This is a genomic window from Eudoraea algarum (assembly GCF_050589645.1).
Classification (GTDB): Bacteria; Bacteroidota; Bacteroidia; order Flavobacteriales; family Flavobacteriaceae; genus JBNGOQ01.
The window spans coordinates 1-461,373 of record NZ_JBNGOQ010000003.1 but is presented as its reverse complement, the minus strand read 5'-3'; the positions used below and the strand labels follow the sequence as shown (position 1 = coordinate 461,373).

Sequence of the window (461,373 nt, the reverse complement as noted above, 5' to 3'; positions counted from 1 at the left end):
CTTTAGGGTATGAAACAAATGTTGCTTGTTTTTTTGGGCGGAGGAATCGGTAGTGTACTTCGCTTCTTTATCAGCAAAACCTTCAACAGCTATTTTCAGAATTTTTTTTTAGGCACTTTTTTGGTGAATATCATCGGATGTCTGCTCATCGGATTTATCCTGGGTATTTCCTTTAGAGGCAACTATCTTTCGCAAAGCCAGACCCTGCTATTGTCCACTGGTTTCTGTGGAGGTTTTACCACTTTCTCGGCCTTCGCGTTTGAGAAGCATTCCCTCCTGCAGGACGGGGAGCTGTTCCATTTCGGCGTTTATACCTTTAGCAGTATTGCAATCGGCGTACTGGCCATAGCACTGGGCCTTTGGCTTGCTAAAATGCTATAAGCGCCTCCATACCTTACTATTTTCCCTTCCACTTTTCCAATTCGTGTAAGCTTCCACGAGGGCGTATCTTTTTGGGAAATTCCATAAAACGTTGACCTTCCTACAGCGGTTCCCAAGGTATCCCTACAAAATAACCAAATATTCATTTTTTTATATTATTAATCATATACCCCTAAAATTTAGGGGTTATATTTAAAATAAACGTAAAAATGTATAGTACACCCCTATTTTTTAGAGGGTCTATACATTATTGATATATATTTGGCATCATTAATAACAATTCAATCATGAAAAAAGTCGAGGCAATTATTAGAAAATCAAAGTTCGACGATGTAAAGAAAGCTTTGCATGCGATCGAAGTTAACTTCTTCAGCTACTGGGACGTAACCGGAGTTGGAAATGAAAAACAGGGACATGTCTATAGAGGGATATCCTATAGTACCAGTGATATCCAAAGAAGGTACTTGGAAATCGTAGTATCGGACGAGTTTTTGGAACGCACGGTCAACACGGTGCTTGAATCGGCCTATACGGGCAACGTAGGGGACGGGAAAATTTTCGTTTCCGATGTCATGCAAGCGTACAGGATCAGAACCAAGGAAAACGGACACGCAGGAATCAACTAAAAAAAATTACCAACTAACAACTATTAGAAATGGACGCAGGATTATTTACAGCTAACAATGTTTGGATGATGGTTTGTACCGCCCTAGTATTTTTTATGCACTTGGGGTTCTCCTTTTTGGAAATTGGGCTTACCAGACAGAAAAACACCGTAAACATTTTATTCAAGAACGTATTCATTATTTGCATGGGGATTTTGCTCTACTATGTTGGAGGATTCAATCTGATGTACCCCGGTTTTGAAGATGGGGACATGGGCCTCTTTAAATTTGCCGGATTCGGCATTGGAGCCCCTGAAAATGGAATGACCCCGGACTACGCCGATGGCGGCTACACCTGGTGGACCGACTTCCTATTTCAAGGCATGTTCGCGGCAACGGCAGCTACCATTGTATCCGGAGCCGTGGCAGAACGAATTAAACTCGGTGGGTTTATGATCTTTACCCTAGTTTATGTAGGGCTGGTCTACCCTATTGTAGGATCTTGGCAGTGGGGCGGCGGTTTCCTTTCCACTCTAGGCGGGGAAAACGGTGGCTTTTATGACTTTGCCGGTTCTACCCTCGTACACTCCGTAGGGGGATGGGGCGCACTTATAGCGGTCTATTTACTGGGGGCACGTATTGGAAAATTTGGCGAGGATGGAAAGACCAAAGCAATCCCAGGGCACAATCTTCCGCTTTCGGCGGCAGGTGTTTTGATCCTTTGGTTGGGATGGTTTGGTTTTAACGGCGGTTCCGTTTTGTCCGCAGATCCAGCAACAACTTCACTTGTGTTGGTGACTACCTGCTTGGCCGCGGCCGCAGGTGGTGTTGGCGCTTTTCTTTTCTCAACGGTCCTCTATAAGAATTACGATCTCACCATGTTCTTAAACGGTATCCTTGGGGGTCTTGTGGGCATTACGGCAGGGGCCGATTTAATGTCGCCCAACGAGGCAGTGGTCATAGGCCTATTGGCCGGTGTAATCATTGTACTCGGCGTCGCCCTGATAGATCGATTGAAATTGGATGATCCCGTTGGTGCCATCGCGGTGCACCTGATCTGCGGTATCTGGGGTACTTTGGCCGTAGGTATCATGGGATCTATGGCGGGTATGGACCAATTCCTATATCAATTGGCAGGAGTGGGAGCTGCCGCAGCCATGTGCTCCGTCTCTGCCTTTGTCATCCTGCTTACAATCAAAAAGGTTTCTGGCCTGCGCGTTTCAAAGCAAGAGGAATTGGAAGGCTTGGATATCCACGAACACGGAATGGATGCCTATGCCGACTTTAGAATGAACCAACATTAACAGAAAAAGAACGGAGCGTTTGGCAGAACGCTCCGTTTATAACCTTTTCACATACAAAACTCAATTTAAACTAGTCAAACATCCTACTCAAATAGGATATCTAAAATCATTGAAATATGAAAACGATTATATATACAAAATACGTAAAAAAAATATTTTTATTCGCATTCGCCCTTCTGTCTACCACAGTTTTTGCTCAGGAGGAGGAAGAGGAAAAATCCAATTTTTCCTTCAGTGGAACAGTAGATGCCTACTATAGGGCCAACCTGAACGGTCTTAACAAGGAAATCCCGGTAATAGAAAATGGTATTCAGACCGGGACTATTACGCCTACGGCGCCAGGTACCTCCTTCGCTAATGATCCAGGCTTTGCCCTGGGTATGGTAAATTTGATTGCCGGTTACGAAGGAGAAAAAGTAGGTTTTGTGGCCGATTTGGTATTTGGTCCCAGAGGCGAGGATGCCGTATTTGGTTCGCCTTTTGGTTCGCCCAACATCGTAAACCAATTGTATGTATATTGGAATGTAAGCGATGCCGTAACCCTTACGCTGGGTAATTTTAATACCTTTTTGGGATATGAAGTAATTTCTCCGGCGGCCAATTTCAACTACAGCACCTCCTATATGTTTTCCTATGGCCCCTTCTCCCATGCCGGTCTCAAGGCCGATTTTGACCTCGGGAACGATTGGTCTGCCATGCTCGCTGTCCTCAATCCAACAGATTTTACGGATATCAATCCTTTTGGGGAGCTTTCGTTTGGCGCCCAACTAGGCTATAGTGGACAGTATTTGAATTTTATCTTCGGCAAGCAGGGCACCAACGAATTACTGGTAGACGGTGTGCTTATAGATACCGACATAAGCTCTTTGTTCCAGGTAGATTTCACCGGTGGCTTTGACGTCTCCGAAGAGTTCTTCCTGGGCATCAATGCCACCTATCAAGATACCGACGGCTTTGGTTTTTACGGAGCAGCACTCTATCCACAAATACAGACTTCCGAAAACTTTAGTATAGGACTGCGCGGGGAATATTTTGCCACGATGGACGGTTTTGGGAACGTAGCCGGTATTGGTTCGGATGCCGATGGGGACGCCAATGTATTTGCCGTGACCCTGACCGGAAATGCTACCGTGGGCAATTTGATCATTAAGCCCGAATTACGGCTGGATACGGCTTCGGAAGATGTGTTTTTAGATCCCGATCTGGAGTTTAACGGCAGTTTGGCCTCCTTCCTGTTGGCGGCCGTGTATTCATTTTAAGGACTTTATTATCATTAGTTTAGTTTGGTTTAAGCATGGGAAAGCCCTGGCATGTATGTCAGGGCTTTTTTTATTCTTCCTTTTGAAAGGTCTTCATCCCGGCCCTAATTTTAGTGTCCAATGTATTCACCCTGGGCACTATGGGGCAGGAATACTTTGGATTATAGACGCAATACGGATTGTAGGCCTTGTTGAAATCAATAATAAGGGAGTCGCCCCGGGGAACGGACAAATCAATATATCGCCCGCCACCATAAGTGCTATTCCCGTTTGTAGCGTCCAGAAAAGGCAAAAAGAGATAATCCTCCACACCAGAGTCCAGCTCCGGGCTCCGATATATTTCTAGACGGAAGTGCTGTCCGTTCAAAGAAAAATGGGCCAGCCCGTAGACTACTTCCGCAGATTTTCTGTCTGTGGTGGTTGGCATCATGAAGGGAACCGCATCTGGTGTACGCTCCAATTTGGCGACGACCCGATAATTGGTATCCGGTTCAAAAAAATTCAACCCTTCAAAGTCTTTTCGATATCTATCCGGCAAGGGTGATGTTTCCGGGTCCTTGAATTTCGCATTGGTTTCCTTCTGGAAACGGAGGATCTCCGCTATGCCCCTCGGTTGGGTATCCACCTTACCCTGTTTGTCAACATCATGGTATTTCTTTTTATCCGAACACCCCAAAACCACTATGGTTAGAATCAAAAACAACAAAAGATAGCGCATCCCGCAAAGTTTAAAACGTAAAAATACAACATCCGATTTTTTTGGTTAGCTTTGTTTCAAAGTATATAGAAAAATGCGGACCGTATCAATTTTTTGGGCGATCAAGGTGTACCCAAGGCAATGGGTCCAGCGCTGCGTTTTTTAAAATCGATACTATTTTAATTATACAAAAGCCTGGTGATCTCACCGGGCTTTTTTTATGTTACCGTTCCCATGAAAAAATTATTTTTTTCGTATCTCGATTCCTTTCAGGGACTTTCCAGGGAAGTGTGGTGGCTTGCGTTGATTACCTTGATCAACAGGGCCGGCACCATGGTCATCCCCTTTTTGTCCCTTTACCTGACACAGGATTTGGGCTTTACTTTGGAAAGCGTTGGGGTGATTATGAGCTGCTTTGGTCTGGGCTCGCTCATAGGTTCCTGGCTGGGCGGAAAGCTCACCGATCGCTATGGGTACTATAAGGTCATGGTGGTTAGCCTAATTGCTACGGGTATTTTGTTTATAGGTATACAGTTTCTAAGTGACTATAGGCTTCTCTGTATCGGGATCTTGGTGCTGATGATCGCCGCGGACGCGTTTAGGCCTGCTTCCTTCGTGGCCTTGAGCGCTTACAGCAAGCCGGAGAACAAAACGAGGTCGGTTACCTTGATCCGATTGGCCATAAATCTGGGATTTTCCGCAGGTCCGGCCCTTGGAGGTATTATCATTGCCACCATGGGCTATCCGGGACTCTTTTGGGTAGATGGCAGCACTTGCATTTTGGCCAGCCTTCTATTGCTTGTTGTATTGCACCCCAAAAAAGCCAAGGTGCTTGACAATATTAGGAACGACGCCCCAAAATCGGCCTATACGGATATGCCCTATTGGTTGTTTATAGTTGCCATGGTGGTGTTCAGTTTTACCTTTGTCCAGTATTTTTCAACGGTGCCGCTGTATTACAATGAGGTACATTACCTTTCGGAGTATCAAATTGGTCTGCTGCTGGGTATGAATGGTTTTTTGATCTTTGCTTTTGAAATGCCCCTCATTAAGTTCATGGAAACCAGACCCTGGTCCAAAATCACCCATATTAGCTTTGGCATGTTTCTGGTCGGGGTAAGTTTTGCTATTTTTAATTTCAGTTCTTGGGCGGGAATCTTGGTAGTGGGGATGTTGTTAATGACCTTAGGGGAGATGATCGCCTTTCCATTTTCCAATGCCTTCGCCATGGACCGTGCCAAACGGGGCAATCAGGGCGAATACATGGCCCTTTATACCATGGCTTTTTCAGTAGCCCATGTTTTTGCCCATAATTCTGGGATGCTGTCCGTAGCCCGTTTTGGATATGACGTTACCTGGTACGGGGTCGCTTTCATCTGCCTATTGGGTATTTTGTTACTTTTACTGCTGAAACGCGTATTAAAGAAATCTGTACGTACCGTCTTATGAAAAAAACACTCCCTTTTGTATTGTACTGTATTCTTCTGGTTGGCTGCCAAGAACAACAAAAGACCTCGCCTTCCGAGAGAGAGGAAGAAAGAACGGTTCCAAAATTGGTCGCCGATCGTTACAATGTGGCCTTTCTGATCATGGACGGCACTTACAATACGGAGCTTACCGCTCCCTATGATATTTTTCAGCATACGCAGTACCGTAAGAACATTAAGGCAATGAACACCTTTACTGTGGCAAACAGCTTGGAGCCCATAACCACCTTTGAAGGGGTACGCCTGCTTCCCGATTTCGACTACACGAAGGACGTGTTACCTCGAATAGATATACTGGTCGTACCCAGTGCGGAGCATCACCTGGATTCCGATTTGCTGGATACTACGATGATCAACTTTGTGAAGCGGGTGGATAAGACTGCCCTCTTTATGACCTCCCATTGCGATGGGGCCTTTGTTTTGGCCAAGGCGGGGGTTTTGGATCAGGTGGTGTCCACTACCTTCCCCAGTGATATAGATCGTTATAAAGCAATGTTCCCTGCACTAAAGGTAAAGGACAGTGTCCTCTTTGTACACGATGGCAAATATATTACCTCCGCTGGAGGGGCCAAGAGTTTTGAGGCCGCCCTCTATTTATGCGAATACTTGTACGGTAAGGAAATTGCGGAATCCCTTGCTCAAGGCTTGGTCATCGATTGGGACCTAGAGCAGGTCCCCCGATTTATTCCTCAATGACATCATAGCGTGCGTCCTTGAGATATTTGGCCACGATCCGATTAAATTCCGGTGTGATCTTGAGCAGGGCCGTATCTTCAAGCTTGTATAGTGATGCCCTGTCCTTATAGCCGTTCTTAAGTAATTCTTCCAAATAAAATAGCGCTGTCCCAAAATCTTCGTTTTTGGCATAGCTCGAAATAATTTTAAGATAATACCGGTATTCCTGTGGGGCGGTAATCGTTTTTAACATCCACAAAAAGTGGAGAGCTTCGGTATCGACCAATCGATCCGCCATAACAATATCAATGTTGTCTTCTATCAGTGCATTTACAAACCCCCTTAACCTTTTCCCCATTTGCCTTTCGGCCCTGTTCTGACTCTTGCAAAACTTCTCCAATTCCTGCATTTGGTAATTCCACCAGCCCAAATTATTGAAATTGTAGGTAAGCACGTCCTCCTCCAAATAATACCCGTAATCTTCCTTGATCAGGGACTCCTTGAAAAGTTGGTTATTCTCGTTCCGCTTCAACGCCCGGTACGCTTTTTTCTTTTTGAGCAAGCGCCTTCTTTCCATCAAAGAATCCATATCCAAATGCGGTCTGTAAACAGATAAAGTCCTAGCCATTAAATCATCTGCCTGTACTAATTTGTTGGAGGCTATGGAAGCCTTTATACTGTCGAGATCCTGGGCAAAGCCTTTTGCGATAAATAGGCTGTCGCGCCGTAAGTTGCCTTTGGCCATAGCAGAAAGTGTAAATATTTCCATGGCCTTGGCGATGTAGTTTTGCCTTGGCCATTCGTGTCCTCCATCAAAAAACAAGCGGTGATTGGGGAACTTTAACCGGTTGAGCATTTTCTTTTGCGCCAACATTTCGGAATAGTTGTAGTCCTCCCTACCCACAATACCGATGAAATGAAACCTATTTTTGATGCTCAGGATTTCCGTTCGGGCTATCCCTGCACCACAGGCAATAACCCCCTCTATTTGTTTGATAAAGGTTGGGATTACGGAGGCAAATCTGGCCCCACTACCATAACCCGCGGTATAAACACGGCTGGCATGTATCGGAAAAAGGGAAAACACCCGATTGAACATTTTATTGGCAATGACGATATTTTTGGGGATGGATAAGGTATCGTACACATTATTGGATGCTGCAAGGATATATCCCTGTTCTTCAGCTGCGGCCTGAAACATTCGAAGCGCCTGAACCGCTTTTCCTTCCATATCAAAAACGAAGACCACCGGCCACTTGCCCGTATTTTCAAAATTCTTTGGGAGGTAAAGGGCAAAACTGTCTGGAATTGAATCGTTGATCGGTACGGTATCCAGAATAATACCCTTTTTCAGGGTAATTTGTTGCGCCTTGGTATGAAAAGTAAAGGAAATACCAAGGAACAGGAATAGTAAAAACTGTTTCATAGCAATTGATTCATCAAAAATCCGGCCAAAAAAAGGCTCTACTAAAGTTATATAAAAGGATTGGCTTATCCACGATTTTAACAAATTCAATAGGCCGCTTGGACAAATGTACCAATGGAAGCACTCGGAGGGTCCCCATGTTGGAAAAATCCCAGGGGTTGGTCTTGGCAGAGATCAAAATTCCGTAACAAGACCGATGCCACCCAAGTTCCCTGCCATTAAACCCTAGCTTAGCCATTTCCCTTGCCAATAGGAGCGTTGGAAATAACGTGCGACAGCACAATATGGGTACGCGCTTCCCCGTATACGATAAGTTTATCAATAAACTGCTCCAAATGGGACTGATCTCGCAACACCACCTCCATGACGATATTTTCATTTCCGGTTATTCGATAGCAATTGACCACCTCGTCAAAGGACACCACAATTTCCAAAAAGGGTTTTAACTTGCCCATAAAGGCCCTTAAGGTAATGATTGCCTTGAGCAAATACCCTGTTTGCGCATGCGAAACTACCGCCTTGTATCCGCTTAGAATACCCAGGTCCTCCATTTTCTTGATACGCTCTGCAACAGCCGGAGGAGTCAACCCCACTTTCCGGCCAATATTGGCAAAGGAATCGCGAGCATTTTCTTGTAGGCATTGCAAAATGCTCCAGTTTAAATCATCTATCTTAATATTCAAAACAATGTCGTTTAAATAATTTGCTTTTAAAAGCCAAATTACAAAATTGCTATGGATTCTAAAGTTAAAATTCCCAATTTGACCGTAACTTTATAGGACGAAAGTTGCTATTACAAAAAAAATGCCCAATAAAAATCTAAGAACGGTACCTGTGTACAGGAAGGCGCTTGATCTCTGCAGAATGAGTAGGGAAATTGCAGCCTATGTTTCCCACAACAAAGACTTGCTAAAACTTTATCAATCGAACAGCCATAGGGACATCATAGCAGATTCCTTGATTACCGATGCGATATTGATTCCTCAAAAGATCGCCCAGGCAGAACATTCCGAATCACTTTCCGTAAGGATGAAGAGTGCCAAGTTTATCAATATCATGACACGCAACATTCTGTCTTATTGCAATGGTTTGGAAAAGGATGGTGTAAAGGAAAAGGAATACCTGAATTTACTTAGGACCGAAATCAAGAGTTTTCGGAAATCCTTTAAGGCTTGGAGACGATCCCTGCGCGGTGGCAACGATACTACTTTTGGTCTTAACGATTCTTACGGTTTCTAAAATATCGCCGTTTACATATTTCTTCTATATTGTCCGCCTACCTGAAAAAGGGCCTGGGTTATCTGCCCTAGCGAGCAAACTTTAGTTACCTCCATCAGTTTTTCAAACACATTGCCATGAGTAATGGCTACCTCCTGAAGTTCTTTGAGCTGGGTTTGTGCTTCCCCAGAATTGCGCTGCTGTAAGTTGTTCAGGGTAGTGATCTGTGCTTCCTTTTCGGTTTCGGTGGCCCGTATGACCTCGGCGGGTAAGATTGTGGGTGATCCCTTAGAACTTAAAAAGGTGTTTACCCCGATAATGGGATACTCCCCCGTATGTTTTAGGGTCTCATAGTGCAAACTTTCCTCCTGAATTTTCGAACGTTGGTACATGGTTTCCATGGCGCCCAATACGCCACCGCGTTCTGTAAGACGATCAAATTCCATCAACACTGCCTCCTCTACCAAATCTGTAAGCTCTTCTATAATAAAGGAGCCCTGCAGAGGATTCTCGTTCTTAGCCAATCCCAATTCCTTGTTGATGATCAATTGTATGGCCATGGCGCGGCGCACCGATTCCTCGGTAGGTGTGGTTATGGCCTCGTCATACGCATTGGTATGCAGGGAATTGCAGTTATCATAAATGGCATATAGGGCCTGCAAAGTAGTACGGATATCGTTAAAATCAATTTCCTGGGCATGCAGACTTCGGCCAGAGGTCTGTATGTGGTATTTTAACATCTGCGCCCTAGAATTGGCGCCGTATTTATCCCTCATGGCCTTGGCCCAGATTCTACGGGCAACCCTTCCAATTACCGCATATTCGGGATCAATGCCATTGGAAAAGAAAAAGGACAGATTGGGGCCAAAGCTATTGATATCCATGCCCCTACTCAAGTAATACTCAACATAGGTAAAGCCGTTGGAAAGCGTAAAAGCCAATTGGGTAATCGGGTTTGCCCCCGCTTCAGCAATGTGATAGCCCGAAATGGAGACCGAATAAAAATTGCGGATTTCATGAGCTATAAAATAGTCCTGTACGTCTCCCATAAGCCTTAGGGCAAACTCGGTCGAGAAAATACAGGTATTTTGAGCCTGGTCTTCCTTGAGTATATCTGCCTGTACCGTGCCCCTTACTTGACTTAAGGTGCTTGCCTTAATCTTCTGGTATACCGATTTGGGCAATACCAAATCCCCACTTACCCCCAACAACAGCAATCCCAGGCCATTGTTTCCCTCGGGCAATTGCCCAAGGTACTGCGGCCGGGACATGCCCTTCTTCTTAAAGTGTTTCTCAATTTTGGCCGTTATCTCGTCCTCCAAGCCGTGCTCCTTGATATATTTCTCACAGTTTTGATCGATGGCGGCGTTCATAAAAAACCCTAAAAGCATGGGCGCCGGACCATTAATGGTCATGCTTACCGAGGTCATGGGATCACTTAGGTCAAAACCGGAATACAATTTTTTAGCATCATCCAAACAGCAAATGGATACACCGGCATTGCCGATCTTTCCATAAATATCAGGTCTGTGGTCCGGATCGTTCCCATATAAGGTCACAGAATCGAAGGCCGTAGACAGGCGTTTGGCAGGCATCCCCAGGCTAACGTAATGAAAACGTCTGTTGGTACGTTCGGGGCCACCCTCACCGGCGAACATCCGCGTTGGGTCTTCCCCTGTCCTTTTAAAGGGATAGAGCCCAGCTGTATAAGGAAAGGTTCCAGGAACATTTTCTTGTAAGCTCCAGCCCAATACATCGCCCCAGGCCGTATACTTGGGCAGCACCACCTTGGGGATTTGCAGGTGGGATAGGGATTCGGTATGTGTGTTGATCTGAATTTCCTTCTCCCGCACCTTAAAGGAATATACGGGATCCCTGTAGCGTTTTATCTTAGCTTCCCAGTGCATCAGCATTTCCCAATTATGGGGGTCCAAGTCCTTTTTTACGCGATTGAATTCTTGGATCAACAAGCCCAAAAAGCCTTTGTCCTTCTCGCTTGAACCGCGTTTTAATATCTCTTTTTCATGAATCCCGGCATCCGATAGGATTAGCTTCCCGGTATCGGTCGAAGCGGCATTCAGTACAGATAAAATGGTTTGGTAAATACCGTACAATCGTTGTGCGGTATTTTTTTGCAAAACCACCTTGGCATCGTATGCACGATTGCTTTCCGATATTTCGGACAGATATCTGGTTCTGGCCGGAGGAATAACATAAACCTTGTCCGTCATTTCGTTGGTGACCTCAAAATCCGATTTGAGCGTTGTTCCCGTCCTTTCCACCAACTTGTCCATGACCGCCCTGTACAGACGGTTCATCCCCGGGTCGTTGAACTGTGAGGCCATGGTACCAAAAATGGGCAATTGTTCCTGGTCCACATCCCAAAGTGCATGATTTCGCACATATTGTTTCTTGACATCGCGCAACGCATCCAATGCGCCTCTTTTATCGAATTTGTTGATTGCGACCAAATCTGCAAAATCGAGCATATCAATTTTTTCCAATTGGGTGGCGGCACCAAATTCTGGCGTCATTACATAAAGGGAAACATCACTGTGTTCTATAATCTCGGTATCTGATTGGCCAATACCGGAGGTTTCCAAAATTATAAGATCAAATTCCGCCGCCTTCAGCACCTCTATGGCCTCGTTTACATATTTGGACAAGGCCAAATTGGACTGCCGTGTGGCCAGTGACCGCATGTACACCCTTTTGTCATTTATCGCATTCATTCGAATACGATCTCCGAGCAGGGCACCACCTGTTTTTCGCTTGGACGGGTCAACAGAGACCAACGCTATGGTCTTGTCCGGAAAATCGATCAAAAAGCGTCGCACCAACTCGTCCACCAAACTCGATTTTCCAGCCCCACCGGTACCTGTAATGCCCAAAACGGGAACTTTTTTATTCGATTTTTTTACCGGTCCGAAGTTTTTTTCAAAATCCTTTGGCCGGTTCTCGGCAAGCGATATCAGCCGGGCAAGGACGTTGACATCTTTATTTCTCAAAGCACTTGTAAGGTCTTTCCCATGGATCGATGGCAATGCGGGTATGGGAAAATCGCTCTGGGCCACCAAATCGTTGATCATGCCTTGAAGTCCCATCGTTCTTCCATCATCTGGCGAATATATCCGGGTAATCCCATGATCCATTAATGCTGCTATCTCATTGGGCAGAATAACACCACCGCCCCCTCCAAAAATTTTAATATGTCCTGCACCTCGCTCTTGGAGCAGGTCGAACATATATCTGAAATATTCATTGTGGCCACCCTGATAGGAGGTCAAGGCAATGGCATTGGCATCTTCCTGTATGGCACAATCCACTACCTCTGTCACGCTACGGTCATGCCCCAAATGGATTACTTCCACCCCTGTTGACTGAATGATCCGTCTCATAATATTGATTGCTGCGTCATGACCGTCGAACAGTGATGCTGCCGTAACAATTCTAACTTTGTGCTGGGGCTGATAAGGTCTGGTTTGTTCCATTTATAATAAAGCGACTATTTTCAGCTTGCAATTTACGGAAAATGCAAAAAAAATTACGTTCTTATTCGAATTTTGTAAAAATAAAGCCCATATATACCTCTTGGTTCTTAATATCCTAATTTTATACCTCTAAACAACGAGCATTTTGAGAATTACCATTCTTATCCACTGTCCCGATCAAGCTGGAATAATTAGTAGCGTAACGGGGTTTTTGCATTCCCAAGGCGGCAATATTATTTACCTGGACCAACATGTGGATACCGAGGCGGGGGTGTTCTTTATGCGATTGGAAAGCGATTTTGAAAAGGACCAGGCATTCTTCCAAGGTTTTAGAACCACATTTCAACAGACCATTGCAAAGGCCTATGGAATGGAATGGAAAATGTACCAAAGAGGGGTGAAGCCAAAAATGGGTTTGTTCGTATCCAAGTACAACCACTGCCTGTACGATCTGTTAAGTAGGTTCCATTCCGGAGAGCTGGACGTGGAAATCCCCTTTATCCTGAGCAATCACAATGACCTGGATTATATCGCCAAACAGTTCAACATTCCCTTTTTTCATATTCCGGTTACCGCCGGGAACAAGGCTTCGGCTGAGGAAAAGCAGCTAAAACTATTGGAAGCACATGAAATTGATTTCATTGTTCTGGCGCGTTATATGCAAATTGTTAGCTCGAAAATTATTGATAGATACCCGGCTAAGATCATAAACATACACCATTCCTTTTTGCCTGCATTTGCAGGAGCAAAACCATACCACGCCGCTTTTAAAAGAGGGGTGAAGATCATTGGGGCCACAAGCCATTATGTGACCGAGGAACTCGATGCCGGACCCATTATTGAGCAGGACGTTACCACGGTATCACATTCGCATAGCATCGCAGATTTTATCGCCAAGGGCAGGGATCTTGAAAAGATTGTCCTTTCGCGTGCCGTAAAACTGCACCTAAATCGCAAGACCATGGTGTACAACAACAAGACGGTCATTTTTTCATAGTCGGGCTTAAAAAAACGCCATGGTAAAAAATATACCGGAAATTTGCTAATTAATACGTATTTTAGAATATATGATCTACAAGGCATGGGAAGAAAAATAATTCTTTTTTTAGTGATTTTTCAATTGATTTCCTGTGCCGAGCTGCAGCAGGTTGTGAATCAACTTCCCCAGGGGGGTGTAGGAAACGCCGAAATAGCCCAGGGACTTAAGGAAGCCCTGAACCAGGGGATAGACAAACAAGTGAGCAAGCTCACCCAAAAGGATGGCTTTTTCAAGAACGAACTGGTTAAAATCCTGCTTCCGGCCGAACTAAAAAAAGTGGACAAGACCTTAAGGGATATTGGATTGGGCAAATTGGCGGATGAGGGCCTACGGATTATGAACAGGGCTGCCGAGGATGCCGTGGCCGAGGCCACTCCTATTTTTGTAGCCGCGGTGAAGGGCATTACCTTTGCCGATGCCAAAAACATTCTTTTGGGAGCGGACAATGCCGCTACCCAATACCTTACCAGCACCACCGAACAGCAGCTCTACACCAAATTCAATCCGGTCATAAAAAATTCCTTTGAAAAAGTCGGAGCCAATGACATATGGAACAATTTAATTCAGAAATACAATAGCCTACCACTAACCACTGATGTGAACCCTGACCTAACGGACTACGTTACCCAAGAGGCTTTGAATGGGGTATATACTATGATTGCGATAGAGGAAAAGGAAATTAGAACCAAAATCTCGTCCAGAACAACGGACATCCTAAAAAAGGTTTTTGCATTGCAGGACTGATGCTATTATTATGACAAAAATTGCAGTTTTAGGGCCAATACCTAGGGACACCATCTACACCGTTAACAAAGAGGTGATCAAAAAATACGGATGTGTTACACATCCGGTAATCGCCCTATCCAAGCTTTTAGGAGCAAAGGGCACCGTGCTGCCCGTATCCACTGTGCACCAAAGGGACCAAGAAGGCATATTGGATCTTTTTGCCCCATATACCAATATAGATACCCAAGGTATTTCCTCAAAGGACGACCGGGGTACGGTAATTGAACTTAGGTTCGTGGACCAGAACAACCGGATAGAGAAACAGACTGCCTGTATGCGCCCCATACTTCCGGGGGACGTAGCTTCGCTGGGCGATATGGATGCATACGTCTTTGTTCCGATTACCGATTTTGAAATCTCCCTGAGCACCTTGGTCCACATCAAAAAAGAACAAAAGGGACTTGTTATTTTTGATGCCCATGGACCAACGACCACCATGAGTATGCAAGGGGATCGATACCGCAAGTTTTGGGTAGATATGGATGAATGGTTACCTTATATAGACGTCCTAAAAATGAATTTGGAAGAATCCCAGGTATGTTGGTTTAAAAATGAGTATGAAGCGGATGAAATGATGCATTACGATGAGGAAAAAACCGACCATCTGGACGCCATGGCGGCCCATGTCCTACAACTGGGGGTCTCCCATTTCTATGTTACCTTGGATTCCAGAGGTTGCGTTCTGTACTATAAGGGGAAGAACGGAATCCATAAGGAATTTGTCAAGTCCATTTTCATGAAAGATGTGGTGGATACCACTGGATGCGGAGATTCGTTTGCAGGGGGCCTTGCCTACGGTTTCACCCAATTTGGCGACCCTATTAAAGCGGCGCAATATGCCAATGCCCTGGGTGCCCTTCGGACACAGGGCAAAACCTTCGACGTTTTCAAAAATAAGGAAGAAACAGAGCTGCTGATGGCAAAATACTACTGATTTACAAAGCCTTGGCCCGCGCTTTTCCTTAATATCCCTTGCCCTATCAGCATTTTTTTTAATACTATTATTCCTGTTAAAACACAATAAAAACAAAACTCCCGCGTTGTGTTACAAAACAAACATTACAGATTGCCAATGTTTCGTTAGCCCTTTTAAAAGGGACTTCAAATCTTTGTACCGAATTTTTGAGTTAGTAATTTTTTGAGTTAGTTAGTCTAAAACCGGTGTTCACACCGGTTTTTTTGTTATAACGTCTTAAGATTTGGAGAAAGCTTTCTGCCATTTCTCTCCGTCTCGGTCCCCAAAACGCCATTTTACCAAGCATAGCGGGACTTTCTCATCAAGTAAACTATTATCGGGGTTTACTGTTTTTATGAAAACTTTAAGATTTGGACTTTTTTTAATTCCTAACTTTTACTTGCTAATTCATCAATCAACCATGAGACGCTTAAGAATTGTTTTCGGATTGTTCTTACTGTTAAGCTTCCCAACCAGCGCGCTGTCGTACCCAAGCGTCGCTGAGAGTCGTTTGCCGCACTTTTATGATATTACCCAAGACCTGCTGACCAGGGCCGATGAATTGTACCAAAAACAAAATTATTCCGAAGCACTTAAGATATACCTTCAGTTGTTGGAGGAAGGGAAGATTGAAAAATCCCAGCTGTACAAAAAAATTGCCTTGGGGTATGCCGGACTCGAAAACACCGAGAAATCAGTAGTTTTTTTGGAAAAGTATCTTTTTGAGGAGTTCAACACTGCACTTTTCCTAAACGAGGGTTTTGATTCCATAAAACATACGGACGAATTCGCCACTTTGGAGGAAAAATATACGACCAATATCAATGTCTGGTCCTTTATCCTATTATATATAGCCCTAATTGGCTTTTACATTACCATAGTCCTTAATCTAAACAAGAACATCGACAAATTGGCCCGGGTGTTGATCAGTGGGTTTATTTTGGTCCATTCCATTTTTATCCTCCATTGGTTCTTTTTTGCGACCAATTATCAGTTTCAGTTTCCGCATACCCATCTTATGTCTTCACCGTTTGCCCTATTGTTCGGGCCCTTGTTGTATTTCTATTATAAACGAATAACACGGCAGTACCAATTTAAGCCCAAGGACTTGCTCCACCTTGTCCCCACCGTACTGCTTTTGACCTATCTCCTTCCGGTATATGCCTTGTCCGCGCCTGATAAACTAGACGTCATATTGGGCAATGTAGCTGTTGAAGAGGCCTATGGGAATTACAACTTGCTCATCATCTCGTCCACAAAACTAATATCACTGATCGGGTATGGTTATTTTATCCGAAAGCTATATCTGGAAAGCAGCAAGACCAAGGAGTTGAGCAAGAACAACAAACTCTGGCAAAAAAATATCTATAGGATACATTTTATGTACATCTTTACCTACGCCTTTTATTTCTTTTTTGTAAACTACAACATCAACTCGGGCATCCTGCTCAATCTACAAATTATCAGTATGACTCTAATGGTATTGTATGTGGGCTATTCGGCAAACGTGCAGCCCAATGTATTCAATGGCCTGTATGCCCTTAACGACCAGCTTTTCTTTAAGTACAAAAATTCGGGTCTAACAGAAAGCCTGTCCGAGGAACTCAAGTCGAACTTAGTGAAGTTGTTCGATGAGCACAAGGTTTACAAGGAGAACGACATAAGTCTGGAAATCCTGGCCGAAAGGTTAAATACCACCAGACACAATACCTCCCAAGTGATCAACGAGCATTTTAAAATGAACTTTCATGAATTGATCAATAGTTACCGGATCCATGAAGCCAAACAAATTCTGGATACTGACTATCTCAAAAATCTGAATATCATTGATATCGCTTATGAAGTGGGCTATAACAACAAAGTTACCTTCAACAAGGCCTTTAAAAAAGATACCGACCTTACACCCACCGAGTATCAAAAAAAAACGCTACGAAATAGCCTAAAGACCAGCGTAAGCTCAACGTAAACTTTTATCGGAAAAAGTAAAGGTTTATAAGTTCTTCCCAAATATTATCCAGAGCGTATTACTTTGGTTTTATAACTAACTAAATGTAAAGCAGCCCTGAAAAACTTACTCCTAAAAAATACTTCATTCTCATTTTTAGAGTAATTAATTGAATTAGTCATCAATATAATTCAGGGCTGCAATTTACATTCAGAAATACCCGCCAATACAGGCAATTTTCCCTTTACCATTAGTATTATCCAAAAAACCGATATTGTTTGCGGTAGACCTTGGCTCTTCGTTTTTTATTAGGTGCCCGACCCCCGTGCCCGGCCTATAAATAGGATGTCCGCAAATATCTTATGCCGTAGGATTTACTTCAGCGCCTTGCCGTTTTGAAAATATCTGGAACCAAATTGGGATTATGGCTTTGGAGGATATCCTTTTTTAGATGAATGAATAAGGCGGAAGAAGCGAATACCCAAATTGACCTAACTGCACTCATCATTGAATTATTCTCAGTAAATGGACGGTAGGCGTAAAAAAAGCGTAAACTTTCATCGGAAAAGTAAACGTTTATAAGACTTTCCTTAAAACAGGCAAAGAGCATGTTACTTTGGGCCGTATGACTAATTAAATGTAAAGTAGCTCTGAGACACTTACTTCCAAAATTTAGAAACAGCACTCTTAATTCTCACTTTTTTGGGAACGGTAGGTTTCCCTGGCTTTAAGTCCTATGGGCCTACGCTTACAGTTTAATTCAAGACGTACGAGACTAACTTAATTAAAACTTAAAGTATGAAAAAAAAATGTATTTGGCTGTGTATGCTATTCCTATTTGGGATGTCTATGGCATATGCACAAGAAAAAACAGTTTCCGGTACCGTTACGGATGAAGGAGGCTTACCCTTACCTGGGGTGAACATTGTGGTAAAAGGAACTTCCACGGGAACACAAACTGATTTTGATGGCAACTATGCTATCCAGGCAAGCTCAGGGGATGTTCTTGTTTATTCCTATTTAGGACAAACAACCGTTGAGCGCACTGTAGGCGCTTCGGATGTCATCAATGTAACGATGCAGGAAGATGCGGAGGCCTTGGAAGAGGTGGTCGTTATTGGTTACGGTAACCAAGAGGAGAAAAAGATTATCCAGAACATCGGTATCGTAAAAGAGGAGGCCATTGAGAACCTCCAGGTGGTCTCGGCCGATCAGCTCCTACAGGGGCAGAGCGCCGGTACCCAGATCGTGAACGCCTCGGGTGTTCTCGGTTCTGCCGCCGTTATACGTGTACGGGGCGTAAACTCGATCAACGCGGGTAGCCAGCCCCTTATCGTGATCGATGGGGTGCCCATCACCGATACCGCGGGCAACACGCTCAACCGTGGGGGGAACACCGGGATCAACCCGCTCTCCTACGTGAACCCGAACGACATCCAGTCGCTCACCGTACTTAAGGATGCCGGTGCGACCTCGATCTACGGGTCCAGGGGCGCCAACGGGGTAATCCTGATCACCACCAAGAAGGGCCGCAGGAACTCCGCCGCCCAGGTGACCTTTGACGTGAGCACACAGTACTCGCAGTCTACCGACGTTCCGGACATCCTGACCGCGGACGAGTTCCGACAGTTCAAGTCGGAAGTGGCCACCATACAGAACGGCGGCACCACGGTAACACCAGAATCCCTTGGCCTTGGCGCCATCGGTTCCGGGGGGACGGACTGGCTCGGCGGGGTACAGCGCACGGGCGTATCACAAAACTACAACCTTGGCGTAAGGGGCGGTGGCGAGAAGACCAGCTTCTTCTTTGGTATGGACTACCAGGACACCCAAGGCTTTATCATCGGCAACGACCAGCAACGGGCCGGGGCGCGGATCAACATCGATTCGGACGTCCAGGAATGGCTGAAGGTCGGGATGAACCTGGGGGTCACCAACAACCGCCTCAACAGGGTAAGTGTGGAGAACAGTATCAACGCACCCTTCACAACAGCCTTCCTTCAGAGCCCGGTGGTAGCGGCCTTTGACGACGAGGGCAACTTCGCGCAGTCGGGCTCCTTTATCCCGAACATCTTTGCGAGGGTGGCCCTGAACACGGACGAGCTGAAGACCTTTCGTGTAATCGGGAACGCCTATACCGAGATCACCCCTATCGAGGGGCTTACCTGGCGTTCCGAGTTCGGTATCGACAGGCTCGACCTTGAAGAAACACTTAGAAATGCGGACTTCAACACGCCCGGTGGATCGGCACAGGTAGTGAGCGTAAGGGAGGAAAGATATCTTACCAACCAGACGATAAACTACTCCGACACCTATGGTGAGGACCACAACCTATCGGTTCTTCTCGGACTGAACTATGAGGAGACCCTCAGGTCCAGATTGAACGTTTCCGCGACCGGATTTTTGGACGATGTCCTTAGGAACCTCGGCGCAGGGGCTACGGCCACCGTATTGAACGGGGACCGTTTCCCGACCCGCCTTTTCGGGCTCTTTTCCAGGGTATCCTATGACTACAAGGGCAAGTACCTTGTGGAGGGATCCATAAGACGTGACGGGTCCTCCCGTTTCCAGCCAGATGTGCGTTTCGGGTACTTCTGGTCCGCGGCCGCGGGCTGGGTAATCTCCGAGGAACCCTTTGTCCAGGACATCGACTTTATTGACTATCTCTCCGTCCGGGCCAGTATCGGTACGGTGGGTAACGACCGCTTGGGGACCTTCCCATCGCTCGGGCTCTTCAGTATCGGAGGTTTCGGGGACTACAACGGGGAATCCGGGGCCGTACCCAACCAACCTGAAAATGCGGACATCAAATGGGAGGAAAGTGAGACGCTGGACATCGGTATCAAATCGACCTTTTTGAACGGGCGCATCAATTTCAACGCCTCGTACTTCAAGAAGACCACCAGCGACCTTTTGCTGAACCAGATATTGCCACCACAGACCGGTTTTACCTCGATCAGCAGGAACATCGGCGAGATGGAGAACAAAGGTTGGGAGTTTGAACTGAGCACGGTTAACGTACGCTCCGAGAACTTCGAGTGGCGTACCAACTTCAACCTGACCACGATAGAGAATAAGGTGCTCCGTCTCAACGAGGACGCCGCGACGGACCCACAGGGCAGGAGGATCATCGACGGGGCCATTCAAAGGGCCATCGAAGGGGAATCCCTGAACAACTTCTACCTGATCCGTTACGTGGGCATCAACTCCCAGACCGGGGACGCCGAATGGTTGGATGCCAATGGAAACATTACCACTAATCCAGGCTCGGGAGACCGTGTGGTCACGGGAAGCCCGCTTCCCGATTTCTCAGGGGGTATGACCAATACCTTCAAGTACAAGGACTTTGACCTGTCCGTACTGATGAACTACTCCTATGGTAATGAAATAGTAATTGACGGCCTTCGTTTTGCCGACGGTAACGACGCCATCGGGGGCATAGTGAACATCAGGAGGCAGAACCTGAACATCTGGAGGCAGCCGGGCGACAACGCCTTTTTGCCAAGCCCAAACAGTTCTACCTTTAACTTGTTCAACCAGCGTTCTACCCAGCAGCAGTTGGACGGCTCCTATCTGAGGATCAAGAACATCACCCTGGGGTACAACCTTCCCGAGAAGGCCCTGGAAAGACTTGGCGGTTTCATTACCGGGCTTAGGCTCTATGCCACGGCAACCAACCTATTCACCATTAAAGGGGACGAACTGGACGGGATAGACCCCGAGGTGACCGATGATATCGATCCCTTGTTCCAAGGAGAAACATTCTTTACCGCACCACAGGCCAAGTCCTATTCGTTCGGGGCACGTTTAACATTTTAATAAAAAATAGAGCAATGAAAAAAACAAATAAAGCAATAGCAGCACTCTTTGGACTTCTCATGATCGTTTCGTGCGAGGACCGATTGGACGTGGTTGCGGAGAACAATGTGGCCTCCAGTACAATCTTCAGCACCTTTGCCACGATCAACGGTGCCGTCGTCGGGGTCTACAGTAAGAACCAGAGCGGTGACCTGAACGGGAATCCGCAGCTGATGTCGGACTTCATGTCGGACAACGTGAATTTCGTGGGAAGTTTCCCTTCACTCCAGGAAGTGGACCAGTTCGAGACCCTGGCCACCAATACGACGATAGACAACATCTGGTTGGATGCCTATGAACTGATCGGGGCCGCCAACAATGTAATCGTGAACCTTCCGCCCGTAGATCCGGCGGAGATCAACGGGCTGGATGAGGCCACAAAAGCCGTATTCGTAGCCGAGGCCAAGTTCCTACGTGCGTACACTTATTTCCAATTGGTGAACCTCTTTGCACAGCCCTACCAGTTCAGCGGGGGCACCAACCTTGGGGTACCGATCGTTTCGCAGCCCTTCGAAGGGGGCGAGATATCCGAGTTCCAATTGGAGCGTTCCACGGTGAACGAGGTGCACGCTTTTATAGAGCAGGACCTTTTGGACGCCATAGCGGACCTTCCGGTGGACAACGGCGAGCGGGCCGAGCAGGCTTCTGCCCAGGGTCTTTTGTCCAGGTTGTACCTCTACAGGGAGAACTGGGCCGGGGCGGCCGATCTGGCCAACCAGGTGATCGCGGCGGGCAACCACCCCTTGGCGGCCAACTACGATTTCTATAACAACGCGGAAACCTCCTCGGAGCACCTGTTCGTGGTGATCAATACCCCGACCGACGGTCCCCAGGACGAATCGGTACCGGGTTCCGACGAGGTGTACGTGAACTTTTACAACGCCTCCCCCGGAGGACGGGGCGATGCGCCCTTTAGCCAGGACCTGATCGATGCCTTTAATGCAGAGCCCGGGGACAGAAGGTTCGACGAACTGTCCGTAGCGGCCACCGATGCAGGGGGCAACAATACCTTCTTCACCACCAAGTACAACGATGTGGTGGACAATGCCTCCGATGGTATGGGGGTAAGGGTCACGGAGATGTACCTGAACAGGGCCGAGGCCAATTTTAGGGCAGGCACCTCTGTGGGCGCCACGCCCCTGGCCGACATCAACACGCTGCGTAGCAGGGCCGGCCTTGCCGACCTTACCGCGGGCAATCTGGACCTTGACGCCATCAGTCTGGAAAGAAGGAAGGAACTCTGTTTCGAGGGCCACCGTAGGATGGACCTCTTGAGGAACGGCCTGAACCTTCGCCCAGGTGGCGGTCCCGAGTCGGCACCCGGTGCGGACAAGGTGATCTTCCCCATCGTGGACGATGAGACCACCAACAATCCGAACATCACGCAGAATCCCGGAACCTTCTAGGAGCTAGCGGAACTGATATAGGAATGGGACCACCAAGGCACGGTTTTTGGTGGTCCCTATATTTTAACCCTAAACCGATCTAGATATGAAAAGAACGATCCTCCTTGCCCTGTGCCTTGCAGGCCTTTCGGCCCAGGGGCAGATACAGCGGCCCAACAACGAGACCTTCAACGAGCTCGCCTTCTTCGTGGGCACCAACAACCCGATCTACGACGAGGCCGAGGGCTCGCGCTACCTCCTGGAGGAGTTCGTGTCGGCCCGCATAAACGGCATGGAAAAGGTACAGCTGCTGCGCTTCAACGTGGTGGAGAACAGCATCGAGATCAAGAGGGAGAACGGCGAGGTCATGGGACTGGACCGCTCCACCCCCTACCGCATAGCCCTGTTGGACGGCTCCGGCCGCTGGTTCGAGACCAGGCCCTACAGGGACGAGCGCGGAAAACTGCAGACCACCTTCTTCGAAAGGCTGCACCGCGGCGAGGGCTACACGCTCTATTTCAAGGAGAACATCAAGTTCGTGCCCAAGAAGCCCGCCAAGAGCAGCTACGAACAGGACGTGCCCGCCAAGTTCAAGCGCGAGGGCGCCCGTTTCTACCTCCAGGGGCTGGGCCCCGAGGGCGAGGTGGTGGAACTGCCCCGCAAGCGGAAGAACCTGGTGCCCCTGTTCGGGGAACGGGCCGGGGAAATGGAAAAGCACATCAAAAAACAGAAACTGGACCCCTACAAAAGGGAGGACCTGGTAAAACTGCTCGATTTCTATTTCAAAGCGTCGTGATTTGCATCGCTTGAAAAGTCCATGTATAGCGGAGTAACGGCGCTTAACCTCCAAAATTCTCGACAAACGGAAGGTTTTTGGTAAACGTAACGTAAACTTTTATCGGAACGGTAAATCTTGATAAGCCTTTCCCCAACGTATGCAAAGAGTATGTTACTTTGAGATAAGTAACCTAATAAATGTAAAGCAGCTCCGGAACATGTTCTAAAAAAACTTCTGTCTCATTTTTTAGAGTAATTATTTGAATTAGCTATCAAAGTCATTCGGAGCTGCAATTTACATTCACTGATCCATAATCGTTGGGCTATCCTTTTTTTCTATACAAGCCATCAAAAGCAACACTCGCTACTTCATTGCCCTGAAGGACTTCCCAAAGTTGCCGCACGCTACCATCCTCGTTCAACGTCCAGGTAATTCTGTTCTTGTAGACCTTCCCATCCGTGTGGGTAAACTCGTCCGATGAAAGTATCATATGGTTATCTATCCTATTCCCTTTTAATTTTAGATGATTCCCAGCATTGTCTATCCACAATTGCTCCCATTGTTTGGTACTAAGATTAAAAAAGTTATAGCTGGTACCGGTATAGTTCCCATTGGCGCTGGTCCAATTCTCCCTTAGCACACAACTACCCTCTATTTTTTCAATGGTATTCTTTCCGGCTGCGGAACCGTCGGTCTTGGTGACCTCCCAATCCCCTACCCAAAAGTCAAAGGCGGTATGATCTTCGGTACAACAGGCGCATGCATCGCTTTGCGCATGTACTAAAAATCCAAAAAAAAGAAAAAGTGAAAGGCTTACGTATTTTTTCATCATTCCAAGTGTTTTTGTATAGGTAAGATACTGATTTTGAACACTACTACCGAGACACTTTTGTTAAATAATTATCCCTGAAAAGGAACTTGAACATGCCCAATGGGGTGTGGTTTTGAAAACACTTGGGACCAGATTTCGGACAGGAATAGAGGATATTGTTATACCGAATCGCACCGGACGGCAGTGGAATATCTTCCAAAGCGGTTGCCAATTTCTTTGTCTTTTTGTTAAAAATTAGATAAAACACCTGGTTTTTAGGTGAATACACCCTTACACCAACATCTAAAACCCCGATACGGTCGTATATTTGTAAGAACAAAGTTTTTGACTATGGAAAAGCAGTATTGTAGAGTAGGAACCGTTACACCGATAACTTCCGGGGCACACGCCATAACCCTTTTGGAATACCAATATCAAAGTTTTATGGAGAAGGCATCAAGCATTAAATATACGGATACCCAGTTGGGTGAATTCTTTGAACAAAAGGCACAAAAAATCAAGAAAGTCCTGGAAAGTTTGGTGTAGACATCAAGCTAGCCGCCCCAGCTCTGTCGCCATTTCTTTTTGCACCTCCCGGGCTTTTTCTGCCGCGGCCTCTGCGAAATCCATTCCTTTGGAGGCGTAGATGATAGCACGCGAAGAGTTGATCAGCAGTCCTACATCCTCGGTCATACCAAAATGACATACTTCCTTTAGACTTCCCCCTTGTGCCCCAATACCCGGCACCAATAAAAAGCTTTCGGGTACAATTTGCCTAATCTCGGACAAATAGGATGCCTTGGTTGCACCTACCACGTACATAAGGCGTTCGGCATGGCTATAGGTCTTGGAGGTCTCCAGAACTTCCTTGTACAGCTCCCTACCGTTGCTATTTTTTGTTTGAAAATCAAAAGCTCCGACATTGGACGTCAATGCCAAGAGAATGGTATGCTTATCTTCAAAGGCCAAAAATGGCTCCACGGAGTCCTTGCCCATATAGGGCGCGATGGTCAAGGCATCAAAATCCAGATTCCCAAAAAAAGCCTGGGCATACCTTGTGGATGTATTGCCAATGTCCCCGCGTTTGGCGTCGGCAATGGTAAATATTCCGGGATGGTTTGTATTCAAATAGGCCATGGTCTTCTCCAGGGCCTTCCAGCCCTTAAGTCCGTAAGCCTCGTAAAAGGCAATATTGGGCTTATAGGCAACACACAGCTCATGTGTGGCGTCGATAATGGCTTTGTTAAAAGCAAATAGGGGATCCTCTTCGTCCAAGAGGTGTTCCGGCACCTTGTCCAGGTCGGTATCCAAACCAATACAGAGAAAGGACTTTTTTTTCCGGATCTGTGCTGTTAAAAACTGGGTGGTCATTTTGTCTTCCTGCTAAGTGGTCTGAGTCATCAAAAAATTTCCGAGGCCTCCTTTAGTTTTTCGGTATTTTCTACAAGCATCAGCTCATCGATAATCTTTTGAATATCCCCGTTAACAATGTTGGTCAGATCATAAAGGGTAAGTCCTATTCGATGGTCCGTAACCCTGCCCTGTGGGTAGTTGTAGGTTCTAATTTTTGCCGAACGATCGCCACTGCTTACTTGGGAGTTTCGTTTGGCGGCATCCTCTTCCTGTTTTTTTGCCAGTTCCTGATCATAGAGCCGCGATCGCAATACCTTAAAGGCCTTTTCCTTATTTTTATGTTGCGACTTTTGGTCTTGGCACTGCGCTACCAAACCTGTGGGGACATGGGTAAGACGTACCGCTGAATAGGTCGTGTTTACCGACTGCCCGCCAGGACCTGAGGAACAGAAAAAATCTATCCGCACATCCTTGGGATCTATCTGCACGTCAAAATCTTCGGCTTCCGGAAGCACCATGACCGTTGCTGCGCTGGTATGTACCCTACCCTGTGTCTCAGTCTGTGGTACGCGCTGCACCCGATGTACTCCGGCCTCAAATTTTAAGGTACCGTACACGTCCTCTCCGCTTACCTCGAATTGTATTTCCTTAAATCCACCACTGGTACCCTCGCTAAGATCGATCACATTCGTTTTCCATCCTTTGGACTCACAATATTTGGTATACATGCGGAACAGATCGCCGGCAAAAATACTGGCCTCGTCTCCCCCTGTGCCCGCGCGTATCTCTACCACCACGTTCTTGGCGTCCTCAGGATCTTTGGGAATCAGTAAAAATTTTATTTCCTCTTCCAGAACGGGTAAGGCCGCTTTGGCCTCTTCCAACTGCATTTTGGCCATTTCCAACATCTCGGCATCGCTTCCGTCCGAAATTATTTCCTCTGCCTCGCTAATATTATCCGTCAGCTCCACGTATTGTGTACGTTTGTCCACAAGGACCTTGAGATCCTTATATTCCTTGTTCAACTGTACATAGCGTTTCTGGTCCGATATGATATCGGGTTGGATAATGAGGTCCGACACCTCATCGAAACGTTGTTTTACAATGTTTAATTTATCTAACATATGCGATCTACACTTGGATTGCGAATTTACGATTTTTTTATAGCTTCAAGCAGATCCGAACCGCCTAAGAAAAACCCTTGGTTTTGTGCGTCCGATCTTACGGGGTCGGGAAGATGTTAATTTCCTACAAAAGTAGTGCCCAGGGTAACAATAAAAGCACTTAGCCCATCGCTACGGTCGTATTGGTTTACTCGAAGATCGATAGTTTTGAGCCCAAAAGAGAAAAGTTTGGTGTTGGCAAAAATATCCTTGTATCGGATACCCATACCGTATTGATTGGCATCGTAGGCAGACAGGTCGTAGTCCGAGGTATAAAATTCCAGGGTGGATACAGCCCCTTCCTTACTGAAGAAGTAATCGGCAGCGGTCTGCGTATAATACCGATAACTGGGGTACAGTGTAAACTTATCACTTAATTTTATGGGTGCTTCCAAACTGGCGGTATGCCCGTGTATCCCCCAATTGTCCATATAATATCTGTAATACCCCCGTAGGACCACTACATCGTTCAAATAATAGTTCAATCGGCCCCCAATGGGCAACTTAAAGCGGCTATCGGGAAGACGTTCCACATCATCCGCCAACTGGAAGTCGTCTATAAAGAAATCTTCCACATCACCAAAATAAACCCGTTGAAAGGGCGTGCTCAACAAACCGTTCTGGGATACAATATCCGCAAACAAAGCACCCTGCCACCGTTTCCCCAAAATTTGGGAAAAACTAAGGGATATGCTGTAGGAATTACGTGTTTCATCCTGAAATTCAGTGAATTGTGGATTATACGTTCCATTGCCGGTAATTCGGTCATCAAAAAAAACACCCCTTAACTCTATCGGATACTGCGAATTCCATTTGTCCAGATATACTTGGGCACTTATCCCGAGCTCGGTGTTTCTTTCATTGAACAAGCGCGTATACCCCGCACCAAAACCTATGGAGAAGTAGTCATATTCGTTGGAGACGTAGGCGTTGGCTGTCCACAAGGTGTTGCGGTCAGAAGAACTGTGCTGATACGAAGGTTTAAAATAGGCCAGTTGATCCTTCCTGGATGCCCCCGAAGAGGCGATGAACGGACTTACTGGGTCGTTGGCATTGCCATCCAGTGGGTTTACATTGCTTGATGAGGCCGAGGTATAGGCAGATATGCCCACATCTACGGTAAGCACGTCATTTGCATTCATGGGTATTTTTACAACGATGCTCGAGGTTGCATCCGTAAGTTCTTCGGTACCTTCTCCCCCGGTTACGGCCGCATTCTGCCCGTCCTGATCATAATAGCTGAACAACAGATCAATTTCCGCAGCTTCCAAGACCCTAGTGGTATAGGTCTGCTGGCCCGCCTGAGAGAAACCCAGGTAAGAAATGAACAGCAGGACGCCCAGGGGTAATTTCCCTTTTACGTGCTTAATTACAGCCACAACCACCCCCTGTTTTTCCTCCATTGGCTCCCGAAGCCGCTTCCCGGTAGATTTGAAAATTGGTTTCAAATCGTTCTGTGCCTTTGGCGGAAAGCAACATCTCGTCATCGTTAATATACACCTTCTCGTATTCTTTGACCACAACGCAGGAGGTGCAAAAAACGGCAAGGACCAATAGCAATACCAATTTCTTCATCCTTTTAAAATTACTGATTATTATCGAACAGGATACCATTGCTTTTATGAATTTTATTTGCGCTGTCCACGATAATCACTTCGGTACCCCTAAGCTGATTGATAAGGGCCATACCTGCATCCCTTCCCATGATAAATACCGAAGTGGCCAGGGCATCACATAGTTCCGCGCTTTTGGAAAAAATGGAAACGCTGTTGATTCCTTTTGAGGGATAGCCTGTCCTGGGGTCGATGATATGCGAATATTTCTGTCCCCTAAAGGTCACGTATTTTTCATAGTTCCCGGAGGTGGCCACCGAGGATTCCACGACGGGGAGCCACGAAAATATCTTATCCTTGCTCAAGGGATTGGCAATACCGATAAGCCACTTTTCCCCACTGGCCTTGGTGCCCCATGTGGTAAGATCTCCGGAAGCATTGATAATTCCTGCCCGTACCTTTTTGGAAACCAAAAGTTGTTTGGCCCTATCGGCCGCATACCCTTTCCCAATGGCCCCAAAACCTATTTTCATGCCTTTTTGCCTCAGAAAGACCGTATGTTCATCTGCATCGAGGATAATTTTTTTATGCCCTATCTTGGCGATGGATCTTTTGATCTCGGTCTCCGTTGGCGGGTATTTCATGGTCCCATCGAACTTCCAAACATTGTCCATAGAGGCATAGGATATATCAAAAGCACCATCGGTAATTTCCGAAATTTGTTTGGAACGTTCAATGAGCTTGAAGAGTTCCATACTTACCTTTACCGGTTTTATACCGGCATTTTTGTTGATTGCGGAAGTTTCGGATTCCGCATCCCAAGAAGATATCATTTTTTCTATGCGGGTGATTTCCGCGGCGGCCTCTTCGATGTTGATATAGCCAATTTCCTCATTGGGCGCTACCACTGTAATCTCGAACCTGCTTCCCATCAGCTTCATGCTCCGATGAACGGTAACATAATTTTCTTGACCAAAACATATAAGGGCAAGAAAAAAAAAGCATAGGGAAAGGTTCAATCTCACTTTATAAAGGAATTTAGAAGAGATAAATAGGCGTCTGGTGAGACTTTTTCATATCCGGTCTTGCCCAAGACCTCTTCCTGACCGTTGAGGACCAGAACCAAGGGGAAATGTCCCTTTGGGTTATAACGCTCGGCCAGTTGTTTGTTGGCATTTATCTTCTCTTCAGGCAGTTTGTTCGTTTTCTTTCTTGGAAAATCTGCATTGTAGAGAATATAGTGCTGCGAGGCGTAGGCCTTAAAGGCTTCCGATTGCCAAATATTCCGATCAAGTCGTTTGCACGGGCCACACCAATCCGAACCTGAAAAGACCAGCACCAAGGGCTTGCTCTCTTGCTTTGAAGCCAAAAGTGCCTCGGCGTAGTTTCCTTTCCAGTCCTGTCCCAAAAGACAGCACGAAAACAAAAGGGCGGTAATTAGAATACTATGTTTCATATGAGTAGGTTATAAGTACTTTTATTGGGATGTGTCTATTCAAAAACACGTAAAATAGTACCGTTCAATTCAGTATTGAAGATTTTCAGCGGATTGGGAGTTACACTGTTCAACGGAGCTCCTTGCTGATCAAAGCGGGCACCATGGGTAGAGCATCGGTAAATACCACCGTTTTCCTCAAGAAAACGCACCTCTTCGGTCTGTTGATGGCTGCAAACCTGACTGGCCGCTACAAACTGACCCTCTAAGTTCTTAACGACCACCACAAAGTCCTTCAGAATAAAATCGCCGTTGTTCTGCAGTCCAGCGCCTTCGGAGGTGTTCAAATCGATCGTAAAATCAACTCCGGTGGGTATAGGTTTCATATCTTCCGGTGCCACATCATCGCTTCCACTGCTGGAGCATCCGTGAAGGCAAGGGAAAACTACGGCAAAAGCCGCTCCCGCGCCCAAGTTTTTTAAAAACGTTTTTCTTTCCATAGCATAAGGGGCTTAATTATTAAAACAACGTAGGAATTGGGGGATTCGTATACCTTAATATACAAAGGTGCCATATTCACTTTGTATCGTGAGCTTTTTGTGTGGATTTTGTACCACTTTGCCCACTACTTTGGCGGCCACACCAAAACTTTCCGAGATAGCGATCAAATCTTCCGCAATGGCCTCGTTTACATATAATTCCATCCGGTGACCGCAGTTAAAAACCTGGTACATTTCCTTCCATTCGGTACCAGATTGCTCCTGTATTAAACGAAACAGCGGAGGCATCGGGAACATATTGTCCTTAATGATATGCAATTGGTCTATAAAATGGAGGATTTTGGTCTGAGCGCCACCACTGCAATGTATCATTCCGTGAATGGTTTCTGCCGTGTATTCCGAAAGGATCTTTTTAATGATCGGAGCGTAGGTCCTTGTGGGCGATAGCACCAATTTACCTGCATCAAGGGGAGCTTCGGGTACTTTGTCTGTCAATTTCTTGTTTCCTGAATAAACCAGGGCCTCGGGCACCGCGGCATCATAACTTTCGGGGTATTTTTTCGCCAAGTACTTGGCAAACACGTCGTGCCGGGCAGAAGTGAGTCCGTTACTGCCCATCCCGCCGTTGTACTCCTTTTCATAAGAGGCCTGGCCAAAGGAAGCAAGACCAACGATCACATCGCCCGCCTGTATGTTGGCATTGTCTATGACATCGGCCCTTTTGATGCGTGCAGTAACCGTTGAATCTACGATGATGGTACGTACCAGATCGCCCACATCTGCCGTCTCCCCACCTGTGGAGTGTATGGTAATGCCGTGAGCGGACAAATCCGAAATGAGCTCTTCGGTACCTTGTATTATGGCTGCTATGACCGCTCCGGGTATCAAATTTTTATTTCGACCAATGGTGGAGGACAACATGATGTGATCTGTGGCCCCCACGCAGAGCAGATCGTCCACATTCATGATCAGGGCATCCTGGGCGATGCCCTTCCAAACCGAAATATCCCCGGTTTCCTTCCAATACATATAGGCCAAGGAAGATTTGGTTCCGGCACCATCGGCATGCATAATCAGACAGTAAGCATCATCGTTGGTGAGATAATCAGGCACCACTTTACAAAAGGCTTTTGGAAAAAGACCCTTATCAATATTTTCTATGGCCTTGTGCACCTCTTCTTTGGAGGCCGAAACCCCTCTTAAATCATATCTTTTACTATTGGACGAACCCATCTTATGCAGTTTGGGGCAAAAATAGGGCAATCCATAAAAAAAGCCCACAAAATGTAGGCTTTTAAATTAAGGTCGCAAAAGGCCACGGTTTTGGTACCTGGCCTGGGCGTTAACCCCTCACTTTATGAACAGGAGTTCCCGGTATTTGGTGAGGGGCCATATTTGATTGTCCACCAACTGCTCCAATTTATCGCAATGGTATCGAATCTCGTCAAAGTAGGGCCTTACATTATCGCAATAGGCCCTTGCCTTTTTATCGATATTCGTAATGGTATTGGCACTTTTTCTGGCATCGGTCATAGCATCCACCTTTTTCTTTACTTCAGCAATATGTTCGGCTATTTGTTCTATAATGGTTAGCTGCCCGTCGGACAGCTTCTTGTGGGCCGCTCCAAAAATCTCCTTAAGTCCGGTCACGTTGTCAATCAGCTTGTTCTGATAGGCAATTGAAGATGGTAGGATGTGGTTGTTGACGATTTCGTTGAACACACGTCCTTCTATCTGTATATGAAAGATATAGGCTTCCAACTCTACCTCTTGTCTAGCCTTAACTTCCACCTCGCTCATGACATCCATGGATTTAAAGAGTTCCAAGCTCGCTTTAGAGGTAAGTACCTGCAGGGCTTCAGGTGTATTTTTATTATTGCTCAACTTTCTTCTTTTAGCTTCCTTTTCCCACTCAGTGCTATACCCGTCCCCATCAAAACGAATCCGCTTGGAGGTTTTTATGTACTCTCTAAGTACGTTAAAGACCGCTTCGTCCTTTTTCAGGTTTTTCTTGTCCATAAGGATATCCACCTCCTTTTTGAAGGCAATCAATTGTTTGGCCATGATCGCATTTAGGATGGTCATGGGTTTGGCACAATTCGTTTTAGACCCCACGCCCCGCATTTCGAACTTGTTGCCGGTAAAGGCGAAGGGCGAGGTGCGGTTCCGATCGGTATTGTCCAAAAGGATCTCCGGAATCTTGCCCACTACGTTCAGTTTCAATTCCGTCTTTTCCTGGGGCGATAATTTTCCTTGGGACACCCCCTCCAGTTCATCCAAGACATCACTTAGTTGGGCGCCGATAAAAATGGACAAAATAGCGGGCGGTGCTTCATTGGCTCCTAACCTGTGGTCATTGCTGGCCGAGGCAATGGAGGACCTCAACAATTCCTCATACGTATCCACCGCCTTGATCGTGTTTACGAAAAAGGTGAGAAATTGTAGATTCTTCATTGGGGTAGAACCCGGACTTAGCAGATTGACCCCGGTATCCGTAGCCAACGACCAATTGTTGTGCTTCCCGGAACCGTTAATGCCCGCAAAGGGCTTTTCATGAAAAAGCACCTTAAAACTGTGCTTGTCGGCCACTTTTTCCATGACATCCATCAGCAATAGGTTATGGTCTACCGCCAAGTTGGCCTCTTCAAAAACGGGTGCCAATTCAAACTGGTTGGGAGCCACTTCATTATGTCGGGTCTTTACCGGTATGCCCAATTTTGTGCATTCCTGTTCCAAATCGCTCATAAATCGTATCACCCGGTTTGGTATGACCCCAAAATAGTGATCATCCAGCTGTTGCCCCTTAGCGGCCGAATGGCCTATAAGGGTACGGCCGGTCATAATGATATCGGGGCGGGAATGGGCCAGGGCCTTGTCTACCAAGAAATATTCCTGTTCCCAGCCCAAGGTGGCATTTACTTTTGTAACGTTTTTGTCAAAATATTTGGCAACGGCCGTTGCGGCTTCATCAACCGCGTGCAGTGCCCTAAGCAGTGGTGCCTTATTGTCCAGGGCCTCTCCCGTATAGGATACAAAAATCGTGGGAATACAGAGGGTTGTCCCGTAGATAAATGCAGGGGAGGTCGGGTCCCAGGCGGTATAACCCCTGGCTTCAAAAGTGTTCCGGATGCCGCCACTGGGAAAACTGGAGGCATCGGGTTCTTGTTGTACCAATTGGCCACCACCAAACTTTTCCATCCCCTTGCCGTTGGGCAATAGGTCAAAAAAAGCATCGTGTTTTTCGGCCGTTGCTCCGGTAAGGGGCTGAAACCAATGTGTATAATGCGTAGCTCCCATAGAAATGGCCCATGTCTTCATGGCCTCGGCCACCTGGTCCGCAATTTTTCGATCGATCTTGGAGCCGGAAAAAATGGCCGCTTTAACGCTGCTATGTGCTTCCTTGGTAAGGTACTGCAGCATCCGTTCTTCGTTGAACACGTTTTGTCCAAAAAGTTCCGAACGTCTTCCTTTTTCCTCAATGTTTATACGATTTCTCTTATGGCTTTCCGCGATAGCGTCAAATCTGGTTCTAGACATGTCAAATTTTCGTTTGTTCCGGCAAAACTAAGAATTATCGATTTAATAATATATGATCAAAAAAATAAATTTTTGACAAAATACCCTAAAAAAATTGGGGGTGTTGAAAAATAATTCCTTTTTCTTAATTAATTACCCATCAAAAGTTAGGTTAATTCCTGAAAAAACATATTTTTGTCTGTCGTAAAATTTATAATAAATTACCAATATTATGAGTAAAACTAAATTAGAGTATATCTGGTTAGATGGGCATCAACCAACTCAGGAGTTGAGAAGTAAAACGAAAATTGAAGAAGATTTTGGTGGCAAATTGGAAGATTGCCCGATATGGTCTTTTGACGGGAGCTCTACGGAACAGGCAGAGGGTGGATCTTCGGATTGTCTTTTAAAACCTGTTGCCATTTTTCCAGATCCGGAAAGAGCCAATGGTTTTTTGGTCATGTGTGAAGTTTTAGACTCGGATAGCAATCCTCACCCCTCCAACTACAGAGCTACCATAGACGATGATGATAATGACTTCTGGTTTGGCTTTGAACAGGAATACTTCCTAATGGATACCGAAACAGATTTACCCCTAGGATTCCCTAGAGGTGGGTTTCCCGGACCACAGGGCAAATACTACTGTTCCGTAGGAGGTAGATATACATGGGGAAGGGATTTTGTTGAAGAGCATATGGATCTGTGTATAGCAGCAGGAATCAATATTGAAGGTATCAACCAGGAGGTTGCACCGGGGCAGTGGGAATTTCAATGTTTTGCCAAAGGGGCGAAAAAAGCCGGGGACGAAATTTGGGTTGCCAGATATTTGTTAAATAGGCTTACCGAGAAGTACGGATACTATATTGAATTACATCCTAAGCCGGTAAAAGGCGATTGGAACGGTTCCGGGATGCACGCCAACTTCTCCAATACTACCTTACGAACCTGTGGTTCCAAGGAAATCTACGAAAAAATATGTGAGGCCTTTAGACCTGTAGCCATTGACCACATCGACGTATATGGTGCCTTTAATAATGAAAGACTTACTGGCTTGCACGAAACCGCTTCCATTAAGGACTTTAGTTACGGGGTTTCGGATAGGGGCGCATCTATTCGGATTCCTATTATTACGGTAGAAAAAGGATGGAAAGGATGGTTGGAAGATCGTAGGCCCGCTTCAAACGGAGATCCGTACAAAATAGCCGGTAGGATTATTAAAACGGTAAAATCCGCAAATATAGAAGCTCTAGCAAATTAGTATTAATTGTTGATTATATATCTACCGACCCTTGGAATTCCGGGGGTCGGTTTTTTTATACCCTATTCCCTACCCTTTCCGATTAGCCAACGTACACCGTTGCCCGATTGCGTGGTCTATTTCGTCTGACAGAATAGCCATTTTTTATTGAATGGTAAAGTACACGAACACCACATAGACTGCGAGGAGGACCAAGCCGTCCCGCCAGCCCAATCGCAGGCCGCGTGGAAGAAAGACCAAAGGTAGGATCAAAAAGGAAATTCCCAGCATCCAGAAGACATCGTAATACAACAGTCCGTCGTCTACCACACTGATCGGTGTAATGATCGAGGTAATTCCCAATACCGCCAGCAGATTGAAAATGTTGGAGCCAATAAGGTTCCCCAAGGAAATTGCCTTTTCCTTTTTTATGACTGCAATAACCGAGGCCGCCAATTCCGGAATGCTGGTCCCAATGGAAACTACCGTAATGGCAATAACACGTTCGCTTACGCCATAGTACGTGGCCAAGCCCACCGCACCTTCGATCAGTAGTTCGGAACCTCCCCATAGGGCCGCCCCTCCAATGCCCAAATACAAAACCGTCTTATACAAGGGCAAGGGTACGTCATCCTCGGGCAGTTCGTCCACCACTGCGGTCTTTTGAAAACGCAGAAGGTATACCAAGAACAAAAAGAGAAGGACCACCATGACCATGCCTTCATAGCGCTGCAACTGCCCATCAAAGAAAATAAATCCGAAAAACAAGAGGGAAGCCACAGCCATCACGGGCCAATCTGTGGTATAGAAGCTTTTTCTAACATCCATATGCCCCAGGATAACGGTAATCCCAAGTACCAATCCAAGATTGGCAATATTGGAACCCACCACATTGCCCAGCGCCAGATCTGGAAAACCGTCCAGGGCGGCCTTAATACTTACAATAAGTTCCGGGGCCGAGGTGGCAAAGGAAACTACCGTCATCCCGATAACGATCTTGGGGATATTAAGCCTCAAGGATAAGGCCACTGCCGCTTTTAGCAGCCAATTCCCGCCCATGATGAGCAAGGCCAACCCCAGTAAAACAAAAAGAAGATCCTGCATAGGACAAATTTTGGCAAATATAGACTAAGATTTTTGATTTGATATAGGTTTTTACCCCTTGTCTTTTCCTGCCAAAATCGTTTCGAAAAAAAATGAAAATGCCCAAAAACGCCGTTTTTGGAATAAAATGCCCCTTGGAATTTGAAAAACCACTCAAAAACCCTCTTGAATTATTACAAATTGTAATGTTATTTAACAATTAAGATTTCGATTAGAAACTTCTTCCAAGAGAGCATTTGAAATCTTATAATCGAATTCATTTTTTCACTTACAACACTGCATGCAATTGCATTAAATTTCATCAAACCGTTTGGAAATAAGCAATCTTCCGCTATATCTTAAAAAAGTAATCGATTATCATCAACTACTTATTAACCTCTAAAACCTAAGTGAAATGATCACTCTAGCAAAGTTTGTATTGTACTTTATATTGACCATAATCATGTCTAACCTTTAAACCAAATCCATATGCTAACAATTTTAGGAATACTTATCGTACTTGTCGGGATCTTTACCTTATTGGCGAAACCCCTTTTTAAGAACCACAGACTGTTTGACTGGTTTACGCAGCGCAGAAGTTTCCAAATCATCCTTGTAGGCATCGTTATGAGTGTGCTCACCGGCACGTTCTTTTATGCGGAGCCCGGTACCGCCTATGCGGTGCAATATCCTTGGGGAGGGCAAAAGGCTGTTTTTAGGCAAGGGATCCATACCAAGATGTGGGGGCGCCTTATTCCCTTGCAGTTTGAACTACCCATAAAATATGTCATCCCCAACGCCAAGGGTGAACTAGGGGAACAAAGTGAATATGCCAATGTGGATGTAGCCAAGTATTGGGCATTTAGCGACGCGGTGAAGGCACGCATAGCCACTTCCGTGGTTATCAGTATCAACACGGAAGACGATGCACAGTTTCTATCCGTGGCCGATCGTAACAAAACCGAGCAGAACCTGATTCGCTCCCGTATCATTCCAAACATTGACCAATCCATTAAAAACACCTGTAAGCTTATGGACGCCCAGGACTATATCTCTGGACAGGCGTCTGACTTTGACCGGTATTTTAAGGATCAGCTGGAAAACGGCATGTATGTGCTGGAAGAGTACTTGACCAATGAACGCAAAGAAATCATCGGCGACAGCGCTACCGTGCGCACCGTAGTAAACAAACAGCGCAAGCAGAAACGTTATCGGATCAAAATGCAACAGGGGACCGCGGTCCGGGAAGAGGGCAATTCCCTTAAAAGTTATGGCCTTACCGTGGTGCAGGCCGTAGTTACCGAAATAGATTGGGAAGAGACCTTTGACAATCGTCTGCAATTGCAAAAAGAGGAAGTGGCCCAGACCCAACTCGAGAAGCAGCAGGCCGAACGGGAATTCTATCGGGCACAAAAGGAGAAGGCCCGTGGTGAAGCCGAGAAAGCTGCCGAACGCGCCCGCCTGGAAAAGGAGCAGATCCAAAAGACCATCGCCGCCGAGACAGAGGCCAAGGTAGCCGAGTTCAACTTGGTGAAGGAAAAAAAGCAGTTTGAAGTAGAAAAGTTCAAGGCCCAGAGCAAAAAGGTGGCAGCCGATGCCGAAGCCTATCAGAACGCCAAATTGGTCAATGCCGGACTTACACCTCAGGAGCGTGCCGAATGGGATTATAAAATGGCCGTTGGGGTAGCCCGTGAACTCAAAGAGCTTAACCTACCAGAAATCTTTATCGAGGGGGGTGATGCCAAGAGCGGCGACGCCAATTTGTTGCAATCCTTGATTGGGGCAGATCTAGCCAGGAAAATGATGGAAAACGATAACAAGTAATGCCTTTGTTTGGAAAAGCCTGTATGAAAAGTGCTTAAAAATTGAAACTGTCACTTCGAGCGCAGTCGAGATGCTCAATAAATTAATAGTTTAAAAAGTTCTCGACTGCGCTCGAACAGACATTCAAACACTTTTCATACAGGCTACTTTTATCTATTTGAGGTAACTTAATCTATTCCCCAATTTTTTGCAGAAAGGCGATATCGTTCTCCACCGTGAGCAAAAGCAGGCTTGTGGCCGTACAGAAAACCGGACTGGTAATACAGTGATGGCCGTTCCAACTGCCGTCCTCATTTTGAATTTTTAAAATCCTCCCGCTCATATCATCATACCATTGCTCCCACTCCTTATCTTGGTTTACGACCATGGATTCTCCCGTCTGTAAAAAACTTAGAAACTCCTCTCCCCCATTATTGCCAAAACCAGACATTACATCATCCCTCTGGGCGGTTCGTTTTGCGGACTGATATACTTCGTACGCCGTTGCATGCTCCAACGCCTCGGCCTTGGTATACCCTGAGCGTTCCAGATTGGCCGCATTAATTTTCGCATCCTTATCCAATTTACCCTCAGCTTTCGCTTTGTTAATAGCTGCTTCCGCCTTGCGGGCTTCTTTGGCACTTGCCCTAACACTTCCACTTACCGCATAAAGCATTATTCCTGCGCCGTCATCTGTTTTTACCGTACCGGTCTTTTCGTCGTAGTTGCCCTTTTGATAGTTACGGGACCGTTCCATCACCACCGAATCCACGGCAGCACCCACGGCCATGGCCGATTCCAATGCACTATTGGCCATACCGCTTTGCAACACTCCGGCCCATCCGGCTCCTTTTTGCCTGCCTTCGGCATCTGTTCCCCCCTCTATTCGCGCAATGCAGATATCCAGGCAGCGAACTACCCTTTTTCTGTCCATCCCCGCCAACTCTCGTTCCAGGACATTGGTAAGGAACTGGGCGGTAAGCACGGCGTCTATATTCTCGCCCAACTTGGTTTGGATCTGGGTGTTCCTGACCTCTGTAATATAAGGGCTATCATCTGCTACATTTTCCACGGTCTCCAACAAAAAGCCCAACGCTTTTTTGAGGTTCGGGGCGTGCTTGCCCTTTTTTAGGGTATTTCCACTTCTTAACAAGGCCATCCCAACAATAGCCGTGGTGGCGGGATCCGCCTTTACCGCGTGTGGATCTCTAATATGTTGTGCACTATGGCTCCCAGCACCATATCCCCCATTGGGCAATTGTGCCTTGGAAAGCCAAGAGAGCCCATCACCGATGGCCAGCGCCAAGTTTCCATTAGTCTTATACTGGTTAAAGCCTTGAGAGGATTGCTCCCCCATAACCGTCATAAATACGCATCCTGCTTCGGGTTCTAATGTTCGCACGGGTTTCTGGTCCGTCGTCCTAAAATTGGAGGCAAAAAAACCACCGATTATCAGGGTGGGCAAGAGTAAAATTGTCCATTTTGTTTTCATGTCAAAAAAATTTAAATTCCTGTCTAAGCTAGCATGCACCGGAAACCTATCAAACCGATTTTTAGTGTAGTGCCCTTCTTAACGAGCCATTGGTGAAATTCAGTTAGGTAAGTGTTTGAAGAAACGGCAATGTATGAAGTCGGACACAATACTTATCTTTGAAAAACGGCTAACCTAAACCGAGTACGATGAGAAAGTCCTTTTTTATGTTTTTGTCGAGGGTAAACAAACTCCTTTTGCCCTCGTATTCAAAAAGACAGCTTGACCTCTCCAAGGCCTCTAAACTGCAATTGGCCATCATTGGCTGGCGCTATTATGTGACCACCAATGCCCTGGAATAATATAGGGCAGGCTGCCTTTATTTTGGCCTTCCTTATTTTGTGGAAAGTTTAAAAAGAAATATATTTGCAGCCCGTTATCGGTAAAGCATAAGGCCTCGTGGCGCAACTGAATAGCGCATCTGATTACGGCTCAGAAGGTTACAGGTTTGAATCCTGTCGAGGTCACTACAAGCAGAACGTCCATTACGCAAGTAATGGGTTTTTTGTTTTATGGAAAGATGGAAAGCTAATGCTTTCCAATCTTGTAATAAAATAAAAGGTATGGCGAAGCCATAAGGCTTTCTATTTGCAAAGGGGAATTCAAGGGAAAACCGAAGGTAATCCTGTCGAGGTCACAGGGAGGAAACTCCAAACGAATAAAAAACCTTGCAAAATCTATGATTTGCAAGGTTTCGTTGTTTTTGGACAATCATATAATTTGAATTGATTTGATATAATATGTCAACAAATCGGTCAACAGATTTTAAACTTTATTATGGCGTTCTTCAAGTATCACAATACTCTGGTCTATAAATCCTATTGATTGACCTATTATTCCCAACCTTTATCTAGTGTTTCTTTCAACTTTGTTTTCATAAAATCTAGAACTATGAAAACGAAAATCATGTTAATGATCCTTGTAATGTTCTTAGGCATTCAAGGTGTCAAAGCTCAAGATATGGAGAGAAAAGAACCCAACCTTCAGGCATCTTATGAAATCGAAATTGATGCACCCATAGAAACCGTTTGGAATGCACTTGCTGTGGACTACGGAGGCATCGGCAAATGGGCCTCGGGAGTAAACCATGTGGTCGAGTTCAGCGGCGAGGGAGGCGATGCCAAACGATTTTGTTCCATCAGTGCTGCCGGATTCAATGACACAAGAGAACGTGTCATCAAATGGGAGCCTGAGAATTACTATTTCGAGTACGAACTCTATGAAGGGCTACCAGGCTTCGTCAGATACTCTATCAACAAAGACAAGCTTACGCCTAAGGGCGACAAGACCATCTGGACATCCTACAACGATATGCGTGTTGGAGGTTTTATGGGACTCACCATGAAATGGATGATGCGTAAACAATTGACCAAAGTACTTCAGAACAAGGCCGAAGAACTAAAACATTTCGTAGAGACGGGTGAACCCCATCCCCGAAAGGTGGAAATTATGGGGAAGAAGGTGTCAAAAGATACCAAAATGAGGAAAAAAATCGCCGTTGTGGAGGTCGAACAAAAAATCGATACCCCAGTAGAACGCGTTTGGGAAATCATAGGGGAGGGTTTTGCAGACGTTGCAGACAGCAATCCCAACTGTCCCTATTCCGAATGGTCATCAGGACATAACGAACCCAAAGTGGGCGCTATGCGCATCATGTACATGACCAATAATCGTGAAAAAAAATACTTCGTAGATAAAATAGCAAAATACGACCCTGAAAACCATCACATCACCATTGAAATAGTGGATAAGAAAGGCTTCGGCAACCTGAACATCGACTACAGCTGGGTCAATATGGACGCAACCAAAATTTCAAACAATAAAACCTTACTAAAAATTCGTTTTAACTATCTTACCAGGCCGCGATTTTTTAAAAGTTTGGCCAAAGCACCCATGCGCAAGGCATTTCAACGTTATGCCCATGGTATAGATTACCACGCCAAGACCGGTGAGAAAGTAACGGAGCAGAAATGGAAGAAAATAAGGCATCTATATAAATAAGACCTCTTGATTTTGACACAGCGACATTTAGAATTGGGTGGAAGGGCCGTCATCAGCCATTTCACCTTTTCACCGCCATTGGTGGCTGCATCCGATTTGGGTAATTCGGCCTGCTTTATCTTTCCCATAAACACCAAAGGCAGTCTTTATCGCGCAGATGGTAAAACCGAGGTAAGTGAAGGACAGGGTGTCTTGATGAAATGCGGCACCTATGTCAACAAATGGCATGGTACTACCGAAGATAAAGTAGCGGAAGTGGTCCTTTTGCGATTGCACCCTGAGGTGATGCAGTCCATATTGGAATCAGAGGCCATTGGAAAACTAGACACATTCGCATCGTCAAAAAAGTCGAATGCACTAGTGGATTTGGATGTGCTATTAAAGAAATATTTGGATGGCCTTTTCTTCTATTTCGACAATCGGGAGTTGGCCACCGAAGAACTGGTAGCACTGAAGATTAAAGAGTTGACCTTGCTGCTCGTCAACAGCCGAAATCCCAACCCCATCCTAGAGCTGCTTTCATCTTTATTTGACAGGGAAAGTTATACCTTACATGAAATTGTCGATGCCAATGTTTTTGAGGACGTGTCACTGGATGAAATGGCGGCCATCGCCAACATGAGTCCATCGACCTTCAAAAGAAAGTTCAAAATAGAATTCAATACGACTTTCTCCCGCTATATTGTTGCTAAAAGGTTGGAAAGGGCCAACAGACTGCTACGAAATTCCAAGGCTTCTGTCTCTGAGATTGCCTATGATTGCGGCTTCAATGACCCTGGTTATTTCTCAAAATTGTTCAAAAGGCATTATAATTTATCTCCCACTTTGTTCAGAGAATCAACTGTGTAAAAAGGGTCAAAAACGGAAAATTTTTGACCCTTTTTAATCAGAATAATGAGTTCGGGGCTATTTAGAAGCCATTATTGCCACATTATTCATCATCTCACCAGAAGCCTGATTGAGGAAACCATTGAACTGCTCCTCCGTCATCTGTGGGTTTTGCATAAACTTCTCATAAGTAGATGTCCAAACGATCATCGATTTGTTGTACCCTAAATCAACGACTTTAAAATTACTGACCATTCCAGCCGCAGGCACACCTTCCACTACCGCATAGGTATAGCTTCTGGTGGCATCATCAAAAGCTAGGATATTTTCCTTGAATTTGCCCTTTCCATCCGGGGCGGTACAAACACGGCTTCCTCCCGCACCTTTAGGCCCAGTGAATTCGACTTTACCAACAAAACTTGAAATTTCATCAATATTGTCAAGTTTTCGCAACTCGTTCCAGACTTTGTCGGCAGATGCTTCCACTATTTTGGTTTTAGTGATTTTGGCATCAGCATTTTGAGCGTTCATTTGTGTAAAACCAAAGGCAACGAATGCTGCCAAGGCTATCATTTTCACAGTTTTCATTATATTATTAATTAGTGATTATACTTCCTTTGGATGCACCATAAAAATTGTGTGACAGGTTTTGCTATTTTTTTATTTAAAAAAGTTGTCACAGCTTTCGCGAAAGCGCATCTAAATAATAAAGTGTACGATGGACAATCCGTTTTTAAAAGAATATAAAAGCGACAAGACCGATGAGCAATTGGTTTCGCTGGCCAGGACTGGTGACAAGCAGGCATTGGAAGATTTGATATTAAAGCATCAACCTTACATCTACAATATTGCCTGGAAAATGGTGCGCAATCCTGCGGATGCACAAGATCTTACCCAGGAAGCCACCATAAAGATCATTACCAACCTATCAAAATTTGAAAGTAGGAGCGCCTTCAGGACCTGGGCCTATCGTATCGTGGCCAACCATTTCCTAATGTCCAAAAGGAGACCCAATGAATCGGTCTTTGAAAGCTTTGATAAAATGGCCCAAGGGCTCGATATGACACCAGACCAACCCCTTACCCCATTGGAGCAGGAAGAAAAAAAGCAATTTATCAGAGAGATGAATTACAGCTGTATGAGCGGAATGCTTTTATGCCTTACCCGCGAGCAGCGACTGGTATATATAGTAGGCGAAATGTTCAATGCAGACCATACCATTGGCTCCGGGATTTTGGATATTTCCAAGGACAACTTCCGGCAGAAACTCTCCCGTGCACGGCGGGACCTCTTCAATTTTATGAACGAAAAGTGCGGGTTGGTCAACAAAGCAAACCCTTGTCGTTGCCATAAAAAAGTGACCTTCGCTATGGACAATGAGGTTATCGACAGCAAAAACCTTCTGTTTAATCGAAAGGAATATTCAAACTTTAGAAATTACATTAAGAAGGATGCCGATGAGATGCTGGACATTGTGGACGAAAAATATGCGGAACTCTATGGTCAATTACCTTATAAGGCGGACTTTGACAAGAAAACCTTTTTGGAGGATATCTTGAACGACAAGCATATCAAAGACCTGATGAAACTGAACTGATGATGTCACTTCCAAAAATCTTTACCATAGCCAGCACCCTATTGATAACATCTTGGTTTCCTATGACAGCACAAAAAAGCAATTTTAAAAACGAGTACCTCAAAAAGCTGAAGAACAGCCTGGAATATACGCTTGATGTAGCCAATAAGATGCCAGAAGCACATTACAATTATAAACCCATAGAGGATGTCCGCTCCTTTGGTGAGCAACTTGTTCATATTGGAGAGGGGATGGCCTATATCGGCAACTCGGGACTGTCGTTCCAAACTGTAAAACAACCCAATTCTAACAACAAAGAAGAGGTTATTTCTTATTTGAAAGCTCAATACGGGGCTTTACAGAACGCTATTGAAAATAAAGAACAATCTTACTTTGAGGAGACCACTTCTTTTTGGGCAGGTCGAATGACCAGGAGAAAAATTTTAAATATCGTTTTCGACCACTGTACCCATCACCGAGCACAGGCAATTGTTTGTTTACGTATGAAAAACATTAAATCTCCTAATTATGTCGGTTGGTAATTTTCACCCCTTGATGGAAAGACCTGAACACTTGTTCAGGTTTTTTTATGCAAAGTTGTCACATTAACCTTCCTTTTGAATCTAAAAGTCAAATAAAGTCAATCCAAACCCTTTGTTTTCCTGATAATAAATAGGCAAAAAACACAAATGTAGCTTCATATGAAATTTAAAAAATCCTTACAGATAAATGCCCCAGCTTCCAAAGTTTGGGAAGTGCTCTACACCAACTATGGCAGTTCTTGTGATTGGGCGAGCACGGTAAATGAATCCAAAGAACGTGAAGTTCAGAATAGCGCATACATAGGCAGAACCTGTTCAACCGTTTTTGGTGACGTTAGTGAAATCATTGACCGGGCCGATGAGGAGCGGATGGAGCTGCAATATCATTTGGATGATACTCCCTTTATTATGAAGGCCGCCACTGCCAATTGGAAAGTAAAATCTTTAAGTATCAACACCTCGGAAGTTACCATGGACTTGGATGTGACACTTGCAACGGTCCCTGGCTTACTTATGGGTTGGATGATAAAGCCTAAGATGCGCAAGGACCTCTATCAAACAATGGAAGACCTGAAATACTATATCGAGACAGGAAAACAATCAGAAGCCAAAATAAAATCTGACCAAAAATACTTTAAGAAAAAAGTAAAAAAGCCGCATAATCCCTAAACTATTAGCAATGAAAAAAATAACAATGAAAGTATTGGTCGTTCTGATTCTGGCCCTAACCATCGCCTCTTGCCAACAAAAAGCTGAGAAAGTGGAAAAGGAAGTTATCAAAGAGGTTTATAAACCCACTGACATACAGGTGCTGAAAGCACAGTACGAATTACAGGCCGGACTATTCTCAAAAAACCTAAACGATATCTCAGATACCGAGGCCGACAGACGCATCAACAATGCCAATAGCCTGGCATGGATTGCTGGCCATATGGTAGACATTCAATATAACTTGGCCATGCTATTGGGGCAGGCTACTGAAAATCCGTATGCCGAGCAGTTTGCCTTCGGAAAGGCTTTTGACCCCAAAGCAGACCATCCGTCCCTTTCGAAAATGAGGGAAGATTTTGATGTCTTGATCCCCAAAATCGCCGAAGCCCTGGGCAACCTAACTGAAGAACAATTGGATTCGGCAGCGCCCTTCCCACTGCCATTTCCTGAACAGACCGTGCGTGGGCTGTACGGCTTTCAAATGCATCATTTGGGATATGAATTAGGTCAGATTGGTCTTTACAGAAAGTTCTTGGGTAAAACACCATTTAGTTATCAATAACAATTAATTCTAGACATAAAAGAAAATGAAAACAGACTAATTATAAATCTAATGCTAACTCTCAGATAAAAAAAGTCAAAAAATCATTTTGACATACAGGAAAAATTAAAGTTATGAGCTAGTTTGAGTATAATTTAATGGTTATTGCGCTTTCGCAATGGTAAACTATACTTGTTTTATAATGATTTTTGGGAAGGGAAACCATTTAATACTATCGTGCCGTGGTTAAGCAATGAGGCGGAAATGGAAAAGTTGGCTGTAACCAATTGGAGTAAAAAAAATCAATAAATTTTTGTGATAAATGAAATCCAATTAATACTAATTATATAGTAAGACTTTAGAATTTTGCGCAGAATATAATGAATTTACAAATACTTTATTTTGCCCTTTCTGCATCTAACAAGCTTCACTACTATCAAAAAGTGAAGCTTGTCTTTATTCAAAACTTAATATGATTAAAATGAGAATTGGAATACTTGGAATTGGTGGAATTGGTGGTTTTGTTGGTGCACCGTTGGCAAAACACTACTATCCTGAAAATGAAAATGATATCGAAATCATTTTTATCTGCAGAGGAGACACAAAAGAAGAAATTGTAAAAAATGGACTCACAATCAAATCCCGAGATAAGATTGAAAATGTTCGTCCTCATTTAGTTTCCGATAATCCAATAGAAATAGGAATTTTAGATGTTTTATTGGTAACCACGAAATCCTTTTCACTAATAGATGCCATAAACAGCTATAGAAGTTGTTTAGATACGCATAGCACCATCATAACTTTGCAAAATATGGTCAACGCCAAAGAAGTTATAATTGAAAACTTTGGTAATAATGAGTTCAACATTTTGGATGGATGCATTTATGTAGCATCTAACATAAAAAAACCAGGTTATGTTGAACATTTAGGAGGACCAGGTAAAATCTTTATAGGAGGCAATTTGCTAAAAACACATGAAGTTTTAATTAAGGTTTTTAAGGATGCAGAAATTGATATATCATTTGTAAAAGATATGGAAACAGTTTTGTGGAAAAAGTATCTTTTTGTTGCGCCGGTGGCAGCTATTACTACGGCCTACAATGTAACATTTGGAGAACTTCTTATTGATGTAGAACTAATGTTGTCCCTAGAGAATATGATGTACGAACTGAGAAAACTGGCCTCAATAAAAGGAATAGATTTGTCTGAAATGGATATACAAACTTCTATAGGGTTACTTTCCAAATTTCCCTATGAAGCCAAGTCTTCATTGCAACTAGATTATGAAAAAGATAACCTCAACGAAAAATATTACTTGGTAGATTATATAATTGAGGAATGTGTAAAAGAGAATGTTGATTATCCTTTTTACAAGTTAACCAATATTAAAATAAATCAATAGTCTTATTTTAAAAAAAATTATAACTAATGATTTATGAATGTTGATGCAGTGCTATGGGATTTTGACGGAACATTAGTGAATTCAGTTCCAAAGAATATTGATATTACCAAGGAGATTCTTTCAGTAGTAACACCTAGGCTAACAGGAGAAAACTTACCAGATGCCTTAAAAAGTGAAGATTCGTACCATATTGCCAATCATCAATCTAAAAATTGGCAAGATTTATATATAAATTATTACGGAATGTCCGAGGTTGAAATGATTGAAGCTGGGGCTTTATGGACAGAATATCAGCTTAAAAACACAATCCCTGTAAAGTTATTTTCTGATATTAAACATACTATAAGTAAAATTCATGTACCCCAGGGTATTTGCTCTCAAAATGCATCGGATAACATTAAATGTGTTTTAAAGGAAAATGGCTTACTTGATAAGTTCAACTCAATTATTGGTTATAATGATATCCCAAATAATTATCAAAAACCAATTCCTTTTGGCGGAATAAAATGTTTACAGCAAATATTCGAAAATACCGCTAACAAAACTATTATTTATATAGGAGACCATGAAGGTGATATTGAATTTGCAAGAAATATTGAAATGAAATTAGATAATAATAGTAAAGTAATTGCTGTTACTGCAAAATACAGCAGTGCTGACACAAGAGCGTGGACATATAGACCTGATTTTGAAATTGAAACCCCCAGTGATTTGCTTAAAATATTATAATTTTTATTTCTTGAGACTCTATTTCTTTTCTTTCATTTACTTTTTTTAATCTCTACTATAATAAGTATTTTTCTTTGATAATATTTAAGTGATGTAACTCATGTCCAATAATTGATTTGAGAAAGTCTTCAAGCGTAATTTCATAATCTTTAGCCCAGCCTGTATTTTTTAATTGAATTTCCGATAAGGTTTCAATAAAACTTATAGATGCTTTCCGAACATTTAGAAAATCGACTAGTAAAAGTTGCATTTCCAAATCATCAAAACGACTTTGGTTAATAAGAAAATCTTGGTCATAACCCCATAATTGTGTTTTCTCATTTCTACTTAACTGAAATGCTCTGAACATTTTTATTCTTTCATGGTCGGTTATATGTCCTATTATTTGTTTTATACTCCATTTATTGGGTTCATAGCGGTATATGACTCTATCCTCAGGAATTGATTTTAAAAAATCGAAAGTTGATATTGTAGTAAAAAGTGTTTGTAAGCTATCACCATTAACCAAGTCAAAATAATAAGGGAAACCATCTGCTGGTGTATACATCATAATTTCAATTCATCATTAGTGTAACTTGTAACATACTCTGTTCTCTTCTTAATGTTGTTTCATTTTATTTCTCTTTTTTGCACTAATAAATAACGTAATACTTAAAAGTAAAAAAGCAACTCCAAAGCCCAGAACTCCAATGTTAATTCCAGCTAAAGTTTTTTCACTTCCGTCTAGATACTTCATGGAGCCTCCATATGTTTCTTTCAACATATAAGCTACTAAAAAACCTCCAGTAATAAACATGCTAAGGAGTGTAGATATCCATTTATCTCTCTTCTTCCAAACCAACCAGAGGCACAATACTCCAATAACAGAATTAGTAATTAGTTGCCAAACTTCGTGAATTCTAACATGAGGTGTCCAATCTGGATTAAATACATGTGTATTATTTATTTCCAGATACGGAACTGCAATAGCATAAAGTATTACACTAAAGGTTACCGTTAATTTTTGCATAGTATATTTTATTTTGAGTTAAACTATCTTGGGGTAGTTTATACCTACACTAAGGTTTCTCCACATTTATTATATTATTGTACCATTCAGAAAGAATTTCATTTAATCTTTGTGGCTGTTCTAAAGGAGCAACATGTCCACAGTCTGATATAATTTTGAAAGTTGAATTTGGTATAGCCTCTGCAATTTCTTTCATTTCTTCAGGCGTAGAACCTATGTCATCATTCCCAGCAACCACTAAAACAGGGATTTTTAAATTTGAAAGGTTAGATGATTCATCTTCTCTATTTCGAATGGCTTTGTAACCAGCAATAACAACTTCCTGAGAGGCTTCACGCATTTGACAAATATATTTCTGTCTTATCTCATCCTTTGATTTTGGGCTTAATAAACGGTCGGCAAAGTCATCAATAAACTCCAATAATCCACCTTTTTCAATACCAGCAATCGTAATATCTCTTTTCCTCTTATCTTCATCAGTATCTATTATAGCACTAGTATGTATTACGGTCATACTTTTCAGAATGTTATTATAACGACGAGACATATTTAACGTTATAGACCCTCCCATGGACATTCCTACTATATGTACAGGAGCAAGGTTATTATCATTAATATATTGATAAACATAATCGGAATATGAGTTTATAGAGTGATTGAACTCGTATTGACTCAAGTTTTTACCATATCCGGGTAAATCAATTGCATAGCAATTATAATCCTTATTTAAAGCGCTTACTTGAGATTTCCATATAGAAGAACTCATTGGAAATCCATGAATAAAAAGTATATTTTCCTTGGTTTCTGTGCTGTCCATTACATTCATTTGATTATTCTTATTTTTCGAACTCTGATTGATACAAGAGTTAGCGGAAATACCGATAATAAAGCTAAAAACTATTAGTTTTATCAATGAATTAAATTTCTCATCAACTAATTGCTTCATTTTCATATAAACCTTTTTTATATTATTCTACAAAAACTATGAGGTAGTTTTTTCATCAGATAGAGCAAATTTTACGGCGGCTTCGGCATGAATTTTGGTTGTATCAAAAAAAGGCAATCAAATATCAGATTCTTTAATTAACAGCGGTATCTCTGTACATCCTGCTATAATTCCTTCAGCTCCATCATTTATTAATTCTTTAATAATTGATAAATACTTCTCTTTAGTTTTTGTTCTGATTATGCCTTTTCCCAGTTCGCTAAAGATAGTATCATGAATAAATTCCTTATTTGAAATACTTTTCGGAATCAACACTTCTATTCCTTGCTCATCTAGTTTAGATTTGAAAAAATCATATTCCATCGTAAACTTTGTTCCTAAAAGACCAATCTTTCTCAATCCATTTCTTTTGATTTCTAGAGCTGTAGATGTAGCAATATGAATTATAGGAATATTAATTTCTTTTCCAATTTGGTCAGCAATAAAATGGATTGTATTTGCACAAAGGACTATACCCTTGGCACCGCTTTTTTCCAGTTTTTTTGAAGCAATAACGACCATCTTCAAAGTGGAATTCCAATCATTTGCATCATTATTATCTTTAATTTTCTGATAATTAAAAGAATAAATCATGCATTCAGCGTAGTTTAGATTGCCTAATTGTGCATTTATTCCTTTATTTATTTGTATATAATAATCTCTTGTTGACACCCAACTAATACCACCAATTGGTCCTAAAACTCTCATTATTCCTAAGGTTTTAGTTGAAAAAGCCCATTAACATCTACACTAAATACTCTTGATAATTTAAGTCCTATTATCAAAGAGGGAACCTGCTTTTGATTCTTTATATTAGAAAGTGTTTGTCTTGAAATATTAAGTATTGAAGCTAATTTTTGTTGTGAAAAATTATTAATCTTTCGATACTCTTTTATTCGATTAATCATCAAACTTTAAAAATCCTTTAGGTGAATAACCAAAACCATAGTGCAAATCCTATAGCGCTCAAAATAAAAAGTAAGATTCTATTTACTGTTTTCGATGTCGTAATTGTCTTATTCTGATTCATAATTTTTTAGATTTAAAATATTTTTCTTGCCCTATTAGTATGTAGTTTTTGTATAAAATCACAAAAAATCATATTTATTTTGTCATTGTAATATTGTAACGAGGAGATTTAGGAATCACACAGGTTTCTTTAAAACCGTAACTTTTGTATAAACCAATAGCAGTTTTCATATGATTGGAAGTTTCTAATAAAATAATTTGAGCCTTATTACTTTTTGCTAATTGTATAAATTGCTCCAGCATTAATTTACCGTACCCTAGTCCTCTATACATTTTGGAAACATACATTTTCTGGATTTTATAACTATCATGATTTCTTTCTTTTAGTAATGCACCGGTAGCTGCCAATTTACCCTGAGAAGTTTCCATAATTAAAAAAGTGTTTTCAATGTTTAAGTAAACCTCGGCAAAGTCCTCTAGGTCTAACTCTGAAGTTGTGGATGAGTACTCAAACCCAAATTCTTTGAGCCCAGTTTTCACTAGTTCAATAATCTTCTCTTTATCCTGTAATGTTGCACTCCGAATATTCATATATCCAATCTTATCAATCTCATTAGTTTAGTTTGAGGAAATAAAATCACACTTTTTAGTTTTTAGAAAAGATATAATAAATGTATGCTGTGATTTTTTGATATGAACATTAACTAATTGGTTGTGAAAAAGTCAAATATCAATAAGAACGCACTATATGAATCACACTTGCTAGAAGATTGGTTCTCACCTAAGATTATTGCCTCTCTTAATAATGAGTATATTAAAGTGGTTAAGATAAAAGGAGATAAAGTTCCATGGCACAATCACGAAAACAGTGACAAGCTGTTCTATTTATTAGAAGGAAAGCTATTAATGGAAATAGAATCATCAAAGGCATTTTATATGAATACCGGTGACTTATTTGTAGTTCAAAAAGGAATTAACCATCGCGTATCTTCTGTAGATGAATGTAAAATCATGCTAATCGAACGAAAGGATACTCTAGTACAGTTTTATCCGAGATTACCAAAACCCTAGATGACCAGGTATATTAATAAAAAACCTAATTAATATATTCTTCATATAACTATTGCACTTTAAAATACTAATATAGCAGTCCCATTTTCGCACTTAACTCCAATCGGTTCTGGTTCAATATCACAAGTGGATATAATTTCCCATTTCCTATTGAATATATCCTCACTGATTCTATAAATCTCAACATATTCTGCAAAAAGTGACATATCGATTTTCTTTGAATATGCCAAATATCCTGATGGACCTCCACAAGATTTTGTCCCGATAGGAGTAATAAGCCAATCCTCGGATGTAGTTCAAATTACACTGCTGGATATAGTTTTAATATCATTTAACAAATCGTCTAGTTTAGATTTATCTGAATCAAAATCCCCATTGAAGACCAATGGAACAGGGTTTATCTTAGTTGAATTTGAATCATCCTCATTATTACATCCTGTAATTAGTAACAAGCTTAGTATCAAAAATAAGTGAGCATTTTTTTTAGATTTCATACTTTATACTTTTAAGATTAATCTATATATCCATTAGTTCCCGGTAAGGATAAATAATACCAAAAAAAATCTGACCTCTTTAAAATTTTAACTTTTCTGAGGAGTATAAATACATCGATATTCTCAAGAAAAATGAAAATATGTGATTTTCTGTCAATTCAGAATACAAATACTGGTGCACCATAAAAAGAAAAAGAATGAACTTTAAAATTTTATATCGCAGCTTACCCTCTATAATGGCTCTGCTGATTTTTTGTTTTGCTTCCTGCCGACCAGATGACCTCCAAAATGATGTTGATTTCCTTATCGGACAATGGGAAGTTGTGCAAATCAAGTCATTTTATGGTGAGTTTATTGAAAATGGACTTAATGGACTTGCAGTAGTTGATGAGGTTGGGAATTTGGGTAATTTTAGTTTCAATGACTTCAACAACATGGAGTACCGACTTGTTAGAAATGATACAGTATATTCCAATAGTGGTATTTGGAGTATACAACAAGATAGATTTCGGGAAATCGGATTCTTCGAAACTACCAAATTATCAATAATAGTCCCAGAAGTTCTTATTTTTGATGTTGACTATGAAAATTCTTCTTCTCCTCATAGGAAAATCCGATTATTTATAGAACCCGACGAATTGGGCTTTGGTGTTGCCGTTGAATTGTTTCTTGAAAAAGTTAAAAAACTACTTTTCTGATTCGGTTTGAAAAATTATCCAGAAGCTCTCTAAAAAAATCTCCAGACTTCATTTTTCATATAGGGTGCATCAAAAGGTTTTTATGAAATTCAAGAGGCAACAATGAAAACTAAATGTATTTTTTATGTTAAGTTCGAGCTATTAATCTTTAATTAGGTTTTATTAAGTAAAATTGATATTGATTTGAAAAAAGTACTTATACTTCCATACCATATTGATAAACTTGATGATTTACACCATCTATCAGAGGGTATTTTGGAAGAATCTATTTACCTTATTTCAAAATCTTCCCAAATAAAAACGGCTTCAAGGACTACTAGTTTATATGTCAAAGCTAATCCCATCCCCTTAGAAAAATTAAAAACCGAGCATCAAGTAGACTATCTTATAGAAGGTAACCTAAAACAAATCAATGGTGAGTACATAATTTTTACTCGGTTGTTTAAGATAGATACCAAAGAGGAACTGTTGGCTTTTGACACTTTGGTTCAAATAGAAAAATGGACTATATCGGTTAAATTGATTGTAAAGAATGTCTTGAATATTATAGATGGTGGTGAATCTAACTTTTCATTTAAAGACACAAGTGATAAGACAAAAGCTAGAGAATATTATTTAAGAGGATTGTATCATTGGCATCGGTATACGTATCCAGAAATGCTTTTGGCTATTTCTTTTTTCAAAAAGTCTATAAAAGAAAACAAGTCCCTGGCAGTATCACATTCAGCAATAGCTGACTGTTATAGTATTATTGGTATCATGGGATATGACAATCCTATTTTGGCTTTTGAAACTGGTAGAAAATTTTCCAATCGTTCTTTGGTTTTAAATAATAAAAGGTCCGAATCTTACGTCTCTGCTGCTTTTATCGATATTTTTTTTGATAGGAATTTTCATCAGGCAGAAATTAACTTGACACAAGCACTAAAATTGAATAGCGAAAACATTAAGGCACATCATGCTTCTGCAATGAACCATATTCATAAAAAACAGTTCAACAAAGCAAAGCATCATGCTGAAATAACCATTAGAGAAGAAGGGTTAGCAATACCTCATTATGCAATGATGATTCGAATCCTTATTTATATGAAGGACTATGTCAATGCTAAAAAGTACATCACTGATGCTTTAAAAATTGACAAGAATGCTCATCCTATTATTGAATTACGTGGATTGACAAATCTCTTTCTGGGGCATATCGAAAGTTCAATTGAAGATTTCAAATATTGTAAGGAGACCGAAAAAAATAATCCTATTTATTATGCATACTTGGCTTTTGCTTTTGCAAAATCTGGCTTCTATGCTGAAGCAATGCAACTAGAAAATGAAGTTCGAGATTTAGATTTACAACAAAATACTGGACTTTTCAATTATGCCATTGGGATTATCAGGTTAGGGTTTAATCAAGAAAAAGAGTTTTTCAAACACATTGAAAGAAGCATTAGGTTTAATCTAGGTCTACTTCCTGGTGAGTTTTTATGTAATCCGATTTTTGATACAATAAGAAACACATTTAAATATACAAGCTTGTTACATTTAATTAACCTAGATAATTCAACTTATAAGACAAATCAAAGGGAGAAGCCATCGCAAATAATCACCATTAATACGCAAACCTCAGAGACATTTGAAATAGACCCGCAAAAGATTCTGTACGCAGAAGGAAATGACAATTATTCAACTCTATATTGGAAAAACATGGGTACAATAGAGAAAAGGACTTTAAGGGCAACTCTTAAAAGTATTCAGTCTCAGTTAAGGGGTTTCGATTATATACAACGGTGCCACAAATCATTTATTATAAACCTTAATAACCATTTAGTGCTTTATGGTAATTCCAAAACATCCTATTTTAAAAGTCCAGACATCCCAATCCAAATACCCGTATCAAGGGCAAGATATAAATTACTCAAAGAGTACATTATAAAGCAGAACTAGCAAAAAAAAGTTCCCATTTACCCCATATTTCCCGATTACCACTCTTCATTCTTTATGCTTAATCAAATTTCCCCATTGTCCACATAAATAATGTAGCGAAAATTTAAGCGGCTATGTTTGTTCAAAATATACTTGTCTTCTATTTAAGTATAGAAAAAAAGAAAATTATAAAACATAGAAAAAAAGAAAAATATGAAATTCTTATCACTAGCAACATTTTTGTCAGTACTATTTATTGTTCAAAATAATATTGCACAGAACCAATATGTAGCAATGCTACTGTTGCCAAAAAAAGTAGCCAACGCCAAAATTGAAAACAGTGAATCTCATGATGTAAAGACTCAAGCTATATTATTTAAAAAAGGAAAAGTGTACGAACTAGCCTTTGCAGACATCAAACCAGACAAGATGGAACAATTAAATAAACAATATTTTCCAAAAGCTCTGGAATTGGCAGCCCAATATGGTGGAAAAATGATTGGCGGTTTTGGTGTAGTTAAAAATAAGAGCAAGTCTTTACCAGGAAATATGGTAGCCATATTCGAATGGCCTACTGCAGAATCTAGACTAAAATTTTTGAAGAACAAACAGTACAAGAAAATTGCACCTATCAGAGATGAAGCCATCAATACAATGAATCTTGGCTACTTCGAGGTGGCAAAAGACAAAATTGTGACATTTCGTTCTGATAAAGTCTATGAATTTGGAGGTGTAGACCTGAAAGCCGGTGAACAAGCTCAGACAAGCATTAAAAAGTATTTTGAAGTATCAGAACCCATAAAGCGTAATTATGGTGGTACGTATCCCGAATTTGTACTTAGACTTATCTCAACAGATTCCAAAGGTCAAGCTACCTACGAACCACAGATGCAGTTTATAATAGAATGGGATAGCGTTGAGGATAATGAAAAACTATTTGCTAATAAAGAATTTAAAACGAAAGCAGCGCCTCTGATGATGAGCGCAGTAGCAAAAGCTGACTTTGTCTTTACAAAGTTCTCCTTTCAAGAGTAATAAACAACTTTGAATTTGGGGCTATTTTGGCTCCCATTTCTTCTTCACAATTTCACTTAAGATAAAGTGATTGTCGAAATGTCATATATAAACAAACTCCAAACAATGAAAAAATTATCTAACATGGTCAAGACATCTGTCCTTTCAATAATCCTAGTAATTTTTACTGTCGTTTTTATTTCATGTAATAGTGATGATGATAGCGTAAATAAAAATAGACAAATAGCATTCGCAAATTATCCATATCTATCAAACTTCATTATTCTAGAGTCAGGTCTGGAAATGCATTATTTGGACGAAGGGGAGGGCGAGATACCCCTAATTATGGTCCATGGACTTCCAACAAGTAGTTATCTATGGCGAAAGATGATTCCTGAACTATCAAGAAATAATCGTGTTATTGCGATAGACCTTCCAAACTTTGGGAAATCCGAAAAAACAGGTGGTACACCATGTTCTGGTGAATATGTGGAATACATTAATGAATTTGTTGAGGCACTTAATCTACCAAAGGTAAGATTACTCAATCACGATATGGGTGGGTTTGTTGGAGGATTATTTGCTGCAAGATACCCTGAAAAAGTGGATGCAGCAGCAATGTTTGAGGTAGTATTTTCTGGACCATTTCCTAAAGATTTTCTTCCACCATTTCTTCAAGAATTGCGAGGTCCTAATGCTGACCAATTGGTTTTGGAAGACAACTTTTTTATAGAAACCTTATTACTTAATAATGATTTTAATGGAATGCCAGACCCAGCTTTTGGTCGAACTAGTATTGTACAATTAAATGAGGATGAAGTGACTGAGTTTCGGTCGCCATTTCTAACACCTGAATCCCGACAAGCTCTACATTTTGATAGGGACTGTTTAGGAATTTTGGAAATTAATGACCAAAACAGAGCAGACTTTATTGAAATCGCACAGTATTTTCAGCAGACTGATAAACCTCGCTTAGTCCTTTTTGGAAATCCAAGTTTTGTCTTGTCAGGAGACTTTGCCCCACCAGGTGCCGTGGACCCTATTTCCAATCTTCCCATTACCATGAGAAATGTAGTAACAGGTAGTGTATCTGGTCAGGTAGGTGGATGGCAAAACATAGATAATGTTTCGGTGTATGATATGATTAAGCCATCTCTACACTACTGGCAAAATGAAACCAACGGAGCAGCAGAAGAGGCCGCAGTTGCGATAAGTAACTGGTTAGACAATTTATGACAGTTTAAGTTGGAATGCAAACACAAGCAAGATATCTTTAAAATATTCATATTATGAAGCTATAATATAATGTTACTCTTTTTTAATTCTGTGAACACTTTATAAACAAAAAAGATAAAGTTATTAAAAAAGAAAACTGCAATATGTTTTTTGATTGATGGTGGTTGATGTTTTTTAAAGGTCTAGATTAAATTAATCTAGACCTTTATTTTAAGCTGTAAAATAATTATTTCATTCTATGCGCTTATAATCCTTTTTGGCATCATTAACTCATTAATTACTCTCTTCCTATTTAAGATGCTAAAATGCCAAAAAACATATAACTGAAAATTTATTCATATCAATTGTGATTTTTTGGATAAAGTGTACACTTATATCTTGAATAATAAAAACACAAAGAATGAATTTTAAAATCTTTCTTATCATCATTGGATTTGTAAACCCTCAAGAACGGGAATCTTTCGACCATTATGCAACCAATATGCGTACGCTTTACGAAACAGTTGATGCTACAGTTGTAGAGAAATATCCCATAGCCCAAACTATTGTTGGTGATGAAAAACCGGACTTTATAATGGTAGTGGAATTCCCAAGTCAAGAAGCCTTTGTTAAATTATTTTCTAGTGAGGAGTACAAAAAACTAGTGCCTTACAGAGAAAAGGGCTTTAAAAAATTAGAAGTATTTGTCTCAAAAAAATGAGTATTAATTGTGATTTTTTTAGACTTTGTAATACTAATAAAATAAACAATCCATTTTCTGAATGCCTAACCAAGAACAATTTGTTCAATTCATAAATGATAATGATGGTATCCTTTTCAAGGTATCAACCTTGTACACAAATTCTCAGGTAGATGCGCAGGATTTAAGACAGGAGATGATATACCAGTTATGGCGGTCTTTTGGTTCATTTAGTGGTAGGTCCAAATTCAGCACTTGGATGTATCGCGTAGCATTGAATACTGCTATGGTTTATATCAAAAAGAAAAAAAGAACAATTACCAGTGGAATTGAAATCGATGAGAAACTATTCCAGCGAACTGATGTTAGTGATAACACTGAGGAACAACAAATAGAAAAGCTGTATGAAACCATTAAAAGGTTAAACAATTTAGAGAGAGGGATTATTATGCTCTATCTGGAGAACAAAAGTTACGATGAAATTGGCGAAATAATTGGTTTCACTACAACCAACGTAGGAACTAGAATTAGTAGGATAAAAGAGAAATTAAAAAAATTGATGCAAAATAAATAACTGAAATGGAACTAGCAGAATTACAAGAAACTTGGTCCAAGCTCAACACAAAAATTGACAATCAAAGAATCTTAACAGATAAAGTGATTATGGATGTAGTAAAGATAAAATACAGCAATAAGCTGAAATCGATACTCAAATATGAGGGTACAGGAACAGCAGTTTTATTTTTAGCATTGATAATCGTGATATGGAACATCCAGCTTTTTGATACGTTACCACTTCAAATATGTGCAGTACTAAGTATCATAATAATGACCATATTACCAATTCTCTCACTGACAGCAGTCTATAGAATGAATAATATGGATATGGCAAAAAGAAACTACAAACAAACTATAATTGAATTCACCAAGCGAAGAACCCATTTCCTCTTAGTTCAAAAATGGGGCATAGTTTTATCAGCTATATTTATGTTAACAGCGATACCCTTAGCTTTAAAAATAGGCAAAGGAAAAGACTTTTTCGCAGGCGAAAGCAATAATCTACTATGGTTTATTCCCATAGCTCTAATTGCGCTTTTCTTCTTTGCAAGATGGGCTTATGGCTGCTACGTAAAAATCACAGCAGATGCTCAAAATATACTAAAAGAGCTCGAAGATTAAATAGAAATAAAATTTACAAATAAGAACAAAAAAATAGCTTCTATCGTAAGCTGTAATAGATAATTAATATCAAAATTTAAGTAAAAATGAAAAACACAATAGGAATAGCATTAATGCTTATAACAACAACAGTAATTCATGCCCAAGAAATATCAGGTGTCTGGCAAGGCAAAGTGACTCTTGGAAAAGGCAAGGAAATCGTTTTCATATTCGACATTGAGGAAATAAATGGTGAATTGAGCACTACAGTTTCCATCCCTTCACAAAGGGTGGAAGGTCTTAAACCTAAACAAACCACATTTTCGGATGGTGAACTTATCGTAGATGGTTCCAATCTTGGAATGGGTTATCGGGGAAAATATAATGACAGTAAAAATGAATTTGAAGGAAAATTTCAGGAAGGTGCTAATAAAATACCCCTTACATTAAAAAGAAAGGAAGGAGAACAAGTGGAAATTGAAGGAAGTGGAAAACCCCAAGAACCGAAAAAACCATATCCATATCTCTCCGAAAATGTGTCGTTTGAAAATGAAGCAGCAAATGTAAAACTGGCTGGTACATTCACCAAGCCAAAGGAAGGTTCTAAGTTTCCAGCTGTTGTACTCATTAGCGGAAGTGGCGGTCAAGATAGAGACCAAACGGTTTTTGGTCATAAGACATTTCTAGTTTTAGCCGACCACCTTACTAACCAGGGTATAGCAGTACTTCGTTTTGATGACAGAGGGTTTGGCAAATCCACCGGCGACTTCTCAACAGCTACCACAGCTGATTTTGCAAGCGATGTTGAATGTGCGGTTGAATATTTATTAACCAGAAATGATGTAGGTGAAATTGGTCTGATTGGACATAGTGAAGGTGCTATTATAGCGCCTATGGTAGCCAACAGAATGAAGAAGAATGTAGCTTTCATAGTAAGTCTTGCTGGCGCCGGTATTCAAGGTAGTGAAACATCGTTAATAGTTTCAAAAAACTTAAGACCCTTTCCTGTACCAAGTGAAAAAGCCTATGAAGATGCCATTCGAGAAGCTATAAAAATCGCATCTCAAAGAGGCGATATCGAGAAAATAAAGACAGAACTGACGGCACATTATCAAAAAACTATTGCGCCAATTTTAAGACCAATGCTAGGTTCAAAAGAAAAAACAGATGAAAACATCAAAGGATTAGTAGAATCTAGGGTCACTCCTTGGTCCCGATATTTCTACAGTTACAATCCCGCAGAGGAGTTCAAAAAAGTAAAATGTTCAGTACTAGCAATCAATGGCTCAAAAGACATACAGGTACCTGCAGATATTCATTTAATCGCTATCGAAAAAGCCTTAAAGAATGGAAAAACAAAAAACTTTAAGGTCAAAGAACTAGAAGGTCTAAATCACTTTTTCCAAAAATGCAACTCCTGTAAGATGAGTGAATATCAAAAGCTAGAGGAAACTTTTAACCCTGCTGCTTTGCAAGCAATATCGACTTGGATTTTAGAAACTGTAAACTCATAGCATGAAAAGTTTACTTTTAAAAAAATATGGCGATATTGGAAAAGCTTTATCCTTTTCAGAAATTGATAAACCCATCCCTAACGATAATGAGGTCTTGATTGAGGTGAAGGCCATTGCTTTAAACCCAATTGACATTAAAATAGCCAAAGGCGATTTAAAGGCGATTCTACCATCAATAGTGAAGAAACCAAAGCTTGGATTTGATATCTGCGGTATCATAAGAAAGACTGGCAGCATGGTAACTTCATTTAAAAATGGCGAGGAAGTTTTTTCACGACTACCATTGCATAAGGGAAGTGGATTTGCCGAATTTGTCCTTGCCGACCCAGACCACGTTGCTTCAAAACCTAAAAACATTACTCACGAAGCAGCAGCAACAATTCCATTAGCAGCTTTGACCTGTATCCAGGCTATAAGCAAGTATGCAAAGGCTAAAGCTGGACAAAGTATTCTGATTGATTCTGGTTCTGGGGGTGTTGGTACTTTTGCCATTCAATATGCTAAATCCTTGGGACTTAATATTACAGCAGTAACCAGCCATAAAAATGAAGTTTTAGTAGAAATTTTAGGCGCAAACAGAGTCATTTGTTATGATTTTGAGAGTTTTTTAGATGATGGTGAAAAATATGATATTGTATTCAATCTGATTGGTGACAACAATCCATTGAGGTCAATCCTAGCCGCTAAAAAAGGTGGCACGGTTGTAAGTATTGGTGGGCCACCAGACATTCGTTTTGTACTCAAATTGAAAATCAATATTATTCACAAACTCTTACTTTACCCTTTATTTGGTCTAATGAGCCTGCCAATCAAAATTTTAGCACTCGTTAAGGGTGTCAACTATTATCGTTTTCTGACAGAATCTGATGGCAAGCAATTGGAAATAGTCAAAGGGTTAATAGAGAAAGGAAAGATAAAACCCATCATTGACAGGACATATCCACTAGAAAAATATGAAGAGGCTTTTGAATATCTAAAAACAAACCGAGTAAAAGGAAAACTGGTTCTAAATAAAATCTACTAAACATAACAACGACTATGGAACTTCAACTAATCCGTAATGCAACTTTAAAATTGAACTATGCTGGCAAAGTTTTACTAATTGACCCCATGTTCAGTATCAAAGAAACTTTCCCTCCATTCGCTCCTGGCTTACAAAAAAATCCGATTGTCAATTTAACAATGTTAATTTCTGAAATAATAGAAAACTTAGATGGAATTTTGATTACTCATTTACATCCTGACCACCTAGATGAAAAAGCAATCAAGACCTTATCTAAAGACACAAAACTCTTCTGTACACCAGAAGATGAGAGTTTTATGATTAAGCATTTCAATAATGTAAGTGTGATTCAAAAAGAACTGGAATGGGAGGGCCTATCTATTACCAGAATAGCCGGACAACATGGGAGTGGCCCAATCCTACCTCATATGGGGCAAGTTTCTGGATATGTAATACAGGCTAAAGAGGAACCCACTGTTTATATTGTGAGTGATAGTATCTTAATTGATGAAGTGAGAAATGCCGTGGAAAAATTCTCACCAGAGCTTATAGTGACTAATTCAGGTGGTGGAATCATCCCGAATTTTGAAGATTATCCTGTACATATGGACGAAAAACAAACTATTGAATTATCTAAGCTTTCTCCTAATTCTAAATTAGTTGCAGTCCATTTGGAGGCTATAGACTTTTGTAGAGTAACTAGGGAATCATTGAGGCTATATGCTGATAAAAATGGTGTAGAAAGAGATAGAATATTAATTCCAGATGATGGTGAGATTATGTCTTTTTGATAACGAAACTAAATGTCATAAATAGAAATATTCTAATTGAGGAAGTCTATTTTTTACAAGCATAGACTTCATAGGTTCATATGAGAATAATTTAGAGTTCCCTTTAGCAATTACTATTTGATATTCTTGTTTTAACTTTTTGGTAAAATGATATATAGTCGCAATTTCGGCCAAATCTTCATGATAGCTGTTACGTCCATACAAAGAAACAAAAGGTGAATTTTTAAGTGCACCATATATTTCTTGAGACTTGTTTATGGGCATTTTCTTTCTGCTTTTAAAGTAAATTTCGTCTAACATCTTATTTTGAAATATTTCAATAGGTTCAATCCTATTTTTCCAAATGTTCGCCGTAAATGGGTTAGATTTTAAAGAATTTTCTATTTCCCTTTGTGGAACGGTATATTGAGGTGTTAAGTTCAAAGCTCCATCAACAATATGAGTAGCCTCATGAATCAATACATACAAGATTGCACTTAGCTCGCCGGCTCTAATAGATACATTTAAATTAGTATTTGAAAAATCAAAACAATTGCGTTCCTTTTCGGTAAGCCATTCTGATACGGTTTGGTTTAAAATTTCAGCTCTGACGGTAATTGCGTATAGCTTTATAGAATCATTTGGGCTTATAGGTGCTGTAAACGCAGTATTGGGCATATTATCTAAAAAACTTATTCTCAACAAATGTTTTTTCAGTACCCTTTGATGCAAAGGAGGTAATTCATTTAATGCAGAAGACACTATTTTATGTTCTTCCCTAGTGAGTGTATGTCTGGAAGGATTCATACCAGCATCTCTAAATCTATCAAGTATTTTCGAAGGTGTTTCTCCTATTCTTGACAGAAGTGAACTTGAACTATCCAGTTCATAAACCTTACTATTTAGGATATCATTTTGAGCATTGGAGGTGAAAATGATAAGAAAACAGAATAATAATTGCAAAGCTAAATGCTTCATCAGACTAAGGATATTTAAAAATGATTATTCTTGCTGTTCTATAGTTTTCATATTTGGAACAGCATTATTTTGGCCTAGTTATATCTTACGATAATTATCTAGAAAAGACCTTATTTGAGACCAATATTCTTCCGCTCCTGTTTGTCCAACCCATAAAACTCTAGAACCATGAAATCCCTCGGAATTAGGCGTGAAATGTATCCTTTCCTTTCCTTTAGGAACATCTTTTAAAAGAAGACGTTTAATTTCTTGTGCCTCATTCTTGGAAGAGGTAATAAAAAAAGGTTTCTTAGACTTCGAAAGAACATTTTCTAATAAAGGTCTTTTGTCGCCAAAATAGTTGCCAGGACTGAAGGCTATACTAGCCATAACATTTTCATTCTCCATTCCGATAATAAAAGCTAAACTCGAAGAATAAGAACTTCCCCATAATACAATTTTTTTACTGTATCTATTAGTAAGGTAGTCTATAGCCGTAATTATATCTTGTTCAGCATCTAAAAAATCAAGATTGGTGTACCCTTTTTGCTTAGCTAGTGTGTTAGTTTCATTTTTATGCCCAGCAAATTCACCTCCTGCACGTTGGTCGATTGCTAAAACATTGAAGCCTAATTGATTTAAACGGGGCGCTATATCTGCGTATTCAAACTTATTGTAACCGGCTTGATGGCATAGCAAGATTATTGGATTTTCCTTAGAAATTTCATATAAATTCCCAGTTACCATTAGGTTATCTATAGATTTAAACTGAATTTTCTCAAACTTACTGGATAAGCCATTGGTATTTGGTTGCTGCATGCTTTTCTTCATCGCTTTTTGAGCTTCCATCTCTTGTCTGATAGGATTTTCTATTAGTTCAATTTTTGTAATCTTATCTTCTTCGTCAAAGTGAATACGAGATTCCCTAATTCCTAAGCCTACAAAATCATACTTTACTTTAGCCTTTCCTTTCTCACTTTCAATTATTTTTATACTATTTAGTTTAGGTAACTTAGTGACTATATTTTTCATAATCATAGGAGTCTTAGAAGCAGGAATAGGGTCGAACTTCAATTCGCTACTTAAATGTTTGTTTACCTTACCCAAATCTTTTTCATCAAAACTCAGGTTAAAAGATTCAATTTGTTCCGAATAATCTTGTGCATTGAGCCCCATACTACCTATGCTGAAAATTAATATGAGTGTTGTTTTTTTTATTTTAGAGTTAAACATTTTCCTTTTTATGGGATATATATAAAATAATAGTCCTACTACAAATAGGGTTTGCAATGTTTTATGAAACCAAGTACCGTGCTCAGGAAAAATGCTCATTGCACCTATAGCAATAAATACTATGCTTATTTTTTGGATAGTATTTATGTTTTTAAATTCTTTCATTTTTTATAAATATGTGATTCATATGTATTGGTATGAGTTTCTATTTAAAAATCACATTTTGACTGAATCATTTAAATTCAGTATTCTATTATTACTGGTATTTTTTAGTGAACAGTCTTTAATTTGATTCTTGCCTTGCAACCATTTTTTTCAATTTTAATTTTATTCGCCCAATTTTGGTTCCAACATTGGTGGTCGTAAAACCCATTATTTGAGCAATTTCTTTCTGCTTTAATCCTTTTAAATATAAGAGTAGCATCTCCTTTTCTATTTTATCTAATTTGTATAGCGCCTCGTACATCAGTTTTGTTTGTTCCTCAATCTCGTATGCTTTACATCAATTTTTTGAAGTAAGTTCTCATCAATCCCTATACTTGAAATTATCTTTTTCTTTTTCTTAAGATATTTAAGCGCAGTATTTAAAGATACCCTATACATCCAAGTGCTGAATTTGGACCTACCACTAAATGAATCATAAGATTTCCATAATTGATAAATTATCTCCTGTTTAAAATCTTTTCTATCATATTCACTCGCAATAAATTGATTGACCACCTTAGATAAAATTCCTTCATTTTCCTTAAGGAGCTGGTTAAAAAGTATTTGTTTCGTGTTTTTGGATGATTTTTTGTACACTTTATTATGCGAAAAACCAGCTCCCATTGCTATGTTCTTCAATAATAGCTTTCCAATTATCTAGTAGTACATTGAATGATTTGCCAAACTTGAATTTCATTAGAGGGTAGACAAACAGATTTTGTAGTTTATTCTTAAATTTTAAATCAAAAATCATCTCTACTTCAGTATTGTTGCTATCTATTTCCTTTATGTACCAAGCTCCTTGTAGAAAAGATAATGGGTACGGATAGTCTGGTTTATCTGTATGAACCACAAACGATATGGCCTCTTCTTCTTTCCACAAAGAGCAGGTCTCTGTCCAACTATCCTTTCCATGTGAACAACTTCTAATCATCCCCTCTCCATTACCGGAAACGATAGATGAATCATCAATATTTGGTGCTACTTTATAAACATTTCCTACATCAGATATTACTTTCCATACTTTTGTTCCATTGGCATTGAATATTGTTTTAAAGCGTAATCGCTTTTTTCCGTCTGCATCTATAGTGTCAACTTTGGACAAAGCTTTAGATTGAGCAATAGCCATAAAAAAGACGATTAATGCAATTGCAGCTATTATATAGTTTCCTGTAATGGAGATGCCGAATGGTTGTGATACAAGTAAAATTATACTGCCTATTACCCATAATATGTCTTGAATAATTATAAATAAAATAGGTATAGGTCTTTGTTTAAAGATTTCGTAAGTAATGGTCGAAGCAAAATAGATGAGTGCAATTCCTACTATCCAAAAAGTAGTACTAGAATTAACGGAAAAAATATCCGCTATCTCTTTGTGAAATAAAAGAAGCCCTATTCCTGACATTCCTGAGAATATGGCATTAGCCAAAAGTGTGTTCTGTAGTTTGTTCATAATATTTATGTTTATTGGTACAAAAATAGAAGTGTCTTTTTTTGTTTAATTGATATTTTACGCCAATATTTGTATTGCAAACAATGAAAATTTCGGCAATACATATAGCTAATTTATTTGACTACGGTTCCTATCTAGGAACTAATGAATTGCAACTGCGACAATATTTAGATGATGAAGAGTTGGATATCAACAACCCTGAAAATAATGTAAGTGATAAAGAGTTTTTAAGTGTTTTTGAGACTTTATCGCAAAAAGTAAAGCATACTTATTTTGGATTATACTATGGTTGTTACTTAAATATTAAGTCTTTAGGGTTTATAGCCGAAATATCTCTAAACGCGTCCAGTATAGAGCAAGCGATATTTATATTGCAACAATACTTATCAACATCATTTTCAATAGTGGAACTTACTACGAAAGAGTATGACAACAGTTTTGAAATTCGTCTTGATAGCCCAATCAAAAATGAAATTCTAAAAAGTCATCTTCTAGATACCGTATTTTGTTTCATTTATAGAGAACTTAAACTTATGGTAAGTGATAGTGTTTTGCCTGCTCTGAAATTACCTTATAACGATACTAGCGAATATTCTAGTTTTTTAAACACCAAAGTTGAATATGAAGACGCCTACCTCATACAGTTTAACAAAAGCATTCTTACTACCGAAATAAATACAAAACGTGCCAAAGAAATAGAATATTTGTTGCCTAAGTTTGTACAAATGCTTTCTCTACAAAACGCTGAGAATAAAGTTTTTTCTGTGATGGTTAGAAATATGATATTAAATATGTGCTGCCCTGAACCCCCAAATTTTGAACAAGTATCAAAGCAGTTTCCGATAAGCGATAGGACTTTCCAAAGAAAGTTATCAGATGAAGGCTTGTCCTTTAGAAGGATTATTGACGATATTAGAAAGGAACTTTCAATTTATTTAGTAAAAGGAAACCTCATTAAAACAAAAGGTATTGCATACATATTAGGTTACTCGGAACCTAGTGCCTATCTGCACGCAGCTAAAAGATGGGTAAACCAAGTCTAATTTTTCCCTTCAACTCATTTTTTAGGCTCTGAAATCATTTTAAAAGCACGTCTTAATCAATAGAACATACTGCTAAAATCCCGAAAGCTTCACTATTTACATTTCTGTATAGACTTTTGTTAAAATTTTACAAAAAAGAGATAAGAGTGTGATTTCATACTTTCTCCAGTTACTTATTATATAACTGTAATCAGTAAATACATGCAGATATGAGAAATATAAAATTGATAATTGTGCTTCTGGCTTTTAATATTCCAATAATAATATCAGCTCAAAGTAAAGTCAAAAAAGATTTTGTTGTCCAAGAATTTGTTAAAGACAGAGACGACTGGAAGCCAAATCTTGGTAGTTCAGAAATTATGATATTGGAGAATGGTTATGCTATAGGAGGTTATGACCCTGTAGCATATTTTAAACAAAATAAGGCTCAGAAAGGATTTGCATCCATTAAAGTTGAATGGAATGACGCAACTTGGCTTTTTCTCAGAGGAGCATAAAGAACTTTTTGAGAAATCCCCAACTACTTATTCTCCTCAATACGGGGGTTGGTCTTTGACACAAATGGCAGGAGCCGGAGGTGAAGGTTTTGGTGCACAGACCCGTCCAGAAGACAGTTGGGTAATATTTAAAAACAAATTGTATCTCATAGACAGGGTCGATTGGGCGGAATATTTTAGTAAAAATAAAGAAGCAATGACCAATCTAATTAAGTATGCAGATAGTCAATGGCCGAGAGTTAGAAAAGATATTAAATCTGGTGCAAAAACATTCTGGCCAAGTTTAAAGTCTAAAGACCCATATGATAGTCATGAGATGCGTCCGGTATTGGCTGACACTGAAATTATGGTATTACGTAATGGCTATGTTATTGGGGGCTACGACCCTGTAGCTTATTTCAAATTGGAGAAAGCAACTAAGGGTAAAAAGAATACATCTTATAAATGGAATGGAGCTACCTGGTTATTTGCCTCCGAAGAGCATCGGGATTTATTCGAGGCTAATCCTGAAAAGTATGCTCCCCAATATGGAGGGTGGTGTGCTTATGGAATGTCTGGTCATGGAAGCAATGGATACGGTGCTGAAAGCAGGCCCCAAGACAGTTGGTCAATTACAGACGGAAAATTATACCTCAATTGGTCATCCGGAGTCAAGAATATGTTTTTAAAAAAGGAAGATGAATATATAAAAAGCGCTGATGTAGAATGGCAGAAAATCAGAAAAGAGCTTCTAAAAGTAAGGAAGGTTCATTGGCGTTTCTTTTGATTCTTAGCCTATAACATCACTTAATCATGAACAAAAATCATCTAACAGGTAATTAGAAAAATGTTTTTAAACAAAATTGATAATAGAATATATGAATTAGTATGTCGTTTGTATGTGTTTGGTTTTCTGAACTTCTATGGTATCGGAAAAATAATGGGTGGACAGTTTTATCGAAGAGGGAGACTCCCTGAAGATGTAGCTGCAATAACTTTAGAGAATGCTAGTGCTTTCAATATTGCGTGGACATTTATGGGATATTCTTATGGCTACATTCTATTCGTAGGGATATTACAAATCATAGGAGCTTGGTTTTTATTATTGAATAAAACAAAAATTATAGGGGTGTTTATTCTATTGCCAATAATGGTAAATATTATAGTTTTTGATATTATCTTCTTAGAGAGTAAAGGAGCATTAGCAAATGCTATGTTATATTTCTTACTATTAAATTTGATTCTATACTTTAATAAGGAAAAAATCCAAAAAGCTTTCGCTATTCTAACTAATAAAATCAAGATTAACAATAATCAGATTTCATCTTTGACTTCAAAAACTAAAAGAGTATTAGTCATCGCTGGTATTATGACATTACTTTTTGTAGTAGACCAATTATTGGTAAATCTTTTTAGGCTTTGGCATTAAGTCTAAATTAAAACAAATACACATTCTTAATCTAGAAAGTATTCAAAATGATTCAAATAATTACTACTGGGGGCACCATTGAAGGACTTGAATATGATAAATATGAAGATGCGCCTAACCGTTCACCTGTAACCATTTATGAGCATCTAAACTTAATTGATAATATCCCTGATGTGCAACCAAAGAAGTCTTTTCAAAAGACAGTCGCTTTATAACCAATAAAGACAGAAGATTAATTGTATCCCAAATCAAAACGACTCCCCGAAATAAAATATTAATTACGCACGGAACTTATACCATGGTTGAAACTGCAGAACATCTGGGCAAACTTTACTTGAAAAAAACTATCGTGTTAACTGGTGCCTTCATCCCAGGAACAGACAAGAATACCAATGCCCTTCTTAATTTGGAATATGCCATGAATGCTCTTGAAAATCTGAAAAATGGTATCTATATCGTTATGAATGGAGAAATTTTTAACTGGAACAATGTTCGAAAAAATTTGAGTGAAAACCGATTTGAACCATTAACTCATTAGCAATGCGGAATGTTCGGCACTTCAATACATTGGACAACATTTTTCTATCTTTTAATAGATGTTGTATTTGTCGCTTTTGCATTGATGCAATCCCCTAGGTTTAAGCGCGCCAGTCTTAAACGATATATTCTCCCAGGTTTTTTATTTATAGCTTATAATGCTTCGTGCGGTTTTCTTCCGAGCAATTATTTTCCCGGACCTCTCATCCTCCAATATATCATTACCTATAGTGTAGCCATTACCCCTTGTATTTATCTGATTTTCTATCTCTACAAAGAATATGACATTATAATTCTGAGGGTGTACTGGTCAATCACCAACATTTCCTTTTCAATTCCCCTAATTTAAAGTACACTACGTACAATTCCCTAACAAAATTGAGGTAAGAAGACTTGCCACCTGATTATTATCATGATTGGTCACATCAAAAACTAACCTTCTAGAGTAATATGGTAGGTTAATACAAATAAAAATCGTATTTTAACCTGTAAAATCTATATTGATGGTTAATATATTGAGCATGAATCCCGGTAGCTATACTGGGTCCTACAAAGTCATCGGGGGTGAGTTATGTTTTGATTTTGCCAACACCGTGAGCTGGCGTAATCGAAAAAGCCCTCACGAATGGTTAGACAGTTTTGAAAATCTTTCGATTTGGTGTCAGCTCGTCGGAATTCTAGACGAATTTGAGGCCAAACACTTGGTGCACACGCTAACGAATACCAGAAAAACGGGCTCTGGAACACTATCTGAACTCTATTCACTTCGCGAGGCAATTTTCAACATATTTACTGCTGTTGCCGATAAGAAAAAGCCTTCAGAAAAGGTCATTTCCCACTTGAATGCCTTTTTTAAAGAAAAAATAGAAAAACAAAAAATCCTATACAACGGTAGTGAATTTCATGTGGCCTGGCGCAAAAACCTCCCTCCCTATGAAAAACTAGTACACCATATCTATGACTCGGTAATCTATGTAATGACTCAAATAGACTTGACCCGGGTAAAGAAATGCCGCTCTTGTGAATGGTTATTCCATGATATCAGTAGAAATAGGAGTCGTAGGTGGTGTGTTATGGAGGATTGCGGTAATAGAAATAAAGTAAACAGCTTTAACAAAAGGCAACGTGGCTTGAAGTCGTGAAAATTAGAAGGGCTACATATCAAGATTCTGAGCAAATCATCTCATTGGTAAAGAAGGTACTCAATGAGTTTGGGTTCACTTACGACCAAAAAACTTCCGAAGCGGATATCGAAGATATTGAAGCTACCTACCTAACCGATAACGGAACTTTTTTGGTGTGTACTTATAAGAACAAAATTGTAGCTACGGGAGGCTTATTGGAAATAAATAAGACAATTTATAAAGTCCGAAAAATGTATGTGGACAAGGAGCATCGGGGGACTGGTTTGGGCAAACGCATGTTGGCTAGTCTGGAAGGAGAAGCAATTCGTAGAGGTGCTGCACAACTAATTTTGGAAACAACGGACCAAATGAAAGCTGCAATCAACTTATATCTAGGCTCTGGCTATGCTGTTACGTCAACCCCTACTGCATCTCCACGCTGTACCATGACCATGGCCAAAAACTTAAAATGAGCGCTACATGGGAACAAAAGAATATTCCATCCTTTATTTAACTGATTTTTATTACCCTGCAAAAGGCAGAAAGTACTATGAGGAAGATCTTTATATCATAGATCAGCTTAGGGATACGTTTAAAATTCTTATTTGTCACCCACTCCATTCAAAAGACTTTGAAAGTATCGTGGACATTATTGTTTTCAGAAACACGGGATCCGTTATCTATTACAAAGATTATTTCCAGAAGTTCGTGGAGCGGATCGATCATATGAACATTTTGGTATACAACGCACTGACTGGAAAAGGGGATATGAAGGGAAAACAACACTTGCTTGATTTGACAAAGGAAAATTACCCGGTGATTCCATCCATTGAAGATCTAACGGCTATGGAAAAACTGCCCGTTTCTGAAACGTATATTTTGAAATTAAAAAATGGGGCAGATTCAATTGGGATGAAGCAGGTCTCCCATCAGGATTTACCAAATTTGAATTTAAAGGGATATATCGTACAGCCCTATGTGGATTTTGAATATGAAGTCTCATTTTACTTTGTCGATTCCGATTTTCAATATGCCTTGTACGCCCCTGACAAAGAAAAAAGATGGGTGTTGGAGCAATACAAGCCATCAAGGGAGGACTTACAATTTGCGACTAAATTTATCGAATGGAACGCCCTGGGGCATGGCATACAGCGGGTCGATGCCTGTAGACTAACGGATGGAAAGCTATTATTGGTTGAATTGGAAGATCTAAACCCGTATTTGTCGTTGGATGCGTTATCTCCGGAAGCGAGACAACACTTCATTTCTTCTTTTAAAGCATCGCTGCTCAGACAATTGGATTTAAACGTTCTAAACCAAAAATAAAATTAACATGAAGTATAATAGATTAGGAAATACGGGGCTCAAGGTCTCTTCGCTCTGTTTGGGAACCATGACCTTTGGTGATGGTGCCGACAAGGCAATGTGTAAGAAAATGTACAGTTTGTCAAGGGATAAAGGCATCAACTTTTTTGATTGTGCAAATGTATATGCCGATGGGGAATCTGAAAAAATTCTAGGTGGATTGATGCAACAGCATCGAGAAGAAGTTATAGTATCCACAAAAGCCTATTATCCAACTGGAATGGGCGTAAACGATAGGGGTCTGAGCAGATTGCACTTAACTCGAGAACTAGAAAAAAGCTTGAAACGACTTAAAACCGAATATATAGATATTTATTATCTACATTGTTTTGATAAGGACACACCTCTTACCGAAAGCTTATCCACACTTAATGACTTCGTTAGGCAGGGTAAGATACTTTATGTAGGAATCAGCAATTTTGCAGCTTGGCAAATTATGAAAGCCATTTCAATTAATAATCAACTGCATTATGCCCCTATCAGTTGCGTTCAGCCAATGTACAGTTTATTGAAAAGGCAATGCGAAACCGAGATTCTTCCTTTGGCAAAAAGTGAAAATCTTGGTGTGGTTCCCTATAGCCCTTTGGCAGGGGGAATGCTGACCGGTAAGTATTTAGAAAATGAAAACTCCAAAGAGGGGCGATTTACAACTAATGAAATGTATCAAAAGCGATATAAGGACCGTACTTACCAAACAATCACCAAGGAATTTGTCAATTTCTGTAAGGATAACGATTACGATCCCGTAGCACTTGCGATATCGTGGGTCGAATCGCATGAAAGCATCACAGCCCCAATTATCGGAGCCCGTAACCTAGATCAATTGGAATCGGCTATAAAATCCATGGATATCAGCATGCCAGACGAAACAAGGAATGAGCTCTCAAGGCTTTCCATTACCCCGGCTATAGCAACCGACCGCGAGGAAGAACAGATACCAATATCTGTATAATACGGACGGATTGTACACTATGCAAAGAACGCAGTGCCTCCGTGGGAATCCTTGAAGGTATAGCTCATTATTTGTTCTTTCTAAATACAGATAAGAACCAAAACAATGGCTATTTGGACACTCGGCAATAATCATCCCTGGTCCACTTGGTCAACCGTTGCGTTTATGGGATTATCATGAATCTGGTTGGGCCCAACTTAAAACGGAAGACTGCTATCAAAATTACCTTAGAATAAAAGCTCGCAAATTGCGAGCTTCTTTGTTTTGAAGTTGTGATACTAGCTTATTTCTGTGTCCCAGATTCTTCATCAAGCCAATACAGCAAATAGGGGATATTATAGGCATGGGTCCATCCAAAGACCCTTAGGCCTTGGTTGATTTCCCAATTGGTGAAGCCCTTGGAACTTTTTGGAAGGTTGGACACCCCCAATAAGGCTTCACTATATTCCTTTTGGTTTGAAAAAGCCGTATCCTTTTCCGGTAAATCGGAAACCTTCAATACTTCTGAACGCTCTATCGCTTCTTGTAAAAAACTTGGGTTATGGCTAAACTCATACCCGATAAGTAGCGGATATATAGTAGCCAGATAGGACTCCATCTCATGGTTTAACGGAGGTACGTCCCTAACCCATCGGGCATGCGTCAGCAGTGCTTTTTTCACTTCGGTATTTCCTGTTATTTGGTAATATTTGTACAATCCCTGGGCCACATAGGTCTGGCTGTACCCAAATCTATCCAACAACAGGTTGCCCCCTTGCTCTTGCTGTAACGCAAGAATAGTGGCCACTCGCTCGTCCAGTTCGATTTTGTATTTTTTGAGTTTTGTGGCATCGTATAGCTCTACCAAATTAAGTACCGATAAATACAATCGTCTACCTCTAAGATCATGGTCTCCCCAAATGTGTCTTATGTAAGTGTCACCGGTCATCTTGGCAACTTCCAAAGCACGTTGGTCCGCAGTAAGGTAATAAGAGGCTATCCATCCTTGTATCCAGACGTGGGCACTTAACAGTGCATGCCAATGTTCACGTGCGTGCCTTCTTCCTATTCCCAGATAAGGGGTAGATTCCGGTTCGTCCTTATAATCCCAAAAATCAATGGCATCATTGATCTGGCCCACATAATTTCGTTTCTTGGGCCAGTGAATATTGTCCACATCCATGGTATGTCTGCTCATGCCCTGGGCCAAATGATAATACTTGGGATCTCCGGTCCGCATAAAATTGGTCCATAACATAAAATCCACCGTAGGTTCATTGTTGTTCCATTGAAACCATTTATCCCCAAAATAATGGGTTTTCCCATCCCCGTAGTTGAACATTCCATACCATGGCTGCCATTGTTGGTTATAAGACCACCAATGGTACTTGTATTGAAGGGCATTTTCATATTCGGGCCAGTTCTTTGAGACCGGAGCCATATTTCCGTATACCTTGGAACCCATATACCATTCCGGGGAGGCATGGGCAACGGGGGCTTTCAACACATAATCCATGGTTTTTTTAATTTCACCGGTGTCGTTGCCCTTGTGAAAGTAGTATATGAATTCTGTTGTTTTGGCCGTGCCTTGCGCAAAATTGTCGAGCATTTGGCCATCCGGTTTGGTGTCCTTTCTGGCAAAGCTCATCGGGCCGTGCTTTGATGGCCATATATACCCTGTAATGGTCAGGTCCTTGGGGTCGATTTCCAAACTCTTGGGGTATTCTTTTACAAAGTTTTTTATTCCTATGGAGATACCCTTTGATCCATCCGAAATATTGGTCCATCCCTCGGCCTTTTGGGTTTCCTTTACCATTTTACCTCCCTTATAAATTGATGCTTCAAAAGCCTTGGTCCGCGTTGTTGCGGACGAAAATTGCTCCTCAATGGTTCTCTCAGGCCCTGTCTGCATTACACCACAGGTTTCCGTACCCAGGGATTCATATTGTTGGAGCTTCACTTGGGCCTTCTCATCGTACCAACCGCCTTCCGTAACTGGCATGGTAACCTGCACATCGCTGCTCAAATGATATTTTAAGGTAAGTCCGCAGCCCGAAATTCTATCATTGGGTTGCGTCCATCCCGGATCATTGGTGGTATCTTCGGAGAGTATTTTGCTGTTCTGCGTGGCTATATTGGCGTGCTCGCCTTGTTGCATTTTGTGCTTATCGGGAATTCCCGTATAGGTCAGGGTATGCAGTACCCTAATATATGATTTATCGGCATAGGCATGTAGTCTTACCGTAAAAGGGGAAAGGTTATTGTCTTCCTTATTGTAATGATATGTTCCCTCTATCCTAAAAATGGTATGCATGGGCCCCGATCCCTTTTCCCTAAAGACCTCATTGATGACCGCTTTTGAGTTATCTATTCCCGCATCATCCAAAATATCCAAAAAAGTGCCTCTATGATTATCCTCTGAAGAGGCCAGGAGTTCTTCCTCCATAAATTTGCCGTCCCCATCCAAATCCAAATACACCTTGTCCAGAAAACCATTGCCCTTTTTGTTTATGGTGAAGAAAAGTGGTCCTGTATTTACGTTAATGCCCCCGGATGGCCGCATATTGTTGGTAGATACTATGCGTTTTACAGGAGGTTTGGTGATTATGCCCTCCCCGTATTCCAATATGTAATCGTTGGACGCTTCCGAAAAGAAAAATACCCAGATCCATTTAATACTGTCGTCAACGGGAGCCCACGTACTTACCTCAGTGGTCTGACAGGCAATTTCCTTTCCTGTTTTGCTCAGCAGGCGAACATTATCTATAGAACCAAGCTCCCCAATGGGAAAGGGAATTCCCAATGTTATAGGGGCTCCTTCCTTATTATTGTCGATGGTAATCTCAACTTTTTTGGGTGTTACTGCCAGCGCTTTTAGATAACAGAAAACTAGAAGAATCAGTATATTTTTTCTCATTTTTTGGTCGTTGTTAAATTTGTCGGCATAACGCAGCGGCACCCAAAACTGCCGACTCCCGTAAGTCCGAGCACTCTATCTCTAGATTTTCCAGTTGTTTTGGGTAGGCAAAGGATTTTAGGGCATGCTCCATCGATTTTCTGAAAAAGGGATAGGCCTTGCTTATTGACCCCCCAAAGATTATGGCTTCTGGCGCATACATGTACAAAATGTTCTTGACAGCCTCCCCCAAATGGCTTCCAAATTCCTTAAAAGCCTGTAATGCCCTTTTATTTCCTTCACCTGCCATTTCATATAGTTCCTTACCGCTCATTTTATAATGTTTTAAAAAAAAGAAGCTACTGGCATAGTTTTCCAATATACCTTCCCTATACGCTACCATTCCAAGTTCCCCTGCCCCGGAAAGTACGCCATTGTACAATTTGTCATCAATTATTATTCCCATACCCAGACCTGTACCAATAGACAGTCCCACAAAATTCCTGAAGGCTTTAGCCTTGCCAAAGTATTTTTCCCCAAGGGCAAAACAATTGGCATCATTGTTAATATAGACAGGTCTTTCGTAGCGTTTTTCAAGCATCTCCTTCAGTGGTATTTCTTTCCACGACGGAATGTTCTGCACGTCATAAACAATTCCCTTGACGGGGTCTACCACCGCTGGCACGCCCACCCCAATGGCACTGATTTCAGCCTCAATACGCTCATCTAGGCATTTAAAAAGACTTGCCAAGGTCTCTTTCGCGGTCAATTCCCTGTTTACCGAAACATAGGACATCCTTAGAATGTCATCACCAAGTACGTTGCCAATTTTCATAGCCGTACCACCTATATCAACACCCAATACTTCCATGGCCGTTTCTCTAATTTCCTTTTTTAATACTGATGGTTTTGTTGTTAACCAGCGGGTCTGACCAAAAACCGATGGAAAATATGAACCCTAACGGGAGCAACAGGAAAAACATCCCGGATCGCAAGTCCAAGATCTCGCCCAGTCCTCCTATGATAAAGGGAATGATAGCTCCTCCTGCGATACCGGTACACAAAATTCCAGAAAGTGATCCATGATGTTCCTTTACAGAATTAAGGGCAAGTGAGAAAATAATGGACCACATTACCGATATAAAGAAACCAACCATGGGAAATGCCAGTAGCGACATTTTCGAAGTGCCCAACAGCGCAATAACCAAACAGATTATTGAAATTAATGTGGCACCGATCAAAAGCTTTCTACTATCAATAAATTTTAACAGCAGCAGTCCTAAAAGGCAACCTACGGTAAGCATTGCCCAAAAGTAAGCCACCGTATTGGCGCCAATGGTCTGTGCGTCCAAACCGTGGTATTCGAACAGAAACTGGGAAATCCAATTTCCTATCCCCTGTTCGGCCCCCACATAACAGAATATGCCAAAAAAATAGAGCAAGGTCCATTTGTTTTTCAGGAGGTCTAAATAGGACCTTGAGTCACCGGCCTTCTCATCGGCCTGTCTTTCAAATCGGGGATATTTTACGGACAGTACCGATATCATTAGAACAAAGGCAATAAACGAGAATACAATGTATAGGGAAACCCAGGGTAAATTAACCGGAACAAGGCTTCTCAGTGCCTTGGCCAATCCCTGGGTGGCCGATGTTTCATTGACCAAGTATTTATAAAGAAAAGGACTGGCAAAGGAAGCCAGACCGAATACCAATTGGGCAAGAACGGAATTAAAGGCAAAATGTTCTTCCCCTCCAGCAACCCGCAGCATGGGGTTGATTACCACTTGCAGCACGGCCATACAGCAACCCAAAGCAAACAACGTTATGCTAAAAACTACATAACCGGGAAAAAAAACAAATCCCAGCGAGGCAAGGGTCATTATCAGAAAGGACATGAACAAAAGCGACTTGCTGCTGTACTTCTCCGATAAAAACCCTGCAGGAATGGACATTACCCCGTACGCTATAAAAAAGGCGAATGGCAATAATCCCGTCAGGGTAAGACTCAGGTCAAAACTGTTCTTTACATCAAAAATTATGGAATTAAGGATATTGGTTATGAATGATATCACAAAGAATATCAGCATAACCAATCCAATGATATGAAAATACTTTTTTGAAGTGGTCACTGGCTTTTGGATATTAAGGATTATTGAATGTTACGGTTACTTTTTCCCTATTACGGGGAAGAGCTTTTTTATCTCCTCCTCGTTGGGCTGCTTTCCATACTCGCACACTTCAAAAAATTCTACATGTTTAACCTTGGAAATATCCGTATTGGGATACCATTTTTTTATGGCCTCTTTTTCGCTATCGGTCCATGTTTTTTCCCTTGCCCAACGTTCTTTTAACCAGGCCAATCTCTCGGTCTTTCCCGAAGGTATTTGTGTCATATCTGCACCGCTGACCCAGGGCAACCACTCGAACATCTGTGAATCATGTGCTGCCAAGGCCGCCACTTTCGTATCTATTACCTCATCGATGACCACTGCTATGTCCTTGGAAAAGGGGTAGGGTTTTTTAAAGTTATCCTTCATATATAAAAAGACGGGGTTCTTTTTCAAGGGTGGGGTATCGGGAGTTACATTGGGTACAATTACCAGATAGGCGGCATCTTGCACCACGATTCCCGCATTTCTATGGTCAGGGTGATAATCGTTGGGCCTAAGGCCCAAAACAATGTCGGCGTCCCATTCCCTTATTTTCCGGATTACCTGATGCCTCACGTTAAGGGTGGGTATAAGTTCGGCATCGTGGTTGTCCAGTACGTCGTATTGGATCCCAAGTATTTCCCCGGCTTTTTTTGCCTCGGCGCGTCTTCTTTTTGCCAAAACGCCTCCGCCCATACTCTGATGACCCGCATCGCCATTGGTAAGTGCCAAAAACTTCACGTTATGTCCCATTTTCGCAAAAAGCGCCGCGGTACCACCAAATTTGGAATCGCAGTCGTCCGGGTGTGCCCCAATGGCAATAATGTTCAACTTTGCATCGTCGTTTTCCTGCCCGTGCACTTGGCCAAAGCCTGCATAAATAACACAAATAATAACAATATATTTTTTCATAATCTTTTATTTAAGGTGTGGTTACATTATTAAATCAATAGCTGCAAAAGCCTTTTCAAAAAAGGTAAGCAGGAAAATTCATGATTCGGGCGCCGACCAAACTAACTCCATCAAGTTTACTATTAATTACTGTTCTGTACAAAATTGGTATTGATATCCATTTCGCGCTGCGGTATAAAAAACAGATTTCTAATGGCACTGGCATCTATTTGCGGTTCTGCTTCCGTAAGCTTTTGAACAACGACCCCGAATCTTTTGATATCTGCCCAACGGTGGTTTTCAAAAGCAAGTTCTACCTGTCTTTCCTTAAGCAGTTTTTCTTCAAATGTTCCTGGGGTGGCGGCATCTATGTCCGGAAGTCCTGCACGCGTTCTTACCTGGTTTATCAAAGCATAACTCTCGGCCGTCTCGCCCAATGCCTCGGCCAACATAAGCAGTACATCTGCATAGCGAAAAACAACAAAATTAATATCGGAGTCGTTCTCTGTGGGTGGATCGCTCTCATATTTTCGTACGAAGTTTTGTATCACGGTCTCACTGTTCTCGTTGATCCAGGAAGTCCCCATAGATATTGTAAACCTAAGGTCTCCCGCCTCATATGCATTCTCCATTGTAGCAGTGGGTCGGTTTCTTCCAAAACCCTGTCCGGTCTGTAATATAGCACTAGGGGAAAACTCGTTGGAAAAGGCACTCCCCTGGCCTATTCCGCCACTTAGATACTGTACCTCAAAAATGGATTCCTGGTTATTCTCATTTGCTGTACCCCATAAATTGGCATAGTCGCCCACAAGAGAGTACCCGTAGTTATCCACAATTCGTCTTAGTACGGTTTCAGCTGCAGCGCTTTGACCAACGGTCAACAATACTTTGGCCAATAGGGTGGCCGCCGCGCCTTTGGTAGCCCTTCCCAGATCAGCGGCCGAATAACTTATTGGTAAATTGGCCTCTGCCGTCTCTAGATCGGTGATGAGCTGTGCATATATCGTACTAGCATCTACCTGCACCAATTCATCCCCGGGGACAAAAGGTGTCAATTGAAGGGGAATGTTTCCAAACGCCACGGCCAAATGATAGTACATTAAGGATCTTAGAAAAAGGGCTTCACCGATAATCCTATTTTTTAGACCGGTCTCTATTTCCACCGGATCTATTCTGTCGAGAATTACATTGCAATTGGCAATTACCAAATAGGATCCCTCCCATGCAGCACCTACCTGCTCATTTAGGGGATCTTCGGTAAAGGCGTTTATTTCTGAAAATTGTCTGGCAAGACCAGTGGCATCGGGGCCCTGATCTGTATTATCGCCGCGCATCTCGAACATTGTCCAATACGCCCGTCCATAAACTTTGTCAGATTGCAATCCGGCATAGCTGGCATTTAAGGAAGCTACAAAATCACTTGTATCGTTAAAGAAATCTGCTTCATTTCTATTGGAAATAGGTGCCAATTCCGTAAACTCTTCGCTGCATCCCCAAAAAAGAACTATAACTAACAGTATAATTATTCTATTTTTCATCTTTTTAAGTTTTGTTTTAAAAGGTTAGATTAATACCCATCGTAAACGATTTGGTCAAAGGATACGCCCCATAATCTTCACCTGGGGTAAGACTGTTTGTGGAAATATTGCTGACCTCCGGATTGTATCCCAGATAATCTGTAATGGTAAACAGATTGGTCCCGGTCATATAGACCCTTAACTTATCCACACTTGTACCGAACAACTTTTTTGTTGGAATGGAATATCCCAAAGTTACATTTCTCAGCCGGATGAATGACCCATCCTCTACTTGAAAGGAAGATGGCCTGTTATTGTTTCCATGGTTTCCGGTTTGTCTGTCTGCTCTCGGTATGCTTCCATTTCCAGGATTGGTGGGAGAGCGCCATCGATCATTGAAAACCGCATAGGAATTAAAATTGGCTTCCCCGTTCTTTAAATGTCTTGATGTTAAGTTTAGTACTTCATTGCCTTCTATACCCTGAATCAAGAAACTTAAATCGAGCCCCTTATAACTAAATCTATTGTTAATACCCCAGGTAAGATCGGGAAAATAACTTCCGGTAACTGTTCTATCGTCGGGTGTAATCTCACCATCTCCGTTGATGTCCTTGAATCTGAAATCTCCCGGTGAGGGATCGGGTGCCTGTGTATCGACAGGCGCACTGGCAATCTCTTCCGGAGTCTGATAGATACCATCCACAACGTAGCCATAATAGCTGCCTATGGGATCTCCTACGCGCGTAACGTGCCTAACACCGGCACTACCCGCAGAAAAGATAGGTTCGTTGTTCTCATTTAAGGAAAGTACCTCATTTGAGTTCGTGGATAGGTTAATATCGGTGTCCCATGAAAAATCACCAACAAAGTTGTTGGTACGCAGGGCTATTTCAAAACCTTTATTCTCTACTTCCCCTAGGTTCTGCAAGGTGGTAAGAAATCCCGAAACTGATGAGATACTAACATTTAACAGGAGGTCCGAGGTTTTTGTATTGTAATAATCCGCCAGTAAAAATACCCGGTTATTGAACAATCCCAATTCCAGACCAAAATTAGTTTGCTGGGACTTTTCCCAGGTTAGTTCGGGATTGGGAATAGTAGACTGTACCAAACCGTTTACTTCATTACCGGCAAGGTTGTAATTATTGGCAGACAACAGTCCTATTGCGCCATAATTTGGAATTTCGAAGTTTCCGGTCTGTCCCCAGCTAAAGCGCAATTTTAGCTCCGAAATGACATCCGATGAGGCTAAGAAATCCTCTTCGTTAACACGCCATCCCGCTGAGAAGGAAGGGAAATACCCTGTTTGATTGTTACTGCCGAAACGTGACGACCTATCCGAACGGATCGTACCGGTAAACAAATACTTATCCTTATAGCTGTAATTGGTCCGGAACAGTGCGGAGGCCAAGGTCCATTGTTCCCTAACGGAATTTCCGGCAAACACCTGCCCTCCACTTATTGTGGTGACCAGGTCATCCAGAAAATTATCTGCCAATACTTCCTTTATGGTAATATTGTCCCTTTGGGCGGTATACCCTATTAGCGCATTGACAAAGTGATCTCCGAACTCCTTTTCCCAGTTGAGTGTATTCTCCCATAGCCAGTTGGTCTCGGTAGACGAGGTGGCCTGTGCATAGGATTCTCCCTCGGTAGCATTCCTGAAAAGCAAGGAATTGCCCCTAAAAAAATCTTGTTCAAATATATTGATATACGTACTTCCGAAAGTCTTGAAGGTAAGTTCGGGCAGTATCTCATAGGAAAGACCCAGCGCCGCTCTTGTTTGAAATTGAAAGATTTTATCGTCTACCGCTTCAATAATCGCCAAGGGATTACTTGCTGTAGTGGTACCTCCACCTAGAAAAGATTGGTTATTTGTTTGATTTATGGTACCGTCCGCATTAAAGGGTTGTACCGTGGGAGAATGCACAATGGCCGAATACACCACCCCTGGGGGCCTTGCAAAATAAGGTGCCGAGGCCGGTAATCTCTGATTCTCCGTAACGGTGGGGGCTATCCTAACATCAAGGTTCAACCTATCGGTCAGTTGCGAATTAAGGTTCAACAACAGATTGTATCTGTCAAACTGTGATTTTTCCAATATACCTTCCTGGGTGAAATACCCTGCAGACGCATAAAAACTCGTTTTATTCTGAATTGGGGAGGCATAGGAGAAATTGTAACTCTGTGTAACCCCTGTCTGGAATATTTGATCTTGCCAATCGGTATCCGTACCGTCCCAATTGATAAAGGATTCTGGCATTTCAAAATTGGTATCGCCCCTATCTCCCGGGCCTATGGGATCATCTATTGATGCTCCGGGCACTGAGGAAAGATAGTTGTTGTTTCTTGCGTCCCTAGTAAAATCTATCAATTCCGAAGCATTCATTAAATCAAGTTTGTTGGCAACGGTTTGTAGGCTAACAAAGGAATTAAAGGAAAAAACGCCCTTATCGGAGGCAGCGCCCTTCTTTGTTGTAATGAGCAGCACTCCGTTACCTCCCCGTGATCCATAAATAGCGGCTGCGGAAGCATCCTTTAACACTTCAATGGAAGCAATATCATTGGGGTTTAAAGTCGCCAGTGGATTGACCGGTGGTGGCTGAAAAGCCGACCTTCTCCTTGCCACTCCGCCCAAGGCCCCGGAAGAGGTAAGGTTTCTGGAGATCGGTATGCCGTCTATAACGAACAAAGGATCGTTTCCCGCAGAAATGGAACCCGAACCACGCACCCTAATGCTGGGGCTAGAACCCGGTTCACCCGATATTTCCTGAACCTGGACCCCCGCTACCTGACCTATCAGGGCACTTTCTGCCGTTAAAACCGGTATTTGTACAATCTTCTCCGGGGACACGGAAGCGACCGAACCTGTTATCCTTTTCTTAGAAAGTGTACCGTAACCTACCACAACCACTTCGTCCAAGGAAGCCGCGTCCGAGGCCATGGTTATGGTAATGGTACTTTGGCCGGAAACATCCACTTCTTGCGTCCTAAACCCAATATAACTAATTACCAAAATGGTTGAACCCGAGGGCAGGGTCAAGCTAAAGTTTCCATCAACATCCGAAATTACCCCTATGGCTGTTCCCTTTACCAAAACACTTGCACCGGCCAGTGGGAGGCCACCGTCGTCCAATACCGAACCCGAAATGGAAGCCTGTTCCACCGTTTTGGGGGTTGTCTTTGTGTTTTTGATCTTTTTGGGGGGAGCTGCATTGAAACTTTTCTTGCGAATCACTATCTGCTTGGAAATAATGTTAAACTGCATTTCCGAACTTTTAAACAGATCCGTCAACACCTTTTCAAGGCACTCTCCATCGGCTTTCAGTGTAATTTTTTTATCGAGGTCTATCTCCGAAATTTCATAAAAAAATTTGTACCCCGTTACTTCTGTAATTTCTTCAAAGACTTGTCTAAGTTGAACGTCTTCCAGCTTTAGGGATAGTAGATCATTGGTCCCACAAGGGGCAACATTGGCATTGGCATTGGCAAAAACCAAAAGAAGCAATATGCTCAAGCCTGCTCTTAGGTTTGTCCAGCCTTTTTGTAGTGTTGATTTTTTTTTCATTGAGTGTTTAATTAGTCGTTGTTAATCCGTTCGTTAAGGTCTCTTTAAACTTCTTCATAGACATGTACTAATCGATTGTGTTTATAATAATGGTTTTATCACTTTTGGTATATGCAAAAGGTGTATGGGCCTGAATCACTCCTAGGATTTCCTCTGCACTTTCAATATCAAAAGTGCCGGTGAACAAGCGAGTATCCAGGGCAGGACAATTATTAACGATTGTAAGGTTAAAATGGCGTTCCAGTTTTTTGATGATACTTACCATATCATCGCTCTCAAAACGTAAAATTCCTTTCCTCCAAAGGGTATATGCAGCGGCGTCCACATTGGAAACCGTAATACCCCCCTCCTTTTTATAACCCATGGTCGCTTTTTGATTGGGCGTCAATCTTGTTAAGTTCCCATTGCACCCCTTATCGCTGGGACGGCTCCTTACACCTACCTCCCCTTCCACCAGAACCACTTCGGCAATCTCATCATCGGTATAGGCAGATATGTTGAATTCCGTTCCAAAAACCTGGGTTTGAAGTCCTTGGGTGTTTACTATGAAGGGGCTGTGCTTATTTTCGGATACGTCAAAAAAAGCCTCTCCCTCAAGATAGACTTCACGATTACCATTAGGTTCAAAATTTGCCGGATATCCTAAAACGGAGCCTGAGTTAAGGTGAACAATGGTTCCATCGGTAAGGGTTACCTGGAACTTTTTACCATAAGGAACTTTGAGGGTATGCCTTAAGGGTGTTTTGTTGTTCGCAATTTTATCCGAATATATAAAACTACCTGGTTGTAAGCTTCCCAGTTCCTTTCCGGCAACTCGTATCACGGAACTACTTCCTTCCAATAAAATTGATCTGACATTTTTGGAATGAATTTCCAAGGTTACCGCATTGGGGTCGATCTGGAGGGCGGCATCCTTGTTGTTAAAAACCATCAGACCTGTCATAAGTAAAATCCCTACGAACACGGCGGTATATTTTAAGAGACGCGATATTCTTGCCGTTCTCTTCCCCTTTCTTATCTGAAAAAGGAAGTCCTTAAACGCTTTGTCCTCGTCAAATCTTTTGGATTGGGACTTGATCAGGGATTCCGTTTTGACATATCTTTTAAAAAATTCCCGGTTCTCCCCAGATTGCAGCCATTTTAAGAGCATTGCTTCTTCCTCTGCCGTGGTATCGGAATCCATATATTTTACAATGATCTTTTTGATATTGGATCGCATCATTTTAGAATAATAACCGTTTTCTTTACAGAGAGACGTACAATTTTGGGAATACCCCCACTATATTCCCCATATTTTAACAGAAAAGCCCTCCAATCCTCAAAGAATCGAAGTTTTTACTCCTTGAACACCCCTCTATGTATGGCCAAAAAGAGTATTGCAGGTGAGGGGTCGGTAGTGGTATCAAAGCGGTCGCGTAATCTCTTAAGTGCTTTTGCCATATGCCTTTCAACGGTTTTAATGGAAATATCCAGTTGTTCCGCTATCTCTTTATATTTTAATCCGTCCTTTTTACTTAGCAGGAACACATTTCTACATTGTAAGGGCAACTTGTTGATCTCTGTTTCCAGAATACCTAGTTTTTCATTCAGACCATCCGGATTGCTTTCCAACAGTTCAATGATCGCTTCATATTTTAATTCTTCCAAAAGTTGGTGTTCCTTTTTTTTCTTCCTGACTACGTCAATATATTGGTGATACGCTACCTTGAAAATGTATTTTTTTAAGCTTCCATGGATAAAAAGTCTGTCCCGCTTGCGCCACAATTTTATAAAAGTCTGCTGGGCAATTTCTTCGGCCTGAACATCATTGCCGCCTATAGCGAACATATAACTGCATAATTCCGCGTAATACGTCCTGTATAAAAATTCATACGCGTTCTCATCCCCCTGTTTCATCTGGGTCTTTAGAATTTCTTCATCTTGGTATCGGTCGTATTTCATATCGTTCTTCTTAACATGAACCTTATTTTGGACTGGGTTGTCCTACTTTAAAACATCAACTCCTCTAGGTTGTTCAAGATCCTTCTTACAAAGGAAGCGCGCTTTACCAAATTGTCCTCCAACTCAAAAATGGAGGTCGCCAAAATGGTCTGACCGCCATCAAAACCTTCAATAAATTGGGCATCTACCACCACATTATCATTAATGATCCTATTTAAGGTGGTGACATATATATTTGGGTTTTCGGAAAATCGTTTTGTATAGATCTTCCGTGCCTCTTCAATATTGGAGCATAGCACTTGCTTCGTATCATAAAGATAGGCCGTAAATTTTGGATGCATGTAAGAAACGTATTCCTCCGCATCCCTTCTGTTATAGGCCTCCATAAATTGCTGGATTATTTTACCTGCTTGCATAACTGTTATAATTTTCTGTTAACTACATACCTTGCTTCTTCTACCTGGTCGGTCGTGCCAGTAAGATGTCTCCATCGGTGTCTTTTTGAGAATTGATGTGATCTTCCTTCTATTACATCAGCTGCCATTGGCCCAAGTAACGGTCCCATTTTAAGGCCGTGGCCGCTTCCTCCCGTACTGATCGATAGCCCCTTTATTTCGGGGTGATTGTCTATCCAAAAGTGTCCATCCAAGGTATCGATATAAAGACATCTCCTGGTATATACCAAGGGTGCATCAATCAACTCGGGAAAGGTCATTTTTACAAACGAGCGCATATCGGCAACTTCCACATCTGTAATTTGCCTGTCATCATCATCTGGGTGAATGCCCTTTCCATTGGAATGTTTGGCAATTTTAACGATACCCTGTTTGTGCAAAAATGGAAAACCATACCAGCCCGAATTGGAAATATCAGCGGTGAATACCGAAAATTTAGGAGGTACAAAGTTGGTGATGTCCTTGGGTCTAAGCCAAAAAACCGGATGTCCGGTAGTTCTCATATACGGCTGCAGCTCAGGTAGGAGCAAGGGCGTATGCACCCCCGCCGCAAGCAGTGCATGACCACATTGAAAGGTTTCACCTTCTTTGGTCTTTACCCCTTGAAGCACACCCTTGGTCACCAGTAAACTTTCCGCAGTTTGACCTTCATGTATGGCAACACCCAAGGTCCGAGCATACTCTGCCAGTTTTTGTACCGCCAAACCAGACTCCACATAACCTGCTTTGGCATTAAAACTAGCATCGATATATTCTGCTGTATTCACTGCCGGAAAGCGCCTTTTTATGCCGTCGGCATCCAAGCGATCTGGAGCGTATCCCGCTTCCAATAGGTTTTTGTAACTATGTTTTTCGAAAGTATGCCTATCACTTTCAATTTTGTCCTTGCACAACATTAAAAAACCTACCTCATGATAGAGCTTTTCCCTAAAGAGGTCATTCCATTCCAACCATTTCCCAATGGCAAGTTCAACCATCTGAAAATATTCCCTGTCCGATCCGTATTCCATACGGACAGCCTTAGTTACGTCCGTGGAGGCTGCCAAATGGTGCGGAATGGTATCCGGATTGATCAAGCCAACGGAATACCTTCTTTGCGCCAGCTCAACCGCTGCCGTAATGCCATATATTCCACCGCCAACAACTAAAACATCATACTTTTTCATTCTTCTGTTCGTGTTTATGCTCCATTTTGGCCCAATCTGCCAGTCTGTCCAAAAAATAGAGGCATGTATTGAGCTGCGTCACCTCTATATATTCATCCGCGGTGTGCCCCTGTTCCATATCTCCCGGGCCACATAAAACGGTTTCAAAACCTTCTTTGGAGAATTGCCCGGCTTCGGACGCAAAGGCCACAGTTCCCGGCGCTTTGGAATGGGTAAGTCCATTTACCAATGCCACTATTTCTTCATTTAGGGGGGTATCCAAACCGGGTACAATGGGGAAGTTGGCCGTTGTTCTAATATTGAAATCCGGAAATACGGTTTTGTTTTTGGCAATTCGTTGCATGCAAAATACTTCAAAGGATTCTTTTATCTTTTCAATGGAATCCTTTGGTATATTTCTGATATCCCATTCAAACAGACAATGATCGGCTACGATATTCGTGGCCGTACCGCCGCGAATTTTTCCAATATGTATGGTTGTATGGGAAGGGTCAAAACGGGGGTCTACATTTCCCTCGTCGATAAAGTCATCCATTTTTTTCAATAACCATTGAATTAAATAGGTTGTTTCCTCGATAGCGCTTAAACTGTTTCTAACTTGCGAACTATGGGCCGCAGTGCTGACCACTTCGGTCTCAAAAAAGGCCACCCCTTTTTCTGCCGTAATGGTCCGCATGGAGGTGGGTTCCCCAATGATGGCAAATGCAGGTCTTTCGACATACGCTCTCTTCATGTCCCGTATCAAATCTGGGCCCGCCAAACAGCCAATCTCCTCATCATAGGAAAAGGCAAAATATATAGGTTTGACCAGTGTTTTTTTCTTTAGGGTCGGAACCATGGCCAGACAGCAAGCCAAAAAGCCCTTCATATCCGTTGTTCCCCTGCCATACAATCTTCCCTCTTCCCTAGTAAGTGTAAATTCTGGCCTTGTCCAATGTTGTCCTTCCGTGGTAACAACATCCATATGCCCCGAAAGCACTACACCACCATCACGTGCAGGTCCAATACGACAATGAACCGACATTTTGTTTCCCCTGTCATTCATTACTTTATGAAAGCTAATTTGGTTTTCCTCCAAATAGTCAATGATATAACCCGCAATGGACAAATTACTGTCACCGCCCAAAACGGAAAACGCCACCAAATCCTTTAGGATGGCTATGGTCTTCTGGATGTCTCGGTGTTCCCGTTTCATCTGTAACATTTACAAATTAATTGCCCAACAGGCCGTTCAGTAAAATAACCAAAATCAAAATGGGCAATACCCATAACAGTACAAACTTCCAATACCCATGTATTCTCACATTTTTAGTACCGAACAACAACTGCGCCCTGAGTTTATCGAAACCCACGACCCTACCGGCAAACCATACCATAAGCAACCCGCCCAACGGTAATAAAACGGTAGTGGTCAAAAAGTCCAAAAAATTAAAAATGGTTCTTCCAAAAATGAGTATGGGATCTCCCGAATAGGAAAAAACAACCGGGATAGCACATAGTCCTATAATACAGATGACCAAAGCCGAACCGTTTATATGGGAAAACCCGAATCTATCCTTGACGCTATCCTTCAATCCTTGGACACATGATATCAAGGTAGTAAATCCTGCCAAGAACAGCAGCAAGAAGAAAATGGTCCCCACTGTCCTACCGTATTCCAATTTGTTAAAGACGGAGGCCATGGTAACAAAAATTAAACTGGGCCCGGAATCCGGGGAAAGTCCAAAACTAAAAATCGCTGGGAAGAGCATTAACCCGGCAAGTATCGCGAAAAAAGTGTCGGCAATTACGATCCACAGGGTACTGCTTATTAGATTTTCCTTCTTGTCTGTGTAACTGCCAAAAACAAAAGCCACCGACATGCCCACGCCAATGGAGAAAAACAACTGCCCCAAAGCGCTCATCACCATTTTAAAATTCAGTTTGGAAAAATCTGGCATCAACAACCATTGATACCCCTTTACCGCTTCTTCCAATGTCCCTGCCCAGATCACCAGACCAACAATGATCATTAAAAGTCCCAACATCATGAGCTTGGTATATCTTTCAAGGCCGGCGTGCAAGCCTTGTCTTACCACAAAGAATGCCGCCGATAAAATCCCTAGGACAACCAAAGTTACCAGTACCAGTTGCGATGCAATACCATCAAAATGTCCCGGGACCTCACTTGCCGGTAGAGCGGTTATATTTCCAGACAGGCATTCAACAAGATAGATTACAATCCATGCCATGATCATGACGTAAAAGCTCATGATCAGTAAACAGGAAATAGCGGCCAGCCATCCCAAGCCATTCCACATGGGTTTTTGGCTCAATCTTCCCAAGCCTATCAACACCGTGCTTTTGGCCATGCGTCCCAGGGCGATCTCCAACGTTAAAATAGGGAGGCCCACCAATAACATAAGTATCAGATATACCAACAAAAAAGCACCACCGCCTCCTTCACCCGCTATATAAGGAAAGCGCCAAATATTGCCCAAACCAATAGCGAAAGCCGACGTTGTTATGATAAAGGAGAGTTTATTGCTCCACCTGTTATTGGACATATTTTGCTGTATTATTTCATTTTGCACACCATAAGCGATGTAATCATGAAGGTCGGTTTAAAGAAACTGTGGTTTCTTACTGGGTCCGTTAGTGGAGTAACAGACTTTGATTAGATGAAAATAAAAAAAAATATTTGATTAACAATATTCATAGTGTTATTTTTACAAAAGCAATATTGGTAATGTTTTTTTATTAAATTGTGTGAAAAATTTCGTTTATTGCAACCTATGAAAGCATTAAAGGACATAGACCTGGCCGGACTTCCGAAGAAAAGGAGATTGGTTATTCAGTACGCATTGGATTATCCCGATAAAGTCGTTTTAATGCGAATGGAAGAACTTGGAGACAAACTTGGAATAAATCCGGCTACCGTGGTCAAAGCGTGCAAATCCATTGGGCTCAATGGCTTTTACGAACTTAAGGAGCTATTAAAGGAAGAAGTACAGCTTACAAGGGTAGACTCCATTTTTAGCGGAATGATCAAGGAAGTAAAGGCGCACTCCAACCCTCAAAAAGTAGCGCAAGACGCCATTCTGGGCGATATAATGATGTTGCAAAAAACGTACGACACCATTGACTTTATCACCATTGAAAACATTGCGAACGCAATTATTGGCTCCAAGCAAACCTATATCATTGGTTTGGGCCATATTGGTATGGTGGCAAACTATATGGAACGCATTTGCCGTTCGGCTGTTCCCCAAATCCATGCCAGTACGGAATATCATGGGGAACTTTTCCTTAATATGGCCCATTTCTCCCAGGACGATGTCGTGGTCGCAATTTGCTTGGACAAATGCCAGAATCAGACCATTAACGCCTTAAAATTTGCCAAAGAAGAGCGAAAAGCCACAACCATTTCCATAGTGGACAGTAGCCTATCCCCGCTCTTGGAATATAGTGATCACCACATTTTCATAAACAGTACCAATAGTTTCTATTTTGGTAGCATGGTAGGGGCATATTGCATGATAAATGCCATTTTTTACAGTATTGCCAATATTTTAAAACCCAGTACCGTTGCACATTTTAATTATTTTAGGAGCATGTCGGAAAAAGAAAATGTGTACAAAATTTAAGTTTCGCGGTTTTAGCCTAAAATTACCTCTATCCTCTTTGTTGCAGAGTCTCGTATGTATACCATGAAAACCATTCCGATGCCAGAAACACCTTGCCTTTTTAAGTTCCTATGCGGTATATCCGTTTTTCAACCCTGAAAAACTTTGTCCTTCGCTCAAAATGGTAAAACAACGGGATACTGGATTTGGAATCATGTTAGCACATGATAAAATATGCCAAAAACTGAAAAAATAATCCTAAATTACCTACTCCCCCTACGCAAAGGAATCCGAAAAAGCCGCTTTATAAGCATTTAAGTACCACATATGCCATCCACAATAAGCCAAAAAAGGAGAAGAAGGGCCATAGTGCGCATTATCCTTGTTGGGGCTATTCTAGGGTTTGTATATTCCTCTTTCTCAGATGGGTACCAGGTCTTATATCCGCATATAAACACCATAATCATAGGAATCTTGGTAGGCGGTCTTATTTCCTATTTGGAATTCTACGTATTCACCAAAAGGGGCAGAAGGTTAAAATTTTTGTACCTCGTGGGGATTCGCACTGCACTGTATATCGCATTCATCACCGTAATCGTCTTTTTGGTTTTACTTGTATCCCGAATGATTCGCCAGGATATGGGCTTTAAGGAGGTCTTGGTCAGCGAGGAATTCCAATATTACATTTTCCAACAGGATTTTAATGTAGCCATTGTCTACACCGTTGTATTTGCGTTTATTATCAACTTTAGTATCCTGATGAGCCGAAAAATAGGAAAGGATGTGATGTGGGGGATGATTACCGGAAAGTACTACAAGCCCAAGGAGATCGAACGGGTCTTTATGTTTTTAAGTGTCCGCCATTCGGATCAAATCGCAAACAAGGTCCTGGGACTGGACTTTCATAGATTTATCAAGGACTTTTTCCACGACATCACTGAGCCGATTCTTGAGCACAGGGGAAGCATTTATGAGTACGTTGATGACCTTGTGGTAGTTTCCTGGACGCCCAGGGAAGGTGTTCCCAATGCAAACTGTATCCGTACGTTTTACGAAGCAAAAAAAAGAATATGGGAAAACAGGGAGCACTACTACCATACTTATGGTTTTGTGCCAAAATTAGCGGCAGGCTATCATATTGGAAATGTCATTCAGGGAGAACTCGGGGAAATTAAGAGTCCTGTAGTCTATTTTGGGGACGTAATGAACACCACCTCCAGGATACAGGGCCAATGTGAGCTATTGGAGCAGGAACTGATCCTTTCTGCCCATCTAAAAAACAGACTGGGTCTTCCACCCATTTATGAACCCGCTTCCTGCGGGGAAATCAAGTTAAAGGGAAAGAAGGAGCCTATGGAACTTTACGTGATAAAGGAAAAACCTTTAACCGATCTATACGCGCTATGAAATTCGACGCCAGTAAAAAAAGGAACCAAAGAACCGTACGCTATATTACCATAGCGGGATTCCTATTAGGGCTTTTGTACCCCCTATGCGCTGGCAGCATGGACAGTCCAATTGCCCTTATCAACGGGATTTCCATCGGGATATTGGGCGGCGTCCTAGTGGCCTTATTTGAACTATACCTTTTGGGACCCATGAAGCTTCGCTCTTCATTCATAAGCACCGTTTTGGTGAAATCTACAAGCTACTTTTTCCTTTTTATTTTCTTGATTTTGGTACTCATGAACTTCAACGAAGCCTGGTACTACGGCGTGGGCATGTATGAAAATTTTAAATCGGCCCGTTTTCAGACCTTTTTGTATGACGGGGATTTCAAGGTAATTGTACTGTACAGCCTCCTTTCGGTCAGCGCAATAATCTTTACTAGGGAGATAAGCAGAAAAATGGGGCAAGGGGTGTTCCTGAATTTCCTGACGGGCAAATATCATTTTCCTTGTGAAGAAGAACGGATTTTTATGTTCTTGGATCAGAAATCTTCTACCCAATTGGCCGAAGAAATGGGTTCATTGGGGTATTATACTTTTCTAAAAGAATTCTATTCAGACGTAACCCAATGTATTTTAGGGGTCTCCGGCGAAATCTACAGATATGTGGGTGATCAAGTGGTCATCAGTTGGTCCGTTAAAAAGGGGCTTAAAAATGCCAACTGTATTCGATGTTATTTTTACATCAAAAACGAAATTGAAAGGCAAAAGGAAAAGTACCTGGTCAAGTACAGCCATATTCCGGAATTTGGGGCGAGCATTCATTTGGGGAAGGTAATTCGGGGTGAAGTAGGCGATGTTAAAAGTCAGATCGTTTTTCATGGGGAAGCCCTATACGAAACGGCCCATATGGAAAAGGAGTGCCGTAAGCAGGGGTTCGATATTTTGGTATCAAACCAACTGTTGGAACTCGTCTCGCTACCCGTGATCTACCAAACCAAACACGTTGCCCGTATACCCGTCTTAAATAACGGCAAGAATATAAACCTGTATACCATTGAAGAGTCGGGTCCCAACCCGGTTTAACCGCAATATCAGTGCCGGACAGGGTCAAAAACCAAAATGCCCTACGGCAAATCAAATCCCTCATGCGCCTCCTGAACCCTTATTTCACATAATATGGTCCATCCCATCAAAATTCTCTTAAAATTGGGAGGTATTTGAAATTAAACCCCCATATATTTTTACTTCTACCAAAAAATCTATAATATTCGGAAAAATTGTATTGTTATGACAGCTATTAGAAAATCTTTTGGGATTCTTGCCCTGATGGTGTTGGTTGTGGCCTGCGACGTCAGTTCCGATGAACCGGCGCTACCACCACCCAATTTTGACCCGATCGGTCTCTTTGATCTCGTAGAGGTGAATGTTAGTCCGGCCCAGGATTTAAACGAGGACGGCACGGCTTCTACCAATTTATTGGATGAATTGGATTGTCTTACGGGCACGCTTTTGATAGATGGTGACCTGGTATGGACCTTTGAACAGGTAAATTTGGCGGTAACGCCCATTACCGGGGACGACTTTGAGATAGATTGTACGGATAGCACCACCGCCACCGGCACCTGGTTCGCCAACGAAACAACGATTACCTTTTCGGGAGATCCAGTTTTAACAACTTTACAAATTGAAAATGACGGTGCACGCCTAGTGGCTCAAGTAGGTCAGGACCTCCCGGGTTTTCAGAGTTTCGTTTATGAACGGCGCATTGTAAACTGAGAGTCCTTAAATTACCGTACATCCTTTTCCCATACCCACTGCAACTTTGATTACAGAGGTATTGGGCCGTTCCATTATCTTTGCAAAAAAATAATCCTATGGAATATCTGTTAAGGCCCTGGCCTTGGTATGTTTCGGGCCCCTTGTTGGCCCTGGTCCTCTTTGTCCTAGTCTACTTTGGAAAGACCTTTGGCATGTCTTCCAACCTAAAAACCTTATGCAGTATGGCCGGGGCGGGCAAATATGCCGATTTTTTCAAGTTTGATTGGAAATCACATCGGTGGAATCTGATTGTGGTACTCGGTGCCATCGTAGGCGGGTTTATCGCCGTGCAATTTTTATCTGATCATTCCACAATTGCCTTAAACCCTAAAACCATAACGGATTTGGGCCAGTTGGGCTTTTCCCGAATCGGGGAAACGCTGTTACCTGCAGAAATCTACAGCTGGGAGAACGTGCTCAGTATAAAAGGCCTTGCGATTTTGGTGGGGGCCGGGTTTTTGGTAGGCTTTGGTACCCGCTATGCCGGGGGTTGCACCTCTGGCCACGCGATAACAGGCCTGAGCAGCCTACAACGACCTTCCTTGGTAGCCGTTGTCGGATTCTTTATTGGGGGACTTGTAATGACCCATTTTTTATTGCCCTTAATTTTTTAGTATGAAGTATTTGAAATTTTTACTTGTAGGCGTATTTTTTGGAATTGTCCTGGTAAAGTCAGAGGCGGTCTCCTGGTACCGGATCTTTGAAATGTTCAAATTTCAGTCCTTTCATATGTACGGTATCATAGGTTCTGCCGTACTTCTGGGCGTTCTGATATTATGGGTGACCAAAAAATCAAAATTAAAAAGTATCGAAGGGAAAGAAATACAGGTCCCTCCAAAGGACCGTGGTTTTCTCCGATATCTTATCGGGGGATCTATTTTTGGGCTGGGCTGGGCCCTGGCAGGAGCTTGCCCGGGACCCATGTACATCCTTGTGGGCACAGGGGTCTTTAGTATGCTCATCGTCATTGCGGCGGCAGTATTGGGAACCTTTGTGTACGGCGTGGTAAAGCATAGATTGCCCCATTAGTCCTGGAAAAAAATACCCTCCTCCTCTCCCACTTTTCTAAATTGCGCTGCTCACCGTATGCCGCGGGTTAAGATAGCATGTGCTAAAAAATTGGTTTTTTTGGATAGCCTTAGGGGCAATCTATGTATGAAACCCCTCACACATCCCTTGTATAAAGGTTTCCAAGGTGGGTGCTATTCGTTTTCGTAAGCAAGCACCTACTATAAAATTGCATATATTTAGAATACGTTAGCGGTAAACCTATTCTGTTGAAGATTGTTGTACCTTTTTTAATGCTTCTCTCCCTTGGGCTTTTTTGCCAAGAACTGCCCCCTATTCAAAATTACGCTGCCTCGGAATATAAGGCCGAAAGTCAAAATTGGTCGATCTCGCAATCAGAGGATAAGGTAATTTATGTGGCCAACAACAAGGGGCTTTTGGAGTTCAATGGAGCTAAATGGACATTGTTTCCCTCGCCGAATGAGAGTATAATTAGGTCCGTAAAGGTGGTTGGGGACAAAATATACACAGGTTGCTACATGGAATTTGGTTTTTGGCAAAAAGATGATTTCGGAATCTTGCAATACACTTCCCTGTCCGAAAAAATGAAAACCGGTCTTATCCAGGATGAGGAATTCTGGAATATCCTCGATATGGATAAATGGATTGTTTTTCAATCCCTCAATCGCATTTATATATATGATCTCCGGAGCAATTCGGTAAATCTTATCGAGGCTGATACCTCCGTCCCCAAAGTATTTAAGCTGGATCAGGACATTTATTTTCAAAGACTCGATAAAGGAATCTTCAAAATAGAGAAGGGCAAAGACGTCCTGGTCTATGATGCAACACCTTTTAAAGAAGATGAGGTCATCAACATATTTCGCCGCGGTGCTGATCTATTGATACTTACCCGGCACAATGGTTTTTATTTGGTCAGCGGTCCCTTGGTCAACAAATGGGCCACAACAGCGGACACCCTATTGTCAGAAGTAAGTGTGTACAGTGGTTTGCAATTGCAGGACAATAGCTTTGCGCTGGGTACCATATCCCATGGTCTGATCCATTTGGATCAAAATGGAAATGCCTTGTACCATATCGATCAAATAAAGGGATTACGGAATAATACGGTCTTATCCCTATATGAAGATTTTGACAACAACCTGTGGCTTGGCCTTGATAATGGCATAAGCTATCTCAACCTTAGATCACCAATCAAGGTATATCATGACAACAAAGGGGTCGTCGGAAGTGTATATGCCGCTATTAAGTTGGATAACTACCTGTATTTGGGAACAAATCAAGGTCTTTTTTATAAAACCCATGATAGCGATTGGGATTTTAAACTAATTCAAGGCACCCAAGGTCAGGTTTGGTCCCTGGATGTAATCGGGGAAACCTTATTCTGCAGTCATCATACAGGTACCTTTAGTATAAAGGAAAATCGGGCAAAAAAAATAGCAGCCGTTCCAGGCACCTGGAGAGTAGCTGCCCTAAGCGAAAGTCCAAATCTTCTCTTACAAGGAAATTATGACGGCCTGTATGTTTTGGAAAAACGGGATACCGGGTGGCGCCTTAGGAACAAGATAGAGGGGTTTGACCATTCCTCCAGATATTTTGAAATACTGGAAGGAAATATCTTCGTTAACCACGAGTATAAGGGTATTTTCACCGTAACGGTGGACAGTACATTTTCCTCTGCGAAAAAAGTACGCGTAGATCCATCGTTAAAAGGCGCTAATTCTGGGATGGTCAACTACCGAGGAGAGATTCTATATGCCTATAAAAAGGGGGTTTTAAAATATGACAAAATCGGCAAAAAATTTGTTAGGGATAGTATTTTAAGCACGCTTTATACGGAAGATCAATATGTTTCGGGCAAGCTGGTAAGCGATTTGGAAAACGATCACCTATGGGTGTTCACCAACGATAATATCAGCTATCTGTCCAGGGGAAGTCTGGCCAACACACCTATTCGTCGCTCCATTCCCCTGACCGAAAATGTACGTAATGGTATTGTAGGATATGAAAGTGTTGCTCCACATGGGGATGATCAACGGTATTTGTTCGGCACTACTTCCGGATATGTCACTATCGCTATCGAAGATTTCCATGAACCGGATTTTCGTGTGGCCCTGGGAGCTATTCGAACAGCTGGTAAAAACACCACTAAAAATGAGGGGAACTTGCTCAGCAAGCAGTCCGAGGGCGACTTCCAAAGCCATGAAAACAATCTGGAAATCTCTTTCTACGCCGCAGACTACAATAAATTCGTAAAACCCAACTACCAATTTCAACTTTTGGGCATCTACAGGAATTGGAGCGATTGGTCCGAGGAGTCCTCTGCCTCTTTCGAAAACCTCCCCCCAGGGGAATATACCTTTAACGTAAGAGCCAAAATTGGCGATAAAGCATCCAGCAACGTAGCCACCTACACATTTAAAATTGCGAGGCCCTGGTACATTTCCAACCTGCTCTTGACCCTTTATCTGTTTGCAGCGATCCTGGGATCCATTCTCATTCACAATTCCTATAGACGCTACTACCACAAGCGCCAGAGAAAGCTTATTGAAAAAAATAAGCGCGACATGGAGCTGGCCAAAGCGCAGAACGAAAAGGAAATCATTAAGATCAAAAACGAACAACTGAAAGAGGAATTTAAGAGTAAGAGCAATGAATTGGCGGCTTCCACCCTCAGCATTATAAAAAAGAACGAATTGCTCTCCAAAGTGAAGGAACAACTTGTTTCCAAGGTAGATGACAAGGACTCCGTAAGACCCATTATCAACATTATTGACCAGAGCTTGAAACAAAACGATGACTGGGAGTTGTTCAAGGAAGCCTTCAACAACGCGGACAGAAAGTTTTTAAGGAAATTAAAAAAAGCGCACCCCAATCTATCGCCCAACGATATTAGGTTATGCGCCTACCTACGACTGAATTTATCCTCCAAGGAAATAGCTCCATTACTGAGCATATCGGCCCGCAGTGTGGAGATTAAACGGTACAGACTTCGCAAAAAAATGGATTTATCGCATGATGACAACCTGGTGAATTATATCCTTAAGCTATAATTTCCTATACAAACACCGCCAGCCACCTCAACATTACCTATACAAGTCCAAATTCCAATAAAATCGCCTTGGTTCTCATTATCTGGAAAAGCCCAGAAACACAGGGGGTTTTAACGATATGGCAAAAAATTGTGCTTTTTTTTGACATGTATATTTTTTGTTGAGGTATTTTTTAAGGACTTCCTATTTATTTAAGATAAGTTTAACCCTCCTAGAACGGACGCCAACATTTAGTACCGTATTGCTTTCCATTGGAACAGCATTCTGGAATTCGTTGGAGCTCGCTTAAAAAGGACCCCAAGTTTCCTTCTCCCTTAACCAGGGAGCCTCCTACTTACAAGAGATCAACTAAAACTAAACATTACTATGAAAAACTATGTATTGAGATTACTGCTTTTTTTATTTGCGACGGGGTTATATGCCCAGGCCGACAAGGTAGCAGTCGTAGAGCATGAGGGGGGCATGAAATTGGTTGTCAACGGCAAGGATTTCATGATCAATGGGATGAATTGGGATTATATTCCCATTGGAACCAACACCGTGAACGCTGCTTTTTGGAAAAAGCCTGATGATGTCATCAAGGCTGGATTGGACACGGAGATGTCGCTTCTTAAAAACATGAACGTCAATGTCATCCGACAATACACCGGTGTCCCTGCTAAATGGATTCAATACATCTATGAAAACTACGGTATTTATACGATGCTCAACCATTCCTTTGGGCGATATGGCTTGACATTGGATGGTGTTTGGACTCCTGTAACTATTTATGATGATCCTACAACCCAAGAGTTTTTGATGTCTGAAATGGAAGAATTGGTTAATGGTTATAAAAATACCCCTGGGCTTCTAATGTACCTTTTAGGAAATGAGAACAATTATGGTCTATTCTGGGCAGGAGCAGAAACGGAAGATTTTCCAGATGATGAAGGAAGAATACAGTTTATAGGGGAAAGCCGCGGAAGGCCCATGTATAGGTTGATGAACGAGGCCGCTAAAAAAATGAAGGCCATGGACGCTTCACACCCCGTAGCCATATGTAATGGTGACGTATTGTTCATTGATATTGTGGCAGAGGAATGCAAAGATGTGGATATCTACGGAACCAATACCTATCGCGGACTTTCTTTCGGGGACATGTTTCAAGTCGTAAAGGACAAATTGAACAAGCCCATAATGTTTACCGAGTTCGGAGCAGATGCATTTAATGCCGTCGAAAATAAGGAAGACCAATATTCGCAGGCGTATTATATGGTTGGAAACTGGAAAGAAATCTATGAGAATGCGGCAGGTGTAGGCAAGGTAGGAAATTCAATTGGAGGATTTACCTTTCAGTTTAGTGACGGCTGGTGGAAGTTCGGTTTTGATGATAGAAAAAATGCGGATGTACATGATAACAACGCTTCTTGGTCCAATGGAGGTTATGCAAGAGATCTAGCAGCTGAAGGGGTCAACAACATGAACGAGGAATGGTTTGGGATTTGCGCCAAAGGTGCTACAAACCCCAGAGGCCTCTACGACCTTTATCCACGCGCAGCCTATTATGCATTAAAGGAGGCGCATCAATTGAATCCCTATTACGAAGGTGTAGATCTGGATTTTGTAACAAATCATTTTAACAATATTCAGTTGATGGATGCAGTACTTAAAGCTCGCGGTGACAAGGCAGCTTTGCAAGGAGAGCAAAGTAACTTGCTCAGAATAAGTAATCTTCAAGCTAAGTTCGCAACCTTTAGTACAGGCGGTAGTCTTATTACCACACCGGATACTCCTGATCCAGATGATCCCAATACATTTCCCAATCAACTAGGATTTGACCATCTACAGTCTTACTTCATTGGCGTGGAAGGAAATCCGGCTCCTAACATGAGAGCAGAGGTTAATGTTAACGTTGTCGGGAATGTAGCACAAAACCCAATCAATGAGATTTTTTATGAGAATAACTCCCGTCCGATTGATGTGAGTACCGACCAAGGAGATGTAATTGTTTCAGATGTAAATAGAATTCGGGTCTATCAAGCAGAATTTGAGTGGAACGCAAAGGAGTTCGATTTGCGAGGCTTCTATAGAACCGGTCATTACCATTGGGGATATGAAGGGGATTTCTTTGGTTTCTATCCGGAAGCCAACTATGGTCCGAACCTTGATATTTACAATGGTGAAATATTAGGAATGGAAATTGACGGTAAAGGCGTGTTAAAAGGTTTAAAGGCTGCAGTTGGCCCTCAATTATGGTGGGGCGCAAACCCTACCATGCTTTTCAAGTATAAAAGGCATATTGGAAAATTCGATGTGACCGGAATCTATCACCGTGATTTTGAAACTAACGTTGTTCTGGATGAAAACGGAAGACGGGTTTTGGATGTCAACCAAGTACGTAGTGGTGTAATTCCACCATGGCCCACCGAAAGAGCTTCCCTTGCGATTGAGCGGGAGTTTGGTAAAGTTGGCTTTGAGTTGGGGGGCATATGGGCAGGTAGTCCGCAGAATGGTATTTCTTTTCAAGATGTAAGGGGTACACCTGGGAATTATGTAGTCTTTGAAGATAGAATTCAGTCGAGCGACAATTGGGGAGGTAAATTTAAAGTCACCTATGAAGGAGGAAAATTCAACTGGTATGGTCAAACCTCGGCTATGGGTCTAATTGCCAATGGTGGCGTCGATCAGACGTTGACCTTCACAGGGTGGAAACTTAAGGATACAGGTAGTGGTAACGTGGTCAGTGTTTTATCCGGATTTACATTCGCTACAGGCAAGTTTCAAATTGCACCTAATTTTATGTGGCAACAACCACTGGTTGATGCTATACCACAAGACGTACAAGGGCCAGGCAGGTTAAGAAATATTATTGATGATCCCTTTTCTGTACGGGCCAATAGGGAAACCACTGCAGGGGAGTTACTTATTACTTTCGACCCAACACCAGGTACATGGATGTATGAGTGGGACAATGATAGAGCCGAAGATGCTAAGTTCGCTATGAATTTAGGGTTTGTGTATCGTCATCTTCCAACTACCATGGACGCACGTATTGGATTTTTGGCAAATAGGCAATTTTTTGCGTTCCCTACCTCAGTTCCGGCAGAAGATCTTTGGGAGGTCCATTCCCGAATGGTGTCCAAACTTGGTCCAGATTTAGGGCTCATTGGAAATTTCTACTACGGAAATGGGCAAGCCAATGGAGATAGTGATCGATTGATAAAGCGTTTTGGAGCAGATATCAGAGCTATTCACAAGAATGTAAAACTAAGAACTCATGTAAAGGTTAATGACTGGGGGCCTTTCGATTACCACCGGGATTTCAACCTTACTTTCCCGCTGCAATTGATGTTGGATATCTCTACCACGCTTGGAAAACCTGACTGGTTTATTTTGCCCAGTACACAGGTAGGTATACGTGGTATATGGCGATCGTTGAACGAGTTTTCGCCTCGGTACTTACCCAACGAAGGTGCTGAATTCTCAAATGAGCCTTTTGTAAGCCCAGTCGGATTTGACAATGGTAGCGAGTGGGAAATTATGACGTATGTACATATCAATATAGGCAAATAAAAAAGAAGAAAAAATGAAAAATACTAAATATATCAACTTACAATTTTTACTGCTTTTGAGCTTGGGAATTACTTTTTTTTCAAGTTGTGAAAGAGATTTTTCGGATGAGGTGGTGTTTGCTACATTCCCTCCAAATGGTGATGTTTTTATTGATGCCTTTTCTTCAGGTTTGGATTACTTTCCATTTGTGGATGCGGGAGCAGATCCAGAAGCATTCAGTGTAGAAACGGAAGACGTATTTTCAGGAAGTTCCGCCATGCGATTTGATGTCCCTTCCTTCGGAAACGGTTTTGTAGGGGCTACATTTAATACCACCGCAAACAGAAATCTTACCAGTTTTGATGCGCTTACCTTTTATGCAAAAGCATCCCAAGCAGCAGCTATTGATGCCATCGGTTTTGGTATTGACGGCAGCACAAATAACAAATTTCAGGTAACGCTCAATAATTTGGAGGTGAGCACCAGATGGGAAAAATATGTAATCCCTATTCCGGATGCCTCAAAATTAATCAGTGAAACTGGGTTATTCTGGTTGGCCGAAGGCGCATCGTTTGCAGGTGACGAGGGCGGCTATACCTTATTGTTCGACGAGATCAAGTTTGAAAAACTGGGTACGGTTGCACAACCCAGTCCGGCCATCTTTTCCGGGCAAGATCTTACGGAACAGACGTTTACTGGTTCCACTGTTACAATAACCGGTCTCACACAAACCTTTAACCTCGACAACGGGGTCAACCGAACCGCCACAGTCGCACCATCTTACTTCGATTTTACGTCTTCGGATATTGAGGTAGCCAGAGTAAGCGAACTAGGAGAGATTTCAGTTATAGGGGAAGGCACTGCTGAAATAACCGCGGTATTGGGCGGCGTGTCGGCAAACGGCTCAATAACGATAACATCGAGCGGAACTTTACAAGCTGCCCCGGATCCCACCTTGCCCCAAGCCAACGTAAAATCCATCTTTAGCAATACGTATGTCAATGATACGGAAAGCAATTTTACACCAGGTTTTGGCGGTTCTACGACAGAGACCACGGTCGCTTCGGCCAATGGTAATGACGTCTTGGTTTACTCCAACAACAATTTTACCGGGATTCTTTTTGAGAACACCGTAGATGCCACTGCGTTAACATTTTTGCATGTTGATGTATATGTACAGCAAGCAGGAACCGAAGTTGGCATTCAGATCAGGGATGTTGGAGCCAATCAAATGATAGAAACAGATCCCAACACAGGATTCCCCATAGCCGATGATAAAGATTTCAGGTTTGATCTAACTGGTTTGACCGTGGGTCAATGGACATCATTTGATATCCCTCTTGGTGGAGATATTGCTACTCAAAAAAATAATTTGGGAGCTCTCATATTAACCGGTGGTCCCAATTTTATTATGGACAATATATATTTCTACACAGAATAAGACAACGACGATAAAAAATTAAAGAAATAGTAAAATGAAAAGAGAAAATAAAAAACGAACAGTGCAGCAAAGGAATTCTAAAAGGTTGCTTATGAGCTCCCTTTTAGCCATGCTATTCTTTTTGATGCTTGGTTGCGCTACCGATGATACCCAAACCGTGACGAATTTCACCCAACTGGTCATGTTCGATGAGTTCAGTACCGACGGGGCTCCCGATAGCACGCTCTGGGGCTTTGATATAGGAACCGGGGAAAATGGATGGGGCAACAACGAGTTGCAGTACTATACGGACCGACCCGAAAATGTAGAAGTAGTCAACGGCATATTGCTGATAAAGGCACAAGAAGAATCCTTTGAAGGCTCTTCCTATACCTCGGCCAGGCTTTTGACCAAGGATTTGTTTGAGCAGCGATACGGTCGCTTTGAAGCGCGAATTCGCTTGCCTTATGGACAGGGCATCTGGCCAGCCTTTTGGATGCTTGGGGCAGACATAGATGAAAACCCCTGGCCAGGAGCTGGAGAAATAGATATCATGGAATATCGTGGACAAAATCCTTCCCTACTGATAGGCAGTGTACATGGCCCTGGGTACTCAGGGGGAGATGCCATATCCAAAGAGTACACTTTGGAAAACGACCGCTTTGACACTGGTTTCCACATTTTTGGAATAGAGTGGGGTCCGGAATACATAAACTTTTACGTGGACGATGTACTCTACAATCAAATTACACCAGCCGATGTAACTGGACAATGGGTATTTAACAAACCCTTTTACATCTTGATAAATCTTGCCGTAGGGGGGTCTTTTGTAGGTTCTCCCAATGCCGAAACTACTTTCCCGCAGACCATGTTGGTAGATTATGTGAGGGTCTATAATATTAACGATTAACGCTAACTAAACTAAAACAAGAAAGACTATGAAACTATTACTTAAAAAAGCCAAGATGATTGCTACCTTGATCTTGGCCATATCCATACTGGGATGTGAAGAAGACGATTTCCTCATTCCTGATGTTGTTGCAGGCTTTACCCTAACGGTAAACGAGGACACCGGTACGGTTACCTTTATCAATATATCAGAAAAAGCGACTAGCTTCGAGTGGGATTTTGGAGATGGTACCACCTCTACCGAAATAAACCCCATAAAGACCTATGCCACGGGTAATTATACGGTAAGTTTAACAGCTTCCAACACCGCCGGAGCATCCAGCACCGTTGAGGACGATCTTGTTATCGTGGTTCCGGAACCGGTGACCTTGCCCATTACTTTTGATGAGAGCGCAGTAAACTATGACGTGAGTGTCTTTGGCGGGGCTGCCTTTGCAATTTTGGCCAATCCCGATGTATCCGGTTCAAATGACGAAGATTCGCAGGTAGGACAAATTACCAACAGTGGTGCCGAATTCGAAGGTTTCTTCTTCGATTTGGGAACATCGATAGATTTAACTGAGGACAAGACCATTAGCATGAATTTCTGGGCAGAAGCTCCAGTGGATGTTTTGATGAAGCTCGAAGAAGGTACAGGCGCCTCAGTAGAAGTAACTGCAAGCCATGGCGGCACCGGATGGGAAATACTCTCCTTTGATTTTAGCTCATCGGACAGCTTTTCCAGATTGACCTTATTTGTTGACGGCCCGGGCACCACCGCCGGCACCTTCTTTATTGATGACATTGAGCAGGCTGGAACACCACCCGTAATGAGTGGATGTACGGATACGCCTATAGCGGCTACTGCACTTCCCGTGGATTTTGAAGGCTGTGAAACCTTTCTTTCATCTGAAAACTTTGGGGATGGCATTACCTCCGACCTTGTGGAAAATCCATTCAAAACCGGCATAAACACTTCAGATTTTGTATTGCAGGTAGACAAGCCCAGTGGTTCAAGTTTCTTTGCGGGCATCCAAAATACCTTTGCCAGTAATTTTGATCTGACCACAACAGACGTATTTAAACTCAAGGTTTACAGTACCAAGGCAAACGTTGTATTCCGATTTGAGCTGGCCTTGAATCCACAGACCGTCCCGGTTACTGGAAATCCCGCTCCTGTTTTTGTGACTGTTCCAAATGCCAATGAATGGACAGAAGTTGAGTTTACCTTTACCGGTTTGCCCGGTGGGCCAACAGCCTACAACCAGCTGGTGATCAAGCCGGATAATGATATGGCCGATAGCCCGATAACCGTTGACGGAACGTACTATCTGGACGACCTTACGCTTACCGATGGCACTGGAGGTCCTGGAAGCGGTTTCGATGACGGCCTGTTAACCAACGGCGACTTTGAAAACGGGGCCGATTCATGGACCATAGGCGTTGGTACCGACCCAGCTCCGGTAGCAACCGATAGCGGCAATAGCTTTTATTCGGTAAATGTGACCGCTGCAGGAAATCCATTTGACGTCAACTTAACCCAGAAGTTGGAGATAGTACAGGATGCCACCTACACCTTGACTTTTGACGCGTGGTCAGATGTAGCCAGATCAATAGTAGCCGGAATCGGCTTGAGCGGTGGAAGTTTTGCCAATACGACGGAAACCGTAAATATCACAACAGTGAGGCAGACCTATACCCTTACCCTGACAGCGACCGGGTTTGGCGCTCCAGATGCACGGGTCTTGTTTGATTCGGGCGCGGAAATAGGTTTGGTGAACATTGATAATGTATCCTTGGTTTTAGGTACAGGGGATACGGAAGCTCCCGTGATTACCTTGAACGGTGATGCTACCGTAAACCTTAACCTTGGTGATCCCGCATACGTTGATGCGGGTGCGACAGCGACCGACAATGTGGATGGCGATATTTCCGGAAACATTACGGTCGGCGGTGATACCGTTGACACCAATGTTGCCGACACCTATACCATCACTTACAACGTAAGCGATGCAGCAGGAAATGCCGCGACCGAGGTTACAAGAACAGTTATCGTTGCTGATAATACTTTTGATGATGGTTTGTTGACCAATGGCGACTTTGAGAACGGATCCGATTCATGGACCGTAGGCGTTGGTGTTGACCCAGCTCCGGTAGTAACCGATAGCGGCAATAGCTTTTATTCGGTAGACGTGACCGTTGCGGGAAATCCATTTGACGTCAACTTAACCCAGAAGTTGGAGATAGTACAGGATGCCACCTACACCTTGACTTTTGATGCTTGGTCGGACAGGGCGAGAGGAATAGTAGCCGGAATCGGCTTGAGCGGCGGAAGTTTTGCCAATACGGCGCAAACCGTAAATATCACAACAGTGAGGCAGACCTATACCCTTACCCTGACAGCAACCGGGTTTGGCGCTCCAGATGCACGGGTCTTATTCGATTCGGGTGCGGAAGTAGGTTTGGTGAATATTGATAATGTATCCTTGGTTTTGGACAGTAGTGGAGGAGGAGATACGGAAGCTCCCGTGATTACCTTGAACGGTGATGCTACCGTAGACCTTAACCTTGGTGATCCCGCGTACGTGGATGCGGGCGCCACAGCGACCGACAATGTGGACGGTGATATTTCCGGAAGTATTGTGGTCGGAGGTGACACCGTTGACACCAATGTTGCCGGCACCTATACCATCACCTATAACGTAAGCGATGCGGCCGGAAATGCCGCTACCGAAGTCACCAGGACGGTTAACGTTGTGGATAGCACTTTTGATGACGGGCTGCTGACCAACGGCGACTTTGAGAACGGATCCGATTCATGGACCGTAGGCGTTGGTGTTGACCCAGCTCCGGTAGCAACCGATAGCGGCAATAGCTTTTATTCGGTAGACGTGACCGTTGCGGGAAATCCGTTCGACGTCAACTTAACCCAGAAGTTGGAGATTGTACAGGATGCCACCTACACCTTGACTTTTGATGCTTGGTCGGACAGGGCGAGAGGAATAGTAGCCGGAATCGGCTTGAGCGGCGGAAGTTTTGCCAATACGGCGCAAACCGTAAATATCACAACAGTGAGGCAGACCTATACCCTTACCCTGACAGCGACCGGGTTTGGCGCTCCAGATGCACGGGTCCTGTTTGATTCGGGCGCGGAAGTAGGTTTGGTGAACATTGATAATGTATCCTTGGTATTGGACAGTAGTGGAGGCGGTGGCGGCCCTGCCGGCGAGTTGGCCACCAACGGTGATTTTGAAACTGGTGATGCCACGGGTTGGGATTTATTTCAAAATGGTGGAACAGCAGCATTGGACAATACACTCAATAATGGTGGTTCCTGGTCTGGAAGAATAGCAACCGGAGGACCTAGTAATCCTGCTTTTAAACAGGAAAGAATAGGCGCTGGCACAGTGAATGCAGGAGACGTAGTTCAAATTCAGTTTGACCATATAGGATCCGTTGTGCAACCTGGGGCAGTATTTAATGTGCTCCTTTTCGGTGAAGGTGCCGCGGGTGCTTCTTTTACCCATGTCTTTAGTCCTGCTCCAACGCTCACAGGTAGTTGGACAACTTTTATAGGAACTTTTACTGTTCCCGCTGTTGATGTGAGTGAAGGCATTTCATTCCTAATAGAAGGGGTTTGTGGAGGTGATGCCGGTTGTAGTGTAACGGCCAATATAGACAATGTTTCTGTTACGCTAAACCCTTAGATACTAATGAAACTGACCAATAGTACGGATTCATCTTTGCTATTGGTTAGTAATTATAGCTATGGACGGGTAAAGAATACAAACTATGGATTAGAAGAGCATAATAACCATTACTATAGAAAGCTGCTTTTAACCGAATAGGTCGAGCTTGTGATGCTCGGCCTATTCAACCATAGTTTAAAAAAAGATTTCAATTCAAAATACAGAATCTCTTAAAAAGCGCAACATGGAACCGCAAGATCAGGTCGTAAAAATGAATAAGTCGTACACCATACTTATAAGTCTGATAGTGGCCCTTGGTGGCTTTTTGCTGGGTTTTGACAGTGCGGTAATCTCCGGAGCCATAAAAGGGATCACCACCTATTTTGAAATGACCGATGCCATGCTCGGTTTTGCCGTGGGCTGTGTCATTTTTGGGGCCATGGCCGGTAATTTGATGGCCGGACCCTTGGCGGATACCTTTGGGAGGAAACAGGTATTGATCGTGGTCGCCGCCCTTTTTGCCATCTCGGCAAGCTGGTCGGCCCTGGCTACGGGATATACAGAATTCATTATTGCCCGGATCATTGGAGGTATCGGCATCGGGGGCGCCATACTGATAGCCCCCATATACATTGCCGAGATTGCTCCGCCCAAACTTAGGGGAAGTTTGGTTTCCTTCAATCAGTTAAATATTGTAATTGGAATCTCTGTAGCGTATTTCTCCAATTACTTTTTGGTGAACTATGGGGATGAGAGTTGGCGATGGATGCTTGGTGTGGAGGCCATACCGGCAATCATCTACTTTTTGTCCCTGTTTACCGTTCCAAGGAGCCCCAGATGGTTGATTTTTAAACTCAACAAGGTGAAACTGGCCCGTAAGATACTACAGAAAATAGGCGGCGAGGAATATGCGGAAATTACAGTGGCCGAGATTCAGCGAGGGCTGGCAAGGAAAGAGAAAAAGGGACGCTTAGCGGACCTTTTCAAGAGCAAGTACGCCACCATTATGATCATTGCCCTGGGCATCGCCTTCTTTCAGCAGATCACAGGTATCAACGCGATATTTTACTACGCCCCTACCATTTTTGAGCAAGCCGGAGGCAGTACGGATTCATCCTTCCTGCAGGCCATTGTAGTTGGGCTCACCAATCTGGTCTTTACCCTGGTAGCCATCTGGCTGATCGACAGACTGGGGCGTAAACCCCTATTGTTGATCGGAACGAGCTTTATGACCATAGCTCTGGTCATGGCCGCGATGGCCTTTAATAGTGCCACCTATGACTTTAATGACAACTCCTTGAGGAAAGTGGACGATATTCAAATTCAAAGGGCCCTGGCCGATTTTAATGGCAAATCATTCTATAGTCAGGCAGAATTGTTCGAAGGGGTCAAGGACAAACTCAACGACGAACTGTTCTTGGATTTCAAACGTAATGAAATCACCAATTTTATCAATATTAATGCTACATTGGTCTTAGTAGCCATATTATTGTATGTGGCCGCTTTTGCCATTTCGCTCGGACCGGTGATGTGGACGCTGATTTCAGAGGTTTTTCCGAGCAAGATAAAGGGTATAGCCATATCGGTAGTGGGCTTTTTCAATTCTCTGGTGAGCTTTTCGGTTACCCAGGTTTTTCCATGGGAATTGACCAATTTGGGGCCAACCCTCACGTTCGCTATTTATGCACTACTATCCTTGTGTGCCCTGCTTTTTGTATATCGGTTTGTAATCGAAACCAAAGGGAAAACATTGGAACAGGTAGAGGAATCATTGATACGATCATAAGCAAAAAGTACAACGACCAACATAATCCGTGAATGAATATCAATGCAAGACGTTAAGACAACAGATACCACAGAAATAGAGCAAATACAAATAGGGAACGAAAACTATTTTAAGATTTCGGACAGTGATGCCTTACGTCCTTTCTTTATGAGTATTGTGAGCGATTCCGACCACTGGATGTTCATTTCCAGCAATGGAGGACTGAGCGCCGGAAGAAAAAATGCCGAGTACGCGTTGTTTCCGTATTACACGGATGATAAGATTACCGAATCCGCAGAAGTAACAGGAAGCAAATCCATATTTATGGTATATACGGATGGCAAATCGCATCTGTGGGAGCCCTTCTCGGACCGCTATGATGGTATGTACAGGGTTAGTAGGAACCTGTACAAAAACGTGTATGGCAACAAAGTCCTCTTCGAAGAAATAAATCACGACTTGGAACTGACCTTTAGATATCAATGGAATTCGAGCGACACTTACGGTTTTGTCCGGAAGTCCACATTGATCAATAACGCGCGGGAAGAAGTCAACCTATCCGTATTGGACGGAATCCAGAATATTTTACCCTACGGGGTGGGCAGTGATCTACAAAATAAATCGAGCAACTTGGTCGATGCCTATAAACGAGCCGAACTCATAAAGGACTCCGGTCTTGGAATCTATGCCCTTAGTGCCATCATTGTGGATAAGGCCGAGCCGAGCGAAGCCCTGAAAGCCAACATTGCATGGTCCCTAGGGTTAGACAGTCCAAGCTATCTGCTATCATCCCTACAGCTAAAACATTTTAGAAAGCGAATCCCAATTCGGGAGGAAATTGATGTCAAGGCAGAAAAGGGAGCCTATTTCATCCATACGGAACTACAGTTAGCCGCCAAGACGGAGCAAGAATGGATGATTATAGCCAACCTCAACCAAAATCATGCTGCCATAGCCAGTATTTCGGAGGCCATAAAAAAAGAAAAACAGTTGTATCAAAAAGTACAGCAGGATATCGCCTTGGGCACGGAACGCTTAATCGGCTTAACCGCCGCCTCCGACGGATTACAACTGACCACCGATACGCTTAGAGACACCCGGCATTTCTCGAATACCCTGTTCAATATCATGCGTGGTGGAATTTTTGATGATAGCTATCAAATTGAAAAATGGGATTTTAGCAATTACTTGAAAAAAGCGAATAAAACCGTCTTCAAAAAGGCTATAAACACAATCAAAGCATTGCCAGACACCTTTTCGCTCTCCAAACTAAAGGAGATGGCTCATCAAAGCGAGGATAAGAATTTTAGTAGATTATGCCTGGAATACATGCCCTTAAAGTTCAGCAGAAGGCATGGAGATCCGAGCAGACCGTGGAATAGATTCTCCATCAACACCCGAAATGAACTTGATGGTTCCAAGATTCTGGACTACGAAGGTAACTGGAGGGATATTTTCCAAAATTGGGAGGCTTTGGCCCATTCTTATCCGGAGTTCATCGAAAGTATGATCCACAAATTCCTGAACGCCACCACCTTTGACGGGTACAATCCCTACCGGGTGACCAAGGGCGGTTTTGATTGGGAAACCATTGAACCGGACGATCCTTGGTCGTACATTGGCTATTGGGGAGACCATCAGATTATCTATTTATTGAAATTTCTGGAATTCATACAAAATCACCATCCGGGTGCCCTGGAAAGCTATTTCGACCAAGATCTCTTTGTCTATGCCAACGTGCCTTACAAGATCAAAAGCCATGAGGCTATTTTAGAACACCCTAAGGACACTATCGATTTTGACCATGCCCTGGACGACGAAATACGCCAAAAAAGACAGGAAATCGGTGCGGACGGTGCTTTGTTACTGGATGAAAATGGAGCAATCCATCAGGTAAACCTCATCGAAAAACTATTGGCCACCGTCCTGTCCAAGCTATCCAACTTCATTCCCGAAGGCGGTATTTGGATGAACACCCAACGGCCAGAATGGAACGATGCAAACAATGCCTTGGTAGGTAATGGTGTTTCCATGGTAACGCTCTATTATTTAAGACGTTTTCTAAAATTTTTTAACGGAGTATTGTCGACTTCCGAAACAAAGGAAGTAGCAATATCGCTGGAATTGGCGAACTTTTTGAATCGCATTACGACCACTTTTGACCAGTATCAAAAGCTGTTGTCCGCCAAAATTAACGATAGGGACCGCATGCACATCTTGGACGGTCTTGGTCAAGCGGGCAGTGATTTTAGATCGCGCATTTATACAAAGGCGTTCTCCGGCCAAAAGAAATCCATAACCTTGGACGGGCTAAGCCAATTCGTTAACCTGGGCCTTCAGTATTTGGAACATGCCATAAAAGCAAACAAAAGAAAGGACGGTCTCTATCATGCCTACAACCTGATGACCGTTGAAAATAAGGAAGAGGTCTCCATTTCCAATTTGAGCGAAATGTTGGAAGGTCAGGTGGCCGTGTTAAGCTCTGGTCATCTCTCATCGACCGAGGCATTGGAAGTCCTGGACGCTTTGAAGCGCAGTAAACTGTTTCGGGAAGATCAATACAGCTACTTGCTTTATCCTAATAAGGATTTGCCGGTATTCACGGAAAAAAATACCATCCCAAAAGAAAAGGTCAACACTTCGGAATTGCTGAAAAGCATGGTGGATATGGGCGACACCCGGATTATTGAAAAGGACATCAACGATATCTATCATTTCAACGGAGATTTTAAAAATGCCACTGACCTGGAAATAGCGTTGAACAGCCTTGCAACATCCGAATATGCCCCACTTCTTGAAACCGATAAGGGCTTGGTGCTTCAGGTTTTTGAGGATGTTTTCAATCATAAGGCCTTTACGGGCAGGTCAGGAACCTTTTTTGGTTACGAGGGTCTTGGCTCGATCTATTGGCATATGGTCTCCAAGCTGCAACTGGCCGTACAGGAATGTTGTCTAAAGGCAGTTCGCAACAATGAAAGTGATGGGGTTGTGGGTAGTCTTTTGGAGCACTACTACGAAATAAACGAGGGCATCGGCGTACATAAACCGCCTTCACTCTACGGAGCGTTCCCAACCGATCCCTATTCACATACCCCCGCGGGGAAAGGCGCCCAGCAACCCGGTATGACCGGTCAGGTGAAGGAGGATATCTTAAGTCGGTTTGGAGAACTGGGAATCTTTGTCAAAGACGGCAAACTTTGCTTTGAGCCCTGCCTGTTGAGAAAGAATGAGTTTTTGGACCAAGCCAAGGTCTTCAACTATGTAGATGTGAGATCCGCGCAACGGGAACTTCGGTTAACCGCTGGTTCACTTTGCTTTACGTATTGCCAAGTGCCTATAATCTATAAGCTTGCCGACACGGAACGTTTGGAGATCGTGTATAGGAACAACAGCTCAGCACAATTTGAAAGCTTGCATTTGGACCAAAGCACAAGCAAGGAAGTTTTTGAAAGAACAGGTGAAATCCTGCAGATTATTGTTAACCTTAGAGAAGCAGATTTGAGATGAATCCAAGCCAGTCACAACTAGTCGTTCTGCTACTAATTGTTAGTACTTGCTTCCTTTCATCCTGTAAAGAACAAAAGATGAACAAAGAAAACAGCGCAGCTCTTAAAATAGAACAGAAAATAGACTCGTTGTTGGCATTGATGACCTTGGAAGAGAAAATTGGTCAAATGTCTCAGGCACGGCATTTTGATGATATATCGGAAGAGGATATTGCCACCAAATTTATTGGGTCGGTCATCCATACCCAAGGCCCATTGCCCGGAAAAGATGCCCTGGAATGGCAAGCAAAATTTACCAGCTTACAAAAAAAGGCCCTATCGACCCGATTGGGCATTCCCTTGCTTTTTGGAGTAGATGCGGTGCATGGGCAAAATACCTACGAAGGGGCCACCATGTTTCCCCACAATATCGGTCTTGGGGCTTCTCAAAATGCCGAATTGGTAGCGCAGGCCGCTGCAATAACGGCCTTGGAAGCCCAGGCTACGGGTTTTAACTGGGTCTTCTCACCTTGTGTGGCCATACCGTACAACGAAAAATGGGGAAGGGTGTATGAAGCCTTTTCCGAAAGCACGGAATTGACCGAAAAAATGACGGCGGCTTCCATCAGGGGGCATCAGGGAAATCTATCGGACCGACATACCGTAATGGCAACTGCCAAGCATTTTATCGGGGATGGCTCCACAAATTTTGGGGAAGAAGGCGGTGAGACCACTCTAAGTCCCCAACAGATTGAAGAACGTTTGCTCCCCCCGTATAAAGCTGCCATCAAGGAGGGTGTTGGGTCCATAATGGCATCCTTCAATACCATATCGGATAAAGCCATGCACGCCAATAAGGAATTGATAACCGATTTGCTAAAAAACACCCTGAAGTTCGATGGCATAATGGTATCGGACTGGAAAGGGTATTCCAGGTTCGGCGAATCCGATATCATAAATGCGGGAATTGACATGGTTATGGCCGTAGACGGTGATTTGGACCCGTTTCAGGAAGGACTGCGGAAATCTGTGGAAGACGGCTCCGTATCACAAGATAGGATCGATGATGCGGTACGCCGGATATTGCGCCAAAAATATAGGTTGAACCTCTTTGAAAACCCCTTCCCAGACTCCAATCTCATCAATAAGATAGGGGCACAGGCCCATAGGGACGTAGCCCGCCAAAGTGTACGTGAATCCTTGGTACTGCTTAAAAACGATAATCATACACTCCCGTTGGACAAGAAAACTCCAAAGATTGTAGTGGTTGGCGAACATGCCCATAGTACCGGTCTGCAATCCGGTGGATGGACCATAAACTGGCAGGGGACCCTGGAAAACTATGCCGGAGCGACCTCTATTCTAGAGGGAATCGAAAAACTGGCACAGGGCGAAGTGGTTTACGATAGGCATGCGACCGCAACTCCCGATGGCGCGGATGTGGCCATCATCGTTGTGGGAGAAGTACCATATGCCGAGTTTTTCGGTGATATTGGCCATGAATCCAATGAACTGACCTTGACGCTGACCCAGGAACACCAAAACTATATAAGTACCTATGCCGCCAAGGGCATCCCTACCGTGGTACTGCTTATCTCTGGTCGTCCCTTGGTGGTCACTGAACAAATTGAACAATCAAAGGCTTTTGTAGCAGCTTGGTTGCCGGGTTCGGAGGGAGATGGCATAGCAGAGGTATTATTCGGGGACTATGATTTTAAGGGAAAGCTACCACATTCATGGCCAAAATCCCTAGCGGATGTAAGGGGGACATACGGTCCCAACTTTTGGGATAATACCATACGTCCGTTGTTTCGATTCGGGTATGGTTTAAATTATTGATATTATTTAAAAAACACTGTAAATGAAGCGTGAAAATTCGCAATGCGTAATTCGAAAAGCCAAACAACAATACTATGAAATCAATACTAAAAATTCTCCTTGCCGCAGGAATGGTAGCCATGCCCAACCATTCGTGTAAGGAGAAAAAGAACAAGGAAGAAGAAACCCAAATACAAAAAGAAGTGACAGCTAAAACTATTTTAGGCAATCCGGATTATTTGGCCATATCCTATGGCGGATATAGAGAGACCACACGTGAGGTGCAACCTTCCCTGGCCGAACTCAAAGAGGATATGAAAATCCTCGCTGCCATGGGCATCAAAATAGTGCGAACTTACAATGTTCAATTGCAACAGGTTCCCAATTTGCTGAGGGCCATACGGGAGTTGAAGGAAGAAGACCCCCATTTTGAAATGTACGTAATGTTGGGTGCATGGATCGATTGTAAAAATGCATGGACCGATCTGGAACCCGACCACGAGGTGGAGAGCGAACAAAACGAAGGTGAAATTGCCCGGGCGGTAGCCTTGGCAAATGAATATCCGGATATCGTAAAGATCATCGCCGTGGGCAATGAAGCCATGATAAAGTGGGCCACCAGTTACTACGTGCAACCTTGGGTCATCCTTAAATGGGTGAACCACCTCCAGGAACTGAAGAAAAATGATGGGTTGCCCAAGGACCTATGGATTACCTGTTCCGACGATTTTGCCTCCTGGGGGGGCGGCGATGCAGCATACCATACCGAAGATCTTGAAAAATTGGTGCATGCGGTGGACTACATTTCCATGCATACCTATGCCTATCACAATTCCCATTACAATCCAGAGTTTTGGGGCGTTCCCGAGGAGGAGGAACAACTTTCCGACATTGAAAAAATAGGTGCGGCCATGCTGCGCGCCAAGACCTTCGCCATGGCACAGTACGATTCTGTATCGGGTTATATAAAAAGTCTTGGTGTGGAGAAACCCATACACATAGGTGAAACCGGATGGGCCACAGTTTCGAACGGGCATTACGGACCTACTGGCTCCAAGGCAACGGATGAATACAAAGAGGCCCTGTACCACAAACATCTAAGGGAATGGACCAATGATGTCGGCATCTCTTGTTTCTATTTTGAAGCCTTCGATGAAAAATGGAAGGATGCGCACAATGCCAAAGGTTCCGAGAACCATTTTGGCTTGTTTACCATAGATGGGCAGGCCAAATATGCACTTTGGGAATTGGTGGACCAGGGAATTTTCAAAGGCTTGACACGGAACGGGAATCCCATAACAAAAACCTATGATGGGGACACGGCCACCTTAATGGAAGGTGTTTTGGTACCCCCTCTTAAGAACGAACAAGCGGTGACCCAATGACCAAGACACCAGGAGAGTTTTCATAGCCCCAACGGAAAAAAATTAGAACAATGGACCGATTCAACAAATTTAACTTTATATTGATAGTTGCCGTGATGTTAAGTGCTTGTAGCGAAAAAAAGTTGGACGTCGAAGTTTATGAAACTTCGGCAGCGGGAAATAAGTTAAGCCCCGTTACCGAATTTCCCGAGGAAACGGGTAAATCGAAAATTACATTGTTACCGGAGCAAAAATTCCAGACCATTACCGGATTTGGCGGCTCCTTTACGGAAGCCTCGGCATATCTGTTGAACCAATTGGGTGGGGAGAACCGCAAAAAGATCATTGAGGCCTACTTCGGTGATAGCGGGGCCAGATACTCCCTTACACGAACCCATATGAATTCCTGCGACTTTTCGCTGAGCAATTATTCTTATGCCCCAGTTGCAGGAGATAAGGAACTTGAACATTTCAGCATTGAAGAAGATCGTGATGATATTATCTTTTTTATTCGAGAAGCCATGGTAGCCTCCCGGGAGGGTTTCAAAATCCTGGCATCGCCATGGACCGCGCCACCGTGGATGAAGGATAATAATGATTGGAGGGGTGGCAAGCTGTTGCCCGAATATTACGATACCTGGGCCTTGTTTTTCTCGAAATACATAGACGCCTATAAGGCCGAGGGTATAGACATATGGGGTTTTACGGTTGAAAATGAGCCTTTGGGCAATAACAACAACTGGGAAAGTATGCATTATACCCCCCAGGAGATGGCCAATTTTGTACAGCATCATCTAGGCCCAAAGCTGGCATCGGACGGGCATGAGGTTAAAATACTCGGCTATGATCAAAACCGTGGGGATGAGCTAAACGAATGGGTCAAGGTTATGTTTCAGGACGAAGCGTCCTCCAAATACTTTGATGGTACTGCCATACATTGGTATGCCAGCACCTTTGATTGGTTCCCGGAATCGCTACAGTTTGCGCATAATGCCGCTCCCACAAAACACCTGATACAGTCCGAAGCCTGCGTGGATGCCGAAGTGCCCAAATGGAATGATGATGCCTGGTATTGGTCTAAAGAAGCAACGGATTGGGGCTGGGATTGGGCACCGGAACATGAAAAACACTTGCACCCCAAATATGCACCGGTCTACCGCTATGCACGAGACATTATTGGTTGCCTAAACAATTGGGTAGACGGCTGGGTAGACTGGAATATGGTCCTGGATAGACAGGGCGGGCCCAATTGGTTTAAAAATTGGTGTGTGGCACCGGTCATTGTCGACCCAGAAAAAGATGAAGTATACTTTACCCCCATATACTATACTTTAACCCATTTTAGTAAATACATAAGACCTGGTGCTGTGCGCATAGGGTTTGAAAACTCGGATGACTCCTTAATGGCTACTGCGGTCAAAAATCCAGACGAATCCATTGTTGTAGTGCTTTTAAACCAGGATCTGGAAGCAAAGAATTTTGAACTCATTTTGGGAGAAAGCACTCAGCGAATATCCATAGGTGCACAAGCAATACAAACTGTGGTGATAAAAAAACCAACGAATACTAACTAAAACACGATCATTATGTCAAATGTAAAAACCACCAGAAAAGATAGAGTCCCTGTTGGGCAAAAAGCAGCCTTTGGAGCAGGTCATTTTATACTGAATATCTTACCTGGCACGCTAGGTGTTTTTATTCAGTTCTTCTTACTTACAGCTTGGGGAGTTGACCCGTTATGGGCCGGACTTTTAGGAGGTTTGCCAAGAATATTTGACGCCATAACGGACCCGATAATGGGTTTTATTTCCGACAATACAAAGTCGCAATGGGGACGAAGAAGACCCTACATTTTTTTAGGAGCTATCATTAGCGGTATACTCTTCTTTTTAATGTGGCAGTTGGATGACAATGCCTCACAATCATACATTATCTGGCATGTCATGATTGTACAAATCCTGTTCCTTGTTGGAAACACCATGTTCGCAACACCATTGGTAGGTTTGGGCTATGAAATGACGTCTGATTATAATGAAAGAACGCGATTGATGAGTTTTGCCAACAGTATGGGGCAAATTGCTTGGATGATCGTGCCTTGGTTGTATGTAATTATTCCGGACTCAAACACATTTAATACGCAAACGGAAGGTGTTCGTACCATGGCCCTTATTGTAGGTGCCATGTGCGTTGTATTTGGAATTCTTCCAGCCTTGTTTTGTAGAGGAATTGATTCCGCAAATATGGAGAACCGAAAGGAAATTAATTTTAGAACACTTGCTTCCAACATGAAAGAATTGTTTGTTGGTATTGTTCAAGTTTCTAAAAACAAGCCTTTTATGAAACTTTGTGCCGCCACGTTTTTAGTTTTTAATGGATTTCAACTGGTAGCGGCATTCGGTGTTTTCATCATTGTATTTTATATGTACAACGGTAGTTATGAACTAGCCGGTACGTGGCCTGCGTGGTTTAACACAATCAATGCCATGATCACCGCCTTTTTAGTGATACCTATTATTTCAAGAATGGCGAATAAATGGGGAAAAAGAAAGGCTTTTATAATATCCACAGCTTTATCAGTTGTTGGCTATCTTCTAAAATGGTGGGGGTTTGATAAAGAACTGAACAATGAGTTCAATCAAACTGGATTCGGGAAAGGACTAAACTCAGCGGTAGGTTCGCTCTTCGAGTCGTTAAACCCCGTATTGGATAACATTGGAATGTCATGGTTTAGCATAGACCCCGGCAGTGAAATTCCATGGCTTATCTTCGTCCCAATTCCGTTATTTGCCTTCGGAATGGGTGGGTTATTTACATTGATGATGTCCATGACCGCCGATGTTTGCGATCTGGATGAGTTAAATAACGGCATGCCTAGAAAAGAGGGTACTTTTGGCGCTATTTACTGGTGGATGGTTAAATTGGGCCAAGCTATTGCACTTGTTTTAGGCGGATTAATATTGAAAATCGTTGGATTTGACCCGAATGTCGCTGAGCAAACATTGGATACAATGAACAGACTTAGAGTTGCCGATATCATAATTCCATCGCTTACCGCAGCACTTGCCATATGGGTGATGTGGAAGTATAGCCTTAGCGAAAAGAGAGCCAAGGAAATTAAAGCCGAATTAGTCGAGCGAAGAGGTGAACTTTAACCTAAATTTGAATAAACCTAATAGTACAATTTAAACGAACACTATGTCGTCAAATAGAAAAGAAAAATTTTTGGCGTTGGCCGCTTTGGACTACGCGGGTAAGACCACAAAAGAACTAAAAAGTCTCTGCAAACAAGTCTTGGAAGAAGGCATGCACGGTCTCTGTTTTAGTCCCTATACAGAGGGGCAGAAGCCAGGAGACCAAATTTCGGAAGACCAAATACGCAGAAGAATGGAAATCATTGCGCCCTACACCAAGTGGATCCGTTCTTTTTCCTGTACGGAGGGAAACGAAGCCATTCCCCGTATCGCTAGGGAATTCGGTATCAAAACGTTGGTGGGAGCATGGTTGGGCGACGACCCAAAGATCAATAAAAAAGAAGTGGAAAACCTTATTCACTTGGCCAATGAAGGTTATGTGGATATAGCCGCAGTAGGGAATGAAGTTATGCTACGGGGCGATCTAACAGAAGATGAACTATTGGGTTTTATGCAGCAAGTTAAGGAGGCCGTTCCAGACATCCCGGTGGGTTATGTGGATGCCTACTACGAGTTTACGGAACGACCCAGGATAACCGAGGCTTGTGATGTTGTTTTAGCCAATTGTTATCCCTTTTGGGAAGGCTGTGACCTGGATTATTCCCTACTGTATATGAAAGATATGTTTCAAAGAGCGCTCAAAGCCGGTAATGGGAAGAAAGTCATCATTTCGGAAACAGGTTGGCCCAGTCAAGGGACAAGTCTGGAAGGTGCCTTCCCGTCCTACGAAAACGCCTTGAAATATTTTATGAACACAATAAAATGGTCAGAGGAAGATAATATCGAAGTATTCTACTTTTCATCCTTTGACGAATCGTGGAAAGTAGGGGCAGAAGGCGATGTTGGGGCGTATTGGGGGCTTTGGGATAAGGACGAACAAGTGAAATTTTAAACAAAAAGTTCCCTAGGACTACCCGATTTGTTTCCAAACGTAATCCGGGAAATTAGACAATTTCGGCGCTCAGTCCAGCTTGTAACAATCTACTGCAGCGCGGTTTTAAATCATCGTACTCACCTGTCTTAACGGTACACTTGCCGTTGTAATGTACAATGAGCGAACATTGTTCTGCCTGTTCCGGGGTGTGCTCGCAGACATCCACCAAGGTCTCAATAACGTGCTCAAAGGTATTTACATCGTCATTGAACAGGACAATTTCGTTCTGCTTTAGGGTCTCTTCTTCTAAAAGCAGCTCTTCAGAAAGTTTTTCCTTAGTGCCCATAGACAAGATATTTTGTACTAATATAACAATTTTTAAATACTAAAAAAGCCAAAAAAAACGAGTGTGCTGCACAAAAAAGTGCCCTTTAAGGGCACTTTTACAGTATTGTAAACAAACTCCAGGGGTACTTATCTCAGTAGAGAAAATTGAGTGAAATGATATCGTTGTTGTTAAATTCCCCATCCTCACTACTGCTAAAACAGGCCAACATCAAAGAGGTGGGGTCATAGCCATCTGGGGTGCCGGGAATGGGGTTGGCACCGATACTACCCACGCCTTCGTTGATATTTTCCCCACAGCTTTGGCGACTAAACCAGTCTGTATGCCTAAAGCCCACAGAATGTCCGATCTCATGGGTAATAACATGTTCGTTCACATTCGTGGAGAAAGCATCCAACCCAAAGATCTGAACAAACTTATTGGGATTGCCACCGCTGGGAAAACCAGCAGATCCTCCACTACCAGAACGGTTGGGGTTATGGTATACCACCATATCCCTAGGTTGAAAATTGGTGCCGAAGGACAGCGAAAAATTGATGCTCAGGTTTAAATTGTTGTAATTGTTCACGGCCCACTGCAGTGCCGTGCGCTCCTTGTTGGAGAGCCCAAAACCTTCTCCTCCGGTATATCCTATGATCGTGAGGGTCCTAGGACTTACCAGATTGTTGGTGTAGTAATTTTTATCGGTGGTCTCCAATTGCTCCATGCTTTCCAGTTGGGCCTGGGTGAAGGTGATATCGTCCTCAATCAGATACCGCTGTTCCACACTGCCATCGGGTAGGTGAAAGTCGATAACCTCAATTTCCCCGGCATTGTAAAAATTCCGCTTCAACAAGCTTACCACCTTGTCCGTTATTTCCAAGGGAGCTGCCTGCTCTGCAGGTTCTTCCGCAATCTGGGGTTCGGTTACATCCGGTTCGTTATCCTTTTGGCAGGATATTAAAAAAAGTAAAAAAATACTGAAAAGTAAGGGGGATTTTAAATTCTTCATGGTACATAAGGTGTTTAGGTTAAAATAAATTTTGAAATTTGAGGAATTTACTTACAATACTTACCTTATGTACGGGGGAAGCTATGGGTCCAGATGTTAAATTTTAAGTTTTATTTAAGAACGTTGAAGTGCAGTGCCACCCAGTTATTTTTTTGCAACCGACTCTTAAGCATCATGCCTGCTTCGGTGCATTTTTTAGCAATCGGGGAAACGTCCTCCGTATAAAAACCACTTAAAAAAAGACTGCCCGAAGGACGGAGACAAGCCACATAGGTGGGAATGTCCGCCAATAATATATTTCTGTTGATGTTAGCCAGAATGGTATCGTAGGTCCGCTTTCCCAAAAGGGTGGCATCGCCCTCATACACCTTGATGTGGCCACAGTTGTTCCGCCTTATATTCTCCAGGGCATTCACATAGCACCAATGGTCTATATCCATGGCATCTACTGTGGTTGCACCCTTCATGGCGGCAAGAATGGCCAATACGCCGGTACCGCTACCCATGTCCAGAACAGATTTTCCCTTAAAATCGTTGTGCAACATATGGGTGATCATAAGATGGGTGGTCTCATGGTGGCCTGTGCCAAAACTCATTTTTGGCTCTATGACAATATCGTACTGTACTTGGGGTTTTTCATGAAAAGGGGCACGGACCACACAGTCATCGCCCACTTGGATAGGGTCAAAACTCGCTTCCCAAACCGCATTCCAGTTTTGCTGTGCTATTTCCTTAGCGCTGTAGCCAATATCAAAACTAGAACCATGTAGCACCCTGAGGTTCTGCACCATGGACTCCCTCCAATCGGCCTTCTTAATATAGGCCAGGACACCATCCTCGGTTTCCACAAAACTTTCAAATCCCGCCTCGCCCAATTCCGCTATGAGAATATCGGTTCCCGGCTGCACCGGGTTTACCGTAAAGCGATATTCTAAATAGCTATTTTCCATGGGGTTAAATGGCCTTGATAATCGCCACAAAATCGTCCGCCACCAGAGAAGCACCTCCTATCAGCCCTCCGTCCACATCCGGTTTGGAAAAAATCTCCTCGGCATTTGAAGGCTTTACGCTACCACCGTACAACACGGAAACCTGGTTGGCTATGGCCGTATCGTAGGCCTCGGCAATCGTCTTACGGATAAAGGCGTGCATTTCCTGCGCCTGTTCCGGGGAAGCGGTCTCTCCCGTCCCTATGGCCCAGACCGGCTCGTAGGCCAATATAATATTGCCCCAAGCCGAGGATGGCAGGTCAAAGAGTGCGTTCTTAAGCTGCGCTTCCACCACGGAGAAATGATTGCCCGATTTTCGATCTTCCAGTTCTTCCCCAAAGCAGAACATGACGCGCATATTTTTCTCCAAGGCAGTACCCACCTTTTTCGCGAGGATTTCATCGTCCTCCCCAAAATAGGCCCGGCGTTCGGAATGTCCTAGAATAACCGTATCTATCCTGATATGTATCAGCATATCAGCAGAAATTTCCCCGGTATACGCACCACTATCCGCAAAATGCATATTCTGTGCAATGACCTGAATGGCAGAGCCTTCCAGCGTACGAATGGCCCCACTGAGGTTTACATAGGTGGGTGCCACCATGACCTCGGCCTCGGTGTCCGGAAGTTTGGCCGCAAGTTCCGTTAACAGTGCTTCCGTCTCCGCCAGATTTTTGTTCATTTTCCAGTTCCCTGCAACTATTTTACTTCTCATGATGTTGTTATGTTTGGTGTTTAGTGTTATTTCCTAGGTGGAATGTTATCTGAATTTTTGGCCCTTTATCTCCGAGTTGCGAAGATAGTTCATAAAAGCTCCTAGTTTATTTATTTCAAATTCGATTAGCTCAATGCCTTTTTTGAACGCTTCATTTGCGATCAGGTTCTTATCATAGCATCTGTACAGCTGTGATTTAAACTCGGTGCAAGATTCCTTCGAATAACTTATGAAATTATTGAATTCCTTATTTTCCCCCTCTCCCAAATCCTCAATCCTATCTACTCTCGCCATATTTCAAATTAACCACAAACTCCAAACAGTATAACTAATCAAGCCTTAGATCTTCCAAATCGTTATAGTGTACTTTTTCAACAATAGTGCCCCTGTTCAGGACCAGGATACCCGGGTTGGAACGGGTTATGGTCTTTAAGGTGGTCTCGTCGGTAAAATAAAAATCGAAATCCAGCTGATGTGCTGCCACGACCTGCGAAACCAATGCCCCGCCTGATGCGGACATCCCTATCACCGTATATCCTTGTTTACTGGCCGTATCTGTAACCTTTTTAATATCTCCAAAAGCATCCCCTTCGCTTTTCGCCAAATCATAGGCCACCACCATGATCAACTTTTCCTCTTGTAGAAAAGAAGCTGTTTGGTCCTCACCATTTTTTTCGATAGTAAAATCGTGTATGGGCGGTTCATATCCCTCCTGTATTTCGGTGGTCTCCACATCCAAAAATTCACCATCCACAGAAGGATATTCCCCCTGCGTAACCACAATTTTTTCGGTACCCCCCACCTTGAATCGCCATGCGTATTCATAAATTGCTTTGGGAGCATCATCTGGCACCCCCATGCCCTCTTCTATGTTCGCGCCAATCTTGTACGGTCTAAAATCTATGGCGGGCAAATGGTTCAGCACATAATTGGCGAAAACCACGCAGCCTACCAAGGCAAGTCCGGTGATGATCCGTTTTGCCATAGGGCTAAAAACAGAAGTGATGTGTTTTTGCCCAATAAAAAGTACCAGAATCAGGAACAAGAGCACCACATCCTTGGTAAAGGATTCCCATGGGGTCAACTTAATGGCATCCCCAAAACAGCCGCAGTCGGTCACCTTGTTGAAATAGGCCGAATAGAAGGTAAGGAAGGTAAAGAAAACAATCATCAGTAGCAGGCTCCATACGGTAAATTTCACCCGAAATCCCACCAAGAGCATCACCCCCAAAACCACTTCCAAAATCACTACAAAAAGCGATATGGCAAGGGCATAGGGCATTAAAAAAGGTAGGTCCAGCACCCCTTGACTAAAATACTCCTCCAGCTTAAAGGAAAAACCCACAGGGTCGTTGAGCTTTATAAAGCCGCTGATAATGAACAATATACCTACAATGATTCTTGAAAGGGTCACCAGTATCCTCATCCTATTTGTTGTTTTCATTCAGGTGGATCATCGCAAAGACGGAATAGTTGATCATATCCTGATAATTGGCATCAATACCCTCACTTACCAGCGTTTTTCCCTCGTTGTCTTCAATTTGCTTTACACGTAACAGTTTCTGGATAATCAAATCGGTAAGGGAGCTCACTCGCAAATCGCGCCACGCTTCGCCATAATCATGGTTTTTATCTTCCATAAGTGCTTTGGTAGCCGCTACATATTTGTCATACAGATCTAGCGCTCCCTTCTCGGAGAGATCCGGTTGATCCGCAATACCTTTTTCCAACTGTATAAGTGCCATAATCGAATAATTGATTATGCCAATAAACTCCGAACGTTCGCCCTCATCCACTTTTCTTATGGGATTTTCCTGCAAACTCCGTATACGCTGTGCCTTGATATAAATCTGATCGGTAAGGGAAGGGAGACGTAAAATACGCCAGGCGCTGCCGTAATCTTTCATCTTCTTTAAAAATAAATCCCTGCAGCTAGTAATAACAGCATCGTACTGTTCCGAGGTCTGTTGCATGTATTGTTCGTAATTTGCGTAAATTTCGCTTAAAATTTTCACCTGTTCAAGAATTTTTATTCTTACTTATGCGGGAGCGTTGGAAATCCTGGACAGGCCATATGCCAAACATATCCTATGACCATCAATTGCAAAGGAAACCTTATTGATCTGAAGACCCCAAAGGTCATGGGTATTTTGAACCTTACCCCCGATTCTTTTTTTGATGGGGGCAAGTACAGGGATACCACCACGATCCTTGGCCAGGTGGAAAAAATGGTCCGGGAAGGTGCAGATTTTATTGATCTGGGGGCCTATAGTTCCAGACCTGGTGCGGCCCATGTTCCCGAAGAAACCGAGTTAGAGCGCATCGTTCCCGTGGTGACCCTGTTGCAAAAGGAATTCCCGGAACTTCTGCTATCCATTGATACGTTTAGAAGCAAGGTAGCAGCGGCCTGTTTGGAAAAGGGTGCGGCCCTAATCAATGATATTTCGGCCGGGAGTTTAGATACCGAAATGTTTCCGACCGTGGCAGTGTACCGGGCACCCTATATTATGATGCATATGAAGGGAACACCCCAAAACATGCAACAGCAAACGAACTATACCGACCTTTTGGTAGAGATATGTCATTACTTTTCGCAGAAAATAGCTTTGGCCACGACCGCAGGTGTCAACGACATTATCCTAGATCCTGGATTTGGGTTTGCAAAAACCCTGGATCAGAACTATGAGCTGCTGCGGAAATTAGCACTGCTCCAAACCTTTGACCTTCCCATTCTTGCTGGGCTAAGCAGAAAATCGATGATTTACAGGCTTTTGGAAACCGATCCACAACAAGCCCTAAATGGCACAACGGCCCTGCACATGTACGCCCTACAGCAGGGTGCACATATTTTACGCGTGCATGATGTGCGGGAAGCTAAGGAATGTGTGCTGCTGGCCGAGGAATTAAAACAGGGAAATTGTTGATTTTATTAGGGCTTATTTCCTAAATTTACAAAAACCGCTTGGCTTGGATTTTTTAAATTTTTTGGACTTTAGGGTTACCGACATTATAGACATCATTATGGTTGCGGTACTCCTCTACTACATTTACAAACTTGTTCGAGGTACGGTGGCCATCAATATTTTTATAGGAATTGTTATCGTTTGGGCCTTTTGGAAACTGACCGAATTGCTTGATATGAAAATGATCAGTAGTGTAGTGGGCGGGTTTATGCAGGTTGGTTTAATTGCCCTTATCATTGTATTTCAGCAAGAGATCCGGAAATTTCTATTGATGATCGGCTCCACCAATTTTGCCAAAAAACGCAGCTTTATCAGGCACTTCAAATTTTTAAGACAGGAACCCCTCGTCACCGATCTGGACATAGAAGCTATTCTTGGGGCCTGTGAAAAAATGAGCGCCAGTAGGACCGGGGCCATCATAGTTTTGGAGCGGAGCAATTCGCTCGACTTTGTAAAATCGTCCGGGGATAAAATGAATATCGAGGTTACCCAACCCATTATAGAAAGTATCTTTTATAAGAACAGTCCCCTGCACGACGGGGCGGCCATCATAGAAAATAATTTTATCGTGGCCACCAGGGTCATATTACCGGTTTCCGACGAAAGGACCATTCCGCTCCGCTTTGGTCTTAGGCACAGGGCCGCTGTGGGCATTACGGAAAAGACCGATGCCCTGGCGCTAGTGGTGAGTGAGGAAACAGGGGTCATCTCCTATATTAAAAATGGGGAATTTGTGCTGTTCAAGGATCTTGCCGAATTGGGCGGCATTTTAAAAGACGATCTCATATGACCTCTTTGTATGGCATGTAAAAACTGTAACCAACCCTTAAAAACAGACCACTCGTATTGCTCCCATTGTGGTGCCAAGGTTATTCGCAACCGCCTTAGCTTTAAGAATCTCTGGTACGATATTACCGAAAGGTACTTTAACCTGGACAATACCTTCCTTAAAACCTTTTGGCACCTCTTTACAAAGCCGGAGGTGGTGATAATGGGGTATATTGACGGTGTCCGGAAGCGGTACCTAAATCCCATAGGATATTTTGGGATAGCGCTGACCCTATCCGGTCTTCTGGTCTTTCTGATCCGAAAGGTCTTTATGGACGACATTGGTATGGATATCTTTGATATCGGTGCCGATCAGCAAGTATTCCGGGACGTCTTTGACAGTGTCATGGATTTTCAGGCCTTCGTCTTCGTAATACTTATCCCGATGCTTGCCTTTCCCAGCTGGTTGTTGTTCAATTCCCAGCGCCACATATTTTCCGAGCATATGGTTTCCTTTACCTATATACAGGCGCATTATACAATTGCCACCTTTCCCATTAGCATTTTGGTGCTTTCGGTTGCTCCCAATACCTATACCAGCTATGGGGTCATCAATGTGCTGGTTATGCTGCTGTATTCGCTCTATGTATTCAAACGGATAACCTCCTATGGCTTGGGTCAGTTTCTGTTCAGGTCCGCTGTTTTTCTATTGCTGTTCGTAGTAGAGTATTTCCTGGTATCAAACCTTATCTTTTTGGTCCTTTTGTTTACCGGCTTCGTTTCCCTTGACAGTTTTAGACCGGGATAGCCTTTTACATGGAGTTCTTAGGCTACCTCTTCTGCCAAGAACTGTGCCTCGTACAACTTGCTGTAGTAGCCACCCTTTTTCAATAATTCTTTATGGGTGCCGGTTTCCACGATCTGTCCGGCATCCATGACCAGGATCTTGTCTGCCTTCTTAATGGTCGCCAAACGGTGGGCTATGACAATGGAGGTTCTGCCCTCGGTAATTTTCTCCGTGGCCTTCTGGATCAGCTGTTCGGAATAGGTATCTACCGACGAGGTGGCTTCATCGAGCACCAAAATACTGGGGTTGCTCACATAAGCCCTTAGAAAGGCGATCAGTTGTCTTTGTCCGCTGGAAAGCATGGTTCCCCTTTCCTTTACGTTATACTGATATCCTTGAGGAAGGCTTGCGATAAATTCGTGCACCCCGATCTGTCTCGCGGCCTGTTCAATATCCTCCAGGGTAACGGAGTTATCCTTAAGGGATATGTTATTGGCTATGGTATCGGCAAATAAAAAGACATCTTGCAGGACCACGGCAATCTTTGATCGCAAAGCGGATAGTCTGTAGTCCCTAACGTCCACCCCATCTACCAAAATCTGGCCCGAGTTGATTTCGTAGAATCGGTTCAAAAGATTGATGATCGTAGATTTCCCGGCACCTGTGGCGCCTACAATGGCCACGGTCTCGCCTACCTTCACATCAAAGGAAATGCCATGAAGTACCTCTTCATCCTCCAAATACCCAAAACGTACTTCGGAAAACTTGATGTTCCCCAAAATTTCATCTTTTACAACGGTGCCCATATCCTCAATATGGCTATCGGTATCCAAAATCCTAAAGACCCTGTTGGCCGCAACCATGCCCATTTGTAGGGTATTGAACTTGTCCGCAATCTGACGTAAAGGTCTAAAGAGAATCTCTATGCACAGAATAAATGCGAAAATAGTGCCTTTTAGGTTCTCACCGAGATCGGCAACATTTTGGAGTCCCCCGTACCAAACCACCAAACCTACGGCAATGGAGGTAACGATCTCGGCTATGGGAAAGAAAATAGAATTGTACCATACCGTTTTTAACCAAGCTCTTTTATGCTTTTCGTTGATTTTACGAAAATTGTCACTTTCAATGCTCTCCCGGGTAAACAGCTGTACGATCTTCATGCCGGTAATGCGTTCCTGTACAAAGGAATTGAGATTGGAGACCTGAGCCCTTACTTCGATAAAAGCTACTTTCATGGCTTGTTGAAACAAGCGGGTAGCATATAGGATAATGGGCAATACCCCAAAAACGATCAATGCCAACTTCCAATTCATATAGAGCATCAGGGCCGCTGCCGCCACCATTTTTAGCAAGTCGGCCACGATGACAAAAAATCCTTGGCTAAATATCTCGCCGATACGTTGCATATCCGACACGGCCCGGGTCACCAGGACACCAATAGAGGAATTGTCAAAATATTTCATTCGAAATCCGATCATACGTCTAAAAAGATCGATGCGGATGTCCTTGATCACAGACTCGCCCAGCCAATTGGCGTAGTAGTTGAAGAAAAGCTGGCTGATGACCTGGCCCAACAACACCCCAAGCATCAATAAAATGAGGAACAACAACTGCTCCGCATTGTTATGTCCAATGGCATCGTCAATGATATCCTTAAGAATAAAGGGGGTGGCCGCGGCAAAGGCAGAAAGCAGTATGGCAGACAAAACCACTCCATAAAAGGTGCCCCTATAGGGCTTGGTGTGGGCTATCAACCGCTTGAACAGCCTAAAATCAAAAGCTTTTCCCGTTTCTTTATCCATTTTGTTCTATGATGTTATCAGGATATACAACCTGGGTTAAATATAAGCCTTTTGCAGGTACTGAAACCCCGGCACGACTCCTGTCCTTACTTTCAATTATGGCCCGCATTTCTTCAAGGCCCGATTTCCCCAAACCCACATCGAGCAGGGTGCCCACAACGGCCCTTACCATATTCCTCAAAAAGCGATCTGCCGTGATGGTAAAGACCATTTTGTGGTTTCTTTTTTCCCATCCCGCGTTTTTAATCTTGCAGAGATAGGTCTTTACATCGGTATTGGATTTTGAAAAACATTCAAAATCCTCATAATCCAATAAAACAGCGGCAGCCTTGTTCATTTCCCCCACATTTAGGGGGTGCTTTATATAATGCGCGGCCTCTTTGTAAAAGGGATCCTTTTTGGATATGACCCAATATTCATAGGTACGTTCCAATGCATCAAAACGCGCATGCGCATGGTCTGGCGTTCTATAGATCTCCTGTACCGCAATGTCCTCCGGCAAAAAGGCGTTGAGACGGAAGACCAGATCTTCCGGCAGTTCCCCAAAATCGAAATGTGCAAACATTTGTTTGGCATGCACCCCTGCATCGGTCCTTCCGGCGCCCACGAGAGCAATAGATTGCCTCAACAGCTTGGAAAGTGCCCCTTCCATCACTTCTTGCACCGTAAGGGCGTTGGGTTGATTCTGCCATCCGTGATACGATTTTCCAAAGTAAGAAAAAGCGATAAAATATCTCAAATGAATAGGCTATTTTTGGAGTGACTAAAGATACCGCGATCCTGGGAAAGAGCGATGGATTGCCCTTATATTTAAGCATATTTTAAGTTTTATGACCCGTATTCTACTGCTTTCGGACACTCACGGCCACATGGACGACCAGATCCTAAAATATGTACGACAAGCCGACGAGGTTTGGCATGCGGGCGATATTGGGCAATTGAGCGTTACCGATACCTTGGGTTCGCTTAAACCCTTGAGAGGGGTCTATGGGAACATAGATGACCATATTATTCAGAAGGAATTTCCCTTGGACAATCGCTTTTTCTGTGAAGGTGTAGACGTTTGGATGACCCATATAGGGGGATATCCCAACAAGTACAATGTACGGGTGCGCGACCGTATCCGAAAAAATCCGCCGAAACTATTTATTTGTGGACATTCCCATATTCTAAAGGTGATGTGGGACAAAAAATTGGGGCTACTTCATATGAATCCCGGAGCCTGTGGAAAACATGGTTTTCACCAAATGCGCACCATGTTGCAGTTCCGGATCGATGGGGAGGACATTAAGGATCTGGAGATTATTGAGCTTGGGAAGCGTTAGGTCTGGTCGGAAAATACCCTGTTTTTATTGTGACGATGTTAAGAAAGCCTTTGTATTCCGTCTAAAATTCTAAACAAAAGCCATCATCTTTATGAAAACACAACACCTAATTACAACATTGGTATGGGGTTCCCTACTGTTGACAGCGGCCTGTAAAGAAGGCCCTAAAAGGGAAAATGCCCAACAAGAAACCCACAAAGCGGCGGTCCAGGCACCGGTCTATAACACGGATGAACCCCAAAGCATTTTAGCATCCATAGAATTCGCGCACGGCGGTTGGAACGATTTATGGGGGAAGAAAGATGTGGAGTATACCTATGATTATCGTTATCCTTCCAACGGCAAGGCCGATGTTTCCACAGAACGTTATATGTTTGATTCCGAGACGTCCTACGGTAGTTACGAAAAGCATGAGATCAATGTAATGCCGGAAACCACGGGCCAGGTAAGCCAATTCTTCAACGGGGCGGAGACCCTAGTGATGCACGATGGGCAAAAAGTAGAAGACCCGCAAGCCGCGGGTACCGGGGATTTTCTCAGAAGGGCAAATTATTTTTGGTTTGTGATGCCCTACAAACTGAACGATAAGGGCACCCTTGCTTCTTACCAGGGGCAGGAGGTGTACGACGGAAAAAGTTACGACAAGCTCGAAGTGACCTATGATCCGGAAATTACCGGCAAGGAACAGAACGACACCTATATCCTGTATGTAAATCCGGAGACCAAACTTATTGACCGGTTTTATTTTTCACTGCCCTTTTTGGGCGTTAACGATCCGGTAATCATTGCGAATTACGAATACGAGGAGGTAGACGGACAAATGATTGCCACAAAACGCAGTTATTTTATGCCCAACGATAAAGGAGAATATGGGGAGGACCCCAGTATTGTGCAGACGCTTTCCAATATCAAATTCAATAACGGGTTCACCAAGGAGACCATCTTGGAACATCCTTGACCCAGAAACATCTATGCAAAAAAACCCAGGGAACAACCCCTGGGTTTTACGCACTAATACTACTAAGATGTTAGGTTTAACGTAAGCGATCAACAGATTTTACAAGATCTTCATCCTTCTTTATGGCCCTGTTGGCCAGGACCAAAAAAACGATAGAAAATACAGGAATCAGCATCCCAATACCCTTCTCAGAAATGGCGATTTCTCCGGATAAGTTTAGCGATCGGTAAACGAAAAATCCTAGTAAAAAAAGATTCAATATCATATTCAATCTGTTCATTACAAATTGATTTTTTCTATTTCCATACTTAATTATTGCCCACAAAGCCAAGGCAGCTGAAATGTAGAACACCAAGGAAATCCACAGTTCGTTCCCGGCAAAAACCTGGCCCCCTTTATCATCGACCCAAAGATGTACAAAAAAAGGTAAGGCACCGCCCAACAGGACGACTATCACCATATAAAGAGTCTGAATTCTTTGAATCATTGCTTTTTATAACAATAGAAGGGCAAAATTAGCGTCTTTTTCAAAAATATCCCCTAAATATTGAAAATAATTTGTAATATTGTTTCGTTATTAGTTATAGCACTTACCAAAGGGACATCTTTCCCCAGTAATACCCAAATAACGATACACTTCATATTTTTTAAGACAAGTATAACTTATTCAACAATTAATGTTTGAGATTTCAGATTTAAAATCGAAGAAGCTCCCCGAGCTTCAAGAAATTGCACAGGGTTTAAAAGTTCCAAAATTTAAGACCCTTAAAAAATTGGACCTTGTATATCAAATACTGGATGTCCAAGCTTCCAACCCCAATGCCGTAGCAACCAAGGAAAGCCCAAAGCCTAAAACCGAACAACCCAAGCCCAGAAGGGAAAGGGCAGCTAAGGAAAGGAATACCGATACAAGGCCCCGAGCAAAAGATGGGGAAAAAGATACGGAACCCCCCCAAACCGGAAGCAAAGAGCAGGAGGAGAAAAAAACGCAGGATTACCAACAAGGGCAGGGAAATGCACCGGCCAAAAAAGAGCATCAGAAAAATACACCTCAGCATAAGAGCCAGGGCAACAAGAAACCGCCCCATCATCAAAAAAACGGTCAGGACAAAAAGAACAGTAACTTTGACAAGGACCTGAAAAACAAATACAAGCAACCCGAATTTGAGTTCGATAGTATTATTGAAAGTGAAGGGGTGTTGGATATTATGCAGGACGGATATGGCTTTTTAAGGTCTTCCGATTACAATTACCTGTCCTCGCCTGACGATATTTACGTCTCCCAATCGCAGATCCGGCTATTCGGATTAAAGACTGGGGATACCGTTCTGGGTAACGTAAGACCCCCTAAGGAAGGCGAAAAGTACTTCCCGTTGATCAAAGTGAACAAAATAAACGGTCTGGACCCACAGGTGGTGAGAGACCGGGTCGCTTTTGAGCATTTAACGCCGCTTTTCCCTGACGAAAAATTCAATTTGGCAGAACGTCAAAGCACTATTTCTACCCGTATCATGGATCTTTTCTCCCCTATAGGAAAGGGACAGCGAGGTATGATCGTGTCCCAGCCCAAAACGGGTAAGACCATGCTGCTGAAGGATATAGCCAATGCCATTGCGGCCAACCACCCGGAGGTCTATCAAATTGTATTGTTGATAGATGAACGCCCTGAAGAGGTTACCGACATGCAGCGTAATGTACGTGGCGAGGTAATCGCCTCTACCTTTGACAAGGAGGCTACGGAACATGTCCGTGTAGCCAACATTGTGCTGGAAAAAGCAAAAAGATTGGTGGAGTGTGGGCACGATGTGGTAATTCTCCTGGATTCCATTACCCGTTTGGCCCGTGCCTACAATACGGTACAGCCCGCTTCCGGCAAGGTTTTGAGCGGTGGTGTGGATGCCAATGCCCTGCACAAGCCCAAACGTTTCTTTGGCGCTGCGCGAAATATTGAAAATGGAGGATCATTGTCCATTATAGCCACGGCACTTACCGAAACAGGCTCCAAAATGGACGAGGTTATTTTTGAAGAATTCAAGGGAACCGGCAACATGGAACTGCAATTGGATCGCAAAATCAGCAACCGCAGAATATTCCCGGCCATTGACCTCACCTCTTCGAGCACGCGTAGAGACGATCTTTTGCTGGATGAGAACACCATACAACGTATGTGGATCATGCGCAAATATTTGGCAGACATGAATCCCGTGGAAGCCATGGAGTTCATGGAACAGCGTATTAAACAGACAAAAAACAACGAGGAGTTTTTGATGACTATGAGTCAATAGACACCAACTTGGACAACGATAAAATCCCAATGGCCTAAAAGTTATTGGGGTTTTTTGTTTTATAAGCCTCCGTTTGGCGAATAGATTCCATTTATTGTTAAACTATAGGGAATATATGCTATTTTTAATAGCAGAAAATAGTACCCCCACAAACGACTATGGAACACATTAACAATCCTTAAAATTTTAAATTATGAAAAATGTAAAAAGAACATTGGTACGGGTATTCACCGTTTTTGTTGTTGTATTTGGTTTAACGGGCTGCGGGGAAAAGAAAGATGGGGGACATGGAGAAGAGCACGAAACTCCCACGGTGGAGGCCCCAGCGCAAATTGTAAGTGTGGCCCAGGCCAAGGACACCTACAACGAATACACAAAACGCCGGGCCCGACTCATAGAAAAATACGAGGATTCCATAAACCGAGAAAAGGAGATCAAGGACACTTTTGATATCGCCCGATATACCTTTTACGATCTTAAGACCATAAAACAATATATAGCCTATATTGAGCAGGAAGCAAAAAAAGCGGATTTGGAAATTTCCACGCTTCGGTTCTACTTCTCCAATTACGGGGACAAGACAGCGTTCGACAGCGGAAGGGAAGTGAAACATCCAAGGCAGAATTCGATTTTCATAATGCCTACTATCAAAAAGGACGGTAAGGATTTTGGTTTTTTTATTAGGAGGACAGAAGGAAAGGCGGAAACGGTCTTGCTTACCTATGACCTTCGCGAATACGATCCCAAGGGGATGGGCAGCACTTACGGTGGTGATGACAAGTCGTATGCTACTTTTGCCCCCAATATAAAATGGTCCAACAGCGCAGCTTCACCACTCTTTTTTGATGATGAAAGCTTTATTCTAAACGAAGGAAATTCCGCACCGCCGCCCTACTAGTCTAAAGGATTAGAGCATAAATGAAATAGGTAAGAATTTGGGGGTTTTAGATACATTTTTAGAAAATTCCTTTGTACCCTTATACGGTATTACTGTGGCGGTAGCGCTATTGCGCTACCGCAAATACTATTATACCCCCTTAAAGTATTTGCCCATCCTTTTTGCCTATACGTTCTTCAATGAGCTTTTGGGCTTTCTCTTATTAAATAACGAGGAATTTAGCCTTTTTGCAAATGACCGCTATTCCTTTTACAATATGGTCATTTACAACATTTATAGCATTTTCTTCTATCTCTATTTCCTGTACCTGTACTGGTGTTATATAGAAAATGCAAAGGCCAAGGCCTTTATTCGTTATAGCGGCATATTCTTTCTGCTTGTTGCCTTGATCAATCCCTTTTTCCAGGATTTTATGATACGATCACAACTGTATTCCTATTTGGTGGGCGGTTTCCTATTGATTATCTGTTCGGTGCTGTACCTCATTCAATTGAGGGATCCCGGCAGGACCTTTTCCCTAAGTAGGGACCTTTTATTTTGGTTAAGCCTGGGGCTGTTGATTTTCTATTTGGGATATCTACCCATAAAGATTATCAAAAATTCCAGTATTATCAATGACATGGGAGTCGCCATTATGGCGCGGAGAATACACCTGTCCCTTATTCTCATTATGTACAGTTGTTTTATTATCGGATTTCTAAGAATGCGGAGGCGTTTGTCACAATAGGCTCCTCCACATTTTTATTCTCGTTAAAAATAAATAAGGGAAATCGGAAATTTTCGACTACAAAAACGACTAAAGTCCATATTTTTATATTCGCCCCTACGGGGCAAACAAGCCAACAGAAAACAAACCAATTTTTTAGAAGATGACTCCGTACATCGCAGAATACAAGGCAACCCACAAAATTGTTCAAATCGAGGAGCACTCCTGTTTCATATGGCGACAGGAAGGTGGGGAAATAGACATGGATATGTTAAAGGGAAAGATAAGGCGGGAAGCCTCCTTGCACTTTTTTAATCTGGTCATCGGTGGTCAGTACCAGGTATCGCACGAAGACATTTCAGTGGAAGTAATTAAAACAGAACCTTTTACAGGTTAGCTTGGCCAAAGCGCCTCTATTCCAAAATAAAAAACGCCCCTCAAAAGAAAGGCGTTTGTATCAATTGTATACGGGTAAATTTAGAGAGCGGCTACCTGCTTTGTTAATTTACCTTTTAGGTTCGCGGCCTTATTGGCATGGATGATATTGCGCTTTGCAAGCCTATCGATCATGCTTATTACAGAAGGTAACAAGGTATTCGCTTTTTTCTTATTTGTTTCAGAACGTAATTTTTTGATAGCATTACGTGTGGTTTTATGCTGGTACCTGTTGCGCAAACGAACTGCTTCGTTCCTTCTAATCCTCTTTAATGCCGACTTATGATTTGCCATATTACCTTTTGTTATTTTTTTTTAAAACTCCGCTACACGCTTTTTTTGTAGCCCGTAGGGGAATCGAACCCCTGTTACCAGGATGAAAACCTGGCGTCCTAACCCCTAGACGAACGGGCCATTAAAAGTTAGAACTCGGAAGTAGATTAGGTTCGGTGTATCACACCTTTGAAATTCCATCATATACTTCCCTTGTAGCCCGTAGGGGAATCGAACCCCTGTTACCAGGATGAAAACCTGGCGTCCTAACCCCTAGACGAACGGGCCATACTAAAAATTAAAGGTCGGAAGTCCAATTTTCAACTCCCCCTGTTCAGTAGTTCTTTGTGAACCAAATGCCCACCCTTTAACTTTCGGTTATTGCGGATGCAAAAATACAATTATTTTTTACTATCGCAACACCTATATATTATTTTTTGGCATCATTTAATATGCCTTGGCAAATAACACCCTTTCCTGTGATGGTTTTCCAGTAACCATGCAGCTTCCCGATTCTTTTTCCACGGCTATCGGAATACAGCGAATCGTAGCTTTGGTCTCCTCCTTAATCCGTTCTTCGGTTTCGGCCGTTCCATCCCAATGAGCCGATATAAAACCGCCCTTTTCTTCCAGAACGTTTTTAAATTCGTCATAGGAATCTACCTGGGTAATATGTTGTTCCCGGTAGGCAAGTGCTTTGTCATAAATGGCTTTTTGCATATCGGCCAATAGCACTTCGATCCTGCCTACCACTTCTTCCCCGGCCACGGTTTCCTTCTCCAGGGTATCCCTTCGGGCCAGCTCGTAAGTACCGTTATCCAGATCGCGTTGGCCAATGGCCAGCCGCAGAGGTACCCCCTTCAATTCATATTCGTTGAACTTGAAACCGGGCTTGTGGGTATCCCTCTTGTCAAATTTTACGGAAATGCCCTTGGCCCGAAGTTCCTCTACCAAGGGGTTCACCCTTTGAGAAATGGCATCCAGTTGCTCCAGACCCTTATAGATGGGAACAATAACAACTTGTATGGGGGCCAACTTAGGTGGGAGTACAAGTCCGTTGTCATCACTGTGCGTCATGATCAAAGCTCCCATAAGGCGTGTGGAAACACCCCAGGAAGTGGCCCAAACATATTCTTGTTTTCCTTCCCTTGTGGCAAATTTCACATCAAAAGCTTTGGCGAAATTTTGTCCCAAAAAGTGCGATGTCCCAGCTTGAAGCGCTTTCCCGTCCTGCATCAAGGCCTCTATACAATAGGTTTCCACGGCCCCTGCAAAACGTTCACTTTCCGTTTTAGTTCCCTTTATCACCGGTACGGCCATATGGTTCTCCGCAAAATCGGCATACACATGCATCATTTGCTCTGCCTCCTCGACCGCCTCTTTCTCCGTGGCATGGGCCGTATGTCCTTCTTGCCATAAAAACTCTGCCGTACGGAGAAACAAGCGGGTACGCATTTCCCAACGTACCACATTGGCCCACTGGTTGATCAACAGGGGAAGATCCCTGTAAGATTGGATCCATTTCCTATAGGTATCCCAAATTATGGTCTCGGAGGTGGGCCTAACAATTAGCTCTTCCTCCAATTTTGCTTCAGGGTCCACCACAATGCCGCTTCCATCGTCCGCATTCTTCAATCTATAATGGGTGACCACGGCACACTCCTTGGCAAAGCCTTCTACGTGGCTGGCCTCTTTGCTTAGGTACGATTTGGGGATAAACAATGGAAAATAGGCGTTTTCATGCCCAGTTTCCTTGAACATTTTGTCCAAAGCGGCCTGCATTTTCTCCCAGATGGCAAAACCATAGGGTTTGATGACCATACAGCCACGCACTCCCGAGTTTTCTGCTAAATCGGCCTTTACCACAAGTTCATTATACCACTTGGAATAATCCTCGTCTCTTTTCGTTAAATTTTTACCCATTACTAGTAGTTTGGCACAAAACTTGTGACTTAGTCCTTAAAAAATAGTTCGGTAAAACTAACTATTTTTACTATGTTCAACAATTAAATTTACAACGATGATACATTCGCTACCCCGCCCTAAAATTAGAATGGTATTCCTGTTTGTCCTTTTGGGTATTTTTATGGTTTCCTGCGGTTCTTATCAGCAGGCTTCCTATTACGATAATGACGGTATTTACTCGGGCGAACGCCGGGTTTCTGTCGAAAGATCGGAAAGGCCGAGGCAAAAAGTACAGGAAGAGGAAAGCAATGCTTACGGTGACTATTTTGGGCAAAAAGCGGATGAGTATGATGAAATTTTGGATAGCGAGGTCTTCACCGATGTGGATAGCTATTACGGTGGGGCCGAAAACGACAGCTTGGCGGCTGCGGGGCAAACCGATTATTTCGATTCCAATAATGACTATAATGGCTATACCGGATGGGGCGAGAGTCCTTCAAGCGTAAGCATCAATATCTATGATAACTGGGGCTGGGGCGGCTTTGGTTTTGGAAACCCATATTTTGGGTTCGGGTTTGGAGATCCGTTCTTTGGCTTTGGATACCCCTTCTACGGATATGGCTTTGGTTATCCGTATGGTTATGGAGGATTTGGCTTTGGCCGATTTGGCTTTGGCGGATTTTATGGCTATCCCTATTACGGATACGGCGGCTTTTACGGCAGGCCCTATTATGGCGGATACTATGGCAACCGCAATTTCGCATTTAACCGAGGACGCAGGGGCTACTACAATAGAAACGCCGTGGCAGGTACTTCCTTTAGGGGCCGATCCAATATTGGTAGGACCGGCAGGGGTACTACGAGCCGATACCGAACCAACAGTGGACGATCTAACATCAATAGAAGTACGGCGGCCAGAAGTTCAAGCCGATATAGAACGGGGACTACAGCGAGAAGGACCGTGGGCGTGGATGCCGCGGCCAGAAACCGATCCTACCGTACCAGCAGGAGCACCAGGGCGGTACCTAGATACAACAGCAGTTCCAGGACTAACCAATCCTATAGAAGCGGCACCCCAAGGACCAGTACCTATAGAAGGGGCAGCGGCAACAGGACCAGTACCTCCAGAGGTACTTATAGGAGTAGTACTTCCAGAACAAACCAGTCCTATAGAAGTAGTTCACCGCGAACCTCAAATTACAGAAGTTCTGGTCGCAGTAGTACCCCAAGGAGTAGTGGTTACCGAAGTTCTCGTAGCAATAGTTCCAGGAGCTCTGGTAGCTATAGAAGTTCTCGTAGCAGTAGTTCCAGGAGCTCGGGCAGTTATAGAAGTTCGGGCAGATCTTCTTCACGATCCTCAGGCGTAAGGTCGTCCGGAGGAAGAAGCAGTGGTAGAAGAAATTAAATCGAAAACATTAAAAAATTAATTCTATGAAAAGTTATTTTACTTTCCTAGCGGTATTGGTATGCGCTGTTGCAGGTGCCCAAAATATCAACGATGTACTGCGTTACAGTACAGAAAACCTACAGGGAACGGCACGTTTCCAAGGCTTGAACGGCGCTTTTGGGGCTTTGGGAGGCGATTTGTCGGCCATCAACGTCAACCCCGCTGGCTCGGCCGTATTCAACCACAGTCAGTTCAGCATTTCGGGATCCAACTTTAACCGCGACAATGATGTTAGCTATTTCAACAGCTTTAACAACACGCAGTTGAACAATGTGGATATCAATCAGGCAGGGGTTGTTTTTGTCTTTAAAAGCACCAACGACAATTCAGACTGGAAAAAGGTGGCGCTTGCTATCAACTACGATCTTGTGCAAAATTTTGACGATGAGTTCTTTGCCTCGGGCAACAGTACACAAGGCTTGGACAACTACTTTTTGAATTTTGCCCAAGGAGTCGCCTTAGGGCCATTGCGCGTTCAGGACGGAGAGTTTATTGAGGAGGCCTATCTAGATATTGGGTCCAATCTTGGATTTGGCCCACAGCAGGCCTTCCTAGGGTTTCAATCGGGAATCCTTGAGCCAGAAGAAGATTTGGACGACAACACCTCTTACGTTTCCAACGCCATCTATAATAGCGTTAATCAGGAGTTCCTACAAAGTACCTCGGGCTATAACGGCAAGTTTACCCTTAACATGAGTTCCCAATACCAGGAGAACCTCTTTTTGGGGGCGTCCCTGAACTTCCACTCAGTCATCTATGACCGTATTACACTCTTTGACGAAACGGGATACGACCCTGCCTCCGAGATTCAGTCTACCCGGTTTGACAATTTCTTGCATACCGAGGGCTACGGCTTCTCCTTTAGTGTGGGGGCCATTGCAAAATTAAATGATAATATTAGAGTGGGCGGAAGCTACCAGTCGCCCACATGGTACAACTTAACGGACGATACCTCGCAGCGCATAAGCACCGACTCGCCGGTACAAAATCCGGACCTCAATTTCATCAATTTTAATATTGTAAACCTTTTTGAGGAATATCGGATAAAGACACCTGGAAAACTGACCGGTAGTGTCGCGGTAATTTTTGGAAAGGATGGGCTATTGAGCTTTGATTATGGGTATCAGGATATGTCACAAGCCGAATTGCGGCCTTCGAGCGACCCCAGTTTCGCTTCCGAAAACGATTTTATTTCCAATACGCTCGGTGCAGTCTCCACGTTCAGGGTGGGCGGTGAGTACCGGATCGATAAGGTAAGCCTTAGGGGTGGCTATCGCTTTGAGCAGAGTCCCTACGAGGATGGTGTAACCGTAGGAGATCTGGAAGGGTATTCGGCAGGTATCGGATTCAATTTTGGAGGTAGCAGATTAGACCTGGCCGTTAATCGTACCGAACAGGACTTTAATCAGCAATTGTTCGACACTGGCATCAGCACGCCGGCCTTCATCAACAATATAAATACCAATGTAACCTTGGGCTTTACTTTAAATTTCTAGGAAAACCGCCCTAACAAATACAAAAAAGGCCCTGTACAGGGTCTTTTTTTGTTATCTATCGTACTAGGGAGAAGTGGGCCCGTTTGGTCGTGGCCACGATGATGCCATCCTGATCCTCGGAAAACTCTACCCTGAACCAATAATCCGAAGAAGGAAGATCACGGCCATTAAAGGTGCCGTCCCACCCTATGGTGGTAGCATCCAGTTGTTTTAGTAGTTTTCCGTATCGATCAAAAATGAAAACTACCGGATCGGTAAGCGTTTCAATACCAAGGATATTCCAGGCATCGTGAATACCATCGCCATTTGGTGTAAAGAACTTGGGATAGCCTACCACCAGGAAAGGAATAGCCTCCGTTGTACCACAGCCATTTTTATCGTTGATGATTACGGTATTTTCCCCAGGCGGTATATCAAGGAAAACAGGGTCGTCCTGGAATTCGCCCCCATTAATGGCATATTCGTAGTCGCCGTCACCATCCACAACAATTTCCACATTGTTGTTGCTGATATCATCATCATCTACATTTCTATCCAGTATGGTGACCTCCTGCAATACTGGTATCCCGTAGAAGGTTATCAATACATCATCGGTCAGTATTACGCCAAAGATATCCTCAATGGTCACAAAATAGCGCCCGGAATTGGGGCTGGCTACGGCCAGTTCGGCACCAAAGGGACCCGTGCCCGTAAGGGTCTGGTCAATAGTGCCGTCATCATCAAAATCTACCGACCAATCTACCCGAACAATGTCTGCACCGGCAGGGGAGCGCAGTGCGCTCAAAATAACATCGGGATCTCCTTCGCAGGCAATAATATCCAATCCCAAAAACTCATCCCGAAAGACACAATCCAAGGCTGTATTCTGATTGGCGTTTACCGAAGAACCGGTAAAGGTCAATGAAAAGGGCTCGGGGTCACCGTTAAAATTCGTATTAAAGTTGTTGATCAGCAGGTAGTAAATCTCTCCCTGCACTACATCCAACCATTCGTCATAGGTGTTTTGACTTCCCACCAAAAAGGGTGCCCCTTCCTGTCCATTTTCAGGATTGACTCCAATACCGGTAAAGGAGGTGTCATTTACTTCATAATTACACCGTATGGGTATCGCCGTACCATCGCCGATTTCCGCACAGGCAGAGGTAGGGCCGTAAGGACCGTAAAGCGCAAAATCCCATTCTGCCGTAAGCGAAAGGGCCTCGATATCAAAACCCAACTGCCCATCGGTTCCTGCTCGAAACACATACCAGGCCGTATTATTTTCAATGTTGGCAGAACTTATGCTTCCTTTTTCAAGACAACCGCTTTGCCTGACAAGGTTGGGATCAAAATCCTCAATGTCACCAAAACCATTGGTTTCTGAAATAATAGGTGCGTCGGCACAAACAGGGATGGCCGTTCTGCAATCCGGAGAGTTTTGCGCACTTACTGCGTAGGAGAACAGCAATAGGCAAAACATAGCACAGATACGTGTTTGCATAGAGTGATGGGGCTAATGTTATTCAAATAATCATAATAATAACTCCCCAGCCCTGGATTTAGTATATTTTCAACCCAGATTTTGTACAGTTTATCGATGAACGGACCACCGACCGTCTTTACCGTCGTAAAGAAAAGTGGTTATCCACAAATTTTGCGGTGATGTTCTGGCCTTCCAGGTTGGTATAGCTTAGTTTGAACCAATAATCGGAGGCTGGTAAACTCCTACCGTTAAAAGTGCCGTCCCAACCCAGGCTATTTTGGTCCATTTGCCTGAGCAGCTTCCCATAGCGATCGTAAATAGACACCACAGGGTTTTCCAAGGTATTGATGCCCACTATGTGCCACGCATCGTTCACCCCGTCGCCATTGGGGGTGAAAAATTTTGGAAAGCCCACCACTGTTATCGTTTCCGTATCCGTACCACATCCATTAAGATCGTTTATCGCGACCATATGCGTGCCCTCGGTCACATTGGTAAAGGTAGGATCCGTTTGGTACGGACCATTATCCAGGCGATACTCGTATGCTCCGGCTCCTGCCGGAACCACAGTGACCGTATTGTTATCCTCCAGATCGGTGATAATGACATCCATAATTTCAGGAATTTCGGAGATGACCACCTGCACAGCTCTGGTATTTTCACAGCTCAGGCCGGCCTGGTGGTTGGTGGCGGTAAGCGTATAGGTTCCCGGCTGCGAAACCGTAATACTGGCCGTAGTTTCCCCTGTATCCCACTGATAGGAAGTACTGCCATTGGGTATGGCCGGTCCAATAGTGGTCATGGTATCCCCTTCGCATAAAAATACGGCTGTCGGAAAGTCCAGCACAGGCGTTTCTACCGTGGTCAGTTCAAACTGTCGGGAAGCATCAAAGCAGTTGGGATTGGCCACGGAAGAGACACGTACGTACAAGGTTTCCGTACCAGGGTTTATGGGATATAACCTGGGCAGGCCATTGACACCGTTGGCCGCATCGACGAGAGTGCTGTGATAGCTTACCATAAAAGTGTTGGGGTCCTGTGCTCCCAAGGCCTCAGCATCCTTTTGGGAGAGGTCATAGGTTCCAGCATCCGAACAGATTTCATCATGCGTCATCGGATGGGCGGTAGGTGTAGCTGTAAATGCTACCTGCACATCGCTGATTATCGTAGTTCCACCAGAAGTGGCCACCTCTACGCGATACAAAGCGGAGGTCGTGACCTGTAGTGTTGGGTTGTGTTCTCCGGTCAGTTGCTGGAAACCGCTCCCCAAATCCTGGTACCAATTATAGGATAGCGCTCCAGTAGTGGTGGCGTCCAGTACCACGTTCGCGTTATCACAGGCAGAAAGTGGAGGGCCCAAAAGATTACTGATGATGGAGCAATCCAGTGCATCGTTGGGATTGGTAACAAATATGTTTCCCGAGAACTGAATGGAAAATCCCGAATTGTTATTGCTAAAATTGTTGACCAAGAGGTAGTAATCTTCCCCTGGGGATACCTGCAGCCAATCCTCGTAAAGCACCGTGGTGGCTCCTGTAGGGTCTACCCCTACTCCCATAAAGGCCATGCCATCGCTGTTATCAAAGAAATTGCACCGGACCGGATCTCCAAGGTTGTTACAGTCACTTGCACGATAAAGCGCAAAGTCCCAATCTTCGGAAGTATCAAAACCAATATTGAACCCCAGTTCCCCGGAAGCTGAAGTGCGGAACCGATACCAGGCCGAATTGGATTCTATGGCTCCGGAACCCGTCTGTTCCAAACATCCTGTTTGCAAGGCCCCGTTAAAGTCATCAGTACCCCATCCCTGTGTACCCCCATTTACCGGTGTGTTATTGCAAATAGGTACCGCATTGGCACAATCAGGTGCAACCTGGGCCAAGCTAGCGCGTATCCCCATTAAAAGGATAATCCATAAGACCAAACCATAATGCCTCATAAGCAGGTGTACGTTGGGTAATATAAAATTACAAGCTGTGCTACCTTAACACTAATTTATGTTGTGTAACACCCTAAACATGGTATTAAGTGCCATATTATGTATATCTTTGCTGTTCTTTTGGGCCTGATTTTCATGGAACGGAGGGTGTTGTATTTGTTGAAAGGACAGGCTCGAAAGTAGGATACAATTTGGAAGTTTGTAGCAGTGTTTATCCCGGTTGGTCGGGATTCATTATTTTTATATAATTATATCTTTTTTGATATACAAAAGTTGGCCTATGAAATTGGATAGCACCATGGAAGAGCATTTTGAAGAGATTGGGAACGGGCATGTTTCCTCCTCAGGTGAAACCCCCTTACGCAAGGATGCCTTTCTTCTAAGCGACGATGAAAAAATAGAACGCATCAAGGGCAGTGTAAAGGATATTATGCTCACCCTTGGCCTTGATTTGGAGGATGATAGCTTAAACGGCACCCCCAATAGAGTGGCCAAAATGTTTGTCAAGGAAGTATTTGGAGGGCTGCATCCGAAGCGGAAGCCTACCTCCTCCACCTTCAAGAACAAGTACAAGTACGGCGAGATGTTGGTGGAAAAAAACATCACCTTATATTCTACCTGTGAGCACCACCTGCTACCCATAGTGGGCAAGGCTCATGTAGCTTACATTTCCAACGGTACGGTAGTAGGTCTTTCCAAAATGAACCGTATAGTGGATTATTATGCCAAAAGGCCACAGGTTCAGGAACGCTTAAACATGCAAATTGTAAAAGAACTCCAGGAAGTGCTGGGCACCAAGGATGTTGCCTGCGTCATTGATGCCAAACACCTATGTGTGAATTCAAGGGGAATTCGGGACATTGAGAGCAGTACGGTGACGGCGGAGTATGGCGGCAAATTCAAGGAAGAAGCGGTACGGCGCGAATTTTTGGACTACATTAATCTAGATACCAATTTTTAATTGCCTTGCCCAAAATGCAACTGTATAAAGATCAGGCCTTAAAAGTTTACAATTCCCTTTCCGGCAAAAAAGAAGTGCTAAAACCTATAAATGAGGGTCATATAGGGATGTACGTTTGCGGTCCTACGGTCTACAGCAATGTGCATTTAGGAAACTGCCGCACCTTTATGTCCTTTGACATGATCTTTAGGTACCTAAAGCATTTGGGCTATAAAGTGCGTTATGTCCGGAACATAACCGATGCCGGCCACCTGGAGAACGATGCAGAGGACGGGGAGGATAAAATAGCCAAAAAAGCCCGACTGGAACAGTTGGAACCTATGGAAGTGGTACATCGCTATACGGTGGACTTCCATGATATTTTGAATAAGTTCAACTTTTTGCACCCTAGTATAGAGCCCACGGCGACCGGACATATCATTGAGCAAATAGAAATTATCAAGGATATTCTGGACAAAGGGTATGCCTATGAAAAAAACGGCTCCGTCTATTTTGATGTAAAAAAGTTCAACGAGGCATACGAGTACGGCAAATTGAGTGGCAGAAAACTGGAGGACATGATCGCCAATACCCGCGAACTGGCCGCCCAGGACGAAAAAAAGAACCCACAGGATTTTGCCCTATGGAAAAAGGCCGAGCCACAGCACATTATGCGCTGGCCTTCCCCTTGGGGCGACGGCTTTCCCGGGTGGCATTTAGAATGTACCGCCATGAGCACCAAATACCTGGGAGAAAGATTTGATATCCACGGAGGGGGAATGGACCTGAAATTTCCGCATCACGAATGCGAGATTGCGCAGGCCGAAGCCAGTAATGGCCATGCCCCGGTCAACTATTGGTTGCATGCCAATATGCTTACCCTAAACGGTAAAAAAATGGCCAAATCCACCGGGAACAATATCTTGCCGTTGGAAATATTTTCAGGGGAAAATAAAATTCTCAGCAAGGCCTTTGCGCCTGCAGTGGTCCGTTTTTTTATGATGCAGGCCCACTATACCAGTATTCTGGACCTCAGCAACGATGCCTTATTGGCCTCCGAAAAAGGGTACAACAAACTGATGGAAGCGATGGATGCATTGCCCCATCTGGAGACCCATGCCGTTTCCAGTTTTGATGTAGCCGCATGGAAACAGCAGTGTTATACGGCCATGAACGATGATTTTAATACGCCCACCCTCATCGCCAATCTGTTTGAGGCGGTAAAGCACATTAACCTGATCAAAGAGGGGAAGGAAACCCTTACCGCAGAGGACAAAAATCTTCTGCAAAGGACGCTGCACGATTTTGTGTTCGATGTACTGGGGCTGGAGGGGAAAAACGGTGCGGAATCTGGTACGGATAAATTGTCCGAAGTAATCACCCTATTGATAGAATTGCGCAACGAGGCCCGGGCCAACAAGGATTTTGCCACTTCCGATAAAATACGGGACCAATTGGCCGGTATGGGCATTCAGTTAAAAGATGGCAAGGAGGGCACCACCTTTAGCCTTTCATAATTAGTTGATACCGCTTGGGTCCCCTTTGGGCCACTTAGGCGCCAAGGGAAAATGTTTTGTTTAGGATGAAGAAGATACTCATAGCTCCCTTTGTACTTTTGGTAAAATTTTATCAAAACTTTATATCGCCCCTTACCCCGGCAAGTTGCAGGTATACCCCTACCTGCTCCCAATATACCCTGGAGGCCCTCAAAAAACATGGACTGTTCAAAGGCGGGTGGCTCGCTGTTAAGCGTATTTTCAGCTGTAACCCCTGGGGCGGAAAGGGATACGATCCAGTGCCCTAACACAGCTCACAGGACCCGCTGACACCCTGACCCATAAATTCACAACACAAGTGCAGAAATACGCTTTACTAACCTAGTATTTACTTATATTAGTCCCTTCAAAATAAAAACAAATGCATTTTTTAAGTTTTATCTGGAATCCCAATGAAACACTCTTCAAAATTGGGGTATTGCAAATAAAATATTACAACCTTCTCTGGATCGTTGCCTTCGCCGTGGGCTGGTACATTATGAAACGTATCTTTCTAAACGAGAAAAAATCCATGGACCAATTGGATTCCCTGTTCATTTACACCGTTCTGGCCACCATGTTGGGCGCCCGCCTGGGCCATGTTTTCTTCTACGATTGGACCTACTATAAGGATCATCTACTGGAAATACTGTTGCCCATACGCGAAAGTGCGGGCGAATCGCTCTTCGGCATTATCAACGGCTATGAATTTACCGGCTTCACCGGCTTGGCCAGCCACGGTGCCGCCATTGGCGTTATCCTGGCCATGTACCTCTATACCAAGAAATATCCGGATTTCAAGATCCTGGGCATCTTGGACCGTGTGGTCATTCCCGTGTCCATTGGGGCCTTTTGCGTGCGCCTGGGAAATTTTTTCAATTCGGAGATTGTGGGAGAAAAGGTGGATGAGTCCTTTGTCTTTGCCACCAAGTTTATACGAAATCACATCAGTCCGTCAGAGGCCCTGTCCCTGACCAAGGAAAAAACGGTAAACGCCGCCTATGATCTAATTGCGACCTCGCCGAAATTTTCCAACGCATTGGAAAGCGTCCCGTATAGGCACCCGGCGCAATTGTACGAAGGAATCGCCTATATCTTTGTCTTCTTGATCCTAAATTACCTGTATTGGAAGACCGATAAAAAGAACAAGCTGGGCTATCTTTTTGGCCTCTTTTTGGTACTGTTATGGACCATCCGCTTTTTTGTGGAGTTCGTCAAGAAAAGTCAGGGCGGGTTCGAGGAGTCCCTGGGCCTCTTATCCACGGGTCAATGGCTCAGTATTCCCTTTATTTTGATCGGGCTGTACTTTATGTTCAGGCCCAACAGGAAAACCGAAAGTACGGCCAAATGAAGTATCTAAAACTTGGTGCACCGCTATTGCTGGCTCTACTGGTCTTTTCCTGCAAGGAGGAACCCAAAAAAGTAATCAAGACCGCACCTATTGCCTTTACCAAGGAAGGGGAACTTACCGTGTACAAAGCAGAGACCGATTCGGTACGGACGCGTTTTGACATAGAGATTGCCGAGACCGACTATGAGACCCAGACCGGTCTCATGTACCGCACTTCCATGGGCGAAAAGGAAGCCATGCTTTTTATTTTTCCCGATGTGGCCATGCACTCCTTTTATATGAAGAATACCGAAATCGCCTTGGATCTTGTCTTTATTGATGAGCAGCTGCGTATCGCCAGTTTTCAACAAAACGCCCTGCCCTTGGATGAAACCGGCCTGTCTTCCAAAGTCCCCGTACAATACGTTTTGGAGATCAATGCCGGGCTTGTGGAGAAATGGCAGATGGAAATTGGGGACCGACTGGAATTTGTACGTCAGTAACAAAATTTACATCGATGGACTATCTCCTGGAAGGTGAAACCACCCAGCGCCTGTCGTTTAGAAAGCTCCTCAAGACCGATTTTGGCGAATGGCTGCCCTTTCATCAGGACAAGCGTAGTTCACAATTTTGGGAAGGCCTGCCCGAAAGTCCTGAGGAAGCTTGTACACAACAGTTTGATCGGACGTTTGAACGGTACGAAAAGGGCCTGGGCGGTATGAACGCACTGGTCCTAAAATCCAACGGAAAATTGGTCGGACTCTGTGGCCTTTTGGTGCAAGAAGTAGATCAACGACGGGAACTGGAAATTGGCTACTCCATCCTTCCCGGGTACTGGAAACAGGGCTATGCCTCGGAGGCTGCCCTTAAATGCAAAAACTTTGCCTTTGCCCGTGGTCTTGCCGATTCGCTGATCTCTATTATTCAAGTAGACAATATTCCCTCCCAGAAAGTGGCCAAGCAGCTGGGCATGCAGCTGGACACGACCACGGTATACCGAGACAATCCTGTACATATTTTTAGGGTTTATCCCCAATAATCCATATTTTTCCCAACTACATAACCGCAACGCCGTGGGGCAAAGACAACACTGGGCCATTTTTATCAATAACCGATCGGACAAGGGGTTTGCCGTTGATCTGCTCATGCGCGGAACCGACCATGATCTTTTTACCGATCTACAGGGCCAACGGGGCGCACTTTTCTCCAAACTGGAATTGAACCGATTTATGGACGAGGAGGAACGGCACGATAAAAAAATAATTACCAAAGGCGTTGCCCAGAGCCTAAAATCCATGTCCAGTGGTGAGCAAAAAAAAGCATTGCTGAAACACCTGTTGAAAACGCAGCCCGATTTTCTTATCCTGGACAATCCCTTTGACAATCTGGATACGGAGACACAGGCCGATCTGGTCAAAAGACTACAGACCATTTCTGAACATACCCCCCTAGTGCAGATCGTAAGCAGAAGCCATGACCTCTTGCCGTTTATCACCCAGTTCGTGGAGCTGGAAGGACGCTCCCTACGCCGGGTCCGTACCAGGAACCCCTTTGGCGCGGTATCTGACAAAACCAACACCTCCTTTACCGCACCCATACCACCACCATTGGTGCTTTTTTCCTTTGACGGAGAAGCGTTGATCGCCTTTAAGAACGTATCCGTTCAGTACGGGGGCAGACCTATACTCCGGGATATCAATTGGCAGATCGGGCCGGGGGAATTTTGGCAGCTCATTGGCAAGAACGGAAGTGGAAAAACCACCCTATTGTCCATGATCACCGGTGAAAATAGTAAGGGCTACGGCCAGGAGCTTTATATTTTTGGCCAGAAAAAGGGCAGTGGCGAAAGCATTTGGGACATCAAAAAGCGCATTGGTTACTTTACCCCGGCCATGACCGACAAGTTTACGGGCTACCATAGCCTGGAGCATATGCTGATCTCGGGACTGCACGACTCCGTGGGCCTTTACGTGAAGCCCAGCGAAGCCGAGTTAAGGCTTGCCAAGGAATGGTTGCAACTCATCGGCCTATGGGAACTGAAGGACACCTATTTTCATGAAATGTCCATGGGAAACCAGCGTTTGCTCATGACCGTACGGGCCATGATCAAACACCCGCTCTTGCTTATTTTGGATGAACCTACGGCCGGACTGGATGATACAAGTGCCGCACTTTTTGTGGCCTTGGTCAACAAAATAGCCAAGGAGAGCAGCACTGCAATCGTTTTTGTTTCGCACCGTAAGGAAAAAGGATTGGAACCCCAGTTTATCTACGCCCTTACCATGCACGAATCCGGTTCTATCGGGAAGATGCTGTAGTTTTGGAAATTCATCGCAGGTGTCACATCGAGCGCAGTCGAGATGTAATAAAAAAGAGGACTCCACAAGAGTTCTCGACTGCACTCGAACTGACATTTACACTTTTTTTAGCGAACCTTTCCTTTTTTAAAAAGCACCCTCACCCTTATTACTGCTTGAAAACTTGCCCGCCCTCCGTACAAGACTCTGGAAGGCCTGCCTGCCGGCAGGCAGTCGAGATGTACTTTAGGGCTGACAAACTTTAAATAGTTCTCGACTGCGCTCGAACTGACAGTTTTAGTCACATATACACTCCGCATGGAGGGTACTAACGCTACCATAAAAAAAAGCCCCGGTTCGGGGCTCTTTTCAGGTTTGCAATTGCTTTTTCTTAAGCTTCCCCAGATTTAAATTTCTTCTTTAAGGTATCGAACATGACCGGTGTGGCAATGAAGAGGGAAGAATAGGTTCCCACAATGATACCTACGATCATGGCAAACATGAATCCTCTTAGGGATTCCCCGCCAAAAATAAAGATGGCCAAGAGTACCACCAAGGTAGTAAGCGAGGTATTCAACGTACGGCTCAACGTACTGTTCAGTGCCAAGTTTACGTTCTTGCCCGACTTCCATCCTTTTTCGTTCACGATTTCCCGGATTCTATCGAACACCACCACGGTATCGTTCAGGGAGTATCCTATAACCGTAAGGATGGCCGCAATAAAGGCCTGGTCTATTTCCATATTGAAGGGCATGATCTTGCCGGTAATGGAAAAGATGCCCAATACAATAAGTACATCGTGGAAGACGGCCGCGACCGCTCCAAGAGAAAATTGCCATCTGCGGAAACGGATCAAAATATACAGGAACACCACGGCCAAGGAGCCAATGATGGCCAAAAAGGCATTTTTCTTAATATCATCCGCGATGGTAGGCCCTACCTTGATCGATTGCAAAATACCAATGGATTGTTCATTGCTGCCCACAATAAAATTATCAAAAGTGGTGCCATCGGGCAGGTACTTCTGCAAGGAGGTATATAATTTGTTCTGGATTTCGTTGTCTACCTCAATCCCTTCCACATCTACCTTGTAGGGTGTGGTAATTTTTATCTGATTGGCATCCCCATAGGTCTTTACATTGGTACCGCTTCCAAAAACGGTATTGAGTTCCGAAGCAATTTCTGATGGATTCACCACTTTTTCAAAACGAATCTGATAGGAGCGTCCACCTACAAAATCCACGCCTTGCTGTAAGCCTTGGGTAATCAGGGAAAACAGGCCAATACCAACAAGAATAAAAGAGAGGGCGTAGGCAATCTTGCGTTTGCCCAGGAAGTTGATGTTGATATTCCTAAAGAGGTTTTTGGTCAGTGCCGTAGAGAAATCCAAGGTTCTTCCCTTGCCACTAACGTACCAATCTACCAACAAGCGAGTAATAAAGATGGCCGTAAACAAGGACGTTAAAATACCGATAAGCAGGGTGGTGGCAAATCCTTTGATGGGGCCTGAACCGAACACGAAGAGAATCAAGGCTGTTAGCCCTGTGGTGATGTTCGCATCCAAAATGGAGGACAGCGCATTGCTAAAACCATCGGCGATGGCCTCGCCCTTGCCTTTCCCTTTGGCCAGCTCTTCCTTGATACGTTCAAAGATAAGCACGTTGGCATCCACGGACATCCCTATGGTCAAAACGATACCGGCAATACCTGGTAAAGTCAATACCGCATTTAAGCTTACCAGCACTCCGAAAATCAAAAGAATGTTCAGCATCAGGGCGATGTCGGCAAAAATCCCTGCCTTGCCATAATAGAAAATCATCCAGATCAAAACGATGGCCATGGCGATCATAAAGGACGTTAGACCACTGTCTATGGCCTCCTGTCCCAGGGAAGGTCCTACAATCGCAGACTGTATAATTTCTGCCGATGCCGGTAATTTACCGGCACGTAAAACATTGGCAATATCTTTGGTCTCGTTTACGGTAAAAGTTCCCGTAATCTCGGAACTTCCGCCAGAGATGCCCCCTACCTGCGAAACACCGGGAGCGGTATATACTTTATTATCCAGCACAATGGCAATACCGGTATTGTTCAAATTGGCCTCATTGGTCAATTTTTCCCATTCCTTGGCCCCTCTTACGTTCATATCCATGCCAATGGCCGGTCTGTTGAACTGATCAAACTGGGACCTGGCATCACTTACCACATCGCCACTGATCCTAGGAAGGGCATCACGGTTGGATTTTAGAGCGTAAAGATCTACCAGTTCCGCGTCCTGTGCAGGGCGTTCCCATACAAACTTGGTAAACTGTACATCGTTGGGCAGCAAGCGGACAATTTCGGGCATTCTGAGGTACTCCCCTACCTTGGCGGTATCCTTAAGGGCAAACTTATAAGTACCGTAGCCATTGGCCGGGCCCTGGATCAAATCAAAAAGCGGGTTTACTTGGGTAGCCAGATCCAAAGAATCCTGGGAAACATCGGACAAGAGCGAATCTATTTCCGATTCCGGTTTTACCGGGTCTTCTTGTGTTACCTCTACCAAGCTTTTTAGCCTGTCATTGGCGGCCACGAAGAAATTGTTAAGGCTCTGTTGGCCCCTGGGATAGGTTTCCCAAAATTCCAGCTGGGCGGTTTTAGTAACAATATCCAGCGCTCGATTAATATCCCTGGCGCCCGGTAATTCTATAAGTACTCTTCCTGAACTACCGATCCGTTGAATATTGGGTTGTGTTACCCCAAAACCATCTATACGTTCCCGTAGCACCTCAAAAGCGGATACGATGGACTCGTCTATTTTTGTTCGGATAATGGGCTTTACCTCATCATCGGTCATCTGAAAATTAATGGCATCACTAAGGCCCTTGTTGGCGAAAATATCAGGAGAGGCCAGTTTGGTATCGCCCTTTACATTGTCAAAAGCGTCAAAGAAGAGTTCCAAATAGGTGTCATCACTGTTTTTGGAGGCTACATCGGCATCGGCCAGAGCCTTGTTGAAAATCGGATTTCTGGTATTGTTGGCCAGACCCTTTAAGATGTCCTTAATTGATATTTGTAAGGTAACATTGATTCCGCCCTTGAGATCCAATCCCTTGTTCAGTTCCTTTTTCTTGGCCTCGTTGTAATCGGTAAACCCGAGGATGGTATTTTTCCCAATGGAATCCAAATAGCGTATTTCCAGGGCCTCCCGTTTCCCTACATAGTTATCTTCAGCTTCCGAAATGCTGTTTACGGCAAAAGCTTCCGCATCCTTTTCAATTTTGCTGGTAATAAAAGTATAGGAAAGTTGATAGATGCTCACAATCCCGAACAAGAAGGCAAAAAGCTTTATAAGTCCTTTATTCTGCATTAGTTATCTGTATTTATTGATGGTCTTCTTAACAGCGTGCAAATATATTATTTCCGATAGGAATTGACAATATATTTATGAGTTATTCCCAAATAAGAGGGCATCCGCTCCCGATACCGATCAAGAATGGATGCCCTTTGGTCTTCTCTTGTTGCGGACTAGAGTTGCAGTAACCCGTTGGTCTTGGCGACCCCTTCGGCGCTCTCCTGCATTTTGGCCTTTTCCGCCTCATCCAGTTCAATATCCACAATGCGTTCAATACCGTTTTTGCCCAAAATAACGGGTACCCCGATACAGATATCGTTCAGGTCATATTCCCCTTCCAGGAAGGTAGAACAGGGGAACATTTTATGTTGATCGCAGGCAATGGCCTGTACCAATCCGGACACTGCGGCCCCTGGAGCATACCAGGCGCTGGTCCCTAAAAGTTTGGTCAGGGTGGCCCCGCCCACCTTGGTATCGGCAGCTACTTGCTCCAAACGTTCGGCGGACAAAAACTCGGACACCTTAATACTGTTCCGGGTAGCATGTCTGGCCAAGGGAACCATACCCGTATCACTATGCCCTCCGATCACCATGCCGTCCACATCCGAGATGGGAGCCTCCATGGCCTCGGCCAAACGGTACTTAAAGCGGGCACTGTCCAACGCACCGCCCATTCCAATGATCCTGTTTTTGGGAAGATCGGTGGTCTTATGCACCAGGTAGGTCATGGTATCCATGGGATTGCTCACCACGATCAGGATTACGTTGGGCGAATGTTCAATAAGGCTCTGCGAGACCGTTTTTACGATCCCCGCATTTATGCCGATCAATTCCTCCCGGGTCATTCCCGGTTTACGAGGAATTCCAGAAGTGATTACCGCAATATCGCTACCGGCCGTTTTGGAATAATCATTGGTGGTCCCCACAATTTTGGTGTCAAAACCATTTAGGGATGCGGTTTGCATCAGGTCCATGGCCTTTCCTTCTGCATAGCCCTCTTTAATGTCCAATATTACTACTTCCGACGCGAAATCTTTTATGGCGATGTACTCTGCACAACTTGCGCCAACAGCACCTGCCCCTACTACGGTAACTTTCATCTATTTATATTTTTTCGTTTTTATTGAGTTCCTTTTAAAGCGCTCCAAAAATACTGAATTTTAACAGAAAAACATCAGCATAACAGACATTAATGAACTTTTAATTTGTCGCCAAAACTTCCAAATTTTACAGTACAATGTTAAAAAAAACAGCACTTCAACGAAGAAACCCAAAATAAGGTGCCGTACGTCGATTTTTGACAATACCTGTTCAAGATTTTACGTTCGCATACATACCCAAATCAAATTAAACCTACTAGATGAAAAAGTTATTTTCATTTGTGGCGATCCTGGCCATCATTTTTGCCAGTAACTGTTCCCGAATACCAGAAAACAATGATCCGGTCATTGGTATATGGACCAATGAAGAGGTAAACGAACAAAGCAGTACCGACAAACAGTCCGAACGAAGGGAATGGATCTTTAACGACGCCTACTTGGGCCGATTCCATAGTTATATCAACAACGAGCTTACGATCATCACCGATTTTCAGTGGAGCCAGGAAGATGGGGTCTATACCATCTCCTATCCCGGTATTGCCGAATTTTCGGACGATATAGTCACCATGGAGGAATCCGAAGCGGGAACGCTCCTCAAAGATAATGCGGGCAACATCCTTGCCGTCCGTGAATAATTCCCTAAAAATGCTATGAGTAAGGCCCTGACGATGTTCGGGGCCTTTTTTGTTTCTGTATTGTCACATCGAGTACAATCGAGATGTCAAGAATATTAGAGTCTTTGTGAGTTCTCGACTGCGCTCGAACTGACAATTAGGGAACCACATGCGGGCCGGGGATTCCTCGCGGGCTCGGAATGACAAATCAAAGCTCATTGTCATTCGAAATTCATCATTTGGCATTCCAAATAGCTCCTTCCCTTTGTTAAGGGAAGGTGGCCCCGACCGAGCAAAGTGAGCGTCGGGGACGGAAGGGTAGCAAATCATAGCAGACTGCCCATTTGTAAGAGTTCTCCACTGCCCGCCTGCCTCGGGCATAGCGCTCGAACTGATAAATCATGTCAGATCAGCCCTTTTTACCTCCAAAATCTCCTCCTGCAAACCCTATAAATAGAGTTTTTTTTGGACCCGCTAAATCATAAAAAGTTGGCCGCATACTTTTTATAAGAAAGCTGCATACTCATTTTAAGTTAGCTGCAAAGTCCTCAAGAGATGGCTGCATACTTATTTTAAGTTAGCTGCAAAGTCCTCAAGAGATGGCTGCATACTTATTTTGAGTTAGCTGCAAAGTCTCAAAGAGATGTTGAACAGGTCTTCTACAGAGGTTAAATAAGTCACCAAAAGTTGTTTAACAAATCCGTGGGAAGCACGGTAAAGTACCGGTGCCACCTGTACCGTAAAACCTTAGGTTTGAATTTCTTTTCTATATCCGCTTCTGGCCCATCCTATTACCTGAACCCAAAATTAAGTCCAAGTGAGAGGCTGTTGAATTCTGCCAGGGTATAGTCCACATTTAATCTAAAGAAGCCCAGTTTTAGCTTGGTACCCAAGTTGGCGGTAACGCCACTGGCATCCTTGCTGACCGAAAAGGGATCAATATAGGTCTGTTGAAAAGGTCCGGAGGTGACTACATAGGTCCCCAGGACATCGGTCTCCGACTTTCCGGTAAGATAGCCCAGGCCGCCATAAAAGTTGATTACGGGCAATCTGGTGGACACCACCGCCTGGAATACCCAGGTATTGATCTTGGTATCTATTCTTTGGTCTTGCCCTGCGATAAGGGCCGAATCGGTAAAATCGTAGCTACCGTCCAAATGGGTATACCCAATTACGGCAGAAATGGCCACGGGCAAAAGTTTATCGGCGGGCAGATGTTTGGTAAAATCGTGCTGTATCCCAAAACCGTATAGGGAAATGGCAACGTCATCGGTATCTATTTTAGGTAAAAACCTCGCCTTGATCTCGGTTCCCTTAATCAGTCCTACGCTGGCCTGTACAAAACCCGAGGGGATAAAATTCAGGTCTTCGCCCGCCAATCCGTTCGGCAATTCAAAATCTTCGCGTACGGTGACCCCGGGGGCCACCTCGGCCTCTACAAAGACCATTACGCCATCAATATCGCCCAAGGCGGACGAAACGATGCCGGAGGTACTCCCATCAGCAAACTGCAGGTTCTCATAATCTGCCGTATTCAGGACAAAACTTTTTTTATCGTCCTTGTTCTTAAAGGGAGAGATGTTGCCTATGATCGAAATCTCAAAACCACCCAGGGGTTTTGCATCGGCCGTATTGTACCATCCGTTGGAAAAACTGTATATGGCGCCCTCCATGACCGGAGCCAGGTAGTCGTTGGAAAATTGTTCCGCATCGGCAAGGCCGGCAGCTAAAAGGTCATTTAGGTCAGTTTGCGCTTTGCTGTAAGTAAAGGACAACACGGCAAATAGGAAAACCAATCGTTTCATAATTTCTACGTTTTGTCCCAAAACTAAAAAACTCGCACCGTGGGTGCGAGTTTTTGTTGTGTATGTACCGTTTTTTATGCATCAATGTTCGCATAAACGGCATTTTTCTCTATAAATTCTCGTCTTGGCGGCACTTCATCACCCATCAACATGGAGAAAATACGATCGGATTCCGTGGCATTTTCTATGGTCACCTGCCTCAAGGTCCTGAATTGGGGATTCATCGTAGTATCCCACAATTGCTCGGCATTCATTTCACCAAGACCCTTGTATCGTTGTATACCGGCACCTCCTTTGAAACTCTCCACGATCTCATCGCGCTCCTGATCGTTCCAGGCGTAGCGTTTTTTACTTCCCTTTTTCACCAAATAAAGTGGTGGGGTTGCAATATAGACATGCCCTCCTTCGATTAATTCGCGCATATACCTAAAGAAGAAGGTAAGAATCAAGGTCTCGATATGGCTACCATCCACATCGGCATCACACATGATGACCACTTTGTGGTAGCGTAACTTGTCCAGGTTAAGGGCCTTACTATCCTCTTCGGTCCCTATGGTAACGCCAAGTGCCGTATAGATGTTCTTGATCTCCTCGTTTTCAAAAACCTTGTGCTGCATGGCCTTCTCCACATTCAGGATCTTACCGCGCAAGGGAAGGATGGCCTGAAAATTCCGGTCCCTTCCTTGTTTGGCCGTTCCGCCTGCGGAATCTCCCTCTACCAGGAAGACTTCGCAAAGTGCGGGATCTTGCTCGGAACAATCGGACAATTTTCCGGGCAGTCCCCCAATGCTCATCACCGTCTTGCGCTGCACCATCTCACGGGCCTTTGTTGCCGCGTGGCGTGCCTGTGCGGCAAGCTTTACCTTTTCCACGATCGTTTTGGCATCCTCTGGATTTTCCTCCAGGTAATTGGTCAACATCTCGGAAACAGCTTGGGAAACAGCAGAGGATACCTCTCTGTTGCCCAGTTTTGTCTTGGTCTGGCCCTCAAATTGGGGCTCGGCCACTTTTACCGATATGATGGCGGTAAGGCCTTCCCTAAAATCATCTCCCTGTACCTCAAACTTTAATTTATCCAGCATGCCCGAGGCATCGGCATATTTTTTTAAGGTCGATGTGAGTCCCCTCCTAAAGCCAGAGAGGTGGGTACCTCCTTCATGGGTGTTGATATTGTTTACATAAGAGTGCAGGTTTTCCGTATAGGACGAATTGTACACCATGGCCACTTCAACAGGAATACCGTTCTTTTCACCCTCCATGGCGATTATGTTCCGGATCAGTTGTTCCCGGTTACCGTCCAAAAAGCGGACAAATTCCTTCAGTCCCTCATCCGAATAGAAAGACTCCTGAACGTAACCGCTTTCGCTGTCCTTGTCCTTTTGGCGCTTGTCCATAATGGTAATAGTGACCCCCTTGTTCAGATAGGAGAGTTCCCGCATCCTATTGGATAGGGTCTCATAACTGTATTCTATGGTCTGGGTAAAAATGCTTTCATCCGGATGAAAGGTAACAATGGTGCCCGTTTCATTGGATTTGCCCACACTCTTTACCGGGTATAGGGATTTGCCCCTTTCGTACTCCTGCTCCCAAACTTTACCTTCCCGGTGTACGGTGGCCTTTAAATGATTGGAAAGCGCGTTCACTACGGAAACCCCCACCCCGTGGAGACCCCCGGAAACCTTGTAGGAATCCTTGTCAAATTTACCTCCTGCACCAATCTTGGTCATCACGACCTCCAGGGCCGAAACACCCTCTTTTTTATGTAGTCCCACCGGAATACCCCTACCGTTGTCCCTGGTGGTTATGGAATTATCTTCATTGATGGTAACGCTGATCGTATCACAATGGCCGCCCATGGCTTCGTCAATAGAGTTGTCTACCACCTCATAGACCAGGTGATGCAGTCCCCTGACACCAACGTCACCGATGTACATGGAGGGGCGCATACGCACGTGCTCCATCCCTTCCAATGCCTGAATACTGTCTGCCGAATAATTCGGCTTTTTTGCTTCTTCGCTCATAGAACAAATTAAGTTGTTTCAATTATAATTTAGCAATCCTGCAAATATAAGGAATACCCCATAGAATAAGGAGTTTCTGCGCTTTTTAAGCTTTTAAGTTATCAACAAAATATGTGGAAAAATCAGTGTTAAAAACCCCTTGTGTTCCAGGGGCTTACACAGCGGAAAAAAAGCAGCATGGAACCATGGGGTTTTTTTATGTCCCAGTCCGGGTTTTGGTCAAAAAACAGCTCCATATCCGCCCCATTTTAGCTTACGGTCCATAGGCGTGCATTTCCGGTGGCGAGGCACCATTTTTGAGTGGAAGATACCCCTTTGGGGGGAACACGCCCCTCGCCCTTCCAAAAAGGCCTGTATTGCATTGGAAATGCTTACGCTACACAAGGCCCTAAACAAAAGAAGCGCTTGTTACAGCGCTTCTTAAGGACTAATTATAATTAAAAATCTGAATAAAACAGCATTACTCATTCATAGTTGAAAATCTCTTTATTTATCATAGGCATCTTCATGTACCTTGGCCACGGCCCTACCCGATGGGTCGTTCATGTTCTTAAATGCCTCGTCCCATTCCAGTGCAATTTTTGTGCTACAGGCCACAGAGGGTTCCTGGGGCACGGACAAGGCTGCCGCATCGCTCGGAAAATGCCCTTCAAAGATGGAACGATAGTAAAATTCCTCCTTGCTGGTAGGCGTTTGTACGGGAAACCTGAATTTGGCATTGGTCAATTGTTCATCGGTCACCTCGCGATCTACCACTTCCTTTAGGGTGTCTATCCAACTGTAGCCTACGCCATCGGAGAACTGTTCTTTTTGGCGCCATGCCACACTTTCTGGCAAATAGGATTCAAAAGCCTTGCGGACCACCCATTTTTCCATACGTTCCCCGTTGATCATTTTATCCTTGGGGTTGATACGCATGGCCACGTCCATAAATTCCTTGTCCAAAAAGGGCACGCGTCCTTCAATGCCCCAAGCGGCAAGGGATTTATTGGCCCTTAGGCAATCGTACATATGCAATTTGTCCAATTTGCGTACGGTCTCTTCGTGAAAATCCTTGGGACTGGGTGCTTTGTGGAAGTACAGATAACCGCCAAAGAGCTCATCTGCCCCTTCCCCGGACAATACCATCTTTATGCCCATGGATTTGATGACCCTCGCCATGAGGTACATGGGCGTGGAAGCCCTTACCGTGGTGATGTCATAGGTCTCCAGGTTAAAGATGACGTCCTTAATGGCATCCAGGCCTTCCTGGATGGTAAATTTTATCTCGTGGTGCACTGTGCCGATATGATCGGCCACCTTTTGTGCGGCCGCCAGGTCCGGCGAGCCCTCGAGGCCAACCGAAAATGAGTGCAACTGTGGCCACCATGCTTCCTTGGTGTCGCCAGATTCTATACGTTTTTGGGAATATTTCTTGGCCAGGGCCGATGTCACCGAGGAATCCAATCCCCCCGATAGCAGCACCCCGTAGGGCACGTCGGACATCAATTGTCTGTGTACCGCGGCATCCAGGGCATCGTGCAGCTCGGCAATGCTGCTCTGGTTTTCCTTTACCGCCTCGTACTCCATCCAATCCCTTTGGTACCAGCGTTTTAGCTCACCGTCCCTGCTATGCAGGTAATGGCCGGGCGGAAAGAGTTCTATTTTGGTGCATACGCCCTCCAAGGCCTTTAATTCCGAGGCCACATAGAAGGTTCCGTTATGGTCCCATCCCATATAAAGGGGAATAATGCCCATATGGTCACGGGCCACAAAATATTCGTTCTTTTCCGTATCATAGATGGCAAAGCCAAAAATACCGTTCATCTCGTCCAAAAAAGACGTTCCCTTTTCCTGGTATAGGGCCAGGATGACCTCACAATCCGATTCGGTCATAAAATCATAGGAGCCCAGGAACTGTTCCCTAAGTTCCCTGTGGTTATATATTTCGCCATTGGCCGCCAATACCAGTTTGCCGTCCCTGCTCAGCAAGGGCTGTTTCCCCGAGACGGGGTCTACTATGGCCAACCGTTCATGGGCCAGTATCGCTTTCTCATCTGAATAAATTCCACTCCAATCCGGTCCCCTGTGCCTTATTTTTTTGGACATTTCAAGCAGCTGGGGCCTCAACACACTTGTGCTTTCCTTAACATCGAACGCACATACAATTCCACACATAAGTATTATTTAATGTAATTATAAGTCAAAGATGCGGTACAACTTTCAATTAAAAAAGTAAACATCAGTAATTAGTTACAATTTGAAACAATATAGTGATAATGTAGATAAATTAAGAATTATATCCAAGCCAGAACATGCCGTGGCATGCATTCTGTAAGCGGGCCAAATTTTAACGACTCTTTATCAGTATTTCCATGGAATACTACTTAGTTTTGAAAAAATCAAAAACAATCAAAATATGAAAAAATTAGTAACACTAGCCACATTTGTTTTCGCCTTGGTATTCTCTTTTGAGACCAGTGCACAAGAGTTTAGCGGATTGGACAAAAGTCCGTTGGATATTGCGGTCTATCCGGCCAGCGGAAGGGTACCCAACAAACTGGTTCGGGTAACCTATAGCCGTCCCCAATTAAAAGGGAGGTCTTTGGCCAATCTTGCGCCCAACGGAAAGGTATGGCGTACCGGGGCCAACGAGGCCGTAGAAGTGGTGTTCTACAAAGATGCCAAAGTAGGCGGCCAAGCTATCAAGGCGGGCACCTATTCCATGTTCACCATTCCAGGGGAATCGGAATGGACGGTCATCTTTAACAGCAAATTAAATCAATGGGGCGCGTATTCCTATGATGAATCGGCAGATGTGGTCCGTGCGAAGGCCAGTGCAAGTAAGGATTCCAGCTCCCTGGAAGCCTTTTCCATTGCCTATAAGGAGGTTGATGGCGGTGTACACATGGTTCTGGGTTGGGATACCACCAGGGTGGCCCTCCCCATAAGCCAGTAAGACTAGTTTTATCCTATAAAAAAAGCCGAGGGCCACAGCTCTCGGCTTTTTTATTTCCTTATTCTACCTGCTTGCCCGCAATAAAGGTCTGATCGGCCTTAAGTTGGGGAATCTCCCTTTCCGCTACGGTCATGATATCCTCGTCCAAGATCACAAAATCGGCCCATTTCCCCATTTCAATGCTGCCTTTTTCATTTTCCTCAAAATTGGAATAGGCCGCCCATATGGTCATTCCACGCAAGGCCTCTTCCCGCGATAGGGCATCCTCCATTTGAAACCCACCCTCTGGATAGTCCTCCAGGTCCTTGCGCGCCACCGCGGCATAAAAGGTCAGAAAAGGGCTTACCTGTTCTACGGGGAAATCGGTTCCCAAGGCTATTTTTCCTGAAATGTCCAGCAATTTCTTAAAGGCATAGGCACCCCTTATCCGTTCCGCACCCACACGATCTTCGGCCCAATACATATCACTGGTGGCGTGGGTGGGCTGCACGGAGGGGATAATATCTTCCCTAAACTTGTTGAAATCCTCCGGGGCCACTACTTGGGCATGCTCCACTTTCCATCGCCTATCGGTGGTGCCCTCCAGGGCCTTGTGATAAGCTCGGAGCACTACATTATTGGCAGAATCCCCAATGGCATGGGTGTTCATCTGGTACTCGGAAGCGGCGATGCGCTGGGCAAGACCTTCAATGGCATCCACGGGGGTCACCATGGCCCCGTAGTGGCCGGCCTTGTCCGAATAGGGCGCTTTTAGGGCTGCTCCCCGGGAACCCAGGGCCCCATCGCCATATACCTTTACCGAACGTACATTTAATCTATCGGTCTTTACAATGCCCTTTTCCAGAAAGTGGTCCAAATTAGCGGGACTATTGCTAATCATGGCGTATACCCTTATCGAAAGCTCTCCCGCCTGTTGCAGGCTATCGATCAATTCTATGGTGCTTCGGTCCAATCCGGCATCATTTACCGTGGTAAGGCCGTGCTGCAGGCAGATGCGCTGGGCATCCTTTAAGGCCCCTATTTTTGAATCCAGGTTTGGTGCAGGTATTACCGCATCGATCATTCGCATGGGGTTGTCTATCAATACGCCCGTAAGCGCACCCCCTTGCTTTACGATTTCCCCGCCGGTTACCTCGGTGCTGGCATCTATTCCGGCCATATCCAACGCCTTTTGGTTAGCTAGGTAGGCATGGCCGTCCACACGCCTTAAGGCCACCGGGGTATCGGGGAAAAGCGCATCCAGTTCTTTTTTAGTGGGGAACTCCTTTACCTCCCAATCGTTCTGGTCCCATCCCCTGCCCAGGACAAAGTTGCTTTTCCGCTCCTCCTGAAAATTTTTGACCCGTTCCAGAACCGCTTCATAGCTCGTGGTCCCCACGAGGTCTACCACCTGCTGGTTGAGGCCCAGGCCGTAAAAATGACAATGGGCATCTATTAAACCTGGGATAATGGTACGGCCGTCGGCATCGATCGTGCGATCGGTGGTATACCTTGCTCCTATTTCCTCGGTACTTCCCACGGCAATAAATTTGCCCTCACGTACGGCGAAGGCCTCAGCCTTTGAAAATCCTTCATCCACCGTATACACCGTGGCATTCTGCACGATTAAATCTGCTTTTTCCTTAGGGGTTCCGCAACTGTATATTGCGCCAATAATGAGTAGAAGTGCTACTTTTTTCATAGGTATCTGCTTGGATATGGGACACCAGTGTCCTGTTCCAGGGCAAAATACTAATTTCCTTTGCCAATTGCTTCCAAAAGTATTAGAAATACGATTTGGCAGGCCCTTCGCTGATGACGAACTCTACCCGCCTGTTCTGTTGCCTTCCTTCTTCGGTGGCATTGGTGGCCACAGGCTTTTCGCCGCCATACCCTTTCCACAGGATGCGTTCCTGGGGGAGGCCCAATTGCAATAAATAATCCGCTACCGCCCTGGCCCTTTTATCCGATAACCCTCTGTTATAGGGCGCCGGACCCGTACTATCTGTATGGCCTTTTATGGTGATGGTAAGTGCGGTATTGTGTTGCAGGTACTCATAAACGCTGCGCAGATCGGCCATGGCGCTGTCCAATAGTCGATAGTTATCGAACTCGAACAACACGTTTTGAAATACATGGGTCTTGTTGAGCACGTAGGTTTCCGGTTCTGGTTCCGGTTGCTGCTGAGCCCCAACGGCGGACAGCCCTAAGAGGTCCACATAGTAATAGGAGACCTCCCCTTTTTGCCGGCGTTTGGGCCGGGGCCCTATGTTTTTTGGCTTTATCCGTCTGGATCGGGCATTGCTCTTAAAGTTACCAATGGTCATAAAACTTTCGTTGCCACGCGCTACGATTTCCACGGAGGCCTTGATCCACTTTTTGGACTCGGAGTAAAAATCAGGATAATCAATTTCGACCAAATACACTGCTTGATCGCGAATTCTGGCCAACTTGGTCCGTGAAAGATTTTTATCGGTCGGAATGTCTAGCTTATTTTCCGAAAACAGCACTCCAAAATCGCCAAGGGCAAAATCGGACCCCTCGGCCAAGCTGAGATAGAAGGACGCAATATATTTTTTCCCCTTTACCAGGGTTTCGGAGAATTCTGCCTGTATGTACTCCCTATAGTCTTCCGGGGCATAAACATAAAAACCTGCGTAGCCATTGCCCGATTTTGAACGCTGGAAACCGTTAAAGTTATTGGGCACGCCCATACGCTCGCTGCAGCTGTTGAAATAATCCGTAGTGCCCCGCGTAGGGGTAGACCAGGATTCCAAATCGTGATTGAAGTTGCTCAAGTACCGGGGACACTTCCCAAAAGCCTCAAAACTGGGGTCAATAACCAAATTTTGGGCCATGAGGGCCGTACCCAAAGACAAAAACCAGATACCTATACTATATTTTGCGTTTGCTAACAACATAAAACAGGACCGTTTGCTCCTACAAAAATAGGGAAATATACGCAAGCTTTCCAGAACTGGCCCGGGCCTTTCGACCAACGGATCGGTTTATCGAGAACAGGTCAATTTTGTCCCTTGCGGTGTCTTTTTGGCCTTAAAACCGGTCTTCTGGACCCAATGACCCATGCCCAAGGCTAAAAATCGAACTTATACGTTATCCCCGCCAAAGCCTGAAAGCCCTGTACCCTTAAGTTCGCCCAACGTTGATAGTCGTTGTTGGCAATATTGGATGCCTTTACAAAAACTGAAAGCTGTTCGTTAAAACGATAGCCCACATGGGCATTGGCATCAAAATAGCTGTCCAGTGTAACCGGGTTCGCCGTAAAAGGGGCGGGATCTATGTTCTGGGTAATCTCTTGAATCAGGTCCTGCCGTTCGCCCACATAAAAGAGGTTGGCGCCCAAAAACCATGATTCGTCTATCTGGTAATCCATGAACAGCGACCCTTTTACTTCCGGTAGGTTCCAGGCAGGATTATCGGTTTCTGTATCGTAGTCATAAACCTCGGCACTGATGCCCAGGGTAAAATTCCTGTTCACATCTACATTAAGTTCCCCAAAAAAGCCCAGGGTACGGATGTCGTCGTAAAACACCTGAAAGGAGTTGCCGTAGAAATAGCCTTTATCATCGGTGCGGAAAAGGTTCTGGGGATTGAGGAAAAACAACGGTTTGCGGTTTTCTGCGCTGTATGACCCCTTGATATTATAGCTTAGATTGGGCAATAATTTTCCCTTTAGCCCCAAATAAGCATCGTACTGCCGATCCGTGGGCTGAATGGCAAGTGTGGGGGAAACATAGGGATTGTCCTGTACAAATCCGTAGTAGGAGTTTTGTTGTAGTTCTCCTTCAATGCCGCCATAAGCGATTACGGTCTCATCCACAAGGCGATAGGAGGCGGTTACGGCCGGAAAAATATAGAAATTACTGTCACTGTTCTCCGTATCCACGCCGTAAACAAAACGGGCGCCCAGATTAAGGGTAAGGTCATCCCTTAAGACTAACAAGCTAGGGGTAATCCCCAGCTGCAACTGGCTGTAATCAATTTCCTGTAGATTGGTCGTGCTGCTTAGCGGGGCATTTTTGAAATTCCCGCTTACATAGTCCAGTTTTACCCCAATGGTAAGCTTTTCCTCGGTAATGGGCAGCTCAAAGGTAGGTTCCAGGATTACCCTGTTTTCGCCCGATTCGGTGGCGTCCCAAAATCGCCTGAGCAAGAGTTTTCCTTTTTTAAAGGGCGATTCCTCCAAGTTGATATGTGCGCCCGCCTGGGCATTGAAATAATTTTGACGTTCGTCTATCCCATCGATGGTGGCCTGATCAAAAGCCCCTTCCGGGATACCGTACCAATTATAAAGCTGATGTCCCAGCCCAATATCGGCACCCCAATTAAAATCACGATCCCGTTTGGCATAGGAGACATCCAACTTGGAGTTGTAAAAGTCCGTATCCAAAACCGCATCCTCAATATCGCCGCGGGAGGAATGATGGGTAAAGCCCACATCCAAAAGGTCTTCGCCCCTGTTCAGGTCCCTGCTGGTATAAAAATCGACCAGGGCATTGTTAAAATTGCCCAGGCCCACGGAGGCATACGAATTGAAAAGTTTTGGTGGCGGTGTCTTTTTTACCCTGGAAGCCTTGCCTTTTGCGGGTGTAAACGTAGAGGCCACGGGCACCGAAAAGATGCTGTAATTGATCTGTTTTTTTTGTAGTACGATGGAATCGTTCAGAATGGGCTGGGACCTTAACTTGGACGCGTCCGAAATTGTCGGGGAATAGGGCCTTACTACGGTCACAGTCTCGGTTCCGATATCCTTGGTGTCCTGGGCCATCCCCAGCTGCCATAACAGCAACAAAACCCATACGATCTTATACGATCCATTTTGTCCGGTGTTCGTTCTTCCCATAATGTTAGTTCCCTTCGGTATCGATTGATGAATTGCGTTGTGCTTCCTTACTTTTGACGATGGAAAGCTCTCTTTCGGCCTCGGCCTTGATTTCGGGGTATTGGCCAAAGTTGGTAATTACGCTTTCCAAAATGTAGGTGGCCTGAAAGGCATCGTCCAGGGCGTAAAAGTTCTTGGCCATGACAATAAGGCCTTTCCCTCCCCACTCTTTATAGGCCGAATAGTCCTTTGCCAATTTTTGTACGGAGCTGTTAGAGGCTTCATAGTCCTGTTTCTTGTTCTTGAAAAAGGCATCGTAGTACAGGGCTTCTGCGGCCAGCCCCCCATTGGCGATTCCCAGCACCTCTGCATAGGCCTGTTCCGCAATCTCCTCCTTATCCGTACGGATGGCCGAGCGTGCGATCATCACATGGGCATCACTTTTTATACGGTTGTCTATCTTAGCGGTATTCAATACTTTCTGGGCATAGGCTATGGTACGCTCGTAATCCTTTTGTTCGTAGTAGCCCTTCATGAGGTTAGACTGTGCAAAGGTGATGTTCTGCTGTATTTCGGCTGTTTGTTCCAGTCGCTCCAAAAAGGGAATGGCGGCATTGTAGTCTTTTTTGGTGATATGGATCTCGCAGATCCGTGTCAGGGACTGCTCGGCATACTCACTGCTTCCCCGATCTACGACAAATTGATAGGCGGGCAGTGCCTTGTCCTGCTGTCCCTCTCCAAAATAGATTTGCGCCAGGTTGAAATTAGCGGTAAGGGCGTGAAGTCCGTTAGGGAACTCTTTGACATAGCTTTCGTATGCCTTTCTGGCGGCTCCCGTATTGCCGTCCCGGTATTGCTTTTGGGCCGATTCAAAACTAGCATTGTCCAATTCCGTATCGGTCACCTCAACAAAATCGAGCTGTTTTACCCAGGTGGCGTACTCGTTGACCCGCCCCAGGTCTACATAAATAAGTTTGGCAGTAGCAACGGCCTGCTTGGCTTCCTGGGTTTTGGGAAAGTCCCTGGCCACGGTTTTGAATTTTACCAAGGCCTCTTCGTTCCTGCTGGCATTATAGTGCACCAATCCTTGCCGCAGCAAAGCTCTGGGCACGAAGGAACTTCCTCTGTATTCCCGGATCAACTGATCGTAGATCTGTAGCCCCTGGGCCGTATTGTCTGCCTTTACGTAGGAGTTGCCCAGTTCAAAAAGCGCATCATCCTTTAAGGTAGATCTCGGGAACCGGTCCACAAAACGGTTAAGCTCCTCGATCTTGGAATTGCCCCTACCCACAAAACCATAACTAAGCGCTTTTTGCAGGGCGGCATAATCCTTTTCAGGCCCGTTCCCTTCCAAAACCTGGTTATAGGCCTCAATGGCCGGCCAATATTTACGGCTCACAAAATGGCTATCGCCCATACGCAAATAGGCATCGTTACGTTTTTCGGTGTCCAACGACCCGGAGGTGGCCTTTTTAAAATAGGCGACCGCGCTGTTATAATCCTTTAGTTTAAAATAGGTATAAGCCAGGTTGTAATCCAGGTCAGGGAACTCTTGTGTATTTTTTGCGCTTGGATTCTGTTGAAATTGAACAAAACTGGTCAATGCTTCCTCGAATCTGTTCAACATATATTCTGTCTCGGCCTTCCAATAACTCGCCCTGGCCTTGAACAGCAAGTCGGGCGCATCTTTGAGCGACTTGCCAAAGCTTTCCTGGGCAGCGGCATAGTTGTTGTCCAAGAACAGTTCTACCCCCCTATAGAAAGCTACTTTTTGGTAGGTTTCCTTACTTGCGTAGTTTTTGTTCTCCTCCAAAAGGGTCATAGCACCCTGAAAATTTTTGGAAGTGATATAGGAATCTACCAAGAGTTCCTGCATTTCCTCGCTATGTTCATCATTTGGGTATTGTTTTAAATAACTGGTCAATACCTGCGGCACCCCTTCATACGGATTGCCAATCTCATAGCTCAATCTTGCATAATTGAGGAAGGCATCCTTTTGTATTTCCGGGCCAAAATCCATTTGTGAAGCATTGCGGAAAGCATTTAACGCTTCCTGTTTTTTATCCAATTTCAGGTAACACTCCGCCAAATGATAGTAGGCATTTTGGGAAACACTGTTGGTGCCCCCGATAATTTTATTGAATTGTTGAATAGCGTTGGCATAATCGCCCTGCTTATAGTAGCTATAGCCTAACAGATAGTAATCGGTATTGCTCCACCTACCTCGTTTTCCCTTGTATTTTTCCAAATAGGGAATGGCATTGGCATATTGTCCAAGGTTAAAATAACTCTCCCCGATAATTTTATTGAGTTCGGAAACCTCCCTTCGGTCGGACTTGGGCAGTTGTTTTTTGGCCAGGGCAACGGATTCCTCAAAATTGCCCAGTTTAAAATTCATGTCGGCCTGATAGTACGACAATTTTTCGTCCAACAATTCCTGATCGGCAATTTGATCGAAGCGCTCGTTGGCCGTATCGTAATCGTCTTCTTGGTAGGCGATATAACCCAAATAGTATTTGGCTTGGGAACCGTAAGTGGAAGAAGTGGTCACCTTGTTTAGGTAGCGCTCTGCTTCCTTGGTCTTTTTTGAGGAAAATAGCGCATAGCCGTTATTAAAGAAAAAGCGCTCCTGGTCCTTGCCGGCCATGGCACTTTGGTCCACTTTTTTGTACCATTTCAGGGCGTAGGGATATTTCCCGGTCTCAAAATAGTAATCGCCCACATCCAAAAAAGCCGAGTTGCGTTTGGTAGAGGTAGGGTATCGCTCCACAAAATCCTCCATGAGCCGATCTGCGCCCAACTGATTTAACCGTATGGCCGCATTGGCAGCGTAGTAAGCGCTATTGGCTTCGGTCTCCTGATCTTTGGTCTGTTCCCTTACCTTGTCAAAAATGGCTTGGGCCGCCTGATACTGTTCATTGTTGTACAGTGCCAGGGCTTCCTGGTAGGCTTTCTGATCGTGGGTATAGATTTTGGATTCTTGGGCAAATCCATTGAAAAACAGCCCTATAGCAAGGGCCAAAAAGGCGGTTTTCTTCTTTCGCATAATGTTCTCTCGCAGTTACGAATTACCGATATACCTAGTAAAACGTCAAATATTGTTCCTAAGTATGTCGCGGGGCAAAATATAATATTTTTAAGGGCCTCGGATTTGTATTCCCCAATAACTTATTACTTTTATGCTAACAAAGGACCTATGGCAGAACGTATATTGGAATTGAAGAATGTGGGTGTTTTCCAAAAGGAAAACATGGTGCTCAACCAAATCACCCTGGATGTCAAAAAAGGCGAGTTTGTCTACCTGATAGGAAAAACGGGCAGCGGCAAGAGCAGTTTTATGAAAACGCTCTACGCGGATTTGCCCCTGCAGGAGGGCAACGGCAGGGTTGTGGGTTTTAACCTCAAGACCCTGGAGGAAAAGGACATCCCGTTTTTGAGGCGCAAACTGGGTATTGTCTTCCAAGATTTTAAACTGTTGCCGGATAGGAATGTGAACAACAACCTCCTTTTTGTGCTCAAGGCGACCGGATGGACCGATACCGATAAAATGAGCGCCAAAATAGAGGAAGTTCTGGACAAGGTGGGTATGAAAACCAAAGGTTTTAAGTTTCCCCACGAACTCTCTGGGGGTGAGCAGCAGCGTATTGCTATTGCCAGGGCCCTGCTGAACGACCCTGAATTGATCTTGGCCGACGAACCCACGGGCAACCTTGATCCACAAACCAGTGTGGAAGTCATGAAGGTGCTACAGGAAATAAACAAAACAGGGCGGACCATTCTTATGGCCACGCACGACTACGCCCTTATCCTAAAATACCCATCCAAAACGCTTAAATGCGATGGCAACAAAGTGTTCGAGGTGATTCAAAAAGCCGTCTAATACGTCCCAAGTGATTCTAAGAAAACAGTCCCACCAAACCGATAAAAAAGTACATCCGTTTGTGGGTATCCTGCTTTTTTTGATTTCGATCGTGCTGCTGGTACTCACCGTTCCCCTAGGCTTTCTCTACGGGATATTTTACGCCCTTTTTACCAAAGGGTTAAAAGGTCTCGGGGAATATACCCTCAAAATTGCGGTGTCCATAGACCAATTAGGGAATGTGGTGATGCAACACCTCCTAAACCTACTTTGGATCCGCAAAAAAGGCTATAAATTTGGTAACCGGGACGAGACCATCTCCAGTGCCTTGGGCAGGAACAAAAAGCGGGGCACCTTAAACGGTTTCGGAAAGGCAATAGATTGGATCTTGGATGGTATTGACCCCGATCACAGCCTTAATTCCATCGACTACTATATAGAACCCTCGGACGAAATCATAGATAAGTTGGCCTGGATACATATCGTGGACAAAAAAATTCTCAGTACCCGAAGCAAGGGAAAGGAGAAGTATTATATTCCGGGAGGCAAAAGGGAAGTGGGCGAATCCGATACGGATGCACTTGTCCGTGAGATCAGGGAGGAATTGAGTGTAGATCTGGACATATCCACTCTGGAATATATCAGGATTTTTGAAGCGCCGGCCGATGGCAAAGCGGCCGGCATCACCGTAAGAATGACCTGCTACTCTGGCGATTATTCCGGTGTTTTGAAACCCGATTCCGAAATTGCGGAAATGGTCTGGCTCAATTATCGGGATAGGGACAAAATCGCGGCAGTGGATAAATTGATCTTCGACTACTTAAAAGAAAGAGAAGAACTTGACTAATTTCGCTTACAAAACTCCCGAAAGTTTTTGTTACTTTGCCCAGCTAATCATAAATTCTCTTCATGGAAGTTCTTGGAATTGATATCGGAGGTTCCGGTATCAAAGGTGCCTTAGTAGATGTGGAAACCGGGGAAATGTTGACCAAACGTTTCCGGATACCTACTCCGGAATCGAGAAGGCCCGACGCCATGGCCGAAGTAGTGGCTCAAATCGTAAAACACTTTAATTATAGTGGGCCCGTAGGATGTGGGTTCCCAACGGTCATAAAGAACGGAATCTGTGTGTCATCGGGCAATCTCCATAAAACGTGGAAGGGAGTCAATGCCGATCAACTTTTCGAAAAAGCGACCGGCTTGCCTTTTATCGTTATCAACGATGCAGATGCCGCAGGATATGCTGCTATGAATTACGGCGTGGGCAAGGGCAAAGATGGTTTTGTGGTCATGGTGACCATAGGAACCGGCCTGGGCAGCGGTGCTTTCCTGGATGGCCGCCTAATTCCAAATTTTGAACTAGGACAGATTCCTTACAAAAAATACAGCAAGATAGAACTCTGGGCCGCTGGTTCTGCCAAGGACAGGGAAGGGCTTAGTTTTGAAAAATGGGGAAAACGTTTTAGCAAGTTCCTAAAATATGTGGAACTCGTCATAGCGCCAGACCTTATTATTGTAGGCGGTGGCCTATCCAAGGAATGGGACAGTTTTAAGGACTATATAAAATTGGATACCCAAGTCATACCTGCCGGCTTACAGAACCACGCGGGGATTATCGGTGCCGCGGCCGCATGCCTAAAAGAAAAGCATTACGTCTAAGAGCTAAACCGTACCAGCTTGTGATTCCTCGTACCTCGGAATCACCAATACCGTTCTAAGTGTGGATTCTTCGCTGCCTGCCTGCCTAGGGCACGGCGCTCTGAATGACAAAAAATGGGGTTTGGAACAACAGAACCGAGAAGCTATGAGCCGCAAAAAGTCCAAAGATTGTCATTCCGAGGCACGAGGGATCTCTGGTATCGTCCATAGTTTGGATTCTTCGCTTCGCTCTGAATGACAAGGTTACAGTTGTTAACCATGCCACCAACAATTCATCTTAAGAGTCCATTTGAAATGGAAACAGATATTCCAAAAAATTTAGCTCAGGGTTTATGGATTTAATCAGTTCCAACTTCTTTTCCCTACTCCATCCTTTTATCTCCTTTTCTCTGGCTAAGGCCTCGTGAACCCAGGTAAATTTTTCGTAATAAAGTAAATGCCCACATCTATATCTTGAGCTAAAGCCTTTCGTTTGCTTTTTTACACTTATATCATGTTCAGACAGTCTTCTTGCCAAATAATTGGTCATGCCTGTGTATAAAACCGTCCTATTTTTATTGGTAATGATATAAACATGATAGGTATGGAACCCCTCCTGATACATAGGACTAAAGTACGGAAAGATTCTTTGTTGTGTTCGAACTACAAGGCTCAGACTCTTTGAAGAATAAAAAGCCCCAGGGTTGTCATTCCGAGGTACGAGGAATCTCCGGTATCATTCATAGTGTAGATTCTTCGCTTCGCTCTGAATGACAAAAATAGAACGTATCGAACCCTTCATAGATGTCCGACTACTGCTCTGAATGGCAAAAATGGGGTATCAGCAGCTATTCTTTGAACAAGAAACGTATTAATCTATCTTGTTCCTTTTGCGATCTACTTCTTTCAAGAATATTTTCCGCAAGCGCAAGTGGTTGGGACTTACCTCTACATACTCATCTTTCTGGATATATTCCAGCGCTTCCTCCAAGGAAAACTTGATGGCAGGAACAATTTTTGCCTTCTCGTCCGCTCCCGCAGAACGTACGTTGGATAGTTTTTTGGTCTTGGTAACGTTCACGGTCATATCATCACCACGAGAGTTTTCGCCTATGACCTGGCCTTCGTAAATGTCCTCGCCCGGATCGATAAAAAACTTGCCCCGATCCTGCAATTTATCAATGGAATAAGGAATGGCCTTTCCGTTCTCCATAGAGACCAGAGATCCATTCTGTCGCTGTGGGATATCGCCCTTCATGGGCTGGTATTCAAAAAAACGGTGTGCCATGATTGCTTCTCCCGCCGTTGCCGTCAATAGTTGGTTCCGAAGTCCGATGATGCCCCTGGAGGGAATGATAAACTCGCATACCATGCGATTTCCCTTGGCTTCCATGCGGGTCATCTCCCCTTTTCGTATGGACACCATTTCCACGGCCTTGCCGGAAACCTCCTCTGGCAAATCTATGGTAAGCTGTTCCACGGGCTCACATTTGACGCCATCAATCGTTTTGATGATTACCTGTGGTTGCCCGATCTGCAGTTCATAGCCTTCACGGCGCATGGTCTCGATCAATACCGAAAGGTGTAGCACCCCACGGCCAAAGACCATAAACTTGTCTGCACTATCGGTTTCCTCCACCCTAAGGGCCAAGTTCTTTTCCAATTCTTTCTCCAAGCGTTCCTTGATATGCCTAGAGGTCACAAACTTTCCGTCCTGTCCAAAGAAAGGGCTGTCGTTAATCGTGAACAACATGCTCATGGTAGGCTCATCTATGGCGATGGTCTGTAGCCCTTCCGGGTTTTCAAGATCGGCAATGGTATCCCCGATCTCAAATCCTTCCAAACCCACAATGGCACAGATATCACCGGTAGCTACTTCTGCTACTTTTTTACGTCCCAGTCCTTCAAAGGTAAAGAGTTCCTTTATCTTGGATTTCACGAGGCTTCCGTCTCGCTTCACCAAGGAAATCTGTTGTCCCTCGCCCAACCGACCCCGTTGCAACCTTCCAATGGCAATTCGGCCCGTGAAGGAAGAGTAATCCAGGGAGGTAATCAGCATTTGGGTAGTGCCTTGTTCGGGTCTAAACTCCGGAATATGCTCCACTACCATGTCCAACAAGGGTGCTATGGAATCCGTTTCCTGCTTCCAGTCCTCGCTCATCCAATTGTTTTTGGCCGATCCGTACACTACCGGGAAATCCAGCTGCCATTCCTCGGCCCCCAGTTCAAACATGAGATCAAATACCTTCTCGTGCACCTCTTCGGGCGTACAGTTTTCCTTATCTACCTTATTGATGACCACACAGGGTTTCAGGCCCAGGTCAATGGCCTTTTGCAGTACAAATCGGGTCTGAGGCATTGGTCCCTCAAAGGCGTCTACCAACAACAGCACGCCATCGGCCATGTTCAGAACCCGCTCTACCTCTCCGCCAAAATCGGCGTGACCGGGGGTATCTATAATATTGATTTTGGTATCCTGATATACTACGGAAACATTTTTGGAGACGATGGTAATGCCCCGCTCCCGTTCCAGGTCGTTATTGTCCAAAATTAGCTCGCCCGTCTTTTCGTTCTCCCGGAACAGCTCACAATGGTGCATAATCTTGTCCACCAGGGTGGTTTTTCCATGGTCTACGTGGGCAATGATGGCAATATTCTTGGTGTTGGACATAACTTCTATTTTTCAGCCTGCAAAGATACTGCTATTTTTTGCTTGTTGGCATAAACTTATGTTATTTTTATCTTATTGATTCTGAGCCACTTTGCGGTCTACCCAAAGCATATAAAAACCTTTATCTTTGTCCGAAAGTTTTGAACCTATGAAATTGGACCTTATTCCGCGAATAAAACACCCCAACAGCAATAATTTCTTTCTGCTTTCCGGCCCCTGTGCCATTGAAGGAGAAGACATGGCACTTCGGATTGCAGAGCGCATTGTATCCATTACGGATAAGCTGTCTATTCCCTATATATTCAAGGGTAGTTTTAAAAAAGCCAATCGGAGCCGGGTGGACTCCTTTACAGGCATTGGGAACGAAAAGGCCCTGAAGATCCTGAAAAAAGTATCCGATACCTTTGAGGTCCCTACAGTGACCGATATCCATGAGGTTGCCGATGCTGAAATGGCCGCAGCCTATGTGGATGTACTCCAAATTCCTGCTTTTCTGGTACGCCAGACCGATTTGGTGATCGCCGCAGCCCGAACAGGTAAGGTAGTAAACCTAAAAAAGGGACAATTTATGAGTCCGGAGAGCATGAAACATGCCGTGAGAAAGGTAATCGACTCCGGCAATGAGCAGGTCATGGTTACGGATCGTGGTACCATGTTCGGCTATCAGGACATGGTCGTCGACTTTAGGGGGGTGCCCACTATGAAGGCCTTTGCCCCCGTGGTATTGGATGTTACCCATTCCCTGCAACAGCCCAACCAGTCGAGCGGTGTAACCGGCGGCCGACCCGATATGATCGGGACCATTGCCCAGGCGGGCATCGCCGCAGGTGTGGACGGGATATTCATGGAAACCCATTTTGACCCCGCCAATGCCAAAAGTGACGGTGCCAATATGTTGCACCTAGACCATTTGGAAGCGCTATTGACCCGTTTAACGGCCCTTCGCCAAACCGTGAATCAATTCCGATAATTTGGCTGACTTGATGAAGAAATCAACCTTTGACCCTTATATGATACATCTAAAGTTTGCGGGCCTTTGTATGGCCCTTTTCTGTTTTACCGTCCTGCATGGACAAAACAAACGGCCCTTTGGTACGCTTAGCCTGGCCGAGCAAAATTTCACCACTTACGACAAGGATCCAAATGCCAATGCCGTAGTACTCTATGAATGGGGGGATAATTATTTTGAGATTATTGGTGGTCGAATTCGGTTGATCAAGGAATATCATGTGAAGATTAAAATTTTGGAAGAGGCGGGCTTTGAGGAGGCCAACATTTCAATTCCCTACTACCATAACAGCAACAGTTTTGAAAAGTTGGAGGACATTAGGGCAATGACCCATAACGGAAGCATGCGGACCGGGCTCCGACAGGACCAGATCTTTACCGAAGAGATCAACGAGCGTTGGACAGCTAAAAAATTCGCCTTCCCCAATGTAAAAAAGGGCAGTGTGCTGGAGTATCAGTACAAAATGATTTCCCCTTTTGTCTTTAACCTGAACGGTTGGACTTTTCAGTCCCACATACCCAAACTGTATAGCGAATTCAATGCCAAGATACCTGGCAACTACATCTATAACAGAAGTTTGGTGGGTTCCTTGAAATTGGCGGTAAACGATGCCTCCGTAAAAAAGAATTGCCTCCATTTTGAGGGAACTACCAAGGATCCGGATTGCGAAGTGCTCAAATACGCCATGAAGGACATCCCTGCCTTTAAGGAGGAAGAGGAGTTTATGCTGGCCCCGGAAAACTACATCTCCCGACTCGATTTTGAATTGTCCGAGCTCTACCAATTAAACGGTACCGTAGACAAGTACACCAAAAGTTGGAAGGATGTGGATAAGGAATTCAAGAACGATAAGGACATAGGTCGACAAATGACCAAAAAGGGCTTTTTTGAAAAAAACGTTCCGGAAAGCCTGTTCGCAGAAGCCGATGAACTGACCCGGGCCAAAAACATCTATGCCTTCGTGCAGGATCACTTTAACTGGAACGGGAAGTATGGTATTTATCGCGATATTCGGGTAAAAAAGGCCTTTGACGAGCGAAAGGGCAATATTGGGGAAATCAACATTTCCTTGATCAATCTACTCAATGCCGGAGGCATAAAGACCAACCTGATGCTGCTGTCCACCCGACAAAACGGACTCCCGACCAAAAGTCACCCCATCATGTCCGATTTTAATTATGTGGTGGCCCGTGTGAACATAGCGGACAAAGTGTATTATTTGGATGCTTCAGACAAGTTCAATCCTTTTGGGATGCTTCCCTTTAGGTGCCTGAACTACTACGGTAGGGTGATGGATTTTAAGAAAGATAGCTACTGGGAGGATATTGAAGCTCCAGGGAACAATAAGCGAGTGGTCCGGGCGCAGGTGAAGTTTGACCTGGAAAACAATACCGCCAACGGAATCTTTGATGCCTCCAACCTGGGGTATAATGCCGTAGCCAAACGGCGGGCGATACGTACTACCAATAAGGAGGATTATATCAAGGCCATGGAAGAGGCGATCGGAGATGATTTTTATATCACCGACTACACCTTTATGGGGAAAAGAAGTACGGAAACCATCGTTACGGAGCGATTTGCCTTTGAACTGGAAGATTTGGTCGATGGCAAGACCATATACTTTGACCCTTTTTTGATCAAATATTTTGACAAAAACCCCTTTATTCTTGAAGAGCGAAACTATCCGGTAGATTTTGGTTACAAACGCAGCTATACCTATAACGTCAATATTTTTGTGCCCGAAGGGTATAGCGTGAAACAGCTGCCCGAGAAAAAGACCTTTGCCTTGCCTGAAAGGACCGGACTGTTAAGATTTGATTGTGCAAGTACAGGCGACAAGGTAAGCCTGTATTTTGATCTGACCTTAAACCGCACCCATTTTTCGGAAGCGCTCTATACCCTACTTAAGGAACTGTTTGCCGAGGTTACCGATATTCAGAACAATTCGTTGATCGTATTGGAAAAGGGATAGGCTATTTCCAAAATTTTTTATTGCGTACGGCATAGGCGTTCTGCAATACTTCGGCCAGCACCGCATCATCGATTTCCTCCAGGTTTCGGTAGCGCAGCGAGCGCATCATTTTTCTACCGTCAACGGTCATTCTATCCAAATGCACTGTCAGGTGGGCCGAGTTCCAAAAGCCCAGATCTACATACCCTTTGGTGTGGTTAAGGTAGCACAAGGGCCTGCCCTCAATATAATAAAAGGGCACACGCCATTTGTATTTGAGGTCCACCTCCGGTAGCGTTTGTTCAATGACCAGCTGCAAGTGCAACAAGATACTTTTAAAGGGTTCGGGTTGTTTTAGGATGTAATCTTTGGCGGGGTTCATGCAATAATGTCCTAAGATTGTATGGACTATGTTATGGTACTCGTTTGAAAAATTCATCGGTTTCCTCCAAAATATAGCCAATGCTATTACTGTCCCATATTCCATGTCCAGCATTCTGCAATATGCTGAAGACATCATCCTTGCCTTTTTGAAGAAATTTTTTTTTCATATTCTCAGCCTGATCAACAGGGATAATGTTGTCATGTTTTCCATGAAAAACCATAATAGGAGTGGTAATCTGATCTACAAAGTTTATAGGTGATATTTCGCTTAAATATTTAATGTCTCTGCCACCCAGTGCTGCTTTCCAGAATTGATAGGAAAACGAATTGTCATCCTTTTTCTGAACTTTCATCCACTCTTTCAAATCGGTCGGTGCTGATACCGCCACTCCAGCTTTAAAAACATTCTTATAGCGAATCAGACTCATATACGTAGCATATCCCCCATAGCTGTGCCCAAAAATGAAAACTTTGGAACCATCAATGGCATAAGAATCCTTAATAAAGTTTGTTGCATCCACAATATCATCGATCATAACAGTATTGAATCCTTTTACTCCTGCTAGAATATGTTCCTTTCCAAAGCCCGCAGATCCTCTGTAATTAATTCTTAGTACCGCATAACCTCTAGAGGCAAAAAATTGTGCAAATTGATCTAGTTCCCAATAGTCCCTTACCCATGGCCCTCCATGAGGAATCGTAATCAAAGGCACAGGATTTGATACATCGTATTTTGCAGGCAGGTTCAGGTATCCTTGAAGTGGTGACCCCTCGCGATTTTTTGCATAAATATTTCTGGTTTTTGATAGCTTAAACTTGTTTAATTCCTCATTAAAGTGAAACATTACCTTATACGTACTGTCGCGGGTGTCGTACACCCCCACGTTGCCAGCATATATGTCACTCCATTGCTTTATCAAGAATCTTTCATTCTTATTGTCTATATCCAACACATCATTAAAATGTGTGTTATGCTTCTTCTTGATTTGTGCATAAATCTCGCTAAACTCATCATTCACCCATTTATATTCCGGCAATATTCCCTCATATCTGAGTCCGGCCAATAGTTTGCTCCTTTTATCATAAACCAGCTTTAAATCAACGCCATCAGCATCCGAAATATCGCAATTAACATCCTGGGCCAAGGTTTCAACGATTTTCTGTTCGACGTAATCATACTTCAGCAAAACTCGTTTATCCGTGGTCACATTGGAGGCGACGTAGATTATACCCGGTTCATATCCTGCTCCTACCAAGGTAAGGTTCTGGTCCAAATAAGAACTTGCATCGATTTGAAAAGGATAATGCCTTCCATCAATTTTTAGACTCAGTGCGGTCCATTTTCCGAGCTCTTTATTCTCTACAAAATATGCCCAGCCATCATCATCGTATTTAACCCCTAGGACTGGCTTACCTTCCCTATTTACAATCCACCTGTTCATCTTATGAAAAGCTCCGCTGACAATTTCCTTTTCTTCCGAAGTGAAAACATTTATTCGTTTTATTGATGCATAACCATGATAATCGAAGGTTTCTATTAAAATTTCATTCTTTTCCTCAGGTAGCACATTCAAAACGTTATTGTACTGGAATCGCTTTGCTAAAGACGCGTATGACATATAGGACTTTTTTCTTTTGCCATCCGCTAACCGTTTTACTAGCTTTGTGTTGTTTGTACCATCAATATCAATGGCATATATTTCTCCTACGGACTCATATATTAATCGATTATTGGATATCCAATAAATGTCGCTGATATCGGAGAGGCCAAAGGAAATTCTATTGTGTAGTTTGTATGCATCAATGTCAATAATTACCAAGTCCTCCCGATTGTTGGTTCGTACCATTTCAGCAAAAAACCGACCATTCGGTGATATCGAAAAATTGAATTGCTGGTTTTTCTTGAACAAGATTTCGGGTGGCACCAACTCCTGAGGGTCATCTTGTGAATATCCTAAAAAAGACAAGAACAAAAGACCAAGAATAGAATAGCGTTTATACATGAGATAATAGGTTGAAAATACTAACGCACTCTAAAATTCAATATTTTATTTGAATTTACAAACCTTGTGGGAAAAGTTTTAAGGAAATAATATCCCAAAGTGCGGATCAACCATAAAACTGGGGTTTTCATCGTAGGTAAGTTATAGGGGAATGCTCTGTGACGCCAAGGGCGAATTTAGTCAACTAATAACTAAGGCTCCTGATTTCCAAATCAAAATCGGACTGTATTTTTCTGGTATACTCCTTGGGCGTCTTGTCCGAAATGGTCACCTGCATGGAGTCTACATTGACATCAAAGTGAAAACAGGAGAAATCACCATCGCATTCGTTTTCCAACCGAAGCATTAGGAAGTAAGTAATCTTCGATCGAAGTTCGTACTCCAGGTCAATACAGAACCGTTTGATCTCGTCCTTGGTGGCGTTGGAACCTATCCAGTTAAATTTCATAAGTCGACTAAAGAAATAGCTATACAATATAAGCATTTTAAGGGGATGATGTAGCCTGTTATTTTGAATTGCGACAAGCGGGCCCAAATAATCTTCGAGTTGTAAAAAATCAGGCATATAAACAGGGTGAATTGTAGGGAAATTCCGGAAACAAAATATAATTTTAATTTAACGTGCTTTTTGTTTTTTCTACCCTTCCGCCCTAGACCTTCGCTGTGCTCGGTAGGGGCCATCTCCCCTAATCAAGGGAAGGAGCTTTTTGGGCCTGTCCCCTTTCTAATTTTGTAGTTTCAAGAATTTTTATTTACTTTGTTTTTCAAAGTACTTTAAAATGGAATCAAAAAACTATTTGGAAGATATCTCGGAAATCAAGACGATGATGAGTCGATCATCCCGCTTTATCTCTTTAAGCGGCCTTTCGGGGATTCTGGCCGGCATCTATGCCTTGGTAGGAGCGGCCTTGGCATATCTAAAGCTCAACGCTGGAAGTTATTATTACGATGCCATTCCGCGATCGGGTTATGAAAAATTGGAGCCCAGTATGATAACGGACCTCTTGTCCATTGCCTTGGGAGTCATTGTGCTTGCCCTGCTCACCGGCATTGTCCTCTCCATGAGGAAGGCCAAGCGCAGTGGGGAAAAGATTTGGGACATGACTAGTAAGAGACTGGTGCTTAATTTTTTTATTCCTTTGGTGGCCGGGGGTATTTTTTGTTTGGTATTATTGCAATACGGTATCGTGGGCCTTGTGGCTTCGGCCACGCTCATATTCTATGGTCTGGCCTGTGTGAATGCCAGTAAGTATACGCTGGGCGATGTGCGCTATCTGGGCATTGCCAATATTGTCCTGGGGCTGATCGCCACCCAATTCATAGGGTACGGAATCTTTTTTTGGGCACTGGGTTTTGGTGTGCTCCACATCGTATATGGAGCCGTAATGCATTTTAAGTACGATAGGAAAACGGTTTGAGTATAATTGAAAACATCAACAAGGCATTTGACCACAGGATACGCTTGGGCATTATGGCGATCCTGATGGTAAACGATTATGCCGATTTTAATATGCTAAAGGAGCTTTTGGAAGTTACAGACGGGAATTTGGCCAGTCATGCCAAGGCTCTTGAAAAAGTAAACTATATCACCGTGGAGAAGCAATTTATAGGCCGTAAGCCCAATACCCGTTATGCCGCCACACGCTCGGGAAAAACGGCCTTTAAAAAACACATTGATGCACTTGAAAAGCTTATTGGGAAATAAAAAAATTTATTCTTTTACTTTGAAATTCAAAGTACTTTATGCTATGAAAATAAGAGCTATCATTTTGGAAAGTCTATACGAGCTTAGCAAAAGACCGTATCGGAAGTTTGTAAAAAGGAGTCGCCTCTGGACCGTTACCCTACCCGAGCTGCTCACTTACCCCCAAACCAGTCTGGGGTTCCACCTGGCTTGCTTTCTATTGGCGCACAGTTTTGAAATGCAGCCCAAATTGGAAAGTCACGATGTATTCCATGTGCTTACCGGTATCGGCACCTCGGTTCCGGAGGAAATCGGGATGCAGTACTATCTTTTGGGCAATGGAAAACGCAGCCTTTATCTCTATACGGTGGTACTGATGGGCAGTCTGTTCTATCCGGATCATTTAGGGTCCTTCCATAGGGCTTATGTCCGGGGGAAATCGGCCCTGCCCTTTCATCAGCTCGATTTTTCAAAGTTGTTGCAACAGCCCTTAACTCGAATTCAATCCACATTTTTAATCCTTTAAAACTCAAACGATGCATACACACTTAAAATCATTGGTTACCGCACTGGCCTTTAGTCTTCTGTTTTACAGCAAGACCTTTGGACTGAACCTGGTCCTCATAGCCATTTTGGTGGTGGTACTCCTATCCACGCTCAAGGCTGCTCGGCCAGTTCCATGGATTTACCCCGCAGCCTATCTTTTTACGGCCCTAATGGTTTTTATCCATCCCACGGGTTTCCACATCTTTGCCCACCTTCTGACATTTTTGCTTTTGGTAGGAAAATCCATGGCCAGGGAAAGTTCACTTTACGTTGCCGTATTTGTTGGTTTTATCAATATGTTGACGGCTTCCATAATCCGTTTGGCGGAAAGGCAAAAACGGCCCGAGACCGAAAGAAAAAAACTGTCGCCCAAAGCGATAAGTCGCATCAAGGGCGTGGTGCTTGCCGGGGCGCTCTTGTGTCTTTTTGGCGTACTCTATCAAAAGGGCAACCCCATTTTTGAGTGGCTCCTATCCCAAATTGACCTCAGCTTTATCAACTTCCCCTGGATTTTGTTCACCTGCTTGGGCTACCTTTTGTTTTTGCACCTCCTAAGGCCCTATGACCCACAGGAACTGGTGAAAATGGACACCGCACAGGAAAACGACCTGAGCGCGCCTGAGGAAAAGCTGCATCTGGACAAACTGTACCAATTGGATTCCGAACAAACCTTGGGTAGTATCGTATTGGGCGCCTTAAACCTCCTGCTGATTGGCTTCCTGATTACCGATCTGCTGTATTTGCTGCAGCCCGACATCCATAGTCACGCCGATTATTCACGATCTGTGCACCAAGGGGTGTACGCGCTGATGTTCTCCATAGTTTGCGCCATTTTGATCATCCTTTACTTCTTTAGGGGAGCGCTCAACTTTTTTAAGGGCAATGGCCGGTTAAAGAAACTTGCCTATCTATGGATCGGTCTCAACGGTATCCTGGTACTGTTTACGGCATACAAGAACTGGAGCTATATTGAGGCCTTGGGCTTCACCTATAAACGGATCGGGGTCTTTATCTATCTTCTACTGGTCCTGGTAGGCCTGGTCACCACCTACTTGAAAGTGGCCCAAAAAAAGCGGTTTGTTTATTTGCTGCGTACCAATTTGGCCACCGCATGGGCCTTTCTGGTATTGGCCAGCGCCGTGCCCTGGGACAAAGCCATTACGGCCTACAACCTGTCCCATCTCCAAGATCCGGATATCCATTATCTGTTGGACCTTGGTGCTTCCAACGCACCCCAGTTGTATACGTACGGCCGAGAAAAGAAGCACCGTTTGAACCCCAATCTCCGGGCGCGTATCAGCAATAAGTACCTAGATTTTGAGGAGGAGGAAGCAGGCCGTAGCTGGCAGGAATACACCTTGCACCAGTTCCTTTCCAAAAACACGGACCGATGAAATATTTTAAACATCGTATGGACCGGGTGGCCGTGCATATGGCACTGTGGAGTTTTGTAGGGGGAAGTGGCCTGTTGTTCGCCTACCTGGTCCTACCCAACGAGTTCCTACTTGTGCTGGGAATGATATATGTGGGGATAGCCCTTCTCGTAAATGCCATCATGTTTGTCAGCACTTTGCTCCATGCCCTGGTCCATTACAGGGACCTGCAGCAGCATCTTCTGGCCCTATTGCTGCTTTTGCTAAACCTTCCCATAGCCTATTTGTACTTCCTCATTGTTGTAAATTAGATGTCGATGAAAACCATAAAATATGTATTGAAGCGTCCCGAAATGCCCTTGGCCCTGTCCCTGTGTTTTGGGTTGGCACTGCTACTTTTCCGTATACTCCTCACCCATTCGCTCTTCTATGTTTTTTTGGGATGGAACCTCTTTTTGGCCGGAATCCCCTACTTGATAACACGGTGGATCCAAGGGAGGAACGCGGGGCAAAATTCACATATTCGTTTTTATATGGCCTTCTCTGCCTGGCTGCTTTTCCTGCCCAACAGTCCCTATATCATTACCGACCTGGTGCATTTGCACAATGAAAGCTCCTCTTTGGTCTGGTACGATTTGTTCCTAGTCTTTGTTTTTGCCGTGAACGGACTTATTCTAGGTTTGCTATCCATGCTGGATATGCATCGATTCCTAGTAAGGCGGTACTCGACCAAAATGGCCCACTATCTTATGTTCTTTGTTTGCCAGCTCAGTGGTTATGGTATTTATTTGGGGAGGTTCCTCCGTTTTAATTCCTGGGACCTTTTTACGAGGCCGCTTAGACTGCTCCGTGAAATGGTACAAACGCTTTCCGACCCCAAGGTCTGGTTGATGACTTTCGCTTTCGGTGGATTTTTATGGATTCTGTTCCTTGTGGCCCAGGCCCGATGGCACGCGGCAGGGGGCAACACCAAGAAATAAGAAAGCCGCTCCATAGGTTTATGGAACGGCTCCCTCTTACCAATATCCCTAGTTTTGGGGCGTACAGCCTAAAGTGGCCTGCCACGCATCATAAGTGGGGCTATAGGAGAAATTGGGCGGGGTCTGGGTCTCCACGCGCAACTTATAGGTGGTTGTAGAGGCGCTTTTTGCAAACGACAAGGTAACCGAATTGTTGGTACTCAGGGAGAAGCCCCAAGGTCCAGGGTAATTGGCCGTTCCCATCCAACTGGTGGATGCCACTGTGGTCCCACTGGCGTCCTTGACCGTAAACCGATTGGGAATATCCAGCGCCACAACGGAGACTGTAATGGTACTCCCGGTAGTAACACAGCTGGTATTCAGTAATCTATCCGGATAGGTGTAATAGCGGTTGATCGTGTTGTAGTTGCCCGAGTAAAAATCCCCACAGTTATTGGGGGTGGTGCAAGTGCCGGAACCGGATCCGTCTGTACATCCCGGGGCGGTACAACAGCTACAGCTGGTGGTGGCCCCCCAACTGTCATAGGTGGGGCTATACGAAAAATTGGGCGGGGTCTGGGTCTCTACCTGCAACTGATAGGTCTGGGTGCTTTTGGTAAAGGTGAGCGTCTTGGTATTGTTGGTACTGAGCGAAAAGCCCCAAGGTCCGGGATAGTTGGCCGTTCCCATCCAACCGCTCGATTTGACAAAATTGCCGTTGGCATCCCGGATGGTAAACCTATTGGGTATGTCATAGGCTACCACGGATACGCTTATGGTAGATCCAAGGGCCGCACAGCTGACATCTATGGTCTTGTAGGGCGTATAGGTGTGATAGGAGTTGATCGTGGTATAACTACCACTGAGGTAACCCCCACAGGCCGACTTGGCCGCTAGGGAGACACTTTTGTCCACTTCCGTGGGTGAAGGGCCTTCCAGGACCCCGGTTGTGGTTTCGTTTACGTCTTGTGCAGGTGTATCCTGCTCACAGGAAATGGCAAAACAGGCCAGTGCCAGCAAAATCAATGCATTTTTAATAGTGTTCATAGTTTTGAAATTAAGATGAGGAGTGATAAAAAAGCATACCCATACCAAAAAATGGCTGGGAAAGGGGCGATTGCTTGGTCTTTAGCGGGATTTGGTACGAATTGATTAAATGTAGGAATTTTCTGTATTATTTACAACTTTATATAGGGCTTCGGTTGTTAAAATTTGAGAGGTAGATGTGGAATACCCACCCTTCTTCTACCCTTCCGCTCCCGACACTCGCTACGCTTGGTCGGGACCACCTTCCCTAATCAAGGGAAGGAGCCTTTTTGTGTGGGACTATAAAGGATGGTTTGAGTTGGAAAGGGGAGGTTTTTTCTACCCTTCCGCCCCCCGACGCTCACTGCGCTCGGTCGGGGCCACCTTCGCTAATCAAGGGAAGGAGCCTTTTTGTGTGGTGGCGGATTGAAGTGTTCCGCAATCTTATTTAAAACCGAGCTCAGGTTTTCGAAGACCATTTTATTTTCAAACCTCAACACGGTATTGCCAAGTTGCATGAGCCGTTTTGACCGTTTTGCGTCATAAATTATCCTATCTGGATGGTTATGGACTTCTCCGTCCAATTCAATCACCAGTTTTTCTTCGTAACAGTAGAAGTCGACTATGAAATTTTCAATGCCGTGCTGTCTTCTGAATTTTCGACCTTGCCGTTGTCTGCCTTTAAGATAGTTCCACAAATAGGCTTCGGCCGGTGTCAAATTGTTTCTGAGCTCCTTTCGAAATGTTTGCTTCTCCTTTTTGTTGTGTGTTCTTTTTGACATTTTTCTTTCTACCCTTCCGTCCCAGACACTCGCTGCGCTTGGTCCGAGGCCACCTTTGAGACCTTCATTTTTTCTACCCTTCCGCCCCCCGACGCTCACTGCGCTCGGTCGGGGCCACCTTCCCTAATCAAGGGAAGGAGCTTTTTGTGTAGTACCATAAAATATGATTTGCGCTGGAAAGGGGCCGGTATTAAAGCTCCCCTCCTTGGTAAGGAGGGGAATGAATCACGTCCCTGGCGTGAGAAAGGGGAGGTTTTTTTATCCTTCCGGCCCCCGACGCTCGCTGCGCTCGGTCGGGACCACCTTCCTTAATCAAGGGGAGGAGTTTTTTGTTATTCCTTGCCGTCCACGTAGTCCTGCAGGTAGGCGTAGCGGGGGGTGAGTTTTCCGTTTTGGGTCATGCGGGCGCGTTCTAGAATGCCGTTGGCGTCCCCATTAAAAAAAGCGGGGATCACCTGGCTCACGAAAGATTCCCCAAAGCCCTCGCTGGCATCGCGGGGCAGTTCGGCGGGGAGGTTATCTACCGCCATGACGGCGATGGCATTCTGCTGGTTAAAATCGGTTTCGCTTTCGGTCTTGGGGTCATAGCCGTAGATGGGATCGGCTATGGTGGAAGCCCGGAGGGTAGTGGCCACGGGGCCATCGATATCGCAGCTGATGTCGGCTACGACACGGATTTTAAAATCGGGCTGCTTGGTATCCTCCCGGGTAAAGAGGTAGGGCGCCCCATCGCCATAAAAATGTCCGGCGATATAGAAGTCGGTCACCCGCGCAAAACGGAAGAAATTGGATTTATACGCGTCCGGATTGTCAAAGAAGTCCTGCATATTGCCCTTTACCCCATCCTTACGGAGGTTGTATTCGGACACATCGATCTGGCAGTAGACGGGCTCGGTAAACTCGCCTTTCAAATAGTCCTCTACCCCTACTTCGCGCAGTTGCATGCCATCCAGCATTTCCTTGGCCCCGTTCCCTACCCGGCCCTTACCGGTAAGCAAGATCTTTATGGGAGGCATGGTGACGCTCCTAAGGGCCTGGATCAAGGCTTTTTGGTCCTTGAGCGTCTCGGCCTTGGGCAGCTGGAAGCCCTTGGTCTTGAGGCCATAGGCCCGCACGCCATTGTAGGCGCCCACAATACCGGCATAGCGACCAAAGGCGACCAATCGCAGCCCTTTGGGGTCTGTGATGACCTCATGATCGTAGAGGGTGATGTTCTTGTCGAGGATGGCCTGCAGCAGTTTGCGGTTATAGGGTTGTTTTTTTATGGTATGGGAAAAGAAGAAGTACTGTTTGTTGGGCAGCAGGGCTTCGATGGGGACTTCCTTTACCCCGAGCAGCACCTCGCATTGGGCCATTTCATCGGCTACCGAGACGTTCGCTTCCCGATATTCGGCATCGGTAAAAACGCGAATGGGCGAGGATTCCACGATAATTTGTGCTTCTGGATGGGCGGACATGACGTTTTGGCACGCCTGGGGGGAGAGTACCACGCGCCTATCGGGCGGGTTTTTTCGTTCCCTGATGATTCCGAATTTCATGTAATATGGGTTTTTATAACATTAAGAGTGGTCATAGTTTCAAATGTAACGGATGGCGCGGCTTTGACAAAACTTTTTTTGGAATACTTTTTGGGGTATCTTTGTGCCCCTTCGCTAAAGCTTCGGGGCACAAGTGCTGTTTTGTTGAAGGCTTCGGGGCACAAGTGCTGTTTTGTTGAAGGCTTCGGGGCACAAGTGCTCAATTTTGCTGAAGCTTCGGGGCACAAGTGCTGTTTTGTTGAAGGCTTCGGGGCGCAAAGGGGCTGAAAAGACATAAAAGGTAAAGGTGCCCCTTCGCCAAGGCTTCGGGGCACAAGTGTGCGTTAGGGATAGCAGCGGCATCTCCTCCATAGCGTTAGCGACGGAGGAATACAGCGGATAGCCCGGCACCGGCGGAGCGCAGCGAGGGTCGGGGCAACGCCCTAAGAAAAAGAAGTGAGTTCATTGAAATAGAACGGATTCGCGTGTGATATGTGCGCCTATCCAGTTCATTGGGGCCGACTGGTTTTGACAGCGAGACCAATTGGGGAGTAAGCATGCCGAGCGCTGGGATACAGCTCGTTAATCTCATATTTCACACTTTTAATTGGCGATAATAACTACGCTCTTGCCGCTTAATCCGAATTATAGTAGGATTGGCCTCGTCCCTACCAGGTAGGGAAGCGAGATGTCTCTGGATAGCCCTTGTTGACGGCGATCCATAAAGAGGCACTATAAAAGTCAACACAAGGGTGGTATGGCTTCGGTACCATCACCAAAATCTAAGGAGCTAAGTGTACAATAGGCGGTTTTCGGTCGGTTGTGCATCGAAAATTGAACGAAGACTACGCATGTAGAAAGCTTTGCAATTGCTTGTTTGGACGAGGGTTCGAATCCCTCCGGCTCCACCTCCGCCCTCCGAAGCTGCGAATTTATGAGCAGCGAAGGAGGGCTTATTCATATTCCGTAACCCAGGAAGCTTTCGATTACATTTCGTCGGGCTCCGGTGGATACGGATCCTTTCTCCCTGTTGTTTGTTATTCAAAGCTTTAATGTAATAGTAATTATTCCAGCATTCACTAATTTAGACAACAACAAACTCCCTTTAATACATACTCCGAAACTGCGAGTTTACGAGCAGTGAAGGAGTACTCCCATTTAAATTTTGATTAACCTATGCCCATTCGCTAAAGCTACGGAGCATGATGACATCATTTTATGGAACTACCCTATGCCGTTTACATTCTAAAATGCGCCAACGGGCAATATTACACCGGCTATAGCGCCAACCTTAAAAATCGCTTGCGGGCCCATAGGAAGGGTGAGGTGAAATTCACCAAAGACAAATTACCCGTACGCTTGGTTCATCTTACCTGTTTTGAAAACAAACAAAAAGCCTATGATTATGAGCGCTATCTGAAAAGCGGGTCCGGGATAGCCTTTCGGAACAAGCGATTGATTTGAGTTTGTGTTGAAGCCATTGCCAAAAGAAGAAATCCATTCTTTCCTCAAACGAAAAAGAAGGCCACCGCGCCAGCTCGCTCCTCGCCTAAAAATGTCCACCGGACATTTTCTTAACGCTAGGCCGTCTCCGGTTCCACGATTAAGTACGACCCCTGTAATCTTGATTGTAGGATTTTCATTTTATTTAGTTTTACTTAAAGTACGCCAAATAAAAAGTCACCTTGTCGGTGAGCACAAAAAAACACCTTCCTGAAACCCTTATATACAGGCGATATCAGAGTTAGGTTCTAGTCTCCCCCGTTCGTAATCAAATAAAAAAAGTACAATTACCAGGGTTGGGTTTTTATTTCATAACCAATAAATCAGCTTTAGTGAAAAACCTCTTTGTTGTATTACAAAATCTTCAGTGTAGTTATCCGTATACACCAAAAACAAATCAGAAACTGGTCTAAACCGCCACTGAAGGCGAAGATTGCTGCCAATATTTTTCTGGAGTGAATTGTATTGAGCAATGTAGGTCAGAAATAAATTCCTGTTGAATGAAATTCTCGCCTGGGGCCGGATTAAAATAATTTGGTTATCGCCATTTGGATTCTTCAAGTCTATGTCATTATAAATCAGGTCGACTTCAACCTCTAAATAGGGCTGCCACCTTAAATTGGCCGTACTTGTAAGCGTCATTTTCTTACCATTAAAGTATTTTCCGTATTCCAGCTCCAGAGATCCGGATAGAAACTTTTTTTGATCACTTCGGTATCTGATTCTAAGCGAAGGATAGAAATATTCTGTTCCTTTTAACAACGGTTCTGATTTGCTAAAACTCGGATCAAAATCATTCAACAAGAAGGTGTAGTTGCTGTTTATTGCCAGGAGAAAGCTGGAGGTATTGGACAAACCAAGAAATGTTCCTGTTAAGATCCTCGAATCTAAAAATTTAAAGCTATTGGACAAGGTATGATCGGTATCAAAAAAGACATCGATGTTATTAATTTTTGGATTTTCTGGTCTGAAAATGTAAAAGGGTGCCCATCCAATGCGGTTAACGTCGTTTCTTGGAATAAAGCCAGTCTCGGGATTAAAGGCTTTGCCTACATGGGTGAAGGATGAAAACATTCCAAAATGTTGTGTGCTGTGCCTTAAAGAAAGACCATAGGACAAATCACTTGAACTATGCTTAAAATCATGAAAGTAAAATCCGCTGCCACTCCAGGAATTTCCTTTTGATATCCATTCCAGCTGCCCTCCAACCAATTGGCTATTCCGCATATCAGAATCACTGCTCACTTCTCGATTATCAATTAAAAGTACAGAAGCGGTAGATCGCTCGAATAGTTGATACTGATAGGTCGCAACAAAATGGTTTTTACCTTTTATTACTGAGGTAGATCCCAGCGCTTCATTAACAAAGGATATTTCATCCGTCAGAACGTCCATAACCCCCAATCTGGACTTATTGCCAACCTTTCCCGACAGTCGAAGTCCTCCAATAATAGGAACAGCCTCAAAATTTCCACCTAGATTGCTCGCTATTCCGATTCTCCGCGAAAAAAAAGGTCGGATGTTGTCGTTGCCAAAATTCGCAAACAAATCGCTGTTTTCCAGGAAAAATTGCCTTTTCTCAGGAAAGAAAAGCTCAAATCGCCCAATATTTAATTGTTGTCTGTCTACCTCAATTTGCGAAAAATCAGGATTCCCGGTGATGTCTAAATTAAGGTCGCTCCCCAAACCTAACTTAAGATCAAGACTGGGTGTTATTTCCTTTTCCGCACTTTTATCCGGTACAGTGTAATCTTTGGTTAGTGTTGTGGTGATGCTCGGAATTATGGAATACTTAAACTTGCTACTTTCAGGTACTTGTTCCCATTGCAGGTTACCGGTATAACTTAGGTTGGCAATATCGATGTTCACGGGAATGGGCACCCAACTTGAGCTTCTGTTAGCCGAGCGGTTATTCCGTATAAAGTTGATCTTCCATAGATTAACCTCATGTGCAAACCGTAGTGTTTTCAAAGGAATTGCCATTTCTATTATCCAGGAATTATCAAGTCGTCTAACGCTGGAAAACCATTTATTTTCCCAATTATAATCCGAATCATTTTCGTCTACACCTCCATTACTAATCAGCCTTTCTCCTCGGCTTCCGAAGGGTGAGACTTCAAAGCTGTAACCATTAAGGCCTTTTGCATAGGTGTCAATTAAAAACATAAAAGCATCGTTTTGTAGCACCTCAAAATCCCTATAAAGGGTATTTGCCTGAAATCTTTCTCCCTCGTTCAGATGACAAACGGCACCGAGGTATAAAAAGCGTGCATCGGCCGCTAACCTGACTATAGTTTTGTCATCCGAAGGTATATTATCCTTTGGCGAGCGTTGCGTAAAATCCATAGCTATTTGTGCCCTATCCCAGACTTTTTCACTGAGATGGCCGTCAATAGTGATCTCTTCATCAGTGCGCTTTATCGTATAGGTATATTCTTGAGAGGAAGTATGAACAAAAGGGGAAACAAGAAGGTATATTAAAATAGGGTAGCTAGGATTAAAAGAAATAGTTAGGGATTTCATTAGGTGACAACTATGTTTAGATCAATCCTCAATAAGTTTCAGCACCATTTGGGGAAAGTCGCTGATCTCATCGGTTTCCCAATTGTAGCCTGCATAGTGGTTGATGCCTCTGACCGCAACTACCTTATATTTCGGATATATGACCAGGTATTGTCCCAAATAACCTATACCTGCATATCCCTCAATACCATCTGTTTCTTTTTTGCCAACGGTAAGGCCAAAAGGCACTATTTTATGCAGAAATTCTTTGCTGAAATCTTTTCCAAATACCTCGCGGATTTTGCCATAATATTCTCCATATCCCCGGTAGACACCTTTTATCGTTTTAGCTTTTTCAATAAATTCCTTCTCAACTCCGGCATCGATCATTTTTTGAATCTGTTCTTCATCGACCACCAGGCGAAAATTTTTCGTCAACAATTCCCATAGCAATCCATATTCCGGCATAAAACCGGCCCCTGGTTCCATTGAAATATCAAACCATTTCGGGTCGATAATTTGTTTACCCTCCCATTTTCCTTTATTCAATACAAATCGACCAATCCTCGCCAGGTCTTTCGGATACATTTGTAAAAAGGCCATGGCATATGGATTGCCGGCATGGTCTTTTGGCCATATAAAGTCTGTGATACCTAGTGGCATGAAAATCTCCTTCTTCACCAATTCGTCTAATTTTTTCCCTCCGGACTTTTCTATGATGCCAACCAACAAATTAACGGCTTTGTTGTTATAGACATAATATTTCCCAACAGGATGTGTCTGGTCCGAGGAAAGCGCTAATTTCACAATATCCGGGGCCGACTCTACCAGGGCAAAATCTGAGTCCAATGTGCCCGAAGTATGGGTAAGCAGGTGCTTAATACTGATTTCCATCTTATTTTCCTGCTTCCATTCCGGATAAAATTCATGAACTTTTTGATCGATATTTAGTTTGCCCTGAGTTACCAAATAGCCTACAGCCAAGTTGGTAATTGACTTTGTGACAGATTTAATATCAATTCTTTTAGGTTCCTTTCCGAAATAAGATTCAGTAATGAGCTCTCCATCCTGGTAGATGATCATGCCATCCGAATGACCCTTTTTACAGATTGCGATCAGCTCACTTAGTCGATCCCGATTTACCTGCTGCCCGGATATGTTGATAAAAGAAATACAACAGAGTATAAGCAATACAATTTGTTTCATGTTTAAGGCTGTTTTACTCAAATTTAAATGGCTCTTCCCTGATTTATTTCCCAATTTGCAAATTGGTAGAAGTTTTAAGAAATGATTAACGGGGCAGGTGCTCGTATCACGGTTTCTAAAATAAAAGGATACTAAGACTTATCAGGATAAATACTAAATTTGAATGAACCCAGAGAACAAGTTTGTATGAATTCATCGGCTATTATGGCAATTTTTAGTGCGTTGGCTCTAGGTCATAGTCTATTTTTGGCCGGTCATCTTTGGGCTTCCGTTAAAAAGAGGCCCAGTAGTTTTTTTCTGGCCCTGTTGCTCACCGCACTGGCGGTTAGGATACTGAAATCCGTTCTTGTTATTCTTATCCCCGAAAGTCCGGATATTATTCCTGCTGTTGGTCTGGTTGGACTTATGACTATAGGCCCATCCTTGTGGTTTTATATTAAATCCTTTAAAAATGTTGAATATAAAGCAACAAGATTACACCTTTGGCATTACGTACCGGCACTGATCTTAATTGTCTTGATTCCCTTTTTTAATGAACAGCAGATGTTCGTTGCCTATTGCATATCAGTGGCCCACATGTTTCTCTACATTACGCGTTCAGCAGATTTTGTTATGCGTGCTTTCAGAAATTATGGCAGAACTGAACGCAAATGGCTTTCCTTGTTGTTAGCAGCCATTTTTTTGATCTGGACAACATTCTTCGCACAATTGCTTATTGAATCATTTATCACTTACTTATCTGTCACAATTGTTGCTTCTATTACAATTTACGGCCTTAGCCTTTGGGCAGGGAAGAAAACCAGGTTATTCACGGAGCCTCGAAGAATTTATACAGAGAAAGCATCTCAAGAAGTTTTACAGGTGGGTAACCAGATCGAACATTTATTGACCCAGGAGAGAATATACACAGATTCAAAGCTTACTGTTAAAACCATCAGCGAACGTTTATCTAAGCCCGAATATGTGGTTTCTCAGTCCGTAAATGCGTATTTCAAGCAAAGTTTTCCGGAGCTTTTAAATTATTATCGGATTAAACATGCCAGTTCGCTAATTGAATCTAATACCTATGAGAATCTTTCTATTGAGGGTATTGCTTACGAGAGCGGATACAATTCCATTTCCGCATTTTATCGGGCCTTTAAAAACCTAAAAGGAGTTACTCCGGCCCAATTCAAAAAAACCTAGTAAAGAAATAAAATTGGTTTCTTTCTTCTGATTTGAAAATTAGAAGGAATCAGAAAGGCAATTTCCTACTTCATAAAGAATAAATCAGGAAATTGTACCTATCTCATAATTATCATATCCGCTACAAAATGAAAATCACTGAATTTTTCAAAAGAAATTATCCAAACACAGGTATTGGACTACTGCGAATTGGATTTGGGGTAATGCTTGCTATTGTTCATGGCTGGCCTACGGTAAAAGGTTTTTTTGCTGGTGTTACGGAATATCCGGATCCCCTGGGATTAGGAAGTCGAATTACAATGGGATTAATGGGGTTCGCAGAGTTCTTCTGTGCCATGTTGGTTGCCCTCGGTTTGTTTACGCGCATCACTTTAATTCCTCTGATAATTGGATTCCTGGTAGCAGTTTTTGTATTCCATGGCAATGACCCATTTGATGTTAAGGAGCGGGCTTTTCACTATTTAATAGTGTTTGTTGTTTTGTTCATTACTGGTCCCGGATCCTATGTCATTACCAATCTTTTTAAAAGAAAATTCTAATAAACCCCCAATGAAAATCCAGTATAATTTCGTATTCCTGCTATTATGCTTCTCCTGTGCAAACCTCGATTCTGAAAAAAATGAGCAAGCAAATGCCTTAAGGACAGAGGCAAAAAATGCCTTGGAACAAAAGGACTTTAGGTTGGGTATTGTTACAGCTAAAAAAGCACTCGAGCTAAACGAACAGACTCAAGATACCCTAGGAATGGTGGAGTCGCTATATCTCATCACGCGGGGATCTGCATTTTCCGGAAATTTCAAAGACGCTGTGATCCATGGTGAACGGGCAAGTGCCCTATGTAAAGAAAAAACCTATTACGAGGTAGAATATAAAATCAACAATATGCTCAGTTGGTCCTATTTTGATTTAGAAGCTGATTTTAGAAAGGCCATGGTGCACCAAAAAAGACAACTTTTTGTGGTAAATCAACTTAACGATGATGCTGCCAAAGCCTTGGTTTATAACAACTATGGTTATGACGGAACAGTGGCCGGAACTATTCCTTTGGAAGAGGCCTTAAAGTATTCAGAATTTGCCAATGAATATTATGCAAAGACCGAAAACAATAATGGAAGATGGTATACCTTAATGAATCTCACCTGGCAGCACCGCTTAATGGCTAATTTCGAGAAGTCTGAACAGTATGGGAAACTCTCTGTAAACCAAGCTGACCAGGATAAGGATCGCCACGCGATTATAGAGGCTTATACCAATTTAGGGGAAACCTATTTGACCCAGGAAAAAATTAAGGAAGCCACACCTTTATATACGGGTGGGTTGGAGATTAGCCAAGAAAAAGAGGATAGAGATAAATATGTTTTTGATATCTATTATTCCAAATTTTTATGGATGACTGGCGAAAAAGAAAAGGCAATTTCCATCTTGAAGCAAGCCATTGCCTTTCTTGAAACCAGCGAAGTATTTTATGAGATGTTGGGAAGGGCCTACTTGGCTGAATTCTATTCTCAAAAAAATGAAGATGATATGGCAATGGAACAAATTCAAATCATAGAGCACCCAAGAAACAATTATATTTCGTTTGAGACGAAATGTTTGATGGCTATGGTTAAGGCTAAGATCATGTCTAAGAAAAACCAAAATGGAAACACCGCCTCAATTTTGGAGTCATACAGGTTACGCTCAGATAGTATCGGCACTAAACTATTGACAGAATCAATCCGGAAAGTGATTGAAATGCTGTAACCAAGATTGTTATGTTGCTTACCAATAAGGTTTCCGCGTAGTTTCTAAAATAGCAGGGGTTTTTATCAAAAGTTACCTATCCCCACCTTCTCCGCCTCTGGCAGATTCGGTGGACAAAGTGGTGAGCGCAATTACCCCACCCTTTCAAAATCCCTAAAAACGGGCCATTTCCACCCTGGGTTCTAGTCCCATCGCATTTCTTTAACCAATGCTTGGATGACCCTAGGCTTTGACCTCAAGAAAAGTGTCCCATTAAAGATGAATTACCGAAACTATTAAAAGAGACCGCAAAAAAGGACTCTCACAGAAAGAAATAAACAAATTTTGAAATCGGCCACATAAAATGGCCGTTTGATGGGACGACCACTTTTGTTTATGGTTATATATGTATTGTTCGTATATTGGATATATGACCAGTGACCATATTCCTAAGTTGGCGAGTATAATAAAAAAACGAAGCATATGAAACTAATAATAGTTGCTGTCCTATACCTATTCTTTCAAGGGGCCAACGGACAATCATTAAACAAGTTGACCATACCAAATGGATCCATTAACTATTTTACGGCAGGTCAGGGAGAGATAGTCGTTTTTATTCATGGTGGTCAAGAAGACTACAAGGTATTCATACCTCAAGTTGAATTACTTAGCAATGAATTTCAAGTGGTTACCTATAGTAGGCGTTATAATTTTCCAAATAACAATGAAATCAAAGGGGAGTATGGTGTTAAAACAGAGGCTGATGATCTGAAGGCTTTAATTTCAATGCTTGATAAACCAGTACACCTTGTAGGACATAGCTATGGTGGATCAATAGCTTTGGAATTCGCCGTAAATAATCCCGAAATGCTCAAAAGTTTAACACTTTCCGAACCTGCTTTGGTCAATTGGCTAAATGATATACCCAATTGTGGGTCATGGTATGAAACCGTTCAGGAGAAACTCATAAACGAAACAAAAGATGCCTTTGTTACTAAGGACACTACTTTGATAATGAAAGAGCTATTTGAATTTTTTGCTGGTGCCGATATACAAAATCAAATTCCGCCAGAGGTATTAAGTATGCTAAAAGCAAATCTTAGGGAAATGGAAGCCCTAGTGAATTCTCCTTCCGGGTTTGATTCTCCCTCCCCTGAAGATTTAAAAGCTTTGGATATGCCGATAATGATTTTGACTTCTGAGAAAACAATGCCGATGTTGACTTGCACAAACTCTAAATTAATCGAAATCAAACCCCAAGCGACCCATCACCACTTATTGGGGGCCGGGCACGAAATGTGGATGACGAATCCAAAGGAATTATCTGTTTACATATCGAATTTCGTAAAGAATTAGAACACTAACTTAGGATGGCCATAGGCAATTGCCTGTTCTCCTTACTCAGAAAGTCTTCACGGAATTACCCGTTGGTTTTATACCTACCTGCCTGCAAACAGGCTTGCAAACGATAGTCCAACCCACGTTGTTACTCTTAACTAGGATAAAATATTAAAATTTCCATAAAACGAACATTTTTTGGGATTTACAGTTTTCTATCATTATTCCTTTCAATCGGTGCCAGGGGCCAAGTTCAATACGATTCTTAAACAACTGTAACATTTCATACTAGGTTTTCTCTTTATGATAATAACACCATCTCTATGAAAACGAAAACCCTTTGTTTACTGCTCACCTCATTGGCCATATTATCTTCCTGCAAGGATAAATCAACAAAAAACAATAGCCCCGAAGATTATAAAGTTGTTCTCAACCTAAACGATAGAGAAGTCCGGGCCGATTCCATAGATTCCTTTATTCGGCAACAAATGGACTTGATGAAAATCCCTGGACTTTCGTTTGCAATAATCAACAATGGGCGTATAGCCTATCACAATGTTATTGGCCATACCGATAATAATTCCTTGAAACCGGTTACGGATTTAACTCTATTCGAAGGAGCCTCTACGTCTAAAGCCCTATTTGCTTATATGACCATGTTTTTAGTTGAGGAGGGAAAATTGGACTTGGACACACCATTGGCAGCCTATCTTGATCCAGCTCATCACGCCAATTATAATTTTGACGAACGCTATGATCAAGTAACTGCAAGAATGGTGCTTTCACATACTACCGGGTTCCCCAATTGGCGGGGAGATGGTAATCTCTATATTGGCTTCGAACCAGGAACGGATTTTAGTTATTCAGGTGAAGGTTATCAATACCTAGTAAAGGCTTTGGAATCGATACTGGATACGGACTACAAGGGTCTAGAAGAATTTTACCAGAAGAAAGTTGCAGTGCCCTTGGGCATGAAGTACACTAAGTTCGTACAGGACGAATATAATTTGGCCCATAAAGCCGCCCCACATAAGGAAGGAATTAAATTGCCGTTAAACCATTGGACGGCCAGGGAGTTTAATGCGGCCTCTGCCATCCACACAGACGCAATTGATTTCTCAAAATGGGTAATAGCCCTTTTGGAAAACAAGGGACTTTCCGAAGAAAGTTATGACTTACTTTTTACAGATCAAATTACGGTGGCCGAGGCGCCCACCCTACTTTCGGAAGAGGGCGCTATTGCCTGGACTTTAGGGTTCGCCAAGTACAATATTGACAATCATGTAGTCTATGGGCACGAAGGCAATAATGATGGGTTCAACTGTCTTTTCCTATTCGACAAAAATAAAAAATGGGGCATGATTCAATTCAACAATGCCCATGAAGTATACGATTTTGGATTCAACTTGTTTAGATATATTAATCAGAACAACTAGGTACAACAATAGCTATAATTTGGCGTAAACGCATTCAAAAAAAAACTCGCTTATGCCAGTTGGTAAGTTCGATTTAGCCTTTTTTACTATCCCATAATACCAAGGTTTCTTAAGACTTTTCTTTTTACTTCATTTAGTTCTATTAACCGGCCGTTTTATGGAACTGGTTGAAAAAACGATAAAAGATTAAAATGTTCTTTTGTCCAGGGGTTTGAAAACGTACACATGCCCCTAAGTAAATGACATAAGCGACTTATGCCATTCAAAAAATATGAGGCGATGCCGACTCCAAAATCATAATAACGGTTGCCTTTTCTATCTTGGAAATCAGTTGGTGGTTAATTTAATTAATTGGAGTAACTGACCTTTATCATTATCCTCTATCCTTTCATGCCCTACCTTATCCAGATAAAAATCTATCGATGAAGGCAGCCTACCTTGTGAAATATGGTCCTGCGACAACCGCTTTTCAGATTAGGGAGGTTGAAAGACCTGTGCCAAAGTCCAATCAAATCTTGATAAAAGTACAAGCCTTCGGTCTCAATTTCGCCGACATTGCAGCCCGTTATGGCAAATATCGAGGAGCACCGCCCCTACCGGCCCTGTTAGGTTATGATGTGGTTGGCACTATTGAAAAATGTGGGGCAAATGTCAAAAACCTTAACGTTGGTGACAGGGTTGCCGCACTTACGCTTTTTGGCGGTTATGCGGAATATGCCGTTGCTGAACAGGGAGTTGCCGGTAAAATATCGAAATCCATCGCTCCGGGCGTTGCCGTTGCCTTGGCCACCCAATCATGTGCGGCCCATTATTTGGCCAACAGGCTGACCAATATTCAGGAGAACGAAAAGGTCTTGATCCACGCTGCGGCGGGAGGCGTAGGTATAGCCTTGGCACAATTGGCTTTACATAAAAACTGTACCGTATTCGGTACCTGCAGTTCGCAAAAAAAAGTGGAATATCTCAGGGGAATTGGCGTGCAACACCCTATCAACCATAGGGAAAAGGATTTTTCCGAAACTATACGAGCATTGGTTGGCACCAGAGGGCTTGATGTGGTTTTTAATCCCATTGGCGGAAAATCGCTCAAACAGGGGTATCGTTTGTTGGGTGCAGGAGGTCGGTTGGTCAGTTATGGGGTTTCCTCCCTTAACAGTAAGAAAACCATTTTTGGCAGGCTGAAAGATCTATGGCAGTTCGGTGTTTACCATCCCGTACAATTCTTGAGCAGTTCGAAGGGTATTATTGGGATGAACATGCTCAAGATAGCCGAGGAAAAACCGGAGAAGATTTCGAAGATAATGCAAGAGGTCATCCAATTGCAACAGGAGGGCATCTTACGGCCACATGTGGATGCAGAATATTCCATTGACCGATTAGTGGAGGCACATCGATTTTTAGAATCCCGTAAATCGATGGGAAAAATTGTTGTGAAATGGTAACGTTAAAAATCGTTCCAACGAGGTGTCGGTTCCAAGGGGGGGGAACGTAAATAGATTATTGAATATCGAATGCCAAAAAAAATGAAATGAAGGAAAAAGTAGCCATAGTAACCGGTTCAAGCATGGGCATAGGAAAGGCAATTGCGATGGAATTGGCCCAAAACGGGGCAAAAGTAGTCCTGAACGGACGGGACAGGGAGCAACTCTTCGATACCGAGGCGGAATTCTTAAAGAAAGGCTATGAGGTTACGGCAGTCCCAGCGGATATAAGTCGCCCAAATCATTGTGAATACCTGGTCGAGAAAACACTTAAAGCTTATGACAAAATCGATCTCCTGATCAACAATGCGGGAGAAAGCAGCCGGGGAACTGTCGAAAAAATGGCAATTTCAAACATCAGAAGCTTGATCGAAACCAATTACTCCGGGGCAGCCTATATGTCCAAATACACCGTACCCCAACTTAAAAAGACCAAAGGACATATCATTTTTATAAATAGCGTTGGTGGATTACGGGGTATGCCTTATAACTCAGCGTATACCGCATCTAAAATGGCCCAGGCTGCTTTGGCCGAAGCGCTACGGATAGAGCTTTATGATTATGGGATCCATGTTGGTCTGGTTTATGTGGGATTTACGGAAAATGACCCAAAAAAAATAATTTTGGATGAAGACGGCACCAAAATCTACTTACCCCGAAGGGATAATGTTAGATTGGCAAAACCTCAATCCGTGGCTAAAAGGGTTTTACGGATGATCGAAAAAAGAACGGATAGGACCATATTGACGAATCTCGGTATTTTGACCGATATTATGACACACCATTTTCCAAAATTGACCGATTGGATATTGTTGGCCAACCGAAGAAAAATAAAAGAGCAGTTTACAGAGATTGGTGGAGGAAGGGCAACAGGAAAAAGGGGACAAGTACCGGCCTCCACTTTTGTCGCTGATAGTGCATCTAAGAATTCGACCTAGTGCACATGAATTCCATAGTCATAGTAGGGTCTCAATAAGTTTAATTTATTTGAATCAGAAGTCCGAACAAACGACTATAAGGTTTAAACCCTTTTGGGCCAGTTTTGAAAAACCAACCTTTATTAGGAATTCCATTTAGTTCTGGTTCGGTTTCTTCATTTGGCCGTTTTCTGGGACTGATCGAATTTGTGCAAGTTGGACAAACAATACAAAACATCAACCCTTAAAGAACAAAGAAAATTTATCTCTATCGCCTTCCCGATCATAGGTCAGTCGAAAACCGTAGCTGTCACATATTTTTTGGTTAATGGGTAAGCCCGGGCCCACCGTGCCTGCTCTCCCGCGCTTCATCTCGCCCATTGCGCTTCGCAATGTCGGGCTAAAAACGTCCGGCGGGTATTTTCTTGACGCTCGATCGGTTTTGGGCAAACCATACCTTGTTTTTTTTATTTCAAATATTTGTATTTTGGTTTTTTATCGGCAGAAAAGGGGATTAAAAGAATATTTTCTAATAGGGACTATTTTCAAAAATTACCAATCGTCATTGCATTAGAAGGAATCTGATTACCAACTTGGCCGGCATACTTTTGCAACAACAGTAACGCTCTCTAATGGCGTTCCCATTACGACTATTGGCAAGATGTTAGGACATAAAAAATTTACGGACCACCAAGCACTATATCAAATCATTAATAAAAAGGTAGCGAATGATATGGCTGTATTGAAAGCGAAGTTGGCGGGATGGAAAATAAAAAGCAAACCAAAGAAGTTTAAAAATTAGCATATGGCTAAAGGTAAATCTTGGTTACGAACCCTCATAGAGCTCCTGGAAGTCTTTTTTAACAGTTCGCAAAAGAGCCAACGAGGCCGAACCTGGCACCAACATGTGGTCCCCTATGAAGAAGGTTGGGCCGTACGTCGCGAAGGCAACAAGCGTATAACGAGCAAACACCGAAAACAGAGCACGGCCATACGCAAGGCCAAAAGCGTAGCCAGAAAATACAAAGCCGATGTCATTATTCACCGGGCCAATGGGGGAATACGAGATCGGATAAGCTATGATGATTAAGGAATTCAAGTAGCTATAGTAAATCCCCTTTGACAGTTTAGTTCAGACGAATCGAAGCCAGTGCGCCAGATATCCCGCCCATTGCCCTCACAATGTCGGGCTAAAAATGTCCACCGGACATTTTCTTAACGCTCGGCCGTCTCCGGCTCCACGACACTCAAAAATACGCAGCAGATTAAAGAGGCGAGAGAATGCTGGAGTATAAGAATCTGAGGGCTAAGGAGCACTATGCCAAGAGTGTGAATAAGAAGGCTAGTGAGAATATGAATATTCCTAAAGCTAAACTGTTAGAAACTTATGAAGGTGAAAATAAAATCAATTAGCATAAAACTTAATTGCTTATGAATTTTTGGAAAACTAGATAACTATTACCCATTTCGGTATTTTTCAGCTTGAACCAACAACTCTTTTAATGTTTCATTTTTTTGTTTGATTTCACCTTTACTAAGTCTTATTCGGTAATTGCCCCATTTGGTATCATAGCCCATATCGTCCAATTCTTTATCTTCTATTATCTTGTCCCACTCATCATTTTTAGGGTGTTTTATCTCTAGGTTCATATAGTTTTTCTTAGGTCTGAAAATGGCAAAGTTATTGGCCTGTCCATCTTTTGCTAGACCAATATAAAACTTATTATGTTTCAACTCGTACCCTGTAGTAAATGAGTTGACAATTTCAAGCATTCTATCAGCCATTTTTACCGTTTCGGACGTTCCCCGTTTTAGCCAGTAATTTCTATCTGTTACTTCTTGAATTTCTTCGTCTTCATCTACTAAACCTAATGGAAGTTCATCTAGAACTTTGGTAAACAAAAGACCAATCTTACCCTCTATTTCAAATGCATTCATTTGTATGGCGATTAATGGAATAAACCCATTAAAAAGCCCAATAACATTTAAAAATCGACTTGTAATGTCTTCCGCTACGATAACAGCACAATGATCATATTGAGGATAGCGCCTCTTTTCAATATCCCAATATTCAATGGTTCTAATAATATGTGTTTCATCGGTTTTACCTAATTGCAATTCGATTTCATATCTGCGGTTGGTGTCAGGGTCTTGCATAAGAAGGTCCAATCTGCCTGCTTTAGGTTGAATACGTTCTTTATCCTTTAAGACCAAGTCGCCCAAACCTATTATTGAAGGATCTTCTGCAATGATTTCTTGAATCATCTTTTCATTTATTTTGGGGTTATTAGTAAGTATGACCTTTTTTGGTCTAATTATATCCTTCATTACTTCTATTTTAAGTTATTCAAAAATTCTCGAATACTCTTTAACTGGCATGGCAAACTAACCTTTTTTCCTTATCAATCAATTCATTTAGGCTTATTTGATGAGCTAAGGTTGCGATGACCGAAGTTAAAAACAAGGGATGGCAAACTACTCGCCACTCACAATCCTATTTATTCCGCACATATTCTCTCATATATTTTGGAATATGGTAACCTATTTTATTATCTGCACTGAATAACTCAGATAAAGATTTATTGGCGGTGTGTTGGATCATTTTATAGTTATAAATCAAAAAGGTCATCAAACAATGAGCCTTCGTCTTTTTGTTCTTGTATTTTTTCGGAGCTAACCAGAAACAGCTCTTCTTTAGCTCTTGTAATGGCTACATATTTTAAATTATTCTCCTGTATTTTCTCCCATTCTTTTTGTTCAGGACGTTTTAAAGGCAGCTTTTCAAAATCAAGTATAAACACTCTATTTGCTTCTAGGCCTTTTGCAGTATGGATAGTTGAAAGAGTTATTGGATTTTCCTTTTCACTGATATATTCATTTATTTTCTTAAAAATGTCCTCCAAGCTTGAGCATTCTTTTTTCCAGATTTCATAGCGTTTATGAAGAAACTCTAATTTACTTTCGAGTACTGACAGTTCTTCCTTTATATGAATTTCTCTTAATTGATTGTCTATTATTCGTTTTGCTTCCTTTCTAATTATCCATCCTTGCCTATCAAGCGCTTCTTTTTTCAATCCATTAAATCCTCCAGGAAAGGATTCAATTCTTCGAGTGATTAATTCTTTTTGAAATAATCCTCTTAGCCTCCTAATTAAGTCTTTTGCTATATCAGGGTGAATCCTAACTTTTTTTTCAAACTCAATAAATCTGAAAACCAATAACAATATAGGATCTTTCGTCCTTGAGACTATTAAATCATTCTCTTCGGTCGACTTTACAACATCTTTTATTAGAATTTCTTCCACTTTCCCATCATATCCTTTGTTGCCTTGAATATCACTTCTAAATTCTTGGGCAAGATTTATTACCAATTTAGGACAACGAAAACAAGTTGTTAAAGGAAGTCTTTTTGCATTAGTTATTTTTTCTATATTATTAAAGGATTCAATATCTGCTCCTGAAAACCCATAAATGGATTGAATTGGATCACCTACTGATAAAATTCTACTGCCCTTACTTGCATATTTCAGGGCCACCACAAGCTGTGATCTTGATAAATCTTGGCATTCATCTATAAATAGAAATCCAAATTTTTTGGGTGACTGTAATTTCCATTTATAAGGTAGATATAACATATCTGCATAATCAATGATATAATGATTCTCAGAAAATTTGTTTGCTTGTGTTAGCAAATATTGGTGTGCGTCAAAATATAGTTCCAATTCTGTATCAATATTTCTTTTTGCTTCTTCAATCTCACTAAATATACCATAGTGGAAAACCATGTTTCTTAAATCTGTGAAGTTATCTTTACACAAAGTCAGCCTATACTTTTGATTTATTTCAAGTAATCTTCTTCTAATTTTCCAAATCAGATTGTTTACTTCATGATTCTGTTTTTCGGCATACTCATCATAATTTAGGTTATTGATTTTCAAAATTTCTTTAAACCTTGGCAATAGTTCTTTCCGAATGCCTGAATTATTAATCAGTTCTTGATATTTATTTTCCTTTAACTTGATTTCTTTTTCTGAGGACAGATTGGTTTTTAGAATTTGCAATCCTAATGAATGAATAGTACTCGTTGTTACTTGAAAAAGTCTTTTTTCTACAAACCTATTATTAATTTCACCTGCAATGCTTCTATTAAAAGCACAGAATAAAAGACTGTTGGGGTGATTGGTGTATTTAGCCGCCTCAATGATGGTTGTTGTCTTGCCCGCACCTGCGACCGCATCAATTATGCCGTGGCCTTCTCCTTTTGCTACAAATTCAAATATTCTATTTTGTTCATCAGTATACGTCATCAAGCGTATATGGTTATTTGTACTTTCAATCAATTAGGTTAATCCCTTCGAAATCAAATCCCTCAAGGCTGGAAAGTATCTTTTTAATCTTTTTAATATCAAATGAAATAGTATAATTGTCATAGTGAATCGAATCCGACAATTTCATCAAATGGTATTGCAATAGATCATAATTAAGAATTTGTCCTTTTAAAAAATTGAAGACTTTTTCGTGTATGTAGTTTCTATATGTAACCAAACCATTTTCGATCTGGACATCTGGACCAAACTCAATTTTTAATCTGTTAGTTTCAATTATTTTTAACAACTCAATTCCAGCGTCCTTGAGTTGGTTCAGTAGATAGTAAAAAAGTAAAACTGAAAGCTCATAATGAAATCCTATTTCACTTTCGGATTGTTTTATCAATGAACGTTCGTAGTATCTTAAATCGGGAGTTCTTTTTAATAAATACTCTTTATCGTAAAAATCAATAGCTTTTAATCTTTCTAGTTTCTCAATAACTAACTGAGTGTCATGAGGCATTTCTGCATCTGAAACTTGATATGCTTTATAAGGGCCTTCAAAAGCCTCATACCGATAATCAAAAAATCGATTTGTATAATTTAAGAATTGAAATAATCTGGCTATTTTATTATAATCCTTTGCCTCCATTTTATTCGAATTTTAACTTTGGTAATCCTTCAACAATATCGACAGTCTGCATACTTACATTTATAATGCTCAACAACAAATCGAAAATGTAGCTTGGATTTTCGTGTTCTTTGCTCCAATCGTTAGGGTCGTTGGTAATACCTGATTTTTTATCTGTTTTTACTTGGTAGCGTTCCATAATCCACTCAATGGCCGATTTGCCATTTACGACATACTCATAAGCTTTTTCTGGTATGTTTTTTATGGTGATGCAACCATTGTAAATAATTGTATCGTTTTGTCCTTTTTTAGGAAATCGCATTTTGTTGACATAGTAAAACTTGTCAGGTGACATTTGGTGAATTTCGTCTGGCATAGTCACCTCAACATCTCGATAGGACTCAACCGACTCATAGTTGATATGCAAATCTGCCAAGGCACGCCCTGCTTTGCTAAATTTCCAGAAGTCTCTTTGCTCATCTACTAATGGTAAACGAGGCAACATTTTTTTAAGGTCGTTGGCAAATGTTTCTCTATAGTCCGGACTATGTAAAATGCCATATACATAATAAAAGATGTCTTCTTTGGTAACCGATTTACCATACTGTTTTTGGGCACGTTCTAAAATAAAATCACTGACTCCGTCATGGCGTATATACTCACTTTCTCCTGCTTGATCAAACAAACCAGGTGTTTGTTTAATACGTTCTTCGTAATAATAAAGTGGAAAACACTGGTCAGTATCAAGCGTATGATAGTTAGGTAATTTATTTGTAATCAAAGATGAAAAATCCTTACTAGCACCTTTACCACTAATTATAATTACTAGGTTTTCAGATGTTATTTCTGGAAATATAGATAGTTGTTGGTAGGTTCTATGTATTAAATTCTTCTGATAACATATCTTTTGTTTGAAAAAAGGGCGATAAAGTCCATCACCAATTTTATGTTCTTCGAATTTGTAATAAATATTTTTGCTTAAATCTCTTAAAAATGTATCAGTCCAACTTATTTTAGTAGAATCATAATCCACAAAATCCTTGGCATTTGCTTCTGAATTATTTTTTAAAACTTCTTTGAATGATTTGACTTGATCGTTATAAAAATCAATCATCTTATTTATACTCCGAATTAATTCTTCTGAAGAAGAATTGTATAAAAAATAATCACGTCCAGTTGCAATTCCATTTGAATAATTGACAAAATAGGAATGTGAATTCAGGTTGTACTTTTTACTGGGATTAATCGGTAGAAATTCATCAAACGCATCGTTTCGTTGATTTATCCAATCACCATGTTCGTTGGGTCTAATAATCCTTAGTTTCATGTCGGGATTGGAAATGGAACCAAAACCCTTTATGATTTTTAATTTATCCTCACGCGATAAATAATCCCCAATATCATGGTATTTGATGACGGCTTTCTCTTTTTTCCCTTTGGGATTTTTGACCAATAGTGAAATAGAAATAGGTGTTCGTGACCCAGAACCAAAAATCTTGCCACCTTCCTTACGAGATAATTCACCAGAGGTACGTTGGTTTCCTCTCAAATTAAAGACATAGATACTATCAAATTCTTTCTCCAACATCTTTCTGAAGCCGTCTTGAGAATTACCATCCAACCAAGCACCATTCGTTACAAAACCAATAACACCACCTTCATCATCGTCTAATCTATCTGTGCTCCATCGAAAGGCCTTGATATAAGCATCATAAACAGATTTGTTTAACCCGGCTGAAGATTCAAGTACATATGTTTTAGCTATTCGGGCATCTAATTTTTCATAATTTTGGTTTTGTGCGTTATCATTTGCGGATTTTTGTCCTGCTGAATAAGGTGGGTTCCCTACAATCACACGTATAGGTCCTTTTTTTTGAATCTCCAGACGTTCCGAATTTTTCGGGAACATTTCTGAGAATATTACACTGTCCCTGGTCTCGCCTAATTGAAAGGTGTCAGTCAAAACAATACCATCAAAAGGCACATAGTCGCCTTTGTTGCCCATCACATCATGGTAAGCATTTTCAATATTGACATCGGCTATATAATAGGCCAACAAAACAATCTCATTACAATGCAATTCATGTTCGTACTTACGGGGTAAATCTTTCTTTGTAATGAGTCCAGATTGTATCAATCGCGTGATAAAGGTCCCTGTTCCAGTAAACGGGTCTAGGACATGCACGTTTTTATCAGAAATCGTTTGCCCAAACTCTTGCTGTAAGACATCATTTACTGAATGAAGTATAAAATCAACCACCTCTATAGGTGTATAGACAATGCCCAATTGTTCCACCATTTTTGGGAAGGCGGTTTTAAAGAACTTATCGTATAATTCTATAATAATACGCTGTTTGCCTTCCGCATTATCAATACCCGCAGCCCTCATACGAACCGATTCGTAGAATTTATTTAACACCTTCGTGTCCTTTTCCAAAGCACCCTCTTCCAATAGGGCTACCATTTTTTGCATGGATTGGGAAATGGCATTGTTATCCACAAAGGAATATCCTTCAAACAAAGCCTCAAACACAGGTTTGGTAATCATATGCTGTGCCAACATTTCTATTGCTTCCTTGTCAGAAATACTGGAATTGATATTAGACTGCAAGCCTTTTAAGAATGAGTCGAAGGCTTTGCGATGTTCGGTTTTTTCATCTATTAGATAGGTAAAGCGTTCAATTAAACGAGTAGCGATTTCGCCCACGTTTTGAGCCCATTGTTCCCAATAACGTCTGTCACCAACCTTTTTAACCAAACGTGCGTACAGCACATTTTGTAAGGCCTCAAACTGTAAGGCAAATTGCTGATTGAGCTTTTCGGTTTTGTAGCCCCCTTCATTTTCATGGACCCAATTGCCATTTTCATCAAAGGAATAATCCGGGCGTCCAATGAGTATTTGGTCTGGACGTTTTTTATTAAGATCAATTTTGTTGATAATTGCGTTAAATCGATCATCGTGTGCACGCAAGGCATTTAAAACCGTCCAGACCACAGCATAACGTTTGTTGTCATCCAAGGCTTTATCGGCTTCAACATCAGAGGGTACCAATACTGGAATAATGATATAGCCGTATTTTTTACCTTCAGAGCGTCGCATCACACGACCAACAGATTGTACCACATCCACCTCGGAATTACGCGCTGATAAGAACATTACAGCATCTAATGAAGGTACGTCGACACCTTCGCTTAAACAACGTACATTGGTTAGGATTCTAGTTTCTTCGCTTTCCTCTTTAAGCCAAGATAATTTTTCCTCACGCTCTGTGGCAGACATGGTACCGTCAATATGTTTGGCTTCCGTGCTGATACGTACTTTTTGTTCTTCTTCTGGAAGTGATTCTATATACTCGTTTGAAACGGTATTAAAATAATTGGCTATGGTTGTGGAAGCCGTTGCATCTGAATAGGCTGTTGGATTGATTCGAGAACAAAAGGCCACAGCGCGCTTCATTGGGTTTGGGTCCACCTTTCGCAGTGAGCCATCATCTCCCATCATTTGTTTTGCCAAAGCGTTGATGCAACCAATGAGTTTTGAAGCATCATCACTATTGATTTCCTGTTCTTCATCAGAAATCATTTTCTGAACCGATGGTGGAACATCTTTGTCGCTTAAGGTAAGAATGAGAACCTTATAATCGGTTAATAGATTCTTTTCAACAGCTTCTCCAAAACCAATACGATAAATTTCTTCACCATAGATGTCTTCGTCATCCATGGAGCATAAATACACATCCTCTTGAGCCGCCTTATCTTTAGCTTTTGGATCATAAAGACGTGGCGTAGCTGTCATATATAGACGCTTCTTGCCTTGAATAAAATCATTGTCATGCACTTTTACAAAAGCAGACTCATCTTCATCGCTTAAGGTAACACCGGTTGTACGATGCGCCTCATCACAAATTATTAAGTCGAATATGGACTCATAACCAATATTGTTTTGCAAACCCTTTTGAGCTTTTGCAATCACTTCGATGGATTGATATGTAGAAAAGACGACCGTCATTCCATCGTTCCCATGTTGTTTGAAATATGCAAATTGTCTAACGATATTATCGATATCTGTAGATGCCGGTAATGCTAAATCAACTGTACTGTAAAAATCGGCATCTTCCCCTTTCTTCTTCTTTTTAGTGATATCTGGTTGTGAACAAATACAAATCGCATTAATAGGGTTTCTGGCTTGAGCCGTCCATTCGTTTAAGGTTTGTCCAATTAACGCTATTGAAGGCACTAAAAACAGAATTAAACCTTTTCCGCTGGTTTCATGCTCTGCAATACGCAAAGCTGTAAATGTTTTACCTGTACCACAGGCCATGATGAGTTTGCCTTTGTCCTTTTCTTTAAAATAATCGTGTGTGCTTTCTAAAGCAGTTTGCTGATGTGGTCTTGTATCATATTTTTTAACCAATGCAGATTTTCCTGTAATACCATCCTCCAATTTCTGCCATTGTACAGGTGCTTCTTCTAAGGCAAACAATCCTAAACGTGTAACTGGAATATTCTGGTTTAAAATAACCTGTTCAGCATTAGAGCTCCAACGCTTACCTGTGGTGTCAATCCACAAACGATGCATAAAACTAACGGTTTGTAACTGCTCGTTTTTAAACTGTCTGCTTGAAGTAGATAAAAAGCTATCAACTGCTTTTTTGTCTATGGTTGTATTTTCTGCGTAGCACTTGCATTGAATTGCCCAATAATCCCCCTCTTTTGTTAATGCTACAATATCGATACCTGTATCATTACCACCTAAATCGTTTCGACTAGGAAAGTCATTCCACAACCAAACCTCTTTAAACAGATTTGAATATTTCGGGTCGGTTTGTAAGTATGCGGCCATCAATCGTTCAAAACGGTCGCCTTTATCATGTTCGGAAAATGAATATTTACGGTATTTTTCAAGAATGTTTTGGAAGGTCATTCAATAGTTTCTTTTTCTATTTATTGGGTCGTTCGAGAAAGAAATTAGGGAAATGCAAGATACACAATTATGTCGAATTTTCTTACTGTCAAAAGACCCAAATCCACCATAACCAACCTACACCTGATCCTATTTCGTTTTTATCACTTAAAACTTAACAAATAGTATTAGAAAAGTAAAACACCTTCCCACCTATCCCCCCATACGCCCACTTATTACATAGGTTTTTCTTTCCAATCATTTTATCCGCACCTTAATGGGATTTAATAAAAGGTCGCGGAGTGATTCCCAACACTTTGCCCATACTCTAAGGACATGCTAGCTTTTTAACAAGGCTTTAGACCGATACTAAAAAAAGCCCTGTTTGTAAGCACTCCCAAAAGCGTTTTTGACGCCCTCAAACATGTATTAAACCATAAAACAACTGTAAAGACCAGAAATAATGAGATATTATAAACATTTACGGCCCGTAGTGGTCGCAATATTGGTGCTGGGCATTATCCATTCCTGTAAGCAGGATGAAACAATCGAACTCAAAACGGAACAACTGGAAATCTTAGAGCACCCAAAACTAGAAGGAATGACCCAATTGGGAAAGAAATTGGAAATTCCCTTTACCGTAGAGAATATGCAAAAAGCATATAATAACATGATAAACAACGTCAGTTTAAAGAAAATTGTAAGCCTCAATAAGACAAAAGAAAAATTTAACATAGAAGCTTCCCATTATTATCATCGCTTTCTGCCAAGAGATACGACCGAGTACTTACGTCTTATTACTGACAGTATCCTGGACATCGTCAATGTTCCGCTTCACTATGAAGTAATAGAAGCAGGTGAAGGATTTAGAGACCCTTCTCTCCCTCTAGAAGCGCCCTACTCCTATCAGTATTCCGTGTTTCCAGTTGATTACGAATTTCCTAAGGAAATAGTTCATGAAAAACTAGAAGAACTTTACTTCCCTCCTGAACAGAAAACAGATTTAGAAGAAGATGAGATACCAGTGTACTTACCTGAAGACAAAACATCCAGGGTGCTTAAAGCATATGGGGAACCTTTTTTTGAAATCCTGGAGACCGAGGTGTTAAAGGTAACGGGCAATCTGGACAAGGAAGAACTTGGGAGCCTTGACTATATTATGGCTTCAGGGGAAAAAATCGGGTTTGACCAGCTAAAGAAAAAAGGGCTTTCATTGGAAGATGTTGCAATCGATTATTCCAATTATGGCGAAGGGAGTCTATCTGCGAGGAGGTGGAGCCCCAATGGCAGGGTGACGGTTTCGGAGGATGCCATAGGGAACAGACGGGTCGGTGTTAAGGGCGCGGAGATAAAGGTAAGGAAATGGGGATTTTTAGTCATTAAAAGGGCAAGGACCAACAGTTCCGGGTATTTTCGCACAAGCTCCACCAGGACCAAAAGAGTAAAGTATGCCGTGTATTTTAATAGTCCGGCCAATTTTAGGGTAATGCAGGGCACCATTTTTGTAGCGGCAAGGCACAGGGGCACCCGGAAATACAAAAGAAAGTCCTGGAACCAGCATTTTACTTATGGTAGGGCACATCTTTACTCCCTGGTCCAGAACGCCGCCCTTGATTATTATACACAACATGTACCCACCTATGGCCTGCGAAGGCCCCGGTATACCACCATAAGTGCCAAATACAACAGGGATGTACGTTCGGAACACCGTCCGGCCATAAATGTATTTGCTTCAGACATCAGGGTAACACGGATAAGTGGTGGAAGGTATAGGGGCAGTGACGGAATCTACGCCACCACTACCCATGAGCTTACCCATGCGAGCCATAGGGAATTGGATCCCGGTATTTTCTCCGTTGTGGCCAGAAGCTGTAGAAGGAACATGCTTATGGAGAGCTGGGCAGAGGGTGTGGAGACCATCATTACCAATGCTCGGTACGATAGATACAATTCAAATTATTTTAATGATTTGAACAACATAGGCTGGAATGACTGGAGACAAAGAGTGCAAGTAAAAGATATGAACGAATATACCCCTATCGTAATCGATTTAATTGATAGATTTAATCAAAACACAAGGAATACTCGTTGGCCGGTTGATAATGTAAGCGGCTACAGCTTAAGACAAATACAGGCCGCTTTGGACAATAGTAGATCTCCAAGTACCTGGCGAAATAAGTTGAACAACAACCGCCCACCGGGGGTGACAACAGCAGAATTGAACCAGTTGTTCGCCTATATGGATCGGGCACTGCAAAACTCACAAACATGCGATTGAACAAAAAATTAGTACTGATATTCATTATATTAATCTTATCATCTTGTACAGATAAAAATGAAGATCTTCCGGTTGACTTCACCTTAGTTGTCGAAAACAGAAGTGATTCAACCTTGACGATGTCTCTCTTTTATAATAACTTAGGTACTAGAGAGTTCTTTCAGGAAGTCCGTTTAGAAGCTTCGGAAAGTTACAGGTGCAAGTATAAACAGGAAGTTTTTACAGGACTACATGGGTGCTTGGATAGCAATACCAGGGGAATAGATTCCGTTAGCCTTGTCTTTTCTGATAACAAAGGTTACATATGTGTTGACAAACTTCTATCAGACCAAGAACTCTGTTTTAAAGATAAATACTTATTTGGTGGCCCCGATTCATTTGAGTCCTTAGGAGACAACACATTTAGGGTATCAATAACCCAGGAAGATTTTGAGAATGCCCTTGAGTTGCCAGAATAGGTTTTACAACAACCGCCCATCAGGGGTGACAACTGCAAAGTGCGATGCGGGGAACCACTTTATGGTCAAAAACTGTTCGGTAACGTTACCTTGTCCTATACCCGTTACCGATTTAGGACCGGGACCAGCGGGACCTTTGTGAACGACCAGGAAACTCTTGAATCCTCTAGGCGTTTCCTGTCCGGCATATATGATCTGGGCCTAAAGGCAGGTTTTGAATATTTCGTTGGCCCCGGTTACAAGTTGAAGTTCGGGGCAAACAGCATCTACCATACTTTTAAGCCCGGCGCAACAAGGAGCAGGACCCGTACCAATGGCCAAAGCACCTTGGACAACGAGTTCGGCAATCGCGATGTCCTTGCCTGGGAGAACGCGGGGTATATGGAGCACGAGATCAGGCTGGGAGACCGCATCCAAACCAATTTGGGTTTTCGTACTTCGGTATACCATGTGAATGGCGGGGACTATGCATCCTGGGAACCCAGGATCTTGGCCAGCTATCTGTTAACGGAGGATATGTCCGTCAAGGCCGCCTATTCCAGAATGCAGCAAAACGTACATTTGTTGACCAACTCGGGCATCGGCTTTCCCACGGACCTCTGGGTCCCGGCAACGGACGGGGTGGCCCCGCAAAGATCCCAACAGTGGTCCATTGGCATGGCAAGGTCTTTGGACCATGGCATCTATGAACTCAGTGCCGAGGCGTACTACAAAAGCATGCGGAACCTGATCGAATACAAAGAGGGCGCCACCTTTTTGGGAACCTCCTCCAATTGGGAGAATTTGGTAGAGGGCGATGGGGACGGAACCTCCTATGGGCTGGAACTACTGTTGCAAAAAAAGGAGGGGAGGACCACCGGATGGATCGGGTACACCTGGTCCAGGACCGATCGGCAATTTGACAACATAAACGGCGGCAAGGCCTTTCCCTATCGGTATGACAGAAGGCACGATGCAAGTGTGGTGGTCACCCACCAACTGAAGGAGCATATAGATGTCGCCGCGACATGGGTCTATGGCACCGGCAGCGCCTTTACCCTGCCCATAGGGAAATACGATATCATAGATGAATCCAGTTTCTACGGTGATGGTACCTCCGAAGTGTTCATTTATGGCGAGCGCAACGCCAACAGGATGCGGGCCTTCCACAAACTGGACGTGGGGATCCATTTCCGCAAAAAGAAAAAATGGGGCGAACGCAGTTGGAACCTGAGCATCTATAACCTCTACGCCCGCCAAAACCCCTATTTCTATTTTGTCGATGAAGAAGTTCAGCAAGATCGTCAAGGTAATAACATAGGTGAACCAAGAACATTTATTGCACAACAGAGCCTTTTTCCCATTTTGCCGTCCGTGGGGTACAGTTTTAGGTTTTGAGGGATTCGGTTTTTGGCCGTTATGTACTTTTCCAATGCTGGTTGGGATTCAATATTAGGACTTGGTAAGAGTTATGAAAAAGAGCCTGAAAGCGATCTCGCCCTTCAGTTATTAAAGGCTGCTTTAGAAACAACACTACATTAAATCCATTAAGTAAAAACCGTAATATCGTTTTAGCGTGTTACTCTCTTGTTTTAGGTGTCCTATTCGGTGAGCACAAAAATGCGAAGATGCCGAAACCTCAATAAACTAAACCAATTAGAACTTAGGTTCGGGAGTTTATACGTCAAGAATTTTTTCGGTATTAGTAATCACTATTTACGAACTAAAAGTCTTTTCTGATATAGTTCCCCAGAATCAATATAAATATTTACTAAATAGACTCCTTCGGGAAGGCTTGAAGTTTCCATAACATATTCATTGGTTCCCTTGCGTACACCAAACTTTTGCGAGTCAACCATTTTACCTTGCATATCATAAATCTGAATTCTCTTTACCCCTACATTCACATTGGACATAACAATAGCTACTTCCACAGTCGCAGGGTTAGGGTACACTTTAATCTCAAAGTCCTGCGCTTTGGTTTCTTTGAAGCTAAGTCCATTGATTTTCAACGGAAGGGTATCAATGATTTCAAAATCAATTGATTTGATTAAACCTTCTGCACTTCCAGAAAAAGCACTTGCGGTAATTGTAAACATGCCTGGAAAAAAGGGGGCTCCATTGGCGTTACCATACAATAAAAATGGTGCTTCCGTATCTACCCTATTCCGCATCTGATCTCCCGTGAGTTCCATGCGCACGCGCTGGGTATCATCTGTTGCAAGGGCCTTTATATCAAGATCAAGGGTAGGTAAATCAATAAGATTAAGAACTAGGCCATCGGTCAAGACAGAGACCTCTTCATCAGTATTTCTATCTATCAGCACCAGGCCAGTAATGGAAAGCGGGTCTGGATTAAACACCACATCGACCGTCTGATTACACGAATTGGATACATTACCGGCACTATCAGTTGCAGTCCAGCTGATATTGGTAACACCATTAGGGTAAAGTGCATTTAAAGGAAGACCATCATCTCGAACAGCTGTAAATTCAAAAAGGGTAGAACAGTTATCCGTGGCTGTTGGATCTGCAAGTGTCACGGTTACCCCAAAAACGGAGGATGACTGAACCAAAATATCCGCGGGACATGTAATTATGGGAAACTCTGTTTCCGCACCACCGTCTGTGATTCCCCAGCCATCGTTGTCAATCATATTCTGGCGTGCAGCTTCTCCCAGACAATACTGACTGTTTCCTCCATCAAAACTAACATTGGGTTGGAGGTTTAAGTTATTCCACCCAAGCAGCAATGCATCGTAGTTTTCTATATTTAAAGCAATTCCAGAAAACATCTGAGTCATGTTCGAAACATTGCTCACATCCCAACTGCCCAGGTTTTGATTGAAAGAAGTTGCCCCCTGGAACATGACCCGCATGCTGGTAACATTAGACACGTTCCAAAGTCCAATATCCTGATTGAAAAAGCCAGTATTTCTAAACATTCCATCCATGTTGCTAACCTGACTTACATTCCAGTTGCTGATGTCTTGATTGAAGGGGGTGGAATTGAACATTTGAGTCATGGTTTGAACAGCATTCACATCCCAGCCTCCAATCGGCTGATCAAAGGAAAGGGCTCCATCAAACATTACACGCATTGTACTCACACTACTTACATCCCAACTACCAATGTTTTGGTTGAAAGCGGTAGCTCCCTGGAACATACCATCCATGTTAACAACACTACTTACATTCCAACTGCCAATGTCCTGATTAAAAGGAGTACTATTAAACATTCCTCCCATATTAATTACGTTTGACACATTCCAACTTCCTATCGGCCGATTAAAACTGGAGGCCCTTAGGAACATATTATTCATGTTTTCTGCATTGCTTACATCCCAATTTGCCAGCTCCTGGTTAAAGGCAGCTGCATCTGTAAACAGGGTGGCCATATCTGTTACCATACTCACGTCCCAACTGTTAATACTAGCGTTCCCTACTAACGAAACACAGCCTGTAAACATTCTTCGCATGCTATTTATACCACTCAGATCTGGTAGGTCTGTAGCAGTAATATCTAAATTTGAACATCCCTGAAAAGCGCCTTCCATAGACGACCAGGAAATCTCACCCCATTGGTCAACCGCTAAGATCTTTTCGGCATCTCCACCTCCATTAAAATAAATTCTGGGAAAATCTCCTGAAATAGAAACGGTATAGGTCCCTGCTGTACCATACGTGTGCGTTATAGACCCCATTATGTTAGTATCTAAAGAGCCGTCTCCCCAATCCACAGCATAATCATAGCCTTCTCCGGCAAATGTTGGAATGGTAATTTGGTTCGGGCCAGAAGCGCCAGGGTTGTCTGTTTTCCAAGTAGTAACCAAGGGCACAAAAGGGCAATTTAAACCTCCATCTGTAATCGTCCAGCCATAGGTATTTATGATATTCTGGCGGGCAACTTCTCCTAAACAGTATTGACTATTACCCCCATCAAAAACCACATTTGACTGAAGACTCGCAAGGCTATTCCATCCATTTAAGAGTGCATCATAGTTTTCTAGAGATAGGGTCACATTTAAGAACATTTCGCCCATATTGGTTACCGAACTGACATCCCAGCCACCCAGGTCTTGATCAAAAGATACTGCCAGGGAGAACATTGCACTCATATTAGTGACGTTAGAGACGTTCCATCCTCCTATATTTTGATCAAAGGATGCTGCCTCTCTAAACATATTACTCATGTTGATCACCTGACTAACATTCCAGGAACCAATGTCCTGATTGAAAGGACAAGATGCGAACATCGCTGCCATGTCCAGAACATTACTAACGTCCCAGGAACCCAGATCCTGGTTAAAACTATCTGCATTGTTAAACATGGATGCCATTCTGGTAACGTTGCTTACATTCCATCCGCCAATATCCTGGTTGAAATTAGGGGCTACTGCAAACATACTCCCCATGTCTGTAACACTGCTCACATCCCAGGCCCCAATGTCCTGGTTGAATAAAGACGCCAGTTGAAACATATTACTCATATTGGTCACAGCGCTCACATCCCAGTTTCCAATATTTTGATTAAAAGCTGTGGCACTTCTAAACATATTGCTCATATTCTGGACACTAGTTGTATTCCACGCCCCAATATCCCGGTTAAAAACAGTAGCAGCTGAGAACATATTATTCATGTCTACTACCGAGCTTACATCCCAGCTTCCTATTGCCTGGTTAAATGCAGCTGCTCCCAGGAACATCCCAGACATATCGGTAACGGCGCTAACATTCCAAGTACTGATATCCTGATTAAATGAGCTAGCACTTCTAAACATGGAACCCATATTGGTAACCGATCCAACATTCCAGGCACTCAAATCTTGATTAAACGCTGTTGCCGTTCTAAACATAGCACCCGCCTGAACAAGAGAACTCACATTCCATGACCCAATAGGTTTGTTAAAGGCTGCTGCGCCAAAAAACATGTTTCCCATATCGGTAACCGCACTAACATTCCAATTGGATAGGTCTTGATTAAATTGAGAGGCATTGTTAAAGAGACTGGCCATACTTGTAATATTACTGACATTCCAGCTATTGAAAGACGCGTTTCCTATGAGCGAGCTACACCCAAAGAACATTAAATCCATGTCAGTTGTACCAGACAAATCCGGACTATCTATGGCGACTATATCTAAGTTGCTACAACCCATAAACGCCCGTTCCATGGAAGACCAACTAATATCTCCCCATTCATCCACCGAAACAAGTTTTTCAGCATCTCCCGCACCGTTAAAAAAGATTCTGGGAAAATCTCCGCTAATAGTTATTGTATAGGTCCCAGGCATGTCGTAGGTATGGGTAATATCGCCTGTTATACCTGTATCAGAGCTGCCATCTCCCCAGTCCACAGTATAGTAGTAGGAGGCCCCAGAAAAAGTGGGTATGGTTATTTGATTCGGAGAAGAAACACCGGGATTGTCTGTCTTCCATGTAGAGACCATAGGGGCAAACGGGCAATTTAGACCTCCATCCGTGATCGTCCAGCCATAGGTATTTATGATATTCTGACGGGCGGTTTCTCCAAAACAGTACTGGCTGTTACCAGCACTAAAGTTCACATTAGACTGCAAGTTCAGGCCATTCCAGCCTTGAAGGAGGCTATCATAATTTCCGGTGGACAGTGTAACATTTGCAAACATTTCGAACATGCTTGTAACGTTGCTCACATCCCATTGACCCAAATCCTGATCAAAATTGACGGCATCTTTAAACATGCGTTGCATATTCGTGACACCACCAACATCCCAACCTCCAATGTCCTGATTGAATGAAGTCGCCGAATTAAACATAAACCGCATATCGTTGGCATTTGACACATTCCAAGCGCTTATATCCTGGTTGAAAGCTGTGGCGCCATTGAACATTGAGCCCATATCAGTTGCACTGGAAAGGTTCCAACTTCCGATATCCTGATTAAAACTAACGGCATTTCCAAACATACTTTCCAGGGTGGTCACAGAACTGACGTCCCAATTACCAATCTCTTGATTAAAGACATCTGCACTACGGAACATAAGATCCATATTCGTAACTGAGCCCACATTCCAACCTCCGATGTTTTGATCAAAGGCGTTGGCATTGTTAAACATGACGTCCATACGTCTTACAGAACTGACATTCCAACCAGAGATATCTTGGTTGAATGCAAAGGCATCTGAAAACATTCCGCGCATATTGGTTACATTGCTTACATTCCAGCTTGCAAGGGGCTGGTTGAATACCCAACAGCTGTTAAACGTACTTTCCATATTAGTAACGGAACTCACATCCCAGTTTGAAAGATCTTGGTTAAAAGCTCTTGCTGAAAAGAACAATAAGCTCATATTGGAAACACTACTTACATCCCAGTTTCCAATATCTTGATTAAAGGCAAGACTTTCCCTAAAGAGTGCACTCATATCCGTAACACTGCTTACATCCCAGGACCCGATGTCCTGATTGAAGACGTCGCAGTCCCAAAACAGTCCACTCATGGAAGTCACATTGCTAACATTCCAATTGCCAAGAGGTTGATTAAACGATCTGGCCAAAAGAAACATCTCATCTAAATTGTTCACATTAGAGAGATCCCAGCTATTAAAAGAATCATTACCAACCATAGAAAGACACAATCTAAACATGCGCTCCATAGAAGTGACCTGTGACAAGTCTGGTACATCTGAGGCGAGCATATCTAGATTGGTACAACCATTGAAGGCAGACTCCATAGACGTCCATGCGATGGAGCCCCAACTATTGATTGCCAGTATTTTTTGCTTGTCTCCCTGATCATTAAAGAAAATTCTTGGAAAATCTCCCGAAATGGAAACCGTATAAGTCCCTGCTATTGCATAGGTATGTGTAATGTCTCCGGTTACCCCGCTATCTGAAGAACCGTCTCCCCAATCAACGGTATAGTTATAAGTCTCTGCGGAAAAGGTAGGAATAGTGATCTGATCAGGGCCAGAAGAACCGGCATTATCTGTTTTCCAGGTAGTCACAAAGGCATTGGGTGATATCGATAATGGTACTTCGAAAACTTCCACGCTACCAGCGTTGGTCGCGGTACCATCATTTAAGTAAGCTCCAATTGCCACGCGATTTCCTGAACCATTTAAACTGACGGACCACCCCGACTGATTATCGACTGATGCTTCACCATCAATGTCCATGCCCAGTTGCACCCAATTTCCGTTGATAAATTCATAGATTCGAGTGTGACCGGAGTTAAAAGCACTCCCATCATTTAAATATGCCCCTATGGCGACCCTATTTCCAGAATCATTTAAACTTACCGACCACCCTGATCGATCTACAGCGGCCTCGCCATCAATGTCCAAACCAAGTTGTATCCAGTTTCCATTGACTAACTCAAAAACTCGCGTATGTCCGGACGCCGGTCCATTGCCATCATTTTCATAACCCCCAACAGCAACGCGGCTCCCATCCTCATTTAGGCTAACGGAATGGCCGAACAAATCTTCCGCTGCCTCACCATCGATATCATCGCCTACCTGCAGCCAATCAACCGAATTAAATTCAAAAATTCGAACATGGCCAGCATTGGGTCCCCCATCGTCATTTAAACGGGAACCCACTGCAACGCGATTTCCATTATCACTGATGCTAACAGACCAGCCTGCTTGATCTATGATACGTTCTCCCAAAATTTCGCTTCCCAATAATGACCATTCCCCGTTTGAAAACTCAAAAACCCTGGCACTTCCCGAATTCGCTCCATTAACGTCACTTAAATATGCGCCAACTACAACCCGATTTCCATCTGCACTCAATCCAACGGAATATCCTGATTGCTCCTCTACTGACAGACCATCAATATCGGTTCCCAATTGTATCCAATTACCATTGTTGAATTCGTATATCCGTACGTGGCCGGAATTAAAAATACCTCCACCATCATTAAGATAGGCCCCAATGGCAACCCGGCTTCCATCAGCGCTAAGACTAACGGACCATCCTGAAAGATCCAATACAGCTTCACCATCAATATCGGCACCAAGTTGAATCCAATTTCCGTTGTTCAACTCATAAATTCTTACATGACCTGAGCTATTCCCATTACCATCATTTAGTTGGGCACCTATCGCCACACGATTTCCATCTTGGCTTAGACTGACTGAGTAGCCGGATTGATCTCCAAAGGCTTCTCCATCAATATCTTGGCCTATCTGAGAGAATTGCGAAAAAGTAAGTACTGGTAAAACACTAACAATTAAAAAGTATAGCTTTCTCATACGGAATGAATGTTTGGTTGTTATTAGAGGATATTGGTGTGGGGGAAAGTATAATCTCCAATACGATTCTACTTATAGCTAAAAATACAATTTGTAAACTAAAGACTATAATATATCTAAGTAAATTTTTACAATAATTAAATAACGTAAAGACTGATTGCTGGTTAATCAAGTAACCCAAATATCATATAGAATCTGAAGGTTCAAAGTATCTAAACACAAAAGAGATAATTATCAACTATCAATTGGACACACAGAATTACTTATAGAGCCTTAAGCAATTCAAAAAGAACAGTATTGTGAACAAACGATAATAATTAGTTATCCGTTATTTATTTCTTGGAATTGTGTTTTCTATCCAGTTCCTGTGTTTTACCAGTTTTCAATTGTCAAATATTATCCACAGTGGATATTTCCTTTTCCTGTATACTTCCCAAAAGAAATATAATTCATCAATTAGAATAGCTTCCTTAATTTAATTCACTAATATAATGCTCACGCGATATTTAGATCAGCACAATAATCATTATATAGTTTATTCAACATTCTTTTATCCGCTAAAAATTGTTGTTTCATCCACCTGTCATAATGCTCTTGAATTTTCGCTAAACTTGTCAGTTTAATTCTCGATATCAAATGTGCTATCATCATTCCGCTCATAATAGCCTTTAATACTCCATGAGAGGAACCCGGATCTAAAACAAACGCAGCATCACCTACCAAAAAACAATTCTTATAACCACATTTTTCAGCTATTCTCCATGTAACATCTGCAGCTTTTCTTGGCCCCGTAGATTCCCCGTCATTTAACAATTCTGGTATCCAGGCCTTTCCGACTTTTTCATGTTGTCGTAAGTTTAAATGTACCCAAGCAACAAGATTTTCATTTATCTGAGAAATCCATGTCCATCCTTTTTTGTCCCATATAAGTTTAGGATTACTTGGTTTGAATTTTGAATTTTTCACATATCCATAGTAGGCTATCCATTTAGGAGAATGTTCTTTAAACTCTATTCTAAGATTATTTGCTAACCACGCTCTTTTACCTGTCGCATCTATGAAATAATCTCCTTCAAATTTACCAACATTAGTCTCAAGCGAAGTAATTACTTTATTTGAAATATCAACTTTAATAGGTTTAACACCTCTATAAAAATCTGCTCCAAGTTTTATAGCCCTGTTCACAAGTATCGTATCGAACTCTTTCCTGGACAACTGAAATCCTCTCCAATCTTCGTCTTCATTGTACGGCTGATATTTGGAGTAACCATCTCTAATATTCTCAATACCATGATGGCGAAGAAAATTAGAACATAATACTTCATCCAAAACTCCTAACTCTTTAAGCAATGGTTCTACTCCTGGATGTAATGTTTCACCAGGTGCATGTCTAGGAAAGCTGACTCGATCTATCAGCGTCACTTCATAACCAGCTTTTAAAACAGATATTGCGCAAGCGGAGCCAGCTGGACCAGCTCCTATTATTACGATTCTCACTTTATCTTACTTGATTAGTTGTCCACTGATTGTTTTCAAATAGATGAACTCGTCGGAGTCCGTTATAAAGCAATACTACCTTTCTTTTAATTTCCACATGAACTTTTTTAAAATTTGAAGGGTGATTGATTCTGCCCTTACTTTCAAACATTATAAACTTGAGGATTCTACCTGTAATATTAATTCCCGCTGATAACGCAGATTGAACGTCATTGTCACTAGAATCAACTTTAGTGAAAGACTGAATCCCCCACCTTCTCTTTTCATTAAAACTATTTGGGCTGTCCTGAATACCAAGTGCTTGGTACACCCTGTTCATTCCTAAAATTCTATTAGTATAATCATCAATATCTATCTTGGCAGTTATTGCAAGCGACATTTTCCCCAACAAACTGTTTTCTATATAGTCAACATATTCAAAACGCATGTATTCAATTACTTCTCTTGATCCTCTTTGCACAGTTTGTGGCCCAATATTCCCATCCCATGATGGTTGGTCATCCAATCCAATTTCTTTATCTGTAAGTGGACAAACTGTAGCGTATGCTTTTTCTGTTCTTTGACTTAAAACACTTGGGGCAAATTGTCTAGACGAATCAGGAGCAGCAGCAGGCCAGAAAGTACTAATTGCTGCACACAATTTTGCGTCTTCTGGAAAAGGACTCCCTAATCCATAGGCAGATAGGAAAAGTGTTCCTTTTTTGTCATCCATACTTGTATCCCACCCTGGAGCAAAAACGCCAGCAGCAGCGTCAGGTAATACACCTTGACGTTTTATCTTAGTAACTTCGTTTTTTGCGGTTGATAACGTGAAAGTTCCTACTCCTCTGTGTTGTGATACCACGGCAGTTATCGAAATATCTTTATCGTTAAATACTTCCAAAGAAATACCAGGTCCTTCTATTTTCAACTCTAGGTTAGCTGCCGTTCTTTGGTCTGATAAAGAGAGAGGCGGCACACTCCATATATCTTGCTGCAAATTTCTTGGCAATCGAATCCACCAATCCATTAACTCACCTTGGTTAACGTGTGGAAAAAAGTCAGGAGCGGCAATAATCGAATAGGCTGGAATAGAATTTACTATCCTACTGGAAATTTCTTTACATTCTACTTCAATCCATCCATCAGCTGCAAAATCCAAATAGTGTTGTGCTTTGTAATTACCGCTATTCACTCTCTTTATAACAGATCTTTGGTTATTTAATTTTTGAATATTAGCGCCAACAATTTTATCCCTGACATGCACATATTCTGGCGCTTTTCTTGAATCCGGATTACCGTCACCATCAATATCAACACCATTTATTGTAAAACTTGGAGAAAAGAAGTTACTAGATTGTGGAGGCACAATTGTTCCAATCCTCTTGTTTTGATCTATTACTTCCTCTACTAAAGGATGCTTTATAGGCTTCAATAAAAAGCTACCATCATCTGAAAAATCACTTAATTCGCCAAGTGAGTTGGAAAATTTAAAAGGCCATGATTCTAGCTCTTTTCCCGAATGTCCTGTATTAAAACCAGATACACCCATTTTTTCAATATGAACTCTTTTTAGTTTTTCATTGACATGATGATAATTTATTTCTAGTTCAAGGTCTTCACCTGACAGACATTCCAATCCACTAAATAATTTATGCACAGGCACCCAGAAATCAATATCTGAATCACTCTGATCTGATTGATTTGTTAGAGTCCCCAAATCAAATCTGGCGGGACCAAAACGATTCTCATCTCCTTTTTGAAGAACTGAAATATAAGCAGCATATCTAACGGGAATAACCCTAAACACCTCATTTGAATCACCTTCAATGTGACTTAAAAAACCCCTTTTCTCGGGAATATACATTTGCTCAGAGTTCCCTACTCTAGCTACTCCTGTTCGAGAAAAACATAGGTCTGCATGCCTTTTATGAACTGTTTCAGGTAAATTTCTGTACTCAAGAGCGAAAACGGCAATGGAAAATTCACTGTTTGGCGTAAAAAGACTGATTACATCCTTTAAATTTCTGTTCGTTGAGGCATATACATAATTCTCAATAGTTTCTATTTGTTTTATTGTTGGGAACTTGCTCAGTTTGTTTCCATTTGGTGCTGTCAACACTGCAGGAGAAGCTAAGGCATGATAAAGTAAACTTTGGGAAGGAATGCCAGGGGTAATTGCAAATTTTCCGTCTTTAGAGAAGTCTTTAAAGCCATCTAGGTTTCTATTTACAGCCAAAGGTTTTTTTATCAAGTCTTGTTGTAAGGTCTCGGAAATTATGTCTAGGCCATGTTCCTCAAACAGTTCTTTCCACCCATGCGGAGCCAACTCATTCAATATATTTTTAACATCATCAATCAGTGCCATATCATTTCTTTAGATTTTTTCTATTAGATTATTTGAAGAAGCATATACTTTAACTCCTTTAAGCTCTTCTGGAAAGGCTTCCCACGTATAAGGTTTTGCATCTATTGATGCAATTGGCTGAGTTATAATCCCTCCAGGGGCATCTGCAACAAAATCAAATTCATAGATGCCATCCACTGGTGGTGCTATATAAATATATGGGACTAAGCGGGCATTTGTCCAACCCCCAGATGTTACTTCTCCTTTTACCTTTATAACTAAATTAGGAGGGTTTATTTCCTGAATTAATAATTCGATTTCTAACACTTTTAAAACTTTTGTTGTCATAATTTTTGGTCTTATTGTTTGCTATTATATTCTTGGATTTATCAGTTATTTACACTAAAATTTCTTGTGATTTCGGAACTTTGATAAGTGTATTAATACTTATATGGGGCCAACGAATCAATTCATTACTATTAGGGGCTTTAAAGAAATCCAGTAACACATTTTGGGTGTACTGTAAACGTAAAACAGGATTCCCGTCCACATCCAGTTCCTCTAATTCTTGAAGCCAGAAAATTGCCTTCATTTCGGTAGCATTAGCCTGTTTTACTATAAAAGGAATGTTTACAATCCCGCCTGTTTCCAAGGAAGTACCGAACGGTAAAACCGTTGTTTTCTTTATGGCAACACTACTATTTGCTAGACGGAGCAGCACATTGGCATCTATAGGACTAAATCCTGGAAAATCGGGAACGTTAACGTTCCCTTTGAATGGTGTATCAACAAAGACCTTATATGGCGCTAAATACGGACTACTTAATTCCTGGGAAACACGAAGTGGCAATGCACTTGCCTCAGGAATCTCTGGTGGCCCACCTATTTCACTGCTCTTACCAAGCGCCAATACCGAATCGCCATGTGGAATTGTTGCTAGGCGGGCAATATCAATCCCATTGGTTTCCTTATTTAGCATGTGTAAAAAAAGACCCGGCTCATGATGAATTTCATCATTTTGAATACCTGCCAAACCTGATACAGGAGAATCTGCTGCTGCTACCTGTTTTATAGATTGCTCGTAATCAATGGTGGTGACAAATTGGTCGCTTTGCTCGTTGTCCGGTAAATCAATATCCGGAGGAAAGGCATCAGTGACAATACCTCTATTCGGAACACGCTCTGCTATATCCTTAAACTTTATAGTTTCGCTATACTGGTTCATAAGGACACGATAATTCAAAGGTCCATTTTCGAAAGGTAGTGCGATGATATTCCAGCCCAATCCTTCACTTTTCCAAGTTCCAGGAAGCTGTTTTAATGGTCGAAGTAAATCCGACCCTTCATGGGCTGATTTTAATTTCCTGGACTGGCTGGTCAGAGCAGCCATTACTTCTGATTTGTTCATAATAGTCTATTCATTATTGATTAAAAGTACCGGTGCAAACCACTTACAAGTATTAAATAGACACCTGATATAGGTTATTTAATTGGGGGAAGTAAAATGTAGGAATTCAATAATTTGGAGAAGAGTAAATTAATGAATGATTTTGAAAATCCATTGTACAAAAACCTTAAAAAAACTAGGGATTTACTGCAATCTTGACTTAATATTGATGAAAAGTCACCTATTCGGTGAGCACGAATTTCCTAGCCTTCAGAAACCCCTATATACAGTCGATTTGAGAGTTAGGTTCTAGTCCCTCCGGCACTAAATCATCAATCGGCACTAAATAATCAAATGGAAATATGGTTTGTTTCTCATGTTATTTGTTTTCCCTAAACCTATGTATTTCAACCACATCAAAACATCCCCATTGGTGGGGATTTTTGGGGTTACTTGTAGCAAATGACGCTGAAAATTGTGCTGCTTAAGGTATCGTGCCAGCTCTCCTGTGCTTCTTCTCGCCCATTGCCCTTCGCCATGTCGAGCTAAAAATGTCCGCCGGACATTTTCTTAACGCTCGGCCCGCTCCGGCTGTACACTCAAAGAAAATTATACGTACACCAAACCCTGTTTAGTCAGAAGTTAATTCCGCGCCACTCCGTTTACCTCTTACCCAGCCAGGTAGTGACATCAAGGTCCAAGGCTTTTATTAAAAAGCCCATTTCATCCGTAAAAGTCTTTGATGGTGGGTGTTCCTGAGATCCAAAGGTACTGTGCCATGAACCCCATGCCATTTGCAATAACATGGGGCTTTTACTATCGTTGTTCGCTTGAAGCTTAGCAATCAATTTATAGGAATCTGCGTTTAAGGGCGCATCCGCATCACTTGTCATAGCCAAGACAGCAGGATATTTTTTACCAGTATTGATATTTTGATAGGGAGAGTACTTTCTAATAACCTCAAAATCTTCCTTGACCGAGGCCTTCCCGATTTCGGGAAGCATGTATCCATGGCTGGCATCTTCCGCAAATTTTCCTTCATATCCGATCATATCCATCATTCCGTAATGTGAAACTACAGCACCAATAAGTTCCGGCCGCTGGACCAAAACGGCCCCTACGGGAATAGTGCCCGCACTCACACCGTTCACAACCACTTTTTCCGGAGAAGTATACTTGTTTTCTATGACCCATTCTATAGCGGCGATATAATCATCTACCCCGTTTTGTTTATTTCTCGCTATGCCGTCCTGGTGCCATTTGGCTCCATAGGCACCTCCTCCTCGCACGTGCGCTACGGCATGTATCCCACCCATATCGAGCCAGGAAATATAGTCCCCTTGAAAGTAGGGGTAATTCGTAAAAGCGATAGCACCATAAACCTGCATCATCAACGGGTTGCTACCGTCTAGTTTGATATCTTTTTTATAGGTAAGTGAAATTGGAACTCTTGTGCCGTCCTTGCTTTCACAGAAAACAATTTCACTAATAAACTCATCGGCATTAAAACTCACATTGGCTCTCTGGAAGGCTATAATTTCACCCGATTCAACATCGATTTCAAAAACGGTATTGGGTTCGGTTATACCCATGAAGCGTGTAAGCACCTTTTTGCTGTTGCGGTTTCCTGTAAGTGCGTTTAAACCGTTGGTATTAAAGTATAGGCCTCCGCTGGGCAGCTCGATCGTTTTTCCTGGCTTGCCTTCCAAATCGAAGGTTCTTAATACCAGTTTTAAATCCTTTTGATAGGGGACAACCAACCTATCTTCTGCTATTAAGGGCAGCATGGTCCCCCCGGCAGATTGATATCCCATGATACTCTGATCCGTTTCAGCAACTACCTCTTTGAGACCTTCGCCCCTATTCCCTATATCCAATGCCACAATTTTGCCGTTGGGAGCACCGTCATCCGTCTCAAAATAAAATAGCGGGCCCTTATTGCCAAGAAAAACGTAGGAAGCATTGTTGTCAACCACTACATTTTGGGAGGATATGGAAAAATTGTCCCGTGCCACAGCAAAAACTTTGGAGGCTATTGAGGCACCCTCCCGCTCTTCAATAACCAAATATTTATCATCGGTTGAGACCTTAAACTCCAACTTTACGCCGTCGTTGGAGGGTGTGAAGACCTCCTTATCCTTTTCATAAGCCGTATGTATCGTATGATACTTTATTCGCAATTCGCTCCTTGTTCCATCTTCCCCCACTTTGTTGCTGCTTACATAGTAAAACCCTTTGCTATCGTTGGTCCAGCCCAAACGGGTCCTGCCCATATCTGACCCCGTCATAGTTGTATCCAAAATTTGTTGCTTTTCAACATCATAGACCTTCCAATCAAAGATTCCGCCTCCTTGGGATACTCCCAATGCCAAATATTTGGCGTCGGGGCTTGGAAGTGTAAATAAAGCAGTTCTTGGATTAAAAGGAAGTTCCAGCTTTTTTCCATTGCCCGGCGTGGACCTCGTGGTATACAAACCCCAATTACGGCCTTCACCCTCCTGCTGCAGGTAAAAATAGGAATCAGCCGCCGTAAAAGGCACCTCCATTCTACCCGACACTTTGGTTAAATTTTCCACTTTTGTTTTTAATGCTTCATACTTAGGGAATGATCCAACATAGGCCATAGTGGTACTATCTTGCAATTTGGCCCACTGTTTTACCGAATCACTTGAAACACTATCCAACCAACTATAGTGGTCTTCCAAGACTACACCATGATAGGTGCTTTTTGAGCTTTCCATTTTAGTTTTCGGGTATTCCGGTACCGGGTTCGTTTGCGCATGGCAGGAAAGAAAAAGTGTGGCCAAACAACCTAAAAATGTCCATTTTATTTTCATCTTCTCGTTTTGATAATTTGATATCAACTTAGCTAACCTAAGCAGATAGGGTGTAAAAAAAGTAATGGAACCCTAATTTTTGTGCAATGTTTTTCTTAGGTGCCAAAAGGGACGTGCCGCAGTCCAATACCCATAAAAATCAGACGATCGATCTTTATATTTACCCTATTAAGTTTCCGTTTTTCCGGTAAAACTGGATTATCTTTATAAAATTGAAAATCAATAATTTGGTATTTCTATGTCCGAGAGTTTTTATATCGGTGACTACCTGATTCAGCCCTTTCTGAATAAAATATCTTCAAACGGGAAGGAGTGGAAGGTGGAGCCCAAAATCATGGCAGTGCTTATGGTCCTGGTTCAGGGCCAGGGAAAGGTAATATCCAAAGAAATTTTATTGCATAAAGTATGGGGCAATACCGTTGTGGTGGATATGGTGGTCACCCGTGCTATTTCTGAACTAAGGAGGATTCTTGATACAAAAAATGCCGAGGTATCCGTCATTGAAACCATTTCCAAAAAAGGATACCGTCTTGCCGTAGCTGTAAAAAACGGGGAAGGCAGGGTACGCGCTGTTTCCGTTCTAAAACCAATGGTGGTTTTACCCTTGGTGCTTGTTTTGCTTGCTGTGATGACACTCTTGTACACCTTTGATCGTTCCCCTAAGAAAGTAGCCGATCCCATAAAAAAATATAAGCTGGAACCTCTTACCTCCTTGGTTGGTTGGGAGTACCATCCCACGGTTTCTCCAGAAGCCAAGGCGGTGGCTTTTGTCAGAAAAAAGAATACGGAGTATCAAATATGCACTAAAACGTTTGGCGGCGATAAGCTGAAAGTTTTGGTACGCTCTGAACATCCACTTCTAGCTCCTGCCTGGTCACCCAAGAACAATAAAATTGCTTATTATAAAAACACTAAAGGGGTGGTCACTATCTGCACAATCTCCACCTATGGTGGCGAAGAACGTGAACTGATGCGAACAAAAGCTTCGGTTGCCGGATTGGCATGGTCTTCCAATGGAAAATCCCTGGCCTATACAGATAATGATTCTATTTCCAATCAACCGGCTATTTATTCCTATTCGTTGGATACCGGAGCACGGGTAAAATTGACAAATCCCTCTCAAAATGTCTATGGTGACAGCAATCCCAGATACAGCCCGAACGGGGAATATTTGGCCTTTATAAGAACAATTGGCGAAGGAAATCAGGACATCCTAATTTTGGAATTGGCCAGTGGATCGGAAAGGAAAGTGACATCCTTGGGCAGTAGTGTTTTTGGTTTTGATTGGAAAACAGATAGTTCGTTTATTTTATCCTCGAATTTTAGTGGAAGTGTTTCCATTTGGGAAGGCAGTATAAGAAATAAAGAGGTGGATATGGTTCCGATAGGAGTAAATTATCAGTATCCCGAGATTAATGGAAACCGCTTGGTATTGGAAAAATGGACACAAAGCGTGGACATTTGGACATCGAGAATTAACGATACGCTGTCAAATGACATTCCAAGAATTGAATCGACCAAATGGGACCTTCATCCCAGTTTTTCAAAAGATGGTAAAAAAGTCGTCTTTGTTTCTAACCGATCTGGCGGTTATGACCTTTGGGTGAAGGTCCTGGACAGCCCACAGGTTAAAAAAATCACCTCCCTCAAAACCTCCCTTATCGGCAACCCAAAATGGTCTCCAAACGACAAGTTGATTGCATTTGATTCAAGACATGGGGGAGCCACCTCTATCTATCTTAAAAATATGGATACTGAGAACATCTTTAGCTTTACGGATGACGAAGGAAATGACCTCGCTCCCCGTTGGTCCAAAAATGGGGATTGGATATATTTTACCTCGGACAGAAACGGCTCATGGCAAATATGGAAGAAAGCTTTGGATGGAATGGACAAACCTGTACAAATTACTTCAAAGGGCGGTTATTATGTGCAGGAATCTCCTGATGGGAAAAGCATTTTCTATACAAAGTTTAATCAAAACGGGATATGGAAGATGGAACTGGCTAGCCAAAAGGAAACTTTATATCTAGAGGATCTGGTAGCATCGGACTACGGAAATTGGCAGGTAATATCGAGTGGGATTTATTACATAAAAAGAAACTCTGGTACGCCCCAGAATTCACAGATTATGCACTATGGATTTGAAACGAAAGTCCATAAGGAAATACTAACCCCACAGAAATACATCCCAACTTTTGATACGGCGCTGACCGTTTCTCCTGATGAAAATTGGGTACTTTATGGACAAATAAACAGTTATGATGGGGATTTGATTTCTGTACAGAATTTTTAAAATTTAGTTTGCATTGGTATGGATTGGTCCTATGTAGTGCCATTTGAACGAAACTGACTTTTTCCAACCATAAGGCCATCTTTTTGTGGGAATAAAAGCCTATCTCACAGAAAAGCTATGTAAATAGCGTATTTCAGAAGTTGGTTCTACCCTCTGCGGAAATCGAAGGCCGACACGTCGGCTTACTCCTAGCTAATTATTCCACCAAAGTGTTTTAAGGGCCTTATCCAAGCGTGCATAATCGGCCTCTGCCAAGTACATGCGGTACATGAATTTTCTATGCTGGTTGATCGGTAGGTTTTTCATATACCATCCCCGGATCCATTGGTTGATCGCCGCAAAGGAGATGTCCTTGGACAGCTTAAAACTTAGCACTTTGGTCACGCTCGCCTCCACTTCAGCTTTTACGATCCGTTCCCCATTCTTAGGTTTATCCTGAAGTTTCTGCTCCAATTCGGTCTGTACCTGTAACACCTCCCGCTTAGCAGCCGTGTTGTTCTCGCCTAGCTCCCATGCCCTTCGTAACTTTTGAAACCACGTTCTATAGGACTCCCCTATCCTGTTTTCCCGAAAAAGCAATGCCTCTTCCAGTAGATGCAGTGGACTACCGCCCTTGTCCGCATATTGTTTGAGCAAGATCGGCAGGATGTTGGGAGCAAAATTGAACTCATTCACCGTGGTATTTCCCCTGGCTCCACAGTATTGGGCAAAGGCGGCAAACAGTTCCTTTTCTTTTTGATAGCCCCATCTTGTTTCCTCATCCTCCGGCACCAACAATTCGGTGTACAATCGCGATCTCTTGCTTTGAATGATATGGTCGTTTTGACTTGCCTGGGCATATCCGCTAAAAATAAAGCCCCCCAATAGGAACTCTGCCGTGCGCTTCCAGGTCTCGGGAATGTCCAAATCCACTTCTGGCCTCCATTCATGTCCATAACTGCCCAACTCCTGTGTGATGTCCTTAAACATGGCCGTCGGCAATCTTTTGAAATCGATATTCCGAAGGTTTTGCATGGCATTCCCCTTAATATCGGCATAGAGCATATAGTCAACGGTGACCGGGGTCACCATGGAATCGAGCAGTTCCTTTAAAGACTTATCCGGTGATTCAAAGGTGAGCCAGTATTGGATCAATGGAATTTTCTCCCGCGTCATCAGAATATCAAAAAAGGCCAGGAGGGCATCGAGGTTCAACTGGATCGATTTCCAAACGGCCTCGCTATCTATCCCCAAACGCATACAGCCTTGACGGCCGTTAAAAAACAATTCTGCCGTGCGCAGTACCATGGGGTCCGGGATAAAATCGATACCGGCCTCTGAAAATTTGGCCCACTCCTCCGGCTTGTTGCTTGCTATGACGACACTCATCGTTTTGAATTTTCCTGCGGACTGTCTTGCCAGTCCTATATTTTATGGCGTTTCTTCTTCCTTGCGACTGATCTTGGGAATGATCTGATCAAAAGCGAGGCCACTCCTGCCCTCTCCTCGGCCCGTGTGCTTTTTAAAACCTATCCAGGTAAACACCTTGCCGTTCTTCCAACGGGTCCGCTGAAAGGCCTTGTATCCTTTTATACCCGCTTTGGGCACTTCTTCCTCATTGAGGTAGTAGGCCACCCTATTTTCTTGATCGAGCCCTTCCCGCAACATGGAGGTACGCGGCTCTATCTTTTTGGGAACCGCACCATCAGGCATTTCTTCCAATACGCGTGGCATGGCAGCCCGTTGCAACTGTATTTCCCGTTTGTCATCGTCTTTGTGTACCGGGATAAAGGGGATCCAATGTTCGGGCACGGTGTTCACCACACGATATTTTATTTTGGCCTCGGTAGGTACCAGGGGCGGGGGCGGTGCACCAGTTGCTTCCTCTGCGAACAATTGCCTGAATTTGGACCTTGTTTCCATACCGGCTTCCTTGCCGTGTTTGCTGCTGCCGTTCGCCAGGGGAATCCGGGTCTCCACAGCCCATACCATATTGGCCACCTCATCACGAAGAAAATACACTTCTTCGAGCGGTTTTCCCTCATGCGATTTGGGCAGTGCGGGAAGCAGTAATACGCTAAGATCTGCCGGAACGTCCTCTTTTCCCCTAATGTTCAAATGGAACATGCTCCAGCGTTCCCAATCCTCATCACCTCCCCCACCAGCGGGTTCCACCCAGATTTTTTCCCCAAAAACGTTGGTTACCATCAGCCCTTCCACCTTGGAAATACTGCCCACGGGCAGGGTAAAGGGCAACATAAACCAATCGTTCGCATAGTTCAGTCCAAAGTCCAGTACCATCAATTGATTAATATCGGTAGTACTGGGGCTGATATTGCCCAGATTTGTCTTCCAGTCTTCCAAGGTCCACCATCTATTGTTGGGCATGCCCCCAAAAGTAACCGGGGAAGGAAGAAAGGAGAGGGTCAGCTCGTTTTGTACCGAACTTGCGGGAACAGGATTATCGGGTTCCGCCAAGGATTCTTTTTCATTGTGGATATCCAAATTATACCAGTCGAGATGCCCGTGGTAATATTCGTCCGCTACAAATACCTTTTCGTCCCCATTCTCCGGAGCCGAACAGGCGAACTGATATTCGAGATAAGCGGGTTTCCAAGAGGGGTTTTTCTCTTTAATGGGCTGATAATAGAGCGCTTCGAACCAATTGACGAACTTCACGGCCAGGGTATCGATCTGATCTTGCAGGGTCACGGTATTGATGGCGGTAATCCCGTCATAGGCATGGTTTGCCGGGTCTTCGGCCAAATAGGCATACAGCTGGTAACCGTCCATGCAGTTCCGCTGCTTGTCATCCGGGCGAAGTTCTTCCACGGGATCTGTTTGGGTAGCCTCTTTTAGGACATTGGAAACGGCCGCAAAACTTTGCCAGACTTCTTGATGGGCGGAGCGCTGTACATCATCCTTGTCCTCGGGCCTGGGTAGGGTAAACGCGTATTTTTTAATATAATCGACCTTAAAATTGAGTGCTTCCCTTGCCATTAATTTTAGCCATTGTCTTCCCATGAGCAATCTGAGATCGAGGGAAATCTCCTGATCGCCAATCTTAAAAGGTATTTCCTGGTTCTCGACCTTTACCTCTAGGGGCACCTCCTTATCAAAGACCGAACTCTTGTCCACTGCCGACTGATATTTGGTCAGGGCCGTGGTCTTGATGTGCACCTTGGCCATGATGGCCGAGCCGGCATCTTCGCCGCGAAACTCCCCGGTCTGCCATTGTTTGGAAAGCATCCATAGCGGATCTCTTATTTCGGCCTTTAGGGCGCGCTCAAAGTTTTCTGCCCTTGGCCTTCCTTCCAAACGGTTCCACAGCGTAATGGTAGGAACATATTGTGTTACCGGTTTTACGACATTTCCGACCTGATCTAATACCAACTTAGCCATTGTCCACGGTTTTTAAGGTTATATTGTTATTGAGTGCATAGTTCATGGCGATGGTCATAAACGGGTGTACGGTAACCGCCGAAACGGTGGCGGGCAGGAATTGGGCATAGGGTGTAGCATCGATCTGTGTGGGCTCAATGGCCCTGAGTTTTGCCATATCCAAGGTATCGTGCAGGTTGTCCACCACATCTTGCCATTGCCATTGCCCCTTGAAGGTGTGCGGGGTGACCAACAACATGCTTTGTGGCGGTTCTGCATTCGGCTGATCGTACTGAAAGCTAAGGCCGGTGGTTTCCGTAGGTGTGGGAATGACCTCCGTCCATTCATCTATAAGCAGTCCGGCCACGGGTTTTGTTGGGTCCAGGTTTTTGATATAGGCCGTATAGAGCAATTTATCGGCTTCGATAACATAACTCTCGGGAAAGGAAAGTCCTAACCACACATCCTCGTTTTTATAGGGCAATTGCATCGGTCTAAGGTCCAAAGTTGTGTCCTTAAAGGCCTCCGAATGCATGACCGTATTCTCCCAGTTCCCCATGCGCTCCCGGACACGTGCCACCCCATATAACCAATCATCCACCGGGAAATCGGTGCCCAGGGTGTCCTTTTGGTACTTCAATAAGATATCACTATCGTCGTAGGCTTTTTTTATTTCGGCCCCTTGGACCGCGGGTAGTCCAAACTCGGGCACAATCTTAAAATCTTCCCCTAACAACAACTGCATGGCCTGGGTAAGTAATTTTACCTTTTTTGAGGGCAGGACCTCTACATTGCCCTCGTCTATTTTGGCCTGAGCCACTTTCGCGGTTTCCTTTACCGCTTCGTTCAAGGCAACGGCCTGTAGTTTTAGGTCTTCGCCAAATATAATCGCTTGCCGTTCGGCATCATCCGTATCGATGGTAAGCAGATCAAAGTCGGTCAGACTTTTTCCACTGGCGGAGCCAACCCCAGTTCTGAGCTTGTTCAACTCGCCTATCAAATCTTTGATCGCGATGAAATTTCCATTGAGCCAAGCATCGATCTCGGCCAACTTGCCATCAAATTCGCCGCGCTTGCCTTGCACGATGGCTTGGTAGGCCGCTACCGCGTTGGGCGGTGGTGGCAGCGGAACAGTGTAGGTGGTGGAAATAAGGCGTTCGGCCTTTTTGAGTACTTCCAATTGTCCTTCCTCATCCAGGGAAGGCGCTATTAAGTCAGTATTGATCAATTGGTTGTAGGCCGTTATTTTTTCCGCCCAACGTTTTCTGTAGGCAAAGACCTTTTCGTAAATGGCTTTGTAAATGGCCGCCTTTCTATCATAGATAAACCCAAAGCCCGCCTGCTTTATGCCAAATTCGCTCAGGCTGAACATGCGTTGGCCGAAAAGGTCAACATAGGCATCAATGGCACCGATGATAGCATCTTTGTTGGCCATGGTCACCTCAAAATCCTCCTCATCAAAATGGTTCAGAAAAGGGTCCGAAGCCAGATCGATGCCCTGATCCAAATCGGTAGCGTCCTTAAAGTTTGCCTTGAATTTATCGAAGGCATCATCAATTCTGTCCATAGGGATGAACCCACTGGAATCCGTTGCTTCATTGGCCTCATTGGGCAAAGCGATATCACTGGGCCTAAGCGGCCTTGAAGCAAGGATGAGCGATCTTAGATTTCGCAACAAGGGGGCAAGTTCAAAGAGGCTTATCCGATCTACGAAGGTTTGCGTATAGTGAATCTGAAATTCAACATCGGGCCTGGGCGTATCGGTCTCATATACCCTTTTCAAAATATATTCGTCCAATGCGGTAAGGTTTTTTTGGCTGTCCAGATCTACCAGGTAAAGCAGGTCGATCGGCGACAGACCCAGATCCTGCATGGAGACGGATGCGGTAGTCGTCGGATTGGTATTTTCCCCCTCATAGGAAGGAGATCGATAGCTGTATTGGCAATGTATCTCGGACATGGGTGGAAGCAATTCGCCAAGCAGGGCATCAATGGCCGGTTCGGCGACCACCCTGGCCTTTGTGGTCAAGGGATCGGCTATGGTGATACCGGTTTCCAGATGTATGCCTACCCTATTGGTGAGGCTGATTCCGCTTCTAGGCGTGCGCACGACATCCGGTGTTGGGGGAAAACCTCCTTTGCTAAAGGCATCCATGGTTCCCGCGGCCCGATCATAGTTTCCCTGCACCACCTGATGGACACTCTCGGCGATACCCAAATCGGCGACCGCATCATTGATATTCAACAGACGGGCCACCTCCTCATTGACTATTTTGCGATGGTCGGCAAATTGGGGTTCATTGGCAAACCTCAAGTCTTTCCCGAAGGGATATGCATTGTTTTTGGTTTCCAGTACGTGTTCTACCAACGCTAGACCGTCCACGACGTTTCTCGCTTCTATTTGCGTTATTGATTCGATATCACCTTCATTTTGCGAGGTCTCGTTAAGTTGATTGCCCCTAAGCGGGAAGGCAATTCTCAGTTCATAAATAAAGATATCCACCTCGGCTTCCGCGTAGCGGTCATGAAGGCCTCTTTCCAATTGATAGCCAAGCAGGGCACCCAGACTCTGCCCTTGGCGCATCCCTTCGATAACCGCCATGGCCATGCGTACACGCTCTGAGGACAGGTTGACCTTATAGGTTTCCGGATCTTCCGGACTTGCCTCGGTAATATATGCGTTGCGCAGTACCGAAGCGGTAATCGCCTGATTGATGGAAGGGGCATGGATAAAGCCCGCATTATTGCTATCGGTAACAATTTGCCGACTATCATCAGGGTCGAAAATAGGTTGTAGTTCCTCGGGCAATTGAGCCGGGGCCAATTGCTCCGGATCGGGCTTGAGGTCTTCTACCCAGCCATAGGCCCCGAGATAAATACCTTCCTTGACGGTCTCGTCCTGTGCATTTCGCCAATAACGCATCCCGGTCAACTGCATGTTGGAAAAGGCCAGCAACCAGGCATCCAAACGGTAGGAACAGCAGTCCAGATGTTCTACGAATGCCCTTTCGAGCCTAGCCGTAGGAACATCCTTCAGGTGGTCAAGGGCTTTGAGCATTGCTTTTAGATCGAGCGTACTGGCCAGGCTGATATTTTCCGCGATAAGGTTGGAGATGTGTTTCGCCACAGTAATATCTTCATTGACTATACGCGGTTCAGGACGTTCCAAGTAATCGAACTTACTTTCAAAGCCGTTCTGCCCCACTTTTACCCCGATAAAATCGTCATCGATCTTTGCCTCTTTAAGGTCCTTGACACTGAGAATACCCGCCTCCCCATAGAGATTAAAGGACGTATTGGAGAATTCCAGGGTCAATGAATGACGCAACATTTGATAAAGCAGGGCGGTGGGGGCCTTATCGGCAAAACCCAATTGTCTTTTGATGGTATTGAGGTTTACTGCGGCATTTTCCACCAACCAATGGATATAATTCTTGCCCTCGGTATCGGTTCCTTCCGGCGTGGTATAGGCCCGGATCGGTTTCTCTTCGGACAAGGGAACATCATCGATCAAGGGTTTGTTGAGGGTGTTGGGCTGGGTAAGGAAGAACTTTTCCAAGATGGGCACCAGATCTTCCTCATTATCGCCGGTCTGAGGCACGTATCCCAATTTTTTTAAAAGGTCCAAACCTCTTTTTTTATAAGCCCCTTCTATCAATAGGGCTATGAATATGCCCAGGCCGCTCATGTTGAGCTTATTGAACAAATGGGCAAAACTCTCTGCATACCGCTGATCAAACTGTACCGAAGTGGCATGCAGGCCCAACACGTTCAATAGGTTTTGGTGCGGGTCTCCCTCCTTGCCCACATAGGCCACCTCTTCCTGAAGTTTTATAAAATCCTTCCTGACGGTGTCCAAAAGGCCGCTCAGGCGCTGAAGCAGGGCAATGGAGTTCCCATATTTGCTATTGGCGAGCAGGTTGTTCCCGGTTCTGTCGAACAACCATTCTGGTTTTTTGGTCTTGCCGATGGCCAGGATGCCATAGGGCTGGTCCCCGATCCGTATGGCAGGAAGGCTTCCCCTCCCGCTTATGAAATCTATGAAGAAATCACGTGCCAGCCGTTCTTGTCCGGTATCGAATACCGGGGTCATCATGCTTTCCATAAAATAGCCGATGGTAGCGTTCCAAAGGGCCGTATTCATGGCCCTGGCCTCACATTGATCGGTATGGTAATAATGGGCGGCCAATTTAAGCGAGGACGCCGTGGGATCGATGCCGAGGAGATCGCTCAACCACCTACCGTCCTTTTTGCTTAGGGAATCATCGGGGTCATCGGTCTGCTTCTGGGCGATATAGCGTTCAAAGGTGGTTTCGGTATCCTCATTTTCCGTGAAGCCCGAATCTTCTTTTTCGGTGTTGTTGGTAGGTGTTCCCTGCGGCATAATGGAGAAGCCGCTACTGCCATAATGATGGTTATGGAATAATGTTTCGAGGGATTTTTGTGATTCGGTCTTATCTTCCCTGAGGTTTACGCCCATGACGAACAGGCGATCGAAACCCTGGGCATATTGTTCACGGCTAAGGTCTATTTTGAATCCCATTCCCACCTTCACGGCCTCTTCAAAGTCGAACAGCCATTGGGTCTCAGATCGCTGACTAAGGTAGTCGATATACTGTGCCGCTTTTATTTCGTCCTTGAAATCCTCAAAAACTTGTCCAAGCCAGGTCTCCACAGCTTCGGGATCCACCAAGGCCTGAAATTCGGCAATAAATGCGGCCTCTGTTTTTTCTGCCCGTATCCTATCCTTTAAATTATCGTAATATTCCGCCAGTTTAAGGGTTCTTGCCTGGTCCGTGGTCAGCGCGCCGAAGTCGGCGATCAACTGTTGTTTCAAGAGGTCGTTGGAATCCAGGGAAGGGTTGGGCCCTATGATCAGCGGATCGGGAATAAAGCCCCCCAATTCTTCAAGCACCTTGATCGGATTTCCCTCGTCATCCTTGCCCTGGAAGCCCAATAGCACAAACTTTTCGGGCAACGTCCTTACGCTGGCCGCCTGCGACCAAGAAGACTGTTTGCTATCCATTTCATCGGTCTTGGGGAATTGAACGAAGCTCACCTTGACCTCTGGAGGGTTTTCGTCGGGCACTTTTTGATCATGTAGGTTAAAGGGCACATAGGAGGCCATTAATTCGGCGGCGCGTTCTTCTCCCGAAACGGCCATGATCAAGTCAGCATTGGCCTGGTTGATATCCTCCAGATTGTCACCGGCCAGCCATATTTTTTTCCAATAGGCCTTAAGGGCGTCCTGTTCTGCCGCTACCGGCAATTCTTCAACACCGATACAAAGGATAATTTCATCTTTATCTACTCTGACGGGCAGGTCTTCCATGGCCAAGGGGCCGTAGTTCTGGATGATCCAATACGCGCGCCCTGCTTGAAAATGATTGGCCAAGGCCCGCCAAGCTCCCTTAAGGCCCGATTCGATGAAATCTTGCAGCTCGTCCTCATTGGAAGTGCCGGTGCTCCATACACTCATCCAGTAGTCTTTTGCCTTGAGGATCTCTGCTTCCGAAGGGATATTTTCAAAAGTATCTACCGAACATTCATCGGGAAAGATCCGCACCCATAGTTGATTTCGGAACACATTGTTATCCACCTCAACCCGTTTGAACCGGGTCTCCAAACGGACCGGAAACAGCAAAATGGGCAGCTCATCGCTAAATTGCCCAATATGCTTCCGTGGATCCGTAAACGCATCAAATTTTGCGATGGCACCGATTTCCAGGTTGCGGTGTTCGTCTAGAAGTACTTTCTCATTGACAATTTGGGTGCCCAAGGCCTGTTCGTCGGTAACAATCTGTTTTACCCGACTGTGGTCCGGACCAAAGACCCGAAGCAGCTTTTCTTTTTCCGTTTTCAGCTTTTTTAGGCGTTCACCTGCCAGAAAAATGCTTTTTTCCGCATCGTGCTTCGTTTCACGGGCCGCTTTTAATTCGTTTTTTGTTTTGTTGTACTCAGACATGATTCCTTTGGCTTTTAGGGTTGGGTCGGAATATCGGGCAACATTTCACTCGCATGAACCGCCACCAGTACCGGTACCTGATACAGTACATAGGCCAACTCGGCCGCGTTCATTTCCTTGTTCCATACAATGTTTTCATCCTCTCCCTTTTGTATCAACTTCTCGTCCTCACTGTTGTCGACCGCCAGGGGTTTAAGCGGTATTTCATCGGTATCGTTGTTGATCTGTATAAAATCCCCTTCGGCTACTGCTGGCGTGATGTGGCCCCAACTCAGGTCGTTCCATATCTTTACCGTATCCAGACCTGCATCTTCATCTGCGATATCGAGGCCAAACCTCGGTTCACCCGGCCTTTCCTTAATCACAAAAAACCAGCCCGGGTCGTCCCAGTTGACCTCCGGTGCACATTGTGCGCTTACAGGATCATCTTCCTTGCCCGTACCGCCCTTGGCCTCACAAACCGTAAGGTCGAACCCAAAGAAATAAATATCAGGATCTACCTTGGCCTCGTACAGGGGCGATTTAACGATGGTTTGGGGAGGGTTTTCCTCTTGGCCCTCGGGTATGGGGGCAAGGGTCCTTTCCCGTGTTCGGTCTATGGTCTGGCTTGGGTCCAAGACCGGATCTCCGTTTTCATCCTTCCAAACAGCCTTATGGGCATAGATTACGGCCGTTGGGTATTTTTTAAGGAGTTCGCCCCGGATAACGAGTACTACTTCCTCTTCATTTTCACCGGGCAGTTCCCGATTGTCATGATCGCCCAAGTCCGAATTTTTGCTCCAATAATGTAAGGGCTTAATATCTTTGAGTTCTTCCTTGAGTATGGCTTCATGGGCCTCCCTTAAAAAAGCTTCGTCCTTGGGATCGGAAGTGTCCAGCAAGCGATCGTAATTGGGGCGCAGATCGGGCATGTTACGATCATCCAATATTTTCTTATAGCGTGCGGTCAGGTTGGCTACCGTAATGGTTTGCGTATCCATAAAACCACTTACCTCCCAGAATTGCCTAAAATAGCTGCCCCGTTGATCGGTAGGATACTCGCGCCATAACAGCTCTCGGGCAAATTCGTGGTTCAAGCCCACCATATACGCTTCAATAAATTGTTGGTTGGTCTCCAGGATCGAAATGCTGTTCTGTTCTATAAAATTGATATTGGGCAAGAACAGTTCGGAGGAATATTCCGTCAAGGGCTTGTACATGGGCAGATCAAACTTGGGATAGGCCATGGCCTCAACAAAGCGTTCTTTGAGCTGCAAACGGATAAAGGGAGGGATAAACACACTGCCATATACCCAACGCGGAATGCTGACCGACGGATTTATACTGTCAAAAACATCTTGGTTTACCACACCTATTTTAAGGGGTATCCGTGCTTTGGGCACTCCTAGTTTCCTGTCATTCTGTATCAAGGTGTTCACATCCTTCAAAGCTGTTTTAAATCGGGTGCCTTCCTCGCTATCCACGCCCCCGATCGAAGGAGTAAAATTTTCCCGTGGGTCCGAAATTCTAAAATCGGGGCTTTTGGGAAGCTCATCCACCGATTCCGGGGTCTGGTTTTCTTCATGGATGGACGTCGCATTTTCCAATGCTTTTGACCATCGGTCCAAGAGGCGATATAGGTAAATCGATATGGCGATTGCCACTACGCCAACGGCAATGGCCGTTGAAAGCGGCAGGAACAACAACAGCACAAGGAAGAGGATCAACGCAAGAACAAGTGGGATCCATTTCATCCAGGGATAGGCCTTCAATAGCGCCTTCAGAAAGTTGGGCGCTGTGCCCGGCTCAACGGCTTCTGCAATGTCTTCAGGGCTTTGAGCACCTTCCGGAGCCTCTTTGGGTGGTGCGGCGCTTACATCGCCCTCATTGATCCGGGTAATCAAATTATCGAGTCCGATGTCTTCGGTAAAGGGCAGTCTTTTTGCAAATTTTCCCCTTGGTCTAAGCAACTGCCTCATTTTATTGGAGGTGGGTGCCAGAGTAAGTGTGCTCTCCCGCTTTTTGAAGAAGACCGTTTGACCTTCGCTCAAGACCCTGTTGTGCACCGGAGCGGTAAAGCTCATCCATTTATCGGGCTTTTTGCTTTGCATGCCGGTAAGTTGGTTCCCGTACCAGGCCGTAGCGGCCATTTTAGCCAACTGGGCCTGCCTTATGCGCATATTGGCCTCCAATACGTCCCCGACCTGTTCCCAGGCGGCTTTCATATAATCCTCCTGATATTCCTGGACTACCTTGGTTCCAAATCCGGCGGCCACCCGCCACCTCGGATCCAGGTTCAGCTCGTGTATCCAATTATCGTTGGGCGAGGTATCCGTACTGTTGTCGCGCTCCTTTAAAAGACGCTGGGTAAGCGCATGCCACCTTCCATACAGGGGCGCGGTAATCAAGGGGTCCGGGTTATTTTTAATGTCGTACTCCGTTTCCGGTTCGTTGGCGGTCACTTCCTGTTCAATAGTGGCATTACCGTGCACGGTTTGGGCATCGGTGGTTTCGTAGCTGTCCGTAAGATTGATAAAGGCCGCCAGGTTCTCCTGGAACTTATGCGGATATTTCGTTGGGTCATCGGGGTCTGCCCAATCCCTGTATTTGTTAACCTCCTGTAGTTCCTGTGGGCCATAGAATGCGTCCGGAATGCGCAGGGCACCGCCCAGCTTTAGAATTCCGTTCAATTTATCGGCCTCCGGAGTGGCTGCCTCATCCCGGATTCCGGGCAGGTTGGCACCGGGTTGTTGTACATCCATATCGCGGAGCCCTACCCGACTGTCGATGGGTTTGGGTTCCAACAACCGGACCAGATATTCAAAATCGCCCACCGTGCCCGTTCTAAAAAACCAACGATGGTAATAGGGCAACTGATGTCCTACGGCCAAACTGCCCGCATCCCAGGCGTGCGCATCAAAAGCAACCGTTTCCGGGTTGTTACCAAGTCCGGCCAAACGTCCGCTTTCAAAAACGGGTACCAAAAAGGCGTGATAGGCGGCCTTGTCCTCCAATTTCCTTGGACATACGATTCTGGAGTAGGAAAGATCCGGGTTTTCATCCAATACGTCCTTGAGGGCGGAAGAAATGGCACTGGTCTGTGTAGAGCGGATGTCGTCGCCCACAATGTTCCGGTTTACATGCACATGGGCCCAGGCCCAGGATTGGGCCAGAGGTGGCAATTTGGCCTTATCGGTAAGACTGATATAGGATAAGGGCCGGTCCTTGATATTTTTGCCATTTTCAAATTCATTTTCCTTAAGTACCACCAGGGCCAACCAAGGCAGTAACCGATGGTCGGTCGGATTGGGCATGGGCGAATACCGCCAGGGCAGGTCCTCATCATAGAAATCGATATAGGGCAGGTAATTGGGCTCAAAATTGGCAATTCCGTTCCTGGGCTCGACCTTTATGATCGCCTTTTGGTCCAAGCCTACGATATCACCAGGACCGTACAGTTGTATTTCCTTGGATACCACTTGGGACAGTTCCCCGCCCCCCTCGGTTTTATCACCGCGAATGGTCACGTCAATGGGGATGGTGGCCCTGCTACCTGAATCGCCACCGATCTGATTGGCAATTCCCTCTCTTAGCCAGGGTAAAAACGTATATGTCGCTAGTTCACTCATGCTGCTGTATTGGCTTCTGTATTTGGAATCACGTGGAATTCTTCAAGACTGTTGGGGTCCGATTTGGCCAGTTCATTGCGGTAATCCTCGGCACTTGCCCAACTCGTAAAGTGGCTCATGTAGTTTTCATCACCGTCCTGTATCGGTTTGTTGTCGGCAACCGTGGCCACACTGTACAGGTTTGGTTGCATCGAAATACCCTGGCCGTTGCCGTTGATCTGTTTTTTATAATGCTGGGATATGATCGATTTGGTGACCGAACTGCCGTTCAGATAATGACCGAACAAGGCGGTAAACAGCCCGGTAAAGGCTACATGGAACGGACTTAGGAAACTGATCAAGAAACGTTTAAAATTATTGTCTATGATGACGGTCTCGTAACGAATGATGCGTTTTACCCCAAGGCTGGTCTGCAGATCGTCGCCTTCCACACTAAGCTCCATACCGCTCTCGTAAAGCTCAAAACCCGGACTCGACAACTTCTTCGTGTTGTCCAGATCTTTGAACTCGCCCGTGGCAAATTTCTCCTGGATTACCGTGGTGCCCAGGTTCGGGCCGTTTTGGATACCGGCAGTGGCCGACAATTTGTTGACATCAGCAGGACGCTGGTTCCCGAATTTCTCCAATACCAGATTGAGCGGCATTTTACGCTGACTAATCCGCAGTTTGCCTACGGGATGCAGTACAAGGGGTCTGGTATCCGGTTCGCCGCTATCGGCTTCGGCAGCCTCTGGTTCGCCCAGTTTTCTTAGGGAAACCAGAATCCCTTTGTTGGCAGGAATGATGGCCTCCCAATTGGTAATCGCCGCAAATTCCCTTTCGATCAATGGGAATACCTCAATGGGCGGTAGCTCGGTTTGACGTTCTTCGCCCCAGGTCTCATCAATATTGATCTTGATGGTTGGACCCAACCAGGTAATCTTCCATTTGGCCTTGCCTTTGATATGCCATTTCGAAGGACCTTCCAACAGTCCGCTGATCGAAATACTGAACAGCCCAAAACCGAACACTTTGACCGAAAGTCCGACCGAGAACTCGAAAATAAAATAGAAGGGGTCAAACTGGAACAGCGCATCAAAACTCAGATGGCCTTCCACGTTCAGGGCACTAAAACCAAAATACAGCTCCGCCCTGGCACCAAATTGTACCGTATTGGAGGTGACCGCAAAATAACCTTCAATACGGATCCGTGCGGCAGATTCGTTAAGGATGTTAACCGCGATCCTTGGGGGTTCCTGGAAAGGTAAGGGTGGTGGACTAAACCTGGGGTGGAAGCCCCCAACACTGACGATAAAATTCGAATTATCGCCCCAATTCACCAAGAGGCCCATTCCGCCCTCCAGGGTAATGAACAAAATTCGGGAGTCGTACAAAAAGGCGTAGAACCACAGCAGTTTGTTGGAAGGTTCTATACGACCGATAAAGTTGACCTGCAATCGCAGGATATCGGCGTCCTCGTCGGGCAGTGCCACCTTTAAGACCCCCAGGATGGTTATGTATACATCCGGGAATTCCAATATTACGCCTAGGGAGAGACTCACCAAGGTAGGGGTCCCATAGCCTATTTTGGCCATAGGGCCCACCAAGAACGCGTCGTTGGCCGTTGGGAAGAACTGTTTAAGGTCGCTTATGATTCTTGGTGCGTTGGCGATAACGTCTTGTGGGAACATAACGCTTTCCACGGAACCGGTTCGTACCCCTTCGGCAAGCGGATCCACCCGTACGGTACGGTTGAGTCCCAGCAGTCCGCCCACGCCCAGAAGGGTAAAACCAAAGCCCAATTGTATGCCTGTTCCGAACTCCACCGTTATAATAATGATCATGGAAAAGCCCTTGGACCCATCGGGCATCCGGGTCGTAACCAGCCCAATGGCCTTTAAGGCGATCCATTCACTGAAGACCAGTTCCAGGGCCCCGGCGTATTCTTCACGGTCAAAATCAAAAAAGAGATATCCTCCTCCTTTTACCGCACCGGCATCTACGGAAAGGCCCAGCCCGTTGGGAGGTTTAAAGTCAAAATCAAGATCTACCACCCCGGAACTTCCCTGTACGCCGGAAACGGGTGTAACCTTGGCCGAAGCGCCTATTTGCTCTACCGTTACTTGAAGGGGGCCGAGTTCGGCCTTGATATTGGTGCTGAATTCAATAGGAAACGCCCCGTCCTCAAAACCAAGGCTCAATACCATGGCACTAATGTCTATAGGGCCCAAATTAACATGCAAGGGCAGCTCTATGTTCAGGGAACCGCTTCCGGTAATGAAAAAGCCACTTCCGGAGTTCCATCCAAAGCCCAGATCAAAGTCGACATCAACATCGAGGTTAGATAATAGGGAAGCGATAAACCCGTCAGAACCTTCGGTAGAAATAATCACTTTACCGCCCACAATATTCCCCGCCATCCCAAATTCGCCCTTGGCTTCATTGGCCGCGGTATCCCATAACAGGGCTGTGGACACCCCGAAACCTATTTCCCTTGCAGAAATTCCACTTCCGCCGCCCAGGGTCAGGATAGCGATATTGCCTTCGCCCGGGGCAGCCGTTCTGACCAGTTTCATGGTCATTTCGCCTTGTGGTGTTCCACTTAGGGGAATAAGCGACAGTTGGGCCGGAGGTAGCAAGCGGAGACCGGCGGAGGCCTCAATGGGCAAGGAAATTCCAATGTCAACGCTCCATTGTTCGGAAATGGGTATCCGAAAAGAAAACCCTTCCGTAAGATCCAGCATCACGGTAGCTTCCAGGCCCGGCGGATTGATACCTTTGGTAGGGGCCAAGCTGAACAGCATCCATTCCAAGGCCGGCCTGTCCCCATCGGCAATCGTTTTCCGCGCTACGGGAACACCTAGGGACTGAAATAAATAGTACAACCGATTGATCAATAGTTCTGCCTCCAGATTGTTGGTGCCCCATTTATACAGGTTCTCCACAATAGACAACGGATTATCAAGGAAATCGGTAAGCAGATCCAGGTGCAATTTTTTCTCCACATAGTTCGGAAGTAATTCATCGGTATCGCCTACATTCTTCCGCTCCAGGGTAATAAGTCCGAAGAGTTCAAACAGTCTATAAAAGAAGGGGAAGTACCCCTCCATATGTTCAACGATCAGGGTTTCTGCAAGCCTTCCAGGGAGTTCGTTGATAAATTGGGTAAACTCCGCAGGCGATAGGCCTCCTGTAAAACCAATGGAATTTATTTCATTCGTAATGGTAGCAATGGATTCGATCAGCAGTTTGATCTGCTGGATCAGTTCAAGGGCCTTGGTGAGCATGCCCTCAAAATCCTCTGTCTGTACGGCGGCGATGAGTGCCTCTACCAGATTCTTCAATTCGTCGGCGGAAGCCGCTGTTTGCTGTATGGCATTTTCCAAGGCCGGTGTAACGCTGGTCTGCGGGAGTACCAGGCCGAATTCGGCAAAAACATCCAATACCCTTTTGTGCTGCAAGCGATCCGTGAGCGGGGTAAGCGCATTGGTGAGTTGCAGTGCAATTTTTTCTATGGTTCCAGAGTTATCCACGCATGATTTTTATGAGGTTCTGACGGAGGATGGAATACAGGGTAAGCACCAATAGAAGCGGTAAAAGAACAACTCCCAAGAGTGAATCGATAAGCAACAAAACCATTAAGGTCGTTTTCTCCTTTGAAGGAGGCACCAAAAGGTTGACAAGTCTTTCTGTGTGTTTGATCACATACACCGTGGGCAAGACGACGAGCATACGCACAGTGGCCTTGGCCCTTTCATCCTTGGCAATGATCCTGGCCAAAGCCGGACTAAAGGAATAATAGACCCTATTCACGGTATGGATAAAGCGATTTCCAAAAGCGGAAGCCGCCTTTAGTTCCCTTCGCAACAACTGCAAATAAAGCACCATTTCGTGATTGGCAGATCCCAAGGTAGTAGTTGCTATAATACAGTCGTCATCATTGGTACTGGTAGGAACGGGCGCCGGAGGTGGTTCGGCCAATTGGATAAACTTGGCTCGGTCACAAGGGACCAAGCCCGTAAGCGGCGGCGCTGCATCTTTCATGATCCATAACATATAGTACCCCGGTGGCGCCAAATTTCTATTGTTTGGCACGGTCACCCGGAGTTTGCCGGAAACCAAGGTAAAATCGAGTTGTACGTACCGTTGTTCCGTATCGGTGTGGTGCGTAGGCCCGCCGGGACGTATAAAAGCCACTTTGGTAATATTTGCCGCATCCGGTGAGGTGATATCAAATTGCTGGTCGTAGAAGACCTGGCCGGTAGAGCTCCCGTTCCTTAGCACATCGGTTATGACTGGGCGTGGGCCCTTAAAAAAGTAAGGCGGTTGGTAAATTTCGTAATCCTTCCTATTCAGTGCCATGGAGGTATAGTTTCCGAGAGCGTCTATAACGCCATAGGTAGGTCCGTTCCACGACTGTGGATAAGGTTGTTCCTGACCAGCAGCGTTCGTAAAAGGTGGTGTAAATCGTTTGGGGGTACCATTGGGGTTTTGATGCAAAGCGGGTTCAAGATCATTGGGATCTGCTCCCCCGGAAACCATTACCTTGCCATCGGGGAGCAGTAAGGCAGTGGAATGGTACATTCTAGGATGCGTCAAGGCGGCTACGGGCCTAAACGTTGTGCCGTCAAAGATTTCACAAATTCGGGAAGGTGTTGTCCCGGCCCCGGTATTAAGCCATTTAAAATTATCGTGACCTCCGGCAATGAGCACCGTTTCGTCTGGCAATATCACCCCATGCCCGTTGATTCTTCCATGGGCAAGCGTATTGGTAGTCGGGGTCCAGGTAGGAGGACTGGCCAAGGTATCCAAGATCTCAGCGCTTTTGGGGTCTGTGGCACTGTTTATTCTATTAAATCCAACATTTCCTGAGGTTTGCATAATAGGGCCTCCGGAGGCATTCAAAGCTAAAGAGCCCCCGAACAAAAGTATTTTTCCGTCCCGTGCTGGCGGCAATAGCACGCTCATCCCCTCTTCGCGGTTGGGTTGATTGGGTCGTAGCCCACCCCCAAAGGTATCCCATGAACCGGATACGGCAGCTTCATTGACACTTAGTGCCCTGGTATTCGGATTATCGATTTCCTGCCCCCAATTGCTTCCGGTGAAGAAAATCTTTCCGTTTGGGCTTAAATGCATTCCGGGGTAAATGGGCAATCGAAATGTTGCCCCGGTCACCTCTCTTGCCGAGTAATTAGGTGCGGATAACAACTCCACCTTATCCGAAATATCGTAACCACGCTGTCTCAATGCGGTAAGGTTCGCTATTGGTGTTGGGTCCAAAGTAAAAGTGGGCACTCCTCCAGCTACTGTAGCGGTAAATACCTGCAAGGTAGATTCCAGAAAGAAAAAAAAATTGCGGGGAGTAGAAATATCAGTTACCATAACATGCGGCTCTGCCCCAGGGGCACTGATATGTGCCGGTACCCGAAATCGAAGTACCCCAGTTGGCGATCTCACTTCAAAAAGATTCAAGGGAAGGCTATTTCCACCGGCATCTACATATTGTGGAACTCCGGCGACCATGGGAACAGCAGCAGGGTCTCCGGTTCTAAAATCCCTAAAAACGGGTTCACCGGCCGAATTGATTTCGGGAATCCCGGCATTTCTCCCTGAGAACACCACCACGTTTCCAGTTGGTAAAAGTACGGCTGTAGGGTACCATCTCCCTTGGTCCATCTCATTGGTACTGGAGCCCGTTTTGCTTAGCGTCCATTGTTCCGTAGTGGGGTCAAAATAACATATGTTTTTCGCCCCTACGCTGCCATGGGCGTGAAAATCCAAAGATCCCCCGACCACCAGGATCCGTCCGTCCGGAATTTGAACGTAATGACAGCAAAACAGATCGAGTCCCGTTGGGAAATATTTCGGAGTCATGGTTGCTCCGGGATTGTTGGGGTCAAAGACATAACTCACCCCTCGGTAATCTGAAGTGACCGCACCCGTAGGGTTTCCGCCAAAATCGGCGCTTTCTACATGGCCGCAGAAGACCAAAACCTTGCCGGTACGCAGAAGAAAGGAATGCAGCACGAACAGTCCGCGCTTATCCACGACCATATTTGCGCCACTCCTATCATATCTTGTTTGATCAGGAACCTTGAATACCTGTGGTGCTTCCCATACTCCGTTAGCCGCTGACATACGTAGATTTAACCATGTTTAACTGACTTTATAAAACTTGGGGAACTAAAATTCACTCGCCATCCGGGCAACCCTTCCCTTGCGGTACAGGTAAAACCTAGATTTGCGTTAACTCAATTGTGAATAAGGTGGTTTGGTCTTTGGGCTATTCGTGTGGGTCGGGATTCTTAAATGGGCACCTCAAATATCCAAAGCTTAAGATACAATATACCACCCTACCTTGAGGTAAATTCTGTATAATTTGAGGAGTATTCTGTATGAATGGTAATGTTTCTATTATTTTTTTGCGTCCGATGAAGGACCGCTTTAAAAATCGCCTGTAGCTGTGGCATTAAAAGGGAAGCTCAATCCACCCAATGGGGATACATATTGATGCCCCCGTTTGTGGTGAGTTGGCGGATCCCACGGCCATCGGCCCTGACCAAAAACAGTTCAAAGTTCCCTGTTCTACGTGAGGCATAGGCGATTTCCCCGCCGTCGGGCGACCAGGCCGTTTGGTAGCCATAGATGGGAAGCGCCCCTGGATAGTAGGGAGTGTAGAGGTTCCTTTTGGCGCTTTGGTTCCCGGTCAGGTTTACCCGGTTTTTTCCATCGGCATCCATGGAATAGGTATCTATGTAGCGTTTGCCCTTGCCCTTTGGCATATGGTGGTAGGCAATCCTTTTGGAATCGGGCGACCAACAAGGAGCAAATTCATCAATATCGGGGGTATTGGTGAGGTTCACCTGATTACGCCCATCCGGGTCCATGGTAAAAATATCGAGGCTCCCGTCCCTATCGGAAAAAAACACGATTTTTTTCCCATCGGGCGACCAAGTTGGGCTATGGTCCAGGCCTTTAGTCCGTGTTAGGTTGGTATCGCCGCTGCCGTCCAGGTTCATCCTAAAAATTTCGGCATCCCCATCAAAGTAGGGCGGGGATTTGGTAGCTACCTTGTTGTACACCAGACTTTTGCTGTTGGGCGCCCAGGCAGCGCCCCAGGTGTATTGGGGGCCCTTCGTCCATTTTTTCTGCCCCGTGAAGTCCGATTTGGCCAGGGCCACCTTCCATCCCCCGTATTTATACGTGGCAAAGGTGATGTATTTGCCATCAGGGGACACTTGCCCCCCGTCATTCCCTCGGCGGGAAACCGCATCAAACGTAAGTTGCCGCAGCCCAGTGCCATCCGCGTTGATGCTGTAGAGCTCGGAATCCCTACTGCTCACATCGGAATTAAAAATGAGTCGTTGTTTGGCCTGCCCCTGAACCAGGCATGGGCCCATCAACAGGGCCAGAAGGATACATTTGATTCCCATAATCGTTGTTTTCAATTTGTGGGAACAAACTAAGGCCAACACCGCTAAGGAAGAAATAGAATGTGATTAGGGGCGGAATCTGTGTTGAACCGGTATGCTTCCTACACCGGATTTTCGCCTTGGTCCAAAAAGGCGATGACCTTTTCCTTGTACGATCTACCGGAAACCACCTCCCCGCCCGTCTTTAGCCGTACTTTATATTCGGAATTGCCCGTATAGGCACAGGATTGTATATAGTGCTTGTTCAAGATCGCAGATCGGTGCACCCTGAGAAAGGTGAACGGGTCCAATTCGCCTTCCACGGCGTTCATGGTGGCCCTAAACAGGTATTTCTTTTCCTCGGTAAACAGTTCCACATAATTGCCGCTGGATCGGATACTGACGATATCCTCCGTCCGGACCGAGAGGACACGTCCATTCTTCTTGATTTCAAAAGAAGTTCTATAGGTATCCTCTTCTTCGGAAAGCGTGTTTAGAAGCTGCTGGATCTTGGCTTCCAATACCGAAGCCTTTTCCTTTCGCTTAAGCTCAAACATGCGCTGTAGCGCGATACGCAGGCGTTCTTCGTCAAAGGGTTTTAACAAATAATCCACCGCGTTGATCTCAAAGGCCTTTAAGGCATAAGTGTCATAGGCGGTGGTAAAAATCACGTAGGGCAGTTTTTTGAGTTTTTGAAGGACGGCAAAGCCGTTCATATCGGGCATCTGCACATCCAAAAAGATAAGGTCGGGCTCCTTGAGCCCAATTTTTTCCAGGGCCTCCGCACCGTTTTTGCATTCGGCCACAATGATCACCTCCGTTTCCTCGGCCAGCAGCTTCACCAGGCGTTGTCGGGCCAAATATTCGTCGTCTATGATAATACATCTCAGTTTCATGGCCTAGTGTTTAAGGGCAGGGCTATTTGCGCCACATAGTGGTTCGGGCCGATAAAACGGGATTCAAAGAGAAACTCATCCTTGTAGAGCCCTTGCAGCCGCTTTTTCACATTTTTAAGCCCCAGGCCTGTCCCTGGGACATTCGGGGCGGCCCCTTCCGAGCTATTGGAAATTTTTACCTCCATATGCGGACTGCCCAAGGCCTGCTTGCTCCCCTTTTGGATGGCGATATGGATCTCACCCTGCTCCATGGCCGGGGCGATACCGTATTTGATGGCGTTCTCCACCAAGGGCTGTAAGATCATATTGGGAATCCGGGCCGGAAGCACTTCTTGGGAAATGTCGTATTGCACGCGCATCTTGTCCGCATAGCGTATCTGTTCCAGTTCCAGATAATCCTTGATAAATTGGAGCTCCTTTTCCACCGTGGTCATTTGTTCCACATCATTTTCCAGGAGGGTACGCATCAGGGTTCCCATTTTGGTGAGCATGCGCTGTGCCTTTCTCGGGTCGATATCGATCATGGCCGAGATGGAATGCAGCGTATTGAACAAAAAGTGGGGGTGCAATTGCATCTGTAGGCTGGTCAGCTGGGCAGCGATCAGTTCTTTTTGATTGTGCAGGTACCTTTTTTGATAATCCAGGGCCAGAAACAGCGCAATAATGACCCACAGTTCTATAAAACTGGAGAAGCTGCCAATACTGAGGGCCACTAGGTTGTTATGGCCAAGAAAGGCCTTCATATATCCGCTTTCCAAAAAGTAGACCAAATCATTGGCCCTTGTAGCGATCAGTTGGTGGACAAAGGCGAGCAACACACTGCCCAGAAGTACCATAAGCAGGGTGAAGACGGTATTTTTTTTCCGTTTTTGGAGCTGTTTTGTTAAAGAATATGCCCAAGGTGTTAAAACGACCCACAAAAGGTAGTTTATGCTTATTTTTAGGGTGATAAGAAGCCAACTAAAGGGGTAATTGTACTGATTGATCAAATGATCGGCATAGGCCTTTATTACAAAGAACAGGCTGATAAGAAGGCCTGCCAGCACCATTTTTGTCAGGGATACCGGTAATTTTGAATAATATGGAGGGCTTTTAACGGGCATTGTTCCAAAAATATAGATAATTTATGGTCCGGATAAAAAATAGTGTTTTGCAAATCGCTGCAACCCATAACCCATTTTCAATGAAACCCAAAAACATAGCCTTACTCTTGCTCTTGCTGGCCTTTGGTTGCAAGGACGCAAAATCCACAAAACAAACTTCCGCCGACCCTGAACCAGTTGTGAAGGACATCAGTGAGCTGTCCTATATAGAAATTTACGAAGCGCTCTTTACGGACAGCAACGGGGGTTTTGACGCCCATGGGGACCTGTACGGACAGGAAGCCGTTTCCCACCTCAGTATACAAGAGCGGGCTTCCTCCTGTGGTGACGCCCTGGAGCTGTCGGTGCAGGATACGGAAAAGGACATTACCCTGGCCATTAAGGCGAATTTTAACTTTCCGGGCAATCCCAATACCGAAATGATTCGGGCCTATACAATCAAACCAGCAGAAAAAATTTCCATCGGCAACTCCAAACTGTGCTATGACGGGAAGGAGTATGTCGTACAAAGGGAAATTGTTTCCGCCGGTTTCGCAAAAGAGTCCACTGTGCAAGCGGTCAATTGAGTTGCTTAGCCTTTACCATCCGGCCGATCCTCCGGGAGCGATGCCCTTAAGTCGGGTATAGATGGTGCTTTTCCCCTGTTCGCGCTGTAGGTGGGAGGTCATGATTAGAATGGCCTGCAAACGGGGCATTTTACTGCCAAAAAAATCGATTTCCTCATTTAACTGAGTTGGTGTCAATTTTTGCATCCCCCCTTTGATAAAGGCAAAAGAGGCCTGGAGTTCCTTGATTACTTGATCTTTGTTCTTGCTTTCCGAAGTAGGCATGGGATCGGGAGTGTGGAGTCCGACCACGGAGGCAAACAGATAGTTGGCCCCTGTGGTATGGCCCATTTGTTCCGCGAAATCGCGCAACTCTGCCGTAGGTTTATAGCTGTAGTGTTCGGCGGGCATGGCCTTGGCCGTTTCCACCACCATGGTGGTCATGTTGTCCCAGGCCTTTACCGCAGCAGCCGGACTAATCTGGGAAAAGAGCGCATTGCCCAGAAAGAGGCTGAACAAAAGAGTTAGGAGTTTTTTCATTTTTAGATGTTTCATGTTTTTGTGATTTTAAGATTAATACGGACGAAAGTAGGTGTGGAAAAGGGGTGCGGAAAGGCGCTTGTGGTAAACGACGGATGATGTGACCAACGGTTAGTCCAACAACGGAAGACCCCCTAGCGCAAGGTGTTGAGTATCTTAAACAGCGGAGCGCCCGCATAATGCCTAAGGATATGCCCCCCATCCTTTACGATCTGGAGTCGCACGTCTACACCCAGCGATTCCAGTGTTTTCTGGGAATTTAGGGCCTGTTTTTTCCACCAGCTGTCGTTCTCCCCTACGATAAACTGAATTTTTAGGGATTTTAGCCGCTGTAGTTTTTTTGAATCCGTGGTGCGGGGATGTCCGGGGAGTCCCGTTACACTGGTAAATTCGGAAGCGAGTTCCATGGCAATATCAAACTCCCCGGCACTGTTGGCCGAGTAGCCCAGGAAATGGAAGCCCTCTATGGTATAGTTGCGTTTTAGTTCATCCAGAAGTGCTTGCATGACCTTTGCGCCGCGGATAAGTGCTACGGATTCAATCAGGATCCAACCGTGTTGCTCCGGTCTGGGGCCGAAAAACAGGTTGACCGTGGTGTCGTCCCGACCCATGCCCGGGGCAATCAGCACCGGATAGGCCTTATGGGGGTCGTAATCGTCTGGAAGGGTATAGGCGTACCGTAGGTTGTTTTCACCCGAAATGGCAAGGGTGGACAGCTTTCGTTGGGCGGAGATTTGGGTTGCCAGGAGCAGTGCCCCCAGAAGACAGCATGTTTTAGTGATCCTCATTTTTACCGTATTTTGAATTAGTACTACAGTGCCTCTGGCCTGAAGCTCAAAACTAGGACGAGGAATAGGGATGTGAAAGTGCTGCGGGACGGACGGCGGAATAGGTGACCAACCGTTGCCAGGGCAATCTTGTAATTCGTACAGCCTTTCCTACTATTCATACAGTTTTACCTGCATTTTCAATGAAAAACGCTTACCTTACTTCTGCTTGGGTATGATCTGCCTTTTTGGTAGGCTTTCCAAGGCCTTTTGTTGTATCAAAAACCACGATTATGAAAGAACGTAGTTTTCCCTATAAGACCCTGATTTGGGCGGTAGTGGCCTTAGCGGCCCTCTTCCTATTTAAAACCGAGGTAAAAGGGCTTTTGGTGAACTCCTCTGAGGTAAACATCTTTGGGGTTCACATCAAAGTCAGTGAAAAAGAATCCAAGAACCTGTTGTTGGCTCAGGAAGCCTTTGAAGACGAAGTAGCGGTGTTCAATCAACAGATTGCCAGTCAGGACGCGACCATTAGCTCCCTAAACGAGCTCGTAGGTACGCTCAGGGGCGAAATAGACGGCTGTACCGAGGCAGAGGGCACGGCACTAAAGCTGAATGCCCAGATCATGGACCTCAACACCATGAATAGGACGATAAAGAACGAAAAAATCCTGTCCAAGGACTATAAGATCATCCAGGCCCAGAAGTCGAACTTAAAATAGGGCCGTCTTTCTTGCCGTATGGAAAGTGCCCTTATTGTGCTTTTACAAATTGGAAGGTAAAATTATCACAGCAGGGATCGGTCAGGACCAGGGTATTGCCCTCCCTAAATTGGAACTGCTGTTCTACCTGATGGTCAAAGCCCAGGCCAACACTTTCAAAAAGGGCCAGGGTAGTGTATTGAATGTTATCTTCATCGATTACAAAGGGGGAAGTGTACACTTCCACTCCATCCACAAATTTGTTAAAGACGTTTTCCTCGGTAAATTCGATGCGCATGGTCTTGCCCGAGCTTTCCGGGGTAACGGTAATGCCGGCGATGCTGCCGGTGGACTGCACCCAGGTCCACTCCCCCACCAATTCGGTAACTGTGCCCGTTTCCGTGCCCTCCTGGGAATTGTCATCCCCATTGGAGCAGCTGCTGAGCAGCAGGGCCAGGATTACGATATAAGATTTTTTCATCGTTTAAACTTTTAAAAACTACCCTAAAGATGAAAACAAAGGTAAAACGTTGCTTTGGAACCTTAAAAACGGGGCTATTTTATCGTTTTTTGAACTTTGGCAACATTTATTGCATATGCCGATACGACAAGAATTATAGCCATTATACATCATGCTGATGGTTTGTGAGGTATTCCTGGTGACGGCTTTAATTCCTTGCTTTATCGTATTTCCTCTTGTGGGTTACCCCCTGTTTGGCGTATGATCCATCAATGCCGCTTCTGCCCTTTATACAATTGGAAGTAGCCCCAGGCGGCGATACCGCCTATAAAGGAAAATAGGGCCAACATCCAAAACACGTGCTGATGCCCTTCTGCACCCGGGGAATTTTCCAAGAGATAGCCCATCGCCGGTCCTGCAAATATATCCGGCGTATAGCCGATAAGCGAAATAAGGCCAACGGCGGTTCCGGTAAGGACCAAGGGGATTTGGCCTTCCTGCATCACCGCAAAGTATAGGGAACGTGCCGCGTACACTCCGGCCGCCACGATCAAAATCGATATAAAAAACAAAACGGCCATCGAAACTGAAATCATACCTGTAGCGAACAATAATGCCCCGAAGAACGAAACCACAAAACTAACCACCAACCAGAAGGTAGTTTGTGAACGATCTGCCACTACCCCGATCAGTACGCCAACCACAGGGCGGATAAATAATAAAAAAGTACCCACCTGGGCCGATTGTACTTGGTCATACAGCATCACGTCCTGGGCATACAACGAAAAGACATCTGTGATTTTGTAGCCTACATAGGCGCAGAGAATAATAATCATCAGCAACCATACCGATGGCAGACGTGACACCTCTTTTATTTGTGATATCGTGATTTTATCCAGGATAATCTCTTTTTCCAATTGACGACCCATTTTCATAAAGAACCACACCAATACCCCCACAAAAGCAACGATACCTGAGGACACCAGAATCACATACTTAAAGGCTGCCCTGCTTTCGGAGACCGTTGCCTGGGAAATTTCTGAAGTAATGAATAGTGAAAAAATAAGTACGCCCATAGCTCCGAACAGCGCCCCCACTAAGCCACGTCCACCGTCCAAAAACCCAAACGCTTTGCCTTGGGAAGTGGACCCGCCCCAAACGCGGGTTGCCTTGATCATCGGGGCCCAGAATAAAAAAATGGTCGTAAAACCCCAATAGCCATAAAGTATTTTTAATACGGTATAACCGGGGTAAGTCGCATAGACCAATCCTCCAAGGGCAGTCATCCATAGTGCCACTGCAATCAATTTTCTTGGAGGAAACTTATCGGCCAACGGACCTCCTAAGAGATAGGACAGCAAGGCTACTATGCCGTATACGGAGAAACATATACCCAATTGCACATTGTCCAAATTAAATACCTCAAGCACGGTGGGCCTAAAGACCCGTGAAAGAACAAATGGAATAATAAATACAGACTCCCCGGCCAAAATGAGTAGCAAGAGGAAGTGCCAAGGGGCCTTTTTTTGATTCATGGAGTTTTGCGGACTAGCCTTTTAAACCTAAGAATAGGGATTACCGTCTAAAAATAGCACTTTGCTTTGGTTTTTAAATGGGAAACATGGGAGTAATTGGCTATTCACTTGGATATCAGCCTTGCACTTAGGTTTAAACCGGTATACCACGCTCCTATTTGATCAAGCCATAGGTCTCCAATTCAAATCGTATCTTCCCTTGTTGTATAAAATTTGTCCATTGTGCAGTTACCTCTGCAAAATCCTTACTTTCCATGCAACGCAGATGAGCTTGTTGATCCTCCCATACCAGATAGGTAGAAATGTGTGTTTCGTTTTCGGCGTATAACGACTTCATTTCGATCAAACCCGGTTGCTTTTTAAATATTTCGGCCGAGGCCTTGGACATTTCCAACACGTCCTTTTTTACGGATCGATCTTCCAGATACGTTCGGGTGATAACATAATATGACATAATGAATACAGTTGTTTTGGATTTATTTGAATGACCTCACCCAACAAATGGATGAACACTAAAGTAAAAATTCCTGGGTTTTTGGGGATATCGAAAATTGCTATCCTAGATGTTATTCGCTTTTTTTTGGAACGTTATGGTGATCAAGACTGCACTGTGCAAGTACTTGGACCACTATTGTAGATCGAATTGAAAGAAAACCTCTTTCCTTCAATTGGAGAGTATAAGGTCTTCCGAGAACTTGGTCCAGGAAGTAAATATCGGATAGGGGGAAGGTAAATCGGCGTTCGTTTCTATTCTGAAGCGTATTTGTTCTGCGTCGGACGGATTTTGTACCAGCAAACTTATGGTATCCACAGGGATGCAGTCCGCACACTTATTTGGAAGCATCTGTTCTGTTGTAATTCCTTTGAACTCAAACTTATAAATCTCCGAATCCCTATTCTTTAAAACCTCATAAGCTGTGGCCTTTATCTCCCATTCACTTATGGCAACATTCCCTTCGGCAAATTGTGCCCATAAACTCAATTTTGAATCCTCCCGTGAAAAAAAGGAAATTACGACTCCCTTGCGGGGAGAGGCGTCAACACCTGGAGAAAACTGTCGGAAACTACGGTTATTCATCAATAGCTTGATCCTGTCCGCGTTCTCAGCGCTGGTAGGTTCAAATACCTCCGTTGCATTGTCATCCGAATTACAAGCTACTATTGTGACACCAATGATAACATAGCAAAGCAATTTTAAACCAGTTCTCATAGCCATTGGGTGTTGTTGTTGGAAATGTTTGCCTTTAAGACGTATAAAGTACAAAGGGGTTGCGCCTGATTATCTGAAAATCATCTACCTAGGTCTTAAATGGTATTTTTCCTTTTTCCTATAAATGCCTAATAAGATAGAAGTTGATTTTTGTTTCGATCCTTTTCCCGACTATAAAATACCGTATCATAGACTTGTGATTCCAATGTTACATTTCAATCGGCGCCAAACTTGCTTTGAAACCTTTTGGCACGATCTATCAAATAAAGACTGTAAATTAAACTTCCTATGATAATTAATTTAACGATTATTCCCTTGAAAATAGAAGAAGGGTCAACCAAGAAGTTTAGTGCATAAATTCCTAAAATTAAAATCAATGGAATTAATGTCAGTAGCATGGGTCTTTGTCGGATGAATAGCCCGCATAGTAAAAAAACCAGGGCTAGTATCCCATTTAAGGCTATATCGAATAGCTGAATCTTGCCCGTAAGTGTGATAACGATTATAAAGAGGGCATTAATTCCAGCAATCGCATACAGGATTAACTGACTCCTTCGAATAGCATCCGAGGAGTCCACAATAACTCCCTTTTTGTTAATAAATCTTCCAATGTGAAGTGATTTTTCCTTTTCGGTTCCATTGAATGGAAATTTGCAGTTTTCGCAGATTTCTTGGATTTCGGAGTACTCTTGTTTACAAGCTGGGCATGAAATATTGTCCATATGTTTCAATTATTGGTTTGGTTCGATGTTTTTGGTGATTATCGTTTATTTGAACTTCGGTCCATAAACACTATCCATCCGATGCTTCTAAAGTTATTTTGTTTTTACTTGGCAAAAGAGCTTGTTTTGTCACGAGTCTTACCGGTTCATTAGCTTTATGATTACGCGTTTATTCCTGGCTTCTTTTACCAATTGGTTTAATTTTTTTAACTGCCCGTATCTATTTTTTGGAATCATATCCCTAATAATTTTATAGTTAGACTGAAGGGTCACCTCATTCCCATTTACTACTTTTAGTTTAAAGAAATACGCTCCGAAATCATTTTTAAAATCAATATCATAACCATCAACATCCAACACTTCAATATCACTTGGAAAATTAAATATGATCATGGTATAATCGGTATAGCCATAATCGAGGTAATAGTTTAAATCGGTCGTATCTTGTTCACTTTCAATCTGGTTATGTTGGATCAGTTTATCAAGGGAAATGCTTACAATACTATCATTTAAAAAGGACATAGCCCCTTTTAGAGCACCCTCCGCGTTCATTGTATAGACAAAGGGTTTGGTTTGTCTTAATTTGGTCTCGGTAATAGTATCAATCTGTATCACATCCTCATTTCCCTCAAATTCCGTCAACGCATCATAAAAACCACTTGCTTCCTCGTCTTGTGCCAATAGTTCAAAAAAACTTTTTATTTCAGTATACAATCCGCCAGATACCGAAAATTTATATTTGACCGGGGTTTCTTTTTTCTCCAGATCAACATAACTATAAAAAGTCTGTTTTATGTAATTGCGATGGGCGCTTGTTCCGGGTAATTTGATTATGTTCACGGCAACAGAATCTACTTCGGCCAATTCAAAATTATAGTTAATAAACTTTTCGCTTTTCTTAATTTTCTTAGTTAAATAGGGCTTCGCAATAACTGCTTTTGTATTATAGATCGAAGTTGGAATTTCGTTAATCTGATATTTGTAGTAAGCTTGGTGCGGATATAGAAGGTTCATGGTGCCATTCTCATTACTATATGCAAAAAAGACGTGATCATACTCCCCTTTTCTAATATAATAGGGATCAATATGTCCCGCTCGTTTACTTCTTGCAAACACGGCCCAATATTCAATTTCCAAATCTTCCAATAATCGCCTATATAACCTTCGGACACTATGGGGGTTAAGACGTTTCTCCTTAAGAAAATAGCCGTTCGATTTCAACAACTCGCTCCTTTTGGCGGGCTCCATTCGAATATTATCCAGAATATCTTTATGCAAAAGATTAAACTGGTGATATTTACTACTGTCTTTAGCCTCGCCGATTACACTTCTTTTCCATCTGCCATAGTAGGATGAATTTTGATGATCAAATGAAATGGGCTGGGTGATAGCATTAAATTCCTGATTATATACATCCTTCCATGTTCTGATTTCGGTATCGCTTTTTTCCATTGAATAATACATGTATGGTAACTCACAAGGTAAGCAGGTGTTCGAGTTCTCGGTCAGACCCTTAATTTTTTCCATTTTAAACAAACAGTACAATAGCGTATCATTTGAAATTACCTGGGGTTCAGGAAATTTATTGTATCCCTTATATCTGACGAGAAGGTCTGGACTTGATCTTATGGAATACTCAGAATTCAAACTTGGCACATTTGCATATAGATTTACAAAATCCATCATTTCATTCTTTTTCAGGTATTCGGTATATATGTAAGAAGTTTCGATCGTATCTCCAGGTTCAACACCGGGAATAGGGTAGTTTATAGGTCCAAATTTCCTGTCACTGGATTTGCGCCGAAAGACAAGACTTGAATCTAACTCAACTACGGTGCCATCGGCCTTTAGGGTTTTGACGCTAATCTCATTTAAATTATTGCTTATGAACTTGGTTAAATTCAAATATGCAAACTTATCGACCCCGGCATAGTTGTTAACGACTAGTTTGTTATTTATCGAAATCTGCCTTTTATACTTTGCCCAGGATCGGACATATGAAACGTCTGTATAAGAATACAGTAGGTAGGCATCGGAGTTTTTACAATGTTTAAGAAAATTAGGGTCCGGAATACTATCATTGGCAGTTGCGCTCGTGCCTAACAAGGCAAGAAACAATAATACCATGAATTTTTTAGCCCTTTTTCCTAAGAATAATAGGTTCATTGATTATTTTTTTAAAGGATTTTAAGACCTCGTTTGTAATGGCATGGTTGTCCTTTTCGATAGTAATGTAGTCGAACATAAATTCATAATTGCACTCTATGATAAAATCAGAGGGATTGGAGATTTTTAGGTGCAAGGAAACTCCCTTGTCCGAGAAAGTGTGTTCAATCGGAGCAAAGGTTTCAAAAATTTCATCCATCTCAATCCTCAAATTCACATTTTTGTTGAAATTACTACCCAAATGAGTGCCTTCCAATAGGGTTTCCCTGTTTTCAGTTTCTATGATACGAGGTAAAAAATCAAGAAATAGCATTCGATTATTGGTGTCATTGAATATTTTTCCATTTATTGATATTTTGCCTTCTGCACCTATTGAATTAGCATTATGGTTTACTTTAAAATCAGAAATAGATTGATTACCAAATACTGATTCGTAATATCTTTTTCCTGCAGAATTCATCTTGTCCTTGCCAATGTATCTAAATTCGCGTCTCAAAAAATTCCCTGAAATTCCGTTGTACCAAGCTTTAAACTCACCCTCCATTAGCATTCGATCCGAATTTGCCTTTAATCCTATTTCATAATCGATTAAATTTTGCTGTGGGGTAAATCCTTTTATCTTATACCTCTCTCCTCCGTTCGGGTTGATAATCAATATGGAACGGTTTTGTATACTTTGCACAGGTGTTTCTGGAAAATGAATTGGATCGGTGGGGTCCAATACAATTGGTTCATCTTTTATATAGGCAAGGCAAACAACATGATTGGCTGAACTCAATGAAGGAAAATCACAATCACTTATATGATCATAGGTAGCTGCTAACGCGATATGACTTTTTATTCCTTTGTAGTTTAGGGCTTCGGAAAGAAAATTGGATAAATCCTTACAATCACCCTCCTTGTTCGAAAATACTTCGTTGGCATGAGTCGGGATAAAAGCCCCCATCCCGATTTCAATGGCAACATATTTAAAATTACTTCTTACGTAATTGTATAGAATTTCCATCACTTGCCTAGGGTCGGATACTCCTTTGGTCAGTTCATCTATTTTATTAAGGACCTCAGGGTTCAGCCCCCTTTTGGTTTCCACTTTCTGAAGATACCAATCATTCAGGTACTTCAGCCCATCGTCTTTATATGAAACCGGCACCACAATGGTCCTCATCAAAGGAACTTTCTTGTTCCTATAAATACCGAAAAACGTTAAGGGATCAGGCTCAATCTTTTCTGGGACCACTTTAATGTTCCACCTTGTAATACTATCAGAGCTGATTGAATCAATAGCCATATAATCAAGGGAATCCTTATAAATTGTATTATGGATAAAACGAAATGTTTTAGGTACTGTGATTTGATATTTTAGTGTATCTATTGTATTATTCGAAAAAAAACGCAAATCTGAAAAATACATGAGCTCGCTGCATTCAACGGTATATGAAATTTTCGTTTCGTATTCAGAGGGGATAAAAATAGATTTTACCTTTTTGCTCGCTATATAATCAAGTTCAACATCCTCTTCAACAATAATCATATCCTTCATAGGCTTAAATCGTTTACCTTTTTTTGAATAGACCTGAATGTTGGATATTTTCTCGAGCTCACTATCGTAAAAAATGGGATATATTATTGCTTGGTCACTCTTTTTCAATGTTACACTAACATGCGTCACGAAAGAAGTGTCCTTCTTTACGACAATATTCTCCAATCTATTTTCAATAGGGATGTTCTGTGCGAATCCCTGTACCGGGATGATAAATAAAAAAAGTAGAAAAAATGATTTTATAAAAGAGCTTTCCATGAACTTAATCGATCAAATGTTACTTATTTGTAGCTAAATTGAACTAATGAATCACAACTGGTTGTTTTAGTTAGCTCTTTTTTTATCGCTGCAGCATAGAAGAATGGTCTTGTTTATATTGGATTGCATCAAAACTCATGGTACATGAAAAAAGACACTCAACTATTAGGTTATTTCGTTATGGAATTCTTTGACTTGACTTTTCCCCCGGAAATACTCTAAGTTTTATATAAAAGTATAATTTTTCAGGAGTTTTCTCAATCTAAATCCATGTGATGCCTTTTTAATCGTTTTTTTGAACTCATCCAATAAACAATTTTATAAAATAGCTTCAAACTTCACCTCAATCAACCTACGCAAATTCCTAGGTGATTTTTGTCATAAAAAATGTGTAAATAGCGTTCTGGGAGATGAAGGTGCTTAGCCAGACTCCTTAAACACATCAAGAAAACTATTGGCCATCCCTGAGCCTTCCCTTTATCCGAGGAATTGACCGTAAAAAGAAAGAAATTTCCTGGTTCTTGGGAATGCCCTATATTTATATGCTGAATATACCAAACCTGTAACCGGCAAGCATGTTTAGATCCCCCTTTTCCTTTGAAGGCCGTATTCGTAGATTGGAGTACGGTTTAAGCTACGTTCTTTATTGGTCTTGGATTGTCCTAATCGCTCTATTGCTCGAGTATTCCAATTTTGACGATACCTGGGCTTTGATTCCACATCTGGCTGCCATTTATTTCGTGCTGGCACAAGGGGCAAAACGGTGTCACGACATGGACAAAAGTGGCTTCTATCAGTTGATTCCCTTTTACATTTTTATAATGTTCTTTCAAGAGGGGCAGCCTCATGAAAACAAACATGGCACGGACCCTAAAGAAACCACCCTTGCCACCTCTGATACTCCAAAAGTCCCTGGTGAATTTTCATTTCAAAAATTGTTGGCACAAGGGCTACCCGCCATCCTATTGAACATATTGCTTGTAGCTATCGGCATTGAGTATTTAGGCTCCAATGTTATAGGGATACTATTTTGGCTCGCGTTCACCACCTTTGTTTGTAATTTTTTAATGCTCCTGACAAACGGTTTCGGGAACACCGTGGAAAAACACACGAAAACGATTTTGCTATTTAATCTACTCTTTGCATTCATTCTCTACATGGGCGTTCGTTTTTACTCGGTTTACTTTGGCGAGGCCGATTTCACTTTCAGCGACTTGTCGACCGAATTTATATTGGTGATAATGTTTTATGTAGTCACAATATTTTCTTTCATTTTTTATTATCTCCTTTATAGAAATCGCAATCCCCGAAACGTAGGGATAAAATACCCTACCGCCCTATCAATTTTGTTGTTTGTTTCTGTGTTTATTTTAGGGTTTGCCAATGAAACAAGTTCCATCAATAAAGAAACAATTCCCTGGGGCCTTCGCCCTTTGGTCTGGGACGACTTTGAAATGGTAGACCACATGGAGGAGGATTACGTGGCACTGATCTACTCCAACATTGCCTGCCCAAATCTGATTACCGACAATGATTCCAGGGTATACGCCTTTATGAACCCCAATTATTCAGAGCGGCTGCGCGATGAATACGATGGTTATAATGTGCTCATCCATGAGCAATACCATTTTAACATTACGGAATATTGTGCCCGATTGTTGCGAAAAGACCTTGTGGAAAGCGGTTTGGGGGGTCTTTCCTTGGCTACTATGAAATCCTTGCAAGGCAAATACGCAAAAAAACTCGATAGCCTACAGGATGTGTATGACAGTATTACCGATCACAACAGCAACACCAAACAGCAGCGGTATTGGGAGCTAAAAATAGACGATTGGCTACGCCAAACCGCCTATTATAAAAATGAGGATATCTATAGTTATTACGATTTCACCAAAAACAGAACACAATTCTACAGACATATCTACTTTACCGCAGACGCTAATGTGCTAACCTCCTATCCCATTGGCGAAAAGGACATCGAGTACGGGGAAACCTATGAGATTTCCTATGTGGGGGACTGGGGGAAGGAAATCAAGTTTTACAAAAATGGGGAGCTTACCAATGGCGGCTATTTTAAGACCGCCATTGCAAAAATCCGTAAAAAACAAAAAGGACCCTCTGAAATCCATTATTATAATCCCGACCGAACCTACAACACCAAAATATCCGCCTATATCCGTAAACGCACTACGGACGAAAATAAAAACAGCGTGGAACGCTACTACACGGAGGATGGGCAGAGAACCCTGAAGAACGCTGTGTTCGAAACACGATGGCGGTACAACCCAGCGGAAGAATCCTACTATGGCTCCTACTTTGATAAAAACGGAAGAAAAATTGCCAAGGAAGAGGGTATCTTCCATGTAAAACGTACACTCGACAAAAAGGGAAGAACCGTGCGCTTTGAAAACTTTGACAGGCATCACCGCTTAAAAAATGATGATGGGCATATTGCCCGATATGAATATGCCTATGACGAAAACAACCTTAGATCCTCTTACCGTTTGTATAACGAAAATGGGGACTTTGCCTTTCATCTGAACGATTATCACCTATCCTATGCACATGATGAAAGGGGCAATGTGATCAAGGTCACCTCCTTGGATGAAAAAGGGGAAAACACCTATGACCATAACGGGGCTTCCATTTATGAATACACCTATGATCTATACGACAGGGAGACCAGTGTTAAAAGGTTCAACGCTGAACATGGGCCCATCATAGCCAATGATGATTACTTTTATAAAGCAAAAGACTATGATTCCGTAGGCAGGGTGGCATTTGAAGCGTACTACTATCCGGGATATGTCCTGAGGTTTACCGACAACAAATACGGGGCACTGAAGTATAGCTACCCTAGTGATAGCATCATCTTGGAATACAATGCGGATGCCTATAATACTGTCTTTGAAAGTGACGAGGACATTGCCATCACCAGAAAAACCTTGAACACAAAAAAAGAAGTGGTAAAGGAAACGTATCTGGATGCGGATGAAAACTTTGCAAAAATCCAGGATGGGGCTGTAACTTATACCTATACTTACGATAGCGGAGGCAACAAAATTGAAACGGTAGCCTATGATTCCATTGGAAATCCCAAAGAATTCGAGGAAGATGTAGCGATTATTCGCTGGGAGTACGACGATCGGGGAAACAAATTAAAAACTACCTATTTTAATGCAAACGACGAACTGGCAAATGCCACGGACAGTGTAACCTACAATGTCTACAAATACAACGCAAAAAATCAACTTATTGAGCGCTCCAATTACAATATCAAAATGGACCCTGCGCAACTAGATGGTACCTTTAAGACCCATTTTTATATCAACAAAGCGGGATTGGATTCCGTTGCATTTGAGTACAACAAGGAGGGCAGGTTAAAAAAGGGGGTAGCTATTACAAAGTACTTTTACAACCTGTATGGCAATCAGACCAGAGTGGAATACTATGATTCCAACCATCAAAGAACCAGTAATGGGGATGGGGTCAGTGCCATTAATTATAGGTATAACAAAAGACAGAAAATTACGGGTTACGAATACTTTGATGAAAGAAACAGGCGTACCAATAACCAATATGGGGTGGCCATAGAACGATCCGTACTGGATGAACTGGGACATACCCTTACCTATGCATATTTTGATCGTCATGGGCGGAGGACCATAGGTGAAAACGGATATCACAAAGTCGCTTACGAGTGGGACGATATGGGACAGACCACTAAGGCCACGACCTATGGAGATGACAACAAGTTGATCGAAGATGAACTCGGCATTGCCATCTATAAATATACCTTGGCGCCTTCGGGATTGATTCAGGTCATAGAACGTTATAATAAAGACGGGGTTTTGGCCGAAAATACGGATCATGTGGCCACATCCCATTATGAGCCCAAACTCAATGGCTTATACTATTTGGAAAAAGAATTGAATATCCTTGGGGAGGTGGTCAATGATAGTATTTCCGAGTAAACGACCCTAAAAATCGTACTTCCGCTCCAAGGCGTAGCGCAACAACTCCCCTGCCCCGCTCAATCCAAGCTTGCGGATCATGTTCTTCCGATGGGTGTCTACTGTGCTTTTTCCGATAAAGAGCTGGTCCGCTATTTCATGGGAGGTCTTGCCGCGGGCGACCAGGCCCAGAATTTCCTTTTCCCGCGACGATAGAATGCTCTTGGAGGTGTTCTTTTCGGCTGTGGGCAAGTGTATTTTTTTATCAAAATAGGTGCTTCCCCCGGCCACGGTCCGTATGGCTTCCAACACCACCTGGAGGGAGGAATTTTTAAGGATATAACCCACCGCCCCGGCATCGAGCATCTGCCGTATGGCCTCCTCCTGGTCGAACATCGTAAAGGCGATCACCTTGGTGGTGGGGTGTTCTTTCTGGATGATCTTGGCCGCCGCTATCCCATCCAATTTGGGCATACGGATATCACAGAGCACCAAGGTGGGCGTTCTTTTCCGGACAATCTCCAACAGGGCCTCCCCATCATTGGCATGCCCTATAATTTTGATGTCTTCCTCGTATTCCACATAGGACTGGATGCCATCGATCAGGGCCTGGTGGTCTTCGGCAATGGCTACGGTAATCATAGCGGTATGTCTATTAAAATGGAGGTCCCTTTGTCCAATACGCTGTCTACCGTAAAGTTCCCTTCCAAATGTTCTATGCGTTTTTCGATTGTAGTGAGTCCCATACCGCTCCGAGTCTTTTCCACCCTGGCCATATCAAAGCCCTTTCCGTTGTCCTCCACGATGATATTCAGATTGTCCTCATGTTGGGTGAACTGAATGCTGGCCTGGGTGGCCCCAGCATGTTTGATGATATTGGCAATCAACTCCTGTATGACCCTAAAAATGGTAAGTTCCAGCGTGTTTTCCATACGTTCACCAAGGCCATACTCCTCCACGGTAACGGCCAGGGCATTGGTCCCGCTGATGGTCTGGGCCATTTTTTGCACTGCGGGCAACAGGCCCTGGTTGGCCATTACGCCAGAGTTTTTGGCATGTGCCATACTTCGAATTTTTTGGTAGGCCTCGTCCAATAGCTTTTGCGCATTTTTTAGCGCCGGATCGGTTTTGTTAATCTTCATATTGTCAAAATGCAGTTTGATCGTGGCCATGAGACTCCCCAAATCATCGTGCAGTTCGTTGGCCACTTTTCGCCTTTCCTTTTCCTGCCCCGCGATCATGGCATCGATACTCACCAATTCCTGTTCCTTTAGCAGGGTCTCTACTTTCTGTTTTTGGATCTGTTCCTGCTGTTCGGCCAGCTCCCGTTTTTTGGTCGAATTTTTATAGATCAAGACCGCAATAAAACCGCCCAGAAGTAACAATAGCACAGCTCCGACGAACAGGTCCCGGTTTTGTGCCGCACGCTGTTGTTCCCGCAAAATCTGCTTTTCCTTTTCGGCCGTCTGGAACTTTACGTTCAGATTGGAGATTTCCAGGGCATTTTTGTTGTATTCCAATTGCTTCTGCAAATCAATGGCTGCCAGTTGTTTGTCAAAGGCGGTGGCATAATCGCCCAGGCCCATATGATGAAAGGAGGCATAGTGGTTGATATAGTAGCTAGATCGTACAGAATCGACCGGGTCCCTATATTTTTTGGCCATCGCAACATACCTCAGTCCGTCCTCGTACCTTTCCATCCCTTTCATAATTTCGGAAAGGTGGATATAGGAGCGGAACCGTACGTAGCGCAAAAATGGCTCGTCCCAGATGGTATCCAGTGCCTTTTGGTGAAATTCAATGGCCAAATCATCGTTTCCGAGCACCTCGTGGAGCACCCCCACCAAGGAGTGGTACATGGGCCAAAAAGCATGGGTAGAAGGAAAGCCTTCCATCAACACCTCAAATTCCCTGGCGAAGTCGGCATTCAATTCTACCTTATAGAAGACGTTCTTTAGGTTGTAGTGCAACAGGTTGATCCGAAAGTGAAAGGCGTCCTCTGGGGTATCGATCAGCTGTTCAAAACGGTCCAAATAGGTGGTCTTGTCGTCATTGGACTGTGAAAATTCGTTGTTATAGACCCTCAGGATGGACAGGAGCGCAAGTTTCTCCAGTTCCTTTATCCGCAGTTCCTGCGCCAATCGATAGGCCTCATTCAGCAATTCAAAGGGGCCCGCCCTGTAGGGATCCGTATAGAGCAGATACAGTCCTTTTTTTATGAGGAAGACGGCATACCCAACTTCATCGGAATCCTGGTACGGTAGTACAAAGGTCTCCCGCTCTTGTCCCGGATTGTGGAGCACATCCACCAATTGTTGGCACTCTCGTTGCAAGGCTGCATTGCCCATACCCTTGGCATGTTCCATGGCCGACTTATAGTCCAGCGTTTTTAATGCATGCAGGTAATCGTCCAAAGGGGAAGCTCCATAGGTGGCGAAATAATGGAGGATAAGACAGAAAATTAAGGGGCTATAGCTACGCAAAATCAGTATTTTTTAACGGACCACTCTGTTGGTAGACTCTGGGCAAAGGTATCCGCCTTTGATGTCGTCAAACTGTACCCCATCTTCAATCATATCATAATTGTTTTCGGGTTCTGGTTCTCTACATTCGCTAACAGGTTCAATATCACCGTTGCTTGATTTCTCAAAGCCTTCCCTATATTTAAACTCATTTTCAAATACCTCACCGACAAAATCGGACCCCAGCGATTTTAAGCCTCTGACAACCTGTAGCACGCCCCCAATGGAACATTCCATATCCCTAGCTACGTCCACGGTAACATCTACGTTGGAAGGTTGCAAGGCCTGCACTTCAATTTTCAGTAGCACTGATGTAGCATCAGGATGTATCATTCTTACTAATTTTGCCCGGGTAATGCCCAGGTTGATAGGTCCTTTGTAATTCAGCAGTCTAAGGGTAATCGATTTTATTTTATACCCTCCATCACAGGTTTCGGTGCTAAACTTGGCATATACCATAAAAAAAGTGCCGTACAATTGGCTCGAATAGATGTTCTGATAATCCGATTCGTTGGAAAGATCCACACAGTTGATTAAATCCATAGTTGTAGTTTTAGATTAGTATTGGTGCTTCGAGGGATGCCTTGATCGGCAGCTTCCAAAGTCTTGCTTATATCGTATGGTGTAATCGTTCAACATAACAAACTTCCGCAATAGCAAGCTTCCAAAAAATCCCCATCCGTGGGTATTTTTTCATTTCCAGAAAGCTGTAGGTGATGATGACTAAAACTATAGGGCGAAGTGTAGATTTAAAAATTAGGAATTATTTCCCTTGTATCCCTATAGGAAAACCTTAGAATTTTTAGGGTTTTTATTTGGTTCCCAAATTCTGAATTCGCCCGGCTCTCGGAACAATGAGATTGTTAAGAGGTCTACCTAGAATCATATCTTCATTTTTTTCAGGTCTTCAATATCATCATAAATCCAGGGAACTTTAGTTTGGTATCCGAGTTTATTTCTCATATAAGAACTAAGGGCCTTATCGGAGTAGGTGTTAAACATCTCCAGCAAATATTTTAGATTGTTCTCCTCATAAATCCTAATTGGATTTATCTTTGAAGACAGTCCCTTTTTATAATAATAAATCGCCCTTGTAACATTCTTTTCATGGGCCAATAAGTCCTTTCCCTGAAGGTTCAAAAAGAAGGTCATATGCCTGTTATGGTCAACTACGGGAAGATAGATAATCCTCAATTTATCCTCAAGCAAATCTAACTTCTCTTCTTGCCGGAAAAAATCTCTATTCCATAATTTTAAGGTCTCAATCGTACGCTGTTTTTTATCCTTGTACGTATGCAATTCTTTATAACTATCTTCGGCAATTAGGTAAATTTTGATGTCCCGGTCGTCCTCCACTATTTGCGGTAAAAATTTAGCAAGTTGAAATCCATTATCGGCCACCACACAAATAGCATTTACATCTCGATTTGCCATTAACCCAATGGTAAAGTGAAGATCCAGATGCAAGTTGGTGTTTATAATATCTGAATGGTGGTATCTTTCAAAAATGTGATTCTGGGTATTCCGAAATTCTGAATGTATCTTTGAATTATTGGAAATCACAATTTTCCGAAACAGTTCCTTAAGGGTCTTTTTGTCGCACCCACCTCGATTATATTTTGCACACAATTTAAAATACTCGGTTAAAAACTCGGAACAAAAGTCATTTGGCTTGCTAGCCTTAGCATAGATTTTTTCAAAAACTTCTTTATAAACCGACAAGGGTACTTTCCTATCTTCTGAAAGTTTAAGATGTCGAATACCCAAGGAATTTGGATTTTCGCCGTTTTCCAGTTCAAAAAATTGAAGCATTTCCAGCAAGGATTTCTTAGTTTTATCCTTGTTGTCATCAAATTGTTTTGTGTACTCCGAATAATAATGTCCCGCATTACCAGCCATTAAAATAACAGGGTCAATTCTCCCGTTATTTATAGCTAAGTTTATCAATATCTCTATGAATACCCGATCCTTGTAGTAATCTTTTGATTTAAAATAAGTCCTGGAGTACAACTTTTCTGAAGTACCTTTTCCCTCCTTTCCATTTGAGTTTTTAATCTTATCCTTAGGAAGGAGTTTCCAAAATTCCCTATTACCAAAAATATTGGAAATCAAGTAATGCTTATGAATGTCTCTGGGTTTATACTTGGCATCAAAAAACTCCAAAATGTGCCAATACAAAACCTTAAACACATTTCCCAAACTTCCGTAATAGTCCAATAAAGGTTCGGATGTTCCATTTAACAAAGAATAATCTTGTCCCAAATGCTGTTTTGTGAAGTACTCATTCCCAATTAAATAAATTCTAGGCATCCTTCCGTTTTCTTCAAAAAGACGCCGCAAATTGTCGGTCTTCTTATGTGCTTTTTTATTCGTTTCATCTTGATTGCCAACCACGTTTCTAAAAAAGAAGAACATAGCGGATCCAACGGGAAGATGTTTCATAAGGATTTCGTTGAATTCGATACTGTTCATATCAAAACCAACAATTAACAAATTGATTCGTTTTATCAATCCTTCGTCATTGGAGGCGATAAGATCAATCAGTGTTTTTCTTATCTCAGGAGGTAAATCGTGATACTGATCTTTTGTGAATCGTAAGCTACTTTTATGCCTGGCGGTTCCGTGAGGTTTAATATAAAGAGGCTGCCTTAATCTTCCATTCTTCGAAAGTTGTGTGAGAGAAATGCAATCACCATCGGAGAGAATCATATCGAATCCTCCCTCACCTATCTCATCAAGTATCGCCCTATCCAAAAGCTCATCAAAGTTAAAGTTAATGATGACATCGATAAATCGATGCTTGAAAAGGTGTGCCACTATGCTGTAAAAAAGTGTGGTAGCGTTTTGAAAATCATAGGTTTCGGACAGCGCGTCACGTACTCTATCCATAGGAAGAATGCTTGCCAGTATACTCAGAAAAGTTTCAAATTCTACTTTAGTATCAACTTTGTAGTCATACTGGTTAAGTTTCCACTTTCTAATACTCGCCAAATACTTTTCTCCTATCTCCCTTAATAGACTATATTCCTGATTAAACTGTCTTATCAGATGTTTGTTAAACCGCTCATTTTTTAAAGGACTGTTGGGCAGTTCCATATAATACTTTGAACTTTCGGACTTGTTGTTTCTATTTTTTTTAAAATGCTGACAAAATTTTATAAAATAATCCAGGGTAATAATGTCATCTTCCGTTTTAGCAGATTTCGGAAGATGTGCGATCGTAATTTTTTGTTTTATTTCCTCTATTGCGGCCGGAGCCAAGGGAATATTTTCAAAACTATTGGCAGAACATCCCGCTCCGATAACCAGTATATTTCGCGAGTGCTTTGCTAGTTCTGTGCTAGAATCTGGATATTTCGGATTGTCCTGTTCATTTTGGACAATGCCTGTTAGGCTAAAGATATTCTGACTATCTCCGTTAGGGTCAATCTTGTCCAAAAAAACTTTTTCGGTTCTTAAACCATCCGTTCTTCTTTTTCTTTCGGCCTCATTTCCAATTTCAGGGTATAAATCAATGGTGGAGGCGTCAAAATGATTAAGAGCGAGTTCTTTGGCGAGGTACTGAAGGTTCCCCTTTGATGTTTCAAAGGTGTGTTGGTTGGTCATATGATTGGTTCAAACAATTAAGGTTTCTTATCTGTCAAAAACAAAGTTCGTCCATACCGACACACGGAAAAGTGTGTTCGGACGATTTGGTTAGGTTTTAAAAATGGGGGAATGAAAATCGCTAAGTTGTCCCAAAATATATTTTTTTAAGCGTATCAGATTAGATAAAAACCTTAGAAATTCTAAGGTTTTTCTTTAGCATCCAAATTTTAAACTCGTCCCGCTCTCGGAAACATTAGGCTGTTAAAAAGTGTTATCTCTTCCAAGGCACATCCTCTTTTTTGATATCTTAGGAAGTAACACACAATCACTTAGCCCAATGAAACGACGATATTTTATAGAATCCCTGGGGGCTGCCGGCCTGTTGCTGGCCACCCAACCCTTGGCGTCCTGCCATAATCCTTCCAACGGCCTGAATATCCTGGTGCTGGGCGGGCGCGACTTTCTAGGGCAGGCTATTGTAAAGGCCGGACGCCAAAAAGGACATCGCATCACGCTTTTTAACCGGGGCATCACCAATCCCGAGCTGTTTAACGAATTGCCCCTGATCAAAGGGGATAGAGAAAAAGGGATGATGGCCTATGAACCCCTAACACAGCAGGAATGGGATGTGGTCATTGATGTATGGCCACAACAGTCCAAATTGGTGGATGAAGCCACCTCAGCGCTACAAAACCATACAAAACACTACGTATTTATTTCCAGCGTGGCCGTCTATAAGGATTTTGAGGTCCCCAACCGGGCCGAGGACTATCCTATGGTGTCCTTGCCCTCCGATAAAGCGGACTGGGGGTATGCCGAAGAAAAGGCGGCCTCGGAGGCACTGGTCGCCAGTCGTTTTCCGAAGCACCATACCATACTTAGGCCGGGACCCATCAAGGGATGGCGCGATCCCGCTTATGACCTCCTGTACTGGCTGATCAAGCTGCAGCGGAACGAAAGCATCCTGGCGCCCGGTAACGGCAGCGACCCCGTACAATTTATAGACGTCAATGATGTGGGCAACTTCGCCATCACAGCCGCGGAACGCAAGGCTATTGGCGCCTATAACTGCGTGGGACCTACCAAGGAGACCCTAAGCTGGAAAACCCTTTTGGAAACTGCCAGGACGCACCTAAATTCAAGTTCCGAATTGCATTGGTCCAGCCAGGAGTTCTTAAGCACACAGGAAGTATATGCCTGGAGCGATCTGCCACTATGGGCACCGATCTCGGACGATTACTTTATGCAGATCGGCAATGCCAAATCCATCGCCGCAGGCTTTAGCCATACCCCCTTGGAAAAGACCTTGGACGACTGCCTGGCCTGGCATCAGCAAGAAGGAAATCCCAATATCGTTTTTGGCACCGGCGAAGAGGCTGTGGGACTGGAACGCGCCAGGGAACTGGAGGTGCTTGCGCAATTGAAACAAGGTTGAAAACTGTCGCGACTTACATCCCGGAGCTACATCCTAAGCCCTGGACCTTATGAAAAAAGATGCCGCCCATAGCTCGATCTACCGAACGTCCGATTTTCTGTTAGTGGTCATTTTTGGCCTGGGAGCGCTGGTGGAATATTTCCTCTTCTGGGACTGGTCCTTGCCCCTATCCATTTATAGTAGAATTGCTCTTGGAACACTAATTACCATAATGGGCATGGTACTGATAGCCCAGAGCAAGCAAGCGCTAAACCAGGCAAAGCAACCTTCGGCACCAGGAACACCCACTACGGAAATCATACAATGGGGTATTTATGCCAAAATGCGGAATCCCACCTATTTGGGGTGCGGCTTACTGGTACTGGGTTTGGGCGTATGCTTCAATTTCGTGGCCTGGATGATCGGATCCCTGATCGCCGTGCTACTCATGCACTTTCTATTGGTTCTGCCGGAAGAAACCTATCTAAAATCCAAATTTCCGGAAGCTTATGCGGCCTATGCCAAAAAAGTGAGGCGGTGGTTATAAGGGATGGAAAATTGTATGCTCGGCCCATATGGGGCCAACGGTAGCGGGGAGTGGACTTGAATGCAATTTTCTTAAGATGTATTTAAACTGTTGAAGGTTTTAAGTGCGCATGCAGCTTATTTCCTTATCATTCATACAAAATATCCCACCGATTGCACATAAATCTGAAAAAAATCCCTTAACTGTCCCTATATTTAGAATTATCTGACCTATTCGGTATGAATAAACTGCTGGTTTGCGAGCAGTATACTTTAGCGTGATTTCACTATTGCACTTTCCTTTTTAAACGAAATTAAATTTACTGTCATGACATTCAAGCTTACGAGAACCCATGTGTTTCTCCTGCTAATCAGCCCGTTGTTCTTTACCAATTGCACATGCGCCAAACTTACCTCCAGACAGCCCGATATCCCGAACGGCGGGAGGGCCGTGGCCGTGGCAATGAGCCCTACCTCCAATAATACGATCGTTGTTGCCTCCGAGACCGGGGGGCTCTTCAGAAGTGGGAACCAAGGAGATTCTTGGGGTCACGTAAGCAAGACAAGCAGCTTCGTTTTTAGGGACGTGATGTTCGTTCCCACAGATCCCAATATTGTGGTGGCCGCTGCCAACGTGGATTCCAAAACGGTGAGCGGTGGCGGAATCTACCGAAGTACCGACGGGGGACAAAACTGGTCCAAGGCCACTATGAATACCCCCTCAGCCAACTGCACCAACACCATGGCCGCGCATTGCCTTTCCTTTGATACCTCCAACGGAAGGCTTTGGGCCGGTACGGACTGCGGTCTTTTCTATAGCGATGATCAGGGCGCCACCTGGGACTTTTTGTCCGGGGCCACTGGACTTGGCGCAAACTCCATACGTGCGGTAATCACCCCGGCGGCCGATAAGATGGTGGTACTCAGTGGAAATGCCGTACGCGTCTCCACCACCGGGGGAAGCAGCTGGACTACCAGTACCGTCGGTTTACCGGGCAATCGCGGGGCCGGACAGCATAATCAGATTGCGGTATCCAAGCAAAACAGTCAACACATTTATTTTACATTCAACTTTAGTGCTGGTGGGGATGCCAAGAACGGCCTGTATTACTCGCAGGACTTTGGTACCAATTGGAGCGTTATTGTGAGCCAGAACGGTTGGAATCGCCCCCCCTTTGTGCTATTGACTGAAGCGGCACTCAATGGGGGCAATAACAAGATAGACCTGTACTACAGTGATGGAGGATGCCAGTTGAGGCGGCGCGAGGTCATTCACGGGGCCATTCACGGGTTCGGTCCCTGGAACAACATTAGCTCGGACCACTGCGACCCAGCGGACATGGGTTTTGCGACCGACGGAAAAACCCCAATATTACTGGCTAGCGATGGGGGCGTTCACAAAACCACGGACAATGGCGCCAGTTGGACCATGGCCGGAGCGGGCGGTGACGGATATGCCGCCCTGCAGATTACCGAGGTAACCGGGCAAAAAGCCAGTGATATCGGTGAGACCGACCTCTATTTTGCAACCCAGGACAACGATATTTGGGCCTCCCCAGATTACGGGGCCACCTGGCCCTACAAAAGGTGCTGCGAGGGCTTTTATTTACATGTTCCAAGGGGGCCGCTTTCCGGGGCACAGACCACCCATACGGGGGTAGCATGTGCCGGTTGTGGCAATTACAGCTCCGGGCCCGTTCTTACCTCACAGGCTGCTTGGAACAACCCTCCTAGGAATAGCGGTAATCCCTCGTTGATCAAACCCCAGTTTTATGCACAGCAGCACTTCAACCTCGATTCCACCGCGTGGCGGTTGGCCAGAACTACCAATACCGGCGGCAACTGGACCTCTCCAGTAGGCCTCCCCGAGGTTGCTATGAATTTACCGCTGGCGGTAGGGCCTCCCACCAACCCCATTATCTACCTGGCCATTCGTAAGCCCGGCACCACCAACGGCGCGCCCAATATACGATTGCAACGGATCTCTGGCTTCCTAGGGTCTACGGTCGTGCAATCCGAACTTACCGGATATGGCAACCTAGGCACCTTCCCCACTATGTTTGCCTGGTACGAAGTGTTTGGTGTAAACCCGGGCGATCCAAATTTTATTATGGTACCCGATATCGAGAACGATGTGGTCAGAAAAACTATAGACGGTGGCATTAGCTGGATGGATGATGCCAACCTAACGGATCTGGTCACCAACTCGGGCGAGTTTAAATTTCACTGGGACCGATTCTCCCAGATCAGTAGTTTCGGTTTTGACCCCGAATGTTGGGGTCATATTATGGTAGGGACCCAACACGCTGGAGTTTTTCAGACTTTTGATGGTGGTGGCAGCTGGGAAAAGGTGGAAGGCTCCGAAAATATCCCCTATGTAAGTTCTTTCTTTTTCCCTGAGGAGGGTGAAGTGGTCATTTCGTCCTATGGTCGCGGTCTATGGCGATTCCGCTATGATTGTCCAGGACCGGTGGTAAGCTTGCCCTTTGTACAAATTCCGGAGGAGCCTGTACTGTGGTCCAGGGGTTCCCTAACACCCTTAAAGCAGCTTGTAATCGCCGAAGATTGTACTTCCTGTGGTTTTTTCCTTCTCAAAAATGCCCATATCACGGACCTTAGCTACGATAAGGAGTCGGATAAAGTCTCTGAGATCTTTATCGATGGGGGTGCTTTTGAAGGATACGACCATAAAGGCGGGGCCATCCCCATCCCTGTAAAGGTCAGTATAGGAAGTGGCGGTAACGGACTGCTTTATGAGAACAAAGATCTTGTGGATCTCCTAGATCGGAAAACGTTGGTAAAGGGCATTTATTTGGAGGGTGATCTGCTGAAAGGGCTTGTTCTCAGTGAAAAGGAGGTCGATTCCACACAACTGCCCACGGTTCGTCCCAAAGCCCCGATCATACGGCTCAACATGGACGGTGAACTGGGCGTGCCTATAAGTAGGGTCAAAAATCTCCAAATCGTGGCCTATGGTCTGGACCCGCAATTTCCCGTCACCATACAAATCAACGGCAATGAGGTCGATATCGAGGGGGAAGGACAAACTCAATTTGACGACAAGGGTGTATTCAGATTCCCGATCCCTCCGGTGTTTGGTGTTGGCAACCATAAGATCATCGTTCGGCAACAAACGGACGAAGGCGTAATTGAAGAGCTAATCGATCTGCGGATCACGGTTTCAGATACCCCAGAAAATAAACAATAGCGAGTGCAAAGTGTTTCTTGTACCTATAGTATCCGAATGGGGCGGATCTGCCGCTGGCGGAAATCCATGTCAATAAATTCCAGAAATTGCGTGACCTAACCGTTGGAATAACTAATTTTATATCCATTAGGTAAATTTTATCCGCAAAATTGGGCAATGAAAATTGAATTACTTCAAGGCGATATTACCACATTGGAAATCGATGCCATCGTCAACGCTGCCAATACTTCTTTGCTCGGGGGTGGCGGAGTGGACGGAGCAATACACAAAGCCGGGGGAAAACAAATTCTGGAGGCCTGTATAAAGATCAGAAACAGGCAAGGGGGTTGTAAAGTGGGCGAAGCGGTTATTACGACCGCCGGTGATCTACCGGCCAAAAATGTTATCCATACGGTCGGACCCCGTTGGAACAACGGAGCGTCCTCGGAAGAGGAAAAACTACGGAATTGCTATGTAAACAGTTTAAAGCTTGCGAATGAAAATGAATTAAAGTCCATTGCATTTCCGAACATTAGTACAGGGATTTACGGATTCCCTAAAGAAAAAGCAGCTGCCATCGCGATTCAAACGGTAAAAGAACAACGGTCCTTCATGGAAAAAGTCGTATTTGTCTGTTTTGATAAAGAAAATTACGCCATTTACAAAAGGGAAATTGAAAGGTTGAATGCGGCGTATTAACCGAGCAATTCCATAATTCTAATCTTTGTTTTATATTTGCGTATATTATACGCATATAATGAACAGCACCATCCAGCTTACCGTAGATGCGGTTGTATTTGGGTACGAGTCGGGGAATATCTCCGTACTTCTGGTAAAACGCAAGTATAAGCCCTATGAAGATTCCTGGGCCCTTCCAGGTGGGTTTGTATTGGCAGATGAAACCCTGGAACAGGCGGTGGAAAGGGAACTCTCTGAAGAGACCGGTGTTAAGATCAACTATCTGGAACAACTGTATACCTTTGGTGGCCTTGGGCGCGATTCCAGGGGCCGAGTGGTTTCTGTGGCTTACTTTGGACTTGTAAAACCAAATACATTTAAACTTAGCGCCTCCACGGATGCCAAAAAAGCGGAATGGTTCAATATTAATAGTTTACCCAAGCTTGCCTTTGATCATAGGAAAATAGTAGCAACGGCCATTGAAAGACTCCAAGGAAAAATCACATACGAACCTATTGGTTTTGAACTACTGGAGAAAAAATTTCCGTTTTCCGATCTTGAAAAACTGTACACTACCCTATTGGGCAGGGAAATTGATCGAAGAAACTTCAAAAAGAAAATTGCAAGCCTAAAAGTACTGGATGAACTGGATGAGAAGGTTTCCAAAGGCCCGGGAAGGCCAGGTAGTCTTTTCAGCTTCAACAAGAAACGATACTTCCAACTTAAAAAAGAAGGCATCATCTTCGAAATTTAAGCTCTCGATTTACGTTTAGATATTTAATTTGTGTAAAAAAAACACAAAATATCTTGCGTGTTAAAAAAACGTCTTTTATATTTGTGTAATAGATACGCAAATTAATTTTTAAAACTCTGTATTATGTTTGGAATTAACTATATCAAATTCGATTCAATGAACCACGTAATCCATTTTAAAAATGGAAAGACCAAGAACGAAGGCAGGGGCTTATCTTTCTTCTACTTTGCTCCCAACTCCTCCATCGTTTCCATTCCTATGGAGAGTAAGGATTTTCAATTCATCTTTAAGGAAACTACCAAGGATTATCAGGAAGTATCCATCCAAGGACAGATCACCTATAAGGTAAAAGACCCAAAACAATTGGCCGAGGTATTGGACTTCACAGTAAACAGCAAGGGAAATTACCTTAAGGACGATAATGAGAAAATTCAACAGCGGATTATCAATGAGGCCCAAACCGCCTCTGCAGGCGTTATCCAAAAATTAAGCCTTAAAGAAGCGCTTAGACAATTGCAGCAAATAGAAACTCAAATTTTGGATAGCGTTCAAAACTCCAAAACGGTACAGATGCTTGGGCTCGAAATTTTAAGTGTCAACGTGTTGGGGGTTACTCCCAATCCTGAAATGGCCAGGGCCTTGGAGGCCCAAACGCGGGAATCTTTGCAGAAGGAAGCGGACCAAGCGATCTATGAGCGCAGGAACTTCGCCGTAGAGCAGGAGCGTACCATTAAAGAGAGTGAATTAAACACGGAGATCGCCGTGGAAGAAAAGCAAAAACAGATTGCCGAAAAACAAATGGAGACCGAAGTGGTAAAACAGGAAAACGAGCAAAAGCTCAAAGAAATGGAAATGACTTCAAGCATTTCCTTGGAAGATCAAAAGCAACAACTCATAGACCTTAAGGTCGAAAACGAGAAGAAGGAAGCAGATGCCAAGGAATACGTTTTACATGCTTCCCTCCGTCCCTATAAAGAACTGGATTGGAAGACGCTAATGGCCATTAATTCCAGAGGAATCGACGCTAAAAACAATATAGCCTTAGCTTTTAGGGAGCTGGCCGAAAATGCCGACAAGATTGGTAACCTTAATATCTCGCCCGATCTGTTGAACGCAATAATGGGCACAAAGACCAAGTAAAATGGAACTGGAAAAAGTGGTCATCATTAGGGATAAAACAAGGCTTGAGCAGCTCGTAGAGCGATTCAACTCCAAAGCTCAAGCCAAGTTTTATCTGGAACGCTCCGGAGAGGATTTTGGTTTCTATGAACAGGAGCACAATACCTTTTACACCGCTTTGAAACAGGTAGAACAGTGCCTCTCCCCCCTGTTTAAGCACAAAGTCCTTTTTCGTTCCTTTTTACCCACGTATCTATTTGCAGAAGGAGATATGATCGTAGTCCTTGGGCAGGACGGTTTGGTGGCCAACACTGCCAAATATGTAAACGGACTTCCCATTGTAGCCATAAACCCGGATATGGAAAGATATGATGGTGTTTTATTGCCCCATGTCCCGGAAACCTTTTTATCGGCCATCAAAAGTTGCGTTGAAGGTAACCATGATTCAAAACAGGTGACCATGGCAAAAGCCGTCATGAATGACGGACAATCCTTATTGGCCTTTAATGATTTTTACATTGGGGCCGCTTCCCATATATCTTCTCGCTACGTTCTGGAATTTGGCGGGACCAGGGAGCATCAATCTTCCAGTGGCATATTGGTTTCGACCGGAGCGGGCTCCACTGGATGGATCAGCTCCGTTTTTAACATGACCAACAATATCACGCAATACTTTTACCAACAGAAAAAGGAATTCGATTGCGGTTTGGATTGGGATGATGATAAGCTCCTGTTTGTGGTTCGCGAACCCTTTTTGAGCAAAATGTCCCAAATAGACCTAGGGTATGGTGTCATTGCAAAACGAAAAACTTTAAAAATCGAATCTAAAATGCCCACCAAAGGGGTAATCTTTAGCGATGGTATTGAATCTGATTTTTTGAACTTCAATTCAGGAAGCATCGTAGAGATTGGCGTAGCCAAAGAGAAGGCGAATTTGATTATGTAAAAAATGACTTTTACACTTCTCAAATGGTTTGGATATGATTTCAGTAGGTAAAAGCAGCCTTGTAAGGGTCTTATGTTCTTCTTCCCAGGTGCTTACGGCTTCATTACTTCACCAACAATTGTTTATCCATTCCTAGTGGCCCTTCTTGATTTGGCTCCCTTCCGTAAAGCCTTCCTTGCTTTCTTACGAAAGTATTTGTTCACAGCTCCTTTGACTGAGGTCTTGGACCCCGCTAGAAGGGTTTCAATCTTAATTATTCTCATTTTTTAATTATTTTAAAATACCTGCCATTTCTGTAGGTCCATCTTTTTCATTCAAAGGCCGGAAACAGCCCTCTCAGACTTATCCACCGAAACTGTCACAATTGGTAAAAGAGGAGACTACCCCTATGGAGCATGCCCAGCAGCGGTTACAAACACTAAGTACCATAAATAAGGTTTAAATGAAAAACGTCAAGTAATATGTGGTGCCATGGGGTAATAAGTGGGTGGAGAAGAAGGTGTGGCGCTAGTGGAGGGGACTATTTCTTGTAGCCCATTTTATTTTTGGGCTTTTCCTTTTTTTCAATAAGTTCATCCAAATAATTGAACACCAATTCTATGTTCTTGCTCTGGTTGGACAGTTTCTTCTTGATTTCCTCAATTTCGAGCTTTAAGTTCAGATTGTCCATCAGCATTTCACGAAGCTTGGTAAAAACTCTCATTATTTGGATGTTCACAGCAATTGACTTTTTACTGTTCAGAACGCTTGACAACATCAGTACACCGTGTTCCGTAAATACATAAGGTGCTTTTCTTCGTCCACCCCAGCTTGATGTAGTACTTTGCGACTTCAGAGTTTCCCATTCGTTTTCCGATAGCTGGAACATAAAATCTTCTGGAAACCTATCCAAATTACGTTTTACTTGTTGGTTCAAAACCCTTGTTTCTACTTCGTAGAGTTCAGCCAAATCGCTGTCCAACATTACTTTTTGGTCACGTATGTAGTAAATCTTACTTGCAACTACTTCATCGGGTATAATCAGTTTATCCCCCATACTCTTTATGATATGTAAATGAAAAGACTTGACGTCACAATTTGTGATATCAAGTTTGGCTTTATCCAATCAGGTGGTATTTGTTGACTTCTTCCTTTAGGTCTTCCAAGTCGTTGATTAAGTAGTTTTCTTCAAGTATCATTATAAGACTACAAACCCACATTATTGCTGTCTGTAATACCTTTCAACTTTTAAAAACCTGTGGGTAAAAGCACTCGTCACACTTGTCCGCCGGAACCACGACAAGTGGTGAAGGAGGAGACCTGCCTGCCGGCAGGCAGGCGAGCGCTAGCTGGGGGCCCAAACCTTGGTGTTAGCAACAACTTTCGCTATTTTTTATATACATTGTTACCTGCTGGCTTTCTCGATGTCTGTCGTTTGGTCAGTTATACTTTTCGTTTGTAGTTCAATACTAAACGCCTCTAACTCAGTTTTTAAATTCATTTCCATTTCTAAATAGAACTTTGTAAAGAATTGTTTTTCAATATCGAAATCAATTTGTCCAACACCTGTTCCGTCTAATTCCATTTCATAATCTTTTGTCGCAGATTTTATAGTGTAGACTTGGTTAAGGTCAAAATATCCAATTCCATTTTCTACTTTTTTTAAAGTATAAATTGAGTTAATTTCCATTTCGATTGTTACATCTGCAATTGGGATCGACATTGGGTTTTTCTGCTCAAAACTTTCCCCAACTTTTATTTTCTTCTCTGGATATTTAATTTGGTTCATCATCGATTCCATAGCTGGAAGTAATGTTCTCTTTTTTTCTTCTGTCATTGTCGTTGAAGAAATAGAATCAATTTTAGTTTTTCCGTCAACTGCTTTTCCGAAAAATTTGGTTCCACTAACCAAAGTCGGATTATTTGATTCTAACAACTCTATGTCAATCGGAAATTCGTTTCCATTCAGTTCGCCAGTTTTTGATATGCTTTTTAATAGACTTGTGTCTTTTGTAATTGACGGATTTTCAATTCCATTGTTTTTGAGATTCTGCAATATTTCGTCCGAAGCGATATATTTTACATTATTTTCCGAAATCTGCTTTTGCGTTAATGTGTAATTAAGGTTTGGTAAATAGCCAACTTTAAAATCAATTTCCTCTTGACTGTTGCAAGAAGTAATTGTAATTGTCAATAAGATAAGTAGTATTGTTTTCTTCATATGGTTTTTTCAGCTTGCAGGTAACAATTGTATATAACAACTTGTTGCTTTATATATCAAATTTAAGAAATATAGATACTAGTAATTATATTCCATTAATTCACCTTTTTCGGATACACTTGGTTTACTTTGACCCCCCGCTAGCGGAAGATTTTCTTATACGAGATCCAATTGGTCAAAATGCCTTAAGCATAACCTCAATTCTATTGCTCCTTTCAATAGCTTTCTTTCTAATTCGCCCTTTGGTATAAACCTAGAAAAGTATTCGGCATTTGAATCTATCTCTGTCTGACTAACTCTTGACATAATCAATTTATTAAGCTGATTTATGTGGAGCGTTTGCGATTTATCATCATAGTTCGGTATTTCTCCATTCAATAGCTTAAATACAATTACTTCCAAGTAATCCTCTATATTTTCATAAGAAATCGAAATTGCTTTTTCTTCATCTCTGTATTCTACTTCGTAAAAAGCATTTCCATTAACTGTATCATTCACTTTGCTAAAACCAAATTCTGATTTTAGAAAGGAATAAAAGAACTTTACGGATTTTAAATACTCTGTTCCTTCAACCATTAGTTAATGATTTGAAATGCGTTTGGATGAAGTTTTAAATAATTCTTAATCATATTTTGCTCCATCTGATAAAAAACATTTAGAACCCCTGTTAGCGGAAGGTGTATTATTTTGAATACCTATTCTCCATTTCTTTATTTTCTTTTAGGCGTTTATGGATATATTGGCAGGCATCTTCTTCCTCAGTGAACGTTCTCACTGAATGTTTTTCCCCCTTCTCTTTATAATATACTTCGTATTTAGTTAAATGCTTTCCTTTTTTAATTGTCAGCGAAAGTTTATCATCATCATTTGTAGATCCATAAACCCCGTGCAAATAATATTTTTCTTCGGAAATTTCTAATTCTTTGAGTTTTATATGTAATTCTTGTATTGTCATTTCAGTATTATTAGAATGGTGAAATAATTCCCCTTTTAATAAGAACTTCTGCTCCAACGGGTTATAAATCCTCGCTATCGGGATATCTTCTTTTAAATTGCTGTTTCAGCAACTCATCAATTTTTCTTTTTGTTTCGGGGTAATTGTAAGCATTGAACAATTCACTGATTTTTGCAAAATCCCTTCTTAAGAAGCTATTCAATTCTTCGATTCGTTTAACATTATCCATTTCTTGCTCATCAGCATTCATATTATCAGGGTTGTAAAGAAAATCTCTTACAAAAGATAAAGCAAAACCATTATCTGGTTCTAACTTACTGGCAATATTGATAGTCAAAAAAGATCTGTCGTTGACATAAGTGAGTAAAAAATCATTGGCTTCCAAAACAATCAAGAAATTCCCAAAACTATCCGGATTATATCTGTCCAGTTTTTTAACCAAGCTAAACTCCTCTACTAAAAATTTGTAAAGCTTTTCTCTATTTTCGTATTTAAGAATTTCATCCATAAAATGAATTATTTAATTAAAGACATTCCATCCACGGTAGGTTTATAACCTTTTGAATATAAGTACTTTAATTCTCTATAAAAATACGTTCCTGGTTCTGCTCTAAACGCAGAATTAGAAAGAATTATATTATCCCCTCTTGCAATCATTCTATCAAGAAATTTCTGATTCGCCGCCCAGCGTTGTGCTGAAGACATTTTATTCCAAATCCTTGAAGGTATATCAAAGTATCTAGCGCCTAATTTTTCAGCCAATCCCACGTAACCTCCGGTAGCAGGATTGTAGGAGCCTAAAACTGTACTGTTTTTTTTGAAAGTTGTCCAAGCCGCTCCCGCTTCCGCTCGGGTGGCAAACTGGCCGGCCGTCATTTTTTGGAACTGATTCCAGGTAGTGGCGCCACCTTTTACAGCGTTCCTTGCTGCAGCCCTTGCCCCAACTTTCACCCCGGTCTTTACCGCCCCCTTTATTAAAGAGGCCGATCCAAGGGTAAAAACATCCAATACGATAAACCCCGCTCCCAGGGCCACCTGCCAACCATTGCCATCCCGGATCCCCTTACGGATATCGTTGATGCCACCGGCTATGGGAACAAAATCGAGTGCGGTATCCACGACATCCTCTGCCGTAATGCCAAAACCGTCATTTCCCTGCAAGGTACTGCCATTTTGGGAAATTCCATATGCGCTCCCACTGTGGTTGTTCCCAAAATTAGTACTTGGAATAATCGGTGTACTATACTCGAATCGATCGGAAAGTTCAAAATTGTATTTCGGATTACCTCGTGACGGTCCGGATATGCTCGAGGAGATTTTGGAGTTGTTGCCATTATTGCTAGGTGCGGGCACCGTCTTTCTCCTTGATCCCGAACCACCACTAAAATTCTTTATAAAGCTATAGGTTCCTAAAATTGCTGAGGCCACAAAAAAAACTTTAACCGCAATATCAATTAGCGCAGCAATCTCCAAGAAAAACTCCCCACTCGGGTCTACATACATCAAGGGGTTGTTCAGCGCATAGCTGTACCGGTTAAAATTCTGGGGATTAAAGGGTTCCTGGATGTGATTGTCCGGTGCTAAAAACCGCCCTAGCTGGGCATCGTACATCCGCCCGTTCATATGGATCAGTCCCACTTCAAAAAAGTGTTCGTGCCCCGTATAGCCCCGCCCCAATAGGCTTCCATGGCCAAAAGTGGTGCCGGTGCCGCTGTCCCGGAACTTGTCTACCGTGCCCCAGGCACCAAACTGCCGTTGCTCCTTTACATCGCCATCGGCATCCGTAATGGCCAGGATACTGCCCAGATAGTCCCGGTGCAGGTAATGGTATTCGTCCACCCCACCGGTCCCGGTTCCTTTAATATGGGCAATGGGTGCGGTATAGGCATCGCCGCCCACATAGGTGATGATCTTGGTGGTATTGCTATCCCTATCTTCCACGATCTCTGCCGGGATAATGGCCGAATAGTGCTTGCGGTACCTTCTATCGGTCCTGGCCTCATCCTCCCCGCCGTAATAGGCCGTTGAGCGGTTCATCATGGGGCCGTATTCAAAACTGGCCCTACCATGGTCCGTTTGGCGGATTTCCACAGGTTTTTTAAAAGCATTATAGCTGATCTGTTGGGTGGGGTGTTGCTGAAAGTAGGTCCCGCCCGCCATGTTGGGATCGATCTGCGTGAGCCTATATTTCTTATGGGTATCGGTATAGGCATAGCTCCCCAAAGCGGAATTGTTGGTGATGCGCCCCCGCGCATCATAGGCCATGGTCCGGGAAGTATGCCCGCTGATAGTGGTAAGGCGGTCCAGGTTGTCGTACCCAAAATTCTCCTGCCAGTTAAAGCCAAAATTCTTCCTTCGGGTAAGCGTGCCCCTTTGTTCATTAAAGTCGTATTCCATATGCAGCGCCACGGTGGGGTCGGTGCCGCTTTCCTTATCCTCTATTTCGGTGAGGTAGCCATAGGCATCGTAGGTCTTGGTGCTGTGCATCCCGTTGCCCAATGTTACCGAAAGGGCCTGGCCCCGGGCATTGAGCCGGTTCAACTGCCAGAGTCTGTCCGTCGTGCCATCGTTCCAGATCTCCTTTAAAATACCGGAGGCGTCGTAGCCGTTCCGGGTGGTCACCGTCTTGGAGGCACCGCCTGTCAGGGCCGCAATTTGTGTCTCCTTGTGCACCCGTCCGTAACCGTCGTAGGTGGTCCGGTGCTCAAAACTGGCCAGGCCCGTATTTTCTGTAATCGTAGCGGGGCGTTTGTAGCTGTCGTAGGTATATTGATAGGTATAGGTCCTGTTGCTGTTGGTGAGGTCCCGCCCATTGATTGTAGTGAGTAGTTTGGTGGTATTGTCGTACACATAGGCCAGGCTATGGTCCGTCAAATCGCCTGTCATGGTCTTGGAGGTCGGTTTGCCAAAGGCATCGTATGCATAGGTGGTGGTGCCCTTGGGCGTGGTCTCGGTCAACAGTTCCCCAAAGCTGTTATAGGTGTAGGTATAGGTGCCCGCCGAGGGGTCGTTGAGGCGTGTCCTGCGCCCCCAGCCATCAATGCCCACGGTAACTACATGCCCGCCATGGTCAGCAGTTTTCATGGTCCCATTGGCAAAGTAGGTATAGTTTACCGTGCCGCCCGGGTTCTGTATCTTTACCGTATTGCCCAGGGCATCCATTGTAGTGGTGGTGCTCTTTATCCCATCGTTTACCGTTACGGACAGCCCGGAATAACTGGTGTTGATCGTTCTCCCGGTATACCATTGTTGGGTAACCAAACGGCCTTCCGCATCAAAGGCGAAGGTGGTCCACTGGCTGGGCGATCCGCCATGAGGCTCGCTCACCCGTTTTTTCCGCCCACTTACATCATATTCATAATCCTTGTAAATCCAGGTGTTATTTAGGCTCAGTACCCCCGTTCTGGTGACCCATCCAAAAGCGTTGTAATTGGTCAATTCCTTGGCCCCATCGGCATGATCGACCCTATGTTGCAGGCCCCCACCGCCCAGTACGGTATAGGTATGGCGCGTTTCCTTGGACAGATAGTCGGTCGCCTTGGAGATTCTGTCCCATTTGTCATATGCAAAGCTGGTGGAACGGTTATAAGGATCGGTGGTACTCAGCAGGTTTCCCGTGGCCGCCTGGTAGGTAAACACGGTCTGCAGGCCCTCTATGTCGATGGACTTGGTCAAAAAACGGGAACCATAGGTGCCGCTATACTCGAATCGCTCGGTACGGGCGGTCATGCCAGGGCCGCTTAGGGTCTTTGAAAGCACGTTGCCATTGGCATCGTACCGGAAATCCTCCGTCAGCCAGGAGGTGCCGTTTCCTTTTTTTTGAATCTTGGTAACCAGATTGTTGCTGTAGGTATACCGTTCCTCGGTGCTAAAGCTGTTGCCGTTTAAACGCACCGTTTCCATCGTCCTGGTGGGCCTGCCCACATGGTACGAGCTGTTGACGGCCCCGGTATTGGTACTGTACTGTTGGGCTACGGTGCGACTCCCTCCGGGAAAGTTGGTCAGGGTGCTCAAAGGGTTGTTGTACGCATCATAGGTATAGGTTTCCGCAGTACGGACCCCTGTAAGGCCATTGTGGTTTTCCAGCCGTTTTAAACGTACGTCGTATACCCCGGCATAGCCTGGGGCCCCGGGCTGCTGCTCCGGTGGCACGATCTTGGCCCAATAGGTGCCATGGGTGCCGTTGGCACTAAAGCCGGGGATGAGCGTAATGAATTCCTCGGCCTCGTCGGTCTGCTGGCCCGGGATGGCCGCATTGCGACTGATACTCGTCCGGTATACGGGTGCGATCGGGGAACCGCGATTGGCCACCAAAAACTCGTCGTAGAAATACTTGGTCTTGCTTAGGTATTTACTGGGGTTGGAGATGGAGGTGGTTGCCGTAAGTTCCTCGGTGATCGTGCCCCTTAGCGAAGGATTGTACTTAGAGATATGCCATAAGGTCCCCACCCCGGTCCCGTACCAATTGGAGCGTTTCAGTTCCCTAAAGCCTATAAACCCCAACCCTCCGGCATGGGACACCGCGCCCTTATAATAAAGTCTTTGGGTACGGGTAAGACCGGAGCATGTATGCACCAACTCCCGGACCACCTTAAAGGAAGGCGCCACATTGATATTGACAAAAGGGTATGCTTGCCCATAGCTTGGGGAATAAGCAGTAAAATAATCGGCATCGCCGGTATCCGAATAGTGGGGATTAACCTGATCGTATTTTATGTGGGTGGTTACGCCATTGTTTGTGACCCGCTTTAAGGTAACATCCTCCCTATGGTCCTTGGTAAACGAAAAGGACGTGACATAGCGGTCGCTGATAGTGGCAAAGTCCAGATTGCTGTTGGGCCTATCCGAGGAAAGAAATACTGGGATGGGGAAATGCCTTAAATTTCCATATCTAAGTACCGATCCGGTAGCGGAGAATTTAGGAACCACGGTTGTGGACGTGGATTTTGTATTCTGATAGACATAGACCCATTGACGCCCTTGGTGGGGTGCGGGATGGGTCCGGGTACGGTAGTCAAGGATATCGGTACGACCATCCCCGTTGATATCCACAGGAATCAAATTATAGGTGAATATCGTATTCCTGACGCTGAAATCTATGGCCTTGTATTCAAAGGGCTCTAGTTTTTCGGATTTCACAAAATTGTTTCCGGCGGACAGGAAGGTGGCAAAGGTCCTGTTGTTGTTTACCGTGGGTATCATAAAATCGGCCTTGCCGTCCCCGTTGTAGTCCCCTGGCAAGATGGGGAACTCCAGCTTTATCCGGCTATCCGTGGTCGTCCAAAGCAATTGCAAAGCACTATTATTATTACTTAAGGCATATACAAATACTTTTCCCTCTCGAAACTGCAGGATATCGGTCTTGCCATCGCCGTTGACATCCAGGGTCAGGAACTTGTCGGAATTCTGAACGCCACGGGAAAGGGACCCAATTCCGGAAACAAAATTACTGGTCAACCTTCGGTCCAATCTGATCAGATGTATACGTGATGAAGAATAGGCGGTAGTTTCACATTGGCAGCAGGGGGGCGAAGAAACATTTTGTGCCGTAGCCTGGTTTTGCGTATCGGAACCGCTACTCTGGGCATTGGCCGCATTGGGAAGGGGGTCACTGCTTTCAAATCCACAGGGCTCACCGGGATTGGGAATCACTTCCAAACAAGTGGTAGAGGAATACGGCTTGCCCAAGGCTATGATATCCGAGAGGCCATCCCCGTCAAAATCGCCGGAAAGGTATTTTTGGGGAATCCTATATTGGCGTGGGGCAATACCACAAAAAGAAGTTTCGGTATAGGTAGGGGCGTTCCAGGTTTTTTCATATTTATAGGCAATGGGCGCAACGGCGCCCCCGGATGACAGCACCTTGAACTTTACGCGGTTATTGGAGATGTTCTGAACAACCGCCAAGCCTTGGTTGGGCAATAATTTCTGCTGATGGTTCAGCCAACTTACCGGAAAGATGTCCTCGAACCGGCCGGTATTGACTTCCGTATGAAAATTACGGTTGCCAGCGTCTTGGATATCATCGAACAGCCAAAATTTTCTCTTGGCATCTGTTCCGGTTTTAGGGTATACGATAAAATCCATTTTGCCATTGCCGGAGATGTCCAAAGAGACAACTTCGGCATTGCGTTGTTCAATGTGCTGTACGGTAAGCTGTGAAACCCTTTCTATTGAATTAATGGAAGCAGCTGTGTTACCATAAGTAAAGGTTATCGGGCTACGGCCTATGGAATTGTCACCTGTCATTTCCCGAATGCTCGTTAAGCGATCATAGCCCAAAGAGGTTTCATCATGTTGTAATACATAATTTCGATACGGTGTGCTGCCTCCCTTTACCTTTATTTGTGTCAATATGGTTTTTCGTATAAACCCTATGCCGTTGATATAAGATTGTTCATTGCGTTTCCGACTTCCAAAAACAAATTTGATCTCATTGATCGGTGATGCTGTACCCCGGCTTCCATAGGTAATCTTGTCTATGCTCAAGGTATTGTTGGCTTTGGCATAGGAATACTTGATGCGCACGCCCTGCGGATTTTCCCAATAGGAGATGGCATAGTCCGTGTGGCTCCTGGAATTCGCTGAGCTGGAGGTATGCCCGTAATAAGCCAACGACCCATCCGGATAGAGTACTTTGAAATAACTTGGGCCGGACACACCAGAGGTGGGATGGCTGCCATAGGAAATAATTTTGATGTTGGAATATTTTTCCGTTTGGTAGACGGCCCCGTTTGTGCCATAGGTGCCGGTCTTTAGGATCAAGCGCTGCCCATCGAACGAAAAGCGATCGTCAAGATCAAAATCTACCGCATCAATCTTATTATCGTGAAATTGGGTAGCTGGGATTCTGGTGATCACCGAAATCCCGGAAACGTTCCAGCCCCAGCCGGCCAAGCCGTTCCCAGATTGGCTGTTGAAATTTAGGAAAATCTCTGGCTGTACCCCGTTCAATCCCGGGGGAACGTCAATGGGCACCGTATAGGTGGCCGCACCTGTGGGGGATACCGAAAGCTCTCCTACCGTACCACCGTTTACCGTACCGCCTCCCTTTGAGGAGAGATTTATGGATTTACTGCCGGGGGTTCCGGTTTCCTGGGGAACATCCTCGAGCGCTATTGTAGTCTCCGCAACCCGGGACGCTTTGACTGTTTTATAGGTAAAGGTATCCTGGGAATGTCCGAAGTAGGCGATACAAAGACAACTTAAGATGAGTAAGGGTTTTTTCATAGCCCGGCTATTTTTTGATAACATGAAAGCTGTGGCTTGATCGGTCCGTGTACAGCACAACTACGATATATCTTCCGGAAGCGTAGGTGCTAAAATTCAGGCCCATGGTACCCTGGTGGGTATTGATGCTTTTTTGGAACAATTGCTGGCCAATCCCTGAAAACAGGGTCAACTGTGCTACTTTTTTGCGGGTATCCCGCCATTCCAGAGTGAGGATATCCGTGACCGGATTCGGATAGATCACGATTCCTGACTCCCCGAAATTTTCAGAATCCTCTCCCATCGAAGCCCCTTGGTCCTCTACAGAGGCCACGATGGTGGAATCCGCCACCTTGGCCGAACGGCTGCAGTTCACACAGACACGATTGCGCAAGGTTTGGTTGCCCGCAGCATCATAGCTAAAGGAAATTTTGTACTGTGATTGGGCGTGCCCGGACATTAGGGTAAAGACATAAAAGCTTGCGTACAACAGGAATGCTCTCATAGTGCATAAATTTTAGTTCTTCAATAGATTTCGCAGGATGGTTTCGAGCTGGTCTAGCTTTTGCTTTATTTGATTATGCTCTTGCTTGAACCTCAAGAGCTCCTCAATCCGTTTTTCCTGTGCTATGGTATACAGCGTCAACTCCTCAATCTTTTCCAAGAGTTTCATGTTCATGACACCCAGCTCTACGCCCTTGGCCTCCATTTCTGCAGCGGATGGTATGTTGGGCAGATGGCCATGTTCCGTGATATAATCTTGAATTTCCTTAAGGTCGGGGAGATTGTAATCGGCCGCAAAGACGTAGTCGGGCGCGGGTACGGAAAGGTCTATCCGCACCTCCTCCGCATGGATCTTACCCTTTACCGTGAGTTTGGCATCTGGGGTGGTGGTGCCGATGCCGAGATTGCCATAATTATTTAAAAAAAAGGTTGAAATCCATTCTCCTGTTTGCCAGTACCTATAGCCAATATTAAAACTTCCCACAGCATCGTCACCTATTCTTAGTTTGAGTACCACATGGTCCCTACCGGTATCTTCCCTATAAAATGCCGTATAATCTGTATTAGTGCCAAACGAGCGATCTACTAGGGCATATTCATAGGATTGAACTTTTCCTCTGACATCTAATTCCTTGCCAGGGTCCGTAGTTCCAATCCCCACATTCCCGGAAGCGGGAAAGGTATTCGTCTGGGCCATAGCGAACAAGGGCAGCCCACATAATAACAAAAGTGTATTTTTCATAATCCATCGGTTTTAACTAGGCGCATTTCGCTTGGGAGCTAGCTTAAATGAAGGGAGAGGGCGGCCCATACCAGGGCCATTGTCTTTTATGCGCCAATTAAAACTCGGGATTAAATTATTGTAAAGGAAATCTGATGTAATACGCGGCCAATTTGGGTAATAAGTGGGAAGACGCCTGTCCTGAGAAGGAAGTGAGATTTGCCCGTGATCCGGTGCTTGGAAGAAAAAAAGGGCCAAAAAAAAGGGAAGCCATTGGCCTCCCCTTTTTGTTTTATAGCAGATCCTATTAGAATCGAAACCCTACCCCAAGACTGGCGTTGGAAAGCGTGCCCAGATCCCCGGATGAAAAGGAACTGAACCGGCCGTTAATGTCAAAGTGATCCGAAACGGCATACCGCAACTGAAAGCGGTAGACCAGGTCGCCGTCTATGTTGGACTCCAGCGAAACCCCATAACCCACATCGCCCCCGATCCAAAAGCCATCGCTCACTTCCAAATCTACCGAAGCAAGGATCGGAACGTATTTAAAATCGGCGAAGTCCTCCTTGCCAGAGTATACGGTAACCCCCGAACCTACGCCAACATGGACCGTTTCCGATACGGAAAAATCATATTCAAAATCGAGATTGGCCACAAAAGAGGCAAAATCCCCCTTGTCCCCCAGCGGGATGCCGGCATTTAGGCCGACCCTTAGACCATCCTGGGCCGATACCGTATAACCGAATACGGCAACAACGGCAACTAACAGTACTTTCTTCATAATTTCTGGTGTTTAATTAATGCTTTGGCAAGCATCGGAACCCAAGAGAAATGTCATCAGCAACCTGGGGATGACAACCTTCACTCTTTCACTCATTTCCTTTAAAGTATGATGACATTTTACAACGTGCCCGATGTACCACTGTAGCACCTAAAAAACAGTCTTATGAAAACCGTACAGATCGCATGTTTCGCACTTTTTTCGACCCTGAGCCTTTCCTGTCAGAACGCACAGCACACGGACAAAACCTCAACCACACATCATTCCACCTCACCCACAAGCGCAAAAACGATGAAAAAGCACCAATACAAGGACGCCCATACCGGTATGGTCGTATACAGCAAACAATATCCCTCGGATTGGAAGGTGGTCTCCATGGCCTCCTATAAATACGATAAGGCCCTTCCCGGTTTTTCCTATCAAATCCAGGGCCCGGGAGGCGTAAAGGCCTTCAATTCCATGCATGAGGCCTATACGTATTTTGACAACCAGGAACTGAACCGTACCATGGGTACTTATGGGATGCAAATACGACCCATACCCCAGATAAGCGCCTTGATGCAGCGGGAGTTTTTCCCAAAAATGCAGTCCCAGGGATTCAAATACCTGGGTGAGGAAATGGCCACGGACAAGAAACAGTTTATCATTCAAAAACTCAGAAAACAAGGCCTTTCCAATGTGGATCTGGAGGTGCTCACCACAAAATGGACCAATGACAAGGGTCAAAAGGCCTTGGTAGATCTGGCACTGATCAAATTTTATAGTCCCGACCCCTATGGCGGGCAAATGACCTCCTGGGTATACGGGGCCGATTATTTGGTGGCCGATTCCGGGCACTTGGACACGGCCTATGGGGCATTGAACACCGCCCTGCGCTCGGAAGCGGAAAATCCGGAATGGGCGCGCTACAAAAACCTCCTGATGCAGCGCAGACAACAGCAGTCCGCCGTGGACCATCAGCGACGTATGCAGGCTTCACAGGCCCAGTTCCAATCCCATCAGCAATACATGAAGGGGCAGTACGCCGCCAGTGATGCCAGGCACAACGCCTATATGCAACGCCTACGGGGCACCGATGGTTCCGATGCCGGACATCAGGGTTTTATCAATAACATCCGTGACGAAGAGACCGTCAACCATCCCAACGGACAACAGTACCAGGTAGAAGGCTATGCCAAAAACTATTGGATGGACAGTGAGGGCAACTACATTAAGAGCGATGACCTGTTCTATAGCCCCAATGGGGACATTAACCTCAACAACAAGGAATGGACCAAGTTGGAACGCAACCGATGATGACATTTTTAAACACGCCCGATGTAAGGGAAAGGAAGAGAACAATAACGTAAAACGAATGACCAAATGAAAAACGCAAAACAACTCATGGCCCTGCTCCTGGTAGTATTTACCCTTAGCTTGGGTTGCAACAAGGAAGACGACAACATTGCACAAATCCCGGATCCGCAGCAGCAAGACCCCGATGGTGGGGAGGATCCCGATGGCGGTGAAGATCCCGTTGATGGGGATTTTAAAACCGTTGATGTATCGGTCAGCCTACCTGTGGGATCCGGATTGGACCTCTCCACCACCGAGCTCTCCACACTGTTTGTAGACACTCCTGTAGGTTCAGACGGTAGCACTTCAGCTCCTTTTAATGCGGAAAGTCCGGAATTGGCTTTTTTGGTAGATGGGGAAGACAATGTTATTCTGGCAGGCTTCATTACTGGTACCAACGATGAAATTTCAGTGACCAGTACCACTAAAGTATTGTTGTACCTATCCTTGGGCACTACCTTTCTGCCCTATGATGTAAAGGAGAAATTTATCATGGAGGTAGAAAGTATCCCTGGATTCATAGATTTTAAAGATCAAATAGGAGCGCTGTTCGAACAAGATCCCCTAATGCTGGAAAAGGCACTGTTTCAGGATGTGCTCAAGGCAAAGTTGACCAGCCTTACCAAGCTGGATTCACTAAACACAAAGACAAGTAGGTTGGATGTTAATGGAGCGGACATACGGAGCGGTCTCCAATTGGCCGATATTGATTTCCAAAACATGACCATTACCAATACCTATAGAAGACGGGCACATGCCTTTATCTATAAGACCGCCTTTAAGAATACGGAAGGCGTGGAGACTGTCATTAATGCCGACATCTTTAGTGACGACATTGCCGATAATCAGGTTCCCATTAAACTGACCAATGGGGTAAGGGGTTTCACTTCCACGGTAGACAAGTATGGCCAGGGTAAGGGCATCGACTTTTTTCAGACCGTCACCGACCCGATCACATTGCCCTTGGGGGAGGATGAGTCCGAAGCCACCTATAAGGTAAGGGTAGTTGGACCTGCTTCCTATTCAGAAGGAAAGCCCGAATTTGATGGAACCTTTGCGGAAGCGGACAAGTTGCTGGAGCTTAAGATAAAAATGTTCGCGGTAGACATCCTATTACCGGCCTTCCTGGATCTTAATGGGCACAAAAAACTGCTAAAGGACAGGGTTTCGGACGCAGGTCTCAATGCCATAGCAGATGCCACCAAGGCCGCGCTCGCCTCCTCCCCCAAAGCCTTGGAGAGTGTTATTAAGGGAGATTATGGCAAGGCTTTGGAAGATTTCTTGTTCGACATGTACACCAAATGGTCGGCATCACAGATGAAGGTATGGCTGGAGCCAATCGTAACTTTTGTGGGCGCTGTTGCGGATGAGAGCTTTACCGGAGGTTATTTTTCCCAAAACATAAAGGAAATTGAGGGAAAAATAGGGCGCTTTAACAAATTCATAAAATTTTTGGACAACACCTTAAAGGTGGGGGATTATGCAAGAATTGCCTATTCCCTGTCCAACTCCGAGGAATTGGAAGAATGGACGGTCAAGGCAAAAGAATCGGATATTCTCCTAACTCCTAACGAAAAAGTGGCATTACCAGGGCAGTTCGTAGATTTCGAAGTGCTTAGGGAACCCGAACCCAATGAGGGAGCGGTTTTGCAATACGAATGGTCTACCACAGGAAGATATGGCGTAATAAGGGACAACAACATTAACGAGGGTACCTCCTTTACCAGTTCAAAAGACAAGATATCCTATATCAGTACCGTGCCCATAAGCCAGTTAAGTGACAACGACAATATTGATGAAATTTCTGTTACCGTTTCCGTTAAAATGGGAAATACCATCACCAAGGTGGGCGTAGGTACCGCAAGGGTCAATGTAAGAAAGCTAGCCTACAGAATCAAACCCTCAGGCATTACCATACAGGGAAATACGTCATTGAGGCTTCGTCTTGAACGGACCGATGGGCTGCCACTGGCAGACAATGACGTGTACGAAAGCAAGGTGGTATGGACTACGAGTGGCAAATTTGGGCATTTCAATGGGAAAACCAATCAGGTAACCTTGGAAAAGAAGGGGAGCTACAATGTACGGTACGAAGCCTTGGATAAGGACAAAGATGGAGAGGAGACCTTTAGGGCCCTCATCTACCGAAAGCAGAAAACAGACAGCGAGTATTTGCTTTGGGAGGAAGCGGAAGCTGTTATAAACATCGACAATGACCCTAATAAGAAAATATTCTTTGTGGACAATCCTACAATTTTGGGTATCCCGCCTACAGTAAATGGAATTTACTGTGAATGGTCGGTACAGGCATCCTATAGATTTAAACCCCTTGATCCGGCCCTGTTGGCCGCGGAAAAGAAGGAAGTGGTGCAATACCAGCTAAGGATTATGGAGGCAAGCCCAGATGCCAGCCCCACTTATGTGGGATCGGGAACCATCTGGCGTCCGGAAAATGAAGCGGCCGATCTGAACGAAGACGGGGACTACGTCTTCCGGTATTCAGGGACGGGATCACAGGGTGGAGCATCGGGCTGTGGCTCTGAGGGTACACAGGCGGCCTATCAGCGTGTGTTGGATATTTATAACACTTTTGAGGGGTACGCACAAGTCGTAGTTACCTTAAAATCTACAGAGTAGCTTGTGTTAGTTTAGTTTGTATATAGGGGGCATGTGGGCACTGCTCCCTATATATATTTAAAATTCGATAAATGGTGATGCCCCCACAAAAGTTGAAATTTCCTTAAACCCTTAAAGTCAATACATGCAATGAAAACAAAAAAAGAGGTTAAGCAAAGTACAAAGGGACTTAAGCCCTAGTCCGTTACAAAAAAATCGTATCTTTTAACATTAGTAATCCGCTACCAAGAAAGAAACGATTGAACCAACGAACCACTGATCAAGAAAAGCTGATTGAAGGCATCAAGGCCAATAACCAGAGTGCCTTAAAAAAGCTGTATCAGGACAATTTTTTTAAGGTCGAAAAATACATCTTAAAAAATAGCGGGTCCAAGATGCAGGCCAAGGATATTTATCAGGAAGCCTTTACGGCGGTTTGGAAAAACATACGCTTGGGAAAGTTTGTCCCTGAGGGCGATACGGCGCTAAACGGATATTTGTTCCGCATTGCCCGAAACAAGTGGACGGACTATTTGCGATCGTCCGAGTTCAAAAAAAAGACCGCCCTGGACGAGACCCATCCGAAAATCAGTGCCAAAGTGGAAACGGATGTGGATGAAACGGATATAGATGAAAGGGACAGAAGATTACACAAGGTCATAGCAACCTTCAAAATTCTTGGAGAACCCTGTAGACATCTGTTGACCATCTTTTATTTTGAAAAGAAATCGCTGCGGGAAATAGCCAAGGAACTAAATATAGGGGAAGCCTCTGCCCGCAACAAAAAATACCGTTGTATTGAAAAATTACGGGCCCTGGTATTGACCCCAAATTAAATTGAAAACCGCTGGAAGAAAAGAAGAACAACATACCGCAAGACGTATTTGAAACCATGGAACGTTACCTCAATAACACCATGGACGAGAAAGAACGCGCCTCCTTTGAAGGCCAACTAAAGGAGAACCCTGGCTTAAAGAAACAACTGGAGGAGGTCCAGATCCTTATCGAAGGTGTGGAAACCGCTGCGCTTCAGGGACGAATGGACGACTTTCACGAGGCCTTGGCTCAGGAAGGGCCAGAGGTCAAAAAACAGCATAATGGTTTTAGAAAATACACCATTGCCGCCTCCATTGCCGTTTTGATCGGTTTGGCCAGCTTCTGGATTTTGACCAGCGAGCAACCGAACGACAGGTTGTTTGCCAAATACTTTGTTCCGGATCCCGGTCTGCCCACTACCATGGGAACCGATGCCAATTACGCCTTCTACGAGGCCATGGTAAGCTACAAACGCGCCAATTACGCAGTGGCCATAGCCCAGTGGAGTGGGCTCTTGGAGGAAAAGCCCGCCAATGACACCCTGAACTACTTTATAGGGGTTGCCCATCTGGCCAATTCGGATGCGGAAAAGGCTATGTCCTACCTTAACGCCTTGAGCGAGCAGCCGAACAGCGTATTCGCGGATGAAGCATTCTATTATTTGGGATTGGCCCATTTAAAAGCAGGGGATCTGGAGGCCGCAAAAGCGTATTTCAACAAAAGTCAGACTGAAAGGGCATGGGCCATCATGACCGAGTTAAATGATTAAAACGATATGAAAAAAAGGCGCTTACCATCCTATCGTTTGTTTCTTTCCCTTTGTTGTTTTTTCTTCCTGTCACAGGCCGTACAGGCCCAAAACGACAGCCTTTCCGGCCCGGGTTATCTGGATAAATTGATTGAGGAAGCAGCCTATGCGAAGGCCAGGACTTTCTTGGAGCAACAAATGATAACCTTTAGGGCACAGGGCAACTACGATACCTTGGTTCACTATATCAAATACGTGGGCAGTTTTAAGCTGGCCAACGACGATAGTGCGGCCGCCATCGAAAAAGCCAAGGCCTTGGTTTCCGAACTGATCGGGCAGCACAATGATTACCGCTCCAAGGAAGCGCTTCTGGAACTCGCTTGGTTGTACGATGATGCGGGAGCACCCAAAAAAGCTTATGAGACCACCCAGGAATCCCTGCAATACGCCCAAAAACTTGCCGACGCACAAAAGGCCGATTTAGAGACCCTGGAATACCAGCTGGGCATACGCGCCTCGGATTTCGGGAATATTGCACTGGCCAAAAAACACCACCTCAGGGCACTAAAGCTTCGAAAGGCCCATCCCAAAGACGATTATGAAGGGCTGTATTCCATCTATAATGCCGTAGGGGGCATGATGTGGCATTCGGCCCAACTGGACAGCGCCATGTATTTCTATAGAAACGCCCTCCAGGCCCTGGAAAAAATGGAACCAGATGCCATGAACAACTATTACCGACCCTCCCTGGTACAGAGCAATATTGCTGTTTTATTACAGGCCACCGGGCGGGTGGAGGAAGGTATCGGGTTCTGCAAAAACGCCATCTCCAATATTCAGCAGTATTTAAAGGCGCCCGAAGATGAATCGAAAAAACTGAGGGCAGAGAAATTCAAGCTCATGTACGTGGACAACCTAGGGGCTTTTTATCACAGTGTGGGGGAATTTAAGAAGGCCGATGAACTCATCACCTATTCCTATAATGAAAAACGGAAACTTTTACGGGAAGACGACCCCAAAATCATGATTTCCCTTATTCTTTTGGGGGAAGCAAAAATGGGCCTCAAAGAGTACACCAAGGCCGGGGAGTATCTGGACAAGGCCCTGGAAATCATCCAAAAAAATCCCGGCACGCAATTCTACTGGCACGGAGCGGCACTGGTTTCCAGAGCTTCGGTCTATGATGAACTGGGCGATGCCCAAAACGCCGAAAAGCTATACGAACAAAGTGAAGCATTGTACAAGCGCAGTTTACAGGGACAGTATACCAAGGATTATCTGGACGAATTTATTGAGATGTCCCTCTTCTACGCCAAAAGGGGAAGACCCGAAAAAGCACTGGGGCTGGCCCAAGAGGGCTATGATTTTGTAAAGAACAGTACCTTTAAAAACACGGTGCAGGAGTTCCACCATATCCTCAATATGGCCCAGGTGCACTACCAACTCAAAAATTACGGGGACGCCCTCAGGTTCAGTGAGGAAAGTTTGGCATTATCCGTAGACGGTCATTGGGGAGGAACCTCGTTGCTGGACTCCGTACAGATAGAATCCCAAAAACCCAAGGCCTTATTGATCTGGGCCCGGACGCAGTACAAGCTCAACAAAAACAGGAATGAAAATTTTCTGAAAAAACTGCTCGTAGAAATTGAACGAGGGTTGCGTATTCTGGAACGGGGAAGAACGATCATCACCGCTTTCGAAGACCTCAATATCCTGATCTCGGAGCATACGGAATTGTTCAATTTCGCTAAAAAAATTCGGCTGGATCTTTACCACCTCAGCCAAGACGAGAACTATTTGACAGATATCCTGTCCCTGCACGAATCGAGCATTTACAGTAGAATTCGCTCCCGTCTGGACGTCAAAAAAAGCATTGCCTTTGTGGACGTACCGAAAAGCGTGCTGGATCGGGAGCAAAAGCTAAAAAACGCCATAAATGCCTCTTTGACCGGTACCTCGGGAAATGCCGGCAGTATTCAGGACTTCTTCCGGGCCACGGACCAATGGAAAGTTTTTTTGGATACCTTAAAACAACAGTACCCCCGCTACCACAAAATGCGTTACGCCACGCTCGAAGAGCCCTTGGGCCATCTTCAAAAGAACCTTCCGGACAACACCACCATCTTGCGCTATGTATTCATTGATAATATGCTGCACGCTTTTGTGATTACTAAGGAAAGTAAGCGTATCATTCCCTTGGATTATGAACCCGTTACCCATCATATTGCCGATCTGGACAAAAACCGGAACAACTTCCAGGAAACCAGCGTATTGTTGCACGAATTGTATCAACAGCTCTGGCAACCGATAGCATCACTAATCAACACCCAAAAAGTACTCATCATTCCAGATAGGGAACTCTTTAATCTGAGTTTTGAAATGCTGACCCCTACCCGCATAACCTCCTTTAAGGAACTGGGTCAAAATAGCCTTCTGGCCAAACATGAGGTTTCCTACAACTACAGCCTGCTCCTCTTGGATGAAACCCGGAAAAGTGTTGCTTACGATAACAATTTTGTAGCCTTTGCGCCCGAATTCAATACCGGTATGAAGCGTACCTATCAGATTGCGATAACCGACTCCGTAGATCTGGACAAAACCTATCTTACCCTACTCCCCCAGCCCTTTAGCGTAGATTTGGCCAAACAGTTCTCACGACGGTTTAAAGGGAGTTCCTTTTTAAATGAAAACGCCTCCAAGCAGGTTTTTGCCCAATCGGCCAAAGAGCACAAGATTATCCACATAGGAACCCATGCTGAAAACAATAATATTAGCCCCGAACTTTCCCGCCTGATCTTTGCCAAGAACGCCTCGGACAACAGTACGGTCAATGACAACTCCCTGTACACCTACGAAATCTACAATCAGGACCTGAGCTCCAACCTGGCCATTTTAACGGCTTGTGAAACAGGAAAGCCTACCTATCAGGCCGGGGAGGGTATGATTTCCCTGGCCCATGCCTTTAACTATTCCGGTAGCGAAAGTATATTGACCAGCCTTTGGAAAATAGACGAGCAATCAAGTTCCGGCATCATTGCGTCCTTCTACGAATATCTCTCTACGGGGCTTCCCAAGGACGAAGCCCTGCGAGCCGCCAAGCTGGACTATATTGCTTCGGCAGAAGGAAGAACCGTTTCGCCCCAGTACTGGGCCGGGCTTGTGCTTATGGGCGATACGGCACCAATAGCGCTTACCAAAACAAATACTTGGTGGTACTGGGGGATCGGACTGTTAGTGGTTGCAATCCTAATCGCATATTTTGCAAGAAACATGGTCCGGTCGCTAAAGTGAAAGCCGGTCAAAACCAGGTCGGGCTCCATATGGGGAGCGGTCAGTGGTCATATGGGTTTTAATGTGGGCATGACCTACCTGATTTTTTACTATCTTTTCTAAATCGGAAGATAATGTCAAAACACTGCATCAGCCATCGGACTATGGAGCACATAATGAAAATTACTTTGGGAAAATTGTGTTTAGGGGGTATGCTCATACTACAGAGCGCTCTATTGTTGGCCCAGGCGCCGCAGGATGCCACAGTACCCGTGCTCTTTGAACCCGGCCTGATCTCTACCGCTCAGGTAGAAACCTCTTCCACTTTTTCCAGGGATGGGAAGGAACTCTATTTTGCCCGTAGGCCCGGTAAATGGGGACAAGGAAAATCGAGCAGTTCTATTTACCGATCGGTAAAACGGCACGGTAGCTGGTCCCCTCCGGAACTGGCCTCCTTTTCGGGCACCTATAACGATGGGGCACCCCATCTCAGCCAAGATGGGAACCAATTGTACTTTATTTCCTCGCGGCCCTCGGACACGGGCGAAACTTCCGCCGATATCTGGATAACACAAAGGGAAGCGGATGGAAACTGGGGAACGCCCCGCCGCTTGCCCTCGCCCATCAACTCCCCCTTCACCGAATACAGCCCCCGTACAGATGCCCAGGGTAACCTCTATTTTGCGTCTACCCGGCCGGGAGGATACGGACAGGGAGATCTGTACATGGCAAAACGCGTAACCGAAGGGTTTGGCATACCCATAAACCTGGGGACCGCGATCAACTCCGATTTGGGGGAATGGAACCTGGGCATCAATGGATCGGGCGACATCCTTGTTTTTGAGGCCTCCCAACGCGCCGAAAACCTGTCTTCCTACGGCGATCTCTACATCAGTTTTAAGGTAGCGGGGCAATGGACCCCTGCCCTAAACCTTAAGGAACTCAACACCACCGGTAGCAACCTCTATCCGTATATGACCCCCGATGGGGACCGACTCTATTTCACCAGTAGTGCTACCTTGGAGAGTACCGATACCAACATATTCAGCGTGGCCTTCAAACCTCTGGTAAGCCAGTACCGAAAACGCGCCACAAGCAAGGGACAATAACTGCAGCCCTAAAAATGACCAACAAAATTATGGGTACATGGTCAATTCCCGTTAGTTTTCCATGGGGTATTACGACTCACTAATAAATTCTAGTGGCTAGGAAGAAACTATATGTGTCTTGGCCTTTTCCTAATGAAATACCCAGTACACCGATGAAGATTACATTACAACTTTTTGGCCTTCTTTTTTTGTTCACTGCCGTTGTCACAAACGCACAGGAACCCTTGCATGCCCCAGTGAAGAAAAGAAGTTTCCCTACGAATCTTTCCGGTTCGGAACGGAATGTGGCCCAACTCTATCAAAAGGTCTTGCCAACCGTAGTCACCATCCATACCACTTCCAATGCCATTACGGAACGAGGTCCGGTACAAAATCAGGGTTTGGGATCCGGGGTACTCATCTCCCACGATTGTCATATTCTCACCGCAGCCCATGTGGTAGATGGTTCCTCCAAGATTGTGGTAAAGACCCAGGATGGCAAAAAGCGCAATGCCACCGTGCTCTTTAGCGAAAAATCGGCCGATATCGCACTCCTAAAGCTAGATGTGACCGATAGTTCCCTGGCGCATGCTACCCTAGGTGATTCGGACGCCCTGGCCGTGGGACAGCATATTTACGCCATAGGAAGCCCTTACGGAATGGAAAATTCCTTTTCCGCGGGCATTATCTCCGCCTTCCGTGGTTTTAACACCCTATATGACGGTACGGTAAGCATTGAATTCATACAGACCGATGCGGCCATCAATTCTGGGAACAGTGGCGGACCACTCTTTAATTCCAAGGGAGAGGTGATAGGTATCGCTTCAAGTATCCTTACGGTTTCTGGTGGTTTTCAGGGCATCGGGATGGCAGTGACCATTAATACGGCCAAGGAACTTCTTGCCTTTGAGCAACGTCCATGGATCGGAGTGGAAAGTGTCTTTCTACGGCAGGAAGAGCTTTCCAAACTCTTTAACCTCAATATTCCAGGGGGACTGCTTATCCAAAAAGTGGCCCAAGGGAGCCCAGCCGGCAAAGCCGGTCTGCGGGGCGGCTACATCAAGGCGAACATCAATGGCAGGCAAATCCTCTTTGGGGGCGATATCATACTGCATATCGGGCCACAGGCAGCCTGTCATATAGGCTGTTTGGAATCGGTAAAGAACCAATTGGTGGACAAGGATAAAATTGAGCTGCGCTATCTTCGGGAAGGAAAGGAATATACCACTACGGTTGATGTTTCCGAGGTGCGAAAGAACTTTTTAACGCCCCAATAAGCCCCAAAGAGCAAAAATAAGCCCGGTATGGGGCACCTAATTTTCAATTCTTCTTAATACCTTAGTGTTCACCTTAGGTTTTGGGCATGGGCAAGGAGAACAAACGCAATATTTCTATCACCGGATCAACGGAATTTACCGGCATCCGCCTAAAGGCCCCTGCGCCCTATGCGGCAGGAATTCCCGGGGTAAAGACCGCCCTACAGCATGCTTTTAAGGAAATGGGGGTGGTCCGTTCCTTGCACGGCCTGGCCCATATGAACCAAAAGGAAGGTTTTGATTGCCCAGGCTGCGCTTGGCCAGACCCTGAAAAACCCTCCAAATTGGGGGAATACTGCGAAAATGGCGCCAAAGCTCTCGCCGAGGAGGCCACCAACAAAAAAGCGGATGCCGCTTTCTTTGCACGCCATTCCGTGGAAGAACTCTCTACCTGGACCGATTACCAGATCGGGAAGAGCGGACGTCTCACAGAACCCATGCTCTTGCGACCGGGCAGCGTGCATTACGAACCGGTAACCTGGGAAAAAGCCTTTTCCCTTATTGCCTCCGAACTGAGGCAATTGGATACTCCGGACGAGGGGGTATTCTACACCTCAGGCCGGTCTAGCAATGAAGCGGCCTTCTTATACGGACTCTTCGTGCGGGCCTTCGGGACCAACAACATGCCCGACTGTTCCAATATGTGCCATGAATCAAGTGGGGTGGCCCTGAGCCAGACCTTGGGCATTGGTAAGGGCTCGGTAAAACTGGAAGATTTTGAGGAGGCCGAAATCGTCATCGTCATGGGGCAAAATCCAGGGACCAATCACCCTCGAATGCTCTCGGCCTTGCAGAAATGCAAGGAAAACGGCGGCAAGATCATCAGCATCAATCCCTTGGAGGAAGCAGGGCTCATCCGTTTTAAAAATCCACAGGAATTTAAAGGCGTCCTGGCTTCCGGAACACCGCTCACCGATCTGCACCTACAGGTTAAAATCAACCAGGACGTTTCCCTGTTGAAACTGCTGATTAAAAAATTGGCAGCCCTGGACGAAACAAGTCCCCAGGTCTTTGACCACGAATTCATAAACCGGTATACACATGGGTACGAGGTCCTAATAGGCCACTTGAAACAGTTTTCGGAAAAGGAGCTTTTGGCCCTTTGCGGGGTGGCGGAAGAACACATAGATAGGGCCGTGGAACTTTTGGCCCAAAAAAACAAGATCATCATCTGCTGGGCCATGGGGCTTACGCAGCACAAAAACGGGGTGGCCAACATCAAGGAATGCGTTAATTTACTACTGCTCAAAGGAAGCTTGGGCAGGCCGGGTGCGGGCACCTGCCCTGTTCGCGGCCATAGTAATGTACAAGGCGATCGTTCCGTGGGCATTATGCACCAGGTTTCCCCGGAACTAAATGCCAGCATTGCAAAGACTTTTGGGTTTATTGCCCCTGAAAAAGAGGGTTTGGACACCGTACATGCCATTGAGGCCATGCACCAGGGCAGGGCCAAGGTCTTTATTGCCCTGGGGGGCAATTTTGTCTCGGCCGCCTCCGATACGATCTACACGGCAGAAGCGCTACAAAATTGCAAGCTTACCGTAAACATCAGCACCAAATTGAACCGGACACATTTGACCGCTGGCAAAACCGCCTTGATCCTCCCCACCTTGGGGCGTTCCGAACTGGATCGAAAAGAGGGGAAGCCTCGCTTTTTCACGGTAGAGAACAGTATGGGCAAGGTACATCGCTCCAAGGGCCTGCTGGCCCCAGCCTCTGACCAGCTCAAAAGTGAACCCGAAATCATAGGGGCCATGGCCCATGCGTACTTTGAGGGAAACCATGTGGTGGATTGGGAAGGCCTGAGCGAGGACTATGCACTTATACGGGCCAAATTGGAAGAGGTAATCACAAGTTTTAAGGGCCTCAGCGCCAAATCCGAAGGTTCCGGTTTCTATCTGCCCAACAATGTGCGCGACCTGGATTTTAGCAAACTGCCCAACGGGAAGGCGCAATTTAGTTGCTGCCCCCTCCCGGACCATCAATTAAAACCTCATGAATTTTTGCTGATGACCGTACGGTCCCACGACCAGTTCAATACCACCATTTATGGGCTGCACGATCGTTATAGAGGGGTTTACAACGAACGAAGGGTGATTTTTATGCATCCTGATGACATGCGGGCAAATGCCTTGGAAAAATTGGAGGTGGTACACCTGATAAGCAGCTACGACGGCAAAGAACGCAAAGCCTATAATTTTTTGGTCATTCCCTATAACATTCCCCAGGGCAACCTGGCCTCCTATTTTCCCGAAACCAATGTGCTGGTACCCTATAACCATTTTGCCGATCAAAGTCACACCCCCATAAGCAAATCCATAGTGGTCACCCTCGAAAAAGCCAGCCATGTATAGCATTGTAGATATTGAGACCACGGGCAACGGTATACTTGGGAACAAGATTACCGAAATTGCCATCTTTAAGCACGATGGGCATCGGGTGGTGGACGAGTTTACCAGCCTGGTAGATCCCGAATGTGAGATTCCCTATTTTATCACAGGGCTTACGGGTATTGACAACCATTTGGTGCGAAATGCGCCGAAAATCCACGAGATTGCCGATAGAATTCTGGAGCTCACCCAGGATACCATCTTTGTGGCCCATAGTGTAAATTTTGACTACAAGGTGATCAAAAATGAGCTTAAGATCCTCGGAATCGATTTTACCCGAAAAAAATTGTGCACGGTACGTTTGTCCCGTAGATTGTTCCCGGGCTATCGTTCCTACAGTTTGGGGAAACTGTGTTCCGCATTGGACATTCCCTTGATGGACCGTCATAGGGCCAGGGGCGATGCCCATGCCACAGTCTTGCTCTTTCAAAAATTGCTGCTGGCCCAGGGAGCCGATGCTATTTTTAAGAGCTTTTTAAATGCCCGCTCCCAAGAAGCAACCTTGCCTCCGGGGCTTCCCAAGGAAGTTTTTACTAGTCTGCCCATGCAGCCGGGCATCTACTATTTTAAGAATGATAAAGGACAAATTATCTACGTTGGGAAGGCCAAGAACCTGAAAAAAAGGGTTTTGGGGCACTTTTATGACAAGGCTGACAAGGAAGTGAAAATGTGCCGGGAGACTAGCGCCATCGATTTTGAGCTTTCCGGGAGCGAACTGGTGGCCCTATTGATGGAATCGGCGGCCATAAAGCAGCACTATCCCCTCTATAACCGTGCCCAGAAAAAATCGACGCAGCAATACGCAATTTTCTGCTATGAAGACCGTAACGGTATCCTGCACCTGGCCTATAACAGGTTAAAGCTGGTGCCCAGGCCATTGGCCACCTTCTACAATCTGGCCGATTGCAGGTCCTATCTGCAACGGATCTGCATGTCAGAGGAACTATGTCCCAAATACTGCCATTTGCAGGAAAATGTGAGTAGTTGTTCGCACTACAGTATTACTTCTTGTGGAGGTATTTGTACAGGAAAGGAATCTATAGAGGCTTACAACAAAAAGGTACGATCCGCGATTGCCCATATGGGACGCAGCGCCGAAAATCTCCTGATCAAGGAAAGGGGCAGGACCCTTGAAGAAGATGCCATTGTACTGATCCGGGAGAACCGCTATTGTGGCTACGGTTTCATTGAAAAAACCATGGAAATTAAGACCCTGGAGGACATTGAGGCCTATATCCTTCCCCAGAAGGACACGGTGGATGCACAGCGTATTGTGCAATCCTTTATACAACGAAATCCCGAAAGCATATTGATGTTCGATACCGTGCACGAACTGCCCGTGAGCAACGAGCGTTAAAGGTCCCGAAGCGATGCCAGCCCATAATTGGTTTTGACCAAAAAAAGACAGAAAACCCGGATGCCTACAAGGTGGTCGGGCAAACGTAGTCGGTAACGGCCATCCCCGATTGTTTCATTGCGGCAAAACCTCCGGCAACGTCCACTAGATTGTGAATGCCCCGGCTTTTTAAGATAGAGGCCGCAATAACCGAGCGATAGCCACCGGCACAATGCAGGTAAAAAGTTTCCTCTTGGGGAAACTCGGCCATATGCTCATTGAGGAAATCCAAAGGGGTGTTCTCGGCATCTACTACATGTTCTGCCGTGTACTCACTTTCCTTTCGCACATCGAATATCGGTTTTTTGTCCGATGCTACTCGGCGTTTAACCTCTTCCGCCTGCAGGGAGGTAATGGTATCCATTTCCTTTCCGGCTTTCTTCCAGGCCTCAAAGCCGCCTTCAAGATAACCCAGGGTCTGATCAAAACCTACGCGCGATAAACGGGTCACCGTCTCTTCTTCCTTGCCTTCCGGGGCAATAAGTAGAATGGGTTGTTTTACATCGGCGATCAAGGCGCCCACCCAGGGCGCAAAACTGCCTCCCAGTCCTATAAATATGGACCGGGGAAGATGCCCTTTTACAAATTCGTCCTGATGCCTCACATCCAGGATGACCGCGCCGGTATCATTGGCCATGGCCTCAAAGGCCTCGGGAGAAAGCGCACTGGAGCCCCTTTCCAGCACCTTGTCAATATCTTCATACCCCTCCTTGTTCATTTGTACGTTCAGCGGGAAATATTTTGGTGGGGGCAACAGGCCTTCCGTTACCTCGTTTATGAATTCCTCACGGGTCATATCGGCCCGTAGGGCGTAGTTCATTTTCTTTTGATTGCCCAAGGTATCCACCGTCTCCTTCATCATATTCTTGCCACAGGCAGAACCTGCCCCATGCGCAGGGTAAACAATGACCTCATCTGCCAAGGGCATAATCTTGGTACGCAGGCTATCGAAGAGTTTGCCCGCGAGCTCCTCCTGGGTCATATTAGCGGCTTTCTGTGCCAGGTCCGGACGGCCCACATCACCTAAAAAGAGGGTATCCCCTGAGAAAATAGCATGGTCCTTTCCATCCTTGTCCTGTAGTAGATAGGTGGTGCTCTCCATGGTGTGGCCCGGGGTGTGCAGCACCTTGATGGTCAATGCTCCCAAAGGAAACTCCTGGCCATCCTCGGCGATGATCGCATCAAATGCAGGCTCGGCATTGGGGCCAAAAACTATAGGTGCCCCGCTTTCCTTGGACAGGGTTACATGACCGCTTACAAAATCGGCATGAAAATGGGTCTCAAAAATATATTTTATCTTGGCCTTATCGGCTTTGGCCCGCTGGAGATATGGGGCTACCTCCCGTAACGGGTCTATGATCGCCACTTCCCCATTGCTTTCAATATAGTACGCCCCTTGTGCTAGACATCCGGTATAAATCTGTTCTATGTTCATCTAGTTATCGCTTTTTTATGAATATCCAAAAATACGTTTTATTCCGCTTTCCTTTTGTGACCTTGGTCACATTCAGTTCCGGTTTTGATGGGCCACCTTGCCCTGTAAGATCGATACCTCGGTAGGGTTATCAAAATAAGCAACAGCTTCCTTGGTCTGTACAAAAAGGTGTTCTTTTTTCAAGAGATCAATAATCCCACTGCTAAAAAAGATATCACGGGCAGGCCCAATGGCACCGGCAATATAGAACTGTACGCCTCTTTGTTGTAATTCCCCTATCACGGCCACCAACATTTTGGCGGCTGTGGAATCGATATAATTGATCGCCTCGGCGTTTAGGACCACCCCTTTTAGCTTTCCCCCTTTGGCCGCAACCTGTTTAAAGAGTTGCGTCTTAAAAAAGGAGGCATTGCCAAAATACAATTGTGCATCGAACCTAATGATCAGTAAATCCTCCCGAATTTCCACCTCCTCCCCAAAGCGGTCTATGTTCTTGTAGTAGTCTGTTCCCCGAATATTGCCCAGAACGGCAAAATGGGGTTTGGACGTTCTGTATACCATCAGCAGCAGGGAAAACAGCACCCCTATCAAAATGCCTTCCTTAATACCCACAAAGAGGGTGATCAAAAAGGTACCAAGCAATACCAGGAACTCGTCCTTGCGAAGGCGCCACAGGCGTTTGGGATAGGCCACATCGATCAATCCAAAGACCGATACCATGATGATAGAGGCCAATACCGCGTTGGGTAGAAAATAAAACAAGGGGGTGAGGAAAAGCAAGGTCACCACAACCATGACTACGCTGAACAGCGATGCCAGATTACTCTTCACACCGGACGAGTTGCTAATAGCTGAACGGGAAAAACTTGCAGTGACGGGATAGGACTGAAAAAAAGATCCCAACATATTGGAACTGCCCAGGGCCACCAACTCTTGATTGGCGTCTATGGTATATTCATCGTTCTTTTCTTCCATGGCCTTGCCTATGGAAATGGCCTCCAAATACCCGATCAGGGCCAGGGTCAAAGCTATGGGCCATATGTCTAGGAAATGTTGTAGCCTGATCTCCGGAACGGAAAAGGACGGCAGGCCCTTGGGTATCTCGCCTACCAGTTCCACGCCCTTGGACTCAAGCCCAAAAAAATAGACACCCAATATCCCCAGCACCACGGCCAAAAGAGTTCCTGGTATACGTTTGTCCCATTTTTTAAGAAGAATAATAAGTGCGATGCCCAACAGACCGATACCCAAATCATAGGGATTGGTTGCCCCCAATTGTCCAAGGGCATTTGCCAGTAACTCATGAAATTGGGTACTTCCCTGGACCGATACGCCCAAAAGATGTTTTAATTGGCTGAACATGATGATCAGAGCGGCAGCCGATGTAAATCCACTGATTACGGGCCTGGACAGAAAATTCACCAAAAAACCCATACGGCCCAATCCCAGAAGGAACTGTATGGCACCCACGCTAAAGGCCAGAAAAATGGCCATGGCGATATAATGTTCAAGTCCTGTTATAGCCAGGGTACCTAGACCGGCAGCCACCAATAACGAATCCATGGCCACTGGACCCACGGCCAACTGCCGCGAGCTGCCCAAAAAGGCATAGACCAAAATAGGAAAAAGTGATGCATACAGGCCATAGACAGGCGGTAGTCCGGCAATCATGGCATAGGCCATGCCCTGGGGGACCAGGATAATGCCCACGGTGATTCCGCCCAGAAGATCTTTGGTGAAATACTTCTTTTTATAAAGGGGCAGCCAATCCAAAAAGGGAAAAAACCGTTGCATGGGCCAAATGTACCATTAAATCGGGAAACCTTTGTGACCTGTGTTACGTCCAGAAGCCGCCTTTTTTAAGGCCTGCCAACAGCTATTATTCCTGTTTAAAATAATCCTCTTTGTAAAAGGTGCCCAAAGCTGGGGTCAGCAGCAGCACTTCGGGTTTGTCCTTACGGAGCAGTACCTGCCAGTTGTGAAAGGCCTCCCAAGCCTCATCCACATATAGGGCCGGACCGTAAGCTTCTACCAATTTTTGGCGTATCCGATCTTCTTCGCCCTTGCCGGTAAGTATCCATACCATATTGAGTTTGTCGTCCCCAAAACGGGCCTCGAACTTCCGCTGAAAACCTGCATAGGGAATGCCAAAACAATCTATTTGCAATTGGGCGTTGGGATCGCCCTCACCCAACTCGCGTTCATAGGTAAAATTGGACAACTGCTCCAGATGGGGCCTCAATTGGTCCAGCGCCCCGCCCATTTCAATGATATCAGGTACTTTGGCCGATGCTTCATAGGAAACGGCCTTGCCCCCATTGGAGGGCAGATAAGGATTGTCCCAGGTAAATAAATTGGGGTGGGCCGCTTCAGGGGTGAGCATCCATACCTTGTCCTCATCGGGTTTGGTAACGATCAGATCTTTCCAATAGGCACCATAGCCCATTAAAGTCTGTGCCGTGTCCTTCCGTTTTCCGGTCAGGGCAACAATAGCATTACCGCGCGCCTGTACCAGGACCAATTTGTCATCGGCAAAGGTAAAGGCCACCTCGGCAATCACCCCATTTTGGGAGGTATAGTTCTGACATATCACGTGGGTCTCGCTATCCTTCGCAAGAGGGAAACTTGGGGTGGCCACCTCGATCAAGCGGATCTGCTCCGCGTGAGGTTCCAATTTGGCCTTTGCCGAGCCAAGGGATTCCTGCAAGGCAAGGCCGTGGAAAAGGTCTTCGGTTTGTGCGCTGCATAAAAAGGTAAGCAGGCCAGTAATAAGGGACAAAGGGAGTCTGGGTAGTTTCATCTGTTCTTAATTTGATTGATCTCCTTAAAGATGAACCTACCCCCAGCTTGTTACAGTTTGGGCACTCAAAAAAGGGCCTAAAGTTCCAGGACTTTGATCTGGTTGCGGTGCAGGGCAATCTTCCCTTCCCGTTCCAATTTTTTAAGCAGGCGGGAAACCACCACGCGCGAAGTATGCAAATCGTAGGCAATTTCCTGATGGGTGGTACGGATATGGTCGTCATGGGTTACCTTGGCCTTATCCTGCAAGTGTTTCAGCAAACGTTCATCCAGTTTCAGAAAAGCAAGTGTATCCACGGTCTCCAACAGCTCCATCATCCGCGTGTGATAGTTGTCCAGGATAAACCGTTGCCATCCTTCGTATTTCCCCATCCATCTTTCCATCTGCTCCACAGGGATCATCAACAGTTCGGTATCGGTCTCCGCCACCGCCCTGATCTCACTCTTATGGGTTCCAAGACAACAGGATAGGGTCATGGCACAGGTATCGCCCTGCTCTATAAAATACAGTAGCAGTTCGTCCCCGTCGGCATCTTCCCGAAGAATTTTAATGGCTCCCTGCAGCAAGAGCGGTATGGCCGTAATCGACTCTCCTATATCCATCAGGTAATCTCCTTGCTTTACCTTTTTGTATACCGCAATATCCTGGATTTCCGCCAGGAGTTCCGGCTCAAAAAGATAACCATAGTGCTGTTGTAAAGTTTCCCGCATCGTGTAAAATTTCTTATTGTACCTGAATGGACACTTTAAATTCTTCCTGGTCCCCTGCCAGGTATCGAAAGCCTTCAAAAAGTTCCTCCTGGGCAACGGCGTAGGGGTAAAAGCTAATGGGCTCTATACACACCATATTGGGAACTTCTGTCCACAGCATAAAGTTCCCGAAGCCTTCCGTTTTCACCTGTATGTCGTTTTTGTCCTTGAGAACGATCGTATCGCAGTTGGGTACCTCAAGGGCACGGCTACCTACCTCAAGAACTTCTGCAAGGCCAATGGTCTTGTCGTTCGCCAGGATTATGGGGTCAGGGATGTGTAATTTAAAGGCCGGATGGTAACCCAACATAAAGGGCATGTCCTGATCCCCGGATACACCAAAGGTAATTTCCAAGCCTGCTTTGCTTAACTCATACGTTTTTGTAAACTCAAAATTGAAGGGCCAAATGAGCAAGCGGGCGGTAGATTTTTCAGGATATTTGGAATTCTCCACGGGGGTCGCGGCCCGGTATTTTTTTTTGTACACCGCTTTGGTGTTCGAGTGCGATAGTTGTTCGTAGTCCAGTTCGCGCAGCAGGCCATGCTGATCCTGAATGGCGTTTCCTTTGGATACGTGGACTCGGAAGCCCGCCTCGTTCGTAGGGCCAATAATGGGAAACATCTCGGTGTCCGAACTACGCCATCCGGGGCTTCCTTTCTGGTGGATGTATTCATGTCCCGCAACTTGGTAGCCCACGAGTTCCCCGGCATCGATGCGTACGCTCTGGTCAAATGCTTGCAATATGGTCATATATTATTGATTGATGAGTCTATAGATCAACACGGCCGTACGTTTGGTAAGCGCCGCTATGCTGTTAAGGTTCACGGTCTCTTGTGGGGTATGTGCCCCGGACCCCATGGTACCAAGGCCGTCCAGGCAGTCTACATAGGCTGCAACAAAAGAAGTATCCGCAGCCCCCCTTTTACCCGGATCATAGCCTTCTACCTTTCCCTGGTCCAGGGCCAGGCTAACCTCGCTCAATGTCCCTAACAATTGTAGATTGCCCTCCGTGGGTCCCATAGCCGGATAGCTGTCCGTAAAACTGATGCTGGCCGAGGTATGCGGTAAATTTTGGGATACAATTTCCCTCATTTTGTCGCGCGCCTGCTCCTTTTGCGCTTCCGAGATAAAGCGAAGCCCCCCTCGGGCCATAGCGGTCTGGGCCACTACATTGCTCTTCCCAAAAGCATTCCCCTTACTCGTCATCGGGTCAAAATCCACAAAGGTGCCGCCCAAGATGGTCCCCGGGTTAAAGGTGAGGTATTCCTCGCCCCGAACTTCATCATAAAAAGCATGGAGTATCCGGGAGAGTTCAAAAATAGCCCCTGCACCTACGCGTTCATTGAATATTCCCGAGGAATGCGCACGTTTCCCCTCTACCTTAACGGCCCAGCCAGACGCACCCCTGCGGGCCACCGTAGCATAATTAAAGCCGGTGGAAGTTTCAAAACCGAGGGCAATATCACTTCTTTTTGCGGCGGCAATCAAATCGCTCCTACTGACATCCAAAGGTTTTCCCGTGCTTTCCTCGTCTCCGGTAAAGGCAACAATAATTTGGGCGTCGTCCAACAGGCCTTCTTCGTACAAGGCCTTGAGCGCATATAAAACGATAACGTCCCCACCTTTCATGTCATTTCCCCCAGGGGCATGGGCTATACTATCGTTGATGCGTTCAAACTTCTGAAAGGGACTGTCCTCCTCAAATACGGTATCCAGATGCCCGATAAGTAACAATTTTTTACCCTTGGTCCCGGAAACTTCCGCAAAGAGGTGCCCGGCCCGGTTCATCTCTTCCGGCATGGGAATCCAATTGGTCTTGAAACCAATGTCTTCAAAAGCATCCTTGAATACCATACCCACTTCCTTGACGCCGTTCAGGTTTAGGGTGCCGCTGTTTATATGAACCACCTTTTCCAGGAAGGATATGGCTTCGGCATTGTTTTTTTCAACCTTGTTCACCAGTTTTTTCTCTACCCGTGAGAGTCGCTGTGCCGAAAGGGAAAGGGATAAGATGCTGGCCAAAAGGCTAAGGTAAAGGTATTGCTGTCTCATGGTAAATTTGCTTTCCCCTAAGGTATCAAAACCGATGCAAAAATCCTTGGCTTGTACTTGAATAAATGGATTATGTGATTTATGGAAGACAATCAGTGCAATCCACTGATGATATCGTACTTGGTAATGATATGGTGCCTACCATCGCCCAGATCCACCAACACCGCCTGTACTTCCCTGTTGATGAGCTTGGCCACTTCCTCTACCGCTGTGTTCCTATCTACTAAGGGAAAGGGGGGTTGCATAAATTCCTTTATGGGCGTGGCACTTACGCTACTGTCCTCCAAAATGGCCCGGAACAGAGTGGTATCATCCACGGAGCCCACAAAACCGTTGGCGTCTTCCACCGGAATTTGGGAAATATTGTTCTGTTTCATGCGCTCCACGGCGTGCATCACCAGTTCTTCGGTCTTTACCGTAACCAAGGGCAGTTCCAGATGGTCCTTGATCAAATCTATCGCCTTGGTCACTTCATCCTCCAAAAAGCCCCTATTCCGCATCCAATCGTCGTTGAACATCTTGGCCACATAACGACTTCCGTGATCGTGAAAAAGTACCACGACCACATCGTCCTCGGAGAAATGTTCCTTTAATTGCAACAGGCCTTTTACGGCAGCACCTGCCGAATTCCCCAGAAACATGCCCTCTTCCTTGGCCAATCGCTGTGTATAGATGGCGGCGTCCTTGTCCGTTACCTTGGTAAACCCATCGATAATATCAAAGTTGACGTTCTTGGGAAGGATATCTTCCCCAATGCCCTCCGTGATATACGGGTAAATTTCGTTCTCATCAAAAATGCCCGTCTCATGATACTTTTTAAACACCGAACCGTAGGTATCTATACCCCATACCTTCACCGCCGGATTTTGCTCTTTGAGATAGCCCCCAACACCCGAGATGGTACCCCCCGTACCTACGCCCACCACAAAATGGGTGACTTTTCCATCGGTCTGTTTCCAAATTTCCGGTCCAGTGCTTTTATAGTGCGCCTTGGTGTTTGAAGGGTTGTCGTATTGGTTCACATACCAAGAATTGGGAATTTCCTTGGCCAATCGCCGGGCGGTGGAATAATAACTTCTGGGGTCTTCAGGGCTTACATCGGTAGGGCAAACATAGACCTCACTGCCCATGGCTTTAAGAATATCCACTTTTTCCTTGGACTGCTTATCACTGATCACACAGATCATTTTATACCCTTTCACCACGGCCCCCAGGGCCAGTCCCATTCCGGTATTCCCAGAGGTACCTTCTATGATGGTGCCCCCTGGTTTTAAAATGCCCGAAGCCTCGGCGTCCTCTATCATCTGAACGGCCATACGGTCCTTTACCGAGTTTCCCGGATTAAAGGTTTCGTACTTGGCCAACACCAAACAGGGCAGTTCGGCAGTTAGGGTATTTATTTTTACCAAGGGGGTATTCCCTATGGTTTCCAGTATGTTTTTTGCGTACTCCATATGTAGCGCAAAGATAGAATATTCAAACGGAGGTTTCCCATCGCTTTGGCAGGAAAATCAAAAAATAGCGGGTTCACCGGGCGCCTCTTCCCAGCACCAAAACCCAAGGAAGATCATTCAAATTTAATGGCCTTGACCGGCGTAATCTTAGTGATAATATAGGAGGGTACCAAAAGCATGAGCAAGCAAAGCACCAACACCCCTAAATTCAGTACCAGAACGGTCGGAAAACTAATATAGACCGGAATATAGTCGATATAATATTCCTCGGGATTGGGAAACTTGAACAAGCGAAACCTGTGCTGCACCCAAAGGAGGCCCAGGCCCAAGGCATTGCCCCATAAAAGGCCGATGCCGATCAGATAGGCCGCATTGTACAAAAACACTTTACGGATGCTCCAATTGGCAGACCCCAGGGCCTTCAATATCCCGATCATCTGCGTGCGTTCCAGAATCAGTACCAGAAGCGCCGTAATCATGTTGATGCCTCCAACAATGATCATTATTCCGATGATCAGCGCTATGTTAAAATCGAACAGCCCGATCCATTCAAAGATCCGGTAGTAGCGGTTCTTAATATTCTGGGTGTCCAATGTGGAAAGTACGCTCCCGTAGATTTCATTGCTTTTTTCGTCTATAGCGTCAAAATCCTCCAAGAACACTTCAAAATTACCCACCTGGTGCGCGCCCCATTTGTTCATCCGTTGAATATGACGGATATCCACGAACACGTAGGTAGCGTCGAACTCTTCAAAACCGCTATCATAAATCCCCACAATCTTGAAATTACGTCGGTTCGGTATTTTGGAGGCGTCATCATCCTTGAGGAAAAAGGTGAAAAAAGTGTCGCCCACCTTAAATCCAAGGCGGCTTGCCATAAGTCGTGAAAGCAACACTTCTTCATTGAGTTCCCCACTGTACTCGGGTAGGCGCCCCTGGATCAAATACTCCGAAAAAACGTCCCAATTGTAGTCTGCGCCAACACCTTTGGCGATGATTCCCTCAAAGGTGTCCATCGTGCGGATGATTCCTCCCTTGCTGGCCACGGCCTGGACGTGCGAAATACCGGATACCGAGGTGAATTCGGGATAAAAATCCTGGGCCAGGGATACAGGGGCCACGGAAACGTCGGAATTGTTATTGTCAAAGTTATATATTTGGATATGGCCGTTAAAAGCGGCCACCTTCTCCCGAATCTTGTTTTTTAGTCCCACTCCGGTAGCAATCGCAATAAGCATCATGACAACCCCTATGGCTATAGCAGCTATAGCGATTTTTATTATCGGTGCGGAAATGCTAATTTTATGTGCTGCCCCCTTGATCAGGCGTTTTGCTATAAAAAATTCTAAATTCAATCGATGGTGTTTTTATCCGGTTTCAAAAATACAGTTTTATTATTGGTTTTACTGCTCTTCGCTTGTGCAAACCAAGCGAAAAAGGATACCGCCGATACCCTTGAGGCCAGGATGAAAACCGAACAAAAGACCACCCCGCCAATCGTGGTGGCCGCCAACCGAACCGGATATTATCTGCCCTTGTTAAAAGGAAAACGGGTGGGTGTAGTGGCCAATCAAACCAGTGTAATCTTTAAAAATCCGGGGGCCAAACCATCCTATACCCATTTGGTGGATTCTTTGCTTTCCCAAGGGGTTAACATCAAAAAAGTATTTGCCCCGGAACATGGGTTCCGCGGCCAGGCCGATGCCGGAGAAGTCGTGGTGGACGGTGTGGATACCAAAACAGGACTGCCCCTGATATCGCTCTATGGAAAGAACAAAAAACCCAGCCAAGATCAACTGGAAGGGTTGGAGTTGGTGGTGTTCGATATCCAGGACGTTGGCGTTCGTTTTTACACCTATATCGCCACACTGCAATTGGTCATGGAAGCCTGTGCGGAAAAGGGTATACCCCTAATGGTCCTGGACCGACCCAATCCGAACGGGCATTATGTGGATGGCCCTAGAATGAAGGCAGAACACCGCAGCTTTTTGGGTATGAACACCATTCCGTTGGTCTATGGGATGACCATGGGCGAATATGCCCAAATGCTCAACGGAGAAGGTTGGCTGGAAGGCAAAATGAAGGTCGACCTTACTGTTGTGGCCCTTGAAAATTATACGCATGAACGAAGTTATGATCTCCCCATTAGACCTTCTCCCAACCTGCCCAACGATATTGCCATAAATCTGTACCCTAGCACCGGGCTTTTTGAAGGGACGCATTTGAATGCCGGCAGGGGAACCGAGTTTCAGTTTCAGCGGTTTGGAGCACCTTTTTTGGATAGCACCCATTATATCCTGAGATATACGCCCCAACCAAATTTTGGGTCAAAATACCCCAAACAGCAAGACAAACTGTGCTATGGCAAGGACCTTTCCGACACGGCCCGGTTGCACCGCATACGATTGGATTGGCTTATAGAGGCCTATACCCGTACCCAGGACAAAGCGGCCTTCTTTAACACCGCTTCGTTTACCAAGCACGTTGGGACCCCGGAATTGCAACAGCAAATAGAAGCCGGTATTTCAGAAACAGAAATTAGGAAAAGCTGGGAAGCGGACCTGGAAAGCTTTCGAAAGATCCGTTCAAAATACCTGCTTTATAAATAAGATCTACGAGTCCGAGGTCATGGTCGTAGGCCGCCGATATTTGTGAAAGGGTTGTTTTAAGAGCCCCGCAACGCTGCCATTCTCCTTCTTGTTCGGAAACGTATCCACCCCGTAGACAATGGTTTCCCGATCTAATTTCATAAAGGTGCCGAATATTCGGTCCCAAATCGAAAAAATGTTTCCATAATTAGAATCGGTATAGGGTAGCCTATAGTGATGGTGTACTTTGTGCATATCAGGGGAAACCACTATCCAGCTTATGGCCTCGTCCACTTTTTTGGGCAATCGGATATTCGCATGCCCAAACTGGGTGGCCACTAGGGAAAGGGACTGATAGAGCATTACGATACCTATGGGTGTGCCCACCAAAAATACCCCGAACAAGGTAAAGGAAAACCTGATAAGGCTCTCTAGGGGATGGTGTCTGTTTGCGGTAGTGGTATCGACCTCATGATCCGTATGGTGTACCAAATGAATCATCCAAAGGGGCTTTACCTTATGTTCTACATAATGGGCCAAATAGGCTCCAAAAAAATCGAGCAACAGTACCCCGAGCATCACATAAAGCCATAAGGGCATCTCCGGCAGCCAATTAATGATTCCAAAACCGCTTGCTCCCACCCAATCACTGGTACTCAATAGCAAAAAGGCCAGGGCAAAGTTGATAATGATGGTAGTTAAGGTAAAAAAGAAATTGGGGACCGCATGCCGCCATTTCCGATAAGTGAAGCGAAAGAGGGGAACCACGCCCTCCAGCAACCAGAAAAAAGTGATTCCCAAGACCAAAATAAGGCTTCTGTGAGTGGAAGGTATGGTCTCAAAATAGTTTACGATCGTTTCCATGCACACAAGATAAACCTTAGGAAGGATTTTGTCAAATTTTGTGCCGTATCAAGCGCGGATGGCTTTGCCGGCTCATTTGGTCTTTATTTGTTTTTTCATCGCCTCAACGATTGCAAAGGCGGCAGGACAGATGCCCACATTTTTGAGGGTCAGTTGGCTGATCTGATGGAATTTTTTCCGGTCGGTATGTGGAAATTCCCTGCAGGCCTTGGGGCGTACATCATAAATGGTGCAGGCATTTTCACTATCGAGAAAAACACAGGGAAGCTGCTGCAGTACATAATCGTTCTCCTCATCGATCCGCAGGTACCGTTGTATAAATTGTTGCGGCTTTAATCGCTGGTGCTTAGCGATCCGAACGATATCCACATCCGTGAACAGGGGGCCCGTGGTTTTGCAGCAATTGGCACATTGCAGGCAATCGGTTCGTTCAAATTCTGCCTTGTGCAGTTCCTGCATCACGTAATCCATCTTCTTGGGCGGCCTCTTTTTGAGTTTGGCAAAAAAACGTTTGTTCTCACCATGTTTTTCCTGGGCCTTTTCCGGAAGCTGTGCTAAAATTGCCTTCATAAAGGGGTAAAGTTACCACAGTTAATCTATCTTGCCTCCTCAACGATCAAAAACTACATAAAAAACCCCACATTTACAGGGAACGTGCAAATTATGGATGTGGATATTTTTGGAAAAGCAATGCTGGATTACCAGGCGGGTCGATATATGGAAGACCTTACCACCTATTCCTCCCTTGGTGACAAGGACAGTCTTCCCCTGCCCTATTTGTTCCGGGATTTTGAGGCCATGCCCGGATTAGAGCAAGAAGCGCTGCAACATTGTAGCGGACGGGTGCTCGACATTGGTTGCGGCGCCGGAAGCCATAGTTTGTATTTGCAAGACCGGGGTTATTCGGTTACCGGCCTTGACCATTCCGAGGGAGCAGTGGCCGTGTGCAGGCTCAGGGGCTTGAAAAATGTGATTTGCAGCGATCTATACGCCTATTCTGGAACGAAATTTGATACCCTACTCCTGTTGATGAACGGAATAGGTCTGGCCGGGCGATTGGATAAGCTAGATCTTTTTTTTGGGCATCTAAAAGCACTGTTGGCCCCAGGAGGGCAAATCTTACTGGATTCCAGTGATATTATTTATATGTACGAGCAAGATGCGGATGGTGGGTTCTGGGTCCCGGATAGGGATACCTACTATGGTCAGGTGGAGTTCACCTTGGAGTATTTGGGTGAAAAAAGCGCGCCCTTTCCCTGGTTGTATCTCGATTATAACACGCTGCAACAAGCGGCGGAAGTAAATGATTTTAACTGTGAACTTGTAAGTAAGGGAGAACATTACGACTATTTAGCCAAACTTGCGCCAAAACGGCAATAGACCTGATCTTGCATCGTTTACCTTGGTAGGGAATTAACAAGTTGGGTTGTTATAATAAAAAATTGTAGTATGAGAAAGATCGGTATTTTGTTTGCGTTGGTCCTTTTTACCTTCATGGGATGTTCCAAGGACGATGATGGGGGAACGCCAAATTCGCCTGCACAACAGGTTGTTGATCGTTCGGCCAATCTTTTAGCGGCCGGTGACTCTGCCAATGATATTTTGAGCAACGATAGTTTTACAAGCTTGCGCATCGAGATAGCTTATGTAGCCGGGTTTAGGCCTACACAGACAGCCATCAATGCCTTTGACCAATATCTCAGGGACCATACCTTCAAGACCGATATTGCCATTACCTTTACAGAACTTAGCTCTCCCAACGAGGAAACCCTTACGCTCCAGGAAATTGCCGATTTGGAAGCTGAGAATCGCACAGTCTACAATGATGGGGAAACCCTTGGCATCTACATATATTTTACGGACGCTCCGTCCGAAACTGATGATGAGGACGAAGGTTTGGTGACCTTGGGCGCGGTATACCGAAATACCTCCATGGTCATCTACGAATCCACTATCCAGCGCTTAACGGAGCGAAGCGTGCTGATTACGGTCGCAGATGTTGAGGAAGCTACCCTGAACCATGAGTTTGGACATTTGTTCGGGCTCGTAAATTTGGGATCGCCGGCGGTAAACGACCATGAAGATCCCGAAGCGGAAAACCATTGCAATGTGCCCGGATGTTTAATGCGTGCCGAATTGCAATTTGGTGCCGGGATAATGGGCATGATGGAAAGCAGGGCATCCCGTGGAATGGCCTTTATTCCCGAATTGGACGCCGAATGTGTACTGGACCTACAGGCCAACGGCGGACGCTAGTCGGATTAATGGATTGTCGGTAGTTGCACATTGGAAATTAAAGGTCAAGGCCCTTTAATACCGACTTCTGATCCCTGATTTCTGACTTCCGATCACTGTTCAAAGTACAAGTACAAGGGAATAGCGAAGAGAATTTAACCCATAGCTGATAGCTGCCCACTGTGACCGCCTACTGTCTGCTTTCAACAGCCTACATTCAACTGAAATGGATTCCGCACTAAATGCGGAATGACAAATCCAACAGCGATTTCCATATGGTGCCATTGATATTGGCGATTCATCAACCATCTACCGCCTACTGAAACTGCCCACTGCCAACTGTTGACTGTTCAAGTTCAGGCTGGTCATTGTTTATTGCTAATTGTTAATTGCCCCCTGCCCACTGTGACCGCCTACTGTCTACTTTCAACAGCCTACATTCAACTGAAATGGATTCCGCACTAAATGTGGAATGACAAATCCAAGAACGGTTTTCGTATCAGGGGCATTGATTATTTGGTCATTGCTAATTGTTAATTGCCCCCTGCCCACTGTGACCGCCTACTGTCTACTTTCAACAGCCTACATTCAACTGAAATGGATTCCGCACTAAATACGGAATGACAAATCCAACAGCGATTTCCATATGGTGCCGTTGATATTGGCGATTCATCAACCATCTACCGCCTACTGAAACTGCCCACTGCCAACTGTTGACTGTTCAAGTTCAGGCTGGTCATTGTTTATTGCTAATTGTTAATTGCTCTCTGCCTACTGACTTCTGACCTCTGACTTCTGACTAAGGAATGTTCAAATACTTATGGGTCTGTAGGGATACCTTCCATTTTGGGTGCGCCATGACATAATCTACTATCATTGGGGTTACCTTATCGCGGACGCTCCACTCGGGTTGTAGGTAGAGTACGCAATCTTCCCGTACCTGGCGTGCCTGTTCCTCTGCAAAAATAAGATCGTGCTTGTTATAGACGATTACTTTTAGCTCATGGGCCCTTTGATGCACATCGCCCAGGGGCAATTTATTCTTTTTGGGGGATAGGCAGATCCAATCCCAGGTACCGGTCAGGGGATAAGCGCCCGAAGTCTCTATATGGGTCTGTAAATTTCTGGTCTTAAGTGCCAAGGTAAGCGGTCCCATATCCCAGGTCAGCGGTTCTCCCCCGGTAACGACAATTGTATCCGAATAATTGGCCGCATTAACGGCAATGTCCTCTACGGGCGTTGGCGGATGGGTACCGGCGTTCCAACTCTCCTTTACATCGCACCAATGGCAGCCCACATCGCAACCGCCCACGCGAATAAAGTACGCGGCCGTGCCTTTGTGGAAACCCTCGCCCTGAATGGTGTAAAACTCCTCCATCAAAGGGAGCATGATGCCCTCATCTACCAATGCCATTACCTCATCTGTAATCATTTTGCAAAGATAGGGTTTAATTGTGGGTTGATGGAAGCTGAAACGGTGCCAAAATATTTTTTTAAGGTGCGGAATGGCGGGCTAAATCCGAGCATGTGTTTTACCCAAAACCTGCACAAGAATCATCTAAGCAGGCTAAAATGGCCCGTCCTTTTGTGTTGGTGGCCACTGCTATCGGTGAGTAGCAGTACATACCAATAATCGGAAGATGGGAGCGTATTTCCATTAAAATTGCCTTCCCAACCGGGACCGAAGGCATCTATTTGTGCCAGGAGCTTGCCATATCTGTCCATAATAAAAAGACGGGCATCGCTGTAAAACTCAGGTGTTACACCTAGTATGGTAAGGGTATCGTTGTTGTTATCGTTGTTGGGGGTCATAAATTTGGGTACGCCCACTACCCCTACAGTGATTTGATCCGAACCACAGCCATTTTTATCCACGGCATAGACCGTATGCAGTCCAGGCGCCACATCCTCAAACACGGCGGCATCCTGAAAAGGACCAAAGGGATTATCCAAGGCATAGGCATAGTCGCCGTTACCCAGGTTATTGTCCTGATCCAATAGGGTAATCGACTTGCGTTCCCCTGCATCATCCACGACAATGAAATCCGTTTCAAGATTAGGAGCTCCGGATTCCGAAACGCTCACGGTCTGGGGCAAGGATTGGCACCCAAAGACCGAGGTCCCCACTACGGTGTATTGCCCAGCGGCATTCACCGTCGCCTGCGGTGCATTGGCGATTAGGTTGCCCTGCTCATCGTTCCAGCTGTAGGTATAATTCCCCTGTGGATTCAAAATTGCAAGTGTTACCGAGGAACCGGAACAAACAATGCTATTTTGCGGTGTTTCAAATGTAACCAGCGGGGGCACGTTAAGGCTTAAGTGTGGCCCTATTCCAAAACAATTGCCATTATCCCCGCTTTCTACCCTAACATAAAGGGTTTGGGAAAAGGGTGTGCTGTTCCTAAAATCCGTGATGTCCAGAATTTCATTTTGCTCTAGCTGCGCATCCTCTGCATTGTTATAATAGGATATTCTTAAGTTCTGGTTGGACGGAAATTGCGAAATAATAGCGGTTGAAGCTCCACTCAGGTCAAAAGTGGCGATCCCGTCCCTTTCATCCACGTCGCAACTGTTTATTTCATGTAAGAAATCGGGTGGAAAGGAAGTGGTGGACACCTCTAGATCGATCATTGCAGTCAGGAAACATCCAAAACCATTTTCCACACGGGCAAATATCGTGTTGGCCACTGCATTGTTGAAGGGGAAAGGGTTCAATGCGTTCCCCTTCGTGTTTGCCTCCCCAAGGGACAGATGATAGGTGACCATCAAATTTTCCACGCCCATGGTAAGCACAGGGGTAATCTCGTTCAGGTTAAAATCGGTGAACCCGTCTGCCAAACCATCAACATCACAATTCTGTACGGTAAGTGGAGCATTTATCAGGGGTTCGGGATAAACTATAGCGTCCACAGCTGTTCTACTCCCCGTTTGGCAGCTGTTCACCGATGCATAGGCATAGTAGGTCGTTGTCTGGGAAAGTAGTGGGGTGGTAAAGTTTGCCCCGGTATGTACCAAATTCCCTCCGGTTTCCGCATCGAACCAAAGTACGGTTCCCTGGGATGCGGTTGCGTCCAGGGTCAAGACACCGTTACCGCATATTTCTACACCCGTGGAACTTTCAATTACGGGAGTGGAAATTTTTGTGCTCGCAGCCAAATTCAACATGGGGTCTCCAGGCATGCCCCCATACTCCATCATGTACCCTTTGGGCTGAAAATCGCCCGAAGGTTCCCCGCTATTTCTCAAATCATTCCAAGAACCCGGGATACCTACAGACGGAGCCGTAATATGGGCGTAGTCCTCTCCTTGACCATCCGCCCCTGGAACATTGTTGGGTTCACCATTGTTCCAAAAGGCAAAATTGGGCGAACTGCCGCCCAATCCGCCGTTCCAAAAAACGGTTCCGGCCTCTGGTCCGGTCTTCCAGGTCCATTGGCCTTCAATATCTTCATCGCTACCTCCGATCCATCCGGCTCCTGCCGCCTGCTCGCCTACAAGTTGGGCCTCTTCACGCGATGTTATGGTGGCCAGATATCCCTGAAGCCCAAAATAGGTGCGTCCCTGCGCCGCTATCCTGGCCTGGTCCCAAGGAATACCAATCGCGGGTACGTATTCATAGTAGTGCCCGGTCAAGGGTAAAAAGCTGGCTACCCCTATACTTAGGGAAAACGTCTTCTCTTCGGTTGGATACAGGGCCGTGCTTTCAAAGACCACATCCCGTACGGCGGCTATCAGGTCTACATAATTCACCATACCCCCCAGAGGTCCGCGGAGGGTCAACTTGCCCTGGATTTCATCCCAGGAAGTGGTAATGTTCGGATGGGAGACCGCAAGTCTTAAGGTATCCTGCCCAATTTGGTATCCCGTGGATATTTGAATAAAAAACGCTTCAACCTCGGTGTCGTCCGGGTCTACAATGTCAAAATCTGTTGTAATGGGTATAGCAGTCAGTGGGCAATAGATTTGGTCTCCTTGGGCGGTAATTACCGGTGCAATGTTGGTCTGTGACCACAAGGTCCCCGTAAACATAAGCAGCATCAAACCCATACCCATAAATGGTTTGGGCCTAAGGAACCAGGGAGAAACAAAATTTTTGACAAACGCCATCTATAGTTGCATGTTCAATGACCAACCCGTAAAATTGATCAACGCATTGAACAAATTCAAAAACGATCTACAGGAGGTAAGATATAACCGTTAAATATATCACTTTTTAGATAGCGCTTTGCAAACCGGCCATCTTCCCCTTATTCCTTGACGGCTATCACGTCTATTTCTACCTTGGCATTGCGGGCCAGGCCACTGGCCGCAAAGGTGGTCCGTGCCGGTTTTTTGGTGAAGTATTGGGTATATATCTCATTAAAGGCGGCAAAATCATCCATGGTGCTCAAGATTACCGTACACTTTACTACGCGATCCAAATCCATGCCGTGCTGTTGCAGCACCGCCTGGATATTCTTAATGGCCTGTGCCGTTTCGGTTTTGATGTCGCCCTGCACCATGGTTCGGGTACCGTGGTCCATCCCTATCTGTCCGGCCAAAAAGAAGAGCTTGCCCACTTCCACCGCATCGCTGAACGGGGCGTTTTTCTTCTTTTCCTCATGGGATTCGTGAAAGGTAATTGCTGTTTTTTCCTGCGCCTGGACTGAAACGGTCAAAACCAAGATAAAAGCGCTGAGGAATTTGAAGTGATTTTTCATTTTATATCGTTTATTTTGCGACGTTTTTAAATCGGGAACGTCAACTTTTTCTGTTGACTAAAATTACCCTATTTTTATCAAAAATATACCAGAATGAGTACCAAAGACGAATTCTTTGCCCATATAGAAAAGGGATATACCACCAAGGGCGATTATATTACGATGGGTGCGGCCATGCTCAACGGAGAGACCGTTACCAACGCGCACGTTAAAGTACCCCTAAAAACCCTGAACCGGCATGGGTTGATCGCCGGGGCAACGGGAACCGGAAAAACCAAGACGTTGCAGGTCATATCCGAAAACCTATCGGAAAAGGGGATCCCGGTATTGCTCATGGACCTTAAGGGCGATCTTAGCGGTATTGCCCAGCCTAGCCCTGGACATCCCAAAATAGACGAACGGCATGAAAAAATAGGGCTTCCCTTTGAGCCCAAAAGTTTCCCTGTGGAAATCCTTTCCCTGTCCGAACAGGACGGCGTAAAACTGAGGGCCACCGTCTCCGAATTTGGCCCCGTGCTACTATCCCGTATTTTGGATCTTTCGGACACCCAATCGGGTATTGTATCCGTGGTATTCAAATATTGTGATGACAACAAACTTCCGCTACTGGATCTCAAGGATTTTAAGAAAGTGCTTCAATATGCCACCGGAGAGGGCAAAAAAGAGTTTACGGAAAGTTACGGTCGAATCTCTACCAGCTCTACTGGTACCATTCTCAGAAAAATAATTGAGCTGGAACAGCAAGGTGCGGAACTTTTCTTTGGGGAAAAGTCCTTTGATGTTGACGACCTTACCCGTATAGATTCCGAGGGCCGGGGATATATTAACATTATAAGGCTTACCGATATCCAGGACAAGCCCAAACTCTTCTCTACCTTTATGTTGAGCCTGTTGGCGGAGATCTACGACAGCTTTCCGGAACAGGGAGATAGCGATCGTCCCGAGCTGATCCTCTTTATAGATGAGGCCCATTTGATATTCAAGGAAGCTTCCAAAGCGCTTTTAGATCAAATAGAAAGTATTGTGAAGCTGATCCGTTCCAAGGGAATAGGACTCTATTTTGTGACCCAAAACCCGACGGACGTGCCCAATGCCGTGCTGGCGCAGCTTGGCCTCAAAGTACAGCATGCCCTAAGGGCCTTTACCGCCAGGGATCGAAAAGCCATTAAACTGACGGCCGAAAACTATCCGGAATCGGACTATTACGATACCAAGGAGGTGTTGACCTCCCTGGGAATTGGGGAGGCGTTGATTGCCGCTTTGGATGAAAAAGGACGACCTACCCCCTTGGCCGCTACCATGCTCCGGGCGCCCATGAGCCGAATGGATGTATTGACGGACGGTGAGCTAAAATCGGTCATTTCGAGCTCCAAACTGGTTAAAAAGTACAATGAGGTGGTAGATAGGGAGAGTGCCTATGAAATTTTGAACGAAAAAATTGAAAAGGCCGAGGCTTTGGCCGAAAAAGAACAGGCCAAATCCGCCGCCCGAAAAACATCGAGCAGAAGAACGTCGAGCAGAAGAAGTACCCGCCAGAATCCAGTAATAAAAGTACTTACCAGTGCCACCTTCATCCGCGGTGTACTGGGCGTATTGAAAAAAGTAATCCGATAATTCATGAAGAAACTCCCGTTGATAGGCCTACTCTGCCTAGGTCTGCTCTTGGCAAATTGTGGTCAGGAACGAGACACCACATTTTTGATTACCCATGACAGCGTGGGCAAATTGTACAGGACCAGCACCGCTGCCCAATTGGATTCCATATACGTTTTGGATTCCATTGTTCGCGATTCCGCTAGGCTGCGTTTGGGCAAAGCTTCCAAGAAAATAAAAATTTACGAGCGGGGCGGAACACATCTGCTAACACTGACCCTGAACGCGGACAGCGTTCCGAAAATTGAGAACGTCCGTATCTATGATCCCCGTTTCGTCACGGACAAAGGGGTAGGTCTCAGTAGCACTTTCAAGGATATTAAGAAGCATTATACCATCCATAAGGTCATTACCTCGCTCAACAATGTGGTCATCTTTCCCAAGGAGAGCGCTATGTATTTCACAATCGATAAGGAAGAACTACCGCCAAGTTTGCGATATACCACAAGCACCAATATAGAAGCTGTGCAGATACCGGACGACTCCCGGATCAAGTACCTGATGGTGGGCTGGGAGTGAGTGGATAGTTACAGCTGGCAGATATCAATTATGAATTATGAGTTTTGAGTTAGGGGTTAAAGGTGATGTGTTCTCGATGGCAACCCTGAACCTTGAACTTGCTCTTGAACTTTGGGCAGTAGGCGTAGGCAGATATGAGTTAAATTCTCTTCGCTATTGGCCATTCCCTATTCACTTGTTGGGCAATGGGGCCGAAGATTCCTCGCAGGCTCGGAATGACAAATGAAGATGTGTTGCCATTCAGAGTGGAGCGTAGCGAAACGAAGAATCTCAACCTCCCACCAGCAACCTTAAACTTTGAACTTTGAACCTTAAACCTGCAGGGAATCAGTGGAAAATGTACCTCGATATCTGGAACCGGATCGCGGACTGATCAGGAATGCTTGGCCCTGTTGGTAATAACCCTATTGCTATACTTCTCCGCCCATTCGGTCAGTTCCATGAGTTTTTGCAGATAGGAATGCCCAAAATCGGTAAGGCGATATTCCACACGTATAGGAACTTCTGGAAACAGTTCTCTGGACAGATATCCGTCCACTTCCAGGCTTTTAAGACGCTCGCTCAGTATTTTGCCAGAGATGCCATAGACTTTCCGTTTCAATTCATTAAAACGCAATACGGGAAAATAGCCCAAATACAGGATAATCAAAATACTCCACTTATCCGATGCCAGGGCCATGACATCGCGTATGGGACAAATTTCGGGGGGATCCTTGGGATTTACATGCCCAAACATTTTTTTTAGTTTTACGGCCACCCTAAGTCGCTGAGTATCAGTAATAGTTTCCATTTCCATACCTACTGTAAAAATTGCAACCTCTTTTATATTGTAAAAGGAAGTTGTATTTTTGATTTCGATTGTATAGCAAGTTACTAAAAGAAACCAATATAAAAAATTAATTCCAGTGGCCTGGGTATCCCTAAACCGTCCAATCCCATGAAAAGATTGCTCAACAAATATATCCCCCTGATGTTTGGTTCATACTTTAACGGCCTGGCTCTGGTTAATAAAGAACGTGCCTCCGCCAAGGCGTTTCGGCTCTTTTGCACGCCGAGAAAGGGGAAGGTACTCCCCATGCAACGGTCCTTTTTGGAAAAAGCCAAGGACGATATTTTGGAGGTGGCCGATATTGCCGTCCAGACCTACCGCTGGCAGGGGGATGGTCCCACAGTTTTGCTGATGCACGGTTGGGAGAGCAACACTTTTCGATGGCGCAACTTTATCCCCATGTTGGAAGCCGAGGGGTACAATATCATCGCCTTCGATGCCCCGGCCCATGGCAATACTTCCGGGGCCTTGTTCAACGTACCCCTATATGCCGAATGCACCCAAAAAGTAATAGATATCTACGAACCCACCTATATTGTTGCCCATTCCATTGGAGGCATGACCATGCTGTACAACCAATACCAATATCCCAATGAACAGGTCCAGAAATTGGTCTCCCTGGGTGCTCCTTCGGAGCTGTCGGACTTTATGCGACAGTACAAACGGACCCTTGGGCTTAACACTAGGCTCATGGATGGCTTGGAAGATTACTTTGTGCAAAACTTTAACTTTGGCTTCGCCGACTTCTCGAGCCCTAAATTCGCCCGGGAGATTTCAAAAAAAGGCCTGTTGATCCATGATGAATTGGATGCCATTGCCCCCATCTGGTCCTCCGAACAAGTCCATGCCCAGTGGAAAGACAGTGTCTTTATTAAAACCCGGGGACTGGGCCATTCCTTGCACCAGGATAAGGTAAGAAATCAAATAGTGGCGTTTCTGAAGTCGTAGAAAAAGGCTATTTTTATGAAAAACGATCATGTCAGCCGTTTCCCCTTTCCACATTGCCATTCCCGTTCATAATCTGGAGGAATGCAGAAGCTTTTATCGCGAAATATTGAACTGTTCGGAAGGCCGTAGCAGTGACCATTGGGTAGATTTTAATCTCTTTGGGCATCAATTGGTCATCCATTACAAACCTAAGTCGGCCCAGGAACAATTGCACACCAACCCAGTGGACGGAAAGGATGTTCCCGTACCCCATTACGGCGTAGTATTGCCCTGGGAAACCTTTCGGAGCTTCTCCGAGGAACTGCGGTCCAAAGGGGTGGCCTTTGTTATTGAGCCCTATATCCGTTTTGCCGGTCAACCCGGGGAGCAGGCCACTATGTTCTTCTTAGATCCGGCGGGAAATGCTCTGGAATTTAAGGCCTTTAAGGACATGGGGCAACTGTTTGCTACCTAAGTCAATGCCCGTGAAGCGTTTCGGTCAGTGATTATTTTGCATACTTTGGAGGCTTACCTTCTTGGAGGTAAGCGCTTCCCCCGCCACGGTAATCTCTTCGGTTATTATTTTGGCCTGTATAGAATCGACCACTGTCTTTTGTTCATCCTTAAAGATCATCTTTACCTCCAGAATCGTGGTATCCCCCATCGTTTTATGGCCAAAAGTTTTTATTTGGTCAAGGGCCATATTGGGAGATATCCTATCGCCAAACACAAGGTGCTCCTGTTCTGTAACATCAAATTCGGGGTAGGAAGTTCGTAAGCTCTTTAACTCCAATTGTTCTTGGATTTTCTTTTCTACGAGGAGTAAATTCCCTGTTTCCAAGCTCACCGCCCTTTCAGCTACGTTTTCTTCCATATCTGCGCTGCGGTACTGGTTAACCTCACCTCCGCATGAAATCAGGAAACCTAAAATACCTATATATATAAATCCCCTCATTGTTCTTCTATTTTAAACTTCAGCATTACAATTTGTCCATTCCTATATTGGGTCTCGATCACTTGTAGTTGTTGCAAACTTTTCGTGGGCGTGGTAAGCTTGTTTATAAATTCGTCCTTTTCATAGAGTTCCACACCAATCTGATGTGGCAATATTTCAAAAATAACCGCATCCTGGGCTATTAGTTTTTCCAGTTCACGCCGTCTTTTTCTCCAATCCTTTACATTATTGCTGCCATAATAATGCAACATTAGGGCGTAATCATCTGTACGCAAATGCACTTGATGGTGTTTGTTCCCCGAAACCGATTTATAAATTGTATCCGTTTTGTAATAAGGAGATTGTGCTATAAACCGTATGTGATCCTTTGTGGTGGTATATGAAAAACAACCCAGGCTATCCGATTTTTGATAGGATGGGGATTCCTCCTGATCTAGCACTATTACGTCAATACGGGTATCGGTAATCGCTTCCTTATTGTCCTTATCGATGAAACAAAAATGAAAGGTATTCTTTTTTGGTACCACAGCAAAAATAGCCAAGGCCACCCCGACAACCGCAAGGGTCATAATGCCCCATCTTAGCTTGGCCCCTTTTGCCATAATCGCTTTTTTGTCCGTATACTGTTCGTTGAATGCATACCAGCTGGCCTGACCTACATAGTTGGAAAGCAGGTTTAGAATATCTATTCGAGGTAACTTTTCGGGATTGCCCTTAATATAGGTATAAAACCACTTTTCACTAATACTTCCTTGTACTTGTTGTCTCAGATCTTCTTGAAAATCAATTATCTCCTGACCTTTCCACAAAGAGATGTTGGGGTTGGCTCTGTGATTTTCTAGAAACTTGGCGGTCACCTGCTCCAAAAGCCGTTGAAACATGACCATTTCCTTTGAGATGCCTAACATTTAATCAATTGATTACAAGTACCTTATATTTTGTATAGCTTTTGCAATTGCTTTACAAGCGTTTTGCAAAAATCACGCCAGCCATAATATTAGGTTTGGGATATCAATTTAAACACAATTCGTTATGAAATCAAATGTTTTTATGGGTCTCCTTATAATGATCCTAATATTGGCCGGGTGCAACCAAAGTCCGAAAACCGATATGAATTCTGTCGTAAACCTAGAACATGTGGATGAAACCTATGAGTCAAACGCAATTTCCGAGGAAACGGATGTCACAGCTTCCAATCAGGAATCCTCCGCGCTTAGGAACTTAAAAATCATTAAAAACGCCCAATGCCGTTTCAAGGTCAAGAATGTGGACAGTGTTACCACATTGGCGCGAACCATTATTGGAAAACACGACGGTTATATGTCAAACATGCAGTTCAAAAACACGCTGCACGAGTTGGAAAACCGATTCACCGTCCGCATACCGCAGCAGCATTTTGAAAGCGTACTTAGGGAACTTACCGATCTTGCCGAATTTGTAGATTTCACCAATATCACAACAACAGATGTTAGCGAAGAATACATTGACCTGCAAACACGTTTAAGGACAAAACTTAAAGTAAAAGCTAGATATGATGATATCCTAAGGTCCAAAGCAAAAACGGTAGAGGACATTTTAATGGCCGAAGAAAAGCTCAGGATATTGCAGGAAGAAATTGAGGCTGCCCAGGGCAGATTGAAGTTTCTTGGCAATAAAGTAAGTTTAAGCACCATTCAGATAGATCTATATGAAACCGTAGCGCATAGGAAAGAACCGGAAATCTATACACGTACCTTTATCTCCAAAGTAAGGGAAAGTTTTGTTTTTGGTCTGGATATGATAGAAGGGCTGTTCCTGGCCCTATTACATATTTGGCCCTTGTTGCTTATCACTACCGGAGTTGTTTTCTATATTAGGTACCGAAAAAAATAAGTGCACGATAGCCACTACTTGATTTGGGATAGTAGGCAATTGTTCGCTACCTGATTACACCTTCAGCACAATACGGAACCTGGCCTTGCCTTCCTCTAAATGGGCAATGGCCTCGTTCACCTTTTCCAGGGGGAATTCCTCTACCGTAGGGTAAATGTTGTGCCGTACACAAAATTCGAGCATGGTCCGTGTTAGCGCGGGACTTCCCAAGGGACTTCCCCCTACCGATTTTTCACCTCCAATAAGGCTAAAGGCGGGTATGGCCATAGGTTCCAAAACAGCGCCAACGGTGTGAAATTTTCCCTGAGGGGCCAAAGTAGTGAGGTAGGAATCCCAATCCAAGGTAACGTTGGTGGTATTCAATATGAAGTTTAGACTTCCCGCTATGCTTCCCAGTTCTTCGGGGTCCCTGGAATTGATTACCCTACTGGCGCCCATACCTAATATTTGTTCTTTTTTGTTTGGATTGGAGCTAAAGGCAATGACCTCGCACCCCCAGTGGTGCAAAAACTTTAAGGCCATATGGCCCAATCCACCTATCCCGATGACTCCTACTTTATCCGTTGGTTTTACACCCGATAGGATGATAGGGTTAAAGACGGTAATACCTCCACATAGCAGCGGTCCCGCCTTGGCCATATCAATGTCTTTGGGCATTGGTGTGGCCCAGGACCAGTGGCAACGCACGTGGTCTGCAAACCCCCCATGGCGACCTACGATGGTCTGCTCAGCGGCGGCACATAAATTATGCTGCCCTCCCATACATTGGTCGCAGTGCATACATGAGGCCGAGAACCAACCTAACCCTACCCGATCACCAACAGCAATGTTCTTTACCTCATCGCCAATGGCTATAACCTCGCCTACCACTTCATGACCGGGCACAAAGGGATATTGGGTAAGTCCCCAATCGTTGTTAAGCATGCTCAGGTCCGAATGGCACATCCCGCAATAATGGACTTTTATGTTGACCTGTTCACTGTCCAGTTCGGGCAGTTCATAGGTAAAGGGTTCTAGTTTTCCTCCTGCTTCAGCAGCGGCATAGGCTTGTATCTTGGTCATGGTTCTCTGTTTAAATCCTTTCCATTAAGGTACAAAAAAATCTTCCGCACCACAGGTAAATTAATGATTATATTTTGCCCGAATCCTGGGACCCCTAGGCGATGTTCCAAACACCAACAGGTCCAATTTTTATATTTCAAAGCAATTGCTTAGTTTTATATATGCCCAGACAAAAACAATACGATGAGGAAGCCGTAATCGAAAAAGCGGTACAGGTTTTTTGGAAACACGGCTATGCAGGCACCTCTATCCGCGAGCTGGAAAGCAAAATGGGGATCAATCAATTCTCCATTTATTCCAGTTTTGGAAGCAAAAAAGGGGTATTTCTCAGAGCACTCGCCAATTACAAGCGTAGGGTGAAGGAGATTTTCCTATCTGATCTATTAAACTCGGACGGCCGCTTGGAAGACATCCGGAAATTCCTCGAGGCCTTTGTGGATTCCGTGCGCTCGGGTAGGACACCCAACGGCTGTCTAATGGCGAACACGGCAATGGATCTGGATACCCACGACCAGGAGGTAAAAGTGCAGTTGACGCTGTTTTTTGAACTGTTGCAAGCGGTATTCCTAGAAGTCCTCACCAAGGCCAAAGCACGTGGGGAACTATCCCCTCAGGCCAATATCAACCAGTACGCCAATTATCTATTGGGTTGCACGGAAGGCCTGGCCGTTACGGCAAAAGTTCTGGAAAAAGAGCAATTGGAGGATTTTATCGCGGTTACGATGGCCGCTCTGAAGTAAATTTTTTTATCCGTTTCTAAGCGATTGCTTAGAAATTAATAATAACCTTTAAACGATATCATTATGGCTAGAGTAAAATTAGTGGAATTCGAAGAGGCCTCGCCCGAACTGCAGGCCAGTTATACGAAATCCTCCGAACGTTTTGAAATGCTGTTGAACATTTTTAAGGCTTGGGGCGTGGTACCCAATTTGTGCATTCCTATGACCGACTTTATCATGGAAATACTACAGGACGGATTTGTGGATTGGAAGACCAAGGAACTGGTCATTTTAAAGTCGACCCTGGAGAACGAATGTGAATACTGCGTTACACAGCACGAGGTGGTTTCCAGAAGACTGGGCATTCCTGACGAAAAAGTGGCCGATCTTAAGGGCGTCGTCTACCAGACCAGCCCACACTTTACCGAAGGAGAAAAGGCTATCCTGGACCTTACTCTGCAGATACGAGACGATGCCAACAGGGTGAGTCCGGAACTTTGGGCCCGAATCCGGGAACATTGGACCGAACAGCAGATCGTGGAAATTGTGTACACCATTACCGCCTACATCATGGTCAGTAAATTTGGAGATGCACTGCACGTAGAACTGGAACCCGTATTTTCCGACCTAAAAACGCAGTTGATTTAGGACCTGAAACAATAACCCCGGTATGCAGGTTATTCAAAACTGTTGCCGGGGCCTTTAAGACAGCTACCCCTTTGTCTCCCTTTCCATATAGAAATCGTCCATGACAAAGCCCTTACCAATGTCCAATACCACGGGTTTTATGGTCTTGAACCCCATTTTTTTATAGGCCTGTATGGAGTTGAGGTTATTTTTGTTGACGGTCAGTGCGATACGGGCGCAGCCCAATTCCTTGGCCTGCTGTTCTACAAATTGCATTGCCTTTTTCCCGATGCCTTTTCCCCTGTACTGGCTAGAAACGTAAAGCTTGCTCAGAAATAGAGATCCCTCCCTTTCATAGCAGGAAAGATACCCCACTTCTGATGTCCCATACCGGATAATAAAATATGTTTTTCCTTCTTGTATCTGTTCTTGGATCGCCTGTGCCGACTGATATTTATTGAGCATATAAAGCACCTGTTCCTTCCCAATAATGGGCGTATAGTGCTCCCGCCAAATACTATTGGCCAGTTGAGCGATCACTTCACAATCCGAAGCGGGGTTTGCCCTTTGTATTTCTGTCACACTTGGGTCCATACGGTTAAGACTTCGCCCATAATCATTTATAACGCCAACTGCTAAGATCGGCCCCCTTGGGTGCGCTTTCCGCGATACGTTTCATGATCTTGGGCACGTACATGCTGTTGTAACGCAGGCGGCTAATGTGATTTGGTTGATCGGGGTCGCCGTTCCAGCAATGCTCGGCACGGTCACCATAAGTAACCTCCCCATCATAATACGGGTCGGTGGTCTGTTCTAGGAAATCCTCCATGAGATAGACCGCATTGTTCAGGTAATAATTGTCCATATCCCCGCAATAGATATGGATCTTCCCTTGCAGTTTTTCGCCCAACTTGTCCCAATCGCGCTCCATGATGTAGCGAAGATCATAGTTTTCCTTCCAATAGTCGGCCACGGAATGGTCTATTTCCCCGGTCATCTTGTCCCATAGCCTTACGGGATACCCATCTTCTCCCTGTGGCGAATAGGTAGCCTCCCAAATATCCCATTGTTGGCCGGAGCGCGATTTATCGCCTAAAACCAACTCCCGATGGTTGCCCTCCCGGAGTGTGGTGTGCACGTGGCCCAAATAGTCCCGGTGACTGGGCACTTCCACCTTCTTAAAATCGCTCTCATAATAATAGGCATTTTCATCGGCATAGATATTGGTGAGACAATAGGCCCTAAAATCAATGGGATCGGGGCAGGCCGCAAAACAGCCGTTATAGTCATCAGGATACTTTACCTGCACGGCCAGAGCCTCCCAGCCTCCCGTGGAACCACCGTACAAGAACCGTGACCATCCTTCGCCAAGACCTCTAAATTGCTTTTCAATATGAGGTATCAGTTCATAGGTAATGGCATCTCCATAGGGCCCCTGGTTGGCCGAATTCACCGCATACGAATCATCGTAGTAGGGTGTGGGATGCTGTATTTCCACAATCAGGAAGCGTGGAAAATCAGGTTCGTTCCAACGCTTGTAAAAATCATAAGCCTCCTGCTGTTGTATGATGTTATAGCCTTTCACACCAAAGCGTTCCGAATAGTCCGGTTCCAGGTCCGTGTCGGGAGGAAGGGTGCGAAAGCCGCCAAAATCATCGGGAAAATGCCCGTGGAAGATCATCAGCGGGTATTTTGCCTCCGGATGTTCCTCAAAACCCTTGGGCAAGAGCACATGGGCACCCAGGTACATATCCCTGCCCCAAAACTCAGAAAGCTTTTCGGACTTTATCCGGATGTGCTTGATCCACTCCGTATCCTCCGCGGGCGTTATGGGCGGAATAAGCTGATCCATTACAACGCCAAAATTTTGGACTCCATCTTCCGAAATGGTCACCTTAACCGGCTTGCTATATAGATTTCCGGGAGATCGGTTCCATTGCTGCCCCTCCCCATTGTCCATAGGAAGCTTTACGGTATGTCCTGTGGAGAGTTCAAAGGTTTCATAGACATGCAACAGGGCCTGTACGAAGTACTCCCCAGCTGGTATGTCGGCCAAACTGGGCAAGGGGGAACCAAACACCTTTTCGTCAAAGACCATGCTTTCTTCGGGAGCCATACCCTCAACGTTCATCCCATAGATCAATTGGGTCTTTAGACCATCATTGATCTGGAAACGCGGCTCATTTTCGTCCGAATTGGAAAGCATCAGTAAAAGTCGGCCATCCAAAGAAGCACTGCTCGCCTGTTCCGAAAAGGAAACTTCAATGGCAAATTGGGTTTTTTCTGCGGTGTCGGTGGCACAGCCCAGAAACATCAGGGCAGGAAACAGTGCCAATAAAATCTGTTTTCTCATAGGGTTGGAAATTTGTACAAAAGGTACTGATTTCCTCACGAGCGTCAAATCGAAATAAGATTTAACAAGAATTATATTTTTTTTATTTGATATATCAATTATATTTGTATCAAATAAAGGAAATGGAGTTGTTGCCCCTGGACTATACGGTTTTCTACAACATTGAGAAGGCGATAAAAACCTATAGGAAGTTTGCCCAAAAGGCCATCACAGCTAAGGGATTCGACATCACCATTGACCAATGGCTGTTGCTAAAGGTAGTAAAGGAAAATCCGGAACTGACACAGCAGCGCATTGCGGACAAGCTGTTTAAGGACTACGCCTCGGTGACCAGGATAGTGCAGCTTCTGGTGGAAAAAAAATACATTGAACGTTCCCCGCACTCCAAGGACAGAAGACGATTCTCCTTAGCACTGACCGCACATGGTGATGCCATCATAGCCGATTTATGGCCCCTGATCATTAGCAATAGAAAAACGGCATTGGAAACCCTTATGAATGAAGACATCAATCAATTAAATCGAACATTAAAAATAATCGCCGACAACTGTAAATCATAAAACGAACGGTCATGATAAACAAAAAAAAAACCCTGAGATGGGGTATGGCGCTTTTCGCCTGCCTTGCATTCCTTGAAATCCGCGCACAGGAAGATGTATCCCATGCTTTTACCAACCAGGAACAGGAGGCGTTGATCAATTCCGTAGCCCAATTGCTGGACGAAAACTACATTTTTCCCGAAACGGCCAAAAAAGTGGGTATGGCCCTAAAGGAAAACCTTAGGAAGGGTATCTATACCCCGCTTCGAGACCCGGCAGAGCTGGCCGGTAAGATAACGGAAGACTTACGGAGTTTGAGCAAGGATTTGCATTTCTCACTGCAGTACAATCCAGGATGGGTAGTGGAAAACCAGGTTACCGTCAGCAAAGAGGACAGTATCGCCTTTGCCCAACAGCGCTTGGCCGCGGCCAAAAGAAGAAATTTTGGTTTTAAGCAACTCACCGTTTTGGAGGGAAATGTAGGGTATCTGAACCTCAGCGGCTTTGAAGATACCCGCTATGCGGGGGAGACCGCGGCCACCGCCATGAACTTCTTTGAAAATGCCGATGCCCTTATCATTGATCTACGACAAAATGGTGGTGGCTCCCCGAGCATGATCCAGCTCATAACGAGCTACCTCTTTGATGCCGAACCCATTCACCTCAACAGTTTTTATTGGAGACAAACAGACCAAACTACCCAAACATGGACCTTGCCCTATGTACCTGGCAAACGCAGGCCAGATCTGGATGTGTATGTACTCACCAGCAAGTATACCTTTTCCGCAGCTGAAGAGTTTACCTATAACCTCAAGAATCTTGAAAGAGCCACTATTGTTGGGGAAACCACCGGAGGTGGGGCCCATCCTGTAGACCGGGTGGCCGCTTCCGATAAATTTGTGCTGCAGGTACCTATTGGTCGGGCCATTAACCCGATTACCAACACCAATTGGGAAGGTACAGGGGTAGTACCGGACATTAATGTGCCTTCGGACAAAGCACTGTTGACCGCCCATATCAAGGCATTGGAAAATTTAAAAAGGGAGCATGCGGATGTTGCCCTTACCTATGATTGGCATCTACCCGCTTTACGGGCCAAAGAACAACCCATATCGGTCGCCAAAAAAACCCTGGAAGCCTACGTGGGCAAGTACGGGCCAAGAAAGATTACCCTAGAAAACGGAAAACTCTTCTATCAAAGGGAGGAAGGTCCAAAATATAAGCTGAACCCCATGTCAGATGTGCTGTTTTCCATTGAGGAAATCCCCTATTTTCGGGTGCACTTTTTAAAATCGGAAGCAGGAAAAACCCAAGCTTTACAGGGAATCTATGAAAATGGGAGAACCGATAAGCATGCTAAAAGCGGGTAAAAATCAGTTCAACACCATATAAGAAATTGACATTTTTTTCGTTATAGGGACACGACAAATTGGGTAATATACCTACTAAACACCTGATTTATGAAGAAGATCTTGCTTGTTTTATCCGTGTTGACCCTAGTATGCTACTTTAGCAGCTGTACCAATGACGAAGGAGGTTCTGACCTTGACGTCATAACACCGGTCGATTCCACACAATCAAAAATCGAAATCAAGGCCTAAACGGCATCGCTGTACTGCTACAGGGAGTTATTTTTTGCTTCTATGGCGTTCCCTGGCCAGTAACGTGTTCTTGAGCAGCATGGCTATGGTCATGGGCCCTACTCCTCCCGGAACCGGGGTAATATAGGAGGCTTTTTGGGAAACCGCCTTAAAATCCACATCACCGGCAATGTAATACCCTCGTTCGCGCGAATCATCGGGCACTCTGGTAATCCCCACGTCGATGATCGCGGCCCCCTCCTTCACCATATCCGCTTTCAAAAAATGGGGTACGCCAAGGGCAGATACAATAATATCGGCCTGTAAGGTCAGTGCCTTTAAATCCTTGGTACGGCTATGGGCAAGGGTTACGGTGGCATTTCCCGGATTGGCCTTTTGGCTCAACAAAATGCTAATGGGCCGGCCAACGATATGACTTCTCCCGATAATCACCGCGTGTTTTCCCTCGGTAACCACACCATACCGTTTTAAGAGTTCCATAATGCCATAGGGCGTGGCAGGGTTAAAGGATTCCATATCCAAGGCCATTCTCCCAAAATTGGTAGGATGAAAGCCATCTACATCCTTATCGGGATCCACGGCCATAAGCACCTTTTGTTCATCGATCTGTTTGGGCAATGGCAATTGAATGATAAAGCCGTCAATGGAATCGTCCATATTCAATTCATGGATTTTTTCCAGAAGCTCTTCCTCCGAAGTGGTATCGGGCAAATGCACCAGGGTAGATTCAAAGCCAATACGTTCGCAGGAGCGCACTTTGCTTCCCACATAGGTGAGACTGGCCCCATCATTCCCTACCAACACAGCGGCCAAATGAGGCACTTTTTCCCCGCGTTGGACCATCTGGGCCACCTCAGCGGCGATTTCGTCCTTAATCTGATCGGATACCTTCTTTCCGTCAAGTAATTCCATATGGTTGGTTTAAGGTTTAAGGTTTAAGGTTCAAAGTTATTTTATGGTCGATTATACTTGCTGCCTTTATACTCAGATTGATTAAGATATTTGATAAAGGAGCTTATTTTCTTACTTTCCAACATGAGTTTCTCCAAGTACTTTTCAAACAGTGCCTTGCCAAGGTATTTCCGATCTAAGGCCCTATAGAGTTGTGATCGAAGCTCCCCACAGGACGCTTTGGAGATACTTAAAAATTGAATAAACTCCTTGTTCCCATTTCGTTCAAAACCTTCCGCAATATTATCCATCACTGATCCAGAAGATCTGTTTATCTGATCGCGTAAGGCATAGTCATTCCCTAAAGAAGTGCTTTGAATAAGCTTGAACATATCATCGCATATTTCTCTAGCCAGTTGCCATATTTCCAAATCTTCAAACTTTTCAATCGTAGCCATTTGTACGCATTAACTTTGAACTTTGAACTTTGAACTTTGAACTTTGAACTTTGAACTTTGAACTTTGAACTTAAATTTACCGCATCCCCTTCATGGCGCCCATCATCTGCATCATTTTTTTGCCGCCACCGCCTTGCATCATCTTCATCATCTTGCTCATTTGTTCAAACTGTTTTAAGAGTTGGTTCACTTCCTGAATGGTACGCCCACTGCCCTTTGCAATACGTTTTTTTCTGCTGGCGTTCAATTTTGCGGGGGTTGCCCGTTCATCCGGGGTCATGGAATGGATCATGGCTTCAATATGCTTAAAGGCATCATCATCAATGTCCAACCCTTTTAAGGCCTTTCCGGCCCCTGGAATCATCCCCATAAGATCCTTTAGGTTCCCCATCTTTTTTATCTGCTGGATCTGGCTCAGAAAATCATCGAACCCAAACTTGTTCTTGGCAATTTTTTTCTGGATTTTGCGAGCCTGTTCCTCATCGAACTGATCCTGTGCCCGTTCCACTAGGGAAATAACATCGCCCATCCCCAAAATACGGTCGGCCATACGCGAAGGGTGGAACACATCTATGGCATCCATCTTTTCGCCGGTACCGATGAATTTTATGGGTTTGTCCACCACTGATTTAATGGATATAGCGGCACCGCCCCGGGTATCACCATCCAATTTGGTCAGAATTACACCATCAAAATTGAGAATGTCGTTGAAAGCCTTGGCCGTATTTACGGCATCCTGACCGGTCATGGAGTCGACCACGAACAGGGTTTCTTGGGGTTTTACGGCCGTATGGATATTGGCGATCTCATCCATCATCTGCTCATCGACCGCCAAGCGTCCCGCGGTATCAATGATCACCACGTTGAAACCATTGGCCTTTGCGTGCGCAATCCCTGCCTTGGCAAGGCTAACCGGGTCGTTGTTCTCCCTGTCCGAAAACACCTCTATCCCAATCTGGTCGCCCACCACGTGCAACTGATCGATGGCTGCCGGACGATATACATCACAGGCCACCAATAGCGGTTTTTTACTTTTCTTGTGCTTCAGGTAATTGGCCAGTTTTCCGGAAAAGGTAGTTTTACCAGATCCCTGCAGGCCGGACATCAGGATGACGGATGGGTCCCCGGAAAGATCGATTCCTTCGGTCTCCCCGCCCATTAATTCGGTGAGTTCGTCCTTAACAATCTTTACCATTAATTGGCCAGGCTGCAAGGTGGTAAGCACGTTCTGCCCCAAGGCCTTTTCCCGTACCCTATTGGTAAACTCCTTGGCAATCTTAAAATTGACATCGGCATCCAATAAAGCCCGGCGTACTTCCTTTACGGTTTCGGCAACGTTTATTTCAGTAATCTGTCCATGTCCCTTGAGGACGTGGAGTGCTTTATCTAACTTCTCGCTTAAATTGTCGAACATGGTCTTGATCTCTTTACAGAAAGTGCAAATTTAAGCATTACCATGCGAAGTGGGAAGCTTAAAAATATAAAACAGAAAAAGGCAGCTCCTGACGGAACTGCCCTTTCCAAAAAATTAGGGGCAAATATCTTATTTCTTTTCGAAAACCAGGGTTTCCACAGTTTCATCACCACTGATATCCTTCAGCTCTATGCGGTCGGCGGTAATGGATACCAGATCCCAATCGTCTGTAAGTTCTCCTAGGGGAACCACATCATCCCCGCCAAAGTTCAGGTATACTTTAATTTGACCGTCGTCATCCCTGAGGACTCTCCACAAGCCATCCAAAAGAGGGTCGGCATTGGTGGAAACGGTAACCTTATGGTCTGCGGTAAAGGAGAAGTCCATTCCGGCAAAATCGGCTGTTTCATCCACCTCATTATCGATATAGGAAGCTACAATCCAATCGCCTCCCATCAGGACATTCCTGATTTCAGGGATATCACCATCCTCTACACTGTCATCACATACCCTTAGCAATACCAGCTCGTAATCGATTTCCTCTACCTCAAACTTCAAACGGTTATCATCTAGGTCGCGCAAAGGCCATTCAAAACTCACACCGGGTTCATCGCCCATGGTTATGGCCATTACCAAGATGCCATCATCGTTCATTGCAATTTCCCAGGTACCTTCGGAAGTGGTGGTTCCATTGCTCAAGGTAACTACACCTTCGGGCAAGAACTTGAATTCAAAGCCGATCAATCGGTCGATTTCCTCGCCTTGGTTCTTCACCTTTTTGATGATCCACTCGCACTCCTTCAATATTTCCCTTAGGGTATCGGGGCCAGTTTCCTCGTCCTTACAGATCTGCTTCATGATGATCTTGTTACCTCCTTCGGTATAGAGTTTGATCGTATGATCACCGATTTCATAAACAAACCACTCCAGGCTAAAGTCGACCAACACGTCGAATTCCAGTTTCAACAAGGCGCCACGGTCCGTGATACGGGTACTCCAGGTACCTTCAATGTTGTTGCCCATTCTATCCTTGACGGTAACACCGCCATCTTCGGTAAAGGTCATTAGGTACTCAAAGTACTGATCGGTCTGGTTTACACCATCGCGCTCTACTTCCTTCACCACCCAAGGGCATGCGGTTAGACAGATATCCAAACGGCCATCCTCAAAATCGTCATCGTTGAAATCGTCGTCATCGTCCTCATCACAGGTTTCCTTGGCATTTTCTATGGCATTGGCCAACTCTGCATTGCTATCCACAACGATCTCCGTACCATCAAACAGTTTTAGGGTAACTGGGAATTGGATACTGATCAGATCATCGTCATCGAGTCCGGCAAAGAACCGTCGCAGGTCCTTATCGCTCTCTACAGTAACGGATCCGGTCTGCTGCTCGTTTATATCAAAAGTGAACAAGGTAATGGGGTACACAAAGTCAATACACTCAATATCGTCATCATCACCGCCCTCAATACAATCTTCGGCGAGTTCGCGCAAGTCTTCCTTGCTGTTGATCACGATCTCGCTAAAATCGGGGAGGGTGATGGTAATGGGGAAAAGGATTTCCAAAATATCCTCATCTACATCGACCTCATCAAAAATATCCTCGATCAAGTGAAGATCCTCTAAGGAATCAATGGTAATTTCAATACCGTTTACATTTACGGTATAGGGAAATTGAACGGCAAAACAACTGGAACCGTCAACAATATTGTCAAAGGAACCGTCATTGGAAGACGTTCGTTCTATAAGTTTAGCGGTGGAAGAGCTTGCCACAATGGTCTCTTGCTCGTTCCCATCGGGCAATTCCTCAAATTCTTCCTGACATGAGGAAAATGTAAGCGCCATAATCAGTAGGCCTGAGTACAAGGCGTAATTCAAAAACTTTTTCATAACGATTTGGATTTTACTGGTTCGTACAACCCTAAAACAACTATCTTTAAGATAACCCTACCTGTTTTTTTAATTTTTTTTAAAATATCTTTGAAAAAACCAATCATTTGAGCAAGGATACTATAGACAACGTATGTGAGGAAGAGGTATACAGCTCCCTCTTCAGGGCCCATTCCAAAACGGTTTTCAACTTTATATATTATAAGTACGGTAATGAGGAAAAGGCATACGATGTGGTTCAGGAAGCCTTTATAAAGCTTTGGGAGAACTGTGGAAAGGTGGGCCCGGAAAAGGCAAAATCCTATGTCTATACCATAGCCAACAATCTATACCTTAATGTCCTAAAGGCGGAGAAAGTGCGGCTCAGGTATGCGAATACACCACAGGACACCGCAAGTGAATCGCCAGAATTCCTTATGGAGGAGAAACAGTACAAGGAAAAACTGGACCGTGCCCTGAACCAATTACCGGAAAACCAGCGGACAACCTTTCTTTTAAATAGGATCGATGGAAAAAAATATGCCGAAATCGCTGAAATGGAGGGTGTAAGTGTCAAGGCCATAGAAAAAAGAATGCACTTGGCCCTAAAAACATTGCGCGAGCAGATCGATGGGATATGAAGTGGGAATTATGAATGTTGAATTGTGAATGTTGAATTAGGAGTTATGAATTTAAGTTTTTAACGATGAAACTGCCAACGGTACTACGAGTTATGAGTGTGGAGTCTTGAGTTATGAATTATGAATGTTGTGAATTATGAATGTTGTGAATTATGAATGTTGAGTTATGAATTACTGAAAACTGCCAACTGCCAACTGTATTATGAGTGTTGGGTTGTGGGTTATGAATTGTTGAGTTTTGAATTGCTGAAAACTGGCCACTGCCAACTGCATACTGTTTTAGGGGCCACAACTGGCAAAAACTTGTTATTTACACCCTAAAACCAAGGATTTGTAATGTAATAGGGTAGGGTTTTTTGTATTTGAATTGTTATATTGACGTAAAGCATAGAAATCATGCAAGAGAATTATTTGGCAAAATGGCTTAACAACGAACTCACGGAGGAGGAGCTGACGGCTTTTAAAAAGACCGCGGAATACGATTCCTATATGAGGTTATTGGCGGCTTCCGGTAAATTGGAGGGCCCCGATTTTGACGTTGAGAAGGCTTTGAGCGAACTTAGGAACAAGCGGCCGGACAAGGAAGTCAAAGTGGTGCGTTTGCGTCCGTATAAAAGAATACTGCGCGTCGCCGCAGCTATCGCCGTTCTTCTTGCCGTTTCCTATTTCTATGTGGACTCCCTGGACGAAAGGGTCTCTACCCAGTATGCCGAACGAAGCGAAGTGATACTTCCTGATAATTCGGAAATTGTTTTGAATGCAGATTCCAAAGTTTCTTTTAGCAAAAAGAAATGGAACGAGGAACGCAATGTATCCCTGGAAGGGGAAGCCTTTTTTAAGGTAGCCAAGGGCAAGCGGTTTACCGTATCTACGGACAATGGGACGGTTACCGTGCTGGGCACACAGTTTAATGTAGAGAACCGCGAAGGTTTCTTTGAAGTGACCTGTTTTGAGGGCTTGGTAAGTGTTACCTACCATAGCAAAGAAATGAAACTCCCTGCGGGCAGCTCGTTCCTGGCCGTTAACGGAAAGATTATAGAGGCGGAAACCCCAAATACTGCTGAACCTACTTGGATGAACAATGAGAGTACCTTTAAAAGTATTCCCTTAAACTTTGTACTGAACGAGTTTCAAAGACAGTACAATGTAGAAGTCAAGACCGAAAACATCGATCTAAATCGATTATTTACAGGCTCTTTTAGCAACACCAACATAGATTTAGCGTTACAGAGTATTAGTGCCCCTTCTCAAATAAAGTTTAAATTAGAGGGGAACAAAGTGCTATTCTATGCTGAAAACGCTCCCTAAAGACGCTTTACGGGTTTGCCTGTTGCTTTTTTTTGTGCAGATTTTGGCCACGGCACAGGAAAGCACTTCCCCTACCATACGGCTAATTTCCTTTATCCAACAACTGGAACAGCGCTTTGATGTTAAATTCTCCTATGTAGATGAGGATATCAGCGCGGTAGAAATACGCATTCCTGACGGTGAACTTCTGGAAGGAATACTGGCCGATATCCAAAATCAGACCCAAATCCAGATAAAAAAGCTCAGTGAACGCTACTATGCGCTCTCCAAAAGCAGTACGGTGGACATCTGTGCCCGGGTACTCGACAATTTTGCTGAAAACACCATTGCCGGGGCCACCATTGAGGTATTGGGCAGCGATATTGGGGTGGTGACAGATCTGGAAGGCACATTTGCCCTTGGGAACATCCCCAGAGGCGCGGTCATCGGGATACGCCATTTGGGGTACAAAACAAAGTTTGTGAGGGCCGAGGAGCTCTTGGGCCAAACACCTTGCAAAACTGTCCTTATGGCCCTTGCCATACAGCAATTGGAGGAGGTAGTCCTCTTTCAATTCCTCACTACGGGCCTTTCGAAGCAGGATGATGCCAGTATTCTTTTGAATACAGCGGAATTCGGCATCCTTCCCGGACTCATTGAGCCCGATGTACTACAGACCGTACAGGCCCTGCCGGGAATCAAAAGTATAGATGAGACGGTCTCCGACATTAATGTTAGGGGAGGCACCAATGATCAGAACCTGGTTCTTTGGGATGGTATAAAAATGTACCAATCCGGACATTTTTTTGGGTTAATTTCGGCCTTTAATCCCTATTTAACGGATCAGGTCACCATTGTTAAGAACGGCACCAGTGCCCAATACGGGGATGGGGTAAGTAGCGTAATCAGTATGCATACCAAAAACGAGATCACCGACCATTTTTTCGGTGGTGCAGGCTTTAATCTGATTAGCGGGGACCTTTACGGTCAGATTCCTATCACACATAAACTGGCCTTTCAGTTTTCAGGACGGCGTTCGGCCACGGACTTTTTGAATACCCCTACCTTCGGGCAGTTCTTCGATAGGGCGTTCCAGGATACCGAAGTGACCGTAAACAACCAATCTACGGACCAGGATATCCAAAGGGACGAAAGCTTCTTTTTCTATGATTTTACCGGAAAATTGCTTTATGATATCAACGATCGGCAAAAAGTACGGTTGAGCTTTATCAATTTCAACAACAACCTAGACTATACGGAGACCGCACAAAGTACCGCCCGTACTACCCAAAGCAGGTTAGACCAGACCAACCTCTCCTTTGGTGGTAATCTGGAGAGCCAGTGGTCCTCCGATTTTTCCACCTTGTTCAGCATTTATTTTACCCGCTACAACCTGGATGCGTTGAGCATTTCTGCCGACGCAGTGCAACAACTCTTTCAGAACAACAGGGTGTTGGAGACCGGGATAAAACTGCATTCGGACTATGCGCTGACAGATCAGTTGAACTGGATCAACGGTTATCAGTTCATTGAAACGGGCATTACCAACTTTACCGACGTCACCCAACCTCCCTTCGTAAGCAATATCAAGGGGGTCATCCGGACACATGCCGTATTTTCAGAAGTTGGCTATATTTCATCTGATGAAAAATTAAAGGCGCGTGGTGGGGCCCGCCTCAATTATATCGAAAATCTGGGCACTTTTGATGAATTTATCCTGGAGCCGAGGGCCAATATTAACTATGCGCTTACCAAAAGTCTAAAAGTAGAGTTCTTGGGCGAGTTCAAGAGTCAGACCACCAATCAGGTCATTGACCTGGAACAAAATTTTCTGGGTGTGGAGAAGAGACGGTGGATCCTGTCTGACAACACCACGCTGCCCATTACAAAAAGTAAACAGGCCTCCTTGGGCATCAATTACGACAAAAACCATCTTTATATAGGGCTGGAAGGCTTTTACAAGGAGGTAACAGGGATAAGCACGGCCACCCAGGGCTTTCAGAACCAGGATCAATTCAATGGCGAAATAGGCAGTTATGAAGTGAAGGGACTGGAGTTCTTGATCAACAAAAAGACCCCACGTTTCAGTACCTGGTTAAGCTACGCGTACAATGTGAACGACTATACCTTTGAAGATATCACCCCCAGCACCTTTCCCAACAATCTGGATATTAGACATACACTCACCTTTGCCGGCACCTATGTACGGAACAACCTTAAGCTGGGTATCGGGTTCAACTATCGAACCGGAAAACCCTTTACCGAACCCTTGGACAACCCCAATGCCATTAATACCGGCACCTTTCCCCTATCCATAAATTATAAGGAGCCCAATAGCACCAGGCTTCCGGACTACATTAGAGCAGATGCCTCCGCCATTTATGATTTTGACCTTAGTCCTACCATAAAGGCCTCCGTTGGCGCTTCTGTACTCAATTTTCTGAACCGTAAGAACATACTCAACACCTATTATCGATTGAATGATCAAGATGAAATAGAAACTGTTGAAAATGTGTCCCTGGGTATCACCCCCAATTTTAGTTTTAGGATCTGGTTCTAGTTGCGCTCAGGTTTTATCGGATAAAATCTTGAGATTGAGCATTCGTCTTAGGATGCCGAACAGCTTCGGAAATTGCCGTCTAAAGGCCCCTGGTGTTTCCATCAAATTCTCTACGGAGACAGCAAAAAACTCGTGAATGTTGGTTCTGCCATAAGATCTGAAGTACGCACTTTGGTCCATTCTGTTATTAAAATTGGAATCCGAGAGCAAGCGTTTGATCTGCCGCATACCGATCAGGAAAATATAGGATCGGACATTTAATTTATTGGCTACGTTAAAACTTATGGCATGCGCAAATTCGTGTACCGCAAGATTCATATTGTCGTTTCCTATCCGAAAACCCTCCATCAAGTGTTCGGCAGAAAAAACGAGGGTCTTTAGGCCAGGATGGTACTCCCCGTTGTGATCCTGTTTGGTAAGGGGCGAATAATAGGCGGCCGGATACACCAGTATCTTTTTAATGGACAAGATCAAAAAATCGGCCATACCAAGCGTAAGCATCACCGCTGTGGCGCTCAAAAGAAGTGTTATGTGGTCCCGATCGGTCACTTCCTTGTGGAATATGACTTTTTTGCGGCTCCTAAACCTCACCACCCTTTTATGGAACCTTTTTCTCTTTCTGACGGACAAGTTCCGATAAAGGGGAAGGTTGGCGGCGATGGTTGCTTTTTCATGTTCGGTAAGCCTAGGTAGTCTTGCAAAAGGGTTTAAAAAAAACAGGTCTAGCGTATAGTATACGATATACAGAAAATATCCAAAAATAGCGAGGAGTGCGGTAACCCCAAATACATCTACAACGGAAGGCATGTCCTAAACTAAGCTATTTTTTTGGAATTGTCCCGTGCTACATGCGCTGCGGCACCTCGATTCCCAACAATTTAAAAGCAGATCGAATCACATCGCCCACCTTTTTGGAAAGCTGCACCCGGAAGGCTTTCTTTTCCAAATCCACTTCTGGCAAAATAGGTACACTTTGATAATACGAATTGTACTGCTTCACCAGGTCATAGGTATAATTTGCGATTAGGGCGGGACTATATTGTTCCGCGGCCAATTGAACGGTCTCGGGAAACACCTGCAGTTGCTTTAGAAGTTCCTTTTCCTTGGGATGAATGGAAGTCATGTGCTTGGCCCCATCGGTATAATCAAAATCGGCCTTCCTTAAAATAGATTGTATCCGCGCATAGGTGTATTGGATAAAAGGACCCGTATTGCCCTGAAAATCCACTGATTCCTCTGGATCAAAGAGGATGCGTTTTTTGGGATCCACCTTTAGGATGTAATACTTTAGCGCGGCTAGACCCACGATACGGTGCAACTCCCTTTTTTCCTCATGGGAAAAGCCTTCCAACTTGCCCAGTTCCTCACAGATCCGTCTGGCCTCGGCGCTCATCTCCAGCATCAGGTCATCGGCATCCACTACGGTACCTTCCCTACTCTTCATTTTGCCACTAGGGAGGTCTACCATCCCATAACTGAGATGGTGCAGATTTTTGGACCAGGAAAAACCCAGTTTTTTCAAGATCAGGAACAACACTTTGAAATGGTAGTCCTGTTCGTTCCCTACGGTATAGACCATCCCCCCAATATCCGGATAATCGGTTACCCGTTGGATGGCCGTACCAATATCCTGGGTCATATAAACAGCGGTACCATCGGCACGGAGTACAATTTTCTCATCGAGCCCTTCATCGGTAAGGTCTATCCATACACTTCCATCCTCTTTGGTATAGAAAACACCCTTCTTAAGACCATCGGCTACCACATCCTTACCCAGCAGATAGGTGTCACTTTCATAATACAGTTGGTCAAAATCTACCCCCAGATCGGTATAGGTGGTATTGAAACCTTCGTATACCCAAGCGTTCATCTTTTTCCATAGGGCGACTACATCAGGGTCACCCGCTTCCCATTTTCGGAGCATTTCCTGAGCCTCCTTCAACACCTCAACAAAAGGTGCAAACTTTTCATCTAACAAAGATCGGATTTTTCTTAAGTTCTTTTCAGAGACAATATCTTGTTCTCCGTCAATACCATATAATTGTTTAAAGCCTTGAAGAAATTTAGCTCGAGAAGTGTTAAGATTAGGGTAATCAGTGGTATTTAGCAACGCGTAATCCAGACTGGAATAAAAAGGAAATTCTGGTGTAGGTATTAATTGTTGTTCCGAAACTAAGCAGTCAAATTTGTAAAACTCTTTAATTGCAGAACCCAAACCTGAATAGTAACCCTCATCCAAATCAACATTTTTGATAGCCTCATACAAGTCGTACCTTTCTTGTATTCTCAGTTCATCTTGGACCTTACTTGCCAACCTATTAAAACGTTCTCTTAGTTGTTTTTTGAACTCGACCTCAAACGCCACATAATAGTTGCCCACCAGTTTATCCCCTTTCAATCCCGTACTTTCTGGCGTAGCACCGTTTCCCCATTTTTGCCAAGCCAGCATACTTTTGCAGATATGGATGCCCCGGTCATTGATAATCTGGGTCTTGTATACCTTTTTGCCCGATGCCTTGAGAATCTCTGCCACGGAATAGCCCAACAAATTGTTTCGAATATGACCCAAGTGCAGGGGTTTGTTGGTGTTGGGCGAGGAATATTCCACCATCACGGCGTCCTTATCCAGTTCCTTGACACGGCCATAGTCCTCCACCTCCCTGATTTCCTCGAAAAAGTCGAGATAAAAACTATCGCTGATACTGATGTTCAAAAACCCCTTGACCACATTAAAGCCCGATACCTCCTTGACTTCCTTTTCCAGAAAGCTGCCGATCTGCTTTCCAATATGTTCCGGATTTCCTTTTACGTAGCGGAGTATGGGAAAAACCACAGCGGTTATGTCTCCCTCAAAATCCTTACGGGTAGGCTGAAATTCCACTGATGGCAGTACTGCCCCAAACAAGTTCTCTACAGCTTCCTTGACCTTAGAGGTCAATACGTTTTGGATATTCATCAATTACTGGTATTTAAGGCAGCAAAACTACGCATTTTTTACTGCTTTAACCCGAAAATATGGCCCTACTTCCCCATAGGATTCAAGTTTTGGCTACCTTTAGGCATGCTTCTGAATGTCTCTTACAACAACAAGGAAATCACCCGGAAAATTGATGTGGAGGTAGGCAAGCCCTTTACTTTAAAGGAACGCTTTGCACTTAACGGTATAGGGTCCCCAAAACTGTTTATTACTGAAACCAGTGTAGCGATCAGGAACCTGCTGATCTTGGACAATAATTTGGATTGTTGCAATATTGAACTACGTCCCAAGGGGATTATTGTCCGCTTTCGTTCGTTGTTGGAAACCTATGCCCTGGTTATTCCTTACTATAAATTAACGGTCTATAAGAGCGGTATTGCCATCTATTCCCTGCACAGGGACCAATATTTCATTAAGGTAAAATCGGATACCAAGGCCATTCAAAAGTTTTTTCGAAAATTACTGGACTATAAAGCCGATAATGCGCCCACTTCCATCGGTGACCTATAGAAGAAAGGTGTATGCAGCCGTCAAAAATTAAAATTTTCCTTACTGCTTTTTCGGTCCGTGGGAATCGTCTTTCTGTTCTCCAGTATCGTTTTTTTGCAACAACATAGATCCTTTGCCCTTTTTATGGCGGTGATGACCTTGATTTTTTTAAGGTAAATACCTAAAAACAAACCCTTTAGCCGCTAGTGTCTGGTTGAAAGCTCCCCGATTATTCGTACTTTAGGCTAGCGTTTTGAAAATCGTTTGGCCAAGATTGCGATGAAACACCCTTTTTTGATACTCCTTATCCATGCCCTAGTGGTCTCCTGTTCCTCTTCGAACGATGAAGGCACAGTTGCCGCCCAGGAGGGGCATGAAATTGTGGAACCCTCGGATGGAGAAGGTACGGAAATGGAGAATCCTGTGGTGTTCGATACCAGCGACCTGGAAAATTTGCCGATGGATAACGGTGGATCGCATGTGGCCCACCTAAAAGGTAGTACTATAGCAGCATACGGGTATTACGTTTATACCCCGAGCGACTATTCCATCGACGGACCGGAATATCCCTTAATTTTATTTTTGCACGGTTGGGGAGCAAGAGGGGACAGTAGAAGCGATCCCAGTGAACTGGAAAGGGTGCTTGCAGCCGGCCCCCCTCACCTTATCGATACCAATAATTGGAACCCTAGCTATCCCTGCATTGTGGTATCTCCCCAATTGACGGTTGATTATTGGAACGTGGATCAGGTGCATCTCTTTATCGGCTATTTGATCAATACCTATAAAATCAACACCAAGCGTATTTACCTTACCGGCCTGAGCCTTGGTGGAGGAGGTACTTGGTTTTATGTGGGCAACAAAGGCAAGGAAAGTTATGCGGCCGCCATCGTTCCGATTTGTGGGTCCGGATATCCTACCCTATTGGAAAACTTAAGTAGCACCCCGGTGTGGGCCTTTCATGGGGCCAGTGATCCGGTAGTGGCGGCTTTTACAGAAAATGGTTCGGTGCCTATGGTGGCGGCAATAAATGAATTAAACCCCATAGTGAAGGCCAAAGTAACCATTTACCCCGGTGTGGGTCATGATTCCTGGACAAGGACCTATAATGGTACCGGTATGGGCACCGCCAGTGCCACCTACGATGCTTTTGAGATGTCCATCTACGATTGGATGTTTCAATACAAAAAAGAGTAGGTACGCCCAGGAAGTATTACACTTTCGGAAGAAACACCTCTGCCATCATGCAACGGGCGCTTCCGCCACCACAGGTTTCAATGGTATCCAGTGAACTATGGATAATGGGGTTGTATTTTTGGAGCTGGGACAGTTGATCGGATCGTAGGCTATGATAGGCCGCAGAACTCATCACGAGGTAACGCTGATTGTCCTTCCCGGCCACCTGCAGCATATTCCCCGCAAAGTGGTGCATCTGTTCCTCAGTAATGGCTACAATTTCCTTGCCGTCCTGTTTTAGGTGATGCATAACATTTTTTCGCTCCTTCTTATCATCTATGGCGTCCAAACATATGACTGCATACTGTTCGCCCAAACACATCATCACGTTGGTGTGGTAGATGGGCAAGCGCTCCCCTTCCACGGTCTGATAGGCGGTAAAAATGACCGGTAGGCAGTCAAAATCCTCGCAGAACTCAATGAGTAGTTCCTCGTCGGCCCGGGCCGACAGGGCACAATAGACCTTTTGGTGCTCCCTATCCATTAAAATACTACCCGTGCCCTCCAAAAACAGTCCTTCCTCCTCTGCGATGGTATAATCCATAACATGCTCAATGATGAAACCCAGTTCTTCCAGGCGATCCAGAATATCCTCCCTGCGCTCCTTCCTTCTGTTTTCGGCAAACATGGGGTATATCGCTACCGTACCATTGGCATGGAACGATATCCAGTTATTCGGAAAAATGGAGTCGGGCGTATCCGATTTCAAGGTATCCTCTATCACGATTACTTCTACCCCTTTTGCCCGGAGTGCCACAACAAAGGCATCAAATTCTTGCTGTGCCTTATCATTTATGGCCTTGTTCTGGAGTTGCATTTCCTCCATAAAGTAATTGTTTACGGCGGTTTGTTCATTCCTTCGGAAACCCACCGGCCGTATCATTAAAATGGTATTGGTAATCTGCTTCATTCGCTCTTAAAAAATTGGCAATAAATGTAATCAATTCCCATTTCATTTTGTAACAAAATAGAACTTAAGGTATCTTTAATAGGCAAAATAAAAAGATGCCGGCCAAGTACCTGAACAAATACAATGACGTCCTTTTGTTTTTGGTATTGATCCCCCTTATCAATACCATCAACTATCACCTTACCTATGCCCGTATTCGTTGGGATTGGTATACCATTACTACTTACCTCATAGACACTGCATCGGGTTATATTGCCTGGTGGTTGATCCGAAAAGTAATCCTGGCCTTGGACCAAAGCTTACCATACGCGCAGGCTCCCGTAAAACGTATTACCTATCAAATTCTCCTTACCAATATTGTGGCCCAGGGATTTATTATCATGTCTACAGAAATAATCAACGCCATTTTTACGGATGCTCCCTTACCTTCGAATTTTTATACGTATAATCTATTTATCTTCTTTATCTGGATACTGGTGATCAATGGTATCTATATCGGGATTTATTTTTATGATCAGTGGGGTCGTGTACTCTCACTGCGTGAAAAGGATCGAGAGATACGGTCCAAAGGAGTAGAGGTACAATTGGGCAAGATGGTCAAGACCATATCTTTTAAGGATATACTTGCGTTTTATGTGGAAGAAGGAGTGACCTATCTAATGACCATAGAATCCAAAAGCTACATTTTGGACAAATCGCTCAACAAGATCATGGAACAACTCCCAGCGGAATATTTCTATCGGCTCAACCGTAAATATATTTTGCACCGTTCCGCTATTCACGGATACCAACGGGGCGTGAACGGAAAATTGAATACCATATTGAATCCGTTTCAAAACCTACCTACAGAGATAATCATCAGCAGAACCACTGCGCCCCACTTCAAAAAATGGTTCCGGGCCAGCTTGACCTGAGCTGAAGTATCCCTTTACTACATTTCAGGCATAAAAACACTACACTTCACGGTATTTTGCGTCCGCCTATTCGATTTTTGAGGTCAAAAGCTGGGAAATTTGCCCAAAAATCACAGATTATGAAAACAGTAAGCATCATTGGCGTTTTGCTATTCTCCTTTAGTGGCAGCCTTTTTTCCCAAGAGAGCAGTATGCCCTCAGCCAAGGCCCAGGCCGTACAGGAAGTCTTAAAAAAACATATTGAACTGGGCATTCCCGGTTTGGCAATTACAGTTTATTCGGCCCAAACGGGATTCTGGTCCCACACGGAAGGGTGGGCCAATCTGGAAAACAAGACCCCCCTGACCTCGGAACATCTTTTTTACCTGCAAAGTACGAGCAAGACCTATATGGCCGTAGCCATTTTAAAGCTCTATGAAATGGGCAAGCTAGATCTAGATGATTTGATTTCGAAATATTTACCCCCCGAACGGGCCAAGTCCATCCCCGGGTCCAACAAGATAAGCATCCGAATGCTGTTGAACCATACGTCGGGACTTCCTGAATACAACAGCGACCCTATACTAGTCTCTCGTATTTTACATCATCCATTGGAAACCCTCTCTGTTTGGGAACTGTTGCAACCTGTACTGAACAAGGAATTGGAATTTGAACCTGGCAGCAGATACCGCTACCGTAATACCAACTATACCTTGCTTTCTCTTATTGCGGACACGCTCACAGGAGATCATGTGGCCTTTGTTCAGAAGGAAATTATTGAAACGCTGGGATTGACAGGTACACGGTATCTTACCAGGGCCAATTATCAAGAACCCATACCCTTGGTAGATGCCTATTGGGATGTGCTGTTGGAGTCCAAACCTACCAATGTATCGGGCATACAACGCGCCAATGTAGCCTCCATGAAAGGAGATGATGGCCTGGTAGCCTCTACCATGGACGCCGTGCGTTTCATGAAGGGCCTGGTGGAAGGGAAGTTGCTAAAACCCGAAACCCTGGCGCTGATGCAGCAATGGGTACACGATGAGGAGGGAAAAAAGAAATACGGGCTGGGTCTAGCCTACTATGACCTGGATATAACCTATGCCATCGGACATTCGGGGGGAGGGATAGGCGCCGGATGCGTCTTGCTCTATCTTCCGGAACTACAGGCCATAGTTTTCATGGCCACCAATTTCAATACTATGATGGAATCGCCTATCCGTAAAAAAGCGGAGCAGCTCGAAATGGAAGTGCTTCTGGCCCTGTTTAGCGAGTGAGGGATGTTTAATCACGGTCTACTGAAAATCAGAAGAACTTGGAGATTGAAATCCTTAAAAAACTATCGTCTCGGAAGTTGGAAAGAATCAGTTCGGTGTCATCTATATTACTGAAAATACGCGCCTCCACTTCGGCTGTCCAGGTACTTCCAAACCTCCTGGAAGCCTCCAGGCTAAAAATGGTACTGCTTGATTTTAGATTAGTGATACCTCCTATCAAGAAGGAAGTGTCCTGGGTATCGTTGAAGGCGATCCTGCTTCCGAAGAACAGATCGTTCTGCAGGGCGTTCAGCGCCAGCTCATCCCGTTCATCATAGAGATATTCCCCCAATATGCCGATATCCAACCCATTGCCATCAATATTGCTAAAGGTGTATTCCACGCCTGCCGCCAAAGCAAAGAAATCTTGGGCATCGGCATGTCGATAGATCGATTCCAATTTCCATAAGAAAGCATCATGGGTAATCTGCAATTCCAGTCCCGTCTGGTTAATGACGGGATAAAAGGCATTAATATTCCCTAGGGGGTCAAAAACAAAGAGAGGCTCCCTGCCATTTCCGTAAAAATGGGAAAGGGCAATATCCACACTACCAAAATAGTGTTTCCATCTCACGGCAAGGTCCTGTCTCCATTCCTCTGCCCCGCTCTCATAACCCAGGTCGTCCCGGTCTATGACCGTTCCAAAACGCAGACGGCCCTCACTCCCTGCAAAAGTGCGTTTGCGATGAAAAGGGAGGTAAAAAAAATCAAAGGTCCCCAGCTTGTTCGTAATCAGACTGAATTGCACCATAGGCTGCCCCAATTTTTCCTCGCCATCGAACGTTTCCACGGCATCGGTCTGGTTAACGATATCCACCAAGTGATTGCTTTCAATCACTCCCCAAAAGACTTTTTTTAAGCCAACACTGAGTTCCCAATTGTTTTTTGCCTTTTGGTAGTACAGCTCCCGTATATCCCCATGGGTACGTTCATCGTCACGGTCCAACCTAATAAAACCGGTAAAGTTGATGCTTTCATATCCTTTGTTCCAATCCAACGAGTATTCGGGCCTAAAGGCAATGGAAGGATAGTGGTCTTTTTGCCCGTTGAACTGGGCATCATCATAAAAAAATCGGTACTCGCCTTCTATCTCGAATTCAAGATCGTGATTGATCTTCTTTGGGACATCCTTCTCCTGCGCCCACCCCAGGTGGGTGGTGAAGAGTGCAACCAGGACCCCTATTTTTATTGTATTCATACGATTATATAAGTAAAGCAAGGCCAGTTGTCAGGGGCCGGGAACCAGAACCCGAACCCCGACCATAGAAAAAACACAACCAACCAATACATCTAAGCCGGCCTTGCCTTTAAATAGTAAATAAACCGGAGTAATTTAGTTCCCCGCTCTTTGTAGGGCCACCTGCGAAAAATCGTCCTCTGAAAGGTCGGCCTCAAAATTATAATCACTGAATTTGAGCAGCGTTTCCTTATTGCTCTGATGATTTACCATGGTAAAGGTGCCTGCTCGCCAAAACTTGTTCTTATACAGCTTATAATCCGTATAGGTCAGGGTTTTCAACAGGGCATTCTTTCGATCGTAGAATTCGACCTTTTCAATTCTATACCCCTTGTCCTTGTTGTAACTAACAATGCGGCGGGTGTAGCCCGACTTTGGATCTACGGGGTCCTGTTCCACCAACAAAAGGCTTCCCTTTGTCTCCAGGAATTTATAGGTATACTTTTCCACTTCCTGGGAAGAAAGGTCCTCATAGGCAAATTCACTTCCCACAAAGGGCCCGGACTTGTTGTTGGAGGAAATTCGCTTCACCCTTTTTATCGAGGGCAAATACAACCACTGATCATCCGAGCCCACTTTATGGGTAAAGGTCAAGGTGGCCGTTCCCTTAACGTCCTTTGGACTGCCAAAGACAATCAAGGATTTATCGCCATCCTCGGTAAGTTCCAAGGTCCTGGTAACCAAAAAGCGTTCACTGGTCTGACCGTTCTTGTTCTTTAGCGTCATCTTTAATTCCACGATGCTGCTGCCGAAGCCGAGATCTGCTTCCTCGGCCGCTTTTGCTATTTGTAAACCCCTTTCCTCTGGGGTTTGGGCCTTTCCCATAATGGTACCTAATAGCGCTATTGATATAAAAATTGATTTTCTCATGTGTTTAGATTTAAAAGATTTATTTATCGAGTTGAACTTGTGCTTGCAATTCCTGTACTTCTTCCGTGGCCTCGCTTTTCCTACTGATCAGAATAAGGAGGGAGGGCAATAAAATGAAATCAATGATCAGGGCGGACAAGATGATGATTACCGTGATTCTGGCCATATAACTATTTAGGGCAAAGGAGGAGGTAGAAAGTACTGCAAAGCCGGCCAAAAGAACGATAGTGGTAGTAACCAAAGCCCGTCCTACGGTTTCGAAGGCATAGATAACGGCCTGTTTGGCATCATAGCCCAGTTCGCGCCTCGCCCTAAGGAATTTGCTCATAAAATGTACCGTATCGTCCACGATAATACCCAGGGTCATCCCAAAAACGATGACCATTCCAGTATTGATCTGCCCTTTGTACAGCGCCCATATCCCAAAACCTACCAGTACCGGGGCTACATTGGGAATTATACTCAGCAATCCCAATTTAAAATTCCGAAGCGCCAGCATCAATACCAGGGAAATTAGGATCAAGGCTATGATATTGCCCTTGAACATACTATCTGCCTGCCTAAATCCAAGTTTGGAGAACATCATGGTAGGGCTTACCCCAATGGAGTGCATAGGTTGATCCGTATGGTCGCGTAACCATTGTTCTGCCCTAGAAGAGAACGCGATCATTTCTGCGCTGGAGATGTTTTTCAGGGTTGCGGTTACACGTGTTTCCGATTTATCCACATTGATCTGATTGTTCAGGTCCAGTCCAAAAGGAAGGGAAAGCTCATAGAGCAACAGATATTGTGCAGCTTCCTCCCGATTGTTGGGCACTTGGTAATACGATGGATCATCTCCGTGCATGGAACGATTTACCCGTCGTGCCACCTCGCTGAAGGCATTCACATGCACTACCTCGGACTGATTGTTGAGCCAATCCTCAAAGGCATTAAGGTTTTCCAAATATTCGGGATTGTTGATGCCACCGCTTTCTCCACTGCCCACGGAAAATTCCACATTGTAGAAGCCGGTAAGGTTATCGTTAATGAAGTCGCTGTCCCTTCTAAACTGAACGGAATCATCAAAATACTCCACGAACTCGTCGTTAAAAACGTTGAGTGTAGCCAGATAGGCCAGACCCCCAATGATTGCCAAGGAAATAAAGGTAAGACGCACAGGTTGCCGGGTAACAAAAAGTCCCATTTTATGGTACAATCCAATTTTTGGAAGTTTTCCTGCCACGGTTTTCCTTTTCCATATCGGAAATATGGCCATGAGTGCCGGTAAAGTAGTTGTGGAATACAAGAAGGCCATGGTCATCCCAAAGGCCGTAATGTTCCCCAAATGCCAGAACGGGGGCACATCGCCAAAATTCATGGTAAGGAATCCGATTACCGTAGTTAAACTGGTAATAAAAACAGGCATAAAATTAAGGCGCATACTCTCTACCAGCGCTTCCCTTTTTCCAAGACCGTCCTTGCGTACCTTTTGTAACATCGTTATAAGGATGTGTATACTATCTGCCACCGCCAGGGTCATAATCATGGTCGGGAAGACTGCGGAAGGAGGGGTCAATTTAATTCCCATGATGCCCACAAACCCCACAGCACTTATAATAGAAAATAAGACCACCACCAGGGTGGAAAAGGTGGCAAAGAAGTTTCGCGTAAGCACCAAAGTGACCAGGATTACGATGATCAGCATGATGCCTATAAGGCCCAGGTCGCTCTGTGAAGCTTCAAAAAATGCGGTGTTCAAAGGCACCAAACCTGTGGTATACACATCAAATTGTGGGTACTTTTCCTGAAATTCGCTTACCATATTCCGGGTGGCTATGGTCACTTCCGGAATTTCCGTTGCACTGTCTACTCCGGGCAAACGAACCGTTACATTGATAGCCGTAACGCTTCCTTCCTCATTGATGATCCGATGCACGAGCAAGGGTTCCTTTAACGCTTTTTCCCTGATTTCCAGGATTTCTGCATCGGTCTTGTTGATCGATTCATAGGAAAGGTCGTCCACGTACAAATCGTCCCCGTCGGCACTGGTATGCTGAAAATTGGTGACCGCGTCTACCCTCGAGGAGTAGGGGGTATTCCAAGCCTGTTCCGTAAGCTCCTCTATGGCCACCAGGTTCTCACGCGTAAATACGTCGCCATTTTTGGGGGCCAGAACAATAACAATATTATCATCCTTGGTATATTTCTCCTGGAGGGCATCAAAGGCCTCCAATTCGGGATTCGACTTGCTAAAGAATACATGATAGTCCCCATCGAACTCCATCTTTCCCTGAGACCCTAGACCTAGGGCCAGCAATAGTGTCCCGATCAGTACCGGCCATTTGTATTTGATGACAAACTTGGCCCAGTTCTTGGCAAAATTGTTGGTAAAATCGCCAGCTTTCTTAATTGCGTTCATAGTTGTTTAATTTAATAGTTGACCAGTCGATTACTAAACTGGATGATTGTTCTCTTTTTTTTAGGTTTCGCTATTCCTAAGACGGTCTCAGCGACGTATTTTGGACAAAATTTGAAATAAATTTATTTTTTTAACATTACTAGTTGACCGGTCGTCTACTTCTTCACACGCCACAAGATACCATTCCATCATATTCTTATCTAGAATCCAATCGTCCTGGCAGGCCTTGACCGATCAGTACCGCCACGGATTTACCTTATTTCAGCAATAAGGTCTTCAACATGTTCATTAGATTATCTATGGGGTAGCTGCTTTTCATTTCCTTCATACTGGTCATCGCCCCTTTTCCCGCATCTTCAAAAAACGCCACCACGTCTGCCGCGTTCAGGGAGGCATCTATTTCCCCGCAGGCCTGTGCCTCCTCCATCGTTTCCGTAATAACAGCCTGCACCATACGTTCCTGTTCCACGATCACCGTCCTGATATTCTCATTGTGCTCGGCCATTTCATTGCCCAGATTACACGCCAAACATCCCATTTTACAGTCCATTTCATTTTTGAGGATATGGGTTCTGTATTCAAAAAACTCGATAATTCTTTGTTTGGGCGAGATCGATCGGTTCTGTAATATTTCCAGGGCCGATACCACTTGCGTCTCAAAGTACATCTTTATAGCCTTGATGGCAAAATCCTCCTTACTTTCAAAATAAAAATAAAAAGACCCCTTGGGAACACCGGCGGCCATTACGATATCATTGACACTGGTGGCATTATAGCCCTTGGACCATAAAATCTCCATACCCTTTTCCAAAAGGTAATCTGCCTTGATTTCGTGTTTTAGTGTCTTTTCCATCTTGCACAAACTGCAGCAAAAATATGACCACTCGTCTAGTAAACCAAATTTTTGAAAGTTAAAATTTTCCTTAAATCTAAAGTTTTCAATTTAACTGTCTGATTATAAGTGTTTTAATATCATTTCTGCAACATGTATCAATGATGTTCTACGATGTTGACCCTGTTGTTTGCCCATTTGGAAAAAAGCGTTGAAGAGTTCGCCCAGCAATCAATTTTGGCCATTTCTCTTAGTAAGGACATACTTTTTGGTACGGATGTGGGTAAAGCGTCCTAATTTGCTGTTAAAGGTATAAGGCCCCAAGTGGTATTTTTATAAATTCCCTGAGCGGATGTCCGCCAACAACCTTTTACCCATCCCTTGATGAGACCAAAGATGCTTCTCCTTTTGCTCTTCGTCACACAGCTGCTGGCCGCGCAAAGCAACACCCACAAAATCCAAAGCGAGGCCTTGGGGTATACCATAGGCTATACCGTGGTGCTTCCTGACGGATATGATGTTTCAAAGACCTATCCAGCAATTTATCTGACCGATGGGCCAATGGTAGAAAAAAGATCTACATTTTTAACCCGTGCCAAGGCTTATCAAAGAGACAACAAACGTCCGTTTGTGAGTGTCTTTGTAAGTCATGAGCAACCCGGTACCGGAAAAACCCGTAGGAATTATGAGCTCCTGGCAAACCCCAAATACCTGAAGTTTTTGACTCAAGAACTTGTGAAGACCGTTGAGCGTACCTATGCGGTATCGGCAAGCCCGAATGACCGATTTTTAAACGGCCTCTCCTTTGGTGGCCTCAATGCGCTATATATTGGACTGGAGGACAAGGGGCAGACTTTTGGCAATATCGCCGCGCTGTCTCCCGCCATTCATCCCAAAAAATATCTCAAAGATGCCTATAAAAATGGCGAAAAGCTTCCCATCCGTTTCTTTGTAAGCAGTGGGGACCATGACGATAATGAGGTCATGACGCGTAAAATCAGGGATGTGTTAAAAAGTAGGGGTTATGAGATGGGCTATAATGAGGTCCCATATGCCCATACCTTAAAAAATTGGAATGCCAATTGGTTGCCCATGTTGGAGTTTTTCTTCGGAAAGTAGGCTATTCGCGTACCAAGGGTAGTGTGCTACAGCGCAATAGACCCTCTTGTTTTGCAATCTCCGAATAGGGAATCTCCTCAACGGTAAAACCTTGTTCTCGAAGCCAATGGTTAAGGCGCGTAAAGTTACGCTCCGAGACGATTACCTCTGGAGAAATGGAGAAGACATTGCTGAACATTTGGTACATTTCCTCCTTGTTAATCTCAAAGATGTTGTCTGGACCAAAATAGTCTACCAACCATTGGTACTCCTCCTCGATCAAAAAGCCGTTTTTGTGTAAGATGGCCTTACCCTTACCAAGGGGCTGAAAGCAGCAATCGAGGTGCAGCGCATTTTCCTTGGCATTGGTATTGGATTTGCGCAACTCAAAAGCTTTAATGGTCTTATGGGGAAACTTCTCCCTGAGATATTCCACCGCTGCTTTATTGGTCCGTGCCGTGATATAGTCGGGATAATCCGGGGCGGTATAAGTTCCCACAAAAATATAATCGTTCCAGGGCATTACATCACCACCCTCAATATGCACATTTTCCGGGGGGCAAAGAATGTTTTCCGGTGCAATCCTGTCCAACACATGTAGAATGGCCTCAAATTCCTTCTCCCGGTCAGGGAGAATATTGGCCTTGATCAATTTATTCTCGATGACGAAGGCAATATCCCTGGAGAAGATCTGGTTGCAATCGGGCAAAACTTCAGGTCTAAACACTTCCACGCCATACTTCTCAAAAACTTGTGCAAATGCATCCATTTCTGGCACCATTTCAATCTCCTTCGGATAGGTGCCCGCCAAGATATGCTCTAAGGATTTGGGGTCATAGGCCTCTTCCGGTTTGGGGGTGGGCCCGCAGCTTTCGGCCGTCCCCAGTAAAACGGATTTTAAAGGGGAAATTTCATCAAGGATGTTTAAATGGAGCATAAAATTATTTTGCGCAAATATAGGGATTCTTGGGTGCGGGGAGCTACAAAAAAACGCCCATTTATGATACCATTAAACGGGCGTATTATTCGTATTTATTTGCCATTATCTTTTGGCCACAGTGACGAAGGGCCTGCTGTTTTCGCCTATATACAATTGTCTTGGCCTACCTATGGGCTCATTGCGAAGTCGCATCTCCCGCCACTGGGCGATCCAGCCAGGTAAGCGCCCTAAGGCGAACATTACCGTGAACATTTCGGTGGGTATTCCCAAGGCGCGATATATGATGCCGGAATAAAAATCAACATTGGGATACAATTTTCTGTCCACAAAATATTGATCTTCCAAGGCCTCTTTTTCCAACCCTTTCGCGATTTCCAAAATAGGGTCTTCTATACCCAAATCGCCGAGCACTTCATCCGCGGCTTTTTTAATGATTTTGGCTCTTGGATCAAAGTTTTTGTACACCCGGTGCCCAAAACCCATAAGCCTAAAAGGATCGTTCTTATCCTTGGCCTTGGCCATATATTTTTTTGTATCCCCACCATCTTCTTCTATGGCCTGCAACATTTCGAGTACCGCTTGGTTGGCTCCTCCATGCAAAGGTCCCCAAAGCGCTGATATCCCTGCCGAAAGCGAAGCAAACAAGCCTGCATGGGAAGAACCCACGATCCGCACGGTGGAAGTGGAACAATTTTGCTCATGGTCCGCGTGCAGAATCAATAGCTTATCCAGTGCGTCGATTACAATTTGATTTTTTTTATATTCCTTGTTAGGGCGCTTAAACATCATTTTGTGGATGTTCTCCACATAGCCCAAAGAATCGTCCCCGTAATCCAGGGGCAAGCCTTTTTTCTTGCGCATCGTCCAGGCCACCAAGATGGGGAATTTGGCCAAAATACGCACGATGGCGTAATACATGGCTTTTTCTGAACTAACGTCCACTGTGGTGGGATTAAAGGCAATCAGCGCACTGGTCAGCGAGGACAGTACGCCCATAGGGTGTGCAGACTTGGGAAAGGCGTCCAAAATCTTTTTCATTTCCTCATCTACCGTAGATTCCTCGATGATATCATGGTGAAATGCATCTAACTGTTCCTTGTTGGGCAATTCCCCAAAAATCAACAGATAAGCCACCTCAAGAAAATCGGCCTTTTCGGCCAGTTCCTCAATCGAATACCCGCGGTATCTCAATATTCCCTTTTCCCCATCCAAAAAGGTAATGGCACTCTCGCACGAACCCGTGTTCTTATAACCAGGGTCCAGTGTAGTCATTGTTGTAAGTGATCGCAAGGTTTTGATATCAATAGCGAGTTCATCCTCGGTACCCTTGATTACGGGAAAGTCATATTTTTCACCTTTGTATTCTAACGTAGCATTATCCGACATTTGTTGTATTTATTGATTATTGTAAAGAAGCATAAATTTAAGAAAAACGGGGCACGTTAACAATTCCGCGGCCCTATTTGCATTATTCTTAACAAAACAGCCCGTGTTAGCAGTTGGTCGAGATATTGGAAAGAAATAACAGAAAAAAAACCCTATTTTAAGGCATACAGTTCCTTGTAGTACGCATCTACCGATTTCTTCCAGGTAAACCGTACTTTTTTGGCATTGGACCCTAAGGTTCGCCATAGGGTCTTGTCCTTTTCAAAAACTGCCAGAACTTCCCCAAAGACCGTGACCATATTCTTTATTTTTTCCTCATAGGTATCACCATCAAAATGAAATCCTGTCTTAAGGTGTTCTACCGTATCCTTTAGTCCGCCCGTTCGGTGCACCAGACAGGGATGGCCGTTGCGCATGGCCAACATCTGGCTTATACCACAAGGTTCAAACAGACTGGGCATGAAGTACAGGTCAGATTCCAGGTAAATGGAATCGATCACATCCTCGGATTGTCCGTTAATAAAAATAAAGTTCCCATAGGTCCTACTCATATCCCGGAACAGCTCCTCGTAATCGGGTGCTCCCGTACCCAGTAGGACAAAGACCCCGTTAACTTCTGCTAGCTGCTCCAAAATGGCAACCAATGCAGATGGGGACCGCTTAAAAAAATAAAACTTTTGTTCGGTCAGGCGGGCCACGCTCGCACAAACAAAGCTTGGCGGATTATCTAAAAGCGGTAATACCTTTTCGCCCGTATGGGCCAGAAAATCGGCCTTGTACTTCTTGGATTCCTCTTGCAGCCAGGGAAAAATAGCAGTGAGAATATTGGAATACAGGCTGCCTTTCTTGGCGGTACGTATGTTCCTGTAGTTACAGCCGTTTAGGATACCAAACAACCTGCCTTCGCTATCGGCCTCCTGCAGATCACTTTCCAATCCCTCTCCCCCGATAAATTCTGGAGGTGCACTCGGCAGGAGTACATCTTCCTTATAGGATGGGGATACGGTATGCACGGCATCTGCCAATCGAATGCCCACTGCCATTAGATTAATACAATCGCGATACCTATAGTCCATAAGTCCTTTATAGTCCAGGGGAACGTCGGGAAACCAATTTTTTAACGATGAATAGTTATCCTCAAAAGGGCGTATGCCCTGGATAGCCAGATTATGGATACTATATACAAAACGGATGTCCCTAAGCACTTTGTAGGCGGGGTGATAGGTCTTCAAAAACAACAGCAGACTGGAATGCCAGTCGTGCAAATGGACGATATGCAGGATACCAAAAGCCCCTTTTTTAATAGCTTCGGCGACCGCAGTGCAAAAAATGATGTATTTTATGGCATCGGTATAAAAGGGTTCTTTAGGGTCATTGTGATAGATATGTGCAATATCTCCCGCCTCTATCTCGGAATGGTGAATTACGTAATGGTGTATGTTCCTGAACTCCTTTTTTGGAATTACCTCGTAGAGTTCAGCGGAATAGGAAGTGCCCCTAAGTTGGAAACTGAGCCGGGTTTTTAGTGTACCCCCGTTCCGGTGCAATCTGGAATAGGCGGGCACAATGACGTGCACCTTGTCGCCCCTTTCAGAAATTTGCCTGGGTACATCCCTGACCACATCGCCCATACCTCCTGCCTTACAATCGGGTATTGCATCATTTTCCGCGGCCACAAAAAGAAAATTGTTCATATTGGATAGCTATCTAAGTCCGATATTTTGCGTTGCTAACGTATGTTCTTGGATCGTGTTCAGGATTAGGATACAATAGGCATTGATAAGCTCGCTTAAATTAAACAAAGTGTCAGGATATACAAAGAAAAAGCCTTCCCAAATGGAGAAGGCTTTTTTGAGGTTAACAAAAGGTCATCTTATTTTACCTTAAATGCTTTTTCTTGCGGATAGTAGGCCGTCGTGCCCAGTTCTTCCTCAATACGGAGCAGTTGGTTGTATTTTGCCATACGATCGGATCGTGAAGCGGAGCCTGTCTTGATCTGTCCTGTATTCAAGGCCACTGCCAGATCGGCAATGGTATTGTCCTCTGTTTCTCCGGAACGATGGGACATGACGGAGGTATATCCTGCATTCTTTGCCATGTTTACCGCGGCAATGGTCTCTGTTAGGGTACCGATCTGGTTTACTTTGATCAGTATGGAATTTGCGATCCCGTTTTCTATGCCCCTCGAGAGGCGCTCTACGTTGGTGACGAATAAATCATCTCCGACAAGTTGTACCTTTGTGCCCACTTTCTCCGTGAGGGCCTTCCATCCATCCCAGTCGTTTTCATCCATCCCGTCCTCTACGGAAATAATTGGATATTTGGCGCAGAGGTCGGCAATATATTGTGCCTGTTCCTCGGAGGTCCTAACGGCTCCTTTATCGCCCTCGAACTTGGTATAGTCATATTTTCCATCCACATAGAACTCCGCAGCGGCACAGTCCAGGGCAATCATTACATCATCCCCTAGGGAATATCCCGCTTTTTCCACGGCTTTGCCAATGGTATCAAGGGCATCCTCGGTACCGTCCAAGGTAGGGGCAAACCCTCCTTCATCACCTACGGCCGTGCTTAAATTTCTATCGTGCAACACTTTTTTCAGGTTGTGGAAGATTTCCGTGCCCATTTGCATGGCGTGGGAAAAGCTCTTGGCCTTCACCGGCATGACCATGAATTCCTGAAAGGCAATGGGCGCATCGGAATGCGAGCCCCCATTTATGATGTTCATCATGGGGACCGGTAAGGTGTTGGCACTTACCCCGCCCACATATCTGAAGAGGGACATCCCCATTTCCTCTGCCGCTGCCTTGGCTACGGCAAGTGAAACCCCTAAAATGGCATTCGCCCCCAGTTTTGATTTATTGGAGGTACCATCCAGGTCGATCATGGTTTGATCGATCAAATTTTGTTCAAAAACTGGCATCCCTACTATCTCCTCCGCAATAAGGGTATTTACGTTATTTACGGCTTTGCTTACGCCCTTTCCCATAAAGGTATCACCACCATCCCGCAGTTCCACGGCCTCATGTTCTCCCGTGGAAGCACCGGAAGGAACCGCAGCCCTACCCAATATGCCGTTCTCTGTAATTACATCCACCTCTACGGTAGGATTGCCCCTTGAATCTAAAATTTGTCTTGCATGAACATTAAGGATGATACTCATAGAATTTCTCTTTAGTTACTGGTTGAATTTTCACTGCTGCAAATATACGAAAGCACAGGCTGAACCCTTCCGTTTAGCGGCCTATATTCCCTGGAAAATAACAATTTATTAAACGAAAACGTTTTAGTGAGACCCGGTTTCGATCATCTCAAAAAACTGATCAAACAAGTAGGAGGCATCATGAGGTCCCGGACTGGCCTCCGGGTGATACTGCACGGAAAACACCTGTTTATTTTTCATTCGGATTCCGGCCACCGTATGGTCGTTAAGGTGAACATGGGTGATTTCAAGATCGGGATGAGCCTCGGTCTCCTCCTTATTGATGGCAAACCCGTGATTTTGCGAGGTAATCTCGCCCTTCCCGGTAAGGGTATTCATTATGGGATGGTTAATGCCCCTATGGCCATTGTGCATTTTATAGGTAGATACCCCATTGGCCAGTGCAATTACCTGGTGGCCCAGGCAGATACCAAAAAGCGGTTTGTCTTTGGCAATAATATCTTTGGCCGTAGCGATGGCGTTATTCAGAGGTTCTGGGTCCCCAGGGCCATTGGATATAAAATAACCATCTGGATTCCATTGGCTCAGTTCCTCAAAAGAGGCGTTGTACGGAAATACCTTTATATAGGCATCCCTTTGGGCTAGGTTGCGAAGAATGTTCCTTTTGATCCCGATATCCAGGGCGGCAATTTTATACTTGGCATTTTCATCGCCAAAGAAATAGGGTTCGTCCGCGGAGACTTTGGAAGCAAGTTCAAGACCTTCCATGCTGGGCACTTTGGCCAGTTCTTGCTTTAGTTTGGCAATATTGGAAACTTCCGTTGAAATCACGGCGTTCATGGCCCCGTTATCGCGGATATAGCTCACCAAGGCCCGCGTATCCACATCCGAAATGGCAAAAAGCTTGCTTTCGTCCAAAAATTCCTTCAGACTTTTATCGGCATTGGGCCTAGAGTATTCATAGCTAAAATTTTTGCATATAAGTCCTGCAATCTTGACCGAATCCGATTCCACTTCTTCTTCATTGGTACCGTAGTTTCCGATATGGGCATTGGTGGTCACCATAAGCTGTCCAAAATAGGACGGATCGGTGAATATTTCCTGGTAACCTGTCATCCCCGTGTTAAAACAAACCTCACCAAAAGCGGTGCCCTCTTTGTCGCCGACCACTTTCCCGTGAAAAATGGTCCCGTCTGCCAATAGTATTACTGCCTTTTTTCTAGATTGGTATTTCATCCGTACTTTAAAAAATTTTAGTTTGACAAATAAACATAAAAAAAGGATAAGCTTTTAGGCCTATCCTTTTACAATTATTAAAATTTAATAACAATGCGCTATTCTTCCGAATCATCTGTTTGCGTTTCAGTGACAGCAACCGGTGCCGTATCGGCCTTTTTGCTTCTACCTCGTCTTGTGGATTTCTTTTTCTTGGGTTTGCCCGCATTGTAGATTTCATTGTAATCTACCAATTCGATCATCGCCATATCGGCGTTATCACCCAATCTGTTGCCCAACTTAATGATTCGTGTATACCCTCCAGGACGGTCTCCCACTTTTTCAGCAACGTTGCTGAACAACTCGGTCACCGCGTATTTATCCCTAAGGTTTCTAAATACGATACGCCTATTATGGGTCCCCTTTTCCACGGTAGGGTTGTTTTCTGCCTTCGACTTGGTAATCAAGGGCTCTATGAATTGCTTTAGCGCCTTGGCCTTGGCCACCGTTGTATTGATCCGCTTATGTTCTATTAAAGAACAGGCCATATTTGCCAACATCGCCTTTCTGTGCGCGGCCTTTCTTCCTAAATGATTGACTTTTTTCCCGTGTCTCATCGTGCTTTACTATATATTTCCTTCGGTTTCAATGGACCAACCCACTTTCCGGAGGTAAATTAATCCTTATCTAATTTATATTTTGAAAGATCCATTCCGAAACTCAGCCCCTTGTTGATGACTAATTCTTCCAACTCGGTCAAAGACTTCTTACCAAAGTTTCTGAACTTCATCAAATCATTTTTGTTGAAAGAGACCAGGTCTCCCAGGGTATCTACTTCGGCGGCCTTTAAACAGTTTAGGGCCCTGACCGATAGGTCCATATCTACCAATTTGGTCTTCAACAACTGACGCATGTGAAGCGACTCTTCATCATAGGTCTCCGTTTGGGCTATTTCATCGGCCTCCAAAGTAATACGCTCGTCAGAGAAGAGCATAAAGTGATGGATCAAAACTTTTGCCGCTTCGGTCAGTGCATCCTTTGGGTGTATGGAACCGTCGGAAACAATTTCAAAGACCAGTTTTTCGTAATCGGTCTTTTGCTCCACACGGAAGTTCTCTATACTGTACTTTACGTTTTTAATTGGTGTAAAGATAGAATCTACCGCAATGGTACCTAAGGCCGCATTGGATTTCTTGTTTTCCTCCGCCGGTACGTAACCCCTTCCCTTTTCAATGACCAACTCCATGTTGATGCTTACCTTAGGGTCCATATTGCAAATGACCAGGTCAGGATTTAATACTTGAAACCCTGAAATGAATTTCTGGAAATCCCCAGCGGTCAATTGCTCCTTACCGCTTACGGAGATGGACACGGCTTCATTGTCCACGTCCTCTATCTGTCTTTTAAACCGTACTTGCTTAAGGTTAAGGATAATTTCCGTAACATCTTCCACGACGCCGGAAATAACCGAAAACTCATGTTCCACTTTATCTATTCGAACCGAAGTAATAGCAAAACCTTCCAATGAGGAAAGCAAAACCCTTCGCAAAGCGTTCCCAACAGTCAATCCATAGCCAGGTTCCAAAGGGCGAAATTCAAACTTCCCCTCAAAATCTGAGGAATCAATCATTATTACTTTATCCGGTTTCTGAAAATTAAATAATGCCATATTGGATCAGTGTTGTTTTTATTTAGAGTATAACTCCACAATTAGTTGTTCTTTGATATTTTCTGGAATCTGGATCCTTTCTGGAATGGAGACATAAGTGCCTTCTTTCTTTTCAGTGTTCCAAGTAATCCATTCATACACACTGCTATTGGCTGCAAGTGCATCCTGGATGGTCTGAAGGGATTTGGATTTTTCCCTTACGCCAACAACATCACCTGCTTTTAAGGAGTAGGAAGGTATGTTCACCAATTCACCATTTACGGTAATGTGCCTGTGGGATACCAATTGTCTTGCCCCGCTTCTGGTCGTGGAAATACCCATTCTGTATACCACATTATCCAATCGCGATTCGCACAATTGAAGTAAAACCTCACCGGTTACTCCCTTGCTCCTGTTTGCTTTAGCGAATAAATTTCTAAATTGGCGCTCCAAAATACCGTAGGTGTATTTTGCCTTTTGCTTTTCCATCAACTGAACAGCGTATTCGGATTTTTTTCCTCGACGTCTGTTCTGGCCGTGCTGCCCTGGAGGGTAATTTTTCTTCTCGAAGGACTTGTCTTCCCCGAAAATCGTTTCCCCGAACTTACGGGAAATCTTAGTCTTTGGTCCTGTGTATCTTGCCATCTTCTTTAAATTTGGAAATGTGATTATGAATTAAGGCTTATCCTTCGATAATCGTAACTACATCTCCTGTGAAAATCCGTTCTAACGGACTATTGGTTACTATTGATTTATACTCTTCTTCTTTTGGGAGGTCTACAACCGTTGTGCGGCATTGGAGTAACATCGATAATCTCTGTTACCTCGATACCCGAATTGTGTATGGAACGAATTGCGGATTCCCTACCGTTACCCGGTCCTTTGACGTAGACCTTCACTTTTCTCAATCCGGCCTCATGTGCTATTTTGGCACAATCTTCCGAAGCCACTTGCGCAGCGTAGGGCGTGTTCTTCTTAGAGCCCCTGAAACCCATTTTACCGGCAGAAGACCATGAAATGACATCGCCTTTCTTATTGGTAAGGGAAATAATGATATTGTTGAAAGAAGCTGTAATATGGGCCTCTCCCACGGAGTCTACGATAACTTTACGTTTCTTTGCCGCTTTTGTACCTGTCTTTGCCATAATACCCTACTTATTATTTCGTTGCTTTTTTCTTGTTGGCAACCGTTTTTCTTTTTCCTTTTCGTGTCCTGGAGTTGTTCTTGGTCCGTTGTCCCCTAAGTGGCAGACCAGACCTGTGACGAATGCCTCTATAGCATCCGATGTCCATTAAACGCTTAATGTTCAACTGGGTTTCGGAACGCAGTTCCCCCTCAATGGTGTACGAAGAGACTGCATCACGGATACGGCCAATTTCATCATCGTTCCAGTCCGATACCTTGGTATCTTCATTCACCTGCGCCTTATCCAAAATTTCCTTGGCCCTACTTTTACCGATACCAAAAATGTAGGTGAGGGCAATGACCCCTCTTTTCTGTTTTGGTATGTCTATACCTGCAATTCTTGCCATAATTACCCTTGTCTTTGTTTAAATCTAGGATTCTTTTTGTTGATTACGTACAACCTGCCTTTCCTACGTACAATTTTGCACTCGGCACTTCTCTTCTTTATTGATGCTCTAACTTTCATCCTATTACTATCTTAATATCTATATGTAATTCTTGCCTTGGTCAAATCGTACGGGCTCATCTCTAACTTCACTTTGTCCCCTGGAAGTAACTTGATGTAATGCATGCGCATTTTTCCAGAGATATGTGCCGTAACCACGTGACCATTCTCCAATTCTACTCGGAACATTGCGTTTGACAATGCTTCGATGATGGTTCCGTCTTGCTCTATCGCTGCTTGTTTAGCCATTTTTTAGTTATCGGTTTTGGTTATCAGTTTCTGCTTTCTAAATCTTCTTCCCGTTCCGCTTCAACATCAAACGCGCACTTCCCTGTTATTTTATGCTACTTTTCTGTTCTTTCCAGTTTTCATTAATCCATCATAATGCCTGTTCAACAAATAGGAATTTACTTGTTGTACGGTATCTATGGCCACACCTACCATGATCAAGAGCGATGTACCTCCATAAAATAGGGCCCATCCCGCCTGAATATCCATTAATTTCACCACAACGGCCGGTAAGACCGCCAACAACGCCAGGAAAACAGATCCCGGCAGGGTGATCAATGACATAATCTTATCAAGGAAATCACCTGTTTCCTTTCCAGGTCGTATGCCGGGAATAAAGCCCCCACTTCTTTTTAAATCATCGGCCATCTTATTGGTAGGTACCGTAATCGCCGTATAGAAATAGGTGAATATGATGATCAACAGGCCAAACAGGATATTGTAGGCCAAACCAAAGATGTCCTGGAACTGTACTTCCATCCATTGCCCAACAGCCGTATCGTTGAACGTTTTTCCCAGCAGGCCGGGCACAAACATGATCGCCTGGGCAAAGATGATCGGCATTACTCCGGAAGCGTTCAGCTTTAACGGGATATACTGCCTAGAGCCCATGATGTTCTTTTCGTATCCTCCCGAAGCGGTTCGTCTGGCATATTGTACGGGTATCTGACGTTGTGCCATTACCAACAACACACTTGCCAAAATAACCACAAACCATATGATTACTTCAATGAGCATGAACATGAGTCCGCCCGTATTATTTGTAGTCCTTGAAACAAATTCCTGAACAAAGGACTGTGGCATGGTGGCAATGATCCCGATCATGATCAACAGGGATATCCCGTTGCCAATTCCTTTATCGGTAATTTTTTCTCCCAACCACATGGCAAAAACACAGCCTGTGACCAATATGATCACGGAAGGTATAATGAAATTCAGTCCCTTACCCAATAGGAATGCGCTGTCTGGCACTCCTAGGGCACTTAAGCTATAGAGGTAGGCAGGGGCCTGAACAATACAGATCCCTATGGTAAGCCATCTGGTAATCTGGTTAATGGTCTTTCTTCCGCTCTCGCCTTCCTTCTGTAATTTCTGAAGGTATGGAATAGCGATTCCCATTAACTGGACCACGATGGATGCAGAAATATAGGGCATGATCCCAAGCGCAAAAACAGAGGCATTGGCAAAAGCACCTCCGGTAAATGCGTTCAAAATTCCCAAAATTCCCTGATCCGTTCCCGTGCTATCCGCCAGTCCTGCCAGTTGGGCCGTATCAATACCTGGAAGCACCACTTGTGCACCAAAACGGTACACCACAAGCAAACCAAGGGTCACAATGATCCTGCCCCTTAGTTCTTCGATCTTCCAAATATTGGATAATACCTCTAAAAATTTCTTCATAATCCAATTATCCTTCTAAGCTTATCGCCTCTCCACCCGCAGCTTCAATGGCCGCTTTGGCGCTGGCGGTAAATTTATGTACCGATATTTTTAGGGAAGCCTTTAGTTCACCACCTCCCAAAATTTTCACCAAATCATTCTTATGTGCCAATCCATTGGCTACAAGGGTATCCAAAGTCACGGCGTCCTTCACCACTTTTTTATCTACCAATTCCTGTAATTTGTCCAAATTGATGCCGGTATATTCCTTTCTATTGATGTTGGTAAACCCAAATTTGGGCACACGTCTTTGTAAAGGCATTTGCCCGCCCTCGAAACCAATCTTTTTAGAATATCCAGACCTGGACTTAGCCCCTTTGTGTCCTCGGGTAGCTGTTCCTCCTTTACCGGATCCCTGCCCCCTACCTATTGTCTTTCCGGCCTTTTGGACGCTGCCTTTTGCTGGTTTTAGGTTACTCAAATTCATCGCACTAGTATATTAAGCTTCTTCTGTAGAAACTAGGTGTTTAACTTTATTTATCATCCCAAGGATATTGGGTGTGGTATCATGTTCTACCACCTGGCCAATCTTGCGCAATCCCAGTGCCTCCAGGGTCCTTTTCTGGTTCTGTGGTCTTTTGATACTGCTCCTTACCTGTTTTACTTTGATCTTTCCCATAATATCCTCTCGATTTATCCTTTAAAAACTTTTTCTAAAGAAATACCTCTCTGTTTTGCAACCGTCATGGCGCCCCTTAACTGCAAGAGTGCATCAAAGGTAGCTTTTACTACATTGTGCGGGTTGGAAGAACCTTGGGACTTGGACAGTACATCGTGTACACCTACTGCCTCCAATACGGCCCGTACGGCTCCACCGGCAATAACTCCGGTACCGTGCGATGCAGGCTGTATATAAACACGGGCACCACCGAACTTTCCTTTTTGCTCATGGGGTAGGGTGCCTTTGTTCAAAGGAATCCTTACCAAGTTCTTTTTAGCGTCCTCAATGGCCTTGGCAATGGCTGTGGCTACTTCCTTGGATTTCCCCAAACCGTGACCTACCACACCATTCTCATCGCCTACTACGACAATAGCGGAAAAACCAAAGGCTCTACCACCCTTGGTAACCTTGGTAACCCTTTGAACACCAACCAAGCGATCCTTTAACTCCAGACCTCCCGGCTTTACAGTTTCTACATTTTTGTATTTCTGGTACATACTATTATTTAAAATTTAAGTCCCGCTTCCCTTGCGCCTTCCGCCAGTGATTTTACTCTTCCGTGGTATAAACAACCTCCTCGGTCGAAGGCCACGGTCTCTATACCTGCTTTTTTGGCCTTTTCGGCAATTGCCTTGCCTACAAGTCCTGCAATTTCTGTTTTGGTCCCCTTGGCCTTATCCAGTTCTTTATCCCTAGAAGAGGCCGAAGCCAAGGTAACACCGTTATTGTCGTCTATTACTTGGGCATAAATCTCCTTATTGCTCCTAAAAACGGACAATCTGGGTCTTGCCGCAGTTCCAAAGGAAACCTTTCTGATTCTCCTTTTAATACGTTGTCTTCTTTCGGTCTTTGATAATCCCATAATGCTGCTGATTAAGCTGATTTACCTGCTTTTCTTCTTAATTGCTCTCCCACGAACTTGATTCCTTTTCCTTTATACGGCTCCGGCTTGCGGAACGATCGTATTTTGGCAGCTATCTGCCCTACCAACTGCTTATCGTGCGAGGTAAGTTTTATAGTTGGATTCTTTCCTTTTTCCGAGGTGGTTTCGATCTTCACTTCGGGTGCAAGGTTCATCACGATATTATGTGAAAAACCCAATGCAAGGTCCAATTTCTGCCCTTGGTTGCTAGCTCTGTATCCAACACCTACCAACTCCAATTCCTTGGTCCATCCCTTGGAAACTCCTTCGATCATGTTGCTTACCAAGGACCTGTAAAGACCGTGTTTGGCCTTGTGTTCCTTGGAGTCCGATGGTCTTGTGATCCAAACCTGTCCGTCCTCGACCTTTACCGATACAGCGGAAAATTCCTGAGTAAGTTCTCCCAATTTACCTTTGACGGTAATAATATTATCTTGGACCTCAACGGTCACTCCCTCGGAAATCGCTACTGGATTGTTACCTATTCTAGACATTACTCTAACTCTTTTACTATATTAATAGACGTAGCATAAAACTTCACCGCCCACATTTTCCTTTTTTGCCTGCTTGCTGGTCATTACGCCATGGGAGGTAGATACTATAGCTACGCCCAAACCGTTGAGTACCCTAGGCAAATCATCGGAACTTGCATACTTGCGAAGCCCCGGCCTACTTATGCGCTGTATTTTCTTAATTACAGGTTCTTTGGTAAGCCTATCATACTTTAGGGCAATCTTAATGATGCCCTGCACTTCGTTCTCCTCGAATTTATAACTCAAAATATAGCCTTGATCGAACAATATTTTGGTTACTTCCCTCTTTAAATTGGAAGCAGGTATTTCCACTACCCTATGGCCCGCTCGGCTGGCATTCCTAATTCTTGTTAAATAATCTGATATAGGATCTGTAAACATCTCTTTACTTTTTAACGTATTACCAACTTGCTTTTTTCACCCCGGGAATCAATCCCTTATTGGCCATTTCCCTGAACATTACCCTAGAAACTCCAAAGGTTCTCATATATCCTTTGGGTCTTCCCGTCAACTTACAACGATTGTGCATGCGCACGGGAGAGGCGTTCTTTGGCAGCTTCTGTAATGCCTCGTAATCACCGGCTTCCTTTAACGCCTTGCGCTTTGCGGCATATTTGGCTACGGTCTTTGCTCTCTTGACTTCGCGGGCCTTCATTGATTCTTTAGCCATACTAATTCTTTTTAAAGGGTAGTCCTAATTCGGTTAATAATGATTTTGCTTCCTTATCGGTACCAGCGGAAGTGACAAATGTAATGTCCATTCCGTTGATCCTGTTGATCTTATCGATATTGATCTCGGGAAAAATAATTTGCTCGGTAACGCCCAAATTGTAATTTCCACGGCCATCGAACCCGGTAGCCCTGATTCCCTGAAAATCCCTTACCCTGGGTAAAGCACTGGTAATCAATCTATCCAAAAACTCGTACATCCTTTCACCGCGAAGGGTAACTTTGGCCCCTATGGGCATTCCCTTACGCAACTTAAAGGCGGCGACGTCCTTTTTGGACACTGTGGAAACAGCCTTTTGACCGGTGATGTTGGTCAGCTCGTCCACGGCATAATCGATTAGTTTTTTATCCGCTACAGCTGCACCTACGCCCCTGCTCACAACTATCTTTTCCAGTTTGGGCACTTGCATTACATTTTTGTAACCAAATTCTTCCCTGAGCGCCTTGATCACGCGCTCCTTATACTCTTGCTTTAATCTTGGAACGTACCCCATAACTAAATAACTTCGTTGGATTTCTTGGAAAACCTTACTTTCTTACCATCCCTTACTTCATATCCTACCCGTGTGGTCTCTCCAGACTTTGGATCGATCAACGCCAAGTTGGAAATATGCAAAGGAGCTTCTTTCTTTACAATGCCACCCTGAGGGTTCTTTGCACTGGGCTTCTCATGCTTGGACACCATATTGGCGCCTTCCACAATTGCTTTGTTCTTTTCACGGTCTACGCGAACCACTTTACCTTCGACCCCTTTGTGGTCCCCAGCAATGATCCTGACCGTATCCCCTGTTTTTATCTTCAATTTTGTCATCTCTACTAGTATGTTAAAGCACCTCCGGGGCCAATGATACGATTTTCATAAATTGCTTGTCACGAAGTTCTCTTGCGACCGGGCCAAAAACACGTGTACCCCTCATTTCCCCAGTGGGGTTCAACAACACACAGGCGTTGTCATCAAAACGTATATACGAGCCATCGGGTCTGCGCACTTCTTTTTTGGTACGTACTACCACAGCTGTGGAAACGGCTCCCTTTTTTATGGTTCCGTTCGGCGCAGCTTCCTTTACGGTAACCACGATCTTGTCCCCGACGGAAGCGTACCTCCTTTTGGTACCTCCCAGTACACGTATGGTAAGCACTTCCTTTGCCCCTGTGTTATCCGCTACCTTTAATCTAGATTCTTGCTGTAACATAATTATTTAGCTCTTTCAATGATTTCAACTAATCTCCAACACTTGGTCCTACTCAACGGACGGGTCTCCATAATTTTAACGGTATCCCCGATATTGCAGTTGTTTTCCTCATCGTGCGCAACATATTTTTTCGTTTTCAAAACGAATTTACCATACATAGGGTGCTTTACACGCTTAACTTCGGAAACCACTATCGATTTCTCCATTTTGTTACTGGTAACAATACCTACTCTCTCTTTTCTTAAATTTCTATTTTCCATAAAGCAGAACCGATTATTGTAAGTCCCTTTTTGTTAATTCAGTTGCCAATCTTGCTACCGTTCTTCTCACTTTTCTGATTTGAAGCGGGTTTTCCAACGGAGTAACGGAATGTGCCATTTTTAAATCTGCGTGTTGCTTTTTAAACTCGGCCAATTTTTCATTTAGCTCCTCAACTGATAATTCTTTTATTTCCGATTGTTTCATGATTCCTTACAATTAAAAATTAGCCCGCGTAGTCCCTGGCAACAATAAACTTTGTTTTTACGGGCAGTTTCTGTGCCGCTAGGCGCAATGCCTCCTTGGCCACATCAATGGGCACACCGGCCACCTCGAACATAATTCTGCCTGGGGTAACGACTGCCACAAAATATTCGGGGGCACCCTTACCTTTACCCATACGTACCTCCAAAGGCTTTTTCGTAATGGGCTTATCCGGGAAAATCTTGATCCATAATTGCCCTTCCCTTTTCATATAGCGGGTAGCAGCAATACGCGCAGCCTCGATCTGACGTGAGGTGATGAACTTGGAATCCAAGGATTTGATGCCGAACATTCCGTTTGAAAGTTGATGTCCTCTTCCGGAAATCCCTTTCATACGTCCCTTTTGCGCTTTACGAAACTTGGTTCTTTTTGGCTGTAACATTTCTTCTTACTTCTTTAAAAAATTACTTTCTACGACGTTGCGGTTTCTTGCCTCCTTCTTGCTTGCCTCCTTTTCCTTGGCCTTTGGACATCCCTACCAAGGGAGAAAGTTCTCTCTTCCCGTAAACCTCGCCTTTCATGATCCAAACCTTGATTCCCAATCTACCATAGGTGGTATGGGCCTCGTGCAATGCGTAATCGATATCTGCCCTAAAGGTGGATAAAGGGATCCTTCCGTCCTTGTACGATTCCGAACGTGCCATTTCTGCACCGTTCAAACGTCCCGATATCATTATTTTTATCCCTTCAGCGTTCATCCTCATGGCAGCGGCAATGGCCATTTTAATGGCGCGCCTGTACGAAATTCTGTTCTCTATTTGGCGTGCAACGCTTGCTGCTACTAGATTTGCATCTACCTCGGGCCTTTTGATCTCATAAATATTGATCTGGACCTCTTTATCGGTAATCTTTTTAAGTTCTTCCTTTAACTTATCTACTTCCTGGCCTCCTTTACCGATGATGATACCGGGTCTGGCCGTTGTAATGGTAACTGTGATAAGCTTTAGGGTACGTTCAATGATTACCCTGGACACACTGGCTTTTGCCAAACGCGCATGAACATATTTTCTGATCTTATCGTCTTCGGCCAATTTGTCGCCATAGTCATTTCCTCCGTACCAGTTGGATTCCCACCCCCTGATAATTCCTAGACGATTTCCGATTGGATTTGTTTTTTGTCCCATACTAAATGCTCTAGCTTTGTGTGTTATTGTTAGATCCCAACACCAAGGTTACGTGATTGGAACGTTTTCTAATTCTATGTGCCCTTCCCTGTGGTGCAGGTCGCAAACGTTTAAGCATACTCCCTCCATCCACACGGATCTCCTGGATAAAAAGATCGGCATCCTCTATATTGGCATCCTCATTCTTGGACTGCCAGTTGGCAATAGCGGAAAGCAATAATTTCTCTACTTTGCGAGACGCCTCTTTCTGACTAAACTTTAAGATGGCAAGTGCTTTTTCTACTTGTACCCCTCTGACCAAATCCGCCACAAGACGCATTTTCCTGGGTGAGGTAGGGCAATTGTTCAATTTAGCGAATGCCACTTGCTTTTTCTCTGCCTTCAATCTTTCGGCCATTTGTCTTTTTCGAACTCCCATAGCTTACTTTTTTCCTTTATTTTTTGCACCGGCATGACCGCGGAAAGACCGCGTTGGTGAAAACTCACCCAGTTTGTGCCCCACCATATTTTCAGTAACATATACGGGCACAAATTGTCTCCCGTTATGAACAGCTATGGTCTGGCCAACGAAATCCGGCGTTATCATAGAAGCCCTGGACCAGGTTTTAATAACCGTCTTCTTTCCAGATTCTACATTCTGATGGATCTTTTTCTCTAAGCTATAGTGAACGTAAGGTCCTTTTTTTAATGAACGTGCCATTTCTTTTGCTTTTTATTTCTTTCTACGTTCTATGATATACTTATTGGTGTCTTTGGTCTTGGAACGTGTCCTGTATCCTTTTGCAGGAACACCGTTCCTTGATCTTGGATGACCACCGGAAGCCCTGCCTTCACCACCGCCCATGGGGTGATCCACTGGGTTCATGGCAACAGGTCTTGTTCTTGGCCTTCTGCCCAACCACCTACTTCTACCTGCTTTACCGGAAACGATCAATTGATGATCCGAGTTGGATATCGCACCTACCGTAGCCAAACAATTGGCCAAGATCAACCGGGTTTCCCCTGAAGGTAGTTTTACGGTAGCAAACTTTCCTTCCCTGGCCATCAATTGGGCAAAGGCACCGGCACTACGTGCCATAACGGCACCCTGGCCGGGTCGCAGTTCGATGCATGAAATGATAGTTCCCAAAGGGATTTCGTTCAAGGGAAGTGCATTCCCAATGTCGGGAGTTGCGTTCTTACCGGACGAGACCTTCTGATCTACCTGAAGCCCGTTTTGGGCCACGATATAGCGCTTCTCGCCATCAGTGTATTCCACCAAAGCGATAAATGCCGTTCTGTTGGGATCGTACTGAATGGATTTCACCGTAGCCTCTACACCTTGCTTATCCCTTTTGAAATCGATAACACGATACCTTCTCTTATGACCCCCGCCTTTGTAGCGCATGGTCATTTTTCCTTGACTGTTTCTACCTCCCGACTTTTTTAACGGAGCGAGCAAGCTCTTCTCCGGCTTATCAGTAGTAATCGCGTCAAATCCGTTTACTACTCTAAAACGCTGTCCGGGAGTGATTGGTTTTAATTTTCTAACTGACATTTCTTGTCTTTATAGATTACTGTAAAAATCAATAATATCACCTTCCGCTACATCCACTATTGCCTTTTTATAAGCGTTGGTCTTACCGTGCTGCACACCTGTTTTGGTGAAGCGCGTCTTACGCTTGGGCCCATAGTTCATGGTACGAACCTTTTCTACGGAAACCCCGTAGGTAGCTTCGACCGCATCTTTGATCTCAAGCTTGTTCGCCTTTGGGTCAACAACGAAACCATAACGATTGAACAACTCGCCATCGGCGGTCATCTTTTCGGTAATAATCGGTTTTATCAACACACTCATCGTTTCCCTATTTATTTAAGTTCGATTCTATTCCTTCCAAGCAACCTTCAAGAAGCACAATATTATTTGCATTTAATATTTTGTAAGTGCTTAATTCTGAATTAGTTATAACCTCAGAACGCTCCAAATTGCGTGACGACAAATATACGTTATTATTTGAATCGCCCAACACAAATAAAGATTTTTTGTTTTCCAGTCCCAACGACTTTAAAACCTGGATAAAATCCTTGGTTTTGGGCGCTTCAAAATTGAAGTCCTCAACAACCAAAATGGCATCCTCTTTTGTCTTTAAACTCAAAGCCGACCTTCTGGCCAAACGCTTCAAGTTTTTGTTCAATTTTTGTGTGTAATCCTTGGGTCTTGGTCCAAAAATTCTACCACCTCCACGAAAAATTGGAGACTTGATACTACCTGCACGGGCAGTACCGGTTCCTTTTTGTTTTTTGATCTTTCTTGTACTACCTACAATTTCCGCACGCTCTTTTGACTTGTGCGTTCCTTGCCTTTGGTGTGCCAAATACTGTTTCACATCCAAATAAATGGCATGGTTGTTAGGTTCTATCGCGAAAACAGCATCAGAAAGGTCTGCCTTTCTCCCTGTTTCTTTTCCCTTGATATCTAAAACTGCTACCTTCATTACTTCCTAATAGTTACATAAGCGTTCTTATGACCGGGAACACAGCCTTTTACGACTAAAAGGTTCTTTTCCGGAACAACTTTTAAAACTCTAAGGTTTTGAACGGTCACTTTTCCTCCACCCATTCTTCCGGCCATTTTCATCCCTTTGAATACCCTTGCAGGGTAGGATGCAGCACCGATCGAACCTGGAGCCCTTAACCTGTTGTGTTGTCCGTGCGTCGCCTGACCAACACCCGCAAAACCGTGTCTCCTTACCACACCTTGGAAACCTTTTCCCTTGGAAGTGGCCGAAACATCCACAAATTCTCCTTCTACAAATAGATCTACGCCTAGCGTATCTCCCAATTTGTATTCTCCTTCATAACCTTGGAACTCAACGACTTTTTTCTTGGGAGAAGCACCTGCTTTTTTGAAATGGCCGGTCTCGGCCTTGTTTGCACGTTTTTCTGCCTTGTCATCGAAACCAAGCTGAAGGGCACTGTACCCGTCTACCTCTTCGGTTCTGACTTGGGTAACCACGCATGGTCCAGCTTCGATGACGGTACATGGAATGTTCTTTCCATTTTCGTCAAAAATGCTGGTCATACCTACTTTTTTTCCTATTAACCCAGACATATTTATATTTAATTAACTATTAATTACTCTTTTTGTATTTGCCGATTATTTGGCAAAAAAACAGGGTCAAAAATACTTCAACCCTGATCGTATTTTTTCACCGTTTTTCCTTCGCGAAACGCTCCGGACATGTCATCCGCTTTTCCAGAAAGCGAATCAATAACTAGACCTTTATCTCCACCTCAACACCGCTGGGAAGCTCTAGCTTCATAAGGGCGTCGATGGTTTTGGATGAGGAACTGTAAATATCCAAAAGTCTTTTGTACGAGCTCAATTGGAACTGCTCCCTAGATTTTTTGTTTACGTGCGGCGAACGCAGCACGGTAAAAATCTTTTTGTGTGTTGGCAAAGGAATTGGCCCTGTTACAACAGCTCCCGTGGTCTTTACCGTTTTAACGATCTTCTCGGCAGACTTGTCCACCAAGTTGTGATCATATGATTTTAATTTTATTCTGATTTTTTGACTCATCTTACAAAATTTAAACGGTTGTTACCCCTTTTGCTACTTTAATTACCTCTTCTGCAATATTGGTCGGTGTCTCCGCATAATGATCAAACTCCATTGTGGAGGTTGCCCTACCGGAAGACAGGGTTCGCAATGAGGTAACGTAACCGAACATTTCTGCAAGTGGCACGGTAGCTTTGATTACCTTGGAACCGGCTCGGTCCGACATATCGCTGACCTGGCCTCTCCTTCGGTTAAGGTCGCCCACAATATCACCCATATTTTCCTCTGGGGTAAGCACCTCCAATTTCATAATCGGTTCCATAATGACCGCTTTGGCGGCTTTGGCAGCCTCCTTATAACCCAACTTGGCGGCAAGTTCAAAGGACAACTGATCCGAATCCACATCGTGGTATGAACCGTCTGTAAGGGTCACTTTCATGGAATCCATTTCGTAGCCGGCCAAAGGACCGTTCTTCATGGCCATCTTAAAGCCTTTTTCTACAGAAGGAACAAATTCCTTGGGGATGTTACCCCCTTTGATCGCGGAAACAAATTCAAGACCGCTTTTGCCTTCCTCAGCAGGTTCCATGGTAAATACGATATCGGCAAATTTACCACGACCACCGGTTTGCTTCTTATAGATTTCCCTGTGGTTGGCAGTGGCCGTAATGGCCTCCTTGTATTCTACCTGAGGTTGTCCTTGGTTCACCTCTACCTTAAATTCACGTCTAAGACGGTCTACGATGATATCCAAATGTAGTTCGCCCATTCCAGAGATAATGGTCTGCCCGGAGGCCTCATCGGTCTTCACCTGGAATGTAGGGTCCTCTTCGGCCAATTTGGCCAGTGACATGCCCAATTTATCAATATCGGCCTTGGTTTTAGGTTCCACGGCAATACCGATTACAGGATCTGGGAAATCCATACTCTCCAAGACAATCGGATGTTTTTCATCAGACATGGTATCCCCAGTCTTGATATCCTTAAATCCTACTGCAGCACCAATATCACCTGCTTCGATATAATCGATGGCATTTTGTTTATTGGAGTGCATTTGATAAATCCTTGAGATTCGTTCCTTTTTGCCGGAACGGTTATTCAATATGTAAGATCCGGCGTCCAAACGGCCAGAATAAGTTCTAAAAAATGCCAGGCGCCCTACAAAGGGATCGGTGGCAATCTTAAAAGCCAAGGCAGAAAACGGCGCCTTAGCATCGGGCTTTCGGCTTATCTCGTTCCCGGTGTTGGGATCTGTTCCCACAATATCCTCCTTATCCAAGGGAGAAGGCAAATACCTACAAACCGCGTCTAAAAGAAACTGAACACCTTTGTTCTTAAAGGAAGAGCCACAGATCATTGGAATAATGGCCCTGTCCATCACAGCAGCCCTCAAGGCGGCATGTACTTCTTCTTCGGTAATGGAATCTTCGTCCTCGAAGAATTTTTCCATTAAGTTTTCGTCGTATTCCGCAACCGCCTCGATCAAAGCGGCCCTGTATTCTTTGACTTCAGCTTCCATTTCGGAAGGAATATCGACCACATCAAAGGTAGATCCGAAGTTATCCTCATGCCATACAATGGCCCTGTTTTTTGCCAGATCAACAATGCCTTTAAAATCAGCTTCGTCACCTATGGGCAACACAATGGGCACAGCGTTGGATCCCAACATGGTCTTCACCTGGTTGCATACCATCAAAAAGTTAGATCCCTGGCGGTCCATTTTATTGACAAACCCTATACGTGGCACCTTGTAGTTATCGGCCAACCTCCAGTTGGTCTCAGACTGGGGCTCTACCCCGTCTACCGCACTGAACAAGAAAACCAAACCATCAAGAACCCTCAAAGATCGGTTTACTTCCACCGTAAAATCCACGTGGCCGGGAGTATCGATAATATTAAAGTGATATTCTTTGGCATCTGCGGTTGGCTTTCCGTTTTCGGTAGGAAACTGCCATTCACAAGTAGTGGCTGCCGAAGTAATGGTGATTCCACGCTCCTGCTCTTGTTCCATCCAGTCCATCGTGGCAGCACCATCGTGCACCTCGCCAATTTTATGGCTTACGCCCGTATAGAAAAGTATACGTTCTGTAGTAGTGGTCTTGCCCGCATCAATATGCGCAGCAATACCTATATTTCTAGTAAATTTTAAATCCCTTGCCATTACTGATAATTAAAATCTAAAGTGAGAGAATGCTTTATTGGCTTCTGCCATTTTATGGGTGTCCACTCGTTTTTTAACCGCTGCGCCTTCTTCCTTGGCAGCCGCTAGTACCTCTGCAGCCAACTTTTGCGCCATGGATTTTTCGTTTCGCTTGCGCGCAAAGCTGATCAACCATTTCATGGCTGTAGAAATTTTGCGGTCCGGACGTATTTGCATCGGGATTTGAAAGGTGGCCCCACCTACTCGCCTGCTTCGTACCTCCACATGTGGCATTACATTGGAAAGTGCATCCTTCCACAATTCCAAAGCAGATTTTTCATCATCTGTTTTCTTCTCCTCTACGATATCAATGGCATCGTAGAACACTTTAAAGGCGATGGACTTCTTTCCATCCCACATTAACATATTCACAAAACGCGTAACCAACTGGTCGTTAAACTTGGGGTCTGGTAAAAGTGGTCGCTTTTTAGCTTGCTTTTTTCTCATGTCTTCTCTTTAAAGTTCGAATTACTTTTTAGGGCGTTTTGCACCATACTTAGATCTGCGTTGGGTTCTTCCGGCAACACCGGCCGTATCCAAAGCACCTCTGACGATATGATACCTCACACCTGGTAAATCCTTTACCCTTCCGCCTCTTACTAATACTATCGAGTGCTCCTGTAAATTGTGTCCTTCCCCAGGAATATACGCGTTCACTTCCTTCCCATTGGTCAACCTTACACGGGCAACTTTGCGCATTGCCGAGTTCGGTTTTTTGGGCGTGGTAGTATAAACACGCGTACAAACCCCTCTACGTTGAGGACACGAATCCAAAGCAGCCGATTTACTCTTCTTAGTAATTGTGGCCCTTCCTTTTCGTACTAATTGTGAAATTGTTGGCATACTATATTATATATGTATAAACTTTTACCCTCTTTTAAGGGCTGGCAAATGTAGTAATTATTCATAATATTTCAAATCCATTCAGATTAATTTTCCATGTTTTTTTCCGGGCAGGAAATTATGCCCTCAAAATTGCCAAAAATCCCTGTCCTTATACCATATTATATATATAGCCTTGGGAACTTTCTATCCCAAAGCCAAAACCACTGACTTTTTACATGGATGTGAAGCTGCTTTGCACACCTAAAAGCACCTCTATTTTTTAGGAATTATCCAATTCCCAATTAGGAATACCCAAAAATGCGTTATTGCGATTTTTTAACAAAACTGAGTGCTAAAGTTGTATTATTAACCAATCTGCTAAAATTTTATTAAAATTAGTTTGGATTATTAACATGAAATTGTGATTTTAGCCCCTAGCTAACTCAAATAATCATAAAATGAGAACAAAACTTAATGGATTATTGACGCTATTATTGGCGTTTGTTGTGCACTTATCATTTGCGCAGGAAAGGACGATTACGGGTACCGTAACGGATCAAGACGGCCTTGCCCTTCCCGGAGCATCTGTGGTAATTAAGGGCACGACCACTGGTACTCAGACCGATTTTGACGGAAATTATACAATTTCCGCAAGCCAGGGACAGACTTTGGTCTTCTCCTATGTCGGTCAAAGGACCCAGGAAGTAGTTGTTGGGGCATCCAACACTATTAATGTACAGCTTGCGCTGGATACGCAAGCCTTGGAGGAAGTTGTTGTAACGGCCCAGGGTATTGTGAAGGAGAAGCGATCGCTAGGATATGCGGTCACTACGGTGGAGTCGGACAAAGTGGAGTCGCGACCAGAGGCGGATATCGCCAGAGTTTTGAGTGGAAAGGTTGCCGGTGTAAACATCACCGCAAACAACGGCCTTTCCGGATCGGGTACCAACATTATTATTAGAGGGTACTCGTCAGCTACACAATCCAATCAACCTTTATTCATCGTTGATGGTGTTCCCTTTGATTCAGGTACCAACACACAGAGTAGTTTTCTGGATGGTAACACGGAATCGAGTAGATTTTTGGACATTGATCCCAACACCATTGAAAACGTAAGTGTACTTAAAGGATTAAGTGCAACGGTTCTATATGGTAACCGTGGAAGGAACGGGGTAATTCTTATTACCACCAAAGGCGCCAGCTCTGGAGAAAGGGCCAGCAAAACGGAGGTTACCGTATCACAATCGGTCTTCTTGTCCGATGCGATCCTACCGGATTATCAGGATAACTATGGTGGTGGATTCCACCAAGGCTTTGGTTACTTCTTTAGTAACTGGGGACCCAGGTTCGATAGGACGGATGATGATGGTATTGGAAATGCCAACCAGTTTTTGAGCAATGGCCCTGGAGGGGTAGCCATCTTAAGGCACCCGCATAACTTCATTGCCGATCCTACCTTGATCGCAGGCTTCGAGGATTTATTGGACGATCCTTACCCCTATCAACCCTACAACGGTGTTGAGGACTTCTTTAGGACCGGTTATGTATACAGTACTTCGGTAAACATACGAGGTGGATCAGAAGATGTAAGCTTCAATGCCAATTACGGCCGTACCGAAGATATTGGTATCACGCCCGGAAACAGGCTGATCAGGAATAACTTTAGCTTGGGTGGTAACGCAAAATTATCGAATAAGTTTACCGCTTCTGGAGTTTTTAACTTCATCCGTACCGGATTTAAGTCGCCCCCCAACTCCGTAAGTACGGGTAGTGGGGCTGCATTTAATGGTTCGGCGATTTTCGGGGATGTACTCTACACCCCTCGAAGTGTGGATTTGACCAACCTGCCTTTTCAAGCGGCAGATGGTAGAAGTGTCTATTACCGTTCCGGTAACGATATCCAAAACCCGTATTGGACCGTAGCCAACTCAAAGGCAGCGCAGCTAACGGACAGGTTCTTGGGCAACATGGGCCTTACCTATGAGCTCAACGACTGGATGAACCTTACGTACAGGCTGGGATTGGATACCTATACCGAATTCAACTCCTACGGACAGAACAGAGGTGGGGTAGACGGACCAACACTAGGTATTTTAAGGACCATTAGTGTCCGTAATACCATATGGAACCACGATTTGATTTTGAGCGCGGACAAAGATTTATCCGAAGACTTTAACTTAAAGGCTACCTTAGGTGCCAACAGTAGACGTGATGTCTATGCACAGGATGGTATAGAAAGTCAAGGACAATTGGTCTTTGGGGTATTGGAGCACTTTAACTTTACCACGCCATCTTCGGCTAATTCCTTTACACGTACGGGAAGCCCTAATTTGAATCAAAATTTTGAAGAAAACCTAGTTGGTATTTATCTCGATGCCACATTGGGTTACAAAGACTTCCTTTATTTGAATGTAGTAGGAAGAAATGACTGGTCTTCTACTTTGGAACGCGAGAACAATTCTTTGTTCTACCCAGGGGCAAGTATTTCTTTTGTACCTACCTCAGCATTTGAAAGTATCAAGGGTGAAGCCCTTACCTATTTGAAGTTGCGATTAGGATTCGGTTCCTCAGCAGGATTCCCGACACCATTTAATACAAGAGACGTTCTTACCCTAGGGGCCAGGAACCTTGTAGATATCAATGGAACGGTAGTATCCGGAAATACAGTAGATAGCGCTCTCGGTAACAGAGACCTTGTACCGGAAGTTGTGGAAGAATTTGAAGTTGGTATTGATTCCCGACTCTTTAACAGGCTAAATCTTAATGTAAGTCTTTACAAAAAGACGACCACGGATTTGATTACGAACCGTACGCTCGATAGCTCTACAGGCTTCTTGAGTACTTTCGTAAATATTGGTGAATTGGAGACCAAAGGAGTTGAAGTAGACTATGACCTGGATATTTTAAAAGGTGGCGGTGATAAATTCGGCATCAACATTGCCGGTAACTTTACCGCAAGTGAAACGATCGTAACGGATTTGGCCGATGGCACAAATAACATATTACTTACGGATGCCGTTTCTGGAGAAGCTGCCAACTACGCCGTTGAAGGTAGACCTTTCGGTGTTTTCCTAGGAACCACCATCCTTAGGGATGCCAACAACGACAAAGTGGTAGGTGCCAATGGCCTTTACCAAGTACAGAATACGATCAGCGAAATTGGAGATCCCAACCCGGATTGGACCACCGCATTGATCCCTACATTTACCTATAAAGGTATTACACTGACTGCCAACTTGCAGTACAGAAATGGTGGGGATATTTATTCTGTGACTTCAGCAGCCTTGATTGGACGGGGAACAGTAGATGCGGATAATCCAATTGACAGGGAATCGAACTTTGTGCTTCCTGGTGTGCAAACCGATGGAACACCGAACAATATCGCAATCAGTGCTACCGAATTTGGGTTCAACACCTACTTTGCCGGTGGTCTGAACGAACTGAACATTTATGACGGAACAACGATAAGGTTGCAGGAGGCATCACTTGGATATTCCCTTCCACAACGTTTTCTTAAGGACACTCCTTTTGGTAGTATGTCATTTACGCTATCTGGACAGAATCTCTGGTTCAAAGCGGTGAATTTTGACAGTAACCTCAACTACGATACCAACTCCTCCAGTACGGGTGTTGGTAACGGTCAGGGTGTAGATTTCATCACCGGTCCATCGGCTAGACGATATGGATTTACGATCAGAGCTACTTTCTAAGTCAATAAGAAATAAAGAAATAAAATATATATCATGAAAAAATTGTTTAAAATAATTGGTTTAGTATTGACGGGGTCTATGCTTGTTTTCCACTCCGGATGCGAAACCATTGAGCTTGGCGTAATCGATACGCCCAACGCTCTGAGCCCCACACAGGCTAGTGCGGATTTCTTCTTGAACCAAATTCAGATACAGACTGCTGAATTATTCCATGGTGAGGAAGATAGGAATGAGTTTGGCTTTAGTCGATTTGGTTCCGAGCTAGTGCGTATGCTTAACAATGACGGTCCTACCTACCGTGAGGTATTTGATCCTTCGGATTTTGATCAGGTATGGGACAACTTTTATGCCGGCGCATTGATCGATATCAGAACAATGAATCCTGTAGCGGAAGAAGCAGGCCAATACACACATATTGCCATAGGGCAGATTCTTGAGGCCTACCTCATTATGACCATGGTCGACTTTTTTGGAGATATTCCTTATTCGGAAGCCGCCAGAGGTGGTGAAGGGATTTTAAATCCCATTTTGGATTCGGGTGCCTCTGTGTACGCTGCAGCAGATCAATTACTGCTCGATGCCATTACCAATCTTGGCAGGCAAGAGATTGCACTTCCCACCAATGACCTTTTCTATGGTGGTAATGAGAGCAAATGGGTAAAAGCGGCCAACACCATGCGATTGAAACTCTATCTGACGACCCGTTTGGCGAACACTTCGGAGTCTACTTCCGTAATCAATAGTCTTATTGCGGGTGGCAATCTTATAACAAGTTCCGCCGATGATTTCTTTTTCCAATGGGGTACTTCAAATGCGGCGCCAGACAGTAGGCACCCATGGTTTGCCCGTAACTTTGATGGACAAGGTCCTTCTTCGTTCTTTTACACGGTAAATTACTACATGAACCTGTTGGCGAACCAGTACAACAATCCCGATCCAAGGGCTCGGTATTATTTCTACCGCCAACAAAGTGATTTCTCTGGTGCGGACGTGGTTACCAAGGAATGTGTTACAGAAATTACAGTACCCGCTTGGTGGGGACCTAACGAACCTTATTGTTTGGTACCTAACATTAATGGCTTGGACGGCTATTGGGGCAGGAATTTCTTGGACAACGATGGTATTCCTCCAGATGATGCCTTTAGAACAGTCTTCGGGGTATATCCTGTGGGTGGACCTTTTGACGACGATTCCTTTAGAACTTCAGTTTCAGGATCGGCAGCAGTAAGCGAGGGATTGATCGGAGCAGGTATCTCACCGATAATGATGTCTTCCTTTACCAACTTCATGTTGGCCGAGGCAGCACTTACCCTAGGCACTACTGGTAATGCCAGAACGTACCTTGAAACAGCTATTCGGGAATCTATAGGTACGGTAACAACCTTTGGGGCAAGCCTTGCCGCCGGTACAGCCTTTGTGCCCACGGGAGCGGAAATAGACGCTCATGTCGGGGAAATCCTTACGGCCTATGACGCCGGTAACGATACCGATAAACTGCGTATCCTCTCAGAACAATATCTGATCGCGCTTTGGGGCAATGGGGTAGAAGCTTACAATATGTACAGGAGAACGGGACAACCGGACAACTTTACACCGGCCTTTTTCCTAGCGGATCCAGGACCTTTTGTTAGATCGGTATGGTACCCTCAGGTAGCCAGTGACAACAATACGAACATAACCCAAAAAGCAGAACCCACTGTTCCGGTATTCTGGGATACGAACCCTGCAGGCTTTGTAGATTGATATCAAGTAATTCTAAATCAAAAAAAATGAAAAAAACAATTTATACAATAATAAGCCTGCTCACCTTATCGATTGCATTTGTAGGCTGCGAAGAGGACGACAAGCAACCGCTGAACACCTTCCTTGGAAATTCAGGGGATGATCTTCAGTCACCCTATGTTAGGATTGTTGTGGAAGAAAGTATTGTTCCACAAGGTGATTTGGGCACAGCTGCCTTGAACGGTGTGGTAGACGCACCCAGTAAAAATGTGGCTTCTTGGGAACTGGCCGTAAGCCTGGAATCAGGTGGTGTGGCCAGCGATACCATTCCTTTAACCACGGTGACCACCTTTCCCAGTAATATCTCCATCCCGTATACGGATGTGGCCGCTGCCTTGGGCATAACGGTCGGTGATATTCTTGGGGGCGACTTTATCCGGTTTTTAGGAACGTCCACAGGTACGGACGGGTCTGTGTTTACCTTTGACAATTTCACCGGTTCCATTACAGGACAGCCCGAGCAGCGCCAGGCATTTAACTTTATTGTTTTGGTTAAATGTTCCGCGATTTCCGATGCAACGGTTCCCGGTACATGGATCTTGGAATTGGCAGATTCCTATGGAGATGGTTGGGACGGTGCCTTCCTTACTTTTGAAGTTGACGGAGTAAGCACCAATTATACGATTTCTGCGGCACAAGGATCGGCTGCCACCTTTAACGTGGTAGTACCGGCCGGAACGGCAGAACTGATTATTTCCTATACTAGTGGCGCTTTTGAAGGTGAACACAGTTTTACGGTGGAAACACCTGATGGTGATGTTAGAGGGCCTTTTGGACCGGCACCGTCACCCTGTATCAACTAGGACAGTTAAATAGATACGCATAGAGAAGAGCATGTGCTCGTATTAAATCTCTATCTCAATAACAAAAGCTATGGTATGATTATGCAAATAATTCGTACCATAGCTTTTTAAGCTAACATACGGTGTCCCGTTTTGCGATGGACACGATTTTATCAATATCAAATTGCTATGAAACTGATAAGAATATTGACCTTACTAGGTATTACCCTTTTCTCCTTCACCTTAATTTCTTGTGGAAGTGACGACCCAGCTGTGGAAGATGATGATCCCATGGCCGTTGAAGACGATAATCCAATGACGGATGATGATCCTACCGATGGCTTGGAGGGCACTACGGAGTTTTTATTTCCTAATCTGGTATACGACGGTCTAGTACTCATTAATGATGCAGGAAACAACCGCGCATACTTGATGGACAAGGAGGCCAAAAATGTTTTTGAATGGCCGCTTGGAGGGAACAATATAGGCAATGATGTCTTCCTCCTGCCCGATGGCCGGTTGCTGGCAAGCTTGGAGGCAGATAGCCCGCAGATCACCTTTGGGGGCAAAGGCGGGAAAATACAGTTTATCAGCCCCGATGGTACGGTCGAATGGAACTTTGACTACTCCACAGCAGACTATATTGCGCACCACGATGTGGAACTCCTACCCAATGGCAACGTAATTACCATGGTCTGGGAACGAATTACGGCAGAGGACGCTACCCAAAACGGTTCGGTTCTGGGTGTAGACCTATTCCCGGAAGCAATTATTGAAATCAATCCGACCACCGATGAGATCGTGTGGGAATGGCATGCCTGGGACCATATCATTCAAGACGTAGATGACACCAAGGATAACTTCGGCGTCGTTTCAGAAAATCCACAACTCATAGATTTCAATTATGTGCCCGAGGACAACGGTGACATTATGCACGCCAATGGTATAGCTTATGATCCGGACAACGATCTCATTTACATGAGCGTAAACTTCTTTCACGAGGTGTGGGTCATAGACCATGGCACCAGCACGGCCGAGGCAGCTTCGCATACCGGGGGCAATTTAGGCAAGGGCGGGGATCTGATCTATCGTTTTGGAAATCCTACCGCCTATAAGAATCCTGAAGGGAAACGTAGGTTCTATAACAATCATTTCCCCAATCTGTTGGACAAAGGACCTTCCGGGGAACAAAAGCTGTTGATTTTTGTAAACAAAATCGAGGCCGACATGGAACAGTCCGTTGTCTATGAATTGCAATTGCCCAATCCCTTAACATTGCAGGCCAATACGGACAATGAACCCCAGGTAACCTGGAGTTTTACCGATCCCGACCTTTTCGGGGCAAGGGTCTCCGGGGCTGTTGAGCTTCCCAATGGGAACAGGATGATCGCCGAGGCCGATTTTGGGGTCTGGGAAGTAACTGATGGTGGAGAAGTGGTATGGAAATTCAACGGATCCGGTTTTTTCTGGAGAGCCTATCATTATGATAAGGATGCTCCTGAAATTAAGGCGCTGGGGCTCTAACAAGCCCTTTCAGGTCATTTACCTCTTTTTATTTCCTTTTGTGGTACCCAAAAGAGCGCTTTTTAATTTTAGGTAGCTACCTTTGCCCCATGGAAAAACCCACCCAAATTTATGGTATCCGTACGGTCATGGAAGCTATAGGTTCCAATGAGCCTATTGATAAAATCTTCATGCAGAAAGGGCTTAAGGGAGACCTTTCCAGGGAATTGGAAAAGTTGGTGCGCAAAAAGGACATCAGTGTCTCCTACGTCCCCTTGGAAAAATTGAACAAGCTTACCCAAAACAACCATCAGGGTGTTGTAGCCAAGGTGTCCCCTATTAGTTTTCACAATTTTGAAGCCTTGGTCGAAAACGTAGTGGCGAATAAAAAACACCCGCTCTTTCTTTTATTGGACCAAATTTCGGACGTTAGAAATTTCGGAGCTATCATTAGAACGGCAGAATGTACCGGGGTGGACGGTATCATCATACAAAAAAAAGGAAGCGCTCCGGTTACCTCGGATACCATCAAAACTTCGGCCGGAGCGGCATTTAAAGTGCCTATTGCCAAGGTAGACCACATCAAGGATGCCGTCTTCTATCTCCAGGCATCCGGGGTCAAGGTTGTAGCGGCTACGGAAAAAACGAAAAATACAGTTTACGAACTTTCCTTTAGTCAGCCTGTGGCCATTGTCATGGGGTCGGAGGACATCGGAATTTCGCCTTCGATCCTAAAAGCTTCGGACTATACGGCAAAACTGCCCATACTCGGGGATATTGCTTCCTTGAACGTATCAGTGGCCTGTGGGGTGTTCCTCTACGAAGTAGTCAGGCAGCGAACGGATTGAGCACTATTTTTCCTGATCAGGTTTCTTTTGTTTAAAATGATAGGTGATTTTTATGGATTCTCCTTTCTTTCCAGGGTCCGCTGTTTCCTCTTTGGTCTCGATAAAATTCCCATCCGCATCAAAATGCCGTAGAAATTCGTCCTCTTCTTCATTGTAATCCTCCTTTTCCCAATCGTATTTTTTGGTCTCCGGTAGCTGGGTTTTCATGAAAACGGCAAACAACAGGCCCGATATAAATCCCGACAAATGGCCTTCCCAGGAGATACCCTCCTTAATGGGGAAGATATACCACAATAGGCTTCCGTATACAAAAACCACAAACAGGGACAAGGCGGTAAGCCGATAGTGTTTTGTAAAGATGCCCTTAAAAAAAATAAAGCTCGCCAAAACATAGATGACCCCGCTCATCCCTATATGATAGGAGGTCCGTCCAATGCCCCAGGTCAACAGACCGGACAACAAAGCACCCCAGAACAGCACCTTAAAGGATATGTCGCGATAGAAATACAGCAAGGCGGCAGATAATATGGCAATGGGTATGGTGTTGTTATAGAGGTGTTGTAGGGAACCGTGTATAAAAGGACCGAAAAACAGCCCTCGTAAACCCGAAAAGGTCCTGGGGTAGATGCCATACGGGTTGAAGTTGGTCTGGAACCGGATTTCTACCCAATATACCGTCCACATGAGCAAAACCAACAGAAAGGGCACCAAAAGGACCGAATCGGAAAACTTGAAATACTTCTTCTCGGACATACATTGAATTTAATGTTTTTTCCACAATTTGTCGGCCAGAAATCCAAAACCTGATAAATTGTCATCTAGATAAATATCTTATTTTTATCCCATGAACGAACCGCTAGCAGAACGGATGCGCCCCAAGACCTTGGAAGATTACATTAGCCAACACCATTTGGTGGGCGAAAAGGGCTCCCTGACACATCAGATAAGAAAAGGTATGGTGCCTTCACTGATCTTGTGGGGGCCTCCCGGGACAGGAAAGACCACGCTTGCCCATATTATCGCCAATGAAAGTGAAAGGCCCTTCTACACCCTGAGCGCCATAAGCAGTGGCGTTAAAGACGTAAGGGAGGTTATCGGGAAAGCTAAACAAAGCGGGGGACTATTTACTTCCAAAAACCCTATTCTATTCATCGATGAAATACATCGTTTTAGTAAATCGCAGCAAGACTCTTTGCTGGGAGCGGTGGAGAAAGGATGGGTTACCCTTATCGGGGCCACAACGGAGAACCCGAGTTTTGAGGTTATCCCCGCGCTTTTGTCACGGTGTCAGGTATATGTCCTCAACCCCTTCGGGAAGGAGGATCTGGAAACGCTGCTCAAGCGGGCCATAAAACAGGATAGCCTTCTTAAATCCAAGAAGATAAAACTAAGGGAAACCGAAGCTTTGCTGAGGCTTTCGGGAGGGGACGGCAGAAAACTGTTGAATATTTTTGAACTTGTCATCTCAGCGGAGGATAAGGAGGAAGTGACCATCACCGATGCTATGGTCATGGCCAAGGTGCAGAAGAATACCGTACTTTACGACAAGACCGGCGAGCAGCACTATGACATCATTTCAGCGTTTATCAAATCCATTCGCGGGAGCGATCCCAACGGGGCGGTTTACTGGCTGGCCCGGATGATAGAAGGTGGGGAGGATGTGAAGTTCATTGCCAGGCGTATGCTGATCTCTGCCTCTGAAGACATTGGCTTGGCCAACCCTACCGCTTTGGTCATCGCCAACAGCACCTTCCAGGCAGTAACGACCATAGGGTATCCCGAGGCCAGGATCATATTGAGCCAATGCGCCATATACTTGGCTACCTCCCCTAAAAGCAATGCTAGTTATCTGGCCGTAAAGAAAGCACAGCAAACCGTAAGGGAAACGGGGGATCTTTCCGTGCCTCTGGCCCTGCGAAATGCACCCACCCGGCTAATGAAAGACCTTGGCTATGGGGAAGATTATAAATACGCCCATGATTATGAAAACAATTTTGTAGCGGAGGAGTTTTTACCCGAGGAACTTTCGGGAACCGCCTTTTACAGTCCCAGCGCCAATCCTAGGGAGAAGGCCATTAAGGAGTACTTGGCAAAACGATGGAAGAACAAATACGAGGGCTAAAATTTAATCTGTAGTTCCTCTACCCTTAGTTGTCCATCCTCATAATATTCAAAGAACCATTTTCCGTCCTTGCTATGGACCATGCCATTTTTATCATCCGCAACGGCCAAATAAACATTGGGGTTGGTAGTGCCGAACATTTTTAATTTGATCTGGGGCGTACTGTCCACCAATTGGTATCCGTTGGCAATCTGTTGGGCATAAAGGATATTCGTTTCTTTGGTCGCTTCAACCATAATTTGGGAGCTCGGCTTTGCCTCCCCTTTCTTGATTTCCGAAACCTTGGGGGACACACTTTTATAGGTCTGATCTTCTGGGGTAACCTCCTGTTCCACAACAACTTCCCGCACTTCCTTGGCGGCGGTCTCCACAGGGGCCGGTTCTTCCTTCTCCAATTGCTTTACATCATCCTTGAAACTGATCTTCGTGGGCACCTCGGTGGTACTTTCCTTGGGTTTATAGCTATAGGTAAAACCATCCAGGGATTCAAAATTCTTCCGGATTGCCTCCATGTAAGACGGTTTAAATTCCTTTAGCTTGCTCCTTCCTTCCTGGGTCAAAAAAATCTCCTTTCCGCCACAGTCCTTAAATAAAATGCTTGTTTTTGTGGCAAAGAGCGAAGAATCATCTATGAGATCTACCAGCAATCCAAGACACCTATCACGGATCACATCATCGGGCATTTCATCATCATAGACGGTATTAAAGCCCTTTTGGGTCAGCAGGTATTTTATAAACGTACTGGTCTGGTATTGGTTCTCTTTTTTGAAACTATCAAATTGTTTTGGCACAATAACATATTTGTAGTCATTGAGTTCTATTTGGGACATTCCGATATAACCTATGCAGAGAAAGATTAGGAGGAGACGATTTTTCATTTCAGGCATTCCTTTGTGTCATTTGCTGCCCCAAGATATGATATTTAATCCTAACTGAAAAGAGGCGTAATGACTATCGGCCAGGTTGCGATACCCCAGGAGATTGTCTGCCATGAAATAAAAATTGATGGGACCCGCCTGAAGGTTCATTCCCAGGCCTACATTGGTCAGGGTAAACTTGTCGGCGGTATAGGTGGCCTTTAAGGACAAAGCCCTTCCGAAGCGCCGCTGGTAAAATGCGGTCAAGGCGGCCTGCGGACCCCTGGGCCTTTGTATCACATATAAGTGCCCTCCCACACTGTTCAGATAATCTATTGGACTTTCACGATTTCCACTTACCCGGTAATCGCATTTGCAATCTTCTCCCCTAGGTGTTTTGGGTTCCTCAAAATCATAACGGATGGACCCGTTCAGTTTTATGGGCCTAAAGCTTATATAGTTTTTTGACACGTTGTCCTCAAAGGGAACTAGTGCCTCCACCTCATCGACAAGATCCTGCCAAAAATCCGCGCTGGGATCCAATAATGCGTCCGGGAGTATGACCTCCACGCCCTCTACCGTAGCTTCTCCCTGAAGACGGATCCGCCTTACATCCTTGGTGTGGTAGATAAAGCCCACATCCAAAAGACTTCCGGTAACTACCGTTTGGCGATTGAGCTTATAGCTAAAACCGACATCTACTCCCAATCCGAGGTTTCCACCCAAAAGTGCTCTCCTGCGAAAGAGGCTGGCAAGTGCAGGGCCACTGTCTATGCTGTCGTCATCGAGGATATCATCGATTTCGTCCAATCCCGATGTCCTGAGTTCCATATCGGCCACCAAGGTATTGGACAATAGGTTGTTCTGACCTTCATTGGTCACAAAGTACCCCTTGTTACGGGTAGAGCTAAAGTTGAATATACTGGAGTACACTTTTCCCCTGGCCCCCACCGTTAGGTTTCTGTTCAATTTTTTGTTGAGTCCAAAATGAAACACGTTCACCAGTTCGCCCTTGGTCTTCAAATGGCTCAGGTTAAATCTCCTTCCCAGGGCATCGGCATTTCCCTCATAGCCCAAAATGGCAAGGTCCTGGGGCCAATACCCTATGGCGTCCCCTTCCAAATAGATACCAAAAGAATAAAAATTCTCCGGCCTGTTTCTATCCCGAAAACCTCCGTTGAGTATATCCAATTGAAAAGTTCCGCTAAGTTCGTCCCGAAACCCGAGACCAAAGACTGCGCGTTCCCTCACCTTAAGGTTGATATCCACCCCATCATCGGCAAAGATGTCATGGACCGTAATGCCGTTGGTGCCTGTTTGAAGGGAGATACCGGAGAGCGCAGGTATGCCACCGTACCACGCATATGGGGTTTCCATGCCGGGATTGATCAATAAGGCCTGGGGAATTTCCCTAAAATCATACAGGATTTGCTTGTTCTGGGTGTACACAATCCCATACCACAACAGCATGGCCATTATAAAAAATATCCGCTTTCTCATTGAACAAGCTCTATCCTGAATCTACCACTAGATCTTAGAATTATTTTGGGGTCGGGAAGATTGGATACACTTGTGTTATCGCCCAGGTTCGTGGCGCTTACCCGTATAGCCGATGTATTTCTTATAATGTCGAGACTCCTACCTCCTGGTCCGTAAGCAATTTCTGTACGCAGTAGGGCCGTGGGTGCCGGGTTTACTGAAAATTGTTCAATATCCAGTGCATTTCCTGCCTCATCCAAAAACTCGACCGTAATGTCCAGTTCCTTACTTGTGGTATTCTCCACTTCATAAATAACGACCCCATCCAATACCTTGTCGGCAAAAAAAGTTTCGTTAAAGGCATCAAAATTAAAGGTGTTGGCGTAAAAACTGATTCCTGTGGCCAGGTTGATAACGCTCTCTGGGGATTCAATGTATAGAATACTTGCCTCTATGGTAGGGGTTACCTGTAAATCTTCAAGTTGATCAAAATCCTGTTCCTCTACGCAGGCACTGGAACACACCAGTGCAAACCCGAGTAAGAGATATATAAGTCCATTCTTCATTTCACAGCACCTTAAGCCCCTGTTCAGCGGTTATGTAATGTTTCCTCTTATATAACTCTACAAATACAATTTTATTTCACCAAGATCATGAATCATTTTACAATGTTCATGCTTCGAATCGTTGTGCGCGTTGAAATGCAAGGTATGAAATCCTACCGCCTGGGCGCCGAGAATATCAGCCTCTATACTATCGCCGATCATAATCGCTTTTTCCGGTCCTACCTCGGCGCTTTTCAGCGCTAGCTCAAAGATAATTGGATTTGGTTTTTTCACCCCCGCCATTTCAGAGTTGATAATTTGGTCAAAATAGGTGTGGATCTTTGAGTTTATAAGCTTTTTTTCCTGAATTTCCTGAAAACCGTTGGTAATGATGTGCAGTTTATATCGGGGTTTCAAATATTCGAGGATTTCAACGGTATTGGGGAACAGATGATTGAATGAGGACAGATGCGCAATGTACGCTTCAGCCAACAAATGGATCATGGGATCGGTAACCGGATAGCCAAGTGAATCAAAAGTGGTTTTTAGCCTTTGGTAGCGTAATTCCTCCTTGGTAATCCTTTCCTCCCTATACAGTTTCCAAAACGCTAAATTGGTCGGCACATAAACCTCCAGAAAATCGGGAAGGTCTACCTGAAGACCGTTATCGACCAGTATTTTTTTAAACGTAAGGGCTGAATTTTTTTCAAAATCCCATAAGGTATGGTCCAAATCGAAGAAAACGTCCGAAATAATATGCTTAAACATGGCATTGGTCTATTACAGATTCGTACAGTTCCTTCCAATCTACCTGATGCTCGCCTCCCAGCAGTTCATTGGAAAAAACGGTAATAAAATGTCCGTCTACCCGCCTCACCCTATGGTATAGGAGCTTGATCTTACCCAGGATCTCTTCCTTTTCGGACAGGTTCACAAAAGCGTAGTCATGAACGGCAAAGGGGTGTATTTTAATGGGTTGTTGCACCTCCAGATTAATATCATAAAAATAAAAAGGTCTACAGGTACCTGCCCTAAATCCCGGTTCATGTGTGTATCCCATGGTAAAATCATCGGTGAATTCTGCCTCTACCAATTTCCTATAGGTTTCCGGGACATCTACCCTATTATAGCGCAGGCGGGAAAACCTGACCGGCCTATTGATTACGTTCGCCAGCCTTTTTTTCTCCTGTTTTAAAAGTTTTATGTCGCGGAACGAGCTATAGGAGGCCGCGAGCGAAACAATACTGTAGTCCGCAATTGATTTAATAAGGTATCTGAACTTGTTATTATTGGTTGATATATTCTTGTCATAGGTAGAATATTCCGCAAACTGAAAAAAGAACATGCTCGGCATGTTAAACTTTTTATGGAGATCGATCAAGGAAGTATAGTTGTCATACGGATCTTTTCTCACCCTCAGCCAGACCAGGACCCGACTGACCAAGCGCCTTAGTCTTAGGGTACCCAGATCAAGCAAAAATCCTGCCGCACTCCTCACCAGCCCCCGGTAGGCAAAACAATGGGACGAGGTAACATCGATAAGGGAAGTATATTTGTATTGCCTTTTGGCATGGGTCATGTCCGGGAAGCGCTCCTTCAGTTTTTCGAGCAGTTTGTACGCCCAAATGTCTACCACGGGCAGGTCCAAAAACCCTTTTTGAAAGGCAACGCTCGCATTGGGCGGAAACCTACCATGCATATCCTTCACATGGGGCAGGTATTCCTCATACCTGCTCAAAAGATAGAAACTGGCCGAAAAAATATCAAAGGGAATGTTGCTACGTTCACCGGCGCTGAAGAAGCACGGGACATCCTCCCACTGACCTATGTTTATGGGAAAATCGTTTATTCCCTGTTCAAACAAGAGGTCGTTGCTCTTTATAAAAAATTCGTTCTGAAGCGGCTGTTTGGTGTAGGTGATTTTAGGGCCGCTGTGTTTAATGAAATCCTCTACCTTCGTTGCATAAACCACCTCTATTCCCAAAATCCTGGTAAACAGGTGCTTCATGATATAACTAAAACGCGGGGTAATTTTATGGGTATAGATCAATAACATAGTGTTCTACAGCTCAAATCCTTTAAACGATTATTACAACTCCCCTTCATCCGCAAAACTGAAATACGATTGCTGGGTTATGATAAGGTGGTCCAGGACTTTGATGTCCAGCGCTTCCGAAGCAGTTTTCAACTTCTTGGTAATCTTTTTGTCTGCCAGACTTGGGACGATAGTTCCCGACGGATGGTTATGGGCCAAAATCAGGGCCACCGCGCCAAGCTCCAGGGCTTGTTTTAGGACCAAGCGCACATCTACCAAGGTTCCGGTAATACCTCCCTTGCTCAACTGGGCCATATGCATAACCCTATGGGAATTGTTGAGATATACTATCCAGAATTCCTCATGGGGCAACTCGCCTATTATGGGTTGTAACAGTTCAAAGACCGTTTTACTGCTCGAGATTTTGGCGCTCTTTTCAACGGCCGAACCCCTTCTCCTTCTACCTATTTCCAATGCGGCCACAATGCTTATGGCCTTTGCCTCGCCTACACCCTTAAATTGCTTCAATTGTGGAATGGAGAGTTTGCCCAACTCGTTTAAATTGTTGTTCACTGACGCCAAAATCTTTTTGGAAAGGGCCACCGCACTCTCATTTTTGGTTCCAGACCCGATAAGAATCGCAATAAGTTCGGCATCGGATAAAACTGTTTTTCCCTTCCGTGCCAACTTCTCCCTGGGCCTGTCATCATCTGACCAGTATTTGATGGAAAACGGACTTGGTTTTTCTTGCATGCACTAAAGATAATGAACTAAAATTTTTATTGTTAATTTCATCCGGAATTTGACATTAATTCCATAAAATCTGTAGGTTTGGGATTAAATAAACAGACAAGCGCATGAAATCATTTTTCGAGGAAACTACCTATAATGAGGTATTGCAGCGTGTCCGTTCCCTACACCAGGGTTCCGAAAGAAAATGGGGTAAAATGACTGTGGGGCAAATGGTCTGGCATTGCCAGTATCCGCTGGAGATAGCCATTGAAAACAAAAAGGGTGGCAAAAAGGGCAATCCTCTTATCCGATGGTTTTTTAAAAAGTCGCTCTACAACGATACGCTTTGGCGAAAAAACCTGCCTACTACGCCCAAAGCCAAAGCCATGGAAGAAAAGGATTTTATCACGGAACGCAAAAAACTGGAACAGTTGCTCCATGATCTGTACGCCCTAAGGGAAAGAACGGAATGGAATCCCCATCCGCTTTTTGGCAGCTTCACCCATGAGCAATGGGGACAACTGGAATATAAGCACCTGGACCACCACTTAAGGCAGTTTGGGGTTTAAGAACCTGTTTCAATTCAATAAGGCATATGAAGTACCCACCTCAACATCATCAGGAAAAGAACTTTTCAAACGTTATTGAAGTGGTTAAAAACTATCCCTTTGGAACCTTGATAACCATAAAGGACAATGCCCCGTTGATCACCCATATCCCGATTGTATATGAGGCGGATGGTAGTAAGTACGGCAAATTGGTGGCCCATATGGACAAGTACAACCCCCAAGTGGGTACCTTAGTGGATGATGCGCTGGTCACCGCAGTATTTTATGGACCAGACTGCTATATTTCCCCATCGGTGTACAGCACGCGTCAATTACCCACATGGAACTATATTTTTTGTCATCTCCAAGGCCGGATCAAGCTCTTACGGGACAAAGAGGCCGTAAAGCGTACCATGGTCCGCATGACGGCTTTTTTGGAGGGGGACAACCCAAAATACGTATTGGCCGAGGACGACTCACGAATGGAGGGCCTAATCAATTACATTATAGGTTTCGAGATTAAAATAACCCAGTGGGAGGGGAAGTTCAAATTTTCACAGGACAAACTAAAAAAGGATCGGGAGCAGGCCAAGTTGGCGTTGATTCGCAGCCAACAAAAGGATGTAAAGGCTTTTGTAGACCGCATTTTTGAAAATCACCGGAACGCTCAGGATTCATAAGGCACCGAAGCATCCAATCCGTCATCTTCCGGTTCAATTTCCTGTTGTTCCAGATGTTCACGGGTATCATTGATCATACGGGTTTCTTCCAATATGGCGTTGGACATCCCCAACATAAATGCGATGAGTACCAAGGAGGCCTTTCGTCTGCAAGACCTTAAAATGGATCTCAAAAAAATTACGGTACCTGGCCCTTTCATAAACTATCTGTTGCAAACCGCGTTCCATTCCAAAAAGTCCTGACAAATGTTCAGTGAAACCCTATGGACTGCCCTTCAATGACCTTCTTGAGTTCATCAAAACCCAACCCGCCATAATTTCCAGAACTCATCAGCAACAGTACGGAATTGTTGAAATCCTGTTCAAAGAGAAAGTCCCTGAACCCTGTGGCATCGGTAAAGGTCACTAGGTCATCGCGCTGAAAGGCCTCGGCAATCTGCGGGGCACTTACCTCTGTCAATTGCTTAATTTTTACCGCTTCAGGAGAATAGAAGACCACAGCGGTGTCTGCGCTGCGAAGTGTACCTTGGTATTCCTTTAAAAATTCCGCATTTAGACTGCTATAGGTATGTAATTCAAGGCAGGCGATCAATTTTCTATCCGGATACTGCTCCTTCACCGCATCCGTGGTTGCTGCTACCTTGCTGGGCGAATGGGCAAAATCTTTATAGGCTACGCAAAAATCGGTCTCGGTAATTTTCTCCAAACGTTTGGAAGCCCCCTTAAAGGTGGCAATGGCTTCAAAAAAGGCATCTTCGTCCACACCCATATGTTGACAGATCCATTTTGCTCCTGCCAAGTTGTTCAGATTGTGTTTTCCAAAAACTGCAATGGGCATGGGCCCCTCAGGGGTCTCGAGCAGTGTTTCCCCGGCAACCACGGAATAGTCAGCGGTGCCATAGGGTATTTTTCGAATGGCATTTTCGGACGCGTCCACAATGTCTTTTACCGCCTCGTCCTCCGCATTATAGGTAATACTGCCCCCTTTAACGATGCTGTCCACAAAAATTCTGAATTGCGCTTTATAATTTTCATAGGTGGGAAACACATTGATGTGATCCCAAGCAATTCCGCTCAGAAGCGCTATATTGGGCCTATATAGATGAAATTTGGGCCGGCGATCTATCGGTGATGACAAATATTCATCGCCTTCCAAAACGATAAAGTCATTGTCCTCGGTTAAATGCACCATACGGTCAAACCCTTCCAATTGAGCGCCCACCATAAAATCTACCTGGCGCCCATGATAATTTAGCACGTGTAGTATCATGGAAGTTATGGTCGTCTTTCCATGGCTTCCGCCTATGACCACCCGGGTCTTATTCCGCGACTGTTCGTACAGAAATTCGGGATAGGAATAGATCTTAAGTTGCAGTTCCTGGGCCTTTAACAATTCTGGATTGTCCGGTTTAGCGTGCATGCCCAGAATAACCGCATCCAAGTTGGAATGGATTTTCTCAGGGAACCATCCAAAGGGTTCCGGCAGGATTCCTTTTGCCCCTAACCTACTTTTTGATGGTTCAAAAATCACATCGTCGCTTCCTGTTACGGCGTACCCCTTATGAAGTAGTGCTAACGCCAAATTGTGCATGGCACTGCCCCCTATGGCGATAAAATGGATGTTCATATCAATGCTGAGATTATGCGGTAAAGATAGCGATTGAAACTGCGTTGGCAAACTGATGCCGAACGGAACATAATTTATATCTTAGTATGCACCATTAAAAAGGAAAATATGAATTTATCGGATATCGTTTCAGAGGAAATCATGCCGGGCTATCATGGTAAATTGATTCATGCCCAAACCATGAGCCTGGTCTATTGGGAGGTAGAGCAGGGTGCCGAAGTACCAGAGCACCATCATATCAACGAACAGCTAATGCAGGTTCTTGAAGGTACCTTTGAGCTCACGGTGGGAGGCAGCACCAAGGTCTACCTGCCCGGGGATTTTGTGGTTATCCCACCAAACGTTCCCCATAGTGGGAAAGCGGTGACAAGCTGTAGGTTAATGGATATTTTTAGCCCTGTACGGGAATATAAATAGACGTTTGTATGCAGATTTCACTGAAAGGAAAAAAAGCCCTTGTGGGCGGTAGCAGCAAGGGTATTGGAAAGGCCATAGCACAGCAACTGGCGGCAAGTGGCGCCAGTGTTACCTTGATGGCGAGAAGTGCCGATACTTTACAGGATATCATTACAGAACTTCCCAAAGACCAGGGTCAAAGGCACCAGTATTTGGAGGTTGATTTTTATGATTTTGAAGCCTACAAAAAGATAATTTCCAGTTATTTTGAGACCCATACAGTAGACATATTGATCAACAACACCCAAGGCCCAAAAGCGGGCAGTGCGCTCGAAAAAAAGGTATCGGATTACCAAGAAGCTTTTGACCTGCTTTTTAAAACGGTGGTCTACACCACCGAACAGGCCTTACAAGGCATGTTGGCGCAGCGCTATGGCAGGATTATCAACGTAGCCTCGGTTTCCGTTAAAGAACCCCTTTCCTATCTGGCCCTTTCCAATAGCATTAGGGCAGCTGTGGTTACCTGGGCCAAAACCCTGGCTGGCGATGTAGGGAGTCATCAGATTACGGTGAACAACATCTTAACAGGATATTTTGATACAGAGCGTATTGCGCAGCTTAATGCCGCAAAGGCCCAACAGTTGGGTGTTCCAATTTCCGAGGTTAGGGCGGATATGGAGTCCAGGGTGCCCTTAAAACGGATCGGAGATCCTGTGGAGTATGGATATCTGGCGACGTTTTTGGCATCGGAAGCAGCTTCCTATATTACTGGCGCGAGTATTCCGATAGATGGAGGTCTGTTGAAATCACTTTAAAGCAAAGCCCGTATAACTTCCCGCTCTTCCAGAGCAGGTTTAAAGGTGGGACGATCGGCAAGTGCCTTTTCTACCCAAGAACTGGCCTGTTCCATAGCCCCTTGATGGCGATACAATTTGGCCATGCGATAGTAGGCCCAATACAAGGGCACTCCGTCCTTAACGGTAAAATTATTGATATAGGCCCCCATGTGTTGAATTCCCTTTTCCAATTGAATCCCATAATCACTGCAGACCTTTCCAATCTGATAGTTCAGCTGATTTCGGGGAACACTACCTAAATTGGATAAATAGGACAGCGCTCTTTTATAGTGTTGTTCCGCTTTTAAGGGTTCATCGTCATATTCGCATACGTACCCAAGGGCCAAATATCCCTCAAAAGGAGAAATGGCCTTTAACTCCCTGGCATATTTGTACGCTTTTGAAGTGCTTCCTCCTACGATTCCGGGTATGGAAACATAAAGATCCACGAGGGCCCACCGGGCTTCAATGTGATTAGGGTTTAGCTCTACAGCCTTTGTGAAGCCTTCCTTTATTCTTCCCAAGAGCATTAATGCCCGTAATTTGCTGCTGTTTTGGGCCTTTCGTGCCAATACCCCGCCATATCTAAACTGATATTCTGGGTTTTGGGGGTAGGTATCGGTCAATTCTTCGTAAATCCCTATGGCTTTGTCCCATTTGCCCTGCAGGCCGTAGACCTCTCCCAATTTATCCATCAAGCCGGGGGCAAAGCGAATATTTGCAGCTCTAAGGAGTGCCATTTCCGCTTCCTCATACTTTTTAAGCTCCAGATAATGGTCCACTTTGATCAGGACCTCCTGCTGGCCCAAGGAAAAAAAGGGTATACAGAACACGAACAGCGCCTTCCAAAATTTCATAGCACATTAAAGATTTGGTCCTTAGTCGAAACGAAATTCTTAACCTTAATCGTATATTTTTTTGTGGTTTTCTTTATCGGTCAAGGCCCGCATTCTGTGGTAAGCGGAGCTACCCGAAGGCAGAAATCGGCCAACAAATTTGAAAAATTCGTATTTATTCGTCATTTTTTTTTATAAATTGTTAGCTATCTAACGTAAAAACAACAAACTATGAATTCAAAAGTCTTATTGATCCTTAGAATTATCTTGGGTCTTTTCCTCCTTCTTTTTGGATCGAACAAGTTTCTCGACTTTATGCCTCCTTTTGAGCTACCGGAGGCCGCAATGGCCTATTTTGGGGCTCTGGCCTCGGCCAAGGTAATCCCCTATTTAGTGGGTATTGTGGAAATTGCAGCAGGTCTCTCATTATTGCTGAACAAATACGCCTCCTTGATGATGTTGATTTTGATGAGCGTATCGATCAATGCGGTACTTTTCCATGCCACCTTGGATCCCGGCAACATTGTTCCGGCCCTGGTGCTCTTATTGCTGAATATTGCAATGTTGTACGGTTATAAAAACAACTATAAGGATATCCTAAAGGGGTAATATAGAAGAAACATATGCAAAGCGGCACCGCCAAAAACAGTGCCGCTTTTTTTATTCCAAGATTTGAATCACAAGCTCATTTTATCCTTGAAAATATAGGATTGCCGCCTAGAGACCTCCAATTCTTCCCCATTGATCATGGTCAATTTTAATTTTCCATTGAACCAGGGTACTACACTTTTGATAAAGTTGATGTTGATAATCTGTTGTCTATTGGCCCTGAAAAAATTTTGAGCTGGCAGTTTTTCAGCTACCTGGTTCAGGGACTTGTACAGCATGGGTTTTTGGTTTTCAAAGTAGACTCGGGTATAGTTCCCCACGATTTCGAAATGGGAAATCTCCCCAATCTTTACCAACCAGCACTTTTCGCCATCCTTAATGAAAATTTGGCTCTTCTCTGTAAGTCGTTCCACGCTTGTTTCCCCCTCTCCAAGTCCATCTTGCCACTTTGATCTAACCTTGTCCATAGCCAAGGCGAACCGCTTGGCATTGATAGGCTTTAATAAGTAGTCCAGGGCATTGTACTCGAAGGATTTAATGGCATATTCATCAAAGGCGGTGGTAAAGATGGTAATAGGCACCTCATCTAGCATTTCCAACAGTTCAAATCCATCTTTTTCGGGCATGTTGATATCCAAAAACAGCAGGTCGGGGCGTTTCTCTTGGATGAGTTCATACCCCTTGTCCACATTTTCGGCCTCGCCCAACAATTCAATTTCCCCATGGCCTTTAATGAGCTCCTTCAACTCGTTGCGTGCCAAACGTGAATCTTCTACAATTACTGCCTTAATGGTGCTCATGCCAGCGGAATTTTAATATTGGCTACTACTTCGTCCTTTTCTTCGGTCAGGGAGAAAACGGCCGTGTCCCCATAGAGAAGGTGTAAACGTCGCCTTATGTTCTCCAAACCCAATTGGGTAGAACCCTTGGCCATCTGTAACTTCCCTGTATTGATTACCTTAATGCATAATCGATCCTTGTCAATCTCGGTCTTTAAAAGGATTCTTCCACCCCCCTTCAGGTTCGAAATACCGTGTTTGGCGGCATTTTCCACCAGCAATTGCACAATCATGGGCGGAATGGCAAGTGTTAGCGTTTCGGGCGCCACTTCCTTTATAAATTGTAGGCGGTCCTCCAATTGGATCTTGGACAGATCGATATAGTTCTCCACCATTTCCAGTTCTTCCTCCAACGCAATGGCATTGACATTGTTCTTGGTCAGGGAATAGCGGAGTATTTCGGAAAGCTTGGTCAGCATGTCCCTGGACTTCTCCACGTCCTCCAACATTAGACCTCGAATATTGTTGAGACTGTTGAACATAAAGTGCGGATTGATCTGCCCCTTGAGCGTATTCAACTGCGCTTGTTTTAGGGTAGCGTTCAACTGCAGCCGTTCTATCCTATCCGCGTTCAACTTTAATAGCGCCTTGATGACCAGATAGCAGACCACCCAACCAAAAATGACCAGTACCGAATTCAGGAACAAGACCCACCAACTGTCATAGATTGACAGGATGGTCAGGTCAATTTCATTCTCTATCGGCATGTATTTCCCATAGAAATGTCCGAACAGATAGCCCAACGCTCCGTACAGCATGGAGATAAGAAACGTGGCCAGAACCACCTTGATGATCTCTTTCACACCAAAACCCTCCATGGAGACATTCCGTTTTAGGTAAGTGCGTAACAAATGGGTACTGAACACCCCAATAAAAATACCTGCCAAATTGGAATAGAACAAAAACTCAAAACTGGCCTTTTTTAGCACGAAAACAGAAAGGAGGTTCACTGAACTCCAGCCCAGTAGTTGTAGTAACCAATAAATCCTATTCCGCTTGCTAGGTGTTAACTCCATAGGTTCCCTTTGATCGTTTCAAATTTAAGCTAATCGATTGGATATCTGCCCCTCATTGTGGGAGATGGTAAACGGTTCTTAAATTCAACATTGGATTCAGGAATATCCATATGCTGACACATCCAAGGAAACGGAACCCGTATCTCTTTTTGAATGATCCATTTGTATCCCTTACTTCGCTCCCCATCTTTTATAGGATAACGTCAATAATAATCGTAACCACTAATTTTGCTATTGCTATCATCGCTTGCTATTTAAGGTTCTTATTTGAATTATAGGGTAAAAGTAATGGCATTGAAGCGTACCCCCAACCAGAATATGGCCAGTGGTAAAATTTGGGAAGTGAACGGTAAACACAAAAAAAAGGGAGCTGATTGCCCCCTTTTCTTATCATCCTGCGTGTACAGAAATAGCAGTTTCTTTAATCCTTGATAGGCGTAGGCATTTCTGTCTGTCCCAAATGCTTGGCATAAAAACCTACCATGGCCTTGTATAGGGCAATGCGGTTTTCCTCTTTTCCAAAACCATGACCCTCATCATACCGTACCATATAGGGTACATCATAGCCTTTGGACCTTAGCGCACTGACAATTTGGTCGGACTCGTCAATGTTGACCCGGGGATCGTTGGCACCCTGTACCACGAACAAGGGTTTTTTGATTTTGTCGATCTGATATACGGGCGACACTTCTTCCATAATGGCCTTTTCCTCGGCAATATCCTCGTCGTACCAGATTTCCTTGATAATCTTCAGATAGGGTTTCCAATAGGGCGGAATGGTCTTCATAAAGGTGAACAAGTTGGACACCCCAACATAATCCACCCCGCAGGCGTATAGATCCGGGGTCTTGGTGAGTCCCCGTAACACGGCATATCCGCCGTGACTGCCTCCATAAATAGCGGCTTTGTCCTTGTCTACCCACCCTTGGTCTATGACATACCGCAATCCGTCCTCCACGTCATCCATGGCCTTTCTACCTATTTGTTTAAAGCCCGATTCCAGGAACTTTTTCCCGTAGCCTCCCGAAATCCTGAAGTTGACCTGTAGCGTCGCGTATCCCCTACTGGCAAATAACTGTGACTCCGGATTAAAGCCCCAGGAATCACGTATGCCCTGTGGCCCACCATGCGGGTTCACGATAACAGGAACCTTCTGTCCTTTCAGGGCTGCCTTGGGAAGGGTAATGTATCCGTGTATGGTGAGTCCGTCCCTACTGGTAAAGGTAATGGGGCGCATCTCGGCCATATCGGCCTCCTTTAATTGTGGCATGAGGTTGAAAACTTGCTTAAACTCATCCTTTTGGACGTCATAGGAATAGTATACGCCGTAAACCTTATCGCTATTGACGTAAATGAGGTAATGGTTCTCGTCATCGGTAAAATCGGCTATACTGTACTGTTTGCCCTCAAATTCCTTTTCGAATTTGGCGTGCAGGTTTTTGTAATAATCACTTACCGGAACGATCACTTTTTTCTCCCCCTCGTACTCAAAATAATCCAGTTCATAATTTCGTTTTCTTGAGGTAGCAAGATCGGAAACATCGTATTGGTCATGGGAAAAGACCTTTTTTAGTTGTTTGTCCTCCTTAAGATCGTACAGGACAACTTCGGACTTATCACTATTCAGATTGGAAACCACATAAGCGTCATGTGGATTTTCAGTGGCATAGTTGAATTGCTGGATACCAAAGGCATCCTTCCAGTTTAGACTCTTAATAACTTCGTATTTACCGTCTTCCTTTGCATAGTAGAGATCCTGTTCCACACCATCCCTGATTCGCGTAAACGCCCTTAGATTGCCATTTTTATCAAAATCATAACCGGCGATGGGGTTAGCGGCATCCTTATTTTCATACAATTGCTTCATTTCCCCGGTAAGCACGTTTATTTTGTACGGATCAAAAATCTGTGGGTTGTTCTTGTTCAATGAAATAATGATGTGGTCTTTGTCCTCTTTGAGCAGTTCTAAAAAGTTGGTCTGTACCCCCTCAAAAGGGGTCAAATCCTTAAGGTCGGAACCATCGAGGTTCACGGCGTACAAATGGTAGTTCTCATCACCACCCTGGTCCATCAGATAGACCAATCGTTCATTGTTTACCCAGCCGTAGCCACGGACCAGTTCTTCCTTTTCCTCAATGGCTCGGGTTACCTTACCGCTGGCAATCTCCTTGACCTGTATGTGTCTCTTGCCATTGGCGTCCTTCTCCCGATAAGACAGGTATTTTCCATTAGGGGAAAAGCGAAAGGTAGAGGCCTTGGGCCGCGCAAAGTAGTCCTCTACGGTGTACCTGTAATCTCCAACGTCCAAAGCTGCCAGGGCTATCAGTTCCTCCTCCGAACTTACCAGATCCTGATTCCCGGGAATGGTCTTTACGGTCTTTTCCAAAGCCAGGGGAAGTTCCATTCCACCTTGATAAAAGGTGCCTTCCATTTTATCTCCGGTTAGTTTCCCCACATACTTTATGCCCGCTTGCTTAAAGGAGATGGTCAATTGATCCCCCTGAAAAATGGTCTCGTCCATAGGGATATCCGTAGCCCCTTGGGAAGGACTATCCATAGTAGCCGCGTAATCCCCATCGGTTTCCGTGACGTTGAATACCAGGGGCATTTCCATACCCTGTATAGAGAGTGTGCCCTTCCATGATCCTACCACTTCTTGGGCGTAGGCCTGCATGGACAATACAAATAGTACTGTGGCCAAAATTCCTTTTAGTTTGTTCATGTGATTTTTCATTTTGCCTTTTTTGATGTTAAACCTTTTTCTACAAAAATTTGGTGTGTTTTGCAATGTGTATTCCATTAGTTAACCTAAGCGGGCTTTTGTTACAAAAACAGGGTGCCAATTTCTGATGTAGGCAAATATAAGCTTGCCAAAAGCTGTTGGAACGGAATATATGGTAAGCGGTAAATATCAAAACCCGAACGGGTGATCAACTTTAGAAGATAGTTACTTTCTTTGCGGGGGGTATTTGGAAAAAACCTTGGCCACTACCCTGTTCAGAACATCTTCCCGAACACTTGGCGAGGCATTGTCCCTATAGGAGCTCTCACTAACGCCTTGCCAGAAGAGTGCGTCTTTTTGACTATCGACAAAATCGAAAATAATTTCCCGCGATAGATTGGGTTGCCCAACCGGTATGCCTATGGAGACACCTCCACCAACATTTCTCCCTGACCCGCCCAGGCCAACGCCCACGGCACTGTTGCTTGGGCTCCTATAGGACCTGCTCTGAATATTGATCAAAAAATCAGGCTCTTCGGCCTTCAAAATTCCTTTCGCCTGCATTGCGGAATCTACCGCTTTTATCAAACGTTTGGTATCCAGATCGCTTAGGCCGGTATCCATGTCCGGGTAGTAATTGTACGTCGTATAATTGGAAAAATCCGTTCCCTTGTCATAGTCATAGTCTACCCGTACCGCATTGCACGACCCAAGGAGCAGGACCAATAACACAAAAGATAGCTTTTTCATGACCAGGACTTTATATAAAAATAATGAAAATAGTAGTTGGCCCGTAAGAAAGCGGGGCTTAATCGTTCAACAGTATCCAGAGTTTATCCTTTAGCTCCTGCAATCCCAATTGGGCAACGGAGGAGATGAACATGTAGGGCGCATTTAGGTCGCGGTCCAGTTCTGTCCTCATTTCGGCCATTAATTCGTCATCCAACATATCACTTTTGGAAATGGCTACCAGACGGTCCTTGTCCAAGAGTTCTTTGTTGTACCGACGAAGCTCATCGAGCAAAATTTCGTATTCCTTGCTGATGTCATTGCTATCGGCGGGTATCAAAAAAAGTAGGGTAGCGTTCCGCTCAATATGTCTAAGGAAATAGTGCCCCAGGCCCTTGCCCTCGGCAGCTCCTTCAATAATCCCAGGAATATCGGCCATCACAAAGCTCTTAAAATCCCGATATTGCACAATCCCCAAATTGGGTTTTAGCGTGGTAAATTCGTAGTCGGCGATCTTTGGTTTTGCCGAGGTGAGTACGGAAAGCAGGGTTGATTTTCCCGCATTCGGGAAGCCTACCAATCCCACATCGGCCAACACTTTCAATTCCAGGGTAATTTGCCTTTCCTGTCCTGGTATCCCTGGTTGGGCATACCTTGGGGTCTGGTTGGTAGGACTTTTAAAGTGCCAATTTCCACGGCCGCCCATGCCGCCTTCCACGACAATTTTTTCCTGTTGGTCCTCTGTGATTTCAAACAGTATTTCATTTGATTCCGTATCACGGACCACCGTACCGAGTGGGACATCCATGTATACGTCCTCTCCTTGGGCGCCACTACTTCTGTTTTTGCTCCCATGGCCACCATGCTCAGCTTTAAAATGTCGTTGGAACTTGTAGTTGAGGAGCGTCCATAAATTTTTATTGCCCCGTATGATGACATGGCCCCCTCGGCCTCCATCACCCCCATCAGGCCCACCCTTGGTGATATATTTCTCCCGATGTAGGTGTACAGATCCCTTGCCTCCATTTCCTGAAGCCACATACATCTTTACATAATCTACAAAATTGCCCTCGGTCATTATCTAAAGCAAGAATTACAAAGTTAGGAATACCCTCATCTTGTTATATTGAAACTAAAGTACCATATCGTACCTAAAACATTGTCTTTGTCAGTATGAAGGCTATTTTGTCACCAGAACGCTAGCCAGCACATTAATTATTGCAGTTTCCATCCGCTATATCCTGTCTGGAAGGATTATATAAATTGGAAATCACGTCATAATCACCCGAATACCCGCTATTTATTAGGGTCTGTAGGCCACATAAATCCGACAATAAGATATTGTCATTTATCTTTAAACTCCCACCTATTGAGGACAAACTGATAAGACCATCAAGATTGGTTAATTCTGGATTGGAACTTATTGTTAGAGATCCCACTATCACAGTTAAGCTTCCCATCCCATTAATATCCTTCAAAACTTCATTGTTTTCTATCAAAACATCGATTCCCTCGATAGCGCTGAGGTTGTTTATCCCGTCCAAATTGGTCAATAAAGGGTTGTCCGATATACGTAAGCTTCCTCCAATACGGGTCAAATTTTGCAACGCGTCTATATTCGTAAATACGCTCTCTCTAATTTCTAAATCCGAGCTAAGAGTGACCAAGTTAGTTAAGCCGTCAATATTTGTCAGAAGCGGGTTGCTCAGTATCCTTAGTCCTCCCATGGATGTGACATTGCTCAATCCACTTAAGTTGGTCAATGAGTCGTTAAACATTATTGAGGACCAGGAACCCGAAGGACCGAAGGAGGAAATTTTTATCAAACCATCTACGTGCTGCAAAGATGTATTGGAAAACAAAATTAAAGCTCCCTGTACACTGGACAAACTGCTTAAACCATCAAGGTCGGTCAAGTTCCCATTTCCGGAAATCTCCAAATTTCCTTCTATAGAAATCAGACCATCCATACCTACAAGCCCTGTCAAAGCACTGTTGCTGTTTATTATCAGGTTATTTCCAATTGATACCAGCTTGCTAAGGCCGTGCAAGGAGGTCAACGCATCATTGTTGTCGATTTGTACAGTACCTGGAACGTTGGTCATGTTGCTCAAACCATCTACATTGACCAAACTGCTATTTTTAGAAATTTTAAGGCTCCCCTTAGTTGTGGCTATTTTGGACAGGCCATTAATATTTGTTAAAGACTCGTTACCAATAATCTCAATGCTCACACCACCGTTTACTACATTGTCTTTGATACCTTCTATGGACGTTAAATTACTTAATCCATCCAAATCGGTTAAATCATCATTTTCATAAATTACCAGGGCTCCGCCAATAACCGACAAATTCTCCAATCCATCAATATTGGTCAATTTTGGATTAGACCTTAGGGTTAAATCCTTTCCCACTGAGGTAGTAGTATTACCCACTGAGGTTATATTAATCAATCCGTCCAAATTGGTCAAAACCGAGTTTCTCTCTATGCTAATTCCATCCTTGACCACAGCAAGGTTGCTCAATCCGTCTACATTGGTTAGGGCGAGGTTGGATTTTATTACCAAAAACCTATCTAATGATGTAAGTCCGCTCAGGGCATCCAAATTGGTAATCGAGGAGTTTTCCTCAATAAAATCGCCTATTATTAAACCTCCTGCGATTTCCGTATATCCCTGATTTCCAAAATCGTCCACTTCCTGTTGTGTTGATAAGGTTACATCACCCAAAAAGACTTTTGCAGGTTCACTTAGGGTGGTAAAACTCAATTCATTACCATACGCTGTACCTGCGCTATTGGTAGCATAAGCCCTTACGAAATACGTTGTATTATCTTGTAACCCGCTTAGGGTAGCAGTAAAACTACTTTCTCCGGTACCGCTGTTGATGGCACTATCTTCAACCACTGGATTAGGTTCAACACTCCAACAAACCCCCTTAGCTGTTATATTAGCACCTCCGCTAGAAGTAATGCTGCCCCCACCCATTGCAGAGTTATCTGTTAAATTTGTTACAACTGCCGTGGTAACTATGGGAAGTGAAATCTCCACCGTGCCAGTAGAATCACCGCCATTTTTGCTACAACTGAGAAATAGTAATAATGAAAGATATACAACTTGGATTCTCTTCATGTTTAAAAGGTTCAGTGTTAGAATTAGGACATAAATGATTAAGACTGCCAAGAAGTTCTAAATCCTACGAGATTTCAAATCTACTCATAAGGTATCTATAACCAGGCCCAATCGCTCGGTTATCTCTTCAATGGACCCAATACCGTCCACACTGTGAAATTTTTCCTGTTTGGTATAGTACCGCCGTAGGGGAGCGGTTTTTTGATTGTATTCCTCAAAACGGTTCCGGATCTTGTCGCCATTTTGATCATCGGGTCTTCCACTTTGTTTACCACGTTCCAAGAGGCGTTCTACCAAGACATCGTCACTGGCTTCCAGGGCGATCGTAGCATTGATTTCCATGCCCTTGGATTCCAAAAAGTTATCTAGGGCCTCTGCTTGGGCCGTGGTACGGGGAAATCCGTCAAAAATAAAACCCCCGGCCTCCGGGTTTTTTTCCACTTCATCCTGTAGCATTTTTATGGTGAGTTCATCAGGAACCAAATCGCCATGATCCATGTATTCCTGAGCCTTTTTGCCCAGCATCGTCCCATTTTTGATATTATAGCGGAAAACATCCCCGGTAGAGATATGTTTTAAGTTGTAACGGTCTTTTAAAAACTGGGCCTGGGTACCTTTGCCGGCCCCCGGTTTTCCGAATAAAACAAGATTGATCATAGGTTTTTGGTTTAGTTGGTATACCGCCCTTAGGTTTCTGCCCAGTTCATTGTAATCGAGGCCATAACCCACAATAAACTTGTCCGGAATTTCGATGCCGAAATAGTCTACGGGATATTCCCCCTTATAGACAGACGATTTATAGAACAAACTGGCTATCTTAAATTCTTTGGCATGGGTATTGGAAAACAAATGGACCAATTCCTTTACGGTACGGCCGGTATCTATAATATCCTCGAGAATGATAACGCTCCTTCCTTCAATATTATCGGGAACGTCCAAAAGGGTTTCCACAATTCCTGTGGAGGTAAGCCCCCTATAGGAACTCAGCTTAACAAAGGAGACTTCGCAGGGGTAATCGTACGCTTTTAAAAAGTCCGAAACAAACATGAAAGCTCCGTTCAAAACCCCCACAAAAATAGGCACCTCATCCTTATAGTCCCTTGCTATGGCATCGGCGAGTTTTTTAACCGCGGCATGTATTTGGTCTTCGCTTAGGAAAGGCTTGAAATATTTGTCGTGTAACTTTATCAATGGTAAAATTTTTATAAGATGGCAAAGATAACACTTTGATTTCTCTTTTTTACGCCTATGCGATTGGTTTCTAAGATTTAGATGTATTTTTGTGCCCATAGCATTATTAGCCTATTAGTAAGGGAAAAAGGGATTATTGATGAATTATTTTTCTTCCGATTTTAAAATGGGAATCCTGGGAGGGGGTCAATTGGGAAAAATGCTGTTGAACGTGACCCGTAAGTTCGATATTTATACCCAGGTACTGGATCCTTCCGAAACCGCTCCCTGCCGCACAGGTTGCAACGCGTTCTTTACCGGCGATCTGCTTGATTTTGATTCGGTGTACGCCTTTGGAAAAGACGTAGATGTCCTTACCATTGAAATTGAAAAGGTGAATATTGAAGCTTTGGAAAAACTGGAGCATGAAGGGGTAAAGGTATTCCCGCCCACTGGAGCCTTGCATATTATTCAGAACAAAGCGAAGCAAAAACTTTTTTACAGGGACAAACAGATTCCTACCGCTCCTTTTGTTCGCTTTGCCTACACCAGTGAAATCCACGATAGCCTTGCCAATGGGGGACTGTCCCTACCCTTTGTTTGGAAAAGCGCCCAATTTGGATATGACGGGCAGGGCGTAAAAATTATTCGTGCCCTACAGGATCTGGACGGACTTCCCAATGTTGAATGCATTGCCGAGGAATTGGTACCCTTCAAAAATGAGCTTGCCGTAATCGTTGCAAGAAGCGTTAGCGGACAGGTCACCACCTATCCCGTGGTAGAAATGGAGTTTCACCCTGAGGCCAATCAGGTAGAATATGTAATCTGTCCGGCCCGAATAGCATCGCATGTAGCCCAAAAAGCTCGGGAGATAGCATTACAGGTGTCCGAAAAAATAGGGCATGTAGGACTTTTGGCGGTAGAAATGTTTCAGACTGTGGAAGATGAAATTTTGGTGAACGAAGTGGCTCCAAGACCTCATAATAGCGGGCATTATAGCATTGAGGCCAGTTATACCGATCAGTTCGAGCAGCATATCAGAGCCATTCTGGATCTCCCCTTAGGTAGTACCGATAGCAAAGTAGCGGGGATTATGGTAAATTTGGTCGGTGCGGAGGGCCATACCGGGGACGTGGTCTACCAAAATATGGAGGAAGTCCTCAGATTGGAGGGCGTTACGCCCCATATTTACGGAAAGAAACAAACCAGGCCCTTTCGTAAAATGGGCCATGTTACCATAGTGAACAACGACATGGTCAAGGCCAGGGAAATAGCACAAAAAGTAAAAGAAACGATCAAGGTAATAAGCAATTAGTTATGAGCAAAGTAGCAGTCGTGATGGGAAGTACTAGCGATCTCCCGATTATGCAGGAGGCGGTGGATATTCTAAAGGGTTTTGATATTGAAGTGGATGTAGACATCGTATCGGCACATAGAACACCTGAAAAATTATTCAACTTTGCCAAGAACGCACACAAAAAGGGGTACGCCGTAATCATTGCAGGAGCAGGAGGTGCGGCCCATTTACCAGGAATGGTGGCTTCCCTTTCCCCATTGCCCGTTATTGGGGTGCCCGTAAAAAGCAGTAATTCCATAGACGGCTGGGATTCGGTACTTTCCATCCTCCAAATGCCGGGCGGCGTGCCTGTGGCCACGGTAGCCCTAAACGGTGCGAAAAACGCGGGTATCCTTGCGGCCCAAATCTTAGGGTGCGCCGATAATTGTGTATTGGACAAAATTTTGGTCTACAAGGAAGGGCTAAAGGAAAAAGTAATCCAAGGAGCCCAAAACCTACCAAACAAAAAACAGTAATCACTTCAGATCAGACCGATACTCTTTCTTCGGTCCCAAAGCGTAAATAGCTAAAGAACATGAGCAACCCCTTATTGAAACCCTTCGATGCGGCCCCATTTTCCAAAATCCGCAATGCGCATTTTAAACCAGCATTTTTGCAGGCCATGGCCGACGCCCGAAAGGAAATTGACGCCATTACCGATACGCCCAGTGAACCCACCTTTGCAAATACCATTGAGGCGCTCGAATATACAGGCCAGCAACTAGATCGCATTTCCAGTATTTTCTTCAACCTCAATTCGGCAGAGACCAATACGGAAATTCAACAAATAGCACAGGACGTATCCCCGCTCCTATCTGAATTCAGTAACGATATTACCCTAAACGAAAAGTTGTTCGCCCGGGTCAAGGCCGTATATGACGTGCGGGAGCAACTGCAGTTAAGCACGGAACAACGGACCTTGCTGGAGAAGAAATACAAGAATTTTAGTAGGAACGGGGCAAATCTCCCCAAGGACAAAAAAACCCAACTGCGAAAAATAGATGCGGAACTCGCCAAACTAAAACTAAAATTTGGAGAACATGTCCTGGCCGAGACCAATGCCTATGAAATGTTGCTTACCAAGCAGGAAGACCTGGATGGGCTGCCCGAAGGGGTCAAGGAAGCCGCCGCGCAATTGGCAAGATCTAGGGACAAATCCGGGTGGCTGTTTACTCTTGATTACCCGAGCTACATTCCTTTTATGAAATATGCCAAAAAAAGGGAACTGCGAAAAAAACTAGCACTGGCCTTTGGCAGTAAGGGCTTTAAGGGAGATGCGTTGGACAATACAGAAAATGTGTTGCGTATTGCAAAACTACGCCACGAACGTGCCAATATCCTAGGGTATGCCACACATGCAGATTTTGTTTTGGAAGAACGTATGGCAGAGACCCCAAAGAAGGTGTTGGCGTTCCTAAACGAGCTGTTGGAAAAGGCCAAGCCCGCGGCGGAAAGGGAGTTCAGGGAATTGGAAGAGTTTGCGCGGGAATTGGATGCCATAGACCATTTGGAAAAATGGGACAATGCCTATTATTCCGAAAAACTAAAACAGAAACGTTTTAATTTGGACGATGAAATCCTAAAACCCTACTTTAAGTTGGAACAGGTCATCGACGGCGTCTTTACGGTGGCCAATAAATTATTCGGTCTGGAGTTCCAGGAAGTGTTCGATATTGACAAATATCACGAAGAGGTAAAAACCTATAAGGTATACGACGGTGAGCAGCAGTTCGTTTCGCTCTTCTATGCCGATTTCCATCCCAGGGCGGGGAAAAGGGGTGGTGCTTGGATGACCTCCTACAAACCTCAATATGTACAGCATGGAACCACCGTGCGCCCCCATATTTCCAATGTGTGCAACTTTACCAAGCCCACGGAGCGTAAACCGTCATTACTGACCTTCAACGAGGTCACCACCCTGTTCCATGAGTTTGGCCATGGCCTGCACGGTATGTTGGCCAACACCATCTACCCAAGCCTATCGGGCACCTCGGTGTATTGGGATTTTGTGGAATTGCCCAGCCAGATTATGGAAAACTGGTGTTACGAAAAGGAAGCCTTGGAGTTGTTTGCCACGCACTATGAGACCGGGGAACCCATCCCCATGGAACTGGTTCAAAAAATCAAGGACTCGGCAAACTTCCAGGAGGGTATGGCAACACTGCGCCAACTGAGTTTTGGGTTTCTGGACATGTCCTGGCACGGAACGGATCCCTCTGCCATAACCGATGTAAAACGATACGAGACCAAGGCCTTTGCAGGCACCAATTTATTCCCCGATACTCCGGAAACCTGTATGAGTACGGCCTTCTCACATATCTTCCAAGGAGGTTATGCCTCCGGCTATTACAGCTATAAATGGGCAGAGGTCCTGGATGCGGATGCCTTTGCCTACTTTAAGGAGAAAGGGCTATTTAACCAGGAGGTGGCAACCAAATTTAAAGAACATGTGCTTTCCAAAGGGGGCACGGAAAACCCTATGGAACTCTATAAACGATTTCGGGGCAGTGAGCCCAAGGTAGAAGCCTTACTGGAAAGGGCAGGTCTTGTCAAAAAAGCCTCCTAAAGGTATAGGGAAGCGCCTTATTGGCCTGCTTTTTGCCATAGGGCGCAAATCTTACCCCCTGAGATTGTGGCGTACCGCCTTTTACCCTAAAGGCAAGGTATTGTTGGTTCTATCTTCTAACGGCCAGAGGGTTGAGTGGTAAGGATACGGACCGAATTCCTTTTTCTATATCATTTTGTGAAAGTTCTGTGATAGGTTTTGATTTTATTTGTGCCAACCTAAGTTAATGCCCGCCAAGAAGACCACTGGTAACGTCCATTTCGCCCATAGTGCTTATGGATTGGAAATAAACGTATTCATTAACAAAAAATCCTTTAAATTTGGAACTTTCTAACAACACCATGGTAACGCATCAATTAAATCCGGAAAAATGGGTGGACCTCTATGCAGACTATCTGTTCAACTATGCAGTAGCTAGAGTCAGTAATTCTGAAATAGCTAAGGATCTGGTTCAGGAAACCTTCTTTGCCGGATTGAACTCCGCCAAAAATTACAAAGGGGATGCTGCAGAACGGACCTGGCTTATTGCCATTCTCAAACGAAAGGTAATAGACCACTATCGAAAAATAAATTCCAATAAAGGAAAAGCGGAGGTCCGTATTAACTATAACTCCAATAGCGACTCGGATGGGGATTGGTTAGAGGAACAGGTGGCCGATCCATTTAGCAAGTTGGAAAATGACACCTTGGAAAACGAGGAATTGGGACTGGCCATTCAAGAATGCATTACAAAATTGCCAAAAAAACAATCCCTGGTGTTTACGATGAAGACCATTCAGGGAATCAGCACCGAAGATATTTGTAATGAATTGGGAATTAATCCGTCCAACTTATGGGTAATGATCCATAGAGCGCGAACCGCACTTATGGGCTGCCTTAATCAAAATTGGTATTAAACTATGATTTCTTGCGAAGAAGCAGCAATTATATGCAATAAAAGTCAGTACAAGGAAGCAACGTTTTTAGAGAAAATGAAGCTGCGTTTCCATTTATTTATGTGCAAAACCTGTTCTGCCTTCACCAAGAAGAATACGGAATTCACGACCCTATGCGAAAAGGCCAACCTTCAAAGTCTTTCCGAAATGGAAAAGGTGAAGATGAAAAAGGAATTAAGGGATAAACTATAGTCCTACCCCTCTAGATACCAGACAAGACCCCACCAAAGAATAGGTATGCCCTCTATCCAAAAAGAGGAAAAATACGTGGATTGCTCTTTCTTGGTCACAAGCATAAGCACACATAGGACCGCAAAAAGTGCGGCCTTTGCCCAAATTTCCACAGGAGCAAGATGGTCCTTTAAAAAACTTAGCAGAAAAAAGATCAGGGCCGCTATGCCTCCGATTACCAAGGTCGTAGATACGCCATAACGTTGAGGGATCGTTTTCAACGCCGCCGCATCGTACTTTAAATCGCGGATTTCAAAGGGTATCATCAGGATCAGCACCAGAACAAAGCGCTGGGTACATTCTATCCAAACATCCCAAGAAAGGGCCTCTTCAACAGCGATTACAGGTAGAATTACGGTAGTTCCGGCCCAAACCAATGCCACGGGAAAGATCTTAAAACCACCTAAACTCCTCAGATTCTTGGCACTGGGCAGTACCGGAAGGGCGTAGAGCGCTGTTAGGCCCATAAGCACGGCAAAAGCGATCCAAACATCCCAAGAGAAAAAATATGCATGGTAGGCTGCGATGCCCAAGGCGATAAAACTCGCGAACTGGATGTTTTTATGATAGCGATTGGCCACTAAAATATACTTTTCGGCCTCAACGCCATATTTTACAAAATTGTAGCAAGCTATGGTACTGAAAAAGACAAAATACAAGAGATGGGCGTTAGCTTCCACGTCCAGAAAATAGACGGTGACCTGCATAAGGCCAACTACCGCCAAGGCCACATGAACACTGGCATCCAGATAAAAATCAAAAATGCGCTTCAACCACCTCATGGTACAAAAGTAGCCAAACTGTTCATAAGGTAGATCTATGGTTAAAAACTTTAAGTTCCAACAGGGTTAAATTGTCTTTTTTACAAGAATTAATCAGTAATTTTACGCCTTTACTTTTATAGCATATGAGGACAGACAATTTTGCATCGCGCCACATCGGCATAAGGCAAGAAAACCTTCAACACATGTTCAAAACGGTGGAGGTAGAAGACATGGAACAACTCATCTATGAGACCATTCCGGATGACATTAAACTCCAAGGCCCACTGCAGCTTTCCCCAGCCATGGAAGAACATGAGTTCCTAGGCCATATACAGGAGCTTTCTAAAAAAAATAAGGTGTTCAAGAGCTATATTGGACTGGGATACCACGAATGTATTACCCCATCGGTCATCCTGAGGAACATTTTGGAGAACCCCGGCTGGTATACCGCCTATACACCCTACCAGGCAGAGATTGCGCAAGGGCGACTCGAAGCCTTATTGAATTTTCAGACCATGGTCTGTGATCTTACTGGGATGGAGCTCGCCAATGCCTCGCTTCTTGATGAAAGTACCGCTGCCGCCGAAGCAATGACCATGCTCTTTGATGTGAGGAGTCGCGACCAAAAAAAGAACGGGGTCCTAAAGTTTTTCGTCTCCGAAGAGGTGTTGCCCCAGACACTGTCCCTATTGCAGACCCGATCTAAACCCCTGGGCATACAGTTGGAAGTGGGCGATCATGAAAAATTCACTTTTGGTTCGGATTTTTACGGAGTGCTGCTCCAATATCCCGGAAAGTACGGACAGGTACACGAGTATAGCGGATTTGCCGAAAAAGCACAGGCAGCGGGCATTAAAATAGCCGTGGCGGCCGATATCCTCAGTCTCGTGCTGTTGACCCCTCCAGGAGCGTTTGGTGCGGACGTGGTCGTTGGCACCACCCAACGTTTTGGAATCCCCTTGGGTTACGGCGGACCGCATGCTGCTTTTTTTGCAACCCGTGAGGCATATAAAAGAAGTATTCCGGGCAGAATTATTGGGGTAACCCGGGATGTGGACGATAAACCGGCCCTGCGTATGGCCCTACAGACCCGAGAACAACATATTAAAAGGGACAAGGCCACTTCCAATATTTGCACGGCCCAGGTTTTGTTGGCTGTTATGGCCGGAATGTACGCCGTATATCACGGACCTAAAGGCTTGACCACTATTGCCAACAAAGTACACGCAAGTGCCGTGACCCTAGTAGACCATTTGGAAAAGCTGGGTGTATACCAGATCAATACCGGCTATTTTGATACCATTGCCGTAAAGACAAATGCCAAAAAAATAAGGGTGGTAGCCGAAAATAAAGAGGTAAACTTCCTATATGTAGACGAAGAAACGGTTTCCATAGCGGTAAATGAGACCACAAGCTTGAAAGATCTTGCCCAAATCATCTCAATTTTTGCCGAGGCCCTGGGAAAAGATTCCATAGCGCCTCCTACCGCCCTCGCTTCCAAAGTAGCCGTCCCGGAAAGTACCAATCGTACTTCCCCTTTCCTTGAAAATAATATATTCAATGCCTTTCATTCGGAAACCGAATTGATGCGTTATATTAAAAAATTGGAAAGAAAGGACTTGGCCTTGAACCATTCCATGATTTCGTTGGGTTCCTGCACCATGAAACTGAATGCTGCCTCTGAAATGTTACCGTTAAGTTGGGCGCAATGGGGCAATATTCACCCCTTTGTTCCTGTGGAGCAGGCCAAGGGTTACCAAATTGTCCTAAAGGAATTGGAAAAGGATTTAACGGCAATTACCGGCTTTGCGGGAACATCCCTTCAACCCAATTCAGGTGCCCAAGGGGAGTATGCCGGACTAATGACCATACGGGCCTATCACGAATCCCGGGGTGAAGGACATCGAAATATTTGTATTATACCGGCATCGGCCCATGGAACCAATCCGGCCTCAGCGGTCATGGCGGGAATGCAGGTGGTGGTGACCAAAACCGATGAAAAAGGGAACATAGATGTCCAGGATCTTGAAGAAAAAGTAAGCTTGCATTCCGATAAGCTTGCCGCACTCATGGTCACCTATCCTTCCACACATGGGGTTTTTGAATCGTCTATAAGGTATGTCACCCAAATGATCCATGAGCATGGGGGCCAAGTTTATATGGACGGTGCCAATATGAATGCACAGGTAGGCCTTACCAATCCGGCGACCATAGGGGCCGATGTTTGCCATCTCAATCTGCATAAAACATTTGCCATTCCCCATGGAGGTGGAGGTCCTGGCGTTGGGCCTATATGCGTTGCGGAACAACTGTTGCCTTTCCTTCCAGGGAACCCAGTAATCAAGACTGGTGGCGAAAAAGCCATTTCTGCGATCTCTTCGGCACCTTGGGGAAGTGCCCTGGCCTGTCTTATTTCCTACGGATATATCAAAATGTTGGGGGAAAGCGGACTGACCCAATCGACAAAAATTGCCATTTTAAACGCCAACTACATCAAAAATAGACTACGAGGTGGGTTTAATGTGCTATATACCGGTGAAAATGGTAGGGCTGCACATGAAATGATTATCGACTGTCGACCGTTTAAGCAAAACGGTATTGAAGTGACCGATATTGCAAAGCGATTGATGGATTACGGATTCCACGCACCAACGGTTTCCTTTCCAGTGGCGGGAACCCTTATGATAGAGCCAACGGAAAGTGAGAGTCTGGCGGAGTTGGATCGTTTCTGCGATGCCATGCTAAGCATTAGACAGGAAATCGATGAGGCCAAAACGCCCAACAACGTCTTAAAAAATGCGCCACATACGTTGGATATGGTGACCAGTGATACCTGGGACTTTCCATATACACGTGAAAAAGCCGCATTTCCGTTGTCCTATATCCGCGAAAACAAATTTTGGCCTAGCGTAAGAAGGGTAGATGATGCATATGGAGACCGTAATTTGATATGTACCTGTGCACCCATACAGGCCTATGCCGAAATATAAGAACCGTAATAAATTAGGTGGTTTAGGGGTTTTCTGGCACGTAATCAAGGTTTTTTGACCTTTGTTATCCGGTTTTTGACCGTGGTGGATATCGTATTACATCTTATGCGCGCATAAGATGTAGAGGAATGTACCCTATATTTGGTTTCTACAAACCAACATCTGCTGCTATGAATATTGGTATTACGGGCACGGGCTGCTACATTCCCTCGGTGATAGCTTGCAACGAGGACTTTGGTGATCATGAGTTTTTAAATTCTGACGGCACCCCTTTCACGTATTCCAATGATGTCATCATTGAAAAGTTTAAAGCCATTACGGGAATCGGGGAAAGGCGCTACGCCAAAAAACAGCTGAACACCTCCGACCTCGGGTACAGAGCGGCCAAAAAAGCGATAGCTAGTGCGGGACTGGATGCGGAACATCTGGATTACATCATCTTTGCCCACAATTTTGGAGACGTTTCCTTTGGCCAGGACCAAGGGGATACCTTACCAAGCTTGGCCACTAGGGTAAAACATCAACTGCAGATCAAAAATCCAAAATGTGTCGCTTATGATCTTCTGTTTGGTTGCCCCGGCTGGATCGAGGGCGTAATACAGGCCAATGCCTTCATTAAAAGTGGCATTGCCAAAAGCTGTCTGGTCATTGGGGCGGAAACGCTTTCCAGGGTGGTGGATAAACACGACAGGGATTCCATGATCTATTCGGACGGCGCCGGTGCCACTATCATTGAGGCCTCCGAAGATTCGGGCACTATTTTGTCGCACGCTTCGGCCACCCACGCCAACGGAGAAGCCTATCATCTATTTTTTGGGAACTCGTACAATAAAGCGAACGACGAGCACAGGCGGTATATTAAAATGTACGGGCGAAAAATCTATGAGTTCGCGGTTACCCATGTGCCGAAAGCCATGAAAGACTGTTTGGACCAAAGCGGTGTGGCCATTGGCGCGGTCAAAAAGATATTCATACACCAGGCGAACGAAAAAATGGACGAGGCCATAGTGCGCCGCTTTTACAAATTATACAACCTGGAAGTACCTCAAGGTATCATGCCCATGAACATCCATAAAATGGGAAATAGTTCCGTAGCTACCATACCCACTCTTTACGATATGGTGCGTCATGGAAAATTAAAGAATCAGGCGCTCGGGAAAGGAGATGTTGTTATATTTGCAAGTGTTGGTGCCGGAATGAACATCAACGCCATAGTATACCGATATTAAAAACCCTCAGGGCAAAACAATGTACGAAAATAACTTTCCAAGTAAGCGCTATGCCCGTACCCTATCCTTTCTAAAAAAACATATTGCCCCCAAGTCCTCAATATTGGATCTTGGTGTGGACAATCCTTTTTCAAAGATCATGAGAGAACAAGGGTACCAGGTTGAAAACACCCATGGAGAGGACCTGGATACGGATTTTTCCCAGGTTTCATCTTCGGAGGCCGAAGTGGTCACCGCTTTTGAAATTTTTGAGCACCTCATTGCCCCTTTTAATGTGTTGAGTGCTATACCTGCCGATAAGTTGGTGGCGAGCATCCCCTTGCGATTATGGTTTTCCTCAGCCTATCAGAGCAAAACGGACCCGTGGGATAGGCACTATCACGAATTTGAGGATTGGCAGTTCGATTGGCTGTTAGACAAAGCCGGATGGGAAATAAAGGACCGGGAAAAATGGACCAATCCCGTAAAAAAGATCGGTTTTAGGCCTTTGCTCCGACGCTTTACCCCTAGGTATTATATTGTCTATGCAGAACGGAAAAAGCCAAACCCTTAGGTTTATCTATGAAGTATTACGTGGTTATCCCTGCGCATAACGAAGCTGATTTTCTGGCGGGTGCACTGCAGTCCGTTGGGGAACAGCAATTGTTGCCCAAGCGTGTAGTTGTGGTAAACGATAATTCAACGGATGCCACGGAATCCATAATCGATGATTTTGTGGCCCGGGATACCTTGTTTCAAAAAGTAAATATCAGTTCTTCTACCCTTCATTTGCCAGGAAGCAAGGTAATAAACGCGTTTAATGCAGGCTTGGATCAGCTGGATTCCGATTTCGATTTTATTGTCAAGCTCGACGCCGATGTGCTGCTGCCCAAAGACTATTTTGAGCAAATAGCAACTATCTTTAGCAACCGACCCAAGGTGGGTATTGCCGGTGGGTTTGCCTATGAGCAAAATGAACATGGGGAATGGAAATTGAACCATCCCATGAACAAAGTCTTCGTTCGAGGTGCTTTTAAGTCGTATACAAAGGCCTGTTTTGAAGCCATTGGAGGCCTAAAAAATGCCATGGGATGGGATACCTTGGACGAACTGTTGGCGCGGCACCATGGGTTTACTACCTATACCGAAGAATCGCTACATGTTAAACAACTGAGACCAGTGGGGAGGGCCTATGACGCAAAAGCAAAATTATTACAGGGAAAAGCGATGTATACCTTGCGATATGGTTTTTTGATCACCACTATAGCTTCGGCAAAAATGGCGGTCAAACAAGGTGCTCTCCGCATTTTTTTCAACAATATGGTCGGGTACTTCAAGGCAAGAAAAGAACGCACCCCCTATCTGGTCACCCCGGAGGAGGGAAAGTTCATTCGCAAATTTCGTTGGAAGGGCATACGGGACAAATTATTCCAACCTTAGGCAAAAGGCCTTGGGAACGGAATACGGGTCTTAAAAACAAGTGACAGACATAAGATTTGCAATCTTAATCCTGGTCCACCACGGTCCTCCTAACATGTTAATCAAGCACCATCTCCAAGGGTGTGCCCGTGGTGCCATTCGGAAATGCGATGCCCAGCAGTACAGCTAGGGTCGGGGCAATATCCGGTATTTCTGTTCTTTTCACCGTACTTCCCTTTTTAAAACCCTTTCCATAGAACAAAAGGGGCACGTGGGTATCATAGATCTGCGGGGTACCATGGGTTGACCCCGTTTTTGGGTATTTTATGAACCCGGGTTTTAGCACCACCAAAATGTCGCCAGAACGTTTTTGGTTGTACCCGTTTTGCAAAATGTACGGTATGCCCCGTGTATATTGATTTTGCCTCATTTGATCCGCGGTATATACTTGATACACGGCATCATAGGTGAGTAGTTCCTTGGCAATGCGCTCCTGCACCTGTCCTACCTCCAAATCTAGATTCTCTATAATCTTGTGGTCCAGAAAAAATTGATAGTTCGAAAAATGTTTAACAATATCCGTGGTGCCATAGGTATACTTTAGAAAGGTATCAAATGTCGATTTTATATCCTCGTATTCCATATAGCCGGCAGGGATCTTTTTGTCCTTTAAATAACTTGGGACCTGGACGGCCCCATGGTCTGCCGTCAAAAAGACGCTGTATTCATTTGCCCCCACCTCCTTATCCAAGCTATTGAGAAGACGTTCCAAATCCCTGTCCAATCGCAGATAGGTATCCTGAACTTCCTTGGAATCCACACCATACATATGGCCCACATAGTCCGTACTGGAAAAGCTGACCGCTAAAAAATCCGTAATGGTGTCGGCTCCCAAATCTTCGGCCACCAAGGCGGCCAAGGCAAAATCTGTTGTAATACTATTCCCGTAGGCGGTAGATTTTAAAATATCGAACTGTTCATTGGCGTCCCACAGTGCTACCAGATCATGTGGAAAAATAGGGGCGTTTTCCCCTTGGAACAGGCCCTCGTAGGCATTATTGTCCAAAACACTTTCCACATAGGAGCCCTTGTCCTTGAACGTGGTCCATGGTTTTTTGTACTGCGCTACCGCATCCGATAGGTTGTAATCCTTGACCCACTGGGGCAGGTCGTCCATGTAAAACGAACTGCTTATCCAATGACCCTCTCCGGAACCGTGAAACCAGTATGCCGCATTGGCCATATGCCCGCCAGGGAGCACTGCCCCACGATCCTTTAAGGCGACCGCTATCACTTTTCCCCGTGTTTGGGTATGCAACCGTAGCTGATCGGTTATGGTGGTCACCTGCATGCGGTGGGGAGACATTTTTCCGGCCTCCGATTCGGTTCCCAGAGATTGATAGGTATCATCCGATGCACAATATATTTCTTCGTCCAAAACTTTGTCGTACCAATGGTTGCCAATGATACCGTGCGTGGACGGCGTAGTTCCCGTATAGACCGAGGCGTGTCCTGGTCCCGTACTCGTAGGAGCATAGTTAAAATGGTTGTTCCTGCAATTGAACCCATCATTGACCAAGCGTTTAAATCCGCCTTGTCCATAGTGCTCCCAAAAGCGCGTAAGATAGTCGTAGCGCATTTGATCAACCACGATTCCAACCACCAATTTAGGGGCAGTACCAATGGTAGGGGCAATTTGTTCTGGAGGGCCGTTCTTTGATTTTCGTTGGGCCTCCACTTGATGTGAATAGCCTACAATCAGAAGAACGGCAATGAAACGAAAAAGGCGCATGTAATCCATATTGAAAATTTGATGCGTAAAAATAACCAATAAAACTCGTTTAACTTTAATTGGAAATTAAATGATGGCTAATATTGTTATTTTTACATGAAGAAGTCTATTTTTACTCCATGAACTACATAGCATCCATTGGCAGCTATTTTCTAATGCTTCGCGAGGTTTTAAAAAAACCTACAAAATGGCCGGTAATGAAGTCCTTGATTTTAAAGGAAATAGATGAGCTAATATTCAACTCCATGGGCATCATCATTTTTATTTCCTTTTTTATCGGTGGCGTAGTGACCATTCAAACGGCGCTGAACCTAAACAGTCCCTTGATTCCAAAGAGTTTAATCGGTTTTGCCACAAGACAGTCCGTAATCCTCGAATTCGCTCCTACTTTTACTTCCATTATTATGGCCGGAAAGGTAGGATCCTACATTACCTCCAGTATAGGCACCATGAGGGTTACCGAACAGATAGACGCCCTGGAGGTCATGGGGGTCAATTCACTTAACTACCTGGTATTTCCCAAAATAATAGCGATGCTCATTTACCCTTTTGCCATAGCAATTGCCATGTATACGGGCATCTTAGGTGGTTGGATTGCCGGAGTGATCGGCGGGTTCAGTTCCAGTGCGGATTTCGTAAAAGGGGTACAACTGGACTTTATTCCATTCCATGTTACCTATTCTTTTATCAAAACCATTGTATTCGCCTTTATTATCGCTACCGTCCCTTCTTTTCATGGTTATTATATGAAAGGCGGGGCCCTGGAGGTAGGAAAGGCCAGTACCACTGCCTTTGTTTGGACCAGTGTGGTCATTATTATCTTAAACTATATTCTAACACAACTGCTATTGGGCTAATGATAGAAGTAACCAACATACACAAATCGTTTGGCGACGCCCATGTTCTAAAGGGTATTACCACTTGTTTTGACAAGGGCAAGACCAATCTGATCATCGGACAGAGCGGATCTGGCAAAACGGTCTTTCTCAAGTGTCTTTTGGGCCTCTTTACTCCTGAACAAGGTTCTATCTGTTACAATGGCAGAGTCTACTCCGATCTTTCGGGTGACGAACAGCGTGATCTGCGCCAAGAAATGGGTATGGTATTCCAGGGTAGTGCGCTCTTTGATTCCATGACGGTAGAGGGCAATGTCATGTTTCCCTTGGAGATGTTCACCCATCAGTCCAAATCGGAAATGCGAGATCGAGTGGATTTTGTACTGAAAAGGGTAAACCTGATCGATGCGCATCACAAATATCCTTCTGAAATTTCGGGGGGCATGCAAAAAAGGGTGGCCATTGCCCGGGCCATTGTGATGAACCCAAAATATCTTTTCTGTGATGAGCCCAATTCGGGTCTAGATCCCAAAACCGCAATTTTAATTGATAACCTCATCCAGGAGATTACCAAGGAATACGATATCACTACTGTTATCAACAGTCACGATATGAATTCGGTAATGGAAATTGGTGAAAAAATCATCTTCTTAAAGGATGGCCACAAAGAGTGGGAAGGCAGTAACAAGGAAATCTTTAAGACCGACAATGAAGCGGTGACCAATTTTGTCTATTCTTCCGAACTCTTCAAAAAAGTAAGGCAAATGTACATTGAGGAAAGGAACTAGTTCTTTATTTGCCTAAGCTGAATTTTATTGTCCTTTACCCGTAGCTTTAACCATTCACTTAACTTTTTGGAATCTGTGTTTATCTGGTTTCTTGTAGATCCCTCCTTCCAAGCTACCTCAAAAACCGGAATGGTATCTATTTTCTTAAAGTCGGTAAGTACGGTATAGGAAAAACCCAAAGAGGAAATATTGTCGTAATTGGCCTTTGCCTCGGCGCTGATGTCCTGAAACGGAATCTGCTTGGATGCCCGTTTACTAAGGTTGGCCACTTCGGCCTCAAGAATACGGATACGTTCATCCTTATTCAAGAGTTCCGCTTTTTTGGACTCGTACAGCTCGTTGACAAAATTGAACTTTTCCTCCGAGTCGTCCTTTCCTCCCTGTACTACTCTCAATTCCGTATCCTGCAATTTGGAGTAGTTGTTTTTTTGCGTTCGCCAGGTGGCGATCACGTTTTCCGGGATGAGTTCGTCTCCCATACAGACCAGCTCAATTACAGATCCCTCGTCCGGTCTAAAATTTATGGCGGTAAGGTCCTTTAAATACCTGCCACCACTTTGGAACTGATAGACCGCGATGGTCTCGTTGATCAGCTCTTGGGCCTGTATCTTAAATCGGGATTCTTGAAATACGTTGTAAAAGGTTATCCCGGCAGGAATCATCACCAAAATGGCCAATAAGGAGGCCAAACGCGCAATAAGTCGCCTTTTTTTGGAATTTACATAGCGTACCATGGGAAACCGCAATAGTTTCAACACCAGAAAAGTAGCCAGTGCAATAAAAATGGTGTTGATACTAAAGAGGTACATAGCGCCCAGGGCATATTCAAAATTCCCTATCGCCAGTCCAAAACCCACAGTGCACAGGGGCGGCATCAAGGCCGTAGCAATGGCAACACCAAAAATCACGGTGGCAATGGTTCCTTTCTTCGCCCTCGCAATGACTAAAGCAAGACCCCCAAAAAAGGCAATAAGCACATCCCGAATATCCGGGGCCGTGCGGGCCAGCAGTTCAGACGATTCATCACGTAGTGGGAAAAAATAAAAAAACAAAAAGGCAGTAATGACACTGAGCACTACCATCACCGCGAAATTCTTAAGGGAGCGCCTCAAGGTATCTATATCATTAATGGCCAAGGACATACCTATCCCCAAAATAGGGCCCATGAGCGGCGATATTAACATGGCGCCAATAACCACAGCGGTAGAATTGGCATTCAGCCCGACCGAAGCTATGAAAATGGAACAGATAAGAATCCAGGACGTATGCCCCTTGAACGGAATATCGGTCACGATAGAGGCCTTGGTAGCCTCCTGATCCGTATTTTTTCTAATATCGAGAAGTTCTGAAAGAAACTTTTTTGAACTCCCGAGAAGCCCTTTAAAGTCTTTCTTTACATCTTCACCTGTTTCATGTACATTGGGTGAATCAAAATCACCCTGTTCCGTATTTTCACTCATACTTAGGTGTACTGGTCTCCGTATTTGTCTTTTACCTTGCCAAGCATTTTTTTAATGTCCTGTTCCTTGGATTTGGGAAAAATCAATAGCACTTCTTTTTTGTCCACAATGATATAATCGTTCAACCCATCTATGACCACGACCTTTCCCTTTGGGGAACGGATCATATTTCCGGAGGCGTCCTCACTGATGACCTTACTGTTGACCACTGCATTTTGATCGCTATCCTTACCCAGCTTATCATAGAGAGATCCCCAGGTACCTAGATCGTTCCAATCAAAGGAAGCCGGAAGTACATATATGGCCTTGGATCGTTCCAAGATAGCATAATCTATTGAAACATTTTCGGCCCTGCCATAATTTTCCTTTATAAAGGCTTGTTCATCCTCTGTATTGTAGTATCCCAAACCGGCTTGAAATAGCACGTGCAATTGTGGTTGATATTGTTCAAAAGCGTCCACAATGGTACCCACGCCCCAGATGAATATACCCGCATTCCACAAAAAATTACCTTGCTTTAGGAACTCTTTTGCGGTTTTATAATCCGGTTTTTCGCGAAATTGGTGCACTTTCCTAAGTCCTGTCTTTTCTTCCTGTCCTTTCTCACATTCGATATAACCAAAACCCGTATTGGGAAAGGTTGGCGTAATTCCCAGGGTACACAGTACCTTTTCCTGCCCGCATTTGTCAAAACAGCTTTCAACATCCGAAGCAAAGGCTACTTCGTCCTCGATCCAATGATCACTGGGCGCAACGATCATTACGGCATTCGGGTTCTTTTTCTGGATCTTAAGGGATGCGTACAGAATACAGGGCGCCGTATTTCGCATGGCAGGTTCAAGAACCACCTGTTCCTGTTCCACTTCGGGCAATTGTTCCAGCACCAAATCGTTGTATTTCTCATTGGTCAGGATCAAAATATTTTCGGAGGGCACAAATTTGTTAAGCCTATGGAAGGTCTTTTGTATCAAGGTTTCCCCTGTTCCCAACATATCGTGGAACTGCTTTGGATATGAGCTCGTGCTTACCGGCCAAAATCTGGAGCCGACCCCGCCGGCCATTAAAACGGCATAATAGTTTTTGTTCATATTTACGATCAAAAATTAATCCGCTGCTCCGTTTCGGACAGCGCTGGTATCATATTTCTATTTCAATTGGCCTCCTCGCCTTCAACATTGGCTGGTGCCTTGCGAATCACAGATCCAGTTTTAATCACGGATGGGTTCCACTTCGGCATTTGGTTGAAAGAGATATAGCTTTCCCGTAGCGACTTCCATACACTCAAACCGTTTTATTCGTTTGTTCCCCTTTCTGAATAATTTGCCGTTATAGATTCGAAAGACGCTTCCAAAGGGAAGTTCAAAAATATGGGTTTTATCCGTGGCCGCATCAAACTGTTTCAAAGCTATGGATAAATCAGCATCCGTGCTGCTGCTTGCCTTCGGGTTTCTAAAATGTTTCGCCAAAAGGGGTAATAGTTTCGATGGAAATACCTCTGGCCGGATAAATGGTAGCATTAAAAATTGGAATGTCCTTTTCCATTCAAGCCCATGAGGTTTTATTTGGCGTCCATATTTTTCGAAGGCCACCAAGTGCGCAATTTCATGAATCAAGGTAATTAAAAATCGATATTTATTGGATGTGGCGTTTACCGTGATTTGATGTGATCCGTTCGGCAGGCGCCTGTAATCCCCATGACGGGTAACCCGCTGATTTACTATTTTAAGGTTTACCCCGGTCTCCTTAATCAGTTCCAAACAGGGTATCACTGCCCTTTCCGGCAAATATTTTTTTAAAACAGCGTCCATTAAGGGGTGGTACTTGAAACCTGTAACAGCTTCCCGTTGTACATTTTATTTCCGTCCAGGGCAAAATCTTTGATATAGGCGGCCATATCCCGGGCCGATATAGGGGCTTTATAACCGGGAAATGCCTCTTCCAACATTTCGGTTTGCACGGCCCCAATGGCCAAAACATTGAAGGAGGGACCATTTTCCTTAAACTCCTCCGCCCATACTTCGGTCAATGTAATGACCGCGCCCTTGCTTGAACTATAGGCCGTAAGACCGGGAAATTTAAGACTTCCCTGTACCCCACCCATGGAGCTTATGGTGACCACATGGCCATTTTTTGTCATATAGGGCAACAGGGTCCGGGTGATGTTGGCCACGCCGAACACGTTAACCCGGTAGACATCCTCAAATTCCTTGGAGGTTATATCGGAAAAAGGCTTGTTCAGTAAGCTACCGGCATTGTTGATCAAGACATCCACCTTGTCCCAGTTCTTCTTTACGAATCCATCCACCTTTTCCAGGTCGGCCTGGTGGGTGATGTCAAAAGGGAAACTGGAAATATTGGGATGTCCCAAATCTGCCATGGGCCCATCATTTCTGGACAGGGCCAAGACCTGATGCCCCTCGTTGGCAAACAAACGGGCCAGTTCATAGCCAATACCCCTGCTACAGCCAGTTATGATTACGCTGGACATTATTTATATTTTATTTCCCTGGTCGTCGCGTTGATGATACCGCTAAGCACAGGTATCGTCTTGTTCACTACAGTGGCCATATGCCCAAAATCCATTAGGGAAACCTCGTCCCCTACCTTGTGATATTGGTCAAAATTGGTGAAATCAAAGGTGCAGTACGTTTGGGAAGGTACTCCGAATGCTTCGTGAAAAGGATAATTATCCGACCGTTTGAACAAGTTGAATTCCTTGGCGGTAGGTAGAAAACCGATCAGTTTCTCGTTCGTATATTGATTGCTGATCTCTGCGAGATTCGACATTTCATAACCTGTGACATACATAAAGTAGTCCTTGCCCACCAAGGGAACCCCGACCATTTCAAAGTTCAGCATGGCGTATAGATCCAAATTTTGGGCCTTCAACTTTTTGGCCAAATGATTCGATCCCAAAAGTCCTTTTTCCTCGGCACTGAACAGTGCAAAAATCAGACTTCGCTTATTGGTCCTTGCGTTTCCGAAATACCGGGCCAGTTCCAACACTACGGTGGTACCTGAAGCATTGTCGTTGGCGCCATTGGCTATGGTATCCCCGTTGACCGGGCTAATGATGCCAATGTGGTCGTAATGTGCCCCGATCACAATGAATTCGTGTTTGAGCTTAGAGTCGTTTCCTTCCAATACACCAACAACATTATAAGCCGGTTTGGAGAAATTGGACAACGTATCCCTGTAGGTCACAAAATAGGGCGCAATACGGTTCTGCTTAAAGATAGTCTCGATAAAATCTGCAGCCTTTGCTATGCCCTCGCTTCCCGAATCCCGGCCTTTTAATGCATCCGAAGCCAAAAAATTCATAATTCCCCCGATCCTGACCTCATCGGAAAAATCTGCCTTGAGGCGTGTTGTATTTCCATTGGTTTCCGGGTTTATAGCCTTATTTCCGTTGGTTGCATCTGAGGCAACAGAAGCTACCCTAGCTTTAAGGCCCTCAGGACCATCTACAGTATTCGAAGGGGTTTCCCTCACTTTTGTTGACCCGCAGGCCACGAATACCAAAAGCATTATAAGCCGAATTACTTTTCCCATACCTGTACGAATTTGATTTTTAAAGATAAGGTATCCCGATGATATGGAGAAGTTTTGATTAGGCCAATAATCAATCTTGGTCTCCAGCGCAAAACTGGGACCTGCTTGATCAACCATTGCCCGGAAACCAAACTCGGATTGCTAGGCCAGCATGGTCACCGGATTCTCCAAAAATGCCCTCAGTGTTTGAAGGAACTGGGCTCCTGTGGCGCCGTCTACCGTCCTATGGTCGCACGCCAGGGTAACCTTCATAGTGCTTCCTACTACAATTTCACCGTTTCTAACGACCGGCTTTTCCACTATAGCCCCTACGGATAGGATAGACGAATTGGGCTGATTGATAATGGAGGTAAATTCCAAAATACCGAACATGCCCAAATTGGAGACCGTAAAGGTACTTCCCTGCATTTCGTCAGGGGTAAGTTTTTTGTTTCTCGCCCGGCCTGCCAAGTCCTTGACATTGGCCCCAATTTGTGTTAGACTCATCTGATCAGTGAACTTGAGTACGGGAACCACGAGTCCCTCATCAACGGCTACGGCCACACCTACACTTATATGGTGATTATAACGTGTGGTGTCCCCGTTCCAAGTGGTATTGACCTGAGGATGTTTTTTAAGTGCCATGGCACAGGCCATAACAACCATATCATTAAACGACACCTTAGTGTCGGGAAGGCTATTGATTTGCGCCCTGGAGGCCTTGGCGTTGTCCATGGCCACCTCAATGGTCAAATAATAGTGCGGGGCCGTAAACTTGGATTCTGCCAAACGCTTGGCAATGGTCTTGCGCATCTGGGAGTTCTTCACTTCCTCGCTGCTTTCTTCACCAACTGCCAACTGTACGGGTACTACTGGGGCCGCCTTTTCCGCAGGAGCGGACTGCACTTCTGTGACAGGGGCCGTCGCCGGTTTGGCGGAAGGCTGATAACTTTCCACATCTTTTTTCACGATTCTACCGTGGTCTCCGGTACCCTTGATTTCAGCAATATTGATGCCTTTCTCCGCAGCAATCTTTTTGGCCAGCGGGGAAGCAAAAATACGTTGCCCATCAGAAGTAACCGTAGTTTCCGGACTTGCAGTCTCTTTGCTTTCGGCAATAGGAGCTTCCGTCTTATTGGTTGAAGCGGCATCCGTATTTGCCGGACCGGCAGAGGGTTTGGCGTTCAACACAGCATCTACGTTGGTCCCCTCAGGGCCAATAACGGCCAAAACCGTATCCACGGGAGCAGACTCGCCCTCCTTTATACCAATATAAAGTAAGGTGCCTGCATAAAAGGACTCGAATTCCATGGTGGCCTTATCGGTTTCGATCTCCGCAAGGATATCGCCCTCCTCCACAGTATCGCCCACTTGTTTTAGCCATGAGGCCACAGTGCCTTCTTCCATGGTATCGCTAAGGCGGGGCATTTTAATAATCTCGACGTCTTCAGGAATTTCTTCTGATGTTGCAGCGGCTTCACCATCCTGGGCAGGAGCTTCGGGTGTAGCCTCGGCTGCAATCTCTTCCTTTGGAGGTTCTGGGGATGATGTGCCTGAACCGTTCAACAATCCGGAAATATCTTCCCCTTCTTCGCCAATAATGGCCAAAAGGGTATCTACAGGAGCTCCGTCGCCCTCTTGAATCCCTATATGCAACAAGGTGCCTTCATGAAAGGATTCGAACTCCATCGTTGCCTTATCCGTTTCAATTTCTGCCAAGATATCCCCTTCTTCCACTTTGTCCCCTACATTCTTAAGCCACTTGGCAACCGTCCCCTCTTCCATGGTGTCGCTAAGTCTCGGCATGTTAATAACTTCCGCCATTTACCTATAATTTATGTTGTACAAATGGATAGTCTTCCTGCTCATATACCATGTCATATAATTGGTTTGCAGGAGGGTAATCCGAATCCTCAGCAAATTTTTCGCATTCCTTCACCATATCCTTTACCCGACCATCTATTTCCTTGATCTCGTCCTCTGTAGCATAGTTCTTTTCCATGATGACATCGAGCACTTGGGTAATGGGGTCAATTTTTTTATACTCCTCTACTTCTTCTTTTGTTCTGTAATGCTGTGCATCGGACATGGAATGTCCTCTATAGCGATAGGTCTTCATTTCTAGAAATGTAGGTCCGCCGCCACTTCTGGCCCGTTCTATGGCCTTGCTCATTTCCTTGGCCACCGTTACGGGATCCATACCGTCTACCGGACCGCATGGCATTTCATATCCCAGGCCAAGTTTCCAAATATCTGTGGAATATGATGTCCGGGCCACAGAGGTTCCCATGGCATAGCCATTGTTTTCACAAATAAACACCACTGGTAATTGCCACAGCATGGCCAAATTAAAGGTTTCGTGCAGGGATCCTTGTCGTACCGCACCATCACCCATATAACACAAGGTTACCGAGTCCCTTTTAAAGTATTTATCGGCAAAGGCCAAGCCTGCACCCAAGGGAATCTGTCCTCCTACAATGCCATGGCCTCCATAAAATCGATGTTCTTTGGAAAAGATGTGCATGGATCCACCCATACCCCGTGAAGTACCGGTAACCTTGCCGTAAAGCTCGGCCATAACCTTTTTGGGATCTTCTCCCATACCGATGGGTTGCACGTGGTTCCTATAGGCCGTAATCATCCGGTCCTTGGAAAGGTCCATCGCGTGTAACGCTCCTGCAAGTACGGCTTCCTGCCCGTTGTACAAGTGTAGAAATCCCCTAACCTTTTGTTGAATGTAAACAGCGGCAAGTTTATCCTCGAACTTTCTCCAAAACAGCATGTCCTCGTACCATTTTAGGTAAACTTCCTTGGTAATCTTTTCCATTAACACATATTTTATTTGTAGTATTTCCTTAAATCGGAAAAACAAAAATACACATTAAATCAATAGCGGAAAAAAAATAGAAGCGGATATAATTTAAGCTACTTTAGGAAAGAATTATCAAAGGCCAAGGGAAGGATATCGACAAGGGAATCGCACTTGAAGACTTCCCCCGTTTCGCCCATAAGGACCAGTGCTATTGGGCTATGTTGTTTTTGTTCATATTCGGCGATAGACTGCCTGCAATTCCCACACGGGGCAGCTGGGGTATCCACCGCATAATTCTTGGAGGTCGCCGTGATGGCAATGGTCCGTATGGCTACCCCCGGATATTTAGCCCCAGCCTGAAAAACGGCCACGCGTTCTGCACAGAGCCCAGATGGATAGGACGCGTTCTCCTGGTTGTTCCCAATGACAATTGATCCATTTTCCAGGAGCACCGCTGCGCCTACTTGAAAGTTGGAATAGGGCGCATAAGCATCACCTCTCGCTTTTATGGCTTCCCTCATCAATTGCTGGTCTTCGACCGGAAGGTCTTTCAAGGAATCGAACACGGTCAATTCAAAAGCTATTTGACGTTTTTTCATATCCGGATATTGTTGCAATTTTAGTAGGGGATTGGGACAAAAATAAGTAAAACCTGCACAAAGGCAGGTTTTAAAGGACGAATAAAGGGGTTTTACCCTTAATCGTTAAAATATTCCTGGCCTAGGCTAAAGGTAAGGGAAAAACGCAAGGTATTCTCCAAAGGGTTTCTTACCTGAGAAGTCGAGAACAAGTAGGACAGATCGATCTGGGCCGCCTTGAACTTAAAGCCTGCTCCCAGGGTAAAGAACTTTCTGGAACCCTTTTCCTCGCTTTCATTGAAATAACCGGTACGGATCATAAAGGCGTCCTGATAGGTATATTCCGCACCAAGGGCCCATGTAAATTCTTTTAATTCTTCGCTGAATCCATCAGGAGCGTCACCAAAGGACTCGAATACCCCATTTAAAAAACTGATATCCTGGTACTCCGCATTGTCCTCAGAATCCACATCCCCATCCCCATCAAAATCCCTGGGGGTAGGTACTAATAATTTATTGATTTCTGTAGTGATTCCCAACACATTATCCTGGTCCAAAATAAAATCGAAGCCGGCTCCCACTTTTAGGTTGGTGGGCAAGAAGTTTTCCTGGCCTCCTTCATCGTACTGGATCTTCCCTCCAAGATTGGAAAGGTTGAATCCAGCTCTCCAGCGTCCATCAAAATTGTTGTAGGCTATTTCCCTTGAACGGAAGTAACCGGCCACATCAACAGCAAAGCTGTTTCCTGCCTGTGAATTTCCTCCGATTTCCTGAAGTTCCAGATTAGAGCTGATAAACCTTCCTGCAACCGCCATGGAAAATTGATCGCTAAGTTTTAGGGAATAGGATCCATCAATGGCCAATTCGTTGGGTTTGGCCGTTGTTCCCGGATCGTTGGCAAATTGCCTTAACTCTATTTCTCCCAAGGTGAAAAAACGTAAGCTTACGGCAAATGCGCTTCGATCGTTTATTTTATTATAGTAGTTTCCGCTTAAAAGGGCAATGTCCGTAATAATGCTCTCCAGATAAGGGGTATAACTTACCCCAATGCCCATTTTGCGCTCCGCAAAGGCAAATTTGGCCGGGTTCCATTGCTGCGAATAGGCATCGACGGAAGTAGCTACACCCATATCGCCCATACCCGCGGCCCTTGCATCGGCGGCAATGGTCAAAAAGGGCACTGCAGTGGTGATAACCCGATCTTCCTGCGCCATTGTTCTGCCAAGGCACACAAGCAAGGTTAGTGTCAATAATTTTTTCATTTCTTTCATGTAAAATTTAGTTGGGTACAAAAATAAGCTTATTGAACAACTTCGATAAATTTTAGTCGTACTACATGTAAACGCCCTTTTTAAAAATATCTTGTGTTATGGGTATATTATTTTTAAAAATCCATGAACAAAATCCCGTCCCAAAGCCATTGTTTTCTAATCTTATCGATAAAATCCCCCGCTCCTTGCAAGAATTCGCCCTTTATTCGGGATAGTAACAAAAAGAAACCCTTTTAACCCATACTATAATAGCTTTTACTTCGTTATGAATTTACACACGGAATCTTTTTAAAACTTATGCCGCGTGGATTTTGTAAAAAATATTTTTTGGGACCATGAAATATTATGTGCAAATCCTCGTTTTATAAGCCGAAAGTGACACACAAATTAATTAAAATATAATCTCCAAGCCGCTTGAAACGTGGTTTGAATTTTGAACTCAAGTCCTAATTATGAAAAAACAATTTATCAAAGTTGTACTCTCTTGTTTAGTGGTGGCGGGAAGTTTTAGCAGTTGCAAAAAATCTTCCGGGACATCAAAGAACGTTTCAAGAGCCACCGGCTGGAAAATCAATGCCAAGGAGGGTGGTTTCCAGTACAACACAGATTTTAAGGAACAGGCCACTGCCCCCGGTTTGGTGTTTGTTGAAGGAGGTACCTTTACCAAAGGGAAGGTTCAGGATGATGTGATGCACGACTGGAACAACACACCAACATCGCAGCACGTTCAGTCCTTCTATATGGATGAAACCGAAGTGACCAATGTTATGTACTTGGAATATTTGGATTACCTAAAGAGTGTATACCCACCCGAAAATCCAAAATATGCCAATATCTACAAGGGAGCACTGCCGGACACCTTGGTCTGGAGAAACCGATTAGGATTTAACGAAACCATGACCAACAACTACCTAAGGCATCCTGCCTATGCAGAATATCCTGTAGTAGGGGTAAATTGGGTGCAGGCCGTTCAATTTTCAGAATGGCGTACGGATCGTGTCAATGAAGCCATGCTGGAAAAGGAAGGATATCTTGCCAAGGATGCCAAATATCAGGCCGTTACAGGTGAGGTAGAGGGCACCTTTAGCACTGAAGCCTATCTAAACAGGCCCGAGTCGGTCTACAACGGTCAAATTGATTCGCTCCAGGGCAATAAGAAAAAAGATTCCGTTTCTACCTTTGCCAAGCGCAGTAGCGGGATTATTATGCCAGAGTACCGCTTGCCCACAGAAACCGAATGGGAATATGCAGCTGCGGCCCTTCAGGGTTCTCGGGAATACAATAACTATAGAGGTAGAAAAAAATATCCTTGGGAAGGCGAGTATACCCGTAACGGGCAACGCGTGGGCCGAGGGGACCAATTGGCCAACTTTAAGCAAGGAAAAGGTGACTACGGCGGAATTGCCGGATGGTCCGACGATGGTGCGGATATTACCGCAGAGGTTAAGTCTTACAAACCCAACGATCTTGGCCTTTATGATATGGCCGGTAATGTGGCCGAATGGGTAGCCGATGTGTACCGACCCATAGTTGATGATGAAATAAGTGATTTCAACTACTACAGGGGTAACGTATATCAAAAAACTGCAATAGGCGAGGATGGAAAGGTAAATATCCTCAAAGATGAGATTGTCTACGATACCTTGCCCAACGGTAGAATAATTGCGGTTAACCTACCAGGCGAGATAAAAATGGTACCCGTGGACGAACAGGAAACTTATCTAAGGACCAATTTCTCCTCTAGTGACAATAGAGGATACAGGGACGGTGATCCAGGTTCTTCCAGGTTCTTTGACAGATTTAGTGATGAAGAGCAGGAGCAAGAAGGGAATGGTAGATCCATGTACAATTCACCCAAGCATAATGTTGAGCGAGATTCTGTTGGCAACATGATACGCCAGTACGATACCTCCAATAACAGGACTACCCTGATCAATAACGAAGTTAGGGTTTTCAAAGGGGGTTCTTGGAGAGATCGAGCCTATTGGTTAGATCCCGCACAACGTAGGTACCTGCCTCAATACATGGCCACGGATTATATCGGATTCAGATGTGCCATGTCCAGAGTGGGATCAAAATCCAAAACAAAGAACAAAACAGTTCGGGGAAAAAAGGTTAAATAGTTTTCCCAAAAAATATAAAGCAAGGCCCCGACTTTCCGTCGGGGCTTTTTTTTAACTTTGTGCCATGACCATAGCTGCACTGCACAAGCTCTTTTTGGAATTTCCCGCCGTTTGTACCGATACCAGGAAAATCACGAGAAACTGTATTTTCTTCGCGCTAAAAGGCGCCAATTTTAACGGTAACGAGTTTGCGATGCAAGCACTTCAAAACGGAGCTTCCTTAGCGGTCGTGGATGAAAAGAAGTACAGTGCCGCCGATGGGGTCATCCTAGTGGAGGATGCGCTTAAGACCCTACAGGAACTTGCCAATTATCACAGGAAGTATTGCAATACCAAAGTAATAGGCCTTACAGGAAGCAACGGGAAAACTACTACCAAAGAACTGCTTTCGGCAGTGTTGTCCAAAAAGTACAAGATTGTTGCTACTCTTGGAAATCTTAACAACCACATTGGTGTTCCCCTAACCCTATTGTCCCTAAAAGAGGACACGGAGATTGCAATCGTTGAAATGGGAGCGAACCATCAAGGAGAAATCGATTTTCTTTGTACCATAGCGGAACCGGATTATGGGTATATCACCAACTTCGGAAAAGCACACCTTGAAGGTTTTGGAGGTGTAGCCGGTGTCATTAAGGGGAAAAGTGAACTCTACAGATATCTTCTGAAAAATGACAAGCATGTATTTTTGAATGCGGACGACCCGATACAGGAAGAAAAATTGGGAACGTATATCAAGAAGTTTGGGTATAGCAAGGTAAACCGTGATTACTATATCATTTCGGCCCTGGATGCCGATCCCTATGTTGCCCTGGAAGCCGAGGGCATCCAAATAAGGTCCCAACTCATTGGAAGTTACAACTTTTCCAACTGCGCCGCCGCCGTGCTCATGGGAAAATACTTCAATGTTCCATTGGCGGATATCAAGGTGGCCATTGAAAATTATATTCCACAAAACAACCGTTCCCAAATGCTGGACCGCAACGGGCATCACATCATTTTGGACGCCTACAATGCCAATCCTACCAGCATGAAAGCAGCCCTCGATAATTTTAGCATGATGCAAGGAGCTCCCAAAATAGTACTCCTGGGGGATATGTTCGAGCTGGGCAGTGCTGCACAAAAAGAGCATCAGGAGATTTCAGATCTGGTCATGGAAATGGCTTTTGACGACGCCTACCTCGTGGGAGAGCACTTTACCAAAACAAATTCGCCCTTAAAAAAATTCAACTCCTTTGATGACCTGGCCAACTTTCTGAAAACGCATACGTTGCGAAAAAGTCATATTCTAATCAAGGGCTCCAGGGGAATGGCCCTGGAACGGGCGGTGCAATTGCTATAAACATGAGCGACTCCTCTGGGCAGCCATGGGCACAGAATATTCCCGCACGGTTCCCAGTGTAATTCCCAAGCTATTTACACGACCCATTTCGTATGTCGAAAAACGTATTCAATAGCGTAAATCTGTTTATTGCCTTTCAATACCTGGTCGCGAGAAAGAAGCAAAGTATTCTTGCCACGCTGGGCGTACTCCTTGGCGTAACCATTTTTATCGTTATGATCAGTTTTATGACCGGGGTCAACGGTTTTTTGGATGATGCCGTGTTTAATGGAAGTCCGGACATTGTTATACACCAAAAGCCAGATAAGGTCAAACTTAAAGGCCTTTTCGGAACTAAGACCCCTGTGCTTCAACAGGTCTCCGATATCGCAACCTCCTTGGGGAGACATGACAATGTAAAGGGGTTTGCCCAACAGACCCTTTCCCCGGCCATCCTGCTCAGTGAAACACAGCAGCTGCCAGTGAGTATAAACGGTGTTTTCCCGGATAGGGAATACAAGATGGTAGATTTGGAACGGAGGCTTGTCCATGGAGATGGCTTTGAAAGTTTGAAAGATGAAAACGCTATTCTTCTTGGCGTTAGCCTCGCCAAACGGCTTCAAGTTTCCCAAGGGGACGAGCTAAGAATGATCCTTCCCAACGGAAGAAACCATAGCTTGACCGTATCGGGCATATTCAGCTTTGGGATTTCCACAATAGATAACCTCCGGACCTATGTAAACGCAAACACCCTGCAAGGGCTTTTGGAAAATGAATCGGGTATTACCAATATTCATGTAAAACTCAAAGACCGGGAGGACCTTGGCTTAAAAAATGCGTTGTTGCAACAATACGGGGGGATCATCGTAGATGATTGGATGGATGGCAACAAAACCATAGTAATAGGGAACAAAGTCCGCAATGTAATGACCTGGACCATCTCCTTTGCCCTGCTACTGGTGGCCGGATTTGGAATTTACAACATCATGAACATAACGGTAATACAAAAACGAAAGGATATTGCCGTATTGAAGACCATGGGCTATGCGGGCAAGGACCTTGTTTTTATCTTTTTGGCACAGTCCTTTGTCATTGGTTCCATAGGTTCGCTGCTGGGGAGCTTTTTTGGCTATCTGATCAGTTACGCCATTTCCCTGGCCCCCCTGGAAACTTCGGATTTTATCATTGTGGACACCTACCCTATCACTTTTGAGGTAAAATTTTACCTGCTGGGGGCCTCTTTTGGGATACTTACCTCCCTACTGGCGGGTTATTTCCCGTCCAAAAAAGCAAGCAGGGTAGATCCGGTAACGATTATTAGGGATATATGATATTGAAGGCGGAACATATCAGCAAGTATTTTCACAATCCAAAGAAACATAGGGTTCTCAACGGTGTTTCATTGAACGCAGAGGCTGGGGAGCTAATTTCCATCTTCGGGGAATCGGGCAGTGGAAAATCTACCCTCCTGTATATTCTGTCTACCCTGGATATGGATTTTGAAGGAACTTTGGAAATATTGGGGCAACCTACCAAGGCATTGTCGCAAGACGGCCTGACCGATTTTAGAAACCGGCATATCGGATTTGTATATCAATCCCATTTTTTGCTCCCGGAATTCAATGTATTGCAAAATGTGATGCTTCCGGCCTTAAAATTGGGCGAAAAGGACAACCAGGCCCTTCGGGAAGATGCGCTCTCCTTACTTGATGAAATGGGGATGAAAACCTTCGCGGATCGTCCTTCCTACCAGCTGTCTGGCGGGCAACAACAGCGTGTTGCAATAGCGCGCGCGTTAATCAACAATCCCGTACTGATCGTTGCGGACGAACCTACCGGAAATCTGGATCAAAAAAATAGCATGCTAATCTTTGATTTACTCTCACAAATAACAAAAGAAAGGAGCAAAACCGTAATTATGGCCACCCATAACCTCACCATACAGAAAAAATCCCAGCGGTTGGTTGAAATTATTGACGGTTCCATCCGACTATAGGATAGAAAAGATTGCTATGAAAACGATTATGGAAGCAAAGGAAAATATCATCATATTTGACGGAGAATGCAATTTGTGCAATGGGGTTGTCGGCTGGCTGCTTCGTTTCGCACCCGGAGGTATTTTCAGATACGTTGCATTTCAGTCCACCGAGGGACAGCTGCTGTTAAAAAAATACGGTTTTCCCACCGAAAGCCTGGAAACGGTGATCCTGTTGGATGATAAAGGGGTCCATACCCATTCTGATGGTTTTCTGAAAATCGTTTCCAAAATACCAAGGTGGCGCTTGGTCGCCGCGCTTTTGGCGTTTATCCCAAGAATTATCAGGGATACGGTATATAATCTAGCCTCAAAAAATAGGGTGAAATGGTTTGGGAGATCAAAAAGCTGTACCCTTGTCTTTAAGCACCCGCTAACCTCATAGTCCCATTTTTGTATAGGTCCTGAAGAAAAAACCACCCGTATTTATCGGGTGGCATTTTGTGGGATATACTGGATTCGAACCGGTGACCTCTGCCCTGTCAAGGCAGCGCTCTAAACCAACTGAGCTAATATCCCATTTGGGCCTGCAATATCGGAAAATTATCCAAACATTAAACAATTTGATCGGAATATAAACCTTCCGTGAAAACTGTCCAGAATTTTGTCTATACTGTTATTTAGTTTTTTCCATCATTCCCCGTTTTCTTTGTATCATATTTTAACATGGAGGTCGAAATAAGGAAAACCCCATCAAATTAAAAATAACGATTTGTTCAATTTTGGTTGTTTATTTGGCTTGAATGGGGTCGGGTACGATAATATAGCACCTGGCCCCTTTATACCTTTTAATACATGAAAAAAGTAAAAGAACCTGCGACCTATATGTTTTAGCAAATTTCTATTTGGCAAAACCTACTATTTATTCACTTTGGGGAGTGATTATGTAGCCCAAACCTACTTAGTCTTTTGTTCCGGTTTCGGGGCATAGGGGATAGCTCGGATAGGTTATGGATACATACTGAAAAAGCAACAACTTTTTCTTTGTGTAGGTAGAGGGGGGCATTGGTATTATACCAGGCCCCTTTCTTTTTGGTGACCGCCCATTTCGAAAGGACTCACTCTGCCCTAGGGAATCATACCTTGGATTCTCTAGCAAGCATGTCTAGGATTTTGTCTAGATTTTTGTCTAGACTCCTATGGGGTGATTTCTTTTTTTATATGCTTTTTTTGAAAGGTGTTTTGCAAGTAGTATTGGCCTGCATCAATCGCTACTTGGCTGCGACGGTATGGCAATCTGAATTAAGTGCGTACGTAGCAATTGCCAGGCGTTCAATTAACGTGTGGAAGAGAACGGAATTAATTGTATATCTTAATCCCACGGTATCACTTTACAGGAGATGAATAGGACGAACAAAAGTCGAGTCAGAGTATGCATAGCGTCAATGGTGTTCTTTTCAGTTTTTACCCAGGCGCAAACCAAGATAGACTCGCTCATACAACGACTTGAAAATTCAAATTCCGATGTCAAACGATTTGGCATTTTGGATACCCTGACCGAAGCCATGGTGCGTAAAAACCATCCGCAACGGACGTCCTACCTGAAGCGTACAATCGATTTGGCAAGAGAATTGGGTGAATGGGACAAGGCCGTTCTAAAATTGAGATATGTCTCGCAAGAGTATCTCTACACCCGCAAACCCGATTCGGCCATCTATGTACTGGATGAGATGTTGGGCCATCGATCCAAATTCAAGAAAAGACGATCGGTAGCTCATTTGTTGTTAAAAAGGGGAGGTGCCTACTTTAACAAGGAAGACCTTAAGCAGGCATCCAAGGACTATGAAAGAGCCGCGCATATCTTCCATCTTACCAAAGATTCAATATTTGAAGCCGATGCCATCTATTTCAATGGCCAGGTCCAAAGCGATCTGAGAAATTTTCCGAAGGCGGTAGACCAGTATAATAAGGCATATGCGCTCTATAAAAGCTTAGGCGATGTTACGTATATGACCCATACCCTCTCTGCTTTGGCTTCCGCGTATGCTTCGAATGATTTTGTGGAAAAGGCCAATGAAGAACGTCAAAAAATCATCGCTTCTGGATTAAAAAATAAGGATTACTATGTGGTAAGTGTAAATGCCTTTAATATCGGAGGTGGTTATCTTAAGCACAAGGACTACGGGAACCTAAAGAAATATGTGGACATGGCATCCCACTATTTGGATAGCATTCCTGAAGGAAATTCAAAACAAGTACTTCAAATGATGATTGCCACAGGTTATGCCCAGTATTATCTGGAACAAGGCGACCTTGAAGAAACCTGGATGAATCTCAAAAGAGCGGATAGCTTAAGAAAAACCACGGATGCACCCAAATATTATGAAAACAACATCCTAAATGTTACAGCTTCCTATTACCTCAGGATTGGTAAAAACAAAAAAGCCGAACAGGCCTTGCAAAAAATACTGGCAAAAAAAGATCGTATAAGCAATAAGAAAGAGATGATCAGGGCCGAAAAGCAGATTGCTGAGGTATACGCCGCCCAAAAAAACTTCAAGAACGCATACCAGCATTTGGAGCGCCACCTGCAGGTAAAGGATTCTGCCTATAACACCATAAAGACCAACGCTTTTTTGTACTATCAATCTTTGTACGAGGCCGAACGCAATGAAAATGAAATTTACCGGCAAAAAACGACCATAAATTTATTGGAAAAGGACAAGGAATTGGCCACGGCGCTAAGAAGAACGCTTTGGATTGTACTGTTTTCGGTGATTTTGGCCGGTACCGGCATTGCTTACTACATCTGGGAAACAGGAAAACGGAAGCGTCGGGCGTTGGCCTCCCGATTGGAACGAAATAAAAATGAGCTACTTGAATTCACCAACCGCTTGCTACAAAAAAGCCAAGAACAGGAGGTTCTATGCCAAGAATTGGAACAATTGAAGCTGTCCTTTGGGGAAAAGGAGGAACTGAATACCATACAGGAACTGGTCAGGTCCAAAATCCTTACCCAAGACGACTGGGAAATTTTCAAGGAAAAATTCACCCTGGTATATCCTTGCTTCTTCATGGGAATATACAACAAGGGGTTTCACCTTACCAACGCAGAAGAGCGCATTCTTGCTCTGGAGCGTTTACATCTAAAGACCAACGAGATAGCACATATGCTGGGGATTTCCCCAGATAGTGTCCTGACCGGACGGTACCGTTTGCGCAAAAAACTGGGTGCTCCCAAGGACATCGGGGTAATCGACTTTTTACAAAGCTTGTAATTCATCCCTTTAATGGGCACAAACAATTGTCTAGAGTTTTGTCTAGCTTTTATATCGTTTCATGATCTTTTTTTTCTATAGTTTTTAAGCTTCCTTTATTTTTTGCTTTACGTATTCAGCAGGGATTGTCTAGAATTTTGTCTAGGCCATATATTGGCTTTTTATTTCATTTTGCCGTGACTTTGTATACCAAGTAACCCCCTCTGTATATGAGAGTTCGGTGAAAAATCAAAACAAACACATATTTAAAGAATCCGGAACATGCAGACCCAAAACAAAAAAAACATGGATATCGTGGCCATTTTAAGTGACCTTGTTTCCGTCAAAATTCTAACCCCTCAGGACTGGTCCTTGTTTAAGGAAAAGTTCTCATTGGTGTATCCTTCCTTTTTTCCTTTAATTTTGACCAAGGGCTATTATTTTACCAATTCCGAAGAACGTTTGCTGGCGCTGGAAAAATTAAATTTAACCACAACACACATAGCCAATATTCTGGGCATTTCCCCCGAAAGTGTGCACACAGCACGTTATCGACTTCGAAAAAAATTAAACGTGTCCTGCAATAAATGTATCATCGGATTTTTGGAAGGGCAAATGGAAATGTAGCGCATTCCCCAGTCGGGTTGGCCGAGTTTTATTTCCCAACCTCCTTTAATATCCATGCGTTAGTATTGTGCACATCCCGAGCGATTCAAAGGCACCTTTTCACCTCTGTTTGGTTTTTTGCCTAAACGGAAAGAACAGTGCCTCCGATACCTCACAAATTTAATTGGAAATAAGGCTCGGGTAGACTGTATCCCGTTCAATTTCCCGGTAACACTTTTACACAGTTCCAAAACAACATAAGCTTTCCCCTTTATTAAAAATCCAGTAAAAAAATGTTGTCAACATAAGGCGTAACTACCTATAAACAAAGGTTTTTTGACGCCTTCTTCAGTATTTTCATTTTGTTCTGTATAGACTTTTGTACAGATTTTTGTCCAGTTGTCTTTGTTGTTTCCCGCGCTGTTTTGAGTGTAACTTCGCCCCGTCAAAACTTACGTTTGACGTAAAAAACCTCTTATTGCCATCAAGATCAAAAAGGGTATAAATAAGATGGATCTATTAACTAATAACCTTTAAAAAAAGTAAACTTTTTGCTTATGAAATCAAACAGACTTCTCCTTTTCTTTATGTCCTTATGTATTTCCATAGTTTCATATGGGCAGGTAAGTATTGGAAGCCCGGTTCCCGATGGATCGGCGCAATTAGACATTACCGCATCGGATAAAGGGGTGCTCATTCCCCGTGTGGCATTGCAGAACACCACCGATGCCACAACAATTACCAATGGAAACGTAAATGGCCTTGTTGTATATGTCCCTACGGCAGCAGGCGATATTGTACCGGGGTTCTACTTCTGGCAGGATACCACTTGGGAACGACTGCTCAACCCCGGGGACGTTACCGGTTTGGAAACGGTGACCGTCCTGGAGGACAGAGCGGATGGCTTGATCACCTATATAGATGAGGACGGAACAGTACAAACGGTAAACAAATCCGATATCACCGACAACGGGGACGGCACCTATACCTTTACCAATAATGATGGCAGTGATGTTCTTATAAACACCAATGGCATTACCATTACTGATTTGGTAGTAGGTAACCTGATCGCTACAGTAACCGAAGCGGATGGTACAATAACCCAAATCAATGAGACCATTGCCACCTTCGTGGACAACGCCGATGGCACCATCACCTATACCGATGAAGGGGGTACGGCTCGTAATGTGAACAAATCCGATATCACCGACAACGGGGACGGTACCTATACCTTTACCAACAATGACGGCAGCGACGTAACGATAAACACCAATGGCATTGCCATCTCCAATGTCATCGCGGGAAACCGTATCGCAACGGTCACCGAGGCGGACGGTACGGCGGTGGACATTGACGAGACCATCACCACGATAACGGGGACCGTGACCGGGAACCAGATAGCCACCTATACCGCCGAGGGAGGCACCACCACGGCCATCAACGAGACCATTGCCACCTTTGTGGACAATGCCGACGGTACTATCACCTATACCGACGAGGGGGGCACTGCCCGCAACGTGGACAAAGCCGATATCACCGACAACGGGGACGGCACCTATACCTTTACCAACAACGACGGCAGCGACGTAACAATAGATACCAACAGCATAGCGATCTCCAATCTAATTGCAGGAAACCGTATCGCAACGGTGACTGCTGCAGACGGTACCACAGTGGATGTGGATGAAACCATTGCCACCTTTGTGGACAACGCCGATGGCACCATCACCTATACCGATGAGGGGGGTACGGCTCGTAATGTGAACAAATCCGATATCACCGACAACGGGGACGGTACCTATACCTTTACCAACAACGACGGCAGCGACGTAACGATAAACACCAATGGCATTGCCATCTCCAATGTCATCGCGGGAAACCGCATCGCAACGGTCACCGAAGCGGACGGTACGGCAGTGGACATTGACGAGACCATCACCACGATAGCGGGAACCGTGACAGGGAACCAAATAGCCACCTATACCGCCGAAGGTGGCGCCACCACGGCCATCAACGAGACCATTGCCACCTTTGTGGACAATGCCGACGGTACTATCACCTATACCGATGAGGGGGGCACCGCCCGTGACGTGAGCAAAGCCGATATCACCGACAACGCGGACGGCACCTATACCTTTACCAACAACGACGGTAGCGACGTAACTATAAACACAAACGGCATTGCCATCTCCAACGTCATCGCCGGAAACCTGATTGCTACCGTAACAGAGGCAGACGGCACCACTGTGGATATCGATGAGACCATCGCCACCTTTGTGGACAACGCCGACGGCACCATCACCTATACCGATGAGGGGGGCACCGCCCGCAACGTGGACAAAGCCGATATCACCGACAACGGGGACGGCACCTATACCTTTACCAATAATGATGGCAGTGACGTAACCATCACCACCAACGGCATTGCAATCTCCAACGTCATCGCCGGAAACCTGATTGCTACCGTAACGGAGGCAGACGGTACGGCAGTGGACATTGACGAGACCATCACCACCGTTACCGGGACGGTGACCGGGAACCAGATAGCCACTTATACCGCTGAGGGAGGTGCAACCACGGCAATCAACGAGACCGTGACCAGCATCGCTCTAAACGCCGACAATACCAACCTGGATTACGTGGATGAGGACGGAACCACCAATCAAGTAGACCTTACCAATGCCATTACCAACTTGGAAACGGTCACCTCACTGGCCCAAAATGATGCTACCGGAGACATCACATATACCGATGAAGACGGGGGCACTTCTACCGTTGATGTCATCAGCACCAATGCCGGTAACCTGATATCCGCCGGCACGGACGGCGGGGCATTTGTAAATGCTGCCGGACTGACTGGTGATGGTTCCATTACTTCCAACGACCTTACTGTAGGGGGAGGCACCAATGCCACTTTGACTGATGTTACTTTAGAGATTGCCGCTGGTATGGTAGGTACCACAGAGCTGGCAAACAACGCGGTGACAACAGCCAAAATTGCCGATTCCCAAGTGACCAGTGCCAAAATAACCGATGGAACCATAACCGGCAATGATATTGCCAGTAATACCATAGAGACCGGTAATATCTTGAACGGGACCATCGCCGAAGTGGACATTGCTAATGATGCGGTAGCCTTGGCCAAATTGGCCAACGGTACTGCAGCAGGACAGCTTATGCGCTGGAACGGTACAGATTGGTTGTTGGTAACCGACACCTCTGTGGGTACGGACGACCAGACAGCAGCTGAAGTAACGTATGATAATACAGTCTCCGGCCTGCTAGCAGCCGATGTGCAAGATGCTGTAGATGAGGTCTTGGCAGCAGCACTGACCGTAGACATTACAGATAACGGCGATGGCACACTTACCTTCACAGACGCAACAGGAGGTACAGCTCTTGTTAGTCAAGATTTCCTAAGTACGGATGCCAATAATGATATCTCTGCCGGAACCGATGGCGGAATCTATTTGGATGTATCTGCAGCCACAATAACAGAAGCCGACGGAATCGTGGGCAACGAGGTCACCAACGCCACCGATGCCACCCTTACGCGCTCGGGCACCGGGACCGCAGCCAGTCCGTACACCCTGGACGTGGCCGCAGGTGGGATCGATACCGCCGAGCTCGCCGACGATGCCGTGACCACCGTCAAGATCACCGATGCCAACGTGACCCTGGCCAAACTGGCCGATGGGACGGCCGACGGCAACATCATTCAATGGAACAATACCGCCTCCGCCTGGGAGGAGGCCGCACTGGCCGCCGAGGCAGATGGGATCGTGGGCAACGAGGTCACCAACGCCACCGCCAGCGGATCGCTCACACGATCGGGGTCCGGTACCACAGTGGCGCCATATACCCTGGACGTCGCCGACGGCGGGATCGGTACCGCGGAACTGGCAACGGACGCCGTGACCACC

Annotated in this window: 387 protein-coding genes, 4 tRNA genes, 1 other RNA gene and 1 pseudogene; 180 read left to right on the top strand and 213 right to left on the bottom strand. The window is 44.4% G+C overall.

Annotated features, from left to right (window positions below; all coding sequences use genetic code 11):
• Positions 1 to 9 precede the first annotated feature (9 nt).
• From crcB to ACRD67_RS12750, 4 genes are all read left to right on the top strand, one after another.
• The gene (crcB, locus tag ACRD67_RS12765) at positions 10 to 381 is read left to right on the top strand and encodes a fluoride efflux transporter CrcB (protein ID WP_430967540.1); all 372 of its coding nucleotides are present in this window, start codon (positions 10 to 12) and stop codon (positions 379 to 381) included.
• 287 nt (positions 382 to 668) lie between these two features.
• Positions 669 to 1,007 carry a P-II family nitrogen regulator gene (locus tag ACRD67_RS12760; protein ID WP_430967539.1) on the top strand — a complete coding sequence of 113 codons (339 nt, stop codon included), beginning with the start codon at positions 669 to 671 and terminating at the stop codon, positions 1,005 to 1,007.
• A 29-nt stretch (positions 1,008 to 1,036) separates the two neighbouring features.
• The gene (locus ACRD67_RS12755) at positions 1,037 to 2,290 is read left to right on the top strand and encodes an ammonium transporter (RefSeq protein ID WP_430967538.1); all 1,254 of its coding nucleotides are present in this window, start codon (positions 1,037 to 1,039) and stop codon (positions 2,288 to 2,290) included.
• Between the two features lie 116 nt (positions 2,291 to 2,406).
• Positions 2,407 to 3,549, top strand: a complete 1,143-nt coding sequence (locus ACRD67_RS12750) for an outer membrane beta-barrel protein (RefSeq protein ID WP_430967537.1) — start codon at positions 2,407 to 2,409, stop codon at positions 3,547 to 3,549.
• Positions 3,550 to 3,619: 70 nt separating this feature from the next.
• On the opposite strand, the gene ACRD67_RS12745 is transcribed toward ACRD67_RS12750, so the two are convergent.
• The gene (locus ACRD67_RS12745; RefSeq protein WP_430967536.1) at positions 3,620 to 4,267 is read right to left on the bottom strand and encodes a DUF1684 domain-containing protein; all 648 of its coding nucleotides are present in this window, start codon (positions 4,265 to 4,267) and stop codon (positions 3,620 to 3,622) included.
• Positions 4,268 to 4,480: 213 nt separating this feature from the next.
• Between ACRD67_RS12745 and ACRD67_RS12740 the strand changes: the two genes are divergently transcribed.
• Together ACRD67_RS12740 and ACRD67_RS12735 are read left to right on the top strand one after the other, a co-directional pair.
• Positions 4,481 to 5,695: an MFS transporter gene (locus ACRD67_RS12740; RefSeq protein WP_430967535.1), complete on the top strand. Its 1,215-nt coding sequence runs from the start codon at positions 4,481 to 4,483 to the stop codon at positions 5,693 to 5,695.
• Entirely contained in the window at positions 5,692 to 6,429 is a 738-nt protein-coding gene (locus tag ACRD67_RS12735) for a DJ-1/PfpI family protein (protein WP_430967534.1), read from the top strand. Before ACRD67_RS12740 ends, ACRD67_RS12735 begins: the two co-directional genes overlap by 4 nt.
• Here ACRD67_RS12735 and ACRD67_RS12730 read toward each other — a convergent pair.
• Entirely contained in the window at positions 6,416 to 7,834 is a 1,419-nt protein-coding gene (locus ACRD67_RS12730) for an alpha/beta hydrolase family protein (RefSeq protein ID WP_430967533.1), read from the bottom strand. The two genes, ACRD67_RS12735 and ACRD67_RS12730, sit on opposite strands and share 14 nt — an antisense overlap.
• A gap of 230 nt (positions 7,835 to 8,064) precedes the next feature.
• Entirely contained in the window at positions 8,065 to 8,517 is a 453-nt protein-coding gene (locus ACRD67_RS12725) for an Lrp/AsnC family transcriptional regulator (protein ID WP_430967532.1), read from the bottom strand.
• 121 nt (positions 8,518 to 8,638) lie between these two features.
• On the opposite strand from ACRD67_RS12725, the gene ACRD67_RS12720 reads away from it, so the two are divergent.
• On the top strand, positions 8,639 to 9,073 hold the full coding sequence (locus ACRD67_RS12720) for a hypothetical protein (RefSeq protein ID WP_430967531.1): 435 nt from the start codon (positions 8,639 to 8,641) through the stop codon (positions 9,071 to 9,073).
• An 11-nt stretch (positions 9,074 to 9,084) separates the two neighbouring features.
• On the opposite strand, the gene ACRD67_RS12715 is transcribed toward ACRD67_RS12720, so the two are convergent.
• Complete coding sequence (locus tag ACRD67_RS12715; RefSeq protein WP_430967530.1) at positions 9,085 to 12,543, bottom strand: methylmalonyl-CoA mutase family protein; 3,459 nt, start codon at positions 12,541 to 12,543, stop codon at positions 9,085 to 9,087.
• A gap of 145 nt (positions 12,544 to 12,688) precedes the next feature.
• On the opposite strand from ACRD67_RS12715, the gene purU reads away from it, so the two are divergent.
• The 7 genes from purU to ACRD67_RS12680 all read left to right on the top strand — a co-directional run bounded on the left by purU (position 12,689) and on the right by ACRD67_RS12680 (position 23,307).
• The gene (gene purU / locus ACRD67_RS12710; RefSeq protein ID WP_430967529.1) at positions 12,689 to 13,540 is read left to right on the top strand and encodes a formyltetrahydrofolate deformylase; all 852 of its coding nucleotides are present in this window, start codon (positions 12,689 to 12,691) and stop codon (positions 13,538 to 13,540) included.
• A gap of 84 nt (positions 13,541 to 13,624) precedes the next feature.
• Positions 13,625 to 14,326: a DUF4197 domain-containing protein gene (locus ACRD67_RS12705; RefSeq protein WP_430967528.1), complete on the top strand. Its 702-nt coding sequence runs from the start codon at positions 13,625 to 13,627 to the stop codon at positions 14,324 to 14,326.
• Between the two features lie 10 nt (positions 14,327 to 14,336).
• Entirely contained in the window at positions 14,337 to 15,302 is a 966-nt protein-coding gene (locus ACRD67_RS12700) for a carbohydrate kinase family protein (protein WP_430967527.1), read from the top strand.
• A gap of 442 nt (positions 15,303 to 15,744) precedes the next feature.
• The gene (locus ACRD67_RS12695) at positions 15,745 to 17,289 is read left to right on the top strand and encodes a helix-turn-helix domain-containing protein (protein WP_430967526.1); all 1,545 of its coding nucleotides are present in this window, start codon (positions 15,745 to 15,747) and stop codon (positions 17,287 to 17,289) included.
• Positions 17,290 to 18,066: 777 nt separating this feature from the next.
• A complete protein-coding gene (locus ACRD67_RS12690) occupies positions 18,067 to 21,087 on the top strand; it encodes a SusC/RagA family TonB-linked outer membrane protein (RefSeq protein WP_430967525.1) in 3,021 nt (1,006 codons plus the stop codon).
• A 14-nt stretch (positions 21,088 to 21,101) separates the two neighbouring features.
• The gene (locus tag ACRD67_RS12685) at positions 21,102 to 22,532 is read left to right on the top strand and encodes a RagB/SusD family nutrient uptake outer membrane protein (protein ID WP_430967524.1); all 1,431 of its coding nucleotides are present in this window, start codon (positions 21,102 to 21,104) and stop codon (positions 22,530 to 22,532) included.
• An 85-nt stretch (positions 22,533 to 22,617) separates the two neighbouring features.
• Complete coding sequence (locus ACRD67_RS12680; protein ID WP_430967523.1) at positions 22,618 to 23,307, top strand: hypothetical protein; 690 nt, start codon at positions 22,618 to 22,620, stop codon at positions 23,305 to 23,307.
• Between the two features lie 304 nt (positions 23,308 to 23,611).
• On the opposite strand, the gene ACRD67_RS12675 is transcribed toward ACRD67_RS12680, so the two are convergent.
• On the bottom strand, positions 23,612 to 24,121 hold the full coding sequence (locus ACRD67_RS12675; protein WP_430967522.1) for a hypothetical protein: 510 nt from the start codon (positions 24,119 to 24,121) through the stop codon (positions 23,612 to 23,614).
• A 330-nt stretch (positions 24,122 to 24,451) separates the two neighbouring features.
• On the opposite strand from ACRD67_RS12675, the gene ACRD67_RS12670 reads away from it, so the two are divergent.
• Positions 24,452 to 24,646, top strand: coding sequence for a hypothetical protein (locus ACRD67_RS12670; protein WP_430967521.1), 195 nt, complete (start codon positions 24,452 to 24,454; stop codon positions 24,644 to 24,646).
• A 3-nt stretch (positions 24,647 to 24,649) separates the two neighbouring features.
• On the opposite strand, the gene pyrF is transcribed toward ACRD67_RS12670, so the two are convergent.
• The 9 genes from pyrF to ACRD67_RS12625 form a co-directional block, all read right to left on the bottom strand.
• A complete protein-coding gene (gene pyrF / locus ACRD67_RS12665; RefSeq protein WP_430967520.1) occupies positions 24,650 to 25,471 on the bottom strand; it encodes an orotidine-5'-phosphate decarboxylase in 822 nt (273 codons plus the stop codon).
• A gap of 29 nt (positions 25,472 to 25,500) precedes the next feature.
• Entirely contained in the window at positions 25,501 to 26,577 is a 1,077-nt protein-coding gene (prfA, locus tag ACRD67_RS12660) for a peptide chain release factor 1 (RefSeq protein WP_430967519.1), read from the bottom strand.
• 116 nt (positions 26,578 to 26,693) lie between these two features.
• The gene (locus ACRD67_RS12655) at positions 26,694 to 27,995 is read right to left on the bottom strand and encodes a DUF3570 domain-containing protein (protein WP_430967518.1); all 1,302 of its coding nucleotides are present in this window, start codon (positions 27,993 to 27,995) and stop codon (positions 26,694 to 26,696) included.
• Positions 27,982 to 28,191, bottom strand: coding sequence for a DUF4266 domain-containing protein (locus ACRD67_RS12650; RefSeq protein WP_430967517.1), 210 nt, complete (start codon positions 28,189 to 28,191; stop codon positions 27,982 to 27,984). The genes ACRD67_RS12655 and ACRD67_RS12650 overlap by 14 nt, the downstream gene beginning before the upstream one ends.
• Before the next feature lie 10 nt (positions 28,192 to 28,201).
• Entirely contained in the window at positions 28,202 to 29,110 is a 909-nt protein-coding gene (locus ACRD67_RS12645; RefSeq protein ID WP_430967516.1) for an FAD:protein FMN transferase, read from the bottom strand.
• An 80-nt stretch (positions 29,111 to 29,190) separates the two neighbouring features.
• Entirely contained in the window at positions 29,191 to 29,625 is a 435-nt protein-coding gene (locus tag ACRD67_RS12640) for a thioredoxin family protein (RefSeq protein WP_430967515.1), read from the bottom strand.
• A 35-nt stretch (positions 29,626 to 29,660) separates the two neighbouring features.
• Entirely contained in the window at positions 29,661 to 30,104 is a 444-nt protein-coding gene (locus ACRD67_RS12635) for a QcrA and Rieske domain-containing protein (protein ID WP_430967514.1), read from the bottom strand.
• A gap of 54 nt (positions 30,105 to 30,158) precedes the next feature.
• Positions 30,159 to 31,337 (bottom strand): AIR synthase related protein, encoded by a 1,179-nt coding sequence (locus ACRD67_RS12630; protein WP_430967513.1) that lies wholly within the window; start codon positions 31,335 to 31,337, stop codon positions 30,159 to 30,161.
• A 117-nt stretch (positions 31,338 to 31,454) separates the two neighbouring features.
• A complete protein-coding gene (locus ACRD67_RS12625) occupies positions 31,455 to 33,641 on the bottom strand; it encodes a glutamine synthetase III family protein (protein ID WP_430967512.1) in 2,187 nt (728 codons plus the stop codon).
• A 211-nt stretch (positions 33,642 to 33,852) separates the two neighbouring features.
• Here ACRD67_RS12625 and ACRD67_RS12620 point away from each other — a divergent pair, with 211 nt between their 5' ends.
• Positions 33,853 to 34,878 carry a glutamine synthetase beta-grasp domain-containing protein gene (locus tag ACRD67_RS12620; RefSeq protein ID WP_430967511.1) on the top strand — a complete coding sequence of 342 codons (1,026 nt, stop codon included), beginning with the start codon at positions 33,853 to 33,855 and terminating at the stop codon, positions 34,876 to 34,878.
• Between the two features lie 144 nt (positions 34,879 to 35,022).
• Here ACRD67_RS12620 and ACRD67_RS12615 read toward each other — a convergent pair whose 3' ends face one another.
• Entirely contained in the window at positions 35,023 to 35,961 is a 939-nt protein-coding gene (locus tag ACRD67_RS12615) for a calcium/sodium antiporter (RefSeq protein WP_430967510.1), read from the bottom strand.
• Between the two features lie 468 nt (positions 35,962 to 36,429).
• Here ACRD67_RS12615 and ACRD67_RS12610 point away from each other — a divergent pair, with 468 nt between their 5' ends.
• Positions 36,430 to 37,764, top strand: a complete 1,335-nt coding sequence (locus tag ACRD67_RS12610) for an SPFH domain-containing protein (protein WP_430967509.1) — start codon at positions 36,430 to 36,432, stop codon at positions 37,762 to 37,764.
• 172 nt (positions 37,765 to 37,936) lie between these two features.
• Here the strand turns inward: ACRD67_RS12610 and ACRD67_RS12605 are convergent, their stop codons facing one another.
• A complete protein-coding gene (locus ACRD67_RS12605) occupies positions 37,937 to 39,235 on the bottom strand; it encodes a hypothetical protein (RefSeq protein ID WP_430967508.1) in 1,299 nt (432 codons plus the stop codon).
• A gap of 188 nt (positions 39,236 to 39,423) precedes the next feature.
• Here ACRD67_RS12605 and ACRD67_RS12600 point away from each other — a divergent pair, with 188 nt between their 5' ends.
• From ACRD67_RS12600 to ACRD67_RS12585, 4 genes are all read left to right on the top strand, one after another.
• A complete protein-coding gene (locus ACRD67_RS12600; RefSeq protein WP_430967507.1) occupies positions 39,424 to 39,576 on the top strand; it encodes an SsrA-binding protein in 153 nt (50 codons plus the stop codon).
• Between the two features lie 91 nt (positions 39,577 to 39,667).
• A tRNA-Arg gene (locus ACRD67_RS12595) sits at positions 39,668 to 39,741 on the top strand.
• 493 nt (positions 39,742 to 40,234) lie between these two features.
• Entirely contained in the window at positions 40,235 to 41,275 is a 1,041-nt protein-coding gene (locus ACRD67_RS12590) for an SRPBCC family protein (protein WP_430967506.1), read from the top strand.
• Between the two features lie 6 nt (positions 41,276 to 41,281).
• The gene (locus tag ACRD67_RS12585; RefSeq protein ID WP_430967505.1) at positions 41,282 to 42,124 is read left to right on the top strand and encodes a helix-turn-helix domain-containing protein; all 843 of its coding nucleotides are present in this window, start codon (positions 41,282 to 41,284) and stop codon (positions 42,122 to 42,124) included.
• 57 nt (positions 42,125 to 42,181) lie between these two features.
• Here the strand turns inward: ACRD67_RS12585 and ACRD67_RS12580 are convergent, their stop codons facing one another.
• Positions 42,182 to 42,691, bottom strand: coding sequence for an SRPBCC family protein (locus tag ACRD67_RS12580; RefSeq protein WP_430967504.1), 510 nt, complete (start codon positions 42,689 to 42,691; stop codon positions 42,182 to 42,184).
• A gap of 130 nt (positions 42,692 to 42,821) precedes the next feature.
• On the opposite strand from ACRD67_RS12580, the gene ACRD67_RS12575 reads away from it, so the two are divergent.
• The 6 genes from ACRD67_RS12575 (at position 42,822) to ACRD67_RS12550 (ending at position 47,604) form a co-directional block, all read left to right on the top strand.
• Complete coding sequence (locus ACRD67_RS12575; RefSeq protein ID WP_430967503.1) at positions 42,822 to 43,700, top strand: RNA polymerase sigma factor; 879 nt, start codon at positions 42,822 to 42,824, stop codon at positions 43,698 to 43,700.
• 62 nt (positions 43,701 to 43,762) lie between these two features.
• Entirely contained in the window at positions 43,763 to 44,221 is a 459-nt protein-coding gene (locus ACRD67_RS12570; RefSeq protein WP_430967502.1) for a DinB family protein, read from the top strand.
• 159 nt (positions 44,222 to 44,380) lie between these two features.
• Complete coding sequence (locus tag ACRD67_RS12565; protein WP_430967501.1) at positions 44,381 to 44,890, top strand: SRPBCC family protein; 510 nt, start codon at positions 44,381 to 44,383, stop codon at positions 44,888 to 44,890.
• A 10-nt stretch (positions 44,891 to 44,900) separates the two neighbouring features.
• Positions 44,901 to 45,494 (top strand): DinB family protein, encoded by a 594-nt coding sequence (locus tag ACRD67_RS12560; RefSeq protein WP_430967500.1) that lies wholly within the window; start codon positions 44,901 to 44,903, stop codon positions 45,492 to 45,494.
• A gap of 460 nt (positions 45,495 to 45,954) precedes the next feature.
• Positions 45,955 to 46,875 carry a ketopantoate reductase family protein gene (locus ACRD67_RS12555; RefSeq protein WP_430967499.1) on the top strand — a complete coding sequence of 307 codons (921 nt, stop codon included), beginning with the start codon at positions 45,955 to 45,957 and terminating at the stop codon, positions 46,873 to 46,875.
• Between the two features lie 33 nt (positions 46,876 to 46,908).
• Positions 46,909 to 47,604, top strand: a complete 696-nt coding sequence (locus ACRD67_RS12550; protein ID WP_430967498.1) for an HAD family hydrolase — start codon at positions 46,909 to 46,911, stop codon at positions 47,602 to 47,604.
• A 55-nt stretch (positions 47,605 to 47,659) separates the two neighbouring features.
• Here ACRD67_RS12550 and ACRD67_RS12545 read toward each other — a convergent pair whose 3' ends face one another.
• The 6 genes from ACRD67_RS12545 to ACRD67_RS12520 form a co-directional block, all read right to left on the bottom strand.
• Positions 47,660 to 48,154: a DinB family protein gene (locus ACRD67_RS12545; protein ID WP_430967497.1), complete on the bottom strand. Its 495-nt coding sequence runs from the start codon at positions 48,152 to 48,154 to the stop codon at positions 47,660 to 47,662.
• Between the two features lie 48 nt (positions 48,155 to 48,202).
• Complete coding sequence (locus ACRD67_RS12540) at positions 48,203 to 48,613, bottom strand: hypothetical protein (protein WP_430967496.1); 411 nt, start codon at positions 48,611 to 48,613, stop codon at positions 48,203 to 48,205.
• 49 nt (positions 48,614 to 48,662) lie between these two features.
• Positions 48,663 to 49,565 carry an alpha/beta fold hydrolase gene (locus ACRD67_RS12535; RefSeq protein ID WP_430967495.1) on the bottom strand — a complete coding sequence of 301 codons (903 nt, stop codon included), beginning with the start codon at positions 49,563 to 49,565 and terminating at the stop codon, positions 48,663 to 48,665.
• Between the two features lie 111 nt (positions 49,566 to 49,676).
• Positions 49,677 to 50,306, bottom strand: coding sequence for an aspartate/glutamate racemase family protein (locus tag ACRD67_RS12530; RefSeq protein WP_430967494.1), 630 nt, complete (start codon positions 50,304 to 50,306; stop codon positions 49,677 to 49,679).
• A gap of 5 nt (positions 50,307 to 50,311) precedes the next feature.
• Complete coding sequence (locus ACRD67_RS12525) at positions 50,312 to 50,506, bottom strand: helix-turn-helix transcriptional regulator (protein ID WP_430967493.1); 195 nt, start codon at positions 50,504 to 50,506, stop codon at positions 50,312 to 50,314.
• A gap of 196 nt (positions 50,507 to 50,702) precedes the next feature.
• The gene (locus tag ACRD67_RS12520; protein ID WP_430967492.1) at positions 50,703 to 51,158 is read right to left on the bottom strand and encodes a GNAT family N-acetyltransferase; all 456 of its coding nucleotides are present in this window, start codon (positions 51,156 to 51,158) and stop codon (positions 50,703 to 50,705) included.
• A 123-nt stretch (positions 51,159 to 51,281) separates the two neighbouring features.
• On the opposite strand from ACRD67_RS12520, the gene ACRD67_RS12515 reads away from it, so the two are divergent.
• Positions 51,282 to 51,638, top strand: a complete 357-nt coding sequence (locus ACRD67_RS12515) for a cupin domain-containing protein (protein WP_430967491.1) — start codon at positions 51,282 to 51,284, stop codon at positions 51,636 to 51,638.
• A gap of 296 nt (positions 51,639 to 51,934) precedes the next feature.
• On the opposite strand, the gene ACRD67_RS12510 is transcribed toward ACRD67_RS12515, so the two are convergent.
• A complete protein-coding gene (locus ACRD67_RS12510; RefSeq protein WP_430967490.1) occupies positions 51,935 to 52,132 on the bottom strand; it encodes a hypothetical protein in 198 nt (65 codons plus the stop codon).
• A gap of 197 nt (positions 52,133 to 52,329) precedes the next feature.
• Between ACRD67_RS12510 and ACRD67_RS12505 the strand changes: the two genes are divergently transcribed.
• The 10 genes from ACRD67_RS12505 (at position 52,330) to ACRD67_RS12460 (ending at position 62,142) form a co-directional block, all read left to right on the top strand.
• A complete protein-coding gene (locus tag ACRD67_RS12505; protein ID WP_430967489.1) occupies positions 52,330 to 52,830 on the top strand; it encodes a hypothetical protein in 501 nt (166 codons plus the stop codon).
• 183 nt (positions 52,831 to 53,013) lie between these two features.
• On the top strand, positions 53,014 to 54,768 hold the full coding sequence (locus tag ACRD67_RS12500; RefSeq protein WP_430967488.1) for a LytTR family transcriptional regulator DNA-binding domain-containing protein: 1,755 nt from the start codon (positions 53,014 to 53,016) through the stop codon (positions 54,766 to 54,768).
• A gap of 192 nt (positions 54,769 to 54,960) precedes the next feature.
• Positions 54,961 to 55,782, top strand: coding sequence for a hypothetical protein (locus ACRD67_RS12495; protein ID WP_430967487.1), 822 nt, complete (start codon positions 54,961 to 54,963; stop codon positions 55,780 to 55,782).
• Positions 55,783 to 55,887: 105 nt separating this feature from the next.
• Positions 55,888 to 56,997: an alpha/beta fold hydrolase gene (locus tag ACRD67_RS12490; RefSeq protein ID WP_430967486.1), complete on the top strand. Its 1,110-nt coding sequence runs from the start codon at positions 55,888 to 55,890 to the stop codon at positions 56,995 to 56,997.
• Between the two features lie 400 nt (positions 56,998 to 57,397).
• The gene (locus ACRD67_RS12485; RefSeq protein ID WP_430967485.1) at positions 57,398 to 57,697 is read left to right on the top strand and encodes a DUF1330 domain-containing protein; all 300 of its coding nucleotides are present in this window, start codon (positions 57,398 to 57,400) and stop codon (positions 57,695 to 57,697) included.
• Between the two features lie 61 nt (positions 57,698 to 57,758).
• Positions 57,759 to 58,250, top strand: a complete 492-nt coding sequence (locus tag ACRD67_RS12480) for an RNA polymerase sigma factor (protein WP_430967484.1) — start codon at positions 57,759 to 57,761, stop codon at positions 58,248 to 58,250.
• Positions 58,251 to 58,255: 5 nt separating this feature from the next.
• Positions 58,256 to 58,855 carry a hypothetical protein gene (locus ACRD67_RS12475; protein ID WP_430967483.1) on the top strand — a complete coding sequence of 200 codons (600 nt, stop codon included), beginning with the start codon at positions 58,256 to 58,258 and terminating at the stop codon, positions 58,853 to 58,855.
• A gap of 86 nt (positions 58,856 to 58,941) precedes the next feature.
• Positions 58,942 to 60,348: an alpha/beta hydrolase family protein gene (locus ACRD67_RS12470; protein WP_430967482.1), complete on the top strand. Its 1,407-nt coding sequence runs from the start codon at positions 58,942 to 58,944 to the stop codon at positions 60,346 to 60,348.
• 1 nt (position 60,349) lies between these two features.
• Positions 60,350 to 61,372, top strand: coding sequence for an NAD(P)-dependent alcohol dehydrogenase (locus ACRD67_RS12465; protein WP_430967481.1), 1,023 nt, complete (start codon positions 60,350 to 60,352; stop codon positions 61,370 to 61,372).
• A gap of 14 nt (positions 61,373 to 61,386) precedes the next feature.
• The gene (locus tag ACRD67_RS12460) at positions 61,387 to 62,142 is read left to right on the top strand and encodes an MBL fold metallo-hydrolase (RefSeq protein ID WP_430967480.1); all 756 of its coding nucleotides are present in this window, start codon (positions 61,387 to 61,389) and stop codon (positions 62,140 to 62,142) included.
• Positions 62,143 to 62,157: 15 nt separating this feature from the next.
• Here ACRD67_RS12460 and ACRD67_RS12455 read toward each other — a convergent pair whose 3' ends face one another.
• The 5 genes from ACRD67_RS12455 to ACRD67_RS12435 form a co-directional block, all read right to left on the bottom strand.
• A complete protein-coding gene (locus ACRD67_RS12455) occupies positions 62,158 to 63,099 on the bottom strand; it encodes a hypothetical protein (protein WP_430967479.1) in 942 nt (313 codons plus the stop codon).
• Between the two features lie 78 nt (positions 63,100 to 63,177).
• Positions 63,178 to 64,476: an alpha/beta hydrolase gene (locus ACRD67_RS12450; RefSeq protein ID WP_430967478.1), complete on the bottom strand. Its 1,299-nt coding sequence runs from the start codon at positions 64,474 to 64,476 to the stop codon at positions 63,178 to 63,180.
• 118 nt (positions 64,477 to 64,594) lie between these two features.
• A complete protein-coding gene (locus ACRD67_RS12445) occupies positions 64,595 to 64,777 on the bottom strand; it encodes an RNA polymerase sigma factor (protein ID WP_430967477.1) in 183 nt (60 codons plus the stop codon).
• A complete protein-coding gene (locus tag ACRD67_RS12440; RefSeq protein WP_430967476.1) occupies positions 64,777 to 65,154 on the bottom strand; it encodes a sigma-70 family RNA polymerase sigma factor in 378 nt (125 codons plus the stop codon). The genes ACRD67_RS12445 and ACRD67_RS12440 overlap by 1 nt, the downstream gene beginning before the upstream one ends.
• Entirely contained in the window at positions 65,117 to 65,971 is an 855-nt protein-coding gene (locus tag ACRD67_RS12435) for an SRPBCC family protein (RefSeq protein WP_430967475.1), read from the bottom strand. Before ACRD67_RS12435 ends, ACRD67_RS12440 begins: the two co-directional genes overlap by 38 nt.
• Positions 65,972 to 66,054: 83 nt before the next feature.
• On the opposite strand from ACRD67_RS12435, the gene ACRD67_RS12430 reads away from it, so the two are divergent.
• The 10 genes from ACRD67_RS12430 to ACRD67_RS12385 all read left to right on the top strand — a co-directional run bounded on the left by ACRD67_RS12430 (position 66,055) and on the right by ACRD67_RS12385 (position 72,897).
• Entirely contained in the window at positions 66,055 to 67,014 is a 960-nt protein-coding gene (locus ACRD67_RS12430; RefSeq protein ID WP_430967474.1) for an AraC family transcriptional regulator ligand-binding domain-containing protein, read from the top strand.
• A gap of 209 nt (positions 67,015 to 67,223) precedes the next feature.
• Positions 67,224 to 67,511 carry a hypothetical protein gene (locus ACRD67_RS12425; protein ID WP_430967473.1) on the top strand — a complete coding sequence of 96 codons (288 nt, stop codon included), beginning with the start codon at positions 67,224 to 67,226 and terminating at the stop codon, positions 67,509 to 67,511.
• Positions 67,477 to 68,277: a YHS domain-containing (seleno)protein gene (locus ACRD67_RS12420; protein ID WP_430967472.1), complete on the top strand. Its 801-nt coding sequence runs from the start codon at positions 67,477 to 67,479 to the stop codon at positions 68,275 to 68,277. Before ACRD67_RS12425 ends, ACRD67_RS12420 begins: the two co-directional genes overlap by 35 nt.
• 60 nt (positions 68,278 to 68,337) lie before the next feature.
• Positions 68,338 to 68,919 carry a hypothetical protein gene (locus tag ACRD67_RS12415; protein WP_430967471.1) on the top strand — a complete coding sequence of 194 codons (582 nt, stop codon included), beginning with the start codon at positions 68,338 to 68,340 and terminating at the stop codon, positions 68,917 to 68,919.
• A 47-nt stretch (positions 68,920 to 68,966) separates the two neighbouring features.
• Positions 68,967 to 69,134: a hypothetical protein gene (locus tag ACRD67_RS12410; RefSeq protein ID WP_430967470.1), complete on the top strand. Its 168-nt coding sequence runs from the start codon at positions 68,967 to 68,969 to the stop codon at positions 69,132 to 69,134.
• Positions 69,131 to 69,457, top strand: coding sequence for an asparaginase domain-containing protein (locus tag ACRD67_RS12405; protein ID WP_430968042.1), 327 nt, complete (start codon positions 69,131 to 69,133; stop codon positions 69,455 to 69,457). The genes ACRD67_RS12410 and ACRD67_RS12405 overlap by 4 nt, the downstream gene beginning before the upstream one ends.
• 502 nt (positions 69,458 to 69,959) lie before the next feature.
• Complete coding sequence (locus tag ACRD67_RS12400) at positions 69,960 to 70,598, top strand: CGNR zinc finger domain-containing protein (protein WP_430967469.1); 639 nt, start codon at positions 69,960 to 69,962, stop codon at positions 70,596 to 70,598.
• The gene (locus ACRD67_RS12395; protein ID WP_430967468.1) at positions 70,595 to 71,053 is read left to right on the top strand and encodes a GNAT family N-acetyltransferase; all 459 of its coding nucleotides are present in this window, start codon (positions 70,595 to 70,597) and stop codon (positions 71,051 to 71,053) included. Before ACRD67_RS12400 ends, ACRD67_RS12395 begins: the two co-directional genes overlap by 4 nt.
• A 7-nt stretch (positions 71,054 to 71,060) precedes the next feature.
• On the top strand, positions 71,061 to 71,906 hold the full coding sequence (locus ACRD67_RS12390; RefSeq protein ID WP_430967467.1) for a hypothetical protein: 846 nt from the start codon (positions 71,061 to 71,063) through the stop codon (positions 71,904 to 71,906).
• 7 nt (positions 71,907 to 71,913) lie between these two features.
• Positions 71,914 to 72,897, top strand: a complete 984-nt coding sequence (locus ACRD67_RS12385) for an aldo/keto reductase (protein ID WP_430967466.1) — start codon at positions 71,914 to 71,916, stop codon at positions 72,895 to 72,897.
• A gap of 283 nt (positions 72,898 to 73,180) precedes the next feature.
• On the opposite strand, the gene ACRD67_RS12380 is transcribed toward ACRD67_RS12385, so the two are convergent.
• From ACRD67_RS12380 to ACRD67_RS12325, 12 genes are all read right to left on the bottom strand, one after another.
• A complete protein-coding gene (locus ACRD67_RS12380; protein WP_430967465.1) occupies positions 73,181 to 75,793 on the bottom strand; it encodes an exo-rhamnogalacturonan lyase family protein in 2,613 nt (870 codons plus the stop codon).
• Between the two features lie 13 nt (positions 75,794 to 75,806).
• Positions 75,807 to 76,643 carry an ROK family protein gene (locus ACRD67_RS12375; protein ID WP_430967464.1) on the bottom strand — a complete coding sequence of 279 codons (837 nt, stop codon included), beginning with the start codon at positions 76,641 to 76,643 and terminating at the stop codon, positions 75,807 to 75,809.
• Positions 76,644 to 76,653: 10 nt separating this feature from the next.
• Positions 76,654 to 77,859, bottom strand: a complete 1,206-nt coding sequence (locus ACRD67_RS12370) for an MFS transporter (RefSeq protein ID WP_430968041.1) — start codon at positions 77,857 to 77,859, stop codon at positions 76,654 to 76,656.
• Between the two features lie 78 nt (positions 77,860 to 77,937).
• Positions 77,938 to 78,834 (bottom strand): PIG-L deacetylase family protein, encoded by an 897-nt coding sequence (locus ACRD67_RS12365; protein WP_430967463.1) that lies wholly within the window; start codon positions 78,832 to 78,834, stop codon positions 77,938 to 77,940.
• Positions 78,835 to 78,956: 122 nt separating this feature from the next.
• Complete coding sequence (locus tag ACRD67_RS12360; RefSeq protein ID WP_430967462.1) at positions 78,957 to 80,351, bottom strand: RagB/SusD family nutrient uptake outer membrane protein; 1,395 nt, start codon at positions 80,349 to 80,351, stop codon at positions 78,957 to 78,959.
• Between the two features lie 16 nt (positions 80,352 to 80,367).
• Positions 80,368 to 83,898: a SusC/RagA family TonB-linked outer membrane protein gene (locus ACRD67_RS12355; protein ID WP_430967461.1), complete on the bottom strand. Its 3,531-nt coding sequence runs from the start codon at positions 83,896 to 83,898 to the stop codon at positions 80,368 to 80,370.
• A gap of 67 nt (positions 83,899 to 83,965) precedes the next feature.
• Positions 83,966 to 85,120 (bottom strand): FecR family protein, encoded by a 1,155-nt coding sequence (locus ACRD67_RS12350; RefSeq protein ID WP_430967460.1) that lies wholly within the window; start codon positions 85,118 to 85,120, stop codon positions 83,966 to 83,968.
• Positions 85,121 to 85,233: 113 nt separating this feature from the next.
• The gene (locus ACRD67_RS12345) at positions 85,234 to 85,839 is read right to left on the bottom strand and encodes an RNA polymerase sigma factor (RefSeq protein WP_430967459.1); all 606 of its coding nucleotides are present in this window, start codon (positions 85,837 to 85,839) and stop codon (positions 85,234 to 85,236) included.
• Positions 85,840 to 85,886: 47 nt separating this feature from the next.
• Positions 85,887 to 86,255 (bottom strand): nuclear transport factor 2 family protein, encoded by a 369-nt coding sequence (locus tag ACRD67_RS12340; RefSeq protein WP_430967458.1) that lies wholly within the window; start codon positions 86,253 to 86,255, stop codon positions 85,887 to 85,889.
• A 5-nt stretch (positions 86,256 to 86,260) separates the two neighbouring features.
• Positions 86,261 to 87,460 carry an NAD(P)/FAD-dependent oxidoreductase gene (locus ACRD67_RS12335; protein ID WP_430967457.1) on the bottom strand — a complete coding sequence of 400 codons (1,200 nt, stop codon included), beginning with the start codon at positions 87,458 to 87,460 and terminating at the stop codon, positions 86,261 to 86,263.
• Positions 87,447 to 88,655: an acetylornithine deacetylase gene (gene argE / locus ACRD67_RS12330; protein WP_430967456.1), complete on the bottom strand. Its 1,209-nt coding sequence runs from the start codon at positions 88,653 to 88,655 to the stop codon at positions 87,447 to 87,449. The genes ACRD67_RS12335 and argE overlap by 14 nt, the downstream gene beginning before the upstream one ends.
• A gap of 16 nt (positions 88,656 to 88,671) precedes the next feature.
• The gene (locus tag ACRD67_RS12325; protein ID WP_430967455.1) at positions 88,672 to 90,006 is read right to left on the bottom strand and encodes a sodium-dependent transporter; all 1,335 of its coding nucleotides are present in this window, start codon (positions 90,004 to 90,006) and stop codon (positions 88,672 to 88,674) included.
• Between the two features lie 228 nt (positions 90,007 to 90,234).
• On the opposite strand from ACRD67_RS12325, the gene ACRD67_RS12320 reads away from it, so the two are divergent.
• The 18 genes from ACRD67_RS12320 to ACRD67_RS12235 all read left to right on the top strand — a co-directional run bounded on the left by ACRD67_RS12320 (position 90,235) and on the right by ACRD67_RS12235 (position 120,399).
• Positions 90,235 to 91,086 carry a MurR/RpiR family transcriptional regulator gene (locus ACRD67_RS12320; RefSeq protein WP_430967454.1) on the top strand — a complete coding sequence of 284 codons (852 nt, stop codon included), beginning with the start codon at positions 90,235 to 90,237 and terminating at the stop codon, positions 91,084 to 91,086.
• Between the two features lie 306 nt (positions 91,087 to 91,392).
• Positions 91,393 to 92,472 (top strand): adenylate/guanylate cyclase domain-containing protein, encoded by a 1,080-nt coding sequence (locus ACRD67_RS12315; protein WP_430967453.1) that lies wholly within the window; start codon positions 91,393 to 91,395, stop codon positions 92,470 to 92,472.
• Positions 92,469 to 93,539 carry an adenylate/guanylate cyclase domain-containing protein gene (locus ACRD67_RS12310; protein ID WP_430967452.1) on the top strand — a complete coding sequence of 357 codons (1,071 nt, stop codon included), beginning with the start codon at positions 92,469 to 92,471 and terminating at the stop codon, positions 93,537 to 93,539. The genes ACRD67_RS12315 and ACRD67_RS12310 overlap by 4 nt, the downstream gene beginning before the upstream one ends.
• A gap of 204 nt (positions 93,540 to 93,743) precedes the next feature.
• A complete protein-coding gene (locus ACRD67_RS12305) occupies positions 93,744 to 94,232 on the top strand; it encodes a hypothetical protein (protein WP_430967451.1) in 489 nt (162 codons plus the stop codon).
• 98 nt (positions 94,233 to 94,330) lie between these two features.
• The gene (locus tag ACRD67_RS12300; RefSeq protein ID WP_430967450.1) at positions 94,331 to 94,888 is read left to right on the top strand and encodes a YeeE/YedE family protein; all 558 of its coding nucleotides are present in this window, start codon (positions 94,331 to 94,333) and stop codon (positions 94,886 to 94,888) included.
• Position 94,889: 1 nt separating this feature from the next.
• Complete coding sequence (locus ACRD67_RS12295; RefSeq protein WP_430967449.1) at positions 94,890 to 95,303, top strand: DUF6691 family protein; 414 nt, start codon at positions 94,890 to 94,892, stop codon at positions 95,301 to 95,303.
• A gap of 248 nt (positions 95,304 to 95,551) precedes the next feature.
• Positions 95,552 to 98,356 carry a helix-turn-helix and ligand-binding sensor domain-containing protein gene (locus ACRD67_RS12290; protein ID WP_430967448.1) on the top strand — a complete coding sequence of 935 codons (2,805 nt, stop codon included), beginning with the start codon at positions 95,552 to 95,554 and terminating at the stop codon, positions 98,354 to 98,356.
• 366 nt (positions 98,357 to 98,722) lie between these two features.
• Complete coding sequence (locus ACRD67_RS12285) at positions 98,723 to 101,908, top strand: glycoside hydrolase family 2 TIM barrel-domain containing protein (RefSeq protein ID WP_430967447.1); 3,186 nt, start codon at positions 98,723 to 98,725, stop codon at positions 101,906 to 101,908.
• A gap of 13 nt (positions 101,909 to 101,921) precedes the next feature.
• On the top strand, positions 101,922 to 103,328 hold the full coding sequence (locus ACRD67_RS12280) for a glycosyl hydrolase family 16 (RefSeq protein WP_430967446.1): 1,407 nt from the start codon (positions 101,922 to 101,924) through the stop codon (positions 103,326 to 103,328).
• A 91-nt stretch (positions 103,329 to 103,419) separates the two neighbouring features.
• On the top strand, positions 103,420 to 104,217 hold the full coding sequence (locus ACRD67_RS12275; RefSeq protein WP_430967445.1) for a glycoside hydrolase family 16 protein: 798 nt from the start codon (positions 103,420 to 103,422) through the stop codon (positions 104,215 to 104,217).
• A gap of 28 nt (positions 104,218 to 104,245) precedes the next feature.
• Entirely contained in the window at positions 104,246 to 107,902 is a 3,657-nt protein-coding gene (locus ACRD67_RS12270) for an immunoglobulin-like domain-containing protein (protein ID WP_430967444.1), read from the top strand.
• 226 nt (positions 107,903 to 108,128) lie between these two features.
• A complete protein-coding gene (locus tag ACRD67_RS12265; protein ID WP_430967443.1) occupies positions 108,129 to 109,670 on the top strand; it encodes a sugar porter family MFS transporter in 1,542 nt (513 codons plus the stop codon).
• A 42-nt stretch (positions 109,671 to 109,712) separates the two neighbouring features.
• Positions 109,713 to 113,156 (top strand): hypothetical protein, encoded by a 3,444-nt coding sequence (locus ACRD67_RS12260; protein ID WP_430967442.1) that lies wholly within the window; start codon positions 109,713 to 109,715, stop codon positions 113,154 to 113,156.
• A 77-nt stretch (positions 113,157 to 113,233) separates the two neighbouring features.
• Positions 113,234 to 114,973 carry a glycoside hydrolase family 3 protein gene (locus tag ACRD67_RS12255; RefSeq protein ID WP_430967441.1) on the top strand — a complete coding sequence of 580 codons (1,740 nt, stop codon included), beginning with the start codon at positions 113,234 to 113,236 and terminating at the stop codon, positions 114,971 to 114,973.
• Between the two features lie 74 nt (positions 114,974 to 115,047).
• Positions 115,048 to 116,337 (top strand): glycosyl hydrolase family 17 protein, encoded by a 1,290-nt coding sequence (locus tag ACRD67_RS12250; protein ID WP_430967440.1) that lies wholly within the window; start codon positions 115,048 to 115,050, stop codon positions 116,335 to 116,337.
• A gap of 50 nt (positions 116,338 to 116,387) precedes the next feature.
• A complete protein-coding gene (locus ACRD67_RS12245) occupies positions 116,388 to 117,890 on the top strand; it encodes a glycoside hydrolase family 30 protein (protein ID WP_430967439.1) in 1,503 nt (500 codons plus the stop codon).
• 12 nt (positions 117,891 to 117,902) lie between these two features.
• Positions 117,903 to 119,468: an MFS transporter gene (locus ACRD67_RS12240; RefSeq protein WP_430967438.1), complete on the top strand. Its 1,566-nt coding sequence runs from the start codon at positions 117,903 to 117,905 to the stop codon at positions 119,466 to 119,468.
• A gap of 43 nt (positions 119,469 to 119,511) precedes the next feature.
• Positions 119,512 to 120,399 carry a glycoside hydrolase family 17 protein gene (locus ACRD67_RS12235; RefSeq protein WP_430967437.1) on the top strand — a complete coding sequence of 296 codons (888 nt, stop codon included), beginning with the start codon at positions 119,512 to 119,514 and terminating at the stop codon, positions 120,397 to 120,399.
• Positions 120,400 to 120,451: 52 nt separating this feature from the next.
• On the opposite strand, the gene ACRD67_RS12230 is transcribed toward ACRD67_RS12235, so the two are convergent.
• The 7 genes from ACRD67_RS12230 to ACRD67_RS12200 all read right to left on the bottom strand — a co-directional run bounded on the left by ACRD67_RS12230 (position 120,452) and on the right by ACRD67_RS12200 (position 125,395).
• Positions 120,452 to 120,727, bottom strand: coding sequence for an ATP-dependent Clp protease adaptor ClpS (locus ACRD67_RS12230; protein WP_430967436.1), 276 nt, complete (start codon positions 120,725 to 120,727; stop codon positions 120,452 to 120,454).
• A 133-nt stretch (positions 120,728 to 120,860) separates the two neighbouring features.
• Positions 120,861 to 121,718 (bottom strand): M57 family metalloprotease, encoded by an 858-nt coding sequence (locus ACRD67_RS12225; protein ID WP_430967435.1) that lies wholly within the window; start codon positions 121,716 to 121,718, stop codon positions 120,861 to 120,863.
• 110 nt (positions 121,719 to 121,828) lie between these two features.
• Positions 121,829 to 122,668, bottom strand: a complete 840-nt coding sequence (gene prmA, locus ACRD67_RS12220) for a 50S ribosomal protein L11 methyltransferase (RefSeq protein ID WP_430967434.1) — start codon at positions 122,666 to 122,668, stop codon at positions 121,829 to 121,831.
• A 4-nt stretch (positions 122,669 to 122,672) separates the two neighbouring features.
• Entirely contained in the window at positions 122,673 to 123,422 is a 750-nt protein-coding gene (tpiA, locus tag ACRD67_RS12215; RefSeq protein WP_430967433.1) for a triose-phosphate isomerase, read from the bottom strand.
• Positions 123,423 to 123,467: 45 nt separating this feature from the next.
• Entirely contained in the window at positions 123,468 to 123,716 is a 249-nt protein-coding gene (locus ACRD67_RS12210) for a four helix bundle protein (RefSeq protein ID WP_430967432.1), read from the bottom strand.
• Between the two features lie 34 nt (positions 123,717 to 123,750).
• The gene (locus ACRD67_RS12205) at positions 123,751 to 124,848 is read right to left on the bottom strand and encodes a BT_3928 family protein (RefSeq protein ID WP_430967431.1); all 1,098 of its coding nucleotides are present in this window, start codon (positions 124,846 to 124,848) and stop codon (positions 123,751 to 123,753) included.
• Position 124,849: 1 nt separating this feature from the next.
• Positions 124,850 to 125,395 (bottom strand): DUF1599 domain-containing protein, encoded by a 546-nt coding sequence (locus ACRD67_RS12200; RefSeq protein ID WP_430968040.1) that lies wholly within the window; start codon positions 125,393 to 125,395, stop codon positions 124,850 to 124,852.
• A gap of 117 nt (positions 125,396 to 125,512) precedes the next feature.
• On the opposite strand from ACRD67_RS12200, the gene folP reads away from it, so the two are divergent.
• The 3 genes from folP to ACRD67_RS12185 are packed head-to-tail and all read left to right on the top strand — an operon-like array spanning position 125,513 to position 127,961.
• Positions 125,513 to 126,346 (top strand): dihydropteroate synthase, encoded by an 834-nt coding sequence (gene folP, locus ACRD67_RS12195; protein WP_430967430.1) that lies wholly within the window; start codon positions 125,513 to 125,515, stop codon positions 126,344 to 126,346.
• A gap of 43 nt (positions 126,347 to 126,389) precedes the next feature.
• On the top strand, positions 126,390 to 127,175 hold the full coding sequence (locus tag ACRD67_RS12190; protein ID WP_430967429.1) for a diadenylate cyclase: 786 nt from the start codon (positions 126,390 to 126,392) through the stop codon (positions 127,173 to 127,175).
• 9 nt (positions 127,176 to 127,184) lie between these two features.
• Positions 127,185 to 127,961, top strand: a complete 777-nt coding sequence (locus ACRD67_RS12185; RefSeq protein WP_430967428.1) for a DUF3667 domain-containing protein — start codon at positions 127,185 to 127,187, stop codon at positions 127,959 to 127,961.
• A 17-nt stretch (positions 127,962 to 127,978) separates the two neighbouring features.
• Here ACRD67_RS12185 and ACRD67_RS12180 read toward each other — a convergent pair whose 3' ends face one another.
• Together ACRD67_RS12180 and truA are read right to left on the bottom strand one after the other, a co-directional pair.
• Positions 127,979 to 129,745, bottom strand: coding sequence for an ABC transporter ATP-binding protein (locus tag ACRD67_RS12180; protein ID WP_430967427.1), 1,767 nt, complete (start codon positions 129,743 to 129,745; stop codon positions 127,979 to 127,981).
• Entirely contained in the window at positions 129,738 to 130,484 is a 747-nt protein-coding gene (truA, locus tag ACRD67_RS12175; protein ID WP_430967426.1) for a tRNA pseudouridine(38-40) synthase TruA, read from the bottom strand. Before truA ends, ACRD67_RS12180 begins: the two co-directional genes overlap by 8 nt.
• Positions 130,485 to 130,575: 91 nt before the next feature.
• Here truA and ACRD67_RS12170 point away from each other — a divergent pair, with 91 nt between their 5' ends.
• Positions 130,576 to 131,070, top strand: a complete 495-nt coding sequence (locus tag ACRD67_RS12170; RefSeq protein ID WP_430967425.1) for a metallophosphoesterase family protein — start codon at positions 130,576 to 130,578, stop codon at positions 131,068 to 131,070.
• A gap of 91 nt (positions 131,071 to 131,161) precedes the next feature.
• On the top strand, positions 131,162 to 132,028 hold the full coding sequence (locus ACRD67_RS12165; protein WP_430967424.1) for a DUF6503 family protein: 867 nt from the start codon (positions 131,162 to 131,164) through the stop codon (positions 132,026 to 132,028).
• A gap of 76 nt (positions 132,029 to 132,104) precedes the next feature.
• On the opposite strand, the gene ACRD67_RS12160 is transcribed toward ACRD67_RS12165, so the two are convergent.
• Complete coding sequence (locus tag ACRD67_RS12160) at positions 132,105 to 132,515, bottom strand: DUF4293 domain-containing protein (protein ID WP_430967423.1); 411 nt, start codon at positions 132,513 to 132,515, stop codon at positions 132,105 to 132,107.
• Positions 132,516 to 132,705: 190 nt separating this feature from the next.
• Here ACRD67_RS12160 and rho point away from each other — a divergent pair, with 190 nt between their 5' ends.
• The 4 genes from rho to ACRD67_RS12140 all read left to right on the top strand — a co-directional run bounded on the left by rho (position 132,706) and on the right by ACRD67_RS12140 (position 136,314).
• Entirely contained in the window at positions 132,706 to 134,313 is a 1,608-nt protein-coding gene (gene rho, locus ACRD67_RS12155) for a transcription termination factor Rho (RefSeq protein WP_430967422.1), read from the top strand.
• 193 nt (positions 134,314 to 134,506) lie between these two features.
• Complete coding sequence (locus ACRD67_RS12150) at positions 134,507 to 135,211, top strand: hypothetical protein (RefSeq protein WP_430967421.1); 705 nt, start codon at positions 134,507 to 134,509, stop codon at positions 135,209 to 135,211.
• Positions 135,212 to 135,305: 94 nt separating this feature from the next.
• Positions 135,306 to 135,938, top strand: a complete 633-nt coding sequence (locus ACRD67_RS12145) for a hypothetical protein (RefSeq protein ID WP_430967420.1) — start codon at positions 135,306 to 135,308, stop codon at positions 135,936 to 135,938.
• Between the two features lie 142 nt (positions 135,939 to 136,080).
• Complete coding sequence (locus tag ACRD67_RS12140) at positions 136,081 to 136,314, top strand: GTP-binding protein LepA (RefSeq protein WP_430967419.1); 234 nt, start codon at positions 136,081 to 136,083, stop codon at positions 136,312 to 136,314.
• 80 nt (positions 136,315 to 136,394) lie between these two features.
• Here the strand turns inward: ACRD67_RS12140 and rpsT are convergent, their stop codons facing one another.
• The 4 genes from rpsT to proS form a co-directional block, all read right to left on the bottom strand.
• Entirely contained in the window at positions 136,395 to 136,646 is a 252-nt protein-coding gene (gene rpsT / locus ACRD67_RS12135; RefSeq protein ID WP_430967418.1) for a 30S ribosomal protein S20, read from the bottom strand.
• A gap of 48 nt (positions 136,647 to 136,694) precedes the next feature.
• A tRNA-Glu gene (locus ACRD67_RS12130) sits at positions 136,695 to 136,766 on the bottom strand.
• Between the two features lie 75 nt (positions 136,767 to 136,841).
• Positions 136,842 to 136,913: transfer RNA gene (locus ACRD67_RS12125), tRNA-Glu, on the bottom strand.
• A gap of 159 nt (positions 136,914 to 137,072) precedes the next feature.
• Positions 137,073 to 138,548 carry a proline--tRNA ligase gene (gene proS / locus ACRD67_RS12120; protein ID WP_430967417.1) on the bottom strand — a complete coding sequence of 492 codons (1,476 nt, stop codon included), beginning with the start codon at positions 138,546 to 138,548 and terminating at the stop codon, positions 137,073 to 137,075.
• A 97-nt stretch (positions 138,549 to 138,645) separates the two neighbouring features.
• Between proS and ACRD67_RS12115 the strand changes: the two genes are divergently transcribed.
• Positions 138,646 to 139,935: a hypothetical protein gene (locus ACRD67_RS12115; protein WP_430967416.1), complete on the top strand. Its 1,290-nt coding sequence runs from the start codon at positions 138,646 to 138,648 to the stop codon at positions 139,933 to 139,935.
• Positions 139,936 to 139,961: 26 nt separating this feature from the next.
• Positions 139,962 to 141,473 (top strand): OmpP1/FadL family transporter, encoded by a 1,512-nt coding sequence (locus tag ACRD67_RS12110; RefSeq protein WP_430967415.1) that lies wholly within the window; start codon positions 139,962 to 139,964, stop codon positions 141,471 to 141,473.
• Positions 141,474 to 141,528: 55 nt separating this feature from the next.
• Here the strand turns inward: ACRD67_RS12110 and ACRD67_RS12105 are convergent, their stop codons facing one another.
• Together ACRD67_RS12105 and ACRD67_RS12100 are read right to left on the bottom strand one after the other, a co-directional pair.
• A complete protein-coding gene (locus tag ACRD67_RS12105; RefSeq protein WP_430967414.1) occupies positions 141,529 to 142,953 on the bottom strand; it encodes a T9SS type B sorting domain-containing protein in 1,425 nt (474 codons plus the stop codon).
• Positions 142,954 to 143,071: 118 nt separating this feature from the next.
• Positions 143,072 to 144,874, bottom strand: coding sequence for a T9SS type B sorting domain-containing protein (locus ACRD67_RS12100; protein ID WP_430967413.1), 1,803 nt, complete (start codon positions 144,872 to 144,874; stop codon positions 143,072 to 143,074).
• A gap of 280 nt (positions 144,875 to 145,154) precedes the next feature.
• On the opposite strand from ACRD67_RS12100, the gene folE reads away from it, so the two are divergent.
• The 7 genes from folE (at position 145,155) to ACRD67_RS12065 (ending at position 150,997) form a co-directional block, all read left to right on the top strand.
• Positions 145,155 to 145,835, top strand: a complete 681-nt coding sequence (folE, locus tag ACRD67_RS12095) for a GTP cyclohydrolase I FolE (protein WP_430967412.1) — start codon at positions 145,155 to 145,157, stop codon at positions 145,833 to 145,835.
• Positions 145,836 to 145,849: 14 nt separating this feature from the next.
• Entirely contained in the window at positions 145,850 to 147,331 is a 1,482-nt protein-coding gene (gene cysS / locus ACRD67_RS12090; RefSeq protein ID WP_430967411.1) for a cysteine--tRNA ligase, read from the top strand.
• Between the two features lie 65 nt (positions 147,332 to 147,396).
• The gene (gene yidD, locus ACRD67_RS12085; protein WP_430967410.1) at positions 147,397 to 147,618 is read left to right on the top strand and encodes a membrane protein insertion efficiency factor YidD; all 222 of its coding nucleotides are present in this window, start codon (positions 147,397 to 147,399) and stop codon (positions 147,616 to 147,618) included.
• Positions 147,619 to 147,731: 113 nt separating this feature from the next.
• The gene (lgt, locus tag ACRD67_RS12080; protein WP_430967409.1) at positions 147,732 to 148,700 is read left to right on the top strand and encodes a prolipoprotein diacylglyceryl transferase; all 969 of its coding nucleotides are present in this window, start codon (positions 147,732 to 147,734) and stop codon (positions 148,698 to 148,700) included.
• Positions 148,697 to 149,182, top strand: a complete 486-nt coding sequence (locus ACRD67_RS12075) for a DUF192 domain-containing protein (RefSeq protein ID WP_430967408.1) — start codon at positions 148,697 to 148,699, stop codon at positions 149,180 to 149,182. Before lgt ends, ACRD67_RS12075 begins: the two co-directional genes overlap by 4 nt.
• 14 nt (positions 149,183 to 149,196) lie before the next feature.
• Positions 149,197 to 149,718 (top strand): GNAT family N-acetyltransferase, encoded by a 522-nt coding sequence (locus ACRD67_RS12070; protein ID WP_430967407.1) that lies wholly within the window; start codon positions 149,197 to 149,199, stop codon positions 149,716 to 149,718.
• Positions 149,719 to 149,752: 34 nt separating this feature from the next.
• Entirely contained in the window at positions 149,753 to 150,997 is a 1,245-nt protein-coding gene (locus ACRD67_RS12065) for an ABC transporter ATP-binding protein (protein ID WP_430967406.1), read from the top strand.
• Between the two features lie 370 nt (positions 150,998 to 151,367).
• Here the strand turns inward: ACRD67_RS12065 and secDF are convergent, their stop codons facing one another.
• Together secDF and ACRD67_RS12055 are read right to left on the bottom strand one after the other, a co-directional pair.
• Complete coding sequence (secDF, locus tag ACRD67_RS12060) at positions 151,368 to 154,325, bottom strand: protein translocase subunit SecDF (protein ID WP_430967405.1); 2,958 nt, start codon at positions 154,323 to 154,325, stop codon at positions 151,368 to 151,370.
• Between the two features lie 158 nt (positions 154,326 to 154,483).
• Positions 154,484 to 155,410 carry a malate dehydrogenase gene (locus ACRD67_RS12055; RefSeq protein WP_430967404.1) on the bottom strand — a complete coding sequence of 309 codons (927 nt, stop codon included), beginning with the start codon at positions 155,408 to 155,410 and terminating at the stop codon, positions 154,484 to 154,486.
• 260 nt (positions 155,411 to 155,670) lie between these two features.
• On the opposite strand from ACRD67_RS12055, the gene ACRD67_RS12050 reads away from it, so the two are divergent.
• Entirely contained in the window at positions 155,671 to 156,045 is a 375-nt protein-coding gene (locus ACRD67_RS12050) for a hypothetical protein (RefSeq protein WP_430967403.1), read from the top strand.
• 770 nt (positions 156,046 to 156,815) lie between these two features.
• Here ACRD67_RS12050 and ACRD67_RS12045 read toward each other — a convergent pair.
• The 3 genes from ACRD67_RS12045 to asnB form a co-directional block, all read right to left on the bottom strand.
• Positions 156,816 to 157,829 (bottom strand): DUF6588 family protein, encoded by a 1,014-nt coding sequence (locus ACRD67_RS12045; protein ID WP_430967402.1) that lies wholly within the window; start codon positions 157,827 to 157,829, stop codon positions 156,816 to 156,818.
• Positions 157,830 to 157,903: 74 nt separating this feature from the next.
• Entirely contained in the window at positions 157,904 to 159,850 is a 1,947-nt protein-coding gene (gyrB, locus tag ACRD67_RS12040; protein ID WP_430967401.1) for a DNA topoisomerase (ATP-hydrolyzing) subunit B, read from the bottom strand.
• A 486-nt stretch (positions 159,851 to 160,336) separates the two neighbouring features.
• Positions 160,337 to 162,007 carry an asparagine synthase B gene (gene asnB, locus ACRD67_RS12035; protein ID WP_430967400.1) on the bottom strand — a complete coding sequence of 557 codons (1,671 nt, stop codon included), beginning with the start codon at positions 162,005 to 162,007 and terminating at the stop codon, positions 160,337 to 160,339.
• 241 nt (positions 162,008 to 162,248) lie between these two features.
• Here asnB and ACRD67_RS12030 point away from each other — a divergent pair, with 241 nt between their 5' ends.
• Positions 162,249 to 162,788: a DUF2911 domain-containing protein gene (locus ACRD67_RS12030; protein ID WP_430967399.1), complete on the top strand. Its 540-nt coding sequence runs from the start codon at positions 162,249 to 162,251 to the stop codon at positions 162,786 to 162,788.
• Positions 162,789 to 162,846: 58 nt separating this feature from the next.
• On the opposite strand, the gene ACRD67_RS12025 is transcribed toward ACRD67_RS12030, so the two are convergent.
• The 4 genes from ACRD67_RS12025 to ACRD67_RS12010 all read right to left on the bottom strand — a co-directional run bounded on the left by ACRD67_RS12025 (position 162,847) and on the right by ACRD67_RS12010 (position 170,656).
• Positions 162,847 to 164,469 carry an amidohydrolase gene (locus ACRD67_RS12025; RefSeq protein ID WP_430967398.1) on the bottom strand — a complete coding sequence of 541 codons (1,623 nt, stop codon included), beginning with the start codon at positions 164,467 to 164,469 and terminating at the stop codon, positions 162,847 to 162,849.
• Positions 164,470 to 164,551: 82 nt separating this feature from the next.
• Positions 164,552 to 165,688, bottom strand: a complete 1,137-nt coding sequence (locus ACRD67_RS12020; RefSeq protein ID WP_430967397.1) for an OmpA family protein — start codon at positions 165,686 to 165,688, stop codon at positions 164,552 to 164,554.
• A 173-nt stretch (positions 165,689 to 165,861) separates the two neighbouring features.
• Complete coding sequence (locus ACRD67_RS12015) at positions 165,862 to 167,631, bottom strand: TonB-dependent receptor domain-containing protein (protein ID WP_430967396.1); 1,770 nt, start codon at positions 167,629 to 167,631, stop codon at positions 165,862 to 165,864.
• A gap of 4 nt (positions 167,632 to 167,635) precedes the next feature.
• Positions 167,636 to 170,656, bottom strand: coding sequence for a tetratricopeptide repeat protein (locus ACRD67_RS12010; RefSeq protein WP_430967395.1), 3,021 nt, complete (start codon positions 170,654 to 170,656; stop codon positions 167,636 to 167,638).
• Positions 170,657 to 170,806: 150 nt separating this feature from the next.
• On the opposite strand from ACRD67_RS12010, the gene ACRD67_RS12005 reads away from it, so the two are divergent.
• The 3 genes from ACRD67_RS12005 (at position 170,807) to ppgK (ending at position 173,128) form a co-directional block, all read left to right on the top strand.
• Positions 170,807 to 171,490: a cell division ATP-binding protein FtsE gene (locus ACRD67_RS12005; RefSeq protein ID WP_430967394.1), complete on the top strand. Its 684-nt coding sequence runs from the start codon at positions 170,807 to 170,809 to the stop codon at positions 171,488 to 171,490.
• 10 nt (positions 171,491 to 171,500) lie between these two features.
• Positions 171,501 to 172,316 (top strand): NUDIX hydrolase, encoded by an 816-nt coding sequence (locus tag ACRD67_RS12000; RefSeq protein ID WP_430967393.1) that lies wholly within the window; start codon positions 171,501 to 171,503, stop codon positions 172,314 to 172,316.
• A 62-nt stretch (positions 172,317 to 172,378) separates the two neighbouring features.
• The gene (ppgK, locus tag ACRD67_RS11995; RefSeq protein ID WP_430967392.1) at positions 172,379 to 173,128 is read left to right on the top strand and encodes a polyphosphate--glucose phosphotransferase; all 750 of its coding nucleotides are present in this window, start codon (positions 172,379 to 172,381) and stop codon (positions 173,126 to 173,128) included.
• A 277-nt stretch (positions 173,129 to 173,405) separates the two neighbouring features.
• Here ppgK and ACRD67_RS11990 read toward each other — a convergent pair whose 3' ends face one another.
• Together ACRD67_RS11990 and typA are read right to left on the bottom strand one after the other, a co-directional pair.
• Entirely contained in the window at positions 173,406 to 173,732 is a 327-nt protein-coding gene (locus ACRD67_RS11990) for a GIY-YIG nuclease family protein (protein WP_430967391.1), read from the bottom strand.
• 246 nt (positions 173,733 to 173,978) lie between these two features.
• On the bottom strand, positions 173,979 to 175,778 hold the full coding sequence (gene typA, locus ACRD67_RS11985; RefSeq protein ID WP_430967390.1) for a translational GTPase TypA: 1,800 nt from the start codon (positions 175,776 to 175,778) through the stop codon (positions 173,979 to 173,981).
• A 148-nt stretch (positions 175,779 to 175,926) separates the two neighbouring features.
• Between typA and kdsA the strand changes: the two genes are divergently transcribed.
• Positions 175,927 to 176,748: a 3-deoxy-8-phosphooctulonate synthase gene (gene kdsA / locus ACRD67_RS11980; protein ID WP_430967389.1), complete on the top strand. Its 822-nt coding sequence runs from the start codon at positions 175,927 to 175,929 to the stop codon at positions 176,746 to 176,748.
• A gap of 13 nt (positions 176,749 to 176,761) precedes the next feature.
• Entirely contained in the window at positions 176,762 to 178,759 is a 1,998-nt protein-coding gene (locus ACRD67_RS11975; RefSeq protein WP_430967388.1) for a DUF3858 domain-containing protein, read from the top strand.
• Position 178,760: 1 nt separating this feature from the next.
• On the opposite strand, the gene ACRD67_RS11970 is transcribed toward ACRD67_RS11975, so the two are convergent.
• The 3 genes from ACRD67_RS11970 to ACRD67_RS11960 form a co-directional block, all read right to left on the bottom strand.
• On the bottom strand, positions 178,761 to 179,120 hold the full coding sequence (locus tag ACRD67_RS11970; RefSeq protein WP_430967387.1) for a DUF1801 domain-containing protein: 360 nt from the start codon (positions 179,118 to 179,120) through the stop codon (positions 178,761 to 178,763).
• Positions 179,121 to 179,151: 31 nt separating this feature from the next.
• Positions 179,152 to 181,125 (bottom strand): alpha/beta hydrolase family protein, encoded by a 1,974-nt coding sequence (locus tag ACRD67_RS11965; protein WP_430967386.1) that lies wholly within the window; start codon positions 181,123 to 181,125, stop codon positions 179,152 to 179,154.
• A gap of 184 nt (positions 181,126 to 181,309) precedes the next feature.
• Positions 181,310 to 181,609, bottom strand: coding sequence for a hypothetical protein (locus ACRD67_RS11960; RefSeq protein WP_430967385.1), 300 nt, complete (start codon positions 181,607 to 181,609; stop codon positions 181,310 to 181,312).
• A 295-nt stretch (positions 181,610 to 181,904) separates the two neighbouring features.
• Here ACRD67_RS11960 and ACRD67_RS11955 point away from each other — a divergent pair, with 295 nt between their 5' ends.
• The 6 genes from ACRD67_RS11955 to ACRD67_RS11930 are packed head-to-tail and all read left to right on the top strand — an operon-like array spanning position 181,905 to position 185,708.
• Positions 181,905 to 182,543 carry a hypothetical protein gene (locus tag ACRD67_RS11955; RefSeq protein WP_430967384.1) on the top strand — a complete coding sequence of 213 codons (639 nt, stop codon included), beginning with the start codon at positions 181,905 to 181,907 and terminating at the stop codon, positions 182,541 to 182,543.
• Positions 182,540 to 182,830, top strand: a complete 291-nt coding sequence (locus ACRD67_RS11950) for a winged helix-turn-helix domain-containing protein (protein WP_430967383.1) — start codon at positions 182,540 to 182,542, stop codon at positions 182,828 to 182,830. Before ACRD67_RS11955 ends, ACRD67_RS11950 begins: the two co-directional genes overlap by 4 nt.
• A 43-nt stretch (positions 182,831 to 182,873) precedes the next feature.
• Positions 182,874 to 183,335 (top strand): hypothetical protein, encoded by a 462-nt coding sequence (locus ACRD67_RS11945; protein ID WP_430967382.1) that lies wholly within the window; start codon positions 182,874 to 182,876, stop codon positions 183,333 to 183,335.
• A gap of 10 nt (positions 183,336 to 183,345) precedes the next feature.
• Entirely contained in the window at positions 183,346 to 184,749 is a 1,404-nt protein-coding gene (locus tag ACRD67_RS11940; protein WP_430967381.1) for a DUF4153 domain-containing protein, read from the top strand.
• Positions 184,746 to 185,039: a hypothetical protein gene (locus tag ACRD67_RS11935; RefSeq protein ID WP_430967380.1), complete on the top strand. Its 294-nt coding sequence runs from the start codon at positions 184,746 to 184,748 to the stop codon at positions 185,037 to 185,039. Before ACRD67_RS11940 ends, ACRD67_RS11935 begins: the two co-directional genes overlap by 4 nt.
• Positions 185,040 to 185,045: 6 nt before the next feature.
• Positions 185,046 to 185,708 carry a DUF1361 domain-containing protein gene (locus tag ACRD67_RS11930; RefSeq protein WP_430967379.1) on the top strand — a complete coding sequence of 221 codons (663 nt, stop codon included), beginning with the start codon at positions 185,046 to 185,048 and terminating at the stop codon, positions 185,706 to 185,708.
• 48 nt (positions 185,709 to 185,756) lie between these two features.
• On the opposite strand, the gene ACRD67_RS11925 is transcribed toward ACRD67_RS11930, so the two are convergent.
• The 3 genes from ACRD67_RS11925 to ACRD67_RS11915 form a co-directional block, all read right to left on the bottom strand.
• Positions 185,757 to 186,734: a hypothetical protein gene (locus ACRD67_RS11925; RefSeq protein ID WP_430967378.1), complete on the bottom strand. Its 978-nt coding sequence runs from the start codon at positions 186,732 to 186,734 to the stop codon at positions 185,757 to 185,759.
• Between the two features lie 368 nt (positions 186,735 to 187,102).
• A complete protein-coding gene (locus ACRD67_RS11920; RefSeq protein WP_430967377.1) occupies positions 187,103 to 187,495 on the bottom strand; it encodes an endonuclease domain-containing protein in 393 nt (130 codons plus the stop codon).
• Positions 187,496 to 187,827: 332 nt separating this feature from the next.
• Positions 187,828 to 189,033, bottom strand: coding sequence for an NAD(P)-dependent oxidoreductase (locus ACRD67_RS11915; RefSeq protein ID WP_430967376.1), 1,206 nt, complete (start codon positions 189,031 to 189,033; stop codon positions 187,828 to 187,830).
• Positions 189,034 to 189,526: 493 nt separating this feature from the next.
• Between ACRD67_RS11915 and ssrA the strand changes: the two genes are divergently transcribed.
• Positions 189,527 to 189,923, top strand: a transfer-messenger RNA (tmRNA) gene (gene ssrA / locus ACRD67_RS11910).
• Between the two features lie 307 nt (positions 189,924 to 190,230).
• Positions 190,231 to 190,476: a GIY-YIG nuclease family protein gene (locus tag ACRD67_RS11905; RefSeq protein ID WP_430967375.1), complete on the top strand. Its 246-nt coding sequence runs from the start codon at positions 190,231 to 190,233 to the stop codon at positions 190,474 to 190,476.
• Between the two features lie 348 nt (positions 190,477 to 190,824).
• Here ACRD67_RS11905 and ACRD67_RS11900 read toward each other — a convergent pair whose 3' ends face one another.
• Positions 190,825 to 193,038 carry a carbohydrate binding family 9 domain-containing protein gene (locus tag ACRD67_RS11900; RefSeq protein ID WP_430967374.1) on the bottom strand — a complete coding sequence of 738 codons (2,214 nt, stop codon included), beginning with the start codon at positions 193,036 to 193,038 and terminating at the stop codon, positions 190,825 to 190,827.
• 21 nt (positions 193,039 to 193,059) lie between these two features.
• Positions 193,060 to 194,223 (bottom strand): serine hydrolase domain-containing protein, encoded by a 1,164-nt coding sequence (locus ACRD67_RS11895; RefSeq protein ID WP_430967373.1) that lies wholly within the window; start codon positions 194,221 to 194,223, stop codon positions 193,060 to 193,062.
• Between the two features lie 159 nt (positions 194,224 to 194,382).
• Here ACRD67_RS11895 and ACRD67_RS11890 point away from each other — a divergent pair, with 159 nt between their 5' ends.
• The 8 genes from ACRD67_RS11890 (at position 194,383) to ACRD67_RS11855 (ending at position 203,392) form a co-directional block, all read left to right on the top strand.
• Positions 194,383 to 195,408: a helix-turn-helix domain-containing protein gene (locus tag ACRD67_RS11890; RefSeq protein WP_430967372.1), complete on the top strand. Its 1,026-nt coding sequence runs from the start codon at positions 194,383 to 194,385 to the stop codon at positions 195,406 to 195,408.
• 128 nt (positions 195,409 to 195,536) lie between these two features.
• A complete protein-coding gene (locus tag ACRD67_RS11885; RefSeq protein ID WP_430967371.1) occupies positions 195,537 to 195,947 on the top strand; it encodes a DoxX family protein in 411 nt (136 codons plus the stop codon).
• Between the two features lie 10 nt (positions 195,948 to 195,957).
• On the top strand, positions 195,958 to 197,151 hold the full coding sequence (locus ACRD67_RS11880) for a tetratricopeptide repeat protein (RefSeq protein WP_430967370.1): 1,194 nt from the start codon (positions 195,958 to 195,960) through the stop codon (positions 197,149 to 197,151).
• A 462-nt stretch (positions 197,152 to 197,613) separates the two neighbouring features.
• On the top strand, positions 197,614 to 198,486 hold the full coding sequence (locus tag ACRD67_RS11875; protein WP_430967369.1) for an alpha/beta fold hydrolase: 873 nt from the start codon (positions 197,614 to 197,616) through the stop codon (positions 198,484 to 198,486).
• Between the two features lie 305 nt (positions 198,487 to 198,791).
• The gene (locus tag ACRD67_RS11870; RefSeq protein ID WP_430967368.1) at positions 198,792 to 199,904 is read left to right on the top strand and encodes a serine hydrolase domain-containing protein; all 1,113 of its coding nucleotides are present in this window, start codon (positions 198,792 to 198,794) and stop codon (positions 199,902 to 199,904) included.
• Between the two features lie 515 nt (positions 199,905 to 200,419).
• A complete protein-coding gene (locus tag ACRD67_RS11865; RefSeq protein ID WP_430967367.1) occupies positions 200,420 to 201,346 on the top strand; it encodes a zinc-binding dehydrogenase in 927 nt (308 codons plus the stop codon).
• Positions 201,347 to 201,432: 86 nt separating this feature from the next.
• Entirely contained in the window at positions 201,433 to 202,323 is an 891-nt protein-coding gene (locus ACRD67_RS11860; RefSeq protein WP_430967366.1) for an SDR family oxidoreductase, read from the top strand.
• 784 nt (positions 202,324 to 203,107) lie between these two features.
• Positions 203,108 to 203,392 carry a DUF2188 domain-containing protein gene (locus tag ACRD67_RS11855; RefSeq protein WP_430967365.1) on the top strand — a complete coding sequence of 95 codons (285 nt, stop codon included), beginning with the start codon at positions 203,108 to 203,110 and terminating at the stop codon, positions 203,390 to 203,392.
• A 368-nt stretch (positions 203,393 to 203,760) separates the two neighbouring features.
• Here the strand turns inward: ACRD67_RS11855 and ACRD67_RS11850 are convergent, their stop codons facing one another.
• The 4 genes from ACRD67_RS11850 to ACRD67_RS11835 all read right to left on the bottom strand — a co-directional run bounded on the left by ACRD67_RS11850 (position 203,761) and on the right by ACRD67_RS11835 (position 212,164).
• Positions 203,761 to 204,630, bottom strand: a complete 870-nt coding sequence (locus ACRD67_RS11850; RefSeq protein WP_430967364.1) for a hypothetical protein — start codon at positions 204,628 to 204,630, stop codon at positions 203,761 to 203,763.
• Between the two features lie 281 nt (positions 204,631 to 204,911).
• On the bottom strand, positions 204,912 to 206,609 hold the full coding sequence (locus ACRD67_RS11845) for a UvrD-helicase domain-containing protein (RefSeq protein WP_430967363.1): 1,698 nt from the start codon (positions 206,607 to 206,609) through the stop codon (positions 204,912 to 204,914).
• Between the two features lie 25 nt (positions 206,610 to 206,634).
• The gene (locus tag ACRD67_RS11840) at positions 206,635 to 207,261 is read right to left on the bottom strand and encodes a hypothetical protein (protein ID WP_430967362.1); all 627 of its coding nucleotides are present in this window, start codon (positions 207,259 to 207,261) and stop codon (positions 206,635 to 206,637) included.
• A gap of 1 nt (position 207,262) precedes the next feature.
• Complete coding sequence (locus ACRD67_RS11835) at positions 207,263 to 212,164, bottom strand: DEAD/DEAH box helicase (RefSeq protein ID WP_430967361.1); 4,902 nt, start codon at positions 212,162 to 212,164, stop codon at positions 207,263 to 207,265.
• Between the two features lie 442 nt (positions 212,165 to 212,606).
• On the opposite strand from ACRD67_RS11835, the gene ACRD67_RS11830 reads away from it, so the two are divergent.
• Genes ACRD67_RS11830 through ACRD67_RS11820 form a run of 3 tightly spaced genes read left to right on the top strand, consistent with a single transcriptional unit; the run spans position 212,607 to position 216,256 of the window.
• Positions 212,607 to 214,421, top strand: coding sequence for a hypothetical protein (locus tag ACRD67_RS11830; protein WP_430967360.1), 1,815 nt, complete (start codon positions 212,607 to 212,609; stop codon positions 214,419 to 214,421).
• Positions 214,412 to 214,879, top strand: a complete 468-nt coding sequence (locus ACRD67_RS11825) for a hypothetical protein (protein ID WP_430967359.1) — start codon at positions 214,412 to 214,414, stop codon at positions 214,877 to 214,879. Before ACRD67_RS11830 ends, ACRD67_RS11825 begins: the two co-directional genes overlap by 10 nt.
• Positions 214,880 to 214,918: 39 nt before the next feature.
• A complete protein-coding gene (locus tag ACRD67_RS11820; protein ID WP_430967358.1) occupies positions 214,919 to 216,256 on the top strand; it encodes a TonB-dependent receptor plug domain-containing protein in 1,338 nt (445 codons plus the stop codon).
• Between the two features lie 314 nt (positions 216,257 to 216,570).
• On the opposite strand, the gene ACRD67_RS11815 is transcribed toward ACRD67_RS11820, so the two are convergent.
• The 6 genes from ACRD67_RS11815 to ACRD67_RS11790 form a co-directional block, all read right to left on the bottom strand.
• Positions 216,571 to 223,101: a BspA family leucine-rich repeat surface protein gene (locus ACRD67_RS11815; protein WP_430967357.1), complete on the bottom strand. Its 6,531-nt coding sequence runs from the start codon at positions 223,099 to 223,101 to the stop codon at positions 216,571 to 216,573.
• A 495-nt stretch (positions 223,102 to 223,596) separates the two neighbouring features.
• On the bottom strand, positions 223,597 to 224,598 hold the full coding sequence (locus tag ACRD67_RS11810) for an NAD(P)/FAD-dependent oxidoreductase (protein WP_430967356.1): 1,002 nt from the start codon (positions 224,596 to 224,598) through the stop codon (positions 223,597 to 223,599).
• A 1-nt stretch (position 224,599) separates the two neighbouring features.
• Entirely contained in the window at positions 224,600 to 226,945 is a 2,346-nt protein-coding gene (locus ACRD67_RS11805; RefSeq protein WP_430967355.1) for a hypothetical protein, read from the bottom strand.
• A 9-nt stretch (positions 226,946 to 226,954) separates the two neighbouring features.
• Positions 226,955 to 227,272 carry a hypothetical protein gene (locus ACRD67_RS11800; RefSeq protein ID WP_430967354.1) on the bottom strand — a complete coding sequence of 106 codons (318 nt, stop codon included), beginning with the start codon at positions 227,270 to 227,272 and terminating at the stop codon, positions 226,955 to 226,957.
• A 49-nt stretch (positions 227,273 to 227,321) separates the two neighbouring features.
• The gene (locus ACRD67_RS11795) at positions 227,322 to 228,332 is read right to left on the bottom strand and encodes a heme-binding protein (protein WP_430967353.1); all 1,011 of its coding nucleotides are present in this window, start codon (positions 228,330 to 228,332) and stop codon (positions 227,322 to 227,324) included.
• A gap of 641 nt (positions 228,333 to 228,973) precedes the next feature.
• A complete protein-coding gene (locus tag ACRD67_RS11790) occupies positions 228,974 to 231,148 on the bottom strand; it encodes a prolyl oligopeptidase family serine peptidase (protein ID WP_430967352.1) in 2,175 nt (724 codons plus the stop codon).
• Positions 231,149 to 231,386: 238 nt separating this feature from the next.
• Here ACRD67_RS11790 and ACRD67_RS11785 point away from each other — a divergent pair, with 238 nt between their 5' ends.
• On the top strand, positions 231,387 to 233,444 hold the full coding sequence (locus tag ACRD67_RS11785; RefSeq protein WP_430967351.1) for a winged helix-turn-helix transcriptional regulator: 2,058 nt from the start codon (positions 231,387 to 231,389) through the stop codon (positions 233,442 to 233,444).
• Between the two features lie 192 nt (positions 233,445 to 233,636).
• Here the strand turns inward: ACRD67_RS11785 and ACRD67_RS11780 are convergent, their stop codons facing one another.
• The 9 genes from ACRD67_RS11780 to ACRD67_RS11740 form a co-directional block, all read right to left on the bottom strand.
• Complete coding sequence (locus ACRD67_RS11780) at positions 233,637 to 234,812, bottom strand: hypothetical protein (protein WP_430967350.1); 1,176 nt, start codon at positions 234,810 to 234,812, stop codon at positions 233,637 to 233,639.
• A 42-nt stretch (positions 234,813 to 234,854) separates the two neighbouring features.
• Positions 234,855 to 236,825 carry a hypothetical protein gene (locus ACRD67_RS11775; protein WP_430967349.1) on the bottom strand — a complete coding sequence of 657 codons (1,971 nt, stop codon included), beginning with the start codon at positions 236,823 to 236,825 and terminating at the stop codon, positions 234,855 to 234,857.
• Positions 236,818 to 242,769, bottom strand: a complete 5,952-nt coding sequence (locus ACRD67_RS11770; protein ID WP_430967348.1) for a hypothetical protein — start codon at positions 242,767 to 242,769, stop codon at positions 236,818 to 236,820. Before ACRD67_RS11770 ends, ACRD67_RS11775 begins: the two co-directional genes overlap by 8 nt.
• Positions 242,770 to 242,783: 14 nt before the next feature.
• Entirely contained in the window at positions 242,784 to 246,377 is a 3,594-nt protein-coding gene (locus ACRD67_RS11765) for a hypothetical protein (protein WP_430967347.1), read from the bottom strand.
• Complete coding sequence (locus ACRD67_RS11760) at positions 246,374 to 249,889, bottom strand: DUF6603 domain-containing protein (RefSeq protein WP_430967346.1); 3,516 nt, start codon at positions 249,887 to 249,889, stop codon at positions 246,374 to 246,376. Before ACRD67_RS11760 ends, ACRD67_RS11765 begins: the two co-directional genes overlap by 4 nt.
• A complete protein-coding gene (locus ACRD67_RS11755; RefSeq protein WP_430967345.1) occupies positions 249,882 to 252,494 on the bottom strand; it encodes a galactose oxidase early set domain-containing protein in 2,613 nt (870 codons plus the stop codon). Before ACRD67_RS11755 ends, ACRD67_RS11760 begins: the two co-directional genes overlap by 8 nt.
• 344 nt (positions 252,495 to 252,838) lie before the next feature.
• Positions 252,839 to 253,789, bottom strand: a complete 951-nt coding sequence (locus ACRD67_RS11750) for a TolB family protein (protein WP_430967344.1) — start codon at positions 253,787 to 253,789, stop codon at positions 252,839 to 252,841.
• A 101-nt stretch (positions 253,790 to 253,890) separates the two neighbouring features.
• The gene (locus ACRD67_RS11745) at positions 253,891 to 254,664 is read right to left on the bottom strand and encodes a LytR/AlgR family response regulator transcription factor (RefSeq protein WP_430967343.1); all 774 of its coding nucleotides are present in this window, start codon (positions 254,662 to 254,664) and stop codon (positions 253,891 to 253,893) included.
• Complete coding sequence (locus tag ACRD67_RS11740; protein ID WP_430967342.1) at positions 254,661 to 255,767, bottom strand: sensor histidine kinase; 1,107 nt, start codon at positions 255,765 to 255,767, stop codon at positions 254,661 to 254,663. Before ACRD67_RS11740 ends, ACRD67_RS11745 begins: the two co-directional genes overlap by 4 nt.
• Positions 255,768 to 255,847: 80 nt before the next feature.
• Here ACRD67_RS11740 and ACRD67_RS11735 point away from each other — a divergent pair, with 80 nt between their 5' ends.
• Complete coding sequence (locus ACRD67_RS11735; protein WP_430967341.1) at positions 255,848 to 256,333, top strand: hypothetical protein; 486 nt, start codon at positions 255,848 to 255,850, stop codon at positions 256,331 to 256,333.
• 12 nt (positions 256,334 to 256,345) lie between these two features.
• Here the strand turns inward: ACRD67_RS11735 and ACRD67_RS11730 are convergent, their stop codons facing one another.
• Positions 256,346 to 256,867, bottom strand: a complete 522-nt coding sequence (locus ACRD67_RS11730; RefSeq protein ID WP_430967340.1) for a DinB family protein — start codon at positions 256,865 to 256,867, stop codon at positions 256,346 to 256,348.
• A gap of 119 nt (positions 256,868 to 256,986) precedes the next feature.
• A complete protein-coding gene (locus ACRD67_RS11725; protein WP_430967339.1) occupies positions 256,987 to 257,640 on the bottom strand; it encodes a hypothetical protein in 654 nt (217 codons plus the stop codon).
• Between the two features lie 272 nt (positions 257,641 to 257,912).
• Between ACRD67_RS11725 and ACRD67_RS11720 the strand changes: the two genes are divergently transcribed.
• The gene (locus tag ACRD67_RS11720; RefSeq protein WP_430967338.1) at positions 257,913 to 258,341 is read left to right on the top strand and encodes a hypothetical protein; all 429 of its coding nucleotides are present in this window, start codon (positions 257,913 to 257,915) and stop codon (positions 258,339 to 258,341) included.
• Between the two features lie 31 nt (positions 258,342 to 258,372).
• Here ACRD67_RS11720 and ACRD67_RS11715 read toward each other — a convergent pair whose 3' ends face one another.
• The 7 genes from ACRD67_RS11715 to ACRD67_RS11685 form a co-directional block, all read right to left on the bottom strand.
• Positions 258,373 to 258,801 carry a hypothetical protein gene (locus ACRD67_RS11715; RefSeq protein ID WP_430967337.1) on the bottom strand — a complete coding sequence of 143 codons (429 nt, stop codon included), beginning with the start codon at positions 258,799 to 258,801 and terminating at the stop codon, positions 258,373 to 258,375.
• A gap of 248 nt (positions 258,802 to 259,049) precedes the next feature.
• A complete protein-coding gene (locus ACRD67_RS11710) occupies positions 259,050 to 260,315 on the bottom strand; it encodes an MFS transporter (RefSeq protein WP_430967336.1) in 1,266 nt (421 codons plus the stop codon).
• Between the two features lie 154 nt (positions 260,316 to 260,469).
• Positions 260,470 to 260,769 (bottom strand): hypothetical protein, encoded by a 300-nt coding sequence (locus ACRD67_RS11705; RefSeq protein WP_430967335.1) that lies wholly within the window; start codon positions 260,767 to 260,769, stop codon positions 260,470 to 260,472.
• A 210-nt stretch (positions 260,770 to 260,979) separates the two neighbouring features.
• Entirely contained in the window at positions 260,980 to 261,525 is a 546-nt protein-coding gene (locus ACRD67_RS11700) for a hypothetical protein (protein WP_430967334.1), read from the bottom strand.
• 215 nt (positions 261,526 to 261,740) lie between these two features.
• On the bottom strand, positions 261,741 to 262,247 hold the full coding sequence (locus ACRD67_RS11695; protein WP_430967333.1) for a hypothetical protein: 507 nt from the start codon (positions 262,245 to 262,247) through the stop codon (positions 261,741 to 261,743).
• A gap of 138 nt (positions 262,248 to 262,385) precedes the next feature.
• The gene (locus ACRD67_RS11690; protein ID WP_430967332.1) at positions 262,386 to 264,413 is read right to left on the bottom strand and encodes a DUF3858 domain-containing protein; all 2,028 of its coding nucleotides are present in this window, start codon (positions 264,411 to 264,413) and stop codon (positions 262,386 to 262,388) included.
• Positions 264,382 to 265,953 (bottom strand): transglutaminase-like domain-containing protein, encoded by a 1,572-nt coding sequence (locus ACRD67_RS11685; protein ID WP_430967331.1) that lies wholly within the window; start codon positions 265,951 to 265,953, stop codon positions 264,382 to 264,384. The genes ACRD67_RS11690 and ACRD67_RS11685 overlap by 32 nt, the downstream gene beginning before the upstream one ends.
• Before the next feature lie 833 nt (positions 265,954 to 266,786).
• Between ACRD67_RS11685 and ACRD67_RS11680 the strand changes: the two genes are divergently transcribed.
• A complete protein-coding gene (locus ACRD67_RS11680; RefSeq protein ID WP_430967330.1) occupies positions 266,787 to 270,185 on the top strand; it encodes a DUF805 domain-containing protein in 3,399 nt (1,132 codons plus the stop codon).
• A gap of 6 nt (positions 270,186 to 270,191) precedes the next feature.
• On the opposite strand, the gene ACRD67_RS11675 is transcribed toward ACRD67_RS11680, so the two are convergent.
• The 4 genes from ACRD67_RS11675 to ACRD67_RS11660 all read right to left on the bottom strand — a co-directional run bounded on the left by ACRD67_RS11675 (position 270,192) and on the right by ACRD67_RS11660 (position 276,292).
• On the bottom strand, positions 270,192 to 270,806 hold the full coding sequence (locus ACRD67_RS11675) for a response regulator (RefSeq protein ID WP_430967329.1): 615 nt from the start codon (positions 270,804 to 270,806) through the stop codon (positions 270,192 to 270,194).
• Positions 270,803 to 272,647 (bottom strand): sensor histidine kinase, encoded by a 1,845-nt coding sequence (locus tag ACRD67_RS11670; RefSeq protein ID WP_430967328.1) that lies wholly within the window; start codon positions 272,645 to 272,647, stop codon positions 270,803 to 270,805. Before ACRD67_RS11670 ends, ACRD67_RS11675 begins: the two co-directional genes overlap by 4 nt.
• A gap of 12 nt (positions 272,648 to 272,659) precedes the next feature.
• Positions 272,660 to 273,229 (bottom strand): hypothetical protein, encoded by a 570-nt coding sequence (locus tag ACRD67_RS11665; RefSeq protein WP_430967327.1) that lies wholly within the window; start codon positions 273,227 to 273,229, stop codon positions 272,660 to 272,662.
• A gap of 339 nt (positions 273,230 to 273,568) precedes the next feature.
• Positions 273,569 to 276,292, bottom strand: coding sequence for an SIR2 family protein (locus ACRD67_RS11660; RefSeq protein ID WP_430967326.1), 2,724 nt, complete (start codon positions 276,290 to 276,292; stop codon positions 273,569 to 273,571).
• Between the two features lie 319 nt (positions 276,293 to 276,611).
• Between ACRD67_RS11660 and ACRD67_RS11655 the strand changes: the two genes are divergently transcribed.
• The 7 genes from ACRD67_RS11655 to ACRD67_RS11625 all read left to right on the top strand — a co-directional run bounded on the left by ACRD67_RS11655 (position 276,612) and on the right by ACRD67_RS11625 (position 284,897).
• The gene (locus tag ACRD67_RS11655) at positions 276,612 to 277,709 is read left to right on the top strand and encodes an NAD-dependent epimerase/dehydratase family protein (RefSeq protein WP_430967325.1); all 1,098 of its coding nucleotides are present in this window, start codon (positions 276,612 to 276,614) and stop codon (positions 277,707 to 277,709) included.
• Between the two features lie 49 nt (positions 277,710 to 277,758).
• The gene (locus tag ACRD67_RS11650; protein WP_430967324.1) at positions 277,759 to 278,235 is read left to right on the top strand and encodes a methyltransferase family protein; all 477 of its coding nucleotides are present in this window, start codon (positions 277,759 to 277,761) and stop codon (positions 278,233 to 278,235) included.
• 306 nt (positions 278,236 to 278,541) lie between these two features.
• Positions 278,542 to 281,421, top strand: a complete 2,880-nt coding sequence (locus tag ACRD67_RS11645; protein WP_430967323.1) for a beta propeller repeat protein — start codon at positions 278,542 to 278,544, stop codon at positions 281,419 to 281,421.
• Positions 281,422 to 281,577: 156 nt separating this feature from the next.
• Complete coding sequence (locus ACRD67_RS11640; RefSeq protein ID WP_430967322.1) at positions 281,578 to 282,099, top strand: O-acetyl-ADP-ribose deacetylase; 522 nt, start codon at positions 281,578 to 281,580, stop codon at positions 282,097 to 282,099.
• A 58-nt stretch (positions 282,100 to 282,157) separates the two neighbouring features.
• Entirely contained in the window at positions 282,158 to 282,832 is a 675-nt protein-coding gene (locus tag ACRD67_RS11635; RefSeq protein WP_430967321.1) for an NUDIX hydrolase, read from the top strand.
• A 156-nt stretch (positions 282,833 to 282,988) separates the two neighbouring features.
• Positions 282,989 to 283,972, top strand: coding sequence for an SPFH domain-containing protein (locus ACRD67_RS11630; protein ID WP_430967320.1), 984 nt, complete (start codon positions 282,989 to 282,991; stop codon positions 283,970 to 283,972).
• A 1-nt stretch (position 283,973) separates the two neighbouring features.
• Positions 283,974 to 284,897, top strand: coding sequence for an NAD(+)/NADH kinase (locus ACRD67_RS11625; protein WP_430967319.1), 924 nt, complete (start codon positions 283,974 to 283,976; stop codon positions 284,895 to 284,897).
• A gap of 520 nt (positions 284,898 to 285,417) precedes the next feature.
• On the opposite strand, the gene ACRD67_RS11620 is transcribed toward ACRD67_RS11625, so the two are convergent.
• The 9 genes from ACRD67_RS11620 to ACRD67_RS11580 all read right to left on the bottom strand — a co-directional run bounded on the left by ACRD67_RS11620 (position 285,418) and on the right by ACRD67_RS11580 (position 297,267).
• A complete protein-coding gene (locus ACRD67_RS11620) occupies positions 285,418 to 285,933 on the bottom strand; it encodes an ORF6N domain-containing protein (protein WP_430967318.1) in 516 nt (171 codons plus the stop codon).
• A 348-nt stretch (positions 285,934 to 286,281) separates the two neighbouring features.
• Entirely contained in the window at positions 286,282 to 287,097 is an 816-nt protein-coding gene (locus tag ACRD67_RS11615; RefSeq protein WP_430967317.1) for a hypothetical protein, read from the bottom strand.
• A 156-nt stretch (positions 287,098 to 287,253) separates the two neighbouring features.
• Positions 287,254 to 287,673 carry a hypothetical protein gene (locus tag ACRD67_RS11610; protein WP_430967316.1) on the bottom strand — a complete coding sequence of 140 codons (420 nt, stop codon included), beginning with the start codon at positions 287,671 to 287,673 and terminating at the stop codon, positions 287,254 to 287,256.
• Between the two features lie 106 nt (positions 287,674 to 287,779).
• Positions 287,780 to 288,052, bottom strand: coding sequence for a hypothetical protein (locus ACRD67_RS11605; protein WP_430967315.1), 273 nt, complete (start codon positions 288,050 to 288,052; stop codon positions 287,780 to 287,782).
• A 61-nt stretch (positions 288,053 to 288,113) separates the two neighbouring features.
• Positions 288,114 to 288,560: a hypothetical protein gene (locus tag ACRD67_RS11600; protein ID WP_430967314.1), complete on the bottom strand. Its 447-nt coding sequence runs from the start codon at positions 288,558 to 288,560 to the stop codon at positions 288,114 to 288,116.
• An 8-nt stretch (positions 288,561 to 288,568) separates the two neighbouring features.
• Complete coding sequence (locus tag ACRD67_RS11595; RefSeq protein WP_430967313.1) at positions 288,569 to 295,282, bottom strand: RHS repeat-associated core domain-containing protein; 6,714 nt, start codon at positions 295,280 to 295,282, stop codon at positions 288,569 to 288,571.
• A 7-nt stretch (positions 295,283 to 295,289) separates the two neighbouring features.
• Positions 295,290 to 295,766 carry a T9SS type A sorting domain-containing protein gene (locus ACRD67_RS11590; RefSeq protein ID WP_430967312.1) on the bottom strand — a complete coding sequence of 159 codons (477 nt, stop codon included), beginning with the start codon at positions 295,764 to 295,766 and terminating at the stop codon, positions 295,290 to 295,292.
• Positions 295,767 to 295,778: 12 nt separating this feature from the next.
• Positions 295,779 to 296,507, bottom strand: a complete 729-nt coding sequence (locus ACRD67_RS11585; RefSeq protein ID WP_430967311.1) for a hypothetical protein — start codon at positions 296,505 to 296,507, stop codon at positions 295,779 to 295,781.
• A gap of 286 nt (positions 296,508 to 296,793) precedes the next feature.
• A complete protein-coding gene (locus ACRD67_RS11580) occupies positions 296,794 to 297,267 on the bottom strand; it encodes a hypothetical protein (RefSeq protein ID WP_430967310.1) in 474 nt (157 codons plus the stop codon).
• Between the two features lie 165 nt (positions 297,268 to 297,432).
• Here ACRD67_RS11580 and ACRD67_RS11575 point away from each other — a divergent pair, with 165 nt between their 5' ends.
• The 9 genes from ACRD67_RS11575 (at position 297,433) to ACRD67_RS11535 (ending at position 312,203) form a co-directional block, all read left to right on the top strand.
• A complete protein-coding gene (locus ACRD67_RS11575) occupies positions 297,433 to 298,563 on the top strand; it encodes a hypothetical protein (RefSeq protein WP_430967309.1) in 1,131 nt (376 codons plus the stop codon).
• A 66-nt stretch (positions 298,564 to 298,629) separates the two neighbouring features.
• Complete coding sequence (locus ACRD67_RS11570; protein WP_430967308.1) at positions 298,630 to 301,239, top strand: hypothetical protein; 2,610 nt, start codon at positions 298,630 to 298,632, stop codon at positions 301,237 to 301,239.
• Between the two features lie 239 nt (positions 301,240 to 301,478).
• Positions 301,479 to 302,054: an RNA polymerase sigma factor gene (locus ACRD67_RS11565; protein ID WP_430967307.1), complete on the top strand. Its 576-nt coding sequence runs from the start codon at positions 301,479 to 301,481 to the stop codon at positions 302,052 to 302,054.
• A 56-nt stretch (positions 302,055 to 302,110) separates the two neighbouring features.
• Entirely contained in the window at positions 302,111 to 302,803 is a 693-nt protein-coding gene (locus tag ACRD67_RS11560) for a tetratricopeptide repeat protein (RefSeq protein ID WP_430967306.1), read from the top strand.
• 6 nt (positions 302,804 to 302,809) lie between these two features.
• On the top strand, positions 302,810 to 306,073 hold the full coding sequence (locus ACRD67_RS11555; protein ID WP_430967305.1) for a CHAT domain-containing protein: 3,264 nt from the start codon (positions 302,810 to 302,812) through the stop codon (positions 306,071 to 306,073).
• A 191-nt stretch (positions 306,074 to 306,264) separates the two neighbouring features.
• Complete coding sequence (locus ACRD67_RS11550; RefSeq protein WP_430967304.1) at positions 306,265 to 307,161, top strand: TolB family protein; 897 nt, start codon at positions 306,265 to 306,267, stop codon at positions 307,159 to 307,161.
• 152 nt (positions 307,162 to 307,313) lie between these two features.
• Complete coding sequence (locus ACRD67_RS11545) at positions 307,314 to 308,417, top strand: S1C family serine protease (RefSeq protein ID WP_430967303.1); 1,104 nt, start codon at positions 307,314 to 307,316, stop codon at positions 308,415 to 308,417.
• 86 nt (positions 308,418 to 308,503) lie between these two features.
• Positions 308,504 to 310,810, top strand: coding sequence for an FdhF/YdeP family oxidoreductase (locus ACRD67_RS11540; protein ID WP_430967302.1), 2,307 nt, complete (start codon positions 308,504 to 308,506; stop codon positions 310,808 to 310,810).
• Positions 310,803 to 312,203, top strand: coding sequence for an exonuclease domain-containing protein (locus tag ACRD67_RS11535; RefSeq protein WP_430967301.1), 1,401 nt, complete (start codon positions 310,803 to 310,805; stop codon positions 312,201 to 312,203). Before ACRD67_RS11540 ends, ACRD67_RS11535 begins: the two co-directional genes overlap by 8 nt.
• A 64-nt stretch (positions 312,204 to 312,267) precedes the next feature.
• On the opposite strand, the gene ACRD67_RS11530 is transcribed toward ACRD67_RS11535, so the two are convergent.
• The 8 genes from ACRD67_RS11530 to ACRD67_RS11495 all read right to left on the bottom strand — a co-directional run bounded on the left by ACRD67_RS11530 (position 312,268) and on the right by ACRD67_RS11495 (position 322,088).
• Positions 312,268 to 313,677, bottom strand: coding sequence for an MBL fold metallo-hydrolase (locus ACRD67_RS11530; protein ID WP_430967300.1), 1,410 nt, complete (start codon positions 313,675 to 313,677; stop codon positions 312,268 to 312,270).
• 72 nt (positions 313,678 to 313,749) lie between these two features.
• Entirely contained in the window at positions 313,750 to 315,471 is a 1,722-nt protein-coding gene (locus tag ACRD67_RS11525) for a SulP family inorganic anion transporter (protein WP_430967299.1), read from the bottom strand.
• A gap of 85 nt (positions 315,472 to 315,556) precedes the next feature.
• Complete coding sequence (locus ACRD67_RS11520; protein ID WP_430967298.1) at positions 315,557 to 316,477, bottom strand: hypothetical protein; 921 nt, start codon at positions 316,475 to 316,477, stop codon at positions 315,557 to 315,559.
• 77 nt (positions 316,478 to 316,554) lie between these two features.
• Positions 316,555 to 317,187: a Crp/Fnr family transcriptional regulator gene (locus tag ACRD67_RS11515; RefSeq protein WP_430967297.1), complete on the bottom strand. Its 633-nt coding sequence runs from the start codon at positions 317,185 to 317,187 to the stop codon at positions 316,555 to 316,557.
• A 13-nt stretch (positions 317,188 to 317,200) separates the two neighbouring features.
• Positions 317,201 to 317,977 carry an aldose 1-epimerase gene (locus ACRD67_RS11510; protein WP_430967296.1) on the bottom strand — a complete coding sequence of 259 codons (777 nt, stop codon included), beginning with the start codon at positions 317,975 to 317,977 and terminating at the stop codon, positions 317,201 to 317,203.
• Between the two features lie 3 nt (positions 317,978 to 317,980).
• On the bottom strand, positions 317,981 to 319,279 hold the full coding sequence (locus ACRD67_RS11505) for a M20/M25/M40 family metallo-hydrolase (RefSeq protein ID WP_430967295.1): 1,299 nt from the start codon (positions 319,277 to 319,279) through the stop codon (positions 317,981 to 317,983).
• Between the two features lie 92 nt (positions 319,280 to 319,371).
• Positions 319,372 to 320,733, bottom strand: a complete 1,362-nt coding sequence (locus tag ACRD67_RS11500) for a pyridoxal-phosphate dependent enzyme (protein WP_430967294.1) — start codon at positions 320,731 to 320,733, stop codon at positions 319,372 to 319,374.
• A gap of 113 nt (positions 320,734 to 320,846) precedes the next feature.
• The gene (locus ACRD67_RS11495; RefSeq protein WP_430967293.1) at positions 320,847 to 322,088 is read right to left on the bottom strand and encodes an ABC transporter permease; all 1,242 of its coding nucleotides are present in this window, start codon (positions 322,086 to 322,088) and stop codon (positions 320,847 to 320,849) included.
• A gap of 3 nt (positions 322,089 to 322,091) precedes the next feature.
• On the opposite strand from ACRD67_RS11495, the gene ACRD67_RS11490 reads away from it, so the two are divergent.
• Complete coding sequence (locus tag ACRD67_RS11490) at positions 322,092 to 323,342, top strand: exo-beta-N-acetylmuramidase NamZ family protein (protein ID WP_430967292.1); 1,251 nt, start codon at positions 322,092 to 322,094, stop codon at positions 323,340 to 323,342.
• A 3-nt stretch (positions 323,343 to 323,345) separates the two neighbouring features.
• Here the strand turns inward: ACRD67_RS11490 and ACRD67_RS11485 are convergent, their stop codons facing one another.
• Complete coding sequence (locus ACRD67_RS11485; protein WP_430967291.1) at positions 323,346 to 324,185, bottom strand: sterol desaturase family protein; 840 nt, start codon at positions 324,183 to 324,185, stop codon at positions 323,346 to 323,348.
• 72 nt (positions 324,186 to 324,257) lie between these two features.
• Positions 324,258 to 324,755 (bottom strand): YkgJ family cysteine cluster protein, encoded by a 498-nt coding sequence (locus ACRD67_RS11480; RefSeq protein WP_430967290.1) that lies wholly within the window; start codon positions 324,753 to 324,755, stop codon positions 324,258 to 324,260.
• Positions 324,756 to 324,848: 93 nt separating this feature from the next.
• Between ACRD67_RS11480 and ACRD67_RS11475 the strand changes: the two genes are divergently transcribed.
• Together ACRD67_RS11475 and ACRD67_RS11470 are read left to right on the top strand one after the other, a co-directional pair.
• On the top strand, positions 324,849 to 325,565 hold the full coding sequence (locus ACRD67_RS11475) for a class I SAM-dependent methyltransferase (RefSeq protein WP_430967289.1): 717 nt from the start codon (positions 324,849 to 324,851) through the stop codon (positions 325,563 to 325,565).
• Positions 325,566 to 325,634: 69 nt separating this feature from the next.
• Positions 325,635 to 326,441: a hypothetical protein gene (locus tag ACRD67_RS11470; protein WP_430967288.1), complete on the top strand. Its 807-nt coding sequence runs from the start codon at positions 325,635 to 325,637 to the stop codon at positions 326,439 to 326,441.
• Positions 326,442 to 327,219: 778 nt separating this feature from the next.
• Here the strand turns inward: ACRD67_RS11470 and ACRD67_RS11465 are convergent.
• The 3 genes from ACRD67_RS11465 to ACRD67_RS11455 form a co-directional block, all read right to left on the bottom strand.
• Positions 327,220 to 327,852, bottom strand: a complete 633-nt coding sequence (locus tag ACRD67_RS11465) for a 7-carboxy-7-deazaguanine synthase QueE (RefSeq protein ID WP_430967287.1) — start codon at positions 327,850 to 327,852, stop codon at positions 327,220 to 327,222.
• A 122-nt stretch (positions 327,853 to 327,974) separates the two neighbouring features.
• Positions 327,975 to 330,467, bottom strand: coding sequence for a T9SS type B sorting domain-containing protein (locus tag ACRD67_RS11460; protein ID WP_430967286.1), 2,493 nt, complete (start codon positions 330,465 to 330,467; stop codon positions 327,975 to 327,977).
• 200 nt (positions 330,468 to 330,667) lie between these two features.
• Positions 330,668 to 331,120 (bottom strand): RidA family protein, encoded by a 453-nt coding sequence (locus tag ACRD67_RS11455; protein ID WP_430967285.1) that lies wholly within the window; start codon positions 331,118 to 331,120, stop codon positions 330,668 to 330,670.
• A 93-nt stretch (positions 331,121 to 331,213) separates the two neighbouring features.
• Between ACRD67_RS11455 and ACRD67_RS11450 the strand changes: the two genes are divergently transcribed.
• Both ACRD67_RS11450 and ACRD67_RS11445 read left to right on the top strand, forming a co-directional pair.
• Complete coding sequence (locus ACRD67_RS11450; protein WP_430967284.1) at positions 331,214 to 332,734, top strand: helicase HerA-like domain-containing protein; 1,521 nt, start codon at positions 331,214 to 331,216, stop codon at positions 332,732 to 332,734.
• A 3-nt stretch (positions 332,735 to 332,737) separates the two neighbouring features.
• The gene (locus tag ACRD67_RS11445) at positions 332,738 to 333,292 is read left to right on the top strand and encodes a hypothetical protein (protein WP_430967283.1); all 555 of its coding nucleotides are present in this window, start codon (positions 332,738 to 332,740) and stop codon (positions 333,290 to 333,292) included.
• Between the two features lie 373 nt (positions 333,293 to 333,665).
• Here ACRD67_RS11445 and ACRD67_RS11440 read toward each other — a convergent pair whose 3' ends face one another.
• The gene (locus tag ACRD67_RS11440; RefSeq protein WP_430967282.1) at positions 333,666 to 334,028 is read right to left on the bottom strand and encodes a winged helix-turn-helix transcriptional regulator; all 363 of its coding nucleotides are present in this window, start codon (positions 334,026 to 334,028) and stop codon (positions 333,666 to 333,668) included.
• 201 nt (positions 334,029 to 334,229) lie between these two features.
• Between ACRD67_RS11440 and ACRD67_RS11435 the strand changes: the two genes are divergently transcribed.
• Together ACRD67_RS11435 and ACRD67_RS11430 are read left to right on the top strand one after the other, a co-directional pair.
• Entirely contained in the window at positions 334,230 to 335,069 is an 840-nt protein-coding gene (locus ACRD67_RS11435; RefSeq protein ID WP_430967281.1) for an alpha/beta fold hydrolase, read from the top strand.
• A gap of 28 nt (positions 335,070 to 335,097) precedes the next feature.
• Positions 335,098 to 335,523: a VOC family protein gene (locus ACRD67_RS11430; RefSeq protein ID WP_430967280.1), complete on the top strand. Its 426-nt coding sequence runs from the start codon at positions 335,098 to 335,100 to the stop codon at positions 335,521 to 335,523.
• A 24-nt stretch (positions 335,524 to 335,547) separates the two neighbouring features.
• On the opposite strand, the gene ACRD67_RS11425 is transcribed toward ACRD67_RS11430, so the two are convergent.
• Together ACRD67_RS11425 and ACRD67_RS11420 are read right to left on the bottom strand one after the other, a co-directional pair.
• Positions 335,548 to 336,003, bottom strand: coding sequence for a hypothetical protein (locus tag ACRD67_RS11425; RefSeq protein ID WP_430967279.1), 456 nt, complete (start codon positions 336,001 to 336,003; stop codon positions 335,548 to 335,550).
• Complete coding sequence (locus tag ACRD67_RS11420) at positions 336,000 to 336,911, bottom strand: hypothetical protein (RefSeq protein WP_430967278.1); 912 nt, start codon at positions 336,909 to 336,911, stop codon at positions 336,000 to 336,002. The genes ACRD67_RS11425 and ACRD67_RS11420 overlap by 4 nt, the downstream gene beginning before the upstream one ends.
• A 124-nt stretch (positions 336,912 to 337,035) precedes the next feature.
• On the opposite strand from ACRD67_RS11420, the gene ACRD67_RS11415 reads away from it, so the two are divergent.
• On the top strand, positions 337,036 to 337,875 hold the full coding sequence (locus ACRD67_RS11415; RefSeq protein WP_430967277.1) for a DUF4349 domain-containing protein: 840 nt from the start codon (positions 337,036 to 337,038) through the stop codon (positions 337,873 to 337,875).
• Between the two features lie 54 nt (positions 337,876 to 337,929).
• On the opposite strand, the gene ahr is transcribed toward ACRD67_RS11415, so the two are convergent.
• Positions 337,930 to 338,937 (bottom strand): NADPH-dependent aldehyde reductase Ahr, encoded by a 1,008-nt coding sequence (ahr, locus tag ACRD67_RS11410; RefSeq protein ID WP_430967276.1) that lies wholly within the window; start codon positions 338,935 to 338,937, stop codon positions 337,930 to 337,932.
• Positions 338,938 to 339,098: 161 nt separating this feature from the next.
• Between ahr and ACRD67_RS11405 the strand changes: the two genes are divergently transcribed.
• Both ACRD67_RS11405 and ACRD67_RS11400 read left to right on the top strand, forming a co-directional pair.
• Positions 339,099 to 339,677 carry a TetR/AcrR family transcriptional regulator gene (locus ACRD67_RS11405; protein ID WP_430967275.1) on the top strand — a complete coding sequence of 193 codons (579 nt, stop codon included), beginning with the start codon at positions 339,099 to 339,101 and terminating at the stop codon, positions 339,675 to 339,677.
• A 63-nt stretch (positions 339,678 to 339,740) separates the two neighbouring features.
• Positions 339,741 to 340,304 (top strand): carboxymuconolactone decarboxylase family protein, encoded by a 564-nt coding sequence (locus tag ACRD67_RS11400; protein ID WP_430967274.1) that lies wholly within the window; start codon positions 339,741 to 339,743, stop codon positions 340,302 to 340,304.
• A gap of 63 nt (positions 340,305 to 340,367) precedes the next feature.
• On the opposite strand, the gene ACRD67_RS11395 is transcribed toward ACRD67_RS11400, so the two are convergent.
• Positions 340,368 to 340,865, bottom strand: coding sequence for a GNAT family N-acetyltransferase (locus tag ACRD67_RS11395; RefSeq protein ID WP_430967273.1), 498 nt, complete (start codon positions 340,863 to 340,865; stop codon positions 340,368 to 340,370).
• A 34-nt stretch (positions 340,866 to 340,899) separates the two neighbouring features.
• Positions 340,900 to 342,636, bottom strand: coding sequence for an alpha/beta hydrolase-fold protein (locus ACRD67_RS11390; protein ID WP_430967272.1), 1,737 nt, complete (start codon positions 342,634 to 342,636; stop codon positions 340,900 to 340,902).
• Positions 342,637 to 342,740: 104 nt separating this feature from the next.
• On the opposite strand from ACRD67_RS11390, the gene ACRD67_RS11385 reads away from it, so the two are divergent.
• The 3 genes from ACRD67_RS11385 to ACRD67_RS11375 all read left to right on the top strand — a co-directional run bounded on the left by ACRD67_RS11385 (position 342,741) and on the right by ACRD67_RS11375 (position 344,776).
• Positions 342,741 to 343,196: a MarR family winged helix-turn-helix transcriptional regulator gene (locus tag ACRD67_RS11385; RefSeq protein ID WP_430967271.1), complete on the top strand. Its 456-nt coding sequence runs from the start codon at positions 342,741 to 342,743 to the stop codon at positions 343,194 to 343,196.
• Positions 343,197 to 343,207: 11 nt separating this feature from the next.
• Positions 343,208 to 344,545 carry a S41 family peptidase gene (locus tag ACRD67_RS11380; RefSeq protein WP_430967270.1) on the top strand — a complete coding sequence of 446 codons (1,338 nt, stop codon included), beginning with the start codon at positions 343,208 to 343,210 and terminating at the stop codon, positions 344,543 to 344,545.
• Positions 344,546 to 344,635: 90 nt separating this feature from the next.
• Positions 344,636 to 344,776, top strand: a complete 141-nt coding sequence (locus tag ACRD67_RS11375; RefSeq protein ID WP_430967269.1) for a hypothetical protein — start codon at positions 344,636 to 344,638, stop codon at positions 344,774 to 344,776.
• Between the two features lie 27 nt (positions 344,777 to 344,803).
• On the opposite strand, the gene folD is transcribed toward ACRD67_RS11375, so the two are convergent.
• From folD to ACRD67_RS11355, 4 genes are all read right to left on the bottom strand, one after another.
• Positions 344,804 to 345,688 (bottom strand): bifunctional methylenetetrahydrofolate dehydrogenase/methenyltetrahydrofolate cyclohydrolase FolD, encoded by an 885-nt coding sequence (folD, locus tag ACRD67_RS11370; RefSeq protein WP_430967268.1) that lies wholly within the window; start codon positions 345,686 to 345,688, stop codon positions 344,804 to 344,806.
• Positions 345,689 to 345,729: 41 nt separating this feature from the next.
• On the bottom strand, positions 345,730 to 346,125 hold the full coding sequence (locus ACRD67_RS11365; RefSeq protein WP_430967267.1) for a four helix bundle protein: 396 nt from the start codon (positions 346,123 to 346,125) through the stop codon (positions 345,730 to 345,732).
• A 76-nt stretch (positions 346,126 to 346,201) separates the two neighbouring features.
• Positions 346,202 to 347,539 (bottom strand): signal recognition particle protein, encoded by a 1,338-nt coding sequence (gene ffh, locus ACRD67_RS11360; RefSeq protein ID WP_430967266.1) that lies wholly within the window; start codon positions 347,537 to 347,539, stop codon positions 346,202 to 346,204.
• Between the two features lie 129 nt (positions 347,540 to 347,668).
• Entirely contained in the window at positions 347,669 to 349,432 is a 1,764-nt protein-coding gene (locus ACRD67_RS11355) for a hypothetical protein (RefSeq protein WP_430967265.1), read from the bottom strand.
• Positions 349,433 to 349,539: 107 nt separating this feature from the next.
• Between ACRD67_RS11355 and ACRD67_RS11350 the strand changes: the two genes are divergently transcribed.
• From ACRD67_RS11350 to ACRD67_RS11340, 3 genes are all read left to right on the top strand, one after another.
• Positions 349,540 to 350,052 (top strand): RNA polymerase sigma factor, encoded by a 513-nt coding sequence (locus ACRD67_RS11350; protein ID WP_430967264.1) that lies wholly within the window; start codon positions 349,540 to 349,542, stop codon positions 350,050 to 350,052.
• A 396-nt stretch (positions 350,053 to 350,448) separates the two neighbouring features.
• Positions 350,449 to 351,360 (top strand): FecR family protein, encoded by a 912-nt coding sequence (locus ACRD67_RS11345; protein ID WP_430967263.1) that lies wholly within the window; start codon positions 350,449 to 350,451, stop codon positions 351,358 to 351,360.
• Positions 351,341 to 353,899, top strand: a complete 2,559-nt coding sequence (locus tag ACRD67_RS11340; protein WP_430967262.1) for a TonB-dependent receptor — start codon at positions 351,341 to 351,343, stop codon at positions 353,897 to 353,899. Before ACRD67_RS11345 ends, ACRD67_RS11340 begins: the two co-directional genes overlap by 20 nt.
• Before the next feature lie 6 nt (positions 353,900 to 353,905).
• On the opposite strand, the gene ACRD67_RS11335 is transcribed toward ACRD67_RS11340, so the two are convergent.
• The gene (locus ACRD67_RS11335) at positions 353,906 to 354,706 is read right to left on the bottom strand and encodes a zinc-dependent peptidase (RefSeq protein ID WP_430967261.1); all 801 of its coding nucleotides are present in this window, start codon (positions 354,704 to 354,706) and stop codon (positions 353,906 to 353,908) included.
• Positions 354,707 to 354,743: 37 nt separating this feature from the next.
• On the bottom strand, positions 354,744 to 356,855 hold the full coding sequence (gene argS, locus ACRD67_RS11330) for an arginine--tRNA ligase (protein WP_430967260.1): 2,112 nt from the start codon (positions 356,853 to 356,855) through the stop codon (positions 354,744 to 354,746).
• 105 nt (positions 356,856 to 356,960) lie between these two features.
• On the opposite strand from argS, the gene ACRD67_RS11325 reads away from it, so the two are divergent.
• On the top strand, positions 356,961 to 357,386 hold the full coding sequence (locus tag ACRD67_RS11325) for a hypothetical protein (RefSeq protein WP_430967259.1): 426 nt from the start codon (positions 356,961 to 356,963) through the stop codon (positions 357,384 to 357,386).
• Positions 357,387 to 357,644: 258 nt separating this feature from the next.
• Positions 357,645 to 358,562 carry a carboxylesterase family protein gene (locus ACRD67_RS11320; protein WP_430967258.1) on the top strand — a complete coding sequence of 306 codons (918 nt, stop codon included), beginning with the start codon at positions 357,645 to 357,647 and terminating at the stop codon, positions 358,560 to 358,562.
• A gap of 16 nt (positions 358,563 to 358,578) precedes the next feature.
• On the opposite strand, the gene ctlX is transcribed toward ACRD67_RS11320, so the two are convergent.
• Positions 358,579 to 359,511, bottom strand: coding sequence for a citrulline utilization hydrolase CtlX (ctlX, locus tag ACRD67_RS11315; protein WP_430967257.1), 933 nt, complete (start codon positions 359,509 to 359,511; stop codon positions 358,579 to 358,581).
• 95 nt (positions 359,512 to 359,606) lie between these two features.
• Here ctlX and ACRD67_RS11310 point away from each other — a divergent pair, with 95 nt between their 5' ends.
• Together ACRD67_RS11310 and ACRD67_RS11305 are read left to right on the top strand one after the other, a co-directional pair.
• Positions 359,607 to 360,425 carry a LytR/AlgR family response regulator transcription factor gene (locus tag ACRD67_RS11310; protein WP_430967256.1) on the top strand — a complete coding sequence of 273 codons (819 nt, stop codon included), beginning with the start codon at positions 359,607 to 359,609 and terminating at the stop codon, positions 360,423 to 360,425.
• Between the two features lie 119 nt (positions 360,426 to 360,544).
• Positions 360,545 to 361,684: a serine hydrolase domain-containing protein gene (locus tag ACRD67_RS11305; protein WP_430967255.1), complete on the top strand. Its 1,140-nt coding sequence runs from the start codon at positions 360,545 to 360,547 to the stop codon at positions 361,682 to 361,684.
• Between the two features lie 28 nt (positions 361,685 to 361,712).
• Here the strand turns inward: ACRD67_RS11305 and ACRD67_RS11300 are convergent, their stop codons facing one another.
• From ACRD67_RS11300 to ACRD67_RS11285, 4 genes are all read right to left on the bottom strand, one after another.
• On the bottom strand, positions 361,713 to 362,921 hold the full coding sequence (locus tag ACRD67_RS11300) for a hypothetical protein (RefSeq protein ID WP_430967254.1): 1,209 nt from the start codon (positions 362,919 to 362,921) through the stop codon (positions 361,713 to 361,715).
• A 135-nt stretch (positions 362,922 to 363,056) separates the two neighbouring features.
• Entirely contained in the window at positions 363,057 to 363,830 is a 774-nt protein-coding gene (locus ACRD67_RS11295) for an outer membrane lipoprotein-sorting protein (RefSeq protein ID WP_430967253.1), read from the bottom strand.
• 19 nt (positions 363,831 to 363,849) lie between these two features.
• The gene (locus ACRD67_RS11290) at positions 363,850 to 366,231 is read right to left on the bottom strand and encodes an efflux RND transporter permease subunit (RefSeq protein WP_430967252.1); all 2,382 of its coding nucleotides are present in this window, start codon (positions 366,229 to 366,231) and stop codon (positions 363,850 to 363,852) included.
• Between the two features lie 256 nt (positions 366,232 to 366,487).
• The gene (locus ACRD67_RS11285; protein ID WP_430967251.1) at positions 366,488 to 367,084 is read right to left on the bottom strand and encodes a TetR/AcrR family transcriptional regulator; all 597 of its coding nucleotides are present in this window, start codon (positions 367,082 to 367,084) and stop codon (positions 366,488 to 366,490) included.
• A gap of 363 nt (positions 367,085 to 367,447) precedes the next feature.
• On the opposite strand from ACRD67_RS11285, the gene ACRD67_RS11280 reads away from it, so the two are divergent.
• Positions 367,448 to 368,182 (top strand): alpha/beta hydrolase, encoded by a 735-nt coding sequence (locus ACRD67_RS11280; protein ID WP_430967250.1) that lies wholly within the window; start codon positions 367,448 to 367,450, stop codon positions 368,180 to 368,182.
• A 1-nt stretch (position 368,183) separates the two neighbouring features.
• On the opposite strand, the gene ACRD67_RS11275 is transcribed toward ACRD67_RS11280, so the two are convergent.
• The 37 genes from ACRD67_RS11275 to rpsL form a co-directional block, all read right to left on the bottom strand.
• Positions 368,184 to 369,098 carry a dimethylarginine dimethylaminohydrolase family protein gene (locus ACRD67_RS11275; protein ID WP_430967249.1) on the bottom strand — a complete coding sequence of 305 codons (915 nt, stop codon included), beginning with the start codon at positions 369,096 to 369,098 and terminating at the stop codon, positions 368,184 to 368,186.
• A gap of 105 nt (positions 369,099 to 369,203) precedes the next feature.
• Positions 369,204 to 370,487, bottom strand: a complete 1,284-nt coding sequence (locus ACRD67_RS11270; protein WP_430967248.1) for a citrate synthase — start codon at positions 370,485 to 370,487, stop codon at positions 369,204 to 369,206.
• Positions 370,488 to 370,639: 152 nt separating this feature from the next.
• Positions 370,640 to 372,181, bottom strand: a complete 1,542-nt coding sequence (locus ACRD67_RS11265) for a glycogen synthase (RefSeq protein WP_430967247.1) — start codon at positions 372,179 to 372,181, stop codon at positions 370,640 to 370,642.
• Positions 372,182 to 372,360: 179 nt separating this feature from the next.
• A complete protein-coding gene (eno, locus tag ACRD67_RS11260; RefSeq protein ID WP_430967246.1) occupies positions 372,361 to 373,650 on the bottom strand; it encodes a phosphopyruvate hydratase in 1,290 nt (429 codons plus the stop codon).
• Between the two features lie 123 nt (positions 373,651 to 373,773).
• On the bottom strand, positions 373,774 to 374,886 hold the full coding sequence (carA, locus tag ACRD67_RS11255; protein ID WP_430967245.1) for a glutamine-hydrolyzing carbamoyl-phosphate synthase small subunit: 1,113 nt from the start codon (positions 374,884 to 374,886) through the stop codon (positions 373,774 to 373,776).
• Between the two features lie 98 nt (positions 374,887 to 374,984).
• Positions 374,985 to 375,482, bottom strand: a complete 498-nt coding sequence (gene rplQ / locus ACRD67_RS11250; RefSeq protein WP_430967244.1) for a 50S ribosomal protein L17 — start codon at positions 375,480 to 375,482, stop codon at positions 374,985 to 374,987.
• A gap of 59 nt (positions 375,483 to 375,541) precedes the next feature.
• Positions 375,542 to 376,534 (bottom strand): DNA-directed RNA polymerase subunit alpha, encoded by a 993-nt coding sequence (locus ACRD67_RS11245; RefSeq protein ID WP_430967243.1) that lies wholly within the window; start codon positions 376,532 to 376,534, stop codon positions 375,542 to 375,544.
• A gap of 18 nt (positions 376,535 to 376,552) precedes the next feature.
• Complete coding sequence (gene rpsD / locus ACRD67_RS11240) at positions 376,553 to 377,158, bottom strand: 30S ribosomal protein S4 (protein WP_430967242.1); 606 nt, start codon at positions 377,156 to 377,158, stop codon at positions 376,553 to 376,555.
• A gap of 107 nt (positions 377,159 to 377,265) precedes the next feature.
• Positions 377,266 to 377,658, bottom strand: a complete 393-nt coding sequence (gene rpsK / locus ACRD67_RS11235) for a 30S ribosomal protein S11 (RefSeq protein ID WP_430967241.1) — start codon at positions 377,656 to 377,658, stop codon at positions 377,266 to 377,268.
• A gap of 13 nt (positions 377,659 to 377,671) precedes the next feature.
• A complete protein-coding gene (gene rpsM, locus ACRD67_RS11230) occupies positions 377,672 to 378,046 on the bottom strand; it encodes a 30S ribosomal protein S13 (RefSeq protein ID WP_430967240.1) in 375 nt (124 codons plus the stop codon).
• Positions 378,047 to 378,048: 2 nt separating this feature from the next.
• A complete protein-coding gene (gene ykgO / locus ACRD67_RS11225; protein ID WP_013621733.1) occupies positions 378,049 to 378,165 on the bottom strand; it encodes a type B 50S ribosomal protein L36 in 117 nt (38 codons plus the stop codon).
• 12 nt (positions 378,166 to 378,177) lie between these two features.
• Complete coding sequence (gene infA, locus ACRD67_RS11220) at positions 378,178 to 378,393, bottom strand: translation initiation factor IF-1 (RefSeq protein WP_011710675.1); 216 nt, start codon at positions 378,391 to 378,393, stop codon at positions 378,178 to 378,180.
• A 90-nt stretch (positions 378,394 to 378,483) separates the two neighbouring features.
• On the bottom strand, positions 378,484 to 379,833 hold the full coding sequence (gene secY / locus ACRD67_RS11215) for a preprotein translocase subunit SecY (RefSeq protein WP_430967239.1): 1,350 nt from the start codon (positions 379,831 to 379,833) through the stop codon (positions 378,484 to 378,486).
• Positions 379,834 to 379,840: 7 nt separating this feature from the next.
• Positions 379,841 to 380,299, bottom strand: a complete 459-nt coding sequence (gene rplO, locus ACRD67_RS11210; protein ID WP_430967238.1) for a 50S ribosomal protein L15 — start codon at positions 380,297 to 380,299, stop codon at positions 379,841 to 379,843.
• A 12-nt stretch (positions 380,300 to 380,311) separates the two neighbouring features.
• Positions 380,312 to 380,491: a 50S ribosomal protein L30 gene (gene rpmD / locus ACRD67_RS11205; protein WP_430967237.1), complete on the bottom strand. Its 180-nt coding sequence runs from the start codon at positions 380,489 to 380,491 to the stop codon at positions 380,312 to 380,314.
• 14 nt (positions 380,492 to 380,505) lie between these two features.
• Positions 380,506 to 381,030 carry a 30S ribosomal protein S5 gene (rpsE, locus tag ACRD67_RS11200; RefSeq protein ID WP_430967236.1) on the bottom strand — a complete coding sequence of 175 codons (525 nt, stop codon included), beginning with the start codon at positions 381,028 to 381,030 and terminating at the stop codon, positions 380,506 to 380,508.
• 8 nt (positions 381,031 to 381,038) lie between these two features.
• Positions 381,039 to 381,395, bottom strand: coding sequence for a 50S ribosomal protein L18 (rplR, locus tag ACRD67_RS11195; protein ID WP_430967235.1), 357 nt, complete (start codon positions 381,393 to 381,395; stop codon positions 381,039 to 381,041).
• 11 nt (positions 381,396 to 381,406) lie between these two features.
• Complete coding sequence (gene rplF / locus ACRD67_RS11190; RefSeq protein ID WP_430967234.1) at positions 381,407 to 381,949, bottom strand: 50S ribosomal protein L6; 543 nt, start codon at positions 381,947 to 381,949, stop codon at positions 381,407 to 381,409.
• Positions 381,950 to 381,970: 21 nt separating this feature from the next.
• A complete protein-coding gene (rpsH, locus tag ACRD67_RS11185; RefSeq protein ID WP_430967233.1) occupies positions 381,971 to 382,369 on the bottom strand; it encodes a 30S ribosomal protein S8 in 399 nt (132 codons plus the stop codon).
• A 19-nt stretch (positions 382,370 to 382,388) separates the two neighbouring features.
• Complete coding sequence (gene rpsN / locus ACRD67_RS11180) at positions 382,389 to 382,658, bottom strand: 30S ribosomal protein S14 (protein WP_430967232.1); 270 nt, start codon at positions 382,656 to 382,658, stop codon at positions 382,389 to 382,391.
• A 1-nt stretch (position 382,659) separates the two neighbouring features.
• Positions 382,660 to 383,211 (bottom strand): 50S ribosomal protein L5, encoded by a 552-nt coding sequence (rplE, locus tag ACRD67_RS11175; protein WP_430967231.1) that lies wholly within the window; start codon positions 383,209 to 383,211, stop codon positions 382,660 to 382,662.
• 2 nt (positions 383,212 to 383,213) lie between these two features.
• On the bottom strand, positions 383,214 to 383,528 hold the full coding sequence (gene rplX / locus ACRD67_RS11170) for a 50S ribosomal protein L24 (RefSeq protein ID WP_430967230.1): 315 nt from the start codon (positions 383,526 to 383,528) through the stop codon (positions 383,214 to 383,216).
• Positions 383,529 to 383,541: 13 nt separating this feature from the next.
• Positions 383,542 to 383,910, bottom strand: coding sequence for a 50S ribosomal protein L14 (gene rplN / locus ACRD67_RS11165; RefSeq protein WP_411031145.1), 369 nt, complete (start codon positions 383,908 to 383,910; stop codon positions 383,542 to 383,544).
• A gap of 2 nt (positions 383,911 to 383,912) precedes the next feature.
• Positions 383,913 to 384,170 carry a 30S ribosomal protein S17 gene (rpsQ, locus tag ACRD67_RS11160; RefSeq protein ID WP_430967229.1) on the bottom strand — a complete coding sequence of 86 codons (258 nt, stop codon included), beginning with the start codon at positions 384,168 to 384,170 and terminating at the stop codon, positions 383,913 to 383,915.
• A gap of 13 nt (positions 384,171 to 384,183) precedes the next feature.
• Complete coding sequence (gene rpmC, locus ACRD67_RS11155; protein ID WP_430967228.1) at positions 384,184 to 384,375, bottom strand: 50S ribosomal protein L29; 192 nt, start codon at positions 384,373 to 384,375, stop codon at positions 384,184 to 384,186.
• 19 nt (positions 384,376 to 384,394) lie between these two features.
• Entirely contained in the window at positions 384,395 to 384,814 is a 420-nt protein-coding gene (rplP, locus tag ACRD67_RS11150) for a 50S ribosomal protein L16 (protein WP_430967227.1), read from the bottom strand.
• A 22-nt stretch (positions 384,815 to 384,836) separates the two neighbouring features.
• On the bottom strand, positions 384,837 to 385,556 hold the full coding sequence (gene rpsC / locus ACRD67_RS11145; protein ID WP_430967226.1) for a 30S ribosomal protein S3: 720 nt from the start codon (positions 385,554 to 385,556) through the stop codon (positions 384,837 to 384,839).
• Positions 385,557 to 385,566: 10 nt separating this feature from the next.
• Positions 385,567 to 385,974 (bottom strand): 50S ribosomal protein L22, encoded by a 408-nt coding sequence (rplV, locus tag ACRD67_RS11140; protein WP_430967225.1) that lies wholly within the window; start codon positions 385,972 to 385,974, stop codon positions 385,567 to 385,569.
• A 3-nt stretch (positions 385,975 to 385,977) separates the two neighbouring features.
• Entirely contained in the window at positions 385,978 to 386,256 is a 279-nt protein-coding gene (gene rpsS / locus ACRD67_RS11135; protein ID WP_430967224.1) for a 30S ribosomal protein S19, read from the bottom strand.
• A 12-nt stretch (positions 386,257 to 386,268) separates the two neighbouring features.
• The gene (gene rplB, locus ACRD67_RS11130) at positions 386,269 to 387,093 is read right to left on the bottom strand and encodes a 50S ribosomal protein L2 (RefSeq protein ID WP_430967223.1); all 825 of its coding nucleotides are present in this window, start codon (positions 387,091 to 387,093) and stop codon (positions 386,269 to 386,271) included.
• 9 nt (positions 387,094 to 387,102) lie between these two features.
• A complete protein-coding gene (gene rplW, locus ACRD67_RS11125; protein WP_430967222.1) occupies positions 387,103 to 387,393 on the bottom strand; it encodes a 50S ribosomal protein L23 in 291 nt (96 codons plus the stop codon).
• Positions 387,394 to 387,400: 7 nt separating this feature from the next.
• The gene (gene rplD, locus ACRD67_RS11120) at positions 387,401 to 388,030 is read right to left on the bottom strand and encodes a 50S ribosomal protein L4 (protein WP_430967221.1); all 630 of its coding nucleotides are present in this window, start codon (positions 388,028 to 388,030) and stop codon (positions 387,401 to 387,403) included.
• Positions 388,030 to 388,647, bottom strand: coding sequence for a 50S ribosomal protein L3 (rplC, locus tag ACRD67_RS11115; protein WP_430967220.1), 618 nt, complete (start codon positions 388,645 to 388,647; stop codon positions 388,030 to 388,032). Before rplC ends, rplD begins: the two co-directional genes overlap by 1 nt.
• A 163-nt stretch (positions 388,648 to 388,810) precedes the next feature.
• The gene (gene rpsJ / locus ACRD67_RS11110) at positions 388,811 to 389,116 is read right to left on the bottom strand and encodes a 30S ribosomal protein S10 (protein ID WP_007094989.1); all 306 of its coding nucleotides are present in this window, start codon (positions 389,114 to 389,116) and stop codon (positions 388,811 to 388,813) included.
• A 10-nt stretch (positions 389,117 to 389,126) separates the two neighbouring features.
• Entirely contained in the window at positions 389,127 to 391,256 is a 2,130-nt protein-coding gene (gene fusA / locus ACRD67_RS11105; protein WP_430967219.1) for an elongation factor G, read from the bottom strand.
• A gap of 9 nt (positions 391,257 to 391,265) precedes the next feature.
• Entirely contained in the window at positions 391,266 to 391,742 is a 477-nt protein-coding gene (gene rpsG, locus ACRD67_RS11100; protein WP_430967218.1) for a 30S ribosomal protein S7, read from the bottom strand.
• 21 nt (positions 391,743 to 391,763) lie between these two features.
• A complete protein-coding gene (gene rpsL, locus ACRD67_RS11095; protein ID WP_013305196.1) occupies positions 391,764 to 392,138 on the bottom strand; it encodes a 30S ribosomal protein S12 in 375 nt (124 codons plus the stop codon).
• Positions 392,139 to 392,578: 440 nt separating this feature from the next.
• Here rpsL and ACRD67_RS11090 point away from each other — a divergent pair, with 440 nt between their 5' ends.
• The 5 genes from ACRD67_RS11090 to rlmB all read left to right on the top strand — a co-directional run bounded on the left by ACRD67_RS11090 (position 392,579) and on the right by rlmB (position 400,745).
• Positions 392,579 to 395,830, top strand: coding sequence for a SusC/RagA family TonB-linked outer membrane protein (locus ACRD67_RS11090; RefSeq protein WP_430967217.1), 3,252 nt, complete (start codon positions 392,579 to 392,581; stop codon positions 395,828 to 395,830).
• 33 nt (positions 395,831 to 395,863) lie between these two features.
• Complete coding sequence (locus ACRD67_RS11085; RefSeq protein WP_430967216.1) at positions 395,864 to 397,573, top strand: SusD/RagB family nutrient-binding outer membrane lipoprotein; 1,710 nt, start codon at positions 395,864 to 395,866, stop codon at positions 397,571 to 397,573.
• Between the two features lie 26 nt (positions 397,574 to 397,599).
• On the top strand, positions 397,600 to 398,415 hold the full coding sequence (locus ACRD67_RS11080; protein WP_430967215.1) for a hypothetical protein: 816 nt from the start codon (positions 397,600 to 397,602) through the stop codon (positions 398,413 to 398,415).
• 168 nt (positions 398,416 to 398,583) lie between these two features.
• Positions 398,584 to 399,918 (top strand): aryl-sulfate sulfotransferase, encoded by a 1,335-nt coding sequence (locus tag ACRD67_RS11075; RefSeq protein WP_430967214.1) that lies wholly within the window; start codon positions 398,584 to 398,586, stop codon positions 399,916 to 399,918.
• 89 nt (positions 399,919 to 400,007) lie between these two features.
• Complete coding sequence (rlmB, locus tag ACRD67_RS11070; RefSeq protein ID WP_430967213.1) at positions 400,008 to 400,745, top strand: 23S rRNA (guanosine(2251)-2'-O)-methyltransferase RlmB; 738 nt, start codon at positions 400,008 to 400,010, stop codon at positions 400,743 to 400,745.
• Positions 400,746 to 400,748: 3 nt separating this feature from the next.
• Here rlmB and ACRD67_RS11065 read toward each other — a convergent pair whose 3' ends face one another.
• Entirely contained in the window at positions 400,749 to 401,498 is a 750-nt protein-coding gene (locus ACRD67_RS11065; protein WP_430967212.1) for a rhomboid family intramembrane serine protease, read from the bottom strand.
• Between the two features lie 91 nt (positions 401,499 to 401,589).
• Here ACRD67_RS11065 and ACRD67_RS11060 point away from each other — a divergent pair, with 91 nt between their 5' ends.
• The gene (locus ACRD67_RS11060) at positions 401,590 to 402,867 is read left to right on the top strand and encodes a replication-associated recombination protein A (RefSeq protein WP_430967211.1); all 1,278 of its coding nucleotides are present in this window, start codon (positions 401,590 to 401,592) and stop codon (positions 402,865 to 402,867) included.
• On the opposite strand, the gene ACRD67_RS11055 is transcribed toward ACRD67_RS11060, so the two are convergent.
• The 6 genes from ACRD67_RS11055 to radC are packed head-to-tail and all read right to left on the bottom strand — an operon-like array spanning position 402,864 to position 408,536.
• Positions 402,864 to 403,745, bottom strand: a complete 882-nt coding sequence (locus ACRD67_RS11055; protein WP_430967210.1) for a hypothetical protein — start codon at positions 403,743 to 403,745, stop codon at positions 402,864 to 402,866. The genes ACRD67_RS11060 and ACRD67_RS11055 overlap by 4 nt on opposite strands.
• Before the next feature lie 18 nt (positions 403,746 to 403,763).
• Positions 403,764 to 405,224 carry a DUF5723 family protein gene (locus ACRD67_RS11050; RefSeq protein WP_430967209.1) on the bottom strand — a complete coding sequence of 487 codons (1,461 nt, stop codon included), beginning with the start codon at positions 405,222 to 405,224 and terminating at the stop codon, positions 403,764 to 403,766.
• Positions 405,221 to 405,769, bottom strand: a complete 549-nt coding sequence (locus ACRD67_RS11045) for a hypothetical protein (RefSeq protein ID WP_430967208.1) — start codon at positions 405,767 to 405,769, stop codon at positions 405,221 to 405,223. The genes ACRD67_RS11050 and ACRD67_RS11045 overlap by 4 nt, the downstream gene beginning before the upstream one ends.
• Before the next feature lie 57 nt (positions 405,770 to 405,826).
• Positions 405,827 to 406,516: a YjjG family noncanonical pyrimidine nucleotidase gene (locus ACRD67_RS11040; RefSeq protein ID WP_430967207.1), complete on the bottom strand. Its 690-nt coding sequence runs from the start codon at positions 406,514 to 406,516 to the stop codon at positions 405,827 to 405,829.
• Entirely contained in the window at positions 406,509 to 407,804 is a 1,296-nt protein-coding gene (locus ACRD67_RS11035) for a polysaccharide deacetylase family protein (protein WP_437439836.1), read from the bottom strand. Before ACRD67_RS11035 ends, ACRD67_RS11040 begins: the two co-directional genes overlap by 8 nt.
• Before the next feature lie 33 nt (positions 407,805 to 407,837).
• Entirely contained in the window at positions 407,838 to 408,536 is a 699-nt protein-coding gene (radC, locus tag ACRD67_RS11030) for a RadC family protein (RefSeq protein WP_430967205.1), read from the bottom strand.
• A 104-nt stretch (positions 408,537 to 408,640) separates the two neighbouring features.
• On the opposite strand from radC, the gene ACRD67_RS11025 reads away from it, so the two are divergent.
• Both ACRD67_RS11025 and ACRD67_RS11020 read left to right on the top strand, forming a co-directional pair.
• Complete coding sequence (locus ACRD67_RS11025; RefSeq protein ID WP_430967204.1) at positions 408,641 to 409,084, top strand: DUF1569 domain-containing protein; 444 nt, start codon at positions 408,641 to 408,643, stop codon at positions 409,082 to 409,084.
• A gap of 26 nt (positions 409,085 to 409,110) precedes the next feature.
• On the top strand, positions 409,111 to 409,743 hold the full coding sequence (locus ACRD67_RS11020) for an FMN-binding negative transcriptional regulator (protein WP_430967203.1): 633 nt from the start codon (positions 409,111 to 409,113) through the stop codon (positions 409,741 to 409,743).
• Here ACRD67_RS11020 and ACRD67_RS11015 read toward each other — a convergent pair.
• Both ACRD67_RS11015 and ACRD67_RS11010 read right to left on the bottom strand, forming a co-directional pair.
• The gene (locus ACRD67_RS11015; protein ID WP_430967202.1) at positions 409,731 to 409,943 is read right to left on the bottom strand and encodes a hypothetical protein; all 213 of its coding nucleotides are present in this window, start codon (positions 409,941 to 409,943) and stop codon (positions 409,731 to 409,733) included. The genes ACRD67_RS11020 and ACRD67_RS11015 overlap by 13 nt on opposite strands.
• A 50-nt stretch (positions 409,944 to 409,993) precedes the next feature.
• Entirely contained in the window at positions 409,994 to 411,370 is a 1,377-nt protein-coding gene (locus ACRD67_RS11010; protein ID WP_430967201.1) for a UDP-N-acetylmuramate--L-alanine ligase, read from the bottom strand.
• A 108-nt stretch (positions 411,371 to 411,478) separates the two neighbouring features.
• Here ACRD67_RS11010 and ACRD67_RS11005 point away from each other — a divergent pair, with 108 nt between their 5' ends.
• Complete coding sequence (locus ACRD67_RS11005) at positions 411,479 to 411,787, top strand: cupin domain-containing protein (protein WP_430967200.1); 309 nt, start codon at positions 411,479 to 411,481, stop codon at positions 411,785 to 411,787.
• 8 nt (positions 411,788 to 411,795) lie between these two features.
• A complete protein-coding gene (locus ACRD67_RS11000; RefSeq protein ID WP_430967199.1) occupies positions 411,796 to 412,581 on the top strand; it encodes an SDR family oxidoreductase in 786 nt (261 codons plus the stop codon).
• Here ACRD67_RS11000 and ACRD67_RS10995 read toward each other — a convergent pair.
• Positions 412,578 to 413,459: a tetratricopeptide repeat protein gene (locus tag ACRD67_RS10995; protein WP_430967198.1), complete on the bottom strand. Its 882-nt coding sequence runs from the start codon at positions 413,457 to 413,459 to the stop codon at positions 412,578 to 412,580. The genes ACRD67_RS11000 and ACRD67_RS10995 overlap by 4 nt on opposite strands.
• A gap of 210 nt (positions 413,460 to 413,669) precedes the next feature.
• Here ACRD67_RS10995 and ACRD67_RS10990 point away from each other — a divergent pair, with 210 nt between their 5' ends.
• Positions 413,670 to 414,047, top strand: a complete 378-nt coding sequence (locus ACRD67_RS10990; RefSeq protein ID WP_430967197.1) for a DoxX family membrane protein — start codon at positions 413,670 to 413,672, stop codon at positions 414,045 to 414,047.
• 68 nt (positions 414,048 to 414,115) lie between these two features.
• Here ACRD67_RS10990 and ACRD67_RS10985 read toward each other — a convergent pair whose 3' ends face one another.
• The 7 genes from ACRD67_RS10985 to ACRD67_RS10955 all read right to left on the bottom strand — a co-directional run bounded on the left by ACRD67_RS10985 (position 414,116) and on the right by ACRD67_RS10955 (position 423,675).
• Entirely contained in the window at positions 414,116 to 414,847 is a 732-nt protein-coding gene (locus ACRD67_RS10985) for a LytR/AlgR family response regulator transcription factor (protein ID WP_430967196.1), read from the bottom strand.
• Positions 414,844 to 415,902, bottom strand: a complete 1,059-nt coding sequence (locus ACRD67_RS10980) for a sensor histidine kinase (RefSeq protein ID WP_430967195.1) — start codon at positions 415,900 to 415,902, stop codon at positions 414,844 to 414,846. Before ACRD67_RS10980 ends, ACRD67_RS10985 begins: the two co-directional genes overlap by 4 nt.
• A gap of 421 nt (positions 415,903 to 416,323) precedes the next feature.
• A complete protein-coding gene (locus tag ACRD67_RS10975; protein WP_430967194.1) occupies positions 416,324 to 418,624 on the bottom strand; it encodes a S9 family peptidase in 2,301 nt (766 codons plus the stop codon).
• Between the two features lie 225 nt (positions 418,625 to 418,849).
• Positions 418,850 to 419,374: a DUF4136 domain-containing protein gene (locus tag ACRD67_RS10970; protein WP_430967193.1), complete on the bottom strand. Its 525-nt coding sequence runs from the start codon at positions 419,372 to 419,374 to the stop codon at positions 418,850 to 418,852.
• A 58-nt stretch (positions 419,375 to 419,432) separates the two neighbouring features.
• Complete coding sequence (gene obgE / locus ACRD67_RS10965; protein WP_430967192.1) at positions 419,433 to 420,431, bottom strand: GTPase ObgE; 999 nt, start codon at positions 420,429 to 420,431, stop codon at positions 419,433 to 419,435.
• A gap of 133 nt (positions 420,432 to 420,564) precedes the next feature.
• Entirely contained in the window at positions 420,565 to 422,484 is a 1,920-nt protein-coding gene (locus tag ACRD67_RS10960) for a hypothetical protein (protein ID WP_430967191.1), read from the bottom strand.
• Between the two features lie 84 nt (positions 422,485 to 422,568).
• A complete protein-coding gene (locus ACRD67_RS10955) occupies positions 422,569 to 423,675 on the bottom strand; it encodes an adenylate kinase (protein WP_430967190.1) in 1,107 nt (368 codons plus the stop codon).
• Between the two features lie 139 nt (positions 423,676 to 423,814).
• Between ACRD67_RS10955 and ACRD67_RS10950 the strand changes: the two genes are divergently transcribed.
• The 4 genes from ACRD67_RS10950 (at position 423,815) to ACRD67_RS10935 (ending at position 428,452) form a co-directional block, all read left to right on the top strand.
• Positions 423,815 to 424,969, top strand: coding sequence for a 5-(carboxyamino)imidazole ribonucleotide synthase (locus ACRD67_RS10950; RefSeq protein ID WP_430967189.1), 1,155 nt, complete (start codon positions 423,815 to 423,817; stop codon positions 424,967 to 424,969).
• Positions 424,970 to 424,971: 2 nt separating this feature from the next.
• Positions 424,972 to 425,466 carry a 5-(carboxyamino)imidazole ribonucleotide mutase gene (gene purE / locus ACRD67_RS10945; RefSeq protein WP_430967188.1) on the top strand — a complete coding sequence of 165 codons (495 nt, stop codon included), beginning with the start codon at positions 424,972 to 424,974 and terminating at the stop codon, positions 425,464 to 425,466.
• A 59-nt stretch (positions 425,467 to 425,525) separates the two neighbouring features.
• Positions 425,526 to 427,556: a M3 family metallopeptidase gene (locus ACRD67_RS10940; RefSeq protein ID WP_430967187.1), complete on the top strand. Its 2,031-nt coding sequence runs from the start codon at positions 425,526 to 425,528 to the stop codon at positions 427,554 to 427,556.
• A 341-nt stretch (positions 427,557 to 427,897) separates the two neighbouring features.
• On the top strand, positions 427,898 to 428,452 hold the full coding sequence (locus tag ACRD67_RS10935) for a sigma-70 family RNA polymerase sigma factor (protein ID WP_430968039.1): 555 nt from the start codon (positions 427,898 to 427,900) through the stop codon (positions 428,450 to 428,452).
• Positions 428,453 to 428,685: 233 nt separating this feature from the next.
• Here ACRD67_RS10935 and ACRD67_RS10930 read toward each other — a convergent pair whose 3' ends face one another.
• Complete coding sequence (locus ACRD67_RS10930) at positions 428,686 to 429,504, bottom strand: UbiA prenyltransferase family protein (protein WP_430967186.1); 819 nt, start codon at positions 429,502 to 429,504, stop codon at positions 428,686 to 428,688.
• A gap of 125 nt (positions 429,505 to 429,629) precedes the next feature.
• Between ACRD67_RS10930 and gcvP the strand changes: the two genes are divergently transcribed.
• From gcvP to ACRD67_RS10910, 4 genes are all read left to right on the top strand, one after another.
• Positions 429,630 to 432,476 (top strand): aminomethyl-transferring glycine dehydrogenase, encoded by a 2,847-nt coding sequence (gene gcvP / locus ACRD67_RS10925; RefSeq protein ID WP_430967185.1) that lies wholly within the window; start codon positions 429,630 to 429,632, stop codon positions 432,474 to 432,476.
• Between the two features lie 170 nt (positions 432,477 to 432,646).
• Positions 432,647 to 433,705, top strand: a complete 1,059-nt coding sequence (locus ACRD67_RS10920) for a 3-oxoacyl-ACP synthase III family protein (protein WP_430967184.1) — start codon at positions 432,647 to 432,649, stop codon at positions 433,703 to 433,705.
• Between the two features lie 19 nt (positions 433,706 to 433,724).
• The gene (locus ACRD67_RS10915; RefSeq protein ID WP_430967183.1) at positions 433,725 to 434,258 is read left to right on the top strand and encodes a class I SAM-dependent methyltransferase; all 534 of its coding nucleotides are present in this window, start codon (positions 433,725 to 433,727) and stop codon (positions 434,256 to 434,258) included.
• A gap of 8 nt (positions 434,259 to 434,266) precedes the next feature.
• Positions 434,267 to 435,124 (top strand): glycosyltransferase family 2 protein, encoded by an 858-nt coding sequence (locus tag ACRD67_RS10910; protein WP_430967182.1) that lies wholly within the window; start codon positions 434,267 to 434,269, stop codon positions 435,122 to 435,124.
• A 97-nt stretch (positions 435,125 to 435,221) separates the two neighbouring features.
• Here ACRD67_RS10910 and pafA read toward each other — a convergent pair whose 3' ends face one another.
• Positions 435,222 to 436,895 carry an alkaline phosphatase PafA gene (gene pafA / locus ACRD67_RS10905; RefSeq protein ID WP_430968038.1) on the bottom strand — a complete coding sequence of 558 codons (1,674 nt, stop codon included), beginning with the start codon at positions 436,893 to 436,895 and terminating at the stop codon, positions 435,222 to 435,224.
• A gap of 119 nt (positions 436,896 to 437,014) precedes the next feature.
• On the opposite strand from pafA, the gene ACRD67_RS10900 reads away from it, so the two are divergent.
• Both ACRD67_RS10900 and ACRD67_RS10895 read left to right on the top strand, forming a co-directional pair.
• The gene (locus ACRD67_RS10900) at positions 437,015 to 437,752 is read left to right on the top strand and encodes an MlaE family ABC transporter permease (RefSeq protein ID WP_430967181.1); all 738 of its coding nucleotides are present in this window, start codon (positions 437,015 to 437,017) and stop codon (positions 437,750 to 437,752) included.
• The gene (locus ACRD67_RS10895) at positions 437,752 to 438,519 is read left to right on the top strand and encodes an ABC transporter ATP-binding protein (protein ID WP_430967180.1); all 768 of its coding nucleotides are present in this window, start codon (positions 437,752 to 437,754) and stop codon (positions 438,517 to 438,519) included. Before ACRD67_RS10900 ends, ACRD67_RS10895 begins: the two co-directional genes overlap by 1 nt.
• Here ACRD67_RS10895 and ACRD67_RS10890 read toward each other — a convergent pair.
• The 9 genes and pseudogenes from ACRD67_RS10890 to porV form a co-directional block, all read right to left on the bottom strand.
• Positions 438,516 to 439,979 carry a DUF389 domain-containing protein gene (locus ACRD67_RS10890; protein WP_430967179.1) on the bottom strand — a complete coding sequence of 488 codons (1,464 nt, stop codon included), beginning with the start codon at positions 439,977 to 439,979 and terminating at the stop codon, positions 438,516 to 438,518. The genes ACRD67_RS10895 and ACRD67_RS10890 overlap by 4 nt on opposite strands.
• A 2-nt stretch (positions 439,980 to 439,981) precedes the next feature.
• The gene (locus tag ACRD67_RS10885; RefSeq protein WP_430967178.1) at positions 439,982 to 441,067 is read right to left on the bottom strand and encodes a mannose-1-phosphate guanylyltransferase; all 1,086 of its coding nucleotides are present in this window, start codon (positions 441,065 to 441,067) and stop codon (positions 439,982 to 439,984) included.
• 120 nt (positions 441,068 to 441,187) lie between these two features.
• Complete coding sequence (locus ACRD67_RS10880; protein WP_430967177.1) at positions 441,188 to 441,787, bottom strand: SprT-like domain-containing protein; 600 nt, start codon at positions 441,785 to 441,787, stop codon at positions 441,188 to 441,190.
• The gene (locus ACRD67_RS10875) at positions 441,787 to 442,467 is read right to left on the bottom strand and encodes an SDR family NAD(P)-dependent oxidoreductase (RefSeq protein ID WP_430967176.1); all 681 of its coding nucleotides are present in this window, start codon (positions 442,465 to 442,467) and stop codon (positions 441,787 to 441,789) included. The genes ACRD67_RS10880 and ACRD67_RS10875 overlap by 1 nt, the downstream gene beginning before the upstream one ends.
• Positions 442,467 to 443,531, bottom strand: coding sequence for a M28 family metallopeptidase (locus tag ACRD67_RS10870; RefSeq protein WP_430967175.1), 1,065 nt, complete (start codon positions 443,529 to 443,531; stop codon positions 442,467 to 442,469). The genes ACRD67_RS10875 and ACRD67_RS10870 overlap by 1 nt, the downstream gene beginning before the upstream one ends.
• A 141-nt stretch (positions 443,532 to 443,672) precedes the next feature.
• Positions 443,673 to 445,334 (bottom strand): dihydrolipoamide acetyltransferase family protein, encoded by a 1,662-nt coding sequence (locus ACRD67_RS10865; RefSeq protein WP_430967174.1) that lies wholly within the window; start codon positions 445,332 to 445,334, stop codon positions 443,673 to 443,675.
• Between the two features lie 4 nt (positions 445,335 to 445,338).
• A complete protein-coding gene (gene pdhA / locus ACRD67_RS10860; RefSeq protein ID WP_430967173.1) occupies positions 445,339 to 446,337 on the bottom strand; it encodes a pyruvate dehydrogenase (acetyl-transferring) E1 component subunit alpha in 999 nt (332 codons plus the stop codon).
• A 98-nt stretch (positions 446,338 to 446,435) separates the two neighbouring features.
• Positions 446,436 to 446,951: pseudogene (gene cdd, locus ACRD67_RS10855) on the bottom strand (cytidine deaminase); the annotation flags it as partial.
• Positions 446,952 to 447,019: 68 nt separating this feature from the next.
• Positions 447,020 to 448,162, bottom strand: a complete 1,143-nt coding sequence (gene porV, locus ACRD67_RS10850) for a type IX secretion system outer membrane channel protein PorV (protein WP_430967172.1) — start codon at positions 448,160 to 448,162, stop codon at positions 447,020 to 447,022.
• A gap of 461 nt (positions 448,163 to 448,623) precedes the next feature.
• On the opposite strand from porV, the gene gldJ reads away from it, so the two are divergent.
• The 5 genes from gldJ to ACRD67_RS10825 all read left to right on the top strand — a co-directional run bounded on the left by gldJ (position 448,624) and on the right by ACRD67_RS10825 (position 454,032).
• A complete protein-coding gene (gene gldJ, locus ACRD67_RS10845) occupies positions 448,624 to 450,294 on the top strand; it encodes a gliding motility lipoprotein GldJ (RefSeq protein ID WP_430967171.1) in 1,671 nt (556 codons plus the stop codon).
• Between the two features lie 64 nt (positions 450,295 to 450,358).
• Positions 450,359 to 451,633 carry a UDP-N-acetylmuramoyl-tripeptide--D-alanyl-D-alanine ligase gene (locus tag ACRD67_RS10840; protein ID WP_430967170.1) on the top strand — a complete coding sequence of 425 codons (1,275 nt, stop codon included), beginning with the start codon at positions 450,359 to 450,361 and terminating at the stop codon, positions 451,631 to 451,633.
• Between the two features lie 92 nt (positions 451,634 to 451,725).
• Complete coding sequence (locus tag ACRD67_RS10835) at positions 451,726 to 452,943, top strand: ABC transporter permease (RefSeq protein WP_430967169.1); 1,218 nt, start codon at positions 451,726 to 451,728, stop codon at positions 452,941 to 452,943.
• Positions 452,940 to 453,608 (top strand): ABC transporter ATP-binding protein, encoded by a 669-nt coding sequence (locus ACRD67_RS10830; protein WP_430967168.1) that lies wholly within the window; start codon positions 452,940 to 452,942, stop codon positions 453,606 to 453,608. Before ACRD67_RS10835 ends, ACRD67_RS10830 begins: the two co-directional genes overlap by 4 nt.
• Before the next feature lie 16 nt (positions 453,609 to 453,624).
• A complete protein-coding gene (locus ACRD67_RS10825) occupies positions 453,625 to 454,032 on the top strand; it encodes a thiol-disulfide oxidoreductase DCC family protein (protein WP_430967167.1) in 408 nt (135 codons plus the stop codon).
• Positions 454,033 to 454,091: 59 nt separating this feature from the next.
• Here the strand turns inward: ACRD67_RS10825 and ACRD67_RS10820 are convergent.
• Positions 454,092 to 454,166: transfer RNA gene (locus ACRD67_RS10820), tRNA-Val, on the bottom strand.
• Between the two features lie 866 nt (positions 454,167 to 455,032).
• On the opposite strand from ACRD67_RS10820, the gene ACRD67_RS10815 reads away from it, so the two are divergent.
• The 3 genes from ACRD67_RS10815 to ACRD67_RS10805 form a co-directional block, all read left to right on the top strand.
• Positions 455,033 to 456,865, top strand: coding sequence for a hypothetical protein (locus ACRD67_RS10815; protein WP_430967166.1), 1,833 nt, complete (start codon positions 455,033 to 455,035; stop codon positions 456,863 to 456,865).
• Positions 456,866 to 457,126: 261 nt separating this feature from the next.
• On the top strand, positions 457,127 to 457,471 hold the full coding sequence (locus ACRD67_RS10810; protein WP_430967165.1) for a helix-turn-helix transcriptional regulator: 345 nt from the start codon (positions 457,127 to 457,129) through the stop codon (positions 457,469 to 457,471).
• 536 nt (positions 457,472 to 458,007) lie between these two features.
• On the top strand, positions 458,008 to 461,373 hold a 3,366-nt coding region (locus ACRD67_RS10805; protein ID WP_430967164.1), incomplete at its 3' end, for a beta strand repeat-containing protein.

Excerpts from the sequence above, each read along its gene's own strand:
- ACRD67_RS12355 (WP_430967461.1), bottom strand. The coding sequence starts at position 83,898 with ATGAAAAAAAAATCAACACTACAAAAAGGCTGGACAAACCTAAGAGCA.
- rpsQ (WP_430967229.1), bottom strand. The coding sequence starts at position 384,170 with ATGGAAAATAGAAATTTAAGAAAAGAGAGAGTAGGTATTGTTACCAGT.
- ACRD67_RS11800 (WP_430967354.1), bottom strand. The coding sequence starts at position 227,272 with ATGACAACAAAAGTTTTAAAAGTGTTAGAAATCGAATTATTAATTCAG.
- ACRD67_RS11080 (WP_430967215.1), top strand. The coding sequence starts at position 397,600 with ATGAAAAAAACAATTTATACAATAATAAGCCTGCTCACCTTATCGATT.
- ffh (WP_430967266.1), bottom strand. The coding sequence starts at position 347,539 with ATGTTCGACAATTTAAGCGAGAAGTTAGATAAAGCACTCCACGTCCTC.
- ACRD67_RS11790 (WP_430967352.1), bottom strand. The coding sequence starts at position 231,148 with ATGAAAATAAAATGGACATTTTTAGGTTGTTTGGCCACACTTTTTCTT.
- ACRD67_RS11590 (WP_430967312.1), bottom strand. The coding sequence starts at position 295,766 with ATGAGAGCATTCCTGTTGTACGCAAGCTTTTATGTCTTTACCCTAATG.
- ACRD67_RS12255 (WP_430967441.1), top strand. The coding sequence starts at position 113,234 with ATGAACAAAGAAAACAGCGCAGCTCTTAAAATAGAACAGAAAATAGAC.
- ACRD67_RS11685 (WP_430967331.1), bottom strand. The coding sequence starts at position 265,953 with ATGAAGGATATGATTATTGTTGAAGAGGATGTTGAACTTGATTATATA.
- ACRD67_RS11510 (WP_430967296.1), bottom strand. The coding sequence starts at position 317,977 with ATGACCATATTGCAAGCATTTGACCAGAGCGTACGCATCGATGCCGGG.
- ACRD67_RS10830 (WP_430967168.1), top strand. The coding sequence starts at position 452,940 with ATGATATTGAAGGCGGAACATATCAGCAAGTATTTTCACAATCCAAAG.
- rplP (WP_430967227.1), bottom strand. The coding sequence starts at position 384,814 with ATGTTACAGCCAAAAAGAACCAAGTTTCGTAAAGCGCAAAAGGGACGT.
- ACRD67_RS12745 (WP_430967536.1), bottom strand. The coding sequence starts at position 4,267 with ATGCGCTATCTTTTGTTGTTTTTGATTCTAACCATAGTGGTTTTGGGG.
- ACRD67_RS12540 (WP_430967496.1), bottom strand. The coding sequence starts at position 48,613 with ATGCAAAAATTAACGGTAACCTTTAGTGTAATACTTTATGCTATTGCA.
- rplO (WP_430967238.1), bottom strand. The coding sequence starts at position 380,299 with ATGAATTTGAGTAACCTAAAACCAGCAAAAGGCAGCGTCCAAAAGGCC.
- ACRD67_RS12670 (WP_430967521.1), top strand. The coding sequence starts at position 24,452 with ATGGAAAAGCAGTATTGTAGAGTAGGAACCGTTACACCGATAACTTCC.
- ACRD67_RS12045 (WP_430967402.1), bottom strand. The coding sequence starts at position 157,829 with ATGAAACGATTGGTTTTCCTATTTGCCGTGTTGTCCTTTACTTACAGC.
- ACRD67_RS11695 (WP_430967333.1), bottom strand. The coding sequence starts at position 262,247 with ATGGACAATATTTCATGCCCAGCTTGTAAACAAGAGTACTCCGAAATC.
- ACRD67_RS11580 (WP_430967310.1), bottom strand. The coding sequence starts at position 297,267 with ATGAAGAAAGTACTGTTAGTTGCCGTTGTTGCCGTATTCGGTTATACG.
- ACRD67_RS11805 (WP_430967355.1), bottom strand. The coding sequence starts at position 226,945 with ATGGCACTGATTGATGATGTTAAAAATATATTGAATGAGTTGGCTCCG.
- ACRD67_RS11965 (WP_430967386.1), bottom strand. The coding sequence starts at position 181,125 with ATGTATAAACGCTATTCTATTCTTGGTCTTTTGTTCTTGTCTTTTTTA.
- ACRD67_RS11795 (WP_430967353.1), bottom strand. The coding sequence starts at position 228,332 with ATGAACAAATCAGAAGTAATGGCTGCTCTGACCAGCCAGTCCAGGAAA.
- ACRD67_RS10875 (WP_430967176.1), bottom strand. The coding sequence starts at position 442,467 with ATGTCCAGCGTAATCATAACTGGCTGTAGCAGGGGTATTGGCTATGAA.
- ACRD67_RS12475 (WP_430967483.1), top strand. The coding sequence starts at position 58,256 with ATGGAACTAGCAGAATTACAAGAAACTTGGTCCAAGCTCAACACAAAA.
- ACRD67_RS11705 (WP_430967335.1), bottom strand. The coding sequence starts at position 260,769 with ATGTCATATTATGTTATCACCCGAACGTATCTGGAAGATCGATCCGTA.
- ACRD67_RS11935 (WP_430967380.1), top strand. The coding sequence starts at position 184,746 with ATGAAATATTTTAAACATCGTATGGACCGGGTGGCCGTGCATATGGCA.
- ACRD67_RS12575 (WP_430967503.1), top strand. The coding sequence starts at position 42,822 with ATGGACAATCCGTTTTTAAAAGAATATAAAAGCGACAAGACCGATGAG.
- rpsD (WP_430967242.1), bottom strand. The coding sequence starts at position 377,158 with ATGGCAAGATACACAGGACCAAAGACTAAGATTTCCCGTAAGTTCGGG.
- ACRD67_RS11010 (WP_430967201.1), bottom strand. The coding sequence starts at position 411,370 with ATGAACATCCATTTTATCGCCATAGGGGGCAGTGCCATGCACAATTTG.
- lgt (WP_430967409.1), top strand. The coding sequence starts at position 147,732 with ATGCATTTTTTAAGTTTTATCTGGAATCCCAATGAAACACTCTTCAAA.
- ACRD67_RS10970 (WP_430967193.1), bottom strand. The coding sequence starts at position 419,374 with ATGAAAAAGCTATCTTTTGTGTTATTGGTCCTGCTCCTTGGGTCGTGC.
- ACRD67_RS10940 (WP_430967187.1), top strand. The coding sequence starts at position 425,526 with ATGAGCAACCCCTTATTGAAACCCTTCGATGCGGCCCCATTTTCCAAA.
- ACRD67_RS11780 (WP_430967350.1), bottom strand. The coding sequence starts at position 234,812 with ATGAGTGTCGTCATAGCAAGCAACAAGCCGGAGGAGTGGGCCAAATTT.
- ACRD67_RS11630 (WP_430967320.1), top strand. The coding sequence starts at position 282,989 with ATGAACCACGTAATCCATTTTAAAAATGGAAAGACCAAGAACGAAGGC.
- ACRD67_RS10890 (WP_430967179.1), bottom strand. The coding sequence starts at position 439,979 with ATGAGTGAAAATACGGAACAGGGTGATTTTGATTCACCCAATGTACAT.
- ACRD67_RS11310 (WP_430967256.1), top strand. The coding sequence starts at position 359,607 with ATGCCGGCCAAGTACCTGAACAAATACAATGACGTCCTTTTGTTTTTG.
- ACRD67_RS10960 (WP_430967191.1), bottom strand. The coding sequence starts at position 422,484 with ATGAAGAGAATCCAAGTTGTATATCTTTCATTATTACTATTTCTCAGT.
- ACRD67_RS10815 (WP_430967166.1), top strand. The coding sequence starts at position 455,033 with ATGGTGTTCTTTTCAGTTTTTACCCAGGCGCAAACCAAGATAGACTCG.
- ACRD67_RS12380 (WP_430967465.1), bottom strand. The coding sequence starts at position 75,793 with ATGAGAAAAAATATACTGATTCTTCTAGTTTTCTGTTATCTAAAAGCG.
- ACRD67_RS12550 (WP_430967498.1), top strand. The coding sequence starts at position 46,909 with ATGAATGTTGATGCAGTGCTATGGGATTTTGACGGAACATTAGTGAAT.
- ACRD67_RS11755 (WP_430967345.1), bottom strand. The coding sequence starts at position 252,494 with ATGTCAGCGGCTAACGGAGTATGGGAAGCACCACAGGTATTCAAGGTT.
- ACRD67_RS12520 (WP_430967492.1), bottom strand. The coding sequence starts at position 51,158 with ATGAATATTCGGAGTGCAACATTACAGGATAAAGAGAAGATTATTGAA.
- rpsH (WP_430967233.1), bottom strand. The coding sequence starts at position 382,369 with ATGTTTACAGATCCTATATCAGATTATTTAACAAGAATTAGGAATGCC.
- ACRD67_RS12400 (WP_430967469.1), top strand. The coding sequence starts at position 69,960 with ATGGTTAATATATTGAGCATGAATCCCGGTAGCTATACTGGGTCCTAC.
- ACRD67_RS11970 (WP_430967387.1), bottom strand. The coding sequence starts at position 179,120 with ATGAACCCCGCCAAAGATTACATCCTAAAACAACCCGAACCCTTTAAA.
- ACRD67_RS11655 (WP_430967325.1), top strand. The coding sequence starts at position 276,612 with ATGAAACGACGATATTTTATAGAATCCCTGGGGGCTGCCGGCCTGTTG.
- ACRD67_RS10930 (WP_430967186.1), bottom strand. The coding sequence starts at position 429,504 with ATGAGGTGGTTGAAGCGCATTTTTGATTTTTATCTGGATGCCAGTGTT.
- ACRD67_RS11265 (WP_430967247.1), bottom strand. The coding sequence starts at position 372,181 with ATGAACAATTTTCTTTTTGTGGCCGCGGAAAATGATGCAATACCCGAT.
- ACRD67_RS12185 (WP_430967428.1), top strand. The coding sequence starts at position 127,185 with ATGGCATGTAAAAACTGTAACCAACCCTTAAAAACAGACCACTCGTAT.
- ACRD67_RS12340 (WP_430967458.1), bottom strand. The coding sequence starts at position 86,255 with ATGCAAGCAGGTAAAATAATCCAGCAATTTATGGAGGCCTATAACAGA.
- ACRD67_RS12370 (WP_430968041.1), bottom strand. The coding sequence starts at position 77,859 with ATGCTGATATTCTTTGTGATATCATTCATAACCAATATCCTTAATTCC.
- ACRD67_RS11860 (WP_430967366.1), top strand. The coding sequence starts at position 201,433 with ATGAAGGAAAAAGTAGCCATAGTAACCGGTTCAAGCATGGGCATAGGA.
- ACRD67_RS11275 (WP_430967249.1), bottom strand. The coding sequence starts at position 369,098 with ATGCTCCATTTAAACATCCTTGATGAAATTTCCCCTTTAAAATCCGTT.
- ACRD67_RS12390 (WP_430967467.1), top strand. The coding sequence starts at position 71,061 with ATGGGAACAAAAGAATATTCCATCCTTTATTTAACTGATTTTTATTAC.
- ACRD67_RS11745 (WP_430967343.1), bottom strand. The coding sequence starts at position 254,664 with ATGAAACTGAGATGTATTATCATAGACGACGAATATTTGGCCCGACAA.
- ACRD67_RS11075 (WP_430967214.1), top strand. The coding sequence starts at position 398,584 with ATGAAACTGATAAGAATATTGACCTTACTAGGTATTACCCTTTTCTCC.
- ACRD67_RS12735 (WP_430967534.1), top strand. The coding sequence starts at position 5,692 with ATGAAAAAAACACTCCCTTTTGTATTGTACTGTATTCTTCTGGTTGGC.
- ACRD67_RS12740 (WP_430967535.1), top strand. The coding sequence starts at position 4,481 with ATGAAAAAATTATTTTTTTCGTATCTCGATTCCTTTCAGGGACTTTCC.
- ACRD67_RS12025 (WP_430967398.1), bottom strand. The coding sequence starts at position 164,469 with ATGAAAAAAGTAGCACTTCTACTCATTATTGGCGCAATATACAGTTGC.
- ACRD67_RS11725 (WP_430967339.1), bottom strand. The coding sequence starts at position 257,640 with ATGAGGATCACTAAAACATGCTGTCTTCTGGGGGCACTGCTCCTGGCA.
- ACRD67_RS11960 (WP_430967385.1), bottom strand. The coding sequence starts at position 181,609 with ATGCTTATATTGTATAGCTATTTCTTTAGTCGACTTATGAAATTTAAC.
- tpiA (WP_430967433.1), bottom strand. The coding sequence starts at position 123,422 with ATGAGAAGTAAAATAGTTGCAGGGAACTGGAAAATGAACAAAAATCTG.
- ACRD67_RS12430 (WP_430967474.1), top strand. The coding sequence starts at position 66,055 with ATGAAAATTTCGGCAATACATATAGCTAATTTATTTGACTACGGTTCC.
- ACRD67_RS12750 (WP_430967537.1), top strand. The coding sequence starts at position 2,407 with ATGAAAACGATTATATATACAAAATACGTAAAAAAAATATTTTTATTC.
- rpsS (WP_430967224.1), bottom strand. The coding sequence starts at position 386,256 with ATGGCACGTTCATTAAAAAAAGGACCTTACGTTCACTATAGCTTAGAG.
- ACRD67_RS10980 (WP_430967195.1), bottom strand. The coding sequence starts at position 415,902 with ATGGAGTTAACACCTAGCAAGCGGAATAGGATTTATTGGTTACTACAA.
- ahr (WP_430967276.1), bottom strand. The coding sequence starts at position 338,937 with ATGACCAAGATACAAGCCTATGCCGCTGCTGAAGCAGGAGGAAAACTA.
- ACRD67_RS11895 (WP_430967373.1), bottom strand. The coding sequence starts at position 194,223 with ATGAAACAAATTGTATTGCTTATACTCTGTTGTATTTCTTTTATCAAC.
- ACRD67_RS11835 (WP_430967361.1), bottom strand. The coding sequence starts at position 212,164 with ATGACCTTCCAAAACATTCTTGAAAAATACCGTAAATATTCATTTTCC.
- ACRD67_RS10870 (WP_430967175.1), bottom strand. The coding sequence starts at position 443,531 with ATGGGAAAAGTAATTCGGCTTATAATGCTTTTGGTATTCGTGGCCTGC.
- ACRD67_RS12235 (WP_430967437.1), top strand. The coding sequence starts at position 119,512 with ATGTCGTCAAATAGAAAAGAAAAATTTTTGGCGTTGGCCGCTTTGGAC.
- ACRD67_RS11845 (WP_430967363.1), bottom strand. The coding sequence starts at position 206,609 with ATGACGTATACTGATGAACAAAATAGAATATTTGAATTTGTAGCAAAA.
- secDF (WP_430967405.1), bottom strand. The coding sequence starts at position 154,325 with ATGCAGAATAAAGGACTTATAAAGCTTTTTGCCTTCTTGTTCGGGATT.
- ACRD67_RS12640 (WP_430967515.1), bottom strand. The coding sequence starts at position 29,625 with ATGAAACATAGTATTCTAATTACCGCCCTTTTGTTTTCGTGCTGTCTT.
- rpmD (WP_430967237.1), bottom strand. The coding sequence starts at position 380,491 with ATGGGAAAGATCAAAGTAAAACAGGTAAGGAGCAGTATCAAAAGACCA.
- ACRD67_RS12105 (WP_430967414.1), bottom strand. The coding sequence starts at position 142,953 with ATGCAAACACGTATCTGTGCTATGTTTTGCCTATTGCTGTTCTCCTAC.
- ACRD67_RS11455 (WP_430967285.1), bottom strand. The coding sequence starts at position 331,120 with ATGAAAAATCACTTCAAATTCCTCAGCGCTTTTATCTTGGTTTTGACC.
- ACRD67_RS11355 (WP_430967265.1), bottom strand. The coding sequence starts at position 349,432 with ATGAAAAAGTTTTTGAATTACGCCTTGTACTCAGGCCTACTGATTATG.
- ACRD67_RS12110 (WP_430967415.1), top strand. The coding sequence starts at position 139,962 with ATGAAAAGTTATTTTACTTTCCTAGCGGTATTGGTATGCGCTGTTGCA.
- folP (WP_430967430.1), top strand. The coding sequence starts at position 125,513 with ATGACCATCAATTGCAAAGGAAACCTTATTGATCTGAAGACCCCAAAG.
- ACRD67_RS12645 (WP_430967516.1), bottom strand. The coding sequence starts at position 29,110 with ATGAAGCTGATGGGAAGCAGGTTCGAGATTACAGTGGTAGCGCCCAAT.
- ACRD67_RS12730 (WP_430967533.1), bottom strand. The coding sequence starts at position 7,834 with ATGAAACAGTTTTTACTATTCCTGTTCCTTGGTATTTCCTTTACTTTT.
- rplE (WP_430967231.1), bottom strand. The coding sequence starts at position 383,211 with ATGGGGTACGTTCCAAGATTAAAGCAAGAGTATAAGGAGCGCGTGATC.
- ACRD67_RS12445 (WP_430967477.1), bottom strand. The coding sequence starts at position 64,777 with ATGTACGAGGCGCTATACAAATTAGATAAAATAGAAAAGGAGATGCTA.
- rplN (WP_411031145.1), bottom strand. The coding sequence starts at position 383,910 with ATGTTACAGCAAGAATCTAGATTAAAGGTAGCGGATAACACAGGGGCA.
- ACRD67_RS11920 (WP_430967377.1), bottom strand. The coding sequence starts at position 187,495 with ATGTCAAAAAGAACACACAACAAAAAGGAGAAGCAAACATTTCGAAAG.
- ACRD67_RS12270 (WP_430967444.1), top strand. The coding sequence starts at position 104,246 with ATGAAACTATTACTTAAAAAAGCCAAGATGATTGCTACCTTGATCTTG.
- ACRD67_RS11415 (WP_430967277.1), top strand. The coding sequence starts at position 337,036 with ATGAAATCAAATGTTTTTATGGGTCTCCTTATAATGATCCTAATATTG.
- ACRD67_RS10880 (WP_430967177.1), bottom strand. The coding sequence starts at position 441,787 with ATGGACGCTGTTTTAAAAAAATATTTGCCGGAAAGGGCAGTGATACCC.
- ACRD67_RS11775 (WP_430967349.1), bottom strand. The coding sequence starts at position 236,825 with ATGGCTAAGTTGGTATTAGATCAGGTCGGAAATGTCGTAAAACCGGTA.
- ACRD67_RS12700 (WP_430967527.1), top strand. The coding sequence starts at position 14,337 with ATGACAAAAATTGCAGTTTTAGGGCCAATACCTAGGGACACCATCTAC.
- ACRD67_RS11055 (WP_430967210.1), bottom strand. The coding sequence starts at position 403,745 with ATGAAAAATCGTCTCCTCCTAATCTTTCTCTGCATAGGTTATATCGGA.
- rplV (WP_430967225.1), bottom strand. The coding sequence starts at position 385,974 with ATGGGAGTTCGAAAAAGACAAATGGCCGAAAGATTGAAGGCAGAGAAA.
- ACRD67_RS11335 (WP_430967261.1), bottom strand. The coding sequence starts at position 354,706 with ATGCCTTCCGTTGTAGATGTATTTGGGGTTACCGCACTCCTCGCTATT.
- ACRD67_RS11365 (WP_430967267.1), bottom strand. The coding sequence starts at position 346,125 with ATGGCTACGATTGAAAAGTTTGAAGATTTGGAAATATGGCAACTGGCT.
- rpsM (WP_430967240.1), bottom strand. The coding sequence starts at position 378,046 with ATGGCAAGAATTGCAGGTATAGACATACCAAAACAGAAAAGAGGGGTC.
- ACRD67_RS12470 (WP_430967482.1), top strand. The coding sequence starts at position 58,942 with ATGAAAAACACAATAGGAATAGCATTAATGCTTATAACAACAACAGTA.
- ACRD67_RS11480 (WP_430967290.1), bottom strand. The coding sequence starts at position 324,755 with ATGAAGGCAATTTTAGCACAGCTTCCGGAAAAGGCCCAGGAAAAACAT.
- ACRD67_RS11465 (WP_430967287.1), bottom strand. The coding sequence starts at position 327,852 with ATGATTACAGATGAGGTAATGGCATTGGTAGATGAGGGCATCATGCTC.
- ACRD67_RS11600 (WP_430967314.1), bottom strand. The coding sequence starts at position 288,560 with ATGGATGAAATTCTTAAATACGAAAATAGAGAAAAGCTTTACAAATTT.
- ACRD67_RS11435 (WP_430967281.1), top strand. The coding sequence starts at position 334,230 with ATGAAAAGATTGCTCAACAAATATATCCCCCTGATGTTTGGTTCATAC.
- argE (WP_430967456.1), bottom strand. The coding sequence starts at position 88,655 with ATGAAACGGGAACACCGAGACATCCAGAAGACCATAGCCATCCTAAAG.
- ACRD67_RS11840 (WP_430967362.1), bottom strand. The coding sequence starts at position 207,261 with ATGGAGGCAAAGGATTATAATAAAATAGCCAGATTATTTCAATTCTTA.
- ACRD67_RS12610 (WP_430967509.1), top strand. The coding sequence starts at position 36,430 with ATGCTAACAATTTTAGGAATACTTATCGTACTTGTCGGGATCTTTACC.
- ppgK (WP_430967392.1), top strand. The coding sequence starts at position 172,379 with ATGGAAGTTCTTGGAATTGATATCGGAGGTTCCGGTATCAAAGGTGCC.
- argS (WP_430967260.1), bottom strand. The coding sequence starts at position 356,855 with ATGAATATCCAAAACGTATTGACCTCTAAGGTCAAGGAAGCTGTAGAG.
- ACRD67_RS12535 (WP_430967495.1), bottom strand. The coding sequence starts at position 49,565 with ATGAAAATGAAGCAATTAGTTGATGAGAAATTTAATTCATTGATAAAA.
- ACRD67_RS12010 (WP_430967395.1), bottom strand. The coding sequence starts at position 170,656 with ATGCGAAAGAAGAAAACCGCCTTTTTGGCCCTTGCTATAGGGCTGTTT.
- ACRD67_RS11575 (WP_430967309.1), top strand. The coding sequence starts at position 297,433 with ATGAAAACCGTACAGATCGCATGTTTCGCACTTTTTTCGACCCTGAGC.
- ACRD67_RS12325 (WP_430967455.1), bottom strand. The coding sequence starts at position 90,006 with ATGTCCAATAACAGGTGGAGCAATAAACTCTCCTTTATCATAACAACG.
- ACRD67_RS11035 (WP_437439836.1), bottom strand. The coding sequence starts at position 407,804 with ATGTTATTGATCTATACCCATAAAATTACCCCGCGTTTTAGTTATATC.
- ACRD67_RS12360 (WP_430967462.1), bottom strand. The coding sequence starts at position 80,351 with ATGAAAAATAGAATAATTATACTGTTAGTTATAGTTCTTTTTTGGGGA.
- rpmC (WP_430967228.1), bottom strand. The coding sequence starts at position 384,375 with ATGAAACAATCGGAAATAAAAGAATTATCAGTTGAGGAGCTAAATGAA.
- ACRD67_RS11040 (WP_430967207.1), bottom strand. The coding sequence starts at position 406,516 with ATGTTTAAGCATATTATTTCGGACGTTTTCTTCGATTTGGACCATACC.
- ACRD67_RS11900 (WP_430967374.1), bottom strand. The coding sequence starts at position 193,038 with ATGAAATCCCTAACTATTTCTTTTAATCCTAGCTACCCTATTTTAATA.
- ACRD67_RS12265 (WP_430967443.1), top strand. The coding sequence starts at position 108,129 with ATGGAACCGCAAGATCAGGTCGTAAAAATGAATAAGTCGTACACCATA.
- ACRD67_RS11560 (WP_430967306.1), top strand. The coding sequence starts at position 302,111 with ATGGAACGTTACCTCAATAACACCATGGACGAGAAAGAACGCGCCTCC.
- ACRD67_RS11440 (WP_430967282.1), bottom strand. The coding sequence starts at position 334,028 with ATGTTTGGGCATGTAAATCCCAAGGATCCCCCCGAAATTTGTCCCATA.
- ACRD67_RS10840 (WP_430967170.1), top strand. The coding sequence starts at position 450,359 with ATGACCATAGCTGCACTGCACAAGCTCTTTTTGGAATTTCCCGCCGTT.
- ACRD67_RS12715 (WP_430967530.1), bottom strand. The coding sequence starts at position 12,543 with ATGGAACAAACCAGACCTTATCAGCCCCAGCACAAAGTTAGAATTGTT.
- ACRD67_RS12335 (WP_430967457.1), bottom strand. The coding sequence starts at position 87,460 with ATGAAAAAGTATGATGTTTTAGTTGTTGGCGGTGGAATATATGGCATT.
- folD (WP_430967268.1), bottom strand. The coding sequence starts at position 345,688 with ATGGAATTACTTGACGGAAAGAAGGTATCCGATCAGATTAAGGACGAA.
- ACRD67_RS12200 (WP_430968040.1), bottom strand. The coding sequence starts at position 125,395 with ATGCAACAGACCTCGGAACAGTACGATGCTGTTATTACTAGCTGCAGG.
- rpsT (WP_430967418.1), bottom strand. The coding sequence starts at position 136,646 with ATGGCAAATCATAAGTCGGCATTAAAGAGGATTAGAAGGAACGAAGCA.
- ACRD67_RS12260 (WP_430967442.1), top strand. The coding sequence starts at position 109,713 with ATGCAAGACGTTAAGACAACAGATACCACAGAAATAGAGCAAATACAA.
- ACRD67_RS12385 (WP_430967466.1), top strand. The coding sequence starts at position 71,914 with ATGAAGTATAATAGATTAGGAAATACGGGGCTCAAGGTCTCTTCGCTC.
- ACRD67_RS12285 (WP_430967447.1), top strand. The coding sequence starts at position 98,723 with ATGAAAAACTATGTATTGAGATTACTGCTTTTTTTATTTGCGACGGGG.
- ACRD67_RS12545 (WP_430967497.1), bottom strand. The coding sequence starts at position 48,154 with ATGATGTATACACCAGCAGATGGTTTCCCTTATTATTTTGACTTGGTT.
- ACRD67_RS11020 (WP_430967203.1), top strand. The coding sequence starts at position 409,111 with ATGAAGTACCCACCTCAACATCATCAGGAAAAGAACTTTTCAAACGTT.
- ACRD67_RS11620 (WP_430967318.1), bottom strand. The coding sequence starts at position 285,933 with ATGGGGGATAAACTGATTATACCCGATGAAGTAGTTGCAAGTAAGATT.
- ACRD67_RS11720 (WP_430967338.1), top strand. The coding sequence starts at position 257,913 with ATGAAAGAACGTAGTTTTCCCTATAAGACCCTGATTTGGGCGGTAGTG.
- ACRD67_RS12460 (WP_430967480.1), top strand. The coding sequence starts at position 61,387 with ATGGAACTTCAACTAATCCGTAATGCAACTTTAAAATTGAACTATGCT.
- rplW (WP_430967222.1), bottom strand. The coding sequence starts at position 387,393 with ATGAGTGTGTTGATAAAACCGATTATTACCGAAAAGATGACCGCCGAT.
- ACRD67_RS12435 (WP_430967475.1), bottom strand. The coding sequence starts at position 65,971 with ATGAACAAACTACAGAACACACTTTTGGCTAATGCCATATTCTCAGGA.
- ACRD67_RS12015 (WP_430967396.1), bottom strand. The coding sequence starts at position 167,631 with ATGGGAAGAACGAACACCGGACAAAATGGATCGTATAAGATCGTATGG.
- ACRD67_RS11400 (WP_430967274.1), top strand. The coding sequence starts at position 339,741 with ATGGCTAGAGTAAAATTAGTGGAATTCGAAGAGGCCTCGCCCGAACTG.
- ACRD67_RS12675 (WP_430967522.1), bottom strand. The coding sequence starts at position 24,121 with ATGATGAAAAAATACGTAAGCCTTTCACTTTTTCTTTTTTTTGGATTT.
- ACRD67_RS12565 (WP_430967501.1), top strand. The coding sequence starts at position 44,381 with ATGAAATTTAAAAAATCCTTACAGATAAATGCCCCAGCTTCCAAAGTT.
- ACRD67_RS12225 (WP_430967435.1), bottom strand. The coding sequence starts at position 121,718 with ATGAAGAATTTAAAATCCCCCTTACTTTTCAGTATTTTTTTACTTTTT.
- ACRD67_RS11785 (WP_430967351.1), top strand. The coding sequence starts at position 231,387 with ATGTCCGAGAGTTTTTATATCGGTGACTACCTGATTCAGCCCTTTCTG.
- ACRD67_RS12350 (WP_430967460.1), bottom strand. The coding sequence starts at position 85,120 with ATGATGCGATCCAATATCAAAAAGATCATTGTAAAATATATGGATTCC.
- ACRD67_RS12695 (WP_430967526.1), top strand. The coding sequence starts at position 15,745 with ATGAGACGCTTAAGAATTGTTTTCGGATTGTTCTTACTGTTAAGCTTC.
- rpsE (WP_430967236.1), bottom strand. The coding sequence starts at position 381,030 with ATGTACCAGAAATACAAAAATGTAGAAACTGTAAAGCCGGGAGGTCTG.
- ACRD67_RS11650 (WP_430967324.1), top strand. The coding sequence starts at position 277,759 with ATGAAAAAAGATGCCGCCCATAGCTCGATCTACCGAACGTCCGATTTT.
- ACRD67_RS11715 (WP_430967337.1), bottom strand. The coding sequence starts at position 258,801 with ATGAAAAAATCTTATATCGTAATCCTGGCCCTGCTGCTCAGCAGCTGC.
- folE (WP_430967412.1), top strand. The coding sequence starts at position 145,155 with ATGAAATTGGATAGCACCATGGAAGAGCATTTTGAAGAGATTGGGAAC.
- ACRD67_RS11825 (WP_430967359.1), top strand. The coding sequence starts at position 214,412 with ATGCGATTGAACAAAAAATTAGTACTGATATTCATTATATTAATCTTA.
- rplR (WP_430967235.1), bottom strand. The coding sequence starts at position 381,395 with ATGGGATTATCAAAGACCGAAAGAAGACAACGTATTAAAAGGAGAATC.
- ACRD67_RS12685 (WP_430967524.1), top strand. The coding sequence starts at position 21,102 with ATGAAAAAAACAAATAAAGCAATAGCAGCACTCTTTGGACTTCTCATG.
- ACRD67_RS12115 (WP_430967416.1), top strand. The coding sequence starts at position 138,646 with ATGATACATTCGCTACCCCGCCCTAAAATTAGAATGGTATTCCTGTTT.
- ACRD67_RS12240 (WP_430967438.1), top strand. The coding sequence starts at position 117,903 with ATGTCAAATGTAAAAACCACCAGAAAAGATAGAGTCCCTGTTGGGCAA.
- ACRD67_RS11555 (WP_430967305.1), top strand. The coding sequence starts at position 302,810 with ATGAAAAAAAGGCGCTTACCATCCTATCGTTTGTTTCTTTCCCTTTGT.
- cysS (WP_430967411.1), top strand. The coding sequence starts at position 145,850 with ATGCAACTGTATAAAGATCAGGCCTTAAAAGTTTACAATTCCCTTTCC.
- ACRD67_RS10950 (WP_430967189.1), top strand. The coding sequence starts at position 423,815 with ATGAATTATTTTTCTTCCGATTTTAAAATGGGAATCCTGGGAGGGGGT.
- rpsJ (WP_007094989.1), bottom strand. The coding sequence starts at position 389,116 with ATGAGTCAAAAAATCAGAATAAAATTAAAATCATATGATCACAACTTG.
- infA (WP_011710675.1), bottom strand. The coding sequence starts at position 378,393 with ATGGCTAAACAAGCAGCGATAGAGCAAGACGGAACCATCATCGAAGCA.
- ykgO (WP_013621733.1), bottom strand. The coding sequence starts at position 378,165 with ATGAAAGTTAGAGCATCAATAAAGAAGAGAAGTGCCGAGTGCAAAATT.
- ACRD67_RS11505 (WP_430967295.1), bottom strand. The coding sequence starts at position 319,279 with ATGAGACAGCAATACCTTTACCTTAGCCTTTTGGCCAGCATCTTATCC.
- ACRD67_RS11625 (WP_430967319.1), top strand. The coding sequence starts at position 283,974 with ATGGAACTGGAAAAAGTGGTCATCATTAGGGATAAAACAAGGCTTGAG.
- ACRD67_RS11085 (WP_430967216.1), top strand. The coding sequence starts at position 395,864 with ATGAAAAAATTGTTTAAAATAATTGGTTTAGTATTGACGGGGTCTATG.
- ACRD67_RS11280 (WP_430967250.1), top strand. The coding sequence starts at position 367,448 with ATGAGACCAAAGATGCTTCTCCTTTTGCTCTTCGTCACACAGCTGCTG.
- ACRD67_RS11380 (WP_430967270.1), top strand. The coding sequence starts at position 343,208 with ATGATAAACAAAAAAAAAACCCTGAGATGGGGTATGGCGCTTTTCGCC.
- ACRD67_RS12530 (WP_430967494.1), bottom strand. The coding sequence starts at position 50,306 with ATGAGAGTTTTAGGACCAATTGGTGGTATTAGTTGGGTGTCAACAAGA.
- ACRD67_RS12600 (WP_430967507.1), top strand. The coding sequence starts at position 39,424 with ATGAGAAAGTCCTTTTTTATGTTTTTGTCGAGGGTAAACAAACTCCTT.
- ACRD67_RS11595 (WP_430967313.1), bottom strand. The coding sequence starts at position 295,282 with ATGAAAAAACCCTTACTCATCTTAAGTTGTCTTTGTATCGCCTACTTC.
- ACRD67_RS12455 (WP_430967479.1), bottom strand. The coding sequence starts at position 63,099 with ATGAAGCATTTAGCTTTGCAATTATTATTCTGTTTTCTTATCATTTTC.
- ACRD67_RS12420 (WP_430967472.1), top strand. The coding sequence starts at position 67,477 with ATGACGCAACTTGGCTTTTTCTCAGAGGAGCATAAAGAACTTTTTGAG.
- ACRD67_RS11585 (WP_430967311.1), bottom strand. The coding sequence starts at position 296,507 with ATGAAAAATACACTTTTGTTATTATGTGGGCTGCCCTTGTTCGCTATG.
- ACRD67_RS11290 (WP_430967252.1), bottom strand. The coding sequence starts at position 366,231 with ATGAACGCAATTAAGAAAGCTGGCGATTTTACCAACAATTTTGCCAAG.
- ACRD67_RS11305 (WP_430967255.1), top strand. The coding sequence starts at position 360,545 with ATGAAAACAGTAAGCATCATTGGCGTTTTGCTATTCTCCTTTAGTGGC.
- ACRD67_RS11065 (WP_430967212.1), bottom strand. The coding sequence starts at position 401,498 with ATGTCCGAGAAGAAGTATTTCAAGTTTTCCGATTCGGTCCTTTTGGTG.
- ACRD67_RS11550 (WP_430967304.1), top strand. The coding sequence starts at position 306,265 with ATGCTCATACTACAGAGCGCTCTATTGTTGGCCCAGGCGCCGCAGGAT.
- ACRD67_RS10920 (WP_430967184.1), top strand. The coding sequence starts at position 432,647 with ATGAATATTGGTATTACGGGCACGGGCTGCTACATTCCCTCGGTGATA.
- ACRD67_RS11090 (WP_430967217.1), top strand. The coding sequence starts at position 392,579 with ATGAGAACAAAACTTAATGGATTATTGACGCTATTATTGGCGTTTGTT.
- fusA (WP_430967219.1), bottom strand. The coding sequence starts at position 391,256 with ATGGCAAGGGATTTAAAATTTACTAGAAATATAGGTATTGCTGCGCAT.
- ACRD67_RS11300 (WP_430967254.1), bottom strand. The coding sequence starts at position 362,921 with ATGAATACAATAAAAATAGGGGTCCTGGTTGCACTCTTCACCACCCAC.
- ACRD67_RS12210 (WP_430967432.1), bottom strand. The coding sequence starts at position 123,716 with ATGGCGAGAGTAGATAGGATTGAGGATTTGGGAGAGGGGGAAAATAAG.
- ACRD67_RS11870 (WP_430967368.1), top strand. The coding sequence starts at position 198,792 with ATGAAAACGAAAACCCTTTGTTTACTGCTCACCTCATTGGCCATATTA.
- ACRD67_RS12555 (WP_430967499.1), top strand. The coding sequence starts at position 45,955 with ATGAGAATTGGAATACTTGGAATTGGTGGAATTGGTGGTTTTGTTGGT.
- porV (WP_430967172.1), bottom strand. The coding sequence starts at position 448,162 with ATGAAAAAATTATTGACACTAACCTTGCTTGTGTGCCTTGGCAGAACA.
- ACRD67_RS11270 (WP_430967248.1), bottom strand. The coding sequence starts at position 370,487 with ATGTCGGATAATGCTACGTTAGAATACAAAGGTGAAAAATATGACTTT.
- ACRD67_RS12425 (WP_430967473.1), top strand. The coding sequence starts at position 67,224 with ATGAGAAATATAAAATTGATAATTGTGCTTCTGGCTTTTAATATTCCA.
- ACRD67_RS11735 (WP_430967341.1), top strand. The coding sequence starts at position 255,848 with ATGAAACCCAAAAACATAGCCTTACTCTTGCTCTTGCTGGCCTTTGGT.
- ACRD67_RS11430 (WP_430967280.1), top strand. The coding sequence starts at position 335,098 with ATGTCAGCCGTTTCCCCTTTCCACATTGCCATTCCCGTTCATAATCTG.
- ACRD67_RS12625 (WP_430967512.1), bottom strand. The coding sequence starts at position 33,641 with ATGTCTAGAACCAGATTTGACGCTATCGCGGAAAGCCATAAGAGAAAT.
- ACRD67_RS10915 (WP_430967183.1), top strand. The coding sequence starts at position 433,725 with ATGTACGAAAATAACTTTCCAAGTAAGCGCTATGCCCGTACCCTATCC.
- ACRD67_RS12055 (WP_430967404.1), bottom strand. The coding sequence starts at position 155,410 with ATGAAAGTTACCGTAGTAGGGGCAGGTGCTGTTGGCGCAAGTTGTGCA.
- ACRD67_RS12030 (WP_430967399.1), top strand. The coding sequence starts at position 162,249 with ATGAAAAAATTAGTAACACTAGCCACATTTGTTTTCGCCTTGGTATTC.
- ACRD67_RS11340 (WP_430967262.1), top strand. The coding sequence starts at position 351,341 with ATGCTGAAAACGCTCCCTAAAGACGCTTTACGGGTTTGCCTGTTGCTT.
- gcvP (WP_430967185.1), top strand. The coding sequence starts at position 429,630 with ATGAGGACAGACAATTTTGCATCGCGCCACATCGGCATAAGGCAAGAA.
- ACRD67_RS11520 (WP_430967298.1), bottom strand. The coding sequence starts at position 316,477 with ATGAAACTACCCAGACTCCCTTTGTCCCTTATTACTGGCCTGCTTACC.
- ACRD67_RS12180 (WP_430967427.1), bottom strand. The coding sequence starts at position 129,745 with ATGGATAAAGAAACGGGAAAAGCTTTTGATTTTAGGCTGTTCAAGCGG.
- ACRD67_RS11025 (WP_430967204.1), top strand. The coding sequence starts at position 408,641 with ATGAAATCATTTTTCGAGGAAACTACCTATAATGAGGTATTGCAGCGT.
- ACRD67_RS11570 (WP_430967308.1), top strand. The coding sequence starts at position 298,630 with ATGAAAAACGCAAAACAACTCATGGCCCTGCTCCTGGTAGTATTTACC.
- rho (WP_430967422.1), top strand. The coding sequence starts at position 132,706 with ATGTTTGAGATTTCAGATTTAAAATCGAAGAAGCTCCCCGAGCTTCAA.
- ACRD67_RS12560 (WP_430967500.1), top strand. The coding sequence starts at position 44,901 with ATGAAAAAAATAACAATGAAAGTATTGGTCGTTCTGATTCTGGCCCTA.
- kdsA (WP_430967389.1), top strand. The coding sequence starts at position 175,927 with ATGAAATTGGACCTTATTCCGCGAATAAAACACCCCAACAGCAATAAT.
- ACRD67_RS12050 (WP_430967403.1), top strand. The coding sequence starts at position 155,671 with ATGAAAAAGTTATTTTCATTTGTGGCGATCCTGGCCATCATTTTTGCC.
- ACRD67_RS12020 (WP_430967397.1), bottom strand. The coding sequence starts at position 165,688 with ATGTTGTTAGCAAACGCAAAATATAGTATAGGTATCTGGTTTTTGTCT.
- ACRD67_RS11500 (WP_430967294.1), bottom strand. The coding sequence starts at position 320,733 with ATGGAGTACGCAAAAAACATACTGGAAACCATAGGGAATACCCCCTTG.
- ACRD67_RS11610 (WP_430967316.1), bottom strand. The coding sequence starts at position 287,673 with ATGGTTGAAGGAACAGAGTATTTAAAATCCGTAAAGTTCTTTTATTCC.
- ACRD67_RS11425 (WP_430967279.1), bottom strand. The coding sequence starts at position 336,003 with ATGAGGGGATTTATATATATAGGTATTTTAGGTTTCCTGATTTCATGC.
- ACRD67_RS11525 (WP_430967299.1), bottom strand. The coding sequence starts at position 315,471 with ATGCAACGGTTTTTTCCCTTTTTGGATTGGCTGCCCCTTTATAAAAAG.
- ACRD67_RS12070 (WP_430967407.1), top strand. The coding sequence starts at position 149,197 with ATGGACTATCTCCTGGAAGGTGAAACCACCCAGCGCCTGTCGTTTAGA.
- ACRD67_RS12705 (WP_430967528.1), top strand. The coding sequence starts at position 13,625 with ATGGGAAGAAAAATAATTCTTTTTTTAGTGATTTTTCAATTGATTTCC.
- ACRD67_RS11930 (WP_430967379.1), top strand. The coding sequence starts at position 185,046 with ATGAAAACCATAAAATATGTATTGAAGCGTCCCGAAATGCCCTTGGCC.
- ACRD67_RS11605 (WP_430967315.1), bottom strand. The coding sequence starts at position 288,052 with ATGACAATACAAGAATTACATATAAAACTCAAAGAATTAGAAATTTCC.
- ACRD67_RS11955 (WP_430967384.1), top strand. The coding sequence starts at position 181,905 with ATGGAATCAAAAAACTATTTGGAAGATATCTCGGAAATCAAGACGATG.
- ACRD67_RS11875 (WP_430967369.1), top strand. The coding sequence starts at position 197,614 with ATGAAACTAATAATAGTTGCTGTCCTATACCTATTCTTTCAAGGGGCC.
- ACRD67_RS11765 (WP_430967347.1), bottom strand. The coding sequence starts at position 246,377 with ATGAGTGAACTAGCGACATATACGTTTTTACCCTGGCTAAGAGAGGGA.
- ACRD67_RS12630 (WP_430967513.1), bottom strand. The coding sequence starts at position 31,337 with ATGGGTTCGTCCAATAGTAAAAGATATGATTTAAGAGGGGTTTCGGCC.
- ACRD67_RS10895 (WP_430967180.1), top strand. The coding sequence starts at position 437,752 with ATGATAGAAGTAACCAACATACACAAATCGTTTGGCGACGCCCATGTT.
- ACRD67_RS10825 (WP_430967167.1), top strand. The coding sequence starts at position 453,625 with ATGAAAACGATTATGGAAGCAAAGGAAAATATCATCATATTTGACGGA.
- ACRD67_RS11885 (WP_430967371.1), top strand. The coding sequence starts at position 195,537 with ATGAAAATCACTGAATTTTTCAAAAGAAATTATCCAAACACAGGTATT.
- ACRD67_RS11050 (WP_430967209.1), bottom strand. The coding sequence starts at position 405,224 with ATGAGAAAGCGGATATTTTTTATAATGGCCATGCTGTTGTGGTATGGG.
- ACRD67_RS11615 (WP_430967317.1), bottom strand. The coding sequence starts at position 287,097 with ATGAAGAAAACAATACTACTTATCTTATTGACAATTACAATTACTTCT.
- ACRD67_RS11750 (WP_430967344.1), bottom strand. The coding sequence starts at position 253,789 with ATGGGAATCAAATGTATCCTTCTGGCCCTGTTGATGGGCCCATGCCTG.
- ACRD67_RS11855 (WP_430967365.1), top strand. The coding sequence starts at position 203,108 with ATGGCTAAAGGTAAATCTTGGTTACGAACCCTCATAGAGCTCCTGGAA.
- ACRD67_RS11515 (WP_430967297.1), bottom strand. The coding sequence starts at position 317,187 with ATGCGGGAAACTTTACAACAGCACTATGGTTATCTTTTTGAGCCGGAA.
- ACRD67_RS11295 (WP_430967253.1), bottom strand. The coding sequence starts at position 363,830 with ATGAGAAAATCAATTTTTATATCAATAGCGCTATTAGGTACCATTATG.
- ACRD67_RS12160 (WP_430967423.1), bottom strand. The coding sequence starts at position 132,515 with ATGATTCAAAGAATTCAGACTCTTTATATGGTGATAGTCGTCCTGTTG.
- ACRD67_RS11530 (WP_430967300.1), bottom strand. The coding sequence starts at position 313,677 with ATGAACATAGAACAGATTTATACCGGATGTCTAGCACAAGGGGCGTAC.
- ACRD67_RS12465 (WP_430967481.1), top strand. The coding sequence starts at position 60,350 with ATGAAAAGTTTACTTTTAAAAAAATATGGCGATATTGGAAAAGCTTTA.
- rplQ (WP_430967244.1), bottom strand. The coding sequence starts at position 375,482 with ATGAGACACGGGAAAAAAGTCAATCATTTAGGAAGAAAGGCCGCGCAC.
- ACRD67_RS11450 (WP_430967284.1), top strand. The coding sequence starts at position 331,214 with ATGAGTACCAAAGACGAATTCTTTGCCCATATAGAAAAGGGATATACC.
- ACRD67_RS11905 (WP_430967375.1), top strand. The coding sequence starts at position 190,231 with ATGGAACTACCCTATGCCGTTTACATTCTAAAATGCGCCAACGGGCAA.
- ACRD67_RS10865 (WP_430967174.1), bottom strand. The coding sequence starts at position 445,334 with ATGGCGGAAGTTATTAACATGCCGAGACTTAGCGACACCATGGAAGAG.
- ACRD67_RS11345 (WP_430967263.1), top strand. The coding sequence starts at position 350,449 with ATGCAAGAGAATTATTTGGCAAAATGGCTTAACAACGAACTCACGGAG.
- ACRD67_RS11815 (WP_430967357.1), bottom strand. The coding sequence starts at position 223,101 with ATGAGAAAGCTATACTTTTTAATTGTTAGTGTTTTACCAGTACTTACT.
- ACRD67_RS11475 (WP_430967289.1), top strand. The coding sequence starts at position 324,849 with ATGGATGTGGATATTTTTGGAAAAGCAATGCTGGATTACCAGGCGGGT.
- pyrF (WP_430967520.1), bottom strand. The coding sequence starts at position 25,471 with ATGACCACCCAGTTTTTAACAGCACAGATCCGGAAAAAAAAGTCCTTT.
- ACRD67_RS11710 (WP_430967336.1), bottom strand. The coding sequence starts at position 260,315 with ATGAATCAAAAAAAGGCCCCTTGGCACTTCCTCTTGCTACTCATTTTG.
- ACRD67_RS12005 (WP_430967394.1), top strand. The coding sequence starts at position 170,807 with ATGGCAGAACGTATATTGGAATTGAAGAATGTGGGTGTTTTCCAAAAG.
- ACRD67_RS10985 (WP_430967196.1), bottom strand. The coding sequence starts at position 414,847 with ATGAGCACCATTAAGGCAGTAATTGTAGAAGATTCACGTTTGGCACGC.
- ACRD67_RS12615 (WP_430967510.1), bottom strand. The coding sequence starts at position 35,961 with ATGCAGGATCTTCTTTTTGTTTTACTGGGGTTGGCCTTGCTCATCATG.
- ACRD67_RS12650 (WP_430967517.1), bottom strand. The coding sequence starts at position 28,191 with ATGAAGAAATTGGTATTGCTATTGGTCCTTGCCGTTTTTTGCACCTCC.
- ACRD67_RS12605 (WP_430967508.1), bottom strand. The coding sequence starts at position 39,235 with ATGAAAACAAAATGGACAATTTTACTCTTGCCCACCCTGATAATCGGT.
- ACRD67_RS11285 (WP_430967251.1), bottom strand. The coding sequence starts at position 367,084 with ATGGAAAAGACACTAAAACACGAAATCAAGGCAGATTACCTTTTGGAA.
- ACRD67_RS12485 (WP_430967485.1), top strand. The coding sequence starts at position 57,398 with ATGAATTTTAAAATCTTTCTTATCATCATTGGATTTGTAAACCCTCAA.
- ACRD67_RS12590 (WP_430967506.1), top strand. The coding sequence starts at position 40,235 with ATGGAGAGAAAAGAACCCAACCTTCAGGCATCTTATGAAATCGAAATT.
- pafA (WP_430968038.1), bottom strand. The coding sequence starts at position 436,895 with ATGCGCCTTTTTCGTTTCATTGCCGTTCTTCTGATTGTAGGCTATTCA.
- ACRD67_RS12250 (WP_430967440.1), top strand. The coding sequence starts at position 115,048 with ATGAAATCAATACTAAAAATTCTCCTTGCCGCAGGAATGGTAGCCATG.
- radC (WP_430967205.1), bottom strand. The coding sequence starts at position 408,536 with ATGCAAGAAAAACCAAGTCCGTTTTCCATCAAATACTGGTCAGATGAT.
- ACRD67_RS11060 (WP_430967211.1), top strand. The coding sequence starts at position 401,590 with ATGAACGAACCGCTAGCAGAACGGATGCGCCCCAAGACCTTGGAAGAT.
- ACRD67_RS12300 (WP_430967450.1), top strand. The coding sequence starts at position 94,331 with ATGGAATATCTGTTAAGGCCCTGGCCTTGGTATGTTTCGGGCCCCTTG.
- ACRD67_RS11320 (WP_430967258.1), top strand. The coding sequence starts at position 357,645 with ATGAAACACCCTTTTTTGATACTCCTTATCCATGCCCTAGTGGTCTCC.
- ACRD67_RS12690 (WP_430967525.1), top strand. The coding sequence starts at position 18,067 with ATGAAAAAAAAATGTATTTGGCTGTGTATGCTATTCCTATTTGGGATG.
- ACRD67_RS12580 (WP_430967504.1), bottom strand. The coding sequence starts at position 42,691 with ATGAAAACTGTGAAAATGATAGCCTTGGCAGCATTCGTTGCCTTTGGT.
- ACRD67_RS12570 (WP_430967502.1), top strand. The coding sequence starts at position 43,763 with ATGACAGCACAAAAAAGCAATTTTAAAAACGAGTACCTCAAAAAGCTG.
- ACRD67_RS11925 (WP_430967378.1), bottom strand. The coding sequence starts at position 186,734 with ATGAACACTATTAAAAATGCATTGATTTTGCTGGCACTGGCCTGTTTT.
- proS (WP_430967417.1), bottom strand. The coding sequence starts at position 138,548 with ATGGGTAAAAATTTAACGAAAAGAGACGAGGATTATTCCAAGTGGTAT.
- ACRD67_RS12680 (WP_430967523.1), top strand. The coding sequence starts at position 22,618 with ATGAAAAGAACGATCCTCCTTGCCCTGTGCCTTGCAGGCCTTTCGGCC.
- ACRD67_RS12365 (WP_430967463.1), bottom strand. The coding sequence starts at position 78,834 with ATGAAAAAATATATTGTTATTATTTGTGTTATTTATGCAGGCTTTGGC.
- rplF (WP_430967234.1), bottom strand. The coding sequence starts at position 381,949 with ATGTCTAGAATAGGTAACAATCCAGTAGCGATTTCCGAGGGAGTGACC.
- ACRD67_RS11915 (WP_430967376.1), bottom strand. The coding sequence starts at position 189,033 with ATGAAATTCGGAATCATCAGGGAACGAAAAAACCCGCCCGATAGGCGC.
- obgE (WP_430967192.1), bottom strand. The coding sequence starts at position 420,431 with ATGACCGAGGGCAATTTTGTAGATTATGTAAAGATGTATGTGGCTTCA.
- ACRD67_RS10975 (WP_430967194.1), bottom strand. The coding sequence starts at position 418,624 with ATGAACAAACTAAAAGGAATTTTGGCCACAGTACTATTTGTATTGTCC.
- ACRD67_RS12495 (WP_430967487.1), top strand. The coding sequence starts at position 54,961 with ATGAAATTCTTATCACTAGCAACATTTTTGTCAGTACTATTTATTGTT.
- ACRD67_RS11545 (WP_430967303.1), top strand. The coding sequence starts at position 307,314 with ATGAAGATTACATTACAACTTTTTGGCCTTCTTTTTTTGTTCACTGCC.
- ACRD67_RS10810 (WP_430967165.1), top strand. The coding sequence starts at position 457,127 with ATGCAGACCCAAAACAAAAAAAACATGGATATCGTGGCCATTTTAAGT.
- ACRD67_RS11640 (WP_430967322.1), top strand. The coding sequence starts at position 281,578 with ATGAAAATTGAATTACTTCAAGGCGATATTACCACATTGGAAATCGAT.
- rplC (WP_430967220.1), bottom strand. The coding sequence starts at position 388,647 with ATGTCTGGGTTAATAGGAAAAAAAGTAGGTATGACCAGCATTTTTGAC.
- ACRD67_RS12165 (WP_430967424.1), top strand. The coding sequence starts at position 131,162 with ATGAAAACACAACACCTAATTACAACATTGGTATGGGGTTCCCTACTG.
- ACRD67_RS12620 (WP_430967511.1), top strand. The coding sequence starts at position 33,853 with ATGAGTAAAACTAAATTAGAGTATATCTGGTTAGATGGGCATCAACCA.
- ACRD67_RS12140 (WP_430967419.1), top strand. The coding sequence starts at position 136,081 with ATGACTCCGTACATCGCAGAATACAAGGCAACCCACAAAATTGTTCAA.
- ACRD67_RS10885 (WP_430967178.1), bottom strand. The coding sequence starts at position 441,067 with ATGAACAAAAACTATTATGCCGTTTTAATGGCCGGCGGGGTCGGCTCC.
- ACRD67_RS12075 (WP_430967408.1), top strand. The coding sequence starts at position 148,697 with ATGAAGTATCTAAAACTTGGTGCACCGCTATTGCTGGCTCTACTGGTC.
- ACRD67_RS11690 (WP_430967332.1), bottom strand. The coding sequence starts at position 264,413 with ATGAACCTATTATTCTTAGGAAAAAGGGCTAAAAAATTCATGGTATTA.
- ACRD67_RS11445 (WP_430967283.1), top strand. The coding sequence starts at position 332,738 with ATGAAGAAACTCCCGTTGATAGGCCTACTCTGCCTAGGTCTGCTCTTG.
- rpsG (WP_430967218.1), bottom strand. The coding sequence starts at position 391,742 with ATGAGAAAAAAGCAAGCTAAAAAGCGACCACTTTTACCAGACCCCAAG.
- purE (WP_430967188.1), top strand. The coding sequence starts at position 424,972 with ATGAGCAAAGTAGCAGTCGTGATGGGAAGTACTAGCGATCTCCCGATT.
- crcB (WP_430967540.1), top strand. The coding sequence starts at position 10 with ATGAAACAAATGTTGCTTGTTTTTTTGGGCGGAGGAATCGGTAGTGTA.
- ACRD67_RS11460 (WP_430967286.1), bottom strand. The coding sequence starts at position 330,467 with ATGGGTTTGATGCTGCTTATGTTTACGGGGACCTTGTGGTCACAGACC.
- ACRD67_RS11940 (WP_430967381.1), top strand. The coding sequence starts at position 183,346 with ATGCATACACACTTAAAATCATTGGTTACCGCACTGGCCTTTAGTCTT.
- ACRD67_RS11665 (WP_430967327.1), bottom strand. The coding sequence starts at position 273,229 with ATGGATTTAATCAACTGTGTGGATCTTTCCAACGAATCGGATTATCAG.
- ACRD67_RS12720 (WP_430967531.1), top strand. The coding sequence starts at position 8,639 with ATGCCCAATAAAAATCTAAGAACGGTACCTGTGTACAGGAAGGCGCTT.
- gldJ (WP_430967171.1), top strand. The coding sequence starts at position 448,624 with ATGAAAAAACAATTTATCAAAGTTGTACTCTCTTGTTTAGTGGTGGCG.
- rpsN (WP_430967232.1), bottom strand. The coding sequence starts at position 382,658 with ATGGCTAAAGAATCAATGAAGGCCCGCGAAGTCAAGAGAGCAAAGACC.
- ACRD67_RS11015 (WP_430967202.1), bottom strand. The coding sequence starts at position 409,943 with ATGAAAGGGCCAGGTACCGTAATTTTTTTGAGATCCATTTTAAGGTCT.
- ACRD67_RS12305 (WP_430967451.1), top strand. The coding sequence starts at position 93,744 with ATGACAGCTATTAGAAAATCTTTTGGGATTCTTGCCCTGATGGTGTTG.
- ACRD67_RS12375 (WP_430967464.1), bottom strand. The coding sequence starts at position 76,643 with ATGGAAGTATTGGGTGTTGATATAGGTGGTACGGCTATGAAAATTGGC.
- ACRD67_RS12415 (WP_430967471.1), top strand. The coding sequence starts at position 68,338 with ATGTTTTTAAACAAAATTGATAATAGAATATATGAATTAGTATGTCGT.
- ACRD67_RS11675 (WP_430967329.1), bottom strand. The coding sequence starts at position 270,806 with ATGATTACCGTAGCCATTGCCGAAGACCACCAGGCCCTGATCGATGGC.
- ACRD67_RS11660 (WP_430967326.1), bottom strand. The coding sequence starts at position 276,292 with ATGACCAACCAACACACCTTTGAAACATCAAAGGGGAACCTTCAGTAC.
- ACRD67_RS12275 (WP_430967445.1), top strand. The coding sequence starts at position 103,420 with ATGAGCTCCCTTTTAGCCATGCTATTCTTTTTGATGCTTGGTTGCGCT.
- rpsL (WP_013305196.1), bottom strand. The coding sequence starts at position 392,138 with ATGCCAACAATTTCACAATTAGTACGAAAAGGAAGGGCCACAATTACT.
- ACRD67_RS11470 (WP_430967288.1), top strand. The coding sequence starts at position 325,635 with ATGAGAAAGATCGGTATTTTGTTTGCGTTGGTCCTTTTTACCTTCATG.
- ACRD67_RS10935 (WP_430968039.1), top strand. The coding sequence starts at position 427,898 with ATGGTAACGCATCAATTAAATCCGGAAAAATGGGTGGACCTCTATGCA.
- ACRD67_RS11975 (WP_430967388.1), top strand. The coding sequence starts at position 176,762 with ATGAAGAAATCAACCTTTGACCCTTATATGATACATCTAAAGTTTGCG.
- ACRD67_RS12635 (WP_430967514.1), bottom strand. The coding sequence starts at position 30,104 with ATGGAAAGAAAAACGTTTTTAAAAAACTTGGGCGCGGGAGCGGCTTTT.
- prfA (WP_430967519.1), bottom strand. The coding sequence starts at position 26,577 with ATGTTAGATAAATTAAACATTGTAAAACAACGTTTCGATGAGGTGTCG.
- rplD (WP_430967221.1), bottom strand. The coding sequence starts at position 388,030 with ATGAAGGTAGCAGTTTTAGATATCAAGGGAAAAGAAACAGGGAGAAAG.
- ACRD67_RS11420 (WP_430967278.1), bottom strand. The coding sequence starts at position 336,911 with ATGTTAGGCATCTCAAAGGAAATGGTCATGTTTCAACGGCTTTTGGAG.
- ACRD67_RS12410 (WP_430967470.1), top strand. The coding sequence starts at position 68,967 with ATGATTCAAATAATTACTACTGGGGGCACCATTGAAGGACTTGAATAT.
- rlmB (WP_430967213.1), top strand. The coding sequence starts at position 400,008 with ATGGAAAAACCCACCCAAATTTATGGTATCCGTACGGTCATGGAAGCT.
- ACRD67_RS12230 (WP_430967436.1), bottom strand. The coding sequence starts at position 120,727 with ATGGGCACTAAGGAAAAACTTTCTGAAGAGCTGCTTTTAGAAGAAGAG.
- ACRD67_RS11245 (WP_430967243.1), bottom strand. The coding sequence starts at position 376,534 with ATGGCATTATTTAATTTTCAGAAACCGGATAAAGTAATAATGATTGAT.
- ACRD67_RS11325 (WP_430967259.1), top strand. The coding sequence starts at position 356,961 with ATGCTTCTGAATGTCTCTTACAACAACAAGGAAATCACCCGGAAAATT.
- ACRD67_RS11740 (WP_430967342.1), bottom strand. The coding sequence starts at position 255,767 with ATGCCCGTTAAAAGCCCTCCATATTATTCAAAATTACCGGTATCCCTG.
- ACRD67_RS12490 (WP_430967486.1), top strand. The coding sequence starts at position 55,888 with ATGAAAAAATTATCTAACATGGTCAAGACATCTGTCCTTTCAATAATC.
- ACRD67_RS12320 (WP_430967454.1), top strand. The coding sequence starts at position 90,235 with ATGAAAGCATTAAAGGACATAGACCTGGCCGGACTTCCGAAGAAAAGG.
- ACRD67_RS11535 (WP_430967301.1), top strand. The coding sequence starts at position 310,803 with ATGTATAGCATTGTAGATATTGAGACCACGGGCAACGGTATACTTGGG.
- ACRD67_RS11635 (WP_430967321.1), top strand. The coding sequence starts at position 282,158 with ATGAACAGCACCATCCAGCTTACCGTAGATGCGGTTGTATTTGGGTAC.
- ACRD67_RS11830 (WP_430967360.1), top strand. The coding sequence starts at position 212,607 with ATGAGATATTATAAACATTTACGGCCCGTAGTGGTCGCAATATTGGTG.
- ACRD67_RS12760 (WP_430967539.1), top strand. The coding sequence starts at position 669 with ATGAAAAAAGTCGAGGCAATTATTAGAAAATCAAAGTTCGACGATGTA.
- ACRD67_RS12510 (WP_430967490.1), bottom strand. The coding sequence starts at position 52,132 with ATGAAATCTAAAAAAAATGCTCACTTATTTTTGATACTAAGCTTGTTA.
- ACRD67_RS12295 (WP_430967449.1), top strand. The coding sequence starts at position 94,890 with ATGAAGTATTTGAAATTTTTACTTGTAGGCGTATTTTTTGGAATTGTC.
- typA (WP_430967390.1), bottom strand. The coding sequence starts at position 175,778 with ATGTCCAACACCAAGAATATTGCCATCATTGCCCACGTAGACCATGGA.
- ACRD67_RS12755 (WP_430967538.1), top strand. The coding sequence starts at position 1,037 with ATGGACGCAGGATTATTTACAGCTAACAATGTTTGGATGATGGTTTGT.
- ACRD67_RS12150 (WP_430967421.1), top strand. The coding sequence starts at position 134,507 with ATGAAAAATGTAAAAAGAACATTGGTACGGGTATTCACCGTTTTTGTT.
- ACRD67_RS11390 (WP_430967272.1), bottom strand. The coding sequence starts at position 342,636 with ATGAGAAAACAGATTTTATTGGCACTGTTTCCTGCCCTGATGTTTCTG.
- ACRD67_RS12480 (WP_430967484.1), top strand. The coding sequence starts at position 57,759 with ATGCCTAACCAAGAACAATTTGTTCAATTCATAAATGATAATGATGGT.
- eno (WP_430967246.1), bottom strand. The coding sequence starts at position 373,650 with ATGAGTATCATCCTTAATGTTCATGCAAGACAAATTTTAGATTCAAGG.
- ACRD67_RS12205 (WP_430967431.1), bottom strand. The coding sequence starts at position 124,848 with ATGAGGATACTGGTGACCCTTTCAAGAATCATTGTAGGTATATTGTTC.
- ACRD67_RS12245 (WP_430967439.1), top strand. The coding sequence starts at position 116,388 with ATGGACCGATTCAACAAATTTAACTTTATATTGATAGTTGCCGTGATG.
- ACRD67_RS11485 (WP_430967291.1), bottom strand. The coding sequence starts at position 324,185 with ATGGAAACGATCGTAAACTATTTTGAGACCATACCTTCCACTCACAGA.
- ACRD67_RS12345 (WP_430967459.1), bottom strand. The coding sequence starts at position 85,839 with ATGAAATACGACCGATACCAAGATGAAGAAATTCTAAAGACCCAGATG.
- ACRD67_RS11005 (WP_430967200.1), top strand. The coding sequence starts at position 411,479 with ATGAATTTATCGGATATCGTTTCAGAGGAAATCATGCCGGGCTATCAT.
- ACRD67_RS12100 (WP_430967413.1), bottom strand. The coding sequence starts at position 144,874 with ATGAGGCATTATGGTTTGGTCTTATGGATTATCCTTTTAATGGGGATA.
- rplB (WP_430967223.1), bottom strand. The coding sequence starts at position 387,093 with ATGTCAGTTAGAAAATTAAAACCAATCACTCCCGGACAGCGTTTTAGA.
- ACRD67_RS11730 (WP_430967340.1), bottom strand. The coding sequence starts at position 256,867 with ATGAAACATCTAAAAATGAAAAAACTCCTAACTCTTTTGTTCAGCCTC.
- ACRD67_RS11000 (WP_430967199.1), top strand. The coding sequence starts at position 411,796 with ATGCAGATTTCACTGAAAGGAAAAAAAGCCCTTGTGGGCGGTAGCAGC.
- rpsC (WP_430967226.1), bottom strand. The coding sequence starts at position 385,556 with ATGGGACAAAAAACAAATCCAATCGGAAATCGTCTAGGAATTATCAGG.
- ACRD67_RS10900 (WP_430967181.1), top strand. The coding sequence starts at position 437,015 with ATGAACTACATAGCATCCATTGGCAGCTATTTTCTAATGCTTCGCGAG.
- ACRD67_RS12310 (WP_430967452.1), top strand. The coding sequence starts at position 92,469 with ATGAAATTCGACGCCAGTAAAAAAAGGAACCAAAGAACCGTACGCTAT.
- ctlX (WP_430967257.1), bottom strand. The coding sequence starts at position 359,511 with ATGAAGCAGATTACCAATACCATTTTAATGATACGGCCGGTGGGTTTC.
- ACRD67_RS10990 (WP_430967197.1), top strand. The coding sequence starts at position 413,670 with ATGAATTCAAAAGTCTTATTGATCCTTAGAATTATCTTGGGTCTTTTC.
- ACRD67_RS12450 (WP_430967478.1), bottom strand. The coding sequence starts at position 64,476 with ATGAAAGAATTTAAAAACATAAATACTATCCAAAAAATAAGCATAGTA.
- ACRD67_RS10835 (WP_430967169.1), top strand. The coding sequence starts at position 451,726 with ATGTCGAAAAACGTATTCAATAGCGTAAATCTGTTTATTGCCTTTCAA.
- gyrB (WP_430967401.1), bottom strand. The coding sequence starts at position 159,850 with ATGAGCGAAGAAGCAAAAAAGCCGAATTATTCGGCAGACAGTATTCAG.
- rplX (WP_430967230.1), bottom strand. The coding sequence starts at position 383,528 with ATGACAAAATTGAAGATAAAAACAGGGGATACGGTCAGGATCATTGCT.
- carA (WP_430967245.1), bottom strand. The coding sequence starts at position 374,886 with ATGAAATACCAATCTAGAAAAAAGGCAGTAATACTATTGGCAGACGGG.
- ACRD67_RS10910 (WP_430967182.1), top strand. The coding sequence starts at position 434,267 with ATGAAGTATTACGTGGTTATCCCTGCGCATAACGAAGCTGATTTTCTG.
- ACRD67_RS11540 (WP_430967302.1), top strand. The coding sequence starts at position 308,504 with ATGGGCAAGGAGAACAAACGCAATATTTCTATCACCGGATCAACGGAA.
- ACRD67_RS11680 (WP_430967330.1), top strand. The coding sequence starts at position 266,787 with ATGTTTAGATCCCCCTTTTCCTTTGAAGGCCGTATTCGTAGATTGGAG.
- prmA (WP_430967434.1), bottom strand. The coding sequence starts at position 122,668 with ATGGAAAATAGCTATTTAGAATATCGCTTTACGGTAAACCCGGTGCAG.
- ACRD67_RS11700 (WP_430967334.1), bottom strand. The coding sequence starts at position 261,525 with ATGAGAACTGGTTTAAAATTGCTTTGCTATGTTATCATTGGTGTCACA.
- ACRD67_RS11850 (WP_430967364.1), bottom strand. The coding sequence starts at position 204,630 with ATGAAGGATATAATTAGACCAAAAAAGGTCATACTTACTAATAACCCC.
- pdhA (WP_430967173.1), bottom strand. The coding sequence starts at position 446,337 with ATGGAAAAGATTACCAAGGAAGTTTACCTAAAATGGTACGAGGACATG.
- ACRD67_RS12170 (WP_430967425.1), top strand. The coding sequence starts at position 130,576 with ATGACCCGTATTCTACTGCTTTCGGACACTCACGGCCACATGGACGAC.
- ACRD67_RS11490 (WP_430967292.1), top strand. The coding sequence starts at position 322,092 with ATGGTGTTTTTATCCGGTTTCAAAAATACAGTTTTATTATTGGTTTTA.
- ACRD67_RS11045 (WP_430967208.1), bottom strand. The coding sequence starts at position 405,769 with ATGAAGAATGGACTTATATATCTCTTACTCGGGTTTGCACTGGTGTGT.
- ACRD67_RS11990 (WP_430967391.1), bottom strand. The coding sequence starts at position 173,732 with ATGTATCAGGAGGGGTTCCATACCTATCATGTTTATATCATTACCAAT.
- ACRD67_RS11880 (WP_430967370.1), top strand. The coding sequence starts at position 195,958 with ATGAAAATCCAGTATAATTTCGTATTCCTGCTATTATGCTTCTCCTGT.
- ACRD67_RS12525 (WP_430967493.1), bottom strand. The coding sequence starts at position 50,506 with ATGATTAATCGAATAAAAGAGTATCGAAAGATTAATAATTTTTCACAA.
- secY (WP_430967239.1), bottom strand. The coding sequence starts at position 379,833 with ATGAAGAAATTTTTAGAGGTATTATCCAATATTTGGAAGATCGAAGAA.
- ACRD67_RS10995 (WP_430967198.1), bottom strand. The coding sequence starts at position 413,459 with ATGAAATTTTGGAAGGCGCTGTTCGTGTTCTGTATACCCTTTTTTTCC.
- rpsK (WP_430967241.1), bottom strand. The coding sequence starts at position 377,658 with ATGGCAAAGACAGGTACAAAAGCGGCAAAGAAACGTAAAGTTATCGTA.
- ACRD67_RS11645 (WP_430967323.1), top strand. The coding sequence starts at position 278,542 with ATGACATTCAAGCTTACGAGAACCCATGTGTTTCTCCTGCTAATCAGC.
- yidD (WP_430967410.1), top strand. The coding sequence starts at position 147,397 with ATGAAGAAGATACTCATAGCTCCCTTTGTACTTTTGGTAAAATTTTAT.
- ACRD67_RS12315 (WP_430967453.1), top strand. The coding sequence starts at position 91,393 with ATGCCATCCACAATAAGCCAAAAAAGGAGAAGAAGGGCCATAGTGCGC.
- ACRD67_RS12280 (WP_430967446.1), top strand. The coding sequence starts at position 101,922 with ATGAAAAATACTAAATATATCAACTTACAATTTTTACTGCTTTTGAGC.
- asnB (WP_430967400.1), bottom strand. The coding sequence starts at position 162,007 with ATGTGTGGAATTGTATGTGCGTTCGATGTTAAGGAAAGCACAAGTGTG.
- ACRD67_RS11945 (WP_430967382.1), top strand. The coding sequence starts at position 182,874 with ATGAAAATAAGAGCTATCATTTTGGAAAGTCTATACGAGCTTAGCAAA.
- ACRD67_RS11770 (WP_430967348.1), bottom strand. The coding sequence starts at position 242,769 with ATGTCTGAGTACAACAAAACAAAAAACGAATTAAAAGCGGCCCGTGAA.
- ACRD67_RS11375 (WP_430967269.1), top strand. The coding sequence starts at position 344,636 with ATGAAGAAGATCTTGCTTGTTTTATCCGTGTTGACCCTAGTATGCTAC.
- ACRD67_RS12505 (WP_430967489.1), top strand. The coding sequence starts at position 52,330 with ATGAACTTTAAAATTTTATATCGCAGCTTACCCTCTATAATGGCTCTG.
- ACRD67_RS11405 (WP_430967275.1), top strand. The coding sequence starts at position 339,099 with ATGCCCAGACAAAAACAATACGATGAGGAAGCCGTAATCGAAAAAGCG.